This window comes from Pseudomonas sp. TE3552 (assembly GCF_056278945.1).
This window is the reverse complement of record NZ_JBWBQJ010000001.1, coordinates 4,769,344-5,172,500: the sequence shown is the minus strand read 5'-3', so window position 1 is coordinate 5,172,500 and position 403,157 is coordinate 4,769,344. Positions and strand designations below refer to the sequence as shown.

332 protein-coding genes, 3 tRNA genes, 3 rRNA genes and 11 pseudogenes (2 of these 349 only partly in view) are annotated in these 403,157 nt (G+C 59.8%); 195 read left to right on the top strand and 154 right to left on the bottom strand.

Features of this window, described 5'->3' with window-relative positions; all coding sequences use genetic code 11:
• From ACZ9BB_RS23310 to ACZ9BB_RS23295, 4 genes are all read left to right on the top strand, one after another.
• Positions 1–410: ribosomal RNA gene (locus ACZ9BB_RS23310) — 23S ribosomal RNA — on the top strand; it begins 2,482 nt to the left of the window's first position.
• Between the two features lie 160 nt (positions 411–570).
• Positions 571–686, top strand: a 5S ribosomal RNA gene (rrf, locus tag ACZ9BB_RS23305).
• A 107-nt stretch (positions 687–793) separates the two neighbouring features.
• A 5S ribosomal RNA gene (gene rrf / locus ACZ9BB_RS23300) occupies positions 794–909 on the top strand.
• 418 nt (positions 910–1,327) lie between these two features.
• A complete protein-coding gene (locus tag ACZ9BB_RS23295; protein ID WP_476216583.1) occupies positions 1,328–3,208 on the top strand; it encodes a methyl-accepting chemotaxis protein in 1,881 nt (626 codons plus the stop codon).
• A gap of 145 nt (positions 3,209–3,353) precedes the next feature.
• On the opposite strand, the gene ACZ9BB_RS23290 is transcribed toward ACZ9BB_RS23295, so the two are convergent.
• The 5 genes from ACZ9BB_RS23290 to ACZ9BB_RS23270 form a co-directional block, all read right to left on the bottom strand.
• Positions 3,354–3,821: an SRPBCC family protein gene (locus ACZ9BB_RS23290; RefSeq protein WP_476216581.1), complete on the bottom strand. Its 468-nt coding sequence runs from the start codon at positions 3,819–3,821 to the stop codon at positions 3,354–3,356.
• 29 nt (positions 3,822–3,850) lie between these two features.
• On the bottom strand, positions 3,851–7,267 hold the full coding sequence (locus tag ACZ9BB_RS23285) for an amino acid adenylation domain-containing protein (RefSeq protein ID WP_476216579.1): 3,417 nt from the start codon (positions 7,265–7,267) through the stop codon (positions 3,851–3,853).
• Positions 7,268–7,280: 13 nt separating this feature from the next.
• The gene (locus ACZ9BB_RS23280) at positions 7,281–8,210 is read right to left on the bottom strand and encodes a diiron oxygenase (RefSeq protein WP_476216577.1); all 930 of its coding nucleotides are present in this window, start codon (positions 8,208–8,210) and stop codon (positions 7,281–7,283) included.
• Positions 8,207–8,983, bottom strand: a complete 777-nt coding sequence (locus ACZ9BB_RS23275) for a DUF3050 domain-containing protein (RefSeq protein WP_476216575.1) — start codon at positions 8,981–8,983, stop codon at positions 8,207–8,209. Before ACZ9BB_RS23275 ends, ACZ9BB_RS23280 begins: the two co-directional genes overlap by 4 nt.
• 760 nt (positions 8,984–9,743) lie before the next feature.
• Positions 9,744–10,454, bottom strand: coding sequence for a GntR family transcriptional regulator (locus ACZ9BB_RS23270; protein WP_476216573.1), 711 nt, complete (start codon positions 10,452–10,454; stop codon positions 9,744–9,746).
• Positions 10,455–10,654: 200 nt separating this feature from the next.
• Between ACZ9BB_RS23270 and lapG the strand changes: the two genes are divergently transcribed.
• The 3 genes from lapG to ACZ9BB_RS23255 all read left to right on the top strand — a co-directional run bounded on the left by lapG (position 10,655) and on the right by ACZ9BB_RS23255 (position 13,848).
• Positions 10,655–11,347 (top strand): cysteine protease LapG, encoded by a 693-nt coding sequence (gene lapG, locus ACZ9BB_RS23265; protein WP_476216571.1) that lies wholly within the window; start codon positions 10,655–10,657, stop codon positions 11,345–11,347.
• A gap of 14 nt (positions 11,348–11,361) precedes the next feature.
• Positions 11,362–13,308 (top strand): cyclic di-GMP receptor LapD, encoded by a 1,947-nt coding sequence (gene lapD, locus ACZ9BB_RS23260; RefSeq protein WP_476216569.1) that lies wholly within the window; start codon positions 11,362–11,364, stop codon positions 13,306–13,308.
• A 183-nt stretch (positions 13,309–13,491) separates the two neighbouring features.
• Complete coding sequence (locus tag ACZ9BB_RS23255; protein WP_476216567.1) at positions 13,492–13,848, top strand: DUF6124 family protein; 357 nt, start codon at positions 13,492–13,494, stop codon at positions 13,846–13,848.
• A 163-nt stretch (positions 13,849–14,011) separates the two neighbouring features.
• Here ACZ9BB_RS23255 and ACZ9BB_RS23250 read toward each other — a convergent pair whose 3' ends face one another.
• Both ACZ9BB_RS23250 and ACZ9BB_RS23245 read right to left on the bottom strand, forming a co-directional pair.
• Entirely contained in the window at positions 14,012–14,350 is a 339-nt protein-coding gene (locus tag ACZ9BB_RS23250; RefSeq protein ID WP_008005691.1) for a hypothetical protein, read from the bottom strand.
• A 148-nt stretch (positions 14,351–14,498) separates the two neighbouring features.
• On the bottom strand, positions 14,499–27,734 hold the full coding sequence (locus tag ACZ9BB_RS23245) for a retention module-containing protein (RefSeq protein WP_476216564.1): 13,236 nt from the start codon (positions 27,732–27,734) through the stop codon (positions 14,499–14,501).
• A gap of 358 nt (positions 27,735–28,092) precedes the next feature.
• On the opposite strand from ACZ9BB_RS23245, the gene ACZ9BB_RS23240 reads away from it, so the two are divergent.
• The 11 genes from ACZ9BB_RS23240 to ACZ9BB_RS23190 all read left to right on the top strand — a co-directional run bounded on the left by ACZ9BB_RS23240 (position 28,093) and on the right by ACZ9BB_RS23190 (position 42,361).
• On the top strand, positions 28,093–29,445 hold the full coding sequence (locus tag ACZ9BB_RS23240; RefSeq protein ID WP_476216562.1) for a TolC family outer membrane protein: 1,353 nt from the start codon (positions 28,093–28,095) through the stop codon (positions 29,443–29,445).
• 39 nt (positions 29,446–29,484) lie between these two features.
• Entirely contained in the window at positions 29,485–31,641 is a 2,157-nt protein-coding gene (locus ACZ9BB_RS23235) for a type I secretion system permease/ATPase (RefSeq protein WP_476216560.1), read from the top strand.
• Positions 31,631–32,998 carry an HlyD family type I secretion periplasmic adaptor subunit gene (locus tag ACZ9BB_RS23230; RefSeq protein WP_305479589.1) on the top strand — a complete coding sequence of 456 codons (1,368 nt, stop codon included), beginning with the start codon at positions 31,631–31,633 and terminating at the stop codon, positions 32,996–32,998. The genes ACZ9BB_RS23235 and ACZ9BB_RS23230 overlap by 11 nt, the downstream gene beginning before the upstream one ends.
• A gap of 307 nt (positions 32,999–33,305) precedes the next feature.
• Positions 33,306–34,217, top strand: coding sequence for a TauD/TfdA dioxygenase family protein (locus ACZ9BB_RS23225; protein WP_476216556.1), 912 nt, complete (start codon positions 33,306–33,308; stop codon positions 34,215–34,217).
• Positions 34,218–34,232: 15 nt separating this feature from the next.
• Positions 34,233–35,258, top strand: coding sequence for an ABC transporter substrate-binding protein (locus ACZ9BB_RS23220; protein ID WP_476216554.1), 1,026 nt, complete (start codon positions 34,233–34,235; stop codon positions 35,256–35,258).
• A gap of 5 nt (positions 35,259–35,263) precedes the next feature.
• On the top strand, positions 35,264–36,124 hold the full coding sequence (locus ACZ9BB_RS23215) for an ABC transporter ATP-binding protein (RefSeq protein WP_476216552.1): 861 nt from the start codon (positions 35,264–35,266) through the stop codon (positions 36,122–36,124).
• Between the two features lie 19 nt (positions 36,125–36,143).
• Positions 36,144–37,010: an ABC transporter permease gene (locus ACZ9BB_RS23210; protein ID WP_476216550.1), complete on the top strand. Its 867-nt coding sequence runs from the start codon at positions 36,144–36,146 to the stop codon at positions 37,008–37,010.
• A 93-nt stretch (positions 37,011–37,103) separates the two neighbouring features.
• Complete coding sequence (locus ACZ9BB_RS23205) at positions 37,104–38,030, top strand: LysR family transcriptional regulator (protein WP_476216549.1); 927 nt, start codon at positions 37,104–37,106, stop codon at positions 38,028–38,030.
• A gap of 127 nt (positions 38,031–38,157) precedes the next feature.
• A complete protein-coding gene (locus ACZ9BB_RS23200; protein ID WP_476216548.1) occupies positions 38,158–39,696 on the top strand; it encodes an MFS transporter in 1,539 nt (512 codons plus the stop codon).
• A gap of 26 nt (positions 39,697–39,722) precedes the next feature.
• Positions 39,723–40,787 (top strand): HlyD family secretion protein, encoded by a 1,065-nt coding sequence (locus ACZ9BB_RS23195; protein WP_476216546.1) that lies wholly within the window; start codon positions 39,723–39,725, stop codon positions 40,785–40,787.
• Complete coding sequence (locus ACZ9BB_RS23190) at positions 40,784–42,361, top strand: efflux transporter outer membrane subunit (RefSeq protein ID WP_476216544.1); 1,578 nt, start codon at positions 40,784–40,786, stop codon at positions 42,359–42,361. The genes ACZ9BB_RS23195 and ACZ9BB_RS23190 overlap by 4 nt, the downstream gene beginning before the upstream one ends.
• On the opposite strand, the pseudogene ACZ9BB_RS23185 reads toward ACZ9BB_RS23190, so the two are convergent.
• Positions 42,342–43,027 (bottom strand): annotated as a pseudogene (locus ACZ9BB_RS23185) (NYN domain-containing protein). The gene ACZ9BB_RS23190 and the pseudogene ACZ9BB_RS23185 overlap by 20 nt on opposite strands.
• A 500-nt stretch (positions 43,028–43,527) precedes the next feature.
• On the opposite strand from ACZ9BB_RS23185, the gene ACZ9BB_RS23180 reads away from it, so the two are divergent.
• The 4 genes from ACZ9BB_RS23180 to ACZ9BB_RS23165 are packed head-to-tail and all read left to right on the top strand — an operon-like array spanning position 43,528 to position 48,233.
• Positions 43,528–44,310, top strand: a complete 783-nt coding sequence (locus tag ACZ9BB_RS23180; protein WP_476216542.1) for an efflux RND transporter periplasmic adaptor subunit — start codon at positions 43,528–43,530, stop codon at positions 44,308–44,310.
• Entirely contained in the window at positions 44,307–45,626 is a 1,320-nt protein-coding gene (locus ACZ9BB_RS23175) for an efflux RND transporter periplasmic adaptor subunit (RefSeq protein ID WP_476216540.1), read from the top strand. Before ACZ9BB_RS23180 ends, ACZ9BB_RS23175 begins: the two co-directional genes overlap by 4 nt.
• A complete protein-coding gene (locus ACZ9BB_RS23170) occupies positions 45,627–47,723 on the top strand; it encodes a site-2 protease family protein (RefSeq protein WP_476216538.1) in 2,097 nt (698 codons plus the stop codon). It begins immediately after the preceding gene.
• 12 nt (positions 47,724–47,735) lie between these two features.
• The gene (locus ACZ9BB_RS23165; RefSeq protein ID WP_476216536.1) at positions 47,736–48,233 is read left to right on the top strand and encodes a GNAT family N-acetyltransferase; all 498 of its coding nucleotides are present in this window, start codon (positions 47,736–47,738) and stop codon (positions 48,231–48,233) included.
• A 144-nt stretch (positions 48,234–48,377) separates the two neighbouring features.
• Here the strand turns inward: ACZ9BB_RS23165 and ACZ9BB_RS23160 are convergent, their stop codons facing one another.
• Together ACZ9BB_RS23160 and ACZ9BB_RS23155 are read right to left on the bottom strand one after the other, a co-directional pair.
• Entirely contained in the window at positions 48,378–48,689 is a 312-nt protein-coding gene (locus ACZ9BB_RS23160) for a DUF6916 family protein (RefSeq protein WP_476216534.1), read from the bottom strand.
• 56 nt (positions 48,690–48,745) lie between these two features.
• Positions 48,746–49,333 (bottom strand): phage tail protein, encoded by a 588-nt coding sequence (locus tag ACZ9BB_RS23155; protein WP_476216532.1) that lies wholly within the window; start codon positions 49,331–49,333, stop codon positions 48,746–48,748.
• A gap of 242 nt (positions 49,334–49,575) precedes the next feature.
• Here ACZ9BB_RS23155 and ACZ9BB_RS23150 point away from each other — a divergent pair, with 242 nt between their 5' ends.
• The 7 genes from ACZ9BB_RS23150 to ACZ9BB_RS23120 all read left to right on the top strand — a co-directional run bounded on the left by ACZ9BB_RS23150 (position 49,576) and on the right by ACZ9BB_RS23120 (position 63,918).
• Complete coding sequence (locus ACZ9BB_RS23150; protein WP_476216531.1) at positions 49,576–51,147, top strand: glycosyltransferase family 39 protein; 1,572 nt, start codon at positions 49,576–49,578, stop codon at positions 51,145–51,147.
• Positions 51,148–51,305: 158 nt separating this feature from the next.
• Complete coding sequence (locus tag ACZ9BB_RS23145; protein WP_476218398.1) at positions 51,306–52,142, top strand: sulfotransferase family protein; 837 nt, start codon at positions 51,306–51,308, stop codon at positions 52,140–52,142.
• Positions 52,143–52,192: 50 nt separating this feature from the next.
• Positions 52,193–60,058 (top strand): Ig-like domain-containing protein, encoded by a 7,866-nt coding sequence (locus ACZ9BB_RS23140; RefSeq protein WP_476216529.1) that lies wholly within the window; start codon positions 52,193–52,195, stop codon positions 60,056–60,058.
• 42 nt (positions 60,059–60,100) lie between these two features.
• A complete protein-coding gene (locus tag ACZ9BB_RS23135) occupies positions 60,101–61,615 on the top strand; it encodes a TolC family protein (protein ID WP_476216527.1) in 1,515 nt (504 codons plus the stop codon).
• Complete coding sequence (gene cysC, locus ACZ9BB_RS23130) at positions 61,599–62,204, top strand: adenylyl-sulfate kinase (RefSeq protein ID WP_476216525.1); 606 nt, start codon at positions 61,599–61,601, stop codon at positions 62,202–62,204. Before ACZ9BB_RS23135 ends, cysC begins: the two co-directional genes overlap by 17 nt.
• Positions 62,201–62,986: an aspartyl/asparaginyl beta-hydroxylase domain-containing protein gene (locus ACZ9BB_RS23125; RefSeq protein WP_476218396.1), complete on the top strand. Its 786-nt coding sequence runs from the start codon at positions 62,201–62,203 to the stop codon at positions 62,984–62,986. The genes cysC and ACZ9BB_RS23125 overlap by 4 nt, the downstream gene beginning before the upstream one ends.
• Positions 62,974–63,918 (top strand): sulfotransferase family protein, encoded by a 945-nt coding sequence (locus ACZ9BB_RS23120; protein ID WP_476216523.1) that lies wholly within the window; start codon positions 62,974–62,976, stop codon positions 63,916–63,918. The genes ACZ9BB_RS23125 and ACZ9BB_RS23120 overlap by 13 nt, the downstream gene beginning before the upstream one ends.
• 120 nt (positions 63,919–64,038) lie before the next feature.
• Here the strand turns inward: ACZ9BB_RS23120 and ACZ9BB_RS23115 are convergent, their stop codons facing one another.
• Together ACZ9BB_RS23115 and ACZ9BB_RS23110 are read right to left on the bottom strand one after the other, a co-directional pair.
• The gene (locus ACZ9BB_RS23115; RefSeq protein ID WP_476216521.1) at positions 64,039–64,797 is read right to left on the bottom strand and encodes a slipin family protein; all 759 of its coding nucleotides are present in this window, start codon (positions 64,795–64,797) and stop codon (positions 64,039–64,041) included.
• 22 nt (positions 64,798–64,819) lie between these two features.
• Positions 64,820–65,347: an NfeD family protein gene (locus ACZ9BB_RS23110; RefSeq protein WP_476216519.1), complete on the bottom strand. Its 528-nt coding sequence runs from the start codon at positions 65,345–65,347 to the stop codon at positions 64,820–64,822.
• A 214-nt stretch (positions 65,348–65,561) separates the two neighbouring features.
• Here ACZ9BB_RS23110 and ACZ9BB_RS23105 point away from each other — a divergent pair, with 214 nt between their 5' ends.
• The 14 genes from ACZ9BB_RS23105 to pgaD all read left to right on the top strand — a co-directional run bounded on the left by ACZ9BB_RS23105 (position 65,562) and on the right by pgaD (position 81,002).
• Positions 65,562–66,029, top strand: a complete 468-nt coding sequence (locus ACZ9BB_RS23105) for an aminoacyl-tRNA deacylase (RefSeq protein ID WP_476216517.1) — start codon at positions 65,562–65,564, stop codon at positions 66,027–66,029.
• Between the two features lie 118 nt (positions 66,030–66,147).
• Positions 66,148–66,393 (top strand): DUF2789 domain-containing protein, encoded by a 246-nt coding sequence (locus tag ACZ9BB_RS23100; protein WP_007899563.1) that lies wholly within the window; start codon positions 66,148–66,150, stop codon positions 66,391–66,393.
• A 98-nt stretch (positions 66,394–66,491) separates the two neighbouring features.
• Positions 66,492–66,737 carry a type II toxin-antitoxin system Phd/YefM family antitoxin gene (locus tag ACZ9BB_RS23095; RefSeq protein WP_008009528.1) on the top strand — a complete coding sequence of 82 codons (246 nt, stop codon included), beginning with the start codon at positions 66,492–66,494 and terminating at the stop codon, positions 66,735–66,737.
• Positions 66,738–66,861: 124 nt separating this feature from the next.
• Positions 66,862–67,290: a MarR family winged helix-turn-helix transcriptional regulator gene (locus ACZ9BB_RS23090; protein ID WP_476216514.1), complete on the top strand. Its 429-nt coding sequence runs from the start codon at positions 66,862–66,864 to the stop codon at positions 67,288–67,290.
• Positions 67,287–69,359 carry an FUSC family protein gene (locus ACZ9BB_RS23085; protein WP_476216512.1) on the top strand — a complete coding sequence of 691 codons (2,073 nt, stop codon included), beginning with the start codon at positions 67,287–67,289 and terminating at the stop codon, positions 69,357–69,359. The genes ACZ9BB_RS23090 and ACZ9BB_RS23085 overlap by 4 nt, the downstream gene beginning before the upstream one ends.
• Complete coding sequence (locus ACZ9BB_RS23080) at positions 69,356–69,565, top strand: DUF1656 domain-containing protein (RefSeq protein WP_476216511.1); 210 nt, start codon at positions 69,356–69,358, stop codon at positions 69,563–69,565. The genes ACZ9BB_RS23085 and ACZ9BB_RS23080 overlap by 4 nt, the downstream gene beginning before the upstream one ends.
• Positions 69,562–70,449, top strand: a complete 888-nt coding sequence (locus ACZ9BB_RS23075; RefSeq protein WP_476216509.1) for an efflux RND transporter periplasmic adaptor subunit — start codon at positions 69,562–69,564, stop codon at positions 70,447–70,449. The genes ACZ9BB_RS23080 and ACZ9BB_RS23075 overlap by 4 nt, the downstream gene beginning before the upstream one ends.
• Positions 70,446–71,894, top strand: a complete 1,449-nt coding sequence (locus ACZ9BB_RS23070) for an efflux transporter outer membrane subunit (RefSeq protein WP_476216507.1) — start codon at positions 70,446–70,448, stop codon at positions 71,892–71,894. Before ACZ9BB_RS23075 ends, ACZ9BB_RS23070 begins: the two co-directional genes overlap by 4 nt.
• 81 nt (positions 71,895–71,975) lie before the next feature.
• A complete protein-coding gene (locus ACZ9BB_RS23065) occupies positions 71,976–72,611 on the top strand; it encodes an NADH:ubiquinone oxidoreductase subunit N (protein WP_476216505.1) in 636 nt (211 codons plus the stop codon).
• A 202-nt stretch (positions 72,612–72,813) separates the two neighbouring features.
• Positions 72,814–74,319 (top strand): YdgA family protein, encoded by a 1,506-nt coding sequence (locus tag ACZ9BB_RS23060; protein WP_476216503.1) that lies wholly within the window; start codon positions 72,814–72,816, stop codon positions 74,317–74,319.
• 311 nt (positions 74,320–74,630) lie between these two features.
• Complete coding sequence (gene pgaA, locus ACZ9BB_RS23055) at positions 74,631–77,111, top strand: poly-beta-1,6 N-acetyl-D-glucosamine export porin PgaA (RefSeq protein WP_476216501.1); 2,481 nt, start codon at positions 74,631–74,633, stop codon at positions 77,109–77,111.
• 12 nt (positions 77,112–77,123) lie between these two features.
• Complete coding sequence (gene pgaB, locus ACZ9BB_RS23050; RefSeq protein WP_476216499.1) at positions 77,124–79,121, top strand: poly-beta-1,6-N-acetyl-D-glucosamine N-deacetylase PgaB; 1,998 nt, start codon at positions 77,124–77,126, stop codon at positions 79,119–79,121.
• Between the two features lies 1 nt (position 79,122).
• Positions 79,123–80,478 (top strand): poly-beta-1,6-N-acetyl-D-glucosamine synthase, encoded by a 1,356-nt coding sequence (pgaC, locus tag ACZ9BB_RS23045; RefSeq protein WP_476216497.1) that lies wholly within the window; start codon positions 79,123–79,125, stop codon positions 80,476–80,478.
• The gene (pgaD, locus tag ACZ9BB_RS23040) at positions 80,475–81,002 is read left to right on the top strand and encodes a poly-beta-1,6-N-acetyl-D-glucosamine biosynthesis protein PgaD (protein ID WP_476216496.1); all 528 of its coding nucleotides are present in this window, start codon (positions 80,475–80,477) and stop codon (positions 81,000–81,002) included. Before pgaC ends, pgaD begins: the two co-directional genes overlap by 4 nt.
• 173 nt (positions 81,003–81,175) lie before the next feature.
• On the opposite strand, the gene ACZ9BB_RS23035 is transcribed toward pgaD, so the two are convergent.
• The gene (locus tag ACZ9BB_RS23035) at positions 81,176–82,705 is read right to left on the bottom strand and encodes an FAD-dependent oxidoreductase (RefSeq protein ID WP_476216494.1); all 1,530 of its coding nucleotides are present in this window, start codon (positions 82,703–82,705) and stop codon (positions 81,176–81,178) included.
• Between the two features lie 138 nt (positions 82,706–82,843).
• Here ACZ9BB_RS23035 and ACZ9BB_RS23030 point away from each other — a divergent pair, with 138 nt between their 5' ends.
• From ACZ9BB_RS23030 to ACZ9BB_RS23000, 7 genes and pseudogenes are all read left to right on the top strand, one after another.
• On the top strand, positions 82,844–83,404 hold the full coding sequence (locus tag ACZ9BB_RS23030; RefSeq protein WP_476216492.1) for a YbhB/YbcL family Raf kinase inhibitor-like protein: 561 nt from the start codon (positions 82,844–82,846) through the stop codon (positions 83,402–83,404).
• Between the two features lie 87 nt (positions 83,405–83,491).
• Complete coding sequence (locus ACZ9BB_RS23025; RefSeq protein WP_476216490.1) at positions 83,492–85,228, top strand: vWA domain-containing protein; 1,737 nt, start codon at positions 83,492–83,494, stop codon at positions 85,226–85,228.
• 17 nt (positions 85,229–85,245) lie between these two features.
• Complete coding sequence (locus tag ACZ9BB_RS23020; protein WP_476216488.1) at positions 85,246–85,827, top strand: RNA polymerase sigma factor; 582 nt, start codon at positions 85,246–85,248, stop codon at positions 85,825–85,827.
• Positions 85,824–86,462 carry a hypothetical protein gene (locus ACZ9BB_RS23015; RefSeq protein ID WP_476216486.1) on the top strand — a complete coding sequence of 213 codons (639 nt, stop codon included), beginning with the start codon at positions 85,824–85,826 and terminating at the stop codon, positions 86,460–86,462. Before ACZ9BB_RS23020 ends, ACZ9BB_RS23015 begins: the two co-directional genes overlap by 4 nt.
• A gap of 21 nt (positions 86,463–86,483) precedes the next feature.
• On the top strand, positions 86,484–86,753 hold the full coding sequence (locus tag ACZ9BB_RS23010; protein ID WP_223486482.1) for a hypothetical protein: 270 nt from the start codon (positions 86,484–86,486) through the stop codon (positions 86,751–86,753).
• A gap of 388 nt (positions 86,754–87,141) precedes the next feature.
• Positions 87,142–87,303, top strand: a complete 162-nt coding sequence (locus ACZ9BB_RS23005) for a type II toxin-antitoxin system HicA family toxin (RefSeq protein WP_476218394.1) — start codon at positions 87,142–87,144, stop codon at positions 87,301–87,303.
• A pseudogene (locus ACZ9BB_RS23000) lies at positions 87,300–87,482 on the top strand (type II toxin-antitoxin system HicB family antitoxin); the annotation flags it as partial. The gene ACZ9BB_RS23005 and the pseudogene ACZ9BB_RS23000, both read left to right, overlap by 4 nt.
• Before the next feature lie 163 nt (positions 87,483–87,645).
• On the opposite strand, the gene ACZ9BB_RS22995 reads toward ACZ9BB_RS23000, so the two are convergent.
• The gene (locus ACZ9BB_RS22995; RefSeq protein WP_476216483.1) at positions 87,646–87,927 is read right to left on the bottom strand and encodes a DUF3077 domain-containing protein; all 282 of its coding nucleotides are present in this window, start codon (positions 87,925–87,927) and stop codon (positions 87,646–87,648) included.
• A gap of 700 nt (positions 87,928–88,627) precedes the next feature.
• On the opposite strand from ACZ9BB_RS22995, the gene ACZ9BB_RS22990 reads away from it, so the two are divergent.
• Both ACZ9BB_RS22990 and ACZ9BB_RS22985 read left to right on the top strand, forming a co-directional pair.
• Complete coding sequence (locus ACZ9BB_RS22990) at positions 88,628–88,927, top strand: type II toxin-antitoxin system prevent-host-death family antitoxin (RefSeq protein ID WP_007899614.1); 300 nt, start codon at positions 88,628–88,630, stop codon at positions 88,925–88,927.
• On the top strand, positions 88,924–89,232 hold the full coding sequence (locus ACZ9BB_RS22985) for a type II toxin-antitoxin system RelE/ParE family toxin (protein WP_081499842.1): 309 nt from the start codon (positions 88,924–88,926) through the stop codon (positions 89,230–89,232). The genes ACZ9BB_RS22990 and ACZ9BB_RS22985 overlap by 4 nt, the downstream gene beginning before the upstream one ends.
• Before the next feature lie 74 nt (positions 89,233–89,306).
• Here ACZ9BB_RS22985 and ACZ9BB_RS22980 read toward each other — a convergent pair.
• A tRNA-Arg gene (locus ACZ9BB_RS22980) sits at positions 89,307–89,383 on the bottom strand.
• A 349-nt stretch (positions 89,384–89,732) separates the two neighbouring features.
• On the opposite strand from ACZ9BB_RS22980, the gene gabD reads away from it, so the two are divergent.
• From gabD to ACZ9BB_RS22965, 3 genes are all read left to right on the top strand, one after another.
• Positions 89,733–91,175: an NADP-dependent succinate-semialdehyde dehydrogenase gene (gene gabD, locus ACZ9BB_RS22975; protein WP_008068633.1), complete on the top strand. Its 1,443-nt coding sequence runs from the start codon at positions 89,733–89,735 to the stop codon at positions 91,173–91,175.
• A 183-nt stretch (positions 91,176–91,358) separates the two neighbouring features.
• A complete protein-coding gene (gabT, locus tag ACZ9BB_RS22970; protein WP_476216479.1) occupies positions 91,359–92,636 on the top strand; it encodes a 4-aminobutyrate--2-oxoglutarate transaminase in 1,278 nt (425 codons plus the stop codon).
• Between the two features lie 136 nt (positions 92,637–92,772).
• On the top strand, positions 92,773–93,987 hold the full coding sequence (locus ACZ9BB_RS22965; protein WP_476216478.1) for an HDOD domain-containing protein: 1,215 nt from the start codon (positions 92,773–92,775) through the stop codon (positions 93,985–93,987).
• A 191-nt stretch (positions 93,988–94,178) separates the two neighbouring features.
• On the opposite strand, the gene ACZ9BB_RS22960 is transcribed toward ACZ9BB_RS22965, so the two are convergent.
• Both ACZ9BB_RS22960 and desA read right to left on the bottom strand, forming a co-directional pair.
• Positions 94,179–95,168, bottom strand: a complete 990-nt coding sequence (locus ACZ9BB_RS22960) for a GGDEF domain-containing protein (RefSeq protein ID WP_476216476.1) — start codon at positions 95,166–95,168, stop codon at positions 94,179–94,181.
• Positions 95,169–95,447: 279 nt separating this feature from the next.
• Positions 95,448–96,632: a delta-9 fatty acid desaturase DesA gene (gene desA / locus ACZ9BB_RS22955; RefSeq protein ID WP_476216474.1), complete on the bottom strand. Its 1,185-nt coding sequence runs from the start codon at positions 96,630–96,632 to the stop codon at positions 95,448–95,450.
• Positions 96,633–96,778: 146 nt separating this feature from the next.
• Between desA and dibA the strand changes: the two genes are divergently transcribed.
• The 6 genes from dibA (at position 96,779) to ACZ9BB_RS22925 (ending at position 103,184) form a co-directional block, all read left to right on the top strand.
• Positions 96,779–98,701, top strand: coding sequence for a phosphodiesterase DibA (dibA, locus tag ACZ9BB_RS22950; RefSeq protein ID WP_476216472.1), 1,923 nt, complete (start codon positions 96,779–96,781; stop codon positions 98,699–98,701).
• Positions 98,702–98,996: 295 nt separating this feature from the next.
• The gene (gene oscA, locus ACZ9BB_RS22945) at positions 98,997–99,179 is read left to right on the top strand and encodes a sulfur starvation response protein OscA (protein ID WP_007941032.1); all 183 of its coding nucleotides are present in this window, start codon (positions 98,997–98,999) and stop codon (positions 99,177–99,179) included.
• A 72-nt stretch (positions 99,180–99,251) separates the two neighbouring features.
• Complete coding sequence (locus ACZ9BB_RS22940) at positions 99,252–100,265, top strand: sulfate ABC transporter substrate-binding protein (protein ID WP_476216461.1); 1,014 nt, start codon at positions 99,252–99,254, stop codon at positions 100,263–100,265.
• 224 nt (positions 100,266–100,489) lie between these two features.
• Positions 100,490–101,308: a sulfate ABC transporter permease subunit CysT gene (cysT, locus tag ACZ9BB_RS22935; RefSeq protein ID WP_007941036.1), complete on the top strand. Its 819-nt coding sequence runs from the start codon at positions 100,490–100,492 to the stop codon at positions 101,306–101,308.
• A gap of 13 nt (positions 101,309–101,321) precedes the next feature.
• On the top strand, positions 101,322–102,191 hold the full coding sequence (gene cysW, locus ACZ9BB_RS22930) for a sulfate ABC transporter permease subunit CysW (RefSeq protein ID WP_007972954.1): 870 nt from the start codon (positions 101,322–101,324) through the stop codon (positions 102,189–102,191).
• A 3-nt stretch (positions 102,192–102,194) separates the two neighbouring features.
• Positions 102,195–103,184: a sulfate/molybdate ABC transporter ATP-binding protein gene (locus ACZ9BB_RS22925; RefSeq protein ID WP_123357244.1), complete on the top strand. Its 990-nt coding sequence runs from the start codon at positions 102,195–102,197 to the stop codon at positions 103,182–103,184.
• Positions 103,185–103,273: 89 nt separating this feature from the next.
• On the opposite strand, the gene ACZ9BB_RS22920 is transcribed toward ACZ9BB_RS22925, so the two are convergent.
• Positions 103,274–103,798 carry an Mpo1 family 2-hydroxy fatty acid dioxygenase gene (locus ACZ9BB_RS22920; RefSeq protein ID WP_476216458.1) on the bottom strand — a complete coding sequence of 175 codons (525 nt, stop codon included), beginning with the start codon at positions 103,796–103,798 and terminating at the stop codon, positions 103,274–103,276.
• 85 nt (positions 103,799–103,883) lie between these two features.
• On the opposite strand from ACZ9BB_RS22920, the gene ACZ9BB_RS22915 reads away from it, so the two are divergent.
• Positions 103,884–104,570, top strand: coding sequence for a Crp/Fnr family transcriptional regulator (locus ACZ9BB_RS22915; protein WP_476216456.1), 687 nt, complete (start codon positions 103,884–103,886; stop codon positions 104,568–104,570).
• Between the two features lie 69 nt (positions 104,571–104,639).
• Entirely contained in the window at positions 104,640–105,005 is a 366-nt protein-coding gene (locus ACZ9BB_RS22910; RefSeq protein WP_476216454.1) for a response regulator, read from the top strand.
• A gap of 82 nt (positions 105,006–105,087) precedes the next feature.
• Here the strand turns inward: ACZ9BB_RS22910 and ACZ9BB_RS22905 are convergent, their stop codons facing one another.
• Positions 105,088–106,092, bottom strand: a complete 1,005-nt coding sequence (locus ACZ9BB_RS22905) for an AraC family transcriptional regulator (protein ID WP_476216452.1) — start codon at positions 106,090–106,092, stop codon at positions 105,088–105,090.
• A gap of 100 nt (positions 106,093–106,192) precedes the next feature.
• Between ACZ9BB_RS22905 and ACZ9BB_RS22900 the strand changes: the two genes are divergently transcribed.
• The 8 genes from ACZ9BB_RS22900 to ACZ9BB_RS22865 all read left to right on the top strand — a co-directional run bounded on the left by ACZ9BB_RS22900 (position 106,193) and on the right by ACZ9BB_RS22865 (position 113,915).
• Positions 106,193–107,266 (top strand): fatty acid desaturase, encoded by a 1,074-nt coding sequence (locus ACZ9BB_RS22900; RefSeq protein ID WP_476216450.1) that lies wholly within the window; start codon positions 106,193–106,195, stop codon positions 107,264–107,266.
• 372 nt (positions 107,267–107,638) lie between these two features.
• Entirely contained in the window at positions 107,639–108,220 is a 582-nt protein-coding gene (locus ACZ9BB_RS22895) for an alpha/beta hydrolase (RefSeq protein ID WP_476216449.1), read from the top strand.
• A gap of 57 nt (positions 108,221–108,277) precedes the next feature.
• Positions 108,278–109,213, top strand: coding sequence for a sigma 54-interacting transcriptional regulator (locus tag ACZ9BB_RS22890; RefSeq protein WP_476216447.1), 936 nt, complete (start codon positions 108,278–108,280; stop codon positions 109,211–109,213).
• A gap of 312 nt (positions 109,214–109,525) precedes the next feature.
• Positions 109,526–110,308, top strand: a complete 783-nt coding sequence (locus tag ACZ9BB_RS22885; RefSeq protein ID WP_476216445.1) for a MetQ/NlpA family ABC transporter substrate-binding protein — start codon at positions 109,526–109,528, stop codon at positions 110,306–110,308.
• A gap of 644 nt (positions 110,309–110,952) precedes the next feature.
• Entirely contained in the window at positions 110,953–111,618 is a 666-nt protein-coding gene (locus ACZ9BB_RS22880) for an amino acid ABC transporter permease (protein ID WP_007941049.1), read from the top strand.
• Entirely contained in the window at positions 111,599–112,258 is a 660-nt protein-coding gene (locus tag ACZ9BB_RS22875; RefSeq protein ID WP_192346518.1) for an amino acid ABC transporter permease, read from the top strand. The genes ACZ9BB_RS22880 and ACZ9BB_RS22875 overlap by 20 nt, the downstream gene beginning before the upstream one ends.
• Positions 112,255–113,037, top strand: a complete 783-nt coding sequence (locus ACZ9BB_RS22870; protein WP_476216442.1) for an amino acid ABC transporter ATP-binding protein — start codon at positions 112,255–112,257, stop codon at positions 113,035–113,037. The genes ACZ9BB_RS22875 and ACZ9BB_RS22870 overlap by 4 nt, the downstream gene beginning before the upstream one ends.
• The gene (locus tag ACZ9BB_RS22865; protein WP_476216440.1) at positions 113,034–113,915 is read left to right on the top strand and encodes a transporter substrate-binding domain-containing protein; all 882 of its coding nucleotides are present in this window, start codon (positions 113,034–113,036) and stop codon (positions 113,913–113,915) included. Before ACZ9BB_RS22870 ends, ACZ9BB_RS22865 begins: the two co-directional genes overlap by 4 nt.
• Positions 113,916–114,044: 129 nt before the next feature.
• Here ACZ9BB_RS22865 and ACZ9BB_RS22860 read toward each other — a convergent pair whose 3' ends face one another.
• Positions 114,045–115,205: an AAA family ATPase gene (locus ACZ9BB_RS22860; RefSeq protein ID WP_476216438.1), complete on the bottom strand. Its 1,161-nt coding sequence runs from the start codon at positions 115,203–115,205 to the stop codon at positions 114,045–114,047.
• A 302-nt stretch (positions 115,206–115,507) separates the two neighbouring features.
• Here ACZ9BB_RS22860 and ACZ9BB_RS22855 point away from each other — a divergent pair, with 302 nt between their 5' ends.
• Genes ACZ9BB_RS22855 through ACZ9BB_RS22845 form a run of 3 tightly spaced genes read left to right on the top strand, consistent with a single transcriptional unit; the run spans position 115,508 to position 120,725 of the window.
• On the top strand, positions 115,508–116,611 hold the full coding sequence (locus tag ACZ9BB_RS22855) for an efflux RND transporter periplasmic adaptor subunit (RefSeq protein ID WP_476216437.1): 1,104 nt from the start codon (positions 115,508–115,510) through the stop codon (positions 116,609–116,611).
• On the top strand, positions 116,608–117,675 hold the full coding sequence (locus tag ACZ9BB_RS22850) for an efflux RND transporter periplasmic adaptor subunit (protein WP_476216435.1): 1,068 nt from the start codon (positions 116,608–116,610) through the stop codon (positions 117,673–117,675). Before ACZ9BB_RS22855 ends, ACZ9BB_RS22850 begins: the two co-directional genes overlap by 4 nt.
• Positions 117,672–120,725 carry an efflux RND transporter permease subunit gene (locus ACZ9BB_RS22845; protein ID WP_476216434.1) on the top strand — a complete coding sequence of 1,018 codons (3,054 nt, stop codon included), beginning with the start codon at positions 117,672–117,674 and terminating at the stop codon, positions 120,723–120,725. Before ACZ9BB_RS22850 ends, ACZ9BB_RS22845 begins: the two co-directional genes overlap by 4 nt.
• A 33-nt stretch (positions 120,726–120,758) precedes the next feature.
• Here the strand turns inward: ACZ9BB_RS22845 and ACZ9BB_RS22840 are convergent, their stop codons facing one another.
• From ACZ9BB_RS22840 to ACZ9BB_RS22785, 12 genes are all read right to left on the bottom strand, one after another.
• Complete coding sequence (locus ACZ9BB_RS22840) at positions 120,759–121,385, bottom strand: class I SAM-dependent methyltransferase (RefSeq protein ID WP_476216432.1); 627 nt, start codon at positions 121,383–121,385, stop codon at positions 120,759–120,761.
• A 571-nt stretch (positions 121,386–121,956) separates the two neighbouring features.
• On the bottom strand, positions 121,957–122,601 hold the full coding sequence (locus ACZ9BB_RS22835) for a methionine ABC transporter permease (RefSeq protein ID WP_008068675.1): 645 nt from the start codon (positions 122,599–122,601) through the stop codon (positions 121,957–121,959).
• The gene (locus tag ACZ9BB_RS22830; protein WP_476216429.1) at positions 122,591–123,712 is read right to left on the bottom strand and encodes a methionine ABC transporter ATP-binding protein; all 1,122 of its coding nucleotides are present in this window, start codon (positions 123,710–123,712) and stop codon (positions 122,591–122,593) included. Before ACZ9BB_RS22830 ends, ACZ9BB_RS22835 begins: the two co-directional genes overlap by 11 nt.
• Before the next feature lie 2 nt (positions 123,713–123,714).
• Positions 123,715–124,524, bottom strand: coding sequence for a MetQ/NlpA family ABC transporter substrate-binding protein (locus ACZ9BB_RS22825; protein WP_476216427.1), 810 nt, complete (start codon positions 124,522–124,524; stop codon positions 123,715–123,717).
• Between the two features lie 189 nt (positions 124,525–124,713).
• Entirely contained in the window at positions 124,714–126,072 is a 1,359-nt protein-coding gene (locus ACZ9BB_RS22820; protein WP_476216425.1) for an LLM class flavin-dependent oxidoreductase, read from the bottom strand.
• Positions 126,072–127,265, bottom strand: coding sequence for an SfnB family sulfur acquisition oxidoreductase (locus ACZ9BB_RS22815; RefSeq protein ID WP_476216423.1), 1,194 nt, complete (start codon positions 127,263–127,265; stop codon positions 126,072–126,074). Before ACZ9BB_RS22815 ends, ACZ9BB_RS22820 begins: the two co-directional genes overlap by 1 nt.
• A gap of 23 nt (positions 127,266–127,288) precedes the next feature.
• Positions 127,289–128,530, bottom strand: a complete 1,242-nt coding sequence (locus ACZ9BB_RS22810; RefSeq protein WP_476216421.1) for an SfnB family sulfur acquisition oxidoreductase — start codon at positions 128,528–128,530, stop codon at positions 127,289–127,291.
• A gap of 395 nt (positions 128,531–128,925) precedes the next feature.
• Positions 128,926–129,684: a hypothetical protein gene (locus ACZ9BB_RS22805; RefSeq protein WP_476216419.1), complete on the bottom strand. Its 759-nt coding sequence runs from the start codon at positions 129,682–129,684 to the stop codon at positions 128,926–128,928.
• 506 nt (positions 129,685–130,190) lie between these two features.
• Entirely contained in the window at positions 130,191–130,940 is a 750-nt protein-coding gene (gene tcyN / locus ACZ9BB_RS22800) for an L-cystine ABC transporter ATP-binding protein TcyN (RefSeq protein WP_476216417.1), read from the bottom strand.
• A 4-nt stretch (positions 130,941–130,944) separates the two neighbouring features.
• A complete protein-coding gene (gene tcyL, locus ACZ9BB_RS22795) occupies positions 130,945–131,610 on the bottom strand; it encodes a cystine ABC transporter permease (RefSeq protein WP_476216415.1) in 666 nt (221 codons plus the stop codon).
• On the bottom strand, positions 131,610–132,404 hold the full coding sequence (gene tcyJ, locus ACZ9BB_RS22790) for a cystine ABC transporter substrate-binding protein (protein WP_476216413.1): 795 nt from the start codon (positions 132,402–132,404) through the stop codon (positions 131,610–131,612). Before tcyJ ends, tcyL begins: the two co-directional genes overlap by 1 nt.
• Before the next feature lie 239 nt (positions 132,405–132,643).
• Positions 132,644–133,636, bottom strand: coding sequence for a D-cysteine desulfhydrase (locus tag ACZ9BB_RS22785; protein WP_476216411.1), 993 nt, complete (start codon positions 133,634–133,636; stop codon positions 132,644–132,646).
• Between the two features lie 190 nt (positions 133,637–133,826).
• Here ACZ9BB_RS22785 and epsC point away from each other — a divergent pair, with 190 nt between their 5' ends.
• Positions 133,827–134,753 carry a serine O-acetyltransferase EpsC gene (gene epsC, locus ACZ9BB_RS22780; RefSeq protein WP_476216410.1) on the top strand — a complete coding sequence of 309 codons (927 nt, stop codon included), beginning with the start codon at positions 133,827–133,829 and terminating at the stop codon, positions 134,751–134,753.
• A gap of 382 nt (positions 134,754–135,135) precedes the next feature.
• On the top strand, positions 135,136–137,091 hold the full coding sequence (betT, locus tag ACZ9BB_RS22775) for a choline transporter BetT (protein WP_476218392.1): 1,956 nt from the start codon (positions 135,136–135,138) through the stop codon (positions 137,089–137,091).
• Between the two features lie 17 nt (positions 137,092–137,108).
• On the opposite strand, the gene ACZ9BB_RS22770 is transcribed toward betT, so the two are convergent.
• From ACZ9BB_RS22770 to ACZ9BB_RS22760, 3 genes are all read right to left on the bottom strand, one after another.
• Entirely contained in the window at positions 137,109–137,366 is a 258-nt protein-coding gene (locus ACZ9BB_RS22770; protein WP_476216408.1) for a hypothetical protein, read from the bottom strand.
• A 140-nt stretch (positions 137,367–137,506) separates the two neighbouring features.
• Entirely contained in the window at positions 137,507–138,394 is an 888-nt protein-coding gene (locus ACZ9BB_RS22765; RefSeq protein ID WP_476216406.1) for an SDR family oxidoreductase, read from the bottom strand.
• Positions 138,395–138,434: 40 nt separating this feature from the next.
• The gene (locus ACZ9BB_RS22760; protein WP_476216404.1) at positions 138,435–139,175 is read right to left on the bottom strand and encodes an SDR family oxidoreductase; all 741 of its coding nucleotides are present in this window, start codon (positions 139,173–139,175) and stop codon (positions 138,435–138,437) included.
• A 125-nt stretch (positions 139,176–139,300) separates the two neighbouring features.
• Here ACZ9BB_RS22760 and ACZ9BB_RS22755 point away from each other — a divergent pair, with 125 nt between their 5' ends.
• The 4 genes and pseudogenes from ACZ9BB_RS22755 to mgrA all read left to right on the top strand — a co-directional run bounded on the left by ACZ9BB_RS22755 (position 139,301) and on the right by mgrA (position 142,165).
• Positions 139,301–140,191: a LysR family transcriptional regulator gene (locus ACZ9BB_RS22755; protein ID WP_476216402.1), complete on the top strand. Its 891-nt coding sequence runs from the start codon at positions 139,301–139,303 to the stop codon at positions 140,189–140,191.
• 128 nt (positions 140,192–140,319) lie between these two features.
• A pseudogene (locus tag ACZ9BB_RS22750) lies at positions 140,320–140,501 on the top strand (type II toxin-antitoxin system HicA family toxin).
• On the top strand, positions 140,498–140,962 hold the full coding sequence (locus ACZ9BB_RS22745) for a type II toxin-antitoxin system HicB family antitoxin (protein WP_008005174.1): 465 nt from the start codon (positions 140,498–140,500) through the stop codon (positions 140,960–140,962). Before ACZ9BB_RS22750 ends, ACZ9BB_RS22745 begins: the two are co-directional and overlap by 4 nt.
• A 165-nt stretch (positions 140,963–141,127) precedes the next feature.
• Positions 141,128–142,165 (top strand): L-glyceraldehyde 3-phosphate reductase, encoded by a 1,038-nt coding sequence (gene mgrA / locus ACZ9BB_RS22740; RefSeq protein WP_476216400.1) that lies wholly within the window; start codon positions 141,128–141,130, stop codon positions 142,163–142,165.
• Positions 142,166–142,231: 66 nt separating this feature from the next.
• On the opposite strand, the gene tauD is transcribed toward mgrA, so the two are convergent.
• From tauD to ACZ9BB_RS22705, 7 genes are all read right to left on the bottom strand, one after another.
• Positions 142,232–143,074 carry a taurine dioxygenase gene (gene tauD, locus ACZ9BB_RS22735; RefSeq protein ID WP_476216399.1) on the bottom strand — a complete coding sequence of 281 codons (843 nt, stop codon included), beginning with the start codon at positions 143,072–143,074 and terminating at the stop codon, positions 142,232–142,234.
• Between the two features lie 176 nt (positions 143,075–143,250).
• The gene (gene tauC, locus ACZ9BB_RS22730; RefSeq protein ID WP_476216397.1) at positions 143,251–144,087 is read right to left on the bottom strand and encodes a taurine ABC transporter permease TauC; all 837 of its coding nucleotides are present in this window, start codon (positions 144,085–144,087) and stop codon (positions 143,251–143,253) included.
• A complete protein-coding gene (gene tauB / locus ACZ9BB_RS22725) occupies positions 144,084–144,878 on the bottom strand; it encodes a taurine ABC transporter ATP-binding subunit (RefSeq protein WP_476216396.1) in 795 nt (264 codons plus the stop codon). Before tauB ends, tauC begins: the two co-directional genes overlap by 4 nt.
• 16 nt (positions 144,879–144,894) lie before the next feature.
• Positions 144,895–145,872, bottom strand: a complete 978-nt coding sequence (gene tauA, locus ACZ9BB_RS22720) for a taurine ABC transporter substrate-binding protein (protein WP_476216394.1) — start codon at positions 145,870–145,872, stop codon at positions 144,895–144,897.
• 276 nt (positions 145,873–146,148) lie between these two features.
• Positions 146,149–147,732 carry a glutamate--cysteine ligase gene (gene gshA, locus ACZ9BB_RS22715; RefSeq protein ID WP_476216392.1) on the bottom strand — a complete coding sequence of 528 codons (1,584 nt, stop codon included), beginning with the start codon at positions 147,730–147,732 and terminating at the stop codon, positions 146,149–146,151.
• Positions 147,733–147,938: 206 nt separating this feature from the next.
• Positions 147,939–148,322, bottom strand: coding sequence for a PaaI family thioesterase (locus ACZ9BB_RS22710; RefSeq protein WP_476216390.1), 384 nt, complete (start codon positions 148,320–148,322; stop codon positions 147,939–147,941).
• Positions 148,322–150,646 (bottom strand): Tex family protein, encoded by a 2,325-nt coding sequence (locus ACZ9BB_RS22705; RefSeq protein ID WP_476216388.1) that lies wholly within the window; start codon positions 150,644–150,646, stop codon positions 148,322–148,324. Before ACZ9BB_RS22705 ends, ACZ9BB_RS22710 begins: the two co-directional genes overlap by 1 nt.
• Positions 150,647–151,006: 360 nt before the next feature.
• Here ACZ9BB_RS22705 and ompR point away from each other — a divergent pair, with 360 nt between their 5' ends.
• Both ompR and ACZ9BB_RS22695 read left to right on the top strand, forming a co-directional pair.
• Positions 151,007–151,747 carry an osmolarity response regulator transcription factor OmpR gene (ompR, locus tag ACZ9BB_RS22700; RefSeq protein ID WP_476216386.1) on the top strand — a complete coding sequence of 247 codons (741 nt, stop codon included), beginning with the start codon at positions 151,007–151,009 and terminating at the stop codon, positions 151,745–151,747.
• 116 nt (positions 151,748–151,863) lie between these two features.
• On the top strand, positions 151,864–153,177 hold the full coding sequence (locus ACZ9BB_RS22695) for an ATP-binding protein (RefSeq protein ID WP_476216384.1): 1,314 nt from the start codon (positions 151,864–151,866) through the stop codon (positions 153,175–153,177).
• A 175-nt stretch (positions 153,178–153,352) separates the two neighbouring features.
• Here ACZ9BB_RS22695 and rimK read toward each other — a convergent pair whose 3' ends face one another.
• The gene (gene rimK / locus ACZ9BB_RS22690; RefSeq protein WP_007903081.1) at positions 153,353–154,258 is read right to left on the bottom strand and encodes a 30S ribosomal protein S6--L-glutamate ligase; all 906 of its coding nucleotides are present in this window, start codon (positions 154,256–154,258) and stop codon (positions 153,353–153,355) included.
• A complete protein-coding gene (rimB, locus tag ACZ9BB_RS22685; RefSeq protein ID WP_476216380.1) occupies positions 154,255–154,734 on the bottom strand; it encodes a retropepsin-like aspartic endopeptidase RimB in 480 nt (159 codons plus the stop codon). The genes rimK and rimB overlap by 4 nt, the downstream gene beginning before the upstream one ends.
• Before the next feature lie 211 nt (positions 154,735–154,945).
• Here rimB and ACZ9BB_RS22680 point away from each other — a divergent pair, with 211 nt between their 5' ends.
• The 3 genes from ACZ9BB_RS22680 (at position 154,946) to ACZ9BB_RS22670 (ending at position 158,209) form a co-directional block, all read left to right on the top strand.
• A complete protein-coding gene (locus tag ACZ9BB_RS22680; protein ID WP_476216378.1) occupies positions 154,946–155,356 on the top strand; it encodes an RNA-binding S4 domain-containing protein in 411 nt (136 codons plus the stop codon).
• 229 nt (positions 155,357–155,585) lie between these two features.
• A complete protein-coding gene (gene hslO, locus ACZ9BB_RS22675) occupies positions 155,586–156,488 on the top strand; it encodes an Hsp33 family molecular chaperone HslO (protein ID WP_476216376.1) in 903 nt (300 codons plus the stop codon).
• Positions 156,489–156,667: 179 nt separating this feature from the next.
• A complete protein-coding gene (locus tag ACZ9BB_RS22670) occupies positions 156,668–158,209 on the top strand; it encodes a phosphoenolpyruvate carboxykinase (RefSeq protein WP_476216374.1) in 1,542 nt (513 codons plus the stop codon).
• 79 nt (positions 158,210–158,288) lie between these two features.
• Here ACZ9BB_RS22670 and ACZ9BB_RS22665 read toward each other — a convergent pair whose 3' ends face one another.
• The 10 genes and pseudogenes from ACZ9BB_RS22665 to ACZ9BB_RS22620 form a co-directional block, all read right to left on the bottom strand.
• Positions 158,289–160,478, bottom strand: a complete 2,190-nt coding sequence (locus ACZ9BB_RS22665; protein WP_476216372.1) for a DEAD/DEAH box helicase — start codon at positions 160,476–160,478, stop codon at positions 158,289–158,291.
• Between the two features lie 3 nt (positions 160,479–160,481).
• Positions 160,482–161,420: a HamA C-terminal domain-containing protein gene (locus ACZ9BB_RS22660; protein WP_476216370.1), complete on the bottom strand. Its 939-nt coding sequence runs from the start codon at positions 161,418–161,420 to the stop codon at positions 160,482–160,484.
• Positions 161,413–161,766, bottom strand: coding sequence for a hypothetical protein (locus tag ACZ9BB_RS22655; RefSeq protein ID WP_476216368.1), 354 nt, complete (start codon positions 161,764–161,766; stop codon positions 161,413–161,415). The genes ACZ9BB_RS22660 and ACZ9BB_RS22655 overlap by 8 nt, the downstream gene beginning before the upstream one ends.
• A 313-nt stretch (positions 161,767–162,079) precedes the next feature.
• Positions 162,080–162,565, bottom strand: coding sequence for a helix-turn-helix domain-containing protein (locus tag ACZ9BB_RS22650; protein ID WP_476216366.1), 486 nt, complete (start codon positions 162,563–162,565; stop codon positions 162,080–162,082).
• An 82-nt stretch (positions 162,566–162,647) separates the two neighbouring features.
• Complete coding sequence (locus ACZ9BB_RS22645; RefSeq protein WP_476218390.1) at positions 162,648–163,001, bottom strand: DUF1493 family protein; 354 nt, start codon at positions 162,999–163,001, stop codon at positions 162,648–162,650.
• Between the two features lie 60 nt (positions 163,002–163,061).
• A pseudogene (locus ACZ9BB_RS22640) lies at positions 163,062–163,208 on the bottom strand (YhfG family protein); the annotation flags it as partial.
• 21 nt (positions 163,209–163,229) lie between these two features.
• On the bottom strand, positions 163,230–163,502 hold the full coding sequence (locus ACZ9BB_RS22635; RefSeq protein WP_476216364.1) for a type II toxin-antitoxin system RelE/ParE family toxin: 273 nt from the start codon (positions 163,500–163,502) through the stop codon (positions 163,230–163,232).
• On the bottom strand, positions 163,502–164,005 hold the full coding sequence (locus tag ACZ9BB_RS22630; RefSeq protein ID WP_371916225.1) for a hypothetical protein: 504 nt from the start codon (positions 164,003–164,005) through the stop codon (positions 163,502–163,504). Before ACZ9BB_RS22630 ends, ACZ9BB_RS22635 begins: the two co-directional genes overlap by 1 nt.
• A gap of 97 nt (positions 164,006–164,102) precedes the next feature.
• Positions 164,103–164,402 (bottom strand): hypothetical protein, encoded by a 300-nt coding sequence (locus ACZ9BB_RS22625; protein ID WP_476216360.1) that lies wholly within the window; start codon positions 164,400–164,402, stop codon positions 164,103–164,105.
• Between the two features lie 436 nt (positions 164,403–164,838).
• Complete coding sequence (locus ACZ9BB_RS22620) at positions 164,839–165,132, bottom strand: hypothetical protein (RefSeq protein WP_476216359.1); 294 nt, start codon at positions 165,130–165,132, stop codon at positions 164,839–164,841.
• A 310-nt stretch (positions 165,133–165,442) separates the two neighbouring features.
• Between ACZ9BB_RS22620 and ACZ9BB_RS22615 the strand changes: the two genes are divergently transcribed.
• The 4 genes from ACZ9BB_RS22615 (at position 165,443) to ACZ9BB_RS22600 (ending at position 170,201) form a co-directional block, all read left to right on the top strand.
• Positions 165,443–165,973, top strand: a complete 531-nt coding sequence (locus ACZ9BB_RS22615; RefSeq protein ID WP_476216357.1) for a polysaccharide deacetylase — start codon at positions 165,443–165,445, stop codon at positions 165,971–165,973.
• Positions 165,974–166,367: 394 nt separating this feature from the next.
• Positions 166,368–168,296, top strand: a complete 1,929-nt coding sequence (locus tag ACZ9BB_RS22610; RefSeq protein ID WP_476216355.1) for a RecQ family ATP-dependent DNA helicase — start codon at positions 166,368–166,370, stop codon at positions 168,294–168,296.
• Between the two features lie 144 nt (positions 168,297–168,440).
• Complete coding sequence (locus tag ACZ9BB_RS22605) at positions 168,441–169,667, top strand: 3-hydroxyacyl-CoA dehydrogenase (RefSeq protein WP_476216354.1); 1,227 nt, start codon at positions 168,441–168,443, stop codon at positions 169,665–169,667.
• A 102-nt stretch (positions 169,668–169,769) separates the two neighbouring features.
• Entirely contained in the window at positions 169,770–170,201 is a 432-nt protein-coding gene (locus tag ACZ9BB_RS22600; RefSeq protein ID WP_476216352.1) for an acyl-CoA thioesterase, read from the top strand.
• A 68-nt stretch (positions 170,202–170,269) separates the two neighbouring features.
• Here ACZ9BB_RS22600 and ACZ9BB_RS22595 read toward each other — a convergent pair whose 3' ends face one another.
• The 4 genes from ACZ9BB_RS22595 to ACZ9BB_RS22580 form a co-directional block, all read right to left on the bottom strand.
• Positions 170,270–170,758, bottom strand: coding sequence for a glycine zipper domain-containing protein (locus ACZ9BB_RS22595; protein ID WP_476216350.1), 489 nt, complete (start codon positions 170,756–170,758; stop codon positions 170,270–170,272).
• Between the two features lie 383 nt (positions 170,759–171,141).
• Positions 171,142–173,490 (bottom strand): FdhF/YdeP family oxidoreductase, encoded by a 2,349-nt coding sequence (locus ACZ9BB_RS22590; RefSeq protein WP_476216348.1) that lies wholly within the window; start codon positions 173,488–173,490, stop codon positions 171,142–171,144.
• Positions 173,487–174,326, bottom strand: a complete 840-nt coding sequence (gene fdhD / locus ACZ9BB_RS22585) for a formate dehydrogenase accessory sulfurtransferase FdhD (RefSeq protein WP_476216346.1) — start codon at positions 174,324–174,326, stop codon at positions 173,487–173,489. The genes ACZ9BB_RS22590 and fdhD overlap by 4 nt, the downstream gene beginning before the upstream one ends.
• Before the next feature lie 93 nt (positions 174,327–174,419).
• Positions 174,420–175,307: a LysR family transcriptional regulator gene (locus ACZ9BB_RS22580; protein ID WP_476216345.1), complete on the bottom strand. Its 888-nt coding sequence runs from the start codon at positions 175,305–175,307 to the stop codon at positions 174,420–174,422.
• A gap of 137 nt (positions 175,308–175,444) precedes the next feature.
• On the opposite strand from ACZ9BB_RS22580, the gene lysM reads away from it, so the two are divergent.
• A complete protein-coding gene (lysM, locus tag ACZ9BB_RS22575; protein WP_007895228.1) occupies positions 175,445–175,885 on the top strand; it encodes a peptidoglycan-binding protein LysM in 441 nt (146 codons plus the stop codon).
• 107 nt (positions 175,886–175,992) lie between these two features.
• Here the strand turns inward: lysM and yrfG are convergent, their stop codons facing one another.
• Complete coding sequence (yrfG, locus tag ACZ9BB_RS22570; protein ID WP_476216343.1) at positions 175,993–176,655, bottom strand: GMP/IMP nucleotidase; 663 nt, start codon at positions 176,653–176,655, stop codon at positions 175,993–175,995.
• Between the two features lie 90 nt (positions 176,656–176,745).
• Here yrfG and nudE point away from each other — a divergent pair, with 90 nt between their 5' ends.
• On the top strand, positions 176,746–177,312 hold the full coding sequence (nudE, locus tag ACZ9BB_RS22565; protein ID WP_476216341.1) for an ADP compounds hydrolase NudE: 567 nt from the start codon (positions 176,746–176,748) through the stop codon (positions 177,310–177,312).
• Positions 177,309–178,142, top strand: coding sequence for a 3'(2'),5'-bisphosphate nucleotidase CysQ (gene cysQ / locus ACZ9BB_RS22560; protein ID WP_476216339.1), 834 nt, complete (start codon positions 177,309–177,311; stop codon positions 178,140–178,142). Before nudE ends, cysQ begins: the two co-directional genes overlap by 4 nt.
• Before the next feature lie 168 nt (positions 178,143–178,310).
• Here the strand turns inward: cysQ and ACZ9BB_RS22555 are convergent, their stop codons facing one another.
• The 5 genes and pseudogenes from ACZ9BB_RS22555 to ACZ9BB_RS22535 form a co-directional block, all read right to left on the bottom strand.
• On the bottom strand, positions 178,311–178,769 hold the full coding sequence (locus ACZ9BB_RS22555; RefSeq protein WP_476216337.1) for a YiiD C-terminal domain-containing protein: 459 nt from the start codon (positions 178,767–178,769) through the stop codon (positions 178,311–178,313).
• A 40-nt stretch (positions 178,770–178,809) separates the two neighbouring features.
• A pseudogene (locus ACZ9BB_RS22550) lies at positions 178,810–180,199 on the bottom strand (sigma-54-dependent transcriptional regulator).
• Positions 180,196–182,004 (bottom strand): sensor histidine kinase, encoded by a 1,809-nt coding sequence (locus ACZ9BB_RS22545; protein ID WP_476216335.1) that lies wholly within the window; start codon positions 182,002–182,004, stop codon positions 180,196–180,198. Before ACZ9BB_RS22545 ends, ACZ9BB_RS22550 begins: the two are co-directional and overlap by 4 nt.
• 106 nt (positions 182,005–182,110) lie before the next feature.
• Positions 182,111–182,656: a dTDP-4-dehydrorhamnose 3,5-epimerase gene (rfbC, locus tag ACZ9BB_RS22540; protein ID WP_476216333.1), complete on the bottom strand. Its 546-nt coding sequence runs from the start codon at positions 182,654–182,656 to the stop codon at positions 182,111–182,113.
• A gap of 139 nt (positions 182,657–182,795) precedes the next feature.
• On the bottom strand, positions 182,796–183,047 hold the full coding sequence (locus ACZ9BB_RS22535; RefSeq protein WP_476216331.1) for a DUF3916 domain-containing protein: 252 nt from the start codon (positions 183,045–183,047) through the stop codon (positions 182,796–182,798).
• A 123-nt stretch (positions 183,048–183,170) separates the two neighbouring features.
• Here ACZ9BB_RS22535 and ACZ9BB_RS22530 point away from each other — a divergent pair, with 123 nt between their 5' ends.
• The 11 genes from ACZ9BB_RS22530 (at position 183,171) to ACZ9BB_RS22480 (ending at position 194,228) form a co-directional block, all read left to right on the top strand.
• Positions 183,171–186,083, top strand: coding sequence for an aminotransferase (locus ACZ9BB_RS22530; RefSeq protein WP_476216329.1), 2,913 nt, complete (start codon positions 183,171–183,173; stop codon positions 186,081–186,083).
• A 229-nt stretch (positions 186,084–186,312) separates the two neighbouring features.
• A complete protein-coding gene (gene aguB / locus ACZ9BB_RS22525; RefSeq protein ID WP_476216328.1) occupies positions 186,313–187,191 on the top strand; it encodes an N-carbamoylputrescine amidase in 879 nt (292 codons plus the stop codon).
• 5 nt (positions 187,192–187,196) lie between these two features.
• Entirely contained in the window at positions 187,197–188,309 is a 1,113-nt protein-coding gene (gene aguA, locus ACZ9BB_RS22520) for an agmatine deiminase (RefSeq protein WP_476216326.1), read from the top strand.
• 242 nt (positions 188,310–188,551) lie between these two features.
• Positions 188,552–188,764: a hypothetical protein gene (locus ACZ9BB_RS22515; protein WP_476216324.1), complete on the top strand. Its 213-nt coding sequence runs from the start codon at positions 188,552–188,554 to the stop codon at positions 188,762–188,764.
• A 226-nt stretch (positions 188,765–188,990) separates the two neighbouring features.
• Complete coding sequence (locus tag ACZ9BB_RS22510) at positions 188,991–189,662, top strand: DsbA family protein (RefSeq protein WP_476216323.1); 672 nt, start codon at positions 188,991–188,993, stop codon at positions 189,660–189,662.
• Positions 189,663–189,679: 17 nt separating this feature from the next.
• Positions 189,680–190,075 (top strand): nuclear transport factor 2 family protein, encoded by a 396-nt coding sequence (locus tag ACZ9BB_RS22505; protein ID WP_476216322.1) that lies wholly within the window; start codon positions 189,680–189,682, stop codon positions 190,073–190,075.
• A gap of 236 nt (positions 190,076–190,311) precedes the next feature.
• Positions 190,312–191,598 (top strand): OprD family porin, encoded by a 1,287-nt coding sequence (locus ACZ9BB_RS22500; RefSeq protein ID WP_476216321.1) that lies wholly within the window; start codon positions 190,312–190,314, stop codon positions 191,596–191,598.
• Between the two features lie 417 nt (positions 191,599–192,015).
• Positions 192,016–192,762, top strand: a complete 747-nt coding sequence (locus ACZ9BB_RS22495) for a 2OG-Fe dioxygenase family protein (RefSeq protein ID WP_476216319.1) — start codon at positions 192,016–192,018, stop codon at positions 192,760–192,762.
• A 43-nt stretch (positions 192,763–192,805) separates the two neighbouring features.
• On the top strand, positions 192,806–193,219 hold the full coding sequence (locus ACZ9BB_RS22490; protein ID WP_476218388.1) for a GNAT family N-acetyltransferase: 414 nt from the start codon (positions 192,806–192,808) through the stop codon (positions 193,217–193,219).
• The gene (locus ACZ9BB_RS22485; protein ID WP_476216317.1) at positions 193,216–193,932 is read left to right on the top strand and encodes an AzlC family ABC transporter permease; all 717 of its coding nucleotides are present in this window, start codon (positions 193,216–193,218) and stop codon (positions 193,930–193,932) included. The genes ACZ9BB_RS22490 and ACZ9BB_RS22485 overlap by 4 nt, the downstream gene beginning before the upstream one ends.
• A complete protein-coding gene (locus tag ACZ9BB_RS22480) occupies positions 193,911–194,228 on the top strand; it encodes an AzlD domain-containing protein (RefSeq protein WP_007939492.1) in 318 nt (105 codons plus the stop codon). The genes ACZ9BB_RS22485 and ACZ9BB_RS22480 overlap by 22 nt, the downstream gene beginning before the upstream one ends.
• Here ACZ9BB_RS22480 and ACZ9BB_RS22475 read toward each other — a convergent pair.
• Positions 194,145–195,071 (bottom strand): LysR family transcriptional regulator, encoded by a 927-nt coding sequence (locus ACZ9BB_RS22475; RefSeq protein WP_476216315.1) that lies wholly within the window; start codon positions 195,069–195,071, stop codon positions 194,145–194,147. The genes ACZ9BB_RS22480 and ACZ9BB_RS22475 overlap by 84 nt on opposite strands.
• 639 nt (positions 195,072–195,710) lie before the next feature.
• Here ACZ9BB_RS22475 and ACZ9BB_RS22470 point away from each other — a divergent pair.
• The 5 genes from ACZ9BB_RS22470 to ACZ9BB_RS22450 all read left to right on the top strand — a co-directional run bounded on the left by ACZ9BB_RS22470 (position 195,711) and on the right by ACZ9BB_RS22450 (position 198,351).
• Positions 195,711–195,932 (top strand): tautomerase family protein, encoded by a 222-nt coding sequence (locus tag ACZ9BB_RS22470; protein ID WP_007897514.1) that lies wholly within the window; start codon positions 195,711–195,713, stop codon positions 195,930–195,932.
• Positions 195,929–196,585: a DsbA family oxidoreductase gene (locus ACZ9BB_RS22465; RefSeq protein WP_476216313.1), complete on the top strand. Its 657-nt coding sequence runs from the start codon at positions 195,929–195,931 to the stop codon at positions 196,583–196,585. The genes ACZ9BB_RS22470 and ACZ9BB_RS22465 overlap by 4 nt, the downstream gene beginning before the upstream one ends.
• Before the next feature lie 42 nt (positions 196,586–196,627).
• The gene (locus ACZ9BB_RS22460) at positions 196,628–197,338 is read left to right on the top strand and encodes an SDR family NAD(P)-dependent oxidoreductase (RefSeq protein ID WP_476216311.1); all 711 of its coding nucleotides are present in this window, start codon (positions 196,628–196,630) and stop codon (positions 197,336–197,338) included.
• Positions 197,339–197,630: 292 nt separating this feature from the next.
• Complete coding sequence (locus ACZ9BB_RS22455; protein WP_007939479.1) at positions 197,631–198,029, top strand: carboxymuconolactone decarboxylase family protein; 399 nt, start codon at positions 197,631–197,633, stop codon at positions 198,027–198,029.
• A complete protein-coding gene (locus tag ACZ9BB_RS22450; protein WP_476216309.1) occupies positions 197,995–198,351 on the top strand; it encodes a hypothetical protein in 357 nt (118 codons plus the stop codon). Before ACZ9BB_RS22455 ends, ACZ9BB_RS22450 begins: the two co-directional genes overlap by 35 nt.
• A 288-nt stretch (positions 198,352–198,639) precedes the next feature.
• On the opposite strand, the gene ACZ9BB_RS22445 is transcribed toward ACZ9BB_RS22450, so the two are convergent.
• The 7 genes from ACZ9BB_RS22445 to ACZ9BB_RS22415 all read right to left on the bottom strand — a co-directional run bounded on the left by ACZ9BB_RS22445 (position 198,640) and on the right by ACZ9BB_RS22415 (position 204,165).
• Positions 198,640–198,715 (bottom strand) — tRNA-Thr (locus tag ACZ9BB_RS22445).
• A gap of 77 nt (positions 198,716–198,792) precedes the next feature.
• Positions 198,793–199,617, bottom strand: a complete 825-nt coding sequence (locus ACZ9BB_RS22440; protein ID WP_476216307.1) for an FkbM family methyltransferase — start codon at positions 199,615–199,617, stop codon at positions 198,793–198,795.
• 344 nt (positions 199,618–199,961) lie between these two features.
• On the bottom strand, positions 199,962–201,191 hold the full coding sequence (locus ACZ9BB_RS22435) for a methyltransferase (RefSeq protein WP_476216305.1): 1,230 nt from the start codon (positions 201,189–201,191) through the stop codon (positions 199,962–199,964).
• Entirely contained in the window at positions 201,172–201,861 is a 690-nt protein-coding gene (locus ACZ9BB_RS22430) for an ABC transporter permease (protein WP_476216303.1), read from the bottom strand. The genes ACZ9BB_RS22435 and ACZ9BB_RS22430 overlap by 20 nt, the downstream gene beginning before the upstream one ends.
• On the bottom strand, positions 201,858–202,553 hold the full coding sequence (locus tag ACZ9BB_RS22425) for an ABC transporter permease (RefSeq protein WP_476216301.1): 696 nt from the start codon (positions 202,551–202,553) through the stop codon (positions 201,858–201,860). The genes ACZ9BB_RS22430 and ACZ9BB_RS22425 overlap by 4 nt, the downstream gene beginning before the upstream one ends.
• Positions 202,554–202,631: 78 nt before the next feature.
• Positions 202,632–203,378, bottom strand: a complete 747-nt coding sequence (locus tag ACZ9BB_RS22420; RefSeq protein ID WP_476216300.1) for an ABC transporter substrate-binding protein — start codon at positions 203,376–203,378, stop codon at positions 202,632–202,634.
• 13 nt (positions 203,379–203,391) lie between these two features.
• Positions 203,392–204,165 carry an ABC transporter ATP-binding protein gene (locus ACZ9BB_RS22415; RefSeq protein WP_007897462.1) on the bottom strand — a complete coding sequence of 258 codons (774 nt, stop codon included), beginning with the start codon at positions 204,163–204,165 and terminating at the stop codon, positions 203,392–203,394.
• 116 nt (positions 204,166–204,281) lie between these two features.
• Here ACZ9BB_RS22415 and ACZ9BB_RS22410 point away from each other — a divergent pair, with 116 nt between their 5' ends.
• Both ACZ9BB_RS22410 and gabP read left to right on the top strand, forming a co-directional pair.
• The gene (locus ACZ9BB_RS22410) at positions 204,282–204,521 is read left to right on the top strand and encodes a hypothetical protein (RefSeq protein ID WP_476216298.1); all 240 of its coding nucleotides are present in this window, start codon (positions 204,282–204,284) and stop codon (positions 204,519–204,521) included.
• A 198-nt stretch (positions 204,522–204,719) separates the two neighbouring features.
• Positions 204,720–206,111, top strand: a complete 1,392-nt coding sequence (gene gabP / locus ACZ9BB_RS22405) for a GABA permease (RefSeq protein ID WP_476216296.1) — start codon at positions 204,720–204,722, stop codon at positions 206,109–206,111.
• A gap of 116 nt (positions 206,112–206,227) precedes the next feature.
• On the opposite strand, the gene ACZ9BB_RS22400 is transcribed toward gabP, so the two are convergent.
• From ACZ9BB_RS22400 to ACZ9BB_RS22385, 4 genes are all read right to left on the bottom strand, one after another.
• Positions 206,228–206,680: a hypothetical protein gene (locus ACZ9BB_RS22400; RefSeq protein ID WP_476216294.1), complete on the bottom strand. Its 453-nt coding sequence runs from the start codon at positions 206,678–206,680 to the stop codon at positions 206,228–206,230.
• Between the two features lie 6 nt (positions 206,681–206,686).
• A complete protein-coding gene (locus ACZ9BB_RS22395; protein WP_476216292.1) occupies positions 206,687–207,103 on the bottom strand; it encodes a hypothetical protein in 417 nt (138 codons plus the stop codon).
• A gap of 37 nt (positions 207,104–207,140) precedes the next feature.
• Entirely contained in the window at positions 207,141–208,115 is a 975-nt protein-coding gene (locus ACZ9BB_RS22390; RefSeq protein ID WP_476216291.1) for an alpha/beta hydrolase family protein, read from the bottom strand.
• Positions 208,116–208,184: 69 nt separating this feature from the next.
• Positions 208,185–209,240 (bottom strand): PDDEXK nuclease domain-containing protein, encoded by a 1,056-nt coding sequence (locus ACZ9BB_RS22385; protein ID WP_476216289.1) that lies wholly within the window; start codon positions 209,238–209,240, stop codon positions 208,185–208,187.
• 263 nt (positions 209,241–209,503) lie between these two features.
• On the opposite strand from ACZ9BB_RS22385, the gene ACZ9BB_RS22380 reads away from it, so the two are divergent.
• Positions 209,504–209,953, top strand: a complete 450-nt coding sequence (locus ACZ9BB_RS22380) for a carboxypeptidase regulatory-like domain-containing protein (protein WP_476216287.1) — start codon at positions 209,504–209,506, stop codon at positions 209,951–209,953.
• 84 nt (positions 209,954–210,037) lie between these two features.
• Here the strand turns inward: ACZ9BB_RS22380 and ACZ9BB_RS22375 are convergent.
• From ACZ9BB_RS22375 to panM, 5 genes are all read right to left on the bottom strand, one after another.
• A tRNA-Phe gene (locus ACZ9BB_RS22375) sits at positions 210,038–210,113 on the bottom strand.
• Positions 210,114–210,216: 103 nt separating this feature from the next.
• On the bottom strand, positions 210,217–210,489 hold the full coding sequence (locus tag ACZ9BB_RS22370) for an oxidative damage protection protein (RefSeq protein WP_428632600.1): 273 nt from the start codon (positions 210,487–210,489) through the stop codon (positions 210,217–210,219).
• A complete protein-coding gene (gene mutY / locus ACZ9BB_RS22365; RefSeq protein ID WP_476216285.1) occupies positions 210,486–211,553 on the bottom strand; it encodes an A/G-specific adenine glycosylase in 1,068 nt (355 codons plus the stop codon). Before mutY ends, ACZ9BB_RS22370 begins: the two co-directional genes overlap by 4 nt.
• Complete coding sequence (locus tag ACZ9BB_RS22360) at positions 211,550–213,784, bottom strand: AsmA family protein (RefSeq protein WP_476216283.1); 2,235 nt, start codon at positions 213,782–213,784, stop codon at positions 211,550–211,552. The genes mutY and ACZ9BB_RS22360 overlap by 4 nt, the downstream gene beginning before the upstream one ends.
• 77 nt (positions 213,785–213,861) lie before the next feature.
• Positions 213,862–214,266, bottom strand: a complete 405-nt coding sequence (panM, locus tag ACZ9BB_RS22355; RefSeq protein ID WP_476216281.1) for an aspartate 1-decarboxylase autocleavage activator PanM — start codon at positions 214,264–214,266, stop codon at positions 213,862–213,864.
• A gap of 223 nt (positions 214,267–214,489) precedes the next feature.
• Between panM and ACZ9BB_RS22350 the strand changes: the two genes are divergently transcribed.
• The 7 genes from ACZ9BB_RS22350 (at position 214,490) to ACZ9BB_RS22320 (ending at position 220,300) form a co-directional block, all read left to right on the top strand.
• The gene (locus ACZ9BB_RS22350; RefSeq protein ID WP_476216280.1) at positions 214,490–216,154 is read left to right on the top strand and encodes an OFA family MFS transporter; all 1,665 of its coding nucleotides are present in this window, start codon (positions 214,490–214,492) and stop codon (positions 216,152–216,154) included.
• 264 nt (positions 216,155–216,418) lie between these two features.
• Positions 216,419–217,012 (top strand): imidazoleglycerol-phosphate dehydratase HisB, encoded by a 594-nt coding sequence (hisB, locus tag ACZ9BB_RS22345; RefSeq protein ID WP_007939452.1) that lies wholly within the window; start codon positions 216,419–216,421, stop codon positions 217,010–217,012.
• On the top strand, positions 217,012–217,650 hold the full coding sequence (gene hisH / locus ACZ9BB_RS22340; protein ID WP_476216277.1) for an imidazole glycerol phosphate synthase subunit HisH: 639 nt from the start codon (positions 217,012–217,014) through the stop codon (positions 217,648–217,650). The genes hisB and hisH overlap by 1 nt, the downstream gene beginning before the upstream one ends.
• Positions 217,651–217,911 (top strand): DUF2164 domain-containing protein, encoded by a 261-nt coding sequence (locus tag ACZ9BB_RS22335; RefSeq protein ID WP_223488525.1) that lies wholly within the window; start codon positions 217,651–217,653, stop codon positions 217,909–217,911.
• Positions 217,912–217,953: 42 nt separating this feature from the next.
• Positions 217,954–218,691 carry a 1-(5-phosphoribosyl)-5-[(5-phosphoribosylamino)methylideneamino]imidazole-4-carboxamide isomerase gene (gene hisA, locus ACZ9BB_RS22330; protein WP_476216275.1) on the top strand — a complete coding sequence of 246 codons (738 nt, stop codon included), beginning with the start codon at positions 217,954–217,956 and terminating at the stop codon, positions 218,689–218,691.
• A gap of 9 nt (positions 218,692–218,700) precedes the next feature.
• Entirely contained in the window at positions 218,701–219,471 is a 771-nt protein-coding gene (gene hisF / locus ACZ9BB_RS22325; protein WP_007897430.1) for an imidazole glycerol phosphate synthase subunit HisF, read from the top strand.
• 73 nt (positions 219,472–219,544) lie between these two features.
• On the top strand, positions 219,545–220,300 hold the full coding sequence (locus tag ACZ9BB_RS22320; protein ID WP_476216273.1) for a substrate-binding periplasmic protein: 756 nt from the start codon (positions 219,545–219,547) through the stop codon (positions 220,298–220,300).
• 3 nt (positions 220,301–220,303) lie between these two features.
• Here the strand turns inward: ACZ9BB_RS22320 and ACZ9BB_RS22315 are convergent, their stop codons facing one another.
• The 5 genes from ACZ9BB_RS22315 to gpmI all read right to left on the bottom strand — a co-directional run bounded on the left by ACZ9BB_RS22315 (position 220,304) and on the right by gpmI (position 226,928).
• Positions 220,304–221,542: a trypsin-like serine peptidase gene (locus ACZ9BB_RS22315; protein ID WP_476216271.1), complete on the bottom strand. Its 1,239-nt coding sequence runs from the start codon at positions 221,540–221,542 to the stop codon at positions 220,304–220,306.
• A 103-nt stretch (positions 221,543–221,645) separates the two neighbouring features.
• The gene (locus ACZ9BB_RS22310) at positions 221,646–222,443 is read right to left on the bottom strand and encodes a divergent polysaccharide deacetylase family protein (protein ID WP_476216269.1); all 798 of its coding nucleotides are present in this window, start codon (positions 222,441–222,443) and stop codon (positions 221,646–221,648) included.
• A 1-nt stretch (position 222,444) separates the two neighbouring features.
• The gene (locus tag ACZ9BB_RS22305; RefSeq protein WP_476216267.1) at positions 222,445–223,764 is read right to left on the bottom strand and encodes a S41 family peptidase; all 1,320 of its coding nucleotides are present in this window, start codon (positions 223,762–223,764) and stop codon (positions 222,445–222,447) included.
• A 34-nt stretch (positions 223,765–223,798) separates the two neighbouring features.
• The gene (locus tag ACZ9BB_RS22300) at positions 223,799–225,091 is read right to left on the bottom strand and encodes a murein hydrolase activator EnvC family protein (protein ID WP_476216265.1); all 1,293 of its coding nucleotides are present in this window, start codon (positions 225,089–225,091) and stop codon (positions 223,799–223,801) included.
• 307 nt (positions 225,092–225,398) lie between these two features.
• A complete protein-coding gene (gene gpmI / locus ACZ9BB_RS22295) occupies positions 225,399–226,928 on the bottom strand; it encodes a 2,3-bisphosphoglycerate-independent phosphoglycerate mutase (protein ID WP_476216263.1) in 1,530 nt (509 codons plus the stop codon).
• Between the two features lie 153 nt (positions 226,929–227,081).
• Between gpmI and ACZ9BB_RS22290 the strand changes: the two genes are divergently transcribed.
• From ACZ9BB_RS22290 to secB, 3 genes are read left to right on the top strand one after another with little or no spacing between them, the layout of a single operon-like run.
• The gene (locus ACZ9BB_RS22290; protein WP_476216261.1) at positions 227,082–227,495 is read left to right on the top strand and encodes a rhodanese-like domain-containing protein; all 414 of its coding nucleotides are present in this window, start codon (positions 227,082–227,084) and stop codon (positions 227,493–227,495) included.
• Between the two features lies 1 nt (position 227,496).
• Positions 227,497–227,751: a glutaredoxin 3 gene (gene grxC, locus ACZ9BB_RS22285; RefSeq protein ID WP_053153180.1), complete on the top strand. Its 255-nt coding sequence runs from the start codon at positions 227,497–227,499 to the stop codon at positions 227,749–227,751.
• Between the two features lie 57 nt (positions 227,752–227,808).
• Entirely contained in the window at positions 227,809–228,294 is a 486-nt protein-coding gene (gene secB / locus ACZ9BB_RS22280; RefSeq protein ID WP_007897410.1) for a protein-export chaperone SecB, read from the top strand.
• A 108-nt stretch (positions 228,295–228,402) separates the two neighbouring features.
• Here secB and ACZ9BB_RS22275 read toward each other — a convergent pair whose 3' ends face one another.
• A complete protein-coding gene (locus ACZ9BB_RS22275) occupies positions 228,403–228,858 on the bottom strand; it encodes a tRNA (cytidine(34)-2'-O)-methyltransferase (protein WP_008068783.1) in 456 nt (151 codons plus the stop codon).
• On the opposite strand from ACZ9BB_RS22275, the gene ACZ9BB_RS22270 reads away from it, so the two are divergent.
• Positions 228,857–229,297 (top strand): hypothetical protein, encoded by a 441-nt coding sequence (locus ACZ9BB_RS22270; protein WP_476216259.1) that lies wholly within the window; start codon positions 228,857–228,859, stop codon positions 229,295–229,297. The two genes, ACZ9BB_RS22275 and ACZ9BB_RS22270, sit on opposite strands and share 2 nt — an antisense overlap.
• Before the next feature lie 552 nt (positions 229,298–229,849).
• Here the strand turns inward: ACZ9BB_RS22270 and ntrC are convergent.
• Both ntrC and glnL read right to left on the bottom strand, forming a co-directional pair.
• Positions 229,850–231,286 (bottom strand): nitrogen regulation protein NR(I), encoded by a 1,437-nt coding sequence (gene ntrC, locus ACZ9BB_RS22265; protein WP_018929202.1) that lies wholly within the window; start codon positions 231,284–231,286, stop codon positions 229,850–229,852.
• Positions 231,283–232,368, bottom strand: coding sequence for a nitrogen regulation protein NR(II) (glnL, locus tag ACZ9BB_RS22260; protein WP_018929201.1), 1,086 nt, complete (start codon positions 232,366–232,368; stop codon positions 231,283–231,285). Before glnL ends, ntrC begins: the two co-directional genes overlap by 4 nt.
• Positions 232,369–232,391: 23 nt before the next feature.
• On the opposite strand from glnL, the gene ACZ9BB_RS22255 reads away from it, so the two are divergent.
• Positions 232,392–232,592 carry a hypothetical protein gene (locus ACZ9BB_RS22255; RefSeq protein WP_476216256.1) on the top strand — a complete coding sequence of 67 codons (201 nt, stop codon included), beginning with the start codon at positions 232,392–232,394 and terminating at the stop codon, positions 232,590–232,592.
• Positions 232,593–232,662: 70 nt separating this feature from the next.
• Here ACZ9BB_RS22255 and ACZ9BB_RS22250 read toward each other — a convergent pair whose 3' ends face one another.
• The 4 genes from ACZ9BB_RS22250 to glnA all read right to left on the bottom strand — a co-directional run bounded on the left by ACZ9BB_RS22250 (position 232,663) and on the right by glnA (position 235,967).
• Positions 232,663–233,268, bottom strand: coding sequence for a DUF4124 domain-containing protein (locus ACZ9BB_RS22250; RefSeq protein ID WP_476216254.1), 606 nt, complete (start codon positions 233,266–233,268; stop codon positions 232,663–232,665).
• Complete coding sequence (locus tag ACZ9BB_RS22245) at positions 233,265–233,777, bottom strand: DUF4124 domain-containing protein (RefSeq protein ID WP_476216252.1); 513 nt, start codon at positions 233,775–233,777, stop codon at positions 233,265–233,267. Before ACZ9BB_RS22245 ends, ACZ9BB_RS22250 begins: the two co-directional genes overlap by 4 nt.
• Before the next feature lie 101 nt (positions 233,778–233,878).
• Positions 233,879–234,427, bottom strand: coding sequence for a chorismate mutase (locus ACZ9BB_RS22240; protein ID WP_476216250.1), 549 nt, complete (start codon positions 234,425–234,427; stop codon positions 233,879–233,881).
• 133 nt (positions 234,428–234,560) lie between these two features.
• Positions 234,561–235,967, bottom strand: a complete 1,407-nt coding sequence (gene glnA, locus ACZ9BB_RS22235) for a glutamate--ammonia ligase (protein ID WP_019581810.1) — start codon at positions 235,965–235,967, stop codon at positions 234,561–234,563.
• 330 nt (positions 235,968–236,297) lie between these two features.
• On the opposite strand from glnA, the gene thiI reads away from it, so the two are divergent.
• On the top strand, positions 236,298–237,752 hold the full coding sequence (gene thiI / locus ACZ9BB_RS22230) for a tRNA uracil 4-sulfurtransferase ThiI (RefSeq protein ID WP_476216248.1): 1,455 nt from the start codon (positions 236,298–236,300) through the stop codon (positions 237,750–237,752).
• A gap of 137 nt (positions 237,753–237,889) precedes the next feature.
• Positions 237,890–239,710, top strand: a complete 1,821-nt coding sequence (gene typA, locus ACZ9BB_RS22225) for a translational GTPase TypA (RefSeq protein ID WP_476216246.1) — start codon at positions 237,890–237,892, stop codon at positions 239,708–239,710.
• A gap of 154 nt (positions 239,711–239,864) precedes the next feature.
• Here the strand turns inward: typA and ACZ9BB_RS22220 are convergent, their stop codons facing one another.
• Positions 239,865–240,302: a YkgJ family cysteine cluster protein gene (locus ACZ9BB_RS22220; protein WP_476216244.1), complete on the bottom strand. Its 438-nt coding sequence runs from the start codon at positions 240,300–240,302 to the stop codon at positions 239,865–239,867.
• Between the two features lie 255 nt (positions 240,303–240,557).
• Here ACZ9BB_RS22220 and ACZ9BB_RS22215 point away from each other — a divergent pair, with 255 nt between their 5' ends.
• From ACZ9BB_RS22215 to ACZ9BB_RS22195, 5 genes are all read left to right on the top strand, one after another.
• Positions 240,558–243,008, top strand: coding sequence for a glycogen/starch/alpha-glucan phosphorylase (locus tag ACZ9BB_RS22215; RefSeq protein WP_476216242.1), 2,451 nt, complete (start codon positions 240,558–240,560; stop codon positions 243,006–243,008).
• Between the two features lie 211 nt (positions 243,009–243,219).
• On the top strand, positions 243,220–246,807 hold the full coding sequence (locus tag ACZ9BB_RS22210; RefSeq protein ID WP_476216240.1) for a DUF2339 domain-containing protein: 3,588 nt from the start codon (positions 243,220–243,222) through the stop codon (positions 246,805–246,807).
• A complete protein-coding gene (locus ACZ9BB_RS22205; RefSeq protein WP_476216239.1) occupies positions 246,804–248,171 on the top strand; it encodes a DUF3999 domain-containing protein in 1,368 nt (455 codons plus the stop codon). The genes ACZ9BB_RS22210 and ACZ9BB_RS22205 overlap by 4 nt, the downstream gene beginning before the upstream one ends.
• 181 nt (positions 248,172–248,352) lie before the next feature.
• Positions 248,353–249,363, top strand: coding sequence for a class 1 fructose-bisphosphatase (locus ACZ9BB_RS22200; RefSeq protein ID WP_476216238.1), 1,011 nt, complete (start codon positions 248,353–248,355; stop codon positions 249,361–249,363).
• A gap of 3 nt (positions 249,364–249,366) precedes the next feature.
• Positions 249,367–249,969 carry a DUF924 family protein gene (locus ACZ9BB_RS22195; RefSeq protein ID WP_476216237.1) on the top strand — a complete coding sequence of 201 codons (603 nt, stop codon included), beginning with the start codon at positions 249,367–249,369 and terminating at the stop codon, positions 249,967–249,969.
• Positions 249,970–250,069: 100 nt separating this feature from the next.
• Here ACZ9BB_RS22195 and ACZ9BB_RS22190 read toward each other — a convergent pair whose 3' ends face one another.
• On the bottom strand, positions 250,070–250,834 hold the full coding sequence (locus ACZ9BB_RS22190) for a methyl-accepting chemotaxis protein (protein ID WP_476218386.1): 765 nt from the start codon (positions 250,832–250,834) through the stop codon (positions 250,070–250,072).
• 93 nt (positions 250,835–250,927) lie between these two features.
• Positions 250,928–251,950 (bottom strand): annotated as a pseudogene (locus tag ACZ9BB_RS22185) (HAMP domain-containing protein); the annotation flags it as partial.
• A 294-nt stretch (positions 251,951–252,244) separates the two neighbouring features.
• Between ACZ9BB_RS22185 and ACZ9BB_RS22180 the strand changes: the two are divergent.
• Both ACZ9BB_RS22180 and ACZ9BB_RS22175 read left to right on the top strand, forming a co-directional pair.
• Positions 252,245–252,499: a hypothetical protein gene (locus tag ACZ9BB_RS22180; protein ID WP_476216235.1), complete on the top strand. Its 255-nt coding sequence runs from the start codon at positions 252,245–252,247 to the stop codon at positions 252,497–252,499.
• Positions 252,500–252,532: 33 nt separating this feature from the next.
• Positions 252,533–253,102: a lipocalin family protein gene (locus ACZ9BB_RS22175; RefSeq protein ID WP_476216233.1), complete on the top strand. Its 570-nt coding sequence runs from the start codon at positions 252,533–252,535 to the stop codon at positions 253,100–253,102.
• Positions 253,103–253,217: 115 nt separating this feature from the next.
• Here ACZ9BB_RS22175 and ACZ9BB_RS22170 read toward each other — a convergent pair whose 3' ends face one another.
• The gene (locus ACZ9BB_RS22170) at positions 253,218–254,582 is read right to left on the bottom strand and encodes a formimidoylglutamate deiminase (protein WP_476216231.1); all 1,365 of its coding nucleotides are present in this window, start codon (positions 254,580–254,582) and stop codon (positions 253,218–253,220) included.
• Positions 254,583–254,782: 200 nt separating this feature from the next.
• On the opposite strand from ACZ9BB_RS22170, the gene hutC reads away from it, so the two are divergent.
• The 18 genes from hutC to mdoH all read left to right on the top strand — a co-directional run bounded on the left by hutC (position 254,783) and on the right by mdoH (position 278,086).
• Positions 254,783–255,451 (top strand): histidine utilization repressor, encoded by a 669-nt coding sequence (gene hutC / locus ACZ9BB_RS22165; RefSeq protein ID WP_232252242.1) that lies wholly within the window; start codon positions 254,783–254,785, stop codon positions 255,449–255,451.
• On the top strand, positions 255,448–256,020 hold the full coding sequence (locus ACZ9BB_RS22160) for a HutD/Ves family protein (protein WP_476216229.1): 573 nt from the start codon (positions 255,448–255,450) through the stop codon (positions 256,018–256,020). Before hutC ends, ACZ9BB_RS22160 begins: the two co-directional genes overlap by 4 nt.
• 493 nt (positions 256,021–256,513) lie before the next feature.
• On the top strand, positions 256,514–258,196 hold the full coding sequence (gene hutU, locus ACZ9BB_RS22155; protein WP_476216227.1) for a urocanate hydratase: 1,683 nt from the start codon (positions 256,514–256,516) through the stop codon (positions 258,194–258,196).
• 134 nt (positions 258,197–258,330) lie between these two features.
• Complete coding sequence (locus ACZ9BB_RS22150; RefSeq protein ID WP_476216225.1) at positions 258,331–259,803, top strand: purine-cytosine permease family protein; 1,473 nt, start codon at positions 258,331–258,333, stop codon at positions 259,801–259,803.
• Between the two features lie 69 nt (positions 259,804–259,872).
• Positions 259,873–260,841: an ABC transporter substrate-binding protein gene (locus ACZ9BB_RS22145; RefSeq protein ID WP_476216223.1), complete on the top strand. Its 969-nt coding sequence runs from the start codon at positions 259,873–259,875 to the stop codon at positions 260,839–260,841.
• Positions 260,842–260,912: 71 nt separating this feature from the next.
• Positions 260,913–261,764: an ABC transporter permease gene (locus ACZ9BB_RS22140; protein WP_030129253.1), complete on the top strand. Its 852-nt coding sequence runs from the start codon at positions 260,913–260,915 to the stop codon at positions 261,762–261,764.
• A complete protein-coding gene (locus ACZ9BB_RS22135; RefSeq protein WP_476216220.1) occupies positions 261,761–262,591 on the top strand; it encodes a quaternary amine ABC transporter ATP-binding protein in 831 nt (276 codons plus the stop codon). Before ACZ9BB_RS22140 ends, ACZ9BB_RS22135 begins: the two co-directional genes overlap by 4 nt.
• A gap of 157 nt (positions 262,592–262,748) precedes the next feature.
• Positions 262,749–264,272, top strand: coding sequence for a histidine ammonia-lyase (hutH, locus tag ACZ9BB_RS22130; protein ID WP_476216218.1), 1,524 nt, complete (start codon positions 262,749–262,751; stop codon positions 264,270–264,272).
• Between the two features lie 110 nt (positions 264,273–264,382).
• Positions 264,383–265,921: a histidine ammonia-lyase gene (hutH, locus tag ACZ9BB_RS22125; protein ID WP_476216216.1), complete on the top strand. Its 1,539-nt coding sequence runs from the start codon at positions 264,383–264,385 to the stop codon at positions 265,919–265,921.
• A 109-nt stretch (positions 265,922–266,030) separates the two neighbouring features.
• Positions 266,031–267,440 carry an amino acid permease gene (locus ACZ9BB_RS22120; protein ID WP_476216214.1) on the top strand — a complete coding sequence of 470 codons (1,410 nt, stop codon included), beginning with the start codon at positions 266,031–266,033 and terminating at the stop codon, positions 267,438–267,440.
• A gap of 16 nt (positions 267,441–267,456) precedes the next feature.
• A complete protein-coding gene (gene hutI / locus ACZ9BB_RS22115) occupies positions 267,457–268,662 on the top strand; it encodes an imidazolonepropionase (RefSeq protein WP_476216212.1) in 1,206 nt (401 codons plus the stop codon).
• Positions 268,663–268,672: 10 nt separating this feature from the next.
• Positions 268,673–269,476, top strand: a complete 804-nt coding sequence (gene hutG, locus ACZ9BB_RS22110; RefSeq protein WP_476216210.1) for an N-formylglutamate deformylase — start codon at positions 268,673–268,675, stop codon at positions 269,474–269,476.
• 313 nt (positions 269,477–269,789) lie between these two features.
• Positions 269,790–270,746 (top strand): choline ABC transporter substrate-binding protein, encoded by a 957-nt coding sequence (locus ACZ9BB_RS22105; RefSeq protein WP_476216208.1) that lies wholly within the window; start codon positions 269,790–269,792, stop codon positions 270,744–270,746.
• 207 nt (positions 270,747–270,953) lie between these two features.
• Positions 270,954–271,874 (top strand): alpha/beta hydrolase, encoded by a 921-nt coding sequence (locus tag ACZ9BB_RS22100; RefSeq protein ID WP_476216207.1) that lies wholly within the window; start codon positions 270,954–270,956, stop codon positions 271,872–271,874.
• 115 nt (positions 271,875–271,989) lie between these two features.
• On the top strand, positions 271,990–272,961 hold the full coding sequence (pip, locus tag ACZ9BB_RS22095) for a prolyl aminopeptidase (RefSeq protein WP_476216205.1): 972 nt from the start codon (positions 271,990–271,992) through the stop codon (positions 272,959–272,961).
• Positions 272,958–273,395: a D-aminoacyl-tRNA deacylase gene (dtd, locus tag ACZ9BB_RS22090; RefSeq protein ID WP_476216203.1), complete on the top strand. Its 438-nt coding sequence runs from the start codon at positions 272,958–272,960 to the stop codon at positions 273,393–273,395. Before pip ends, dtd begins: the two co-directional genes overlap by 4 nt.
• A 322-nt stretch (positions 273,396–273,717) precedes the next feature.
• A complete protein-coding gene (locus tag ACZ9BB_RS22085) occupies positions 273,718–275,523 on the top strand; it encodes a glucan biosynthesis protein G (RefSeq protein ID WP_476216202.1) in 1,806 nt (601 codons plus the stop codon).
• A complete protein-coding gene (gene mdoH / locus ACZ9BB_RS22080; protein ID WP_476216200.1) occupies positions 275,516–278,086 on the top strand; it encodes a glucans biosynthesis glucosyltransferase MdoH in 2,571 nt (856 codons plus the stop codon). Before ACZ9BB_RS22085 ends, mdoH begins: the two co-directional genes overlap by 8 nt.
• A gap of 198 nt (positions 278,087–278,284) precedes the next feature.
• Here the strand turns inward: mdoH and ACZ9BB_RS22075 are convergent, their stop codons facing one another.
• The 11 genes and pseudogenes from ACZ9BB_RS22075 to ubiE form a co-directional block, all read right to left on the bottom strand.
• On the bottom strand, positions 278,285–278,989 hold the full coding sequence (locus tag ACZ9BB_RS22075) for a methyl-accepting chemotaxis protein (protein ID WP_476218383.1): 705 nt from the start codon (positions 278,987–278,989) through the stop codon (positions 278,285–278,287).
• 198 nt (positions 278,990–279,187) lie between these two features.
• A pseudogene (locus tag ACZ9BB_RS22070) lies at positions 279,188–280,120 on the bottom strand (methyl-accepting chemotaxis protein); the annotation flags it as partial.
• A gap of 299 nt (positions 280,121–280,419) precedes the next feature.
• Positions 280,420–281,127: a 16S rRNA (uracil(1498)-N(3))-methyltransferase gene (locus tag ACZ9BB_RS22065; RefSeq protein WP_476216198.1), complete on the bottom strand. Its 708-nt coding sequence runs from the start codon at positions 281,125–281,127 to the stop codon at positions 280,420–280,422.
• Positions 281,124–281,918, bottom strand: a complete 795-nt coding sequence (tatC, locus tag ACZ9BB_RS22060) for a twin-arginine translocase subunit TatC (protein WP_476216196.1) — start codon at positions 281,916–281,918, stop codon at positions 281,124–281,126. The genes ACZ9BB_RS22065 and tatC overlap by 4 nt, the downstream gene beginning before the upstream one ends.
• Positions 281,915–282,358, bottom strand: a complete 444-nt coding sequence (tatB, locus tag ACZ9BB_RS22055) for a Sec-independent protein translocase protein TatB (protein WP_476216195.1) — start codon at positions 282,356–282,358, stop codon at positions 281,915–281,917. Before tatB ends, tatC begins: the two co-directional genes overlap by 4 nt.
• Positions 282,359–282,368: 10 nt before the next feature.
• A complete protein-coding gene (locus ACZ9BB_RS22050; protein ID WP_476216193.1) occupies positions 282,369–282,647 on the bottom strand; it encodes a twin-arginine translocase TatA/TatE family subunit in 279 nt (92 codons plus the stop codon).
• A 24-nt stretch (positions 282,648–282,671) separates the two neighbouring features.
• On the bottom strand, positions 282,672–283,004 hold the full coding sequence (locus ACZ9BB_RS22045) for a phosphoribosyl-ATP diphosphatase (protein WP_007899279.1): 333 nt from the start codon (positions 283,002–283,004) through the stop codon (positions 282,672–282,674).
• Positions 282,997–283,398 carry a phosphoribosyl-AMP cyclohydrolase gene (gene hisI / locus ACZ9BB_RS22040; protein ID WP_371051742.1) on the bottom strand — a complete coding sequence of 134 codons (402 nt, stop codon included), beginning with the start codon at positions 283,396–283,398 and terminating at the stop codon, positions 282,997–282,999. Before hisI ends, ACZ9BB_RS22045 begins: the two co-directional genes overlap by 8 nt.
• A 79-nt stretch (positions 283,399–283,477) precedes the next feature.
• Positions 283,478–285,082 (bottom strand): ubiquinone biosynthesis regulatory protein kinase UbiB, encoded by a 1,605-nt coding sequence (ubiB, locus tag ACZ9BB_RS22035; RefSeq protein ID WP_476216189.1) that lies wholly within the window; start codon positions 285,080–285,082, stop codon positions 283,478–283,480.
• Positions 285,079–285,702 (bottom strand): ubiquinone biosynthesis accessory factor UbiJ, encoded by a 624-nt coding sequence (locus ACZ9BB_RS22030; RefSeq protein ID WP_429431573.1) that lies wholly within the window; start codon positions 285,700–285,702, stop codon positions 285,079–285,081. Before ACZ9BB_RS22030 ends, ubiB begins: the two co-directional genes overlap by 4 nt.
• Positions 285,702–286,472 (bottom strand): bifunctional demethylmenaquinone methyltransferase/2-methoxy-6-polyprenyl-1,4-benzoquinol methylase UbiE, encoded by a 771-nt coding sequence (gene ubiE, locus ACZ9BB_RS22025; protein WP_123499969.1) that lies wholly within the window; start codon positions 286,470–286,472, stop codon positions 285,702–285,704. Before ubiE ends, ACZ9BB_RS22030 begins: the two co-directional genes overlap by 1 nt.
• 155 nt (positions 286,473–286,627) lie before the next feature.
• On the opposite strand from ubiE, the gene ACZ9BB_RS22020 reads away from it, so the two are divergent.
• From ACZ9BB_RS22020 to ACZ9BB_RS22010, 3 genes are all read left to right on the top strand, one after another.
• Positions 286,628–286,903: a polyhydroxyalkanoic acid system family protein gene (locus ACZ9BB_RS22020; protein WP_476216187.1), complete on the top strand. Its 276-nt coding sequence runs from the start codon at positions 286,628–286,630 to the stop codon at positions 286,901–286,903.
• 247 nt (positions 286,904–287,150) lie between these two features.
• Positions 287,151–287,573: a phasin family protein gene (locus ACZ9BB_RS22015; protein WP_476216185.1), complete on the top strand. Its 423-nt coding sequence runs from the start codon at positions 287,151–287,153 to the stop codon at positions 287,571–287,573.
• 10 nt (positions 287,574–287,583) lie between these two features.
• Positions 287,584–288,357: a phasin family protein gene (locus ACZ9BB_RS22010; RefSeq protein ID WP_476216184.1), complete on the top strand. Its 774-nt coding sequence runs from the start codon at positions 287,584–287,586 to the stop codon at positions 288,355–288,357.
• An 84-nt stretch (positions 288,358–288,441) separates the two neighbouring features.
• Here ACZ9BB_RS22010 and ACZ9BB_RS22005 read toward each other — a convergent pair whose 3' ends face one another.
• The 10 genes from ACZ9BB_RS22005 to ACZ9BB_RS21960 all read right to left on the bottom strand — a co-directional run bounded on the left by ACZ9BB_RS22005 (position 288,442) and on the right by ACZ9BB_RS21960 (position 301,497).
• Positions 288,442–289,062 (bottom strand): TetR/AcrR family transcriptional regulator, encoded by a 621-nt coding sequence (locus ACZ9BB_RS22005; protein ID WP_476216182.1) that lies wholly within the window; start codon positions 289,060–289,062, stop codon positions 288,442–288,444.
• A 59-nt stretch (positions 289,063–289,121) separates the two neighbouring features.
• Positions 289,122–290,804, bottom strand: a complete 1,683-nt coding sequence (gene phaC, locus ACZ9BB_RS22000) for a class II poly(R)-hydroxyalkanoic acid synthase (RefSeq protein ID WP_476216180.1) — start codon at positions 290,802–290,804, stop codon at positions 289,122–289,124.
• Positions 290,805–290,935: 131 nt separating this feature from the next.
• Positions 290,936–291,790, bottom strand: a complete 855-nt coding sequence (phaZ, locus tag ACZ9BB_RS21995) for a poly(3-hydroxyalkanoate) depolymerase (RefSeq protein WP_476216178.1) — start codon at positions 291,788–291,790, stop codon at positions 290,936–290,938.
• 134 nt (positions 291,791–291,924) lie between these two features.
• Positions 291,925–293,604 carry a class II poly(R)-hydroxyalkanoic acid synthase gene (gene phaC / locus ACZ9BB_RS21990; RefSeq protein ID WP_476216176.1) on the bottom strand — a complete coding sequence of 560 codons (1,680 nt, stop codon included), beginning with the start codon at positions 293,602–293,604 and terminating at the stop codon, positions 291,925–291,927.
• 243 nt (positions 293,605–293,847) lie between these two features.
• Positions 293,848–294,228, bottom strand: coding sequence for a gamma-butyrobetaine hydroxylase family protein (locus tag ACZ9BB_RS21985; protein ID WP_476216174.1), 381 nt, complete (start codon positions 294,226–294,228; stop codon positions 293,848–293,850).
• Positions 294,229–294,432: 204 nt separating this feature from the next.
• Positions 294,433–295,773: an ATP-dependent protease ATPase subunit HslU gene (hslU, locus tag ACZ9BB_RS21980; RefSeq protein ID WP_476216173.1), complete on the bottom strand. Its 1,341-nt coding sequence runs from the start codon at positions 295,771–295,773 to the stop codon at positions 294,433–294,435.
• Positions 295,774–295,828: 55 nt separating this feature from the next.
• Complete coding sequence (gene hslV / locus ACZ9BB_RS21975) at positions 295,829–296,359, bottom strand: ATP-dependent protease subunit HslV (protein ID WP_007899242.1); 531 nt, start codon at positions 296,357–296,359, stop codon at positions 295,829–295,831.
• Positions 296,360–296,648: 289 nt separating this feature from the next.
• Complete coding sequence (locus ACZ9BB_RS21970; protein ID WP_123358790.1) at positions 296,649–297,356, bottom strand: SPOR domain-containing protein; 708 nt, start codon at positions 297,354–297,356, stop codon at positions 296,649–296,651.
• Position 297,357: 1 nt separating this feature from the next.
• Positions 297,358–299,094, bottom strand: coding sequence for an arginine--tRNA ligase (argS, locus tag ACZ9BB_RS21965; protein WP_476216167.1), 1,737 nt, complete (start codon positions 299,092–299,094; stop codon positions 297,358–297,360).
• 183 nt (positions 299,095–299,277) lie between these two features.
• Entirely contained in the window at positions 299,278–301,497 is a 2,220-nt protein-coding gene (locus tag ACZ9BB_RS21960) for a primosomal protein N' (protein WP_007936815.1), read from the bottom strand.
• A gap of 170 nt (positions 301,498–301,667) precedes the next feature.
• On the opposite strand from ACZ9BB_RS21960, the gene rpmE reads away from it, so the two are divergent.
• The 3 genes from rpmE to ACZ9BB_RS21945 all read left to right on the top strand — a co-directional run bounded on the left by rpmE (position 301,668) and on the right by ACZ9BB_RS21945 (position 304,162).
• Positions 301,668–301,886: a 50S ribosomal protein L31 gene (gene rpmE / locus ACZ9BB_RS21955; protein WP_105340587.1), complete on the top strand. Its 219-nt coding sequence runs from the start codon at positions 301,668–301,670 to the stop codon at positions 301,884–301,886.
• A gap of 35 nt (positions 301,887–301,921) precedes the next feature.
• Entirely contained in the window at positions 301,922–302,710 is a 789-nt protein-coding gene (locus tag ACZ9BB_RS21950; protein WP_476216165.1) for a thermonuclease family protein, read from the top strand.
• Between the two features lie 183 nt (positions 302,711–302,893).
• Complete coding sequence (locus ACZ9BB_RS21945; RefSeq protein ID WP_007899225.1) at positions 302,894–304,162, top strand: malic enzyme-like NAD(P)-binding protein; 1,269 nt, start codon at positions 302,894–302,896, stop codon at positions 304,160–304,162.
• Positions 304,163–304,421: 259 nt separating this feature from the next.
• Here the strand turns inward: ACZ9BB_RS21945 and ACZ9BB_RS21940 are convergent, their stop codons facing one another.
• Positions 304,422–306,860 (bottom strand): penicillin-binding protein 1A, encoded by a 2,439-nt coding sequence (locus tag ACZ9BB_RS21940; RefSeq protein ID WP_476218381.1) that lies wholly within the window; start codon positions 306,858–306,860, stop codon positions 304,422–304,424.
• Positions 306,861–307,077: 217 nt separating this feature from the next.
• On the opposite strand from ACZ9BB_RS21940, the gene ACZ9BB_RS21935 reads away from it, so the two are divergent.
• The 11 genes and pseudogenes from ACZ9BB_RS21935 (at position 307,078) to hemE (ending at position 323,054) form a co-directional block, all read left to right on the top strand.
• Complete coding sequence (locus tag ACZ9BB_RS21935) at positions 307,078–308,142, top strand: pilus assembly protein PilM (protein ID WP_476216163.1); 1,065 nt, start codon at positions 307,078–307,080, stop codon at positions 308,140–308,142.
• Positions 308,142–308,708 carry a PilN domain-containing protein gene (locus ACZ9BB_RS21930; protein WP_476216161.1) on the top strand — a complete coding sequence of 189 codons (567 nt, stop codon included), beginning with the start codon at positions 308,142–308,144 and terminating at the stop codon, positions 308,706–308,708. Before ACZ9BB_RS21935 ends, ACZ9BB_RS21930 begins: the two co-directional genes overlap by 1 nt.
• A complete protein-coding gene (gene pilO, locus ACZ9BB_RS21925; RefSeq protein WP_476216159.1) occupies positions 308,705–309,328 on the top strand; it encodes a type 4a pilus biogenesis protein PilO in 624 nt (207 codons plus the stop codon). The genes ACZ9BB_RS21930 and pilO overlap by 4 nt, the downstream gene beginning before the upstream one ends.
• Positions 309,325–309,852, top strand: coding sequence for a pilus assembly protein PilP (locus ACZ9BB_RS21920; protein WP_476216157.1), 528 nt, complete (start codon positions 309,325–309,327; stop codon positions 309,850–309,852). Before pilO ends, ACZ9BB_RS21920 begins: the two co-directional genes overlap by 4 nt.
• 13 nt (positions 309,853–309,865) lie before the next feature.
• Positions 309,866–311,941 carry a type IV pilus secretin PilQ gene (locus ACZ9BB_RS21915; protein ID WP_476216155.1) on the top strand — a complete coding sequence of 692 codons (2,076 nt, stop codon included), beginning with the start codon at positions 309,866–309,868 and terminating at the stop codon, positions 311,939–311,941.
• Positions 311,942–311,945: 4 nt separating this feature from the next.
• A pseudogene (aroK, locus tag ACZ9BB_RS21910) lies at positions 311,946–312,465 on the top strand (shikimate kinase AroK).
• 150 nt (positions 312,466–312,615) lie between these two features.
• Complete coding sequence (gene aroB, locus ACZ9BB_RS21905; protein WP_258697929.1) at positions 312,616–313,716, top strand: 3-dehydroquinate synthase; 1,101 nt, start codon at positions 312,616–312,618, stop codon at positions 313,714–313,716.
• Between the two features lie 10 nt (positions 313,717–313,726).
• Complete coding sequence (locus ACZ9BB_RS21900; RefSeq protein WP_476216152.1) at positions 313,727–315,334, top strand: AAA family ATPase; 1,608 nt, start codon at positions 313,727–313,729, stop codon at positions 315,332–315,334.
• Between the two features lie 507 nt (positions 315,335–315,841).
• Positions 315,842–320,287 (top strand): glutamate synthase large subunit, encoded by a 4,446-nt coding sequence (gene gltB, locus ACZ9BB_RS21895; protein WP_476216150.1) that lies wholly within the window; start codon positions 315,842–315,844, stop codon positions 320,285–320,287.
• 33 nt (positions 320,288–320,320) lie between these two features.
• Positions 320,321–321,739, top strand: coding sequence for an FAD-dependent oxidoreductase (locus tag ACZ9BB_RS21890; RefSeq protein WP_476216148.1), 1,419 nt, complete (start codon positions 320,321–320,323; stop codon positions 321,737–321,739).
• Positions 321,740–321,986: 247 nt separating this feature from the next.
• Positions 321,987–323,054 carry a uroporphyrinogen decarboxylase gene (hemE, locus tag ACZ9BB_RS21885; RefSeq protein WP_018928609.1) on the top strand — a complete coding sequence of 356 codons (1,068 nt, stop codon included), beginning with the start codon at positions 321,987–321,989 and terminating at the stop codon, positions 323,052–323,054.
• Positions 323,055–323,145: 91 nt separating this feature from the next.
• On the opposite strand, the gene ACZ9BB_RS21880 is transcribed toward hemE, so the two are convergent.
• Complete coding sequence (locus ACZ9BB_RS21880; RefSeq protein ID WP_476216145.1) at positions 323,146–324,420, bottom strand: MFS transporter; 1,275 nt, start codon at positions 324,418–324,420, stop codon at positions 323,146–323,148.
• 118 nt (positions 324,421–324,538) lie between these two features.
• Here ACZ9BB_RS21880 and ACZ9BB_RS21875 point away from each other — a divergent pair, with 118 nt between their 5' ends.
• Entirely contained in the window at positions 324,539–325,441 is a 903-nt protein-coding gene (locus tag ACZ9BB_RS21875) for a LysR family transcriptional regulator (RefSeq protein ID WP_476216144.1), read from the top strand.
• Between the two features lie 99 nt (positions 325,442–325,540).
• Positions 325,541–325,924 carry a type II toxin-antitoxin system PemK/MazF family toxin gene (locus tag ACZ9BB_RS21870; protein WP_427626619.1) on the top strand — a complete coding sequence of 128 codons (384 nt, stop codon included), beginning with the start codon at positions 325,541–325,543 and terminating at the stop codon, positions 325,922–325,924.
• Positions 325,925–326,131: 207 nt separating this feature from the next.
• Here ACZ9BB_RS21870 and ACZ9BB_RS21865 read toward each other — a convergent pair whose 3' ends face one another.
• The 21 genes from ACZ9BB_RS21865 to ACZ9BB_RS21765 form a co-directional block, all read right to left on the bottom strand.
• On the bottom strand, positions 326,132–326,575 hold the full coding sequence (locus tag ACZ9BB_RS21865; RefSeq protein ID WP_476216141.1) for an excinuclease: 444 nt from the start codon (positions 326,573–326,575) through the stop codon (positions 326,132–326,134).
• 28 nt (positions 326,576–326,603) lie between these two features.
• Positions 326,604–327,830 carry a beta-ketoacyl-ACP synthase gene (locus ACZ9BB_RS21860; protein WP_476216139.1) on the bottom strand — a complete coding sequence of 409 codons (1,227 nt, stop codon included), beginning with the start codon at positions 327,828–327,830 and terminating at the stop codon, positions 326,604–326,606.
• Positions 327,830–328,558: a 3-oxoacyl-ACP reductase FabG gene (gene fabG, locus ACZ9BB_RS21855; protein WP_476216137.1), complete on the bottom strand. Its 729-nt coding sequence runs from the start codon at positions 328,556–328,558 to the stop codon at positions 327,830–327,832. Before fabG ends, ACZ9BB_RS21860 begins: the two co-directional genes overlap by 1 nt.
• Positions 328,558–329,016: a hotdog family protein gene (locus ACZ9BB_RS21850; protein ID WP_476216135.1), complete on the bottom strand. Its 459-nt coding sequence runs from the start codon at positions 329,014–329,016 to the stop codon at positions 328,558–328,560. The genes fabG and ACZ9BB_RS21850 overlap by 1 nt, the downstream gene beginning before the upstream one ends.
• Complete coding sequence (locus ACZ9BB_RS21845; RefSeq protein WP_476216133.1) at positions 329,013–330,209, bottom strand: beta-ketoacyl-[acyl-carrier-protein] synthase family protein; 1,197 nt, start codon at positions 330,207–330,209, stop codon at positions 329,013–329,015. Before ACZ9BB_RS21845 ends, ACZ9BB_RS21850 begins: the two co-directional genes overlap by 4 nt.
• A complete protein-coding gene (locus ACZ9BB_RS21840; protein ID WP_476216131.1) occupies positions 330,206–330,688 on the bottom strand; it encodes a DUF3261 domain-containing protein in 483 nt (160 codons plus the stop codon). Before ACZ9BB_RS21840 ends, ACZ9BB_RS21845 begins: the two co-directional genes overlap by 4 nt.
• Positions 330,688–331,413, bottom strand: a complete 726-nt coding sequence (locus tag ACZ9BB_RS21835; RefSeq protein WP_476216129.1) for a class I SAM-dependent methyltransferase — start codon at positions 331,411–331,413, stop codon at positions 330,688–330,690. Before ACZ9BB_RS21835 ends, ACZ9BB_RS21840 begins: the two co-directional genes overlap by 1 nt.
• Positions 331,410–332,657, bottom strand: coding sequence for an NAD(P)/FAD-dependent oxidoreductase (locus ACZ9BB_RS21830; RefSeq protein WP_476216128.1), 1,248 nt, complete (start codon positions 332,655–332,657; stop codon positions 331,410–331,412). Before ACZ9BB_RS21830 ends, ACZ9BB_RS21835 begins: the two co-directional genes overlap by 4 nt.
• Positions 332,644–333,801 carry a sodium:proton antiporter gene (locus tag ACZ9BB_RS21825; protein WP_476218380.1) on the bottom strand — a complete coding sequence of 386 codons (1,158 nt, stop codon included), beginning with the start codon at positions 333,799–333,801 and terminating at the stop codon, positions 332,644–332,646. Before ACZ9BB_RS21825 ends, ACZ9BB_RS21830 begins: the two co-directional genes overlap by 14 nt.
• A complete protein-coding gene (locus ACZ9BB_RS21820; RefSeq protein WP_476216126.1) occupies positions 333,801–336,140 on the bottom strand; it encodes an MMPL family transporter in 2,340 nt (779 codons plus the stop codon). Before ACZ9BB_RS21820 ends, ACZ9BB_RS21825 begins: the two co-directional genes overlap by 1 nt.
• A complete protein-coding gene (locus tag ACZ9BB_RS21815; protein WP_476216124.1) occupies positions 336,124–336,726 on the bottom strand; it encodes an outer membrane lipoprotein carrier protein LolA in 603 nt (200 codons plus the stop codon). Before ACZ9BB_RS21815 ends, ACZ9BB_RS21820 begins: the two co-directional genes overlap by 17 nt.
• On the bottom strand, positions 336,723–337,148 hold the full coding sequence (locus ACZ9BB_RS21810) for an acyl-CoA thioesterase (protein ID WP_018928594.1): 426 nt from the start codon (positions 337,146–337,148) through the stop codon (positions 336,723–336,725). The genes ACZ9BB_RS21815 and ACZ9BB_RS21810 overlap by 4 nt, the downstream gene beginning before the upstream one ends.
• Positions 337,141–338,685, bottom strand: a complete 1,545-nt coding sequence (locus tag ACZ9BB_RS21805) for an HAL/PAL/TAL family ammonia-lyase (protein ID WP_476216122.1) — start codon at positions 338,683–338,685, stop codon at positions 337,141–337,143. Before ACZ9BB_RS21805 ends, ACZ9BB_RS21810 begins: the two co-directional genes overlap by 8 nt.
• On the bottom strand, positions 338,666–339,613 hold the full coding sequence (locus ACZ9BB_RS21800) for an LpxL/LpxP family acyltransferase (RefSeq protein WP_476216120.1): 948 nt from the start codon (positions 339,611–339,613) through the stop codon (positions 338,666–338,668). The genes ACZ9BB_RS21805 and ACZ9BB_RS21800 overlap by 20 nt, the downstream gene beginning before the upstream one ends.
• Complete coding sequence (locus ACZ9BB_RS21795) at positions 339,610–340,344, bottom strand: glycosyltransferase family 2 protein (protein WP_476216118.1); 735 nt, start codon at positions 340,342–340,344, stop codon at positions 339,610–339,612. The genes ACZ9BB_RS21800 and ACZ9BB_RS21795 overlap by 4 nt, the downstream gene beginning before the upstream one ends.
• 152 nt (positions 340,345–340,496) lie before the next feature.
• Complete coding sequence (locus ACZ9BB_RS21790) at positions 340,497–342,179, bottom strand: ApeI family dehydratase (protein ID WP_476216116.1); 1,683 nt, start codon at positions 342,177–342,179, stop codon at positions 340,497–340,499.
• The gene (locus ACZ9BB_RS21785; RefSeq protein ID WP_476216114.1) at positions 342,176–342,721 is read right to left on the bottom strand and encodes a COG4648 family protein; all 546 of its coding nucleotides are present in this window, start codon (positions 342,719–342,721) and stop codon (positions 342,176–342,178) included. The genes ACZ9BB_RS21790 and ACZ9BB_RS21785 overlap by 4 nt, the downstream gene beginning before the upstream one ends.
• Positions 342,718–342,972 (bottom strand): acyl carrier protein, encoded by a 255-nt coding sequence (locus ACZ9BB_RS21780; protein WP_476216112.1) that lies wholly within the window; start codon positions 342,970–342,972, stop codon positions 342,718–342,720. Before ACZ9BB_RS21780 ends, ACZ9BB_RS21785 begins: the two co-directional genes overlap by 4 nt.
• Positions 342,973–342,981: 9 nt before the next feature.
• Positions 342,982–343,242: a phosphopantetheine-binding protein gene (locus tag ACZ9BB_RS21775; protein ID WP_007903179.1), complete on the bottom strand. Its 261-nt coding sequence runs from the start codon at positions 343,240–343,242 to the stop codon at positions 342,982–342,984.
• Complete coding sequence (locus tag ACZ9BB_RS21770; protein WP_476216109.1) at positions 343,223–344,032, bottom strand: lysophospholipid acyltransferase family protein; 810 nt, start codon at positions 344,030–344,032, stop codon at positions 343,223–343,225. Before ACZ9BB_RS21770 ends, ACZ9BB_RS21775 begins: the two co-directional genes overlap by 20 nt.
• Positions 344,008–344,733 carry a beta-ketoacyl synthase chain length factor gene (locus tag ACZ9BB_RS21765; protein WP_476216107.1) on the bottom strand — a complete coding sequence of 242 codons (726 nt, stop codon included), beginning with the start codon at positions 344,731–344,733 and terminating at the stop codon, positions 344,008–344,010. Before ACZ9BB_RS21765 ends, ACZ9BB_RS21770 begins: the two co-directional genes overlap by 25 nt.
• Positions 344,734–345,091: 358 nt before the next feature.
• Between ACZ9BB_RS21765 and ACZ9BB_RS21760 the strand changes: the two genes are divergently transcribed.
• On the top strand, positions 345,092–345,862 hold the full coding sequence (locus ACZ9BB_RS21760; RefSeq protein WP_476216105.1) for a ParA family protein: 771 nt from the start codon (positions 345,092–345,094) through the stop codon (positions 345,860–345,862).
• Between the two features lie 28 nt (positions 345,863–345,890).
• On the opposite strand, the gene trxC is transcribed toward ACZ9BB_RS21760, so the two are convergent.
• The 6 genes and pseudogenes from trxC to ACZ9BB_RS21730 form a co-directional block, all read right to left on the bottom strand.
• Positions 345,891–346,325: a thioredoxin TrxC gene (trxC, locus tag ACZ9BB_RS21755; protein WP_476216103.1), complete on the bottom strand. Its 435-nt coding sequence runs from the start codon at positions 346,323–346,325 to the stop codon at positions 345,891–345,893.
• A gap of 114 nt (positions 346,326–346,439) precedes the next feature.
• Positions 346,440–347,903 carry a protein adenylyltransferase SelO gene (selO, locus tag ACZ9BB_RS21750; protein ID WP_476216101.1) on the bottom strand — a complete coding sequence of 488 codons (1,464 nt, stop codon included), beginning with the start codon at positions 347,901–347,903 and terminating at the stop codon, positions 346,440–346,442.
• 48 nt (positions 347,904–347,951) lie between these two features.
• On the bottom strand, positions 347,952–351,302 hold the full coding sequence (gene mscK / locus ACZ9BB_RS21745) for a mechanosensitive channel MscK (protein ID WP_476216099.1): 3,351 nt from the start codon (positions 351,300–351,302) through the stop codon (positions 347,952–347,954).
• Positions 351,303–351,335: 33 nt separating this feature from the next.
• Positions 351,336–353,084 carry a potassium/proton antiporter gene (locus tag ACZ9BB_RS21740; protein WP_476216097.1) on the bottom strand — a complete coding sequence of 583 codons (1,749 nt, stop codon included), beginning with the start codon at positions 353,082–353,084 and terminating at the stop codon, positions 351,336–351,338.
• A 259-nt stretch (positions 353,085–353,343) separates the two neighbouring features.
• Complete coding sequence (locus ACZ9BB_RS21735) at positions 353,344–354,393, bottom strand: methyl-accepting chemotaxis protein (RefSeq protein WP_476218378.1); 1,050 nt, start codon at positions 354,391–354,393, stop codon at positions 353,344–353,346.
• Positions 354,394–354,532: 139 nt separating this feature from the next.
• Positions 354,533–354,904, bottom strand: a pseudogene (locus tag ACZ9BB_RS21730) (MCP four helix bundle domain-containing protein); the annotation flags it as partial.
• A 341-nt stretch (positions 354,905–355,245) separates the two neighbouring features.
• Between ACZ9BB_RS21730 and ACZ9BB_RS21725 the strand changes: the two are divergent.
• The 4 genes and pseudogenes from ACZ9BB_RS21725 to ACZ9BB_RS21710 all read left to right on the top strand — a co-directional run bounded on the left by ACZ9BB_RS21725 (position 355,246) and on the right by ACZ9BB_RS21710 (position 357,825).
• Positions 355,246–355,476, top strand: coding sequence for a hypothetical protein (locus tag ACZ9BB_RS21725; protein ID WP_476216095.1), 231 nt, complete (start codon positions 355,246–355,248; stop codon positions 355,474–355,476).
• A complete protein-coding gene (locus ACZ9BB_RS21720; protein WP_476216093.1) occupies positions 355,473–355,775 on the top strand; it encodes a cell division protein ZapA in 303 nt (100 codons plus the stop codon). Before ACZ9BB_RS21725 ends, ACZ9BB_RS21720 begins: the two co-directional genes overlap by 4 nt.
• A gap of 55 nt (positions 355,776–355,830) precedes the next feature.
• Positions 355,831–356,961, top strand: a pseudogene (locus ACZ9BB_RS21715) (HAMP domain-containing protein); the annotation flags it as partial.
• Positions 356,962–356,979: 18 nt separating this feature from the next.
• Positions 356,980–357,825 carry a methyl-accepting chemotaxis protein gene (locus tag ACZ9BB_RS21710; protein WP_476218376.1) on the top strand — a complete coding sequence of 282 codons (846 nt, stop codon included), beginning with the start codon at positions 356,980–356,982 and terminating at the stop codon, positions 357,823–357,825.
• A 75-nt stretch (positions 357,826–357,900) separates the two neighbouring features.
• On the opposite strand, the gene ACZ9BB_RS21705 is transcribed toward ACZ9BB_RS21710, so the two are convergent.
• Positions 357,901–359,703, bottom strand: a complete 1,803-nt coding sequence (locus ACZ9BB_RS21705) for an acyl-CoA dehydrogenase (RefSeq protein WP_476216091.1) — start codon at positions 359,701–359,703, stop codon at positions 357,901–357,903.
• 145 nt (positions 359,704–359,848) lie between these two features.
• Positions 359,849–363,802 (bottom strand): trifunctional transcriptional regulator/proline dehydrogenase/L-glutamate gamma-semialdehyde dehydrogenase, encoded by a 3,954-nt coding sequence (gene putA / locus ACZ9BB_RS21700; RefSeq protein ID WP_476216089.1) that lies wholly within the window; start codon positions 363,800–363,802, stop codon positions 359,849–359,851.
• A 462-nt stretch (positions 363,803–364,264) separates the two neighbouring features.
• Here putA and putP point away from each other — a divergent pair, with 462 nt between their 5' ends.
• The 8 genes from putP (at position 364,265) to ACZ9BB_RS21660 (ending at position 376,012) form a co-directional block, all read left to right on the top strand.
• Positions 364,265–365,749: a sodium/proline symporter PutP gene (gene putP, locus ACZ9BB_RS21695; RefSeq protein ID WP_476216088.1), complete on the top strand. Its 1,485-nt coding sequence runs from the start codon at positions 364,265–364,267 to the stop codon at positions 365,747–365,749.
• A gap of 362 nt (positions 365,750–366,111) precedes the next feature.
• On the top strand, positions 366,112–368,130 hold the full coding sequence (locus ACZ9BB_RS21690) for a type VI secretion system Vgr family protein (protein WP_476216086.1): 2,019 nt from the start codon (positions 366,112–366,114) through the stop codon (positions 368,128–368,130).
• Entirely contained in the window at positions 368,120–368,857 is a 738-nt protein-coding gene (locus tag ACZ9BB_RS21685; RefSeq protein WP_476216084.1) for a DUF4123 domain-containing protein, read from the top strand. Before ACZ9BB_RS21690 ends, ACZ9BB_RS21685 begins: the two co-directional genes overlap by 11 nt.
• A complete protein-coding gene (locus ACZ9BB_RS21680; RefSeq protein ID WP_476216082.1) occupies positions 368,857–373,512 on the top strand; it encodes an RHS repeat-associated core domain-containing protein in 4,656 nt (1,551 codons plus the stop codon). Before ACZ9BB_RS21685 ends, ACZ9BB_RS21680 begins: the two co-directional genes overlap by 1 nt.
• Positions 373,502–373,798 (top strand): contact-dependent growth inhibition system immunity protein, encoded by a 297-nt coding sequence (locus ACZ9BB_RS21675; RefSeq protein ID WP_476216081.1) that lies wholly within the window; start codon positions 373,502–373,504, stop codon positions 373,796–373,798. Before ACZ9BB_RS21680 ends, ACZ9BB_RS21675 begins: the two co-directional genes overlap by 11 nt.
• Complete coding sequence (locus tag ACZ9BB_RS21670; RefSeq protein ID WP_476216079.1) at positions 373,791–374,099, top strand: contact-dependent growth inhibition system immunity protein; 309 nt, start codon at positions 373,791–373,793, stop codon at positions 374,097–374,099. The genes ACZ9BB_RS21675 and ACZ9BB_RS21670 overlap by 8 nt, the downstream gene beginning before the upstream one ends.
• Before the next feature lie 356 nt (positions 374,100–374,455).
• Positions 374,456–374,779 carry a hypothetical protein gene (locus ACZ9BB_RS21665; protein ID WP_476216077.1) on the top strand — a complete coding sequence of 108 codons (324 nt, stop codon included), beginning with the start codon at positions 374,456–374,458 and terminating at the stop codon, positions 374,777–374,779.
• 396 nt (positions 374,780–375,175) lie between these two features.
• The gene (locus ACZ9BB_RS21660) at positions 375,176–376,012 is read left to right on the top strand and encodes a 23S rRNA (adenine(2030)-N(6))-methyltransferase RlmJ (RefSeq protein ID WP_476216075.1); all 837 of its coding nucleotides are present in this window, start codon (positions 375,176–375,178) and stop codon (positions 376,010–376,012) included.
• A 152-nt stretch (positions 376,013–376,164) separates the two neighbouring features.
• Here the strand turns inward: ACZ9BB_RS21660 and msrA are convergent, their stop codons facing one another.
• From msrA to aceE, 5 genes and pseudogenes are all read right to left on the bottom strand, one after another.
• A complete protein-coding gene (gene msrA, locus ACZ9BB_RS21655) occupies positions 376,165–376,812 on the bottom strand; it encodes a peptide-methionine (S)-S-oxide reductase MsrA (protein ID WP_111449324.1) in 648 nt (215 codons plus the stop codon).
• Positions 376,813–376,913: 101 nt separating this feature from the next.
• Positions 376,914–379,607 carry a putative bifunctional diguanylate cyclase/phosphodiesterase gene (locus tag ACZ9BB_RS21650; protein ID WP_476216072.1) on the bottom strand — a complete coding sequence of 898 codons (2,694 nt, stop codon included), beginning with the start codon at positions 379,605–379,607 and terminating at the stop codon, positions 376,914–376,916.
• A 192-nt stretch (positions 379,608–379,799) separates the two neighbouring features.
• Positions 379,800–381,194 (bottom strand): alkaline phosphatase D family protein, encoded by a 1,395-nt coding sequence (locus tag ACZ9BB_RS21645; protein WP_476216070.1) that lies wholly within the window; start codon positions 381,192–381,194, stop codon positions 379,800–379,802.
• Positions 381,195–381,474: 280 nt separating this feature from the next.
• Positions 381,475–383,428 (bottom strand): annotated as a pseudogene (gene aceF, locus ACZ9BB_RS21640) (dihydrolipoyllysine-residue acetyltransferase).
• An 11-nt stretch (positions 383,429–383,439) separates the two neighbouring features.
• Positions 383,440–386,085, bottom strand: coding sequence for a pyruvate dehydrogenase (acetyl-transferring), homodimeric type (gene aceE / locus ACZ9BB_RS21635; RefSeq protein WP_253417082.1), 2,646 nt, complete (start codon positions 386,083–386,085; stop codon positions 383,440–383,442).
• Positions 386,086–386,468: 383 nt separating this feature from the next.
• Here aceE and glnE point away from each other — a divergent pair, with 383 nt between their 5' ends.
• The 13 genes from glnE to ACZ9BB_RS21570 all read left to right on the top strand — a co-directional run.
• Positions 386,469–389,408: a bifunctional [glutamate--ammonia ligase]-adenylyl-L-tyrosine phosphorylase/[glutamate--ammonia-ligase] adenylyltransferase gene (glnE, locus tag ACZ9BB_RS21630; protein WP_476216069.1), complete on the top strand. Its 2,940-nt coding sequence runs from the start codon at positions 386,469–386,471 to the stop codon at positions 389,406–389,408.
• 306 nt (positions 389,409–389,714) lie between these two features.
• Positions 389,715–390,749, top strand: a complete 1,035-nt coding sequence (gene waaF / locus ACZ9BB_RS21625; RefSeq protein ID WP_476216068.1) for a lipopolysaccharide heptosyltransferase II — start codon at positions 389,715–389,717, stop codon at positions 390,747–390,749.
• Position 390,750: 1 nt separating this feature from the next.
• Positions 390,751–391,812 (top strand): lipopolysaccharide heptosyltransferase I, encoded by a 1,062-nt coding sequence (waaC, locus tag ACZ9BB_RS21620; RefSeq protein ID WP_476216067.1) that lies wholly within the window; start codon positions 390,751–390,753, stop codon positions 391,810–391,812.
• Positions 391,812–392,933: a glycosyltransferase family 4 protein gene (locus ACZ9BB_RS21615; RefSeq protein ID WP_476216065.1), complete on the top strand. Its 1,122-nt coding sequence runs from the start codon at positions 391,812–391,814 to the stop codon at positions 392,931–392,933. Before waaC ends, ACZ9BB_RS21615 begins: the two co-directional genes overlap by 1 nt.
• The gene (gene rfaP / locus ACZ9BB_RS21610) at positions 392,933–393,739 is read left to right on the top strand and encodes a lipopolysaccharide core heptose(I) kinase RfaP (RefSeq protein WP_476216064.1); all 807 of its coding nucleotides are present in this window, start codon (positions 392,933–392,935) and stop codon (positions 393,737–393,739) included. Before ACZ9BB_RS21615 ends, rfaP begins: the two co-directional genes overlap by 1 nt.
• A complete protein-coding gene (locus ACZ9BB_RS21605) occupies positions 393,739–394,473 on the top strand; it encodes a lipopolysaccharide kinase InaA family protein (RefSeq protein ID WP_476216062.1) in 735 nt (244 codons plus the stop codon). Before rfaP ends, ACZ9BB_RS21605 begins: the two co-directional genes overlap by 1 nt.
• Positions 394,470–395,222: a lipopolysaccharide kinase InaA family protein gene (locus ACZ9BB_RS21600; protein WP_476216060.1), complete on the top strand. Its 753-nt coding sequence runs from the start codon at positions 394,470–394,472 to the stop codon at positions 395,220–395,222. The genes ACZ9BB_RS21605 and ACZ9BB_RS21600 overlap by 4 nt, the downstream gene beginning before the upstream one ends.
• Positions 395,222–396,673 (top strand): lipopolysaccharide kinase InaA family protein, encoded by a 1,452-nt coding sequence (locus ACZ9BB_RS21595; protein WP_476216058.1) that lies wholly within the window; start codon positions 395,222–395,224, stop codon positions 396,671–396,673. Before ACZ9BB_RS21600 ends, ACZ9BB_RS21595 begins: the two co-directional genes overlap by 1 nt.
• A gap of 1,131 nt (positions 396,674–397,804) precedes the next feature.
• Complete coding sequence (locus ACZ9BB_RS21590) at positions 397,805–399,562, top strand: carbamoyltransferase family protein (protein ID WP_476216056.1); 1,758 nt, start codon at positions 397,805–397,807, stop codon at positions 399,560–399,562.
• Positions 399,546–400,676, top strand: coding sequence for a glycosyltransferase (locus ACZ9BB_RS21585; protein ID WP_476216054.1), 1,131 nt, complete (start codon positions 399,546–399,548; stop codon positions 400,674–400,676). The genes ACZ9BB_RS21590 and ACZ9BB_RS21585 overlap by 17 nt, the downstream gene beginning before the upstream one ends.
• Entirely contained in the window at positions 400,676–401,572 is an 897-nt protein-coding gene (locus ACZ9BB_RS21580; RefSeq protein WP_476216052.1) for an antimicrobial resistance protein Mig-14, read from the top strand. The genes ACZ9BB_RS21585 and ACZ9BB_RS21580 overlap by 1 nt, the downstream gene beginning before the upstream one ends.
• An 8-nt stretch (positions 401,573–401,580) precedes the next feature.
• A complete protein-coding gene (locus ACZ9BB_RS21575; protein WP_476218374.1) occupies positions 401,581–403,014 on the top strand; it encodes a PIG-L deacetylase family protein in 1,434 nt (477 codons plus the stop codon).
• Positions 403,015–403,066: 52 nt separating this feature from the next.
• On the top strand, positions 403,067–403,157 hold the start of the coding sequence (locus tag ACZ9BB_RS21570) for a DUF6625 family protein (protein ID WP_476216050.1). The gene runs 794 nt beyond the window's last position; only the first 91 of its 885 coding nucleotides appear in the window; the start codon lies at positions 403,067–403,069; its stop codon lies beyond the right edge, outside the window.

The window sequence follows — 403,157 nt, the reverse complement described above, 5'->3', positions numbered from 1 at the left end:
GCACCTCGATGTCGGCTCATCACATCCTGGGGCTGAAGCCGGTCCCAAGGGTATGGCTGTTCGCCATTTAAAGTGGTACGCGAGCTGGGTTTAGAACGTCGTGAGACAGTTCGGTCCCTATCTGCCGTGGACGTTTGAGATTTGAGAGGGGCTGCTCCTAGTACGAGAGGACCGGAGTGGACGAACCTCTGGTGTTCCGGTTGTCACGCCAGTGGCATTGCCGGGTAGCTATGTTCGGAATAGATAACCGCTGAAAGCATCTAAGCGGGAAACTAGCCTCAAGATGAGATCTCACTGGGACCTTGAGTCCCCTGAAGGGCCGTCGAAGACTACGACGTTGATAGGTTGGGTGTGTAAGCGCTGTGAGGCGTTGAGCTAACCAATACTAATTGCCCGTGAGGCTTGACCATATAACACCCAAGCAATTTGTAGGCTTCGAGCTGAAAAGCGAAAGGGCACCAGATTGCGGTGTGTGAAGACGCAATGAACCGAAAGTTCGAGAAGCAAACACACAAACTATCGCATACCCAATTTGCTGAAGCGTCGAAAGACGGTTCGGTACCCGAATTTCTTGACGACCATAGAGCATTGGAACCACCTGATCCCATCCCGAACTCAGCAGTGAAACGATGCATCGCCGATGGTAGTGTGGGGTTTCCCCATGTGAGAGTAGGTCATCGTCAAGATTAAATTCCGAAACCCCTATCTGCATCTGCAGGTAGGGGTTTTGTTTTAGTAGAAGTCACCGATTTTACTGGCGCGTTATTGCTGTAACGGGCCGGTCACAGAATTTCTTGACGACCATAGAGCATTGGAACCACCTGATCCCATCCCGAACTCAGCAGTGAAACGATGCATCGCCGATGGTAGTGTGGGGTTTCCCCATGTGAGAGTAGGTCATCGTCAAGATTGAATTCCGAAACCCCTGTCTGCTTATGCAGACAGGGGTTTTGTCTTTCTGGGCTTATAGAAGTTTCAATCCCGAAGAGGGAGTCAGACCCAGACCTTGCGTGCCTTGTTACTCCTTCGAGCCAGCAATTCGAGCACCAATGCCTGTGCCTCGGCGCTCAGGGTTTCGGTCTCGAGAGCAACTGCCGTTCAATGCAACCCCTCACTAAACGCTGCTGTGTGGATGCTCTAGTACGCCGTTCGGCGGGTAACTGACTACTTTCGTACAAATCCCTAAGTTTTCTCCCCCTTGTGCCGAAAGACTGGTGAGACATGCGTGCACCAAAGTAGAGCGGCTTCAGAATGCCGTCTGCGCTGTTACATGGAATGTTGCAACCCGGAACGCATCCCCACTTTTTTGCATAAGAAGTCCCCTGAAATGAATCTCAAGTTCAGCCATAAAATCCTGCTGGCCGCTTCAGGCGTCGTGGTGCTGGCTTTTGCGTTGTTCACTTTGTACAACGACTATCTGCAGCGAAACACCATCCGGCAAAACATTGAATCCTCTGTCGAGCAAGCCGGAGATCTGACCGCCAGCAGCGTACAGAACTGGATGAGCGGCCGCGTGCTGGTATTGGAAAACCTCGCGCAGAACGTCGCTCATCAAGGCGCCAAAGTCGATCTGCCGGGACTGGTCGATCAACCCGCCCTCACCTCGAACTTCCAGTTCACCTACGTCGGACAAGCCAATGGCGTGTTCACCCAGCGCCCTGATGCGAAGATGCCGGACGGTTACGATCCGCGTCAGCGCCCTTGGTACAAACAAGCCGTGGTCGCCGACAAGACCATGCTGACCCCGCCTTACATGGCAGCGGTCGGCGGGCTGGTGGTGACCATCGCTATGCCGGTGAAAAAGAACGGCGAGTTGCTGGGCGTGGTCGGTGGCGACCTGAGTCTGGAAACCCTGGTGAAGATCATCAACTCGGTGGACTTCGGTGGCATCGGTCATGCGTTTCTGGTCAGCGCCGATGGTCAGGTGATCGTCAGCCCGGACAAAGATCAGGTAATGAAAAACCTGAAAGACATCTATCCGGGCTCCAGTGTCCGCATCGAGAAAGGCAATCAGGAAGTCGAACTGAACAAGCAGGACCGCATCCTCTCGTTCACGCCGGTGAGTGGTTTGCCGAATGCCGAGTGGTACGTCGGTCTGTCGATCGACAAGGCCAAGGCCTACGCACCACTGAGCCAGTTCCGCACCTCGGCTCTGATCGCGATGTTCATAGCCGTGACCGCCATTGCGGTGCTGTTGAGTCTGCTGATTGGCGTATTGATGCGTCCGCTGACCACGATGGGCCGTGCGATGCAGGACATCGCTCAGGGCGAGGGCGATCTGACCCGTCGTCTAGTGGTAGAGAGCAAGGACGAGTTCGGCGAGTTGGGCGGTTCTTTCAACCAGTTCGTGGAGCGGATTCACGCGTCGATTTGCGAAGTGTCCTCGGCGACCCGTCAGGTTCATGACCTGTCGCAACGGGTAATGGCATCGTCCAACGCTTCGATCATCGGCTCTGACGAACAAAGCGCCCGCACCAACAGTGTGGCCGCGGCGATCAACCAATTGGGCGCCGCCACCCAGGAAATCGCCCGCAATGCCGCCGATGCTTCGCAACACGCCAGCGGCGCGAGCGAGCAGGCCGATGACGGTCGTCAGGTGGTGGAAAAAACCATCCTGGCCATGACCGAGCTGTCGCAGAAAATCAGCCTGTCCTGCACGCAGATCGAAACCCTGAACGCGAGCACCGACAACATCGGGCACATTCTCGATGTGATCAAAGGCATCTCCCAGCAGACCAATTTGCTGGCGCTCAACGCGGCCATCGAAGCGGCCCGCGCCGGTGAGGCCGGTCGTGGTTTTGCGGTGGTGGCGGATGAGGTGCGTAACCTGGCTCATCGCACCCAGGAATCGGCGGAAGAGATCCACAAGATGATCAGCTCGCTGCAGATCGGCTCTCGCGAAGCAGTGACCACCATGAACGCCAGTCAGGTCTCCAGCGAGCAGAGTGTCGAAGTGGCGAATCAGGCCGGCCTGCGCCTGGTCAGCGTGACCCAGCGTATCGGCGAAATCGACGGTATGAACCAATCGGTGGCCGCGGCGACTGAAGAACAGACGGCGGTGGTGGAAACCCTCAACGTCGACGTCAACCAGATCAACCTGTTGAACCAGCAGAGCGTGGCCAACCTCAATGAAACATTGAAGGATTGTGACGCGTTGTCTCAGCAGGCCAATCGGTTGAAGCAGTTGGTTGATAGTTTCAAGATCTGATTTCTGGTTAGTTGGACCGCGTTATCGTTCTTCGCGAGCAAGCCCGCTCCCACATTCGGCCGCATTTTCCCTGAGAGAACGCGGTCATTTGTGGAAGCGGGCTTGCTCGCGAAAGCGGTGCATCAGTCACCGCCGCACCGAAGCCTTACACAAACAACTTCAACACATTCCCCATCGCATCATCGGCAAACCCCTGAACGAAATCCTTGAACCCCGGCAGTGCCTCGGCACCACCTTGGGCCGGTTCGGCGATGATGGTCCATGTCGCCCGCGACTTGTTCACTCCCAAGGATTCAACACTCATCGCCGCCCACAAATTGGCCACGCCCAAGGTGTTGTAGATCGTGGTCCAGGTCATGTTCAGCGCCTGGTCGTCCCGGGAGTTAAGTTGTTCGACCACCAGGTTACCGTCCTTAAAGAACTTCTTGCGCAGCGACGACACGCCTTCGCCCGTCATCTCGATGTGCGACAGCGCCGGAATGAATTGATCGAAGCCGGCAAAGTTACCGACTACCGCCCAGACGTGCGCCGCATCGGCCGGTACTTCCACCGAAGAAATGACGTGGCAGCCTTGAGGATTTTTGATCAGGGTATCGGGTTGCAGAGTATTCATGGTTTTGCTCCGTGCAGGGTTAGGGTGAATCAGATGAAGTTGATTTCTTTGAGGTAGTCGCAGCCGCGCCGCAGCAGCGCCGGGGATTTTTCCGGGTAGTGCGCGCCCATCTGCCGTACGCCGGCCTGGGCGTTGTCGTGGCCGATCATCGAGATGTCGCCGATGTCTTCTTCGAAGCCGTTGAGGTAGAAACCCAGCACGCCAAACAGCGCGTTATCACTGTCGACTCGGCCCAGTTGCTGCTGCCAGTCGGCGACGCTGACCATGGCGAACTCCCGGCCGGCTTCGCGAAATGACGCTACGTAGGTGTCCCAGCTCAGGGGTTCGGGGTTGTGCAGGTTGAATACGGCTTTTTCGGCCTGGTAACGGCTGGCATGGAAGGCGATGAAACGGGCGAGGAAATCCACCGGCATCAGGTCGAAATTCAGCGCGAACTCCGGTACCTGCCCCAGCTGAATCGAGCCCTTGAGCATTAGCATCAAGCGATTCTTGTGGGGCTGACAGACGCCAGTGAGGCTGTTGAAACTGATGTTGCCGGGACGATAAAGATTGACCCGTACCCCACGCTCCCGCGCCCGCTCGAGGATCCGCTCGGCGACCCATTTGGACAGGTTGTAGCCGTTCTTGATGTAGATCGGCGGTGTCTGCGCTGCGGGCAACTCCAGAACCCGGCCATCGTCGGAGATCGTGCTCGAAGCCGAGAGCGTCGAGACGAAGTTGAAGATTTTCTTGCTGCGCCCTTCACACAGGCGCAGGCACTCGAAAATCGGCTCGACGTTATCCTGCGCCAACGACTCGTAATCGAGGACGTGATTGACGTTGGCGGCGTTGTGCACCAGCGCGCCGAACTCGCAGTCCAGTTGTTGGTAAACGTCTTCGCTGAGCCCCAGTTGCGGGCGAGTGATGTCCGCCGCGTAAACCCGCACCCGGCTCAGATCCAGATGCTCCAGACGGTTTTCCCGCAACGCCTGAGCAAAGCGTTGCGCCGCCGATTGTCCGCCACCATCACGTACCAGGCACGCCACTTCGGTAGCGCCCCAGGCCAGCAGCGCTTCGACGATATGAACGCCGACAAAGCTGTTGGCGCCGGTGACGATCACCTTATGCACATCGCCCATTCGGCTGACCGGCAACGGCTCGATATCCAGTTCGCGGAAGGCATCGGCCAGGGCTTTTTCACTTAGCACTTCCTCGGTCCCGGAGCCGCGAACCAAGGTCGCCAGCTTCGCAATTGTCGGCAGTTCGATGAAGCGGTTGATAGAGATGCTGCGGCCGAACTCCTCACGCAAACGCAGGAGCATGCGCGACAGCAGGATCGAGTGCCCGCCGAGGTTAAAGAAACTTTCATCGGTGGAGATATCACTGGTGGGTAGCTCCAGCAACTCGGCCCAGATCTCCAGCAACAGCGCTTCGTCGGCGCTGGCGGGCAAACGCCGCTGGTTGTTTTCGCTCACATTGACGGGCAGTTCCAGCAGTGCTTTGCGGTCGACCTTGCCGTTGCTGGCGAACGGCATGCTGTCCAGTTCTGTCCAGGCCGTCGGCTGCATGTAATCCGGGAGAAACTGCATCGCGTGGGCTTTCAATGCCTCGCGAGCGACGCCGGTTTGGTCTTCCTGAGGTTGTGCGAGAAAGGCCAGAATCCGTCGATGACGGTCGATGACCACTGCCACCTGACGGTACAGCTGACTGTCGCGCAGGCAGCGTTCGATCTCTTCCGGCTCGACCCGAAAGCCGCGAATCTTCACCTGATTGTCTCGCCGTCCACAGAGTTCGATACCGTCGCGGGTCCACTTGGCCATGTCGCCGGAGCGGTAGGCGCGCAGGCTTTGGCCGTTCGGCAGGCTCAGGTTCAGATAGCGTTCGGCAGTCTGCTGCGGATTGTTCAGGTAACCCAGGCACACCCCTGGACCGACGATGTACAGCTCACCGACGGTTTGCTCGGTCACCGGTTGCAAGTCCTCATCGAGGATCAGCACCAGGCTGTTGGCAATCGGTGCGCCGAGTGTCCGGTTGCTGTCGCCGGTGCGCAGTTGCCGCGCGGTGATCAGCACCGTGGCTTCGGTCGGGCCGTAGAGGTTGTAGAGATTGCCTTGGCGGGTCAGTTGCTCGATCACGTAGGGTTCGCAAACATCGCCACCGGTCATCACATGATCAAGGACCTGCAACTGATCCAGCGGCAGGATGCTTAACAACGCCGGCGGCAGAAAGGCGTGGCTGAGTTGTTGGTGACGGATCAGCTCGACCAGTTGCAGCGGGTCGCGACGTTGGTCCTCGTTGGGCACGATCAGCTCGGCGCCCTGGAGCAACGTCGGGAAAATATCGATCAGCGACGAGTCGAAACTCAACGAGGAAAACTGCAACACCCGGCTCTGCTCGGTCAGCTGCACATAGTCGGCGTACCACGCGGTGAAGTGCGCGAGGTTGGCCTGGCTGAGCAACACGCCTTTGGGGTGACCCGTAGTGCCTGAGGTATAGAGCGCCATGCACGGTGCGTCGAGATCGGGGCGTTGGCGCATCAAGGGTCGATCGAGGTTCACATCGCCGATGTCGATGCGGCCGATGTCCAGCCCCGGTATCGTCTCGCTGAGCGGGTGTTCGCCGTCATGCAGCAACAACACTGCCCCGGCGTTTTCCAGAATGTACTGCTGACGTTGCAGCGGATGGCTTGGCTCCAGCGGCAGGTACACCGCGCCGCTGCCCAGGATCGCCAGAATCCCCGCATACAGCGCGCTGCATTTTGGCAGGCAGATGCCGACCACCAACAGTCCTTGATGCTGATCGAGCAACGGCTGCAAACGCTGTTGGATGGCGCGGCTGTGGGCGTGTAGTTGCCGATAGCTCAGCGATGTGTTGGCGATGTTCAGCGCCGCGCGCTCGGCAGACTGGATGAAGCGCTGTTCAAGCCGCTCGATCATCGGGATCTGGGCGAGTTGCAGTAGCCAGGGTTCAGCCGTGGTGTTGAGCTGATGGACGAAGGCCAGGCGCTCTAGAAACAGCAGATTTTCCACCTGCTCAAAGTGCGCGGCAGCCATTGGCTCAGCCTGCAGGAAATAGTCGGCATCGCGGGAGAAGCGGCTGACCAGCAGTGCCACATGATCGACCAGCTCGGCCACTGCTCGCAGACGCAATGCCTGGCCATTGCCGGACACCTCTTCGGCGACCGGCACGCGAGTCAGTTGCGTCGTGTTGTACGTGCACAGCAGGTCCAGTGATGGCAGGCCGTAGGCGCCCGGCAGTCCGACACCCAGTTGCAGCATCAGGCGCGGAGCTTCGCCGAACTCCTGAAACGGCAGGCTCGCATCATCGATCAGCAAGTCAAACGTATACAGCGGTGGCTCCTGCAGATTCGCAAGCCGCGCCAGTGAATGACCGTGTTGTTCGAGCTCCAGCGCCAGTTCGGTCAGGGCCTGGCTTTGCCCGATGAGCAAAATATCGAGACGTCTCATGATGTTCTCCTCGTTAAACCAGGTAGTCGCTCAGGGCGCTTTGCACGCACGGTGAATCGAGCAGCGAACTGCTGCGGAAAAACCGCACGATGTTGGCGACCAGCGGGTGATGGCGATTGATCGGGAAGGCCAGCCCCGACACCTCGCTCTTGAGTGCCCGACGTGCGACATCGCTGATCTGCAAGGCGTCGATCAAGCGGAAGTCGAAGGACTTCTGGATGTCATTGGTCAGGTAATGGCCGATAAACACCGGCAAGATTTGCGCGATGCATTGGCGATCGTCCTCATTTGCGGTGTGCCAGTAGATGCGCACCAGCCGTGCCCAGAACCCGGAGTGACGGCCCTCATCGAGCAAGTGGTCGGCCATCAGGCCTTTGATCGACTGCTTGACCGTGTCGTCCTTGGCGAATGCCGCCACATCACCGGTCACGGTGTTCTCGGCGATGGCCACGCAGATCAGCTCCACGGCGGCGCGCAAATGCTCCGGTGCGAGCGCCACGGCTGCCGGGATGGCACGGCTCAGTTCGATTTCATCCGGTAGCTCGATCGGCGCGATGCCGGTCATGGCGACGGTCTGCTGCATGAAGTCCATGGCCACCAAGGCGTGATAATCCTCGTCCACCACCACGGTCATGGCGTCGTAGCGACAGGCGAACGGGAACGCTACGCTGAAGCGGTTTTTGGCGATGCTGCGGGCGGTTTTGTCGACGATCTCGGTTTCGAAAATCACCACGTCGTTGATGAACTTGTAGAGCGTCTGTACCAGGGCGAAGTCCCGTTGCTCCGGGCATTCGCGCAGGAAGGTTTCACTCAGCACCAACGGCTGGCGGCTCAGCGGATAGATCAGTTTTTCGTCGTTCTCCAGCACGCGCCGGGGGCGGGTGCGAATGGTCGCGCGGCTCTCCCAGGCGTCGGCGAAAGATTGGTAGTCGGCGGCGTTCATGCGTGCACCTCCGCCACCGGATCGTTCATGCTCAGGCGCAAGCCGTCCCACAGGGCGATGCGACTTTCCACGGCGGCAATGGCGCTGGCGTAGACGTCTGCTTCGCGCAGTGGATCGCCATCGACCAGGCGTGCGAGGAGTTTTTCCGCAGCCGGGCCATGGTCTTCGGAGTCGACTTCGATGTGCCGCTCAAGGTAGTAGCGAAAGGTCGGCGCCTGTTCGATGCCAATGCCCCAGTCGTCGAGAATCCGCTGAAACATCTGCGGGATGACACTCTCGCGCCCGTGCAGAAACGCTGCTGCCACACTGTGCCCCGGCGCATGCAACGCGGTGTGCAAGGTGTGGCGTACGAACTGCGCCGCCGCCGGGTCGACGTCCACGCTTTGTAAGGCGACGTCGTAGCTCACACCTTCTTTTTGCAGCGCCACGAAGCGTTCGACGGCGACCGTGCTTGCACCGACTTCTCGCATCGCATCCAGGTACAACTCGAAATGGCTGTAGTGACCTTGGACGAGGCGATCGTCGGACTCTTCACCGAGCACGATCTCGTTGATCAACCGCGCGGCCTGAGGATCTCGCGGCGGCAGCCAGGGCAGTTGAACGCAGGTCAATTCCTGTTGCAGGCGCTTGGTCAGCGACATGAAGTCCCACACTGCAAACACATGGGTTTCCATGAAGCGTTGAAGCACCGATAACGAATGTATTTCAGAAAAGATCGGGTGCGCACTAAGTTCTGCTTTCTTCTGATTAAGACGGTCTTTAGTCGGTTTCATGGGCGAGCCTATAAGTGATCTGGAATACCGTTGAGGGTGGTGTTGATCAATAAATGATGGTTGCCTGAAGTTTTATATTGGCGAACGGATGCCTCAATTGAATTGATGTTTGTCAGGTGTTTATAAGTCGCTAGGTTGTGCCTGGTCGCCAGTGTTTATGGGCGGCGGAGAAAAACTAATACATGGGTAAAGTGTCGGGCAAGTCATTTTTTTATTAATTTAAAGTTTAACTTTCTAGAGTGCGACAAGTTCCAATAAAACTTTTATATAAAGTTTTATTTTGGCGTAGTTGCTCCTTTCGGCGTATATAAGCCAAAATTCAAATAAAGAGTGAATGCCTCACTCAAAGCAACTTTTTACTTGGATCGCTGACGTGATTTGAGGGGGTGGAAGTTGGCTGGGAGCGACGCCGGTTTCTTCCTTTCCCGTGGCAAGACTCCTTCCGTAGGTTCTTGGTGCGGGGGACTGCTCCGCGGATGCGGTGCGTCGCCCGTCATTATTCGTTGGCAGCTCAAGAGTGAGCGTAATTCACGGCAGTCGCTATCTCCCCTGCATGATCTGATAGGAGCAATTATCGGGCTCGGGGGTGGCAGGGGCTTTGGGGAGTGGGCATGAAGTCGTTGCACACCGGTGCGGTGTGAACAAAAGGGGGATTTGTAAGCAGATCTGTTCGTCGCGCAGTCCCGGTGCGGATCGGCTAGAAATCGCGGCAAACGAAAGCGAGCCGTTCAATGGGCTCGCTCGGGGTTGTCGCCGCGGTTTACTTCGAGGTTTTCCTGCGCTGCGCCTCAGGGCTTGCGAGGTAGCGCGTGATGACTTCGACACCCCGGTTGAGGTGGTTTTCGAGCAGCATCGCCGAGTGCTCGACGTCCCGCTCTTCGGCGGCTCGCAACAACGCTCGGTGATCTTCCTGGGACAGTTTGCCCAGGCCCATGGCTTCCAGGTTGAAGCGCAAGAAGCGTTCCTCTTCGTTCAACCCGTCTTCGACCAGTCTCAGTAACCGCTGGTTGGGGGCCTTGCTGTAAAGCGCCATGTGGAACAAGCGATTGAGTCGGCCGATCTCGGTGTAGTCGTGTTCCGTTTCCAACTCGTCGATATAGCGGGCAGCCTGTTTGAAATCGGCGTCTTCAAGCAGGGGGATCGACCGGCGCAGGGCTTCGGATTCCAGCAGGATCCGCAGCTCATAAGTTTCGGCCGCATCGCCTTGAACCAGCGGTGCGACCACCGCGCCTTTATGGGCGACCACATTGAGCAGAGATTGTGCTTCAAGCTGGCGCAAGGCTTCGCGCACCGGCATGCGGCTGACGCCGAACAGATCGGCGAGGTCTTGCTGACGCAGGGCCGTGCCGCAAGGAATGCGACCGTCGAGAATGGCCGCGCGCAGGGTTTCTTCGATCACCGAGCGTGCCAGGTGAGCGGGAATCGGCCCGTTGACCTTGATACTACTGAGAGGGTTGGGCTTCTGTGTCACAACAAACGCACCCTGATTGGCTGAAGAAATCTGGATCCAAATGGACACTAGTGACTGCCTGACGGGTTGTCAAACGGGCAAAGGATTGCATTACCTTAAAGTCTAGCGTGCCGACAGTGATCTCACCGTGCCATTGTCTTTTAGCAGGCTAACCTTCACCATCAAGCGGAATTCCATCTGCCCTATCTGGATGCCTCGCATTGGCGGTACGTTTCGCGATCCCTCGGACTTTGCGCTGGCTAGGCTGCGCACTGCTGCTGGCCGGCGCCATGCTGGGCGGGCTGCATGCCGATTGGGATTTTTCGCTGATCAGCCGTCGCGCGCAGGCGTTGTACGGGCCTTTGGGGGAAGGGCGGCAGCGCATCGATGCGTGGCAGCAGTTACTGGCCACGCAGAAGCAGGTCGATGAGATGGAACAGCTCAACGTGGTCAACCGGTTCTTCAACAAGCAGATGCGTTATGAAGAAGACATCGATCTGTGGCACGAGGTCGATTATTGGGAAACGCCGATCGAAGCCTTATGGAAAGGTGCCGGCGACTGCGAAGACTACGCTATCGCCAAGTATTTCAGCCTGCGCCATCTCGGAGTTTCCAGTGACAAGCTGCGCATCACCTACGTCAAGGCTTTGCGCCTGAACCGGGCGCACATGGTCCTGACCTACTACTCGAGCCCCGAGGCCATGCCTTTGGTACTCGACAGTCTGGTCGACGCGATCAAGCCTGCCAACCAGCGAACCGATTTGCTCCCGGTCTACTCTTTCAATGCCGAAGGATTGTGGTTGCCGGGCGCCAAGGGCAACAAAAAGGTCGGAGACACCAAGCGTCTGTCCCGCTGGCAGGATGTGTTGAAGAAAATGCAGGCCGAAGGTTTCCCGGTCGAGACGACTAACTAGGAGCACGCGCTCAGATGTCTTTGTTCAAACAGCTGTTGATCGCTATCTGTCTGTTCCTGGTGGTCGCCTTCACCGGCAGCTTCATGGTCAGTCTGGAGAGCTCACGCACTCAGTACGTCAACCAGCTGCGTTCCCACGCCCAGGACGCCGCGACGGCGTTGGCGCTATCGCTGACACCGAACATCGACGACCCGGCGATGGTCGAGTTGTTGGTCAGTTCGATCTTCGACAGCGGTTATTACGCGAGCATCCGCGTGGTCGATCTGGCCAACGACAAGACGATTGTCGAGCGCAGCGGCATCCCTGCGGTCACCAACGTGCCGGACTGGTTCGTCAGGCTGATCGGCCTGGAACCGGCCGGTGGCGATGCGCTGGTCAGCCGAGGCTGGGAGCAGGCCGCGCGGGTTGAGGTGGTCAGCCATCCAATGTTCGCGTTGGCCAAGTTGTGGCAGAGCGCGTTGGGCAGCCTGGGCTGGTTGCTGATCTGTGGCGCAGTGAGTGCGGTGCTGGGCGCGCTGTTGCTGCGTCGGCAATTGAAACCGCTGGACTACATGGTCAAGCAATCCCACGCCATTGCTCGCCGGGAATTTCTCAGCCTGCCAGAACTGCCGCGCACCCCGGAACTGCGCCGCGTGGTGCAGGCCATGAATCAGATGGTCGAGAAGCTCAAGGCGTTGTTCCAGGAACAGGCCGAACGCAGTGAAAAGCTGCGGGCCGAATCCTATCAGGACAACCTGACCGGCCTGGCCAACCGGCGCTATTTTGAAATGCAATTGAACGCGCGGGTGAGCAATGCCGAGCAGGCCAGCTCGGGTTATCTGTTGCTGTTGCGGGTGAAAGATCTGGCCGGGTTGAACCAGCGGCTGGGCGGCCAGCGTACTGATGAATTGCTCAAAGCGGTCGGCGAGCAGTTGTCCCGCGAGTGCGCCAAGTACCCGGAAACCCAGAATCTCGTCACGCGGATTCGTGGCGGTGAATTCGCCGTGCTGGCGCCGGGGCTGGTGCGCGAAGAAGCGCTGCAACTGGCGAGTAACCTCGACAGTGCCTTAGCAAGCCTGCATGCGACGGGTGCCACGGACGTGGCCTCGGTGGCCTCGATCGGGCTGGCGCCGTTTGCTCATGGCGACTCGCCGCAAGCGGTGATCGGTTTGGCCGATCAGGCACTGGCCCAGGCGGAAAGTCAGGGCGAACCGAGTTGGGCGTGCCTTGATCAAGGCGCTCCGGCCCGGGTTGGCGACGATCATCATGCCTGGCACACCTTGCTGGATCAGGCGTTGAATCAGCAACGTTTCGAGCTGTACTTCCAACCGGTGGTGGCCAGCCAGGACACGCACTTGGTGCTGCATTACAAAGTGCTGTCGCGCCTGCTCGACGAGCAAGGCCAGATCATCCCCGCCGGACGCTTCTTGCCTTGGCTCGAGCGTTTTGGCTGGACCGCACGGCTGGACCGTTTGATGCTCGAACTGGTGCTTGAGCAGATGGCCGAGCATGAAGAGTCGCTGGCGCTGAACCTGTCTTCGGCGACACTGGCGGATCCACAGGCGTTGAACAAAGTGTTCGACATCCTGCGTCAGTATTCGAATCTCGGGGAACGATTGACCCTGGAAATCGGCGAAGAACAATTGCCCGAGCAGGCGGTGCTGGAACAGCTGACACGGCGTCTGCGCGAACTCGGGTTCTCGCTGAGCCTGCAACGCTTTGGTGGGCGTTTCAGCATGATTGGCAACCTGGCGCGGCTTGGGTTGGCGTATCTGAAGATCGACGGCAGTTACATTCGTGCGATTGACCAGGAGAGCGATAAACGTCTGTTCATCGAGGCGATTCAGCGGGCGGCGCATAGCATTGATTTGCCGTTGATTGCCGAACGGGTCGAGACCGAAGGGGAGTTGTCGGTGATTCGCGAGATGGGGTTGTATGGGGTTCAGGGGCAGTTGTTTGGTGAGCCTAAGCCTTGGCAGTAGCCCACTGATCGTTCCCACGCTCTGCGTGGGAATGCAGCCTGTGACGCTCCGCGTCACAACGGTGTCAGGCGCAACGTCGGCGGTGGGGCTGGAACGCGGAGCGTCCCTTGAGGCATTCCCACGCAGAGCGTGGGAACGATTACCGCTAGCGAAGTCCTAGGAGATTTCCTTCAGGTTGTAGCGGTGTTGGTGAACTTGTCCGGGCTCAGGCTCAGGGCTAGTCTGGCTTTTGGCGGCTGCGCGCAGGAGATTCTCGGATCTGCTGGGTGTCCTAAACAGTCCCGGTCTTGCACACCTGCGCACAGCCGCCACCTCTTCACCGTCTCTCCCGACATCGACACCGAAGCCCTTCTGGCCAACGCCTCAGAAGACTTGCTGTCCATCAGCGCCATTGCCGCCGACCTGGCGGACGATGTGGAAGGCTCACGGCGTTCAGTAGCCCTGGCGCTTAGCCGAATGGCCGATGGCGTGCAGTTATTGGTGGAGCGGGCGCTGGATCACCTTGAATCGCCGCAGATGCAGACTCGGGCCGAGGTTTAGCGTGAGGTAGCACAGATGATCGTTCCCACGCTCTGCGTGGGAATGCAGCCCGTGACGCTCCGCGTCACAATGGTGCCAGGCGCAACGTCGGCGGTGGGGCTGGAACGCGGAGCGTCCCTTGAGGCATTCCCACGCAGAGCGTGGGAACGATCGGCGTCGGGCGTTAGATCAACCCTGTCTCATCATCATCGATCAACTGGCTCAACCCGCCCAACGCTTCACGGGCCTGGGTCCGGTCCATCAGCTTGGCCTGCGCAGCGGCCGGCAGGTCGGTAACGCGGATCACGCCTTTTTGGGTCAGCACCTGGATCAAGTCGTCGAGTACCCGGATCATTTCCAGGTCGCTCTGCTTGAGCTGCTTGAGGCTGGTTTCAACCACTTCGTGGGCATACCAGGCCTGGATTTCATGGTGGTCGGCCGGCAGCGTTTCCGTGGCCTCGGCGTAGGCCGTGGCTTCCACGCGCACTAACTGACCTTGCGCATCGCGTTGCACGTAAAACATTGAGCATCCCTCGGAAATGGACCAGCGTCATGCTGTCAGCAGCATAGGCCAACGCAGGCGAGTATGCGGTGCGACGACGAAATCGTCACCCGTGAGGTGGACGCAAACGTGACGGCCGCCCGGTTTTTGGCGGCCGTCAGCTCACGGATCAGCTGTTGTTGTGATCGATCTTGATGGTCGGGTCACTGCCGGCGATCAACGAGTTGATGCTGGCGCTGGACCAATTGTTACCTTCCAGTTTGATCGTCACGTCCGGGGTGGCCGCTGCTGCGTCAGAGCTGTTGAACTTGCCGGCGGAGCTGACTTGCAGCGACGACACGCCGTCCACGGTGGTGATCTTCAGGAAGTTGTCGATGGTGCTGCCGCTTTCGCCCTGCAACAGATCATGCAGGTCGATGCGGTCGCCTTCGCTGGCCTTGAAGTCCTTGATCACATCGCTGCCGGTATCGCCAGCCTTCCAGATGAAAGTGTCGGCACCCGAACCGCCAATCAGGATGTCATTGCCTTGACCGCCGATCAGCGAGTCATTGCCGCTGCCGCCGAGCAGAATGTCATTGCCCTTGCCGCCGTCGAGGAGGTCGTTGCCACCCTGACCGAAGAGAATGTCGTTGCCCGCGCCACCCAGCAGCGTGTCGTTACCGTCATGGGCGCCAGACACGTCGAACGCGGTGTAGTGCTCAGTGATGTACTGGTGCACGTTGCTGGTGGTGACTTTGCTGACGTCGACGCCGGTCTGCTGGGCCACGAACGCCTGCATGGCCTGATAACCCTCGCCGGCAATGCCGTTGAAGCTCACCAGATCGCCGAACAGAAGGTCGTTGCCGTCACCGCCGCTGACCGTGTCTGCACCCGGCAGTGTCGCTTCGGTATGGCCGATGATCGAGTTGGCCAGGTCTTTCGGGTCGATGTTGGTTTGTGGCGTTTGATCCGAGTCGTACGGCTTGAGGTCGCCGAGGGTGACGTCTGTGTTCAGGCCGATCGCTTCCACCGTCGACACGTTGCTCAGCAATGTGAAGCCGCTGGAGGAGTTGTCGATGGCGGTGGAATCGGTGCTGTAGCCGGTGCCATCGCGATAGGACAGTTCGTACGTGCCGTTACCCTCGGCATGGAGGGTGCCCAGGTCAGAACTGTGCCAGTTGCCCTTTTTATTCTGAGTCAGCAGCGTGACGTTGCCAGCGCTGTCGATGGTCAGCTGGTGAGTGCTGTCCAGGTAGCTGGAATAGGTCTGCCCCAACTTGTAGTTGGTGGTGGTGATGACGTCATCGAGCTTCACGTTGCCGTACAAGATCGGGTTGGTTTGCTCGCCGCTCTGGTAGTAGGTCGGCTTGCCGTCGGTGATGAAGTACGTGAGGTTCTTCGCGCCAGTATTGGCAATCGCGTCGGCACTCTGGAACCAGTTGGCCGTGGTTTTGAACACGTCCTCGTAGTTGGTGCCGCCGCCGGATGACATCGAGTCCAGAACGGATTTGAGCAAGGTCAGTGCGTTCGGGTCGTTCAGGTTCACCGACACCGATTTGTTGACCTGGTTATCGAAGTCCGCCAGGAAGATATTCACAGTCCCGGAGTTACCGCCCAGGCTTTGCTTGAGAGTGTTGAACACCGCCGTCAGCGAATCCTTGGCGGCGCTGATCGAAGAAGCGCTCATGCTGCCCGAGCTGTCGACCATGAATGCGATGTTGTAGTTGGTGCCCGGCACCACGGTCAGCCCGCCGATGTCGGCGACCATGATGTCGTTGCCATCGGTGCCGGTGATGGTGTCGTCGGCCGCTGTGGCGGTGGTGGCGTTGTAAGCCGCCGGGTACACCGTGACCGGGATCTGCGTGGTACTCAGTGCCGAACCGCCCTGGGCTTCGGTGGATGTCGATGTCACGGTCAGGGTGAACTGGCCGTTGTAGTACGGCGGCGGAGTAACGGTCAGCGTGCCGAGGTTCCAGCCGGTGACGTTGGCTTCACCGTTGGTGGTGGTGAAGGTGTGGCCCGCGCCATCACTGAGCACCGAGCCCTCCGGCATGCCACTGATCTTCACGCTCAGGCTTTCAGAGCCATCGGTGTCGGTCAGAGCGGTCTTGATCGCGGACAAGTGAACGCTGGTGCCTTCGGCACCTTCATTGAGTCTGTAGCCGTCGTAGTAACCTTCGCCATTGGTGCCATGCAGGTCGGAAACCGTCACGCCAGAAGCGGCCAGATCCGCCACGCCGGTGTACAGCGGCACGCCGGCGCTGCTCAGGTCGACTGCCGCACCACCATTGACCGACAGGTTGACGTCATAGTTGCCCGGGCCACTCTGGTTGTGGTGGTAGATGTCCAGGGTGTAGTAACCACTGGTGGTCGGGGTGAACGAGCCGTTCAGGCTGCCGCCTGCGCCCCACGTGGTGGCGGCCACGTTTTTACCGCCGATGGTCACCAACAGGCTGTCGTCACCGGTACCGCTGAAGGTGTATGTCTTGCCGGCTTCGAGGTAAATCAGGCCCGACGTTTTCGACGCCGTGCCGGCCGTGACGCCACCATTGGACTGAACGTTGGTCACGGTGCTGCTGGAGTTCGGTGTACCCGCGCCGTCGATGATCGATTTCAGCGTGCCGGAAGACGCGCCGCTGCCATCGGTGCCAAGGCCCGACAGACCGGTCCAGACTTCCTTGATCAGCCCGGTGGACTTGACGCTGTTGTCCGCGACGCTCAGGGAAGGCGCGTCGGCAACCGGTGTGATGTCGATTTTCACCGTGCCGGTGTTGCCCAGCAGTTGACCGTCGGTTGGCTGGAACTTGATCTGCGCGTAGTCCGCCTGCTTGTTGCCCACGCCGCTGCCGCCGTAGCCATCGACGCCCGATTCGTTGGCATCTGGCGTGAAGCGCAACTTGCCGGCGTCGATGTCGGCCTTACTGAAGGTCTGGTTGGTGGCCACGTCTTTCCAGGTCGCACCGTCCAGGTACTGCAACTTGCCGTCGCCCGGCAGCTGAGTGATTTTCACCCCCAGGTTGGCGGTGGGGCTGTCGACATCGCTGACGCCGAAGGTCGACCAGCCGAGGATCAGCGGGGTGTCTTCGGTGCCGGTGACGTTAACCGGTGCGGCGGTCGGCGCATCGTTCACAGCCACCACGTTGACGGTGGTGGTTGCGGTGTTGGAGTAGTTGCTGCCATCGGTCACTGTCACGGTGATGATCCGCGGCACGGTGCTCGGATCTTCACTGCTGTTGGTGAAACTGATGTTCTTGATCTGCTGCATGTAATCGGCCAGCGTCGCGTTGCCCGACAGGGTCAGGGTGACGGTGCCGTCCTGGCTGTTGGCGTTGATGCTGATGCCGTTGACGCTGTTGCCCAGGTTCAGCGCATCGCCCGGCTGACGGTTGGTCAGCACGATGGTGGCGCCGGTCAGCATCGTGCTGTCCGGGTCGGTGATGGTCAGGTCGGTATCACCGATCGACACGCCCTGGCCCGTGGTGCCTTCGGTGAAGGTCACGTTGTAGTTGGCCCCGGTGGCGCCGCTGGAGTTGTTGGCGTCCAGGTCGAGGACCGGCGCGGCATCGTTGTCGATGATCGAGGTGCTGACGCTGACGCTGCCGTTGGTAGTGCTCACCGCGAGATTTTCGAAGTTACCCCCGGTGGCCGAGTCGATCTTGACTACGAAGTTCTCTGTGCCTTCGGTGAGCTTGTCGTCCAGTGTCGCGACGTTGAAGCTCGCGCTGCTGGCGCCGGCCGGGATTTTCACGGTGTACACGCCGGTGAAATCCGAACCGTCGGCGGCGGTGCCGCTGTAGACGATTTTCAGCGTCACTTCGGTTTGCGCCGGGTGGGTCAGGCTGACGGTGTAGCTGGCGGTCTGGCCTTCGGTGACCGAGGTGCTGCCACTGATGCTGACTTCGGTTTTGTCGATGGTATCGGTGACGGTGGTGACCGCCGGGGCAGTGCTCGCAACCAGGTTTTCGAAATTGCCACCAGTGGCAGTGGAGATGGTCGCCTGGACTGTGCCGGCGTCTTTGTAAACGTCATCGGATGGAGCTGGAACGGTCACGGTGCCGGTGGTTTTACCGGCGTCGATGGTGATCACGGCGCCGTTCGACAAGGTCACGGTCACTGGCGTGCCAGCGGCGTTGGTCAGGGTCGCGGTATAGGTGATCTGGCCACCTTCGGCGACCGAGTTGGACGCACTCAGGCTGAGGTTGGTGGTGTCGACGGTGTCGGTCACGGTGGTGCTGACCGGCGTTTTGTCCGCCACCAGATTTTCGTAGTTGCCGCCGCTGACGCTGGTGATCGAGTTGGTCAGCGGAGCATGGCCGGTCAATGCGTCGTTCGGCGCGGCGGTGGTCACGGTACCAGTGGTTTTGCCGACGTCGATGGTGATCGTCTGGCCGTTGGCCAGGGACACGGTGACCGGGCTACCCGTCACCGGCGCACCGACGGTTGCGGTGTAAGTGACGGTGCCGCCTTCCGCCGCCGAAGCAGTGGCGTTCAGGGTCACGGTCGAGGTGTCGATGGTGTCGCTGACGGTGGTGACCGCCGGGGCAGTGCTCGCAACCAGGTTTTCGAAATTGCCACCGGTGGCGGTGGAGATGGTCGCCTGGACTGTGCCGGCGTCTTTGTAAACGTCATCGGATGGAGCTGGAACGGTCACGGTGCCGGTGGTTTTACCGGCGTCGATGGTGATCACGGCGCCGTTGCTCAGGGTCACGGTGACCGGAGTGCCGGCGGCGTTGGTCAGGGTTGCGGTGTAAGTGATCTGGCCACCTTCAGCGACTGAGTCTGTCGCGCTCAGGCTGAGGTTGGTGGTGTCCGGGGTGTCGGTCACCGAGGTGTCCGCCGACTTGCCGTCGACTTCCAGTTTCTCGTAGTTGCCGCCCTTGGCATCGTCGATCTTCACGCTCAAAGAACCGCCCCCGGCCAGGGCATCGTTTGGCGCAGTGAAGTTCACGCTGGCACTGCTCGAGCCGACCGGGATGGTGATGGTCTGGCCATTCGACAGGGTCACGACCACTGGCGAACCGGTGACCGGTGCCGACACGGAAGCTGTGTAAACCACGGTTCCGCCTTCAGCAACGGTAGACGTCGCGGTCAGGTTGACCGTGGATGTGTCGATGGTATCGGTGACATCGGTAACCGCCGCCACTGGGCTGGTGGCCAGGTTTTCGAAGTTACCGCCCGCCGCATCCTTGATGGTCACTTCGACTTGCCCAGCGTCTTTGTAGACGTCGTCCTTCGGCGCGTCGACAGTCACGCTGCCGCTGGTGGCGCCGGCGGCGATGGTGATCACGGCGCCGTTCGACAGGGTCACAGTCACCGGCGTGCCGGCGGCATTGGTCAGCGTCGCGGTATAAACGATCGAACCGCCTTCGGCCACCGAATCGGTTGCGCTCAGGCTGAGAGTGGTGGTGTCCTGAGTATCGGTAATCGAGGTATCGGCCGACTTGCCGTCGACTTCCAGTTTCTCGTAGTTGCCGCCCTTGGCATCGTCGATCTTGACGCTCAGCGAACCGCCACCGGCCAACGCATCGTTGGGTGCGGTGAAGTTGATACTGGCACTGCTCGAGCCGACCGGGATGGTGATGGTCTGGCCGTTGGACAGGGTTACAACCACCGGCGAGCCGGTGACCGGGGCCGACACGGACGCGGTGTACACCACGGTGCCGCCTTCGGCGACGTTCGCGGTGGCAGTCAGCGAAACGGTACTGGTATCGATGGTGTCGTTAACAGTGGTGACCGCCGGGGTGTTGCTGGTGGCCAGGTTCTCGAAGTTGCCGCCCGCAGCATCCTTGATGGTGACTTCGACCTGGCCGGCATCCTTGTAGACGTCGTCTTTTGGCGCATCGACGGTTACGGAACCGGTGGTTTTGCCCGCCTCAATGGTGATCACCGCGCCGTTCGACAGGGTCACAGTCACTGGTGTGCCGGCGGCATTGGTCAGGGTCGCCGTATAGGTGATCTGGCCGCCTTCATCTACAGCGCCGGTCGCAGTCAGCGACAGGTTGGTGGTGTCCGGAGTATCGGTGATCGAGGTATCCGCCGACTTGCCGTCAACTTCCAGTTTCTCGTAGTTGCCGCCCTTGGCGTCGTCGATCTTGACGCTCAGCGAACCGCCACCAGCGAGGGCATCGTTTGGCGCAACGAAATTGACAGAACCGCTGCTGGCACCGACCGGAATGGTGATGGTCTGGCCGTTGGACAAGGTCACGACCACTGGCGAACCGGTGACCGGTGCCGACACGGAAGCTGTGTAAACCACGGTTCCGCCTTCAGCAACGGTAGACGTCGCGGTCAGGTTGACCGTGGATGTGTCGATGGTATCGGTGACATCGGTAACCGCCGCCACTGGGCTGGTGGCCAGGTTTTCGAAGTTACCGCCCGCCGCATCCTTGATGGTCACTTCGATTTGCCCAGCGTCTTTGTAGACGTCGTCCTTCGGCGCGTCGACAGTCACGCTGCCGCTGGTGGCTCCGGCGGCGATGGTGATCACTGCGCCGTTCGACAGGGTCACAGTCACTGGCGTGCCGGCGGCATTGGTCAGAGTCGCGGTATAAACGATGGAGCCGCCTTCGGCCACCGAATCGGTCGCCGACAGGCTGAGGGTGGTGGTGTCAGCGGTGTCGGTCACCGAGGTGTCGGCCGACTTGCCGTCGACTTCCAGTTTCTCGTAGTTGCCGCCCTTGGCGTCGTCGATCTTGACGCTCAGGGAGCTGCCACCGGCCAAGGCATCGTTCGGCGCGGTGAAGTTGAGGCTGGCGCTGCTCGAGCCGACCGGGATGGTGATGGTCTGGCCGTTGGACAGGGTCACAACCACTGGCGAACCGGTGACCGGCGCGGACACGGACGCGGTGTACACCACGGTGCCGCCTTCAGCCACAGTGCTTGTCGCGGTCAGATTGACGGTCGAAGTGTCGATGGTGTCGGTGACGCTGGTGACTGCCGGAATGGTGCTCGGCACCAGGTTTTCGAAATTGCCACCGGTGGCGGTGGAGATGGTGGCCTGGACCGTACCGGCATCTTTGTAAACGTCATCGGATGGAGCCGGAACGGTGACAGTGCCGGTGGTTTTGCCGGCGTCGATAGTGATCACGGCGCCGTTGCTCAGCGTTACGGTGACCGGTGTGCCGGCGGCGTTGGTCAGAGTCGCGGTATAAACGATGGAGCCGCCTTCGACCACCGAATCGGTCGCCGACAGGCTGAGGGTGGTGGTGTCAGCGGTGTCGGTCACCGAGGTGTCCGCCGACTTGCCGTCGACTTCCAGTTTCTCGTAGTTGCCGCCCTTGGCATCGTCGATCTTGACGCTCAGCGAACCGCCACCGGCCAACGCATCGTTCGGCGCGGTGAAGTTGACACTGGCACTGCTCGAGCCGACCGGGATGGTGATGGTCTGGCCGTTGGACAGGGTCACGACCACTGGCGAACCGGTCACGGGTGCCGACACGGAAGCCGTGTAAACCACGGTCCCGCCTTCAGCCACAGTGCTGGTCGCGGTGAGGTTGACGGTCGAAGTGTCGAGGGTGTCAGTCACCTCGGTGACCGTCGCTGCCGGATTGGTGGCCAGGTTTTCGAAGTTGCCGCCTGCGGCATCCTTGATCGTCACTTCGACCTGGCCGGCGTCTTTGTAGACGTCGTCCTTTGGCGCGTCGACAGTCACGCTGCCGCTGGTGGCGCCGGCGGCGATGGTGATGACGGCACCGTTCGACAGGGTGACGATGACTGGAGTGCCGGCGGCATTGGTCAGGGTCGCGGTGTAAACGATCGAACCACCTTCAGCGACGGAGTCGGTCGCCGACAGGCTGAGGGTTGTGGTGTCCGCAGTATCGGTAACCGAGGTGTCCGCCGACTTGCCATCGACTTCCAGTTTCTCGTAGTTACCGCCCTTCGCATCGTCGATCTTGACGCTCAGCGAACCACCACCAGCCAAAGCATCGTTGGGCGCAACGAAGTTGACCGAACCGCTGCTGGCGCCGACCGGAATGGTGATGGTCTGGCCGTTGGACAAGGTGACGACCACTGGCGAACCGGTGACCGGCGCGGAGACGGACGCGGTGTAGACCACGGTACCGCCTTCGGCGACGTTCGTGGTAGCACTCAGCGAAACGGTGCTGGTGTCGATGGTGTCGTTGACGGTAGTGACTGCCGGGACAGTGCTAGGAACCAGGTTCTCGAAGTTGCCGCCGGTCGCGTCTTTGATGGTCGCTTCGACGGTACCGGCGTCTTTGTAGACGTCGTCCTTTGGCGCATCGACGGTCACGGAGCCGGTGGTTTTGCCCGCTTCGATGGTAATCACGGCGCCGTTGCTCAACGTCACAGTCACTGGTGTGCCGGCTGCGTTGGTCAGGGTGGCGGTGTAGGTGATCTGGCCGCCTTCATCCACGGTGCCGGTCGCGGTCAGCGACAGGTTGGTGGTGTCCTGAGTATCGGTAACTGAGGTGTCGGCCGACTTGCCGTCGACATCTAGCTTCTCGTAGTTACCGCCCTTCGCGTCGTCGATTTTCACGCTCAGCGAACCGCCACCGGCCAACGCGTCGTTCGGCGCGGTGAAGTTGACGCTGGCGCTGCTCGCGCCGACTGGAATGGTGATGGTCTGTCCGTTGGACAGGGTGACAACCACTGGCGAACCGGTGACCGGTGCCGACACGGACGCGGTGTAAACCACCGTGCCGCCTTCGGCGACGGTAGACGTCGCGGTCAGGTTGACGGTTGAGGTGTCGAGGGTGTCAGTCACCTCGGTGACCGCTGCCTCTGGGTTGGTCGCCAGGTTCTCGAAGTTGCCGCCTGCGGCATCCTTGATGGTCACTTCGACTTGTCCGGCGTCTTTGTAGACGTCGTCCTTTGGCGCGTCGACGGTCACGGAGCCGGTAGTTTTACCCGCTTCGATGGTGATGACGGCGCCGTTGCTGAGCGTGACGGTCACAGGTGTGCCGGCGGCATTGGTCAGGGTCGCGGTGTAAACGATCGAACCACCTTCAGCGACCGAGTCAGTCGCCGACAGGCTGAGGTTGGTGGTGTCTGAAGTATCAGTTATCGAGGTGTCCGCCGACTTGCCATCGACTTCCAGTTTTTCGTAGTTGCCGCCCTTGGCGTCGTCGATCTTGACGCTCAGGGAGTTGCCGCCGGCCAGGGCGTCGTTTGGCGCGGTGAAGTTCACGATGGCGCTGCTCGAGCCAACCGGAATGGTGATGGTCTGGCCGTTGGACAAGGTGACGACCACTGGCGAACCGGTGACCGGCGCGGAGACGGACGCGGTGTAAACCACGGTCCCGCCTTCGGCAATGGTAGACGTCGCGGTCAAGTTGACCGTCGTAGTGTCGATGGTGTCGGTGATGCTGGTGACTGCCGGGACAGTGCTAGGAACCAGGTTCTCGAAATTGCCACCGGTGGCGGTGGAGATGGTCGCCTGGACCGTGCCGGTGTCTTTGTAAACGTCATCGGATGGAGCCGGGACGGTGACGGTGCCGGTGGTTTTGCCAGCGTCGATGGTGATGACGGCGCCGTTGCTGAGCGTGACGGTCACAGGTGTGCCGGCCGCGTTGGTCAGGGTCGCGGTGTAGGTGATCTGGCCGCCTTCATCCACGGTGCCGGTTGCGGTCAGCGACAGGTTGGTGGTGTCCTGGGTATCAGTCACCGAGGTGTTTGCCGGCGTGCCATCGACTTCCAGCTTCTCGTAGTTACCGCCCTTGGCGTCGTCGATCTTGACGCTCAGGGAGTTGCCACCGGCCAGTGCATCGTTTGGCGCGGTGAAATTCACGCTGGCGCTGCTTGAGCCGACTGGGATGGTGATGGTCTGGCCGTTGGACAAGGTCACAACCACCGGTGAACCGGTCACTGGAGCCGACACGGACGCGGTGTAAACCACGGTTCCGCCTTCGGCAATGGTAGACGTCGCGGTCAAGTTGACCGTAGTAGTGTCGATGGTATCGGTGACGCTGGTGACTGCCGGGGAAGTGCTAGGAACCAGGTTCTCGAAATTGCCACCGGTGGCGGTGGAGATGGTCGCCTGGACCGTGCCGCTATCTTTGTAAACGTCATCGGATGGAGCCGGGACGGTGACGGTGCCGGTGGTTTTGCCGGCGTCGATGGTGATCACAGCGCCGTTGCTGAGCGTGACGGTCACAGGTGTGCCGGCTGCGTTGGTCAGGGTCGCTGTGTAAACGATGGAGCCACCTTCAGCCACCGAGTCGGTCGCGCTCAGGCTGAGAGTCGTGGTGTCTGCTGTGTCGGTAACCGAGGTGTCGGCCGACTTGCTGTCAACCTCCAGCTTCTCGTAGTTGCCGCCCTTGGCATCGTCGATCTTGACGCTCAGCGAGTTGCCGCCGGCCAACGTATCGTTTGGCGCGGTGAAGTTGACGCTGGCGCTGCTCGCGCCGACCGGAATGGTGATGGTCTGGCCGTTGGACAGGGTCACAACCACTGGCGAACCGGTCACCGGCGCGGAGACGGACGCGGTGTAAACCACCGTGCCGCCTTCAGCCACAGTGCTGGTCGCGGTGAGGTTGACGGTTGAAGTGTCGAGGGTGTCAGTCACCTCGGTGACCGCCGCTGCCGGATTGGTGGCCAGGTTTTCGAAGTTGCCGCCTGCGGCGTCCTTGATCGTCACTTCGACCTGGCCGGCGTCTTTGTAGACGTCGTCCTTCGGTGCGTCGACAGTCACGCTGCCGCTGGTGGCACCAGCGGCGATGGTGATCACCGCGCCGTTCGACAAGGTCACGGTGACCGGAGTCCCGGCGGCGTTGGTCAGGGTCGCGGTGTAAACAATGGAGCCGCCTTCAGCGACCGAGTCGGTTGCCGACAGGCTGAGGGTCGTGGTGTCCGCCGTGTCGGTGATCGAGGTATCCGCCGGCTTGCCATCAACTTCCAGCTTTTCGTAGTTACCGCCCTTGGCATCGTCGATTTTCACGCTCAGCGAACCACCGCCGGCCAACGCATCGTTTGGCGCGGTGAAGTTGACGCTGGCGCTGCTCGCGCCGACCGGAATGGTGATGGTCTGGCCGTTGGACAGGGTCACGATCACTGGGGCGCCGGTCACCGGAGCAGTGACGGAAGCCGTGTAAACCACGGTCCCGCCCTCAACAACGCCTGCGGTAGCAGTCAGCGAAACCGTGCTGGTATCGAGGGTGTCGGTGACGCTGGTGACAGCGGCCGTCGAGTCAGTCACCAGGTTTTCAAAGTTACCGCCCGCAGCATCCTTGATCGTCACTTCGACTTGGCCGGCATCTTTATAGACGTCATCGGCAGGGGCGGCGACGCTCACGCTGCCAGTGGTCGCGCCTGCGGCGATGGTGATCACGGCCCCGTTGCTCAAGGTCACGGTAACCGGTGTGCCCGCCGGATTGGTCAGGGTCGCGGTGTACAGAATCTGACCACCTTCGGCCACTTCGGTGGACGCCGACAGGCTCAGGCCGGTGTCATCTTTTGAATCGGTGAGGGTGGTGACCGCCGGCTCGGTACTCGGGGTCAGTTGTTCGAAATTGCCGCCGCTGGTGCTGGTGATCGTAGTGCTGACGGTGCTGCCATTGTTGTAGACGTCGTTGGCCGGCGTATCGACTGTCACGCTGCCGGTGGTCTTGCCCGCTTCGATGGTAATGACCGAGCCATTGCTCAAGGTCACGGTCATCGGCGTGCCGGCCGGGTTGGTCAGGGTGGCGGTGTAGGTGATCTGGCCGCCTTCGACGACGGTGCCGGTGGCGCTGAGGCTCAGGCCGGTGTTGTCGATCGAGTCGGTAATAGTGGTGACGGCCGGCGTGGTGCTCGGTACGAGGTTCTCGAAGTTGCCGCCGGTAGCGCCCGTAATCGTGGTACTGACGGTGCTGCCATTGTTGTAGACGTCATTGGCCGGGGTATCGACGTTCACGGAACCGGTGGTTTTACCGGCTTCGATGGTGATGGTCGAACCGTTGGACAGAGTGACGGTGACCGGCGTTTGCGCCGGGTTGGTCAATGTGGCGGTGTAGGTGATCTGGCCACCTTCAGTGACGCTGCCGGTGGCGGACAGAGTCAGGCCAGTGTCGTCGACCGAGTCGGTAATGGTGGTAACCGCCGGGGTCGGGTTCGGTACCAGGCTCTCGAAGTTGCCGCCGGTAGTCCCGGTAATCGTGGTGCTGACGGTGCTGCCATTGTTGTAGACGTCATTGGCCGGGGTATCGACGTTCACGGAACCGGTGGTTTTACCGGCTTCGATGGTGATGGTCGAACCGTTGGACAGAGTGACGGTGACCGGCGTTTGCGCCGGGTTGGTCAGGGTGGCGGTGTAGGTGATCTGGCCGCCTTCGGTGACGGACGAACCGGCCGTCAGCGTGACGGTGGTGGTGTCGACGGAGTCGGTGATGGTGGTGACGGCCGGAGTTGGGCTCGGTACCAGATTCTCGAAGTTGCCGCCGGTAGCGCCGGTAATCGTGGTGCTGACGGTGCTGCCATTGTTGTAGACATCATTGGTCGGCGTCGGAACATTGACGCTGCCGGTGGTGTTGCCCGCGGCGATGGTGATGGTCGAACCGTTGGACAGAGTAACGGTGACCGGCGTCTGCGCCGGGTTGGTCAATGTCGCGGTGTAGGTGATCTGGCCACCTTCGGTGACGGTCGAGCCAGCCGTCAGCGTGACGGTAGTGGTGTCGACTGTATCGGTGACCTGGGTCACCGCCGGAACTGTCGGCGGGGTGACCACGATACCGCTGCCGCCCGTGGTACCGGTGACAGTCACGTTGATCTGGGTCGGATCGTTATAAACAGTGTCGTTCGGCGCCAGCGGAACGTTGACCGTGCCAGTGGTTTGGCCGGCTGCGATTACGATTACCGAGCCGTTGGACAGGGTGATGGTCAGGTCGGTCAGCGGCGCCTGGGTCAGGGTCGCGGTGTAAACCAGCACGCCACCGGCCTCGGTGATGGTCGGCGTGGCACTCAGGCTCAGGGTCGATTCGCGCAGCGTGTTGGCACTGGTGTCAGCCGTTTGCACGCCGGTGGTGTCTTGTGTTGCCAAGGCAGCAGTGGCAAGGCCCGCGGTCGGGAATCCGATGGTCGGGTCGACCCGGGCGGCGGTTGCCTCCAGGGCCACGAAACTGTGGCCGCCCCCGGCAGAGCCGCCCGCGCTCGCAGCGGTCGGGCCGGCTGCTGTGGCTTCAAGAGCGGTGGTCGGGTCGACGCCGGCGGCGATGGCTTGTTGCAATTCGTCAACCGATGGCGCGGCTTGTGCAGTGGCTTGCGCAAGGTCGGTGCTGGAATCCGGATCGCTGCCGCTCCACTGAGTGTCGCGGCCCAGGTCCAGGGTTCGGCCATCAGCCAGCTCAAGGGTGACGGCGCCAGCGGCATCGGTGTCTACCTGATCGCCGACAAACAACCGGTCGCCTTCAACGAGTACGCGGCGGATGCCCTCTGGGGACACCGCGAAAACCTGACCAACAATGCTTTTGACGATGGCAACAACACTGCTCATTGAAGACTCTCCGGGTGTCACGTTCAGTTGACTTCCATGAACCGGTCGGGGGTGTTCGCCGATCGGGGCTGGACGTACTTTCAAGATTTTCGATGCATAACTTTGACGCCAAATGGTCAATTATTTGGCTATGCTTTTTCGAAATTAACTTTATGTCAAACTATTGACCTTATCGGAGTCATCCTAAACAATCGTCCCAGTAATGTCACATTGATATTTAAGCGGTGACCTGTTCTACAGTGTGTGACCCAGTTCCGATTTTGAACTTTCCGACATACGGTCATTCCGGTTGCCATCATGCGATGCAGTGCCACGTTCTGCAGTGATTCACGACAAGAAGTCCCGGGAAATTCCAACTATGCGTTTGCACCTGTTCAAGGTTCTACCCTTCGCCCTTGCCGCCAGCTTTGTTCAGGCACAAAGCCTTCCGCAGGCCATGCAGCAGGCACTGGATGTCCATCCGGAAATCCAGGCAGGGGTCAACAGTCGGCTGGCCGCGGATTATCAGTTAAAGGCAGCCAAAGGTGGATACCTGCCACGGGTCGATCTGCTGGGCGGTTATGGTCGCGAAGGCACCGACAGCGTCACCACCCGCGCCGCTGGCAACAACAATCACTGGGAAACGCTGAACCGCAGCGAGTCAAGCTTACGTCTGTCGCAGATGGTGTTTGACGGTTTTGCGACGTCTAGCGAAGTCGGGCGTCAACAAGCCACCGTTAATTCCCGCGCCTATTCCTTGCTGGGTACCTCGGAGCGCACCGCGTTGACCGTCGCTCAGGTCTATCTCGACGTGCTGACCCGCCGCGAATTCGTGCGCCTGGCCGAAGACAACCTGAAGAACCATGAACGGATTTTTGACCAGATCAAGTTGCGCACCCAGCGCGGCGTAGGCAGTGGCGCCGATCTTGATCAAGCCGAAGCGCGTATGGCCCAGGCCCGCAACAATCTGCTCACGGAGCAGACCAACCTGGCTGACGCCGAAACCAACTTCCTCAGCGCCGTCGGCCAGATGCCCGATCAACTGGAACGGCCTGCCGATTTCATGGCGCTGTTGCCGGCCAACCTGAATGAAGCCCGGGCGCAGATGCTGGAAAACAGCCCGATCCTGCGCTCCGCCGAATCCGATATCGCTGCTGCCGAGAAGCAGTACGAAGCGGCCAAGTCGAGCTTCTACCCGCGCTTCGATGCCGAATTGGGTCGTACCGCCGACAACGATCTCGACGGTCAGAACGGTCACAACAACGAATGGCAGGCCATGCTGCGCATGCGCTTCAACTTGTTCGCCGGTGGCAGCAACAAGGCTGACCTGGAATCCAAGTCCTACCTGTCGAACCAGGCGCTGGATATTCGCAACAACGCCTTGCGCGTGTTGAACGAAGAGCTGGGCCTGGCCTGGAATGCCCTGAACAACGCCAATGCCCAGGTGCCGATCGCCCAGCAATATGTCGACCACAGCACCAGTGTGCGCAGTGCTTATCAAAAGCAGTTCAGCCTCGGCGAACGCACCTTGCTCGATCTGCTCGACAGTGAAAACGAGCTGTTCAGCGCTTCCCGTCGGCTGGCCGAGATCAAGAACATTCAGTTATTTACTCAGTACCGAATCAAGGCGACCATGGGCGAATTGCTCAAAAGTCAGGGTGTAGTCGCACCGTTGGCGTCCGTTGTGCAGAACGACGTGAAGCCCAAGGTCCAGTTGCCCGGGATGAATTGAGTCCTGCCCCCTTTCAATCGTTAGCCAAGAGTGTCGAGCGTGGAATCAGAAGTCAGTCGAGTTCAACTCATTCATGATCCACGCGCGCTGCATGACGATCCGTTACTGGACGGCCTGCTAGCCCTTTGCACTTTGCATCAGAAGCCGGCCAGCGCGGCGATGCTGACCACCGGCCTGCCGTTGCCCAAACAACGCCTGAGCGTCGAATTGCTACCCCGCGCGGCCGCTCGCGCGGGGCTGCAAGGGCGGGTGTTGCAACGCAAATTGGAGCAGATTCCGGCGATCGCCATGCCGGCGCTGTTGTTGCTCAAGGACGGACGCAGTGCGGTGCTGCTTGGCTGGAAGGGTGAAGACCAGGCTCGCTTGCTACTCAGCGAAAGCGATGGCGGTGAAGTTTGCGTCGATCGTGAACTGCTCGCCGACGACTACATAGGCAAAGTCTTCTTCGCCCAACCCCAACACAAATTCGACGTCAACCACGGCACGCTGATCCCGCGCGCGCGTTCGTGGTTTCGCGACACCCTCAAGCGTTCTCGCTGGCTGTACGTCGACGCCATCGCTGCCAGTTTCCTGATCAATATCATCGCCATGGCCGCGCCGCTGTTCGTGATGAATGTCTACGATCGTGTGGTGCCGAACCAGGCCGAATCGACCCTATGGGTCCTGGCCATCGGCATCACCGGTGCTTATGTATTCGACCTGATCCTCAAGAGCCTGCGCAGCCTGTGCCTGGACCTGGCCGGCAAGAAAACCGACCTGATCATTTCAGCGACGCTGTTCGAGCGCATCGTCGGCATGGCCATGAAGTACCGTCCGGCCCGGGTCGGCAGCTTCGCCCAGAACATTCATGAGTTCCAGAGCCTGCGGGACTTCCTCGCGTCGCTGACCCTCACCAGCCTGATCGACCTGCCGTTTACCTTGCTGATCTTCATGGTCATCGCGATCCTCGGTGGGCATCTGGTGTGGATTCCAGTGCTGGCGTTCCCGATTGCCTTGCTGATTGGTTATGCCCTGCAGAAGCCGCTGGTGGCGACCATGGAACGAACCATGGCTCTGGGCGCCGAGCGCCAGTCGAGCCTGATCGAAACCCTCGCCGGCCTCGATGCGGTAAAGGTCAACAACGCCGAAAGCGAACGCCAGTATCAATGGGAGCAGACCATCGGCACCCTCAGTCGCCTTGAACTGCGGGTGAAAATGCTGTCCGGTCTGGCGATGAACATCACCTTGCTGATCCAGCAGCTGGCCGGGGTGATCATGATCGTCTTCGGCGTGTACCAGATCATTGCCGGCAACCTGAGCATGGGCGGTTTGATCGCCTGTTACATGCTCAGCGGTCGTGCCCTCAGCCCACTGGCTTCGCTGTCCGGTCTACTGACCCGCTATCAGCAAGCCCGGGTGACCATGACCTCGGTCGATCAGATGATGGAGCTGCCCCAGGAGCGCAATTTCGACGAACGCCCGCTGAGCCGTAAGGTCCTGCAAGGCGCCATTGAATGCCGTCAGCTGACCTTCACTTATCCGAATCAGCAGAACCCCGCGCTGAAGGGCATCAACCTGGTCATCAAGCCGGGCGAAAAGATCGGCATCATCGGCCGCAGCGGCTCGGGCAAAAGCTCCCTGGCCAAACTGCTGGTGGGGCTCTATCAGCCGGACGACGGCGCGCTGCTGGTGGATGGTGTGGATATCCGGCAGATTGACGTCAGCGAACTGCGCCACAACATCGGCTACGTGCCTCAGGACATCCAGTTGCTCGCCGGTACGTTGCGCGACAACCTGGTGTCGGGCGCGCGCTATGTCGAAGACGAACTGGTGCTGCAAGCCGCGGAACTGGCCGGCGTCCACGAGTTTGCCCGTCTGCACCCGCAAGGTTATGAACTGCAAGTCGGTGAGCGTGGGCAGAACCTGTCTGGCGGTCAGCGCCAGAATGTCGCCCTGGCCCGAGCGCTACTACTCAATCCGCCGATCCTGTTGCTGGACGAACCCACCAGCGCCATGGACAACACCGGCGAAGAGCGCCTCAAGCAACGCCTCGCTGCCGTGGTGGAAAACAAGACTGTGGTGCTGGTGACGCACCGGGCTTCGCTGTTGTCGCTGGTGGATCGCCTGCTGGTGATCGACCGCGGGCAGATTCTCGCCGATGGCCCAAAAGCCGCCGTGATGGAAGCGTTGAAAAAGGGGCAGATCAGTGTTGCTTAAGTCCGGGGTCAAAGAATCCATCCGCCGCTACTTCAAAGGCTCCGCGTCGCTGCAAGGCCAGCCCCTTCCCGAGGTCAACAAAGCGCTGATCGAGGACGCCCCGCGCGTGGTGCGGTTGACGATCTGGGCGATCATCGGCTTCTTCGTGTTCCTGATGCTCTGGGCCAACTTCGCGGTGATCGATGAAGTCACCAAGGGCGACGGCAAGGCGATTCCGTCGTCGAAGATCCAGAAAATCCAGAACCTTGAGGGCGGTATTGTTTCCGAGCTGTTCGTCAAGGAAGGGCAAATCGTCGAGGCTGGCGCGCCGCTGATACGTCTGGACGACACACGGTTTGCCTCCAACGTTGGCGAAACTGAAGCCGATCGGCTGTCGATGCTGTTGCGCGTTGAGCGCTTGAGCGCCGAGGTCGATGACCGCCCGTTGAATTTCCCTGCCGATGTGCTCAAAGCCGTGCCCGGCCAAGCTGCCAGCGAACAGTCGTTGTACATCAGTCGTCGTCAGCAACTGCACGATGAGATCGGTGGCTTGCAGGAGCAGTTGATCCAGAAGCAGCAGGAGCTGCGCGAGTTCACCTCCAAGCAGGCTCAGTATCGCAGCGGTCTGTCCTTGCAGCGTCAGGAAATCGCCATGTCCGAGCCGTTGGTGGCTCAGGGCGCGGTGTCCCCGGTTGAGGTTTTGCGACTCAAGCGTGCCGAGGTCGAAACCCGCGGCCAACTGGACGCCACCACCCTGGCGATTCCTCGCGCCGAATCGGCGATCAAGGAAGTTCAGCGCAAGATCGACGAGACTCGAGGCAAATTCCGTAGTGAAGCGCTGACTCAACTCAACGAAGCGCGTACCGACCTGAACAAGGCCCAGGCCACGGGCAAGGCGCTGGAAGACCGGGTCAGCCGGACGCTGGTCACTTCGCCGGTGCGCGGTATCGTCAACAAGTTGCTGGTCAACACCATCGGCGGCGTGATCCAGCCGGGCAGCGACCTGGTGGAGATCGTGCCACTGGATGACACCTTGCTGGTAGAAGCCAAAATTCGCCCGCAAGACATCGCCTTTCTGCATCCGGGGCAGGACGCCACGGTGAAGTTCACGGCCTACGACTACACCATTTATGGCGGTCTGAAAGCCAAGCTGGAGCAGATCGGTGCCGACACCATCACCGATGAAGACAAGAAGACCACTTACTACATCATCAAACTGCGCACCGAGCGCAGCCACCTCGGGACGGATGAAAAGCCGTTGCTGATCATTCCGGGGATGGTGGCGTCGGTGGATATCATTACCGGCAAGAAGACCGTGCTCAGTTATTTGCTCAAGCCGATTATCCGGGCTCGTGCCGAGGCGCTGCACGAGCGGTAAGACGCTAAACCTGTGGCGAGGGAGCTTGCTCCCGCTGGGGCGCGAAGCGGCCCCCTCTTTATCAAAAAAAGGGACTGCTACGCAGTCCAGCGAGAGCAAGCTCCCTCGCCACAAGTTACTCATCGCCTGTTCGGCCATATCGTTATTCGCTAACGGTATTTAAATTTCAATTCTTATAGCTATAAAGTCACTCCTCTGCGTACCTGCCGACCAATCGGCGCGCCGCACGACACGAACCAACACGGGACCTCCGTGAGTTTCTGATCGATGCGCGCCCTTGAGCGCGCTGTGCGTGGGAGTGATTTTTATGTCAGCTGTCTCTTTTTCTCCAAAGCCTGCGTCAACCAGCGTCGCCGCTATCGCGTCACAATCCTTCGAAATCCGCCCGTTCAGCGGCGCCGTCGGTGCTGAAATCATCGGCCTGGATCTGTCCCGCCCGATCAACAACCGGGATTTTGCCCGTGTCCATCGTGCGCACCTGGATCATCACGTGGTGGTGTTCCGCGACCAGCGCATTACTCCCGAACAGCAGATCGCCTTCAGCCGCCGTTTCGGTGTGTTGCAGATCCATGTACTCAAGCAATTCCTGCTGGCCGGGCATCCGGAAATTCTCATCGTTTCGAACATCATCGAGAACGGCCAATCCATCGGCCTCGGGGATGCCGGCAAGTTCTGGCACTCGGACCTTTCCTATAAAGAGCTACCAAGCCTGGGCTCGATGCTGCATGCCCAAGAGCTGCCGTCCGAAGGTGGCGACACGCTGTTCGCCGACATGCATAAAGCCTGGGACAACCTGCCCGAGGCGCTGCGCAAAGCCGTCAAAGGTCGTTCGGCCGCGCACTCCTACACGGCGCGCTACAGCGAGAGCAAATTCGAGGGCAACTGGCGCCCGACGCTGACGCCAGAGCAGCTCGCTCAGGTTGCCGAAGTCGTTCACCCCATTGTCCGCACCCATCCGGAAAGCGGCCGCAAGGCGTTGTTCGTCAGTGAAGGCTTCACCACCCGCATCGTCGGTTTGCCGGAAGACGAGAGCAAACAGTTGCTCGACGAGCTCTACGCCCACAGCGTGCAGCCGCAAAACATTTATCGCCATCAATGGCAGGCCCATGACTTGGTGTTCTGGGACAACCGCTCGCTGATCCACCTCGCCGCCGGATGCCCCAGCCATCTGCGCCGCAAGCTGTATCGCACCACTATCCAGGGCGACGCGCCTTTCTGATTTCGGAGAACCCAAATGTCCAAACGTCTTCCATTCGCACCCTTGGCTGCCGCCATCGGCTTGGCTTTCAGCTTGCTCGCCGGTAGTTTGGTAGCGCCGACCGTGGCTCACGCCGAAGGTGAAATTCGCATCGCTGAACAATTCGGCATTGTTTATCTGCTGCTCAACGTGGTGCGCGATCAGAACCTGATCGAGAAGTACGGCAAGCAGGAAGGCATCGACATCAAGGTCGACTGGACTCAGCTCTCCGGTGGGGCGGCAGTCAACGATGCGCTGCTCTCCGGTTCCATCGACATTGCCGGTGCTGGCGTCGGCCCGCTGCTGACCATCTGGGACCGCACGCATGGCAAGCAGAACGTCAAGGCCGTGGCGTCCCTGGGTAACTTCCCTTATTACCTGGTGAGCAATAATCCCAAGGTCAAAACCATTGCCGACTTCACCGAGAAGGACCGCATTGCGGTGCCGGCGGTCGGGGTGTCGGTGCAGTCGCGTTTCCTGCAATACGCGGCCGCCAAGCAGTGGGGTGACAAGGAATTCAATCGCCTCGACAAGTACACCATTGCCGTTCCGCACCCGGATGCCACCGCGGCATTGATCGCCGGCGGCACCGAGTTGAGCGGGCACTTCTCCAACCCGCCGTTCCAGGATCAGGCGCTGGAAAACCCCAACGTGCACGTGGTGCTGAACACCTATGACCTGCTCGGCCCGAACTCGCCGACCGTCCTATTCGCCACCGAGAAATTCCGCAACGAGAACCCGAAAACCTACAAGGCATTTGTCGACGCGCTCACCGAAGCGGCGCAATTTGCCCAGAACGATAAAGGCGCGGCGGCCGACACTTACATCCGTGTCACCAAGGCAAAAATCGACCGCACGGCGTTGCTGAAGATCATCGACAACCCGCAGTTCGAATTCAGCGTCACGCCGAAAAATACTTACCCGCTGGCCGAGTTTCTTTACCGCGTCGGTGCGATCAAAAACAAACCGGATTCATGGAAGGATTACTTCTTCCAGGACGCCAAACCACTGCAAGGGAGCTGACCGACATGAACGCCCCTTTGCAAGGCCACACGGCCAGCAATCCGATCGCGGCAGCTCAAGCGCTGCTGTCGGTCGATAAGGTCAGCCTGGAATACCGCACGCCTGCGCGTGTGGTTCGAGCGACCCATCAGGTCAGTTTCGAGATCGACCCGGCAGACCGCTTTGTATTGCTCGGCCCGTCGGGCTGCGGCAAATCGACGTTGCTCAAGGCCGCCGCCGGGTTCATCCAGCCGGTGGAAGGCGAGATTCGTCTTCAGGGTCAGCGCATCGATGCACCGGGGCCGGACCGGATCGTGGTGTTCCAGGAGTTCGATCAACTGCCGCCGTGGAAAACCGTCAAACAGAACGTGATGTTTGCGCTGCTCGCTTCCAAAACCCTCAAGCGCAAGGAAGCTGAAGAGCGGGCGCTGCACTATCTGGACAAGGTCGGGCTGGCGGCGTTTGCCGATGCCTATCCGCATACCTTGTCCGGCGGCATGAAGGCTCGCGTAGCCATTGCTCGCGCCTTGGCCATGCAGCCGAAAATTTTGTTGATGGACGAGCCCTTCGCCGCCCTCGATGCGCTGACCCGGCGCAGGATGCAGGAAGAGTTGCTGCTGCTCTGGGAAGAGGTGCGTTTCACGCTGTTGTTCGTCACCCATTCCATCGAAGAAGCGCTGGTGGTGGGCAACCGGATTTTGCTGCTGTCGCCCCATCCGGGGCGGGTGCGGGCGGAGGTCCACAGCCATCAATACGATTTGCACAGTTTGGGTGGCTTGGCATTTCAGGCGTCGGCACGGCGGATTCATCGGCTGTTGTTCGATGAAGGTCAGTCCCCGGAAACCGAGCGTGAGCTGGATTTCGCCGACATTCGCATCGCTTATTGAGCCATTGGAGGATTGCCCGATGAGCCATTCATCGTCTGCGCGTGAAGAGTTCGAAATTGTTTTGCAACCGCTGACCAGCGTACCGCTGGAGCGTGAATTACCGCTCGGCCAGCGCCTCTGGCAGCAGGGCTGGCTGCGTAAAAGCCTGATCCTGATTTTGCTCGCGGTGCTTTGGGAAGCCGTCGCCCGTTATCAGAACAACGACCTGCTGCTGCCGAGTTTTTTGCAAACCGCCAGTGCGCTGCACGATGGCCTGCTCAGCGGCGAACTGCTGGGCAAGGTGTGGATTTCGTTGGTGGTTTTGCTCAAGGGTTATCTGATCGGCATCGCTCTGGCGTTTGTCCTGACGACGCTGGCGGTGTCGACCCGGTTCGGTCGCGATCTGCTGAGTACGCTGACCTCGATGTTCAACCCGTTGCCAGCCATTGCCCTGTTGCCGCTGGCGCTGCTGTGGTTCGGGCTGGGGCAGAACAGCCTGATTTTTGTCTTGGTGCATTCGGTGCTCTGGGCGTTGGCCTTGAACACCTATGCCGGGTTTCTCGGGGTCTCGGAAACTCTGCGCATGGCCGGGCGTAATTACGGCCTCAAGGGCATGCGTTTCGTGTTGTTCATCCTGGTCCCGGCCGCGCTGCCGTCGATCCTCGCCGGGTTGAAAATCGGCTGGGCTTTCGCCTGGCGTACGCTGATTGCCGCCGAACTGGTGTTCGGCGCTACCAGCGGCAAGGGTGGTTTGGGCTGGTACATCTTCCAGAACCGTAATGAGCTGTACACCGACAAAGTCTTCGCCGGGTTGGCGGTGGTGATCCTGATTGGATTGCTGGTGGAGAACCTGGTGTTTGATACGTTGGAGCGGGTAACTGTTAAGCGTTGGGGAATGCAGCGGTAGGTTCTGGGGTGTCTGGTCTGGCCGGCACATCAGCCAAGGGATGTTTGCTAGCATTGCGTCTGAATCAATCCACATCAGACACGAGTGCTCAGCATGCAACTCCCGGACATGAACCTGTTGGTCGCCCTCGACGCCTTGCTCGACGAGGGCAGTGTGGTGGGTGCCGCGCGGCGGATGAACCTCAGCCCGGCGGCGATGAGCCGGACGCTGACGCGGATTCGCGAGGCCATCGGCGACCCGATTCTGGTGCGCGCCGGGCGTGGCCTGGTGCCGACGCCCAAGGCGCTGGAGTTGCGCGAGCAGGTGCGGGATCTGGTGGAGCAGGCTGCTTTGCTGTTCCGCTCTGCCGACGACGTGGACCTGGGCAGTTTGCGCCGGCGGTTCAGCATTCGCGCCAATGATTTCTTTGTGGGCGTCTACGGCGGCAAGTTGTTCGACACGATGGAACGCCAGGCCCCGCATTGCGAATTGCGCTTTGTCCCTGAGGGCGATGGCGACGACGAAGCCTTGCGCGAAGGACGCATCGATCTGAGCGTCAGCAACAATCGGCCGCTGATGCCGGAAGTCAAAGTGCAGAACCTGTTTTCCACGCACTTTGTCGGGTTGGTGCGCGAAGACCATCCGCTGTTCGATGAAGAAATCACCGCCGAACGTTACGCAGGCTTTTCCCATATCAGCATGTCCCGTCGCGGGATCGCCCGCGGGCCCATAGATACGGCGCTCAACGCCCTGGGGCTGGAGCGGCGGGTAGCAGTGATTGCGCCGAGCTTCCATGCGGCGATGTTCGCCTTGCCGGATTCCGATCTGATTCTGCCGGTGCCCAAAGAGGCATTGCTGAGCGTGCGGCGCCTGGGCTTGAAGCTGCGCTCGTTCACCCTGCCGATTCCATTGCCAACCCTCATGCTGACCCAGGCCTGGCACCCGCGCTTCGATAAAGACCCGGCGCACCGATGGATGCGCGAGACGCTGAAGACTTGTTGTGATGAAACCTGGCTGGCTGCGCAGCCAACCTTAGGTTGATCACCGCTCCTACAGGGGGAGTGTATTGCTGCGTCAAGTGCACTTATAACTTGTCGATAAGTCAATTTTCGTAAGTTACCACGCTACCTAGAATGCTTCGGTATCCCCCTTCCGGAGCTTGCAGGACATGACTTCCCTCACGGTTGCGGCGCCTCTCGTCGCAGCCAACCCAGCAGCCGCCGTCGTACCACCGGTCTTCGGCCCGCGCATCATCATCGGTCTGGTGGGGGTGTTGCTGGCCGTGCTGGTGTCGGGCTTGAACGAGATGGTGACCAAGGTTGCGCTGGCTGATATCCGTGGTGCGTTGGCCATCGGTTACGACGAGGGTACCTGGCTGGTCGCCAGTTACACCGCGACCTCGGTGGCCGCCATGGCGTTTGCCCCTTGGTGTGCGGTGACGTTCTCGTTGCGGCGGTTCACCTTGTGCGCCATCAGTGCGTTCACCCTGTTGGGCGTGCTGTGCCCGTTTGCGCCGAATTACGAAAGCCTGCTGCTCATGCGCACCTTGCAAGGCCTGGCCGGCGGCGCATTGCCGCCGATGCTGATGACCGTCGCGCTGAGGTTCCTGCCAGCCAATGTAAAGCTCTATGGCCTGGCCGGTTATGCCCTGACGGCAACCTTCGGCCCTGGCCTCGGTACACCTCTGGCCGGGTTGTGGACCGAGTATGTCGGCTGGCAATGGACCTTCTGGCAAATCATCGTGCCGTGCCTGATTGCCATGGCGGCGGTGGCCTACGGTTTGCCCCAGGATCCGCTGCGTCTGGAACGCTTCAAGTCATTCAACTGGCGTGGCTTGCTGCTGGGGTTCCCGGCGATCTGCATGTTGGTGATCGGCATCCTGCAAGGCAATCGGCTGGACTGGTTCGAGTCGAGCCTGATTTGCGGACTGCTCGGCGGCGGGCTGCTGTTGTTGGTGCTGTTTCTGATCAATGAGTGGTCGCAACCGATTCCGTTTTTCAAGTTGCAGATGTTGGGTATCCGCAACCTGTCGTTCGCGCTGCTGACCTTGGCTGGCGTGCTAGTGGTATTGCTCGCGGTGGTCCTCATTCCCTCCAGTTACCTGGCTCAGGTCCAGGGTTATCGCCCGGTACAGACCGCGCCGATCATGCTGCTGGCGGCGCTGCCACAGTTGATCGCGCTGCCATTGGTGGCGGCGCTGTGCAACCTGCGTTGGGTCGATTGCCGCTGGGTGCTGGGGATCGGCCTGAGCATGCTGGCGTTGTCTTGCCTCGGCGGGTCGCAGCTGACGTCGGCATGGATTCGCGATGACTTCTACGTCCTGCAATGGCTGCAGATTTTTGGTCAGCCCATGGCCGTGCTGCCGCTGTTGATGCTCTCCACCGGCAGCATCACCCCCATGGAAGGGCCGTTCGCCTCGGCCTGGTTCAATACCGTGAAAGGCCTGGCGGCGGTGATCGCCACCGGTGTGATCGAGGCACTGACCACCGCAAGGCTGCATTTCCACTCGACCATGCTGGTGGACAGCCTCGGTAACTCACCCCTGGTCGACAGCAACAACGCAGGCCTGGCTCACCGACTGCATCAGCAAGCCGTGGTGCTGACTTCCTCCGATCTTTATCTGTGCATGGCCGGCGTCGCCGTGGCGCTGATCCTGCTGATTTTCTGGCTGCCGACGCGGATCTATCCACCGCGCGCGCCGACTTGAACGCTTGACTGAAACAGAAGGTTTTTATGACAACTCAATCAAAGCAAAAAATCGCCGTCAGTGTTGCCGCAGTGATGGCGGTCGGCGTGTTGATTTACCTGCTGGCGCCGGGCTTGTTCGGCAAGCGTACACAGCAGAGCACCAACGACGCCTTCGTCTCGGCGGACTTCACCCGGGTGGCACCGCGCGTGGCGGGGTTCATCAAGGACGTGCTGGTGGAGGACAACCAACAGGTCAAGGCCGGGCAGCTGTTGGCGTTGATCGACGACCGTGATCTGCGCGCTGCCGCTGAGGCTGCCGACGCGCAAACCCTGGTGGCCAGGGCGCAGCTGCAAAACGCTCGGGCAACCCTGGAGCGCCAGACGTCAGTGATCGCCCAGGCCCAGGCGACGGTGGTTTCGGCGAAGGCTGAAATGGCCTTTGCCGAGCATGAGCTGAACCGCTACAACCACCTCGCCGGGGTTGGCGCCGGCACGGTGCAGAATGCTCAGCAAGCGCGCACGCGCATCGATCAAGCCACCGCTCGATTGGCCAATGCCACGGCAGTGCTGGCGGCGGAACGCAAACAGGTGGAGATCCTGACTGCCCAGCGTGATGCAGCCGAAGGTGGGTTGAAACGGGCGCAAGCGGCGCTGGAAATGGCCAGCTATGAGCTGTCCTACACACGCATCGTTGCGCCTCAGGACGGCATGGTCGGCGAACGCGCGGTGCGGGTCGGTGCCTATGTCACACCGGGCAGCAAAATTCTGACCGTGGTGCCGTTGGAACGGGCTTATGTGGTCGCCAATTTTCAGGAAACCCAACTGACTGATGTGCAGCCGGGGCAGGACGTGCAAGTGCATGTCGACAGCCTTGGCGGCGAGGCCCTGCGTGGTCGCGTTGAAAGCATCGCACCGGCTACCGGCGTGACCTTCGCCGCGGTCAAGCCGGACAACGCCACCGGTAACTTCACCAAGGTTGTGCAACGGATTGCGGTGAAAATCATCCTCGACCCGGACCAGCCATTGGCCGAGCGGTTGCGGGTGGGGATGTCGGTGGAGGCGAGGATTGATACAGCAAGCGCCAGCGAGCATGAGGTTGCGCAACGATGAACTTTGTTAATCGCACATCCCTGTGGCGAGGGGGCTTGCCCCCGTTCGAGTGCGCAGCGCTCGCAAATTTTGGGTCCGCTACGCGGCCCAACGGGGGCAAGCCCCCTCGCCACAGGGTCAGCATTCATTCAGTAGCTTTTGTGTTGAGCCTGTTTTCATTGAGTGCCTGCACCGTCGGCCCGGACTTCCAGCGCCCTCAGGCGCAGCAAGTCGCCCAATGGTCGAAACCGGTCAACGCCGCCGCCAGTCAGGTCGTTCCCAACGAGATGGATGAACGCTGGTGGGAGGTATTTCACGATCCGAAACTCTCGGCCCTGACCCAACGTGCTCTGACCGACAACCTCGACCTGAAACTCGCCAGCAGCCGTTTGCAGCAAAGCCGAGCCGCGCGCCAGGTCATCACCGCCGACCGCTATCCCAACACCGCCGCCACCGGCAGCTACGGGCGTAAACACAACAGCGGTGAAGGCCTGAACGATCCGTCGGGCCACAACGGCGACGCGGCGTTCAACCTGTGGGACGCGGGCTTTTCCGCTTCCTGGGAACTGGATTTCTGGGGCCGTGTGCGCCGCGAAACCGAAGCCGCCGACGCCACCCTGGAAGTGGCGGAAAACGATCGCCGTGGAGTGCTGCTGTCAGTGCTTGCCGAAACCGCTCAGAACTACATTCAACTGCGCGGTGTGCAGAGTACGCGGGCCGTTACCGAGCAAAACCTCGACGTCGCCCGCCACAGCCTGAAACTCTCGCAACTGCGCCTGGCCGACGGCGTGGCGACGGATCTGGACGTCGCCGAAGCCGCTGCGCAAGTGGCGGCTATCGAATCACGTTTGCCGGCGCTGGAGCAGCGTCAGTCGCAACTGATCAACGCGCTGAGCCTGCTGATGGGCGAGCCGCCTCAAGCGCTGTCCGCCGAGTTATCCACAGACGCTCCTGTGCCGCAAACCCCGCGTCAGGTCGCCATCGGCTTGCCGTCGCAATTGGCCGAGCGCCGCCCCGACATACGTCAGGCCGAAGCGCGTCTGCATGCCGCTACCGCCAGCATCGGCGTGGCCAAGGGCGACTTTTATCCGCGGATCACCCTGTCGGGCAACGTCGGTTCGCAAGCCCTGCAACTGAGTGATTTCGGTTCCTGGGGTTCGCGCTCGTTCGGCATCGGTCCGCAATTGAGCCTGCCGCTGTTCGACGGTGGTCGCCTGCGCGGCGTGTTGCACCTGCGCGAAGCCCAACAACAGGAGGCAGCGCTGGCCTACCAGCAAACCGTGCTGCGGGCCTGGCACGAGATCGATGATCAACTCATCGCCTACAACGCCAGCCAACTGCGCCGCGACAGCCTCGCCGAAGCCGTGCGTCAAAACCAGATCGCCCTGCGCACCGCGCAACAGCAATACGTCGAAGGAGTAGTGGATTTCGTCAACGTCCTCACCGTGCAAGGCGAATTGCTGGCGACCCAGCAACAATGGGTCGAGAGTTCGACCGGGGTGTCGTTGGCGATGGTTGGTTTGTATAAGGCGTTGGGTGGGGGATGGGAGTCGGTGTATCCGGTGGTAGGCGCCGTTACCAATAATCCGGTTTGATCGCGGGTGTTTTATGAGTAGGCACACGAACTGGAAACTGGTGCGACTGAAGTTCTTCTGAGGTTACGACACGTCGCATCCAGTGTGAGTACTCCTTTAAGGAGCCAGGTGGTGAGCGTTTGAACTCGGTCCTGCATGGGAGAACAACGCCAATTATCATCTGCGGAAAATCCTCTCGGATGGCTTTTAATGCGGGAGCCATATCTGTGTCCCCGGAAACAAGAACGAGCTGTTGCGCTTTGCGTTGTGCTCGTTGGTTTCTCTCGCTGCGGTGCGATACATGCTTATTGCGATGTGGACGTCAGTTTCTTTCTCTTCGAGTTTCCAGATAGCGACTTTGTCCTGGCGTGACGCACCGATTTTTTTGTCGATAAAACGCGGCGCTCTTGCGGGTTCAAGTTGGTGGCGACCATAGTGAACGGACACATTATTGGCCTTGAGTGCTCGGACATAGGTGTCCTGAGCCTCCTTGGAAATTCTGCCGCGAGTAGCCAGCTCCGGCTTGACGGAGGAGGTGAAGTAATCCATTGAAACGAGTGAGCTTCGAGGATTTTCGATGTAGGCGATGTGGGCCAACAACTTTGGCAAATTCAGCCATTTGTAAGGAGTGCCTGCTAACAACCCGTAGAACACGTTGTAGCCGTCAACGAAGAACGCAGTACGCACAAATCCAATCCTCAGAAACGAAAAAACCGGCCTAAGCCGGTTTTTTCACCCCAACTGCCAGAGAACCTAATCTCTGCGTACGGGGTTGAGTAGTGGGTTGATCCTAAATTGAGTGCGTTAGCACGTCAACCCTCGACGGACCAAGGTTCTACTCGACTGGACGATTTCCAGTCGCCGGCCAACCAGTTTTGGGCATTTGCATGATCGATGGTCAAGGCATTCCCAGGTTCAATTATTTGTGATTGTTGCAGGGATAAGTTTGAAGCATCCGCCTGTCTCTAGATCGGCGAAGTGTCTATTGCCGTCTTCAGTTTAGGCTGAATGGATGTTCCTGATTTCATGTGGGATTTAATACCGATGCTCATTGCCCCAGAAATCAAACGACCGCCTTGAAAGTTTTATCCTTTTTGAAACATTACATTTCCAACCAATGATGGCCATCCGCTTGACGCTCACCCCGGCTGTCGTAGACTCCGCTCATCCGTCAGGGAGTTACGGTCATGCGGCGTTTTCGTGTTTGGGTTGCAGGATTAACCTTTGTAACGTGCGTAGTACAGGCGCAAACGCCCGCGCCTGACGATCCGCTGCTGGAAAATAGCGCGGTCGGCGGTAACGCATCAGCCAGCAGTGAAGCCCGTGGTGTGCTGCGAGCGCGGGATCAGGCGGTGCTCGCCAGCGAGTTGTCCGGGCGGATTGTCGAGTTGCCATTCAGTGAGGGCGAGTCGTTCAAAAAGGGCGACACCCTGGCGCGGTTCGACTGTTCGGCTTATCAGGCTCAGCTCAATGCGGCTCAGGCCGCCAGCCGTGGTGCTGGTGAGGAGCTGGCGCATAACAAACAACTGGCGGCGTTGAATTCAGTCGGGCGCTTTGAAGTGGCGCGGGCCGAGGCCAAGGTCAGCGAAACCCAGGCGCAATCTCAGGTTTATCAGGTTCAGGTCAAGCGTTGCAGCGTGATCGCGCCGTTCGATGGCCAGGTCGTCGAACGCAAGGTCAAGCGCTACGAGAGCGTTGCCGCCGGTACGCCGTTGCTGGACGTGGTCGATAACCGCACCCTGGAAATTCACCTGTTGGTTCCTTCGCGCTGGATGGCCAGACTCAAGCCCGGCCAGACGTTCAGTTTTGTCCCCGATGAAACCGGTCAGCCGCTGGATGCCACGATCAAACGCCTCGGTGCGCGGATCGATGAAGGCAGCCAGACCTTGCTGCTAGTGGCGACGCTGCCCAACGCCAACGGTCTGTTGGCCGGCATGAGCGGAACGGCACGTTTCGCGGAGCTCAAGTGAACGCCCCGGTAACGGGCGGCGCCGAGCAGGTGTTCGCCAGGTTTCTCGACCTTGAGCGCCAGACCCGCGCTGCCCGCACGCCTTCGCAACTGGCCTATAGCCTGGTCAATGACGGCCAGGCGCTATTCGGTTTCCGCCATGCCGCGCTGTTGATTGCCGGCAAGGTGCAGGCGGTGACCGGTGTCAGCGCCGTGGAACCGAATGCGCCGTTCGTGGCGTTTGTCGAGCAAGCGGTCGCGCAGCTGTTCAAGCTTGAGGTGCTGAAGCAGGCGCGAGTGATTGCGCCCGATCTCCTCAGCGAATCGATTCTGGCCGACTGGCAAAGTCTGTCAGCTGCTCAAGTGTTCTGGCTGCCGCTGATTGATCATCAAGGCGAAGTGTTCGGCGGTCTATGGCTGGCGCGGGATTTGCCGTGGAACCCTTCCGAGCAGGTGCTGCTGTCGCAACTGGGCGACACCTACAGCCATGCCTGGCTGGCGCAGCAACCACGCAAACCCTGGCGACTGCGCTGGACGCGCAAGCGCCAGGTGGCGCTGGTCGCCGTGTTGTTGCTCGGGCTACTGATTCCGGTGCGCCAATCGGTGCTGGCGCCGGCCGAAGTCGTCCCGCTGGGCGGCCGGGTGGTCGCCGCGCCGCTGGACGGGGTGATCGCCGAGTTTCTGGTCAAACCCAACCAGACAGTGAAAACCGGCGACCTGCTGCTGCGCTTCGAAAGCACCACGCTCAAGGCTCAGGCCGATGTGGCCGAGCGCGCCCTGGGCGTTGCCGAAGCAGAGCTCAAGGCCAATTCCCAACGCTCCTTCGCCGATGCCGAATCCAGTTCGAAAATCGATCTGCTGGCGGCGCGAGTCGAGCAGAAGCGCGCCGAGCGGGATTACGCCCGTGAGCTGCTCAAACGCAGCGAAGTACGCGCCGAGCGGGACGGCATCGCGGTGTTCGCCGACGCCGAACGCTGGACCGGCAAACCGGTGCAAACCGGCGAACGGCTGATGGACCTCGCTGACCCGAACCAAGCCGAGTTGCGCATCGAATTGGCCGTGGGCGATGCGATTTCCCTGGAGCCGGGGGCACAAGTCGCGCTGTTTCTCGACAGCGATCCGCTGCAGCGGCACCTGGCCAAGCTCGAACGTTCAGCCTACGAGGCGCAGCCCACTGCTGGCGGGCAATTGGCTTATCGACTGGATGCGACTTTCGACGCCGCACCACCGCGCATCGGTCTGCGTGGTACCGCGAAAATCTTTGGTGATCGTGCGCCGCTGGCGTTGTACCTGTTGCGCCGGCCGCTGGCCGGGTTACGCCAGAGCGTGGGTCTTTAGATGAGCCTGCCGAGCCTGCGGGCAGACCTGCAATTGTCGGCGGCGGCCCCGGCCCTCGACGGGTCGCCGTGCTGGACCCTGGCCGATCCGGTGCGTGGGCGCTATTTCAAACTTGGCGCGGCGGCGATGCGTTTACTGCGCCATTGGTCCCTGGGCGATCCCGAGCAAGTGCTGCGTGCCGCCAACCGCGAGCCGGGGCTGGCGCTCGATGGCGCGGCGCTTGAGCAATTGCTGGAGTTTTTGCGTGGCCACGACCTGATCAGCGCTCTCGATCCGTCGCAGCGCGCCAGTTACAGCCTGAAGGCCGCGGCCCAGCGCCAGAGCCTGTGGCAAATCCTGCTGCATCAATACCTGTTTTTCCGGATTCCGCTGTGGCGTCCGGACGCTTTTCTCAATCGCGCCTGGCCGTGGCTGGAGCGTTTCGGTCCGCGTGCGTTGCGCTACGGATTGCCCGTGACGCTGGGGCTCGGCGTGTTTCTGGTGTCGCGGGACTGGCAGCGGTTTATCGCCACTTTTCCGCACCTGTTCAGTCTCGGCGGTGCGCTGGCGTTCGCTGTGGCGTTGTTTTTCGCCAAGCTTTGCCACGAGTTCGGCCACGCTTTCATGGCCAAGCGCGCCGGTTGTCGAGTGCAGAGCATGGGCGTGGCGTTCATGGTGCTGCTGCCGATGTTTTACACGGACGTCAGCGACGCCTGGCGGGTCAACGATCGACGTGCGCGGTTGCTGATCGGTGCCGGCGGAGTGCTGGCGGAACTGGTATTGGCGTGTATCGCGCTGTTCGCCTGGTCATTGTTGCCTGACGGTCCTGGCCGCACGGCGGCGTTCATGCTCGCCAGTGCGACCTGGATCACCACGCTGGTGATCAACCTCAACCCGTTCATGCGTTTCGACGGCTACTTCTTGCTCAGTGATTTCTGGGAAGTGGACAACCTTCAGGGGCGGGCCTTTGCTTTGTGCCGTTGGCGTCTGCGCGAGTTTTTGTTCGGGTACGGGGCTGTCGCGCCGGAGCCTTGGTCGCCGAGGATGCAGCGGCGTTTGCTGATTTGGGGGTATGGCGCGTGGCTGTGGCGCGCGGCGTTGTTTTTCGGGATTGCGCTGGCGGTTTATCACCTGTTCTTCAAGGTGTTGGGGATCTTCCTGATGCTGGTGGAGCTGGTGTGGTTTATTTTCCTGCCGATCCTGAGCGAGTGGCGGCAATGGTGGAGCCGTCGCGAACAGGCGCATGCGCCTCGGGTACTGCTTAGCAGCCTGGCATTGCTTGGGCTGTTGTTGCTGCTGGCGTTGCCGTGGCGCAGCGCGGTGGAGTTGCCGACGATGCTTGAGGCTGGACGCGCCAGTGCCTTGCACGCGCCAGTGGCGGCACGGGTCAAAACGGTGAATGTGCATGACGGCCAGGTTGTTGCTCAAGGTGAGGTGCTGATCGAACTGGAGTCGCCGGATCTGGACTCACGTCAGGCCATCGTTCGTCGTGAGATCCAGATCCAGCAGTTGCAGATGCGTCGTCAGGCCGGCCGCAGCGAAACCGCCGCTGACGCCGGGATCGTCGAGCAGCGCCTGGCTGAAGCCGTGGCCGAATACCGAGGCTTGGTCGCCCAGCGCGAGCGTCTGCTATTGCGCGCGCCCCATGCCGGCAAGGTGCGTGATCTGCTGCCGCAGTTGACGGTCGGGCGCTGGCTTTCGACCAAAGAGCCCCTGGCGCGGGTGGTCGAAGACGGTACGCGGTTGCGCGGTTATCTGGCCGAAGCCGAACTCTGGCGTGTCGCCCCGGGGGCCAGTGGACGGTTCATCGCCGACGACCCGATGCACCCGGCGATCGCCGTGCAATTGACCGAAATCGATACCAACGGCGCGGCTTATGTCGACCAGGAAGCGCTGACCTCCGATCACCATGGGCCGATTGCCGTGCGCCGCGATCAGCATCAGCGCGCCGAGCCGGTACAGGCGCAGTACGGCGCGCGGTTGAGCATCCTCGAAAACACCCCGACACAGGTGCAACCCTTGCGCGGCATTGTGGTGCTGCAGGGCCATGGTGAGTCGTTGCTGGGTGTTGCCTGGCGACGCATGGCGGCCCTGGGGGTCAGGGAAAGCGGTTTCTAAGGGAGAACAGCGATGGCGAACAGCAATTCAGTGGCAGCGGACGGCCTGGTGGTCAGGCTTTCGCGACCCAGCGACGGACCGTTTCTGCACAGCCTTTACCAAGCGGCGCGACCGGACCTGCAATGGATCGACGGTGAGCAGGAGGAGGTTGCGCACGTAGTTGCCCAGCAATTCAAGGTGCAGGATCAAGGGCTGGGAGAGAACTTCCCCAACGCTATGCATTACGTGATCGAGAAACTCGACACGGCCATCGGCGCACTGACCACCGACTTTGGCCCCAATGAAATTCGTGTGCTGTACCTGGCGTTTATCCCCCAGGCCCGAGGCCAGGGTTACGGTCGGAAGGTGCTGCAAGGCGTACAGAAAGCCGCGCAACAAATCCGCTGCCCGGTGGCGACGGTGGTCTGGACCAACAACCCCCATGCGCGCCGGCATTACCTGGCGCTGGGGTTTCAGGTTGAAGAGCGCAACCCGGCGGCGGAGCGGTTGGTGTGGTACCCGAAGGGTTGAACCCACCGCCGATCAACTGTGGGAGCGGGCTTCTGTGGCGAGGGGGCTTGCCCCCGTTGGGTCGCGCAGCGGCCCCATGATCTGCGAGCGCTGCGCACTCGAACGGGGGCAAGCCCCCTCGCCACAAACCCGCTCCCACATTGTTCAGTTGAACGCGATGTAGAAATACCCCAGTTGTGGATCCCGCCCCATGGTCGGCACTCGCGAAACAAAAATATCTTCTACCTGGCCCAACTCCGGCAACTCCAGTGCACACAACCCATCGACAAAGTCGGTGGGTTGCAGGCTGTTGAGCTCGACGCTGAACGGCATGCGCTCGCTATTGGGCATCTGTGAGTGCGGTGTTTCTTTAAGGCTGTCGATATGGATCAGCAATTCACTGCCATCGGGCAGCCGCAGCGTTCCGGTCTTGCCCAGCAGTGCCTGAAAGTGTTGGCTTTGAACCTGTTGCAGCATGGCATCACTCCATAAAGCAAAGGTGGCTGGGGGATTTACACCCCCGGCCAGGACCCTCAGTTGCGCGAAGGGAACAGCCCGTTCAGGGCGACGCTGAAGTTAAGCACCAGGAACGGATTCATCACCTCCATCGGCAAACCGTTACCGACGGACGAGATTTCCCCCGCCACCGTAGTAGCCACGCCCTTGAGCGGTACGGCCGCGGCGCCTTGCTGATCGGAGTAAATACTCGCTGAACCGGGGCCGCCGCCCGAGGCACCGATGAACGAGTTGGTCGCGGTCGGGTTGGTGACCGGGTTGCTCGCCGGGCTTGCCAGTTGCAGGGTGGTGGTGGCCGTGAGTCCGGATAAGGCATGTGTGTGGTTGGGCAGGTTATTGATGGTCGCGGTGACGTTCTCGGTGCCGGAGACTTCGCCGATGACACGCGGGGTCAGGCCCAGGCCGTTGCCTTGGGCCATCGGCAGGCGGCCCTGCAGGTTGGGCAGCATGAAGTTGGTGGTGCCATTGCCTCCATAGTAGGTTCCCAGCAGTGAGAAAAGCGCTTGGTATTGTGAGATCCCCAGCGTCTGGCCGTAGCACAGGGCCCAGCCGTTGGGGGCGAAGTTAAAGGCGAAAGGTTGGATAGTGCCCATGAATACTTCCATAGTTCCTCATCCCTCAGGTTAGTGTCTGATGCGTCACGTTGCAGGCCCGGTTATCCGGGCAGTTCGCGCTGATCAGCCGACTCCATTCATCTCCGTGGCTGGGTCACGCCACGGCAAAGCGTAGACGCTGATCGGAGTAGTTGCCGGACGTCGTTCGTCGCAAAGCCAGCATCGACGACGGCCCCGTGCCTGTCCTACAGTGCTCCTGAAGCTTCGGTTTTCACTGGGCACAAGGGGAGGCAATGGAGGCGCGTAGAGAAACACCACTGGGCGACACCCAGGATCCGCACGCAGCGCCGGGCTCGTGGGCGGCTGTCCGCCGCTTGCTTCGATGGGCGCGGGAGCACTGGCTATTGCCGATCCTGGCATTGGCCGCGCTGGCGCGTTTTTACGACCTGACGGCGGCGGCGATCTGGGGCGACGAAGGTTCCAGCCTGTTGCTGAGCCAGTATTCGCTGGCCGGAATCTGGCAACACGCGGCCCGTGATGTGCATCCCCCGCTGTATTTCATGCTGTTGCACGGCTGGATTGAGCTGTTCGGCGATGGCATTTTTTCGATCCGCTGCCTGAGTGCACTACCGGGGATTGTCACGGTGGGGCTCGGCGTCTGGCTGGTGGACCTGCTCGCTACCCGCCGTGCCGCACTATTGGCCGGTGTTCTGCTGGCGCTATTACCCACGGCGGTGCGTTACAGCCAGGAAGTACGCATGTATTCGCTGTTGGGCCTGTGGCTGATCGGCGCCACGATCGCCTTGATGTGTTGGATCAGACAGCCGCAACGCACGCGCTATCTGGTGATCTACACGCTGCTGATGAGTGCGGCGTTCTACACCCATTACTTCACGGCGCTGTGCGTGCTGTGTCACTGGCTGTATCTGGGCCTGATCCGCGTGCAGCCAGGGTATCGATTGCGGCACATTCAGCGTCCCGGCTGGTGGCTGGCCAATGTGGCCATCGTGGTGTTGTATTTGCCGTGGGTGCCTAACCTGATCGATCTGATCCAGCATATGGATCAGCTCAAGGCCAATGGTGATGTGGGATGGGAGACACCCGTCACGCTTGGCTCATTACCTTCGATGATCTGGTCGCTCCTGATCCAGGACGATGGCGAGAACCTGCCTACGCTGGTTTTTATCGCGCTGCCGCTGGCATTGCTGGCCCTGGCGGGTGTGGCGCTGGCGCGGGACCGCAGTGTTTTCCGTGGCAGTGCGCTGGCGGTGATCTACATCGCTCTCCCGTTGTTGCTGGTGTTTTTGGTGTCGTTCATCTCGCCGGTGTTCATCGAGCGTTACCTGACCGCTTATGCTCTGGGCCTGCCGATGTTTGTCGCGCTGGCCATCGATCGCTTGTATGCAGACTTCAAGGTCTTGGCGCTGGCCGTGCTGATGCTATTTGTCGGTGTTGAGCTGGTGGGCCTGAAGAACAATGCCACGGTGGATACCGACGATCAGATCAGCGTCATGGTCCACTACGTGAACCAGCACTTCATGCCCGGCGACCGAATTGTCACCAGCGACATGCTCTGGTACCTGAGTTACGTTTATTACAACCAGACCGACGCCAAACCGATGCTCTATACGCCACCGTTGGCCGATGGCAGGTCGAGCCGGCCGAATGCCTATGGTTTCGGCACGCTGGTGACCAATGACATTTACCTGGATAGCCTCGGCGCCTTGCCCAGAGGCACAGGTCGAGTATGGCTGGTCGGTTCCATTGAGGGGCCGGACGAGTTCGCGCCGTTGCCCGCGGGCTGGCAACGCGTCGACGAAGCCCGGGGGGGAGGCGCTGAGGCACGCTTGCATGTGCTGAAGTAAATCCGTCGTTCGCGGCTTAAACGATTCAACTTTCAGGTCGTTATATCAGGCGTGTTTTCCAGTCGATTTAGCTCCGATTTGATATCAAAACACCACTAGCTGTAAGGCAATTCCTGGTCTACGCTCGTCATACAAAAGGACTTATGACGGGTGAATGGATGCAGCACTTTCACTTTATTTCCGGCTTGCCGCGCTCAGGCTCGACCCTGCTTTCTGCGATTCTTTTGCAGAATCCGCGCTTCCATGCCGGCATGACCAGTCCCGTGGGTGCGCTCTTTTCCGGTGTTCTGGAACAATGCAGCGCTGGCAGCGAATTCGGTGCGGTAATCGACACTGACCTGCGCCGCCGCCTGTTACGTGGTCTGTTCGATTCCTTCTACGCCGACAAGGCCGACAAACCGGTGGTGTTCGACACGAACCGCCTGTGGAGTTCGCGCCTGCCGGCGATCAGCGATCTGTTCCCTCAAGCCAAGACCATCGCCTGCGTGCGCAATGTCGCCTGGGTCATGGACAGCCTTGAGCGCTTGTATCGCGCCAATCCCTTCGAAAACACCAGGCTGTTCGGCGATGCGGTCGAACGCAATACGGTTTATAGCCGCTGCGAAACCCTGGCTCAGCGCAATCGGCTGGTGGGTTTTGCCTGGGCCGCCCTCAAGGAAGCCTATTACGGCGAACACGCCGATTCGTTGCTGATCATCGATTACGACCTGCTGAGCCAGGCCCCGGAACGAGTGATGCGGCTGGTTTACGAATTCATTGGTGAGCCCTGGTTCGAACATGATTTCGATCATTTGGCCTACGACGCACCGGAGTTCGACCAGGCCCTGGGCCTCTCGGGGCTGCACAAGGTGAAGGCCAAGGTTCAATTGCAGTCCAGGCGCACGATCCTGCCGCCGGACTTGTTCAAGCAATACGCCGAGTTGTCCTTTTGGCTCGATGGCTCCGCCAGCGCCGCCAATGTCATTCGTATGAAAGCCGACGCCGCGATCAGTTGATCGCGGCGTTTTCATTGATACCTCAGAAAGTTCGAGTCCGGGTGAGCAGCATGTGGTGGAGCAAAGGCAAGTCGCGGGTTACAGAAGGCGCACGAGCGCTGGCCTCGCCAATGATCATGTCCCTGGAGCCGCGCATGCTGTTCGACGGCGCGGTGGCCGCCACGGTGGCCGATACTGCCCAGGCTGACAGCCATACCACTGCCGACGCGGTCAAGGCACCGACTGCCGATCAGCCGGTTGCCAGCAAGGACACCCACGGCCAGGCCGATGCCACGCCAACCCCGACACCTGTCACGGTGCCGGGGCAAAGCGTGGTGTTCGTCGATTCGCGGGTCAAGGACGCCGACAGCCTGCTTAAAGGCGTCGCGCCCGGCACTCAGGTGGTCCAGCTGGACGCGAGCAAGGACGGCTTGCAACAGATTGCCGACTACCTCGATACCCATCAGGGCATCAGTTCGGTGCAGATCATCGCCCACGGCAACGCAGGCGATCTGTGGTTGGGTAATAGTTATCTGTCGGCCGATAACGTCGCGGCCCGCAGCGCCGTGTTGGCAGAAATCGGCAAAGACATGAACGTCGGCGGCGACATTTTGATCTACGGCTGCTACACCGCCGAAGGCGAGCGCGGCTTGAGTTTCGTCGACTCGCTGGCGCAACTGACCGGCCGTGATATCGCCGCTTCCAGCAACCGCACCGGGGTCAGTGGCGACTGGAATCTGGAAATTGCCACCGGCAACATTGAAAGCGCCAATGTCCTCTCGACCACGGCCATGAGCGACTATCAATGGGGGCTGGCTACTTGGACCGCCACCAACAACGCCAACACGGGCGTCGGCTCGTTGCGTGCCGCCATCGCCTCGGCGCAGAACGGCGATATCGTCACCTTCAGCAGCAGCATGACGGTGCAGTTGACCTCCGAACTGTTGATCAACAAGAACATCACCGTTGATGGCGACTTGAACAACGACGGCGCGGCTGACGTGATTCTTGACGGTCAGTACAGGACCCGAGTGATTGAAGTGTCGTCTGGCAGCATCGTGACGCTCGATGGCCTGGTGATCACCCGTGGCCTGGTGTCGGGCACGGGCGGCAACGGTGGCTACGGTGCCACGGGCTCGATGGCCGGGGGGATTTTCAACGCAGGGATTCTGACCCTGAACAACGTCAGCGTGACCTCCAACGCCGCTTCCGGTGGTGGTGGCGGCGGCGGTGTCACCGGCACTTTTTACGGCGGTGGCGGCGGCGGTGGCGGCGGCTTGGGCGGCCAGGGCGGTGGGCACGGCGGTTCGGCAGGGCCGGGCACCGGCACATTGGGCGGCCAGGCGGGCGGCGGCGGTGTCGGTGGTTACGGCGGCGGTTATGACGCCACCCACATGGGCGGTCGCGGCGGTACCACCACTGGCGGGGCTGGCGGCATAGGCGTTTCCTATTACAGCAACGGCGGTAACGGTGCGACGGCCACCAATGGCACGATTTCCATTGGCGGTGGTGGCGGCGGGGCCGGTTGGGACAAGGTGGGTGGCGCCGGCGGCAACGCAGTGGGCGGGATCTACAACGCCAGCAGCGGCACCATAACCGTCATCGGCACGTCGACCATCAGCAACAACATCGGCGCCGGTGGCGGCGGTGGCGGTGGTGGTGGCCAAGGCAGCAATGCCAGTAATGGCGGCATTGGCGGCCGGGGCGTCGGTGCGATCTGGAACAAAGGCACGCTACTGATCACGGCTGCCAACTTCGCCGCCCTGGCCGGTAATGCCGCGGCCAGTGGTGCAGGCGGTACCGCGCAGGGCGGAGGTTCAACCGGCACCTCGCCGACCTCTTTCTCGACTATCTACAACGACGGTGGCGTACTCAACACCGCGTATTCGCCACCGCCGACCGCGACCATTGTGGTCGCTGATAACACACTGAGCATCGGCGAAACGTCCTTGGTGACCATTACCTTCTCCGAGGTGGTGACCGGTTTCACCAATGCGGATCTGACCATCGCCAATGGCACCTTGACTGCGGTAACCAGCGGCGATGGTGGCATCACCTGGACGGCAACCTTTACCCCATCCGCCAGTATTTCCGATACGTCCAACGTCATCACCCTGGACAACACCGGGGTGATCAACATTCTGGGCACCGCCGGCGTCGGCACCACCAACTCCAATAACTATACGGTCGACACCGTACGCCCGACCGCGACCATCGTGGTGGCGGACAATGCGCTGAAAGTCGGCGAAACCTCGCTGGTGACCATCACCTTCAACGAAGCGGTCACCGGCCTCACCAACGCCGACCTGACGATTGCCAACGGCACCTTGACCTCGGTGAGCAGCGGCGATGGCGGCATCACCTGGACGGGGACCTTCACGCCAAGCGCGAGCATCACCGACACCACCAACCTGATCACCCTGGACAACACCGGGGTCAGTGACCTGGCGGGCAACGCCGGCAGCGGCACCACTGATTCCAACAACTACGCCATCGACACGGTGCGCCCGACCGCCACGATTGTGCTGGCCGATACGACACTGACAGCGGGTGAAACTTCGCTGGTGACCATTACCTTCAGCGAGGCGGTCAGCGGTTTCACCAACGCCGACCTGACCATTGCCAATGGTACGTTGAGCGCGGTGAGCAGCAGTGACGGCGGCATCACCTGGACCGCCACCTTCACACCCTCCGCGAGTACCAACGACACGACCAACCTGATCACCCTGAACAACACCGGGGTCAGCGATCTCGCGGGCAACGCCGGTAGCGGCACCACCGATTCGAACAACTATGCCATTGATACACTCCGTCCGACCGCGACCATCGTGGTAGCCGACAACGCACTGAAAATCGGCGAAACCTCACTGGTGACGATCACCTTCAGCGAAGCGGTGACCGGGTTCACCAACGCCGATCTGACCATCGCCAACGGTACGCTCACCGCGGTGAGCAGCAGTGACGGCGGCATCACCTGGACGGCGACCTTTACCCCCACCGCCAGCATCACCGACACGACCAACCTGATCACCCTGGACAACACCGGGGTCATCGATGCTGTCGGCAATGCCGGTAGCGGCACGACCGATTCCAACAACTATGCGATCGACACCGTGCGCCCGACAGCCACCATCGTGGTCGCGGACACGGCGCTGAAAATCGGCGAAACCTCGCTGGTGACCATTACGTTCAGCGAAGCGGTGAGCGGTTTCACCAATGCGGACCTGACCATCGCCAACGGGACACTCACGGCGGTGAGCAGCAGCGACGGCGGCATCACCTGGACCGCAACCTTCACGCCTTCGGCGAGCATCAACGACACCACCAACCTGATCACCCTGGACAACACCGGGGTCAGCGATCTTGCGGGCAACGCCGGTAGCGGCACCACCGACTCCAACAACTACGCCATCGACACCGTACGCCCGACGGCCACCATTGTGCTGGCCGATACGACGCTCACCGCGGGCGAAACCTCGCTGGTGACCATTACCTTCAGCGAAGCGGTGAGCGGTTTCACCAACGCCGACCTGACGATTGCCAACGGCACGCTGAGCGCGGTGAGCAGCAGCGATGGCGGCATCACCTGGACTGCGACCTTCACCCCGACCGTCGGCGTGAATGACTCGAGCAACGTCATCACCCTGAACAACACCGGGGTCAGTGATCTGGCGGGCAACACCGGCAGCGGCACCACCAACTCGAACAACTACGTGATCGACACCGCCCCGCCGACCGCGACCATTGTGGTAGCCGACAACGCACTGAAAATCGGCGAAACGTCACTGGTGACCATCACCTTCGATCAGGCCGTAACCGGCTTCACCAACGCTGACCTGACGATTGCCAACGGTACGCTCACCGCGGTGAGCAGCAGTGACGGCGGCATTACCTGGACGGCGACGTTCACCCCGACTGCCAGCATCACCGACGCGACCAACCTGATCACCCTGGACAACACCGGCGTGCAGGCTGTCGCCAGCGGTAACGTGGGCACTGGCACGACCGACTCCAACAACTATGCCATCGACACCGTGCGCCCGACGGCCACCATCGTGGTCGCGGACACGGCGCTGAAAATCGGCGAAACCTCGCTGGTGACCATCACCTTCAGCGAAGCGGTGAGCGGTTTCACCAACGCCGACCTGACCATCGCCAACGGCACGTTGAGCGCGGTGAGCAGCAGCGACGGCGGCATCACCTGGACGGCGACCTTCACCCCGAGCGCCAGCATCAACGACACCACCAACCTGATCACCCTGGACAACACCGGGATCAGCGACCTGGCGGGCAACGCTGGCAGCGGCACCACCGACTCCAATAACTACGCCATCGATACGGTCCGTCCCACCGCGACCATCGTCCTGGCAGACGCCACCTTGAGTGCCGGAGAAACCTCGCTGGTGACCATTACCTTCAGCGAAGCGGTCAGTGGTTTCACCAACGCCGACCTGAGCATCGCCAACGGTACGCTCACGGCGGTGAGCAGCAGTGACGGCGGCATCACCTGGACCGCGACCTTCACCCCGACCGTCGGCGTGAATGACTCGAGCAACGTCATCACCCTGAACAATACCGGTGTCACCGATGTGGCCGGAAACACCGGCAGCGGCACCACCAACTCCGGCAACTACACCATCGATACGGTGCTGCCGACGGCGACTATCGTGGTGGCCGACAATGCGCTGAAAATCGGTGAAACGTCGCTGGTGACCATTACCTTCAGCGAAGCGGTAAGCGGTTTCACCAATGCCGACCTGACCATCGCCAACGGTACCTTGACCTCCGTCGGCAGCAGCGACGGCGGCATCACCTGGACGGCCACGTTCACCCCGACCAGCACCATCACCGACACCAGCAACGTCATCACCCTGGATAACAGCGGTGTGACCAACGCCTCGGGCAACGCCGGTAGCGGCACCACCGACTCCAACAACTACGCCATCGACACCGTGCGCCCGACGGCCACCATCGTGGTCGCGGACTCGGCGCTGGCGGTGGGTCAGACATCAGTGGTGACCATCACCTTCTCCGAGGCGGTGACCGGCTTCAGCCTCGCCGACCTGACGGTGAGCAACGGTACCCTGAGCAGTCTGAGCACCAGCGATAACATCACCTATACCGCCACCCTGACGCCGGCGGCGAGCATCACCGATGCGACCAATCTGATTACCCTGGACAACACCGGGGTGACCGATGGGGCCGGCAATACTGGAAGCGGCACCACCGACTCCAACAATTACGCCGTCGACAGCCAACGCCCGACGGCCACCATCGTCCTGGCGGACGCCGCCCTGAGTGCCGGAGAAACATCGTTGGTGACGATCACCTTCTCCGAGGCGGTGACCGGTTTCACCAATGCTGACCTGACCATCGCCAACGGTACGCTCACGGCAGTGAGCAGCAGCGATGGCGGCATCACCTGGACCGCGACCTTCACCCCAACCGCCGGCGTGAATGACACGAGCAACGTCATCACCCTGAACAATACCGGTGTGACCGATGTGGCCGGCAACACCGGCAGTGGCACCACCAACTCAGGCAACTACACCATCGATACGGTGCTGCCAACGGCCTCCATCGTGGTGGCCGACAACGCGCTGAAAATCGGTGAAACGTCGCTGGTGACCATTACCTTCAGTGAAGCGGTGACCGGTTTCACCAATGCCGACCTGACCATCGCCAACGGTACGCTCACGGCAGTGAGCAGCAGCGATGGCGGCATCACCTGGACGGCCACGTTCACCCCGACCGCCAGCATCACCGACGCGACCAACCTGATCACCCTGGACAACACCGGCGTGCAGGCGGCCGCCTCCGGTAACGTGGGCAGCGGCACCACCGATTCCAACAACTACGCCATCGACACCGTGCGCCCGACGGCTACCATCGTGGTCGCAGACACGGCGCTGAAAATCGGCGAAACCTCGCTGGTGACCATCACCTTCAGCGAAGCGGTGAGCGGTTTCACCAATGCGGACCTGAGCATCGCCAACGGTACGCTCACGGCGGTGAGCAGCAGCGACGGCGGCATCACCTGGACCGCAACCTTCACGCCTTCGGCGAGCATCAACGACACCACCAACCTGATCACCCTGGACAACACCGGGATCAGCGACCTGGCGGGCAACGCCGGCAGCGGCACCACTGATTCCAACAACTACGCCATCGACAGCCAGCGTCCGACGGCAACCATCGTGTTGAGTGATTCGACCTTGAAACCGGGGGAAACCGCCCTGGTGACCATCACCTTCAGCGAAGCGGTGACGGGTTTCGACAACAGTGACTTGAGCGTCGCCAACGGTACCTTGAGCGCGGTGAGCAGCAGCGACGGTGGCCTCACCTGGACCGCGACCTTCACCCCGACTGCCGGGATTACCGACGCCAGCAACATCATTACCCTGGATAACAGCGGGGTGTCGGACGTGGCCGGCAATACCGGAGCGGGTACCACCAACTCGGCCAACTATGTGGTCGAAACCCAGGTGCCGACCGCCACCATCGTAGTCGCCGACAACGCCCTCAAGGCCGGTGAAACATCGCTGGTGACCATTACCTTCAGCGAAGCGGTGAGCGGTTTCACCAATGCTGACCTGACGGTTGCCAACGGTACCCTCAGCAGCGTTTCGTCCAGCGATGGCGGCGTGACCTGGACGGCGACTTTCACGCCCACCGCCAGCGTCACGGACACCACTAACCTGATCCGCCTGGACAACAGCGGTGTGACCAACGTGTCGGGCAACAGCGGCGTCGGCGTGACCGACTCCAACAACTACGCCATCGACACCGTGCGTCCGACCGCGACCATTGTGGTCGCGGACAATAAACTGGGTATCGGCGAGACCACCACGGTGACCTTTACCTTCAGCGAAGCGGTGTCCGGTTTCGACCTGTCCGACCTCAGCGTGGCCAATGGCGTATTGTCCAACCTGGCCAGCAGCGACGGCGGAGTGACCTGGACCGCCACACTCACGCCGACCGCAAGCATCAATGATGCGACCAACCTGATCCTGCTCGACACCGGCAATGTACTCGACGCCGCGGGCAATGCCGGCGCCAGCATCGCCATCTCCAACAACTATGCGCTCGATGCGACCCGCCCGACCGTCAGCATCGTGGTTGCCAATCCGGTGTTGGGAATTGGCCAGACGACGCTGGTGACCTTCACATTCAGCGAAGCGGTCAGCAACTTCGACTTGTCGGACCTGAGCGTGACCAACGGCGATCTGACCAATCTGGCCAGCAGCGATGGCGGCAAGACCTGGACCGGGACCTTCACGCCCACCGCGAACATTACCGACCCGAGCAACTTCATTGCGCTGGACACCAGCAATGTGACCGACCTGGCGGGCAACCTGGGCGCCAGCGTCGCGGTATCCAATAACTACGTGATCGACACCGTACCGACGCCACCCCCCTTGGTGTTGACACCGGTGGTCGTGGCCGATCCACCGAACGTGCCATTGCAACCGATCATCTTCACCCCACCCACTGGCGATCTCGGCTCGCCGCTGACCTTTGCCCCGCTGTTTGAACAACGGGTGATCGGCAATGGCATTCGCCCTCTGGGTGACATCTTCATGAACCACGGGGCGTTGACGCCAAGCTTTATCGCCCAGGTATTCAGCAGCAGCGACAGCGGTGGCGATGGCTCAGGCCACGGCTTCCTCGGCTTTGGCGGGGGCGATGGCGGGGTCTTCGGCAGCAGCACGCTGTCGAGCCTGTTCAATCAGGCCGCCAGTAGCGAGGGGGATTCGCTGAACATCTTTGGTAATCAGTCAATCAGGGCGGGGGATGCTTCCCAAGGGCTGCGCGGCGTGTTTGGCGCACCGAGTCTTGGCCAGCAATTACAACAGCTCAAAGACACCGAGCAGCGGCAGGTCGACAGCTTGGCCGCGGCTTTGCAGCAAGTCGGCATCAGTGAAATGCAGGCCTGAAAAAACCATTAAAAGCAGTGCGGCACCGGGGGCAATACAAGGATGAAAAGAAGTCATAAGTTGTTCGGCGCCAGCCTGCTGGCGCTGGCGATCAGCGGATGTGCAGTCACCAGCCAACCGATCGAACGCAGCGTCAGCCAACAGCGCGCCAAAAGCGATCTGCAAAACATGTACAAGGGTCAGGAGCCCCTCAGCGGCCCGCTGACCCTGCACCAGGCCATGGCCCGCGCGGTGAAATACAACCTCGAAGGCCGGCTCAAGATCATGGAAGAGGCCCTGGCCAAGCGCCAACTCGACCTCGCCAGTTTCGACATGCTGCCGCGCATGGCGCTGGATGCCGGTTACGTGGGGCGCAACAACGTCAACGCCTCCAGCAGCCAGAGCGTGCGCACCGGCACCCAATCTCTGGAACCGTCGACCTCCCAGGACCGCGACCGTGACGTGGCGGACCTGACCATGGTCTGGAACGTGCTCGACTTCGGCGTCAGCTACATCAGCGCCAAACAGCAGGGCGATCAGCGGCTGATCGTGCAGGAGCGGCGGCGCAAGGTGATCAACACCATCGTTCAGGACGTGCGCTCGGCCTATTGGCGAGCCGTGGCCGCCGAACGTTTGCTCAAGCAAATCGACAGCCTCATGGCCCGAGTCGACACCGCCCGTGAGAATAGCCAGAGCATGAGCCAACAGCGTATCGGCGATCCGATCCAGTCGTTGGCTTATCAGCGCTCGCTGATCGAAGCCACCCGGCAACTGGAAGAACAACGCCGCGCGCTGTCGCTGGCAAAAACCGAGTTGGCGACCCTGATCAACCTGCCACTGAATACCGAGCTGACGCTGGCGACCCAGGACGATTACGTCATTCCGGAACTCAAGGTCGACCTCGCCAGCCTGGAACAGGAAGCCTTGACCAGTCGGCCGGAGTTGCGCGAGCAGGATTACCAGACCCGCATCAGCGCAGCCGAAACCCGCAAAGCCATGCTGCGCCTGTTACCAGGGCTGGAGTTCTCCGCTGGCGGGCATTACGACAGCAACTCGTTTCTGGTGGAGCAGGGCTGGGCGGATTACGGGGTGAAAGTCACCTGGAACCTGTTCAATGTGATTTCCGCCCCCGCTGCGATCGACGTCGCCAAGGCCGGTGAAGAAGTCGCCGCGGCGCGCCGTCAGGCGATGTCGATCGCGGTGCTGGCCCAGCTTTACGTGGCCAACGCCAATTACCGCGAAGCACTGCGCCAGTTCCAGACCAACCAGCAACTGTCGAACATCGATGGGCAAATCGTCGGCCAACTGCGCAACCGCTATCAGGCGGCCGGGCTGGGCGAGCTGGATCTGATCCAGGGCGAACTGAACACCTTGCAGGCCGATCTGCGTCGTGACCTGTCCTACGCTGACCTGCGCAACGCGTACGGGCAAATTTTTGCCAGCGCCGGTCTCGATCCGCTGCCGGACGAGGTGCAATCGACGCAAGTCCAGTCCATCGCCACGGCACTGGCCAATCGTGAAGAGGCGTGGGCGGCGGGCGATATTTCAGTGCCGGTGACCCATGCCCCGGCCCGCTGACCTGCTGGCGCCGACAGCGAGCATCAGCCGCGCCCAACGGGAAGCCCGCAACGGCCATCGCGGCACGGCGATTCTGCTGACCGGTTTACCGGCGGCGGGCAAGTCGACATTGGCCCAGGCACTGCACGCCGAGCTGTTCGAACATGGCGTGCAGAGTGTGGTGCTCGATGGCGATGGACTGCGGGTCGGGCTCAATCGCGATCTGGGGTTCACCGACAGTGATCGCCTGGAAAACATCCGCCGCGCCAGCGAACTGGCGGCGTTGTTGGTCGAGAATGGGCAGATTGTCATCCTCGCGATGATCGCGCCCTTGGTGGAGTTGCGCGAACTGTTTGCCCGACGGCTGGGCGAGGATTACCGCGAAGTCTGGTGCAGCGCCTCTTTGACGGTGTGTGAACAGCGTGATCCGAAAGGTCATTACGCCCGGGCTCGACGGGGTGAGTTGGCGGGGTTCACGGGTGTCTCTGCGCCTTACGAACCACCGCCGTGTGCGTCGTTGGTGCTCGACACGGGCGCGCTGTCGGTGGAGGCCTGTCTCGACCGTTTGCTGACCTGGCTCGGCGAATGCGCGGTGCTGCCGAAACGATGAGTCGGCCGGCCTTCTCCCGCTTGCCGGTAACGGTGGATTTGCCGTTGCTGTTGCAGGCGCTGGCGGCGATTGGCGAAGACGACTGGCACAGCCACTTCAATAGCGCTTATTACGCGGGCGACTGGAGTGGCGTGGCGCTGATTTCCGCCGCCGATGCCTTGACTGAACTGGCGCCCGGTCGTGGTGAGTCTCAATTGCGTGAGCCCTGGCGGCGGGATGTTCGATGGCAGCAAGGGCTTCGGGATCTGCCGTTGCAGATCGTCTGCGCGCGCCTGTTGCGGCTCGGCCCGGGCGGGCGCATCCACGAGCATCGCGACTATGACCTGGGCGAACCGGATGCGGACTTGCGTCTGCATATCCCGCTGCTCAGCCCGCCTCGGGTGGACTTTCTGCTGGATGGCCAGCGCATGCCGATGAGCGCGGGCGAATGCTGGTTTCTCGACCTGGCGCGGCCTCATCGCGTGGACAATCACGATACCCGGGCACGGGTGCATCTGGTGCTCGATTGCCGGCCCGGTGCCTGGCTGGAGCAAGCGATTCTCGACGGGTTGGCAATCACGCCGTCGCCACAAATCGGTCATCAAGCGTTTGTGCAGTTCAAGGCGCTGGTGACCAGCGATCCGCAGTTGTGCAAGACCTTGCAGGGCTTGCAGGACAACGAAGCTTTTATCGCCCGCACGCTGGCGTTGGCCGCCGGGCGTGGGCTTGCGTTCTCCCGCGAAGAACTGCGCGCAGCGATGCGCGACGGTCGCCGCCAATGGCATGAACAATGGAGTGCCTGAACCTCGAAGGCTGGTTGCCGATTCGGCTCTGGCAAGAGGCCGGGCAATGGCAAGTCGACTGGTGCTGGTTCGGTGACACGCGGCTGCATCAACCGTTTTTTCGTGACGCCGTGGAAGACGCGCTGCGGTTGCCGTTCAATCAGGCATTTCGCCAGACAACGGCATTGTCGACCCTCGCCGACTGGCAGGTTTGCAGCCCCGGTCTGACGCCGAGCGCCTTTATCTTTCACGCCTCGCGCTGCGGCTCGACACTGATCAGCCAGATGCTCGCGCAGCTCGACAACCACATCGTCATCAGCGAACCGCCGCCGCTGGATGCCTTGCTGCGCAGTGATTTACCCGCCGTCGAGCGCCGTGCCGCCATCAAAGGGTTGTTGTCTGCCTATGGCCAGCGTCGGCTTGGTTCGGAGCAACGACTGGTCATTAAACTCGATGCCTGGAACATCACTGAATTGCCTGTGTTGCGCGAGTGTTTTCCCGAAACGCCTTGGTTGTTTGTGTACCGCGATCCGCTGGAAATCGCCGTTTCGCATCTGCGTCGTCCGGGCATGCACATGGTGCCGGGAATGATCGGGGCGAGCGGGCTGGATGACGAATTGCCCTTCGATAGCCGCGAGGATTACATCGCCCGACGATTGGGGCGGTTGCTGGCATCGGGATTGGCGCAATGCCGGGCGTTTGGCGGCCTGGCGGTGAACTACAGCGAACTGCCACAGGCCATGGCGGGGCAGTTGGCAGCGTTCTTTGCGTTGGATCTCGAGCAGCGCAGGCAAGTGTTTGCGGCGGTGGGGCAACATGCCAAACAGCCGTCGGAAGTATTTGTGGGGGACAGCGACGACAAGCGACGTGAAGCCTCGACGCTCCTTAACGAACGCATACAACAATGGGCGCTAGAGCCTTATAAGGCTTTGGAAAAAATGCGCAAAATGTGATTGGAATGGCTTTTTGTGGCGAGGGAGCTTGCTCCCGCTCGGCTGCGAAGCAGTCGCAGGTTTTAGGGCCGCTGCGCGACCCAGCGGGAGCAAGCTCCCTCGCCACAAGTCATCGGTGCATCAAGGCTTGGACGACAAATCCGCCATCCCCTTGAGCAATTCGATCGGCAGCGGAAAGACAATGGTCGAACTCTTGTCCCCGGCAATCGAACTCAGCGTCTGCATGTAACGCAGCTGCATGGCACCTGGCTGGCGGCCGAGCATTTCGGCGGCCTGCATGAGTTTTTCCGAAGCCTGCAACTCACCTTCGGCGTGGATCACCTTGGCCCGACGTTCCCGTTCGGCTTCGGCCTGTTTGGCGATGGCGCGAATCATCGATTCGTTGAGGTCCACGTGCTTGATCTCGACGGTGGCGACCTTGATGCCCCAGGCATCGGTTTGAGCATCGAGCACTTGTTGGACGTCGACGTTCAGCCGTTCCCGTTCGGCCAGCAATTCATCGAGTTCATGTTTACCGAGCACTGCCCGCAACGTGGTCTGGGCCAGTTGGCTGGTGGCCATGAGAAAGTCTTCGACCTGAATGATCGCCTTTTGCGGATCGAGCACGCGGAAATACAGCACCGCATTGACCTTGACCGAGACGTTATCGCGGGTGATCACGTCTTGCGGCGGTATGTCGAGCACCACGGTCCGCAGGTCGACACGAACCATTTGTTGAACCGCCGGAATCAGCAGGATCAGACCAGGGCCCTTGACCTGCCAGAAGCGTCCGAGCTGGAACACCACGCCGCGTTCATACTCGCGCAGGATGCGGAAGGTCGACCCCGCCAGTGCAATCAGCAGTAACAACAGCGCGGCAAAACCCAGTTGCAAGCCCATGACTATTCTCCGCCATCATTGTTCATGCGGGCGCCGCATCAGCCGCGACCACTTCCAGCAGTAGACCCTTGCGTGCCACCACCCGGACCTGTTGTCCCGGTTGCAACGGTGTGGCGCTCAATACCTGCCATTGTTCACCTTGCAGGTGCACCCAGCCGATACAAGCATTGCCAGCCTGCAACGACGTGATCGGCGTCACGCTGCCCAGTAATTCGTCGTCGCCGGTGACGTTGCGGCGCGGTCGGGTTTTCAAGGCGCGGATCAGCAGGAACGTCAGCAGCAATGCGCTGATCAGCCCCAAGCCGATCATCAAGGGAACGGGGACTTCGGCATTGGTCAGAATCACCGCGCCAATCACAAACATCACAAGACCGCCCAGACCGACCACGCCGTAATTGGGCAAGGCCGCCTCGGCGATCAGAAACGCAATGCCGAACGTGATCAGCCAGAGCCCGATGGGATCGGGAACCAGCACTACGAGAGTGTCCGCCGCCAAAACCGGTCCGCTCAAGGCCAGCAGCAGCGCAATTGCCCAGCAACGAGTGTTCACTTGACCCTCCGGGAGAGTCGTCCATCCGCGAGCCGTTCGTGGCTCTGTGTATAAGTCTAGTTGAGCCTGCGGCTGTATGAATTTTGACCAGTTGTCCACCGCGTCCGACGGGCGGATTTCCCGCCGGATCCCATCAGCGGGCCTAGACTTTTAAGGGAGAGAAGAACTTTAACCATCGTCCGCCGTTTCATTGTTGCGGACTCCGAGGTGCATCATGCGTATGGCAAAAACCGTGCAGAACAGCCTGGACAAGGCGCATTGCGAATACGACATCGTTTCCCATCCGCACTCGGCCAGCAGCCTTGAAACGGCGCGGCTAGCGGGCATTCCCGCTGAACGGGTGGCCAAATCGGTGATCCTCGACGATCGCCACGGGCACTACTTGATGGCCGTACTGCCCGCCAGTCGTCACCTGGACCTGAGCAAAGTACGTGGCAGCAGCGAATGGCAAGTCACCCGGGAAAGCAACCTGCCGCACCTGTTCGACGATTGCGAACGCGGCGCCGTGCCTGCATTGGGCGAATCCTATGGGCTGGACATGGTCATCGACCCACAACTGACCCGGCAGAAAGACATCTACCTGGAAGCCGGCAACCACAACAACCTGGTACACATGAGTGTGCCGGAATTCTTGAAAATGGTGCCGCATGCCGAAGTGTGCGAGTTGAGTCTTTCGGCGTAGACATAACTACCGTCATCGCGGGCAAGCCTCGCCTCTACATCCCTGTAGGAGCGAGGCTTGCCCGCGAATTGCCGCGCCGCAGTCACCCATCCAATACGCGATTACGAAGGAGCCCGACATGGAATCCCCCACCCACAGCCTCCCCTCCCTGTTCAAACAACTTGGCCTGCCTGACGACGCCGAGAGCATCGATAAATTCATCGCCACCCATTCACCGCTCAAACCCGAACTGCACCTGGCGGACGCGTTCTTCTGGAGTGAGAGCCAGGCAGAGCTGCTGCGTGAGGAGATTCTGGATGATGCTGACTGGGCTGAGGTGGTGGATCAGCTGGATGTAATGCTGAGAAAGGGGCGGGGGGTGTAAAAAACGGCACGAAAAACCTCGTCACAGGTTTCTTCTGGGCCTCAAAAACTTGGTTGAAGTAGCTTCCATGGCTACAAATCCGGAGATGAGACTGACTTATGCAATGTGTTTTGGCCGAAAGGATCATCAGCATCTCCGAGCTTGCAAAAAACGTGGGTGCTGCCATGCGGGATACACAAGCTGGACCTATCGCGGTACTGGATAACGATCGAATCACGGCGTATCTGGTTTCGGCAGATCTCTATGAAGCAATGCTGGAGCGCCTGGATGATTTCGACCTTGCGATTCTCATACGCGCTCGCAGTCAGGAAATTGCCGAACCAATCAGTCTTGATGATCTGTGAAAAATCATCTGCCAGCATGAGAATTGTTTCAAAACTTGACCGACTTTCCCCTCAAATGCCATATTGATAGTTAGCAAACTAACAGTGTGTGTATTCCCTCGTGCCGAACCTCGCCGCTCTCCAGATGAACATCAGCAGCTCCATGGTGGTGGCCGCCAGGCATTGGCGCAAAATCTGCCAGACCACGCTGGTCAACTATGGAATTTCCGAAGCCTGCGCCGTGCCATTGTTGATGATCGGGCGTTTGGGCGAGGGTGTGCGGCAGGTGACGGTGGCGCAGGCGGCGGGGATGGAAAGTCCGTCTCTGGTGCGGTTGCTGGATCAGCTGTGTCATGCCGGTTACGTTTGCCGGACCGAAGACGTCCATGACCGACGCGCCAAGTGCCTGAGCCTGACCGAGACCGGTCGCGAGTTGGTGCAGGCGGTCGAAATCGAATTGGTGCGCTTGCGCCATGAAGTACTCGAAGGGATCGACCAGAGTGATCTGGAGGCGGCGCTGCGGGTACTGAGAGCCTTCGAAACGGCCAATCATCCATCGGTGGCCCACCCTTGAACGGGTTTTTCATCGGCGTGCCCCCGGCGCGGGACTGGTTCTACGGTGTGCGCACCTTCGCGGCATCGATGATCGCGCTGTACATCGCCATGCTCATGCAAATGCCCCGTCCGTATTGGGCGATGGCCACGGTGTATATCGTTTCCAGTCCCTTCGTCGGCCCTACCAGCTCCAAGGCGTTGTACCGCGCGGTCGGCACCTTACTGGGTGCGGCGGCGGCGGTTTTTTTCGTGCCGATGTTCGTCCAGAGCCCTTATGTGCTGGTGGTGGTCATTGCGCTGTGGACCGGGATTTTGCTCTTCCTGTCCCTGCACCTGCGCACCGCCAACAGCTACGCCTTGATGCTCGCCGGTTACACCTTGCCGCTGATCGCCCTGCCGGTGGTGGATAACCCATTGGCGGTGTGGGACGTGGCTGAAGCGCGCACTGAAGAGATCTTTCTCGGCATTGCCGTGGCAGCAGTGGTCGGCGCCATGTTCTGGCCGCGGCGGCTGGCGCCAGTGTTCAACGATTCGGTGAATAAATGGTTCGCCGATGCCTCGACCTACAGCCTGCGCTTCCTCAGTCGCAACGTGCAGCCGGACGAAGTCAGTGCCCTGCGTTCATCGATGGTGGCGAACTTCAACAGCCTGGAATTGATGATCGGTCAGTTGCCCCACGAGGGTGCTCGGCCGCAAACGGTGCGTAATACCAAGGAGCTGCGCGGGCGGATGATCCATTTGCTGCCGGTAATCGACGACCTCGACGATGCGCTGCACGCCCTCGAGCGGCGCACGCCGGAGCTTGTGGATAAGTTCGCGCCGCTGCTGGCCGTGACCACTGAATGGCTCGACCATCGCGATGCTGATCTCGAGCGCTGGCAGGCCCTGAAAAACCGGCTCGAAGCGCTGCAGCCGAGTGCCGAGGCGCTGGATGAGCGCAAGCAGTTGTTGTTCTCCAACGCCCTGTATCGCCTCGGCGAATGGATCGATGTGTGGCAAGACTGCCGCAGCCTGCAATACGCCATTCAGTGTGAAAGCCAGGACAGTTGGCGCGCGGTGTATCGGCACTGGCGCCTCGGTCGGCTGTCGCCGTTTCTCGACCGTGGGTTGATGCTCTATTCGGCGGCGTCCACGGTCACCGCCATTATTGTCGCCTCGGTGCTGTGGATTCTGCTCGGCTGGACTGACGGCGGCAGCGCGGTGATCCTGGCGGCGGTGGCGTGCAGTTTCTTCGCGTCGATGGACGACCCGGCACCGCAGATCTACCGGTTCTTTTTCTGGACCGCGATGTCGGTGCTGTTCGCCAGCCTTTATCTGTTTCTGATCCTGCCGAACCTGCATGATTTCCCGATGCTGGTGCTGGCGTTCGCCATCCCGTTCATCTGCGTCGGCACTCTGACGGTGCAGCCGCGTTTCTACCTGGGCATGCTGCTGACCATCGTTAATACCTCGTCCTTCATCAGTATTCAGGGCGCCTACGACGCGGATTTCCTCAGCTTCGCCAACTCCAACCTGGCCGGCCCTATGGGCTTGCTGTTCGCGTTCATCTGGACCCTGATCGCCCGGCCATTCGGCGCCGAACTGGCGGCCAAACGCCTGACCCGTTTCAGCTGGCGCGACATTGTCAGCCTCACCGAGCCGGCTTCGTTGGCCGAACACCGGCAATTGGGCGTGCAGATCCTCGATCGCCTGATGCAGCATTTGCCGCGCCTGGCCATGACCGGGCAGGACACCGGCATCGCGCTGCGCGAAGTGCGCGTGGCGCTGAATCTGCTGGACCTGCTCGCCTATTTGCCGCGAGTCACCGGCGTGCCGCAAGTGCTGCTGCGTCAGGTGGTGACCGAAGTCGGCGAGTACTTCAAGGCCTGTCTCAAGGCGGGCGAGCGCCTGCCGGCGCCAGGCCCATTGCTGATGACCCTCGACCGCACCCGCCGCGCCCTCGGTGGCCAGGGTGATGAGCAAACCCGTCTGCACCTGCTGCACGCCTTGAGCGGCCTGCGTCTGGCGCTGTTGCCGGGGGTCGAATTTGTCGGCACGGGCGAGCTCGAAGAGCCGCTTCCCCATGGCATCGATGGAGCGCCTTTATGATCGGTGATCTGGATATCAGCGGGGTGTTCCTGCCCACGCTGCTGGTGCTGATGGGCATTACCTACGTGTTGTACCTGTTGGTGCACGGGTTGCTGACGCGCCTGCACTTTTACCGTCTGGTCTGGCACCGGGCATTGTTCAACGTGGCTCTTTACGCCGTGCTGCTCGGCACCGTGGACTCACTCAGTCGATACCTGATGACATGAAAAAACCTATATTGACCCTCGGCCGCGTAGTCCTGACGCTGTTGATCGTGACCTTCGCTGTTGTCGTGGTCTGGCGCATGGTCATGTATTACATGTTCGCGCCCTGGACCCGGGACGGGCACATCCGCGCCGACATCGTGCAGATCGCCCCGGACGTATCAGGGCTGATCCAGCAAGTGGAAGTGCGCGACAACCAATGGGTGAAACGCGGCCAGGTGCTGTTCAGCATTGATCAGGACCGCTTCAAACTGGCGCTGCGTCAGGCGAAAGCAGCGGTGGCCGACCGTCAGGAAACCCTGGCTCAGGCGCAACGGGAAGCCAAGCGTAACCGTGGCCTGGGCAATCTGGTGCCGGCCGAACAACTGGAAGAAAGCCAGTCCCGTGTTGCCCGCGCCGAAGTTGCATTAATGGAGGCGCAGGTGACGGTGGACAGCGCCCAGCTCAACCTCGACCGCTCGGTGATCCGCAGTCCGGTGGATGGCTACGTCAACGACCGGGCGCCGCGCTCCCAGGAGTTCGTCACGGCTGGACGGCCGGTGTTGTCGGTGGTGGACAGCAATTCCTTCCACATCGACGGTTATTTCGAAGAAACCAAACTGGACGGCATTCATGTCGGCCAAGGCGTTGACATTCGGGTGGTCGGTGACCGTGCCCGCCTGCGCGGGCACGTGGAAAGCATCGTCGCCGGCATCGAAGACCGCGACCGCAGCAGCGGCAGCAATCTGTTGCCCAACGTCAATCCGGCATTCAGTTGGGTGCGGCTGGCCCAGCGGATTCCGGTGCGGATCGCTTTTGATGAGGTGCCGGAAGATTTCCGCATGATTGCCGGGCGTACGGCCACGGTGTCGATCATTGACGAGCAAACCCGGGAGCCGGCGAAATGAGCAGGGCCTCGGGTTTGGCGGTCGCCGGATTGGGTTTGTTGCTGTCGGCCTGTCAGGTGGTGGGGCCGGATTATCACTTGCCGGACGAGGCCGCCGTGCACCGTGCAGACTTTCAGGGCGACCTGGCGGTGAATGGCAAAAATGTTGTTTCGGCACCGGTGCCCAGCGATTGGTGGCGCCTGTATCAGGATCCGCGTCTGGACCAATTGGTGCAGCAGGCCATGGCCTCCAACACCGATTTGCGGGTGGCGGCGGCGAATCTTTCGCGGGCTCGCGCCCAGGTCGACGAAGCGCAGGCGGCGGGCGGTTGGAGCGGCGGCGTGAAAGTCGGTGCCCAGCGTTTACAGGAATCCGGTGAGGCGTTCTTGCTACCGGAGAAAGTGCCGGTGGCCAATGTCGGTGACATCGGCATCACCACCTCGTATCAGTTCGACCTGTTCGGCACCTTGCAGCGCGGTATCGAAGCGGCCAAAGCCAACGCCGATGCGACCCAGGCGGCGGCAGACACCGCGCGCATCACCTTGGTGGCCGATGTGGTGCGGGCTTACACCCAAGTCTGTGCGGCCAATGAAGAACGGGGGATCGCTCAGCATTCCCTCGACCTGCAAGCCCAGAGCACCACCCTGACCCAGCGCTTGCGCGATGCCGGGCGCGGCGATGAAACCCAGGTCACCCGTTCGCAAACCCAATTCAAATCCTTGCGCGCCGATATGCCGCGTTATGAGGCGGCGCGTCAGGCCGGATTGTTCCGTTTGTCGATGCTGCTGGCCAAACCGGTCGAGCAATTGCCGGCGGGCACCAGTGATTGCGCTGAGCTGCCGAAAATTACCCAATTGTTGCCGGTAGGTGACGGCGCCACGTTGCTCAAACGCCGGCCCGACGTGCGCCAGGCCGAGCGCAGATTGGCGGCCGCAACTGCCGGCATCGGTATTGCCACCGGCGAGTTGTACCCGGACATCAGCATCGGTGCGAGCATTGGCACAGTCGGGATTCTGGAAAACCTCGGCAAACCGTCGACCAATCGCTGGGGCTTTGGCCCGCTGCTGAGCTGGACCGTGCCGTCCAACGGCTCCCGCGCGCGAATCCGTGAGGCCGAGGCCGCGACCCAAGGCACGCTGGCGCATTTCGATGGCGTGGTACTCAACGCCATTCGCGAGACTCAGACCGGGCTGGCGCAATATGCAGCTCAACTTCAACGCCGCGATGCGTTGGCCGATGCCGAGCAATCGGCGCAACTGGCGGCAGACCAGACCCACCGCTTCTTCCAGGCTGGCCGCGCGTCGTTCCTGGCGGACCTGCAAGCGACCCGCACTTACACCGACGTACGGGCGCAACTGGCCTCGGCCAGCACGCAAGTCGCCATGAGCCAGATCGATTTGTTCCTCGCTTTGGGCGGTGGCTGGGAAAGCGGACGAACGCAAGGCTCACAACCCGGCAAACCCTGAGGCCGTTGCTATGCTTTGATTTGATGGGGACGCGCGGCGAACCCGTCGATCAAGGCTTGCGTTGGTCATGGGGATCTAATAATGAAAAACCCTTATGCTCCTGGCTTCTGGTGCGCCATTGCGGCATTGGTTTTGCTGTCGGCCACCTATTTCTACGGCGTCATGCTGGCCCACCAGCTCGACAAGGCGCTGATCTTCCTCGACAGCGCGGCGGCGCTGATCGCCGTGATGGCCATTGTGGTGGTCGCCTGGGCCTCGCTCCAGGGCCAGCGCATCAAAAAAAGACAACTCGAACAAGGCAAGACCCTGGTGCTGATCTGGGACACCAAGGTGGCTTTGCGTCGCGTCGAGACGGTGTTCGACCGGTATTTCTGGGGCAGTTACTGGCAACCGGGGCGCACGTTCCAGGAAGTCATGGGCGAACTCACCGGCACACCGCTGGAAAAAAGCCTCGAAACCTTGAAAAAACAATGCCTGGCGCTGGACAAGCAAGTGGCCGACGAGGGGTGGCACTGGCTTAACAACGCCCGAGAGCTGTCCGATGTCGCCAACGCCATGGCCCGTGAACGCTATCAACTGGACTTCTGCGACCCGCGCGCGGAAGTGACCGGCGGGGCGGTAATCAATCGGGATTTTGAAGTGCTGGTGTATACGTGGACTGCGCGGTTGAAAAGCTTCGATCATCAGCTTGATGAAATTGAAGTGCAGTATTCCTGAGTCGATGTCGTTTGCACTGACGCCATCGAAACTCTCGCCCCCATGCGCGGGCCATAGACACTCTTTCACCTTTAATCATTGGGCCGCTTTGCGGCGCAAATGCTAATCTCCATCCCACTTTCGGCGCAGTCGTGACCATAACCCGTCATGGGTTCAGGGAAGACGACCACACTTTCAACAACGGACATTGATCGGGTACTTCATGAATAAATCAGCAGGCGTGCTTCTAGGAATCGTCGTGGCCATCGGTGCAATCAGCGCTGGCGGTGCGTGGTACACCGGCAGCAAGCTCGACGGGGTGCTGAACACCTCGATCGCCGATGCCAACAAAGAGCTGGCGGCCGCGCTGGCAGGTTCCAACGGCACCGCATCGCTGGAGCTGGTGTCGCTGGAGCGCCATGTGTTCAGCAGCACCGCGCACTATCGCCTCAAGGGCGAGGGCGAGATGTTTGGTGAAGCGCCGGTCGAGTTGCTGTTCGTCGACCGCCTCGAACACGGCCCGCTGCCGTTCTCGCGTCTGGTATCGCTAAAGTGGTTGCCGGTCCTGGCCACCAGTCACTACGAGCTGGAAAAGACCCCGCTGACTGAAAAGTGGTTCGCCGCCGCCAAGGACAAATCCCCGGTCAAAGGCGTGGTCAACATCGGCTACGACAACTCCACTAAGGGCTCTCTCGAGTTTCTGCCGCTGGAAGCAGCGCTGGATGACAAGTCCAATCTGACCTTCTCGGGCTTGAAACTCGACGTGGCCGCCAGCGCCCAGGCGCAAAAGGTCAAGGCCGACGGTTACATGGACAGCCTGAAACTGACCACCGTGGCTGAAGATCAGACCCCGGTGCAGGTCGAGCTCAACGGCTTGACCGTGGCCAGTAACCTGAACAAAAGCACGTACGGTTATTACACCGGCGAAAACACCGTCGAGCTGACCAACAGCAAAACCACCTTCGGCCCCAAGCAGTCGGTACTGGGCTTCAAGAACTTTGAAATGAAGAACCAGACCGAGGAATCAGGCACCAACGCTTCGGGGCGTGCCGATTACAAAGTCGGTGAAGTGTCCTTGAACGGTAAGGTTATCGGTTCTGCGCAGATGGCCATGAGCCTGAAAAACCTCGACATCCCGTCAACGATGTCGCTGATGCAGATCTACCAGACCAAACTGCAACCCTACGAAAGGGCCGCTGCTGAAGCTGCTGCAGCCGGTGAACCGGCGCCACAGCTGAACCTGACCCCGGCCGAAGAGGCGCAGGTCAAGACCGGTCTGGAGAAGCTGCTGGCCGCAGGTCCGCAGGTGGCCTTGGAAAACCTGTCGTTCAACACCAGCAATGGCGAAAGCCGCGCCAACCTGGTGCTGGACCTGACCAAACCGCAATCCATGGACCTGCCGCCGGACCAGTTGGTCAAGCAGTTGATCGCGTTGCTGGAGTTCAACGTACTGGTGTCCAAGCCAATGCTCATTGACGTACTCAGCGTGCAGTCGCAAATCGACGGTCAGACCGACGCCAAGCTCATCGCTGATCAGGCGAGCGCCACCGCTGACATGTTCGGCAGCATGGCGGTCGGGACACAACTGGCGAAACTGGACGGTAATAACGTCGTCACCAAGCTGCACTACGCCAACAATCAGGTGGACTTCAATGGCCAGAAAATGACCCTCGAAGAATTTATCGGTTTCTTGATGGGCAAACTCGGCGGCGCTGGCACGATCCAGTAACACCGTAGCCTTCAGCGCAACGCCCGGCCTCTGCAATATGCAGGCGCCGGGCGTTTTGCTGTCTGGCGTTTAGACACGGGGGTTGATGCCGGACAGTTAAGCGCAACCCTGTGGGAGCGGGCTTGGCTGACTGATATTGAGAGAAATACCGAACGTCACGAATCTGAAGAAATATTGTGTCCTGAATAATTGACTACGCTTGCATGCAAGACTGTTTCGATAAAGCTTGGCTGGGTCTGTCGATCCGGCTTTCCGTTATGAATGGGCAAGGGGACATTGCGACCCGGCTGGCCATGTAAGGATGCTGACGAATGCCGCGTATTGCTGGTCCCTTTATCCATCGTGGTTTGCGCCCCGTATTTCGCCTTGCGCTGTGCAGCCAATTGCTGTGGCCGGTGCTGGCGTTTGCCGACACCCCCTATGACCAAATGGTTCGCGATGCGCGGGCCGGCAATTACACGCCTGCGCTGACCGTATTGCGCCAGGTGCCTGTAAACCAGGCCACCACCGGCCAGATCAGCGATCATTTGCAGATCGCCAGTTGGGCCGGTCTGGACGCCGAAGTGATCCAGGTCTATGAAACCCAGGGGCGCAATCGGGCGTTGCCGGTCCAGGCCCTGACCGCCACCGCGCGGGCCTATCGCAACCTCAAGCGCTGGGACTCGGCGATCCAGGTGTACAACAAGGCCCTGGCCCTGGCGCCACAAAATCCTGATCTCCAACTGGGCCTGGCGCTGACCCAGGCCGATGCCGGCAAACCTGACGAGGCCGTCGCCCGCACCAGGGCACTGGCGGCGGCGAAACCGGATGATCCTTCCCGTCGCCTGGCCCTGGCCTACGCCTTGAGCCGCGCCGGTGCCACCTACGACGCATTGTTCGAATACGACCAGGCCTTCATCCGTGCCGGCAGCAAGCCCGAAGTCGCGCGCGAATACGTGGTTGCCCTGCAACGCGCCCGTTTGCCGGAACCGGCCTTGCGCCTGGCTCGCCAGCGGCCGGGGTTGCTGGATCCGGTCACGCTGCGCCGCCTCGAAGGTGACATGGCCGCAGAACGCGTGCGTCTGGCTGAACTGGCCACCCGCAGCGAAAAAGAACGTTATGTGATCGCCGATCGGGCCTTGGCCGATTACGACCAGTTGCTGGCCACCTGGACGCCAGACCCTCAGGCTCACGATGACGTCATCCGCTGGCGAATCGACCGCATGGGCGCCCTCAAGGCCCGTGCGCGCACTGCCGATGTGATCGCCGAATATCAGAAGCTGCTCGGCGAAGGCGTGAAGATTCCGACTTATGCCCTGCGTTGGGTGGCGTCGTCGTATCTGGACCAGCGTCAGCCGGAAATCGCCACCGACTTGTATCGCCAGGTGCTGGTCGCACCGGATGCCGATGTCGGCGACCGTCTGGAGGACAGCACCGCGCTCTACTACGCCTTGCTCGAAAGCGACAAAGCTGATGAAGCACGTCAGGTCGCCGAAGACGTGGCCAAGACCCAGAAACCGCGAATCGAGCTCAAGGGCTTGCCAGTGGGCAATCCCAACGATGAATGGATGGACGCGCAGCAACTGGCCGCCCAGGCCGGCACTTACGGCGCCGATCTGCCGTCGGGCGAGCAACGTTTGCAGACCCTGGTCGATCAGGCGCCGGGTAACCTCGGCCTGCGCCTGGCCCAGGCCGATCTGTATCTGGCCCGGGACTGGCCACGGCGCGCCGAGAATCAGCTCAAGGAAACCGAGAGCATGGCCCCGCGGGACATTGGGCTGGAAATTGCGCAGGGCCACACCGCCATGGACCTGCAGGAATGGCGGCAGATGGATGCGCTGACCGACGATGTGGTCGCGCGTTTCCCCGACAGCCGTCAGGTGCAACGTTTACAGCGTCAGCGTGAAGTCCATGACATGGCCGAGTTGCGGGTGCAAGCCTACGGCGGCAAGACTTATGGCGGTGGCAACGACAACGTCGGGGCGGTCAACGGCAGTCGCGATTTCGGCATCGAAACCACCCTGTACAGCCCACCTATCGATGAAGACTGGCGCCTGTTCGCCGGTGTCGGTTACGCCACCGGCGATTTCCAGGAAGGCACCGGCCACCATCGATTCCAGCGCGTCGGGCTCGAACGTCGGACTCGCGACATGTCCCTGGAAGCGGAAGTCTCCAACCATTCCTACGGCTTTGGCGATAAACAGGGCGCGCGTCTGGCGATTGCCCGAGACATCGATGATCACTGGCAGTACGGCGGCAGCCTCGAGTACTTGTCGGCACAAACGCCGTTGCGAGCCTTGAACAGTGACATCACCGCCAATGGCGGCAGTGGCTTTATCCGCTGGCGCGCCAATGAAAGCCGTGAGTGGAAACTGGCGGTCAGCCCCTCGCACTTCAGCGACGGCAACAACCGTGTCGAAGCCTTGCTCACCGGTCGCGAGGGCGTTTATCGCGCGCCGGGGCTGCAGGTCGACCTCGGCCTGGAAGTCGGCAGCAGCCATAACTCCAAGTCCGAAGACGTGCCGTACTTCAACCCCAAATCCGACTTCAGCGTGCTGCCGACGGTGAACGTCAATCACGTGCTCTACCACCGCTATGAAACCTCCTGGAGCCAGCAGTTCCAGGCCGGTGCGGGCACTTACAGCCAGCGCGATCACGGCACTGGCGGCATCGGCCTGCTGGGTTACGGCCAGCGCTACAGCTGGAACGATGTATTCGAGGTGGGCGGCATGCTGAGTGTGATCAATCGGCCTTATGACGGCGACCGCGAAACCGATCTGCGCCTGCTCGTCGACCTTACTTACCGCTTCTAGAAGAGTTTGAAGATGCCTTTTATTTCGCGTTTCATCCTTCTGCTGGGAGTGCTGTTGATCAGCGCCTGCGCCCAGCAAGCCCCGGCCTTCGCACCGCCGTCCGAACGCCCGGTAGCGGCCAATGAAAAGCCGTGGCCAAAAAACCATGTGCTGGGGATTGCTTACCACGACATCGAAGACCGCGACCCCGATCAGGCGGTGGTGGCCGTGCGCACCGAACGGCTGATCGAGCAACTGGCGTGGTTGCGGGAGAACGACTACAAGCCGGTCACCGTCGACCAAATCATGGCCGCTCGCAACGGCGGCCCCGAGCTGCCGCCACGGGCGATCCTACTGAGTTTCGACGACGGTTATTCGAGCTTCTACACCCGCGTGTTGCCGGTGCTGCGCGCCTACAACTGGCACGCCTTGCTGGCACCGGTCGGAGTGTGGATCGATACACCGCTGAACCAGCCTGTGGACTTCGCCGGTACACCGCGCAAACGTTCGGACTTCCTGACCTGGGAGCAGATCGGGGAAATCTCCCGATCCGGCCTGGTGGAAATCGCCGCCCACACTGACGCCAGCCACAAAGGCGTGTTGGCCAACCCGCAAGGCAACCTGCAACCGGCGGCCGCGACCCGGCGCTATGACGCTGCCACCGGTCGCTATGAAACCGAAGCCCAATTCCAGGCCCGGATGCGCGCCGATGTGGCGGCCATCTCGGAGAAGATCCGCAAGGTCACCGGTTACAAGCCGCGGGTCTGGGTCTGGCCGTACGGCACTGCGGATGGCACCTCGCTGCAAGTGATCGACGACCAGGGCTATCAGATGGCCCTGACCCTGGACGACGGCCTCGATGCCCTCGACAACCTGATGAGCAGCCCGCGCTTTTTGGTAGCCTCGGACCCGGATGGCGAACACTTCGCTAACAGCATCGTCGCGGTGCAGTCCGAATCGCCGATGCGCGTGGTGCATGTGGATCTGGATAATGTCTATGACCCGGATCCGGCCCAACAGGAAATCAACCTCGGCAAACTGGTCCAGCGCATGGCCGACATGGGCGCCAACACGGTGTTCCTGCAAGCCTTCGCCGACCCTGCGGGCGATGGTCTGGTGCATTCGCTGTACTTCCCCAACCGTCACCTGCCGATGCGTGCCGATATTTTCGACCGCGTGGCCTGGCAGTTGCGCACTCGGGCTCATGTCAAAATCTATGCCTGGATGCCGGTGCTGAGTTTTGCCCTGGATTCGAAGCTGCCGCGGGTCACTCGCTGGGACCCGAAAACCGCTACCACCTCGATCGAACCGGACCAGTACAAGCGCCTGTCGCCATTCGACCCGAATGTGCGGCGCATCATTGGTGAAATCTACGAAGACATGGCGCGCCTGACCTCGGTCGACGGCGTCCTCTATCACGATGACGCGGTGTTGTCGGACTTCGAAGATGCCGGTCCCGAAGCCCTGAAAGTCTATGCTGCCAACGGTCTGCCGGGCTCGATTGCCGCCCTGCGCGCCGATCCGGCCACCCTGCAACGCTGGACACGCTTCAAGAGCCGCTACCTGATCGATTTCACTCGCGAACTGACCGCCAAGGTCCGCGCCATCCGTGGCCCGCAAGTGCACACGGCGCGCAATATTTTCGCCGAGCCGGTGCTCAACCCCGAGAGCGAAGCCTGGTTTGCACAGAACCTCGATGACTTCCTGGGCGCCTACGACTGGACGGCGCCGATGGCCATGCCGCTCATGGAAAAACAGAGTCGCCAGCAATCCGGTCCCTGGCTCGAAACACTGGTGGCGACGGTCAAGTCACGCCCCGGCGCGCTCGACCGCACGGTGTTCGAATTGCAGGCCCGCGACTGGACAAAACACACCGACGCCGACATCGCCGGCGAACAGTTGGCCGACTGGATGGGCCGCCTCAAGCGTCAGGGCGCCACCAGTTTCGGCTACTACCCGGACAACTTTCTCGAGAACCAGCCGGACCTGAAAACCGTGCGGCCCGCGCTCTCCAACAAGTGGAATCCATAACATGCTGGACAGACTTCTGGCTCTGCTGGTTCTGGCGATCGTCCTCGGGGTTCCCCTTGGGCTGATTTTTCTGCTCACCGGACAATTCCTGATGGACTTCGTGTTCTTCTATCCACTGTTCATGTCGGGATTGTGGATCGCCGGCGGCCTGTATTTCTGGCTGCACTGGGAGCGGCACTGGCCATGGACGGACGATACCTTGCCGCCAGCGCTGGCCGGCGAACCGCTGATCTCGATCCTGATTCCTTGCTACAACGAGGGCGATAACGCGGCCGATACCATTCACGCGGCGCTGGCCCAGCATTACCCGAACATCGAAGTGATCGCGATCAACGACGGCTCCAAGGACAACACAGCCGCGGTGCTCGACGCACTGGCCGCGCAAGATCCGCGTCTGCGGGTGCTGCACCTGGCGGAAAACCAGGGCAAGGCCGTGGCCCTGCGTATGGGGGCCATCGCGGCGCATAGCGAGTATCTGGTGTGTATCGATGGCGACGCGTTGCTGGCGCCGAACACCGCGGCGTATCTGGTGGCGCCGATGCTCGATAATTCGCGACTGGGCGCCGTGACCGGCAACCCGCGAATCCGCACCCGTTCGACCTTGATCGGCCGCGTGCAGGTCGGCGAGTTCTCGTCGATCATCGGCCTGATCAAGCGCACTCAACGGGTGTTCGGGCGAATCTTCACTGTCTCCGGGGTAATCGTCGCCTTCCGTCGCACAGCCCTGAACCGGGTCGGCTACTGGAGCCCGGACATGATCACGGAAGACATCGACATCAGTTGGAAGCTGCAACTGGATCACTGGAGCATTTTCTACGAGCCCCGCGCGCTGTGCTGGATCCTGATGCCGGAAACCCTCGGCGGTCTGTGGAAGCAGCGCCTGCGCTGGGCCCAAGGCGGCGCCGAGGTGCTGTTCAAGAACATCCGTGGCATCTGGCAATACCGCCATCGTTACCTCTGGCCGCTGCTGTTCGAATACTGCCTGTCCACCGGTTGGGCCTTCACCTTTCTGCTGTCGGTGATTTTCTGGGGCGTCGGCAAATTCATCGAAATGCCGCCAGCCATCGCCGTCGATCACCTGATGCCCCCGGCCTTTACCGGGCTGCTGTTGGCAGTTGTCTGCCTGGTGCAATTCGCGGTCAGCATCGTGATCGACCGCCGGTACGAAAAGGGGCTCGGGAAGACCATGTTCTGGGTGGTCTGGTATCCGCTGGTGTTCTGGTTCGTCAGCCTGCTCACCACCCTGGTCAGCTTCCCGAAAGTGCTGTTCGGTCAACATCAGAAGCGCGCGCGCTGGGTCAGTCCGGACCGGGGCATCAAGCCGCTGAATGATGATGAGGAGGAGGTCATCAAATGAAAATCATCAGAACCCGGCAGCGGCCCTTTCTGGTCGTGATTGATGTCTTTTTAACCGTGCTGGCCTGGATCGGGCTGCTGTATTTGCTGGTGAGCGGTTTGTGGCCGTTGATCGATACCCATGACGGCCCGCGTATCGATGCATTGGTATTCGAAGCGCTTGGCACGTTGCAGATTTACCTGTGGGTGGCGCTGTTGAACGCGGTGATCCTGATCGGCTGGGCGCGTTATCAACAGCGCAAAAGCAAACGCTTCGCCCAGCGCCGTTTGCCGGCGCCGGTGGTGGATGATCAAGGGCTGAGCAAAAGCTTCAAGCTGACCGGCGATCGGCTGGCGAAACTACGCACGCCGGGCTCGATGACCATCCATAACAATCAGGATGGCGATGTCAGCCATGTCGTTACGCACTTCTTTCCGGTCGACCCGGCCGAGCTGCCGCCGCCTTTGGCACCGCTGGAGCATCCGCTGGTGATCCGTCTGCCGGCCGAAGATGACGATAACCGAGAGCCAATAAGCCGCGTCTAGCTTGCATTCCCCTGTGGCGAGGGGGCTTGCCCCCGTTTGAGTGCGTAGCGCTCACAAGATCGTTGGTAAATTGGAGATTTTGCGTCTGCTGCGCAGACGAACGGGGGCAAGCCCCCTCGCCACAGGTTTGCGCCTTGCCCCAGAGGTTTACGTGATTGGCGGGGGAGCAGCCGTCAACTCATGTCCCGAACCAAGCGCCACGCCTCATCCACCGACAACGGCTGTTTCATCCGTTCAGCGAGCATCGCCATCGCCCGCTCTTCATCGCAGGCCACGGCCGCCGCTACCACGCCGTTCTTGCCGAACAAGCCGATAAACGGTGGATGGTCAGGGTCGCCTTTGAACTCAACCTCGTCCCAGGCCTGGGCGTGACCGAGATAGTCGTAGTTTTTGCCGAAGTGCCAGGTCCAGAAATACGGCACGTCGAGGTAGCGTTCGTCGCCGCCGAGCATATTCGCCGCCGCAATCCGCGCCTGTTGCTGGGCCAGGCGCCAATGCTCGATCCGTTGGGGCTGGCCGTTGAGCGGGAAGGTCGCGATATCGCCGACGGCCCAGAGCCCGTCGGTCACGCGCATCCCGCCGTCGACCTTCAACGACAGATCCTTTTCTTTGGGCAAATCGGCAAACGGGGTCGTTGCCGGGGTGACGCCAATGCCGACCAGCACCAGATCCGCCGGCAAGCGCTGACCATTGTCCAGCTGCACCGCTTCGACTTTGCCTGCGCCTTCAATCCGGGCCGCTTCGCCATCGGTATGAAACACCACGCCGTTGGCCTCGTGCAGGGCACGAATCGCTTTGCCGACGGCATCGCCGAAGTGCGCCTCGAACGGGATGGCATGGCGGGCCAGGACGGTGACATCCAGGCCGTACTGACGCAGGGATGAAGCGGATTCCAGAGCAATGAAACTGTCGCCAACGATCACTGCCCGCTGACCGGGTTTTGCGCTCGTCAGAATCCGCTCCGCCTGCGCTTTCGAGCGCAGTACGAATACCTGCGGCAGATCGGCGCCAGGTAGCGACAGGGTTTTGGGGATGCCGCCGGTGGCGATCACGGCGGCGTCATAGCTCAACGATTGACCATCGGCCAGGCGCAGAGTCCGGTCCGCTGCATCCAGGCCCATCACATCGCTGTTTATCCGTTCAATGCGCTGTTCTTGATAAAAAATTTCATCGCGCAGAGGCGGGACTTCGTCCGGCGGCATCTCGCCTGCAATCACGAATTTGCTCAATACCGTACGGTCGTAGCCAGCCTCGGGCTCACGGTCGATCAGCAATACCCGGCCGCCGAAACCTTTCTCTCGCAGCGCTGCGGCACAAGCCGTACCGGCGGCCCCGGCGCCGATGATTACAAACGTCCGCTTATCATCAGCCGGCGGAGTGCTGGGGGTGGGCATTGGCTGGTCGTCGACCCAAACCTCATCGTCGCGGATTTCGAGCGGGTAGCGCCGCAGGCTGTCCAGGGACGGCGGCTCGCACAACGCACCGTCTTCAAGCCGGTAAGCCGCCTTGTGCCATGGGCAGATCAGCCGTCCCTCACACAGCGCACCTTTGGCCAATGGGGCCCCGGCGTGGGGACATTTGCCTTGATAGGCGCGCAATTGATCGCCGACCCGCAGCAAGACGATTTTTGTCTTGTCGATCCGGACTTCAAGGCCACGGTCTTGGGACACATCGGCTAAACGGGCAACGCGGTGCAGTGCCATGATCGCTCTCCGGGCAGGTGTTTCACTTAGGAGTTTGGCGCTTATTCCGAGGTTCAGCCAATTCTGCTGCCACCGCACGAACGGTCCGGCTATAGTTTGCGAGCCGACGACGGCCCCACCCGCACAAGGTGCTCCGGTATGACCCGATTGACCTCTTTGAACCCTTGGCTGGCGGCTGTTGCAGTCGCCCTTTGCGTGCAGTTTCCGGCGCAGGCCCAGGAGCGTTTCACCCTTAGCATTCCCGGTGTTTCGGACAATCGTCTGTTCACGGTGGCAGAAGCCAGCGATGTCAGCGGTTGCGGCGGCAAGAACCTGTCCCCGGCCCTGAGCTGGAATGCCGGCCCTCCGGGCACCCTCAGCTACGCCATCGTCATGCACGACCCCGACGGCCAGAAAGGCCAGGGTGTCGATCACTGGATTCGTTACGGCATCAAGGCCACGACGCGGCAGATTCCGGCCGGTGTCGGCACCAAATCCACCCTCGAAGGCATGGGCGGCACCAATATCAAAGGCACCACCACCTACATTGGTCCTTGCCCGCCCGTCGGCGACAGCTCCCATCACTACATTATCCAGCTCTACGCCCTGGACCTGGCGCCAGAAGCCTTGCCCGCCGGCCTGACCCGCGCGCAGCTGATGGAACAGATCAAAGGCCATGTGCTGAAAAACAGCAGCGTGGTGCGGCGTTATCACCGCTGAAGATTCTTTCAGGTGATTTAACCCGAACCCGGCGGGCTGTCCGTCTCAGAGGATGAATGAGTCAACTTCCTCCTGAGGTCAGCCCCCATGTCCCTTCCTCTGCATTTCCTCCGCCCGGCCGCCCAGGGTTTCGCCGCCGGGTTGTTGCTGGCCGTTGCCGGTTGCGGCGTTTCATCCACGCCAGACTCTGAGACGAACAGCCCGGCCGCGGCCGCGCCTGCGGCTCAAAGTGAACCGAAAACTGAAGCGTTGGTGCACCGCGAGGCGGTCATGGCGGACACTTCGATGGCCAAGCACAACGCGCGACCGGCACCATTGGTCGCTTTCGCGCCAATGCCGGCCGGTGAGGTTTATCCACAGGGCTATCGGGATGAGCAGCGGGAGCAATATCAGGCACTGGCCGATAACCCGATTCACAGCGTGGCAGAGGCACCGGTCTCGACCTTCAGTGCCGATGTCGATACCGGCGCTTATGCCAATGTCCGCCGCTTGCTCAATCAGGGGCGCTTGCCTCCCGAAGGGGCGGTGCGCCTGGAAGAAATGGTCAATTACTTTCCCTACGATTACGCCTTGCCCGGCGATGGCTCGCCGTTTGGCGTGACCACCGAACTGGCGCCGTCACCGTGGAACCCGCATACCCGATTGCTGCGCATCGGCATCAAGGCATCCGATCGCGCGGTGGCGGAACTGGCCCCGGCGAACCTGGTGTTTCTGATGGACGTGTCCGGCTCCATGGACCGCCGCGAAGGTTTACCGCTGGTCAAAAGCACGCTGAAATTGCTGGTCGATCAACTGCGCGAGCAGGACCGGGTTTCACTGGTGGTGTATGCCGGAGAATCTCGCGTGGTGCTGGAGCCGACTTCCGGACGGGAAAAAGCGAAAATTCGTACCGCCATCGATCAATTGACTGCAGGCGGCTCGACCGCCGGAGCATCGGGTATCGAACTGGCTTATCAAATGGCGCAACAGGCCTTCATCCCCAAAGGCATCAACCGCATCCTGCTGGCCACCGACGGTGACTTCAACGTGGGCATCAGCGACTTCGACAGCCTTAAACAAATGGCTGTGGATAAACGCAAAACCGGCGTGTCCCTGACCACCCTGGGTTTTGGTGTGGATAACTACAATGAACACCTGATGGAACAACTGGCCGACGCTGGCGACGGCAACTACGCCTACATCGACAACCTGCGCGAGGCCCGCAAGGTGTTGGTGGATCAGCTCGGCTCGACTTTGGCGGTGGTGGCAAAAAACGTGAAGCTGCAGGTGGAGTTCAATCCGGCCCAGGTCAGCGAATATCGGCTGCTGGGTTATGAGAATCGCGCCTTGAAGCGTGAGGATTTCAGCAACGACAAAATCGATGCCGGAGAAATCGGCGCAGGACATACGGTGACCGCGTTGTATGAAATTGTGCCCAAGGGAGAGAAAGGTTGGCTGGAGCCATTGCGCTATGGCAAATCTGCGGCCGATGTTTCCGCAAAAACCGGGGAATTGGCGATGCTGCGGGTGCGTTATCAGTTGCCGGAAGGTGGGAACAGTCGCTTGATCGAGCGACCAATACTGAAAGGTGAGGCCGGCAAACTCTCGGCCGCCAGCGACGATCTGAGATTTGCCGCCGCCGTCGCGGCCTTTTCCCAGCAGCTCAAGGACGGTCGTTACACCGGCGATTTCAGCCTGAAAGACACCGAAGCCCTGGCCCGTGGCGCACGGGGTGACGATCAGTTCGGCCTGCGCGGTGAGTTCGTGCAATTGGTGGAGTTGGCGCAGAGCCTGCGAGCCTCGACTGCCTCGAATCAACCATCCAACGACAACCGGATAGAGTGAAAGAGGCCAGCACTGACATGTCCGATCCTGAAATCAGCTCCGCCGCCGGCAGCGATGAATCGCTGCTGGCGCGTTATCGCTCGGGCGACGGGCCGGCGTTCGAAGTTTTGTACGCCCGCCATCGCCAGGGCCTTTATCGATTCCTCCTCGGCCTCAGCGGCAAGCCCGAACTGGCCGAAGAGGTGTACCAGGAAACCTGGCTGAGCCTGATCCGCAGCACCAGTCAGCCACAAGGTCGGGCGAATTTTCGTACCTGGCTCTACCAGATTGCCCGCAACCGACTGATCGATCACTGGCGCAAACACGGCATCCACAACCCGTTGCACGACAGCTATGACGAACAGGCTCACGCCCTGATCGATGACACGGCCGACCCCGAACAACTGCTGAGCCTGAGCCGCGACAGCCAACGCCTCGAAGCCGCCCTGCAAACTTTGCCCGCCGACCAGCGCGAAGTGTTCCTGCTGCGCGCCCACGGCGACCTCGACCTGCCGCAGATCGCCACCCTTACCGAAACCCCGCTGGAAACCGTAAAAAGCCGCTTGCGCTATGCCCAGCAAAAACTGCGTCGGCTGCTGGCCGAGGAGGTACTGACATGACTGACGCCCGACAAATACCGCCATCGCCCGACGATGAAGTGCTCAAGCATTTTCGCGATCACAGCAGCGGCGAACCACCGGCGCATCTCGACGCCTTCATCCTCGCAACGGCCCATCGCGAAGCCCCCGCGCCAAAGCCGAACCTGTGGCAACGCTGGGTGCAGGCCTGCCAGAAACCCCGTTGGCAAGTGGCATTCGCCAGCCTCGTCGGCGTCGCGCTGATGCTGGCACTGGTGCAACGCACGCCGGAACAACTGCCGAGTTACGACTTCGCGCCTGCGCCCAAAGCCTCCGCACCGCTCTCCAAACAGGAGGCGGCTGAAGCGAATGAACCCGCTGCTCGCGCCCAGACTGCACCAGCCGGCGCCATGTCCATGCCCGCACCGGCTGCGCCAATGGCGGAGTTTTCTGCACCGATGCAACGAGAGTCGATCAATAGTGAAATGGCTGACGAAGCAAAACTCAGCAAACGCTCAGCCGCGCCGGCCAAGTCATTGGATGATCAATTACGTGAGGTGATACGCCTGCAGGACTCCGGTCAGACCCAAGCCGCCGAGGCGCTGATGACGACACTGCACAAGCGCTTCCCCAAGGAAAACCTCACGGCCCGACTCAAGGATTTGCAGAAAAAATGAGGTGAACAGCGGTCGGCAAATTTGGCATCGACACCCGAAAGCGCGCACTATCGGCCCATAGCCGATGCGTTGGAGGATGCCGTGGCCCAAAAAATCGACCGCATCGCCCAAATGCTCAACTGCCCGGTGAAGGGCGAGGAACTGCGGCGAGCAGTGACTGAGAGTCGTAAGGAGTTTCTGCTGGCGAAGCAGGCAGAAGAAGCGCTTGAGGAAGACGTTCTTGATGATGAGTTGATCGAGGACGAAGAAGACGATGATGAGTACGACGAGTTTGACTGGACGACAGAATGAAAAAACCGCTTTGGCGGTTTTTTGCCATTAAAAAAGCGCTGTTTGATCTGGAGTTCATCAAGGTGTGTTTTACGCAACAGGTGTAGGGGAGCGCCAGCAGCATCGCCGACTACCCAAGAAGCTACCCAAGAACTACTAAGAACTACCCAAGAAACTACCCAAGAAATGGTTTGTTACGGCGATGATCATTGGTAGTGATGCAGCTGACCTGACGCGAGTCAGCGATTTGAACAGTCAAGTTTTCCTTGACGATTGCCTCTGCCTTGACTGGATCACCAGTGCCTACCGGCAGTTGACGAGAAGTCCTCAACCCTTACAATCGCTCACAACACGGCCCCTGTCGGTTGATGCGCTTCGGTGCTGAGACTGCTCAGGGGTTTTTTGTTGGCTGGGATTTTTCCGCCTTACCAATCGCGGCGGGTCCGGGGTACGCTTTGAGCTGAACGGTGTGGTCGGCCTCTTTCACCGACCACACCCGGACAAGAAAGCAAAGCCCTACCAGGTTCGTGATGCGCGGGCTTTCCTTGAACAAGCAGGAGTCACCGCATGAACGTAATGAATTACAAAGGCTATGCCGCCCGAATTGAATACAGCGAGGAAGATGGCCTGTTTGTCGGCCATATCGCTGGTATTAGAGATGTCGTTGGGTTTCATGGTGAGTCAGTACAGGAGCTTCGAAATGCTTTTGAAGAGGCCGTCACTGATTATCTGGAGACTTGCGCCAAGCTCTGACGGGGGCATGCCTGACCACTGCCATTGCACGGGTATGCAGTTGCAGGAAATGGTAGACGCTAGAAGTCAGAATCAACACGCCTCCCTTCACATCTGACAGTTTTGGAGGCCCCGAAAAATCGGGGCGCATTTCAAGGGTGAGTTGCCGCTATTCTGCGGTTTATGGCGTCGCCGCCTGCGGTGGTTGCGTCAAAACTTTCACCACATCATCAATCACTGCCTTACCCATCGCAGTCAGATAATGCGCGGCCCACGCGTGGCGGTCGGTGTCTTTCGCGTAAGCAGCATCCTCAGCAAACGACTTGGCCAAGAACAACAGGTCGGACGCCTGCGCCAATGCTTTGCTAATAGGCACCCCAGCGCTGACATGAAACAGCGGATCGTCTGCACAGTAGAGGCAGGGCGTGTAGCCGATGGTTTTTGCTTCTGAGTGTTCAGTCATTTGCCACCTCCATTGACGGAGGTGCGGTGGGGGCGCGATTCGAAATCGCGGTGAGGGATAAGCCTAATTTGGTACGGATTTACATTGCGCATGGTCTAGCTCCTTGACGAGGAACTGCCACTTTTTCGTTACCAAGCGAATGGGTGGCAGCTGTGCGCAGGTTGGTAAACCGGGAGTCAAGGAATCCGGCACGCCCGAAGACGTCCCACGCACAGCCGCCATAACTCAAAATTGCGGGCATAAAAAAACGCCTGCAAATCTGAATGAGGGCGCTGTTGCGCTTAACTCTCGGGTTACCAAGCCCGGTCGCTGAATTGGCAGCGACGGCAGAAGGGTAACGTGCAGGCTGACCTCCTGCAACCTTCGAAAGTCGTAAGGATTTTCTGCTGAATCGGTCGGAAGAAAAAAATATCGATAATCCAAGGCCAATCGCGATGCACCCGACTGGGTATGATCGTCATTTGACGGTCATTTGCTTGAAGAAGGCGCTGGCAGCAGGTATCAACTGGCCAAAGAGCGGCCTCAGTCGACTTTACTCGCGCCGTTCATTTGCCGGCCATTTGACTGGCTATCTGGATTTAACGACAGAATAGAAACTCCGTTTCATTGTGGAGCACATGGCTCCGGTCAGTTGCATGTTGACCGTTGCTCAGTCAATCGAACACTATAAGGTACTATTTTGTGTACCTTTGGAGGCCTCATGGAGCAATTACTCGCGAGTCGGTCGGTTAGTATTACCGAGCTGAAACGCAGCCCGAGTACCGTGATTGAGCAAGCAGGCTCAGAGCCAGTTGCCGTTCTCAACCACAATCGCCCTGCTGCCTACCTTTTACCGCACGCCACTTATCAACAGCTACTTGATCGATTACAAGCCGCAGAAATACGTGAAGCTATTGCAGCCAGCCGCAATGACCCACGCCCGGCTATTGCAGCCGATACGGTGTTTGCTGAGCTTGATGCGCTCATTGATGAGGTCGAAGCGGAGCAGAAACGCCCATGAGACAACTGCTTTTCTCCGCACTGGCACGAGAGGATCTGCAGCAAATTGCCCGCTACATTGCCCGTGACAATCCCGGCCGAGCTCGGACTTTTGTTGGTGAGTTGCGAGTGTGCTGTGCACGGCTGGTTGATCAGCCAAATCAAGGTATTTCCCGAGATGACTGTGCCAGAGGGCTGCGAATGATTTCCCACGGCCGATATTTGATCTTTTACAGTCTTTTAGAGGGCGATGTTCAGATTGAGCGTGTCCTGCATACCGCTAGAGACATTGGGCGCTTGTTTGAATCAGTCAGCACTGATCACTAGACCCAAACATTAAAAATGCTGACCCACAAAAAAGCCCCAGACCCTAAGATCTGAGGCTTTCTCGTTTCTACATATGGTGCACCAGGCGGGATTCGAACCCACGACCCCTGCCTTCGGAGGGCAGTACTCTATCCAGCTGAGCTACTGGTGCGATGCGGGCGCCATGATACTCATATGCGCTGCGGGCGTCCATGCCGCTGAATCGCCTGCGTTTTTCAAAAGCGTAACCTGCGTTTGCTACGCTGATCAGAAAAAATAGGCAAATGCGGCGTTTTCGTTCTTTTTTTCGAACAGCCTATTGTCCTTTACCCCCTTTGATCCTAGGATTCGTTTGAGATTTCAAACGCTCTTGTCTGGGTGCTGAACCGCACGAGTTCGATCAGTGCGCTATTTATGTGCTTCAGCCCGGTGAATGATTTCCCTGACGGCAGCCTATAAGGCGCCTTTCTACAATCATAATTCGCCCCGCGTTTGTCGCGGTGCTGTTAAGGAAAGCCGACATGCAGCTTAAAGACACCCAGTTGTTCCGCCAGCAAGCCTTTATCGATGGCGCTTGGGTCGATGCGGACAACGGTCAGACGATCAAGGTCAATAACCCGGCAACGGGCGAAATTCTGGGCACTGTGCCGAAAATGGGCGCTGCCGAAACCCGCCGTGCGATCGAAGCCGCTGACAAAGCGCTGCCGGCCTGGCGTGGCCTGACCGCCAAGGAGCGCGCGAACAAGCTGCGTCGCTGGTTCGAGCTGATCATCGAGAACCAGGATGACCTGGCTCGCCTGATGACCCTGGAGCAGGGCAAGCCATTGGCTGAAGCCAAGGGCGAGATCGTTTATGCCGCTTCCTTTATCGAGTGGTTCGCCGAAGAGGCCAAGCGCGTCTACGGTGACGTGATTCCGGGTCACCAGCCAGACAAGCGCCTGATCGTGATCAAGCAGCCGATCGGCGTGACCGCTGCGATTACTCCGTGGAACTTCCCGGCCGCGATGATCACCCGTAAAGCCGGCCCGGCCCTGGCCGCTGGTTGCACCATGGTGCTCAAGCCGGCTTCGCAAACCCCGTTCTCGGCGTTCGCCCTGGCTGAACTGGCTCAACGTGCCGGTATTCCGAACGGCGTGTTCAGTGTGGTGACCGGCAGTGCTGGCGATATCGGCAGCGAGCTGACCGGCAACCCGATCGTGCGCAAACTGTCCTTCACCGGTTCGACCGAAATCGGTCGTCAGTTGATGACCGAGTGCGCCAAGGACATCAAGAAAGTTTCGCTGGAATTGGGCGGCAACGCGCCGTTCATCGTGTTCGACGACGCGGACCTGGATAAGGCCGTCGAAGGCGCGATCATTTCCAAGTACCGCAACAACGGCCAGACCTGCGTCTGCGCCAACCGCCTGTACATTCAGGATTCGGTCTACGACGCGTTCGCCGAAAAACTGAAAGTGGCCGTGGCCAAACTCAAGATCGGCAACGGTCTGGAAGACGGCACCACCACTGGCCCGCTGATCGACGAAAAAGCCGTGGCCAAGGTGCAAGAGCACATTGCTGACGCCGTCGGCAAAGGCGCTACCGTGTTGGCGGGTGGCAAGAGCATGCAAGGCAACTTCTTCGAGCCGACCATTCTGACCAACGTGCCGAACAACGCTGCCGTGGCCAAGGAAGAAACCTTCGGTCCATTGGCGCCGCTGTTCCGCTTCAAAGACGAAGCCGATGTGATCGCGATGTCCAACGACACCGAGTTCGGTCTGGCCTCGTACTTCTATGCTCGTGACCTGGGCCGTGTGTTCCGTGTGGCTGAAGCCCTGGAATACGGCATGGTCGGCGTCAACACCGGGTTGATCTCCAACGAAGTCGCGCCGTTCGGCGGTATCAAGGCGTCGGGCCTGGGCCGTGAAGGCTCCAAGTACGGCATCGAAGATTACCTGGAAATCAAATACCTCTGCCTGGGCATCTAAGCCCGGCAGGGATTGCTTCAAGCGCAAAGGGCACGAGAGCGCTGTCCCTTTGCGACGCTTCAAACGGAATTTTCTCTGTGGCCGGGAACGCTGTGGCAGTCGATCATCGCATGCTGCCGTAGTTGCTTCCCCGCCGCTTAATCCTTGAACCACGCCGACCGATGAGCGGCGAATGAGGAATGTATGAGCAAGACTAACGCTGATTTGATGGCCCGCCGCACTGCTGCTGTACCCCGTGGTGTTGGCCAGATCCACCCGATCTTCGCCGACCACGCGAAGAACGCTACCGTGACCGACGTTGAAGGTCGCGAGTTCATCGACTTCGCCGGCGGTATCGCCGTGCTGAACACCGGTCACGTGCACCCGAAAATCATCGCCGCCGTCACCGAGCAGCTGAACAAGCTGACCCACACCTGCTTCCAGGTTCTGGCCTACGAGCCGTACGTGGAAGTGTGCGAAAAAATCAACGCCAAGGTGCCGGGTGATTTCGCCAAGAAAACCCTGCTGGTGACCACCGGTTCCGAAGCTGTAGAAAACTCGATCAAGATCGCCCGCGCCGCCACTGGCCGTGCCGGCGTGATCGCGTTCACCGGCGCTTACCACGGCCGCACCATGATGACCCTGGGCCTGACCGGTAAAGTCGTGCCTTACTCGGCCGGCATGGGCTTGATGCCAGGCGGCATCTTCCGCGCGCTGTACCCGAACGAGCTGCACGGTGTGAGCATCGACGATTCGATCGCCAGCATCGAGCGCATCTTCAAGAACGACGCTGAGCCGCGTGACATCGCTGCCATCATCATCGAGCCGGTGCAGGGCGAAGGTGGTTTCTACGTCGCGCCTAAAGAGTTCATGAAGCGTCTGCGCGCTTTGTGCGACCAGCACGGCATTCTGTTGATCGCTGACGAAGTACAGACGGGCGCTGGCCGTACCGGCACCTTCTTCGCCATGGAACAGATGGGCGTTGCCGCCGACCTGACCACCTTCGCCAAATCCATCGCTGGCGGCTTCCCGCTGGCCGGTGTATGCGGTAAGGCCGAATACATGGACGCCATCGCCCCGGGCGGCCTGGGCGGCACTTACGCCGGTAGCCCGATCGCTTGCGCCGCGGCCCTGGCCGTGATGGAAGTGTTTGAAGAAGAGCACCTGCTGGACCGTTGCAAAGCGGTCGGCGAGCGTCTGGTGACTGGCCTGAAAGCCATTCAGGCCAAATACCCGGTGATCGGCGACGTGCGTGCCCTGGGCGCGATGATCGCCGTCGAGCTGTTCGAAAACGGTGACAGTCACAAGCCGAACCCGACTGCTGTAGCAGCCGTTGTGGCCAAGGCGCGTGACAAGGGCCTGATCCTGCTGTCGTGCGGCACCTACGGCAACGTTCTGCGCGTGCTGGTACCGCTGACTTCGCCGGACGAGCAACTGGACAAAGGCCTGGCGATCATCGAAGAGTGCTTCGCCGAGCTCTGATTCATTTGTGATCTGATCGACAAAAAACCCGCTTCGGCGGGTTTTTTTATGGGTGCTTGAAACACATCAGGGCAATTGAGTTGTATCGAATGGCCAGCATTGACTAAGGTGCAAGCATTGCCGTTGGAGTATGCAGATGACTGCTGTGGTGTTACCCGCTGTACCGCGAGTGCTGATTGCCGAGGCGGACCCTTGGTCTCGCGACCTGCTCAAGCAAGTGTTGTTGAATGTGCGCTGCGACGCGCGGCTGGACCTGTGTGCCGATGGCCAGGAGACCCTGCAGCTGTTGGCGGAAAATCCTTATGACTTGGTAATCGTCGACTGGGAGTTGCCTGGCGTCGATGGCCTGAATGTCTTGCGCAATGTTCGTCAGCGTAAACGTAATCCGCCGCTGCCGTTCATTCTGATGAGCAGCCGCAACGACGGTGCCAGTGTGCGTGAAGTCTTGCCCCTGGCGCCCACGGCATACCTGACCAAACCCCTGAACATGGAAAACCTGACCCAGCGCCTGCAGGATTTGCTGCTGAGCGCGGGTGAAGAGGTGTCCTGCGAAGTGCCGTCTCTGGCGCCGGGCATGACCTTGTCGGTGTATCTGGAGCGGCGGCGCGAGCTGGCGGACGGTGCGCCGTTGATGACTGACGTGCAGGTGGCAATCAAACGCAGCCTCAATCCCAATGGCCTCGATCTGACGCGGCTGGAAGATGAGATCCGCACCGATCCGCAAGTCACCGCTGTCTTGATCGCTGCCGCCAACAGCGCGGCGCAGCATCATGGCGCCGCTGTGCAAACCCTGGCCCAGGCGTTGCACCGTTTGGGCACCGGGCAAAGCATGAACCTGATTCTGGGGCTCGCCCTCAAGCGCAGTGCCCGGCTCAGCGATCCGTGTCTGGCCGATTATGCGCAGCGTTATTGGGAGTTGTCCCTGCACACCGCCGAATATGCGCGGACGTTGGCGCGCTTGCTCGACCTGGATCAGGAGCGCTGTTATTGCGCGGGCATGCTGCATCGCCTCGGCGACCTGGCGTTGCTGCGGTGTTTGCAGGAATGGAAGCAGGCCGGTGGTGAGCTGGATGAGTTGGAAGAAATCGGCGATGCCCTGGCCGAATTCGGTGCGGCCTACGGTTCGGCGCTACGCACCCGCTGGCGCCTGCCGCTGGAGCTGCGAGAGCTGATTGCAGCGGTTTATCAGCTCGGTGGCGGGGTTTACTCCCGTGAAGCGCTGGTGATGAACATGGCCGCGCAACTGGCGCGCCTGACCGAGCATGAGGGCATCGAGACGCTGGCCAAGAGCCGCACGGCGCGGTTGCTCAAGATCGGATTGCCGGAATTGATGCGTTTGCGCAAAAAATAGGCTTCACGCAAAACCTGTAGGAGCGAGGCTCTGTGGCGAGGGGGCTTGCCCCCGTTGGGCTGCGAAGCAGTCCTGAACCCCGACAACCTGGCTCTGTCAGAAATACCGCGTGCTCTGATTTTACGGCTGCTGCGCAACCGAACGGGGGCGAGCCCCCTCGCCACAGGTAGGTGTCAGCGTCAGACAGTTTCTCAGCCAGAAATGATGCGGTTCTTGCCCTGACGCTTGGCCTGATACATGGCCGCGTCGGCGCGGGCGAACAGGCTGTCGAGGCTTTCATCCTCGGGCGTGAGGCTGGTCAAGCCCTGGCTGACAGTGATGCCGAAGGTCCTGTTGTCATGGCTGAAACTCAACTGCTGAATCTCCCGTTCCAGCCGCTCGGCCACTTGCATGGCCATGTCCGGTGCACAACCGGGGAACACCGCGGCGAATTCCTCACCGCCGATCCGCCCGAACAGATCACCACGTCGCAGGGCCGCGCGACCGCTCTCGGCGATGCGTTGCAGTACCTTGTCGCCTTCCGGATGGCCGTAGGTGTCGTTGATCACTTTGAAGTCATCGATGTCCAGCAGCAGGAAGGCCAGCGGCTTGCCTTGCTGGCGCGCTTGCTCGAATTCGCGATGGGCGCCTTCGAAGAAGTGTCGGCGATTGCTGCTTTGGGTCAGTACGTCGGTGGTGGCCAAGCGGTGGAGCTCGGTTTCCATCTGCTTCTTTTCGGTGATGTCTTCGGCAATGCCGACGATGATCACCGGTTGGCCCGGCTCGGCCTGACGGTTGATGAAGCACTTGTCACTGAGCCAGCGTACCTGGCCGTCAGCGGCGATGATGCGGTATTCGCGGTCTTCGACGGCACCGTTGACCAACACTTGCGCCAGGCTGCGTTCGGCGTAGTCCAGATCGTCGGGGTAGACGCTGTCGCGCCAGTGATTGTAGTCGGACAGCAGCAGGCCGGCAGGGCGGCCGAAAATCCGCTCATAGGCCGGGCTGACGTAGAGCACCTGACGGGTTTCCCAGTTGAATGCCCAAAGCACCGCATTGACGCTGACCAGCAGCGAGCTGAACAGCTGTTCGCGTTCGCTCAGGCGCGCCACTTCACCTTGGGCATGCATCAGCGCCATCAGCGTTTGCGCGGCTTCAGGCCACTGTGGAAGGGATGTGTCTTGTAGGTTTTCATTGACCATCGGCACAAATCTCAAAGGGCGTGCCGCTATTTCGACAGCGGCTAGAGCAGAGCCCGCCTGGATGGCGAAGTGTCTTTGAGATAAGGGATTTGGGGCGAAGTTCCCGTGTTTTTTGGTGAGGGGCCGTGGTCCCGCTGGGCGGTATAGCGCGGGAATCTGGCGGGCGCGTTTTGTCAGTTAAAACGCGTCGTCAGGTTTTACGTCTGCTGCGCAGCCGAGCGGGAGTAAGCTCCCTCGCCACAGGCAGCCCCTAATCAGAGGCAAGCCGTCATCAGAGGATTAGGCGTTGGCAGGGCGCAGGGAGTAGGTTTTCAGCTGGTCGGCGAAGTCGCGCAGGGATTGAATCCCGCTGGCCTCGGCCTCGTGTACCCAATCCTTGATGGCGGCCAGCATGTCGTGACCATTTGAGCTGGTCTTGACCCAGATCTGCTGCAAGGCCAGGCGTTTCTCGTAAATTACCTTCAATGCCTGGCTATGCTCGAGCATGGTCTGGATGCGCACATGGTGCTTGTCATCCAGCAGGCTGGTTTCCCGCGAGAGCAGGCGCTTGGCCCGGTGGAACTGGTGGCGGACCGAGTGATCGACCTTTTCCAGCTCTTGCTTGACCAGCGGCGCGATCACCAGCTTGCGGTACTGGGCCATGATCTGGAAGCGGTTGTTGAGGATCGCCATGGCGGTGTCCATGTCCAGGCTGCCTTTGCCTTCGACACGGTGGGCGATCGGCGCGACCCGCTGGACTTTGGCCAGGCGCAGGAAGCTGAAGACCTGGATCCAGGCCCAGCCGAGGTCGAATTCCCACTTCTTCACCGACAGTTTGGCCGAGTTAGGGTAGGTGTGATGGTTGTTATGCAGTTCTTCGCCGCCGATCAGGATGCCCCAGGGCACCAGATTGGTCGCCGCATCGCGGCATTCGAAGTTGCGGTAGCCGATGGCATGGCCCAGACCATTGACCACGCCGGCGGCCCAGACCGGGATCCACATCATCTGGATGGCCCAGATGGTGATACCGATGGTGCCGAACAGCAGCAGGTCGATGACGCCCATGATCGCCACGCCCAGCAACGGGAAGCGAGTGTAGAGGTTGCGTTCGATCCAGTCTTCGGGGCAGTTCTTGCCGTAGATGCGCAGGGTCTCGGGGTTTTCCGCTTCGGCGCGGTACAGCTCGGCGCCTTTGCGCAGAACGGTGGACAGACCCTTGATGACCGGGCTATGCGGGTCATCGACGGTTTCGCATTTGGCGTGATGCTTGCGGTGGATGGCGGTCCACTCGCGGGTGTTCTGCGCCGTGGTCAACCACAGCCAGAAGCGGAAGAAATGTTTCAGGCCGGCATTGAGCTCAAGCGAGCGATGGGCTGAATAGCGATGCAGATAGACCGTGACGCCAACGATCGTCACGTGGGTCATCAGCAGGGTGACGGCTACCAGTGACCAGGGCGATAAGCCAAGAAAACCTTCGTACCACATAGGCTATAGGGCCCTCGATAAAGAAAAAACAGCCTTTGCATTATCACTAAGCCCACGGATAAAACCAGTCGCCCTTTCAGATAAGAGTGGCTGGATGTTTCTTTAATCTATAATTCCAACCTTTTTGTAGGGACATGGACGTTCGAATGCCAGCCACATATCGCGATGCTTTGCGTGCAGCGCTGCTTTACCTGGTGCTTTCCATAGTTTGGCTTCAGTTCAGTGGTTATTTATTGAACAGTTTCTTCGATAACTCCACCGATCTGCTGCGCTGGCAACTGATCAACGGTTATGCCTGGGTGGCCTTCAGTGCCGCGCTGATTTTCATCGCGCGGGCACGGTTGTTTCGCTGCCTGGGCGTCGGCGCCAAATTGCGTGAGCGCACTGCCGACCGGGAGCGTTTGCGGCAAGCGGCCGCGGTGTTCGATTGCACCCGTGAAGGGGTGCTGGTCACCAATAGCAAAGGGCTGATCGTCCATGTAAACCGGGCGTTCATGGAAATCACCGGCTACCAGTGTGAGGAAGTGCTGGGTCAGCGCCCGAACATGTTCAAATCGGGTCATCATCCTCCGGGTTTCTACCAGGCGATGTTCGCGACTCTCGACAGCATCGGCGAGTGGAGCGGGGAAATCTGGAACCGTCGCAAAAGCGGCGAGATTTACCCGCAATGGCAGACGATTCGCCTCGTTCACGATGATCAGGGGCGGCTCAGCCAATACGTTGCGGTGTTTTCCGACATCAGTGCGATCAAGAACTCCGAGCATGAGCTGACGCACCTGGCCCACCATGACCCGCTGACCGATCTGCCCAATCGCCTGCTGTTTACCGACCGTGCCGGACAGGCCGTGGCCTCGGCGCAGAGTCATAAGCGCGGTTGCGCGTTGCTGATGATCGATCTGGATCACTTCAAGCTGATCAACGACAGTCTCGGCCACAGTGTCGGTGACCAACTGCTCAAGGCGGTGGCTGAGCGCCTGGGCGCCTTGTTTGGCCCGGGCATTACGCTGGCGCGGCTCAGTGGCGACGAATTTGCGGTATTGGCCGAAAATTGCCCGCAACCGGGGCATGCCGCAGCGCTGGCTCAGCGGGTCATCGATGGCCTCAAGGAGCCGTTTCGGATCAACGACAAGCAACCGTTATTCATCAACGCGAGTGTCGGCATCAGCCTGTTCCCCAGCGATGCCTTGAGCGCCGAGCAACTGTTGCGCAATGCCGACTCGGCGCTGTTCAAGGCCAAGAGCGCGGGCCGCGACAGCTATGCGCTCTACACCGAAGAGTTGACCGCCCATGCCCAGCAACGTGTCGAGATTGCCTTCGACTTGCGCCGAGCGCTGGAGCAAGAGGAGTTGCGGGTCTATTACCAGCCCGTGTATGAGCTCAAAACCAGTCGCCTGATCGGCGTCGAGGCTCTGGTGCGCTGGGAGCATCCGCAACGCGGACTGGTGTCGCCGGCTGAATTCATCCCCATTGCCGAACGTACCGGACTGATCGCCGAGATCGATGCCTGGGTCATGCGCCAGGCCTGTCGGCAGATGTGCCAGTGGCAAGCGACGGGCGTGGGGTTGTCGTTTGTCGCGGTGAACGTTTCTTCGCGCCTGTTTGCCCGCCGCGAGTTGTATCAGCAAGTGACTCAGGTGCTGCACGACACGGGGCTGGATCCGGCGTATCTGGAGCTGGAAGTCACCGAAAGCGCGGTGATGGAAGACCCGGAAGTGGCGCTGGAGCAGATGCATCGCTTGCGCGAGTTGGGCGTGCGGCTGGCCATCGATGACTTCGGCACGGGCTATTCGTCATTGCTGCGACTCAAGCGTTTGCCAGTGCAAAAACTCAAGATCGATCAGGGATTTGTCGCAGGCTTGCCGGGTGATGAGGATGACGCGGCGATTGCGCGGGTGATCATTGCGCTGGCGCAGAGCATGGGCATGCAAGTGCATGCAGAGGGGATCGAGCAGGTCGAGCAGGCGGGGTTCCTGCTCGAACACGCTTGCGATCTGGGGCAGGGGTACTGGTTTGGGCGGCCGGTGCCGGCGACAGCATTGGATTGGGCTCGAACGCCAACGATTGGATGAGCGCCTGATCTGCTTTTTGTGGCGAGGGGGCTTGCCCCCGTTGGGTCGCGTAGCGGCCCCAATTTTTTGCGTCTGCTACGCAGCCGAACGGGGGCAAGCCCCCTCGCCACAGGGTTTTGTGTGCCCGCGAAAGTAGTTGGTCCTCCGCAACCCCTTGCTCCATCAAATAATTCATTCTAGTTATATAAACATTCTTAAATAGTATTTTTAAGAATATCAGTGCCTATCTACTATTGCTCTCACGCCTTGAGCAGTGCCGCCGCTGCCAGGCACATCTCATTTAAGGAGCAGCACCATGAGCGCATCCCTACGTAGTGTTGACGGGCAGGACGAAGCCACGATTTTGCGTGAGATCCAGAGCGCCTTGCGCGATCTGCGTTTTGGCGCAGTGGAAATCACCGTGCATAACGCCCAGGTCGTCCAGATCGAACGCAAAGAGAAGTTCCGTTTGCAGAACCCGGGCAACAAACCGAGCTGAAAAAACCGGCAACCCGATTCCAGCACACCATAAGAAAAAGCCAACACACCCAGTATTCCAGGAGCTTTCACCATGTCGTCGATTCGTCATTTTGCTTTGGCCGCCCTGGCCAGTGCCCTTTTTGCTGGTTCCGCGGTTGCCAAGGATTACGAATTGCTCAACGTGTCGTACGACCCGACCCGTGAGCTGTACCAGGATTACAACGCCGAGTTCGTCAACTTCTGGAAGAAAGACCACGCCGGCGACAACGTGAAAATCCAGCAGTCCCACGGTGGCTCGGGCAAGCAGGGCCGGGCGGTGATCGACGGTCTGCGGGCCGACGTGGTGACCCTGGCCCTGGCCGGTGACATCGACGAAGTCGCCAAGCTTGGCAAGAGCCTGCCGGTCGACTGGCAGAAGCGTCTTCCGGATGCGAGTACGCCTTACACCTCGACCATCGTGTTCCTGGTGCGCAAAGGCAATCCCAAAGGCATCAAGGACTGGGGCGACCTGACCAAAAACGGCGTGGAAGTCATCACTCCGAACCCGAAAACTTCTGGCGGCGCACGCTGGAACTTCCTCGCGGCCTGGGCCTATGGCCTGAAAGCCAACGGTGGTAACGAAGCCAAGGCCAAAGAGTACGTGCAGACCTTGTTCAAGCATGTACCTGTGCTGGACACCGGTGCTCGCGGTTCGACCATCACCTTCGTCAACAACGGCCAGGGCGACGTATTGCTGGCCTGGGAAAACGAAGCTTTCCTGGCATTGAAAGAAGACGGTGGCGCCGACAAGTTCGACATCGTTGTGCCGTCGCTGTCGATCCTTGCCGAACCACCGGTGGCCGTGGTCGACAAGAACGCCGAGAAAAAGGGCAACACCGAAATCGCTGAAGCGTACCTCAAGCACCTGTACAGCCCGGCCGGTCAGGAAATCGCGGCGAAAAACTTCTATCGTCCACGTGACAAGGACGTCGCTGCCAAGTACGCCAAACAGTTCCCGACCCTGGAGCTGGTGACCATCGATAAGGACTTCGGCGGCTGGAAAGCCGCCCAGCCGAAATTCTTCAATGACGGTGGCGTGTTCGACCAGATTTACCAGGCGCAGTAACCTGAAATAGATCTGCCAACGGTCAGTTAGGAGGCAACTTGTGGGAGCGAACCTGCTCGCGATGACGGCGGTACATTCAACATCAATGTTGGCTGACCAGGCGCTATCGCGAGCAGGCTCGCTCCTACAGGGGTTGCAGTGTTCAGTCCCTTAACTGCCAGGCATTAGCCAACGGGCCCCGATCTTGTTGTCGGGGCTTAGCGCGTTCTCAACCAAGGACTTTTATGTCGCGTCGTATCTCCCCCGTCATACCCGGCTTCGGGCTGACGCTGGGCTACACCTTGGTGTACCTCAGCCTGATTGTGCTCATTCCACTGGCGGCGATGTTCGTGCATGCCGCTCAACTGACCTGGGACCAGTTCTGGGCAATCATCTCGGCACCTCGGGTGTTGGCCGCGTTGAAGCTGAGCTTCGGCACCGCGTTGTACGCCGCGGTCATCAACGGCGTGATCGGCACGCTGCTGGCCTGGGTGCTGGTGCGCTACACCTTCCCGGGGCGCAAAGTCATCGATGCGATGATCGACCTGCCGTTCGCATTGCCCACTGCCGTGGCCGGTATCGCGCTTACCGCGCTGTACACCCCCACCGGCCTGGTGGGTCAGTTCGCGGCGGACCTGGGGTTCAAGATCGCGTATACCCCCCTCGGCATCACCCTGGCGCTGACTTTTGTAACACTTCCATTCGTAGTACGTACGGTACAGCCTGTACTGGCCGATATCCCTCGTGAAGTGGAAGAGGCGGCGGCGTGCCTGGGGGCAAAACCGCTGCAGGTTTTCCGCCATATCCTGGTGCCGGCGCTGCTCCCAGCCTGGCTGACAGGTTTCGCTTTGGCCTTTGCCCGCGGGGTCGGCGAGTACGGTTCGGTGATTTTCATCGCCGGTAACATGCCGATGAAAACCGAAATTCTGCCCTTGCTGATCATGGTCAAACTCGACCAGTACGATTACACCGGCGCCACCTCCATTGGTGTACTGATGTTGGTGGTTTCCTTTGTCTTGTTGCTGCTGATCAACTTGTTGCAGCGGCGCATCGAAACCCCATAAGGAGGCGCGAAAAATGTCCCAATCGTCTATTGCAGCGGCCTCCTCGAACGCCGCCCGCCGTGGCAGTGCCACTTCGCGGCGCATCCTGATCGGCCTCGGCTGGCTGATCTTCGCGCTGTTTTTGTTATTGCCATTGTTCATCGTGGTGTCCCAGGGCCTGAAGCTGGGCCTGGGGGCATTCTTCACCGCGATCTTCGAACCGGACGCCTTGTCGGCGTTGAAGCTCACCGTGATTGCCGTGTTGATATCGGTGCCGCTGAACCTGGTGTTCGGGGTCAGCGCGGCGTGGTGCGTGAGCAAATACTCGTTCCGCGGCAAGAGCATGCTGGTGACGCTGATCGACTTGCCGTTCTCGGTGTCGCCGGTGATTGCCGGTCTGGTCTATGTATTGATGTTCGGCGCCCAAGGCTTGTTCGGCCCATGGTTGCAGGACCACGACATCCAGATCGTCTTCGCCTTGCCGGGCATCGTGCTGGCGACGATTTTTGTCACCGTGCCGTTCGTGGCCCGTGAACTGATCCCGCTGATGCAGGAACAAGGCACTCAAGAGGAAGAGGCCGCGCGCCTGCTTGGCGCCAATGGCTGGCAGATGTTCTGGCACGTCACCGTTCCCAATATCAAATGGGGCCTGATCTATGGCGTGGTGCTCTGCACTGCGCGAGCGATGGGGGAGTTCGGTGCGGTGTCGGTGGTCTCCGGGCACATTCGCGGGGTGACCAACACCCTGCCGCTGCACGTCGAGATCCTCTACAACGAATACAACCACGTGGCCGCGTTCGCCGTGGCGAGCCTGTTGCTGATCCTGGCGCTCTTCATCCTGCTGCTCAAGCAGTGGAGCGAAAACCGTATTAACCGCCTGCGCGCCAGCGCCGCGGAGGAATAAGTCATGTCGATCGAAGTGCGTAACGTCAGCAAGAACTTCCACGCGTTCAAGGCGCTGGACAACATCAGCCTGGACATTCAAAGCGGCGAACTCGTGGCGCTGCTGGGGCCGTCCGGTTGCGGCAAGACCACGTTGTTGCGAATCATCGCCGGCCTGGAAACCCCGGATCAGGGCAATATCGTGTTCCATGGCGAAGACGTCTCCGGCCACGACGTGCGTGATCGCAACGTCGGTTTCGTGTTCCAGCACTACGCTTTGTTCCGGCACATGACGGTGTTCGACAACGTTGCTTTCGGCCTGCGCATGAAGCCGAAAAACCAGCGCCCGAACGAGAGCCAGATTGCGGTTAAAGTCCACGAATTGCTGAACATGGTGCAGTTGGACTGGTTGGCGGATCGCTACCCGGAACAACTCTCCGGCGGTCAGCGTCAACGCATCGCGCTGGCCCGCGCCTTGGCGGTGGAGCCGAAAGTCTTGCTGCTCGATGAACCCTTCGGCGCCCTCGATGCCAAGGTCCGTAAAGAGCTGCGTCGCTGGCTCGCACGGCTGCACGAAGACATTAACCTGACCTCGGTATTCGTGACTCACGACCAGGAAGAGGCGATGGAAGTCGCCGACCGCATCGTGGTGATGAACAAGGGCGTGATCGAGCAGATCGGCTCACCGGGCGACGTCTACGAAAACCCGGCCAGCGATTTCGTCTATCACTTCCTTGGCGACTCGAACCGTCTGCATTTGGGCGAAGACCGGCACGTGCTGTTCCGTCCCCACGAAGTGTCGCTGTCGCGGCATGAACTGGAAGATCATCACGCGGCTGAAGTGCGCGATATTCGTCCGCTGGGCGCGACTACGCGGGTGACGCTGAAGGTGGAAGGCCAGAGCGAGTTGATTGAAGCTGAAGTGGTGAAGGATCACGATAGCCTGGTTGGATTGGCCAAGGGCGAGACGCTGTTCTTCAAGCCGAAGGTCTGGCAGAAAGTCGCCAACCTCTAAAGCAAAGGCATCGCGGGCAAGCCCGCTCCCACAGTGATCTGTGTCGTTCACAAATCTCCTATGGGAGCGGGCTTGCCCGCGATGGCGTCCTACGCCGCGGCGTTCTTCTGACGCAAACGCACACCGCCCACTCGCGCCTCGATCTGCTCTTTCAGCTCACGCCGCATCCCGAGCAAAAACGCCAACTCAACCACCACAAACAACGGCCCGACAATCAACCCCGTCACATCATCGACAAACGCCGGTTTGCACCCTTCGTAATGATGGCCGACAAACTGAATCGCCCACCCCACCACAAACATCCCGATGCCGCTGGCAAGCCAGACGAATGTGCTCTGCTGCGCAAGCACATGCCCCACCCAGACCGACAGGCCCAGCAATCCCGTCATCAGTACCCCGAGCCGCAATTCCAGGCGCAAGTAAAACCACGCCGAAGCCAGTGCCAGAAGCACCGCCGGTGACACCCAGGCCCCGGCCAGCGACCACTCCGGCCGCGACAGCAACACCGCGACCGCCACCACGATCAACGGAATACCCACGAAGTGGCTGGCGATATTGCGCGGGTCACGGTGGTAGGCGGCGTATTGACTGAGATGGTCAACGAGGCTTTTCATTGTTATTCCTCCTGTAGGGTGATGGATCATGCCCCCGGGCTCATCTCTCGTTCTGTCAGCCAGGCGACAATCTCTAGGAGTTTTCATGGACATGCAGGCTTGGCGTTCGCGCCTGATGACGGGGCAATGGTTCAGTCATTTACCGGTCCCCTTTCAGGATAGTCTGCTGGCCGCCGCCCGAGTGCGGCGGCTGTCGCCGGGGCAACGGCTGTTCAAGCGCGGCGATCCCCCGTGCGGTTTGTACGCGGTGCTTGAGGGCTCGGTGCGCATCGGCGCGGTGAGCGAGCAGGGCAAGGAAGCGCTGCTGAGCCTGGTGGAGTCGCCACACTGGTTCGGCGAAATCTGCCTGTTCGATGGTCAGCCGCGAACCCATGATGCATTCGGCACAGGCCATTGCATCCTGTTGCACATTCCACAAACGGCGCTGCTGGCGTTGCTCGACAAACACCCGGTGTACTGGCGGCAACTGGCATTGCTGATGAGCCACAAACTGCGCCTGACCTTCATCAGTCTCGAACAGCTCAGCCTGATGCCAGCCCCGGCACGCTTGGCTCATCGTTTACTGATGATCGCCGAGGGCTATGGCGAAACCGACTCGCCGCGTCGTGTTCTGCAACTGCCTCAGGAACAACTGGCGTCGATGCTGTCGCTGTCGCGCCAGACCACCAACCAGATCCTCAAGGATTTGCAGGGGCAAGGGGTTGTGGATCTCAAGTATGGCGAGATCGAGATTCTGGACGCCGAGCGGTTGCGGGCGTTGGCGATCTTTTAAATCCGGCGTTATAGGTAGGCTTTGTCCACGAACGCGCCTAGCCTGTGCAGACGACAATCGAGGTGTGCCATGCGTGTGTTGCTAGTGGAAGACGAACCCGAGACCGCCAGGCTCCTGGCCAAAGGCCTGAGCGAAGCGGGTTACGCGGTGGATGTGGCGCTCAATGGCATGGACGGCCGGCGCTTTATCGAGTCCGGTGAATACCAACTGATCATCCTCGACGTGATGCTGCCGGGGCTCAATGGCTGGCAGTTGCTGCAACAGATCCGCAAACTCGGCGACACACCGGTGCTGCTCCTCACCACCACGGACGGCATCGAGGATCGGTTGCGCGGGTTGGAGTTGCATGAGGATGATTACCTGCTCAAGCCGTTTGTTGTCAGTGAACTGGTGAAGCGGGTGCGCAAATTGTTGCGGCGTGATCGCGGGCGGTAGCGGTTTCAGTGGTGTTTGAGAAATTGCTATCGCGGGCAAGCCCGCGAAGAGGCCGGAAAACTCAACACACCTTGCGGATCTATTACCGCAACCCATCCCGAAACTGCCCCGGCGTCATCCCGGTCCAGCGTTTGAACGCACGGCTGAAGCTGCTGGTGTCGGCGAACCCCAGCAGGTAACTGACCTCGCTCAACGAGCACTGTGGGTCGCGCAGGTGCAACAGCGCCAGGTTCTCCCGGCTTTCGTTGAGCAGCGTATCGAACCGACAACCCTCGTCCGCCAAGTGCCGTTGCAGGCTGCGCAGGCTCAAGTGCAGCGCTTGGGCGATGCATTCGGCCGATGGTTCACCTTCGGGCAATTGCTCTTCAATGGCGTCGCGAACCTTGCGCTCCCAGGTCATGGGCTGGAGTTGCGCCAGGGTGCGTTTGAGTACGGTTTCGTTGTGTTCGGCCAGTTCCGGGTTGGCGTCGTCAAGGTGACTGTCGAAATCCGCGAGGGAGAATTCCAGTCGGTCTTCGTCGGCGGCGAAATACACCGGCGAGCGAAACACTTTGTGCCATTGATGCGGGTCGGCCGGTTCCGGACGGCGCAAGTAGACCGCCAGCGGGGCATAGTCGCGGCCCAGGCGATTGCGGCAGGTGCGCACGTAAATCGCTGCGAAGGCGTCGATGGCTTCGAAGGCGGGCGCGGGGTTGCCCTGGGGGATTTTCAGGCGGAAGCAGTAGCGATCCTCGGCGCGGGTCAGCTCCAGGTCCAGCGCATCGCTGACCACCTGGTGATAACGCACGATGCGCTCGAAGACTTCCCGCAGGCTGCCGCTGGCCACCAATGCGTAACCCAGTGCATGAAACGTGGTGGGGCTGACGAAGCGCGACACTCGTAAGCCAATCGCCGGGTCACCGCTGACCTGCACCGCGATGTGCCACAGGCGCGTGGTGCCGGACAACGGGTAACGGGCGTTCGGGTCGTCCATCAACTGTGGGTCGAGCCCCGCCTGTTGGCACAGGGCTGTGCTGTCGAGCCCCAGCGCATCGAGCTGCTTGCGCAGGGCACGGGTCCAGCTGGCGAGGGAGGTCGGTTCAGTCATGTTGAATGGCGCGTCCGGTCAACAGGTTGGCGTTCACGGCTACCGCTCTCTACAGCATCGCAAGGCAGGATGCGAACATCAATAACCAGAGGATGGAAGCATGGACGGTACTTGTGCAAGTCCCCAGCGACTGAATGCAGCACAGCGATCAGCGCATATTCGCGAGGTGGTATTGGCCAAAGGCGTCGAACTGCGCCAGCGCTACCCGATTCTCAACCATCAGGACGCACTGGGCGCGGGTATTCTGGCCTTCGCGCTGGCTGGGATGATCGGTTCGGCGGCGCTGTACATCACCGGGTACATGGCCTGGTGGGTGTGCTTGTTGCTTAACGCGTTTTTCGCCTCGCTGACCCATGAGCTGGAGCATGACCTGATCCACAGCATGTACTTTCGCAAGCAGCGCGTGCCGCACAACCTGATGATGGGCCTGGTGTGGCTGGCGCGGCCGAGCACCATCAACCCTTGGATACGTCGCCACTTGCACCTCAACCACCACAAGGTGTCCGGCACCGAAAGCGATATGGAAGAGCGGGCGATCACCAATGGTGAGCCTTGGGGGATCGCGCGGCTGTTGATGGTCGGCGACAACGTGATGTCGGCGTTCATTCGCATGCTGCGGGCCAAGACCCGGGCGCACAAGTTCAGCATCATCAAGCGTTCTCTGAAAGTTTATGCACCACTGGCGCTGGTGCATTGGGGGGCGTGGTACGGGTTTCTCGGTTTCAATGGGGCCAATGGCATCGCCTACCTGCTGGGTGCGCCCATCGAATGGTCGTCGACGACATTGGCGGTGATGCAGGTGATCGATATCGCCGCCGTGGTGATCATTGGGCCGAACGTGTTGCGTACGTTCTGTCTGCACTTTGTCAGCTCGAACATGCATTACTACGGCGACGTGGAACCGGGCAATGTGCTCCAGCAGACTCAGGTGTTGAACCCTTGGTGGATGTGGCCGTTGCAGGCGTTCTGCTTCAACTTCGGCAGCAGCCACGGGATCCATCATTTCGTGGTGAAAGAGCCGTTTTACATCCGGCAAATGACCGTTGCGGTGGCGCATAAAGTGATGCGCGAGATGGGTGTGCGGTTCAATGATTTCGGGACGTTCGGGCGGGCGAACCGGTTTGTGCGCAAGGAAACCACCGAGACGCAAGAGGTGCGTGCCGCTCAGGTTTGATGGTGTAACCGGAAACTCAAATGCTGGTCATCAATTTGACCCAAAGGGACGATACGGTGTGACGCAAGCAGTGATTCGCTTATGTGATTTCGGTCTATTAAAGGAATTAAATATTCCTTTATCGGATAACCGTTTCAGCCAATTATTGCGTCACAGCGAGGTTGATCAGCGCTAACAGATTTCGAGTTTCCGGGGCCGTCTCCTTGGCAGGGTGCGGCCCCTTTTTTATTCCGAGCCAATACAAGCCCGCGCCCACAAGAATTTGTTGTATATTCTTTATTGGTCTTAATAAATAGCTTCTTATTCCTTAACGAATATAACTCTCCTCCCTATACTCGGTCAGCAACAGACACGCAGCAGGAGAGCTCCCCCATGCGCAACGAATCAATTCGCTACCTGATTGTGCCGGGCTGGCAAGGATCGCCAGAAAATCATTGGCAAACCCATTGGCAGAACAGCCTGCCAAACAGCGCGCGGGTGGAGCAGGCCGACTGGCTGACACCTCGTCGCGAAGACTGGGTCGCGGCGTTGGCCGAGGCGATTGCCGCCGACAGCACGCCGGTCATTCTGATCGCCCATAGCCTGGGTTGCATCACGGTTGCGCATTGGGCCGCTACGGCGCCGCTGCAGTTTTTGCGTCAGGTGCGCGGCGCCTTGCTGGTTGCGCCAGCGGACGTCGAACGTCCCGCTTGCGCACCGGCCCTGCGCAACTTTGCACCGATCCCGACCCATTTGCTGCCGTTCCCGAGCCAGGTCGTCAGCTCCGATAACGACAGTGCCGTGAGTGCACCGCGTGCTCTGGAACTGGCACGTAACTGGGGCGCCGAGGCGGGGATTTTATCGGGGGCCGGGCACATCAACGTGAAGTCCGGTCATCAGCATTGGGAGCAGGGTTTTGCGTACCTCTATCGTCTGCAAAACCGCATGGAACAACACGCCCTGCGTCGCGCTTGAACCCTATTTCTTTAAAAAACGCCCCCGTCTGCCGGCGGTTTGGGGCGGGAGTCTGCCATGAGCTTGCATGAAACCTTCGGTCAGCCGCTGCTGACCTTTCCCGACGCGGAAAAGAGCCCGCTGAGCATTCGCGCCAAGGCGTTGGTGTTTGTCGATCCGCGTTCCCGGCAGTTGCGCCAGGAGCTGGAGCAACTGGCGCCACGTTCGATCTCGGTGTTGATTCGCGGTGAAACCGGCAGCGGTAAAGAACTGCTGGCCCGGCACATCCATCGCGCCAGTGATCGTGGCGGGTTGTTTGTGTCGGTCAATTGCGGGGCGATCAGCCCGACCTACGCCGACGCTGAACTGTTCGGTTATGCCGTCGGCAGTTACAGCGGCTCGGCCAGCAGTCGTGCCGGGTGGTTCGGTTCGGCCAACGGCGGCACGCTTTATCTGGATGAGATCGGCGACCTGCCGCTACCGATCCAGATCAAATTGCTCGCGGCCCTGGAAAACCACGAAGTCACCCGCGTTGGCGCTCACCAACCGAGCCCCGTGGACGTACGTCTGGTGGCCGCCACCAGCATCGATCTGGCCCAGGCGGTAACGGCCGGGAAATTCCATGAGCGGCTCTACCACTACCTCAGCGAAGGCCAGCTCGAGCTGCCGGCATTGCGTGAACGGGTGGGCGATATCTTGTCGCTGGCCGAATACTTCCTTGGCATCTACAGCCAACGCCTCGACCTGCCGGTGCCATTGATCAGCGAAGCCGCGCAGCATCTGCTGGAGCAGCACAGTTGGCCGGGCAACACGCGGGAGTTGGAGAACGTCATCCACTTTGCGTTGTTGGTGAGTACGGGCGATGAGATTTTGCCGGAGCATTTGAATTTGCCTGAGGTGGCTGTGTCGCTGGGGGGGATTGAGCAGCAGGTGGCCCATGTGATCAACAGCGGCACGACTGCTGAGCGAACTGCTTTAAAAAGTCTGCTGACAGATCTTTTAGGCACTCTGTAACCCCTGTGGCGAGGGAGCTTGCTCCCGTTGGGTTGCGCGGCAACCCCAAAATCAGCGACCAATTCTGTCAGGCACACCGCGTTTGCGCAGTGCGACTGCTGCGTAGCCGAGCGGGAGCAAGCTCCCTCGCCGCAATGGTTAAGTGTGCTTTGGTTGGTATGAACAAAATGGAATATGAAAGTGAATAAAAGATATTGTTAGGGAATAAAAAATCCCGGTATTGTCCGCGTCACGCCAGCGCTAGCACTTCGCTGGCACTTTCATTTTTTAGCCGTCGTCGATGACGATCGCGATTTTCGATAAGGACACTGCATGAAAAAGGTTCTGTTGTTCACCGCATTGGCGGCTGCCCTGACTGCGGGCCTGGCCCAGGCGGGCGAGAAACTGGTGGTGGCGGCGACCCCGGTCCCACACGCCGAGATTCTTGAACTGATCAAGCCAACCCTCGCCAAAGAAGGCGTGGACCTGGAAATCAAAGTCTTCACCGACTACGTTCAGCCAAACGTACAGGTCGATCAGAAGCGTCTGGACGCCAACTACTTCCAGACCCTGCCGTACCTGAAAAACTTCAACGAAGGCAAAGGCACTAACCTGGTGACCGTGATCGGCGTGCATGTCGAACCCTTCGGCGGCTACTCGAAGAAAGTCAAAAGCCTGGCTGAGCTCAAAGACGGCGCAACCATCGCCATCCCGAACGAAGGCAGCAACAGCGGCCGTGCCCTGATCCTGCTGCAGAAGGCTGGCCTGATTGAGTTGAAAGACCCGAAAAACGCTGTGGCCACACCGAAAGACATCGCCAAGAACCCGCACAATTTCAAGTTCAAGGAACTGGAATCGGCCTTGCTGCCGCGCGTTCTGGATCAGGTCGACCTGGACATGATCAACACCAACTACGCGCTGGATGCAGGTCTGAACCCGGCCAAAGATGCACTGGTGATCGAAGGTGCCGATTCGCCTTACGTGAACTTCCTGGTGGCTCGTCCGGACAACAAGGACAGCGTCGCCATCCAAAAACTGGCCAAGGCCCTGACCAGCCCGGAAGTGAAGGCTTTCATCGCCAAGAAGTACAGCGGCGCGGTACTGCCGGCGTTCTGATCTAACGCAGTATCAAACCCCTTCAAGGTTTCAACGCCGACGGCTTTCGATAGCGTCGGCGTTTTTTATTGCTCCACCTTTGGTGAGGGGCTTTTGTGGCGAGGGGGCTTGCCCCCGTTCGACTGCGCAGCAGTCGCCGATCAGTCGATGAGGTGTGTCAGAGGGAATCGGAGTACAGGTTTCAGGGCCGCTTCGCAGCCCAACGGGGGCAAGCCCCCTCGCCACAACAAGCTCCAGCCACAGGGAACCTGCTCACCTCAAGATCGTTCAGGCCACTCTGGTCTTCAGCGCCTTGCGCAACGCCACCAGCAATTTCACGATGTCTTGCGGGTCCAGCCGCTGCGGCACTTTTACGTCAGCCATTTTCTCTTCCTTGTGATGGTTCGGCCGGGGGAGTCTGGCCAAAAGCTGTACGTCCTTGGAGGGGCTTTTTGAAAAAAAGATCCGTCCTACGGCTGAAAGAAAAATAGTCGTCTTCCCCAGTCTCGGCAAATCCGCAGGATAGTCTTTTGCGTGATATCAATATGCTTTATCGGTATTTAAATTCTGCTTTTTATACCTTTAAAGTCGGTGCCTGCCGGGTGGTTATCCACTGCCCATGGACTGCGCCATCGTCGCTTACCGAGCGGCGTACAGGATGTTCAATGACTTTCGATTACGCGTTTATCCTCAGCACCCTGCCGGCGTTTCTCAAAGCCGTGGGCGTGACACTGCAGGTCGGCTTTATCGCCATCGGCACTTCGTTGCTGGTGGCGCTGATCAACGCGACGATTCTGGTGTTTCGCACCCCCTACCTTCAACGCCTGGTCGGGCTGTACGTGGAGCTGGCGCGCAACACGCCACTGCTGATCCAATTGTTCTTCGTCTACTTCGCCTTGCCGGCCCTGGGCATCAAAGTCTCGGGCTTCGCGGCGGCAATCATCACCATGACTTTCCTTGGCGGTGCCTACCTCACCGAAGTCCTGCGTGCCGGCGTGGATGCTGTGCCTCAGGCGCAACTTGAGTCCGGCCGCTCCATCGGTCTGTCCCACGGGCAATTGCTGCGCTACGTGATCCTGCCGCAGGCCGGCATCCTCAGCCTGCCATCGCTGTTCGCCAACTTCATTTTCCTGCTCAAGGAAACCACCGTGGTCTCGGCGGTTGCGGTGCCGGAGATTCTCTACACCACCAAAAGCTACATCGCGCTCTACTACAAAACCTACGAAATGCTCGCCGTGCTGACGCTGATTTGCGTGCTGCTGTTTTTGCCGTTGTCGCTGCTGCTCAGCCGTCTGGAAAGGAGGCTCCAGCATGGCCAGTTCGGGTCTTGAGTTGCTCTGGGTGTCGTTGCCGCAACTGGGCAAGGGCGCTGCGCAAACCCTGTCGATCTCTTTTCTGAGCATCGCCTTCAGCACCGTCGGCGGCGTGCTTTACGGTGTGTTGCGCACGCTGAATTCAAAATGGCTCAACGGGTTTCTGCGGGTCTATCTGGAGCTGTTCCGGGCGATCCCGGTGCTGGTCTGGCTGTATTTGCTGTTCTTCGGCCTGCCGATCTTTTTTGGGCTGAGCATTCCGAGCTTCTGGTGCGCGGTGCTGGTGTTGTCGCTATGGGGCGCCAGCGAAGTCGGTGAAGTGGTGCGCGGCGCGTTGCATTCGTTGCCGCGCGGCCAGCGTGAGGCGGGGTTGTCGATTGGCCTGGATGGCCCGCAACTCTACGGCTACGTGCTGCTACCTCAAGCGCTGAAACGCATGACGCCGCCAACCATCAACGTCTACACGCGCATCATCAAAACCAGTTCCCTGGCGGTGCTGATCGGCGTGGTGGATGTGATCAAGGTCGGTCAGCAGATCATCGAACGTACCTACGAATCGGTGCTGATCTACGGCGCGCTATTTCTGTTCTTCTTTTTCATCTGCTACCCGCTGTCGGCCGCTTCACGCGTGCTGGAGCGGCGCTGGACGCAAGCATGAGTGCATTGATCGAGTTCAAGGGTTTCAACAAGTTTTTCGGCGAGCAGCAGGTGCTCGACGGCATCGACCTGCAAGTGAAACCGGGCGAGGTGATCGTCATCCTCGGCCCCAGCGGCTGTGGCAAAAGCACCTTGCTGCGCTGCCTCAACGGCCTGGAAGTCGCTCACAGCGGCAGCTTGAATTTTGCCGGGAGCGAGTTGCTGGACAAGGGCACCGACTGGCGCGAAGTGCGTCAGCAGATCGGCATGGTGTTCCAGAGCTACCACCTGTTCCCGCACATGAGTGTGCTCGACAACCTGTTGCTCGGCCCGCTCAAAGTGCAGAAACGCGAACGCCGTGAAGCGCGTGCCCAGGCTGAAGCCTTGCTGGAGCGCGTGGGCCTTTTGGACAAGCGCGACGCCTTCCCGCGCCAGCTCTCCGGCGGCCAGCAGCAACGCATCGCCATCGTCCGTTCGCTGTGCATGAACCCCAAGGTCATGCTCTTCGACGAAGTCACCGCCGCCCTCGATCCGGAAATGGTCAAGGAAGTGCTGGAAGTGATTCAGGGCCTGGCCCGCGAAGGCATGACGCTGCTGATCGTCACCCACGAAATGGCCTTCGCCCGCGCGGTGGCCGACCGCATTGTGTTCATGGATGCCGGGCGCATTCTTGAGCAACACCCCCCCGAGATTTTCTTTACGAACCCGCAAACCGCACGAGCGCAGCAGTTCCTGGAGAAGTTCTCCTACGTCGCCGCACTACCCAAAACGACTCAAACAAAGGAATTGGAACTGTCATGAAAACTGCCAAGTCTTCTCTGCTGCTGCTCCCGCTGTTCGGCCTGGCGCTGCTCGCCGGCTGCAACAAAACCGAAGAGCCGACAAAGCCGAAAACCGCCAGCGTCAGCACCGCACCGGCTGGTTACCTGGAAAAAATCAAAGCCCGGGATAAGCTGATCGTCGGCGTCTTCACCGACAAGCCGCCGTTCGGCTTTGTCGATGAGGCCGGGCGCTATGTGGGGTTCGATACTGATATCGGTCGTCAATTCGCCAAAGATCTGTTGGGTGATGAGAACAAGGTCGAATTCGTTGCGGTGGAGCCGGCGAGCCGGATTCCGTTCCTGCAAAGCGACAAGGTCGACCTGATCCTGGCCAACATGACCGTCACCCCGGAGCGCAAGGACGCGGTGGACTTCACCAACCCGAACCTCAAGGTCGCGGTGCAGGCGTTGGTGCCGCAGGCGAGTTCGGTGAAGAACCTTGATGACCTGGCGACCCGCACCACCATCGTGACTACCGGCACCACGGCGGATATCTGGCTGACCAAGAATCATCCGGACTGGAAACTGCTGAAGTTCGAGAAAAACTCCGAGTCTTTGCAAGCCCTGGCCAATGGTCGCGGCGACGCTTATGCGCAGGACAACCTGGTGCTGTTCAGCTGGGCCAAGCAGAACCCCGGCTACCGTGTGCTGGAGGAAAAATTGGGTGCCGAAGCACCGATCGCTCCGGCGGTGAAGAAGGGCAACATCGAACTGCGCGACTGGGTGAATGTGGAGTTGGCGAAGTTGGGTGAGGAGAAGTTTTTGCTCAAGCTGTACGACCAGTATGTGCGTAAAGAATTGAGCGATGACACCAAGCCTGAGAGCGTGATTGTCGAGGGTGGGAAGTGGCAGGGGTGATTTGCTTCAGATGATCGTTCCCACGCTCTGCGTGGGAATGCCTCTCGGGACGCTCGGCGTCCCTGCGGCTGTGACGCAGAGCGTCACTGGCTGCATTCCCACGCAGAGCGTGGGAACGATCAGTGTGTCTCAATCCGGCCAATGCCACGCCGGCTCATCCAGCATCCGCTGCCCGACTATCCCGGTCTGGCCGAAATCCTTCTCCAGCACAATGCAATTGCACTCCGGGTCCTGCTGCAATGCCGAGATCAAGCGCCGCGCATGGGATACCACCCACACCTGACACTGCTGGGACGCTCGGATAATCAACCGCGCCAACGCCGGCAACAGATCTGGATGCAGACTGGTTTCCGGCTCGTTCAACACCATCAGCGTCGGCGGCCGGGGCGTCAGCAATGCCGCGACCAGCAACAGGTAGCGCAACGTCCCGTCCGACAACTCGGCGGCGGACAGTGGCCGCAATAACCCCTCCTGATAAAACTCGATTGCAAATCGGCCACCTTGCAGCGGTGCGATGTTCAGCGTCGCGCCGGGGAACGCGTCGCTGATCGCCGCCTGCAAGGCTTCGGGATCGCCGATTTCGCGGATGGTCTGTAACGCCGCCGCGAGGTCGCGACCGTCGTGGTGCAACACCGGCGTGCGAGTGCCCAGTTGTGGTTGTCGCGCCGGAGCTTCGGCATCGCTGCGAAAGTGATCGTAGAAGCGCCAGCGGCGGATGAATTCACGCAGCTGCAAGACTTCCGGCGAGGTACGCAAGCTACCAACCTGATCGAACAGGCTGTCGAAATTCGGCGTGCGTTGGGCCAGCACCTCCCAGCCGCGGCCGACCCGTGTGCGAATCATCGGGCCGTCACGATCCACCAGCAGGCTGGCCGGGCGATAGAACGGCCCGGACCAGATGCATTCCCTTTTGATTTCCGGGTCCAGAGAAAACGCGGAAAGACTCGGTTCCTGAAGGCCCAGCGCGATCGAGTAGCTGAAGTCTTCACCGGTAAACCCCAGGCGCAGGCGTTTGGCGCCGTGTCGCATGGTTGCCTGGATCGGGATTTCACCATTGCGCATGCGCTGGGTGATGGTTTCCGGCCCGGCCCAGAAGGTCGAATCCAGCCCACCCTCGCGTGCCAAGCCATTGACCACTCCACCCTGAGCAGTTTCCGCCAGCAGGCGCAAGGCGCGGTAGAGATTGGACTTGCCGCTGCCGTTGGGGCCGGTGATCAGGTTCAACCGTTGAAGCGGAATCACCAATTTATTGATCGAGCGGTAGTTGGCCACCGCGAGGGTTTTGAGCATGGGGAGCTTCCTGCTGCAGGGTCCGCCAGTTTGTCTTATTGTCGGCGACTGTGATCGTATGTGGCGAGGGAGCTTGCTCCCGCTGGGCTGCGAAGCGGCCCAAAAAAGTTAAACCAGGTGTGTCAGGGAAAACGAGATAGCAGGTTTTGCGTCTGCTGCGCAGCCGAGCGGGAGCAAGCTCCCTCGCCACAGGCAACCCCCAAGCCCCATGCGATGCAGCAAACCCGTGCACCTGTTGAACCCTGTTCTAAGCTCACAGTCGTATCGTCACTTGCACGTTCGTACAACGCAAAGGAGTCTGCATGGCGGGTCCCGGATTGAAGTTAATGGTTGGCCTGAGCCTCTTCGCCATGCTGACCGCCTGTGGCGATAAAAATCCGGTCGAGAAGGACCACCCGCGAGTCTTCGTGCAAGAGGTCAAGCCAACCGATTACGCCGCGGCGGTGACCCTCACCGGCGACGTCCAGGCGCGAGTACAAACCGAGTTGTCGTTTCGCGTGGGCGGCAAGATCATCCAGCGCATGGTCGACGTCGGTGACCGGGTTTCGGCCAGACAAGTGCTGGCCAGGCTCGATCCCAAGGACCTGCAAACCAACGTCGACTCGGCCCAGGCCCAGGTCGTTGCCGAACAGGCCCGGGTCAAACAGACCGCCGCCGCTTTCGTTCGCCAACAAAAACTCCTGCCCAAGGGTTACACCAGCCAGAGCGAATACGACTCCGCCCAAGCCGCGTTGCACAGCAGTCAGAGCGCACTGACCGCCGCTCAAGCGCAATTGGCCAACGCCCGTGATCAACTGAGCTACACCGCGTTGATTGCCGATGCGCCTGGGGTGATTACCGCGCGCCAGGCTGAAGTCGGCCAAGTAGTGCAGGCCACGGTGCCGATTTTCAGCCTGGCCCGGGACGGCGAGCGTGACGCGGTGTTCAACGTTTACGAATCGCTGCTGGCCGAGCCGCCGTCGGACAGATCGATTGTGGTCAGCCTGCTCGACAACCCGAAAATCAAGACCACAGGCACCGTTCGGGAAGTCACGCCGGCAGTCTCGGCGCAGACCGGCACAGTGCAAGTCAAAGTCACCCTCGACAGCCTCCCCGAGGGCATGCAACTGGGGTCGGTGGTGAGTGCCACCGCCAAGCCGGTGGGCAAAACCGCAGTGGAACTGCCTTGGGCGGCCCTGACCAAAAACCTCAGCGACCCGGCCGTGTGGCTGGTGGACGCCGAGGGCAAGGCGCAATTGCACACCGTCACCGTCGGCCGTTACCTGACCGGCAAAGTCATTGTCAGCGCCGGCCTCAACGGGGGCGAAAAAGTCGTCACCGCGGGCGGCCAGTTACTGCATCCGGGCGTGCGCGTGGAGATTGTCGAAAATACTTACCAAGCCCCAGCGACAGGAGCCCAGCCATGAAGCGCCTGTTGCTGTTATCCGCCGGTTTGCTACTGGTCGCCTGTTCCAAAAAGGAAGCGCCGCCAGAACCGGTTCGGCCGGTGTTGTCCGTGGAAGTGAAAGCGCTCAATCAAGAAAACCTCGGCCGGTTTGCCGGCAGCATCCAGGCCCGTTACGAAAGCAACATCGGTTTTAGGGTGCCGGGGCGTATCGCCAGCCGTAACGTCGATGTCGGCGCCGAAGTGCAGAAGGGCGCGTTGCTCGCGACCCTCGACCCCACCGATCAGCAGAACCAGTTGCGCTCGGCCCAGGGTGATCTGGCGCGGGTTCAGGCGCAGCTCATCAACGCCCAGGCCAATGCCCGACGGCAGCAGGAACTGTTCAATCGCGGGGTTGGCGCGCAGGCGCAACTGGACATCGCCCAGACCGACCTGAAAACCACCCAGGCGTCCCTCGATCAAGCCAGGGCTGCGGTCGATCAGGCGAAGGACCAACTCAACTACGTTGAGCTGCGCACCGATCACAAAGCCATCGTCACCGCGTGGAACGCCGAAGCCGGGCAAGTGGTAACGGCCGGCCAGCAAGTGGTGACCCTGGCGCAGCCGGACATCAAGGAGGCGGTGATCGACCTGCCCGATACTCTGGTCGATCAGTTGCCAGCCGACGTGGTGTTCCAGGTCGCCTCACAACTGGACCCGAGCATCACCAGCACCGCCATCGTGCGCGAAATCGAACCCCAGGCGCAAAGTGCGACCCGCACCCGTCGCGCCCGCCTGAGCCTGACCGATACGCCGCCGGGTTTTCGCCTCGGCACGGCAATCAGCGTGACCCTCAGCTCCGCGATCAAGCCGCGCCTCGAACTGCCGGTGAGCGCGCTGCAGGAGGTCGATGGAAAACTGCGGATCTGGGTCGTTGATCCGCAGACGCAAACCGTTTCGCCACGAGAGGTGAGCCTGATCAGCCGGACCGATGCCACGGTGGTCCTGGCCAACGGTGTGAAGACCGGCGAGCGGGTGGTCAGCGCGGGTGTGAACAGCCTCAAACCGGGGCAGAAAGTGAGAATTGACGAGGACAGCCCGCAATGAAAGGGAGTTTCAACTTATCCGAATGGGCCCTCAAGCATCAGTCGTTTGTCTGGTATTTGATGTTCGTCGCGCTGTTGATGGGCGTGTTTTCCTACCTGAACCTGGGCCGCGAAGAAGACCCGTCGTTCACCATCAAAACCATGGTGATCCAGACCCGTTGGCCCGGCGCGACCCAGGAAGAAACCCTCAAGCAGGTCACTGACCGGATCGAGAAAAAACTCGAAGAACTCGACTCGCTCGATTACGTGAAAAGCTACACCCGCCCCGGCGAATCGACGGTCTTCGTTAACCTGCTCGACACCACCAGCGCCGAGGACATTCCGCAAATCTGGTACCAGGTGCGCAAGAAGATCAACGACATCCGCGGCGACTTCCCGCAAGGCCTGCAAGGGCCGGGCTTCAACGATGAGTTCGGTGACGTGTTCGGTTCGGTGTATGCCTTTACCTCTGACGGCCTGTCGATGCGCCAGCTACGCGATTACGTGGAACAGGTGCGTGCCGAAATCCGTGAAGTGCCAGGGTTGGGCAAGGTCGAAATGATCGGCGAGCAGGATGAAGTGCTGTACCTGAACTTCTCCACCCGCAAACTCGCCGCCCTCGGCATCGATCAGCGCCAGGTGGTGCAGAGCCTGCAATCGCAGAATGCCGTGACCCCGGCCGGGGTTATCGAGGCCGGCCCGGAACGGATTTCGGTGCGGACTTCGGGCCAGTTTGCCTCTGAAAAAGATCTGGCCAACGTCAATCTGAAGCTCAACGACCGCTTCTACCGCCTGGCCGACATTGCCGACATCAGCCGTGGTTACGTCGATCCGTCGACCCCGGAGTTTCGCTTCAATGGTCAGCCAGCCATCGGCCTGGCGATCGCCATGAAGAAGGGCGGCAACATTCAGGCATTCGGCAAGGCGCTGCACCTGCGCATGAACGAGCTGACCGCCGACCTGCCGGTGGGCGTCGGTGTGCACAACGTTTCCGACCAGGCCGAAGTGGTGGAAGAAGCCGTCGGCGGTTTCACCAGTGCGTTGTTCGAGGCCGTGGTGATCGTGCTGATCGTCAGCTTCGTCAGCCTTGGCGTGCGCGCCGGGCTGGTGGTGGCGTGTTCAATTCCGTTGGTGCTGGCAATGGTCTTCCTCTTCATGGAATACAGCGGCATCACCATGCAGCGGATTTCCCTCGGTGCGCTGATCATCGCCCTCGGCCTGCTGGTGGACGACGCGATGATCACGGTGGAGATGATGGTCACGCGCCTGGAAATGGGTGAAACCAAAGAGCAGGCGGCGACCTTCGCCTACACCTCGACCGCATTCCCGATGCTCACCGGCACGTTGGTTACCGTCGCCGGTTTCGTGCCAATCGGCTTGAACGCAAGCTCCGCCGGTGAGTACACCTTCACGCTGTTCGCGGTGATTGCGGTGGCCATGCTGGTGTCGTGGATTGTCGCTGTGCTTTTCGCCCCGGTGCTCGGTGTGCATATTTTGAGCGCTAAGGTGAAACCTCACGACGCAGAGCCTGGGCGTATCGGTCGGGCGTTCAATGGCGGCTTGCTCTGGGCCATGCGTAATCGCTGGTGGGCTATCGGCATCACCGTGGCGCTGTTTGTACTCTCGGTGTTTTCCATGCAGTTCGTGCAGAACCAGTTCTTCCCGTCCTCGGACCGCCCGGAAATTCTCGTCGACCTGAACCTGCCGCAAAACGCCTCGATCGCTGAAACCCGCAAGGTGGTGGACAAGCTCGAAGCGTCGCTCAAGGATGACCCGGACATCGTGCGCTGGAGCACCTACATCGGCGAGGGGGCGATCCGTTTTTACCTGCCCCTCGACCAGCAATTGCAGAACCCGTACTACGCGCAACTGGTGATCGTCAGCAAAGGCCTGGAGTCACGCACGGCCCTGACTGCGCGACTGCAAAAACGCCTGCGCGAAGAGTTCGTCGGTGTCGGCAGTTACGTCCAGGCGCTGGAAATGGGCCCGCCGGTGGGGCGACCGATTCAGTACCGGGTCAGCGGCAAAGACATCGATCAGGTGCGCAAACACGCAATTGCCCTGGCCACCGAACTGGATAAGAACTCGCACATCGGCGAGATCATTTACGACTGGAACGAGCCGGGCAAAGTCCTGCGTATCGACATCGCCCAGGACAAGGCGCGGCAACTGGGGCTGTCCTCGGAAGACGTGGCGAACCTGATGAACAGCATCGTTGTCGGCTCGCCGGTAACGCAGGTCGATGACGATATTTACCTGATTGACGTGGTCGGCCGCGCTGAAGATGCCGAGCGCGGCAGCCCGGAAACCTTGCAGAACTTGCAGATTGTCACCCCCGGCGGCACTTCGATTCCATTGCTGGCGTTTGCCACGGTGCGTTATGAACTCGAGCAGCCGCTGGTGTGGCGTCGTGACCGCAAACCGACCATCACCATCAAGGCGGCGGTGCGCGACGAGATTCAGCCGACCGATCTGGTGAAACAGCTGCAACCGGACATCGACAAGTTCGCCGCCGGTTTACCGGTGGGCTACAAAGTCGCCACCGGCGGTACGGTAGAGGAAAGCGGCAAGGCCCAGGGGCCGATTGCCAAGGTCGTGCCGTTGATGCTGTTTTTGATGGCGACCTTCCTGATGATCCAGTTGCACAGCGTGCAGAAGCTGTTCCTGGTGGCCAGCGTCGCGCCGCTCGGCTTGATCGGCGTGGTGCTGGCGCTGATCCCGACCGGCACGCCCATGGGCTTCGTGGCGATCCTCGGGATTCTGGCGCTGATCGGCATCATCATCCGCAACTCGGTGATTCTGGTGACCCAGATCGATTCTTTCGAGAAGAGCGGTTATACGCCGTGGGATGCGGTGGTGCAGGCCACGGAACATCGGCGTCGCCCGATTTTGTTGACGGCGGCGGCGGCGAGTATGGGGATGATCCCGATCGCCCGGGAAGTGTTCTGGGGGCCGATGGCCTACGCGATGATTGGCGGGATCATCATCGCCACGTTGCTGACGCTGCTGTTTTTGCCGGCGCTGTACGTGGCCTGGTACAAGGTTCGCGAGCCGAAGACACAAGCGCAGTAAAGCGTCAGTACCGACACCTCAGACTTGAGCTGCTTACACCTTACGCCAGACACTCGCCAACCAAGGCTGCTGCTCCCGTGGCAGCCCCGCCGGCCGGTAGTAATGCTCAAGCTCCACAAACCCCGCTTCGGTCAGCATTTCGCGCCACACCTGAAGATCGTAATATGCCCCATACCGCGGTCCGTTCCAGCCTTCCTGATTCTCGCCACGCGGATTGGAACTGAACAACACACCGCCCGGCTTCAACGCCTCGCGCAACTGCTTCAACACCCGAGGCAACTCCTGACTCGGAATGTGAAACAACACCGCATTGGCGAATATCCCGTCGAAGCGTTCGGCCGGCAGGTCGAGCTTCAGAAAGTCCTGCTGCCAGACCTCGCAACCACTGTCCTCCCGGGCCATCTGCGCAAGCTTTTGCGAACCGTCGAGCCCGATGGCGATGTGGCCCATGCGGGTGAAGGTTTTCAGGTCGCGGCCAGGGCCGCAGCCAAAGTCGAGAATACTGAACGGCGCCTTACTCTGGATGTGCCGTAGCAGGGCATCGATGTTCTGGCTGACATCGTGATCGCGAGTGCCTTCACGGAAGTCTTCAGCCACCGCGTTGTAATGGCCCAGGGTGGTGGAGGTGATCTGCTCCAGGTCGGTGGGAGTCTGTTTCATGGTTGGCTGCGCAGGCAATGGGGATGTGTCGAATATACGCCATGACGCCGGGGGCTGCTTCGCAGCCATTCGCGGGTTGTTGGGTGGCAGCTGTACGCAGGTTAGTCGACCGGATACCAGGAAAACCCGGCGCACCCAAGGGTGCCCTGCGCACAGCCACCATAACTTTCAGGTAATAAAAAACACCTGACATGAGGTAGCGCTATGCGCCTGGTAAGATCCGGGCGACTAAACCCGATCACTGATGAGCAGTGACGAACCGAGACTAGCCACCAGATTCTGTCGGCGCAAGCGAGCGGAATGATCTAGGAAATGTCCTGCAAATGAAAGGGATCGGGCCTGCTGGCACTCTGATTTTCCTGTGCGAAATGTTCCCCAGGACCTAGGGACAATACTTCTGGCGAGTGAGCTTTTCTGTGGCGAGGGAGCTTGCTCCCGCTGGGCTGCGAAGCAGACCCCAAACCATTCAATCAGGTGTGTCAGAAAAAACCGGTAGACAGGTTTTGTGATTGCTGCGCAATCGAGCGGGAGCAAGCTCCCTCGCCACAAAAGCCTGCGACCTCCACCGCCTTCAACGCTTGTTCAACCCCCGAGCCAACCGATCCCCACCCAACTGAATCACCGCCACCAACACCACCAGCAACACAATCACCGTCAACATGATCTGGCTATCAAACCGCTGATACCCATACCGATAAGCAATGTCCCCCAACCCACCGGCCCCAATCGCTCCGGCCATGGCCGAGGAGTTGATCATCGTCACCAACGTAATGGTGAAACCCCCGACAATCCCCGGCAGCGCCTCGGGCAACAGCACATGCCAGACGATATGCCAGCGTCGGCAGCCCATCGCTTGCGCCGCTTCGATCAACCCGTGGTCGACCTCGCGCAAACTGACCTCGGCAATGCGCGCAAAGAACGGCGTGGCGGCGATGGTCAGCGGCACCACGGCAGCCCACACGCCATACGTAGTGCCGACAATCAGCCGGGTGAACGGAATCAGCGCCACCATCAAAATCAGAAACGGAATCGAGCGAAACAGGTTCACGAATGCACCCAATGCGCGGTTTAACGCCGGTGCTGCGTAGATCCCGCCCTTGGAACTGGTGACCAGAATCACCGCCAGCGGAATGCCCGCCAGTAACGCGATCAACGACGACACACCCACCATCAAAAACGTGTCGATAAAACCCTGAAGCAACCGATCAAACCACATAACCCAGCACCTCAACCTGTTGTGCCCAGTTGCCGGCGCGCTGACGCAATTCTTCCGCACCGAGGGACGAGCCGGTCACCGCCAGCAGCAATTGCCCGAGCGCATGCCCCTGAATCCGTTCCACGCCCCCTTGCAGCAAGCGCACGCGACCACCGAGGGCGCTGAACAGCGCCGCCAGGTCTGGCTCGTCGCTCGCGCTGCCGGTGAATTGCAAACGCAGCACCACGGCAGCATCTGAAGACTGCGGCTGCGCCCGCAAGCGGCTTTGCAGTTCTTCCGGCAGGGCGTGTTGCAACGGCGCAAGCAAGGTCTTGCTGACCTCATGTTGCGGGTTGCCAAAGACTTCCCAGACCGGCCCTTGCTCGACGATTCGCCCGTGTTCCAGCACCACGACCCGATCACAGATATCGCGGATCACCGCCATCTCGTGGGTGATCAGCACGATGGTCAGGCCCAGGCGCTGATTGATCTCGCGCAGCAGGCCGAGGATCGATTGCGTGGTTTCCGGATCCAGCGCCGAAGTCGCCTCGTCGCACAGCAGAATCTCGGGATCGTGGACCAGTGCGCGGGCGATGCCGACGCGTTGTTTCTGTCCGCCGGAAAGCTGCGCCGGATAAGACTTGTGCTTGCCTTGCAGACCGACCAGTTCCAGCAGCTCGCGAACTTTCTGCTCGCGCGTCTCCTTGGGCACACCGGCGACTTTCAGCGGCAATTCGACGTTCTGCCAAACCGTCTTGGCCGACATCAAATTGAAGTGCTGGAAGATCATGCCGATCCGCCGCCGCAGCGCCACTAAGCGGTCTTCATCGAACTCGCCGATGTCCACCTGATCGATCAGCACTCGCCCGCTGCTCGGTTGCTCGAGGCGGTTGATGGTGCGGATCAGCGACGACTTGCCGGCGCCGCTGCGACCGATGATGCCGAACACTTCACCGCGTTGGATCGCCAGGTCGATGCCGTGCAAGGCCGCCACCGGACCTTGCTGGCCGTTGTAGGTTTTGCCCAGGCTGATGAAGCGCACATGGGCGCGATTCAGGTCCGGGTGCAGTTCGGTTTGTATGGCGCTGTGTGGCTCCGGAAGTTCCAGTCGCCGTTGGAAAGCGGCCGTCATGCTCAGCTTTCCCAACCGGCTTGATAGAGCTTGCCGTGGGCCTTATCCAGCGCCGCGCGAACGGCCGGTGAATGCTGGTAGATGTCGACGAATTTGATCAGGCGTGGGTCGGTTTTGCTTTTCGGCTGGATCACGAACTGGATCACGTATTCCTTGTGATCGAGACCATCGAACAGCAGCGCGGAACTGGCATCGAAGGTCTTCGACAGACGGATGTAGGCCGGGTAACCCTGAACCAGATCGGCATCGTCATAAGCGCGTACCAGTTGCACGGCTTCGACCTGGAGGATTTTGATGTGCTTCGGGTTGGCGATGATGTCTTCTTCGGTGGCCTTGTAGCCGACCCCCGGTTTGAGCGTGATCAGCCCGGCCTTGGCCAACAGTTGCAGGCCGCGACCGCTGTTGATCGGATCGTTGGCGATGGCCACGCTGGCGCCTTCGGGCAACTCGTCGAAGCTTTTGTATTTCTTCGAGTAGAGGCCGACGTTGTTGATGATGCCCGGGGCGAACGGCACCAGGTCAAAACCGGCGGCGGCCTTGGCGTTTTCCAGGAACGGGATGTGCTGGAAATAATTCACGTCGATGTCACCCGAGGCGAGGCTGACGTTGGGGGCGATCCAGTCGCTGAATTCCACCAGTTCGACTTTCAGGCCTTGTTTGGAGGCTTCTTCTACTGCCGCTTCCAGGGGAATGGCGAAGGCGGCGGTTGTGCCGACCTTCAGCGGCGCGTCGGCGGCAAAGGTGACGGAGCTGAAGAGGCCGAGGGCCAGGGCCAGTGCTTTGACTGGGTGGGTTAAGAGTTTTTTGGTCATGATGGTTATTCCAGTCAATTGTTTAATGTGCATGCTTTTGTGGCGAGGGAGCTTGCTCCCGCTGGGCTGCGAAGCGGCCCCAAAACCATTCAATGAGGTGTGTCAGGTAAAACCGTTCCGCAGGTTTGCGACTGCTGCGCAGCCGAACGGGGCGATGCGGCGTTCCGACAAGCCCCCTCGCCACAGGGATCAGCGGCGGAACGCAGAGCCCGTATGTTGTTCAGGCAAATGAGCTTGGCCATGAAACAGCTTTTCCCGCAGGCTGCCGTCGTCGTAAGCGGTCTTGTACGACCCTCGGCGCTGTAACTCCGGGATCACCAGTTCGATGAAGTCCACATAGCTTTCCGGGGTGACGATCCGTGTCAGGTTGAAGCCGTCCAGGCCGGTTTCGGCGATCCATGATTCCAGCTCATCCGCCACCTGCTGCGGCGAGCCGACCACGGTGATGTAGCGGCCACCAAGGGCGTGTTGTTCCAGCAGCTTGCGGCGGGTCCAGTCGTTGTTTTGCAGGTTCTTGGTGGCGGACTGGATGGCGTTGCTCTTCACGTACTGGATTGGTTCGTCGAGTTCGTACTCGGAAAAATCGATCCCGGTGGAGGCCGAAAAGTGCGCCACGCCGGCCTCGGCGCTGGCGTAGCTCAGGTACTCGGCGTGCTTGGCCCAGGCCAGCTCTTCGGTGGCGCCGACAATCACATTCAGGCCCATGAACACCTTGATGTCCCAGGGCTTGCGCCCGGCCTCGACGGCGCTGGCGCGCACCTTGTCCACCTGAACTTTGGTCGACGGTTTGTTCTGACCGCTGATGAACACGCACTCGGCGTGGCGCCCGGCGAACAACAAACCGCGATCAGAACTGCCGGCCTGGAACAGCACCGGCGTGCGTTGCGGCGATGGTTCGCAGAGGTGATAGCCCTCGACCTGATAGAACTCGCCCTTGTGCTCGACCTTGTGCACTTTGTCTGGCTGGGCGTAGATCCGTTGCTCGCGGTCGTTGAGTACCGCGCCGTTTTCCCAACTGCCTTCCCAGAGTTTGTAGAGCACTTGCAGGTACTCGTCGGCCTGGTCGTAGCGCCGATCGTGTTCCACCTGTTCGCTGAGGCCCATGGCCTTGGCGGCGCTGTCCAGATAGCCGGTGACGATGTTCCAGCCGACCCGTCCACGGCTCAAATGATCAAGCGTCGACATACGCCGGGCGAACAGATACGGCGGTTCGTAGGTCAGGTTGGCAGTGAGGCCGAAGCCGAGGTTTTTGGTGACCGCAGCCATGGCCGAGACCAGCAGCAGCGGGTCGTTGACCGGCAACTGGATCGACTCTTTGAGCGGCACGTCCACCGAGTTTTGATAGACGTCGTACACGCCGACGATGTCGGCGATGAACAAACCGTCGAACAGTCCGCGTTCCAGCAGCCGCGCCAAATCAGTCCAGTACTCGATCGTCTTGTACTGGGTCGAGGTGTCCCGCGGATGCGTCCACAGGCCATGGTTGATGTGCCCGATGCAGTTCATGTTGAAGGCATTGAGCAGGATTTTCTTTTTGCCACCAGCCATCAGATGGTCCCCCGCAGCGGCGGGTTTTCATCGTTGAGGTAGTAATTGCCGATGGCGTGATATTTCCAGCGCACCGGGTCGTGCAGGGTATGCACCCGGGCATTGCGCCAGTGGCGATCCAGGCCGTGTTCGGCCAGGGTCGCCTGGCTGCCTGCCAGTTCGAACAGTGTGCTGCCGGCGGCGAGGGAAATGTCGGTGCTGATGGCGCGGGCTTCGGCAACCGCAATCGATGCCGCGGCGACGGTCTCGGCATTGGTGTCGGCCTGGGCCTGGTCGAGGAATTCGCCGGAGCGCTCCAGCAAGGCCTCGGTTGCGTGCAGACGAATACTCAAGTGGCCGAAGCTCTTGATGGTCAGCGGGTCTTCGGTGGCTTTTTCATGAGTGGCGTCGATCCACGGCCGGGTCTTGGTGCGCACAAAATGCAGTACATCTTCGTAAGCGGCGCGGGCGATGCCGGTATCGATGGCGGCATGGAGAATCTGCGCCAGCGGGCCCACGGTAGTCGGGCGCTCGAACGCGCTTTGAAACGGGATCACGTCCTCGGCGGCGACGTAGACATCCTCGAACACCACCGAACCGCTGCCGGTGGTGCGCTGGCCGAAACCGCTCCAGTCGTCGATCACCGTCAGCCCTTTGCTGTTGCGCGGGACGAACGCCAATTGCTGCACACCGTTTTCGTCCACCACTGACGTGGGGATGCGCTGGGCGTAAATCGCGCCGGTGGCGTAGAACTTGCGACCGTTGATGCGGTAGCCGTTGCCATTGCGAGTCAGGCTGGTGACGCGATCATGGGCGGTTTTTGTGCCCAGTTCCGCGAGTGCATTGCCGAAGCGCTGGCCGGCCAACACTTCGGCGTAGAGACGTTTTTTCTGCTCATCGGTGCCGTTCACACGCAGCACTTCGAGGGCATAAAAATGGTTTTGCGGAATTTGCCCGAGGGAGCCATCAGCCTGGGCGATCAGCGCGATCACCTTGGCCAGGGTGACGTTGGAAACCCCAGCGCCGCCGTATTCTTTTGGCACGCTGATGCCCCAAAGACCCGAGCGGGAAAATACTTCCAGCTCCGGGTGCGGTAAACGACGTTCGCGGTCGCGCAGGGCGCTGTCGCGTTTGAAATCGTCGGCCAGGTCACTGGCGACGATCAGGGCTTGCTCATCGCTGGTAATGACCGCGACGGGGTGAGAAAGAGTCATGTGTTTCTCCAGATGTCTGGTCGTCAGATCCAGGAATGCCGCGCAGGCAAGGTTTCATTGAGGTGGTAAGCGCCAACCGCGTGATACTTCCAGCGCACCGGGTCGTGCAGCGTGTGCACCCGGGCGTTGCGCCAATGGCGGTCGAGGTTGAATTCGGCGAGGGTGGCGCGGCTGCCGGCCAGTTCGAAGAGTTTTTCACTGGCCAGCAGCGAGATCTCGGTGGTCAGTACTTTGGCTTCCGCCACGGCAATCGAGGCGCGTGCAGCGGACTCGGCGGTGAGCGGCGCGGCGCTGACCTGATCGAGTACTTGCCCGGCCTTGCGCAGCAGCGCTTCGGCGGCATGCAATTCGATTTTCAACTTGCCGATATCAGCGATCACGTAGAGGTCGTCGCTGGCCCGTTCGACTTTGGCGTCGACCCACGGCCGCGCGCGCTTTTGCACGAACTCGATGGCGTCATCGATGGCGCCCCGGGCGATGCCGGCGTCGATGGCCGCTTGAATCAGTTGCGACACGGCGCCCTGAATATTCGGGCTGTCGTTGATCTTCCAGTTATCCACCACCAGCTCGGCGTCGACCCGCACGTTGTTGAGCAAGACAGTGCCGCTGGCGGTGGTGCGCTGGCCGAAACCCGACCAGTCATCAACGATGCGCAGCCCTGGTGTACCGCGACGGACGAAGGCCAGCACTTGCTTGCCGTCGTCGTTCAACGCCTTGACGGCCACCCAGTGGGCGAACAGTGCGCCGGTGGAATAGAACTTCTGCCCATTGATGACGAAGCCATCGCCGTCGGCGCTGATCCGCGCCTTGAGTTCCAGGGTGTTTTTGGTTCCGCGCTCTGGCCCCGCGTTACCGATCCGCCAGCCTTCGAGCACGCTTTTGAACAGCTGCTTTTTCTGCGACTCGGTGGCGCTGCCGAGTATCAGGTTGAGAATCCCGAATTGGTTCTGCGGGATTTGCCCCAACGCCGGGTCGGCCGCGGAAATGATCGCGAACACCGAGGCCAGGGTGACGAATGAAACCTGCGGGCCACCGTACTCACGCGGGATGGAAATACTGCCCAGACCGCTGTGGGTGAACTGCTCGATTTCCGACCACGGCAACTTGCGTTGCTGGTCACGTTTGGCTGCTTGCAGGCGGGCGACTTGCGCCAGCTCATGGGCCGCCTTGATGGCTTGTGCGTCGTTGCGCAAGACCTGCGCGGGCAACAACAATGGGGCGATGTCCAGATCACTCTGGACGATTGCATCTGCCAGATTGGACATCAGTGCCGCTCCTTGGCTGCACGCAATGCCCTGGCGATTTGCACTGGGGTGATTGTGTTCCGGACCATACCTACCTCACATCTCATGAAAGCGCCGCAAGCGTTGCGGCGAACGAAAAACACGAATGTCCGGTGGTCCGGTGTATATACCCTAAACGTGCATAAATAATTAATAAACTAACTTTTAGGAATATATATAGAAGGGTGGCATCGCCCAGGTGGTCGGAGCCCTTGTGGCGAGGGAGCTTGCTCCCGCTCGGCTGCGCAGCAGTCGCAAAATCGGCCAGCACGATTCAATGGCGCAAACCGTGCCGGGTTTTGGGGGGCGCTTCGCACCCCAGCGGGAGCAAGCTCCCTCGCCACAAAGAGTCCTCATGTCTGTTGCCACAGGGACTTTCACCTATTGCGAGGTTCCGCGGCTTTGAGCGCTTCTTTCGGCGGCACTTTCAGGTAGGGGGTGGCGCAGCCGATCTTCAATGTGCGGGCCGGCGCCCAGCGCGAGTTGTTACCCACCCGGTCGAGAATGCAGTACGTCACTTCCAGTCGAAGGTCTTCGCCGGCTTCGAGAATGATCGCCGGTGGCACCCAGACCTGAATCGGCTGGCCCACATCGCACGCCTTGAGTTTGGGCAGGTCCATGCGCACATCGCCCCAGCGCAGGGTGATTTCATCGTCGGCGGCCATGTTCAGGTACGGCTCGATGGTCAAGGGAACACCGCGCTTGACCTGGTTTGCGTTGACCCCCTGACGGCGAATGGTTTCGGGGATGAACACCGGTGCCAGGCTCTGGTTTTCCTCATCGCAAAGGGGCAGGCCGCCGGGGCAATCAAGTTTGATCTGGACGCGCGCCGCCGGTGATACCGCTGGCCCTTGCCCGACCTGCATGATCTTGTAATGGATGCGTGCAGAACCATTGGCAATGAAGCTTTCCGGCACCCGCAAACTCACCGCTTTGCCACCGTGGTCGGCAGTCAGCACGCGGGAGGCGACGTAGCAGTTGTTCCAGAACAGCTCGATCAGGTCGCCTTCGTCCATGCCGGGGTAGGGCGGCACCTCGATCATGAGATGAGCGGCCGAGGTGATGTTGATACCGGCCTTGTGGCTTTGTGCCAGGCTCGGCGCTACAAGTTCGGGTTTGTTCGATGTGCTTGTCATGGGGGTTTCTCCTTGAAGCCTTGCCGCGAAGTCCGTTTCTGAAAGTTCGAAAGGCGTGAATTACCAAGCAACAAAACGATTCACTGTTGGTGCGTTTAAATAATGATTGAGTGTGATGTCTGGCACTTGTTGGAGACTAGATAAGAGTGCGTTCGAATAGGTGTCAATAGCGTTGATTGGTTAAAGGTTGGTTCTTCGGTTATTCAGAAATTTCCTACGCAGTGTAGTTAATAAACCCCATTGCTCTGTCGAATTTAGTCCAGAATTTGTTGGGTTTTACGTCTCGGAAGCAGCGATCCATTGACCATGAAAGGCGCAGGGATGTTATGGGTTTCAGGAGAAATGAATCTGTTGCAGGACATATATATGTACCGCATGGGAGGGTAGGGTGTTATCTATGATTCGAGCGAATCAAGTAAACCGTTGATGGCGACTATAAGATTTTATAAGGCGGAATAAATGTCACTTCCATCCATGGAAGTTGACAACTTTCGAGTGGGGCAGTACTAGGCGTTATTCAGGAACTTGCTGAGAAACTGCTGGGTCCGCTCTTCTTTCGGGTTGGCAAACAGCGCCTTGGCTTCGCCCTGTTCGACGATCACACCCTTGTCGAAAAACACCACGCGGTTGGCCACGTCCCGGGCAAAGCCCATTTCGTGGGTGACGATCACCATGGTGCGTTTCTCCTCGGCCAGGCCGCGAATGGTCGCCAACACTTCGCCCACCAGTTCCGGGTCCAGGGCTGATGTCGGTTCATCGAACAGGATCACTTCCGGTTCCATCGCCAGCGCCCGGGCAATCGCCACGCGCTGTTGCTGACCGCCGGAGAGGCGCCGCGGGTACGCGTCTTCCTTGCCCGCCAGGCCGACCTTGGCCAACAGCTTTTTACCCAGGGCAATGGCGTCGGCCCGTGGAATTTTTTTCACCACGATCGGGCCTTCGATGACGTTTTCCAGGGCTGTGCGATGGGGGAACAGATTGAAGTTCTGGAACACGAAACCCACATGCTGGCGCAAGCGTCGCACCAGGCTCTGCTGCTGGCTCAGGGGGCGGCTGCCATCGATCTCGATGTCGCCGACCTTGATCCGGCCGCTGGTGGGTTCTTCCAGAAAATTCAGGCAACGCAGGAACGTGGTCTTGCCCGAGCCGCTGGGGCCGATGATTGCCACTACCTCGCCTTCCTTCACCTGCAGATCGATGCCGTTGAGCACCACCTGACCCTTGAACTGCTTTGTCAGTTTTTCCACGACGATCATTGGGTCAGGACTCCAGGTCGTGCCGATTGACCCGCGCTTCCAACTGATTCTGCAGGTGCGACAGTACAGTCGCCAGAACCCAGTAGATCAGCGCGGCGGCCAGATACATGGTGAAAATTTCGAAGGTGCGGGCGGTGATCAGCTGCGCCTGACGGAACAGTTCCGGCACCTGAATGGTGGCCGCCAGCGCGGTGTCCTTGACCAGCGAAATGAAGCTGTTGCCCAACGGTGGCAGGGCCGTGCGCATCGCTTGCGGCAGGATGGCCCGGCGCAGGGTTTGCGCACGGGTCATACCGATACTGGCGGCGGCTTCCCACTGGCCGCGCTCGATGGAGCTGATCGCGGCACGCAGGATTTCGCAGGCGTAGGCAGCCATGTTCAACGAGAAGCCGATCAGGGCTGCCGGCAGCGGATCAAGTTCGACGCCCAGTTGCGGCAAGCCGTAATAGATCACGAACAGTTGCACCAGCAACGGCGTGCCGCGAAAGAACGACACGTAGATGCGGGCGATCCAGCTCACCAGTTTGAAGCGCGACAGGCGCATCAATGCCAGGCCGAAGCCCATCAGCAGGCCGAAAAACATCCCGCCCAGGCTCAAGATGACTGTGTAGTACGCGCCCTTGAGCAGAAAGGGCGCGGAGTCCAGTGCGAGTTGGAAAGCTTCTCCCATTATTGAGTGACGTCAGCGCTGAAGTACTTTTCCGAAAGCTTTTTCAGCGTACCGTCGGCACGCAGCTTGTCGATGGCTTTGTTCACAGCGGCCAGCAGCTCAGGCTCGCCTTTGCGCAGGGCAATACCGGCTTCCTGGCGGGAGAACGCTTCGCCGGCGGCGGCAGTGTCCTTGGCCTTCCTGGCGTATTCCAGCGCGGCGAGGCGGTCGATCAGAATGGCGTCGATGCGGCCGACGCGCAGATCCTGGAACTTGCTCGGGTCATCTTCGTAGGTGCGGACGTCAGCCTTAGGCACATTCTCTTTCACCCACTGCTCGTAGTTGGTGCCCAGGCCTACGCCGACTTTCTTGCCGGCCAGATCGGCGGCGGTCTTGATGGTGTCTTTGTTTTTGGTCAGGGTCAGCGCCTGAATCCCGGAAACGGTGTAAGGCGTGGAGAAGTCGTACTTCTTCTTGCGCTCTTCGGTGATGGTCACCTGGTTGATCACCGCGTCCAGACGCTTGGATTCCAACGCAGCGAGGATGCCTTCCCATTTGGTCGGCTGCAGTTTGACCTTCACGCCCAGCTCTTTGGCCAAGGCTTCGGAGAACTCGACTTCGAAGCCGCTCAGTTTGCCGGCCTCGTCGACGAAGCTGAACGGTGGATAAGTGCCTTCCAGACCGACGTTGATCACGCCAGCGTCCTTGATTTTTTGCAGTTGCTCACCGGCCACTGCCTGCCCGAGCAGGCCGGCGCTCAGCGCCAGGCCCAGTGAACCCACCAGCAGATTTCGACGTAATACGGAAAAATTCATGACAAGCCCCTGTGTTTTCTTATGGAAGACGCTTAAGGAAAGTTGGCAAATTCGGGATTTGAACGACTGCGATATCCTGCCTTAAAGCAGCTTATGCGTCTTGCTGCAAATTCGCCTGCGGCGCGACTATATGACGAGATTTTTAGATTGGAAAATAATAAATATTAAGTTTGTTATTCTTTAATTATATATTGCAGGGCGATACCGGACCTTGGCACAGAAAGCTGTCCGCAGCGTGCTCAAAACACCGAGGTATAAGCAAACAACGCCGGCGCCCCACCGGTGTGCAGGAAGATGATCGGGCCGTCGTTGAAGCGCTGGCGGCCGATGCCGTCGAGCAAACCGGCCATGGCCTTGCCGGTATACACCGGATCCAGCAGCAACCCTTCCTGACTCGCCAGCAGCTTTACCGCTGCCAGCGTCCCGGCATTCGGTTCGCCGTAACGCGGGCCGAAATATTCGTCCCACAGTTCGATTTTGAAACTCGCCGGCAGGCCCACGCCTAGCAACTCGGCAGTGCGCTCGGCGAGGCCTTGGACTTTCGGTCGTTGATCTTCATCGCTACGGGAAACGGTCACGCCGATCACTGGCAAATCCGGCAGAACTTCGCTCAATGCCAGCGCCAGGCCGCTGTGGGTGCCGGCACTGCCCGAGGCCAGAACCACGGCGGCGAATGGCAGCCCGGTGTCCTTGATCTGCTCGGCCAGCTCCAGGCCTGCACGCACATAACCCAAAGCACCCAAGGCATTGGAGCCACCAATCGGCACCAGATACGGTTTCTTGCCATTGCTGCGCAGACGCGCGGCCAGCGCTTCCAATTGTTGGTCGGCATTGTCGAGGTTTTCGACCAGCTCGACCTTGGCGTCGAACAGATCCAGCAACAGCCGATTGCCGTTGCCGACATAGTTGCTGTCGTCGGTGCCGAGGGGATTTTCCAGCAGGGCCACGCAGCCCAGGCCAAGCTTGGCCGCAATGGCAGCAGTCTGGCGTACGTGGTTGGACTGGATCGCGCCAGCGGTGATCAACGTATCGGCGCCCTGGGCCAAGGCATCGGCGGCCAGGTACTCAAGTTTGCGCAGCTTGTTGCCACCCAATGCCAATGGCGTCAGGTCATCGCGTTTGACGTACACATCGCGCCCCAGCCAGGTCGACAGGCGTTCGAGTTTTTCCAGGGGAGTAGGGTGGCCGAGCAGGTCGAGGCGGTTAAAGCGGGCAAGTTGTTGTTTGATCATGGGTCCGTACTGGCGGAGGAAGATGTCAGGACTATAGGCACGGGTATTTAGTCGGGCAACTGCCAATCGCTTATAGCCAAAAGTGTTGTTCCCAGCACTATTGGTTCTTAATTCGGCTGCAAGCGGTTGCCGTAAAGTAATCGCCGTTGACGCGGCCAGACCGTCCGGCCGCCCGTGAGGAGTTTTTACCGTGAGCGAGCGTTCCAGCCATTGGCAATTGCAGACCATCGTCAGCCAACTGCGTACGGCGCGCGACCAGTGGCGCGCACAAAACGGCCGCGCCAGCGGCGAGCAGGGCGGTCGCGAGTTGCCGTCCCGAGCGGCCATGGCGGACATTCTCGAAGCCTTATGCGGTGCGTTGTTCCCGATGCGATTGGGGCCAGTGGATTTGCGCGAGGAGAGTGAAGACTTCTACGTCGGCCACACGCTGGACGTGGCACTGAACGCGTTGCTGGCGCAGGCGCGGCTCGAACTGCGTTATGCCGCTCGCCACAGTGCCGAGGCCGCCACTGAAGTCGAAGCCAAGACCATTCAGATCATTCAGGACTTCGCCCTCGCTTTGCCGGGGCTGCGCACTCTGCTGGACACCGACGTGCTGGCGGCCTATCACGGCGACCCGGCGGCTCGCAGTGTCGATGAAGTATTGCTCTGCTACCCGGGGATTCTGGCGGTGATCCACCATCGCCTGGCTCACCATTTGTACCGCGCCGGGTTGCCGTTGCTGGCGCGGATCAGCGCGGAAATCGCCCACTCGGCCACCGGTATCGACATCCATCCGGGGGCGCAGATCGGTCGCAGCTTCTTCATCGATCATGGGACGGGCGTGGTGATCGGCGAGACTGCGATCATTGGTGAGCGCGTGCGGATTTATCAGGCGGTCACCCTCGGCGCCAAGCGCTTTCCGGCGGACGAAGACGGCCAGTTGCAGAAGGGCCATCCGCGGCATCCGATCGTTGAGGACGACGTGGTGATCTATGCCGGGGCGACGATTCTGGGGCGGATCACCATCGGCAAGGGCTCGACCATCGGCGGCAACGTCTGGCTGACCCGCAGCGTGCCGGCGGGATGCAACCTGACCCAGGCGAATCTGCAGCATGATGATGGGACGCAGAAGTAATCGATAGCGCATTGCGCTTTTGTGGCGAGGGAGCTTGCTCCCGCTCGGTTGCGTAGCAACCGCCAATACAGACAACGCCGTTTATCCATATGAATGGGGGCACGATTTTTGGGGGCCGCTTCGCGGCCCAACGGGAGCAAGCTCCCTCGCCACAGCCCTTCCCTGAGCCTGCGTACGAAAATACCGCCGAGCCCTGCGATTAGTCCTTAGCCCCCTATCCATGTTTAACTTGACCGTTCATTCAAGTTAAACCGGTGGTTCGCTGCCCGCTCACAACAGGAGGCTTGCCTTTGCTGAGTCCGATTTATACAGCCACGTTTTCCCCCCTCGAGATGCACCTTTCATGAGTGCATCGTCCATCCCCGCAAGCGGCCTGGTCCGCATGAATCCGCCGGTGTTTTATTTCGCGGCGACCTTCATTTTGTTGTTCGCCGTCGTGGTCATGGCGATACCCGAACAGGCCGGTGCCTGGCTTCTGGAAGCGCAAAACTGGGCGGCCAATACGGTCGGCTGGTACTACATGCTCGCGATGACGCTGTATCTGGTCTTCGTGGTGGTCACCGCCTTGTCCGGCTACGGCAAGATCAAGCTCGGTGCCGACCACGACGAACCCGAATTCAGCTACTTGTCCTGGGCCGGCATGCTGTTCGCCGCCGGGATCAGCATCACGCTGTTTTTCTTTTGCGTGTCTGAACCGCTGACGCACTTGGCGCAACCACCGCAAGGCGAGGCCGGCACGGCGGATGCGGCGCGTCAGGCGATGCAGATTCTGTTTCTGCACTGGGGTCTGCACGGGTGGGGCGTGTTCGCGTTCGTCGGCATGGCGCTGGCCTATTTCGCCTATCGACATAACCTGCCGCTGGCCCTGCGTTCGGCGCTGTACCCGCTGATCGGCAAGCGCATCAACGGCCCCATCGGCTACGCGGTGGACGGCTTCGGCATCATCGCCACGGTATTCGGCCTCGGTGCCGACATGGGCTTTGGCGTATTGCACCTCAACTCAGGGCTCGACTACCTGTTCGGCATCGCCCATACCCAATGGGTTCAGGTCGGGCTGATCACGCTGATGATGGGCGCGGCGATCATCGTCGCGGTGTCCGGCGTCGACAAGGGCGTGCGAGTGATGTCCGACATCAACATGCTGTTGGCCTGTGCGCTGCTGCTGTTCGTATTGTTCGCCGGCCCCACTCAGCACTTGCTCAATACGCTGATCCAGAACCTGGGCGATTACCTCGGCGCCTTGCCGATGAAGAGTTTCGACCTCTACGCCTATGACAAACCCAGCGACTGGCTGGGCGGCTGGACGGTGTTCTACTGGGCCTGGTGGATTGCATGGGCGCCGTTCGTGGGCCTGTTCATCGCGCGGATTTCCCGGGGCCGGACCATCCGTGAATTCGTCTTCGGCGTGCTGCTGATCCCGCTGGGTTTCACCCTGGCGTGGATGTCGATCTTCGGCAACAGCGCCATCGATCAGGTCCTCAACCACGGCATGAGCGCGCTCGGTATGTCGGCCATCGATAATCCGTCGATGACCCTGTACCTGCTGCTGGAAACCTACCCGTGGAGCAAAACCGTGATCGCGGTGACGGTGTTCATCAGCTTCGTGTTCTTTGTGACATCCGCCGACTCGGGCACTGTGGTGTTGTCGACCTTGTCCGCCAAGGGCGGTAATCCCGATGAAGACGGGCCGAAATGGCTGCGAGTGTTCTGGGGCGCGATGACGGCGCTGGTGACCAGCGCGCTGTTGTTCTCCGGCAGCATCGACGCCTTGAAGTCAGCGGTGGTGCTGACCTCGTTGCCGTTCTCGATGATTTTGCTGCTGATGATGTGGGGGCTGCACAAGGCGTTTTATCTGGAATCGCAGAAGCAGATCGCGCAATTGCATTCCCTCGCGCCAGTGTCCGGATCGCGGCGCGGCGGTTGGCGTCAGCGCTTGAGTCAGGCGGTGCATTTCCCGTCTCGTGATGAGGTCTATCGCTTCCTTGATACGACGGTGCGCCCGGCGATTGAAGAAGTGACCTCCGTGTTTGTCGAGAAGGGCCTGCACGTGGTCACTCAGCCCGATCCGGCCAATGACAACGTCAGCCTGGAAATCGGTCATGGCGAACTGCATCCGTTCATCTATCAGGTGCAGATGCGCGGTTACTTCACGCCGTCCTTCGCCCGTGGCGGCATGGGCTCCAAGCAACTCAACAACCGCCGTTACCACCGCGCCGAAGTGCATTTGCGCGAGGGCAGCCAGGACTACGATCTGGTGGGCTACACCAAGGAGCAGGTCATCAACGACATCCTCGACCAGTACGAACGCCATATGCAGTTCCTGCACCTGGTGCGTTGATCGAGCACCGGTGGCGCTCAGGCGTTGCTCATCGCCATGAACAACACCAGCGCCGCCACCGGCACGCCGAACACCGCGCTACCCACCACCAGTTCCGTACTCAACGGCTGGCCGGCGTTGACCATGCCGACCGCGCCGTTGATCAAGGTCAACGCCAGCCATAGCACGACAAAACTGTAGGCCAGGGTCTGGCGGGAGAAACCGATTTTCTCGCCGATAAACAGCATCAGTGCCAGCAGGACCAGGCCGAAGAAGATGATGATCGCGGTGTGCATGGTGAGTTTCTCCCTTCAGATGTGCGTTGTCCTTGAGGCTGCCTTCGCGGGCAAGCCTCGCCCCTACGGATTCGCGTCGATTACGGGATTGCCGTCCGACACAATCCCTGTAGGAGCGAGGCTTGCCCGCGAAGGCGTCCTTACAGATTCACACTAAGCAAATCATCAATACCAATCCGCTTGGCGAAATCCACCCGAACCCGCTCCGCTACCTCCAGCACTTGTGCCGCGCCATCCCCGACAAAGTCGATCACCGACCGGGCCGGCCGTGAACCCTGCGCCAGGCCGACAATCCGCACGATGTCATCGGCCACTGCTTGTGGATCGGCATCCTCCGGTGTCAACGCGCTCAAACGTTCGCCCACTTTATCCATTACCCCGTCATATCGAGCATAGGCGTCGCTGCGTGCTACGTCGGCCGGTTTGCCCGCGCTCGGGAAATGATCAGTGCCGCGCGTGAACGCCCCGGGCACCACAATCGAGGTTTCAATGCCAAAGCGCGTCAATTCGTAGGACATGCTCACCGCCAGGGAGTCCATCGCCGCTTTCGCCGCCGCGTATGGCCCCATGAACGGTGGGAAACCGCCCTTGGTCGTGGTGCTGCTGATCCACAGCACTAATCCTGAAGCCTGGGCCCGCATCTGTGGCAACACCGCACGACTGACTCGTTGGGCGCCGTAGAAATTGGTGTCGAAGACTTTCATGATTTCTTCGGCGGTGAAGGCCTCGGTCGGGCCGATCACCAAGTGCCCGGCGTTCTGCATCACTACGTCCAGGCGACCTTGCTGCTCGACGATGGTTGCGACCGCGGCGTCCGCCGAATCTTGCGACAACACGTCCAGTTCCAGCGGGTATAGCTCAACATTTTGCTCTTTGGCCCAGAGGCGAATGCCCTCGGCCCGTGCAGCGTTGCGACCGTTCACGTCACGCATGCTGGCGTAAACGATGTGCCCGGCCTGGGCGAGGGACTCTGCGGCGAGCTTGCCGATACCGGTACCGGCGCCGGTGATGAGAATGACGTTTTTCATGAGCTTCACCTTAATCTCGGATATTCGGAAAAGTTGAGGTTTAAACCAACCCGCCATTGACCCGCAGGATTTGCCCGTTGACCCAGGCCGAATCGGGGCCGACCAGGAAGGACACGACGCGGGAGATGTCTTCTGGTTGCGCCAGGCGTTCGAGCGGCGCCATCTTGGCGAAGTTCTGGATCTGCTCTTCGCTCTTGCCATGCAGGAACAGGTCGGTGGCGACCGGGCCAGGAGCCACGGCGTTGACGGTGATGTTGCGACCGCGCATTTCCTTGGCGAACACCTGGGTCAGGGACTCCACCGCCGCTTTGCTGGCGATGTACACCGCGTAGCCCGGCAGGTTCATGCCAACGGTGCTGCTGGAGAAGTTGATGATCCGGCCACCGCTGTTCAGGCGGGTTGCCGCTTCACGCAGGGTGTTGAAGGTGCCGCGAGCGTGGATGTTGAAGTTCTGGTCGAACAGTTCATCGCTGTGTTGCGCCAGTGGCAGAACCTTGAGGATGCCCGCGTTGTTGACCAGCACGTCGATCTTGCCCAGTTGGGTTTCGGTCTCGTCGAACAGCTGGCGTACATCATCGGCATTGGCCACATCGGCCTTGATCGCTATGACGCGGTGGCCGGCCTGACGCAGTTCCACAACCAGTTTTGAGGCTTCAGTGGCGCTGCTGGCGTAGTTGATGGCGACGGCGAAACCTTCGCTGGCCAGTTGTTTGGCAATCACAGCGCCGATGCCGCGGGAGGCGCCGGTCACGATGGCAACTTTCGAAGTTTGAGTAGTCATGGCGTTGATTCCTTGGAGTGGCTTGGGTGTGGAGTCAATTTCACATGTTTACTCAGGTCGATAAATGCACGAGAGTTGCCTTGACTATTCAATAATCGCCAACAATCGAGCGCCAGGAGTGACCCGTGGACCAAGTCAAAGCGATGAAGGTGTTCGTGCGGATCTACGAGCGCAGCAGCTTCACCCTGGCGGCCGATGACCTGAACCTGCCGCGGGCGACCCTGACTCACACGCTGAACCAGTTCGAAGCCTGGCTCGGCACCCGTTTATTGGAGCGCAGCACCCGCAAGGTGCGTCCGACCCTGGATGGCGAGGCGTATTACCTGCGTTGCGTGCAGTTGCTGGCGGAACTGGAAGAAGCCGAACTGGCATTTCGCGGCGTGGCGCCGAAGGGCCGATTGCGAGTGGATTTGCACGGCACGTTGGCCAAACACTTCGTGATCCCGGCATTGCCGCAATTCATGGCGCGCTACCCGGATATCGAGTTGTCCATCAGCGAAGCTGACCGCTTCGTCGACCTGATCGCCGAAGGCGTTGATTGCGTGTTGCGCGCAGGCACCTTGGGCGACTCGGCGCTGATCGGAAAACGTGTCGCCAACTTGCGCCAGATCACCTGCGCCAGCCCCGCCTACCTGCGCAAATACGGCGAACCGAAAAGCCTCGACGACCTGAGCCGCCACCGCGCGGTGAACTACGTTTCGCGCACCACCGCCAAGTTGTTCCCGTTCGAATTCATGGTCGATGGCGAACTCAAGGAAGTGGCCATCGATGGCGCGCTGTCAGTGTTCGGTGCGGAAATTTACGCGGCCTCGGCGATTGCCGGGTTGGGGCTGATCCAGTGCCCGCATTACCGAATGGCAACGCAGATTTCCCAAGGGCTGGTGCAGGAAGTCCTGGTCGACACACCACCGCCGCCGATGCCGGTTTCGGTGCTGTATCCACACAACCGACACATGTCGCCACGGGTTCGGGTGTTTGTGGATTGGTTGGGGGAAGTGTTTGCGGGCGCCCGGTAACCGATGGTCTGCGGGCAATCCGGCCTGCTTGTGTTCGGCTAATATTTATCAGAGTGTGTATCGTGTGTATTTAGGGTGTGATCATCGCGTAGTGTGCTCAGCAGATGCTGCCCACAAGGACGAAGGTGATGCGAAGTCGGGAAATGATCAGGATGATCGAGGAGGATGGTTGGTATCTGGTGGCGTGAAAGGTAGCCATCATCAGTACGAGCATTCGTGCAAGTCAGGCAGGGTGACGATAAAACACCCTGATTCGGATCTTCCAAAAGGAACGATCAACAGCATATTGAAACAGGCGGGTCTGAAATGAGGCCCGACATCGGAAACGAGAGCCTCGAAGGGGCCACATCACAGGAAGGACTCATCGAAATGAAATTCCCGGTCGTTCTGCACAAGGATGCCGACTCAGAATACGGAGTGATTATCCCGGACGTGCCGGGGTGCTTCTCCGCGGGCGCTACTGTGGCGCAGGCATTTGAAAACGTGAAAGAAGCGTTGGCTTTGCACTACGAAGGTCTGGTCGCCGATGGTGATCCACTTCCGCAGGTGCGTGAGATTGACGCTCATCTGGATAACCCTGATTACGCTGGCGGCGTGTGGGGTGTGGTCGAATTCGATATCACGCCTTATTTCGGCAAGTCGGTGCGCTTCAATGCCACGCTCCCTGAGCAATTGCTTGAGCGTATCGACCAGACGGTCAGACGAGATCAGCGATACAGCTCAAGATCTGGTTTTTTGGCGGCTGCCGCGTTGCGTGAGTTGTCGGCGTAAACGTTGGGAGTGGATATCGGCGCTATGCGGTGGGTCAGATTTAATAATCTGTGAAACGTTTCAGCAATTAGTCGAATCCGGGGTTTTCTGACGTTTATCTGGGCGTATGCTGGGCCGCTCGCAAAGCAGTCGATACCCCATTCAAGACGGACAAGAGAGGATTCGATGACCTACACCGCTGCCGAAAACCGCTACGGCTCCATCCCTTATCGCCGCGTTGGTCGCAGCGGGCTGGTGCTGCCGGCACTGTCCCTGGGCCTGTGGCACAACTTCGGTGACAGCACGCCGATAGACACCCAACGCTCATTGTTGCGTACAGCGTTCGACCTGGGCATCAACCACTTCGACCTGGCCAACAACTACGGCCCGCCCTATGGCAGCGCCGAGATCAACTTCGGCCGTTTGCTGCGTGAAGACTTCAAGCAGTACCGCGACGAGTTGATCATCTCCAGCAAGGCCGGTTGGGACATGTGGGCCGGCCCGTACGGTCAGGGCGGCGGTTCACGCAAGTACGTGCTGGCCAGCCTCGACCAGAGCCTGCAACGCCTGGGCCTCGACTACGTGGACATCTTCTATTCCCATCGCTTCGACCCGGACACGCCACTGGAAGAAACCGCCAGCGCCCTGGCCTCCGCCGTGCAGCAGGGCAAGGCGCTGTACATCGGCATCTCGTCCTATTCCGGGGTGAAAACCCGTGAAATCGCCGGGTTGCTGAAAGAGTGGAAAGTCCCGCTGCTGATCCACCAACCGGCCTATAACCTGCTCAACCGCTGGGTGGAAAAGGACCTGCTGGATACCACCGATGAACTCGGTACCGGCGTGATCGCCTTCACGCCGTTGGCTCAAGGGCTGTTGACCGACAAGTACCTTAATGGCGTGCCAGCGGATGCGCGGGTCAACCGTCCGGGCGGTGATTCGTTACAGGCGTCTCACCTGTCCGAAGCCAACATCGCCCATGTGCGGGCGCTCAATGAAATTGCCAAACGCCGAGGTCAGAGCCTGGCGCAGTTGGCGCTGGCCTGGACCCTGCGCGACCCACGAGTGACCTCGGCGCTGATCGGTGCGAGCCGGCCGGAGCAGATTGTCGAGAACGTCGGGGCGTTGAAGAACCTGAGCTTTAGCGTGGAAGAACTGGCGGAGATTGATCGATTTGCCCAAGAGGGCGGGATCAATTTGTGGGAGAAGCCTTCGACGGCGGAGTAAGTGTTCGGTGCCCATCGCGGGCTTGCACCGCGATGGGGCCAACAATGTCAGTACAAAACTGGCTGATCACCGGAAAAACGGCACATCCCCCAACACCGTCGCCCGCTGCATCACCCGCCGCGCCGGGCGGTAATCATCTACTGCGTAATGCTGGGTCACGCGGTTGTCCCAGAACGCGATGTCGTCTTTCTGCCAGCGCCAGCGGATGGTGAATTCCGGCCGTGTGGCGTGGGCGAACAAGAATTTCAGAATCGCCTCGCTTTCCGTCTCCGACAACTCATTGATCTTCGATGTGAACCCTTCATTGACGAACAACGACCGGCGCCCGCTCACCGGATGCGTGCGAATCACCGGATGCGACAACGGCGGATTCTTGCGCCGCGCTTCTTCCCACTGCGCCAGGGCTTCGGGTGTATTGCCATAGCGCTCCAGCGGGAACGAACGGGTGAAATCGTGGGTAGCGGTCAGCCCTTCGAGCAAGGCTTTCATCGGCGCGGACAACGCTTCATACGCGGCAATGCCGCTGGCCCACAGCGTGTCGCCGCCAAATTCGGGCAGCAGTTTGGCGCTGAGTACCGCGCCCATGGCCGGGGTTGGCAGGAAGGTTACGTCGGTGTGCCAGATCGCATTGTCCCGCACGTCGGTGACGGCGGTGTCGAGGATCAATACTTCGGGTTGTTCCGGCACGTTCGGGTAGATCGGGTGAATATGCAGGTCGCCGAAATAGGCGGCGAAGCGTGCTTGCTGTCGCGGGTCAATTGGCTGGTTACGGAAAAACAGCACCTGATACTTGAGCAACGCCTGCTCGATGGCGTCGCGTTGTTCCGCATTCAGCGGCTGGCTGATGTCGATGCCGCTGATTTGCGCGCCGAGGGCGCAGCTGAGAGGGACGATGGTCAAGTTACTCATGGTGGTTCTCTTCAATCCGGGATGCCGACTGTGGGAGCGACCTGTGGCGAGGGGGCTTGCCCCCGTTTGAGTGCGTAGCACTCACAAGATCTTTGGTATATCAGAAATTTAAGGGCTGCTTCGCAACCCAACGGGGGCAAGCCCCCTCGCCACACAGGCTCCCACAGGTTGAATATTCAGTGAGCCTGGCCATGCCATGGCACCAGTTTGCGTTGCAGCGCACGCAAGCCCATTTCCATGGCGAAGGCGATCAGCGCGATCACCAGAATCCCCAGCACCACCACATCGGTGACCAGGAATTGCGCGGCCGACTGCACCATGAAGCCCAAACCGCTGGTGGCGGCGATCAACTCGGCGGCAACCAGCGTCGACCAACCCACACCCAGGCCAATGCGCACACCGGTCAAAATGTCCGGCAAGGCACTGGGCAGAATCACATGCCGAATCAACTGTGCGCGGGTCGCACCCAGCGACTGCGCGGCGCGTAATTTCGCCGGGTCGACGGTGCGCACGCCAGTGGCGGTGGCAATCGCGATCGGGGCGAAGATCGCCAGATAGATCAACAAAACTTTCGACAACTCACCGATGCCGCACCAGATCACGATCAGCGGCAGATAAGCCAGCGGTGGAATCGGGCGGTAAAACTCGATCAGCGGATCGAGAATGCCGCGAGCGATGCGATTGTGGCCGATGGCAATGCCCACCGGCACGGCGGTCAGCACCGCGAAGCCCAGGCCCAGGCCAATACGGCTGAGGCTTGCGCCCAAATGCTGCCACAAGGTCGAATCCATGTAGCCGCTGGTCACCAGCAGCCAGCCTTTTTGCAGTACGGCGGAGGGCGGCGGCAGAAACAGCGGTTCGATCAACCCCGTGGCAGTGACGGCCCACCAAATGGCAACGAGAGCGACCAGTGTCAGAACGCTGATCCAGCGCGTGTTCAAACTGCGACGCAGCGCAATCGCTGTCGAACCCGGCTTCACCGTCGCGGCGGGAATTTCATAGCTACTGCTCATGCGCGCTCCTGTCGCTGGACGGTGCTGCGTTGGGAGAACACTTTGGCGAGCACGTGTTCGCGGGTTTCGATAAAACGCGGATCGGATTTGATTGCCCGTGCCGACTCGCCAGCGGCGTAACGCTGACCGAAGTCCAGGCTCAGGCGCTCGACGATTTGCCCGGGGTTCGGGGCGAGCAGAATCAGATCCGTGGCGAGGAACACCGCTTCTTCAATGTCGTGGGTAATCAGGAACACCGGTTTGGCGGTGCGCTGCCAGACTTGCAGCAGCAGCTCCTGCATCTGTTCGCGGGTGAAGGCATCGAGCGCACCGAAGGGCTCATCCATGAGCAAAACCCGAGGGTCTGCTGCGAGGGCGCGAGCGAGGCCGACACGTTGCTTCTGCCCGCCCGATAGCTGCCAGATTCGGCGATTTTCGAAACCGCAAAGGTCCACCAGCGCGAGCATTTCCCGGGCACGGATTTCGCGTTTATCCCGGGCGACACCAGCCAGTTCCAGACCGAAGCCGACGTTGGCCAGCACGTCCTGCCAAGGCAGCAGGGCGTCGTCCTGAAACACCACGCCGCGCTCGGCGCTCGGGCCTTTGACCGGCATACCGTCAAGGGTGATGCGCCCGGAACTGGGTTCGACGAAACCGGCAATCAGGTTCAACAGCGAGGTCTTGCCACTGCCGGACGGGCCGAGGGCAACCAGCAATTGCCGGGGCCCCAGGCTCAAGGAAATATCCGCCAGCACAGGTTCCGCTGCACCGGGGTACTGTGCGCTGATGCGCTCCAGATGAAGCAAAGCCATCGCGGTTAACTCCCGATCAATTGGTGATGTACTTGGCGCTGACGTACGGCGCGTAATCGGGCAGCACAGCCTCGACCTTGCCCTGTTCCTTGAGGAACACCGCGGTGTCGGTGATGGCTTTGGTGGTCGGCGCGCCGAGGGTGATCACCTGATCAGCCGCCAGCGGGTACACGTTGCCTTGCAGCAGCAACGGAATGTCGCTGGCCTTGGCACCGGAGAGTTTCACCAGTTTGTCGACGTTACTTTGGTTGGCCAGCCAGGCTTTTGGGTCTTTGCGGTAGTCGGCATAGGCATCGAGGGTCACTTTGGCGAACGCGGTGACGATTTCCGGGTGCTTCTCGGCGAAATCCTTACGCACGATCCAGGCGTCGAAGGTCGGCGCGCCGAACTTGGCCAGTTCGCCGGAAGTGATCAACACTTTGCCGTTTTCCTTGGCCACTCCGAGGGCCGGGTCCCATACATAGGTGGCGTCGATATCACCGCGTTTCCAGGCCGCGATGATCGCCGGTGGAGCGAGGTTGAGCACGGTGACTTTCGATGGGTCGATGTTCCAGTGTTTCAGCGCGGCCAGCAGGCTGTAGTGGCCGGTGGAAACGAACGGTACGGCGATTTTCTTGCCGATCAGGTCTTGTGGGGTCTTGATCCCGGAACCGTCGCGCGCGACCAGCGCTTCGGCGGCACCGATCTGGGTGGCGATGAGAAAGGTCTCCACCGGAACTTTGCGGGTGATTGCAGCGGTCAGGGGGCTGGAACCGAGGTAACCGATCTGCACGTCGCCGGAAGCGATGGCGGCGATGATGTCGGCCCCACTGTCGAATTTGCGCCAGTTGATGTTGGCCTTGGTGGCCTTTTCGTAAGTGCCGTCGGCCTGGGCAACCTTGGCCGGGTCAACGGTGGTCTGGTAGGCAACGGTCACGTCTGCCGCCTGAGCCAGGAAACTCGCCGCAGCCAGAGACGCGGCTGCCAGGAGGCGAAGAGGGGAAGTCAGTTTCATCGGGAAGCTCCTTGTCAGACGACCGAGTGTCGGCGTGAAAGGAGACTAAATGATATAAGAACTTGGAAATAAATAACTTTTTAGAATTAACTTATGAGCGGAAAATTCTAAGGGAGAATAGTCGTGTATTGCTTTTGTGGCGAGGGAGCTTGCTCCCGCTGGAGGCCGAAGGACTCCCAAAAACAGCGAAGGTGTGTCTGATTAAACACGGTCGCAGATTTTACGGCTGCTGCGCAGCCGAGCGGGAGCAAGCTCCCTCGCCACAGAGGTTTGCGTTTAGTTGCTGATCGCCAGAATGCTCGCCTGATACGACCCGACAAACACATCGAAATCGCCGACTTCGTTCTGTTCAAGCGTCACTTGTTGAGCCAGCGACGAGCGCGCCAGTTCTTCAAATCTCGCCTGTTCTTCGTTTGAAAGCGGCTCGCTGCGGAAAAAATCCGCGTGCGCCTGGCTCTGACGCAGGGAGAACTGTGCAAAGCTTTCCTTGTGCTCGGCCATCGCCGCCAGCACCTGGGCCGATGGCGTCAGGGACGAGTCCTTGACCTTGGCCAATTGAACGTCCAGCGCTTTGCTGTGGGCATCGCCGCCGTGGGTTTGATCCAGCAACGCCGCCAGTGGCGCGATCTTTTCCAGCAACTCGCCAGCCCATTCCTTCAGGTCCACCGCTTGCCCGTCGCGTTGCAGTTGCAGGCCCGGACGACGACCTTCCTTGACCACGCTGAGGAAGTTCGAGGTCGCGTTGCCGCACGAGGTACTGGTCAGCAGAGGGCTGTCGTTCAGCGCGCAGTACAGCAGGAACGCGTCGAGGAACCGCGACTCGGTGAGGTCGATGCCCATCGGCAGGAACGGGTTGATGTCCAGGCAACGCACTTCGACGTACTGAATGCCACGGGCCACCAGCGCCTGAATTGGCCGCTCACCGGTGTAGGTCACGCGTTTCGGACGGATGTTGGAGTAGTACTCGTTTTCGATCTGCAGGATGTTGGTGTTGAGCTGAACCCATTCGCCGTCCTGGTGCGTACCGATCTCGACGTACGGCGGATACGGCGTGGCCACCGCTTTGCGCAGGCTGTCGGTGTAGCTGGTCAGATCGTTGTAGCACGGTGTCAAACCGGCCTGGGCGTTGCTCTGGTAACCCAGGTCGCTCATGCGCAGGCTGGTGGCGTACGGCAGGTACAAGGTGTCCGGATCCAGTTGTTCCAGCTGATGCGAGCGTCCACGCAGGAAACTGGCGTCCAGCGCGGGGGACGCACCGAACAGGTACATCAGCAGCCAGCTGTAGCGGCGGAAATTGCGGATCAGCGCGATGTAGGCCGACGATTGATAATCGCGATCGGTGCCGTCAAAGCCTTCGGCCTCTTTAAGCAGCGGCCAGAGCTTTTCCGGCAGGGAAAAGTTGTAGTGAATCCCGGCGATGCACTGCATGGTCTTGCCGTAACGCAGGGCCAGGCCCTTGCGATAGACGTACTTGAGCTGACCAATGTTGGAGGTGCCGTAATAAGCAATCGGGATGTCTTCCTCGGCCGGCAACGGGCACGGCATCGAAGGACTCCACAGGTACTCGTTGCCGAGCTTGCTGTAGGCAAAACGGTGAATCCTGTCCAGGCTCGCCAGCATCTGTGCCGGGTCTGGCAGGGCAGGCGTGATGAACTCCAGCAGCGACTCGGAATAGTCGGTGGTGATCTGTTCGTTGGTCAGCGCGGAACCCAATGCTTCGGGGTGCGGCGTTTGCGCCAGGCGCCCTTCGCCCGTTACTCGCAGGCATTCACGTTCGATGCCGTGAAGGCACTGTTCGAGCAGAGAGAGGTTAGCGCGCTCGCCAAGCAGAGCCAGGCGGCGGTTGAGAAGTTCGCTCAAGTTGGATTCCTTCACGCGTCAGTCGCCCCAATATGGGGGTGGGCAAGACGGTCTACAAGGGTGAAGTTAAAACTGGCGTTTTCGCCTGGTTTTTGGGCCGCACTGGCCTGCTGTCAGCCAGCCAGGAGTTGATCGCCGCAATCCCCTGTGGAAACTCCGACGCTGCAGTCACAGCGTCGAAATTAACTCAAATTGATGAAGAGTATCTACAGGACAGCGAACGTGCCTTGTGCTTTTGCGACCAGTTTGTCGCCTTGCATCACATCGGCTTCGACCACCAGCGTGCGACGGCCCGGGTGGATCACCCGCGCCGTGCACATCACTTCACCGTCGGCGACGGCGCGGATGTAGTTGATCTTGCATTCGATGGTCGCGCTCTGCTGGTCAAAGCCGTGGGTGCTGGAACAGGCCAGCCCCATGGCAATGTCCACCAGACTGAATAAGGCCCCGCCATGCAGTTTGCCGCCACGATTGCGCAGTTCTGGCTCAAGCCCCAGGGCGACTTGCGCCACCCCGGTCTCCAGGCTGTGCAAGCGACACCCCAGCAGCTTGAAAAACGCGCTTTCGGTCAGCCCGGCAGGGATATCCATCAGCGTTTCTTCAACTGCTTGGCGTTGGCGAACAGCGACGCCATGGCGTTGTTGGTCGGGGCCGCTGCCGTGGTTTCCTTGCGCGGTGCGGTGTTCTGCGATTGGCGCGGGGCCGAACCCGGACGCGCACCACGGGCACCGTCGATTTTCTCGCCCGGGGTGTCGCTCATGCGCATCGACAGCCCAACGCGTTTACGCGGGATGTCGACTTCCATGACCTTCACTTTCACCACATCACCGGCTTTCACCGCTTCGCGCGGATCCTTGATGAATTTCTCCGAAAGCGCGGAGATATGCACCAAACCGTCCTGATGCACGCCGATGTCGACGAACGCACCGAAGTTGGTCACGTTGGTCACCACGCCTTCGAGGATCATCCCCGGTTGCAGGTCCTTGAGGTCTTCGACGCCGTCCTGGAACTCTGCAGTCTTGAACTCGGGCCGCGGGTCGCGACCTGGTTTTTCCAGCTCTTGCAGGATGTCGGTGACTGTCGGCAGGCCGAACGTTTCGTCGGTGTACTTCTTCGGATCCAGACGCTTGAGGAACGCGGCGTCGCCGATCAGCGAGCGAATGTCACGGTCGGTTTCAGCGGCAATGCGCTGCACCAGCGGATAGGCTTCCGGGTGAACCGCAGACGAATCCAGCGGGTTGTCGCCGTTCATCACGCGCAGGAAGCCGGCGGCCTGTTCGAAGGTTTTTTCACCCAGGCGCGCGACTTTTTTCAACGCGGCGCGGGTTTTGAACGCGCCGTGTTCGTCGCGGTGGCTGACGATGTTTTGCGCCAGGGTCGCGTTGAGGCCGGAGATGCGCGCCAGCAGCGCCACGGAGGCGGTGTTGACGTCGACGCCCACGGCGTTCACGCAGTCCTCGACCACCGCGTCCAGGCCGCGCGCCAGTTTCAGCTGCGACACGTCGTGCTGGTACTGGCCGACGCCGATGGATTTCGGATCGATCTTCACCAGCTCAGCCAGTGGATCCTGCAGACGACGGGCAATCGACACCGCGCCACGGATCGACACGTCGAGGTCCGGGAATTCCTTGGAGGCCAGTTCCGACGCCGAGTAAACCGATGCACCGGCCTCGGAGACCATGACTTTGGTCATCTTCATGGCTGGGTATTTTTTGATCAGTTCAGCAGCGAGTTTGTCGGTTTCACGGCTGGCCGTGCCGTTGCCGATGGCGATCAGGTCCACCGAATGCTTGGCGCACAGGGCGGCGAGCACGGCGAGGGTCTGGTCCCACTTGTTATGCGGCACGTGCGGGTAAACCGTGGCGTGGTCCAGCAGTTTGCCGGTGGAGTCGACCACGGCCACCTTGCAGCCGGTGCGCAGGCCCGGGTCGAGGCCCAGGGTCGCACGCGGGCCGGCCGGCGCGGCCAGCAGCAGGTCGTGCAGGTTGTGGGCGAACACATTGATCGCTTCGGTCTCGGCGCCGTCGCGCAGCTCGCCCAGCAGGTCGGTTTCCAGATGGGTGTAGAGCTTGACCTTCCAGGTCCAGCGCACCACTTCGCCCAGCCATTTGTCGGCGGCACGGTTCTGGTTCTGGATGCCGAATTGCTGGCCGATCATGCCTTCGCACGGGTGCATGGTGCCCGGCAGTTCGTCGCCGACCTTCAGCGCGGAACTGAGAATGCCTTCGTTGCGGCCACGGAAAATCGCCAGCGCGCGGTGCGATGGCATGCTTTTCAGCGGTTCGTCGTGTTCGAAGTAGTCGCGGAACTTGGCGCCTTCCTCTTCCTTGCCGGCGATTACGCGGGCACTGAGGGTCGCTTCCTGCTTGAGGTAGCTGCGCAGCTTGTCCAGCAGGCCGGCGTCTTCGGCGAAGCGTTCCATCAGGATGTATTTGGCGCCTTCGAGGGCGGCCTTCACATCGGCCACGCCTTTTTCGGCGTCGATGAAGCGCGCGGCTTCTGTTTCCGGGCTCAGGGTCGGGTCGTTGAACAAACCGTCAGCCAACTCGCCGAGGCCGGCTTCCAGGGCGATCTGGCCCTTGGTGCGGCGCTTCTGCTTGTACGGCAGGTACAAGTCTTCGAGGCGGGTCTTGGTGTCGGCCAGCTTGATGTCGCGCTCAAGTTGCGGGGTCAGCTTGCCTTGCTCTTCGATGCTGGCGAGGATGCTGATACGCCGTTCGTCGAGTTCTCGCAGGTAGCGCAGACGCTCTTCCAGATGACGCAGTTGCGTGTCATCGAGGCTGCCGGTCACTTCTTTCCGGTAGCGGGCGATGAAGGGTACCGTGGAGCCTTCATCGAGTAGCGCGACGGCCGCTTCGACCTGTTGTGGGCGTACACCGAGTTCCTCGGCGATGCGGCTGTTGATGCTGTCCATAAAACCACCTGACAAATTGTGAAAGCAGGCTCGCAGGCGCAGAGATAAGGGCTCGGCGAGTCTGGTTGAGCGGCCTGGCGTGCGCCGCTACCTGGATCAAAAAGGTTTCCCGTTGACCCGTGAAATCGAACAATTACTGCCAGAGCCATGAAAAAAATGCGGCTACCGGCAATAACGATCAGACGTTGCCTGACACAAAAGGCCGCGCATTATAACCAGCGTTCTGTCATTCGGGGGCATCGCAGGCTGTAGGCACAATGGCCGGTTTTCTGGCAGTGCAGGAAAAATCTGCTAACAATGCACACGGTGCGTATAACGGCAGCTACGCCATAATGCGCGCCGAGATCAAAGGAGCATCCAATGAGCAGCACTGCACAAACTGCTGAAGGCGAAAAAATTCTTATCGTTGACGACGATCCGGGGCTGAGCAGCCTGCTGGAGCGCTTTTTCGTCAGCAAGGGCTACCGTGCCCGCGCCGTCCCGAACACTGAACAAATGGACCGCCTGCTGGCGCGAGAAGTGTTCAACCTGGTCGTCCTCGACCTGATGCTGCCCGGCGAAGACGGCCTGACCGCCTGCCGCCGCCTGCGCACGGCGAACAATCAGATTCCGATCATCATGCTCACCGCCAAGGGCGACGAGCTGAGTCGCATCAAGGGCCTGGAACTGGGCGCCGACGATTACCTGGCCAAGCCGTTCAACCCGGACGAGCTGATGGCTCGGGTCAAAGCGGTTTTGCGTCGTCAGGCAGCGCCGGTGCCGGGCGCGCCGGGCAGCGAAGACGAAAGCGTGACTTTCGGTGACTACGAACTGTCCCTGGCCACCCGCGAACTCAAGCGCGGCGACGAAGTGCACATGCTCACCACCGGTGAGTTCGCGGTACTCAAGGCCCTGGTCATGAACGCACGTCAGCCACTGACCCGCGACAAGCTGATGAACCTGGCCCGTGGCCGCGAGTGGGATGCCCTGGAGCGTTCCATCGACGTGCAGATCTCCCGTCTGCGCCGGATGATCGAGCCCGATCCATCCAAACCACGCTACATCCAGACCGTCTGGGGCGTGGGTTACGTGTTCGTTCCGGATGGCGCCGCCACGAAGTGATTGGTGATTTGTAGGAGCGGGTCTTGCGGACAGCGGGTCAGATGAACCTTGGCCGCAGACTCGCGATCCGCAATGTGCGAGCATCGCTCGCTCCTGCAAGTGTGTAGCGGTATCCCATGAAAACCCCTGTTTGGTTCCCCCAGAGCTTCTTCTCCCGCACCTTGTGGCTGGTGTTGATCGTCGTCCTGTTTTCCAAGGCGCTGACCCTGGTTTATCTGTTGATGAACGAAGACGTGCTGGTGGATCGCCAATACAGCCACGGTGTCGCCCTGACGCTGCGTGCCTATTGGGCCGCCGACGAAGAAAGTCGCGCGAAGATCGCCGATGCCGCGACCCTGATCCGGGTGGTGGGCGCCGGTGTACCGGAAGGCGAACAGCACTGGCCATACAGCGAGATCTACCAGCGCCAGATGCAGGCAGAACTGGGGGCCGACACCGAAGTAAGATTACGCATGCACTCGCCGCCGGCGCTGTGGGTCCGGGCGCCAAGCCTGGGCGATGGCTGGCTGAAAGTGCCGCTGTACCCGCATCCGTTGCGCGGCCAGAAAATCTGGAATGTGCTCGGCTGGTTCCTCGCCATCGGTCTGCTGTCCACTGCCTCGGCATGGATCTTCGTCAGCCAGCTCAATCAACCGCTCAAACGTCTGGTCTATGCCGCGAGGCAACTCGGTCAGGGCCGCAGCGTGCGTTTGCCGATTAGTGATACACCAAGCGAGATGACCGAGGTTTATCGCGCCTTCAACCAAATGGCCGAAGACGTCGAGCAGGCCGGGCGTGAACGGGAGCTGATGCTGGCCGGGGTGTCCCACGACCTGCGCACGCCGCTCACCCGTTTACGGCTGTCGCTGGAACTGATGGGCGACCGCAATGACCTGACCGACGATATGGTCCGCGACATCGAAGACATGGACGCGATTCTCGACCAGTTCCTGGCGTTCATTCGTGACGGGCGTGACGAGTCTGTGGAGGAAGTGGACCTGAGCGATCTGGTTCGCGAAGTCGCCGCGCCGTACAACCAGAACGAAGAGAAAGTGCACTTGCGCCTGGAGCCTATCCAGCCGTTCCCGCTGCGTCGGGTGTCGATGAAACGGCTGCTGAACAACCTGATCGGTAATGCCTTGCATCACGCCGGTAGCGGAGTGGAAGTGGCGGCGTATGTGTCCGGGGATACCAGCGCGCCGTATGTGGTGTTGAGTGTGATGGACCGTGGCGCGGGGATCGATCCGTCGGAACTGGAGGCGATCTTCAACCCGTTCACCCGTGGTGATCGGGCCCGGGGCGGGAAGGGGACCGGGCTAGGGTTGGCGATCGTGAAGCGGATCGCTTCGATGCATGGCGGGAATGTCGAGTTGCGCAACCGGCCTGGTGGTGGGCTGGAAGCGCGAGTGCGCTTGCCGTTGGGGTTGATGTTGCCGAGGGATGCTGTCTAGCGTTGTACACAACCTCTGTGGCGAGGGAGCTTGCTCCCGCTGGAGGCCGAAGGACTCCCGATCCCCCGACCCCGACAACCGCGTTCTTGTAGCTAAAACACGGTTTTCTGGTTTTACGACTGCTGCGCAGCCGAGCGGGAGCAAGCTCCCTCGCCACAAGGGGACCGGGTAAACCTCAGCCCTTGCCTTTGGTCCGAGTCATATTCGGCCCGCCGTTCTTCTCCAGATGCTCGATGATGATTCCCGCCACGTTCTTCCCGGTGGTGGTTTCAATCCCTTCCAGCCCCGGCGACGAGTTCACTTCCATCACCAGCGGGCCGTGATTGGAGCGCAGGATATCCACCCCCGCCACCGCCAGGCCCATGACCTTTGCCGCACGCAATGCCGTCATGCGTTCTTCCGGCGTGATCTTGATCAGGCTCGCACTGCCACCGCGATGCAGGTTGGAGCGAAACTCCCCCGGCTTGGCCTGGCGTTTCATCGCCGCGATCACCTTGTCGCCGACCACGAAACAACGAATGTCCGCGCCGCCGGCCTCCTTGATGTATTCCTGGACCATGATGTTCTGCTTCAGGCCCATGAACGCCTCGATCACCGATTCCGCCGCTGTCGCCGTTTCACACAGCACCACACCGATGCCCTGAGTGCCTTCCAGCACTTTGATCACCAGCGGTGCGCCGTTGACCATCTCGATCAAGTCGGGAATGTCATCCGGGGAGTGGGCAAAACCGGTGACCGGCAAACCGATCCCCCGGCGCGACAGCAACTGCAGCGAACGCAGCTTGTCTCGCGAACGGGCGATGGCCACCGATTCGTTGAGCGGAAACACCCCCATCATTTCGAACTGGCGCAGCACCGCGCAGCCATAAAACGTTACCGATGCGCCGATCCGCGGGATCACCGCATCGAAACCCTCCAGCGGTTTGCCGCGGTAGTGGATTTGCGGCTTGTGACTGGCAATGTTCATGTAGGCGCGCAGGGTGTCGATCACCACCATTTCATGGCCACGCTCTATACCGGCTTCGACCAGACGACGGGTGGAATACAGACGCGGGTTCCGCGACAGCACAGCGATCTTCATGCAACACCTGTGGAGGAGGTAGATACCGGGAACACCGGCTTGTCTTGTACATACTTGATGCCCGGATTGACCACTAACTGGCCGTGTATCAGGGCTTTGGAACCGAGTAACAGGCGATAACGCATGGACTTGCGGCAGGCGAGGGTGAACTCGACCCGCCAGACCCGATCACCGAGGGCCAGGGTAGTGCTGATCACGTAGCGAGCTTGCGCATGACCGTTGGAGCTTTTAATGGTCTTCATCGTCACCAGCGGTGCTTCGCAACGCCGGTGCCGCAATTGCACCACCGTGCCCAGGTGCGCGGTGAAACGCACCCATTGTTCGCCGTCGCGCTCGAACGGCTCGATGTCAGTGGCATGCAGGCTGGAGGTACTGGCACCGGTGTCGATTTTTGCGCGAAGGCCCGCGACTCCCAAATCAGGGAGCGCCACCCACTCGCGCAAACCGACAACGGTCAAATGGTCAAATGTCTTCAAAGTGCTCAACCGGCAAAAACCGCTCAGGCCGCGTGCGGCCGAATTCGCGGTATTCACGCAGAATAATGGGTAAAAGGCGACAGATATCTACTGTCCGGATTTCCGTCCCTCAACTGGGGGGAATGCCTGCATTCTAATCCAGAGTGTGGGAATTCATGGCACGACAGAAACGGTAGTACAGTTCATCGATATTTCAGAATGAGGTCATCCAATGGCACAAAAAAGCGAAGAGGACGACAAGGTCCGTCTCGATAAATGGTTGTGGGCCGCGCGTTTCTATAAAACACGTGCCTTGGCCAAGGCCGCGATCGAAAGCGGCAAGGTGCATTGCCGGGGCGAGCGCTGCAAGCCAGGCAAGGAGCCGAGGATTGGCGACGAGTTGCAGATTCGCACTGGCTTCGAGGAGCGCACGGTGGTGGTCCAGGCCTTATCGATCGTGCGCCGTGGCGCGCCGCAGGCTCAGGCCCTGTACGCCGAAACAGACGCCAGCATCGCCAAGCGCGAAGCAGCGGCGGCCATGCGCAAGGCCGGAGCGTTGGGCGTAAGCACCGACGGCAAACCGAGCAAAAAGCAGCGCCGGGACCTGTTCAAGTTTCGCGGCAACAGCAACGACCAGCAGTGATGGCCGTCGGGTGCAGACTTGCAATCGCGCACCTGCGTAGCCATATGGGGGTATTCGCCGGTGGCGCATTGAGCGGACGAAAGCACCGTTCGTCGAAAACCGAGGTTTGACCTCGCTTGGAACAACCCTGGATTGTTCATAAAATGCCTCCCATGGCTGAACTTTGCGCATCAAGGTGCCGCAAAAGGGGCAACTTTCATTTTTGTAACCACTTCAGATACCCAGACCTATGACCGACCTACCGGATACCGACTACTCCCAACGCTTCATCTTCGATGACAGCGACACCCGCGGCGAACTGGTGGCATTGGAACGTAGCTATGCCGAAGTCCTCGCCAAACACACCTATCCGGAGCCGGTCGCGCAACTGCTGGGCGAACTGATGGCGGCCGCAGCGTTGCTGGTTGGCACCTTGAAGTTCGATGGCTTGCTGATCCTGCAGGCCCGTTCCGAAGGCCCGGTGCCGTTGCTGATGATCGAGTGTTCCAGCGAGCGCGAAATTCGTGGCCTGGCCCGTTACCACGCCGAGCAGATCGCCCCCGATGCGACCCTCGCCGACCTGATGCCCAATGGCATGTTGGCGCTGACTGTCGACCCGACTCAGGGCCAGCGCTATCAGGGCATCGTCGATCTCGATGGCGAAACCCTGTCCGATTGCTTCACCAACTATTTCGTCATGTCGCAGCAGGTCGGCACTCGCTTCAAGCTATACGCCGATGGCCGTCGCGCCCGTGGCCTGTTGCTGCAGCAACTGCCTGCCGACCGTTTGAAAGACGAAGAAGAGCGCGCCGCCAGCTGGCAGCACATCACCGCCCTGGCCAGCACCCTCTCCGCCGATGAATTGCTGAGCCTGGACAACGAAACCGTGCTTCATCGCCTCTACCATGAAGAGCAAGTGCGCCTGTTCGATGTGCAGAAACTGCGCTTCCGTTGCAGCTGCTCCCGGGAACGCTCGGGCAATGCGCTGGTCAGTCTGGGTCTGGAAGATGCTCAGAAACTGGTCATCGAACATGGCGGTAGCATCGAGATCGACTGTCAGTTCTGCAACGAACGTTATCTGTTCGATGCGGCCGATATCACCCAATTGTTCGCCGGAGCAGGGGTCGATACGCCGTCAGATACCCGTCACTAAAACGTTTCAGCGCAGGTAAATTCACTGCTTAACGCCGGAATAACGCCGTTCTGACGGGAGGGCCCTACACTTTTTGGGCTTTTCTGGCATAATCCGGCCCACTTTTTTCGCGGTAGTAGTGCACGACTTTCTACTACAAAACGTTTGGAGCACTCGGCCACTGGCCGACGGGGAACCTCATGACGCAAGCTAATAACGCCGTGTACACCGATCTGAGTGTTGATGATCTGGTCAAAGAAGCCCTGAAGCGCGGTGAAGGCGAGCTTGCCGATACCGGCGCGCTGGTTGTTCGCACCGGTCACCGTACCGGCCGTTCGCCAGTCGATCGTTTCATCGTTGAAGAGCCAACCACCCAGGACGCCATCGCCTGGGGCCCGATCAACCGCAAGTTCCCGGCCGACAAGTTCGATGCCCTGTGGGCTCGCGTCGAGGCGTTCAACAACGCGCAAGAGCATTTTGTTTCCCACGTGCACGTAGGTGCTGCCGAAGAGCACTACCTGGCCGTGAAGATGACCACCCAGACTGCCTGGCAGAACCTGTTCGGTCGTTGCCTCTTCATCAACCCGGCCCAGTACAACCCGGCTGGTCGTGAAGAGTGGCAGGTCCTCAACGTCGCCAACTTCGAGTGCGTGCCAGAGCGTGACGGCACCAACTCCGATGGCTGCGTGATCCTCAACTTCGCCCAGAAGAAAGTGCTGATCGCCGGCATGCGCTACGCCGGTGAAATGAAGAAAGCCATGTTCTCGGTGCAGAACTTCCTGCTGCCGGCCGCCGACGTGCTGCCGATGCACTGCGCTGCCAACATTGGCGAAGCGGGCGACGTGACCCTGTTCTTCGGTCTGTCCGGTACCGGCAAGACCACCCTGTCCGCCGACGAAAGCCGTTACCTGATCGGTGACGACGAACACGGCTGGGGCGAGGGCGTGGTGTTCAACATCGAAGGCGGTTGCTATGCCAAGTGCATCGACCTGTCCGAGAAGAACGAACCCGTCATCTGGAAAGCCATCAAGCACGGCGCAGTCCTGGAAAACGTTGTCCTGGACGACGCCAAGAAGGCTGATTACGCCGACGGCAGCCTGACCCAGAACAGCCGCGCCGCTTACCCGCTGGAGCACGTCGAGAAGCGTTCCGAGAAAAACCTCGGTGGCGAGCCAAACGCGGTGATCTTCCTGACCTGCGACCTGACCGGCGTCCTGCCGCCAGTGTCGATCCTCAGCGAAGAACAAGCGGCCTACCACTTCCTGTCCGGCTACACCGCTCTGGTGGGCTCGACCGAAATGGGTTCCGGCAGCGGCATCAAATCGACCTTCTCTACCTGCTTCGGCGCACCGTTCTTCCCGCGCCCGGCCGGCGAATACGCAGAACTGCTGATCAAGCGCATCCGCGGCTTCGGCTCCAAGGTCTACCTGGTCAACACCGGCTGGACCGGCGGTGGCTACGGCGTCGGCAAACGCTTCAACATCCCGACCACCCGCGGCGTGATCGCAGCGATCCAGAGCGGCGTTCTGGTCGGTGCCGAGACCGAGCACCTGGACACCATCAACCTCGACGTGCCACTGGCCGTACCGGGCGTTGAAACTGGCCTGTTGAACCCACGTAACACTTGGGCTGACAAGGCTGCTTATGATGAAGCTGCCAAGGCACTGGCTGGGTTGTTTGTTGAGAACTTCAAGAAGTTCGACGTGAGCGACGCGATCAAGGCTGCTGGGCCGAAGTTGTAAGTATCGGTAGTGGTTTGAGGTAAGAGAAAGCCGCCCTTTGAGGGCGGCTTTTTTTGGTGGCTTAAGTTTTGTGCGAGTGTTAAGTTGGTAAAATAACCCCGATTATCTTTTCTTTTTCATAAGCTAAAAATTCTTTGTTGTCGTAGCAGGATGAGCTTCTAATAATATTTAATACGTTTTCTTCGCTTGCGTTTTCTGGTATGTATTTGCCAAGTTTTTCAATCGCAGACTTTGGAATTCCATACTCATCAAGAATAGTCAGGTTTCCTCTTAGAAAATCATTCTCAATTTGGCTTGCAAAATGTAGATAATTTCCAGCTTTCCAGCCTCGTTCTGAGCATATATATGACTGAAGGCTATTCATCACGATTAACCACTTGGGGACTTTATACTGTAGCCAGTGTCTTAAAATTTGGAAGCCGTCTCTAATGGCTGCATCCCAGATTTCTTGCTTTGATGTACCATTTTTTGCTCTTTTTAGTTCGAAGCTATAAATGTTATTTATAATTGGGAATATTGACTCGTTGAAGCTATAGATGGATGTTAGGGTTATCAGCCTTTGTTTAGACATTCGCTGGCTTTTTTCGTGAGAAGCAGCAAGTAGTTCATAAGCCATCCCCAATACATATTCTAGTTGGGCTTTTGTTGGATAGGTCGTCCAATTGATAAGGTCGTAACAGTTGGGAAGATCCTCTCTCAGTTTTTGTATGACTGAATACTGACCTTGTATGTTAATCTGGTTTTCTTTAAGTATACTAAATTCCGCCGGATCGAATTTTTTTAGCGTTATATATTGATCGCTCTGCTTATCTATAACTTCTTCGTCGTCAAGTTGAATTAATATTTCTGTAGAAATTGGATTTTGCTCGAAAAAAGGGATATCTACAACAGTCTCTTGTTTTTCTGGGGGAGGACTGAAGTTGTAAATATATCCGCTATAATGTTTCATCATTCGTCCAGCCCGACCTTTGATGTTGGAATAGTCAAAGTAGTCGATGGTGTTATCACCTTTAGTGCTGTCGAAATAAATTACATTTTTTGCGCTAGTATTTACACCTTCGATAATAGTGGCGGTGCAAAATAAATAATTTAAAGAGCCGTCTTCAAAGTAATCAATTATAGACGAGGTTATATGTTTTTGTAGTGCTCCATCGTGAAATGCTATCCCATGTCGAAGAAATTCAATTAATGACCATTTGTCTGAGATGTTTTGCTGTATCCATGGGATGATGCTTAGGTCCTTACGAGGAGTCGGGTTTTTATCTAATAGGTAGCTATAGAAGCCATATGAGAGTTGTCTCGCCTTACGTGGTGATGAGCAATATATGATATTTTGGTCGGATGAGAGTTTTTCTAGAAGTTCATAAAGGATTTCTTCTTTATACAGTTTTTTTTGGCCTCTGGTTCCGAATTTTCCTATGTGATTTTTGTATAGATCTATTTCTATGTTTCTTACAAGTTTGAAGTTTGTTTTTATGAATTCAGCATTATATTTTTTCTCGAATCCCTCAGAAATTCCGTCAATGTTTGGGCCGAGGAGGTAAAATCGACATTTGAATCTTTGTAGTATTTGGTGGAAGGCGTTATTTAGAGAATCTGAACGTTCATCATCTCTCTGGGCGCTCAACTTGTAAAACTCATCGATTATTAAGAAGTCAACATCTTCAAAGTACTGATACTCATTGACCCGTTCAGCTGTCAGGAGAAATAAATTTCCTAGGTCTTTGGAGGGTTCTTGAGTCGTGCGAACGATGATTTTGTATGAGTCTCTATACTTGGTTAGTTTTTTTCTTGTCTCATCAAGCAATGCTAAAGTTGGTTGTATTATTACAATATTTTTATGTTTTTTTGCCGCGACAATCTCTTCGATTAAAAGGCTTTTTCCAAAACTTGTGGGTGCACTAACTATTAGGTTGTTTTTTGAGGTTTTGATTTTTTCAAGAATGTATTTTTGAGCTTCGTGAAAGCTGAAATTCGTTCCCGAGTCGGACTTGTGGTAAGCGTTCCTGATTTCTGAAGATGTGGATGTGGGGTTTAATTCCTCTCGTTTCAGATATGGGTATAGACCATAAGCCTCTATTAAGTCTGCAAGAATTTCATCGAGTTGTGGATCGAATTTTTTTCTATGTTCTATCGTCGCAATAATGAGTTCGTTAGATTCACTCTCGCGCATCAGCAGATTCGAGCACTCCTTGTAAATTCCAAAAGTCTCGTTGAAATCGAATTGGACTTGTTCCTCTATATGTTTTACCAGTTCTGTGACGTCCATGTATTAATCTCCGACTGCTTGTAGTAACGATAGCTTTGTATGAAGTCTTTTTACCAACTCATTTTTGCATTTGACGGGGAAGAACATTAATACGATGTTGATTTTTTCTTTTAGGGGGTGGTCATTGTTCTGTGAAAATACTTGGCTCAGCTTACTGATTTCGGTCCTAAGTTCCTGCTTGAACTCATCGAGCTCTTCGTCGTCGTGATTTGTGAATGATTGTGAGCTGTAAGTGCACAGCATTGGAATGACAATATCATTTAGTCTGGTCTTAAGCTTTTCGCTCGTGGATAATTTGTTGGTCCAGTATTCAACGTCCGGATGAAAATTGAAGTGTTTTGTTTTTTTGGTAATTATATTAAATTCGGAGTTTATGTAGTCTGCAGTGATGTGTTCTTTTAGATCTTTTATCAGTGCTTTAACTCCGAGTGCTGGATCTATATAAAGTTTTGACTCTCCTAGCCATAGGGTTTTTGTTGTTGGGTTAATATGTACTGAGTCAAAACCGTGCACAGTAAATCCATAGGAGTCTTTAAAATATATTTTCGATAGGAGAGGAATCGTTTGATGATAGTCCCTTAATAGGAGATGTAATATGAGTTCGCCGAACTCTCCTCGTCTAAGATACTTGTCCTCTATGTCATCAGCGATATGCCCTCCGCTTAAATATAATTTTTTAACATTTTCGAAATTATCTATTTTGTATACAGAGTTTGCGGCTTCAATTACTTTTTCAACGGTTTCTGTATTGTTGGTTACGGCCTCTTCGTGCAGGCCGAATGCAAACTCATGAATTGCAGATATTATTGTTTTTACTAGAGGTTTCCATCGATACTCTTGTGCGCCTTTATCATCTAGGTCGTAACCTACTATATAGCAACGAAGATTGTCTTTAGAAAAAAACTCTTCAATGATACCGTTGGATTTAAAAGGTTTAGACATTGATAGTTCTTCTGTTCAGATAGTTGCTCGGTGTCGGCAAGGGGTATTCGCCAGTTTTCTTCGTATGGTGCGCATTTTTTGATTGTAGGTAGGATAAAGTTTGAGTTTTTTTATTTAATGTGAAAGCCGGCTTTTCTCCGGATATGCTCGAGTTGCAAGAAAGAATTGAGATCGAGTTTAGGTTTTTATGGGGAATAGCTGGAAAATAGCGAAGGCGGGAAATATAGGTATTACCGATTTTTCTTCTGCGCACGGGAAGATTTTTGGCATCCGCTATAAAGGAACCTAGATTTTGGATGATGTGTTTTTTTGTTTTAACTTTATGCATCATGGCATTTGTTTTCATCCTTGGCTCACGACTTCTCAGTCGCTTGGTGTTTCAGGTATCAGCTTAGCCCGAGATTAAACTGGAATGCCATTATTTTGCTAGCAGTGTGCGACGTTTGGTTTTAAGACTTTGGTATTGACGCTTCATGCAAACAAAAGCTGTCACATGAAGCGATTGGAAGGTGGGACGGACGAACGAAGAAAATCCACCCAGGTGCTAGCCAATGAGAATCATGGAGTTTTCAGTGGCAGAATTTTTAAGCGGCCCTTGATCTTCGGTGCTAGGACCTGTAACACCATCAGCTGCGTATGTACGCAATCCACTTCATCCGTTATGTATTGGATTCAAGCTTTTTTCTGACCAGCAGCGCTGACAATGAATAAGTGTTGAGGGGAAAGGGAAGAGATTCGCTCGCGTTGAGCTTCAATGCTTTGGTGGATCGCGACTCCCGCGAGCGGTTCGGTGTCAACGACTCGGTCGCAATCACGCTATGTTCACGTACGGGTTTTTTAGTCCGCGGACTGGATGCTCGGGTTAATCGAGAATCCTGCAGATGACGTCCCATTTCATCGGCAGCACCAACCTTATTCAAGTCTTGCTCCAGACCCAACACGTGCATCACCGACAGATAAGCCCCCATCGTCACCCCCGCACCACCCGACTCCAGCGAACGCAACGTCATGACAGACATGCCGGCTCGCTCTGCCACTTGTTTAGCTGTCAGCCTTCGACGTAAACGAGCCAGTTTTAGGCGTTCGCCGAGGTCGGTAAGCAGTCGTGCAATACGCGGGGGAAGTGCCGCTGTTTTTCTAGCCATACAGCTAATATTCCTTCACTTCGGAGGAGATAACGCCAGAATAATTGCAGTTATACGAACCGCTTCAGCCAGAGGACCTGCTCTACTGGCTCTCCAACTCCTGCGTATCCCACCGCTGCACCTTGATCGCTCGGTAGAGCATGCCAATGGTCAGCGGCACCTTGTCACCACGCCCCTTCGCTCGACGCTTGAGAAACACATCAAACCCTTCCGGCTGAAAATATCGATACGCATCGTAGTCCACGAAGTCGATCCCGAACTGCTCCTCCAGCGCTTCCATCAAATGCCGCGCATCGGCACCGTCGCAACCCAGGTCAAAATTGATCGAGGTGGTGAGGCTGATGGTTTTGCGTTCGGGCAGGCCGAGTTCTTCGTGCAGCAGCTGCATGAGCAGGTGCATGGCGTGGTCGTCGGGGAAGTGGGGGGCGAGGTTCATTGCAGGGTATCCGTTTGGCTTGGGGAGGGCAGGTTGAGTCTGTTTGCCTTGCCGGTACTTGGCAATCACGTCTTCTCGTGTAGAAAGCGGCATGTCGAGGTCTGCCGGAGACGTATCGAATCCGGCGAGGCGCAGGCTAGCCAAGTAGTTCGAACGGCGGACTTTTTCGTAGTGCGCTTGTTTTTGTTTGAAGGTTAATTTGCCCATGAGGAGAGTGCCGGAGCCGTTTCACGGCCATTTCTGTCTGGCATGCATCACCCGGAGCATCTCCACCAAATCGTCTCTGATCAGATAGACCATGACGTAGTTTGAGGTTGCGACTATCTCGCGCGTCCCAGGAACGATGCCTTTTCTGTAAAGAGTCGGGTGCTGTCGAGCGTGCTCTGCCTTCAATTCAAACATCTCATCGAGGGCAACAGCTGCGATTGGGTTGTCCTGACTGATGTGATCCATGATTTTGTTTCGGTCATCAAGCGCCGTCGGACGCCAGACTACCCTCATCAGCGCGCTCGCTGACGTATGGCATCACGCTTGGCGGCAAATATTCGGCGGGCCTCTTCGTCGCTCACGCTCGGTCTCAAATCATCAATACTGCTTTGTACCTGTTCCTTGAACCATTCTTCATATGCCGCAGCTTCATGGGCCTGTTTCATTGCCTCGGAGCGATCAGGGCGCGTATAGGTTTTGATTTGGAACGGATCATAGTTCGACGCGTCCACATCGAAGTGGTTGATGCCCATGTCTCGCAGATAAGTCACCAGCGTTTCAAGTCGTTTGAATAGGCGCACTTGACGACTGCGTTGTGCCGTCAGCGAGCATTCTTTACTTCCGTGTCGGATTTGAATCGACCAGCCACCTGGTCTTGCGACGATATGAGCGCTGCTTACCGAACCGTTTTCAAGCAATCGTGTGAGGGTGCTGTGGTCGATGGTTTCGGTTGTCATGAAGGTGAGTCCATTGTTGAACAGTGGCTCATATGCTACGCAATCAATAATAGTTTGCAAGATTCAGCTCCTCACATTGGAAGGCGGGAATACAGCGTTGATGATCGTTGATCAGGCAGGCAGCCCTTGCTGGAACAATGCCTGCCTGAGAGTGGGTTTAAGCCGGAGCTTTCCAGCCCATCATGCGTTGCTGGGCGACTTTCAGTAGGTCGCAGCCGTCCTGGGTCAGCAGGTAGAGCGCGTGGGTGATGTGGGGGATGTCTTCTACGTCGCCGTGTTTGAAGCAAACGCAGTGCAAGGTTTTGAGGAGATCGCTGGACGCTCGGATGCGCTGGAGGGCGGCTTCGAGGATGTCCTGGGGGTTGGCCTCTGTGTCGATGATCAGGGGCGGGGAGTCGGTGAGGTTAGTTTGCAGCGGAAGGTAACGATCGTTTGTGAGCGGATTCCATGTATTCATTTTATGTATTCCTAATGCATCAGATGAAAGCACCGCCATCGTGACCAAGCGATGGAGGCGGACTGTGTTCGGGTTGGTCAACCGGAGGAATACATAAGACCGGCACGCCTTAAGGCGTCCCAAACACAGCCACCATATAGCGTGCAGACACTTGAGGTGCCGGCAGCATACAACGGACGTGTTTATGTATTCCATCGAGTGACCAAGCCCGAGCCGCTGATTTGGCAGCGACAGTCACGACTATAGGTATGAGCCGCCGGGCAGCGATAGGCGACAAGGTGTCTTCGGTTGTAGGAACGGGATGAAGCTTTGATAGGTCGTTGCCTACGGACTTGTTTCCAGCCGGCATTTCCCTCTTTTTGATTGTATTCAGACACACCGCGTTTTCGTTCTTCGTGGGCAAGCCTCGCTCCTACAGATGGTCGTGGTCTGGAGCTCAAACGGCTGTGGTTTTCGGCAGGCGTTGCCGGGCGATTTCGAGCAGTTCGTTGCCGTCCTGGATCAGCAGGTACAGCGCGTTGACGATGTTTGGAATGTCTTTCACGTCGGCCTGTTTGAAACACAGGCAATAGAGTGTTTCGAGCAGGTCACTGGCGGCGCGGATGCGTTGCTGGGCGGCGTCGAGAATCTCGTGCGGATTGGCTTGGGTGTCGATGACCAACACGGGGGTATCGCTGTAGTTGGTTTTGAGTGGGCGATAGCGGTCGGTTAACGAGTGGGATGTGTTCATCGAGGTCAGTCCTGTGGGAAGTCGGGCAGGCTCGCCGGCAGGCCGACACAGTGTTTTCAGCCGCGTCGGAAACTATAGAGGCCGGTGGCGAGGCGTCGCAAGATGGCGCAAATGGACAGGTTTTGTAGGGGGTTTACCGGCGCTATCGACCTTTGCCTACGCACGTTCCGACTATTTTTTAAGCTTTTCCCCTGGAGGTCGATATTCCTACGGGATTGTCAGGCTTAACGCATCCAGCCTCTGGAGGGTGCGCGCCAGAATGTGTAGGACGTTTCGAAGCGTCTGAGTCGACTCTTAAAGGGAATTAGGTATGCAGTGGCTACGTGTGGCCTCGATTTTATTGTTGTGGGCCGGTGTTTGTCGGATAGCGGGCGCTGCTGACGTCGGTCATTCGCTCCTCCTCGCCAACATGGACCGCACCGGTTGGCCGGATGCACTGACCACCCAGGCGGACATCGACACCGCATCTCGCGCCGAGGTGTTGATGGTGGGCAAGGCGTTGCTGGCCAGCGAAGCGCTGGATGAACAGGGGCTGAAACAGCGACTGGGCGTGCAGGTTGTGAAGCTCAAGTCGGTCAGGCAGGTGCGTGACGGGTTGTGGGACCGGTTGCTGATCAGCTATCGCAGTGCCAGCCAGAACTGCGACGACCAACTCTTCTGTCCTCGTGTACGTAGCGTCGCCGATTTGCGTCAGCTGGCGGCGGCGTTTACCGGCGAAATCAGCCCGGCCCATGCGGTTTGGGCGAGCAAGAGCCAGGTTTTTCATGAGCGGGCGCTGGATGAGCAGTTGCGGGTGGCGGTATTGGTGCCCTCCACCCGACGTCAGTCGATCGATGACTAAGTCTGTGAGGCGCCGCCCAGCGTTGTGGGCGCAGCGAGGAGAGGAGGTTCGTCAGGGAGCTTCATGCACCCGCTCAGCAGCAGGGATGCAAAGACAAGGGCGATTGGAAAAAACAGAGTGTTAGGCATGATTGTTCCTTCATAAGGATCCGCGTGCAGGCGTCCTGCCTTGATGAAAACTTCGCGGATAATGGTTTTTCTCGGGGTGAACCTTACCGGCTGACAGGGGACTGATGTCAGGGGGCAAAGTGCCTCGTTTGTTTCAATCTGTGGCGAAGGAATCGATGGGGTGACGCTGTATCATCCCGTATCGTTTTTGCCCCTGGCCTTTTCTCGACTCGCTGCAATCGCCCGCTAGGCTTTTGGCATGGCAGCAGTCAACGGAGTGACAGCTTATGCATAACACCCTGGAACAGGTTTTCGGTTATCCACAGTTTCGGCCCGGCCAGGAGGCGGCGGTCAGCGCAGTGCTGGCCGGGCGCTCGGCGGCGGCGATTTTTCCTACCGGCTCGGGCAAATCCCTGTGCTATCAGTTACCGGCCATCTTGCTGCCGCACCTGACGCTGGTGGTCTCGCCTTTGCTGGCGTTGATGCAGGATCAGCTAGCGTTCTTGCAGCGCCACGGCATTGCGGCGGGCAGTATCGATTCGGCGCAGAGCCGCGATGACGCCAGTGATGTGATGGCCCGCGCCAAGTCCGGCGAGTTGAAGATTCTGATGATTTCCGTGGAGCGCCTGAAGAACGAGCGCTTCCGTCATTTTCTGCAGCAGGTGCCGATCTCGCTGCTGGTGGTGGACGAGGCCCACTGTATTTCCGAGTGGGGCCACAACTTCCGCCCTGACTACCTCAAGCTGCCGGACTATCAGCGCCAGTTCAACATCCCTCAGGCCCTGCTGCTGACCGCCACTGCGACACCCAAGGTGATCGCCGACATGGAGGCCAGGTTCGCCATTGCCCCCGAAGACGTGGTGACCACCGGTTTCTACCGGCCCAACCTCAATCTGTTGGTGGAGCCGGTACGAGGCCAGGACAAGCGCCGACGCCTTGTCGAATGGATGAACCAGCGCCCCGGCCAGCCGAGCATTGTCTACGTCACCCTGCAGAAAACCGCCGAGCACATTGCCGAGCACTTGAACAGGAACGGCATCCAGGCCGAGGCTTACCACGCCGGTTTGCCCCACGAGCAACGGGAGGCGATCCAGCGCCGGTTCATGGGCGGGCAGTCCAATTGTATCGTCGCCACCATCGCCTTCGGCATGGGCATCGACAAAAGCGATATCCGCAACGTGGTGCATTTCGACCTGCCCAAATCCATCGAAAACTACAGCCAGGAAATCGGTCGCGCCGGGCGTGACGGGCAGCCGTCCGATTGCCTGGTGCTGGCCAACCGCGACAGCCTCAACGTGCTGGAAAACTTCGTCTACGGCGACACGCCGGAACTGGATGGCATTCGTTGCGTGCTCGACGAATTGCAAGCCGCCGCGCCCGAGGGGCAGTGGGAATTTCTGCTGGGACCTTTGGCCGATCAGAGCAACATTCGCCAGTTACCGCTCAAGACCTTGCTGGTGCAGCTGGAGTTGCGCGGGCTGATCGCTCCGCGCTATGCCTATTACGCCGAATACCGCTTCAAGTATTTGCAGGAGCCCGAAGCGTTGCTTGCCCGATTCGAAGGTGAGCGAAAGGATTTTGTCGCGGCGATCATCCAGACCTCCAGCCGCGCACGGACTTGGGCCACGGTGAATTTCGACGCGCTGTACGAGCAGCATTCCGCCGAGCGCAGTCGGGTGGTCAAGGCGCTGGATTACTTCCAGGAGAAGGGCTGGGTCGAACTTGAAAGCAAGCAGATGACTGAGGTCTACAGCTTGCTGAAAACCGGCATCGACACCCAGGCGCTGAGCGCCGAACTGCATGCCTACTTCACCCGGCATGAACGCACCGAGATTGCGCGGATTCACGCCATGCTGGATCTGTTCGCCACGGACCACTGCCTGGGCTATCGCCTGGCCGAGTACTTCGGCGACGAAAATGCGCCGCAGCGGTGCGGGCATTGTTCGGTGTGTCATGGCCACGTAGCGCGGCTGCCAGCGCCACCGGAGTTGCCGGCGCTTGTGGATAAAAATTTCGAGGCGCTGTGCGGTGATTTTATCCACAGGCACCAGCAGCACACGGGGAGTGTTCCATCGGCGGAGCGCGTGACGCGGTTTTTGTGCGGGATCAGCGTGCCGCTATTTACCAAGCTCAAGGCGCGGTCGATTTCGGGGTTTGCGGCGCTGGAGGATTATCCGTATGCCGACGTGCGTTGCTGGGTAGAGGCCCATTTATAGGTCGTTCCCACGCGGAGCAAGGGAACGGTCAACAAGATGTGCATCCATCCGCTGAATGTCGCTCATCGCAGGAATAAACTTTAAAAGCATGCATGGGCTGACTATGGTGAGGATTGTCTTTGGATCGCCAATAAGAGAACAACCATGAGCCAGGCATTGTTCGATATTCAGCGCGCTGCCGTGATCGGTGCGGGCACCATGGGCCGTGGCATTGTCATGTGCCTGGCCAACGCCGGGGTGCCGGTGCAGTGGGTCGATAACAATCCACAGATGCTCGAGCAGGCGCTGACCGCCGTGGCCGACACTTACGCCCACAACGTGCGTCAGGGGCGGATCGATCAGGCCGAGGCGGATGCACGAATTGCGCGGGTGACGGCGGCTGCCGATTATGCGGCGACCCGCGATGTCGATCTGGTCATTGAGGCGGTCTACGAAAATCTCGAGTTGAAGCAGAAGATCTTTGGCGAACTCGACAGCCTGCTCAAGCCTGACGCAATTCTGGCCAGCAATACCTCGGCGCTGGACATCGACGCCATCGCCGCCGCCACTCGCCGTCCGCAGCAGGTCCTGGGCCTGCATTTCTTCAGCCCGGCGCACATCATGAAATTGCTCGAGATCGTGCGCGGTGTCCAGACGGAGCCGGCGGTGCTCGATGCAGCCCTGGCCCTGGGCCAACGCATGGGCAAGGTCAGCGTGGTCTCGGGCAACTGCCACGGTTTCATCGGCAACCGCATGCTGCACCCCTACGTACTTGAAGCGCGCAAGATGCTGCTGGAGGGCGCTTTGCCTTATCAGGTGGATGCGGCGCTGCAAGGTTTTGGTTTCGCCATGGGGCCGTTCCGCATGTACGACGTGGTTGGCATCGATCTGGAATGGCGCGCTCGGGAACTGGCTGGCAAAGGCCAGGATGCGCCGCAGGTTCAGGTGGACAACCGTCTGTGCGAGCTGGGGCGTTTCGGTCAGAAGAGTGGCGACGGCTACTACCATTACGAACCTGGCAGTCGCCAGGCTGAGCACGATGTGGAAGTCGATGCGCTGGTACTGGAAATCAGCGAAGGGCTGGGGTTTCAGCGTCGCGAGATTGGCCCTGAAGAGATTCTGGAGCGTTGTTTGCTGGCGTTGGTCAACGAAGGGGCGAAGATTCTTCAGGAAGGCATCGCGGCATCGGCGCATGACATCGACCTGGTTTACCTCAACGGCTATGGCTTCCCGGCGGACAAGGGCGGGCCGATGGCCTGGGCGGATCAGCAAGGGTTGGCGGATATTCATCTGCGGTTGTTGCAGCTTGAGACCAAGCAGGGCGATCACTGGGCGCCGGCGCGGTTGATCGGGGAGTTGGTGGCAGAGGGGCGAGGGTTTGCTGACATGTGATTTTATGTAGCGTCTGTGAAGGCCCTTTCGCGAGCAGGTTCGCGAAGGGGGACGACGCGGTTTCACCTTAAACTAGCCGTTCAACCCCAGGAACCAACACTGATGTCCAACCCGATGCCCCAACGCACCGACTATCGCCACTTCCAGCCCATCACCACTCGCTGGCATGACAACGATGTCTACGGTCATGTCAACAACGTCACCTACTACAGTTTTTTCGATACGGCGGTGAACACCTACCTGATCGAAGTCGGCGGTCTGGATATCCATGACGGCGAGGTGGTGGGTTTTGTGGTGAGTTCGGCCTGCGATTACTTTGCGTCTATCGCCTTCCCGGATCGGATCGAGATTGGCCTGCGGGTTGGCAAGTTGGGCAACAGTTCGGTGCAGTACGAGCTGGCGGTGTTCAAGGCTGGAGAAGATGAGGCGTGCGCGGCAGGGCGCTTCGTGCATGTATTCGTGGATCGGCTGTCGAATCAGCCGGTGGCGATTCCTGCCGGATTGCGTGGGGCATTGGAGCGACTGGAGATCTGAGGGCAAAAAAAATCGCAGCCCGAGGGCTGCGATTTTTGGATCTACCGGCAAACGAGGCGATTCAAGCCTCAGTCGCGATAGCGATGGTGATGCTTGCGATGGCCGTAGGCATGGCCACGACCTGGGTGGCCACGGTAGTAGCGACGATCATCATCGTCATAACCACGACGATAGGAACGACGATCATCGTCGTCATTGCTACTGTTGCCCATGTGATTACCCAGCGCGCCACCGAGGCCGCCGCCTGCTGCGGAGCCGATCAGGCTACCGGTGGTGCCGCCCATGCTGCGGCCGACCACGTTACCGCCAGCTGCGCCCAACGCACCGCCAATGGCGGCTTCGCCACGGCTGTGTCTGTCTGCGCCAACTGCGCTACCACCCGCGCCGCCCAGGGCCGCGCCAATGGTTGAACCTGTACTGCCGCCTAACGATTGACCGACGACCGAGCCAAGTACCCCGCCCAATGCGCCGCCCACACCTGCTTCGGTGGTGCCGCCAGCAGACGCGAAGCCACTGACCAGGCCAAGGGACAACAAGAGAATCGAGGAGAACTTCATAGAGGAACCTCAAGGGGATGACGGCGCGATCCTGAGGCTGTGTCGTGGCTGTGACAATAGAAATCCGACGAATAACACGACTTGAACACAATTCTATAAGTTACTGTTTTTTGGGTGGAACTTAAGCGAACTTCACCGGTCTTTAGCTACTTCGGACAGGCCGTTTTTGTGAAAAAAGCGGCCTTTTTTGTGGGCGTTTGGAAAGCTGCTTACCGCCGAAAAATGAGAAGTGAACATCGCCCTGTGGCGAGGGAGCTTGCTCCCGCTGGAGTGCGAAGCGCTCCCAAAACCGGCCAGCACAATATCCCTGACACGCCGGGGTGAATGGTTCTGGGTCTGCTGCGCAGCCCAGCGGGAGCAAGCTCCCTCGCCACAGGGGGGCTTTAAGCCGACTTGGCCATGATCAGCCCAGTCTCACTCGCCGCTTCCAGGCGGATCGCCACAAACTTCGACGTCGGCGTATGGCTGCCATCCCCGGTGCTTTCCAGCGGCACCAGCGGGTTCACTTCCGGATAGTAAGCCGCCGCTTGCCCGGCAGGAATATCAAACGCCAGCAGCGTAAAGCCTTTCACTCGACGCTCACGGCCATCATCCCAGATCGACACGATGTCAGCCTTCTGCCCCGGTTTGAAGCCCAGGCGAATGATGTCGGCCTCATTGACGAACAGCACGTCCCGCTGGCCTTTCACCCCGCGATATCGGTCGTTGAGGCCATAAATGGTGGTGTTGTACTGATCGTGGGAGCGCATCGACTGCATGATCAGGTCTGGCAGCACGCCAGTGGCGCGTGTGCGTTCGTGCACCAAATCTTTGGGCAGGATGTTCGGGCGGAAATTGGCCCGGCCCGACAAAGTGTTCCAGCGGCGAGCACCGGCGCTGTTGCCCAGATAGAAACCGCCCGGGTTCTGGACTTTCTCGTTGAAGTCCCGGAAGCCCGGGATGGTGTCGGCGATCAGGTCGCGAATGCGGCTGTAATCGGCCACCAGCCAGTTCCAGTCCACCGGTTGGTTGCCCAGGGTCGCGGCGGCGATGCCGGCGATGATCGCAGGTTCCGAACGCATCTGGTTCGACAGTGGCTGCAACTGGCCGTTGGAGGCGTGGACCATGCTGAAGGAGTCTTCCACTGTCACCGCTTGGGCGCCTTCGGTCTGGATATCAATGTCGGTACGGCCCAGGCACGGCAGGATCAGCGCCTCTTTACCGTGGGCCAAATGACTGCGGTTGAGCTTGGTGCTGATCTGCACCGTCAGGTCGCAATTGCTCAGGGCCTGGAAGGTACGCTTGCTGTCCGGGGTGGCCTGGGCGAAGTTGCCGCCCAGGCCGATGAAGACTTTCGAGCGGCCGTCGGCCATGGCGTGAATCGCCTCGACCACGTTGTGACCGTTTTCCCGCGGCACCTTGAACTGGAAGCGCCGCTCCAGGGCGTCGAGGAACGCCACCGGCGGACACTCGTTGATGCCCATCGTCCGGTCGCCTTGCACGTTGCTGTGGCCACGCACCGGGCACAGACCGGCACCCGGCCGGCCGATGTTGCCGCGCAGCAGCATCAGGTTGGCGATTTCCTGGATGGTCGCCACCGAATGACGATGCTGGGTAATGCCCATGGCCCAGCACATGATCACGTTCTTGCCTTTGGCATACATGCGCGCCGCTTGCTCGATTTCCACCAGGGTCAGGCCGGACTGCTGGACAATCTGCTCCCATGGGGTGTCGTCGATGGCACCTATGTATTCCAGTACGTTGACCGCGTGTTCATTAAGGAAGTCGTGATCGAACACCGCCGGGTCGCCGGCCTTCTGCGCATCGCGTTCCCATTGCAGCAGGAACTTGGCCATGCCGCGCATGATCGCCATGTCGCCGCCCAATGCCGGACGGAAGTACGCGGTGTTGGTCGGCTTGTCGCCGTTGGTGAGCATTTCCAACGGATGCTGCGGGTGCTGGAAGCGTTCCAGGCCACGCTCTTTCAACGGGTTGATGCACACCACCTGAGCGCCGCGTTTCACCGCTTCGCGCAGCGGTTCGAGCATCCGCGGGTGATTGGTGCCAGGGTTCTGGCCCCAGACGAAAATCGCATCGGCGTGTTCGAAGTCGTCGAAGGTCACCGTGCCTTTGCCGACGCCAACGCTCTGCGCCAACGCAACACCGCTGGCTTCGTGGCACATGTTCGAGCAGTCGGGGAAATTGTTGGTGCCATAGGCGCGCACGAACAACTGATAGAGGAACGCCGCTTCGTTGCTGGCACGGCCCGAGGTGTAGAACTCGGCCTGGTTCGGGCTCGACAGCCCTTGCAGGTGTTTGCCGATCAGGGCGAAGGCGGCTTCCCAGCTGATCGGTTTGTAACGATCGGTTTCGGCGTCGTAGCTCATCGGCTCGGTCAAACGGCCCTGGTACTCGAGCCAGTAGTCGCTCTGCTCCAACAGGGCGCTGACACTGTGTTTGGCGAAGAACGCGCTGTCGACACGGCGTTTGGTCGCTTCCCAATTCACCGCTTTGGCGCCGTTCTCGCAGAACATCACCATGCCCTTTTCCGGAGAGTCGCCCCAAGCGCAACCTGGGCAGTCGAAGCCGCCGTTCTGGTTGGTCTTGAGCATGATGCGCAGGTTTTTCAGCGCATTATCGCTGGTCAACCAGGCGTGAGCGACGCTGATCAGCGCGCCCCAGCCACCGGCCGGGCCTTTGTAAGGCTTATAACGAGGGGTTGGTTTCTGGTCGGCTTGTTGGTGTTGGCTCACGCTTGATTCTCCGTCGCAGGGCTGTAGACCCGCGGCGCACTTTTCTGCGGCAGGTGGATGAGATTGAGGTTGTGTCGGCGGGCCCATTGCACGGCAAGGCCCGTGGGCGACGACAGGCTGACCAGGGTCTGGATGCCGGCGCGCAAAACTTTCTGGATCAGTTCGAGGCTGCAACGGCTGGTGACAATCGCCAGGCCATCGGTGGTCGGGATTTTCTGGCGGATCAGCCCGCCGATCAGCTTGTCGAGGGCGTTGTGCCGGCCGATGTCTTCGCGGCCCAGCAGCAATTCGCCATTGCCGTTCATGAACACAGCCGCATGCACCGCTCCGCAATGCTGGCCCAGAGGCTGGAATTCGCCGATGCGATGGCGCAGTCCGTCCAGCCATTCGGCCGGAGGCAGTGGGGCGCCGGGCAGTACTTTGAGATCGGGTAGCGCTTGCTCCACCGCTTCCACGCCACAGAGCCCGCAACCGCTGGTGCCGGCCAATTGCCGACGCTGCTGCTTGAGGTTCCAGAAGGCGCGGTTGGCGATAGTCACTTGCGCGTATTGCGCCGACCCCGAGCCGCTGAGTTGCAAGTCGTAGATGTCTGAAGCGTCTTCGATGATGCCGCTGCCGAGGCTGAAGCCGACAATGAAGTCTTCAAGATCTGTCGGCGTCACCAACATGACCGCCTGGCTGATGCCGTTGTAGGCGATCGCCAACGCGACTTCCTCGGCCAGCGCGGTGCTGGCCGATTCGGAATATTGAAGATCGCAGTAACTGTATGTCTGGCTTGCGGCGGGCGCTGGCGTTTCAAGAGCAGGCGCCGCGCGGGCAGGGCGCTTGGCGTTCATTAGGCATCACCGACGGTTTGGTAGCTTTAAGCCTAGGCGCGTCAACATGTCGCGTCTAATTGCTATTACTGATCTGTCGATAGATGAGGTCGATCAAGAGCCCGTCAGTGATTGCTGATAAATCGTGAAACAGGCTTCTGCGAGCGCCGAACGCGGTGCGCTGCGACGCATGATCAGCCCCAGCCGTGCAAGGGTTTGGGCGCTTTCTACCGGTTGCAGGCGCAAGTGATCGGTGAGGTTTTCGAGGCCACTGTCCAATGGCATCACCGCACAGCAGAGGCCGCCGTGTACCGCTTGTAACAATTGGTGCACCGCGTCGGTTTGCAGCAACGGCTGTGGGGTCAGGCCACGGCTGTGGAAGTTATGGTCGATGGATTGGCGAAAATGCATGCCGCTGGTGAGCATGCCCAGAGGCAGTTCGATCAGCGATTCCCAGCTCAGCGGCGCCTCGCCGAAACTGAAAAAGCGCTGATCGTAGAGCAGGCCCATACGGGTTTCGCTGAACGCCAGGGAGTCGAAGCGCTCGCCGTCCAGATGCTCCAGGTACGATACGCCGAGGTCCAGACGGTTATTCGCCAGTTGTTCGAGGATCTGTTCGGAACTCAGGGCCGAGAGCTCGAAGCGCAGGTTCGGGTGTTCGGCATGCAGGCGTTGCATCAGCGGCACCGGGTCGAAACTCGACAACGGCACCACCCCCAGACGCAACGTACCCACGAGGTTGCCGCGACAGGCTGCCGCTTCGGCCTGCAAACCGTCGTAGGCCGCGAGTACCGTGCGCGCCCACGCCAGCACACGCTCGCCTGGTGCGGTGAAACCTTCGAAGCGTTGGCCACGGTTGACCAGCGGCAGTTCGAGCTCTTCTTCGAGACTGCGCAGGCGCATGGACAGCGTTGGCTGGGTGATGTGGCAACGCGCGGCAGCCTGGCCGAAGTGCCGGGTTTCGTCGAGCGCGATGAGGAATTTGAGCTGCTTGATGTCCATCTTCGCTCCAGGGCGCGGGCAAGGTGCGTGATTCTACCGCCTGCACGGGGTTGGGTCATTGGTCGGTTGGGAACCGGGCTTTTGAAGGCTGGTCTAGTCTTTGGCGTCTGGAACCCAAATCCCAAGGAGAGCGCACCATGAGTATTTTTAGCTTTGTGAAAGAAGCAGGCGAAAAACTTATTGATCTGCTGACGCCTGGTAATGCCAATGCCAGCGAACAATTGAAGGAACACATCAGCAAGGTCGGCCTGGGTAACCCGAATGTTCAGGCGACCATCGAGGGCGACAAAGTCATCGTCACCGGTGAAGTGGGGAGCCAGGAGGAGAAGGAAAAGATTCTGCTGGCCGTGGGCAATATTGCTGGTGTCGGTAGCGTGGATGACCAAATCACGGTGACCGGGCCGGTGGCGAAGGCCGCTCGCTTCGTTACGGTGAAAAAGGGCGACACCCTCAGCGCGATTTCCAAGGCAGAGTACGGCGACGCCAATAAGTACAACAAAATCTTCGAGGCCAACAAACCAATGCTGTCGCACCCGGACAAGATCTATCCGGGGCAGGTGTTGCGGATTCCTGAGTAACCCGCAGATCTGTGGCGAGGGGGCTTGCCCCCGTTCGGCTGCGAAGCAGTCGCAAGGATTTTGGGGCCGCTTCGCGACCCAACGGGGGCAAGCCCCCTCGCCACAGGCTAGAGCCCTGTGATGAGCTCCCGATAATCCCCCACCGCCGCAAACTCGGCCGTGTCCTTTGGCCCTTTGCGACTGTCCGGCTCACTTACGGCCAACAGATGCGCCACGCCAAAATTGCGAGCACTGCGCAGGATCGGCAAGGTGTCGTCGATAAACAGACTGCGCGCCGGGTCGAAGCCAATGTCGGCCCGCAAGGCATCCCAGAATTGCGGGTTTTCCTTGGCGAAACCGTAATCGTGAGAACTGATCAACCGCTCGAAATACGGCGCCAGTTCAATTCTTTCCAGCTTCAATGACAGTGAGTCGCGGTGGGCGTTGGTGATCAGTACCACGCGCTTGCCGGCTTGTTTGATCGCTGCCAGAAAAGTGTCCGCATCCGGACGCAGGGCGATCAGGTGCGCGGTTTCCAGTTTCAACTCGCGCACTGGCAGTTTCAGCTCGGCGCTCCAGAAATCCAGGCAGTACCACTGCAGCTGTCCGGCATTGCGTTCGAACAGCGGCTGCAATTCCAGCTCCGCCATGGCCTGGCTCACCCCATGCAGCTCGGCATAACGCTTTGGAAGATGCTCCATCCAGAAATGGTTGTCGTAATGCAGGTCCAGCAGCGTGCCGTCCATGTCCAGCAGAACGGTATCGATGTCGTGCCAGGGCAGCAGGGACATAAAAAACTTCTCCAGCGGTAAAAAAGATATCCGAGGTAAACAATCAGGATAGGCCGGGTATAGTAACGCGTTCACGCCAAGGAGCTTTCTATGCGCCAGAAACCCACCGTACTCGCTCGCGAGATCGTCGCCACCAGCCGTTTGTTCTGTGTCGAAGAGCTGAAGCTGCGCTTTTCCAATGGCGTGGAGCGTACTTACGAGCGCTTGGTCGGCAAGGGCGCAGGTTATGGCGCGGTGATGATCGTGGCGATGCTCGACGCGGACCACGCGGTGCTGGTGGAGGAATACTGCGGCGGCACTGATGCCTATGAACTGTCCCTGCCCAAAGGCTTGATCGAGCCGGGCGAAGATGTGCTGGCGGCGGCCGAGCGGGAGCTCAAGGAAGAGGCCGGGTTTGGCGCGCGGCAGTTGGAACATCTGACCGAGTTGTCGTTGTCACCTGGCTACATGAGCCAGAAGATCCAGGTGGTGCTGGCCACTGATCTGTACGAAGAACGTTTGGAGGGCGACGAGCCCGAGCCGATGGGCGTGGACAAGATCAACCTGCGTGAATTGTCGGCCCTGGCGCAGAACCCGCGATTCACCGAGGGCCGTGCCTTGGCGGCGCTATATCTGGCCCGTGACTTACTGACTCAGCGTGGGGTGTTTTTACCGTGAATTCGAATTTTCCCCATCCGTTGATGGCGCCAGTCGTTGAACTGGCTTTGAAGGCGGGCGAAGCGATCTTGCCGTTCTGGCGGGTCAACGTTGCCGTAACTGCAAAGTCCGATGATTCCCCGGTCACGGCGGCTGACATGGCTGCTCACCATGTGATTCTGGCCGGGCTGACGGCGCTGGATCCGAGCATTCCGGTGTTGTCGGAAGAGGACGCCAACATTCCCCAGGGCATTCGCGCCGGCTGGCAGCGCTGGTGGCTGGTCGACCCGCTGGACGGGACCAAGGAGTTTATCTCTGGCAGCGAAGAGTTCACCGTGAACATTGCGCTGATCGAGCAGGGGCGTGTGGTGTTCGGCGTGGTGTCGATGCCGACCAACGGGCGGTTTTATGTCGGCGGTGCCGGGTTGGGTGCCTGGCGTGGCGATAAAGGCGCCGAGCCGTTGCCGATTCAGGTTCGTGAGGTGCCGGCTGCGGGTGAGGCTTTCACGGTGGTCGCCAGTCGTCGGCATTCGAGCCCTGAGCAAGAACGATTGCTCGCGGGGTTGAGCGACAGCTTGGGTGAGCTGCAACTGGCGAACATCGGCAGTTCGCTGAAATTTTGCCTGCTGGCGGAAGGGGCGGCGGATTGTTATCCGCGATTGGCACCGACGTCGCAGTGGGACACGGCCGCTGCCCAAGGTGTGCTGGAAGGCGCGGGCGGTGAAGTGCTGGATTTGAGCGGTGAGCCGTTCTGTTATCCGGCGCGGGAGTCGTTGTTGAACGGGTTTTTCCTGGCGTTGCCGGCCAAGGCGGCTTGGCGGGAGAAGCTGCTGAAACTCGCACGTTCCTGAGTACGCCGTACCCCTGTGGCGAGGGGGCTTGCCCCCGTTGGGCTGCGCAGCGGCCCCAAGTCCAGCCACCGCGAAATATCAGTTACCCCCCATTGTCTGAATGGCGACCGCTGCGCGGCCGAACGGGGGCAAGCCCCCTCGCCACAGGGTTTGCGTTGGCCCTGACGCCTAGCGGTGCAGCACGTACTGCCCCACGAATTTCACCGCATCTTCTTCACTCCCGGCATTCACAATCCGCGAATGCAGTGTCAACCGTGCCCGGCCATAGCGTTGATACATCGCCAGAAACTTCCTCCACACAGCCGCACTCGGTGCCTGGCAAATCGCCGTCGCGTCTGTATTGACCGGTAGTGGATAACTGATCTGTCCTTCCTGAATCACGATGTGCCCGTCTTCGATGATGCCTTCTTCACGCAAGCGCAAATGCAGCCAGCCCCAGCCTGCCAGCACCGCGCCGCAATACAGGCTGCCGCCGAACATGGTGCTCTTGTGATTGACGTTGGCCGCAAGCGGCAGGTGCAGGCGCAGTTGTTGATCGTGCCAGTCGAGCACTTTGAGGCCCATGTCCCGTGTGAGGGGGATGTCGGAATGGAGGATCGATTCCAGGTGACGACTGTCGCGGTTCATTCGCGGGCCTTTTATTTGAAGAGGATGGTTTTACGGTAGCTCAATCAAGGTCGTCGGTGTGGCTGCTGGTACCGCTGTCGGCGAAGTTCAGGCCATGCTTGCGCAGTTTGTCGTGCAAGGTTTTGCGCGGAATGCCGAGCGCTTCGGCGAGGCTGCGCACAGAGCTGTGCGAGCGCGCCAGTTCGGCGGCAATCAGGCTCTTCTCGAAATTCTCGACTTGCTCGCTCAGGCCACCGCTGACCACTTCAACCGTGGTGCCGGCACCGCCATCCGGCGCGTCCAGTGCCAGCTCCAGACCCAGGGCAAAGCGCTCGGCGGCGTTCTGCAGTTCCCGCACGTTGCCTGGCCAGCTGTGACGCAATAGCAGCGCCCGTTGGCCCGGTTGCAATTCGTGGGGCGGCAAGCCGTGGCGGGTGCTGGCTTCGTCGGCAAAATGCTGGAACAGCACCAGCGCATCCTCGCCCCGCTCGCGCAGTGGCGGAATGCGCAACGGCGCGACGTTCAGGCGGTAATACAAGTCGGCACGGAAGCGGCCCTGATCGGCGGATTGGCGCAGGTCTTCCTTGGTGGCGGCGATGATGCGGATGTCCAGCGGGATTAACTGATTGCCGCCCAAGCGTTCGACGACCCGCTCTTGCAGCAAGCGCAGCAATTTCACCTGCACGTCCAGACTCATGCTTTCGATTTCATCGAGGAACAACGTGCCGCCGTTGGCGAATTCGAACTTGCCGATACGGCGCTTCTGCGCGCCGGTAAACGCGCCGGGTTCGTGGCCAAACAGCTCGCTTTCCACCACCGATTCGGCCAGGGCTCCAGCGTTGATTGCCACGAACGGGCCGTTACGCCGACTCGACAAATCGTGCAGCGCGCGAGCCACCACTTCTTTACCCGCGCCGGTTTCGCCGAGGATCAGCACGTCAGCCTTGGTCGCCGCCAGGGCCCCGATCTGCTCGCGCAGGCGCAGCATCGGCGCCGATTGCCCGACCAGTCGAGCGCTCAGCGCGTTGCGATCGCTCAAGGCCAGACGCAAGCTGCGGTTGTCCAGCACCAGCCGGCGCAGGTCCAGGGCACGGCGCACGCTGTCGAGCAGGGCGTCGCTGGCGAAAGGTTTTTCCAGAAAGTCATAAGCCCCGGCGCGCATGGCTTGAACGGCCAGCGGCACATCGCCGTGGCCGGTGATCAGCAGCACGGGCAGCTCCGGGTCCAGGGCGTGAAGTTTCGGTCAGCAGTTCGAGGCCGTCCATGCCCGGCATGCGGATGTCACTGACCACCACGCCCGGCCAGTCGCGCTCCAGTTGCCCGGCCAGGCCTTTGGCTTCAGCAAGCGGCAGGATCTTCAGGCCGGCCAGGTCCAGGGTCTGGCTCAGGGCTTGGCGCAGGTGGGGATCGTCGTCGATCAACACGACCTGGATGCGGTTGTCGATGGTCATGCACTTCGGTCCTCGGACGGTTGCAGGCTCACACCCGGCGCGCCTGCGCGCAGCTTCAGGGTAATCAGGGCGCCGCCTTCCTTGTGGTTGGAGAACGACAGTTCACCACCGAAGGCGCGCATCAGGGTGTCGCAGATCGCCAGCCCCAGCCCAAGCCCCTGAGTGCGGGTCTTGGTGGTATAGAAGGGCTCGCCGGCACGACCCAGCGCTTCCAGGCAGAACCCGGGGCCGTTGTCGCGAATGTACAGGTTGACGCCGTCGGCAGTGGATTCGGCACTCAACCAGAGTTTACGCGGCGGGCCTTTTTCCGTCAGGGCATCAAGGGCATTGGCCAGCAGGTTGCCCAACACTTGGCGCAAGCGGGTTTCCCCGGCCTCGACCCATAGGGTGGCGGCCGGCAGGTCACGGATCAGCTCGACTTCCATGCTCCGTCGGCGCTTGGCCAGCAACGCCAGCGCGTCGTCCAGCGCCGGTTGCAGGGCCACGCTTTCCGGGGCGTGGCGATCACGTCGGGCGAAGGCGCGCAGATGGGCGATGATCGAAGCCATGCGCCCGGTCAGTTCGCTGATCAACTTGAGGTTGCCGCGTGCATCCTCGGTGCGTTGATGGTCGAGCAGCACTTCGGCGTTTTCGGCGTAGCTGCGGATCGCCGCCAGCGGTTGGTTGAGTTCATGGCTGATGCTGGCCGACATCGTCCCCAGCGCCGAGAGCTTGCCGGCCTGCACCAAGTCATCCTGGGCGCGTACCAGTTCCTGCTGGGCATGTTCGCGCTCCAGCACTTCCTGTTTCAGTCGACGGTTGAGGCCTTCGAGGTCGCTGGTCCGTTCGGCGACACGGCCTTCCAGTTCATGGCGGGCCTTGGCTTCGAAGGCGATCCGGTCCAGATAATGGCGTCGGCGTTGCATCATCAGGCCGAGCAGCAGCATTAATACCAGCAGCGTTGCGCCACCGATGGCCACGACCGTGCGTACCGGGCGATCGATCAAGGTGCGCGGCGCAAGGATACTGACGCTCCAGCCGGTCTCTTCGATCTGCCGGGTTTGGGTCAACCAGGCGTTGGCGTCGAGACTCAACGGCTTGGGGTCACGGGTCGGATAGGGTTGAATCGCGGCGACGGCCTTGTTCTCTTCATCACTCAACGGACGGGTCGAGCGAAAGCGCCACTCTGGCCGCGATGTGAGAATGACCACGCCGTTATGGTCAGTCACCAGCAGTTGTTCCGGGGTTTTACCCCAAAGGCTTTCGGTGTGATCGAGGTCGACCTTGACCACCAGTACGCCGATGATTTTTTCACGATCATGCACCGGCGCGGCGAAGAAGTAACCGCGCTTGGCCGAGGTGGTGCCCAGGCCGAAGAAGCGTCCCAGGTGCCCGGCCATGGCTTCGCTGAAATAAGGGCGGAAGGCGAAGTTGCGGCCGACGAAGCTGTCATGTTTGTCCCAGTTGGAGGCCGCCAGGGTCTTGCCGGTGGTGTCCATCAGGTACATCACTTCGGCGCCGGTCTGGGCACTGATGTGTTTCAGCAGGCGATTGGCATTACCTTGAACCACACCCTCATCGGGGGCGCCCAATGTCGCGCGCAGGGCGGGCAGCTCGCCGAGAATCTGCGGCAGCACTTCATAGCGGTGCAGGGTGCCCAGCAGGTTGGCAACATAGAGGTCGAGGGTCTGACGGTTCTGCCCGGCCAGTTCGCTGCGGTAGTAACGCTCGGCCAGATGTTCCAGCGGCCACAGCAAGGGCGCCAGGCACAGCGCGAGCAGGGCCAAGCTGCGCCAGCGGGGTCTGCGGGGGAGAGTCAGTGTCATGAGCATCAAGCGCCTGTGGGTACAGACGCATTATGCCTAGGCTTGCGTGCGCAGTCTGCGCACCCTGGATCAAGTGCGCACTGGCGGTGAAGATTCACACAGGCATTCAGGAAAAGACTTCGGCGTCCTTGAAGAACGCAGCGGACTGATCCTTGGCGGACAGCTTCGGTGCTTCATCCAGTTGCCAGTCAATGCCCAGCTCCGGGTCGTCCCAGCGAATGCTGCGCTCGGCCGACGGGGTGTAGTAGTCGGTGGTTTTGTAGAGGAACTCGGCGAACTCACTCAGTACCACGAAACCGTGGGCGAAACCTTCCGGTACCCAGAGTTGGCGATGGTTGTCGGCGGACAGGCGCACTGCCACCCATTTGCCGAAATGCGGCGAGCTGCGGCGAATGTCCACCGCCACATCCAGCACTTCGCCAGCGGTGACTCGGACCAGTTTGCCCTGAGTGTTCTCCAGCTGGTAATGCAAGCCGCGCAGTACGCCTTTTTGCGAGCGGGAATGGTTGTCCTGAACGAATTGGGTGTTCAGGCCGGTTGCTTCTTCAAAAGCCTTGGCGTTGAAGCTCTCATAGAAGAAGCCGCGCTCGTCACCAAATACCTTGGGTTCGATGATCAGAACACCGGGCAGGTCGGTGGTGACTACATTCATGGTGTTTCTCCGGCAATAGGCATTGATGGCCGACATTCTTACGTAAAGTGGCGGCGGGCGCGAGTGGTGCGGTGGTTCAGGCGATAAAATCCTGAAGGACGCTGCGTCCCATTAGTAAAAAACGGCGATCCCTCACCCATTAATCGACCTCACCGAAATACCACTGCTCGGTCTCATAAGGCTGCCCGTCGCAATCTTCAGAGGTATAGCGCAATCCTCTTTCCTTCATCCCGTCCGGTAGGACGAGGCCCCATTCAGTTGCGAGGCTTTTATCAGTTTGGCAGTGCTCGCTGTCGATTGGCGGGATATGACCTCGGTGGTAGTCCAAATGGGTATAAATGCAGATTTCACTGGTGAACATGTCTGGTAGGCAAATGACCGCGACTTTCATCTGGGTAATCGCTGACCGGAAACCACCCCCAATGCCAACCCCCTGACCGGGTTATAAGGGGGTTGCGTATCGCCCCCAGCAATGGCGATATAAGCGCCAAATAAAACTTTCAGGGGTCGTTGTATGCCGCTCGCCACGTTGATTCACCGCGCCAGTCTGCCCAGCCCGCAAGTGTCTGCGACGCAAGCACTAGAGCTGCTGGAGGAGCATTACGGGCTGAGCGGGCGGTTGCAGGCGCTGGGTAGCCAGCAGGATCTCAACTACCGCGTCGATAGCGAACAGGGGCGTTTCGTCCTGAAAATCTGCCGTGGCGATTATTCGGTGCTGGAGCTGCAAGCCCAGCACGCCGGGCTCAAGCATCTGGCGGAACTCCCTGGCGTGCAGGTGCCGCGAGTGATTCCTGCCAAAAACGGTGCAGAGCTGCTTTCTCTGGATGTCGGCGGCCAGGCAGTGCATGTGCGTCTGCTCGATTACATCGATGGCCAGTCCCTGACGCATCTCGATCACCTGGGGCATTCAGTGGTCAGCGGTTTCGGTCGGCTCTGCGGCGAAATGGACCTGGCGTTGGCCGGCTTCGATCACCCGGGCCTTGAGCGCACCCTGCAGTGGGATGCCCGCCACGCCAACGCGTTGATCGCTCATTTGTTGCCGGTAATCCAGGATGAGCCGCAACGAAAGCTGATCGCTGAAGCAGCCGAACAGGCCGAACGCCATTTGCAGCCCTTGGTGGACAAGCTGCCGGTGCAGGCAATTCACATGGACATCACCGACGACAACGTGGTTTGGCAGCGGGATGCGCAACGCCAATGGCAGTTGCAAGGCGTTATCGATTTCGGCGATCTGGTCCGTACCTGGCGGATCACCGATCTGTCGGTGACCTGCGCCGCGCTGCTGCACCATGCCGACGGCGATCCGTTTTACATTTTGCCGGCGGTTTGGGCTTATCACGCGGTCAATCCGTTGCAGCATGAAGAATTGCTCGCACTCTGGCCGCTGATCGTTGCCCGCTCGGTGGTGTTGGTTCTGAGTGGCGAACAGCAGGTCAGTATCGATCCAGGCAATGAGTACAGTCGCGACAACCTGACCCATGAGTGGGAAATTTTCCGCGTCGCCACCTCGGTACCGTTGGAATTGATGGAGGCGGCGATTTTGACTGCCGTCGGCCAGACCCTGCCCGCCATCGACAGCGAAGGTTTCGCGCCCTTGCTGCCGAGCCTGGTGGGGCGTGAATTTGCGTTGGTCGATCTGGGCGTGCTCAGCCCGCATTTCGAGGCGGGTAACTGGGAGCAGCAAGGGATCGATCTGCGCCTGTTGATGGAAGCTGCCGCGGCTCACGGTTTGGCGGCCAGTCGATATGGCCAGTATCGTCTGTCCCGCACCCAGCCGGACAGCGCCAGCGAACCGGACACTTTCCCGTTGCACGTTGCCTTGCAAGTGCCCGACGGCACAGCGGTCGAAGCGCCGTTTGCCGGGGTCATCCATATCGAAGGGGAGGGCCTGTTGCAACTGGACGGCCCAGAGCTGAGCGTTCGGTTGTCGGGTGTGATTGCGTCGGTGCGCAGTGGCGCGGCGTTGGTCAAGGGCCAGGTGTTGGGTTCGGTCAGCGGGCCGTTGATCGTGCAGTTGTGCCGAAGCGCTGAGCTCGACGCGCCGTTGTTTTGTACGCCTTCGCGTGCGGCAGCCTGGCAAGCATTGTGTCCTTCACCTGCTGCGTTGCTGGGCCTGGCCTGCGATGCGCAAGAAGAACTTGACCCGCAAACGTTGCTGGCCCGCCGGGACGCCAGTTTTGCTCGTTCCCAAAAACACTATTACGTCGACCCGCCGCGTATCGAGCGCGGTTGGCGCAATCACCTGATCGACATGCAGGGCCGCTCTTACCTCGACATGCTCAATAACGTCGCGGTCCTGGGTCATGGCCATCCGCGCATGGCCGCGGTTGCCAGCCGGCAATGGTCGTTGCTCAACACCAACTCACGTTTTCACTACGCGGCAATTGCCGAGTTTTCCGAGCGCTTGCTGAAGCTGGCACCGGACAACATGGATCGCGTATTTCTGGTCAATAGCGGCACCGAGGCCAATGACCTGGCGATCCGTCTGGCCTGGGCCTACAGCGGCGGTCGCGACATGCTCAGTGTGCTGGAGGCCTATCACGGCTGGTCGGTGGCGGCGGATGCGGTCTCGACCTCGATTGCCGACAACCCCAAGGCTCTGAGCAGCCGTCCCGATTGGGTGCATCCGGTGACTGCGCCGAACACTTATCGTGGCGAATTCCGCGGGCCGGGCAGTGCGCCGGACTACGTGCGCAGCGTCGAACACAACCTGGCGAAAATCGCCGAGCAGAAACGCCAGTTAGCCGGATTCATCTGCGAACCGGTGTACGGCAATGCCGGTGGTATCTCGCTGCCGCCGGGCTATTTGCAGCAGGTCTATGCGCTGGTCCGGGCTCAAGGCGGGGTCTGCATCGCCGATGAGGTGCAGGTTGGTTACGGCCGCATGGGCAACTTTTTCTGGGGCTTCGAAGAGCAGGGCGTAGTGCCGGACATCATCACCATGGCCAAGGGCATGGGTAACGGCCAACCGTTGGGCGCGGTGATCACTCGCCGGGAAATCGCCGAAGCCCTGGAGGCCGAGGGTTATTTCTTCTCGTCGGCCGGTGGCAGCCCGGTCAGTTGCCGGATCGGCATGGCGGTGCTGGATGTGATGGAAGAGGAAAAACTCTGGGAAAACGCCCAAGTCGTTGGCGGGTATTTCAAGGAGCGTCTAGAAGCGCTGATCGACCGGCATCCGTTGGTGGGCGCGGTGCATGGTTCCGGCTTCTATCTAGGTGTGGAGTTGATCCGCAATCGCGAAACCCTTGAGCCGGCGACCGAAGAAACCACGGCACTGTGCGATCGCCTTCGTGAGCTGGGGATCTTCATGCAGCCGACTGGCGATTATCTCAACATCCTCAAGATCAAACCGCCGATGGTCACGTCGCGGCAGAGCGTGGATTTTTTTGTCGACATGCTGTCGAAGGTTCTCGCGGAGGACCTGTAAGCGCCTATCCCCTGTGGGAGCGAGCAGGGATGGTGGTTAAATTCGATTGTTATCGGCTTTAAGCGGATATTTTTAGACGGAATGAATATTTTTCCCTTTAAAAGCCGATTTTTATCGGCTATAAAGTCGCCAGTGCCCACACGGTGTGGATGAACCACGTTCGGTGCTTCCCATTTCTGTCATCGGTCGATGCCACACTCGACCCAAGCATTTGCCCAGGAGATGATTCATGAGTCGTATCGTTACCGTCGCCGCTACCCAGATGGCCTGTTCCTGGGATCTTGAAGCCAACATCGAGACCGCTGAGAAGCTGGTCCGTGAAGCCGCGGCCAAAGGTGCGCAAATCATCCTGATCCAGGAATTATTCGAGGCCCCATACTTCTGCCAGAAGCCGAACCCGGATTACCTGCAATTGGCCACGACCGTTGAAGACAACGTTGCCATCAAGCATTTCCAGAAAGTCGCCAAGGAGTTGCAAGTGGTGCTGCCGATCAGCTTCTACGAACTGGCGGGCCGCGCGCGTTTCAACAGTATCGCGATCATTGATGCCGACGGCAGCAACCTCGGGATTTATCGTAAAAGCCACATCCCGGATGGCCCTGGCTACCACGAAAAGTACTACTTCAACCCGGGTGATACCGGCTTCAAAGTCTGGAATACCCGCTACGCAAAAATCGGCGTGGGCATCTGCTGGGATCAGTGGTTCCCTGAATGCGCCCGCAGCATGGCGCTGCAAGGTGCGGAAATTCTGTTCTACCCGACCGCCATCGGCAGCGAGCCACACGACAAGACCATTTCGTCCCGTGACCACTGGCAGCGCGTGCAACAGGGCCATGCCGGCGCGAACCTGATGCCGCTGATCGCCAGCAACCGCATCGGTAATGAAGAGCAGGACGGCTACGACATCACCTTCTACGGCTCGTCGTTCATTGCCAACCAATTTGGTGAGAAAGTCGAAGAGTTGAACGAAACCGAAGAAGGTATTCTGGTTCACCGTTTCGACCTCGATGAGCTGGAGCACATCCGCAGCGCATGGGGCTCGTTCCGTGATCGTCGCCCGAACCTGTATGGCGCGATCAAAACCCTCGACGGTTCCCTGGAGTCCTGATGGCCATGACCACTTTACACAGCACCCCTCGCGCCGACGGCTTTTACATGCCAGCCGAGTGGGCACCGCAAACCCAGGCCTGGATGATCTGGCCCGAGCGTCCGGACAACTGGCGTCTGGGTGGCAAACCGGCGCAAGCCGCGCACATCGCGGTGGCCAAGGCCATCGCCCGTTTTGAGCCGGTGACCGTGGCGGTATCCGCCGGCCAGTACGAAAACGCTCGTGCTCGTCTCGATGTGCCGAATATTCGTGTGGTGGAGATGTCCAGCGACGACGCGTGGGTCCGGGATACCGGCCCGACGTTTGTCATCAATAACAGCGGCGAAGTCCGTGGTGTGGATTGGGATTTCAATGCCTGGGGCGGTTTCGACGGTGGTTTGTATTCGCCGTGGAACCGCGACTCGCAGGTGGCGGGCAAGATCCTCGAAATCGAACGCAGCCCGCGTTACCGCACTGAGGGTTTCGTGCTCGAAGGCGGCTCGATTCATGTCGATGGCGAAGGCACCCTGATCACCACCGAAGAATGCCTGCTCAACCGCAATCGCAACCCGCACATGAACCGTGCGCAAATCGAAGCGGTGCTGAGCGCTAATCTGGCTGTGGATAAAATCATCTGGCTGCCGGACGGTTTGTTCAACGACGAAACCGACGGCCATGTGGATAACTTCTGCTGCTACGTGCGTCCGGGCGAAGTACTGCTGGCCTGGACCGACGACCCGCAGAACCCGAATTATCCGCGCTGCCAGGCGGCAATGAACGTGCTGCAAGGCAGCACCGATGCCAAGGGACGCCCATTCACGGTGCACAAGATGCCGATTCCGGGGCCGCTGTATGCGACCGAAGAAGAGTGTGCCGGTGTGGATCCGGTGGACGGCACTCAGGAGCGCAATCCAACTGTTCGTCTGGCCGGTTCCTACGTGAACTTCCTGATCGTCAATGGCGGCATCATCGCGCCGAGCTTCGACGACCCACTGGACGGTCCGGCCAAGGAAATTTTGCAGAATTTGTTTCCGCAGCACGAAGTCGTCATGGTTCCGGGCCGTGAACTGTTACTGGGGGGCGGTAACATTCATTGCCTTACCCAACAACAGCCCGCCCCGCACAACGGGAGTGAGTGAGGTCGTAACAGCTTGAGTTGATTGCAAAATCGATTGAGCAACGATTTAACCTCGTCGTTCGGCACCAAGCCCGCAGCCCATCAGGACTGCGGGTTTTTTTGTATCCACTTATCGACACTTCGAAAACATTGGCACAGCTCTTGTATCTTCGATGGCGCAACACGGGGAGGGAGAGAACTTCGATGTTCTGTCATAAACCTTGGATAAGTTAGCCGCTCACAAACCCAGGAGAGAGCGCTGAGATGAACGCCGAAATGAACGTGGTGAGAGAGCGTGCACTGCATCCCCTGGCAGTTAACAGCGAATCGCTCCAGGCCTTGGCGCAATGGTTGAAGTCCAATGGAACGCGTCAGATCAGGGAACCTGATCCGCGCCGGATGATGATCGAGCGCTACCCCGCTGGCTTATTCAGCGAGGCGGAACTGGAAGCATTGTGGGATGTGATGGAAGGATAAAAAGAAAAACAACGGATTGATAAAAGCGCTGCCGGGAAGGCGGCGCTTTTTTATGGGCGAAGGTTTTTACAATCACTGCAGATCAATCAGCAGTGCTTAGAAGCACCTGGAATGCATTCGACCGATTCATGAAACAGACTGAAAGCCATTCCAGCGTTTTTCCGAAACTGTGTGGGGATTAATCTACCGGCATTGAGTTTTCCTACTTTTTTGCCGGAGTCTTCCCATGATCCTTCACTACATTTACGACCCCTTGTGCGGCTGGTGTTATGGCGCCAAACCCTTGGTGCAGGCCGCCCAAGCCGTGTTGCCGGTGATCGCCCACGGGGGCGGCATGATGACCGGTGCCAATCGCCAGAGGGTTTCGGCACAACTGCGCAATTACGTCATGCCCCACGACCGACGCATTGCCGAGTACACCGGCCAGCCGTTTGGCGAGGCGTATTTCGAAGATTTGTTGCGGGATGAAACGGCCTTGTTCGACTCCACGCCGCCGATTGCCGCTGTGCTGGCTGCCGAGCAGATCGCTGGGCGCGGGCTGGCGTTGCTGGGGCGTTTGCAAATGGCTCATTACGTAGAGGGGCGCCGCATCGCTGACGCCGCCGTTCTACTGGAACTCGCCATACAAATGGGCCTTGAGCCTGATGCATTCCAACAGGCCTTTAATGAAGCCGACACTGATCGCCATATCAAGGACAGTCGCGCCCTTTTGGCCAACGTCGGCGGTCAGGGTTTTCCGACGTTCGCATTGGAGCAGGATGGCCAATTCACCCTGGTCGATATCGGCCCCTGGCTCGGTAAGCCGCAAGCCTTTGCACATTGGTTGAGCCAATCACTTGTGGCCAAAGAGTCTTCATCCGCGTTTCAAGCCTGTGGCCTCGACGGCTGCGCCCATTGAACTCACCTGGAGTCACCATGGATAACCTGAGCCTGATCAAAAGCACTTACGAAGGCGCCAATTCCCAGGAGAACGCACGCAACACCGCCGCGGCGCTAGCTGATGACGCCTGCTGGACCGAAGCGGCGGGTTTCCCGTACGCCGGCACTTACACTGGTTTCGACGCCATCGTTGAAAACGTATTCAAGCGCCTGGCCACTGAATGGGACAATTTTCAGTTCAAAGTCGAGAACTATGTCGCACAGGGCGACAAGGTATTTGCCTACGGCAACTACAGCGGCGTCTACAAAGCCACAGGCCGTGCGATGAATGCCCGGGTCGCTCACTTGTGGACGCTGGCCGACGGCAAAGTCACTCATTTCGAACAGTTCGTCGACAGCCACACTGTGCAATTGGCTATCGCTGACAAGTGATTTCTTAGACGTTTTTCGCCTATTTACAGACGATTCATGAAATTGACACATCATTCACAGCGCAGATAGGATTCGCCCCAACGCCTGTGGCTAACAGCCATGACTCACAAAACAACAAAAGGCCCGCCGCGAATTTTCGTGGGCGGGCCTTTTTGTTTTCGGGTGAAAAAAGAGCGCGATAGCGCCGTTTCAGTTGTACGGCACAGCGCGTATCAACCCGTAATAAGGAAAATAACATGTTGAACAAGCGAATCAGCCTGATCGCACTGGGGATGTTGAGCGCCACACAGGCCATGGCTAACGACCAGGCCGAATCCAAGGGTTTTGTTGAAGACAGCAGCCTCAAAGTGCTGCTACGCAATGCCTATATCAATCGTGACTACAAGGACGGCCGACAGGACAAAGCTGAATGGGGCCAAGCGGCCATCGGTACGTTCTCGTCTGGCTTCACTCAGGGCACCGTCGGTGTCGGTGTGGATGCCTTCGGTCTGTACGCGCTGCGTCTGGATGGCGGCAAGGGCCGCAGCGGCGCCGGTGGTATCGACTTCTTCAAACAGGGTGATAGCGGCAACGCGGCTGACGATCTGTCGAAGGGTGGCGCAGCAGTCAAGTTCCGTCTCTCCAGCACCACGCTGACCTATGGCGACCAGATGCCGGCCCTGCCGGTGCTTAACTACGACAACTCGCGCCTGCTGCCGGAAAGCTACACCGGCACCCTGATCACCTCCAGGGAGATCAAAGGCCTGGAGCTGAACGCTGGCCGCTTTACCGCCGAGTCGCGCAAAAGCGCTGAAGGCCGTGACAGCGGTGGCTTGAAGTCGATCAACGTGTTGGGCGGCAGCTACCAGTTCACCGAACAGTTCAAGGCTGCGCTGTACGCATCCGACGTCGAAGACGTGCTGAAGAAGCAATACGTGAACGCCAACTACGTGTTCCCGATCGACAAGGATCAGTCCCTGACCCTGGACTTCAACGGCTACCGCACCAAGCTGGATGATTCCTACGTCCGCGAAAACGGTGTCACCGGCGACGACAACAAGATCTGGAGCCTGGCCGCCACCTTCGCCACCGGCCCGCACTCGTTCACTCTCGCTCACCAGCGCAGCACCGGCGACAGCAATCTGGGTTATGCCTATGGCGGCTATCAGAAAGATCAAAACCGCATCGGCGATGGCGGCAACACCATCTACCTGGCGAACTCCTACTGGTCCGACTTCAACGCTGAAGACGAACGCAGCTGGCAGTTGGGTTACGGTCTGGACTTCAGCACCTTCGGCATTCCGGGCCTGAGCTACAACGTGGCCTACGTGCGCGGTGACAACATCACCACGTCCACCAGCGAAGGCGGCACCGAGCGCGAGATCTTCAACCAGTTCAAGTACGTCGTGCAAAGTGGCCCGGCCAAAGACCTGAGCGTGAAGGTGCGCAGCTCTATCCTGCGTGTGTCGCAGAAGTCCAGCGAGTACAATGTCAGCGGCAACGAACTGCGCGTATTTGTGGATTACCCGATCAACATCTTCTGATGATCGGCTGAGTTGTTCGCAATGCTGTTCACTTAAGTGCGGCTCTTCAGTCATGTCCTACCTTTGTGGCGAGCGAGCTTGCTCGCGTTGGGCTGCGTAGCGGCCCCAAAAATCTGACAACCATTGCCGATTTTTGTGAGTGCTACGCACCCAAGCGGGAGCAAGCTCCCTCGCCACAGGTTTTCACTGATACTCAAGACTCTCTTAGATGAAAGGTATTGGGGCTGGTTCGGGGTTTTTTTCGCCTCAAGACTGTAGAAAAAAACGAAAAACGACTGTTTTTGATCGTTAAAAGTCGAATTGAAGCAACTTCATACTGCGTTTCAAGCGGCGCTTGATATGCCTGAAATTCTTTCTCATGGGCCACAAATCCCGCACCTACTAGATTAAGCCGCTAAATGCAGTGGAGACCTAGTAATGATCGTTTTGAACAGAGAAGTTGGCGAATCGCTACGACGCGACAAATATGTCAATGTCCAGGGCGCTGACTTCAATCTCTTCGGTCATTTTTCCGACTTTGTCAGATTGACCAAAAGTTGGGAAAACATGGAGCCGGACAGTTATTACGGCCAGGCCGATGCAGGCATGCGTTTTCGTCGCTACAGCGATTTTGAATACAACCCGGTCACCCGTGATTTGACGCAGTTGGAACACCGCGCCTACGTGCAATCGAAGGCCAACAACAGCTATGTCGGCGGACTGGAGCGGCACTTTCAGGACTTCTCCAATGAGGTCATCAATTCGCCAGTGATGCGCAGCCTCATCGATGCGGATTTCGAGGTGTACAAAAACGTATTGCCGCCGGAGTTGCACGACGAAATCTGGCAATGCCAGATCCATCAGATCCGCATCGAGATCAAGCCGGGCAAGCAACTGGAAATTACCCCTGAAGGTATTCACTGCGACGGTTATCCGTTCAGCGGTGTGCATTTCTGGGGCCGCAATAACGTGGACGGAGCGGAGAGCCGTTTGTATTCGGCCCAAGAGGAACAATTGGCGGCGACGACCTATCTGGAAATCCTCGACACCACCTACTTCCTCGATCGCGACATGCGCCATTACGTGACGCCGGCACGCAACACCCATGCTCATGAAATGGCCTATCGACAAATTCTGGCGATTTCTTTCTCGCGGCCCGGGACCGCTTTCGACATTGTTCGCTGAGCAGCTAGACCCCATGTGCATCGCCGAGTGCCCTGCACCGGTGATGCTGCAGCGCGCGATGGCCAAGGATGCACAACGCCTGGAGCGCTTCTTTCGGCAATTCGAAGAAGTGTCGTTCTGTGAATGGCAGGACGCCAAATGCCTGGGCGGTGTGTTGGTGCAGAAAACCACCACCGCGTTCCTCGCAATCGATACCCGTGGCGAAGTGGTCGGCGCGGTGTTGGGCGGCATGCTCGGCAGCCGTGGCACTATCAATCACTTGGCGGTGAGCCCGCAGTATCGCGCCCAAGGCGTGGGCCAGCGTCTGGTGGAAGCGGCCTCGGCAGACATGAAACGGGTGGGTGTGCTGCGGATGTTCCTGTTCGTCGACGATGCTAACCTTGCCGGCAAACGTTTTTGGAGTGCCCAGGGCTTTTGCGAGCCGCGCGGCGAAACGACCTTTGAGAGGGACCTATGAATGAGACGTCCAGCAGCCAGCCGCTGATGGTCGAGCCCCAGCCCTCACGCACGTTTGCTGAAGCCAGCCCGGTTATTGCGGGCTACTTCACGGTGTCGTTTGTGTTCGGTCTGATGGCCGTCAATGCCGGGTTGCCCGTGTGGCTGCCGGTCGCGATGTGCCTGTTCGTGTATGCCGGTGCATCGCAATTCGCCGCTCTGGCGCTGATCTCCAGCGGCGCATCGCTGACCACCATCATCCTCACCACATTTCTGATCAATGCGCGGCACATGCTGATGTCGGTCTATATGGCCAAGGCTCTGCAAGCGCTGGGGCTCAGTCGCCTCGAGCGCTGGTGTTATGCCAGCGGGCTGACCGATGAATCGTTCGCCTTCCACAGCGTCAAACTCGGCAAGGGCACGCCGGTCAATGTGCGTTACCTGATCGGTTTCAATCTGTATTGCCATACGTCGTGGGTACTGGGCGGTTTGCTGGGTGCGATCTGCGCGCAGTACGCGGCGCACCTGATCAAGTATCAGCTCGACTATGCGCTGACCGCGATGATGCTCTACGTGCTGGTATCGCTGTGCAACACCCGCAACAAACTGATCGCCGCACTGGCCGCGGTCGCCTGCATGGGTGCCCTGAGCCTGATCGGCAGCTCACCCTTCAACGTCTTCATCGCCACATTCGTGGGCTGCGGGGTGGGCGTATGCCTGACCAAACGTTCCTGATCCTGGTTGTCGCGCTGATGATGGCCGTGACGTTCCTGCCGCGCGCGCTGCCGTTGCAGGTGAACACCGACCATTGGCCACCCTTGGTCGCCCGGGCGCTGGAGTACCTGCCGGTGGCGATCGTCGCTGCCATCAGCCTCACGCCGCTGTTGATCAAGGATCAGCATGTGCAGCTCGATCGCCCGGAATTTTATGCAGCCATTCCGACGTTGTTATGTGCGTATTTCAGCAAAAACCTCTTTCTCAGCGTAGCGGTGGGAACGGCTGCGTACATCGCGCTCGGATCGTTCATGTAGCGACAGAGCGACCACGTCGTTCAACGCCTGGCCCGACAGCTCGGGGTTATTGACCGCCAGCCGCACTTCGAGGGAATCCTCGAAACCCGGGAAAATGGTCAAGCCGTTACGCAGGGCCGCCTCGCGGGAAACCATGCCGAGGCCGTCCATTTGCGTGATCAACGACAGGGTCAGCGTCTCGCTGCAGGAATAGATCATCCGCTTGCCTGACTCATAGTTGCCAAGGCCGGCGTCGAGAAAACGCAAGAAACTGTGGGAATACGGACAATCGTCGGCTGGCCGGACCTGAAATTTATTGCCGAGCAGCACCAGCGGATCGTTTTCCTGACCACAATGAGCGCCGACCACCTGCACCTGTACATCGGGCAGGGCGATGCTGGGTAATCCCGGTTTTTGTGGACCGATCAGCACAGCCAGGTCGAAGTCCTCGTTCTTCAATTTACTGAGGTTCTCCATCGACTCGGCGTAGCTGAATTCCAGCTGATAATCAGGAAACACCTCAATGAGGCGTCCGATCATTCGCCGGTTGAAGTCGGCCGAGAGCGTGGTGTTAAGCGCAACCCTGAGCGTGCGCTGCCCGGGTACCTTGAGCGCGGCGGCTTTCTCTTCCAGCTGCCGCGTGGCAACCAACACCTTGTCCATGTAGGGCGTGAGCTCCGTGCCCTGCGTTGTCAGGGTCAGCCCCTTGTTGGAGCGACGAAACAACCGAAAACCGAACTGCTCTTCAACCTTGTTCAACTGCGCGGCCAATGCCTGCACGGTCAAACAGGAATGCTCTGCCGCTGCCGACAACGAGCCGGTCTGCACAATGCGCATGAGGTTGCGTAAGGTTCTGCTATCCATTTGGGTAATGCCCTCTAAAGTGGGCTGGCTATTGTTGTGTACCTGGCCGCTGGGTGGGCGTCGGTCGCGTGCTGGCTATGATCCTGCACCTGAGCATGCTTGTCCCGAGTTTAGTAGCGAAATGATTCCGCGTCCGATGGCTTGAGGCTTACGCAGAATCGGGTTTTTTGGCGCGGGGCGGGTGATCGGGATCAAGAATGTGTTTCCCGGTAATCCGTGAAGAACCAAAAAAAAAGCAGCCTGAACAGGCTGCTTTCACGAATAGGTGCTTGATATTGTGCTCCCTCAAGCAGGGGAGGAGAGGTTTTACCCGGGCGCTGATTTTCAGGCCATCAACGGGGTTCCTACTTCGACTATTGCCACCTGAAGGCAGTCGGTTTCGCGCTCTCGATTAAATTTTCTTCCCCTGTGAGGCGAGTGTCAACGTGTGTATCGGACCGTGTGTCGGCGTCTTTTCTGGCTACTCGACTCCCCCGAACCAGACGAGTCGGGTGGGCCCGCATTTTCTGGTGGCAATAATCATTACACCACGTAACTAATGATGTTCCCGCCCCCACCTTTATCCCCCTGACCCAACCCAATACATTTCTCTCCAACGCCTCCCCATCATCCCGATGAGAAGGTCACTGGAGATTCCTCATGCCTTTCGTAAGCGTACGCATCACCCGCGATGGCGTTACCTCAGAGCAGAAAGCTCAGGTGATCGCCGAAATCACTGAAACCCTGGAACGCGTCCTCAACAAGCGCCCGGACCTGACCCACATCGTGATCGAAGAAGTCGACACCGATAACTGGGGTTACGCCGGGATCACCACCACCCAGTACCGAAAACAACTGGCTGAGGCGCAGGGGCAGTCATGACTACGTCCGTCGCCATCGATTTTGTCTCCGACGTGGTGTGTCCGTGGTGCGCCTTGGGCGCGACGGCGCTGGAGCAAGCGATCGAGAACGTGGCCGGTGAAGTCTCGGTCCAGCTGACCTACAAGCCTTTCGAGTTGAACCCGGACATGCCGGCGGAAGGCGAGAACGCGGTTGAGCACTTGATGCGCAAGTACGGGCGCAGCGCCGATGAAGTTGCCGCTGGCAAAGCGATGCAGATCGCTCGCGGTGAGGCCATTGGCTTGCGCTTCGATCTGGAGAAACGCAGCCATTTCTACAACACATTCGATGCTCACCGGCTGTTGTTGTGGGCGTTGCAGAAAGGGCGACAGGTCGAACTCAAGAAAGCCTTGCTGCGCGCCTATTTCAGCGACGGCCAGAACCCGAGTGATCACCAGACGCTGGTTCGTCTGGCGGTGGAAGTGGGGCTGGATACAACGGCTGCGCGTGAGGTGCTGGCATCCGGAGCGTTTGCCAGGGAAGTGCGTGAGCTTGAGGCGTTTTATCGCGAGCGCGGCATTAATTCGGTCCCGGCCATGGTGCTTAACGGGCGTCACCTGGTGTCCGGTTCGCAGTCGGTCGAGTACTACGAACAGATGCTGAGGCAAATGGCGCAAACACCCGCCGAAACCTGATTGATCACTTTTCAAACCATCATTTATTCGTTGAGGTTCATCATGAGCAATTCGAAAAAAGTCATCGTCATTACCGGCGCTTCCCAAGGTCTCGGCGCAGGTATGGTCAAGGCGTTTCGTGAACTCGATTACCGGGTAGTCGCCACTTCGCGTTCAATCCAGCCGTCCACCGACCCGGACATTCACACCGTGGCAGGCGACATCGGCGACCCGGCGATCGCCCAGCGCGTCATCCGTGAAGCGATCGAACGTTTTGGCCGTATCGACACCCTGGTCAATAACGCCGGGATCTTCGTCGCGAAGCCGTTTACTGCCTACACCCACGAAGACTACGCCGCGGTGCTGTCGGTGAACCTGAATGGTTTCTTCTACATCACCCAACTCGCCATCGCCGAGATGGAAAAACAAGGAAGCGGCCACGTCGTCAACATCACCACCAGCCTGGTGGACCACGCCATCGAAGGTGTGCCGTCGGTGCTGGCTTCGTTGACCAAAGGTGGCTTGAATGCAGCGACCAAATCCCTGGCCATCGAGTACGCCAAGCGTGGGATTCGGGTGAATGCGGTCAGCCCCGGCATCATCAAGACGCCGATGCATGGCGAAGAAACCCATGAAGCGCTGGGACGTTTGCATCCGGTTGGGCGCATGGGGGAGATCAGCGACATTGCTCAGGCTGTGGTGTATCTGGACAGCGCCAACTTTGTCACCGGGGAGATTCTGCATGTTGATGGCGGGCAGAGTGCGGGTCACTGAGACCTGATTTACAACCCCCAGGAACAACAAAGCCCTCGCATTGCTGCGAGGGCTTTGTTTTGATGCAGTGCTGGAGCAGCGAAGGATGCTTCAGGCCCGCCAAGTTCTATAACTTCAGGTACTTAGTGGTACGTCATTGCGCCCAAAAAAACTAAATCCATCCTGTTGTTTCTACAATGTTTAAGAATTCATTGCTGGAGTCGTGCTGCTGCCGGCTCCGGCATGGCCGCCAGCGAACTAAACTATTTGTATCTCTGTAGCAGATGTCTCTCCAGAGGTAAGGAGGTGTCAAATGGCTATTCGTGATACCTATCAGGAAATTGAGCAGACCCTAGGTCTGGTACCGGAGTGGATCAAGCAGATGCCGGAAGGCGGAGCGATCGGATTCTGGGGCGTGGCCCGGGATTTCTGGCTGGCGGATACCAAGATTCCTAATAAGTACAAGGAGTTGATAGGTCTGGCGGTGTCCGGGGCGACCCGTTGCAAGTATTGCGCCCTGTTCCATACCGAAGCTGCGCGCTTGTTTGGCGCGAGCGACGAGGAAATTTCCGAAGCCAGCTTTATGGGCTCGCTGACCATGATGGGCAGCACCTTTATTAACGCCCAGCAGATCGACTACGAGCAGTTCCGGCAGGAAACGCTGAGTATCGTCCGGTATGTCAAAGATCACTCGCAACCCAAAGCCGCTTAAGCCGTTGCGCGAACCTGCACTTCGCCAGCTGACGAAGGATAAGTTGATTGCAATCACCAGCGATGGTCCCAGGACCACCGCTCGGTGGCAAGCGGCTGTGCTGCGAGCCATCAGCGAACTAATGCAGTACAGCGATACCGCCCGCGAAGAAAACCAAGACCTGCGCATCCCCTTCGCCAAAGCACTCCATGACCTCTATGCCGGACAGAAGTCCGACGCCGAGTTGACGGAAATGGTGCTGCTGATGCTGGAAGTGGAAACCGCCCCCTTGCTCGGCAAAGGCCCCCCCGCAGGAGAGGCATCCGGGAACAACAACCTCTGAGAAGTGGAAAAGGGACAACTTTATTTTCCCAGATGGAAATCCTCGTATCCCTGGTTCGAGCAAAAGACCCGCACGATTTGAGCATGCTGACAGCGTCAACCTGGGCTGGCGGGTGTATTGGTGTGCATTTCAGGTGGGTGCAGTCGCTCGTCAACGTCATGCTGAAGCGAATGTGTAACGGCAGGCGCGCAGGCGAATTTGGTGGGACTATCAAGGTCGGGTGGAAGCAGATTCTCCAACCCCAGAAACAACAAAGCCCTCGCATTGCTGCGAGGGCTTTGTTTTGTATGGTGCCGGCACCAGGAGTCGAACCCGGGACCTACTGATTACAAGTCAGTTGCTCTACCAACTGAGCTATACCGGCGTGTTGGGCGACGATTATAGCGATTGGGTTGGTTCTGTAAACCCCTGAATTCAGACTATTTTTGCGCAGGCGTTTGGTCAGGCGCGAAGCAGTACGTTCTTGAGTTTCTGGAGGGCGCGCCAGGTTCGGCTGTTTTGCAGGGCGCGCAGTTGGGCTTCGGCGGATTCGGCGCGTTGCAGGGCGGCGGTGAGGTGGTTTTCGGCGTCGGTGACGGGGTGGCTGAATTTGTGGCCGCGGCAGAACTGGAAGTCGTCCAGGTTGCACGGCGGGATGTCGAAGGCGGGTTTGAGGGCCAGGTGTTCTTCGGCGAGGTAGTAGGTGTTGATGCCGTCGAACAGGATGGGCTGGTAGCCGGCGCCGGTGACGAGGGTTTCCCAGGTCTGGTCGCGCTCCCATGGGGTTTCGATGAGGATGATCCATGGACGCCATCGGGCGAAGTCCATGCCGCGCAGGACGGTTTCCTCGTGGCCTTCAACATCGATTTTCAGGAAGTGGATCGGGCGGTTCCCGGCGTGTTGTTCGCAGATGGAGGCCAGAGTGCGGGATTTGACGGTTTGGCTGCGCACGTCCATGCCGGCGTCTTTGTGTTGCTGGGCCAGGGCTGGGTCGAGGGTCGACAGGCCAGTGCCGGCGATGCCGTAGAAGGTCAGGTCGTCGGCGCTTTCGCCGGCCACGCATTGCAGGTTGATGTCGTTGGGACGTTGCTGGCACAGGGCGTCGTAGTAATTGGGCATGGGTTCGACGTTGATGCCGGTCCAGCCGCGGTCGTAAAAGGCTTTGGTGACGGAGTCCTGGGTGGGGTCGTTGGCCCCGATGTCGATGTAAAAGCCGTTTTCGACGTATTTGAGAGCGCGCCAAAGGCGGATGTCTTCGAAATTCTGTGCGTAAGAAATGAACGTCACGGTCGCATCCTGTCGGTCAGATTTTTCTTGTTCATGGCCGCGCTGTCGGCGCCCTTGTATGCCTGTATAGCAAGAGGTATTGCAAGGCGCCATTTTCCGCTATGGGTGTCCGGTATTAGGCGTTTATGTCGTTTTGGTTGAATGCTTATGCACAACGGGTTAGCGCAACTGGCCTGTTCATTGCGTTTTTGTGGACCCGTTCTCATTTGCCTGCAAATGCCTGTTTTACGGGTTTTTTATTTATGTGAACAAAAAATGACCAGCAGTGTTTTATCCCATAAAACAGCGTGGATATTGGATCCACGATAATTTCATCAACAGAGTTATCCACAGGATGTGGCCGTTTAAGGGCGTTCTGCCAGAAGCAGGAAATTACGCGGGGTGAGTGGAGTTTCACAGAAGGTGCCGAGGCGAACGGCATAACCCTGTTCGATGAGGAAAAGAGCCCGATCGAGTATCAACCATAGCTCCAGTGGCCGTCGGAAAAGGCCTCGCAGCAGCTCCAGGTTGCGCACTTCGGCTAGTCGTTGCCACCCGGCGGCTTCCAGCGCTACCCAATCTTGCTCGGCGACTGTGGATAAGTCTTTGAGTGCGGCGAGATCACGGCAGTAATCGGCGAAGGGTTTGTCCAGCCAGGCGCTGGGCAGGGAAGGGCTCGGCAGGTATTCGTCGACGCCGCGCAGTTGTCGTTGCAGCAAATCGAACACCAGGCGTCGGGCCATGGAAGTGTCGCGCTGGCGTCGGACGCGAGCGCCGGCGGTGACGGTTTCGCTCATCGGCAGCGCAAGATCATCGAGGGAGAGGCGTAGGACGGAGCGCTCAGCTGCAGAGGAAAGCGGCTGATAAGTGTTCAAGCTGATCCGGTTGTAGCAGCACGGTGCGATGGCCAGTTGTTTGCAACCGGCGGCGCTGGCGAGCCGGATCAGTTGCACATGCAGATCCCCGCAGGCGTGCAGCGCTACGGGGGTATGGCCGGCGTTCAGCATAGAAGCAGCACTTGCAGCGAGTACATCCTGCTCGACATGCAACGCATGCAATTGATGACGCTGGCTGAGTGCCTGGCCGCTGGCGACCAGCGCCGGGTCGTATTCCAGGCAGGTCAGTTGTTGACCGGTTTGCAGCAGGCGTCGCCCCAAGTGCCCTTTGCCCGAACACCAATCCAGCCAATGCGTCGGTGCATGAGCAAACTGCAGGCGACCGGCGAACGCTTCAATCTGCTGCCATTTGCGCCCCGGAACATCCACGTTCAACCGATGGCCCGCCGCTTCAAGCGCACGAGCCGGCAACTCACCCACCGTACTCAGTTCAGCAGACATCGCCGCCAATGAAGCAAATGGCTCCGGCGCATCCAGCAAACAAGGCTGGTTATGACTGTTTTCCGCATCTTCCAGCGACCGCCCGCGCAGCCACAACGCCAACTCTGGGTAGGACGCTTCCCAGGGCAGTTGCAGATGGGTAAACGGCCGAGGTTTCCACAGCGCCTGATGATCGATCAGAAAAGCATCCAGCGCAGTGAAACGGGCGAGCAGGGCCTCGCCCGTCAGCACGCAGGAATCAACGCCCTTGGCAGGCATCGACGCGCAACCGGCGCTCCAGCAACTTGAAGCCGCGAACCAGTACGTAAGCCATGAGCAGATAGAACATGCCCGCGGCGAAGAAAATCTCCACCGGCAGGTAGGTGCGGGCAATGATGGTGCGGGCCATGCCGGTCAGTTCCAGCAAGGTCACGGTGCTGGCCAGGGCGCTGGCCTTGAGCATCAGGATCACTTCGTTGCTGTAGGCCGGCAGGCCGATGCGCGCCGCACGCGGCAGCATGATGTAGAACAGCGCTTTGGCCCGGGACATGCCCAGCGCCCGCGCCGCTTCGATCTCGCCCGGAGGAATCGCCTGGATCGCGCCGCGCAGGATCTCGGCGATGTAGGCCGCGGTGTGCAGGGTCATGGTCGCGGTGGCGCACCAGAACGGATCGCGCAAGTACGGCCACATTGAGCTGTTACGTATGGCGTCGAACTGTGCCAGGCCGTAGTAGACCAGGAACAGCTGAACCAGCAACGGCGTGCCACGGAAAAAGAAGATGTAGCCGTAGGGGAATGCCCGCACGTACCAGAGTCGCGACGAGCGAGCGATGCCCAGCGGAATCGCCAGCAGCAGCCCGGCGATCACGGCGATGGCCACCAGCTCCAGGGTCAGCGTCGCGCCCTGAGCCAGTTTCGGCAGCCACTTGATGATGACTTCCCAGTTCATTGGGTACTCCCGGCGAAGCCGCGAGCGGCGCGTCGTTCCATAAAGTGCATGCCGGTCATGGCCAGAACGGTCAGGCCCAGGTACATGAAGGCGGCCACCATATAGAAGGTGAACGGTTGCTTGGACACGGTCACGCCGATTTGCGCATGACGCATGATTTCTTCCAGGCCGATGACGGATACCAGCGCAGTGTCTTTCATCAGGATCATGAACAGGTTGCCCAGGCCCGGCAGCGCGATGCGCCACATCTGCGGCATGATCAGTTTGGTGAAAATGCGAAACTTCGACAGGCCCAAGGCCACGCCGGCTTCACGATGACCTTTGGGGATCGCCAGAATCGCACCACGAAACACTTCCGTGGCGTAGGCGCCGAAGCACAGCCCCAGCGCAATCACGCCGGCGGCGAAGGCATTGAGTTCGAGGTCGGGGTTGCCGAAAAGCTCGCCCAGGGCACGCATCAGGTTGACCGTGCCGAAGTAGATCAACAGCACCCAGAGCAATTCCGGGATGCCGCGAACCAGCGTTGAATAGGAGCCGCCAAGCCATTGCAGCGGCTTGTACGGGGAAGTCTTGGCCAAGGCGCCGAGCAGACCGAGCACCAGCCCCAGGCACAAGGCCGAGAGTGCCAGTTTCACAGTCATCAGCGCGCCAGCGGCGAGCGCCGGGCCGAATCCGTAGAGGTCGATAATCATGGATTTCTTTTCAAATCGCGGCAGGCAATACCAAGGACTGGCGCCGTCAGAAAGCGGCGCCGGCCAGGCAGGTCAGAATCAATAGATGCTGAACGGGAAGTACTTGTCGTTGATCTTTTTGTAGGTGCCGTCAGCGACAATTTCTTTCAGCGCGGCATTCAGCTTCTCGCGGATCGGGTCGTTCTTGCGCACAGCGATACCGATCTTGTCGCTTTCTTCCACCGGGTCGCCCTTGAATTCGTAAGCACGGCCGGCGTCGCTTTTCAGCCATTCATAGTTGACGTATTTGTCCGCCAGAATGCCGTCCAGGCGACCTGAAGTCAGGTCCAGGTAGGCGTTTTCCTGGGTGTCGTAGAGTTTGATTTCAACGCCTTGCATGTTGTCTTCAAGCCAGGTTCCGGCCAGGGTCGCGCGTTGGGCGCCGATCACCTTGCCTTGCAGGGAAGCCTTGTCGGTTTTGAAGTCGACGTCTTTCTTGGCGATGAATTGCAGCTTGTTGGAGTAGTACGGCGCGGTGAAATCCACCGCTTGCTTACGCTCGTCGGTGATCGACATCGAGGAGATCAGGAAGTCGAACTTCTTGGCGTTCAGGGCCGGGATGATGCCGTCCCAGTCGGAGGTGACCACGGTGCACTCGACTTTCATCTTGGCGCACAGCGCATCGCCAATATCTTTGTCGAAGCCGACGACATTGCCACTGGCATCTTTATTGTTGAACGGCGGGTAGGCCGCTTCGATGCCCATCTTCAAGGTCTCGGCGGCGGCACCGGCGCTGAAGGCCAGGGTGACGGCAGCGGCCAGGAAGATTTTTTTGTAGTTCTGCATGCGGGTAGCTCCGTTAGCGGTTGCTGGACATGAATTGTTTGCAGCGCGCCGAAAGCGGGTTTTCGAACACTTGCTGCGGCGATCCTTGTTCTTCTACCAGGCCCTGGTGAAGGAACACCACTTCGCTGGAAACCTGACGGGCGAAGCCCATTTCATGGGTCACCAGCAGCATGGTGCGGCCTTCTTCGGCCAATGCGCGGATGACATTAAGTACTTCCTGGACCATTTCCGGGTCAAGGGCGGAGGTGGGCTCGTCGAACAGGATCACCTTGGGCTGCATCGCCAGGGTTCGGGCGATGGCCGCGCGTTGTTGCTGGCCGCCGGAGAGTTGCGCCGGGTAGGCATGGCGCTTGTCAGCGATGCCGACCTTGGCCAGCAATGCTTCGGCGACTTCGATGGCTTCGGCCTTGCTCTGGCCGAGTACGCGGCGCGGGGCTTCGATGATGTTGTCGAGCACGCTCATGTGCGGCCAGAGATTAAAGTTTTGAAATACAAAACCGATCTCGCTGCGCAGGCGATTGATCTGCTTGCCGTCGGCAGCGACCAGTTCGCCGTTCTTGGCGGCTTTGAGCTTGAGTTCTTCGCCGGCTACCAGGATCTGGCCCTGATGCGGGTTTTCCAACAGGTTGATGCAACGCAGGAACGTGGACTTGCCGGAACCGGAGGAACCCAGGATCGAGATCACATCGCCGTCGCGGGCGGTCAGCGAGATGCCTTTGAGCACCTCAAGCTGTCCGTAGCGTTTGTGCAAGTTGCGGATTTCAAGCGCGGGCGTGGCCTCAGCCATGTGCGTTCCTCATAGTGTGTTGCGCTCCTGCTGTTGGCGGCCTTCCTGGCGAGGCGGCCAAGCTAGCATAGCGTTCGAATGGCAGCCAACAGCGCTACGGACGGTAAACGGCTGGCATGTGGCAGGTTGTCGCATCGGTACAGCAGACTGTCGCGCTGCTATCAACCGAACAGCCGTTTGAACAAGATTTGGCGCGGCTGTCGCGTAAAAAAAGGCGCGATGGTGCCAGCTTTGCCAGGGTGTTGGAAGCGCTAACCGGCCAAACGTTCCTGATCTGCTCTTTTATTGTGCGTGCCTGCATTTTTTGGTGTGTTTCTGGTGCGCTAATTCGTTCTTTAAAGTGGGTGGCAAGGTAACGCTCTGGCGAAATGCCATTAATCTCAATGGGTTGCGATGATCGCTCGTTCAGCGTCCAGCCCGCGTGAACCGGGTGCGTGAAACATTTTGGCGCAATTATTGCGTGCAGAATAAGGAACGCACCGTTTGATTCTTTTTACGAGAAAGAAATGCCAGACGGGGTGGACTGAATCGCTTTCCTTGCAAAGGTAGTTTCAATGAGCAGCACCCAAAGCTCCAATGGCCTCGAACAGGGGCTTAAACCGCGTCATGTGACTATGTTGTCGATCGCCGGCGTTATCGGCGCCGGTCTGTTTGTCGGCTCGGGTCATGCCATCGCCGCTGCTGGTCCTGCTGTGCTGCTGGCCTACGCCGCCGCCGGTGCTCTGGTGGTGTTGGTGATGCGCATGCTTGGCGAAATGGCTGTCGCTTCGCCGGACACCGGCTCCTTCTCGACCTACGCCGACCGCGCGATCGGTCACTGGGCCGGTTTCACCATCGGCTGGTTGTACTGGTGGTTCTGGGTCCTGGTGATCCCGCTGGAGGCCAATGCCGCCGCAACCATCCTGCATGCCTGGTTCCCGAATGTGGCGATCTGGGCCTTTACCCTGGTCATCACCTTGCTGCTGACGGTGACCAACCTGTTCAGCGTGAAGAACTATGGTGAGTTCGAGTTCTGGTTCGCCCTGGTCAAAGTCGTGGCGATCATTGGTTTCATCGGCCTCGGTATTCTGGCGATTTTCGGCTTCCTGCCGACCAGCCAGGTCAGCGGTGTTTCGCATTTGTTCGATACTCAAGGCTTCCTGCCAAACGGCATGGGCGCTGTGTTGGGGGCCATCCTGACCACCATGTTTTCCTTCATGGGCACCGAGATCGTGACCATCGCGGCTGCTGAGTCGAAGAACCCGGGCAAGCAAATCTCCAAGGCCACCAACTCGGTGATCTGGCGGATCGGCTTGTTCTACCTCGTGTCGATCTTCATCGTCGTGGCTCTGGTGCCATGGAATGACCCGGTTCTGGCCAGCGTCGGTTCCTACCAGACCGTCCTTGAGCGCATGGGCATCCCGAATGCCAAGCTGATCGTAGACATCGTGGTGCTGGTTGCTGTGACCAGTTGCCTGAACTCGGCGCTGTACACCGCATCACGCATGATGTTCTCCCTGGGCAAGCGCGGTGATGCACCGGCCGTTTCCCAGCGCACCAACAACAGCGGCACACCATATTGGGCAGTGATCCTGTCTACCGCAGCTGCCTTCCTGACGGTATTCGCTAACTACGTGGCCCCGGCCGCCGTGTTCGAATTCCTGCTGGCCAGCTCCGGCGCCATCGCGCTGCTGGTGTACCTGGTGATCGCCATCTCCCAACTGCGTATGCGCAAGCAGCGGATGGCGCGCGGCGAGAAAATTGCTTTCAGTATGTGGTTGTTCCCGGGCCTGACCTACGCGGTGATCATATTCATCGTCGCGGCCCTGACCATCATGCTGTTCCAGGAAGCCCATCGCGTGGAGATCCTCGCGACCGGCCTGCTGAGCGTGCTGGTGGTGGCCGCCGGGTTGCTGGTGGCTCGTCGTCGCAAGCTGGAACGGCGTGGAGCGGTGGTGTTGAGTTGATTCACACCGCTTGATGCAAAACGGCCGCTGTCAGTGATGACAAGCGGCCGTTTTTGTTTCTGAAGAGGCGTGTATTGCCGATCGCGCTACAGATCGCGTTACGGCATAACAGGTGTTTACTCGGCCTTTTCTTCCTGGGCATCCAGCGACTGACGATAACTGTCCAGCGCATCGCCAAAGTCGGTGATGAATTGCGGGTCGGTCAGCCAGGCCTGGGCGGCATCGCGGTCCATGCCATCGGCCCACATGCGATAGTCGATCAGCATGTCGGCGGCCAGGTGCGTGGCGGCCATGGCTTCGTTGTCGGCATTTTCCATGTCCAGCAGTTCTGGATGGTCGCTGATGATCCCGGCGAGGTTCGATAGCAGGGTCAACAGCATGTCGTTGCGGCTGGTGGCCTCGGCGTCACGCATTTTGCTGAACATGGCCAGGGTGTATTCCGGGATCGGCTCACTGATGTTGTCCAGATCATCGTCCAGCGCGGCGGGTTTTCTGCCGTGGATATTGATTTGCTTGGCTTTGATCTTTGCGCGCTTGGCGCGTTTTTGTTGCTTGTTCAGGGATGCCATGGGAACTCAGTTCGGTTTCTGTTGGGTTTGGGCCGCGATGGCGTCGGACGCCGCCACGTAGTCAGCCTGGAAGGCCGGGGATTCGATCCACGACAGGGCGCCGGCTTCGTCTGTCTCGGTGGACCATTGGCGGTATTCGATCAGGGCCGCGAGGATGAAATCCATCGCGCCTTCTTCGCCTTCCTGCTCGTACACCAGTTCCAGCAGCGGGTCTTCGAGGAAGGCTGCGCACATCGCTTGCTGGCTGGTTTTTTCAGCGTCGATCATTTTTTTGAACAGTTCAGTCAGGTCCACTGATTCGAAGTCGATGCGATCATCGTTCGGGTCCAGCTCGACCGGTGCGGCGGCCCGCTGGGTGCGGTTCTGCTTGGCCTTGGCTTTTGCGCGTGAGGCGCGTTTGTTCTGCTTGTTGGCGGAGGCCATGGGCGTCGTTCCGTATTTCGTTGATAGGGCGCATCAGTCAGCTGCGTGGCACTCGCCGCCCGGGAGTCTCGGGGGCCAGTTCGGCGGTTTGCAGCCAGGACAATGCAATGGGCCATAGTGTGGCTTGGTATGCGCTGCGAAAAAAGGCGAAATGTCCGACTTCTTCTTCGCCGATGTCTTCGGGGGCGATTCGCAGGTGGGTGTTTGTACTGTGGGTGAAGTAACCGAGCAGGCGTTCGATCGCCGGTATCGTGCCGTAGGGATCGTCGCTGAGGCTGATGGCCAGGGTTTGGGCGGTAACGTTCCTGAAGGGTAACTGGCCGCATTTGGCGTGGATGACGCGAGCGCTGGGGCGTTTCTCATATCGGGCGGCGGGCATGCTCCAGTCGCGGACTACACCGGCCGGGGTGTCTTCGAGCCAGCCCAGGCGCTTGCCGGGAAAGTAGCCGTAAAACATCGTCAGCAATGGCATCGCCACGTGCCACTTGGCGAGCATCCGCCAGCGATGGGCGGGGGCGTAGTCGCGCCAGTAAGCGAACTGCGCGCCCACTGTCACCAGGCGTCTGATCACCTGCCCAGAGGCGCCCAGCCCTGCCGCACAACCGCCGAAGCTATGGCCGACGACATCGACGGGTTGCTGTGGAAACTCGCGTTGCGCCTTTTGCAGCATCGCCTCGAAATCCAGCATGCCCCAGTCAGACCATGAGGCCTCAAGCCCCTTCAGTGACGCGGGGCGCGACTCGCCAATGCCGCGGTAGTCATAGGTGATCACGTCGAAGCCGTTGGCGAACAGGTAATCGGCGAAGCGCGAGTAGTGTCGGCAGCGGACGGAGGTGGCGGCATTGATGATCACCACCGGGCGTGTTGGGTCTTGATTCGCATGCCGCCAGGTGAAGCCGCCAAGGATGAAGCCGTCGGCGGCGGGCTCTTTGAAAGATTCACCAGGTGTGCCGGTGGGTAACGGCAATTCAAGTTGCGTCGGGGCCAGTGAGGGCATGTCCTGCAAATTCATCGGCATTGGACCTTTGCGGCTAGCCACTCACCATAGCCTTCACGCCGTTTATGAACAATCCACCCGTGTTTATCGGAGTCTGTGCTTGAGTAGCCGTTCCTCAAGCACCGCCCATTCCCGATCCAGTTCTACGCGAAGTTCCTCCTCGCTCGGCAGCACCAGCCTGTATGTACTGGCGAACAGTTGTTCGTTGCCTTGCAGCACCGAATAGCGCACCACCGATTCATCTTTTTGCGCGCAGAGAATGAGGCCGACGGTGGGGCCATCCTCCGGTCCGCGCTTGAGGTCGTCGTACATGCGTACGTACATGTCCATCTGGCCGACATCCTGGTGGGTCAGTACGCCGCGCTTGAGGTCGAAGATGACGAAGCACTTGAGCAGGTAGTTGTAGAACACCAGGTCGATGTAGAAGTCTTTGCTGTCGGTACTGATGCGTTGCTGGCGGGCGATGAAGGCGAAGCCTTTGCCCAGTTCGAGCAGAAAGCCCTGGAGTTGATTGATCAAGGCTTGCTCAAGTTCGCTTTCCTGGATCAAGCCCGCATTGGGCAGGCCGAGAAACTCAAGCAGCACGGGGTCCCGGATGAAATCCCGAGGGCTGGCGTTCATTTTCTGGATGTTGGTGGCAGCTTCCTGCTTGACCGCAGGCCGGTCGCGGCTTGCCAGCAGGCGCTCGTAGTAGAGGGTGTTGATCTGGCGCTCCAGGGCGCGACTTGACCAGTTCTGGGTGGCTGATTCGTTCATGTACCAATGGCGAGCATGGTCGTTGTCGACTCGCAGCAGCCTGCGGTAGTGGGTCCAGCTCAATTCGTGACGCAGTGCGTCACGAATTGGGAATGCTTGATAGAACAGGCGCATGTAGCGAAGGTTGGAAGCATCAAAGCCTTTTCCAAACTCCGAAGTGAGGACTTTGGCCAGTGTCGCAAGCAAACGCTTGCCATAAGCCGCCCGCCGAGCGCCTTCCTGCTCGAACTCCACAATATGCCGCCCGATCTGCCAGCAGGTTTGCACCTGGACGGTATCGACCGCCCTTAGCACCTTCTGGCGCGCTTCACGGATCAGTTCGCCAAGGTTGTCGAGCAGTGAAGCGATTTGAGGATCTTGAGTGCTATCGGGTTTGAGGGGCATGACATCTTCCACAGCTGAAGAAAACAGGCCGAAGAGGATGACAAGAGTGCGATGGGGGGCGATGCCGGGCGCGGCTGGTAAATCGGAAGGAAATAGCGGATTCGTTTTGCAGGACCAAGCCGATTGCTCTCCGTGTTTGAGGAGCGTATTGCGTAGTCCGATTCGTAGTGAGCTCAAGTGCGAATCGATCTAAAACTTGAGTATTCAGCGATAAATCTAAAAGGAGTAACGATTGGGTTCTGTGTAACCCGGGAGTCGCCATCATGAAGTACGTCCATTCACTCATGCTGCCCATCGCTGCTGTCGGCGTACTACTGTTTCCAGTCGTGCTTAACGCCGCCAGTCTTGAACCGATCGATCCCGCAGGCGTGCAAGTCCAGCAACAACAGCAAAACGGGATTACCTACCTGTCCGGAGGGATTGGAGAGGACGAGGCTAAAGCCATTCAGCAAACCAAGGGCTACAACCTGCACATGACCTTCTCCACCGGGCCTCAGGACGAATACGTTCCCGATGTGGATCTGGTTATTCAGAAGGCCGCAGGGCAGACCGTGCTGACACTGAGTCAGGCTGGACCGTTGGTTTACGTTCAGCTGCCTGCCGGCAAGTACACCGTTGTCGCCACGCATAAAGGTGAGGTGCGGCGTGATACAGCGGATGTAGACGGTGGTGCCGCTCGCAATCTGGTCTTCCACTGGGGGACTGAAAACTAGCGAAGAGAGACGACTTGCGCGACATCTGATCAAATCGCAGGCATAAAAAAACCCTGAATCTTGCGATTCAGGGTTTTCGGTATTTGGTGCCCAGAGACGGAATCGAACCGCCGACACGGGGATTTTCAATCCCCTGCTCTACCGACTGAGCTATCTGGGCAACGGGGCGCATTAAACGGGTTTTTCAGGGGGTCGTCAAGCAAGTTTTCAAAAAATATTTAATTATTACCGTCGCTTACGTGCCGACCCCGGATTTTGATCAATTATTGAGCAGGTGGAACGTAGCCTTCAGCCTTGGCGTAATCCTCGCCGGAAAAGAACTTGTCCATCTCACCCTGAAGGTATTTGCGGTCTTCGGCGTTCATCATGTTCAGGCGTTTTTCGTTGATCAGCAGGGTCTGGTGTTTCTGCCAGTCGGCCCAGGCCTTGGCCGAGACGTGGTCAAAAATGTCCTGACCTTTGGCACCCGGAAACGGAGCGCGCTCCAGGGCGGGCAATTCTTCTTTGTACTTGCGGCACATGATGGTGCGGGTCATGACGACTCTCCTGCGTTCAATACGGCGGCCGCGCGTTCGAGCAAGGTTTTGACCGGGGCGGCAAGGCCCAGGCGCGGCGGGATGGCGAGGTTATACCAGAGCCAGTCGGCCTCGGCCACGTGATGGCCGGCCTCCTGGACCTGAACCAGCCAGGGTTCGATGGATAACTGGAAGTGGCTGAAGGTGTGCACCAGGCTCGGCAGTGCCTGCTGGCTGCCCAGCTCCAGCGAATGCTGCGAAGCCAGATGTTGCAGGTCGTCGAGGTCATCGAGTTCCGGCAGGCTCCAGAGACCGCCCCACAGGCCCGTGGAAGGGCGACGGTAAAGCAGAATCGCACCATCGCCGTTGGCGAGCATCGGCATCAGCGTACGCTTCTGTGGCACGGCCTTGCGCGGTTTGGGGATCGGGTAGCGGGTTTCCAGGCCGAGCATGTGTGCTTCGCATCCCTTTTTCAGCGGGCAGAGCAGGCAACTCGGTTTGCTGCGGGTGCAGAGCGTGGCGCCCAGGTCCATCATCGCCTGCGTGTAGGCGTTGACTCGATCATGTGGCGTAAAGCGCTCAGCGTTGGCCCACAACTGTTTGGCCACCTTAGGCTCGCCCGGATAACCCTCTTGCGCGGTAAAACGCGCCAGCACCCGTTTGACGTTGCCGTCGAGGATCGGCGCGCGGATGCCCATGCTCAGGCTGGCAATCGCGCCGGCCGTGGACAGGCCGATACCCGGCAGGTCGGTAAGCTTTTCCACATCGCGGGGAAACTCGCCGCCATATTCGGCGACGACAATCTTCGCGGTCTTTTGCAGATTTCGCGCGCGGGTGTAGTAACCGAGGCCGGTCCACAAGTGCAGCACTTCGTCTTCCGGCGCGGCGGCCAGGGCTTCGACGGTAGGCAACGAGGCCATGAATCGGTCGAAGTAGTTCAGCACAGTGCTGACCTGGGTCTGCTGCAACATGATTTCCGAGACCCACACCCGGTAAGGGGTGATGCCCTGTTGCCACGGCAAATCGTGACGGCCGTGACGGTCGTACCAATCCAGCACGGCCGTTGAAAACTGCTCGGCTCTCATCGCTTGAACAGCCCCTTGAGCGCGTTTTTCAGTTCCGGGCTGACTTTGTCGCCAAGCTTCTCGTCGATTTTTTCGCTGATACGCTCGCCGGCCAGTTTGCTCGCGACTTGGCCCATGCGTTCGTTGTCGAGGCGGCAGGCCTTCGCGCCCAGTTCCAGCGGACCACGGCAGCGCAGTGGCCACTCGATGCCGACGTAGCGCTCGCCGACCTGGCAGGCAGGGTCCGGCATGTCGCTCTTGTCACCTTCGACGATGATGCCGACGCGATAATCCATGCCCATCACCCGCAGGTCGATGTCGCCGTTACCGTTTACGGTCATGCCCGGGATATGCACTTTCAGGTCCGGGTTATTGGCCACGCCGTTGCGCAATATCAGGTTGCCCTTGAGTTCATCGAACGGTGTGTCCTTGCCCCGCGGTTCGCCGCTGAGGGTTTTGCGGTTCAGGGTGGCGATGCCTTTGCACAGTTGCTGCTCAAGATTGGCATTGAGCAGCACGCCGTTATTGATCACGAAACTGGCGTTGCCGTTGAGGCTGTCGATCAGCGCACTCTGGCTATTGCCGCTGCCGGTCAGCGCGCTATCGAGCGTGACCAGACCTTTGACCGGTGGGTTTTTACCCTGGCTTTCGAGAATTTTTTCCACGGGTACTTTGCTGATGCGGGTCTGCATGTTCAGCGCCGGTACTTGCTGGCGCACATCCAGGGTGCCCTTGGCTTCGAAGTTGCCTTCGTACAGATCGCCGCGCAGGTTTTCCAGGGTCAGCAAGCCGCCCTGGCCGGTGGCCTTGAGTACTGCGTTCTGGATCGGCAGTTTTTCGAGGGTCAGTTGGCCGAAGGTCAGGTCAGCGTCCACGTCGAGTTTGCTCAGGCGCTCAACCGGCAACAGGCGCTCAGTGCTCCATGGGCCTTTGGTCGGTGATGGCGGCAGCGGTGTGCTGCCCGCGCCGGCCATGGCATCAGCTTCGGTGCTGGCGACTTCGGCCTGACGCACCTGCTTCGCGCTGTTGGCCTCGGCAGATTTTGGCGGCAAGTAACGGTCGACGTTGAAGGTGTCAGCCTTGAGGGTTGCCCGCAGTGATTGCTTGGCGAAATCTTCGATAGCGATGCGGCCGCTGAAGTTGCTGTCGTCGAGTTTCAGGTTGATGTCATCGAGCGCCAGGCTGGTCGGTGTGGCGGCAACGTGGCTGACCAGTTCGACCTTGCTCAGGCTGCCTTCGGCCATCGCCGGGAGTTTCTGGCCGATGCTGTCGACGAATTTTGCCAGGTCGAATTGGGCAATCGACAACCCACCGCTGATTTGCGGGGTCTTGTCGAGGTCATTGGCCTTCAGCTCGCCCAAGGCGCGCAGCTGGTTGGCAGAGATCTTGATGCCGGTCCATTCGGCGACGTTGGCGGCCTTGTCCAGCAGCAGCTGACCTTGGGCGGCGAAAGTCATAGTCTTGCCTTGCAGCGGATCGCCAGTGACTTCGCCGGAGAGTTTCATGTCTTCGAATTGGTAGCGCTGCAGCGCACGCTCGAAACGCAACTCGCCGGCCAGTTCGGTCCGCACCCGCAGAACCGGTTGGTTAGTGCCCAGAAACGCAGTGAGTTTGACCGGGATGTTGGTCGAGTCATGTACCGCGCCGGTACTCAACTGGATGCTTTCGGCGCTGAATTGCTTGCCGGTTTTCTCGTCGCTGTACTCAACGCGGGCGTTGTTGACGGTCAGGCTGTCGATGTCCAGGCGGATCGGCTGGGCCGGTTTTTCTGCTTGAGCGGTAGTCGTTGGCGCGGGCTCGCCGGTGGCGGCGGGCGGCGTGGCCGAGGTGCTCGGGGTGGCAGGCGCCGGAACCTTGCCGATGTCTTCCCAGTTGCCGTGGCCGTCCTTGTCGCGGTTCAGGCGCAAGTTCAGGCCTTCGACGCGCACATCGCTCATCTGCACTTCGCGACGCAGCAGTGGAATCACGCGAACCGACAAGCCGAGCATCTGCAAATCGGCAAACGGCTCGGCGGGCTTGGCCAGGGTCGCCACACTGGCTTCGTGCAATTCCAGGCCCAGCCAGGGGAACAGGCTCCAGCCGATATCGCCATTGAGCGTCAGCTCGATGTGGGCCTTGTCGCGGGCAATCTGGCGAATCTCGTCTTTATAGTCGTTGGGATCGAAGAGGTGGGTCAGGGCAAAGCCCAGCGCCACAATGATCAGCAACAGCCCGAGAAGTACCAGACCCAGGATTTTGCCGAACGCTTTCATGGGCGAGTCCTTGTATTAGTCGAATTCAAAATTTAGCCGGGGAGTATAGCTCCCCGAAGTGGCCGACCGGTCAGCGATCACGTTGGGAGCACATCCAGTGGCACCTTCAGCTTAGCCGCCAGCGCCTGGGATTCGAGGTGCCCGGCGGGCTCCAGCAGGCGCAATGTCGCGCCCGATTGCGCCGCCATTTTCTGCGCTTCGCTCACCAGGCGCTCGGCCACACCACGACGACGGGTGATTTTTCGTACGCATAAATGGGACAAATGCCAGGTGTCGTGGTGCCGTTGCAAACGTGCCGCGCCCAGCAGCCGATCGTTGAAGCGTCCGGCGATCAGCGAACCGTCTCGCAGGCACCTTTCGATCAGCTCTGTACCTCCTGCAAATGGCGCAAACAGCCAGTCGGGGGCGTCGCAGTAGATCTTCTGCAGATCTTGCTGATCTTGATAAGTGGCTTGGTTCAGCAGCTCGACAGTGATCGGCATGGCGCCTCCTTCAGTGGTACGAGATCAGATGACATACAAAAGGTGATATCACTTTGGTTTTTCTGTCACGTGCAAATGGTAACCTCTGCCCGTTCGTCCGTCCTTCTGCGACGTGATGTCGCACCAAAATGGCGCTTCACCTAAAAACAGTCATGTCTGCGTGCATAAAAGGCTGGGGGTGAGGAGCGGCTGGCGAACAATACTAATAATTGGGGGAAACACCATGACTACGAGCATCACGGCGGACGGCATCAAAGCCGACCAGCCCGCGTTCCTGTCCAAGGAACGCATCATCGCCAAGCCCGGTTTTAACCGTTGGCTTGTACCACCGGCCGCTCTGGCCATCCACCTGTGTATCGGCATGGCCTACGGCTTTTCGGTGTTCTGGCTGCCACTGTCCAAAGCCTTGGGCATTACCAAAGCCGTGGCCTGCGCGCCGGACATGAGCTTCATCGCTCAGGTCTTTTCGTCGCAATGCGACTGGCCGATCTCGATGCTCGGCTGGATCTACACGCTGTTCTTCATCTTCCTCGGCTGCTCGGCAGCGATCTGGGGTGGCTGGCTGGAACACGCCGGTCCGCGCAAGGCCGGTGTTGTGTCGGCGCTGTGCTGGTGTGGCGGTCTGCTGATTTCGGCGTTGGGGGTCTATACCCACCAGATCTGGCTGATGTGGATCGGCTCCGGGGTCATTGGCGGTATCGGCCTGGGCCTGGGTTACATCTCACCGGTCTCGACCCTGATCAAGTGGTTCCCGGACAAACGCGGCATGGCGACCGGCATGGCGATCATGGGCTTCGGTGGCGGCGCGATGGTCGGTGCTCCACTGGCTGCAGCCCTGATGGGGCACTTCGCTTCGCCAACCAGCGTGGGCGTATGGCAGAGCTTCCTGGTGATGGCTGCGATCTACTTCGTGTTCATGATCGGTGGCGCGCTGTCCTACCGCGTTCCGCCAACCGGCTGGAAGCCTGAAGGCTGGACTGCTCCGGCGAAAAAAGCCTCGAACGCGATGATCACTCACCGTCACGTCCATGTGAATGTGGCGTGGAAAACCCCGCAATTCCGTCTGGTGTGGTTGGTGCTGTGCCTGAACGTTTCGGCGGGTATCGGCATCCTCGGCATGGCTTCGCCGCTGTTGCAGGAAGTGTTCGCCGGTAAATTGCTCGGAAACGATCTGACCTTTGGTCAGCTGGACGCTTCGCAACTGGCCTCGATCGCGGCCATTGCTGCCGGTTTCACCGGTTTGCTGAGCCTGTTCAACATTGGCGGCCGGTTCTTCTGGGCTTCGTTCTCGGACTATCTGGGCCGCAAAAACACCTATTTCGTGTTCTTCGCCCTGGGTTTTGCCCTGTACGCATTGATTCCGAACCTCGGTCACCTGGGCAGCGTTGCGCTGTTCGTGGCGGCGTTCTGCATCATCCTGTCGATGTACGGCGGTGGTTTTGCGACGGTGCCGGCTTACCTGGCCGACCTGTTCGGTACGCAAATGGTCGGCGCGATCCACGGTCGTCTATTGACGGCTTGGGCGGCGGCGGGTGTGTTGGGGCCGGTGTTGGTGAACTACTTGCGTGAATATCAGCTGAGCATCGGCGTTGAACGTGCCGCGGCTTACGACATCACCCTGTACATCCTTGCGGGCTTGCTGGTGCTGGGTTTCATCTGCAACCTGCTGGTGCGTCCGGTGGCCGACAAGTACTTCATGACCGAAGCCGAACTGGCCGCCGAACAGGCGCTGGGCCACGACAAAGGGGCTGATGCCAGCACTGTGCTGGAGTGGAAAGCGGATGCCGGCACCAAGCCGTTGGCGGTGGCGGCGTGGCTGGTGGTAGGTATTCCGTTGGCGTGGGGTGTTTGGGTGACCCTGCAGAAAACTGCGGTGCTGTTCCACTAAGTAAACGCATCACCTTTGTGGGAGCGAGCCTGCTCGCGATAGCGGTCTGACAATCGACAGGGATGTTGAATGTGATGGCCCCTTCGCGAGCAGGCTCGCTCCCACATTTGTTTTGTGGTCCACTCAAATGCTTGTATGGACATGTCTATCCCCGACGGCACGGGGTTCACTCCGTCAGTGATATCACCTCCTGTGTTTCTGTTTAGCGCCCGCGACCCTATAATGGCTGCCTTTTTCGCCCCAATGATTTTTGCGGAGCTGGTGATGGCCGAACGTATGGCGTCTGTCGAGCGCGACACTCTGGAAACCCAGATCAAAGCCTCGATCAACCTGGATGGCACCGGAAAGGCCCGATTCGATATCGGTGTGCCTTTTCTTGAGCACATGCTCGACCAGATCGCCCGTCACGGGCTGATCGACCTGGATATTGTCAGCAAGGGCGACCTGCATATCGACGACCACCACACGGTGGAAGACGTCGGTATCACCCTGGGTCAGGCTTTCACCAAAGCCATTGGCGACAAGAAAGGCATCCGTCGCTATGGCCACGCCTACGTGCCGCTCGATGAAGCGCTGTCGCGTGTGGTGATCGACTTCTCCGGCCGTCCTGGCCTGCAGATGCATGTCCCGTATACCCGCGCTACCGTCGGCGGCTTCGACGTTGACCTGTTCCAGGAATTCTTCCAGGGCTTCGTCAACCACGCCAACGTCACCCTGCACATCGACAATCTGCGTGGGCACAACACCCACCACCAGATCGAGACCGTGTTCAAGGCTTTCGGTCGCGCGCTGCGCATGGCCGTGGAGCTGGATGACCGCATGGCCGGGCAAATGCCGTCGACCAAAGGCGTTCTGTAATGCAGACGGTCGCGGTTATCGATTACGGCATGGGCAACCTGCACTCGGTGGCCAAGGCCCTCGAGCACGTTGGTGCCGGCAAGGTCCTGATCACCAGCGATGCCGACGTGATTCGCGAAGCCGACCGGGTGGTATTCCCCGGCGTCGGTGCGATTCGCGATTGCATGGCGGAGATCCGTCGCCTGGGTTTCGACTCGTTGGTGCGTGAAGTCAGCCAGGACCGTCCGTTCCTCGGCATCTGCGTAGGCATGCAAGCCTTGCTCGACAGCAGCGAAGAGAACGACGGCGTGGACTGCATCGGTCTGTTTCCGGGCCAGGTGAAGTTTTTCGGCAAGGATTTGCACGAAGACGGCGAACACTTGAAAGTGCCGCACATGGGCTGGAACGAAGTGAAGCAGACGGTGACTCACCCGCTGTGGCACAACATTCCGGACCTGGCGCGTTTCTACTTCGTGCACAGCTACTACATCGCTGCCGGCAACCCGCGGCAAGTGGTGGGCGGCGGTCACTATGGTGTCGATTTCGCTGCGGCGCTGGCCGATGGCTCGCGTTTCGCCGTGCAGTTCCACCCGGAGAAGAGCCACACCCATGGCCTGCAATTGCTGCAGAACTTCGCCGCGTGGGATGGTCGCTGGTAAATGGCCGTCAAGAAGGGCAAGCCGCCGATCCTGACCCTCACTCCCGAACAGGAGAGCGAGGCCAATCACAAGATCAAACGCTTCATGGAGGACCGTTTCGAACTGGACCTGGGTTCGTTCGAAGCGGCTGAAATCCTTGAGCTGTTTACCCGCGAAATTGCTCCGCACTATTACAACAGGGCGATTTTCGATGTGCAGACGCACCTCAAAGAGAGGTTCGAAAGCATCGAAAGCGACCTGTGGGCGCTCGAGAAAAACTGATTTCCGAGCCAAGCTGAACACTCGAATTTGAAGGTTTGCCAGATGCTGATTATTCCCGCTATCGATCTCAAAGACGGTGCCTGTGTTCGTCTGCGCCAGGGCCGCATGGAAGATTCCACGGTGTTCTCCGATGACCCGGTGAGCATGGCTGCCAAGTGGGTGGAAGGCGGTTGCCGCCGTCTGCATCTGGTCGACCTGAACGGTGCCTTCGAAGGCCAGCCGGTCAACGGCGAAGTGGTCACCGCCATCGCCAAACGCTACCCGAACCTGCCGATTCAGATCGGCGGCGGTATCCGCTCGCTGGAAACCATCGAACACTATGTGAAAGCGGGCGTGAGCTACGTGATCATCGGCACCAAGGCCGTGAAAGATCCGGCTTTCGTTGCGCAAGCCTGCCGCGCGTTCCCGGGCAAAGTGATTGTCGGTCTGGATGCCAAAGACGGTTTTGTCGCCACCGACGGCTGGGCTGAAATCAGCACCGTGCAGGTGATCGACCTGGCCAAACAGTTCGAGGCCGACGGCGTGTCTGCGATCGTTTATACCGACATCGCCAAAGACGGCATGATGCAGGGCTGCAACGTTTCGTACACCGCCGCGCTGGCCGCGGCGACGAAGATTCCGGTGATTGCTTCCGGCGGTATCCACAATCTGGGTGACATCAAGTCGCTGCTCGACGCCAAGGCGCCAGGCATCATCGGCGCCATCACTGGCCGGGCGATTTACGAAGGCACCCTCGACGTCGCCGAAGCGCAAGCTTTCTGCGACTCGTACAAAGGCTGAGGACTGACCATGGCGCTGGCCAAACGCATCATCCCTTGCCTGGACGTGGATAACGGCCGGGTGGTCAAGGGTGTGAAATTCGAAAACATCCGCGATGCCGGCGACCCGGTGGAAATCGCCCGTCGCTACGACGAGCAGGGTGCCGACGAGATTACCTTTCTCGACATCACTGCCAGCGTCGACGGTCGCGATACCACGCTGCATACCGTCGAGCGCATGGCCAGCCAGGTGTTCATTCCTCTGACTGTCGGCGGTGGCGTGCGTACCGTGCAGGACATTCGCAACTTGCTCAATGCCGGTGCGGACAAGGTCTCGATCAACACCGCTGCGGTGTTCAATCCGGAATTCGTCGGCGAAGCGGCTCAGCATTTCGGCTCGCAGTGCATTGTTGTCGCCATCGACGCGAAGAAAGTGTCCGGTCCGGGCGAAACCCCGCGCTGGGAAATCTTCACCCATGGCGGTCGCAAGCCAACCGGCCTCGACGCCGTTGAGTGGGCGAAAAAGATGGAAGGCCTGGGTGCCGGTGAAATCCTGCTGACCAGCATGGACCAGGACGGCATGAAAAACGGTTTCGACCTGGGCGTCACCCGCGCCATCAGCGATGCGCTGGGGATTCCGGTGATTGCCTCCGGTGGTGTCGGCAACTTGCAGCACCTGGCCGACGGTATTCTCGAAGGCCACGCCAGTGCGGTGCTGGCGGCGAGTATTTTCCATTTCGGCGAATACACCGTGCAGGAAGCCAAGGCCTACATGGCGCATCGCGGCATCGTGATGCGTTAAACAGTACAGGCCGATGGACAGTATGGCGGGCTCAAGGCACTCTTGGGCACGCCATGGATTCCGGTAGCCCGACATGTTTAAACGACTTCTTCTTGTCCTCGCCAGTGCTTCTCTGTTGCTCATCAATGGAGTTCGCGCCGAAGAAAGTCCCGGCCCCGGCCTGGTGTTGCTGACGGAAAATTTCCCGCCATACAACATGGCGAAGAATGGCAAGAACTTCGCTCAGGACGAGAACATCAACGGCATCGCCGTGGATATCGTCCGCGAGATGTTCAAGCGCGCCGACATTACCTACAGCCTGACACTGCGTTTCCCTTGGGAGCGAATCTACAAACTCGCCCTTGAAAATCCCGGTTATGGCGTGTTCGTGATGGCGCGGTTGCCGGACCGCGAGAAACTCTTCAAGTGGGTCGGCCCTATCGGCCCGGACGACTGGATCATGCTGGCCAAGGCCGATAGCAAGATCACTCTCGAATCGCTGGAGCAGGCGCGCAAATACAAGATCGGTGCCTACAAGGGCGATGCGATTGCCGAGACGCTGGCTAAACAAGGATTGAAACCGATTGTTGTGCTGCGCGATCAGGACAACGCAAAAAAACTGGTCAACGGCCAGATCGACCTGTGGGCTACCGGTGACCCGGCAGGCCGCTATCTGGCGCGCCAGGAAGGCGTGAACGGGCTCAAGACCGTGCTGCGCTTCAACAGCGCCGAGTTATACCTGGCATTGAATAAAGACGTGCCAGACGAAACCGTCGCCAAGCTGCAAGCCGCACTGGATCAGCTGCGCAAGGAAGGCATCGTTGACGACATCATGGGGCGCTATCTGTAGCAATTATCTTGATGTGGTCTGAAGCGTAGCGTCCGGTGTCGCGCTCAAGTACGCGGCACTTGTAAACACGTTATTCAACGTCGCCCTTGTCAGCTGCTGTTCTCCTGAGGCGACGCCGATAATGCAGAGTGCATGTGTGCCGCTTTGTGGCCCGATTTCAGTATTGATGTAAGCGTCTTCAGCGCTGATGGCGGCGCTGTAATTGTCGGGAGCCTTGCAGTCCCTGGCGTTATGGACCGTTTTGTAGCGATAGAAGGGCGCCTCGAGGGCGAACCTGAAGTCCCACGAAGGCAATACGATCTGCCCATCCGCCTTTTGCGTTCTATGAACGTATGACTTGAGCTTCCAGGGCTCTGTGACAGTCAGCTCGACCGGTTCCAACGAACAGTCCAAACCATCGCTGGTGAAGACACCGTCAATAAAACACTTATGCAGAAAGTTGGCCGAGTAGCTGTAGTTGAAACGGGCGGCCTTGCAAGACGTCGAATACTCACAATCGGGCGGCGCTGGTGTATTGCGCGAGGCCACGACTTTGCTGACGATGCCGGTGATTTCGTTGGTGCGGCGATTCAGCATCGGGCTACCGGAGCCGCCAGCGTAAAGGTCGCAGCTGTTTCTCATGGCTAAAGGGAACACCCCGGGATGATCAATGAATGTTCCGGCGGTTTGTTCAGCACAGGCGCTCAATCGAAGCCCCTGTTCGGTAAAGCCGCCCGGCGCGCCAACGTTAAGCGCATCACGACTCTCGTAGGTTTGATGGGACGCCAGCTTGAGCGGGTTGACCCCGGCCTGTATCAGCGACGCCAATGTCGCGTCGACTTCGAGTACTGCAAGATCGGTCCCAACCAGGCTGCTCCATCGGGCGGTCCGAATGGTGTATTGGCGCTTACGCTGTGGCATGTCATGAAAGTAGTGGAAGGTGACGCTGGCTTTCAAAGGCAGATTGGTCCGCGCCGAACCGTACTGAAAAAATACGCAATGACCGCTGGTGAGCAGGTAAGCGGGGCCAATGGCTCGACCTTGACTGTTTCGCGTATCCAGTAGAACGGCGCTGCAGGTCTCGCCCGATTGGAGACGGAGTCGTCCCACACCGCTCCAGATTTCATAAAAATGTTCGCTGTTTTGCAGTGCCCTTGACGGTGAGTCGTTGACGGCGCCTTCGCCCAGGTCGCGGGCCTGCACTGCGGAAATAGCCAACAGGCCAATCAGGTCTGCGAAGCAAAAGAAGCTGAGATATTTCATGTCCATTCCTTGGTGATGAAATTCAGGGTGAGCGCTATCGTGGCATGCAGCGGTGTGCCGACAGGTATAAATAGTTATCGCGAAAGGAGTGGGCTGCGAGGAATTACCGGGCAGTCGGGAGGCGGTACTGACCATCCTTGCCGTGCGCTGCCGTTGCACGATTGCCGCGCACGCTGATCATCTGTTTGATATCGATCCAGTCAATGCCCTGAGCCTTGAGCTTGGGCAATTCACGTTCAAGCACCGCCAATGTCTGGGGATACGGATGCCCGATCATCACCGCAGAACCCTGCTTGCGCGCCAGGCTGATAGCCGTCTGTAGCTGAGTAAAGATTGCGGTTTCGGTGGGCTCGTCATCCAGGAACACATCCCGCGAAACGCTCGCCAAACCAATCTTCTGCGCCTCGGCGGCCGCCACGGTTTGCGCGCTGGTGCGGCTGTCGACGAAGAACTTGTGCCGACGCTGCAAGTCCGCCATCAGCCAGGCCATGGCCGGTTGCTGAACGGTCATGCGGCTGCCCATGTGGTTGTTGATGCCAGCGGTATGCGGCACAGCCTGGAACGCCGCATTCAGGCGCTTCTCGAGTTCTTCGATGGGCAACCCTGGATGCCAGGCAAACGGTCCGGTGGCAGGGTCCATGGGCATGTGAAGGATGACGATCTTTCCGGCGCGATGGGCTTCGTGGGCGAACTCGGTGGCGTGGGGTGTGTCGGGCATGATTGCCGCGGTGACCGGGCCGGGCAGGGCCAGCACGCGACGATCCCGGGGCAGGTTCTGTCCCAGGTCATCGATGATCAGGCTCAGATAAGCCTTGTGAGGCGTGGCCGCTGTTGTGGCCGGTGCCGCGTGAGCGACACCCGCCAGACAGCACAGCAGACCGAGGAGCAACCGCAGGCGCATCTCAGCGGCCGGAGGTGATGCTCAATCCTTTGAGCAGGCTCAGGGCCTGGGCCAACTGGTAATCGTCATCCTGCGGCATGGCCTTGGCTTTGCCGCTGGAACCGGTCGGTTTGTCGGCGCCGCCGTTGCCATTGCCCAAGTGCCCTTGCAGATCGGCTTCCTTGAAGTATTCGCCGTCCTGCTCGTTGGTGATCTTGGCCTTGCGCACTTCGATGTCCGGGACGATGCCCTGAGCCTGGATCGAGCGGCCGTTCGGCGTGTAGTACAGCGCCGTGGTGATTTTCAGCGCGCGGTCGTTGTTCAGCGGCAACACAGTCTGCACCGAGCCTTTGCCGAAACTGGTGGTGCCCATGACAACCGCGCGTTTCTGATCCTGCAGGGCGCCGGCGACAATTTCCGAGGCCGAGGCGCTGCCGCCGTTGATCAGTACGACCATTGGCACGGCTTCGCTTTCATCCTTGCCAGTGGCGGAGAAGCGCAGTTCGGAGTTGGCGATGCGGCCCTTGGTGTAGACGATCAGGCCCTTGGTGATGAAGTGATCAACCACTTCCACCGCCGATTGCAGCACGCCGCCAGGGTTGTTACGCAGGTCAAGGACGATGCCGCTGAGCTTCTTGCCGTTGTCCTTGCGCAGCTTGGCCAGGGCCTTGGAGACCTCTTCGCCGGTCTTGACCTGGAACTGGGTGATGCGGATATAGCCGTAGCCGGACTCCAGCAACTGGCTCTTCACGCTCTTCACTTGAATGATGGCGCGCACCAGGGTCACGTCGAATGGCGCACCGCCATCCCGCACCAGGGTCAGGGTGATTTTCTGGCCGATCTTGCCGCGCATCTTGTCCACGGCTTCGGTCATGCTCTGGCCGCGAGTCGGCTGGCCATTGATCTTGACGATGAAGTCGCCGGCCTGAATGCCAGCCTTGGAGGCCGGGGTGTCATCGATGGGCGAAACCACTTTGATGAAACCGTCTTCGGCGCCGACTTCGATGCCCAGGCCGCCGAATTCGCCGCTGGTACTTTCCTGCAATTCAGCGAAGTCTTCCGGGCCCAGGTACGCGGAGTGCGGGTCGAGGTTGCTGAGCATGCCTTTGATGGCGTTTTCCAGCAGGGTCTTGTCGTCCACCGGTTCTACATAGGCTGCCTTGATCCGGTCCATGACTTCGGCAAAGGTGCGCAATTCGTCCAGCGGCAATGGTGCCTTGGTGGTGGCAGCGGTACCGGCAGGCGCGACCGCCGGGGCCGGTTGAGCGGCGAACGCCAACGGCGCGCCGATCACCAGGGCGATCGTCAGGGCCAGCGAGGTAAGACGGGACAAATACAGCATGTCGAACGAACTCCTAATGTAGGTGACTCAACGCCTATCCTTGCGCGCGGCACCATTGCGCCGGATCACTCGGGTGACCCTGCTGACGAATAGCGAAATACAGCGCTGGTGTGTCCTGCCCGCCACTATTGCCGACAGTGGAGATGGACTCACCGGCTTTTACCACGTCACCCGCAGACTTGAGCAGCGTCTGGTTGTGACCATAAAGACTCAAGAAACCATTGCCGTGGTCAAGAATCACCAGCAACCCGGCGCCCCGCAGCCAGTCGGCAAACACTACGCGACCGCCGTGGACGGCATGTACCTGGCTACCGGCGGAAGCGCTGATCATTACGCCGTCCCATTTGGTTCGGGCATCGTCGCCACGGGTTTCACCGAAGCGCGCCAGTAGTCGACCATCAACCGGCCATGGAAGTCTGCCACGGGTAGACGCAAAGGGGCCGCCAAAGGTCTCGCCTGAGCTTGAAACCAGTGCGCCGGGTGTCGATTTGGCGGGTTTGCGTGGGGCATCGCTGGCATCTGCTTCAGCCTGGGCCTCACGTAAACGCTTTTTTTCGGCTTCCTGCTGGGCGATCAGCGCTTTCTGCCGCGCCTCTTCTGCCTCACGAGCCTGGCGGGCCAGGGTTTCTTCAATGGTTTTAAGGACTTTAGACAGGTCTGCCTGATCCTGCTCGCGGGCTGCCAGTTTCTGATCGCGAGCCTTTACGTCGTCGTTGAGTTTTGCCAGGACTTGCTGACGTTCTTTGCGGACTTTATCGAGTTCGTCGCGCTGGCTGTCGAGGCTGCTTTTCTGCACCAGCAATTGAGCCTGCTGCATGGCGATGTCTTTTTCGACATTAGCCAGTTGGCGCAGGGTCTCGTTGAAATTTTTCAGCTGTTCCAGGCGGGCCTGGCTCAGGTAATCGTAATAGGTGAGGGTGCGGGCGAATTTTTCCGGGTTCTGCTGGTTGAGCAGCAGCTTCAGGTACTCCTGGCGGCCATTCTGATAGGCCGCGCGGGCCTGGATGGCGATCAGTCGTTGCTGTTCAATGCGCGCGCTCTGGAGTTTTTTTTTCTCAGCATCGAGTCGCTGCAACTCGGATTCGCTTTTCTTCAGCTCTTTTTGCAGAGCCTCGACCTGCTTCTCGAGCTGGCCCATCTCGGTTTCGGTGCCTTTGAGGTCTTTCTGCACCCCGGATTTTTCTTCCTGGAGCTTACCCAGCAGTTTTTTCAGCTCGGCAATATCCTGACGCGTGGCGTCCAACTGTTGTTGGGTTTGCGTGCGCTCGTCGGCAAAGGCCGGTTGAAGCAGGCAAGTCAGGGCAAGGGCTATCAGGACGCGAAGCATAGAGGCGGGCGACACCAGGGAAAGGGACGGGCCTAGTATGCCCGCCCCACGCTGCAAAAAAAACGCCCAATTGGGGTTGTGTGATAACCGGACAGAAAAACACCGCAAAACCAATGTGGGAGCGGGCTTATGTGGCGAGGGGGCTTGCCCCCGTTCGGCTGCGCAGCAGTCGTAAAACCATTGAATGCGGTGTACCTGATACACCGCGACGGCAGGTTTTAGGGACGCTTCGCGACCCAACGGGGGCAAGCCCCCTCGCCACAAAGGCTCGCTCCCACAGGGTTTTGGCGGTGTTTGAAGGGGCGGGTTACACCAGAATCGATGTCCCGGTCATTTCCGCCGGTTTTTCCAGTCCCATCAACATCAGCATGGTCGGTGCCACATCCGCCAGCACGCCGCCGTCGCGAACCTTGAAGTCACGCTTGCCGACATAGATGAACGGCACCGGTTCGGTGGTGTGGGCGGTATGCGCCTGACCGGTGGTCTCATCGGACATCTGCTCGACGTTGCCGTGGTCGGCAGTAATCAGGGCTTCACCACCGACTTTTTCCAGCGCATCGACAATGCGGCCGACGCACAGGTCGAGGCATTCAACGGCTTTTACGGCCGCGTCGAACACGCCGCTGTGGCCGACCATGTCGCCGTTGGCGTAGTTGACCACGATCACGTCGTAACGCTGGTTTTCAATGGCGTCGACGATGCGGTCGGTGACTTCTGGTGCACTCATTTCCGGCTGCAAGTCATAGGTGGCGACTTTCGGCGACGGGATCAGGATGCGTTCTTCGCCCGGGAACGGTTCTTCACGACCGCCGGAGAAGAAGAAGGTCACGTGGGCGTACTTCTCGGTTTCGGCGATACGCAGCTGCGTCTTGCCGTTTTTCGCCAGGTAATCGCCCAGCACGTTGTCCAGGCTGCTCGCGGCGAAGGCCGACGGCGCGGGGATGCTGGCGGCGTATTGGGTCAGCATGACGAAACCGGCAAGTGCAGGCTGGCGAGCGCGCTCGAATTCCTTGAAATCGTCTTCGACGAACACGCGGGTCAGCTCGCGAGCGCGGTCGGCGCGGAAGTTCATGAACACCACGGCGTCGCCGTCTTCGACTTTCACCGGCTCACCGATGCTGGTGGCTTTGACGAATTCGTCGCTCTCGCCACGCTCGTACGCAGCTTGCAGGCCTTCCTGCGCGGTAGCGGCGTTGAATTCGCTGGCGCCATCGACAATCAGGTTGTAGGCCTGGGACACGCGGTCCCAACGGTTGTCGCGGTCCATGGCGTAGTAACGGCCGATGATGCTGGCGATCCGGCCTTTGCCGAGGGCTTCGAAGGTTGCGTCCAGCAATTCGATCGACGACTGGGCGCTTTTCGGCGGTGTATCGCGACCGTCGAGGAATGCGTGCAGATAGATTTTTTCAGCGCCGCGCTTGAAGGCCAGTTCGGCCATGGCGACCAAGTGGTCCTGGTGGCTGTGAACGCCGCCATCGGACAGCAGGCCCATGAAGTGCACCGCTTTGCCGGCAGCAACGGCTTTATCCACCGCGGCACAGATGGTCGGGTTCTCGAAGAACTCGCCGTCGCGGATCGCTTTGGTCACGCGCGTGAAGTCCTGATACACCACCCGGCCGGCGCCGAGGTTCATGTGACCGACTTCGGAGTTGCCCATCTGGCCGTCCGGCAAGCCGACGTCCATGCCGCTGCCCGAGATCAGGCCGTTCGGCACGGTGGCCCACAAGCGGTCCAGTACGGGCTTTTTCGCCGCATAGATGGCGTTGGATTCCTGGCTTTCACTGTGACCGAAGCCGTCGAGAATCATCAGGACCAAAGGTTTAGGCGTCGTAGTCATAGATTCCACTCGTGGCTGAATTAAAAGAGGGCGATGGAAAAGGGAGTGGCAGTTTAAAGCTAAGTTCCGACCGCGTCACCGCCGGACGGGGTTTGGCCCGCCATAGTGGCTGTGTATACTGGCCGACATTTTAACGCCCTGGAACCTCCTTCGATGGTTGCTCACCTGATTGAATTTGCCACTAACCACTATTTGCTCGTCGGTATCTTCGTCGTACTGCTGGCGTTGCTGATCGCTTATCAGATGCAGGGCGGCGGCCGCAGCCTGAGCACGGGTGAACTGACCGGGCTGGTCAACAAGGACGCAGGCGTGGTGGTCGACATTCGTCCGACCAAGGATTTTGCCGCCGGTCACATCGTTGGCGCGTTGAACATTCCTCAGGACAAACTGACCGCTCGCGTCGGCGAACTGGAAAAGCACAAGGCCAAGACCATTATCCTGGTCGACGCCATGGGCCAGACTGCCGGCACTCATGCCCGCGAACTGATGAAATCCGGCTTCACCGCCGCCAAACTGTCCGGTGGTATTTCCAGCTGGAAAGCCGACAATCTGCCGCTGGTGAAGTGATATGAACAACGTCGTCGTCTATTCCAGCGATTACTGCCCTTATTGCTCGCGAGCCAAGTACCTGCTCGAGAACAAAGGCGTAGCCTTCGAAGAGATCAAGGTCGATGGCAAGCCGCAGGTGCGTGCCGCGATGGCTCAGAAGGCCGGGCGTACGTCCGTGCCGCAGATCTGGATCGGCAGCACCCACGTTGGTGGCTGTGATGATTTGTTTGCCCTGGAGCGCGCCGGCAAGCTCGACGCCCTGCTCAAGGCCTGACTGCCTTAATTAGAAATAGCCAAACCCTACAAGACCCGAGATCAGAAAGGATCTGAGATGACTGACCAACAGAACACTGCAGCTAGCGAAGAAGAAACCGCACCGCAATTCTCCTTGCAGCGCATCTACGTACGCGACTTGTCCTTCGAAGCCCCGAAAAGCCCGGCGATCTTTCGCCAGCAGTGGGAGCCGAGCGTCGGTCTGGATCTGAACACTCGCCAGAAGGCTCTGGAAGGCGACTTCCACGAAGTCGTGCTGACTCTGTCGGTCACCGTGAAAAACGGTGAAGAAGTGGCGTTCATCGCTGAAGTGCAACAGGCCGGGATCTTCCTGATCAAGAACCTGGACGATGCTTCGATGAGCCACACCCTTGGCGCGTTCTGCCCGAACATCCTGTTCCCGTACGCTCGCGAAACCCTGGACAGCCTCGTGACCCGCGGTTCGTTCCCGGCCCTGATGCTGGCCCCGGTGAACTTCGACGCGCTGTACGCACAAGAGCTGCAACGTATGCAGGCCGCGGGCGAGACTCCGACCGTTCAATAAGCTGCGTTGCTGAAAATCGCGGGCAAGCCCGCTCCCACAGGGTTGTGCAAAACCTGTGGGAGCGGGCTTGCCCGCGATTGTTTCTGTCAGGCGAAAACGATCGTCGAGTTATTTGAACCCGAGCTGACGCCAGCCTTCGTAAACGGCCACCGCCACGGTATTCGACAGGTTCAGGCTGCGGCAACCTTCGCGCATGGGCAGGCGCAAGCGCTGTTCGCTGGGCAGGGCATCGAGCACTTCGGCTGGTAAACCACGGCTTTCCGGGCCGAACAGGAAGGCATCACCCTCGGCGAAGCTGGCGTCGTGAAAGGGCCGCGAGCCCTTGGTGGTAAACGCGAACAATCGAGGATGTCCGAGGCTTTCCAGGCAGCTGGCGAGGTCTGCGTGGCGTTGCAAGGTGGCATACTCATGGTAATCGAGGCCGGCCCGGCGCAGACGCTTGTCGTCCATCTCGAAGCCCAGCGGTTCGATCAAATGCAGGTGGCAGCCACTGTTGGCGCACAGCCTGATAACGTTGCCGGTATTCGGCGGAATTTCTGGTTGGAAAAGGATGACGTGAAACATGCACGGCTCCGAAGGTAAAGATGACGGGCATTCTACGCCGCCAAAGGACCCTCGTTCGAAACTATTCCCAAGGGTGATGGCTTCGCTGGCGATTGTCGGGGTGATGGTGGGCCTGATGATCGGCCGGCTGACCGCGCCCGACCCGAGCGTTTTAGAGCAAGTCGAGGTGACGAACGATGGGCTGGTGGTGTGGTTCAACAACGAACCCAAAACCCACGGCGAGCTTGTCGACGGCAGTGTTGCATTGTTGTTCGAGGCTGAAGGCAAGGTGCAGAAGGGCCAGCTCAAGCTCGACGGCAAGGACGTGAACTGGCGAACGCGTTTGAGTGATGGGGGATTGTTGCTGACGGTGGTGGCGGCCCGGCCGCTGCAGGGCGAGTGGGCCGGGAGCGAGGTCAATGACCGCTGGCGGCTGGAGATCCATCTCCGAGAGCAATAAAAGAGGGAATCCCCGGCCTGCCTGTACCAAGGTTCCCAAAACGGGAGGGCTCGCGCATTGCGTCGAGAGCCCGGTGTAAAGAGGGAATCCCCGGCCTGCCTGTACCAAGGACCCCAAAACGGGAGGGGCTCGTCGCTATTGCGGTGTGAGCCCGGTGTAAAGAGGGGAATCCCCGGCCTGCCTGTACCAAGGTCCCCGAAACTGGGTAGTGAACCGAATCACTGATTGGACTATTGCAGGGGGCGTGCCAGTTTTTAACAAGTTGCAACAGAAAGCCGCTGAGCAGCGCTGAAAGCCCCGTAAATCGGGGCTTTGGTGTTTCTGTGTTATGGATTTTTTTGCAAGTGAAGGCGGGGTTTCAGATCGGTTGTCGTGCGCGATTGCAGGTCACGGTGCATTCGGGCGGTGCACGTTGGCCTCAAAAGCATCGCGGGCAAGCCCGCTCCCACAAGGTTCAATGGTGTTCACGCGATAGTGAAACCACTGAAAATTCCTGTGGGAGCGGGCTTGCCCGCGATTGGATCTGGAGCTCAGCGAGGAACTGGCGGCTATTTAGCCCTCATCCCCCTCATCATCATCCCCACCATCCACCTTCATCCCCAATTCCTTGATCTTGCGCGTCAAGGTATTACGGCCCCAACCCAGCAGCACCGCGGCGTCGCGGCGGCGGCCGGCGGTGTGTTTGAGGGCGGTTTCGATCATGATCCGCTCGAAAGCCGGCACGGCACTGTCCAGAAGACTCGACTGACCGCGAGCCAGCGCCTGATCAGCCCACTGACGCAGCGCTTGCTCCCAATTGGTCACCGGCGCCGAATCCTGCGGCAGACTCAGCAGCTCGGGTGGCAGGTCACTGATATGTACTTCGCGACCCGAAGCCATCACCGTGATCCAGCGGCAGGTGTTCTCCAGCTGACGCACGTTGCCCGGCCATGGCAGGTTTTTCAGGTATTCCTCGGTTTCGCTTTTCAGCAGCTTCGGTTCCACCGCCAGTTCTTGCGCGGCGCGGCTGAGGAAGTGCTTGGCCAGGGTCGGGATGTCTTCGCGGCGGTCCGACAGCCGTGGAATGTGGATGCGGATCACGTTGAGACGGTGGAACAAGTCTTCGCGGAATTTCCCGGCATGCACCAGGGTTTCCAGATTCTGGTGAGTCGCGGCGATGATGCGCACATCGACCTTCACCGGCACATGGCCGCCGACGCGGTAGAACTCGCCGTCCGCCAACACCCGCAGCAAGCGAGTCTGGGTGTCCGCCGGCATGTCACCGATTTCATCGAGGAACAGCGTGCCGCCGTCAGCCTGCTCAAAACGCCCGCGACGCAGGTTAGCCGCGCCGGTGAACGCGCCTTTTTCATGGCCGAACAGCTCGGATTCCATCAGGTCCTTGGGAATCGCCGCCATGTTCAGCGCAATGAACGGCGAGGCCGCGCGTGGGCTGTGACGGTGCAACGCGTGGGCCACCAGTTCTTTACCGGTACCGGATTCGCCGTTGATCAGCACAGTGATGTTGGAGTGGCTCAAGCGCCCGATGGCGCGAAACACTTCCTGCATCGCTGGCGCTTCGCCGATGATTTCCGGGGTGCGGGTCAGCGTTGGGACGACTTCCAGGCCTTGTTGCTCCTGGGCGTGCTGGTTGGCGCGCTTGACCAGGGAAACAGCTTCATCGACATCGAACGGCTTGGGCAGGTACTCGAACGCGCCACCCTGATAGGACGCGACAGCGCTGTCCAGATCGGAGTGCGCAGTCATGATGATCACTGGCAGCCGTGGGTGTTGTTCGCGAATCCGCGCCAGAAGGTCCAGGCCGCTGGCGCCCGGCATGCGGATGTCGGAGATGATCACGTCCGGCTGCTGGCGGGCCAGGCGGCTCATCACGCCATCGGCGCTGTCGAAGCTTTGCGTGGTCATGCCTTCCTGTTGCAAGGCTTTTTCCAGGACCCAACGGATAGAACGGTCGTCATCGACGATCCACACGGTTTCACTACGGCTCATGTCGATGTGGCTCCTTGTTCCAGTGGCAGAAAGATCGAGAACGTGGTGTGGCCTGGATGGCTGTCACATTCGATCAGGCCCTGGTGCTGGCTGATGATGTTCTGGGTAATGGCCAGGCCCAGCCCGGTACCGTCCGGACGGCCGCTGACCATGGGGAAGAAGATGGTTTCCTGCAGCTCGGCGGGGATTCCCGGGCCGTTGTCGATGATTTCGATCTTGGTCACCAGGCGATGACGCACGTGGCCGATGGTGAACTGGCGCATGGCGCGGGTCCGCAAGCTGATGCGGCCAAGGCGCAGCTCGTTCTGGCTGCTGATGGCCTGCATCGCGTTGCGCACGATGTTCAGGACGGCCTGAATCATCTGTTCACGATCAATCAAGACATCTGGAATGCTCGGGTCGTAGTCGCGCACCAAAGTGATGCAGCCCTGACTTTCGGCCTCCACCAGCTGACACACGCGCTCCAGCACTTCGTGGACGTTGCACATGGCCAGCGACGGCAATTTGTTGGAGCCGAGCATGCGGTCCACCAGATTGCGCAGGCGGTCGGCTTCTTCAATTATCACGTTGGTGTAATCGCGCAGGCTTTCTTCCGGCAGCTCGCGGGCGAGCAACTGAGCCGCGCCACGAATCCCGCCGAGAGGGTTCTTGATCTCGTGGGCGAGGCCGCGTACCAGCATCTTGCTGGTTTCCTGCTTCGACAGCTGCGCCTCTTCCTTGGTGATTCGCAGCAAGCGGTCACGGGGATGGACTTCCAGCAGCAGCATCGTGTCGCCATTGCTCAGGATCGGCGTCACGGCGTAGTCGACTGTCAGGGTCTGGCCGGTGAGGGCGGTAAGCATCGCTTCGCGCTTGGTGAACGGATGTGCCTGCTCCACCGCCTGGCGCAGGGAATTCAGCGCCTCGGTGGATTCGGTGAACAACTCACTGATGAACTGCCCATGGCTACGCTGGCCGCTGATGGCCAGCAGCATCTCCGCCGCCGGGTTCATGTACTCAAGGCGCAGTTCGGCGTCGAGCAGAATGGTTGCGGTGGTCAGGTTGTCGAGTAGCAAGCGGTGTAGTGCGTCGCTAATGGTCATCAGGACCTCTTTTGGAGCAGGGCATGCGCATGAACAACGCGCTGATACGAGGAAAATGCAAAAACCAAACCAAGGCTCCGAAAAGAAGCGTTAAACGCCTGAAACAGGCGTTTGACGCTCGTTTGCGTGGCGTTTTGCCAGTTTTTGCGGGTACTTTCGAACCAAAATGGGTTGAAGAATGGGTATGGTGCAGCTTATCGCACCAATATAGTGCGCAAACCTGAACGAAGTAAAACAAGCGTAGGTAGGCAGTGCCAGCTACAAAGAGTGCGTCGCGGCTTTGTCTGACTGGCATCAGCGCCAGAAGAAGCTTTTTTCTTCTGCGGGTTTGTCTTTGAGGGGGCATTCCGGCCGTTGGCCGTAGTCGGTGAGGACGCAGGGTTTGGCCTGGCGTTTCTGCGCCAGGGAAATGCGCTGCATGTGGAAGGGTTGATTGGCCGTGCGTTCGACGGTGCGGCCCTGTTCGTCGAGGATTTCCACCGACAGGTTGTGACTGCCGCGGTCGATATTGTTCAGGGCGAACACTGGGCTCGGGCCGGGCTCGGCGGTGGGTTGGCCGTCCAACAACAAACGGTAACGATGGCTCTGTTGCAGGCCGGGTTCGCTGGTAACGCTGACGATCAACTCACCGGCAGTGCTACGGATCGTGGCATCCGGGTCCGGCACCAGCACTCGAAGCATGTCGTAATGAAACAGTGGTTTGGTTTTCGTGGCCGGCACTGGCGCCGCGCCGCTCGGGTTGGCCGACATTCGATTGCTCGTTGTCAGTGGCACACGCTTGGCGTTACGGGTGCCCGGCTGATCGGTGAAGACTCGATTGCCCTGGGCGTCGATATAGGTGAAGACCTCGGCCATTGCCGGCAGGCAGACCAGGCTCGCGATCAACAGCCAGACCCTCAAGGCTGATGCACCCGTTGCACGGTGAAGGTCACGGTAGGGCTCTGTTGCACGATGTTTTGCCCGTCGATCACCTGAACCGCGAGGCTATGTTCGCCCCGGTCGATGTTCACTAGTTGCAGAATCGGTACGTTGCTCGGTTGGCCGTAGGGTTGATTGTCCAGCAACAGCCTCAATCGGTGAGGGCCTTGCAGGCGCGGGTTGATCAATACGCTGACGGTGAAGGTGCCGTTGTTGGCGCGCAACGCTTCTTCGGTGGGCAGGCCGGTCAGTTCCAGCACTTGGTAGGCGCTTTGGGGCTGTTCGCGATGACTGGTTTGGGCGGGCGCTGGCTCGCTCGGCGACTGCCGCTCGATGCTGTTGAGCGGTGGCAACTCCACGGGCTGGGCCTTTACGCCATAGGGCGGTTGATTGCTGTAGGCGGTGTTGCCGTTGGCGTCGGTGTACTTGTAGATCTGCGCGGCGGCGGGCTGGGCGATCAGTACAAGCAGGCATAACAACAATGAGCGCATTACAGGCTTCCATTGGCCGTTGGGCAAGTGTCTGGCCCTGTTCCGTTCATGGCGACTAAGCGCTGAGCATAGAGCACATCAGCGCATGTCGGCAGGCCGGCTCAACGGCTGGCGCTGCATAACTCAGCGGTGGCGCGTACCTGGGCCAGTTTACGCAGTGGCGCCTGGCCGCTGGTTTTATTGGCCTTGGCCAGCCAGGACGGGCATTGCGGGTCGTTGCGATAAGGGCTGAAATCGGCCAGTTGTTGCAGCAGGCGTTTTTGTAACCGATCAAGTTGTGGGCGGATCTGCCCGACGAGATCCGGGCGAGGGTCGTCGGGTGCCTTGCCTTGCGTATGCCAGTCAGACAAATGCGCGTATTGCACCAGTTTGTTGGCCTCGATCTGCGCCGAGAAGAACTGTTCGACGGCTTCGTTGCTCAATTTATAAGCCGGTGCCAGGGCGACAGCACCGGCAATCACCTCACGCTCGCGTTGACGGTCCTCCACCGGTTTACCGCTGTCCCATTTGCTCAATGCGACCTGATCGGCAATCGCCAGGCGTTCCTCGATAGTGCCTAGCAGCGGGGCGAGAGTGGCAGGTGCCGGGCTGGCAAAAGCGCTGTTGGCCAGCAAGACGGTGAACAAGGCAAGGCATGGGCTCAGGCGCATGGAGGATCTCGGCTTTATCGGATGAAGGCATGATGCACGCAACCGGGCATCCGATGACAGACGGTCGCCCATAAAAAAGGCCTCCCGAAGGAGGCCTCTCTTTTGTCACGCCGCGTAGCGCGACGCTACCGGATCAGCAGCTGTAGTACAGCTCATATTCCAGTGGGTGTACGAAGGTGCGAACCTTGATTTCTTCTTCGCTTTTCAGAGCGATGTAAGCGTCGATGAAGTCGTCGCTGAAAACGCCGCCTTTGGTCAGGAACGCACGACCTTTGTCCAGCTCTTCCAGGGCTTCTTTCAGGCTGCCGCAAACTTGTGGGATCTCTTTCGCCTCTTCAGGCGGCAGGTCGTACAGGTTTTTGTCAGCAGCGTCGCCAGGGTGGATCTTGTTCTGGATGCCGTCCAGGCCAGCCATCAACAGTGCAGCGAAGCCCAGGTACGGGTTAGCTGCTGGATCCGGGAAGCGGGCTTCGATACGGCGAGCGCGAGGGCTGGACACGTAAGGAATACGGATCGAAGCGGAACGGTTGCGAGCCGAGTAAGCCAGCATCACTGGAGCTTCGAAACCTGGGACCAGACGCTTGTAGGAGTTGGTCGACGGGTTGGTGAAGCCGTTCAGAGCCTTACCGTGCTTGATGATGCCGCCGATGAAGTACAGAGCGGTATCGGACAGGCCGGCATAGCCTTCGCCAGCGAAGGTGTTCTTGCCATCTTTGGCGATGGACAGGTGAACGTGCATACCCGAACCGTTGTCGCCGTACAGAGGCTTAGGCATGAAGGTCGCAGTGCGGCCGTATGCATCAGCAACGTTGTGTACGCAGTATTTCAGGGTCTGAACTTCGTCAGCCTTGGCTACCAAGGTGTTGAACTTCACGCCGATTTCGTTCTGACCGGCAGTCGCCACTTCGTGGTGGTGAACTTCGATGACCAGGCCCATTTCTTCCATGGCGTTGCACATGGAGGTACGGATTTCGTGGTCGTGGTCGAACGGCGGAACAGGGAAGTAGCCGCCTTTGACGCCTGGACGGTGGCCTTTGTTGCCGCCTTCCACGTCCTGGTCGGACATCCACGAACCTTGTTCGGAGAAGATTTTGAACATCGAACCGGAAATGTCGGACTTGAACTTCACTTCGTCGAAGATGAAGAACTCTGGCTCCGGGCCTACGAATACGGTGTCGCCGATACCGGTCGACTTCAGGTATTCCTCGGCACGCTTGGCGATCGCACGTGGGTCACGGTCGTAGCCTTGCATGGTCGAAGGCTCGATCACGTCGCAAACCAGGATCAGGGTTGGCTCTTCGGTGAACGGGTCGAGAACGGCAGTGGTGTCGTCCGGCATCAGGATCATGTCGGAAGCTTCGATGCCTTTCCAGCCAGCGATGGAGGAACCGTCGAACATTTTGCCTTCTTCGAAGAAAGCTTCATCCAGCGCATCGCGAGCCGGCATGGTCACGTGGTGCTGAGTGCCTTTGGTGTCCGTGAAGCGCAGATCAATCCACTTGACGTCATGATCTTTGATGAGTTGAACCGACTTCGACATAGTGTCCTCCGGGTGGCTTCGGGCTTAGTAGTGGATGCCCTTAGAATGTGGGTGATGCCGGCGCGAATACTCTGCCATGGCAACCTGCCTCACAAGGGAGCAAATTGCATGCCAGTGCCCCACCATGGGTTTTTTGCCCCAATATCACGCTTATAAACGTGCAAGGCGTCGGAAAGCGCAAAATTACGCCCTGTAATGTAGCGTCGAATTTCATAAATGACCTGTTTTGGTGCGAGCGAAACCTTCTGCACATTAACTGGTTAAACCTTGAGCAATTTCCGCTATAATCCGCGCCCCCCTTTTTCGGCTGGCCCGGCGCGCGCTGTTTTCATGAAACTAATCGTAAAAGTCTTCCCCGAGATCACCATCAAGAGCCGCCCGGTACGGATGCGTTTCATCCGCCAGTTGGCCAAGAACATCCGTACCGTGCTCCGCGACCTGGATCCGGTTGTGGTGGTGAACGGTGTGTGGGACAACCTCGAGCTGGAAACCCGCGTCAGCGACCCCAAAGCCCTGAAGGAGATGACCGACCGCTTGAGCTGCATGCCGGGCATCGCGCATTTCCTGCAAGTAGATGAATACCCGTTGGGCGACTTCGACGACATCGTCGAAAAGTGCAAGCTGCACTTCGGTGATGCGTTGGCCGGGAAGATTTTTTCGGTGCGCTGCAAGCGTGCGGGCAAGCACGAATTCAGCTCCATGGACGTCGAAAAATACGTCGGCAGCCAACTGCGTCGTCAGTGCGGCGCCGCCGGTATCTCGCTGAAAGAGCCAGAAATCGAAGTCCGTATCGAAATTCGCGACAAACGGTTGTTCGTGATCCACAGCCAGCACAACAGCATCGGCGGTTATCCGCTGGGGGCCCTGGAACAGACGCTTGTGTTGATGTCTGGCGGCTTCGATTCCACCGTTGCCGCCTACCAGATCATGCGCCGCGGGCTGATGAGCCATTTCTGCTTCTTCAATCTGGGCGGACGTGCCCACGAACTGGGCGTCATGGAAGTCGCGCACTTCATCTGGAAGAAGTACGGCAGCTCCCAACGCGTGTTATTTGTCAGTGTGCCGTTCGAGGAAGTACTGGGAGAAATTCTCGGGAAAGTCGATAACAGTCATATGGGTGTAGTTTTGAAGCGTATGATGTTGCGCGCTGCTTCCCGTATTGCCGATCGGCTGGACATCGAAGCGCTGGTCACTGGCGAAGCGATTTCCCAGGTGTCGAGCCAGACGCTGCCGAACCTGTCCGTGATCGACTGCGTGACCGACAAGCTGGTCTTGCGTCCGCTGATCGCCAGTCACAAGCAGGACATCATCGACCTGGCCAACGAAATCGGCACCGCCGACTTCGCCAGGCACATGCCGGAATACTGCGGGGTCATCTCGGTGAACCCCAAGACCCACGCCAAGCGTCCGCGCGTGGAGCATGAAGAGAAAGAATTCGACATGGCGGTGCTCGAGCGTGCGCTCGAGAACGCCAAGCTGGTGCCGATCGATCGCGTGATCGACGAATTGGGCCAGGACTTGCAGATTGAAGAAGTCAGCGAAGCGCTGGCGGGCCAGATCATCATCGACATCCGTCACCCGGATGCCGCTGAAGACGAACCGCTCGTGCTGCCTGGCATTGAGGTACAAGCGATGCCGTTTTATGCACTGAACGCTCGTTTCAAGGAACTGGACCCTACTCGCCAGTACCTGCTTTATTGCGACAAAGGCGTGATGAGTCGCCTGCATGCCCACCATTTGCTCAGTGAGGGGCATGCCAATGTGCGCGTTTATCGACCGAGCTAAGTGCCCGGGGCTGTTTGCCTGTGGCCTGCGTCACCGGCCCCCCGACGCCGCCGTCAAGCTGTAACGGCTTTGCGGACGCAACGTTAATCGCTGCCAAGACTTGTCAGCACACCGAATCCTCTGATCGAGATACACAAGTGATCGAAAATCTACGCAACATCGCCATCATTGCCCACGTTGACCATGGTAAAACCACCCTGGTAGACAAACTCCTGCGTCAATCCGGCACTCTGGAGCGCAACGAGCTCAACGACGAGCGCGTGATGGACTCCAACGACCAGGAAAAAGAGCGCGGTATTACCATTCTGGCGAAAAACACCGCCATCAACTGGAACGGCTACCACATCAACATCGTGGACACCCCGGGCCACGCCGACTTCGGCGGCGAAGTTGAACGCGTAATGTCGATGGTCGACTCCGTTCTGCTGCTGGTCGACGCTCAAGACGGCCCTATGCCGCAAACCCGTTTCGTGACCAAGAAGGCGTTCGAAGCCGGCCTGCGTCCAATCGTGTGCATCAACAAGATTGACCGTCCAGGCGCGCGTCCGGACTGGGTTCTGGACCAGATCTTCGACCTGTTCGACAACCTGGGCGCTACCGAAGAACAACTGGACTTCAAAGTCGTCTACGCCTCGGCCCTGAACGGTATTGCCGGTCTGGACCACACCGACATGGCTGAAGACATGACCCCGCTGTACCAGTCGATCGTCGACAACGTACCTGCGCCGGCTGTTGACCGTGACGGTCCGTTCCAGATGCAGATCTCCGCTCTGGACTACAACAGCTTCCTGGGTGTTATCGGTGTTGGCCGTATCGCTCGTGGTCGCGTCAAGCCGAACACTCCGGTCGTGGCTATCGGTGCCGACGGCAAGAAGCGTAACGGTCGTATCCTGAAGCTGATGGGTCACCACGGCCTGCACCGTATCGACGTTGAAGAAGCTGCTGCAGGCGACATCGTGTGCATCAGCGGCATGGACTCGCTGTTCATCTCCGACACCCTGTGCCACCCGGACACGGTCGAAGCGATGAAGCCGTTGACCGTCGACGAGCCAACCGTTTCCATGACCTTCCAGGTAAACGACTCGCCTTTCTGCGGTAAAGAAGGCAAGTTCGTGACTTCCCGTAACATCAAGGAACGTCTGGACAAAGAGCTGCTGTACAACGTTGCACTGCGCGTTGAAGAAGGCGACTCGGCTGACAAGTTCAAGGTTTCCGGCCGTGGTGAGCTGCACCTCTCGGTACTGATCGAAACCATGCGTCGCGAAGGCTTCGAAATGGGCGTTGGCCGTCCGGAAGTGATCATCCGTCAAGTTGACGGCGTGAAGCAGGAACCGTTCGAAAACGTAACCATCGACACCCCTGAAGAATCCCAGGGCAAGGTCATGGAAGAGATGGGCCTGCGTAAAGGCGACCTGACCAACATGGTGCCGGATGGCAAAGGCCGTGTTCGTCTGGAATACAACATCCCTGCTCGCGGTCTGATCGGTTTCCGTAACCAGTTCCTGACCCTGACCAACGGTGCTGGCATCCTGACCTCGATCTTCGATCGCTACGACACCATGAAGTCCGGCGACATGTCCGGTCGTCAGAACGGTGTTCTGGTATCGGTAGAAACCGGCAAGGCGCTGACCTACTCCCTGGAAACCCTGCAGGCGCGTGGCAAGCTGTTCGTTGAGCACGGTCAAGAGATCTACAACGGTCAGATCGTTGGTCTGAACAGCCGTGACAACGACATGGGCGTCAACCCAACCAAAGGCAAGAAGCTCGACAACATGCGTGCTTCGGGTAAAGACGAAACCATCGCCCTGGTTCCACCTGTTCGCTTCACTCTGGAGCAGGCCCTGGAATTCATCCAGGATGACGAGCTGTGCGAAGTGACACCTAAGTCGATCCGCCTGCGTAAGAAGATCCTGGACGAAGGCGAGCGTACCCGCGCTGCCAAGAAAGCCAAGAACTGAGTTAACTCAGGCTGAATGAAAACGCCCCCGGTCGAAAGGCCGGGGGCGTTTTTGTTTGTCTGGAGCGAAAATCAAAAGATCGCAGCCTTCGGCAGCTCCTGCAGGGTGTACGTCGATCCAATGCAGGAGCTGCCGAAGGCTGCGATCTTTCAGGTCAGAACTTGTCGAGGGTTCGCGGATTGTTCTCGCGTACCACTTCTTTGGGCTTGTACGCGCAATACCCCGGCCGCGGTCCGATCTTCGGGTGGTTGCGGCAGGTGTCCGGGCGCTTATCATAAATAGTGCACAAACGGCTTTTACGATCCAGGTACAGGCAATCGTTGTTGCTCATGCGCTGGAGGGTGAAGATCTCGGACTTCTGGTTGTAGCGCTCGACAATCCCTTCCTTCTGCAAGCGCTTGGCGATGTTCTTGGGTGGATCGCCCAGTTCGAATTCGTCGACGATGCCGATACGGATCAGATCCTTGATCTTGACCTCGACCGGCAGCGTGCAGCAGCTGGACATGCACGAGCCGCACATTGGGGCAGAGTACTTGGCCCAGGTATCGAGGCGATCGATCTCCGCGGCGGCGATCAGGTTGGACTTCATCATCGGTTGTTACCAGCGTGTGCATCAGGGCGCGCGATCATACCGGGACTGGTGGATTTTTGAACAACCTTTCGCCAGATTTTTTCGCTTGTCGCAAAATTGCCCTTGGGTCCGGCACGGCCCCTGCATTGTTTAAGCACGCGACAACGTAATGTCGACCTATCTCGCACTTACTGGGAAAACTGCCGAACCAGAGCCTCAATGGTCTGTCAGACCGACTAGGCTCAGACAACTCCACGCTCGCTCGAGGTCCTATCGATGACTCAAGAACCACTTGTTCGCGAAGCCGAGGTGGCCGCATTTCGCGACGCCGTCTTGACCAAACTCACCTACGCGGTGGGCAAAGACCCGGATCACGCCTTCGACCACGACTGGTTCGAAGCCATTGCCCTGGCGGCGCGTGATCATATGGTCGAGCACTGGATGGATCACACCCGACAGATCTACCGCAAAGGCCAGAAACGGGTTTATTACCTCTCTCTTGAATTCCTCATCGGCCGTTTGCTCTACGACAGCCTGAGCAACCTCGGCCTGCTCGATGTGGCCCGCGAGGCCATGACCGAGCTTGGCGTCGACATCGAACGCATCCGTCTACTGGAGCCCGATGCGGCACTGGGCAACGGTGGCCTCGGGCGTCTGGCGGCGTGCTTCCTGGAAAGCATGTCGACCCTCGGCATCGCCGGCCATGGCTATGGCATTCGTTATGAACACGGTTTGTTCCGTCAGGCCATCGTCGACGGTTGGCAGCAGGAACAGACCGAACACTGGCTGGATTTCGGCAACCCGTGGGAGTTCGAGCGGCCAGAGGTTGCCTACCCGATCGGCTTCGGCGGCAGTGTCGAAACCGTGACTGATGAAACCGGTAAATCCAGGCAGGTCTGGTCCCCGGCGGAAACCGTGCGGGCCATTGCCTATGACACCCCGGTGGTCGGTTGGCGCGGCGCGAGTGTCAACACGCTGCGGTTGTGGCGTGCCCGGGCCATGGAAGAGTTGCACCTGGAACGCTTCAACGCGGGCGACCATTTGGGCGCGGTAGCAGAAGTGGCCCGGGCCGAAAGTATCTCCCGGGTGCTCTATCCGGCTGACAGCACCGAGGCTGGCCAGGAATTGCGCCTGCGTCAGGAATACTTCTTTGTCGCCGCATCCTTGCAGGATTTGTTGCGTCGCCATCGCAACATGCACACCTCGGTGCTGACCCTGGGCGATCACGCGGCCATTCAACTCAACGACACCCACCCCTCGATTGCCGTGGCCGAGCTGATGCGTCAGTTGGTCGACGTCTATGACGTGGCGTGGGATGCAGCGTGGCAGATCACGGTCGACACGCTGTCGTACACCAACCACACGCTGTTGCCCGAAGCGCTGGAAACCTGGCCGGTGGGCTTGATGGAGCGGATGTTGCCGCGGCACATGCAGATCATTTACTTGATCAACGCCCAGCACATCGACTCGCTGCGAGCCAAAGGCATCCACGATTTCGACGTGCTGCGTGCGGTGTCGCTGATCGAGGAAGACAACGGTCGCCATGTGCGTATGGGTAACCTGGCGTTCCTCGGTTCCCATAGCGTCAACGGCGTGTCCGGCTTGCACACACAGCTGATGCGCAACACGGTGTTCTCCGAACTGCACAAGCTCTACCCGGAACGGATCAACAACAAGACCAATGGCATTACCTTCCGCCGTTGGCTCTACCAGGCCAACCCCGAGCTGACTTCAATGCTGGTCGATGCCCTCGGCCCGGCGCTGCTGGACAACCCCGAGGAGGGCTTGCTTGCGCTGGAGCCGTTCGCCGAGAAAACCGCGTTTCGCAAGGCGTTCGCCGAACAGCGTCTGCACAGCAAGAAAGCCCTGGCGTACCTGATTCATGAACGGCTGGGCATTGCGATCAACCCAGCGGCAATGTTTGACGTGCAGGTCAAACGGATCCACGAATACAAACGCCAGTTGCTCAACCTGCTGCATACCGTCGCGCTGTATCAGGCGATTCGTGCCGAGCCGGAAATCGACTGGGTACCACGGGTGAAAATCTTCGCCGGCAAGGCAGCGGCCAGCTATCACCAGGCCAAGATGATCATCAAACTGGCCAATGACATCGCGCGGGTGGTCAACAACGACCCGACCGTGCGCGGCTTGCTCAAAGTGGTGTTCTTGCCCAACTACAACGTCAGCCTGGCCGAAAGCATTATTCCGGCGGCGGATTTGTCGGAGCAGATTTCCACCGCAGGCTTCGAAGCCTCAGGCACCAGCAACATGAAGTTCGGCCTCAACGGCGCGCTGACCATAGGCACCCTGGACGGGGCCAACGTGGAGATGAGCGAGCGCATTGGTGTCGAACACATGTTCATCTTCGGTCTCAGCGCCGAGCAAGTGGAAGCGCGCAAGCTCAACCATGAGTTCAGCGCGGCACCGGACATTGCCGCCTCCCATCGACTCAACGATGTGCTGCAAGCGATTCGCGGCGGGGTGTTCTCACCGGACGATCCGTCCCGTTACACCGCGCTGATCGATTCGTTGGTGGATTATGACCGCTTCCTGGTCTGCGCCGATTTCGACTCCTACTGGAACGCCCAGATGCGGGTCGAGGCCCACTGGCACGACTCGAAAGAGTGGTGGCGCTCGGCGGTATTGAGCAGCGCGCGGATGGGCTGGTTCTCGTCCGACCGGACTATTCGCGAATACGCCACGGATATCTGGAAGGCTTTGGAGTAACTTTTAGCAATAATTGCGAGCCAAGCCCGACGGTTGTTGGGCCGGGCCGATATACTAAGCGCCAGTTGCACCGGATGTTTCAGTGACCGCTGCGCGGTCAATCGCGGGCAAGCCTCGCTCCTACAGGCGCAAATCCTGTAGGAGCGAGGCTTGCCCGCGATGACGTCAGTGCAAACGCCACAAGGCAATGGGCCGCTTAGGGATATCGACCATGCAATGGATGTTCATGCTGATTGGACTGCTGCTGGGCTGGATACTGGACGAGTCGTTCAGCGATGCGCTGCTGGGCGCTTTGCTCGGGTTGGGTATCGGCCAGGCCATTCGCATCGGCCGCTTGAGTACTCAAACGGCCGAGCAGCGACGCTTGCTCGATCAGGCGCAAGTGGCGCTGAATGCGGTCGAGCAACGACTGGCATTGCTGGAGGTGTCGGGCGTCCAAGCCCCTCAAACCAGCGAACAGGTTGCCAGCGAACCCGTTCCCGCCCCTGAAATCATGCTCGATCAAACCCCTGTCGCTACCCCGGAGTTGATCTGGGAACTGCCGCCTGAGCTTGAACCGATAGCGGCCGCGACCACCGAAACCAGTCGTCCGCTGCCCGATGATGCCTGGAAACCCGAACCGGTTGCCCGCGAACCACAGCAACCGGCTGAGCCACGTGGCCCGAACTTTATCGAGCGCGCCATCAGCGGCGCACGCAGCTGGCTGTTCGGCGGCAATACCGTGCTGCGGGTCGGCGTGGTGCTGTTGTTCCTCGGCCTGGCCTTCCTGTTGCGTTACGCCACCGAAGGCATGGTGGTGCCGGTCGAGCTGCGTTATGCCGGTGTGGCGGCGTCGGCCTTGGGCTTGCTTGCGCTGGGCTGGTGGTTACGGCTGCGCAACAGCAGTTATGCGCTGATGCTGCAAGGCACCGGGATCGCGGTGTTGTACCTGACGGTATTTGCCGCAATGCGCCTGCATCCGCTGCTCGACCCTACGGCGGCATTGGGGTTGCTGGTGGTGGTGACGGTGTTCTCGGCGATTCTCGCCATCACCCAAAATGCCTTGGGCCTGGCCGCCGCTGCCGCGCTGGGCGGTTTCGCCGCGCCGATTCTGACGTCTACCGGCGCCGGCAACCATGTCGCGCTGTTCAGCTACTTTGCCTTGCTCAATGCCGGCATCCTCGCCATCGCGTGGTTCAAGGCCTGGCGGCTGCTCAACCTGATTGGTTTTGTCGGCACCTTCGGCATCGGGTTGGCCTGGGGCCTGCGTTCCTATAAACCGGAACTGCTGTGGAGCACCGAGCCGTTCCTGATTCTGTTTTTCTTTATGTACCTGGCCATCGGTCTGTTGTTCGCCCGGCGCAAGCTGCTGGAAATGAGCGATGCGCCCGAGGACGATAGCCGCGATGCGCTGCTGCACTGGTCGGCGCGCAAGGGCGATTACGTTGACGGCACGATGCTGTTCGCGCCACCGCTGGTGGGCTTCGGTTTGCAGTTCGCATTGGTGGAGCATCTGGAGTTTGCCGCTGCTTTCAGCGCCTTGGCGCTGGGCATGATTTATATGGGCCTGGCCCGATTGCTGATGGGTGGCCGAGCGCTGTTGTTGGCGGAAACCTGCCTGGCGCTGGGGGTGATTTTCGCCAGCCTGGCGATCCCCTTGGGGCTCGACGCGCGTTGGACCGCAGCCGCCTGGGCGGTGGAAGGCGCGGGGATTTTCTGGCTTGGCCTGCGTCAACAACGACCGCTGGCACGAGCCTTTGCCTTGCTGCTGCAACTGGGCTCGGCACTGGCCTTTCTCAGTGAACTGCGCAGCGGCGAGAGCAGCCTGCTCGATGGTGCACCGCTGGGGGCGTTGATGCTCGGCGTGGCGCTGCTGTTCAGCTTCTACCAATTGCGCAAAGCGTTACCTGAACAGGCGTTGCCGTGGGAACGCCAAGGGTTGCCGGTGCTGGCGTGCCTGGGGCTGACGTTCCTTTATCTGCTGGCGCCGCTGTTTTTCTTCACTCACGGCACGGCGATCAGTTGGGCGCTGGCTGGTTTGGCGACGCTGTTCGTCGGCCTGCGCCTGCAGTCGCGGGCGTTCCTGTTCACCGCGTTCGCCGTGCAACTGCTCGGCGGTACGTTGTTCCTGTTGCGACTGCAAGGGGCGAGCGGTGAGTCGGCAGCGGTGTTCAGCGCCGGTTGGAGCGGTTTGCTCAGCGCGTCCCTGATCGGGTTGGCATTGATCGCCGGCATGTTGCTGGCGGCTCGCGACGACATGGTGCGCAGTGACGTGCGTTTGCTGCGCGGCTTGTCGGTGGTGTTGCTGGCCGGCCTGGTGCTGATGAACCTTGCCGTGTTGTTTGTGTTGCCGTGGCAAACCGCGAGTGCGGTGTGGGCCGCCAGTGGTTTGCTCATCATCTGGCTGAGCCTGTACCTGAAGCAGCGCGTGAGTTTTGTCTTTGGTCTGCTGTTGCAGGTGATCGGTGGCGTGGCGTTCCTGTTCGCCGGGCCAGAGCTGCTCGGGCCGCTACTCAGCGAAGGGCTGCGACCGCTGGCGCATAGCGGGTTCTGGACACCGCTGGTGCTGGGGCTGGCGGCATTTGTCGGGGCTTGGCGTTTGCAGCTCGGCAACCATGCTTCGGCTTTCGATGTGTTGAGCCTGCAGCGCTTGTCCGAAGTGTTGCTGGTGTGGGGCGCGGGTTGGTGGGCGCTGGCGTGGGTCAGCGAAGTGCTGCGCTTTGCGCCGGTAAATCTGCAAGCGACGTTGTTGCTGGCGGTCGCGGCCGTGAGTGTCGCGTTGTGGGCGGTACTGGCGTTGCGCCTGAAGTGGTCGTCGCTGGGTTTGCTCTGCACCTTGCTGATTCCAGCCGCCGGTCTGGTGCTGCTCGCCGCGTGGCATTCGCGTTATCACCCAGCGGCCAATTTTGGCTGGCTGGTGTGGGTTGCGGTGTTTGGCGTGCATTTCTTGTCTCTGCGGCGTCTGGCGCCGATGCTCCCCGCAAGAGCCCTGAGTACCGCCCATGTATTTGGCTGCTGGCTGTTGATCGGTGTGCTGGCCCTGGAGCTGCGTTACGGTCTGCTGCTGTTGTCGGAGCAGTACAACGCCTGGCGCTGGTTGGGTTGGGCGATTCTGCCGAGCCTGTACCTGGTGCTGATGGCCGCACCGCGTACGTGGCCATGGCCGGTGTCGGCTTATCCGCGCGAGTACCGGGTCTATGCCGCTACGCCGCTGGCGGTGTTGATGCTCGGTTGGTTCTGGCTGGCGAACATCGCCAGTGACGGCACCGCCGAGCCGTTGCCGTATGTGCCGCTGATCAACCCGCTGGAGCTGGGCCTGTTGTTCGCCTTGTTCGGCGTTTACGTCTGGTCCCGAAGCGCCGTGACGCAACTGGCGATCCGCAAGGATTACGCCGATAACGCCACGCAGGTGATTGCCGGGGTTTCGCTGTTCGCCTTCTTCACCGCGCTGGTTATGCGTGCGGCTCACCACTGGGGCGACGTGCCGTTCGCGCTGGATCTATTGCTTGAATCGATGCTGGTGCAGGCAGGCCTGTCCATCGTCTGGACCCTGATGGCCCTGAGCCTGATGATCGGCGGACATCTGCGTCATCGCCGCGAAGTCTGGTTGATCGGCGCGGCGCTGATCGCGCTAGTGGTCGCCAAGCTGTTCTTTGTTGAATTGAGTAACCGCGGCGGGCTGGCGCGGATCGTGTCGTTTATCGGCGTTGGCGTCTTGCTGCTGGTGGTGGGCTATTTCGCCCCGTTGCCACCCAAGCGTGCCGAGGCTGAGCCGAGTGCTGGAAAACCGGCCGCTGAAACCGAAGGAGTGTCGTCTTGAGTCAGAAGCTGAACCTGGGCTGGTGGGGTGCTGTTGTATTGGGCGTGACACTGTCGGCCGGCGCGCAGGAAAAACCGGCGGACTTTGCCGCGCAGGTGCCGTTGTCCGTGAGCGGCGAGGGCCCGTGGTATCGCCTTGAGTTGCCCTTGGGTGTGCAACTGAAAGCGCGGCAAACCGATCTCAGCGATCTACGCGTGTTCAACGCCGCTGGTGAGCCTCAGGCATACGCTCTGGCCCGGGAGCCCGCACAGACCCGCGAAAACCGCACGTTGACCGACGTAAAGTGGTTCCCGTTGTACAACTCGGCGGATGCCACCGAACACGCGCCGAGCGTACGGGTGCAATCGAGCGCCAACGGCACGTTGGTCGAAGTGCAGCCGTCCAGCCAGTTGGAGGCGGGCGAAGAAGAGCTGCGCGGCTGGTTGCTCGACGCCAGCGGCATCAAGGCGCCGTTGCAGCAGTTGATCCTTGACTGGACCAGCGAACGCGACGGTTTCCAGCGTTTCAGCATCGAAGCCAGCGACGATCTGCAGCATTGGCAGTCGTGGGGCGAAGGACAGGTGGCGCGGCTGACCTTTGCCGACGAACGGGTCGAGCAACATGAAGTCGGTTTGCCGGGGCAATCGGCGCGCTACCTGCGTTTGTTGTGGAGTTCGCCACAATCGGCGCCGGTGCTGACATCGGCGCAACTGCAAAGCGCCAACCCCCGCACCTTGCCGCTGCCGTTGGTCTGGTCGCAACCGTTGGCCGGCAGCAGCGTGAAGGCCGGTGAGTACATCTGGCAATTGCCGATGGGGCTGAACATCCAGCGCGTGCAGATTGAACTGAGTCAGCCCAATAGCCTGGCACCGGTAACGTTGTCGGGGCGCCGGGAGACCAGCCTGCCGTGGCAACCGCTGACCAGCGGTTTGCTTTATCGCCTGACCCAGAATGGCCAGGACGTGGTGCAAAACGAATTGCAGCTACCGGGCCAGACGGTGCAGCAATTGAAGTTGACGGTGGATGAGCGCGGCGGAGGTCTGGGCACCGAAGCGCCGACCGTACGGTTTGCCGTGCGCTCCACGCAACTGGTGTTCCTGGCACGCGGGGCCGGGCCTTACACCTTGGCGCTGGGGAGCGCGACGGTGAAGGCGGCGAGCCTGCCATTGTCGACGCTGATTCCGGATTACAGCGCGTCGAAGCTGGCGGCGTTGGGCAAGGCGACGGTGGACAGTGGGGCAGTGGTGACCCCGGCGGCGACAGCGCCAACGGTGCTGGGCACGAACTGGAAAAAAATCGGGCTGTGGGCGGTGTTGCTGCTCAGTGTGCTGGCTTTAGGGGCCATGGCGTTCAGTTTGCTGCGCAAGCCCCCCGTCAAACCCTGAGGAAGGCGTTCTTCCTGCCACCAAAAATATTGAAACTGCCGCCAATCGCGGCCCATTTCGAACTACGCTCAACCCCGCGCATGAACTCTATTGGACGTATCACGTCTGATAGGAGGAAATGCGCCCCGACTCGCGTTAAACTGCGCGGGTTTTTAGCCCCCCCATTCCCCCGGAGCCGTCCATGTCCCGCGTTACCCTGAGTCGCTATTTGATTGAGCAGACCCGCAGCAACAACACTCCTGCCGATCTGCGTTTCCTGATCGAAGTGGTGGCGCGTGCTTGCAAGGAAATCAGCCACGCCGTCTCCAAAGGCGCCCTGGGTGGTGTCCTGGGCAGCATGGGCACCGAAAACGTCCAAGGCGAAGTGCAGAAGAAACTCGACGTGCTGTCCAACGAGATCCTGCTTGAAGCCAACGAGTGGGGTGGTCACCTGGCCGGCATGGCGTCCGAAGAAATGGACAATGCCTACCAGATCCCGGGCAAATACCCGAAAGGCGCCTACCTGCTGGTATTCGACCCACTGGACGGTTCGTCGAACATCGACGTCAACGTGTCGGTCGGCACCATCTTCTCGGTACTGCGTTGCCCGAACGAGCACCTGAGCCAGAACGAAACCCTGAGCGAAAAAGCCTTCCTGCAGCCAGGCACCAAGCAGGTTGCCGCCGGTTACGCGATCTACGGTCCACAGACCATGCTGATCCTGACCCTGGGCGATGGCGTGAAAGGCTTCACCCTGGACCGTGAAATGGGCAGCTTCGTCCTGACCCACGAAGACATCAAGATTCCGGAAACCACTCAGGAATTCGCCATCAACATGTCCAACCAGCGTCACTGGGAAGCTCCGGTAAAACGCTACGTGAGCGAGTTGCTGGAAGGCGAAACCGGCCCGCTGAAAAAGAACTACAACATGCGCTGGATTGCCTCGATGGTGGCGGATGTGCACCGCATCCTGACCCGTGGCGGCCTGTTCATGTACCCACGCGACAGCCGCGAGCCGTCCAAGCCGGGCAAACTGCGCCTGATGTACGAAGCCAACCCGATGTCGTTCCTGGTGGAACAAGCCGGCGGCGCCTCCACCGACGGTCACCAGCGCATTCTCGACATTCAGCCAGAAGGCCTGCACCAGCGCGTAGCGGTGTTCCTCGGCTCGAAAGAAGAAGTCGAGCGCGCCACGGCTTACCACAAGGAATAAAACATGACCGCGCCCTGGCAGCCGTTACTCGAATGGTGGTTTGGATCTTTCGAATCACCCAACGAAATAGCGGCTGACAAGGGCAAGTTATGGTTCGGCAAGCGCGACAGCCAGGACCTCGAAGCGCGGACGCGTTTCGGAGACCAGGTCGAGCAGGCACTGGCCGGCGGATTGACCGAATGGGCGCAATGCCCCGAAGGTTGGCTGGCCTTGGTGCTGCTACTCGATCAACTGCCGCGAATGATCTTTCGCGACACCCCCAAATCCTTTTCAGGCGATCTCAGGGCTCAGGCACTGGTAGCGCAAGGTATTGCTGCGGATTTCGATCGGCAACTGCGACCGATCCAGCGAGTATTTATCTATCTGGTGTTCGAACACTGCGAAAATCTGGCGGTGCAGAATGAAGCGGTTTCGCGGTTTCTCGACCTGGTTGAACAGCAACCGGAGGCGGATCGGGCGGTGTTTGCCGATAACCTGGATTATGCCGAGCGGCATCGGAAGATCATTGCGCGGTTTGGCCGGTTTCCCCATCGCAATGCGGTGTTGGGGCGTGAATCTACGGCTGAAGAGCTGGAGTTTCTTTCAGGACCCGGGTCTCGCTTCTAAAGTTTCTTTGCGGCTAATGCCGTCTTCGCGGGCAAGCCTCGCTCCTACAGGTCAGTCCCTGTAGGGGCGAGGCTTGCCCGCGAAGGGGCCCTTGAAAACACTAAATCCTGAAACTACCCACCAACTGCTTCAACCGCGCCGCCTGCTGCTCAAGATCGGCACACGCACGCAAAGTTGACTGCAAGTTCTCCACGCCTTCCTGGTTCAGCGTGTTGATCTCGGTGATGTCGACGTTGATCGATTCCACCACGGCGGTCTGTTCTTCGGTCGCGGTGGCCACGGACTGGTTCATCCCGTCGATTTCACCGATACGCTGCGTCACGCTGCCCAGGCGTTCGCCGGCCTGGTTGGCGATGCCGACGCTGCTTTCGCTCTGGCGCTGGCTGTCGGTCATGGTGCTGACCGCTTCCCGGGCGCCAACTTGCAGCTCTTCGATCATCCGCTGCACTTGCTGCGCCGAATCCTGAGTGCGGTGGGCGAGGTTGCGCACCTCATCGGCGACCACGGCAAAACCACGCCCGGCTTCACCGGCACGGGCCGCTTCGATGGCCGCATTGAGTGCCAGCAGGTTGGTTTGCTGCGAGATGCTGGTGATCACTTCCAGAATCTGGCCGATGTTCACTGTGTTGCTGTTGAGGGTTTCGATGTTGCCGCAGGAGTCGCTGATTTTTGCCGACAACTGTTGCATCGCGGCGATGGTTTTATCCACCACTTGCTGACCGTCTTCGGCCAGGCTGCGCGCGTCGCTCGAATGCTGCGAGGCGAGGGCAGCGTTCTGGGCGATTTCCTGGGCGGCGGCACCGAGCTGGTTGATCGCCGCCGCGACGCTGCTGGTGCGCGAGGTCTGCTGATCGGAGTTGAACATCGACGAGTTCGAGGCCGCCACTACGCGCAGGGCGACTTCATTGACCTGGCCGGTGGCCGAGGACACTTCACGGATCGAAGTGTGAATCCGTTCGACGAAGCGGTTGAACGATAGCCCCAGTGCGCCGAATTCGTCCTGATTCTGGATGGTCAGGCGCTTGGTCAGGTCGCCTTCGCCCTCGGCGATGTCATGCATGGCGCGGCCCATGGTCAGCAGCGGTTGCATCAGCACGCGGATCAACATGCCCAGCAGCGCGATGATGATCACTACGGCGATGACCATGGCGATGATCGCCGAGGTGCGGAATTCACTGAGCATCGAGAGCGCAGTGTCCTTGTCCAGCACCAGCGCTACGTACCAATCCGCCGACGGTACACCGTTAACGTGAGTGAAGGAGATAAACTGGGTTTTGCCATCCAGTTCGACTTCCTTGAGGCCCGGGCTGACTTTCGGCGCGCCATTGGGGTAAGCATCGGCCAGGCTCTTGAGTATCAGTTTGCTGTCGGGGTGAATCAGGATCTTGCCATCGGCGCTGACGATAAAGGCATGGCCATGACCGCCAAAATTCAGCGAGTTGATAATCGCGCTGACGCTGGACAGGTCGATATCCGCGCCAGCGACGCCAATCATCTGGTTCTGGTGCTTCACCGGCGTGGCAACAGTGATTACCAATTTGCCAGACGATGCCGCGATGTAGGGTTCTGTGACAATGGTCTGCTGCGCACTGTTGGCCGCCTTGTACCAGCCGCGGGCGCGAGGGTCGTAGTCCGCGGCGCGGTTGCCGGCCGGGATCGAGAACATCACGCCATCAGTGCCACCGAAGTAGCTCAGCTGGAAGTTGCCGGTGTAGGCCGGCAAGTCGATGGCGCGCTTCAGGTTGGTTTGCTCGCTGCCGTCCACGGCGATCTGCTGGGACAGCGATTGCAGCAATTGAATGCGGCTTTCCAGCCAGGTCTGGATGTTGCTGGTGGTCAGGCTGCCGAGTTCTTGCATTGAGGACTCGGTACTGCTGAGCAGGGTCTGACGCTGGCGGTAATCGTTGAACAGGATGAAACAGGCGAACGCAACAGCCACTACAAGGGCGGCTGCCAACAAGATTTTGTGGCTGAATTTCATGTTTCTGGTCATTAAATGATCTACCGCGGAGGGCTGGTCAACAAGGGGTGTCAATTTGCCACAGTGGAAGGCTTTGCGCTGCTTCTATGTCGACTGGCCGGCGCCAAAGATTAGGCGGCTTGCGACGAAAACCGACGAAATACCCAGTGGCGAAAGAAAGTGGCTGATTTATCGGTAAAACGCTGACGAGCGGCCTAATAAATAGCCGGAAGGTGAGGGAACCAGACAGGGGTTTTCTCTTCTAAGCTTCTGGTTGGCAACATGCCACCCCTCTTCCGCTCCAGGAGTTACACCATGTCGCTGCGTTCTATCGCCTTGCTCTCGTTCTGCGTGTTATTGGCCGCGTGCGGCAAGATCAATCAGGAAAATTATTCGAAATTGTCGACCGGTATGCCCAAGTCCGAGGTTGAAACCTTGCTGGGTAAACCAACCGATTGTTCCGGCGCGCTCGGTATGTCCAGTTGCACCTGGGGCGACAAAAACAGCTTTATCAGCGTGCAGTATGCCGGTGACAAAGTGCTGATGTTTTCTGGCCAAGGCCTGAAGTAAACCGGGGCTATTCGCCCACGGGAGAAAAAAATAATGAAGCGGTTACTGATCGTTCTTTTTGCCGGCCTGGTATTGGCCGGCTGCGCCACTTCTGGCGTAGATCCTTTGGCGCCCAAGACCGTCAACAGTGTCAACCTCAAGCGTTATCAGGGAACCTGGTACGAGTTGGCGCGTCTGCCGATGTATTTTCAGCGCAATTGCGCGCAATCCGAGGCCCATTACAGCCTCAAACCTGACGGTGACATGGCAGTACTCAATCGTTGCCTGACGTCGGATTGGCAATGGGAAGAGGCCAAAGGGACGGCTTATCCACAGGTGCCCGGCAAAGCCGACAAGCTGTGGATCAAGTTCGATACCTGGTTCTCACGACTGATACCGGGTGTGGCGAAGGGAGAATACTGGGTTCTGTACGTCAGCGATGATTACAAGACCGCGATTGTCGGCGATCCGGGCCGCCGTCATCTCTGGCTGCTGTCACGCACCCCGACGGTCAATGGGGTGGTGCGAGAAGAGCTGCTGAGCAAGGCGCGTCAGCAGGGCTATGACACGACACGGCTGATCTGGCGTGCGTCGGATAGCAAGATGGCCAAGACTTCGAACTGATTTACGCATAACTCTGTGGGAGCGAGCCTGCTCGCGATGGCGGACTTTCAGTCAACATCATCTGTTGAATCTGTTGGCCCCATCGCGAGCAGACTCGCTCCCACATTGTTTGGTATTAGCCCAGAAGATCACGCAGGACTTGGGTGAAGGCGTGGTTGCTTTCATCTTCGTCAGCATGCCGCCCATCGCGCACGACCCACTGGCCGTTGACCAGCACGTCCCGCACCTGGCGATCGCCACCGGCGAACAACCAACGATTGAGAATCCCGTCGCCACTGGCCGTCGCCAGATAAGGATCGTTGCCGTCCAGCACCAGCCAGTCGGCACGCTTGCCGACTTCCAAGGCACCGATCGGCTGCCCCAGCGCCTGGGCACCGCCATCCAGTGCAGCGTCGTACAGAGTGCGACCAACCATCGGCTGATTCGCGCCATACAAACGATTACGCCGCTGATCACGCAGGCGCTGGCCGTATTCCAGCCAACGCAATTCTTCCACCACGCTCAACGACACATGGCTGTCGGAGCCGATGCCCATGCGTCCGCCCTGAGCGAGGAAGTCCACCGCCGGGAAAATCCCGTCGCCGAGGTTGGCTTCAGTGGTCAGGCACAAGCCAGCAATGGCACGGCTCTTGGCCATTAGCGTGACTTCTTCCGGGTTGGCGTGGGTCGCGTGGACCAGGCACCAGCGCTGATCGACTTCGGTGTTTTCGTACAGCCATTGCAACGGACGGCGACCGCTCCAGCTCAGGCAGTCATCGACTTCCTTTTGCTGCTCGGCGATGTGGATGTGCACCGGGCATTGCTTGTCGCTGGCCGCCAGCACTTCGCTGATCTGCTGCGGTGTTACGGCGCGCAACGAGTGGAAACACAAACCCAATGCCTGCGCCGGCTGCTGCGCCAGGATCGGCTGCAAGCGCGACTGAAGCTTCAGGTAGTTTTCGGTGCTGTTGATAAAGCGACGCTGACCTTCGTTCGGGGCCTGGCCGCCGAAACCGGAGTGGCTGTAGAGCACCGGCAGCAAGGTCAACCCGATACCGGCGGAGCTGGCTGCCTGGCTGATGCGCAGCGCCAGTTCGGCCGGGTCCGCGTACGGCTGGCCGTTATTGTCATGGTGTACATAATGAAATTCGGCGACCGAGGTATAACCGGCCTTGAGCATTTCGATGTACAGCTGACGGGCGATGACGCCGAGTTGGTCCGGGCTGATTTTTCCGACGAGCCGGTACATCAGATCGCGCCAGGTCCAGAAACTGTCATTCGGATTACCCGCCACTTCCGCCAACCCGGCCATGGCCCGCTGGAAGGCATGGGAGTGCAAATTTGGCATTCCCGGCAGCAACGGGCCGCTCAGTCGTTCGGCGCCATCTGCATGGGAGTCGGCCTGGATATGGGTCAGTACGCCATCGGCGCTGACTTCAAGACGTACATTGTTGGCCCATCCACTAGGCAGCAGCGCGCGTTCGGCAAAGAAGGCGGACATGGTTCAGCACCCCATCGTGTGTTATTTGTATATACATATACAGACGTTTGCCTGCTCGGTAAACTCCGGCAAGCTAGCAACTTCTAACAGATGAACAAGGATTAACCGTGCCGACTCCCTCTGCCACATTGCCGCCGAATGCCAATCTGAGCGCCAATCTGGGCGACAGTCCGGCGCCCTTGTACGCCCGCGTGAAACAGATGATCACCCAGCAAATCGACAGTGGAAACTGGCCGCCGCACTACCGCGTTCCGTCGGAAAGCGAGTTGGTCAGCCAGCTGGGTTTCAGTCGCATGACCATCAACCGCGCCCTGCGCGAGATGACCGCCGATGGCTTGCTGGTGCGTATGCAGGGTGTCGGAACGTTCGTCGCCGAACCGAAAAGCCAGTCTGCCTTGTTTGAAGTGCACAACATCGCCGACGAAATCGCCTCTCGTGGCCATCGCCACACGTGCAAGGTGATCACCCTCGAAGAAGAGGCCGCCGGTTCCGAGCGGGCCCTGGCGCTGGACATGCGCGAAGGCCAGAAGGTGTTCCACTCGCTGATCGTGCATTTCGAAAACGATATTCCGGTGCAAATCGAAGACCGTTTCGTCAACGCGCTGGTGGCGCCGGAGTACCTCAAGCAAGACTTCACCCTGCAAACCCCTTACGCCTATCTGAATCAGGTCGCACCGTTGACCGAAGGCGAGCATGTGGTCGAAGCGATTCTCGCCGAGCCGTCCGAATGCAAGTTGCTGCAGATAGAAAAGGGCGAGCCGTGCCTGCTGATTCGTCGCCGCACCTGGTCCGGTCGTCAGCCCGTGACCGCCGCCCGTTTGATCCACCCCGGTTCCCGTCATCGTCTGGAAGGTCGGTTTCATAAATGAATCAAGTAAAGGTTCTACGCGCAAAAGATTACCCGCGCATGCCGTGGAAAAACGGCGGCGGCAGCACCGAAGAAATTACCCGTGATACCGGTGTAGGCCTTGATGGTTTTGGCTGGCGCCTGTCGATTGCCGACATCGGCGAGTCGGGCGGGTTTTCCACCTTCGCCGGCTATGAGCGGGTGATTACTGTGTTGCAAGGCGAAGGCATGACCCTGCGCGTCGATGGTCAGGACACGCGGGCATTGTTACCTCTGGACCCGTTTGCTTTCAGTGGCGAGAGCCAAGTGTCCTGCACATTGCTTGGCGGGCCGATTCGCGACTTCAACCTGATTTATGCGCCGGACCGTTACAGCGCGCGGTTGCAGTGGCTGGAGGGCGAGCAGCGGTTTTTCAGCTCGGCCGGCACAGTGCTCGTATTTAGTGTCGCCGAAGCGCTTGAGGTGAATGTCGGTAACGGCACTTCACAACTGGGCCGCCATGATTGCCTGCAGCTCGACGGTAACGTCGGCCTGCTGGATATCTCCAGCAACGGCCCATGCTGTGTGATCGAACTGATCGCACGCAGTTAACTGTGGCGAGGGAGCTTGCTCCCGCTCGGCTGCGCAGCAGTCGTCATCCAGCCTGCCGGTTTCATCTGACACACCACTTGCTCCGGTTTTAGGTCTGCTTCGCAGCCCAGCGGGAGCAAGCTCCCTCGCCACAACAGCAGTAGCCCACGCCGTTTCCCATTGCGCACCACTTTGTTACTGAACGCCCCAACGTGGCGCAAAACCACGCTCAAGTAACAGCCATCGTCCTCGCACAAAATCCCCCCGAAAAATTTCATCTCCGTTAAAACCCTTGATCTACAGGCTTTCCAGTCCTTCCAGAAATTTTCTTGGATGCTCATCCAACAAGTTGGCCGCTTGATTGCATATGCTTGTATGTACAAGTAAAGACGTATGTGTATGAGTCACGAGGACTCAACCATCGTCCACTGATTCGCTGGTGTGCATTGTTGCCCATTGGCTTGCTCGCCCACTGCCTGGGTTGGTTTGGATTGATTGCTGAGGAGTTTTTTTCGTGACTGAGAATAAGCCTACTAAGTTTCGTAACGTCGAAATCCGCGCTGCCCGCGGTAACAAGCTGACCGCCAAGAGCTGGCTGACTGAAGCGCCGTTGCGCATGCTGATGAACAACCTCGACCCGGAAGTTGCCGAGAACCCTAAAGAACTGGTGGTTTACGGTGGTATCGGTCGTGCGGCACGTAACTGGGAATGCTACGACAAGATCGTTGAAAGCCTGACCAACCTGAACGACGACGAGACCCTGCTGGTGCAATCCGGCAAGCCGGTCGGCGTGTTCAAGACCCACAGCAATGCCCCGCGCGTACTGATCGCCAACTCCAACCTGGTACCGCACTGGGCGAACTGGGAACACTTCAACGAACTGGACGCCAAAGGCCTGGCCATGTACGGCCAGATGACTGCCGGCAGCTGGATCTACATCGGCAGCCAGGGCATCGTCCAGGGCACTTACGAAACCTTCGTCGAAGCCGGTCGCCAACATTACAACGATGACCTGAAAGGTCGTTGGGTCCTGACCGCAGGCCTGGGCGGCATGGGTGGCGCTCAACCACTGGCCGCGACCCTGGCCGGCGCTTGCTCGCTGAACATCGAATGCCAGCAGGTGAGTATCGATTTCCGCCTGAACAGCCGCTATGTCGATGAGCAAGCCACCGACCTCGACGACGCTCTGGCGCGTATTGCCAAATACACCAAAGAAGGCAAAGCGATTTCCATCGCCCTGCTGGGTAACGCGGCGGAAATTCTGCCTGAACTGGTCAAGCGTGGCGTGCGCCCGGACATGGTTACCGACCAGACCAGCGCCCACGACCCGCTCAACGGTTACCTGCCCGCCGGCTGGACCTGGGAAGAGTACCGCGCTCGCGCCAAGACCGAGCCGGCTGCTGTGGTGAAAGCCGCCAAGCAGTCGATGGCCGTACACGTTAAAGCGATGTTGGACTTCCAGAAAATGGGTATTCCGACCTTCGACTACGGCAACAACATCCGTCAGATGGCTCAGGAAGAAGGCGTCGAGAACGCATTCGACTTCCCGGGTTTCGTACCGGCTTACATCCGTCCGCTGTTCTGCCGTGGCATCGGTCCGTTCCGTTGGGCTGCGCTGTCGGGCGACCCGCAGGACATCTACAAGACCGACGCCAAAGTCAAAGAACTGATCCCGGACGATGCCCACCTGCACAACTGGCTGGACATGGCCCGCGAGCGCATCAGCTTCCAGGGTCTGCCGGCACGTATCTGCTGGGTTGGCCTGGGCCTGCGCGCCAAGCTCGGTCTGGCGTTCAACGAAATGGTTCGCAGCGGTGAATTGTCCGCGCCAATCGTGATCGGTCGCGACCACCTGGACTCCGGTTCCGTATCCAGCCCGAACCGCGAAACCGAATCGATGCAGGACGGTTCCGATGCCGTGTCCGACTGGCCACTGCTCAACGCTCTGCTCAACACCGCGAGCGGCGCGACCTGGGTTTCCCTGCACCACGGTGGCGGCGTCGGCATGGGCTTCTCCCAGCACTCGGGCATGGTGATTGTCTGCGACGGTACTGACGAAGCGGCCGAGCGTATCGCTCGCGTACTGCACAACGACCCGGCCACCGGCGTCATGCGTCACGCCGATGCCGGTTACCAGATCGCGATCGACTGCGCCAAGGAACAAGGCCTGAATCTGCCGATGATTACCGGCAAATAACGCAGAAATACCTGTAGGAGCGAGGCTTGCCCGCGAAGGCGTCTTAACTGACACACCGCGGTGCATTCTTCGCCGGCAAGCCTCGCTCCTACAGGGATCACCAACACCGACAAACAATCCATAGAGGTTGAACAATGGCTGTTAATGACGATCGTGCAGGCAGTAAACCGTTGATCGAGAAACGTTCGATCGACTACATCCCGGAAGCGGAGAGACACGGTCGTCTGTTGAGCCAGTTCACCCTGTGGATGGGTGCCAACCTGCAAATCACCGCGATTGTCACCGGGGCCCTGGCCGTGGTGCTGGGCGGTGACGTGTTCTGGTCGTTGATCGGTCTGTTGATCGGTCAATTGCTCGGCGGTGGCGTAATGGCGCTGCATGCGGCGCAAGGGCCCAAGCTTGGCCTGCCGCAGATGATCTCCAGCCGGGTACAGTTCGGCGTGTATGGCGCGGCCATCCCGATCGTGCTGGTCTGTCTGATGTACCTCGGTTTCACCGCAACGGGCACCGTGCTTTCCGGCCAGGCGCTGGGCCAGTTGTTTGATGTCAGCGACAGCGTCGGCATCCTGATCTTCGCCAGTGTCATCGTGCTGGTCACGGTGCTTGGTTATCGGGTGATCCATTGGATCGGCCGTGTTGCCAGTCTCATTGGCGTGATTGCTTTTGTTTATCTGTTCAGCCGTCTGATGAGCCAGGTTGATGTTGGCGCACTGTTGCAAATCCGCCACTTCAGCTGGAGCAGTTTCCTGCTCGCGGTATCGCTCGCGGCGTCCTGGCAGATCGCCTTCGGTCCTTACGTGGCTGACTACTCTCGCTACCTGCCGAGCAAGATTTCCTCGGTGAAAAATTTTTTTGCCGCAGGCGCAGGTTCGGTCATTGGTGCGCAGGTAGCGATGGTCCTCGGCGTGTTCGCTGCCGCATCGGCCAACGGCCAATTTGCCGGTCACGAAGTCGCCTACATCGTCGGTCTGGGCGGTACCGGTGCCACCGCTGCGCTGCTGTATTTCAGCATCGCGTTCGGCAAGGTCACCATCTCCACACTGAACTCCTACGGCAGCTTCATGTGCATTGCGACCATCATCAGCGGCTTCCGTGGTGACCTGAAGGTATCGCGCTTGCAGCGTCTGGTCTTCGTGCTGGTCATCGTCGGTGCTGCGACCCTGATGGCGCTGCTCGGTCAGCACTCGTTCCTCGGTGCGTTCAAGTCCTTCATCCTGTTCCTGCTGGCGTTCTTCACGCCATGGAGCGCGATCAATCTGGTGGACTACTACTGCATCACTCGCGAGCGCTATGACGTGCCGGCACTGGCCGATCCGAACGGTCGCTACGGCCGTTGGAACGCCCTCGGTATCAGCGTCTATGTCTTCGGTGTACTGGTGCAGCTGCCGTTTATCTCCACCAAGTTCTATACCGGTCCGTTGGTGGCGGCCCTGGGTGATGTGGATATTTCCTGGATCATCGGTCTGGTGATTCCTGCAGCCCTGTATTACGTATGCGCGAAAAAATGGCACAGCGCAGTTCCCGATCACCTGATCCTGCCGCTCGAGCAGGACAGCGATGCAGCACCTATAACAAGCGGGGCCGGTCGCGCTGCGGCGCAGGCCTGATTGGACGTGGACAGGGCTGGATGCCTCTTGACTGCCGTAAGCCAACTCATGATTAGGAGCGTCACTACAATGAAATCGAACAAGACCCTGCTGACCACATTGCTTTCCATGGGCCTGCTGGCCAGCGCCGGCGCCACTCAGGCGGCGGGTTGGTGCGAGTCGGGCAAACCGGTGAAATTTGCCGGCCTGAACTGGGAAAGCGCCATGCTGCTGACCGACGTGCTGCAAGTCGTGTTGGAGAAAGGCTACGACTGCAAGACTGACAGTTTGCCTGGCAACTCCATCACCATGGAAAACGCCCTGAGCAGCAACGACATCCAAGTGTTCGCCGAAGAATGGGTCGGCCGCAGCGAAGTCTGGAACAAGGCCGAGAAGGCCGGCAAAGTCGTCGGTGTCGGAGCTCCTGTCGTGGGTGCCGTCGAAGGCTGGTACGTGCCACGCTACGTGATCGAAGGCGACGCCAAGCGCAAGTTGGAACCCAAGGCGCCGGACCTGAAAAACATTGCTGATCTGGGCAAGTATTCCGCTGTATTCAAGGACGCCGAAGAGCCATCCAAGGGCCGTTTCTACAACTGCCCGGCCGGCTGGACCTGCGAGCTGGATAACAGCGAAATGCTGAAAAGCTACGGCCTGGAAAGCACCTACACCAACTTCCGCCCAGGCACCGGCCCGGCGCTGGATGCGGCAGTGCTGTCGAGCTACAAGCGTGGCGAGCCGATCCTGTTCTACTACTGGTCGCCAACCCCGCTGATGGGTCAGGTCGACCTGGTCAAGCTCGAAGAAAAACCGGGCGTGGACAAGCGCGTGACCATCAAGGTCGGCCTTTCCAAGACTTTCCACGAGCAAGCCCCGGAACTGGTTACGGTGCTGGAAAAGGTCAACCTGCCGATCGACCTGCTGAACCAGAACCTCGGGCGCATGGCCAAAGAGCGGATCGAATCGCCAAAACTGGCCAAGATCTTCCTGAAGGAACATCCTGAAGTCTGGCACGCGTGGGTGAGCGAAGACGCAGCCAAAAAGATCGACGCGGCCTTGTAGGTCGAGTGTCTCCGACTGTCGGCAACGGCAGTCGGATGCTTGATCGCAACCCCTTGATTGAGAGTCTTTTTATGTTTCCCGAAAGCTTTACCTTTTCCATCGCCGACTGGGTCAACAGTTGGGTCGATTCGCTGGTCACCAACTACGGCGATGTGTTCCGCAGCATCTCCGACACCCTGTTGTGGGCCATCGTCAATCTCGAAGGGCTGCTGCGTGCGGCGCCCTGGTGGCTGATGCTGGCCATCGTGGCGGGCGTTGCCTGGCATGCGACCCGCAAAGTCGTGACCACGTCGGTCATCGTCGGTCTGCTGTTCCTGGTGGGTGCGGTCGGCCTCTGGGACAAGCTGATGCAGACCCTGGCGCTGATGATGGTGGCGACAGTCATCTCGGTGCTGATCGGCATTCCGCTGGGCATCCTCTCGGCGCGCAGCAATCGCCTGCGTTCGGTGCTGATGCCGCTGCTGGACATCATGCAGACCATGCCGAGCTTCGTGTACCTGATCCCGGTGCTGATGCTGTTCGGTCTGGGCAAGGTCCCGGCGATTTTCGCCACGGTGATCTACGCCGCGCCGCCGCTGATCCGCTTGACCGATCTGGGTATTCGCCAGGTCGACGGTGAAGTGATGGAAGCAATCAACGCCTTCGGTGCCAACCGCTGGCAACAACTGTTTGGCGTGCAACTGCCGCTGGCCCTGCCAAGCATCATGGCCGGGATCAACCAGACCACCATGATGGCCCTGTCGATGGTGGTGATCGCCTCGATGATCGGTGCCCGTGGCTTGGGTGAGGACGTGTTGGTGGGGATTCAGACCCTCAACGTCGGACGTGGTCTTGAGGCCGGTCTGGCGATCGTGATTCTGGCAGTGGTCATCGACCGCATTACTCAGGCGTATGGTCGGCCACGGCATGAGGTGAGCAAATGAGCAACGAAGCCATCAGCAAGATCGAAGTCAAAAACGTCTTCAAGATTTTCGGCAACCGTTCCAAGGACGCGCTGGGCATGATTGGCCAGGGCAAGACCAAAGACCAGGTATTGGCCGAAACCGGCTGTGTGGTCGGCGTGAACAATCTGTCGCTGAGCATCGGCACCGGCGAGATCTTCGTGATCATGGGCCTGTCCGGCTCTGGCAAGTCCACGTTGGTGCGCCACTTCAATCGCCTGATCGACCCCACCAGCGGCGCGATCCTGGTGGACGGCGTGGACATCCTGCAATACGACATGGAAGCCCTGCGCGAATTTCGCCGGCACAAGATCAGCATGGTGTTCCAGAGCTTCGGCCTGCTGCCGCACAAGACAGTGCTGGATAACGTCGCCTACGGCCTGAAAGTGCGTGGCGAGAGCAAGCAGGTGTGCGCCGAGCGTGCGCTGCACTGGATCAATACCGTGGGCCTGAAGGGCTACGAAAACAAATACCCGCATCAGCTCTCCGGCGGCATGCGCCAGCGTGTGGGCCTGGCTCGCGCCTTGGCGGCGGACACCGACATCATCCTGATGGACGAAGCCTTCAGTGCTCTCGATCCGCTGATCCGCGCGGAGATGCAGGACCAGTTGCTGGAGCTGCAAAAGACCTTGCACAAGACCATCGTCTTCATCACCCACGACCTCGACGAGGCCGTGCGCATCGGCAACCGCATTGCGATTCTCAAGGATGGCCGGCTGATTCAGGTGGGTACGCCAAGAGAGATCCTGCACTCGCCGGCGGATGAGTATGTCGACCGGTTCGTACAGCGGCGGGCGGCGGTGGTTTGAGGTTGAGTGGTGGCGAGACTGTTTTTGTGGCGAGGGAGCTTGCTCCCGTTCGAGCGCGCAGCGGTCGCAGATTTTTTGGGGCTGCTTCGCAACCCAGCGGGAGCAAGCTCCCTCGCCACAGGTGTCATCCGTCCATGAATTTTGTATGAGGCTCCAGATGTCCCAGGCTGAAAAAATCGTTATCGCCGACGCCCCGTTGCGTTGGCAGGATGTGGTCGCCGTAGCCCGTCATGGCGCACAGCTTGAGCTGTCACCACAGGTCTGGGCACGGATCGAGAATGCCCAGGCGATCGTCCAGCGCATCGTCGCCAGCGGCGAGCGTGCCTATGGCGTCAATACCGGCCTGGGCGCCTTGTGCAACGTCTCGCTCAAGGACGAACAACTCAGCCAATTGTCGCGCAACACCCTGCTCAGTCACGCCTGTGGCGTCGGCGCACCATTGGCCGACGAACAGACCCGCGCAATCATCTGCGCCGCTATTCGCAACTATAGCCATGGCAAATCCGGCATTCATCGCCGGGTGGTCGAAGCCCTGCTGGCGCTGCTCAATCGCGGCATCACCCCGCAAGTGCCGTCCCAGGGCTCGGTTGGCTATTTGACCCACATGGCCCACGTCGGAATCACTCTGCTGGGTGTCGGCAATGTCAGCTATCGCGGGCAGATTGTCTCGGCGCAGCAAGCCCTGGCCGAAGAAGGTCTGCAGCCGGTGCAACTGGGCGCCAAAGATGGCTTGTGCCTGGTCAACGGCACGCCGTGCATGACCGGTCTTAGCTGTTTGGCGCTAGCCGATGCGACGCGTCTGGTGCAGTGGGCCGATGTGATCGGCGCCATGAGCTTCGAAGCCCAGCGCGGCCAGATTACTGCGTTCGACGCCGAGATCATCGCGCTCAAGCCTCACCCGGGCATGCAGCAAGTCGGTATCAACCTGCGGGCGTTGCTCGAGGGCAGTGATGTGATCGCCAGCAGCAAAGGCATTCGCACTCAGGATGCGCTGAGCATCCGCTCGATCCCGCAAGTTCATGGTGCGGCTCGCGATCAACTTGAACACGCGAAACAGCAGATCGAAACCGAACTCAACTCTGTCACCGACAACCCGATGTTGCTGGGCACGCCGGACAACTTCCGCGTCATGTCCCAGGCCAACCCCCACGGCCAATCCGTCGCGCTGGCTGCTGATTTGCTGGCAATTGCCATGGCCGAAATCGGCTCCATCGCAGAGCGTCGCCTGGACCGTTTGATCAACCCGCACGTCAGTGGCTTGCCGGCATTCCTGGTGGCCAATCCGGGCGTCAACTCCGGGATGATGATCGTCCAGTACGTCGCCGCGTCCCTGTGTGCGGAAAATCGCCAGTTGGCGCAACCGGCGGTGCTCGACAACTACGTCACCTCGGGGCTGCAGGAAGACCACCTGAGCATGGGCACCAACGCGGCGCTGAAGCTGCACCGCGCACTGGAAAACTGCACGCAGATCCTCGCCATCGAGTACCTGCTGGCGGCCCAGGCTTTCGAATTCTTGAAGGAGCAAGGCTTTGGCGCCGGCACCGACGTCGCCTGGCGTCTGCTGCGCGAGCGTGTTCCGGCCTACGAGCAGGACCGCTGGCTGGCACCGGACATTGCCGCCGCTGCCAGTGTTTTGAAAGACCCGATTTTGCTGCACAAGGCTTTACCCAACCTGAACTGATTTCCACAACACCAGCGTGCCAAGGCGCGGCCCCTCCAAAAGGCGGGACGCGACGGACAACGGATATCTCCGGAGCGTCTGGTTAGTTAATAAAAACTCTCAAAAGGAGAATGAATGTGACTGCGCTTAATTTGATTCCCGGCCAACTGAGCCTTGCCCAACTGCGTGATGTTTATCAGCAACCGGTCAAAATCACCCTCGACAACAGTGCCTCGGCCCAGATCGAAGCCAGCGTTGCCTGCGTGGAACAGATCCTCGCCGAGAACCGCACTGCTTATGGCATCAACACCGGTTTCGGCCTGCTGGCTTCGACCCGTATCGCCAGCGAAGACCTGGAAAACCTCCAGCGCTCGCTCGTTTTGTCCCACGCCGCCGGTGTCGGCGAGCCGATCAGCGACGCGCTGGTTCGGCTGGTCATGGTGCTCAAGGTCAACAGCCTGAGCCGTGGTTTCTCCGGCATTCGCCGTGTGGTGATCGACGCCCTGATCGCCCTGATCAATGCCGAGGTTTACCCGCACATTCCATTGAAAGGTTCGGTCGGTGCCTCCGGCGACCTGGCGCCGTTGGCGCATATGTCGCTGGTGCTGCTGGGCGAAGGCAAGGCTCGCTACAAAGGCGAGTGGCTGCCAGCCACTGAAGCGCTGAAAGTCGCTGGTCTGACGCCTCTGACCCTGGCTGCCAAAGAAGGTCTGGCACTGCTCAACGGTACTCAGGTGTCCACCGCTTACGCGCTGCGCGGCTTGTTCGAAGGCGAAGATCTGTTCGCTGGCGCCCTGGCCATTGGTGGTATGACGGTTGAAGCGGTATTGGGCTCGCGCTCGCCGTTCGACGCCCGCATTCATGCGGCTCGCGGTCAGAAAGGCCAGATCGACGCCGCTGCCGCTTACCGCGATCTGCTGGGCGAGCGCAGCGAAGTGTCTGACTCGCACCAGAACTGCGAAAAGGTCCAGGACCCGTACTCCCTGCGCTGCCAGCCGCAAGTCATGGGTGCTTGCCTGACCCAGTTCCGCCAGGCTGCCGAAGTGTTGGCCATCGAAGCCAACGCCGTTTCCGACAACCCGTTGGTGTTCGCCGCTGAAGGCGATGTGATCTCCGGTGGTAACTTCCACGCCGAACCAGTGGCCATGGCTGCCGACAACATGGCCCTGGCCATCGCCGAAATCGGTTCCCTGAGCGAACGCCGCATTTCGCTGATGATGGACAAGCACATGTCGCAACTGCCGCCGTTCCTGGTGGCCAATGGCGGCGTGAACTCCGGTTTCATGATCGCTCAAGTGACTGCGGCGGCATTGGCCAGCGAGAACAAGGCGCTGTCTCATCCGCACTCGGTCGACAGTCTGCCGACTTCCGCTAACCAGGAAGACCACGTTTCCATGGCGCCGGCGGCTGGCAAGCGTCTGTGGGAGATGGCGGAGAATACTCGCGGGGTTCTGGCGGTGGAATGGTTGGCTGCAGCCCAGGGGCTGGATCTGCGTGAGGGTCTGAAAACCTCGCCAAAACTGGAAAAAGCCCGCGCGATCCTGCGTGCCGAAGTGCCGTTCTATGAGAAGGACCGCTTCTTCGCCCCGGACATCAATGCGGCCAGTGAGTTGTTGGCGACGCGTTGCCTGAATGACCTGGTGACGGTGAAGTTGCTGCCTAGCCTGTAATGGCCCCATCGCGAGCAGGCTCGCTCCCACATTAGAATGCACACCCCTGTGGGAGTGAGCTTGTTCGCGATTCGATTTTGCGTCGAACAAGAATAATTAAGGACGGGAAATGCAACAGCCAGCAAAGAGTTTGAAACGCGGGCTCTCTGCCCGACATATTCGCTTCATGGCGCTGGGGTCGGCGATCGGCACCGGGCTGTTTTACGGTTCTGCCTCGGCCATTCAAATGGCCGGGCCTGCGGTGCTGCTCGCTTACCTGATCGGTGGCGCGGCGGTGTTCATGGTCATGCGCGCCCTCGGTGAGATGGCCGTGCACAACCCGGTGGCCGGCTCTTTCGGCCAGTACGCCAGCACCTACCTGGGGCCGATGGCGGGCTTCATCCTCGGTTGGACCTACGCGTTTGAAATGGTCATCGTCGGTATGGCCGACGTCACCGCGTTCGGTATCTACATGGGCTTCTGGTTCCCGGAAGTTGCCCGCTGGATTTGGGTACTGGGCATCGTTTCGGTGGTCGGCGGCTTGAACCTGTGCAACGTCAAAGTCTTCGGTGAAATGGAGTTCTGGTTGTCGCTGCTCAAGGTCGCGGCCATCGTTGCGATGATCCTGGGTGGCTTCGGCATCATGCTGTTCGGTATCAGCACGGTGCCCGGCGCCCAGGCGACCGATATCAGCAACCTCTGGAACCATGGCGGCTTCATGCCCAATGGCGTGGGCGGCCTGATCGCTTCGTTCGCCGTGGTGATGTTTGCGTTCGGCGGCATTGAAATCATCGGCGTGACGGCCGGTGAAGCCAAGGATCCGCAGCACGTGCTGCCCCGGGCGATCAATGCCGTACCGTTGCGTATCCTGCTGTTCTACGTGCTGACGATGTTTGTGCTGATGTCGATCTTTCCATGGCAGCAGATCGGCAGCCAAGGCAGTCCGTTCGTGCAGATTTTCGACAACCTGGGGATCAGTTCGGCGGCGACTATCCTCAATATCGTGGTGATCTCGGCGGCGGTGTCGGCCATCAACAGTGACATCTTCGGCGCTGGCCGGATGATGTACGGGCTGGCCCAGCAAGGGCATGCACCCAAGGGCTTTGCTCGCCTGTCGGGCAATGGCGTGCCATGGATGACCGTGGTGGTGATGAGTGTCGCGCTGTTGCTGGGTGTGCTGCTGAACTACCTGATTCCGGAAAACGTGTTCCTGCTGATCGCCTCTATCGCGACCTTTGCCACGGTGTGGGTCTGGCTGATGATTCTGTTTACCCAGGTGGCGATGCGTCGTTCCATGAGCGCCGAGCAGGTCGCACAACTGAAATTCCCGGTGCCGTTCTGGCCCTATGCGCCAATGGCGGCGATTGCCTTCATGCTGTTCATTTTCGGCGTGCTGGGCTATTTCCCGGACACCCAGGCGGCACTGATCGTCGGCGTGGTCTGGATCGTGTTGCTGGTGCTGGCCTACCTGACGTGGGTGAAACCGGCGGCAGGCCAGGCCGCATTGGTGGCGCGGGATCCTGATTTTTCTCATCGATAACCTAACGGAGGCCAGGATGAAAACGCTCTGGCAACACTGCCACGTCGCAACCATGGCGCAAGGCGTCTACTCGATCATCGAGGATGCGGCCATCGTGACGTCCGGTGCGCACATTGAGTGGATTGGTCCGCGCGGCGAACTGCCGCCGGGCGAATACCCAGCGGTCAATGACCTTGATGGGGCCTGGGTCACCCCCGGCCTGATCGACTGCCACACCCATACGGTATTCGGCGGCAACCGCAGCGGCGAATTCGAGCAGCGCCTGCAAGGTGTCAGTTACGCGGAAATTGCAGCGGCTGGCGGCGGCATCGCCAGCACCGTGCGCGCTACCCGCGCCGCCAGCGAGGACGAGTTGTTCGCCAGCGCCGCCAAGCGTCTTAAAAGCCTGATGCGCGATGGCGTCACCAGCATCGAAATCAAATCCGGTTATGGCCTGGACCTGGCCAACGAACGCAAGATGCTTCGGGTCGTTCGTCGTCTCGGCGCCGAGCTGCCGGTCAGCGTGCGCAGCACCTGCCTGGCGGCCCACGCTTTGCCGCCGGAATACGCGGACCGCGCCGATGCTTACATCGATCACATCTGCAGCGAAATGCTCCCGGCCCTGGCTGCCGAAGGGCTGGTGGATGCGGTGGACGCTTTCTGTGAATACCTGGGGTTTTCGCCGGAACAGGTCGAGCGGGTTTTCGTCGCCGCGCAGAAACTCGGCTTGCCGGTGAAGTTGCATGCCGAACAATTGTCGTCGCTGCACGGTTCGAGCCTGGCGGCGCGTTACCACGCACTGTCCGCCGATCATCTGGAGTTCATGACCGAAGACGACGCCATCGCCATGGCCAAGTCCGGCACTGTCGCGGTATTGCTGCCCGGTGCGTTTTACTTCCTGCGCGAAACCCAATTGCCGCCGATGGACGCCCTGCGCAAACACGGCGTGAAAATCGCCATCGCCAGTGACCTCAATCCGGGCACTTCGCCGGCATTGTCTCTGCGCTTGATGCTGAACATGGCTTGCACTTGTTTGCGCATGACCCCGGAAGAGGCGCTGGCGGGCGCGACTATTCATGCCGCCACCGCGCTGGGCATGGCCGAGACTCATGGTTCGCTGGAAGCCGGCAAAGTCGCGGATTTCGTTGCCTGGCAAATCGATCGTCCAGCCGATTTGTCGTACTGGCTGGGCGGCGATCTGGAAAAACGCGTCGTGCGTCACGGCGTCGAAACAAGCGTTTAGGAGAACAGTTGTGGATAAGGTTCTGAATTTCAAACAAGGCCGCGTACCGCTGCTGATCAGCATGCCCCACGCCGGCCTGCGCCTGACCCCGGCGGTCGAGGCCGGGTTGATTCCCGACGCGAAAAGCCTGCCGGACACCGACTGGCACATCCCCACGCTCTACGAATTCGCCACCGAGCTGGGCGCCAGCACACTGGCGGCCGAGTACTCGCGGTTTGTCATCGACCTGAATCGGCCGTCCGACGACAAGCCTTTATATGTCGGCGCCACCACCGGTCTGTTCCCGGCAACGTTGTTTGACGGCATTCCTCTGTTCCGTGAGGGTATGGAGCCCTCGGCCACAGAACGCGCGAATTATCTGGAACAGATCTGGACACCGTACCATCGCACCTTGCAGGAAGAGCTGGCACGACTGAAAGCCGAATTCGGCTACGCGCTGCTGTTCGATGCACACTCGATCCGCTCGATCATCCCGCACCTGTTTGACGGCAAGCTGCCGGACTTCAACCTCGGCACCTTCAACGGCGCCAGCTGCGATCCTCAATTGGCAACTCAATTGGAAGCAATCTGCGCGAAGCACACCGATTACAGCCATGTGCTGAACGGTCGCTTCAAGGGCGGGCACATCACCCGGCATTACGGTAACCCGGCCGAGAACATCCATGCCGTGCAGCTGGAATTGGGCCAGTGCACCTATATGGAAGAGTTCGAGCCGTTCCGCTACCGCCCGGATCTGGCGGCACCGACGCAAGTGGTGCTCAAGGAGTTGTTGCAAGGGTTGCTGGCGTGGGGCGAAAAGCACTACAGCGCATAACCCTGTGGCGAGCAGGTTTTTGTGGCGAGGGAGCTTGCTCCCGCTCGGCGGCGAAGCCGTCGTAAACCCGGCGGGTCGGGTGTATCTGATAAAACTCGGCTGAATGGTTTGGGGGCCGCTTCGCGGCCCAGCGGGAGCAAGCTCCCTCACCACAGATCATCACTCGCCTCGATACCTTTCCGGAACTGTCGCCACCGTGCAAATCTCGGTCGCCACAGTTCGCTTTTACCCTCTCGACGCTGCGTAATGTTCTGGGCACGGTGCACGAAGACACCGGCCCCCAACAATAATCTGCCGCGCGAGAAAGCTCTCTATGACAAGCACCAAAGGTTTGTTCACCCGCTGTCTCTCAATCCTCTGTGGCACTGCTCTTCTGAGCACCAGTGTTTTCGCCAACGACCCCGCTTCCTGCAAGGCCGTGCGCATGGGCGTGGTCAACTGGACCGACGTCATCGCCACCAGCGGCATGGCCGATGTGTTGCTCAACGGCCTTGGCTACGAAAGCAAGCAAACCAGCGCGGTTCAGCAAATCATCTTCGCCGGCATCCGCGACAAGCGTCTGGACATCTTCCTCGGTTACTGGAAACCGGCGATGGACAAGAACATCGCCCCATTCGTGGCCGCCAATCAGCTCAAGGTCATGGACAAACCGAGCCTGGCCGACGCCCAGGCGACGCTTGCGGTTCCCGACTACGTTGCCGCGGCAGGCTTGAAAACCTTCGGTGATATCGCGAAATTCAAAGACCAGCTCGGCGGCAAGATCTACGGCATCGAGCCGGGTAGCGGCGCCAATACCACCATCAAAACCATGATCGAGACCAACCGCTTTGGCTTGAAGGACTTCAAGCTGATCGAGTCCGGTGAAGCCGGGATGCTCGCCGCCGTGCAACGGGCGGTCAATCACAAGGAGTTCGTAGTGTTCGTCGGCTGGACCCCGCATCCGATGAACATCAACATGAACATCGCCTACCTGACCGGCAGTGAAGATGTCTATGGCCCGAATGAAGGCGCGGCGACCGTTTCTACCGTGACCGCGCCGGACTATGCCGAGCGCTGCCCGAACGTGAACCGTCTGCTGGAAAACCTGACCTTCACCGCCGCCCAGGAAAGTCAGCTGATGGTGCCGATCATGGAGCGCAAGACACCACAGGACGTTGCCAGGCAATGGCTGCGTGATCATCCCGAAGATCTTCAGCGCTGGCTGGCGGGGGTCAGCAGTTTCGATGGCAAGGATGGCGTGGCAACCGTTCAGGCCAGTTTGAAGAACTGATCACCATTTCTTCGGAAAGAGCGCTGTCTGTGGCGAGGGAGCTTGCTCCCGTTCGGCGGCGAAGCCGTCGTAAATCCGGCTGGTCGGGTGTATCTGATAAAACTCGGTCGAGTGGTTTGGGGCTGCTATGCAGCCCAGCGGGAGCAAGCTCCCTCGCCACAGAACTGAGTTCCAATCCAAAATCGTTGGCTAACTGGCTGCAGACTCATGGCTTCTTATCCACTCTCTGAACAGATGGCGGCTTTCGTCGAGAAAACCGTCAGCTTCAACAGCGCCGACAGCAGCCTCACCGGTTTGCGTCAGGCCTACAGCGAAATGTGCCGGGCGTTTACCCCGTCGTGTCCCGCAGGGCTTGAGGTCATCGATTTTGAGTTGGCGGGAGTGGCAGTGCGCGCCTGGCAACCGCCGATTCCTCCGCCGACCAACGGTTGGCCCTGCATTGTGTATCTGCATGGTGGCGGTTGGGTGGTGGGGGATCTGGACTCCCATGCCTTCATCTGCGCCGAACTGGCGTCGGTGCTCGGCGTGTTGGTGATCGCCGTCGATTATCGGTTGGCGCCAGAGCATCCGTTTCCGGCGGCGTCCGATGACTGCCTGAGTGTCTGGCGCGCGCTGCGTACCGGACCGTTTCGGCTCGACCCCGCGCGGACCCTGGTGGCAGGCGACAGCGCAGGCGGCAACCTCGCCGCTGCGTTGTGCCTGGCCTTGCGCGATGCCGGCGAGCCGGCGCCTTGTGCGCAGGTTCTGATCTATCCGGGGTTGGGCGGCGATCGTCGATTGCCGTCGCGCAGTGAGTGCGTCGACGCCCCGTTGCTCAGCAGTAGCGATCTGGATTGTTATCACGGGTTGTATTTGCGCGGCATCCGTCGGCCAACGGCCTATGCAATGCCGTTGCTCGCCGACGATTTCAGCGGTCTGCCGCCCGCGTTGATTGCCGTGGCGCAGTTCGACCCGCTGCGCGATGACGGCGTGCTTTACGCCGAGCGACTCAATGCCGCCAGCGTGAGCGCAACACTTTATTACGGCGAGGGGCTGGTTCACGGTTGTTTGCGGGCGCGGGGGCAGGTTGCCGAGGTCGATCGACTCTATGAAACCCTGCTCGGCTATTTGGCTGAGAAGACGGGCTGACAAACGCTGACGCTGCAAGGGGCATGCTCATTGAAGTAATTCGGGTTTATGATGCCGGACGGCAGAATAATAGAAGTCCCTACAGGGATGACCTCGACCCCTTACGGAGCGCGCAATGCAGACTTTGTACCCGCAGATCAAACCCCACGCCCGGCACGATCTGGCTGTCGATAAAACCCACACGCTGTATGTCGACGAAAGCGGTTCGCCGGAAGGTTTGCCAGTGGTATTCATTCACGGCGGCCCCGGCGCCGGGTGTGATGCCCAGAGCCGCCGGTATTTCGATCCAAATCTGTATCGCATCGTTACCTTCGACCAGCGCGGTTGCGGTCGCTCCACGCCCCACGCCAGCCTGGAAAACAACACCACCTGGGATCTGGTCGCCGACCTCGAGCGGATTCGCAAGCACCTGGGCATCGATAAATGGGTGCTGTTCGGCGGTTCCTGGGGTTCGACCCTGGCCCTGGCCTACGCGCAAACCCATCCGGAGCGCGTGCACGGTTTGATTCTGCGCGGGATTTTTCTCTGCCGTCCGCAGGAAATCGAGTGGTTCTACCAGTGTGGCGCCAGTCGCCTGTTTCCCGATTACTGGCAGGACTACATCGCGCCGATCCCGCAGGACGAGCGCGACGACTTGCTTTCGGCGTTCCACAAACGCCTGGTCGGCAACGATCAGATTGCCCAGATGCATGCAGCCAAGGCTTGGTCCATCTGGGAAGGCCGTACCGCTACCCTGCGTCCGAATCCGCTGGTGGTCGACCGTTTCTCCGAACCCCAGCGTGCATTGTCCATCGCCCGTATCGAATGCCACTACTTCACCAACAACGCGTTCCTGGAGCCGAATCAGCTGATCCGCGACATGGGCAAGATCGCCCATTTGCCTGGGGTGATCGTCCATGGTCGCTATGACGTGATCTGCCCGCTGGACAACGCCTGGGAACTGCATCAGGCCTGGCCGAACAGCGAATTGCAGGTGATCCGCGATGCTGGCCATGCCGCATCCGAGCCGGGCATCACCGATGCATTGGTACGCGCCGCCGATCAGATGGCCCGTCGCTTGCTCGACTTGTCGCCCGACGAAGCATGAAGGGCCTGCTGCAACGCGTGCGTGGCGCCCGAGTCGAGGTCGCTGGGGAGATCGTCGGTGCGATAGATCAGGGATTGCTGGTGCTGGTGGCGGTCGAGCCCGACGACACTCGGGCCAGCGCCGACAAACTTCTGCATAAACTGCTTAACTATCGAGTATTCAGCGACGCCGAGGGCAAGATGAATCTGTCCTTGGCGGATGTAGGCGGTGGGTTGCTGCTGGTCTCGCAGTTCACCCTGGCCGCCGACACCAAAAACGGGTTGCGCCCGAGTTTTTCGACTGCAGCCCCTCCGGCGCTGGGTGAGGAGCTTTTCGACTATTTACTGGGCAAAGCGAAACAGGTGCATGGCACTGTGGCATCAGGTAGATTCGGCGCGGATATGCAGGTGCATCTGGTCAATGATGGCCCGGTAACCTTCCTGTTACAGACGTGAAAGCGCTTGAAACATCTTTATTAAGGGCATTTCGGCTGAAAACAGGGGTTTTTCCCGATAAATACTTGCTTCCCCCTGATGCGTTGTAACGCGGCCTACTAGATAATCGCGCGCTACGGGGATCAGCGTTCGTTGGTCCATTTTGACTTAGGTAGAGACTTGTCCGGGACCTGTTGGGGAATCATTTTGCCCCATGGGAGTCGGAACAATGCTCGCCAACTTGGCAAGAGTGGTCCGCAGGGTCGGTTTTTTTCCACCGTACACCGTGCTGGCACTTTAACTGGCCGTTGGTTTTTTGATTTGTTTTCGGCGAGGGTTGCTCGTGATTGTTAGTCCCTGTAATGCACCAAAATTGTCTGCCAAACGGTTTCGAAACGCACTGGTAGCGGGCTCTGCACTGCTCTGCCTGTTCAGCGCCGGCCAGCTTTGGGCATTCAATCTGGATGACGTATCGGTCAAGGCAAAAGAGCTGGCCGGGCAAAAATACGAAGCCCCGCGCAGTAACCTGCCGAATGAATTTCGTGAGATGAAATTCGCGGATTATCAAAAAATTCGCTTCCTCACCGAAAAAGCCGAGTGGGCAAACCAGAAAACCCCTTTCAAACTGTCGTTCTATCACCAGGGCATGCACTTCGATACTCCGGTGAAAATCAACGAAATCACGGCCAATACCGTCGAAGAGATCAAATACGACCCAAGTCGTTTCGATTTCGGCGACGTGAAGTTCGATCCTAAAGCCACCGAACAGCTGGGCTATGCCGGTTTCCGTGTGCTGTACCCGATCAACAAGGCCGACAAGCAAGACGAAATCATGACCATGCTCGGCGCGAGTTACTTCCGCGTTGTCGGCAAGGGCCACACCTATGGCCTGTCCGCTCGCGGCATGGCCATCGATACCGCCTTGCCGTCCGGCGAAGAGTTCCCGCGTTTCACCGAGTTCTGGATTCAGCAGCCGAAGCCGGGCGACAAGCACCTGGTGATCTTCGCCCTGCTGGATTCGCCGCGTGCCACCGGTGCCTATCGCCTGACCCTGCGTCCGGGCAGCGACACGGTCGTCGACGTCAAGGCCAGGATGTTCCTGCGTGACAAGGTCACCAAACTCGGCGTTGCGCCGCTGACCAGCATGTTCCTGTTCGGCGCCAACCAGCCGTCGAAAGTGCTGAACTACCGTCGCGAACTGCACGACTCCAGCGGTCTGTCGATCCATGCCGGCAACGGCGAATGGATCTGGCGCCCATTGAACAACCCGAAACACCTGGCCGTGAGCAACTTCTCGATCGAGAACCCGCGCGGTTTCGGCTTGCTGCAACGTGGCCGTGACTTCAGCCACTACGAAGACCTCGATGACCGCTACGACAAGCGCCCAAGTGCCTGGATCGAGCCGAAGGGCGATTGGGGCAAGGGCTCCGTCGATCTGGTGGAGATTCCTACCGCTGACGAAACCAACGACAATATCGTTGCTTTCTGGAGCCCGGAAAAACTGCCAGAGCCTGGCCAGTCCCTGGACGTCGCCTATCGCATGCACTGGACCATCGACGAAGCCTCCCTGCATTCGGCGGACAGCGCCTGGGTTCAACAGACGCTGCGTTCCACTGGTGACGTGAAGCAGTCGAACCTGATTCGTCAGCCGGACGGCAGCGTGGCCTACCTGGTGGATTTCCAAGGTCCGTCCCTGCAAGACTTGCCGGAAGATGCCGACGTGCGCAGTCAGGTGAGCGTTGGTGACAACGCGGAACTGGTCGAGAACAGCGTCCGTTACAACCCTGAAACCAAGGGCTGGCGCCTGACCCTGCGGATGAAGATCAAGGATCCGGGCAAGTCCACCGAAATGCGTGCAGCACTGGTCAAGACCATCACGCCTGCCGAGACGATCAAGACCACGGCGCCAGCGTCCAGCTCTTCCGTTGCCAAGGCTGACAAGATCGCCGCCAAGCAGCAGGAGAAGAAGGACAAGGAGGCCAAGCAAGCTGAAGCGCAAGCCCTGCAAGTCAAGGACACCAAGGACAAGGACAACAAAGACGCCAAGCAGCCTGTCGCTGCCGAAGCGGCCCCTGCCACACCGGAATCGGCGCCGACTGAACAAGTCCTGACCGAGACCTGGAGCTATCAGTTGCCTGCCGATGAGTAATTCACACGTACAGCCTCAAACGCTTGCCGAGTACCTGGCGCATTTGCCGATGACCGACGAGCAGCGCGCGGAACTCGCGGGCTGCAAGTCTTTCAGTGAACTGCACGAACGTCTGTCGTCCTCGACGTTCGACGCGCCAACCGATGCCGCCCAGGCGTCGGTCGGGCGGCGCCTGACCCTGAACACCGCCGAAGAACTGGCGGATGCGCAAATGCTGGGGCTCGACGCCAGTGGTCGGGTTTGCCTCAAGGCAGCCCCGCCGATCCGTCGGACCAAAGTTGTTCCGGAGCCGTGGCGCACCAATATTCTGGTGCGTGGCTGGCGTCGGCTGACCGGTCGCACCAATCCGCCGGCCCCGCCAAAGGATGAGAACGTGCTGCCGGCGGCTCGCTGGCGCACCGTCGGCTCGATCCGCCGCTACATTCTGCTGGTGCTGATGCTCGGTCAGACGATTGTCGCCGGCTGGTACATGAAAGGCATCATGCCGTACCAGGGTTGGTCGTTCGTCGATCTTGAAGAAGTCCTGCACCAACCGTTGCTGCAAACCGCGGCCCAGGTGCTGCCTTACGTGTTGCAAACCAGCATCCTGATTTTGTTCGGGATTCTGTTCTGCTGGGTGTCGGCCGGTTTCTGGACCGCGCTGATGGGCTTCCTCGAGTTGATCACGGGTCGCGACAAGTACCGCATTTCCGGTGCCAGCGCCGGCAACGAGCCGATCGCCAAGGACGCACGCACCGCATTGGTGATGCCGATCTGCAACGAAGACGTGCCGCGGGTGTTCGCCGGTTTGCGGGCGACCTTCGAGTCGGTGGCGGCCTCGGGTAACCTTGATCGCTTCGACTTTTTCGTGCTCAGTGACAGTAACGATGCCGACATCTGTGTTGCCGAACAGCAGGCCTGGCTGGACGTCTGCCGTGAAGCCAAGGGCTTCGGCAAGATCTTCTATCGCCGCCGTCGCCGCCGCGTAAAACGTAAAAGCGGCAACCTCGACGACTTCTGCCGTCGTTGGGGCGGTGACTACAAGTACATGGTCGTACTCGACGCCGACAGCGTCATGAGCGGCGAATGCCTGAGCAGCCTGGTGCGCTTGATGGAAGCCACGCCGGACGCCGGGATCATCCAGACCGCGCCGCGTGCGTCGGGCATGGACACCCTTTATGCGCGTATGCAGCAGTTCGCCACCCGTGTGTACGGTCCGCTGTTCACCGCCGGCCTGCACTTCTGGCAGTTGGGCGAATCCCACTACTGGGGTCACAACGCGATCATCCGTATGAAACCGTTCATCGAGCACTGCGCCCTGGCGCCGTTGCCCGGTAAAGGCGCGTTCGCCGGCGCGATTCTGTCCCACGACTTCGTCGAAGCTGCGCTGATGCGCCGTGCCGGCTGGGGCGTGTGGATTGCCTATGACTTGCCGGGCAGTTATGAAGAACTGCCGCCGAACCTGCTGGACGAACTCAAGCGTGACCGTCGCTGGTGCCACGGCAACCTGATGAACTTCCGACTGTTCCTGGTCAAAGGCATGCACCCGGTACACCGTGCGGTGTTCCTGACAGGCGTGATGTCTTACCTGTCGGCGCCGTTGTGGTTCTTCTTCCTCGTGCTGTCGACAGCCCTGCTGGCGACCAACACGCTGATGGAGCCGCAGTACTTCCTGGAACCGCGTCAGCTCTATCCGTTGTGGCCGCAATGGCACCCGGACAAGGCGATTGCACTGTTCTCGACGACTATCGTGCTGCTGTTCCTGCCGAAGTTGCTGAGCATCATCCTGATCTGGGCCAAGGGCGCGAAAGAGTTTGGTGGCAAGTTCAAGGTGACGCTGTCGATGCTGCTGGAGATGTTGTTCTCCATGCTGCTGGCGCCGGTGCGGATGATTTTCCACACCCGTTTCGTCCTCGCTGCGTTCCTCGGCTGGGCTGCGACCTGGAACTCGCCGCAACGTGACGACGACTCCACGCCATGGAGCGAAGCGGTCAAGCGCCACGGTCCGCAGACGCTGCTGGGCTTCTTCTGGGCCTTGCTGGTGATCTGGTTGAACCCGAGCTTCCTGTGGTGGCTGGTGCCGATCGTCGGTTCGCTGATGCTGTCGATCCCGGTATCGGTGATTTCCAGCCGCGTCGGCCTGGGCCTCAAGTCCCGTGACGAGAGCCTGTTCCTGATTCCTGAGGAATACAATCCGCCGCAGGCGTTGCTGGCAACTGACCAGTACACCCACGAAAACCGCTGGCACGCGCTGAACGACGGCTTCGTCCGTTCGGTGGTCGATCCGCAGCAGAACGCGTTGGCGTGCGCGCTGGCGACGTCCCGTCACCGTGAGGCCGAACCGATCGAATGGCTGCGCATCGAGCGGGTTCGCCATGCGATGAAGGTCGGGCCTGCGGGGCTGACCAACAACGAGCGCGTAGCCCTGCTGAGTGATCCGGTGGCACTGGGTCGCTTGCATGAGCAGGTCTGGAACGAAGGCCATGCGGAGTGGCTGCAAGCCTGGCGCACATCGGTGGATGCCGATCCCCATGCGCCGCTATTGCCGCTCAAGCCAATGAGTGTTCAGCCTCAGTTGGCATAACGAAAAGCCCCGCTTTCGAAAGGAAGCGGGGCTTTTTTTCGCCTGCTGCTTTTTGGGGCGGGCGCAAATTCTGTGAGAACGGGGGAGAAGCCTTCGCGGGCAAGCCTCGCTCCTTGGGACGACGGGAATCCTGTGGGAGCGGGCTTGCCCGCGAAGGTATCGCCTCGGTTCAAAGCGAACCGGGGCATTCGTATCACCTCAAACCTTGAACCGGCCCACCAGCATCTGCAGATGCGTCCCCAGCCGCGCCAGCTCGACGCTGGAGGCCGCTGTCTCTTCGCTGGCGGCGGAGGTCTGTTCGGACACATCGCGCACGTTCAGCACGCTGCGGTTGATCTCTTCGGCCACCGCGCTCTGTTGCTCGGCAGCAGCGGCGATCTGCTGGTTCATCGACTGGATGGCCGACACGGTGCGGGTGATGCTTTCCAGCGAGCCACCGGCGCGGCGGGTCAGTTCGACACTGCTGTCGGTCAGGCTGCGGCTGTTGTCCATGATGGTCGCGACTTGCTGAGTGCCGGTTTGCAGGCCGACGATCAGCTCTTCGATTTCTTCGGTGGACTTCTGGGTGCGTTGCGCGAGGCTGCGGACTTCATCGGCGACCACCGCAAAGCCACGCCCGGCCTCACCGGCGCGGGCGGCCTCGATGGCGGCGTTGAGCGCCAGCAGGTTGGTTTGCTGGGCCACGGATTTGATCACGTCGAGCACGCTGCCGATTTTGTCGCTTTCGCGCTTCAGATCGTCCATGGCGGCGGTGGAGTTGCCGACTTCGACGGCCAGGCGCTCGATCTGGGCGATGGCTTCGCCAACCACCCTGTCACCTTCGCGGGCCTGCTGGTCGGCGGCAACGGCGGCTTCGGATGCTTCCTCGGCGTTGCGCGCGACTTCCTGCACGGTGGCGGTCATTTCGTGCATGGCGGTGGCCACCTGATCGGTTTCCACCTTCTGGCTGTTGACCCCGGCGCTGGTCTGCTCGGTGACGGCCGACAGTTCTTCAGCGGCGCTGGCGATTTGGGTCACGCCATCGCTGATGCCACCGATCAACTCCCGCAGGCTGACGACCATCCGCTGCAGAGTACTTTGTAATTGACCCAGCTCGTCGTGGCGAGTGACCTCAAGGTTATGGCTCAGGTCGCCCGAGGCGACACGTTCGACAGCAGTCAAAGTCTGTTGCAGTGGAACGACGATCTGCCGCGTAATGACCCAGGCGGCGAGGAGGCCAAACGCCAATGCCAGGACGGTCACGATGATCAGCGTGCTTTTTGCCTGGGCCGTCTCTTGGTCACGGACGTCGGTTTGCGAGCGGGTCAATTGTGCGTTCAGGTCATTCAAGCGGATCTCTTGATCCACCATCTTCTTGAGGGCTGCGGCGCTGGTCACCTGCGAGTCGCGGAACTGGCTGACAGCGGCGCGATAACCCTTAAGGGACTCAGTGGCTTGTTGCAGGTTGGCGGCGTGCTGTTCTGGCAGTTTGCCCGGCAGGCTTTCAAGGTTTTTCAGGGTGTTGTCAATGGCATCCAGCGCCGGTTGCTCGGCTTCGGTCTTGCTGCTGTAGGTGTAACCGCGCACCTGGAAGCGCGCTTGCTGGATCAGTTTGCTCAGCTCGACCACGCTGTTGAATTGAACGACGCTGTCACCTTGCAGCAAGGACTTTTCGACTTCTGCCACCCTGGCCACAGCATTGTCAGCGGTGGCGCCTAGCTTGGATCGGGCCGATTCGCGGTTCTGCGTCGCTTGAGTCATATCGGCAAAGGCGCGTTTGTACTCACCGATGGTGGCCAGTTGCTGTTTGAGCATTTCCTGATTCACAGGGCGCACAAACAGTTTGAGGGCGACCTGTACGCCATCATCGAGCTTGCCCAGGAGTTCGCTGACGGCTGCCGGACCTTGTTCGCCACGGCGCATTTCGTAGTCGACACGGGCGGTTCGCAAATCCTTGCTCAAGTCGTTGAGACTGGCGATGTGACTCTGCTTGTCTGCGCGACTGATCACACTGCTCAGGCTATTCCAGCCAGTGAAGGTGATCAGGAGAGTCATGAGCAGCACGAGGCCAAAGCCGACACTCAACTTGCGATTGACGCTTACGTTTCCCAGTTTCTCGGCTAGCCATCGGTACATGCTGCGACTCCCCTCGGACCATTAATCGGTTTTATGGGGACTGTATCGGCAGGCCGGCTGGAACCTGTAGGTGAGCAAACACTTGTGGCGAGGGAGCTTGCTCCCGCTTGGGCGCGAAGCGGCCAGCGCTTTTCCCGGCAAGACCGCATTCACCGGTTTTACGACTGCTTCGCAGCCGAGCGGGAGCAAGCTCCCTCGCCACTGGGTAAGTGTCTGGGCTAGAACAGGCGTGAGAGCAGCGCGGTGACGGCGGTTTCGACCCGCAGGATGCGCTCGCCAAGCTGCACCGGTTGCAGACCGGCCTTGGCCAGCAGGTCGATTTCGTAGGGAATCCAGCCGCCTTCGGGGCCGATGGCCAGGGTCACTGGCTCGTCCAGGCCACGGGGGCAGGGCGGGTAGTTACCGGGATGGCCAACGAGGCCGAGGGTGCCCTCGGTGATGGCTGGCAGACGGTCTTCGACAAAAGGCTTGAAGCGTTTCTCGATGACCACCTCAGGCAGCACACTGTCCCTGGCCTGTTCAAGCCCCAGGATCAATTGCTCACGAACCGCCTCAGGTTCGAGGAACGGGGTTTGCCAGAAACTCTTCTCGACGCGATAGCTGTTCACCAGCACGATTCGCGGCACACCCATGGCGGCCACGGTCTGGAACACCCTGCGGAGCATTTTCGGGCGTGGCAGGGCCAACACCAGGGTCAGTGGCAGCTTGGTCGGCGGCGGTTGATCGAGGGTGACGCGCAACTCGGCTTCGTCGGCGTCCAGGCGCAGTACTTCGGCGGCACCCATCAGCCCGCCGATACGCCCGACGCGCATGCTGTCACCCACTTCACAGCGGTGGACTTCCTGCATATGAGTCAACCGGCGATCGCGCAGGATCACCCGGTCGGCCGCAATAAAGTCGGCCTCTTCGAGGAGCAGCAGGTTCACGCTTGGGTCGCTGGCGGCTGGTCGTTGTGATCGTCAGCCGGCTGGTCGTCCGGATGCTCGCCGCGCTTGCTGATCAGGCTGCCGAACAGGATGCCGATCTCGAACAGCAACCACATCGGTACGGCCAACAGCGTCTGCGAGAAGATATCCGGCGGGGTCAGGATCATGCCGACCACGAAGCAACCGATGACCACGTAAGGGCGGATTTTCTTCAGGTACGCGACATTGACCACGCCGATCCACACCAGCAGCACTACGGCCACCGGAATCTCGAACGCCACGCCGAAGGCGAAGAACAGCGTCATGACGAAATCGAGGTAGCTGGTGATGTCGGTCATCATTTCCACGCCGGCCGGGGTGGCGGCAGCGAAAAATTTGAAGATCAGCGGGAACACCAGGAAATAGGCGAAGGCCATGCCGGTGTAGAACAGCAGAATGCTGGAGACGAGCAACGGTACCGCGATGCGCTTCTCATGCTTGTACAGGCCCGGCGCGATAAAGCCCCAGATCTGATGCAGGATCACCGGGATCGCCAGGAACAGCGAGACCATCATGGTCAGCTTCAGCGGCGTCAGGAACGGCGACGACACATCGGTGGCGATCATCGTCGCGCCCACGGGCAGGTATTGACGAAGCGGCGTGGAGACGAAGGTGTAGATCTGCTGGGTGAAGGCAAACAACCCGGCAAAGATGATGAAGATCGCCGCTACACAACGCAGCAGACGGGTACGCAACTCGGTGAGGTGCGAAACCAGCGGCATGTGCTGGTCATTTTCGGGGAGATCGCTCATGGGGCTCGCGGCGGCAGTGTTGGGTCATGAGGGGCCGGCGCAACAGGCGCAGCCGCAGGCGTAACAGGTTCAACCGGTGTTGCTGCAACAACGGGCGCAGGTTCAACGGCTGCTACAACAGGTGCAGGTTCGGCAGCGGTCGGAGCATGAATCGTCTGCTCCGCCACAGGCTCAACCGGGGTAGCCTCCTGCTGAGTCGGCGTGAAGATCTTCCGCGCCTCCTGCTCCAGCGACAGAATGTGCTCGTTGTGCAGTTGCCGACGAATTTCGTCGGCACCGATCTCACGTTCAACTTCCTGTTTGATCGCGTTGAAGCTGCGCTTCAACCGCCCGACCCACAGGCCGGCGGTGCGCGCAGCACCCGGCAGGCGCTCGGGGCCCAGCACCAGCAGGGCAACGAGGCCGACGAGCAGCAGTTCAGAGAAGCTGATACCAAACATTAGTCAGTGCTCACGAGTCTTTGCGGATCGGCTCTTCGACTTTTTGCGCCTGCACATCGATGGTGTGCGGCTGGTTCACGGACTGTGTGGTCTGTGGCTGAACGGGCGGAACCGGTTGGGCCGGAGTCGCTGTCGGATCGGCCGGTTTTTCGTCGTCGTTCATGGCCTTGCGAAAGCCCTTGATCGACTCGCCCACGTCAGTGCCGAGGTTTTTCAGTTTCTTGGTGCCGAACACCAGCACCACGACAACCAGGATGACGATCCAGTGTTTCCAGTCAAAAATGCCCATGTTGCGCTCCTCTCTAATAGTTGTTCAGGCGGACGGGCGAGAGGCTTTCTCGGCGTGTCCGGACAGACCGAAGCGACGGTCCAGTTCATCGAGCACAGCCTGTGGGTGCTGCCCCAGTTGGGCGAGCATGACCATGCTGTGGAACCAAAGATCGGCGGTCTCGTAGATCACATCGCTGCAGTCACCGCTGATGGCGGCATCCTTGGCGGCAATGATGGTTTCGACCGACTCTTCGCCGACTTTTTCCAGAATCTTGTTCAAGCCCTTATGGTACAGGCTGGCGACATACGAACTGTCGGCAGCGGCGCCTTTGCGCTCTTCCAGTACCTGAGCCAGACGGGTCAAAGTGTCACTCATGTTTGTGTCCTGCGGAATAGATAGCGTGCGGGTCTTTGAGAACCGGGTCGACGGTTTTCCAGTCGCCGTTCTCGAAGACGCGGTAGAAGCAGCTCTGACGGCCGGTATGGCAGGCGATGTCGCCGATCTGCTCGACCATCAGGATGATCACGTCAGCGTCGCAGTCCAGGCGCATCTCATGCAGGGTTTGCACGTGGCCGGACTCTTCGCCCTTGCGCCACAGCTTGCCACGGGAACGTGACCAGTAAATGGCACGGTTCTCGGCGGCGGTCAATTGCAGTGCTTCGCGGTTCATCCAGGCCATCATCAGGACGCGTCCGGTCTTGTGATCCTGGGCAATCGCCGGCACCAGTCCATCGGCGTCCCACTTGATCTCGTCCAGCCAGTTTTTCATCTTCGACTCCGACAGCGGGCTCTACTTCTATAGCTGAGCCCAAGCGTTCAAACAGTGTGCCAGCCGATGATCCAACTGGCTATCGGCGAACGACCAGATACAAGCCGATCGCCACCATGATTCCGGCGGGCCAATGCCCCAGTTCGTGCAACGGGCCACCGACGGCGAGTATCGTGCCACCCGCCAGGTGAGCGGTACCGAGCAGGCGCAGGAACACGTCGTCCTTGCGCCTGTGCCACGGGGGGGCAGGGTCGTTGGCGTGGGGTTGGGACACGCGCTCGAGCAGGTCGCGGGCCATGTTGGCCAGGTGCGGGATCTGCTCGAACTGGCTCTGCACGTTGCCCAGCAAGGCTTTGGGGCTGACGCGCTCGCGCATCCAGCGTTCGAGGAACGGCTGGGCGGTGTTCCACAGATCGAGGTCCGGGTACAGCTGACGGCCCAGGCCTTCGATGTTCAACAGGGTTTTTTGCAGCAAGACCAACTGTGGCTGCACTTCCATGTTGAAGCGTCGGGCGGTCTGGAACAGGCGCATCAGCACCTGGCCGAAGGAAATATCTTTTAATGGTTTTTCGAAGATCGGCTCGCACACCGTGCGGATTGCCGCTTCGAATTCGTTGAGTTTGGTTTCTGCCGGTACCCAGCCCGAATCGATGTGCAGCTGCGCGACACGACGGTAATCACGCTTGAAGAACGCGAACAGGTTGCGCGCCAGATAGTCCTGGTCTTCCGGGGTCAGGCTGCCGACGATGCCGCAGTCGATGGCAATGTACTGCGGGCTCCAGGGCTGCACGGTGCTGACAAAGATGTTGCCGGGGTGCATGTCGGCGTGGAAGAAGCTGTCGCGGAATACCTGGGTGAAGAAGATCTCCACGCCTCGTTCGGCGAGCATTTTCATATCGGTGCGCTGGTCGGCCAGGGTCGCGAGGTCGGTGACCTGGATGCCGTAGATGCGCTCCATCACCAGCACTTTTGGTCGGCACCAGTCCCAATAAACCTGGGGTACGTAGAGCAGCGGCGAACCATCGAAGTTGCGCTTCAACTGGCTGGCGTTGGCCGCCTCGCGCAACAGGTCGAGTTCGTCGTAGATGGTTTTTTCGTAGTCGCTGACCACGTCCACCGGGTGTAGCAGGCGGGCGTCGGCCGAGAGTTTTTCCGCGGCGCGGGCAAGAATGAACAGCCACGCGAGGTCTTGGGCAATGATTGGTTTCAGGCCCGGGCGGATCACTTTGACCACCACTTCTTCACCGGTTTTCAGCTGCGCGGCATGCACCTGCGCCACCGAGGCCGAGGCCAGCGGTTCGACATCGAAACGGCTGAAGACTTCATTGATCTTTTTGCCGAGCTGCTCTTCGATCAGCCGGACCGACACTTGCGAGTCGAAGGGCGGCACGCGGTCCTGCAACATCATCAACTCATCGGCGATGTCTTCGGGCAGCAGGTCGCGGCGTGTGGAGAGAATCTGGCCGAACTTGATAAAAATCGGCCCCAGGTCCTGCAACGCCAGGCGCAATCGTGCGCCACGGCTCAGGTCCAGAGGCTTGCGCGGGAACCAGCGCCACGGCAAGGCATAGCGCAGCGCCAGCAAAAACCAGGGCAGTGGCAGGGCGAACAGCAGGTCATCGAGGCGATAGCGGATCACGACGCGCTGGATGCGCAACAAACGGCGGACGGCAAGCAGCTTCATGCGTTATCGCTTGGGTCGAGGGATCGGGAAAGGCGCTCGAAACGCGCCTCGAGACGTTCCAGATCGAGCTTGATCTGGTCCAGTTCATTAAAACGGGCGTCAGCTTCGCGCTGACCGACGAGGGCGCGCGATTCTTCGGCCAGGTATTCGCCCAGGTTCTGGTTCAGACTGGCGAACCCTTGCTGATACCAGCGTGCGCGACTGCGCAGGTGACCGCCGACCAGTTGCGTGGCCACAGGTCCCAGCCAGCGCGAGAGTTCGTACTCCCAGTCCAGTTCGAGGTCCTGAAGGATCGCCGCCAGTTCCAGCAGCACGCCGCTGTCGCCGTCGAGTTCGACTTCCGGAGCATGCAGAACCGAAGTCTTGTCCTTGCTCGTCGCCAGTTTCAGCAGGCTTGAGGCCGGCGCGCGCAAGGTGCAGTCGGCACCGGTTTCCCACTGGGAGGCGAGCATCAGGCCTTCATCGCTGGGCAGGATGAACACTTGCAGCGCCGGGCTGCGGCAGTCGACGGCAATCACCTTGCCACTCAAATGCGCCAGCCGCGGCAGCGCCGTGCTGTCGAGACGCAGCACCCGGTTCAGGCCAAGCTCAACGCTGGCGAGCAGGCCGGCCAGCAACATCAGGGTTTGATGCCGCGGTGCAGGGCGACGATGCCTGCGGTCATGTTGTGATAGGTCACGCGGTCGAAACCGGCCTCGACCATCATCGACTTCAGGGTTTCCTGGTTCGGGTGCATGCGGATCGATTCGGCCAGGTAGCGATAGCTTTCCGAATCATTGGTGATCAGCTTGCCCATCAACGGCATGAAGGCGAACGAGTAGGCGTCGTAGGCTTTGGACATCAGCGCATTGGTCGGCTTGGAGAACTCCAGCACCAGCAGACGGCCGCCGGGCTTGAGCACGCGGAGCATCGAGCGCAGGGCGTCTTCTTTATGCGTCACGTTGCGCAGGCCGAAAGCGATGGTCACGCAGTCGAAGTGATTGTCCGGGAACGGCAGCTTTTCAGCATCGGCCTGGACGAATTCGACGTTGCCAGACACACCCAGGTCCAGCAGGCGGTCACGGCCGACCTTGAGCATGGACTCGTTGATGTCGGCCAGGACGACCTGGCCAGTCGGGCCAACGAGGTGCGAGAATTTTTTGGTCAGGTCGCCCGTGCCGCCGGCGATGTCCAGCACGCGGTTGCCGGTGCGCACGCCCGACAGTTCGATCGCGAAACGCTTCCACAGACGGTGCATGCCGCCCGACAGGAGGTCGTTCATCAGGTCGTACTTGGCGGCTACCGAGTGGAAAACCTCAGCGACTTTTTCCGCTTTCTGGCTTTCCGGAACGTTTTTGAAGCCGAAGTGAGTGGTGGGTTCGGCATCGCTGCCTTTGCGCTGATCAGTCATATCGCTGTCACCAAAAGAGAATGCGCGACATTCTAATCCCGGTAGCCTGCTTTGTCTTGGCAAGGCTGAAGGTAAGATAGGCAACTACCGGGACGTTTTGACGCATGCAGGGTCAAGATGTCTTGAGCAAGTCACGATAAAACAGGAATCATTCGATGGCCCATATTAGTGTTGAACGTGCCCACGGCCTGGGTAAGGAAGCGGCCCGCGAGAAGGCCGACAAGTTGGCGCAGAAACTGTCCGAACAATATGGCCTGGAACCGCAGTGGTCCGGCGACACCCTGAATCTCAGACGCCCGGGTGTAAAAGGGGCGGTATATGTGGGCGAGAATTCGATCAAGGTCGATGTCGAACTGGGCCTGTTGATGTCCGCCATGAGCGGCACCATCAAATCGGAAATCGAAAGGGCCCTCGATAAAGCGTTGGCCTGATTTGGTTCTATCTGTGAGACGCGATTCCTGTGGGAGCGAGCCTGCTCGCGATAGCGGTCTTCCAATCGACATCAATGTTGAATGTGTCGGCCCTTTCGCGAGCAGGCTCGCTCCCACATTTGTTTGTGGTGTGACCAAAGGTTTATGTCACTTGTTAGGGTGCCGTTTCTAATTATTCTCACTACTTTGTGCCTGAGCCCGACTCTTTGCGGGCCGTTCCTCAACCCTTCTGCGCGTGAGGTGCACCATGGCCAAAGTTATTTTGAAGAAAAAAGTCGACGTTGAAACTAGTGCTCTTGGCGACGTCAAATCGTATGCCCGCAAGATCTGGCTGGCAGGCCTGGGTGCTTACACCAGGGTCGGTCAAGAGGGTGGAGAGTACGTTCAAGAGTTGATCAAGGCTGGTCAAGCTGTTGAAAAGAAAGGTAAAAAAGTAGTTGTTGAGAAACTTGAAGCGGCTAATGCCGAGATCGATGAAGCCAAGAGTGAAGTGAGCACTTTCAAGGGCAAAGTCGAAGTTCAACTCGACAAGGTCGAGAAGGCTTTCGATACGCGCATCGCAAGTGCCTTGAATCGTATCGGTATTCCGTCTAAACATGACGTTGAGACACTCTCTGCTAAGCTCGATGAGCTGACGGCATTGCTCGAACGTGTCGCGCGTAAATCTTAAGGAGAACGGGATGGCTGGTAAAAAGAATACTGAAAAAGAAGGCAGCTCGTGGATCGGGAAGGTCGAAGACTACTCCCGCAAGATCTGGCTGGCTGGTTTAGGCGTGTACTCGAAGATCGACACTGACGGCAGCAAGCTCTTCGATGCATTGGTTAAGGACGGCGAAAAAGCCGAGAAGCTCACCAAGAGTGCTGTCGGCAAGAAAGTCGATGCCGCCAAGGACTCCGCTTCGTCGGCCAAGTCGCGCATCAGCGGCGTGAAAGATCGTGCACTGGGCAAATGGGATGAGCTGGAAGGGGCTTTCGACAAGCGTCTGAACAGCGCCATTTCGCGCCTGGGTGTACCGAGCCGCAATGAGGTCAAGGCACTGCACAGCAAGGTCGATACCCTGACCAAGCAAATCGAAAAACTCACCGGTGCCAAGGTTGCGCCTGTTGCGGCGAAAACCGCTGCGGCCAAACCAGCAGCCAAAAGCGCTGCCAAACCATTGGCTAAAGCTGCCGCTAAACCGGCAACCAAAACTGCAGCGGCAAAACCTGCAACCAAGGTGGCGGCAAAACCAGCCGCTAAACCTGCAGCTAAAACCGCAGCGGCCAAACCAGCCGCAGCGAAGAAACCTGCGGTGAAAAAACCGGCAGCCCCGAAAGCGGCCGCACCGAAACCGGCAGTGGCTGCCGCCAAACCGGTAACTCCGGTGAGTACGGCGAACTCCGCCGCTGCGCCGACCCCTGTTGTAACCCCGACTGCCGCGCCGGCTCCATCGACGCCAACCAGTCAGTCCTGATTTTCAGGACTCAAAAAAACGCCCGGCCTGTAAAGGTCGGGCGTTTTTGTTTGTGATTCCAGAAAACATCGACGACCCACCGGGTTAGTCGTGTTCTTCCAGATACTGGAGCGCCAACCGCTCGGTCGCGACTTTCACCGACGGCAGCAAGTGCGGCGCCACCAGCATCATGACTTGATACACCACCAGTCGCACTTCACCTTCCCGGTCGAGAATCCGCTGATAGTCCAGCGAGAACAGCAACGTCATGGTGATTTGTTCCACCAGTTGCCCCAGCGCCTGAGTGTCACTGACCAGCAGCCCCTTGGCCTTCAACTGTGCCAGCAATGAAGCGAGTGTGCGCTTCAACGCATTGAGCAGGTTGCGTATTCCCTTGGCCAGTTTCGGCAGGCGGCCGGCAAGGTTCGACAGGTCCTGGAACAGAAACCGGTAGTGGGCCAGGCGTTCGACGATCAGGTGCAGGAACAGCCAGTAATCTTCAGGCGCCAATTCCACATCACACGGAGGATCGAGCAATGGCGTCAGTTCGGTCTGGAAACGCTCGAACAGCCCGAGGATCAGCGGTTCCTTGCCGTGGAAGTGATAGTAGAGATTACCCGGGCTGATGCCCATTTCGTTGGCCACTTCCATGGTGGACACGTTCGGTTCGCCCTTCTGATTGAACAACTGCAGGGCACATTCGAGAATCCGGTCGCGGGTTTTCATCCAGTCTTCTTAATGGTCGAGTCATGCCACGGCCATTCATGGCCGTGGTTCGTTGAACGTCAGCGCACGCGTACATAAGTACCGGGTGCCGCCTCCATCGGTGGATAGTTCTGGTTGCCGAGGGCCATCTGGGTTTCACGTTGTGCGCCGGAGCGTTCCTGAATCCAGCCCAGCCATTGCGTCCACCAACTACCGTCGACGCGCTTGGCGTCGTAATACCAGGCCCGCGGGTCGCTGCTCAGTTTCGGATTCTCGACGTAGTTGGCTTTGGGATTGTTGGGTGGGTTGAGAATGCTCTGCACGTGACCGCTGTTGGACAGCACGAAGCGCCGCTCGCCACCCAGCAGCAATGTCGAGCGATACACCGCATCCCACGGGGTGATGTGATCATTCATGCCCGCCACGCTGAAACTGTCGACGGTGACTTTCTGTAGGTCGATCGGGGTGCCGCACACCTCCAGCCCACCCGGATGACTCAGCGGGTTGTGCTTGAAGAAATCCAGCAGGTCGCCATGAAATGCTGCCGGCAGGCGCGTGTTGTCATTGTTCCAGTAGAGGATGTCGAACGCCGGCGGCTCCTTGCCCAGCAGGTAGTTATTGACGAAGTAATTCCAGATCAAATCGTTGGGACGCATCCAGGCAAAAACCCGGGCCATGTCACTGCCTTCCAGAACACCCTTCTGATATGAGCGGCGCTTGGCTGCTTCCAGCGTCTGCTCATCGGCGAAGAGCGTTGCCGGGCTGTCGATCTGACTGTCGAGCAGGCTCACCAGGTAAGTCGCGCTGGACACCCGCCGCAGCTGCCGCTTGGCCTGCAAGTGTCCTTGCAGCGCGGCAATGGTCAGCCCGCCGGCACAGGCCCCCATCAGGTTGACCTCACGAGCGCCGGTGATCGCGCGGCACACATTCATCGCTTCTTCCGCGGCTTCGACGTAAGACGACAGCCCCCATTCGCGATGACGCACATCGGGATTGCGCCAGCTGATGATGAAGGTCTGCAAGCCGTTCTTCAGGGCGAACTGGACGAAGCTGTTGCCGGGGCTCAAGTCGAAAATGTAGTACTTGTTGATCTGTGGCGGCACGATCAACAACGGCTTGGAATATTGTTTTTCGCTCATCGGCTTGTACTGGATCAGCTCCAGCAGCTCATTGCGAAACACCACGGAGCCGGTGGTGGTGGCGACCGTTTTACCCACCTCGAACGCTTGTTTGGTGACTTGTCTGGGCAGACCATTGTTGTGCAGAAGGTCGTCGACCAAATGGCCGAGACCGCGTACCAGGCTGTTGCCGCCGGAGTTGAAAATCTCCTTGATCGCCAGCGGATTGAGCAGGGTGTTGGACGGCGCCATGGCATCGTTGAGCAAGGCAAACGCAAAGTGGGCGCGGGCGCGATCGTCCGGGTTCATGTTGCTGTCGTCGATCCAGCTTTTGATCTCTTTCTGCCAGCTCAGATAGGCCTGCAAACTACGGCGATAAAAAGGATTGAGGCTCCACGTCGGGTCGGCAAAGCGACTGTCCTGCGGGTTGATCGGGTGCAGGGTTTCACCCAACAGTACGCGGCCCAGCTGGCCGCCCAGCTTCAAGGCATGTCGGGCCGTATACACTGGGTTGCGCAGGCCGTGGGCGGCCAGGCTGCGCAAGGTCGAAAGCAAGTCCCGGCCGCGCAGACCGGTCACCGCACTCTGTGCGTTGATGAATGCAGCGGGAGTGGGCAAAGAGCCCTTCGCTGGTTTGTCGCGCATGAGTCAACACTCCTTCGTCATCAGGCCAAAAACAAACACACCCGAACAAAACACCATAGACGCTGTTGCAGGTTGTTGCGCGGCACGGCGTCCTGCCACTCCCCCTTTTCATAAACAACAGCCGGGGTTGGCTAGCCACCCGATGGCGCCGGATGCGGATGCATCACTGCGCGCTGACGTTCCTCCTCGAGAAATTTCATGATGATCGGTGCCACTGCTTCGGCCCGGGTAATCAGGAACAAATGCCCATCATCGATGATGTGCAATTGGGCATTGGGAATCCGCCAGGCCAGCACACGCATATTGATCAGCGGGATCAGTGGATCATCGTCGCCGGCCAATACCAGGGTCGGCTGGTGGATCTTGTGCAGCCAGTGAATGCTGGTCCAGCCGAGGCCGGCGAACAGCTGCCAGTAGTAGCCGAGTTTGCCTGCCGAGCGGACCCTGGCGGCGTGACTGGCAGCGAGGGTCGGATCTCGGCGGAATGAACCGCCATAAATCATCGGTGCGATGCGGATCACATGGGATGGCTGGATGTAGCGCCGTGGGCTGGCCATCATCCATAGCACTTTCGGCTTGCCCGGAACCATCACGGCACCGGCCGCTGTGGCTGCCAGCACCAGCTTCTTGCAGCGCTCGGGATAGTCATGGGCGAACTGCTGCGCCAGTGCGCCACCCCACGACACGCCAATCACATTGACTTGCCCGTAATCGAGATAGTCGAGCATTCGCGCCGTGAGTTTCGCCAGGCCCGAAAAGCGATACGGGCGGGTGGGAGTCGATGAGCCGCCGACGCCGGGTACGTCGAAGGCGATGACTTCCAGGTCCGGATCCAGAGCCTGGACGAACGGGAATATCAGCTCCAGGTTGGCGCCGATGCCGTTGAAAATCAGCAAGGGCGTCAAGTGAGGCTTGCCGGGGCGTACCGCAGTGCGGAGGGTCTGGCCATCCAGGTTGACGGTACGAAAGATGAACGGTTGCGGCATGCACAGAGCCCTGTAGGTTTTAAACGCTGATCGGGCCGTCCCGGGCCGTCGCAGAATGTTCGAGGCTGGCCTCGAGAGTGATGGGTAGAAATCGCGGCACCTCCCAGTGCCGCGGACTATGAGTTATTTGAAGCTCAACGTTCATGCACGTAAGTACCCGGTGAAGCTTCACCCGCTGGATAGGCCTTGTTGCCAAGGTTGGCAGGGGATTTCTTCAGTTTGCCCGAACGCTCGGCCTGCCACGCCTGCCAATGCAACCACCAGGAGTCGGTGTGCTTGGTGGAGTTTTCCATCCACTCTTCTGCTTTGACCGGCATTTCGGTGCTGGTCATGTAGCGTGCTTTCGGATTGCCCGGAGGGTTCAGAATGCTCTGGATATGCCCGCTGCTGGACAGCACGAACTCGACCTTGCCGCCGAACAGCTGCGCGGATTTGTAGCAGGACTTCCACGGAGTGATGTGATCGTTGGTGCCGGCCAGGGAAAAGATGTCGGCGGTCACCTGCTTGAGGTCGATCGCTGTGCCGCACACTTCCAGGGCATCGGGGCGGATCAGTGGGTTATTTTTGAACATCTCGATCAGGTCGCCGTGGAACGCCGCTGGCAACCGGGTGGTGTCGTTGTTCCAGAACAGAATGTCGAAAACCGGCGGCTCATTACCTAGCAGGTAGTTGTTGACCCAGTAGTTCCAGATCAGGTCGTTGGGGCGCATCCAGGCGAAGACTTTCGCCATGTCGCGACCTTCCAGCACACCGGCCTGGTAGGAATGGCGCTTGGCGGCTTCGAGGGTCTGCTCGTCGACGAACAGGGCCACATCGCTATCGAGGGTGGTGTCCAGCACGCTGACCAGCAGGGTGAGGGCGTTGACCTTCTTCTCGCCGATCGCTGCGTAGTGACCCAGCAGGGCGGTGCAGGTGATGCCGCCGGAGCAGGCGCCAAGCATGTTCACGTCTTTGCTGCCGGTGATCGCGGTGACGACATCGACCGCTTCCTTGAGCGCTTCGATGTAGGTCGACAGACCCCACTCGCGCTGCTCCTTGGTCGGATTGCGCCAGCTGACGATGAACGTCTGCACGTTGTTGCGCAGGCAGAAGCGCGCCAGGCTCTTGTCCGGGCTGAGGTCGAAAACATAGAACTTGTTGATTTGCGGCGGCACCACCAGCAGTGGGCGTTCATGCACTTGCTCGGTGATCGGCTTGTACTGGATCAGCTCCAGCACGTCGTTGCGAAAGACCACCGCGCCTTCGGTCACGCCCAGGCTCTTGCCGACTTCGAATGCGCCCATGTTGACCTGGCTCGGCATGCCGCCGTTGTGGATCAGATCCTTGGCCAGATGGGAGAGGCCGTCGAGCAGGCTCTTGCCGCCGGTTTCGAAGAAGCGTTTGACCGCCGCCGGGTTGGCCGCCGTGTTGGTCGGTGCCATGGCTTCGGTCATGAGGTTGATCACGAAATGCCCGCGAGCGACGTCCTTGGGCGAGAGGTTGCTCTTATCGATCCAGGTGTGGAGCTCCTTGCGCCACGCCAGATAAGTTTGCAAATAACGTTTGTAGAGAGGGTTCTGGCTCCAGGCCGGGTCGAGGAAGCGACGGTCATCACTTTGCGGTTGAAGCTCGGATTTTCCGAACAGTACGTTCTTGAGTTCGATGCCGAAATGGGCGACGTGCCTGGCACTGTGGATGGGTTGTCTGATGGCCTGGGTCAGCACCATTCGAGCAGAACCCAGTAGATCCTTTCTACGTAGCCCAACAACAGGATTCAGTCCCAAGGTATTTTCTGAAGCCTGGAATTTCAGGTCATCGTTTTGCTTGTTACTCATCTACGACGCTCCATTGTCCTGAGGCGAGTACCTGAGCCCAGCTGTGTAGTCACACAGCAAACGCCAGGTACTACTGCTCGGGTGACCGTTTAATTGCGCATAGCTACAAATGCACGGAACTTGCCAGCTCCATTGGTTACCCGAGTTTAATTTTTTTCGCAAGCGGGCCAATCGTTGACCCGGCAGCCAAGCATTCAAACAGATGGAATTAGAAAATGCCCTCTAAATAGCCAGAGGCCTGACCTAGAGCATCAGCTTGACGACGGATTCATTCGGATCACGGGTCTTTCCAGCCGCTTTGAGTTCCGCAAGATAATCACTCCAGAGATCTTCTTGGCGCACTGCCAGCTGGTACAGATATTCCCAGGTGAACAGGCCGCTGTCGTGGCCGTCGTCGAAGGTCAATTTCAGTGCGTACTGACCGGCCGGTTCTACCTTGGTCAGGCCTACGCCGATCTTGCCAAATTGCAGGATAGGTTTGCCGTGGCCCTGGACCTCGGCGGAAGGAGAGTGCACGCGAAGGAATTCGGCGGGCAGGTGATATTCCTCGCCGGACGCGTATTTGAGCGACAGGGTTTTCGAGGCTTTGTGCAGTTTGATGTCGGTGGGGAGTTGGGTCGTCATGGGGCCGATCTTCCGTCTGTATGGAGGCCCTGTGTCAACGGGTGACTTGTGGCGAGGGAGCTTGCTCCCGTTCGGCTGCGCAGCAGTCGCAAATCCGGCAAATGAGGTCTGGTTGAAAACCTCATTCGCCGGTTTCGGGGCCGCTTCGCGACCCAGCGGGAGCAAGCTCCCTCGCCACAGAAGCCCGCTCACACAGATTGAGACCTACAGGATATAACGGGACAGGTCTTCGTTCTGCGCCAATTCGCCCAAGTGGCTGTTGACGTAATCGGCGTCGATCAGGATGGGCTTCTCCTCGTGGGTGCTGGCCAGATCGCCGGCGCTGAACGACACCTCTTCGAGCAGGCGCTCGAGCAAGGTGTGCAGGCGACGGGCGCCGATGTTCTCGGTCTTCTCGTTGACCTGCCAGGCAATCTCGGCAATACGCTTGATGCCGTCCGGCTGGAACTCGATGAGCAGGCCTTCGGTTTTCAGCAGTGCACAATACTGCTCGGTGAGCGATGCATGCGGTTCGCTGAGGATGCGCTCGAAATCTTCCGGGCTCAGAGCCTTGAGCTCGACCCGAATCGGCAGGCGACCTTGCAGCTCGGGCACCAGATCGCTCGGTTTGCTCAGGTGGAACGCACCAGAGGCGATGAACAGAATGTGGTCAGTCTTGACCATGCCCAGTTTGGTGTTGACGGTGCAGCCTTCGATCAATGGCAGCAAGTCGCGCTGTACGCCCTCACGGGACACGTCGACGCCACCGGAGTTACCGCGCTTGGCGACCTTGTCGATTTCGTCGATGAACACGATGCCGTGCTGCTCGACGGCTTCCAGGGCCTTGGCCTTCAATTCTTCTTCGTTGACCAGGCGACCGGCTTCTTCGTCGCGAACCAGTTTCAGCGCTTCCTTGACCTTGAGCTTGCGGTTTTTGCGCTTGCCCTTGCCCATGTTGGCGAACAGGCTCTGCAACTGGTTGGTCATTTCTTCCATGCCCGGTGGCGCGGAGATATCGACGCCGGACACTTCGGCCACTTCGATTTCGATCTCCTTGTCATCCAGCTGACCTTCACGCAGGCGTTTGCGGAACAGCTGACGGGTGTTGGAGTCCTGGGCCGGTGCGGCGTCCTCGTTGCTGAAGCCCATGCGTGCCGGTGGCAGCAAGGCGTCGAGGATGCGTTCTTCGGCGGCATCTTCGGCGCGATGGCGAACCTTGGTCATTTCCTGTTCGCGCAGCAGTTTGATCGCGGCGTCGGCCAGATCACGAATGATCGATTCGACGTCGCGGCCAACGTATCCCACTTCGGTGAATTTGGTCGCTTCGACTTTGATGAACGGCGCATTGGCGAGCTTGGCCAGGCGACGGGCAATCTCGGTTTTACCGACACCGGTGGGGCCGATCATCAGGATGTTCTTGGGGGTGACTTCGACGCGCAGCTCTTCGGGCAGCTGCATCCGGCGCCAGCGGTTACGCAAGGCGATGGCGACGGCGCGTTTGGCATCGTCCTGGCCGATGATATGGCGATTGAGTTCGTGGACGATTTCACGGGGGGTCATGGGCATAGTAATTGGCGGTCCTCAAGCAAAAGTGAGCCGTGGCGCAATGGCCTGCACGGGCTTACTCAGCGAGATCCTGCTCCTCGATGGTGAAGGTGTGGTTGGTGAACACGCAGATGTCGCCAGCGATGCCCAAGGCGGTTTCGACGATTTCCCGGGCCGACAGGTCGGTTTTTTTCAGCAGCGCGCTGGCCGCAGCCTGGGCGTAGCCGCCGCCGGAACCCATGGCGATCAGGCCTTCTTCGGGCTCAACCACGTCACCGTTGCCGGTGATGATCAGGGAGGCATCTTTGTTGGCGACTGCGAGCATGGCTTCGAGGCGGCTCAGGGAGCGGTCGGTGCGCCATTCTTTGGCGAGTTCGACGGCGGCGCGAACCAGATGGCCCTGATGTTTCTCAAGCTGGCCTTCGAAACGCTCGAAGAGGGTGAAGGCGTCAGCGGTGGCCCCGGCAAAACCGGCGATAACCTGGCCGTGGTAGAGGCGGCGAACTTTCTTCGCGTTGCCTTTCATCACGGTATTGCCGAGCGAAACCTGGCCGTCGCCGCCCATGACGACTTTGCCGTGGCGGCGAACTGAAACGATGGTGGTCAAGGGAGAGTCTCCACGCAGCGGGGCGAAAATGCCTTATGCCAACTCATATGGGGGTGGTGGAGCGTTTTTCAACTGTAGGACGAGGCGGGGGACGAGCGGTTTGTCATTGGTAAAGGAGGATGCAAGTGAATCCCTGTGGCGAGGGAGCTTGCTCCCGTTCGGCTGCGCAGCAGTCGTAAACCCAGCTACCGCAGTCTGTCTGATGGACTGCGGTGCCCGGGTTAGGGAGTGCTGCGCACTCCAGCGGGAGCAAGCTCCCTCGCCACAAAATCAGGTTGTTTCTGCTAGGTCAGCGGCTCTGACGTTGTTGTAACAACAGGTTGCTAAAACCGCTGCCCGCCAGTTGCTTCTGGGCGGTGGTCAGTTGTTCGCGGTTGCTGAACGGGCCGACCAGCACCCGGTACCAGGTCTCGTCTTTCACGGTGCCGGATTCAACCGCCACGGCCTGACCCAGCAAGATGATCTGGGCACGCACCTTGTCGGCATCGGCTTCCTTGCGGAACGAACCGGCCTGCAGGAAGAACTTGGTCACCGGCGCCGCTTTTGCCACCGGTGGCGCGGGCGGCGGGGTAATGCCGGCCAATGCCGCTTGAGCTCGGGCCGTGTCGATCTTCGCTGCTTCCGCAGGCGTCACCGGCGTGGTCGGAATGGCCGGCACTTGTGGTGTCGGCAGGGTTTTCTCCGGCACCGCGTCCGGCGGCACGATCACTTCCGATTCCGGCAGCAAGGTATAGAAGTCGTATTTCGGCTTCACCGGTTGTGTCGGGCTCGGCGGCGTCTTGTTGGCCTCGGCGATCTTGGTGGCTTTCTGTTGCTCGATCTTTTCGCGCTTGACGCTGTCGCTGCCTTTGCCCGGCTCCAGCTTCATCAGAAACACAATGAACGCGCCGACCGTCAGGCCGATGGCCATCCACAACCAGCCCGGGATCGGTTGCTTTGCAGGAGCTTGGTAACGGCTGGCGCCACGCTTGGGTGCAGGTTTTTTCTTGGCAGCCAACTTACATACGCTCCAGAGTTTCCAGGCCCAAGAGTTCCAGGCCTTGCTTGAGAGTGCGACCGGTCAGCGCGGCGAGGCGCAGACGACTCTGCATTTGCGCCGGGGTGTCGGCGCTGAGAATCGGGCAGTTCTCGTAGAAGCTCGAGAACAGGCCGGCAACATCGTACAGGTAGGTGCAGAGGATGTGTGGCGTGCCTTTGTCGGACACGTTGTTCAGTATTTCGCCGAACTGCGCCAGTTTCGCCGCCAGTTCATGTTCGTGCGGTGCTTCGAGGGCGATCTGCCCTTCGACTTCGCTGAAGGCCTTGCCGAGTTTGCGGAACACGCCGGCCACCCGGGTGTAGGCGTACAACAAGTACGGCGCGGTATTGCCTTCGAAATTCAGCATCAGGTCGAAGTTGAAGCTGTAGTCGCTGGTACGGTGCTTGGACAGGTCGGCGTATTTCACCGCGCCAATGCCCACGACCTTGGCGATGTTGCGCAGCTCGTCTTCGGCAAGTTCCGGGTTCTTCTCCTTCACCAGCGTGTAGGCGCGCTCCTGGGCTTCGGTCAGCAGGTCGATCAGCTTCACGGTGCCGCCATCGCGGGTCTTGAACGGACGGCCATCGGCGCCGTTCATGGTGCCGAAGCCCATGTGTTCCATCTCCATCGGATGGGTCACGAAGCTGGCCTTGTGGGCGACGGCGAACACTTGCTGGAAGTGCAGGGCCTGACGCTGGTCGACAAAGTACAGCGCGCGATCAGCCTTGAGCTTGCCGCTGCGGTAGCGCACGGCCGCCAGGTCGGTGGTGGCGTAGAGATAACCGCCGTCGGCCTTGACGATGATCACCGGCAGCGGGTCGCCATCGGCGTTCTTGAATTCATCGAGGAACACGCATTGCGCGCCATTGCTCTCGACCAGCATGCCTTTGGCCTTGAGGTCGTTGACCACGTTGATCAGGTCGTCGTTATAGGCGCTTTCACCCATCACGTCGGCCATGGTCAGTTTGACGTTCAGCAGTTCGTAGATTTTCTGGCAGTGGGACAGCGAGATGTCCTTGAACTTGGTCCACAGCGCCAGGCAATCCGGGTCGCCGGCTTGCAGCTTGACCACCAGGCCACGGGCACGGTCGGCGAACTCTTCGGATTCGTCGAAGCGTTGCTTGGCGGCGCGGTAGAAGTTTTCCAGGTCCGACAGCTCATCGCTGGTGATCGGGTTTTCCTGCAGGTAAGCCATCAGCATGCCGAACTGGGTGCCCCAGTCGCCGACGTGGTTCTGACGGATCACGGTATCGCCGAGGAATTCCAGAACCCGGGCCACGCCGTCGCCGATGATGGTCGAACGCAAGTGGCCGACGTGCATCTCTTTGGCCAGGTTCGGGGCCGACAGGTCAACTACCGTGCGCTGCCCCGGGCCGGTCTTGCGTACGCCGATGTGGTCGTCGGCCAGCGCCGCGTCCAGGCGGGTCGCCAGGGCTTGCGTGTTCTGGAAGAAGTTCAGGAAGCCAGGACCGGCGATTTCGGTCTTGGTGACGTTCTCGTCAGCCGGCAGCGCGGCAATGATTTTCTCCGCCAGGTCACGCGGTTTCATACCGGCCGGTTTGGCCAGCATCATGGCGATGTTGCTGGCGAAGTCGCCGTGAGTCTTGTCGCGGGAGTTTTCCACCTGGATCGCCGGCGACAGGCCTTCAGGCAACACACCTTCGTTGACGAGTTGGGTGATGGCTTGTTGGATCAGCTGGCGAATGGTGTCTTTCATGGTCTTCTCTTTCGACCGCAGGCGCGGCGGCGCTTCGATGCGCTGGTGGAAAAACTGGGCATTATCCGTTGCGAAGGCGGGCTTGCCAACTATAGCGGGCAGGTTATGGATATGTGGTGACAAAAGCGGCAAAGATCGCAGGGTAGGAGCTGCCGAAGGCTGCGGTCTTTTGATCTTGATCTTTTAATACAAATCGACCGGGTCCACATCCAAAGACCAACGCACCGCCCGCCCGCTCGGCATCTGCTCCAAAGCCAGCAGCCAACTGCTCAGCAATCGATGCAACGGCGCCCGGGCCGTGGCTTGCAGCAACAACTGCGCGCGATAACGCCCGGCCCGGCGCTCCATCGGCGCCGGGACTGGCCCCAGCAATTCGATACCGGTCAGATGTTGCTCGGCCAGAAGCCGCTCGGCCTCGCTGCACGCCTCATCGAGGAACCCTTCGGCCTGCCCCGGTTTGTGCGCTTCGGCGCGCAGCAGCGCCAGGTGCGCAAATGGCGGCAACCCGGCGGAGCGGCGCTCGCTCAACGCCTGTTCGGCAAAGGCGAAATAGCCCTGCTCGGTCAGTTGTACTAGCAGCGGATGGTCTGCCAGATGCGTCTGAATGATCACTTTGCCCGGCTCTTCGGCCCGCCCCGCGCGCCCGGCGACCTGGACGATCAACTGCGCCATGCGTTCGCTGGCGCGGAAGTCGCCGGAGAACAGTCCGCCGTCGGCATCGAGAATCGACACCAGAGTCACCCGTGGAAAGTGGTGCCCTTTGGCAAGCATTTGCGTGCCGACCAGAATGCACGGCTGGCCTTTCTGGATGGTCGCGAACAACTGATTCATCGCGTCCTTGCGCGAAGTGCTGTCGCGGTCGACCCGCAGCACCGGGACGTCCGGGAATAGAATTCCCAGGCGTTCCTCGGCACGCTCGGTACCGGCGCCCACGGGCCGCAAATCGACCTTGCCGCACTTCGGGCAATGCCGAGGCACGCGTTCGACGTAGCCACAATGGTGGCAACGCAGTTCGCCCGAGCGTTGGTGCACGGTCATTCGTGCGTCGCAGCGCTGACATTCGGACATCCAGCCGCAGTCATGGCATAGCAGCGTCGGGGCGAACCCTCGGCGGTTGAGGAACACCAGCACCTGCTGGCCGGCGGCGAGGGTCTGACCGATGGCTTGCTGCATCGGCCCGGAAATGCCGCTGTCCAGTGGGCGACTTTTTACGTCCAGGCGCAGGAAACGCGGTTGCTTGGCGCCACCGGCTCGCTCATTCAGGCGTAAGAGACCGTAACGGCCGGTGTAGGCGTTCTGCAGGCTTTCCAGCGACGGCGTGGCGGAACCGAGGACAATCGGGATGTTTTCCTGCCGGGCGCGAACCAGTGCCAGGTCGCGGGCGTGGTAGCGCAGGCCTTCCTGCTGTTTATAGGAGCCGTCGTGCTCTTCATCGATGATGATCAGGCCGGGGTTTTTCATCGGCGTGAACAGCGCCGAACGGGTGCCGATAATAATGTCGGCCTCGCCATCCCGTGCTGCCAGCCAGGCGTCCAGGCGCTCGCGGTCGTTGACGGCGGAGTGGATCAGCGCGATGCGCGCATTGAAGCGCTGCTCGAAACGCGCCAGGGTTTGTGGGCCAAGGTTGATCTCCGGGATCAGCACCAGGGCTTGCTTGCCGGCCTCCAGTGTTTCGCGGATCAGCTGCAAATAGACTTCGGTCTTGCCGCTGCCGGTGACGCCGGCCAGCAGGAATGCGTGATAACTGTCGAACCCGGCACGAATCGCTTCGTAAGCGGCGCGTTGCTCCGGGTTGAGCGGCAATTCCGGTTGCGCCAGCCAATGTTCGTGGCGAGCGCCGGGCGCGTGCCGGCGGATGTCTACCTGCACCAGATCCTTGGCCAGCAACAGGTCGAGGCTGTCCTTGCTCAGCATCAGTTTGCTCAGCAACTGATGGGCGACGCCGTGGGGATGCTGGGCCAGGGTCGCCAGGGCTTCGCGCTGTCGCGGGGCGCGGGCGATGCGCGGGTCGTCGAGGCTGGCGCCGGGGGCGGCAGACCAGAAACGCTCCTGACGGGCTTCGGCCAGTTCACCCTGACGCAGCAACACAGGCAGCGCCCAGCTCAATGTGTCGCCAAGGCTGTGCTGGTAATACTGGGAGGTCCACAGGCACAGCTTGAACAGCGCGGGCGGCAGCGGCGGTACGGCATCGAGCAGCGCCAGCGCCGGTTTGAGCTTTTCCGTCGGGACTTCGCTGTGGTCGGTGATCTCCACCAGAATCCCGATCATCTCCCGCCGGCCGAACGGCACCCGCAAGCGCATGCCCGGGTGTAGCTGGGCGCGCAAAACCCCGGCCGGCGCTCGGTAATCGAACAGGCGGCGCAGGGGCGAAGGCAGGGCGAGGCGCAGAATGGCGTTGGGCACGCGATTGTTTTCTCGGTGAGGGGGCGATGAAGAAGGCCGGGAGCCTAGCAGACGGTCGGAGTGAGGCATAGCTTGCGTGATTGCAAAGGTCTGGTAGAATCCGCGGCCTAATTACGTGCGGTATTCAACAATAGTGTTGGGTGGCGGCACGCTAGCCTGAGGAAGACACCATGAAAGCCGATATCCATCCAGAATACCCAGCAGTTGACGTAACTTGCAGCTGCGGCAACAAGTTCGAAACCCGTTCGACCTACGGCAAAGCCCTGGCGATCGACGTTTGCAACGAGTGCCACCCGTTCTACACCGGTAAGCAAAAGACTCTGGACACTGGCGGCCGCGTTCAGCGCTTCGCAGACCGTTTCGGTGCTTTCGGCGCGAAAAAGGCCTAAGGCCGATCAACTTGGGAAGCCGTTACGGTTTTTCCATGCTGATGAAAAAGGCGTCCCTCGCGGGCGCCTTTTTTGTGTCTGCGATTTGGCTTTCCGCTGCGCAGGCCTTCTGCCCGGTGCCGGGCGGGCTGACGCCGGTCGCGGTGCAACGGGTGGTGGATGGCGATACCTTGCGCCTGAGCGATGGCCGCAGTGTGCGCATGATTGGTTTGAATACGCCGGAGCTGGGCAAGCAGGGTCGCTCCGACGAACCGTTCGCCGTAGCCGCGCGCAAACGCCTGGAAGCATTGGTGGCCGCCAGCGACGGGCGGGTCGGTTTGCTGCCGGGCAAAGAAAGCAAGGACCATTACGGCCGCACCCTGGCTCATGTCTACGGCATCGATGGCACCAACCTTGAGGCGCAGATGCTCGCCGAAGGCCTCGGTTTTCAGGTGGCGGTAGCGCCGAACGTCGATTTGGTCGGCTGCCAGCAAGCGGCGGAACGCAGTGCTCGTCAGGCCGGCCTCGGGCTATGGCGCCAATCACCTGTACTGAAAGCGGAGCAGATCAGCGAATCCGGCTTCGCCGTGCTCAGTGGTCGTGTGAGCAAGGTTCAGCGCAATCGCGGCGGAGTTTGGATCGAGTTGCAGGATTCGGTTGTATTGCGGGTTGCACCCAATCTGCTGGATCAATTCGATGTGGCGTCGCTTGAAAAGCTCAAGGGCAAGCAAATCGAGGCTCGTGGCTGGGTGGTGGATCGTTCGCGTCGCGGCGGGTTGAAACCGGGGCAGGCGCGCTGGCTGCTGCCGCTGACCGATCCGGCGATGTTACAGGCAGCACCGTAAGAAAAAATTGTAGACATTTTTTCTGTTGATTGTGAACAGTCTATCCCTTGTGTTCCGTGGCTCTTGGCCCAAAGTCGTAGGGCCGGGCGCTTGACAGGGGTGACTGGTCAGTCTTGTGAGGACTTTGCGAGGCGAGTATCCTCGGCGGTCCGTCTGTCCAACAGTAAAAAGCGGAATGCCCTTATGTCTGATCTGAAAACTGCCGCTCTCGAATATCACGCCCATCCCCGTCCAGGGAAGCTGAGTGTCGAGCTCACCAAGGCCACCGCTACCGCCCGCGATCTGTCGCTGGCCTACAGCCCCGGCGTAGCCGAACCAGTACGCGAAATCGCCCGCGATCCTGAACTGGCCTACAAATACACCGGCAAGGGCAACCTGGTTGCAGTCATTTCCGATGGCACCGCGATTCTGGGCCTGGGTAACCTCGGCCCATTGGCTTCCAAGCCGGTTATGGAAGGTAAGGGTGTACTGTTCAAGCGCTTCGCCGGCATCGACGTATTCGACATCGAAGTCGACTCCGAAAGCCCGCAAGCCTTCATCGACACCGTCAAGCGTATCTCCATCACCTTCGGTGGCATCAACCTGGAAGACATCAAGGCGCCTGAGTGCTTTGAGATCGAACGCGCGCTGATCGAACAGTGCGACATCCCGGTGTTCCACGATGACCAGCACGGTACCGCGATCGTGACCGCTGCCGGCATGATCAACGCCCTGGAAATCGCTGGCAAAACCCTGGCTGACGCCAAGATCGTCTGCCTGGGCGCCGGTGCTGCCGCCATCTCCTGCATGAAATTGCTGGTGAGCATGGGCGCCAACATCGAAAACATCTACATGGTTGACCGTACCGGCGTGATCCACTCCGGCCGTGACGACCTGAACCAGTACAAGGCTGTGTTCGCTCACGCGACCGAGAAACGCACCCTGGCTGACGCGCTGGAAGGTGCTGACGTGTTCGTTGGCCTGTCCGGCCCGAACCTGCTGAGCGCTGAAGGCCTGAAGTCCATGGCTGCCAACCCGATCGTGTTCGCGTGCTCGAACCCGGATCCGGAAATCTCCCCGGAACTGGCGCACGCCACCCGTAACGACGTGATCATGGCCACCGGCCGTTCGGACTACCCGAACCAGGTCAACAACGTATTGGGCTTCCCGTTCATCTTCCGTGGTGCCCTGGACGTTCGCGCCAAGCGCATCAACGAAGAAATGAAAGTGGCTGCTGCCAACGCCCTGCGTGAACTGGCCAAGCTGCCAGTGCCTCAGGAAGTGTGCGACGCCTACGGTGGCATCAAGCTGGAATTCGGTCGTGAGTACATCATTCCGAAACCAATGGATGCCCGTCTGATCACCCTGATCTCCGATGCCGTGGCCAAGGCCGCGATCGAGACCGGTGTGGCGACCCTGCCGTATCCGAAGAACTACCCGCTGAAAAGCGTGGATGACGTGTTCAACGGCTAAGCTGTTGTAGCGCATCAACTAAAAGCCCCGGCTCTTATTGAGTCGGGGCTTTTTTGTATCTGAGGGTTTTGCATCGTTTGTAAGGGCCTCTTCGCGGGCAAGCCTCGCTCCTACGGGATTGCGGTTGGTCGTGGGTTTGCATTCGGCACAAAATCCGTAGGAGCGAGGCTTGCCCGCGAAGGCTGCCTGACAGGAAACCCAAATACTAAAAAGCCCCGCCTTCCAGAGAAGCGCGGGGCTTTTGCGTTGCGATATCCGATCAGAACAAATCGATCGGTGCCGCTTCATCCGCTGGTAGCGGGCTGCCCGGCACATTGCCGTTATCCAGCTCGTTCACCGACGGTGGCGTGTCTTCGGCCTTGAACAGTTCGAAGTAGGCGCCTGGCGTGCTTGGGGTGGCTGCACGACCGCTGACCGGATCGACCCGCAGGCTGAGAATGCCTTCAGGCTCCGCCTGGGTATGCGGCGGCTTGTCCTTGAGCGCAGCCGCCATGTAGTTCATCCAGATCGGCAGCGCCACGGTGCCGCCGAACTCGCGTTTGCCCAGGCTTTCCGGCTGGTCGAAACCGGTCCAGACGGTGGTCACGTAATCGGCGTTGTAGCCCGAGAACCAGGCGTCCTTGGATTCGTTGGTGGTGCCGGTCTTGCCCGCGATGTCGCTACGGCCCAAGGCCAGTGCGCGGCGACCGGTGCCGAGCTTGATCACGTCCTCAAGCATGCTGTTGAGGATGTAGGTGGTGCGACCATCGATAATTCGCTCGGCCACCGCCGGCGCTTGCGGTACAGCGGCGCTGCCTGGCGCTTCACCCGGCGTTGCGTTGACCGTGAAGGCCTGGGCGGTTGGCACGGCGATGCCATCACTGGCGATGCCGCCTTTTGGAACGCTCGGCGGGTTGGCGACGAACAGCGTGTCGCCGTTGCGGCTTTCGATCTTGTCGATGATGTACGGGCTGATCTTGTAGCCGCCGTTGGCGAAGGTACTCCAGCCGGTGGCGATTTCCATTGGCGTCAGGGTCGCGGTGCCCAGCGCCAGGGACAGGTTGCGCGGCAGGTCCTGCTTGTTGAAGCCGAACTTGCTGATGTAGTCGATGGTGCGGTCGACACCCAGCGCTTGCAGCAGGCGGATCGAAACCAGGTTGCGTGACTTGTAGAGCGCTTCACGCATGCGGATCGGGCCGAGGAAGGTGTTGGTGTCGTTCTTCGGGCGCCAGACCTTATCCAGGTACTCGTCGACGAACACGATCGGTGCGTCGTTTACCAGGCTGGCGGCGGTGTAGCCGTTGTCCAGGGCGGCGCTATAGACGAACGGCTTGAAGCTCGAACCCGGCTGACGCTTGGCCTGCATGGCGCGGTTGTAGTTGCTCTGCTCGAAGGCGAAACCGCCGACCAGCGAACGAATGGCACCATTCTGCGGGTCGAGGGAAACCAGTGCGCCCTGGGCCTGCGGAATCTGGCTGAATTTGAGCGAATTGTCCGGCTGGCGCTGTACGCGAATCAGATCACCAACCTGGGCCACGTCCGACGGTTGCTTCGGATTGGCGCCCATGCTGTTGGTGTTCAGGAATGGACGGGCCCACTTCATGGTGTCCCAGGCAACGTGTTCTTCGCCGGTGCGGGTCAGCACCTGCACGCCGTTCTTATCGACCTGGGTCACGATCGCCGGTTCCAGGCTACTGATGGTCCGTTGCTTGGTCAGCTCCAGGGTCCAGGCCTCTCGGGTTTTACCCGGCAGGCGTGACTCGGGGCCGCGATAGCCATGGCGTTGATCGTAGGTCATCAAGCCTTCGTGAACCGCGGAGTTGGCCATTTCCTGCAAATCGCTCGGCACCGTGGTGGTGACGCGGAAACCTTCGGTGTACGCATCGCTGCCATAGCGGCCGACCATTTCGGCACGGGCCATTTCGGCGATGTACGGGGCGTTCACTTCCGGAGTCGGCACATGGTAACTGGCATTCAGCGGCTCATTGATCGCAGCGGTGTAATCGGCTTCGGTGATCTTGCCGAGCTTGTACATGCGCCCCAGGATCCAGTCGCGACGCTCCTTGCTGCGGGCCGGGTTGGCCAGCGGGTTGAAGCGCGACGGGGCTTTTGGCAGGCCGGCGATCATTGCCATCTGCGCCAGGCTGACGTCACGAATCGATTTGCCGTAATAGACCTGTGCCGCTGCCTCGATACCGTAGGCGCGGTTGCCCAGATAGATCTTGTTGACGTACAGCTCGAGGATTTCGTCCTTGGTCAACTGCCGTTCGATCTGCAGGGCCAGGAGGATTTCGGTGGTCTTGCGCGAGAAGCTGCGTTCGCTGGTCAGGAAGAAATTCTTCGCCACCTGCATAGTGATGGTGCTGCCACCGGACTGAATGTGTCCGCTCTTTACCAACTGGGTGGCGGCACGCATCAGGCTGCTGGGATCGACGCCATAGTGGTTGGCGAAATTGTCGTCTTCAGCACTTAGTAACGCATTAATGAAATTGGGGGGAATGTCGGCGAAACGGATTGGCGTGCGGCGCATTTCTCCAAATTCTGCGATCAATTTGTTGTCGCTGCTGTACACCCGCAAAGGAATCTGCAACTGAATACTTCTCAGCGCCTCCACGGACGGCAATCCGGGGCTAAGGTAAAGAAAGGCGCCGCTCAGACCCAGAAGCAGTCCGCAAAAAACGGCGACGATGGACCAACCGAAAAATTTCAGCAGACGGATCAAGGCTTTTGGATATCCAGGGTAAAAAATGAATTAGGCATCAGGGTTCGGCTATACAGAGAATGACCCGCGCTTGCAGCGAAAGCGGAAAAAACGCTCGGCATTATAAGCATTTTTCCGTCAGAAGCGTCATTTGCGCTTCTGTCAAGACGGGGGGTATTGAACGCAATGGATATTACAGAGTCCGTAACTCACGGATAGTCATAGGGAATTGGTAGTGCTAGGACTCTTCAATAAAAAAGCCAATACGCTTCTGGGGATCGACATCAGCTCCACGTCGGTGAAGCTACTGGAACTCAGTCGCCAAGGCGACCGCTACCGGGTCGAGGCCTATGCGGTCGAACCGCTGCCTGCCAGTGCCGTGGTCGAGAAAAATATCGCCGAGCTCGAAGGCGTGGGGCAGGCGCTTGCGCGCGTGCTGGCCAAGGCCAAAACCAGCCTCAGGAACGTGGCCGTGGCCGTGGCCGGTTCGGCGGTGATCACCAAGACCATCGAGATGGACGCCGGTCTTTCCGACGACGAGATGGAAAACCAGCTGAAGATCGAGGCCGATCAGTACATTCCTTATCCATTGGACGAAGTAGCGATCGACTTCGAAGTGCAGGGCGTGTCGGCGCGCAACCCTGAACGGGTCAATGTGCTGCTGGCGGCCTGTCGCAAGGAAAACGTCGAGGTTCGTGAAGCGGCTTTGGCCTTGGCCGGGTTGACCGCGCGAGTAGTCGATGTCGAAGCTTATGCCCTGGAGCGATCGTTCGGCCTGCTGGCCACCCAGCTGGCCGCCTCTCAGGAGCATCTGAGCGTGGCGGTGGTTGATATCGGCGCCACCATGACCACCCTGAGCGTGCTGCGCAACGGGCGGATCATCTACACCCGCGAGCAATTGTTTGGCGGTCGTCAACTGACGGAAGAGATCCAGCGTCGTTACGGCCTGACGGTCGAGCAGGCGGGGCTGGCGAAGAAGCAGGGCGGTTTGCCGGACGATTACGTCAACGAAGTCTTGCAGCCGTTTCGTGAGGCGTTGGTGCAGCAGGTGTCGCGTTCGTTGCAGTTCTTCTTTGCCTCCGGGCAGTACAACTCGGTCGATCACATCCTCCTGGCCGGCGGCACCGCCTCGGTCCCCGGGCTGGATCGGTTGATCGAGCAGCGACTGGGTACGCCGACCCAGGTCGCCAATCCATTCTCCGACATGACACTGAGCAGCAAGGTCAATGCCGGTGCCCTGGCGAGCGATGCCCCGGCACTGATGATCGCCTGCGGGCTGGCTCTCAGGAGTTTCGACTGATGGCGCGGCTCAATCTTTTACCCTGGCGCGAAGAGTTGCGCGAAGGGCGTCGCAAACGCTTTTTGCTGGCGTTGGTCAGTGTCTTGGTGGGCTCAGTGGGGGTGCTGCTGATCGCGGATCAGGTCATTGACGGCGCCATTAACCGGCAAGTCGCCCGTAACGATTACATCGGCAAGCAGATTGCCGTGGTTGATGAGCGGATCAAGCAGATCAGCGACCTGAAGGCCCGTCGCCAGCAACTCGTCGAACGCATGCGCATCATCCAGGACCTGCAGGGCAACCGACCGATCAGCGGGAGAATTTTCGATCAGTTGGCGCGAACCTTACCGGACGGGGTGTATTTCACCGAAGTGAAAATGGTCGGCAAGACCTTGTCCATTGCTGGTGCGGCGGAGTCCAACAATCGGGTTTCGGATTTGATGCGCAATCTTGATGCGTCCGACTGGTTCGATGCGCCCAATCTCACGGAAGTCAAAGCGACCACCGCCGGTCAGCTGGATCAGGCCAATGTTTTTCAGTTGACCGTCCGTCAGACCCAGCCAGCGGTTGTGGGGGGCGTTAAATGAAACCGTCTGAATGGTTCGAAGGGTTGCGCCAGATCGATATCAGCGATCTGGACACCAACAACATGGGCTCCTGGCCAGCGCCGATCAAGGTTCTGGCGAGTGTCCTGCTCATGGTTCTGGTGTTGGCCCTGGGCTACAACTTCTTGATCAGCGACCTGCAAAACCACCTGGAACTCAAGCGCGAGGAAGAGTCGACGCTCAAGGAGCAGTTCGCGACCAAAGCCCACATGGCGGCAAATCTGGAGCTGTATACCCAACAGATGAAGGAAATGGAGAACTCCTTCGGCATGCTCTTGCGGCAATTGCCCAGCGACACCGAAGTACCCGGCCTGCTGGAGGACATTACCCGTACTGGCCTGGGCAGCGGCCTGGAGTTCGAGGAGATCAAGCTGCTCCCGGAGGTCACCCAGCAGTTCTACATCGAGCTACCTATCCAGATCACCGTCACCGGCGCTTACCACGACCTGGCGACATTCGTCAGCGGCGTGGCCGGGCTGCCGCGGATCGTCACCCTGCATGACTTCGACCTGGCGCCGGCCAGCCCGGACGGCGGTCCGAAATTGCGCATGAGCATCCTGGCCAAGACCTACCGCTACAACGACAAGGGGGTGCAAAAGTGAGCCCGACTCGTTGCCTGTCGATGGTTATGTGTCTGGTCGTCCTGGCCGGCTGTGGTGGCGACAACGGTTTCAGCGACCTGGACGCCTACCTGAATGAAGTGCGCCTGCGTGCACCCGGAAAGATTGAACCAACGCCGACATTCCAGTCTTACCCGACGTTCACCTACAACGCTGCCAACCTGCGCAGCCCGTTCTCCCGGCAGGTCCGGGTCGATCTGGCCGGCGGGAAACATGGGTCGCGTAACGTCAAGCCTGATCCCAATCGGGTCAAGCAGTACCTCGAAGGTTTCAACATCGAACAATTTGAAATGGTCGGCACGATCTCCAATGCGAACGGTTCCTTTGCGCTGCTGCGCGGGGCGGGCGGTGTGCATCGGCTGAAAGTCGGCGATTACCTGGGGCGTAACGATGGGCGGATCGTCGCCATCAGCGGTTCGCAAGTCGAAGTGGTCGAAATCGTTCCCGATGGCGAAGGTGCCTGGCTGGAGCGGCCGCGGACCATCCCTTTGAAAGAGCACTCATAGTGGAACTCGAATAATGAACAGGATTTTCTCAACCTTCGGTATCTCGCTATGGATAGCGTTTCTGTCGCCGATGGTACAGGCGGCCAACCTCAAAGCGCTGGATGTCGCTGCGCTGCCCGGTGACCGTGTCGAGTTGAAGTTGTCGTTCGATGCACCGCCGCCCCAGCCCCACGGTTATACAACCGAGCAGCCAGCGCGGATTGCACTGGACCTGCCGGGGGTTAGCAGTCAGCTGGCGAACAAGAATCGAGACCTGGGCGGCGGCAATGCCCGCAGCGCCACGGTGGTGGAGGCCAAGGACCGCACACGGCTGATCATCAGCCTGACTCAATTAACCCCATATAACGCTCGTGTCGAAGGCAACAATCTGTTCGTGGTCGTCGGGCAGGGCGCCGATAGCAAGGCGCCCAAGCCGATCGCCAGTGCACCGCGCACCGCCACTGCCAAGCCTGTGCCCGCCAGAGTCAATGCCCCCGTGGGCAAAGCCATTCGGGGCGTGGATTTCCAGCGTGGCACCCAAGGTGAAGGCAATGTGGTCATCGATCTGTCGGATCCGTCCATCGCCCCGGATATCCAGGAGCGTGAGGGCAAGATCATCGTCGGATTCAACAAGACTCAACTGCCTGAACGGTTGCGTGTGCGCCTCGACGTCAAGGACTTCGCTACGCCGGTGCAGTTCGTCAACGCCAGCGCCACGGGCGACCGTGCCACGATCAGCATCGAGCCCAGCGGCGCCTTCGATTATTCGACCTATCAGACCGATAACAGGCTGACCATCAGCATCCGGCCGATGACGGTTGATGCCTTGCACAAACGCAACGCCGAACGTTTCGCCTACAGCGGTGAAAAGCTCTCGCTGAATTTTCAGGACATCGATGTGCGCTCGGTGCTGCAACTGATCGCCGACTTCACCAACCTCAATCTGGTGGCCAGCGACACGGTGCAGGGCGGCATCACCTTGCGCCTGCAGAATGTGCCATGGGATCAGGCGCTGGACCTGGTGTTGAAAACCAAAGGGCTGGATAAACGCCAGATCGGTAACGTGCTGTTGGTCGCTCCGGCCGATGAAATTGCTGCCCGGGAGCGTCAGGAACTGGAATCGCAGAAGCAGATCGCCGAACTGGCACCTCTGCGTCGCGAGCTGTTGCAGGTCAACTACGCCAAGGCTGCCGATATCGCCAAACTGTTTCAGTCGGTGACCAGCGCCGAGGCGAAAATAGACGAGCGCGGCTCAATCACTGTCGATGAGCGGACCAATAACATCATTGCCTACCAGACCCAGGATCGCCTCGACGAACTGCGGCGCATCGTTGCGCAACTGGATATTCCGGTGCGCCAGGTGATGATCGAAGCACGCATCGTCGAAGCCAACGTCGACTATGACAAAAGCCTCGGCGTGCGCTGGGGTGGTTCGGTGCAGAAGGGCAACTGGAACACATCCGGGGTCAACGGTTCTTCGACCACCGTCGGTACGCCGGGCAGCACCAGCACCAATTCGCCGTTCGTCGACCTGGGGACCTCTGGCAATACGTCGGGGATCGGCATCGCCTTCATTACCGACAATGTGCTGCTGGACCTTGAGCTGTCGGCCATGGAGAAAACCGGCAACGGGGAAATCGTCTCGCAGCCCAAGGTGGTCACGTCCGACAAGGAAACCGCGAAGATCCTCAAGGGCACCGAGATTCCCTATCAGGAGGCCAGCTCCAGCGGTGCCACCTCGGTGTCGTTCAAGGAAGCTTCGCTGTCCCTGGAAGTGACGCCGCAGATCACTCCGGACAACCGCATCATCATGGAGGTCAAGGTCACCAAGGACGAACCGGACTACCTGAACAAAGTGCAGGATGTACCGCCGATCAAGAAAAACGAAGTCAATGCCAAGGTCCTGGTCAACGACGGCGAGACCATCGTCATTGGTGGGGTTTTCTCAAATACTCAGAGCAAGGTTGTAGATAAGGTGCCATTTCTCGGTGATGTGCCGTATCTTGGCCGCCTTTTCCGGCGTGACGTGGTTTCGGAGAAAAAATCCGAGCTGCTGGTATTTCTCACTCCGCGTATCATGAACAATCAGGCGATTGCTGTGAGTCATTGATTCTGTGCGAAATTTGATTCTTGTTGGACCGATGGGGGCTGGAAAAAAGCACCATCGGCCGGTTGCTGGCCAAAGAGCTGCGCCTGCCATTCAAAGATTCCGATAAGGAAATTGAATTGCGCACGGGCGCTAATATCCCGTGGATTTTCGATAAAGAAGGCGAACCGGGCTTTCGTGACCGCGAGGAGGCGATGATTGCCGAACTGTGCGCGTTCGATGGCGTGGTGCTGGCCACCGGTGGCGGAGCGGTGATGCGCGAAGCTAATCGTCGGGCGCTGCACGCTGGTGGTCGGGTGGTCTATCTGCATGCATCTGTCGAGCAGCAGGTCGGTCGAACGGCTCGCGACCGCAATCGGCCATTGTTGCGCACTGCCGATCCGGCCAAGACCCTGCGGGACTTGCTGGCGATCCGTGATCCGCTGTATCGGGAGATCGCCGACCTGGTGGTGGAAACCGATGAGCGGCCACCGCGGATGGTAGTGCTCGACATTCTCGAACGCTTGCAGCAACTACCGCCCCGTTAATGCGCGGCGCGAAATGCGCTATCCTCGGCGTCCTGTCGCAGCCGCTCAAGGTTGTGGCAGATGGCTACTGAACGGCGTCACACCAGCAGACGCCATGGAATTCGTAAACTCAAGGCAGGATGCCTGATTCCATCTTCACTGTGGGGACACATGCAGACACTCAAGGTCGATCTAGGCGAGCGCAGCTACCCGATTCATATTGGCGAAGGTTTGTTGGATCAGCCTGAGCTGCTGGCCCCGCATATCCGTGGGCGGCAGGTGGCGATCATCTCCAACGAGACCGTTGCGCCGCTCTACCTCGAGCGTCTGACCCGTAGTCTCGCGCAGTTCTCGGTGATTTCCGTGGTGCTGCCCGACGGCGAAGCCTTCAAGACCTGGGAAACCCTGCAACTGATTTTCGACGGCCTGCTGACCGCACGGCACGACCGCCGCACTACAGTGATCGCCCTCGGTGGCGGTGTGATCGGTGACATGGCTGGTTTTGCCGCCGCCTGCTACCAGCGTGGCGTCGATTTCATCCAGGTGCCGACCACGTTGCTGTCGCAAGTCGACTCCTCGGTGGGCGGCAAGACCGGGATCAATCATCCACTGGGCAAGAACATGGTCGGCGCCTTCTATCAGCCCAATGTGGTGCTGATCGATACCGCTACTCTCAACACACTGCCAGCTCGCGAACTGTCCGCGGGGCTGGCAGAAGTCATCAAGTATGGGCTGATCTGCGACGAACCGTTCCTGACCTGGCTCGAAGAAAACGTCGATCGCTTGCGCGCCCTGGACCAGGCCGCCCTGACTTACGCTATCGAACGCTCCTGCGCGGCCAAGGCTGCGGTGGTCGGAGCCGACGAGAAAGAGACCGGCGTGCGTGCCACGCTCAACCTTGGCCATACCTTCGGTCATGCGATCGAGACTCACATGGGCTATGGTGTCTGGTTGCATGGCGAGGCGGTGGCTGCTGGCACCGTAATGGCTCTGGAGATGTCCGCGCGCCTGGGCTGGATCAGCGAGCAGGAACGTGATCGCGGTATTCGCCTGTTCCAGCGTGCCGGCCTGCCGGTCATCCCGCCGCAAGAGATGACCGAAGCCGATTTTCTCGAACACATGGCAATTGACAAGAAAGTGATCGACGGTCGTTTGCGCCTGGTGTTGCTGCGCCACATGGGCGAAGCAGTGGTGACCGACGATTATCCGAAAGAGGTTCTACAGGCCACGCTGGGAGCGGATTACCGCGCCCTGGCTCAGCTTAAAGGTTAATAAGATCCCGATGACTAGTTTGCATGCCGACGAGGCTTTCCTCGGCCATTACCAGTTGAGTCATGACCCTTTCGCTCCACGGGTGCCTGGCTTCAAATTCTTCCCGGCCCAGCGCAAACCGGTGCTGGGGCAACTGCATCATCTGGCCCGTTACAGTCAGTTGTTGCTGGTGGTCACTGGCCCTCAAGGTAGCGGCAAAACCCTGTTGCGTCAGGCGCTGGTGGCCAGCACCAACAAACAGTCAGTGCAGAGTGTGGTGGTTTCCGCCCGTGGCGCCGGCGATGCAGCCGGTGTGCTGTATCAGGTGGCTCAGGCGCTGAACGTCGAGCAGGCTGAAATCGGCGCGATCCTGGCCCAGGTGGTCCAGCTTGCCCTTACGGGGCAGGAAGTCTATTTGCTGGTGGATGACGCCGAGCAACTCGACGAGTCCGCGCTGGAAGCCTTGCTGGCCCTGGCTGCCGGCGCGCCGGAAGGTCGTCCGCACGTGTTCCTGTTCGGCGAGTCTTCGCTGATTGCCCAGCTTGAAGCGCTGAGCCTTGAGGAAGAGCGTTTCCACGTCATCGAATTGCAGCCCTACACCGAAGAAGAAACCCGCGAGTATCTGGATCAGCGTCTCGAAGGTGCTGGCCGGGGAATCGAACTTTTCACCGCGGATCAGATCTCTGATATTCACGAAAGCTCCGACGGTTGGCCTGGCAACATCAACCAGGTCGCCCGCGATGCAATGATCGAAGCCATGATTGCCAGCCGCTCAGCGGTCAAGCGTCCAAGTATGGGGTTCAACATGCCGAAGAAACACGTATTGGCGATTTCCGCCGTCGTGGTGGTCGCGGTAGCTGCCGCCTGGTTGATGCCGGGTCGCAGCAAAGCACCGACCACCGGCGCGCCTGCCAACGAACAGGCGCAACTGCCGCTGGGGCAGGGCACGCCAAAAACTGACGGCAACGGCGCTCCTGCCGTAGAGTTCGCCGGTAACTCACAACCGATGCCATTGCCGTTGGTCGGTAATTCGCAGCCGGTGATGCGCGGTCCGCTGGCCGAAGCGGCCGGTGGCATTACCGAAGGCGACGACGGGGTGCCAGTCGAGGGTTCCAGTGCCACACCACCAACCGTGACCACCACCGCGCCGCCTGCAGGCGTTCCGGCGGGACCTGCGCCAACACCGGCCGCCAAGCCGACGCCTGCGCCGACTCAGGTCGCGACTGCCAAGCCAGTAGCGCCGGTTGCCAAGCCAGCCCCTGCGCCTGTTGCCAAACCGGCTCCAGCGCCGGCCAAGCCTGCGGTAGTGGCCAAACCCGCCGAGAAGCCAGCTACCGTGGCCAAAGCCGCTGGTGGCAGCTGGTACGCAGGCCAGGCGCCGGGCAACTACGTGGTGCAAATCCTCGGCACCAGCTCCGAAGCGACCGCACAAAGCTTCGTCAAGGAGCAGGGCGGCGAGTACCGTTATTTCAAGAAAGTACTCAACGGCAAGCCGTTTTACGTCATCACCTACGGTAGCTTCGCCAACCGCGATGCAGCCGTTACCGCCATCAAGGCCTTGCCAGCGAAGGTTCAGGCTGGTAAACCTTGGCCTCGCACTGTCGCCAGCGTCCAACAGGAACTGGCAACAACTCGCTGAAGATTCGGCGGCCTTACCCAGGCCGCCTCTCCAAGCACCTCAAAATTTCTGCAAGCGCATGCCGTCTTTAGGGTCTGTTGGCGCTTGCTGACGACCGCGTTGCGCGCCAACATGCGCGAGGCTGCGTTGCGGGATTTGCCAAGGGAAGAGCCATTGGCAGCATCCCGCGCCTTGCCCCACGCACGTTGGCATCACAACGCGGTTCGTCAGCAAGCACCAACAGACCCTGGACCGCGTGCCTTGTGGTGTCTGCGTCACAGTAGTCTTTGAGTCGCTGCGGTCAAAATTAAAAAAGTTTTGACTAGCACAGCATATCGCTTTAAACCTTTCACAAATGCGACATGGATTTGCGACATTTCGTCGTCAAATTTGTGGGCCTCTGTGTCGGTGTGTACAATGACCTCCCTTTTGCCCCCGCAAAGCTGGCGTACGTCCGGCGTGGATGGTAACTGGTTGAATTGAAAAGAAATTTGCCTCGATAAGAGGCAGCCTGGTGAGAAAGTGTCTATGAAAGCAGGTCTGTACCAACCAGATGAATTCAAGGATAACTGCGGTTTCGGCCTGATAGCCCATATGCAGGGCGAGCCCAGTCATACCCTTTTGCAAACGGCCATTGAGGCCCTGACCTGCATGACCCACCGCGGTGGGATCAACGCCGACGGCAAGACCGGTGACGGTTGCGGTCTGCTGATTCAAAAGCCGGATGTGTTCCTGCGTGCCATTGCCCAGGAAACCTTCGGTGTCGAACTGCCCAAGCAATATGCCGTGGGCATGGTCTTCTTCAACCAGGATCCGGTCAAAGCCCAAGCCGCTCGCGAGCACATGAACCGCGAGATACTGGCCGAAGGTCTGACCCTGGTCGGCTGGCGCAAAGTGCCGATCGACACCAGCGTCCTCGGCCGCCTGGCCCTCGAGCGCCTGCCGCAGATCGAACAAGTGTTCATCGGTGGTGACGGCCTGAGCGATCAGGACATGGCGATCAAGCTGTTCAGCGCCCGTCGTCGTTCGTCCGTGGCCAATGCCGCCGACGTCGATCACTACATCTGCAGCTTTTCCCACAAGACCATCATTTATAAAGGCCTGATGATGCCGGCGGACCTGACCGCCTTCTATCCAGACCTGAGCGACCAGCGCCTGCAAACCGCAATTTGCGTGTTCCACCAGCGCTTCTCCACCAACACCCTGCCGAAATGGCCGCTGGCTCAGCCATTCCGCTTCCTCGCCCACAACGGCGAGATCAACACCATTACCGGCAACCGCAACTGGGCCCAGGCCCGTCGCACCAAGTTCACCAACGATCTGATGGATCTGGAAGAACTCGGCCCGCTGGTCAACCGCGTCGGTTCCGACTCCTCCAGCATGGACAACATGCTCGAGCTGATGGTCACCGGTGGCATCGACCTGTTCCGTGGCGTGCGGATGATCATTCCGCCTGCGTGGCAGAACGTCGAAACCATGGACCCGGACCTGCGTGCGTTCTACGAATACAATTCGATGCACATGGAACCGTGGGACGGCCCGGCGGGCGTGGTGATGACCGACGGTCGTTACGCGGTGTGCCTGCTCGACCGTAACGGTCTGCGTCCGGCGCGTTGGGTCACTACCAAGAACGGCTTCATCACCCTGGCGTCCGAAATCGGTGTCTGGAACTACCAGCCTGAAGACGTGATCGCCAAGGGCCGCGTTGGCCCGGGCCAGATCTTTGCCGTGGACACCGAAACCGGCCAGATCCTCGACACCGACGCCATCGACAACCGCTTGAAGTCCCGTCATCCGTACAAGCAATGGCTGCGCAAGAATGCCCTGCGCATTCAGGCGACCATGGAAGACAACGACCACGGTTCGGCGTTCTACGACGTTGACCAGCTCAAGCAGTACATGAAGATGTACCAGGTCACGTTCGAAGAGCGCGACCAGGTGCTGCGTCCGCTCGGCGAGCAAGGCTACGAAGCTGTCGGTTCGATGGGCGACGATACGCCGATGGCCGTGCTGTCCCAGCGCGTGCGTACGCCGTACGACTATTTCCGTCAGCAATTCGCGCAGGTCACCAACCCGCCGATCGACCCGTTGCGTGAAGCCATCGTCATGTCGCTGGAAGTCTGCCTCGGCGCCGAGCGCAACATCTTCCAGGAGTCGCCGGAACACGCCTCGCGCGTGATCCTCAGCTCGCCGGTCGTTTCCCCGGCCAAGTGGCGCTCGCTGATGAACCTCGATCGTCCGGGCTTCGAACGCCAGATTATCGACCTCAACTACGACGAGAGCGTCGGCCTCGAAGCCGCAGTGCGCAATGTCGCCGATCAGGCTGAAGAAGCCGTTCGCGCCGGTCGCACCCAGATCGTGCTGAGTGACCGTCACATCGCTCCGGGCAAGTTGCCGATCCACGCTTCGCTGGCGACCGGCGCGGTGCACCATCGCCTGACCGAAAAAGGCCTGCGTTGCGACTCCAACATCCTGGTAGAGACCGCGACTGCTCGTGATCCGCATCACTTTGCAGTGCTGATCGGTTTCGGTGCCTCGGCGGTCTATCCGTTCCTGGCCTACGAAGTGCTGGGCGACCTGATCCGCACTGGTGAAGTGCTGGGCGACCTCTATGAGGTGTTCAAGAACTACCGCAAAGGGATCACCAAGGGCCTGCTCAAGATCCTGTCGAAGATGGGCATTTCGACCATCACGTCGTATCGCGGTGCGCAGTTGTTCGAAGCCATCGGCCTGTCCGAAGAAGTCTGCGAACTGAGCTTCCGTGGTGTGCCAAGCCGCATCAAGGGTGCGCGCTTCGTCGACATCGAAGCTGAGCAGAAAGCCTTGGCGGCCGAAGCCTGGAGCCCGCGCAAGCCGATCCAGCAGGGCGGTCTGTTGAAGTTCGTCCACGGTGGCGAATATCACGCCTACAACCCGGACGTGGTCAACACCCTGCAAGCCGCTGTGCAGCAGGGCGACTACGCCAAATTCAAGGAATACACGTCACTGGTGGATAACCGCCCGGTGTCGATGATCCGCGACCTGTTCAAGGTCAAGACCCTGGACACGCCGCTGGACATCAGCGAGATCGAACCGTTGGAATCGGTGCTCAAGCGCTTCGATTCCGCGGGCATCTCCCTTGGCGCCCTGTCGCCGGAAGCCCACGAAGCCCTGGCCGAAGCCATGAACCGCCTCGGTGCGCGTTCCAACTCCGGCGAAGGCGGCGAAGACCCGGCGCGCTATGGCACCATCAAGAGCTCGAAAATCAAGCAGGTCGCCACTGGCCGTTTTGGTGTGACCCCGGAATACCTGGTCAACGCTGAAGTGCTGCAGATCAAAGTCGCTCAGGGCGCCAAGCCCGGCGAAGGCGGTCAGTTGCCAGGTGGCAAGGTCAACGGTCTGATCGCCAAGCTGCGTTACGCAGTGCCCGGCGTGACCCTGATTTCGCCTCCGCCGCACCACGACATCTATTCGATCGAAGACTTGTCGCAGCTGATTTTCGACCTGAAACAAGTCAACCCGAAGGCTTTGGTCTCGGTGAAGCTGGTGGCAGAAGCGGGCGTCGGCACTATCGCTGCCGGTGTGGCCAAGGCTTATGCGGACTTGATCACCATCTCCGGCTACGACGGCGGCACCGGTGCATCGCCGCTGACCTCGATCAAATACGCGGGCGCACCGTGGGAACTCGGCCTGGCCGAAACCCACCAGACCCTGCGTGGCAACGACCTGCGCGGCAAAGTCCGGGTGCAGACCGACGGCGGCCTGAAAACCGGCCTCGACGTGATCAAGGCCGCGATTCTCGGCGCTGAAAGCTTCGGCTTCGGCACCGCGCCAATGATCGCCCTGGGCTGCAAATACCTGCGTATCTGCCACCTGAACAACTGCGCCACCGGCGTAGCGACCCAGAACGAGAAGCTGCGCAAGGATCACTACATCGGTACCGTCGACATGGTGGTGAATTTCTTCACCTACGTCGCCGAAGAAACCCGTGAGTGGCTGGCCAAACTGGGCGTGCGCTCCCTCGAAGAGCTGATCGGTCGCACCGATCTGCTGGAAGTGCTTGAAGGCCAGACCGCCAAGCAAAATCACCTGGACCTGACCCCGTTGCTCGGCAGCGATCACATCCCGGTCGACAAGCCTCAGTTCTGCCAGGTCGACCGCAACCCGCCGTTCGACAAAGGCCTGCTGGCCGAGAAGATGGTCGATTTGGCCACCTCGGCGATCAACGACCTGAGCGGCGCGGATTTCGCCCTGGATATCTGCAACTGCGACCGTTCCATCGGTGCGCGGATCTCCGGTGAAATCGCTCGCAAGCACGGCAACCAGGGCATGGCCAATGCGCCGATCACCTTCCGCTTCAAAGGTACTGCCGGTCAGAGCTTCGGCGTTTGGAACGCCGGTGGCCTGAACATGTACCTGGAAGGCGACGCCAACGACTACGTCGGCAAAGGCATGACCGGCGGCAAACTGGTCATCGTTCCGCCGAAGGGCAGTATCTACAAGACTCAGGACAGCGCCATTATCGGCAACACCTGCCTGTATGGTGCCACCGGCGGCAAGCTGTTCGCCGCCGGCACCGCGGGCGAGCGTTTTGCGGTGCGTAACTCCGGTGCTCACACCGTGGTGGAAGGCACAGGCGATCACTGCTGCGAGTACATGACCGGTGGTTTTGTCTGCGTTCTGGGCAAGACCGGTTACAACTTCGGCTCAGGCATGACCGGCGGTTTCGCCTACGTGCTCGACCAGGACAACACTTTCGTTGACCGGGTCAACCACGAACTGGTGGAAATCCAGCGGATCAGCGGTGAGGCGATGGAAGCCTATCGCAGCCACCTGCAACGCGTGCTGAACGAATACGTCGAGGAAACCGACAGCGAGTGGGGTCGTAACCTCGCTGAAAACCTCGATGACTATCTGCGTCGTTTCTGGCTGGTCAAGCCCAAGGCTGCCAACCTGAAATCGTTGCTTTCCAGCACCCGTGCCAACCCGCAGTGATATGCGCCTGAAGAGTTTGATGAGGTTTTAACAATGGCTGAACGTCTGAATAACGACTTCCAGTTCATCGATGTCGGGCGCAAGGATCCGAAGAAGAAACTGTTGCGTCAACGCAAGAAAGAGTTCGTGGAAATCTACGAACCCTTCAAACCCCAGCAGTCGGCCGACCAGGCCCACCGCTGCCTGGGTTGCGGTAACCCGTATTGCGAATGGAAGTGCCCGGTGCACAACTTCATTCCCAACTGGCTGAAGCTGGTGGCCGAGGGCAACATCCTCGCCGCCGCCGAGCTGTCGCACCAGACCAACACCTTGCCGGAAGTCTGCGGTCGGGTGTGTCCCCAGGATCGTCTGTGCGAGGGTGCCTGCACCCTCAACGACGGTTTTGGTGCGGTGACCATCGGTTCGGTCGAGAAGTACATCACCGATACCGCATTCGCCATGGGCTGGCGCCCGGACATGTCCAAGGTCAAACCCACCGGCAAGCGTGTCGCGGTAATCGGCGCGGGCCCTGCCGGCCTGGGCTGTGCCGACGTGCTGGTACGTGGCGGCGTGACCCCGGTGGTGTTCGACAAGAACCCGGAAATCGGTGGCCTGCTGACCTTTGGTATCCCCGAGTTCAAGCTGGAAAAGACCGTGCTGAGCAATCGCCGCGAAGTCTTCACCGGCATGGGCATCGAGTTCCGCCTGAACACCGAAGTGGGCAAGGACGTGACCATCGAGCAACTGCTCGAAGAATACGATGCCGTGTTCATGGGCATGGGCACCTACACCTACATGAAGGGTGGCTTTGCCGGTGAGGATCTGCCGGGTGTGCACGACGCGCTGGATTTCCTGATCGCCAACGTCAACCGCAACCTGGGCTTTGAAAAGTCGCCAGAAGATTTCGTCGACATGAAAGGCAAGAAGGTCGTGGTACTGGGTGGCGGCGACACGGCGATGGACTGCAACCGCACTTCGATCCGCCAGGGCGCCAAAGCGGTGACCTGTGCGTATCGTCGTGACGAAGCGAACATGCCGGGCTCGCGTAAAGAGGTGAAGAACGCCAAGGAAGAAGGCGTGAAATTCCTTTACAACCGCCAGCCGATCGCGATCGTCGGTGAAGACCGTGTCGAAGGCGTGAAGGTGGTCGAGACCCGTCTCGGCGAACCGGACGCCCGTGGCCGCCGCAGCCCCGAGCCGATTCCGGGCTCCGAAGAGATCATCCCGGCTGACGCCGTGGTCATCGCCTTCGGCTTCCGTCCAAGCCCGGCGTCGTGGTTCGAGCAGTTCAGCATCCAGACCGACAGCCAGGGCCGCGTCGTGGCGCCGGAACAAGGCCAGTACAAGCACCAGACCAGCAACCCGAAAATCTTCGCCGGTGGCGACATGGTGCGCGGTTCCGACCTGGTGGTAACGGCGATCTTTGAAGGCCGCAATGCCGCTGAAGGGATCCTGGATTACCTGGGCGTCTAAACCGCTATCCAGAGTTGGAATGCAATTCCTGTGGGAGCTGGCTTGCCAGCGATAGCATCGCCTCGGTCTAACTGAAAGACCGAGGTGTCCGCATCGCAGGCAAGCCAGCTCCCACAGTGTTTTTTGGTGTGGCCAAAACTGTGTTCCACCGCGACAAATTGACCCGATAGACAAAAGGAACGGCTCTTGCCGTGCCTTTTGCGTCGCGCTCTGAGAAAATGCCCGCACTTTTTTTCCGGATGCCGACATGACTGCCCTGAAGAACGACCGTTTCCTTCGCGCCCTGCTCAAGCAACCCGTAGACGTCACCCCCGTGTGGATGATGCGTCAGGCCGGTCGCTACCTGCCTGAATACCGCGCCAGCCGTGCCAAGGCCGGTGACTTCATGAGCCTGTGCATGAACCCGGCGTTCGCTTGCGAAGTCACGATGCAGCCCCTCGACCGCTATCCGCAACTGGATGCGGCGATCCTGTTCTCCGACATCCTGACCATTCCCGATGCCATGGGCCAGGGCCTGTACTTCGAAACCGGTGAAGGTCCGCGCTTCAAGAAAGTCGTCAGCACCCTGGCCGACATCGAAGCCCTGCCGATTCCTGACCCACAGAAAGACCTCGGCTACGTCATGGACGCGGTCAGTACCATCCGCCGTGAACTGAACGGTCGCGTGCCGCTGATCGGTTTCTCTGGCAGCCCGTGGACCTTGGCCACCTACATGGTTGAAGGCGGCTCGTCGAAAGACTTCCGCAAGACCAAGGCCATGCTCTACGACAACCCGCAAGCCATGCACCTGCTGCTGGACAAGCTCGCACAGTCGGTCACCTCGTACCTCAACGGCCAGATCCTGGCGGGTGCGCAAGCGGTGCAGATCTTCGACACCTGGGGCGGCAACCTCTCGGCGGCGGCCTACCAGGAATTCTCCCTGGCCTACATGCGCAAAATCGTCAGCGGCCTGATCCGCGAACACGAAGGCCGCAAAGTGCCGGTCATCCTGTTCACCAAGAACGGCGGCCTGTGGCTGGAAAGCATTGCTGACGCCGGCGCGGATGCGCTGGGCCTGGACTGGACCTGCGACATCGGCGAAGCCCGCCAGCGCGTCGGCAACAAAGTCGCCCTGCAAGGCAACATGGACCCGACGGTGTTGTACGCCAAGCCAGAAGCGATTCGCGCCGAAGTCGGCCGGATCCTCGCCAGCTACGGCAAGGGCAGCGGTCACGTGTTCAATCTTGGCCACGGCATCACCCCGGAAGTCGATCCGGAGCACGCAGGTGCTTTCCTGCGTGCGGTGCATGAGTTGTCGGCGCAGTATCACGAGTGATTGTCGCCCAATAAAAAACGCCCGGCTTATGCCGGGCGTTTTTGTTTGTGGTTCAGAAAATGAGAAGTGGATGCAGTTCATTGTGGGTGCGTCAGGCTTTCACATTTTCCAACGGCGGCAACTTCGCCAGCTTCAACGCCACCAACAGCGCAACCACCAGTAACCCGCCAATGAACAAACCAATCCCGTTCCAGCCACCCAAGTGCCAGGCTACGCCCCCGGCAGTACCGGCGATACTCGACCCGGCGTAATAGCTGAACAGATAAAGTGACGACGCCTGCCCCTTGGCCTTTATCGCCCGTCGACCAATCCAGCTACTGGCCACCGAATGCGCGCCAAAGAAGCCAAACGTGAAGATCAGCATGCCAATGATCACCACCGGCAACGGCGTGAGCATGGTCAGGGCGAGGCCGGCGATCATCAGCACGATGGTTGCCCACAGCACTTTGCGCCGGCCGAGCTGGTCGGCCAGGGCGCCGATTTTCGCCGAACTGTAGATGCCCGACAGGTACACCACCGAGAGCAGCCCGACGAAGGCCTGGTCCATGTGGTACGGCTCGGCCAGCAAGCGATAGCCGATGTAGTTGAACAGGGTGACGAACGCGCCCATCAGCACAAAGGCCTCGACAAACAACAGCGGCAGGCCGGCGTCGCGAAAGTGCATGGTGAAGCCGTCGAGCAGGCTGCGCGGGTGCAACGAGCGGGCGCGGAAGTTGCGCGACTCGGGAAGGATCTTCCAGAACACCGCGGCGGCAATCAGCGCCAGGCCGCCGATCACCAGCATCGCCGTGTGCCAGCTGACGAAGTCGATCAATACGCCGGTGATCAGTCGTCCGCTCATCCCGCCGATGGCGTTTCCACCGATGTACAGGCCCATCGCCAGGCCGATGTGCTGCGGGTGGATCTCTTCGCTCAGGTAAGTCATGGCCACCGCTGCCAGGCCGCTCAAAGACAACCCGATCAACGCGCGCATGATCAATACGCCTTCCCAGCTCGGCATCATCGCGCTGGCCATGGTGAACAGCGCTGCGGCGAACAACGCGGTCACCATCACTGGCTTACGCCCGACGCGGTCGGAAATCGGGCCGGTGATCAGCAGGCCGATGGCGAGCATGCCAGTGGCCACCGACAGGATCAGACTGCTCTGCGCAGCATTGATGGAATATTCGTGGGACAGCAACGGCATCATCGGTTGCACGCAGTAGAGCAATGCAAAGGTCGCGAAACCGCCCGAGAACAGCGCCAGCACCGTGCGCATGAACATCGGGGTGCCTTTTTCGATGTAGATCTCGCTTCGCTCGGCGACGACATCATCCAGCGCGGCGGGCGGAATTTCATGGGCGAGTGGGGCGACAGCAGTTTTCACTTCGAACCTCGGAGGGCGCAGCCAGTCAGGCAATGGAAAAATCATATAGCTGGCTAATGTTTCTATCCAATATATTGTTCGACCTGTTTGATAGGTTTAACGACCTAATGGAGTTCACATGGAATTGCGTCACCTGCGCTACTTCATTGCCGTCGCCGAAGAATTGCATTTCGGCCGCGCCGCCCAAGTGCTGGGCATCTCGCAACCGCCGTTGAGCCAGCAGATTCAGGCGCTGGAGCAGGAGGTGGGAGCACGTCTATTTGAACGGACCAATCGTCGGGTCGAACTCAGTGAGGCCGGTCGGCTGTTTCTGGAAGAGGCGCGGCTGGCGCTGGCTCAGGTCGACAAAGCGGCGGATGTGGCTCGGCGGGCACAACTTGGTGAATTGGGTGAACTGAAGATCGGCTTCACCTCGTCGGCGCCGTTCAACTCGACCATTCCCCAAGCGATTTTCTCCTTTCGCCAGCGCTTCCCGGCGGTGCACCTGAACCTGCGGGAAATGAGCAGCACCCAAGTGGCCGATGCATTGGTGGATGAGTCGATCGAGGTCGGCATCATGCGACCGTTGGGGTTGCCGGACTCGCTCAGCGTAGTGGAACTGATGCGTGAGCCTCTGGTGGCGGTGCTTAGTTCCAAGCATCCGCTGGTGACCGATAGCGAAGAGGGCTTGTTCCTCTCAGCCCTGGCCCTCGAACCGTTCGTATTTTTCCCACGCAGTTATGGCAGTGGTCTGTATGCGCAGTTGCTCAGCCTGGCACGGGATGCCGGCTTCAGCCCGCACTTCGCCCAGGAGGCGGGTGAGGCGATGACGATTATTGGGTTGGTGGCGGCGGGACTGGGTGTGTCGGTGTTGCCAGCGTCTTATCAGCGGATGCGTATTGATGGTGTTGTGTATCGGCCTTTGCTCGACCCGGAAGCGGTGTCGGCGGTGTGGCTGGTGCAGCGCAAGGATCAGAAGTCGCCGATGGCCAAGGCGTTTGTGGAGTTGTTGACGCGTAAGGTTGAACCGCTAACACCATGATTGCGAGCGCCCGAAAGAGGGACATTTCAGGTTACGGATCTGCCTTGGTTATTTACCCGATTCTTGCGCAGAATCGTTTTTTTTCGATGAGTGCCATGGATGCCACTTCGATATCAACCCAAGGAAGGCAGCGTACTGATTTGCGACTTCAGGGGTTATGAAGTCCCGGAGATGATCAAGGTCAGACCTGTTGTCGTAATACGCAAACACAGGACCAATAGTTTGTTGGTGACAGTCGTACCCCTGAGCACCACCGCCCCGGACTGTGTACTTGACCATCATCTGAAGCTTGCGAATCATCTGCACGGAGCCAGTCCGATCTGCTGGGCAAAATGCGACATGGTTGCGACGGTAAGTCTCTCCAGACTGGACCGGATCAAAAGTCGGGATCGTCAGGGAAAGCGCGTTTATCTCATTTCACAACTTGCAACAGATGAGTTTTTTGCAATCAAAGCCGCAGTCCGTAGCGCTCTTGGTCTGTGATGGCACTAGAGGTGGCGCGACCGGCGAATTGCCAGCCGTTGTCGTGCGTTCAATTTAAAGCAATACTGCTGATGTTCCCGAAAGGGGCTTGTGAGACTCTGAGGATTCTGGGCAACCAGCCATCGCAGAGCCAGACAGGTAAAGGGCAATGACAAGCCGACCTGTTTGTGAAAGGGCGTCGAAAGGCGCCCTTTGTCGTTTCTGGTGTTACTGAACCTTCGCCAAATCCCCTTTCAACGCAACGCCCGCCATGAGCGCCCCAGCGTGGCACTCATAGGTCTTGGCATCCTTGCGCTCATTTTTCTTGTAGAAGCTGACGATGTTGGTCACGGCGTTGGCGCCGGCGTTCTTCGCTGCCTGGTGCAGGCTGATGATTGCCGATTGCGCGACCCATTCGCAGGCCACTTCGTCAGACTTGTTGAAGGCGTTGGTTTTCTTGTTGGTCACGGCACCGGCGCTGAGCACGGTGACGTTGCCAGTCGGTGTATTGCCTGCCAGGTAGAACTTCACGCTGCCATCGATTTTGCCGGCGCGGGTTGCTTCGGCGACTGCTTTGTCAAACGGCAGGTACAGCGCCGTGTCTCGCGCCTGGCTGATGCCCGGCAAGGCGCAAATCAGCAGAGTGGCGGCAGCGAGTTTCTTGAAGTGCATGGTGGTCTCCTTGACCTTGGTATTTCGTTTACGACCAGCGGCGGAAAATCAACGAGGTGTTGACCCCGCCAAAAGCGAAATTGTTGTTCATCACGTACTCGTTGCTCATCTGCCGGAATTCACCGCGCAGGTAGTCGAGCTTGCCGCACTGCGGATCGACCTCATCGAGGTTGAAGGTGTGCACATACACATCGCGATTCATCATTTCGATGCTGAACCAGGACTCCAGCGCGCCGCAGGCCCCCAAGGTGTGGCCGAGGAAACTTTTCTGCGAACTGATCGGCATGTGTTCGCCGAACAAACTGCTGGTCGCCAGTGTTTCGGCGATGTCGCCCTGTTCTGTAGCCGTGCCGTGACCATTTACATAACCGATGGCGGTCGGTGCGAGCCCGGCGTCTTCCAGGGCCAGCTCCATGGCTCGGCGCATGGTGATTTGTTCCGGGCGGGTGGCGTGCTGGCCGTCGGCGTTGCTGCCGAAACCAACGATCTCGGCGTGGATGCGGGCACCGCGCGCCAGGGCGTGTTCGAGCTCTTCGAGTACCAGCATGCCGCCGCCTTCACCGATCACCAGGCCATCACGGTCAGTGTCGTAAGGGCGAGGGCTGGTTTGCGGGGCATCGTTTTTCAGGCTGGTGGCGTAGAGCGCATCGAACACCATGGCTTCGGTCGGGCACAGTTCTTCGGCGCCGCCGGCGAGCATCAGCGGCAGGCGGCCGAACTTGATCGCTTCGTAAGCGTAACCGACGCCCTGGCTACCGCTGGTGCAGGCGCTGGAAGTCGGGATCAGTCGGCCAGTGAGGCCGAAAAAGATGCTGATATTTGCCGCCGTGGTGTGCGGCATCATTCGCACGTAGGAGTTGGCGTTCAGGCCTTCGGCCACGGAGTTGAGCAGCATGTTGCCGAACGCCTTGATCTCGTCGGTGCTGCCGGTGGACGAGCCGCAGGCCACGCCCATGCGCCCGTCCTTGATCGATTCGTCGCCCAGCAGCCCGGCGTCCGCCAAGGCTTGTTCAGCCGCGCCCACTGCCAGTCGCGACACTCGGCCCATGCTGCGCAGTTGCTTGCGCGTCCAGTGGCCTGGCACCTGGAAGTCGTCGATCGGCCCGGCCAGGCGAGTGTTGAGTTCGCTAAAACGATCCCACTCGTCCATGCGACGGATGCCGCTGCGGTTGGCGGCGAAGTTGGCGGCGATGGTGTCCCAGTCGCTGCCCAGTGAGGTGATGCCGGCCATGCCGGTGACGACGACGCGCTTCATCAGCACAGGCCTCCATTGACGGCCAGAACCTGCCGGGTGATGTACGACGCTTCCGCCGACATCAGGAAATTTACGGCACCGGCTACTTCTTCAGGGGTGCCCATGCGTTGTGCGGGGATCATTTTCATCAGTTCTTCCACCGGCACGTTTTCATCGAGCATCGCCGTGTCGATCAGGCCGGGTGCGACACAGTTGACGGTGATTTTGCGCTTGCCCAGTTCAATCGCCAGCGCTTTGGCCGCGCCGATCAAACCGGCCTTGGACGCGCTGTAATTGACCTGCCCGCGATTACCGATCAGCCCGGACACCGACGTAATGCAGACGATCCGCCCGGCGGCGCGACGACGGATCATCGGCATCATCACCGGATGCAGCACGTTGTAGAAACCGTCGAGATTGGTGCGCATCACCACATCCCAGTCGTCTTCGCTCAGAGCCGGGAAAGCACCGTCGCGGGTCAGGCCGGCGTTGAGTACCACGCCGTAATAAGCGCCGTGGGTTTCGACATCGGCTTCGAGGATGGCTTTGCAACCCGCGCGGTTGCTGACGTCGAATTGCAAAATGCGCGCCTGACGCCCCAGGGCCTCGACTTCGGCTTTTACAATTTCGGCATCCGCGAGACCGCTGCGGCAATGCAGCACGATGTCATGCCCGGCCCGGGCCAGACGCAGCGCAATGGCGCGGCCGATACCACGGCTGGAGCCGGTGACCAGTACGGATTCAGTCATCACTCGACTCCTTGGGGTTCATGCAGATATTGAGCGGCTTGAGGCGGGCGGAACACGTTCAGCCGGGCGGTGGCGTGGATGCCGGGAGCGGTGATGTGGCATTCGAACACGCCCATGCCGTTGTCATCTTCCAGCGAGCGTATCCCGTGGATGGTCAGCTCGGTGCCGGCGGGGAAGTGTTCCACGTTGCATTCGAATTTACGGGTGCCGAGCAGGAAACCCAGTTCCACCGCATTGCCTTTCTGGCGCGCATGGCAGCCGGCGTACGCGGCGACGCTCTGAGCCATCAGCTCGATGCCGACCCAGGCCGGCAGGCTGCCGTCGGGGCGATTGAACAGGCCACCGGGTTTGACGGTGAGGCGGGTGTGAATCTGCTCGTCATCGAACGACAGGATCTGATCGATGAGGATCATGTCGCCAGCGTGAGGCAGCAGGTCGGCGAGCGGCCAGGTAATCATGGGGCGTCTCCGATAATCAGGCTGACGTTATTGCCACCGAAGGCAAAGGAATTGCTCATCAGGTAGCGCGGTGCAATGGACGTCAGGCGGTCGCTCGGGGTCACCCAGTGCAAGGCTGGCAATTGCGGGTCGGGCTGGCCGTCCCAGACGTGGGGCGGTAGGGCGTGCTCGCGGTTATCCGCGCTCAGGCTCAACCAGCAGAACGCCGCTTCCAGGGCACCGGCGGCGCCGAGGGTGTGGCCGGTCATCGGTTTGGTCGACGAGCAGGGCACGCCTTTGGGGAACAGCGCCGTTACAGCCAGGCTTTCCATGGCGTCGTTGTGTTGGGTGGCGGTGCCGTGCAGGTTCAGGTAACCAATCTGCTGGGGTTGCAGGCTCGCGCGGCTCAAAGCTTTGCGCATCGCTTGCTGGGCACCCCGCCCGGTCGGCTCCGGTGCGGAAATATGGTGTGCATCGGAGCTGGCGCCGCTGCCGAGCAGAGCAATTGGTTGGCGGTTGCCGGCGGTTTTGCTCATCAGGAACAGCACCGCCGCTTCGCCGATATTGATGCCATTGCGGTTCACCGAAAACGGGTTACAGCGCTCTGCGGACACCGCTTCCAGAGCCGAGAAACCGTTGAGGGTCAGCTTGCACAAACTGTCGACACCGCCGCACAACACAGCGTCGCACATGCCCAGGTCGAGCAGTCGTTGGGCACTCATCAACGCGCGGGCGCTGGAGGTGCAGGCGGTGGAAATCACATACGCCGGGCCACTCAACTGCAGCCAATCAGCGAGAAAAGTCGCCGGCGCGCCAAGTTCCTGTTGCTGGTAGTCATAACCGGCAGGGAAGTGATGCTCACGGATGTAATGGGCCAGACCGCTGCTGGCCTCGTGAATGCCTGAGGTGCTGGTGCCCAGGATGACGCCGATACGGTCACGGCCGTAGGTCTGGATCGCTTGCTCGATGTCTTCGCGAATTTGCAGCGCGGCCTCCAGCAGCAATTGATTGTTGCGACTGCTTTGATGCGCCAGCTCAGGCGGAATCGGCGCCAGTTCACCGCGTACCGCCGCCACAGGCAACGAGCGTTCCGCAACCCAGCCGGCTTCACTGCGCATGCCCGAGCAATCGCCAGCAAACAGATTGCGGGCTACTTGCTGCTTGTCGCGGCCGAGGGCGCAGATCACCCCGAGGGCGTTCAGATAAGCTGTCATGGCGTGTACTCGCCTAGCGGAGTGACGCGATAGTGTGGGCCTTGGGACACGTTCAATTCGAAGCTCAGTGGTTGTGAGTAGCGGATGTTCCAGCGCGGTGACAAGGAGCGTTGCTCGCCCTGCTGCAGGGCGGCGGGATAGTTGCCGTGCAATTCTCCCGCAGGGGTCAACGCAAACAACAAGGCAGCGAACAGTTCCCGGGCTTCCGGATTGGGCGGCAGCAGACCATCGGCCTGCCACTGGCCATCGATCAGTTTCTGCCGTGCCACGGGAATACCCAAAGGGTCCATCATCGACCAGCGAATGCCTGGACCTTCACGCTGGATCACCAGCAGCCAGTCCTGACGCTGTTCGGCCATCTGCCGTTCGATATGCAATTGCAGCGGCAACGCCAGGTTCGGGGTTCGCTCGGGCAGCGGTGCCTGGCTGGCGCAGGCGCTCAGCAACAGGGCACAACCCAGGAGCAGGAAACGAATCATCAGGCACACCCTTCAAGAGGCTTGCGCGCGACCACATTGACCAGGGTTTCTTCCCGTTGGCCAAAAGGTTTCGGCTGGCGCAAACCGAAGCGTTCGAGCAGGCCGAAATCCTTGGCGCGACTCCACCACAAATAGGGATAAGACACGTTCTGCGGGCCGAATTCGAAGCCCTGCCGACGAATCATATCCAGGTACCCGGCCGCACTCTTTTGCACGTGCATCGGGTGGCGGAACAGCCAGCGAATCACCCACGTATCAATGTAAGCCTCGGTGGACTCGGCGAACAGCAAATAGCCGCCTGGCTTGAGCACCCGATAGAACTCCGCCAGGGCCTGATCCTGCTCGACAAGGTGATGGAAGGTCTGGTGACAGAACAGCAGATCGACGCTCGCATCGGGGACGGCGAGGGTAGCGCAGTCACTGCCGATCAGCTCCACATCCATACCCTGGCGGGCCGCTTCCTCGCCGCTCAGGTTCAGGCTGTGAGGGTCGGCATCCAGCCCGATCAGGCGCTGAGGCGCAAAGGTCTGGCGCAGGTACTGGAACGATTTGCCCTGGCCACAACCGGCATCCAGCAGTACCGGGTTGGCGGGCAATGGCGCGCTGAACAGGCCGCGCAAATCGTTTATCGCCACGCGCAACACATGGTGCTGCCAGGTGTGACTGCGCAGGAACCAGAAACCGAAACGGGTTTCTTCGACGTAGTTATCGCTCAAATAACTCATGTCGGATCCTGTGCGCAAAGGTCCGAGATCATCCGCAGTCGACGTTTGGCTTCGCTGACGAACGGGTTGCGTTCATCCCAGGCGTAGCCGGCGAGGATAGAGCTGATCATGCGGCGGATATCCGCTGTGCCGCCCTGATAGAAAATCACATCCTGAAAGGTCCCGGCGTACCAGCCTTCGACGTAGCAGCGGAAGGTGTCGACGCCGCGCTTGAGCGGTTCGGCGAACTCGGTCTGCCAATCGACGCTTTCACCTTGCAGTTGGCGGTGCAGCACCCCGGCGGCCATGCTCGCTGAACGCATGGCGATGGTCACACCGGAGGAGAACACCGGGTCGAGAAATTCCGCCGCATTACCCAGCAGGGCGAAACCTTGGCCATGCAAGGTTTTGACGTTGGCCGAATAGCCGCCGATGGTCCGCGCGGGGGTATCCCACACGGCGTTGTCCAGCACACCGGCCAGGCTTGGGGTTTGGGCGATGAAGCCGCGCAGGCAGTCGTCCAGATTCTCGGTGCGGCCTGCGAAGTGTTCGGCGGCGGCCACAACGCCCACCGAGCAACGGCCGTTGCTGAACGGGATGGTCCAGAACCAGATGTCGCGCTGGGTCGGATGGGTAGTGATGAGGATTTTCTCCCGGTCGAAAGCCGGGCTGTCGATACGGTCTTCGACGTGGGTGAACACGGCCTGGCGCACCGGGAAGTTCGACGGTGCTTCAAGGTCCAGCAAGCGCGGCAGCACACGACCGTAGCCGCTGGCATCGAGCACGAAATCGGCCTCGACGCGGTATTGGCTGCCGTCTTCGCGAAGCACATCGAGCTGCGGTTTCGCCAGGTTGAAATCGACACTGACGATGGCTTCGCCGTAGCGGACGTCGACACCTTGCAGTTCAGCCTGATCGGCCAGCAGCTTGTCGAAATCGGCACGCTGGACCTGGAACGTGGTCGGCTTGCCGTTGCTGAACGTGTCGCCGAAATCGAAGGCGCTGTACTGATCGCCCCAGGCGAATGCCGCACCGTTCTTGCGCTGGAAACCGGCGGCATTCACCGCCTCGAGCATGCCGGCTTCTTCGACGAAATCGAGGCAGTGGGACAACAGGCTTTCACCGATGGAAAACCGTGGGAAATGCTGGCGCTCGATCATCAGCACATCATGACCTTTACGCTTGAGCAGTGCAGCGGCGATGGCGCCCGAGGGGCCGGCACCGATCACCACCACCTGGCGACGTTCCACTTCAACTGTTGGCACGAGAGCTCCTTGCCGGGGCGGCGATGTTCAAAGGGATTCGGTGCATGCCGGCCAATGCTGGCAGCAGGGTTGCGATCAGGCCCATCAACATCAGCGCGAAATACAGCGCCGGGCTGATGAGCTGTTGCTGCAGCAGCAGGTTGAGAAAGACGATCTCGCTCAGGCCACGAATGTTCAGCAAAAGACTTTCCCGCCAGCGGCTGGCGCCTTCAAACGAGGCGCCGCCCCAGCCCAACCCCAGCCAGTTGCCCAGCAGTTTGCTGGCAATCGGTAGCAGCAGGAGTACCGCCAGTTGCACCCAGCCGAGGCTGGCCATGGCGCTGTGCACGTTGATCTGCACGATGCCGAACGTGAGGATCAGCGGGATGGCGATCCAGGTCTGCAAACGGCTCATCCACGCGGCCGGCAATGGCAGCACCAGCGGCACCTTGAGCGTGGCCATGCACAGCAGATAGCCGATGCCGAAGATCAGCGCATTGAGCTTGAAGTGTTCGGCGACCACCAACAGCGCGAAGAAGCAACCGCTGTGCAGCAATGGTTGGCGCAACCCGAGCAGTCGCAGCAACAACGGCAGGCAGGCGCCGGCCAGCGGCAGCAAGAGGCTGCTCAAGTGCAGGCTGCCCTGGGCGAAAGCGAACAGGGTCCAGCACGTCAGGTCAATCAGGATCGCGGTCTGTACCAGGCGTCGGGTGGCGGAGGGCGGGTAGTTGATGTGTCGCAGGTACAGATACAACACCGGAATCGCGGTGATGGCGAACAACAAACCGATCGCCAGCGAGCTGATCCACGGCTGCGGCGGCAACAGCCAGACCGCTGTCGCCAGCCCGCAGGCAAACGGAACGCAGAAGCTCGGCAGGGCGATTTTCAGGCTCTGGCGATCCAGCCGCAGGTCGATTACGTCGCTAAGAATGTGCCCCAGCAGCAAGGCAAAGCCCAGGCTGTAGAGGTTCTTCAGCCAGCCCGGCGAGATCAGGTCGGCACCGCTGAGGTGCCAGCCCGGTTCAATCCAGAAGTACATCAGCAGCGGCAGGCCGAAGGTCGCCAGCAACAACTGGCTGACGATTGGAATCAGCCCGAAATGACGACCGACACGGGTAGCCATGGCGAACAATACCAGGGCCATTACCCAGAACGCCGCGACCATCACGCTGTCGGCTCCGCAACGGTGGCGGCGTGGGTTTGTCGTCCGGCCCACGGCGCCAGGATGAAGCTGTACGCCAGGCCGAGGCTTACCGACAGACCGAAATTGCTCACCGCCGGTGTGCTGGACACCGCCAACAGGCCGAACGACAACCATGTGGTCACCGCTGCCAGCAAGGTGCCCAGCAGGCTCGCCGCGGCACCGCCGATCTGTTCGCGCATGAGGATCGCGTAATCGACGCTGATGGCCGTCACCAGCAGCAGGCCGAACAGGCTGAACAGCGTCAGCGGCTGACCGAGCCAGCCGAGGCTTGCCAGGCTGCACAGGGCCGCCAGCAACGGCAACGAGACGATTCGCAACGCGCCACCGAGACCGAAGGGCAGGATCAGCACCAGCACGATCAACACGCAGGAAGCGAGTTTCAATTCAGCGGCGCTGATTTGGGTCGCGGCGAACACCTTGTTCAAATCACCGAGACGGTCCACCAGTTCCACACCCGGCAAGTCCAGCGCCTGGGCCCGTAACAGCGTGGGATTGTTCAAGCCTTGCAGGCTGACCATCGCGGCCACGCCGTCTTCGGTCGGCCCCAGCCACAGCGTGCGATAAGGCTCGGCCAATGGACCGATCAGCGCCGCATCGATGTCTTCGACGGGCAGCGCCTGCAACGTTGCCAGCTCGGCTTGCAACGCGGCGGCCGGCACGCCGAGGTCGAGTAACGGTTGCCAGAACTGCGGGAGCTTGTTCAGTGCTTCACGCACTTTGCGCTGTTCGCTTGGTTGGCTGACCAATTGATTGAGCGACAGATAACCCTGGAGTTTTTCCAGATTGACCAACTGATCCAGACGCTCGTTCAGCGCGGTCTGGCGTTCGAGCAATTGCTGCTGATTGGCCGCGCGCACCAGGAAGAACTGGCTGGTGGGTTGATAACCGGTGATGCGTGCAATGGTCTGGGCTTCGTCAGTCAGTTGCTGCGGTGCGCCGACCCATTGGCGAATATCGTTTTTGGTCTGGAGCTGCAACAAACCGCCGACACAAAAGGCGATCAGCAGTGCCAGCAGCACCGGCGAGCGTACGTATTTGAGCAACGTTTCACGCAGCGCCAGCAATTTTTCGGCGATGCGCATCGGCCACTGCGCCGGGCGCAGATCCGCGCCCTTGAGCAGCGCCGGCAGTAGGCAGACGGCCGACAGATAGGCGCCAAGCAGGCCGGCGGCGGAAAACACGGCAATCTGGGTCAGGGCCGGGAACGGCGTCCAGGCCAGGGCCAGGTAGCCGATGCTGCTGGTGATCAGGCTCAGCGTCAGCCCCGGCAGGGTCAGGCGTAACGCCGGCCAGCTGTGCCAGGGTCTGAGGCTCCAGCTTTTGGACAGGTAATGCAGCGGGTAATCCACCGCCACGCCGATCAGGCTTGAGCCCAGCACCAGCGTCATCACATGCATGTGCCCGAACAGCGCCACGCAGGCCACCGCGCCGAACAGCATGCCCACCAGCACCGGGACGAACGCCAGCAATACCCGCCAACGCCGGAAGGCCAGCAACAACAGCAACAAAATTCCGACCGTGGCGCCGCCGCCGACCCAGGTCATCTCGCGAGTCGCTTGCCGTTGACCGCTGGCGGCATACAGCAGGCCGCTGGCGGCAAGCAGTTGCACATCCGCCTGGGCGGCTTCTTCACGACTGTGTTGCAGCAGGTCGGCCACTTGCAGCGGCAGGTTCATGTCGAAAGCATTGCCGACGCTTCGCGCCCGCAGCATCACCCAACTTTTGCCGTCGGCATCGGCGACCAGCGCGCCGCTGCCGATGTCCAGCTGCACTGAACCGCGCTGTGGCTGGCTGTTCTGAATACGCCCGGTCAGGCCGAGCCAGTCGTCCTGGCTCGGCACCAGGCTGAAGCCGGTGAACGGGTCGAACAGGGCTTGTACCCGTTGCTGGATAAAGGCGTCGGGGTGCTCGATGAGTTGTTGCCGATCGGCCGCGGACAGCATCGCCAATCGGCCTTGCAGCAATTGAGTGCGCAATGCGGGCAAGTCGGCCTGCAGGGTCCACTGGACCTTTTCGAACACGCCGCTGGCCTGCCATTGCTCGCCGAGTTTCTGCGCCATGGCGATGGCTTGCTGGCGGTCTTTATGGCCGACCAGCACCAGCATTTCCCGGTTCAGCGGTTCTTGCATGCGCTGTTCGGCGCGCAGTTCCAGCGCGTCCGGTGCCGTGCCTGGCACCAACTCCATCAGGTTGGCCGACAGTGGTGCGTCGTCACGCCATTGCCAGCCGGCGAGTGCGAGCACCGCCAGCAGCAGGATCAGGAACAGCCGCGGCAGCATCCGTTCACTCGGCAAAGTCATGTTGCTCCGCATCGCTCAAAGGTTGGGCGCTGGTGCTGTCCTGCATGCGCAACAGGGTTCGATCACCCTGGGTTTCGAGCAGCTCGATGCTGTGCACCAGTTCGCCGCCATCAATGTTGATTTGATTGAACACCTGCTTGAGCAGCATCGAGCGCGGGGTCAGAGTCAGCTTCCAGTTCTGGGCATCGCCGCTCAGCGCAAGCTCGAAGTCCCGTTGCAAGCCGCTGCTGTCGCCTTGCAGCACCGCGAGGAACAAACGGTTCTGCTCGGCACCGGCACTCTTGTTCGGCAGCATTTGCCAACCGTTGGCATCACGCCGGGCAATGCCCTTGGCGCTGATGCGGTAGTCCTGTTGCAGCGGTGTTTTCAGCAGCCAGAGCAGGCCATGATTCTTCGCCAGAACGAAGGTGCCCTTGCTGGTGAGCGGCTGGGGCAGGGCGCGCAGGTGTTTTTCCTGGATGAAGTTGCCGTGGATCACATCGGGTTTGGCCAGTTGATCGCTCAGTTGTTGCAGATCGAAGGCCTGTGCCAACGATGAAAGCCCGAGCAATGCTAAAGCGCCAAGGCATTTGAAAAACGAATTCATGGCAGCACCCTTTCAACCGCGTCGGTAAACACCTTGGGTGAAGCCAGCTGCATTTCGCGGCTGCTCATGTCGACGGCGACCTGCACTGAAACAGCGCGGGTCAGGCGTTCGCCGGTCGCCAGATCGCTGATCAGGTAATTGATCTTCAGGCGGTTTTCCCACTCCACCAGGCTGGCGCGCACATTCAGCTTCTGGCCGAACACCGCGCCGCGTACATAGCGCAGCTGCAAGTCGATCACCGGCCAGGCATAACCCGACGCCACCATGGCGTCGTAGTTGTGGCCGATCCTGTCCAGCAGCGCACAGCGGGCGACTTCCAGGTATTTGACGTAATGGCCGTGCCAGACCACGTTCATGGTGTCGACGTCAAAGAACGGTACGAGGATTTCCGTGTCGGTGTGAAGCACTCCCTTGCTACGCATGCAGCCTCCAGTGTTGTGCGGCGATACGTTGCAGGCACAGGCGCAATTCACCTTCCAGAGCACGGTCTTCGATGACCGGTGGGAAGTCCCTGGCCAACTCTTCGTGCATCGCGGCCAGGGCCGGTGGCAGTGGCCGCGCGTCTTCAGCCTGGCCACGCAGCCAGACGCCCTGGTTGGCGGCGAGCAAGGTAGCGGCGGCGACCTGTTCGGTCAGCTCCAGCACGCGGATGGCGTCGCGGGCGGCGATGGTGCCCATGCTGACTTTGTCCTGGTTGTGGCACTCGGTGGAGCGTGAGAAAACACTGGCCGGCATGGTGTTTTTCAGGGCTTCGGCGGTCCAGGCGCTGGTGCCGATCTGCACCGCCTTGAAGCCATGGTTGAGCATCGCGCGGTCGGCGGTGGCGCCGGACAGGTTACTCGGCAAACCATGGTTGTAACGCTCATCCACCAACAGGGCGAGCTGGCGGTCAAGCAAGTCGGCGACGTTGGCCACCAGCGTCTTGAGGCTGTCCATGGCGAACGCGATGTGGCCGCCGTAGAAGTGCCCGCCGTGCAGCACACGTTCGGCTTCGGCGTCGATGATCGGGTTGTCGTTGGCGCTGTTGAGCTCGATCTCGATAAATGAACGCAGCCAGTTCAGGCTGTCGGCCAGTACGCCGAGTACGTGCGGCGCGCAACGCAGGGAGTAACGGTCTTGCAGGCGATGCAGCGGCGCGGTCGGCGCATCGATCGCCAGATCCTTGCGCAACCACGCAGCGACTTGTGTCTGCCCTGGATGGGGCTTGGCGGCGAACAGGCGCTCGTCGAAATGCTCCGGGTTGCCTTGCAGGGCGACCACGTTCAGTGCGGTGATGCGCGTGGCCAGTTGCAGCAGGTAATCGGCACGAGCGAACGCCAGGCAGGCGATGCCGGTCATGACGGCAGTGCCATTCATCAGGGCCAAGGCTTCTTTGGGACGCAGCACCAGCGGTTCCCAGCCGAGTTCGCGGTGCACATCGGCGGCTTGTCGACGTAAACCGCGGAACATCACTTCGCGCTCGCCGGACAAGGTGGCGGCGACATAGGACAGTGGCGTCAGATCACCGCTGGCGCCCACCGAACCTTCTTCCGGAATCAACGGCAGAATGTCGTGTTCAAGGAACGCTTGCAGGCGCTCCAGCAGCTCTACCCTTACCCCGGACACGCCTTGGCACAACGACTGCAAACGCGCCGCCAGCACCGCGCGGGTCGCTTGGGCGTCGAGCAGTTTGCCCAGGCCGCAGCCGTGGAAGGTATACAGGTGACGGGGCAGGGCTTCGACGTGGTGCAGCGGTACCGCCACCACGCAGGAGTCGCCGTAACCGGTGGTCACGCCATAGATCACGCCTTCCTTGTCCAGCAGGGAGTCAAGGAACTGCGGACCCTTGGCGATGCGCTGGCGAAACCCGGCGTCGCCTTGCAACTGCGTCGGCACCTGACGGTTGGCCAGGGCCAGCACGTCTTCGATGCGCAAAGGGAGCTCGCCGAAGGTTACCGGCTCAAGCGTTGGCGTCGTCATCGGTCTTCCAGAAAGGGTAAAAGTTGAACCATTGTTGGGGTGCTTCGAGGCAATAGTGACCCAAGCGTTCGGCGTAGCGGGAGGCCCACTGATGAATGACCTGTTCGCGGTCGTTGCGCTTCCATACCACCGCCTCGGTGAACGGTTCGAGGGTCAGTCGATAGTCGCCCGTGGGTTTTTTCAGGCACAGCAACAGATTGACCGGGCATTTCAGCAGCCCGGCCAGCAGCCAAGGGCCTTGGGGGAAGGCTGCCTGATGACCGAGAAAATCCACCGTCACGCTGCGCCCGCCATGCAGTGGTACGCGGTCGCCGGCGATGGCCAGCCATTCGCCGCGTTCCAGGCGTTCATGCAGTTGCAGCATGATCACCGGGTCCAGCTCGCTGACCTGAATCAACCGCAGATTGGTTGCCCCGGCTTCGCCCAGCAGACGGTTGAATTGCTCGGCGTGCTTGGTGTGCACCAGCACGTTCATGGTGACTTTCTCACCGATCTCGGCCAACGCCCGGCAGACCTCGAGATTGCCCAGATGTGCGCCTACCAGCATTTGCCCGCGTATGCCGCGCAGTTGATTGCGCAGCAGAGCCGGGTCGATGATTTCGATCTGCTCGATGCTCAGCTTGCCATTCCACACGTCGAGTTTGTCGAGCATGGAGTCGGCGAAGGCCATGAACTGGCCGAACACCCGCCAATGGGTCGGGCGCAATTCAGTGCGAGTGCTCCAGTCGGCGAGCCGCTGCTGGTATTGCCAGGCGCTTTGGCGGGCGCTGCGTCCGAACAGGAAAAAATACAGCACGATGCCATACAGAAGTGGGCTCAATAGTCGGCGGCCCAGCACTTTTGCGCAGAATGCGGTGAACTTCATCAGCCAGAAACTGCCACGCTCCTGGCGGTCGGCCCAGTGCTGTTTGTCTGCGTTGTCGCTCATGCTCGCCACCGTCGCCAGAGGATCACCGGAGCCCGCAGCAACATGCCGAAGAATAGCCGGGTGTGCATGCCCGAAATCAGCACGTTGTCGTAGAACAGACGGAAATGCGAAACGCCATCCAGAGGGTAATGGACCCTGGTTTTCAGCCACTGCATCGGCAGATTGCGCCAGGCCAGGCGAACCAGAATGTCGGAGTCGAAGTCCATGCGCTTGCCGATCCTGGCCGAGTCGATCAATGCCAGGGTTGGCGGTAATGGATAGACACGGAAACCGCACATCGAGTCGCGAATCTGAAGCGATAGGGTGTTGATCCAGACCATGACGTGAGTCAGGTAGCGGGCGTACAAACGACCTTTCGGCACGCTGGCGTCGTATTGTGGATAGCCACAGATCACCGCCTCGGGATGGTTGCGTGAGTATTCGATGAAGACTTTGACGTCTTGCAGGTCGTGCTGGCCATCGGCATCCACCTGCAAGGCATGGCTGAAGCCCAGGCGCGAGGCCTCCCGCAGGCCGGTCATCACTGCGCCACCCTTGCCCTGATTGACGGTGAGCCTGATCAGGTAAACTCTGTCGCGCTGCGCCAATTGGTCAAGCACCTTCGCACAGGCCGGGTTGCTGGCATCGTCCACAAGAATGCATGGCAGGCCATTGGCGAGCAACGCTTCGAGCACAGCGGTGATTGCGGTTTCGTGGTTGTAGACCGGGATGACGGCGCAGGGGTTATGCATCTGAAACCTCCACAGAACCCTGGTTGTGCAGAGACTGACTGTGGCGAGGGAGCTTGCTCCCGTTCGAGCGCGAAGCGCTCGCCATGAAGTCTGCGCCGGATGGTTTTGGGGCCGCTTCGCAGCCCAGCGGGAGCAAGCTCCCTCGCCACAGCTTATGCATCGCCGGCAGCCTCCAGCAAAATCCGCCCGCTGGAGCAGGTGGCGGTTTCATTGCGATAGGCGAAATACAATTTGCCACGCACCGGGTCGAAGCGCAGGTGCAACTGGACTTCATCGCCAGGACGCACCAGTTGCTGAAATTTCAGCACTTCCATACCGGCGAATTTTGCCGGCAGATTCATCAATTGCTGGCCCAGGCTCAACGCCCAATCCACCTGCACCACGCCGGGCAATACCGGCGCCCGGGGAAAGTGCCCGCTGAAATATGCCAGGTCTGGCGGGACGGCCAGTTGCAGGCTCCACTCGCCATCGACTTCGACCTGCTCCAGCACTTGCGGCGCCTTTGGGCGGGGCGCCAGCAGCAAGGCTTCAACTTCGGCCTGGGGCAGTTTGCCCTGTGCGTTCAGCGGCAGTTGCCGTAGCAAACGCCAGCGTCGTGGCAGGGCCAGCGTTTCACAGTGCTGGCTCAGATGCTGGCGCAATGCTTGAGTGAGGCTGCGTCGTCCCTGATTGCGCAAGGCATACAAGCCTTGCTCGCTGAGTACCAGCAGCGCACCTAAGGAGGCGCGATTTTCCTGAACCACACCGAGGCGCGCTTCGGCGACCCAGTGGTGAGCCATCAGCGCTTGTTCGAGCATCGGTAGCGAGATACGTTTTTCTTCCAGTTTGACGATCCGGTCCAGCCGTCCCAACAGCTCGAAACGGCCGTCGGCGGCGATGCGCGCGGCATCGGCGGTGTGTTCGATATGGCCCGTTGGCAAATACGGCGATGCGATAAGCAGGGCGCCGTCGCTGTCCTGGCTCAGCTCCACGCTGGCGAAGGGTTGCCAGAGATCCTGCCCCTGACGCCAGGCGATGCCGCCGGTTTCCGAACTGCCGAGGATCTCTGTCGGCCATTGTTGCAGGCGCTCATGCAGGCTTTGCGCCGCGTCGGCGGGCAGCGCGCCACCGGAGGAAAACACTCGGCGCACCGCGCTCAGCGCTGGCCAATCGAGGTTGTCGCCCATGCGCTTGAGCAGCGCCGGGCTGGCGACCCAGGCGAAGGCCGGGTGTTCGCGGCTGGCGCGTTGCAAGTCTTCCGGGAAGGCCAATTGCTTGCGTACGAACGCGCGCCCGGCGCATAACGGCCACAGCACCCGAAACAGCAGCCCGTAGATATGCTGGGTGGCGACGCTGCCGATGATGCAGGCTTCGCCCAGATCAGCGCCCCACAAATGCTCCAGCGCCTGAACTTCATTGGCCAGTTGGCGCAGGGTTTTATCGATGCGCTTGGGTTCGCCACTGGAGCCGGAGGTGCACAGGCTCAAATGACAGCGATCCAGATCCAGTGGGACGGCCGGTAGCGGTGGATGCCGGTAATCGTTCAGGTGCGCATCGTCGGCCTGATCGCTCAGCCACAGATCGACCTCGCTCGACCAGCGCTGGCGTGTCTGTGCTTGCAGGTCGGCGGGCAACAGCACGCGGACCCCGGCACGCCAGGCGCCGAGCAGGGCGATGGCCAGGTCGGCGGCGTCCTCAAGGTGCACGGCCATGCGCTGCACGCCCTGAGCTTGCAGGCCGGCAGCCAGGCTCAAGGCCTGTTCGCACAGTTGCGCGTGATTCAGCGCCGGTTCGGCCGTCACGACACGGTCCGGCCGAGCCTTGAGCAACAGTTGCTCAAGTTTTATCCAATTCATGGGTGGCCTCGTACCCGTTGTCGTATGAGCCATTCAATGGCAAACATCAGGCCGATCAATCCATAGGAGATCAGGCCGGTGTACAACATCCACCAACTCAGCGGCGCCCAAAGGGTCAGGGCGGCGGCGCACAAGCCGTTGCAGAGAAAAAACACGCTCCAGGCAATCGTCACCTGGCGGGTATAGCGAATGGCCCTGGCCGGTAATTCCGGCTCTCGCAGACGGGCCAGGCGCTCGGCCATCGGCGGGCCATATTTCAGGCTCAGACCGAACAGCGCCAGCATGAACGCGCTGATCAACACCGGGTACCAGCGCAACAGCGTCGGGCTGTCGAACACCGCCAGCAGCAGGCAGAACGCGATGGCGACCATGGCCATCCACAGGCTGCCGGGGCGCCGTTCGCCGGTCAGCGCCCGCGCCAGCCACAGGCTACCCAGCAGCAGGCCGAACTGCCACGGGGCGAAATGCTCCATGCCGAAATACACCGCAAAGGGGTACAGCAGACCTGCCAGCAGCAGGCCAAGGCCGATCAGTCGGCTCATGCGGCTGGTTGAACCAGACGGTAGACCGCCTCGACCACGTCGCTGACGGTACGCACCGATTTGAATTCTTCGGCGGCGATTTTCTTGCCAGTCTGGCGCTTGATGTGATCGATCAGGTCGACCGCATCGATGCTGTCGATTTCCAGGTCCTGATACAGGTTGGATTCCGGACTTATGCGCTCGGGGTCCAGCTCGAAGAGTTCGACCAGAGCATCGCGCAGGGTATTGAAAATATCGTCACGAGTTTGCATGGTCCGGTCTCAAGCTGCCTGTTTTGCAGTGACGAACGCCGCAAGGCTCGCCACGTTGGTGAAGTGATTACGGGTGTCCTTGGCGTCGGCATCGATTTTGATGCCGTACTTTTTCTGGATCGCCAGGCCGAGTTCCAGGGCATCTACCGAGTCCAGGCCCAGGCCTTCGCCGAACAGCGTCTGGTTGTCGCCGATGTCGTCGACGCTGATGTCTTCGAGGCCCAGTGCTTCGATGATCAGTTCTTTTATCTCACGGTGCAGATCGCTCATCTTCGGCGAGCTCCTTAATAAAGTAATGGTGCAAATAATCATTGAGCTTGCGCGAGGCCTGAGGCGCAGGCCCCTGCGTAGCGAAGGCCTGTGGGTCTATATCGGCCCCGACGCGAAAACTGAAGTGCACGCGGCGTTTGGGAATGCGATACCAGGGTTCGGCCTTGGTCAATGTGGTCGGGCTGACCTTGATGATCACCGGGGTGAGGATTCTCGCACCGCGCAGCGCGATTGCCGCAGCCCCCCGATGAAAGGCCGGTGGTTGGCCGGGTTTGGTCCGGGTGCCTTCGGGGAATATGATCAGGGTCTGACCGCTTTTCAGCGCCTCGGCAGCGGCGTCGAGCATGTCCATGCTGCCATCGTTGCTGATGTATTCGGTACGGCGTAGCGGGCCGCGGGTGAACGGGTTTTCCCAGAGACTTTTCTTGACCACGCAGTTGGCGTGGCGCACCAGGCCGATCAGGAACACTACGTCGATCAGCGAGGGGTGATTGGCGACGATCATCTGGCCTGGCCGTCCAAGTTTTTCCGCGCCCTGAATGTCATAGGTCAGCACGCCACTGCGCGCCATGAACCGAATGAAAAACCAGAAACACCGGCTGACCGTATGTCGCGCACGCTGACGATGAGCCTGAGCGTCTCCCGGCAGGCAGTTCAACAGCGGGAACACCACCAGTCGCAGGCACAAGCTGCTCAACCCGAACAGGGTGAAGCTTGCGGCAGTGGCCAGCAGGCGCCAGTAATAGGCGTCGCGGTTTTTATCGGTTACGGGTTGCGTTGCCAGGTCCATACACGATTTTTCCAGGCATGTTGGCAGGTAGTCTGCTGGCCGAGCAGGGTACGCAACAGATTCAGGGCATGGGGCCAGTGGGGTTTGGACAACGCCTGCGAGGTGCTGTTCAGTGACAGCTGCCACTCATTACCGGGTGTGATCAACAGGCCAACCGCATAAGGGAATGGCACATCGTCGATCCAGGCCGAGTAGGCAGTCGGCGGTTGCTCTTCGGTCACTACCACCAGTACCGCGGGGGCGCCTTCGGCCAGCAGCGCCGCCGCCTCCAGCATGCCGTGTTCAAGGCCATCGCCGGCCGCGGCGAGAGCAGTCATTTCGCTGGTTTCGCCGCGCATGATCGACCACAGGCCGATGACCGCGTTGTGCACCGACAGGCTGAACTGGGTGGGCGACAACGGTTGGTCGGTGGCCAGGTCACTGAGGATTTCGAAGGTGCGCGGGGTTTCACCGTGGCGGGAAATAAAGACCAACGGTAGGTCCTGGTGAGCTCCGGCCAAGGGCCAGCCGACACTGAAAGCCATCCGCGCCAGACGGCTGAGTCGTCGGCGTTGCATGGCCGGCAGAAACGACACATCGGGGGCAGCATCGCTGCGCTCGAGCACGACCGGTTGTCGGCTCCAGGCCTGCCAATCATCCACGCTTTCAAGCCCGGGGGCCCATGCGCGCCATTGGGCGATGTTGAAGTTGATCACAGACATTCATCCCGCCCCTGCGGGCTTCCTTGACGCGGTGAGTCGCAAAAACCACGGCTGACCTTACGTGGCGCTTAACGCCGAGTGGGGCGCATTATCCCGGTGCAGCGGGCGTGTAGCAAATACTGGTTACATTTTGCGCAACGAAATGTACCGTCTGGTTCGCGAAAAAAAGCTGTCGTTTGGCCATTATCCACATTGCAGCGGGCGCGTCTGTCGGCTCTATCGGTTATCGATGGACGCGTTGGCAGCTTTTTCAGCGGGAAATTTACCAATGACTGTGTAGTCCAGATGCCGGCGAGGTAGCTAAGCAGCGCCGTGGACTACTACACTCGGTCATTCTTTGGTACACGGAGGTTTTGACATGCGGCGCGTGGTGTTCAATCAGAAAGGTGGCGTGGGCAAATCGAGCATTGCCTGCAATCTGGCGGCGGTCAGCGCCAGCGAAGGCTATCGCACGCTATTGGTGGATCTCGATGCCCAGGCCAACTCCACTCAGTACCTGACGGGGCTCACCGGCGATGATATTCCGATGGGGATCGCCGACTTCTTCAAGCAGACCCTGTCCTCCGGGCCGTTCTCGAAGAAAAACCAGGTCGACATCTACGAAACCCCGTTCGACAACCTTCACGTCATCACCGCCACTGCCGAACTGGCTGACTTGCAGCCCAAGCTTGAGGCCAAACACAAGATCAACAAGCTGCGCAAACTGCTCGAGGAACTGGACGGCGATTACGACCGAATCTATCTCGATACCCCGCCAGCGCTGAATTTCTATGCCGTCTCGGCGTTGATCGCCGCTGATCGTGTGTTGATCCCCTTCGACTGCGACAGTTTCTCGCGTCAGGCACTGTATGGCCTGCTGGCGGAAATCGAAGAATTGAAGGATGACCACAACGAAGGGCTGGAAGTCGAAGGCATTGTCGTCAATCAGTTCCAGGCCCGCGCCAGCCTGCCCCAGCAAATCCTCGACGAACTGATCGCCGAAGGGCTGCCGGTACTGCCGGTGTACCTGGCGAGTTCGGTGCGCATGCGCGAATCCCATCAGGCCAACACGCCGCTGATCCACCTCGACCCGCGGCATAAACTGACCCTGCAGTTCGTTGAGCTGCACAACCTGCTGGAAACTGCCTGATTTGCTCCTACCTTTTGTTGAAGGGGGTTCAAATCCCCTGACAGCGCAACCAGCTCATCAGCTGTGGTAATGGGAACGCCCCGCTCTGGCGAGCCACTTCCCGGCCGTTCTTGAACAGAATCAGGCTGGGAATCGAGCGAATCCCCAGCTGCGCCGACAGCTGCTGATTCGCCTCGCTGTCCAGCTTGGCCAGCCGACACTTGCCCGCCAATTGCCCCGCCGCCTGCTCGAACACCGGCGCAAACGATTTGCACGGCCCACACCAGTCTGCCCACACATCCACCAGCAACGGCAGATCGCCCTTGATCTGACTGGCGTAATCGCCTTGCTTCAATTCGAATGGCTTGTTCAACAGGACTTCGGCCTTGCAGCGACCGCATTTCGGATGGTCGTTGAGACGCTCGGCAGGGATGCGGTTCAGGCCGTTGCAATGGGGGCAGGGGATGAGGAGTGGGTCAGTCATGATTGGCTCTTAGTTGGGCAGTCTATGAAACTGATCTGGAGTCGAAGGTGGTCTTTATCAAGGCGATAGGTTTTAGACCATTATCTTCTTCGGTTGCGAAGAGGGCTTTTCCACTCACGACGAACAACTGATCTCCAAATGCTTGCCCCATTCCGGTGGGCGCTCAGCGTAGCTCTCCATCCCCGGTTGTTCCTCGAACGGATTGCTCAGTACTGCATGCAAACGACGAACTTCTGAATAGTCGCCGCTTTGCGCCGCATCGATGGCTTTCTGCGCCAGATAGTTGCGCAGGATGTACAGCGGATTCACCGCATGCATTCGTTTGCGGCGCTGTTGCTGATCAATCACGCCCTCACGAGCAACCCGAGCGATGTAGAGCTCGCCCCAGGCATCGAAACCCTTGATGTCGACGAAGTCATCGCGCAAGCGGGCGAGGGCCTGCTCCGGTGACTCGTCGCCGAGGCGGCGGAAGAACAGGCTGTAATCGACGCCGCTGTTCTGCATCAGTTGCAGCAGGTGTTCCAGCAGTTTCTGGTCGTCGTCTTCGGCAGTGGTTAGACCGAGACGACGGCGCATCAGGTCCAGGTAATGGGCCTGGAACAGTGGCAGGTACAGGCCGAGGGTTTCGCGCAGGGCTTCGACGCTGATGAACGGCGTCAGGGCCTGGGCGAGGGCGCTGAGGTTCCACTGGCCGATCGGCACCTGGTTGCTGAAGGAGTAACGGCCCTGGTCATCGGAGTGGTTGCAGATGAAGTGGGCGTCGAAGTCGTCGAGGAAGGCGAACGGGCCGAAGTCGAAGGTGATGCCCAGGATCGACATGTTGTCGGTGTTCATCACGCCGTGGCAGAACCCATAGGCCTGCCATTTGGCGATCAGCTCGGCGTTGCGCTCGACGATTTCGCGGAACATTGCCAGGTACGGTTCCGACTGTTCCAGGCAATGCGGGAAGTGCATGGCCAGCACGTGCTCGCCGAGTTCTTTCTGCTGCTCGGGGCGCTTGGTGTAGTAGAAGAATTCGAAATGCCCGAAGCGCACATGGCTCGGCGACAAGCGCAGGACCATGGCCGCGCGTTCCTGTTTCTCACGCCAGACCGGCGTGTCGGAGCCGATCACGCACAGTGCGCGCGTGGTGGGAATGTTCAGCGCATGCAGGGCTTCGGAGGCGAGAAACTCGCGGATCGAGGAGCGCAGCACCGCCCGTCCATCGCCCATGCGCGAGTAAGGCGTCTGGCCGGCGCCCTTGAGGTGCAGGTCCCAATGCTCGCCGGCGTCGTTATAGACCTCGCCCAGTAACAGGCCACGACCGTCACCCAGTTGCGGGTTATAGGAACCGAACTGATGCCCGGAATAGACCATCGCCCGCGGCTCGGCTTCGGCCCACAGCTTGTGGCCGCCGAACAGTTCGGCGAACACTGGTGTTTCGGCCTCGGCCGGGTCCAGGTCCAGCAGCGCCATGGCGGCGGGGCTGGCGACCACCAGTCGCGGAGCAGCGATGGGCTCAGGCAGCACATGGGTTGAGAACGCGTCGCCCAGGCGGGCGAAGCGATTGTCGAAGGTCAGTTCGTCGAGGGCTTTCAACGGCCATCTCCAGCAGAATGTCCGAGCATTCTGCTAGGGATAGAGCGCTTAGTCGAGTTCGACAGGTGGCGGCTCGCTCCGCGGTTTGCTGGCGGCCACCGGCATGATGGTTTTGGTTTCCGGCTCGATCGGCACCATTTTGTATTCCTGGCCCTGAAGGTTCTTGAGGTAGACCTCCATCTGCCGGAACGAGATGTTGATGTGCTGCTTCTTGAACTCGCGATTGATGAAGCGGTTAACCTCGTCGAGTACCGGGTTACGGTCGCCGAGGTCACGCACATGCATGCGCAACTCGTGGTCAAGGGTGCTTTCGCCGAAGTTCAGGAAGTACACGTGAGGCTCCGGGTCCTTCAGCACGCGCGGGTTATCGCGCGCCGCCTTGAGCAGCAGTTCTTTCACCAGGTCCAGATCCGAGCCGTAGTCGACGCCGAGCTTGAGGGTTACCCGGGTGATGGTGTCGGTCAGGGACCAGTTGATCAGTTGCCCGGTGATGAACGTCTTGTTCGGGACAATGATGTCCTTGCGGTCGAAGTCGGTGATGGTGGTGGCGCGGATGCGGATCTTGCTCACCGTGCCCGACAGGTTGCCGATGGTGATGGTGTCGCCGATCCGCACCGGGCGTTCGAACAGGATCATGATACCGGAGATGAAGTTGGCGAAGATCTCCTGCATCCCGAAACCGAGACCGACCGACAGCGCCGCCACCAGCCATTGCAATTTGTCCCAGCTCACGCCGAGCGTGGACAGGGTCGAGACAAAACCGACGCCCGCGATCACATAGGACAACAGCGTGGTCGTGGCGTAGGAACTGCCCTGGGCCAGGTTCAGCTTCGACAGCACAAACACTTCCAGCAAACCCGGCAGGTTGCGCGCCAGTGCAAAGGTGATGCCGATGATGATCAGCGCGCCGAGCATGTCACCGATACTGATCGGCACCATGCTCATGTTGGCACCGGTGCCACTGGTGTATTCGTAGAGGGTGATGTTGTCCAGGTACGAGAACACCGAGATCAGGTCCGACCAGACCCAATACAGCGCCGCGATGAAACCGCCGAGCAGGGCCAGGCGGATCAGACGCAGGGACTGCTCGTTGACTTTCTCGATGTCCAGGGTCGGCTCTTCGATCACCGCTTCACCGTCGCCGGCCTCTTTCGCGGCCTGCCGTTTGGCCAGGGCGCGTTGATAGGCCAGGCGCCTGGCCGCAACGCTGAGACCACGCACGAAGGTGGCTTCGATCACCAGCCAGAACATCAGCAAGTAAAGCGTGTTGATCAACCGGTCGCTGAGTTTCAGCGCGGTGTAGTAGTAGCCAAAGCACACGGCAACGAACAATGCGACTGGCAAGATGGTGAACAGAACCCCCACCGACTTGCGGAACAGCGATGCGTTTTCGTGTGTCGGGCTGCTGACCAGCAGGCGGCTGAGCAGCCAGGCCATCAAGGCGTAGCAGGTCAGCACCACCGGCATGCCGAGTACGTCATCGGCTAGTATCGCCGGTTGCAGTTCAGCGACTGCCACCACGGTCACCAAGGCCATCACCACCAGCCCGAGCCGGCGGATCCAGCCCTGAAGGAATTCGACCTGAGGTTTTTCCCAGCGGAAATGCAGTTCAGCCACGCCACCCGGCGCGAGGATGCGGTAGGCGGTGTAGAACACCAGCCAGGCTTGAGCCATCTGCAACAGCGCCGCACCCATATTGGCGTTTTGCCCACGGGCGTCGATCTGCAAAGCCAGGCCGCACAAGGCCAGGCCGAGGGATACCGGCATCGCCAGCAGGATGTTGATCAGAATCGCTTGGGGGGTATGCCACTGGCTGTCGCGCTTGAAATGGCCGATGTCCTGGTGAACCTTGTTCAGGCGGGCATAAAGATTTTTGCGGCGCCACAGCAGAGCGCCAATCAGAAAGGCCAGCGGCAGGAACAGTAGCGGCCGCTGCGTCAGGCCATCGGTCAGTTCGCTCAGGCTCGAGGCCCATGGCAAGGTAGTGACCTGACGTTCCAGGCGCTCCGGCACGGCGTGTATCCACTCAAGATCCAGCGGCTTGTTGCTGGGAATCCAGAACATTTGCTCATCGAGGGTTGCCCGCAGACTTTGCGCGGTGCTGAGCAGTTGTTTCTGGTTGAGTTGCAGGGTGATGGACTCGTTGAGCACCGCGCTCAATTCGCGATTCAAACGCTCCAGCAGGTCCGCGCGGGTGGTGGCCAGTTCCAGCAGGCTCTTGCGCAGTTGCGGGGTGACTTGCTCGGGCTGTTGAGTCGCCAGCAAGTTGTCGACATAGGTTATCGGGTTGCTGAGCAGTTCCCGCTGCTGACTGACTTCGAACTGATACAAGCGAATGTCGGCAATCTGATCCGCCAGATCGCGGTCGAGCCTGAGACGCGGCAGGGCCTGTTTCTGTTTGTAGAGAATCTTGGAGAGCAGCAGGCTGCCCTTGAGGACGTTGATCTGCTCGTCCAGCGCTGAATCGCTCTGGGTCACGCTGTCCAGTTGCTGCTTGGTCTGCAGGTTCTGTTGAGTGACTTCGTTGAGGCGGTCGGTGCTTTTGAGCAGGTAGTCGGAGAGCTTCAGGTTGGCTGCGCTTTCGGTGGCCAGCAGGCTGCTGCCGCCAGCCTTCTGCGCTTCGATGGATTGCTGGGTCACCGTCTCTTGCGACTGGGCCAGGCGTTTCTGGTTGATCAGGGTCTGCAGGTCCTGGATTTCCTGGTCCAGGCGTGCGGATTTTTCCGACAGCAAGTCATGCTGGCTGTTGCCCAGATCCTGCAACTGGCTATTGCCGGCCAATTCCTGACGACGCAGCGGGATCAAGGCGTTCAGCGCCGCGAGTTCGGCGTTGAGCTGATCGCGTTGCTCGGCGGTCAAGGTCTTGCCGCTGTCCTTGCCGAGCTTGAGGGTGTTGTTGATCTGCTGGATGCGCGTCTGGCTGGCAGATATTTCGGCCTGGGCGCGTTCGGGGCGGGTCTGTGCGGTGATGATCAGACTGTTCGCTTCGGCCAGGGCTTTTTGCAGATCGCTCTGCTGGGTGGAGCGTTCGGTCAACAGTTGTTCGAGCTGCTGAATCGTCTCTTTGGTATAGCGCTGTCCCACCGGCACCACTTTGGTGGCCTTGAGGCGGGTCAGTTCACGCTGGTTCTCGATGTTCTGCCTTGGTGCGTTGGCCAACTGCTGCTTGAGATTGATCAGCTTCTGATCGTAATCGCTCTGATTGTTGAGCTGGGTGAGCGTGCTCTGCAGCACGGCTTGCAGGGCTTTCTGATCGGCTTCCGGCAGTTTGCGGTCGGCGATCTTGTCCAGGCTCGCCTGCACGGCTTCGCTGGAGGGCGGCTCGGCAGCTTGCAGATTGCTTATGGAAAGACTCAAGCCCAGCAGGGCCATGATGAAAAAGGTGCGCAGAGTTGACATAAAGACCGATCAAAACGAGACGAAGAATGGAGTTTAGAGGAACAAGCCGGGGCCGGGGCGACTTCCTTCGGGAAATCTGACGCCCACTTTACCGATCTTGTTCCCTTCCATGACGGCGACGGTCCACAGGGTGTTGTTCCATTCCACCTGGTCACCGACGACTGGAGCACCGCCCACTTTCTGGGCAATGAAGTGGCCCAGGGACATGTTCGGGTCGATGCCTTCGACTTTCAACCCGTACAGGGCAGCAACCGCGCCCAGTTGGGCATCTCCTTCGAGTACGAAGTCGCCGAAGAAGCGCAAATCCAGCCCCCGTTGCGGGGCCTGACTGAAGAGTTTTCCGAGGGCCGGAAGGTTGTGTTCATGGCCGATCACGCAGAGCAAATCATCGACTTCGAGTACCGTACTACCCGACGGATGGAGCAGTTGCTGGCCACGAAACAGGGCTGCGATACGGGTGCCTTCGGGCATTTTCAGCTCGCGAAGGGGAGAACCGATGCACCATTTCTCGGCTCCGAGGCGATAAACGAACAGCTCCCACTCGCTGGTGACATGCACTTCCAGCGCTGATCGGGAGATGGGCAGGGGCTCCGGCGGGACGGTCACTTTCAAGAGCTTGGCGACCCAGGGCAGGCTTGTGCCTTGCACCAGCAGCGACACCAGCACGATAAAGAACGCCAGATTGAAATAGAGCTGCGCATTGGGCAGCCCCGCCATCAGCGGGAACACCGCCAGAATGATCGGTACGGCGCCGCGCAGTCCAACCCAGGAGATGAAGGCCTTTTCGCGCCCATGGAACGCCTTGAAGGGCAGCAGGCCGACCAGGACCGATAGCGGACGGGCAAACAGAATCATCCACAGCGCCAGGCCCAGCGCCGGCAGGGCAATCGGCAGCAGGTCATGGGGCGTGACCAGCAGTCCCAACACGAGGAACATGCCGATCTGGGCCAGCCAGGCCATGCCGTCGAGCATATGCAAAATGCCGTGACGGCTGCGCACCGGACGGTTGCCGATCACCAGGCCGCACAGGTACACCGCCAGAAAGCCGCTGCCGTGCAGGGCGTTGGTCAGGGCGAACACAACTAATCCGCCGGCGATGACCAGAATTGGATAAAGGCCGGTGGCTAAATGGATGCGGTTAACCAGTTGCAGCATCAGCCAACCGCCGCCCAGGCCGATGACGCCGCCGATACCGAACTCACGCAGCAAGTGCCCGAGCAGGCTCCAGTGCAGGCCGGTCTGACCGCTGGCGAGCATGTCGATCAGGGTTACGGTGAGGAACACCGCCATCGGGTCGTTGCTGCCGGATTCGATCTCCAGGCTCGCGGTCACCCGTTCGTTCAGGCCTTTGCCGCCCAGCAGCGAGAACACGGCCGCGGCATCGGTGGAGCCGACGATGGCGCCGATCAGCAGGCCCTGAATCAGGTTCAGGTTGAATAACCAGGCCGCCGCCATCCCGGTCAGCCCGGTGGTAATCAACACCCCCACCGTGGCCAGCGACAGTGCCGGCCATAACGCCACGCGAAAACTCGCCACCCGGGTGCGCAAGCCGCCGTCGAGCAGGATCACTGCCAGGGCGAGGTTGCCGACCAGATAGGCCGTGGGGTAGTTATCGAAAATAATACCGGCGCCGTCGACACCGGCTGACATGCCCACCGCGAGGATGATCACCAGAATCGGGATAATAATACCGAGGCGCGATGAAAGTGAGCTCACCAGAATGCTCGCACCTACCAGCAACGCGCCGATCAAGAACAGGCTGTTGATGGTCGTTGCATTCAAAGGCAGTACTCCAGAAAGCTAAAGGCGGGCACAAACTGACCATGCAGTCTGCGTGCCAGCGATTCTAACCTGTTGAAATGTGATGCTGTCAAAAAGCTTTTAACGGCGATCATCCCCTGTGGCGAGGGGGCTTGCCCCCGTTGGGTCGCGCAGCGACCCCAAAGCCGGCGCTGCGGTGCGCCAGGTTCAACGCGTGGGTTAATTTGCGACTGCTTCGCAGCCGAACGGGGGCAAGCCCCCTCGCCACAGGGGGGAGCCGTTACAGACTAAACCGCCCAACCATGTTGTTCAGGTCCAGCGCCAGGCGCGACAGCTCATTACTGGCCGCACTCGTCTGGTTGGCACCGGTGGCCGATTGCACCGACAGGTCACGGATGTTCACCAGATTGCGGTCCACTTCACGGGCCACTTGCGCCTGTTCTTCGGCCGCACTGGCGATCACCAGGTTGCGCTCGTTGATTTCGACGATGGCGCTGTTGATGGTGTCCAGCGACATGCCGGCACCGCGTGCGATGTTCAACGTCGACTCGGCGCGTTCGGTGCTGTTGCGCATCGAATCCACGGCGTGTTCGGTACCGCTCTGGATGCTGCCGATCATGCGTTCGATTTCGCTGGTCGACTGCTGGGTGCGATGGGCCAGGGCACGCACTTCGTCGGCAACCACCGCAAAACCACGACCGGCTTCACCGGCGCGGGCCGCTTCGATGGCGGCGTTCAGTGCCAGCAGGTTGGTCTGGTCAGCCAGGCCGCGAATCACATCCAGCACTTTGCCGATGTCGCGCGACTCGTTGGCCAGATCGCCGATCAGGGTGGCGGTGCTCTGTACGTCGGCGCTCATGCGTTCGATGGCGCTGACGGTTTCCTGTACCAGGTCACGGCCGTCGCCCGCCGAAGTGGTGGCGTTTTTCGAGGCTTCGGAAGTGCTCACGGCATTGCGCGCGACTTCCTCCACGGCGCTGGTCATTTCGTTGACGGCGGTGGCGGCTTGTTCGATTTCGTTATTTTGCTGGGTCAGGCCACGGGCGCTTTCGTCGGTGACGCTGTTGAGCTCTTCCGCGGCGGAGGCCAGTTGTGTGGCGGAACCGGAAATCCGTTGCAGGGTGTCGCGCAGTTTTTCCTGCATCTTCGCCATGGCGGCCAATAGACGACCGGCTTCGTCTGCGCCATCGACCGTGATCGGGCGTGTCAGGTTGCCTTCGGCGATTTCTTCGGCGGCGCTCAGGGCGTTGGCGATCGGTTTGGTGATGCTGTTGGTCAGCAGCCAAGCGAACAGCAGGGTCAGGCCGGTGGCGATGACCAACAGGGTCACCACCAGGTTGAAGGCCGACGAGTACTGGTCGGCGGCTTGCTGGTTGGTGTCGACGGTCTGCTGGGTGTTGATCTCCAGCAAGCGGTTGAGCACGGTGTTTGATGGCTTCAGAATTGTTCAGCAAATCGGTGTTGAGCAGCGTGCGCAGTTCTTCGACCTGATTGTTGCGCGACAGGCTCTTCATCCGGTCTTCGATCTGGCGGTACTGAGCCAGCAACTGCACATACTGATCATAGGCTGCACGTTCCTGCGGGCTGGCGATCAGTTTTTCGTAGGCTGTCTGAGCCGCTCGGATCTGCTGGTTACGGGTTTCCAGCAGCTCGATGGTTTTCTGCTGGACGTCCGGCTCACGATTCACCAACAGGCGATAAGACAGTACGCGCAGGCGCAGAGTCAGCTGAGTGAATTCGTCGAGGCTTTTGATGCTCGGTACGCTGTTTGAGGTGATCTCCTCGGCGGCACCGCGGATTTTGCTCATCTGGTTCAGGGCGAACACACCCAGGATCAGCATCATGGCGCCAATCAGGGTGAAACCGAGGAACGCCCGCGGTGCGATATTCATATTTCTTAGGGACATGGTGTTCACCGAAAAAAGCGCCTCCGTGCGAGGCTGAGACTGTTGTATGGATGACTTATCGGTCATACGACTAAAGTCTTGAGTCGCTGCGCGCATTTGTCGCAGAAGGGCCGCGACGACGAAGTGCAGGAACCAGAGCCGTCAATCGCAGTCTTTAAAACTCGCGAGGAAGGTCGCCCGCCAGGAAAATCAAGGCCTTGCGCCTGCATAACCCTGGCTTCCACAGTGACTTTTCTTTATCGTACGCGCCCTTTGAAAATGCCCGGAAAATCAAAATGTTAGAAGCATCCCTAAGCCAATTGGAACAACTGGTCAGCGACCTGGTGCAACAGAACCAGACCCTGCTTGGCACCCAGCAATCCCTGAGTGCAGAACTGGCCCAGGTCAAGGAAGAAAACGAAAGCCTGCAGCTGAGCCTGATGGAGCAGGAAGAGAAACAAGGCGCTACCGCCGCGCGCATCCAGGCGCTGGTTGAGCGCGTCAGCGCCGGCCCTGTCAGCGCATGAGTTACGGCGCCGCAGGGGTAAAAGTCGTCTCGATTCTGGGTGAGGACTATTCGATCAAGGCGCCGGCCGGGGAAGAACAGACCCTGCTGGATGCCGCACTAATGTTGAAAGCCGCTCTGGCCGAGACCAAAAAGAAGTACCCGGCGCTGATCGGCGACCGCTTGCTGGTGCTGGCGGCGATGAATCTGTGCTCGCAGCAGATCGAAATGCAAAAGCAGCACAAGCTCGAACTCGACCGTTACCAAGAGCAAGTCAGCGCCACGGTTGAAGTGATCGCCAAGACGATCAATCAGGCCTGATCGGCTTTGCGCACAACCAAAGAATAAATTGTCGATTTAGTTGTATACAATCGGCATGGCTGTTGCAGTGTTTCAGCCTCTTATTCTTTGGGGGTGCTCCATGCAGTTCTGGCGACGCAGTATTCAATGGCAGTTGATCCTGAGCATGGGCACCGCCCTGCTGGTCAGTATTCTGATCGTGGTTGGCGTTTATACCCTCGTGGTCAACCGCCTTGCCCAGCGCTATCTGGTCGAGCAAGCGCTGCCGTCGAGCATCGAAGCGATGCGCAACGATATCGAACGAATCCTCGTTCAACCCCTCACCGCGGCCAAGGACATCGCCAGTAACCGCATGGTGCGCGACTGGTTGGCTGGAGGTGAAAACAGTGCCCAGACCGCTGGCTTCGTCAGTTATCTGGAAGGCCTTCGTGCCGAGCACAAAGCCTTCACCGCGCTGATTATCGGTGCTGCTTCAAACCACTACTTCACTGAAAAAGGCCTGGACCGTACGCTCAGCCGCGCCAACCCCAGTGACGCCTGGTTCTATGCGTTCCTCGACAGCCATCAGCCGCGCACCCTCAATATCGACAATGACACCGCTACCGGTGAGTTGGCGCTGTTCATCGACCTCAAGGTCGAGCAGGCCGGCAAAGTCGTGGGCGTTGCCGGGCTGGGTTTGAGCATGAAAGAGCTGTCGGAGCTGATCCACAACTTCAACTTCGGTGAGCGCGGCAAGGTCTATCTCGTGCGCTCCGACGGTTTGATCCAGGTTCATCCCGAGGCGCAGTTCAGCGGCAAACGTACGCTGGTCGAACAGATTGGCGCTGCGGCGGCGCAAGCGGTCATGGGGCAGCTCTCTACCTCCACCGCGTTCGCCACCAGCAGTTTTGTCCGCGATGGCGAAGACTTTCTGGCATTGAGCCTGCCGCTGCGTGATTTGGGCTGGACCCTCGTGGCCGAAGTGCCGCAGTCGCAGATCTACGCCGAAGCCCGCCGCGCCATGCGGATGAGCAGCGGCATCGGTCTGGCGGTAGCGTTGGTGTGCCTGTTGTTGGTGGTGGTGCTCGCCCGTGGGTTGGTACGACCGATTCGTCAGGTAACAGCGGCGCTGGTAGCCATCGGTAGCGGTGGTGGAGATTTGACCCACAGGTTAGATTCCAGTCGCGCCGACGAACTCGGTGACCTGGCTCGCGGCTTCAATCGTTTCCTGGACAGTCAGCGCGAGATGATCGGTGAAGTGCTGACCACCAGTGAGCGTTTGCGTATGGCTGTCAGTCAGGTGGCGCGGGTGGTGGACAACACCGCCGAGCGCTCCGGTCGTCAGCAGGAAATGACGGATATGGTCGCCACCGCCGTCCACGAGATGGGCCTGACCGTGCAGGAAATCGCGCAGAACGCCGGCAACGCGGCCGTCGCTTCGCAATCGGCGCGCGATGAAGCGTTGCAGGCGCGGGAAGTGGTGGGCGGGTCGATTCGGCATATTGAAAGCATGTCCGATGAGATTGGTATCGCCGCCGGCGCGGTGGGCGAGTTAGCCCATCAGGTGGCGTCCATCGATCAGGTGTTGGCAGTGATTCGCGGGATCTCCGAGCAGACCAATTTGCTGGCACTGAACGCAGCCATCGAAGCGGCGCGGGCCGGGGACATGGGGCGCGGGTTTGCGGTGGTCGCCGATGAAGTGCGGACCCTGGCACGGCGGACTCAGTCGTCCACCGACGAAATTCAGCAGATGATCGGCAGCCTCAAGCAGGGCGCAGAGAATGCAGTGTCTTCAATGCACGCCGGGCAAACGGCGACCGGTACCGGCGTTGAGTCGAGTCAGCGCACCGGTGCGTCGTTGACGGCGATTACCGGGCAGGTCGAGCGCATCAGTGACATGAACCATCAGGTGGCGACGGCGACGGAAGAGCAGTCGGCGGTAACGGAAGAAATTAACCGCAACGTGCAGGGGATTTCCGATCTGGCTCGAGCGACGGCGGGGGAAGTCAGGGCTTGTCGGGAAGATTGTCAGACGTTGCAGCGGTTGGCCGATGACCTGGCGCGGCAGATGGGCAGTTTCAAACTCAACTAAAGATTGTGTAGGCGGTGGTGACACCAATCGCGGGCTTGCCCGCGATTGGATGTCAGCCTCGCCACAAAGCCCCGATCAAAACCACTCATCCCGCATGCCCAGGCAAACATCATCCCGCGCCTCAAGAATTACCAGTTCATGGTGACAACCCGGCACTTCCCACGTCAGGAAATAGCGCGCCGCCTGTAGCTTGCCTTTATAGAAGCTCTCATCCGCCACATTGCCCTTGGCCAACCCTTCCTGCGCGCGAATCGCCTGCTCCAGCCAGCGCCAGCCGATCACCGTATGACCAAACACTTTCAGGTACAGCGCCGAGTTCGCCAGGCTGCTGTTGACCTTGCCCTGAGCCAGATCGGTCAGCAGGCCAATGGTCACGGTTTGCAGGCGTGCCACCAGTTTCTCCAGCGGTTCGCGCAGTGGCGTCAATGATTCATGCGCCTGGGCCCGCTCGGCGGTGCTGGCGATCAGACGGATCAGTTGCTTGAGTCCCGCACCCCCGTTCTGCGCCAGTTTTCGCCCCAGCAAGTCCAGCGACTGAATGCCGTGAGTCCCCTCATGGATCGGGTTCAGGCGGTTGTCGCGGTAATACTGCTCCACCGGATACTCGCGGGTGTAACCGTGGCCGCCGAGAATCTGGATCGCCAGTTCGTTGGCCTTCAGGCAGAACTCCGACGGCCAGGATTTGACGATCGGCGTCAGCAAATCCAGTAGCTCATGAGCCTGTTTGCGCTCGGCTTCGCCCTCAAGCGTGGTGGTGTCGTCGAACAGTCGCGCCGCGTACAGCCCAAGGTCGAACGAACCTTCGACGTAAGCTTTCTGGGTCAACAGCATGCGCTTGACGTCGGCGTGCTGAATGATTGCCACCGGTGCGGTGGTCGGATCCTTGCTATCCGGTACTCGACCTTGCGGCCGCTCGCGGGCGTATTCCAGGGAATACAGGTAACCGGCGTAACCGAGCATCACCGCGCCCATGCCGACGCCAATTCGTGCCTCGTTCATCATCTGGAACATGTAGCTCAAACCGTGGTGCGGTTTGCCCACCAGATAGCCGACACACTCGCCGTTGTCGCCAAAGTTCAGCGCGGTGGACGTGGTGCCGCGCCAGCCCATCTTGTGGAACAGCCCGGCCAGCAACACGTCGTTGCGTTTGCCCAGGCTACCGTCATCGTTGACCAGAAACTTGGGCACGATAAACAGCGAAATCCCCTTCACCCCGGCTGGCGCGTCCGGCAGTTTGGCCAGCACCATGTGCACGATGTTTTCCGACAGCGGATGATCACCGCCGGAGATGAAAATCTTGTTGCCCTTGAGTCGATAGGTACCGTCGGACGCAGGCTCGGCGCGAGTACGAATATCCGACAGCGACGAGCCGGCATGGGGCTCGGTGAGGGCCATGGTGCCGAAGAAGCGGCCGTCGATCATCGGTTGCAGGAAGCGCTGCTTCTGCTCATCGGTGCCGAAGCTTTCAATCAGGTTCGCCGCGCCCATGGTCAGGAACGGGTAGGAGGTCGACGCCGCGTTGGCCGACTGAAAGTGCGCAAAGCAGGCTTGGGACAGCAGTGTAGGAAGTTGCATGCCGCCAGCGTCGAAACTGCGCGCGGCGTTGAGGAAACCGGCTTCGAGGAACGCATCCACCGCCGGTTTCACTTCCGGAATCAGAATTGCCTGACCGTCCTCATAGCGCGGCTCGTTTTCGTCGCCCTTGCGGTTGTGCGGGGCGAAGAATTTCTCGGCGATGCTGCGGGCGGTGCCAATAGCAGCATCGAAGGTCTCGCGGTTGTGCTCGGCGAACCGCTCACGCTGGGTCAGGCCCTCGGCATCAAGGACTTCATACAGCTCGAAAGCCAGATTGCGGGAACTGAGCAACGTCTCGGACATGGCGGCCTACCTTTATTTGGGATGGACCGAGTCTAGGCGCGGGAATAGAGGCTGAACAGGATGATTGATCTTGGTGATGGAGAAGCAAAAGATCTTGCTTCTAAAACACCGGGCACCCATTGCAGGCGCCCGGTTCTATTGCGGTTTAACCGATCGTCATCAAACTGGCATTACCACCTGCAGCAGCAGTGTTAACGCTCAACGCCCGCTCGATCACCAAGCGCTCCAACGCAATGTTGGTCTCGCCTTGCGACAAACCATGAACCCCAACGATCGCCCCGGCACGCTTGGCCACTTGCTGGCACACCGCGCGCAACTGATCGGAATGGCCATGATGCAGAACCGCATCAATTACCACCTCGTCTTTGGTCCAGTCAGCCACCCGCTTGATCCGCGCCTGGATTTCTTTCGGCAGGCGTGCGAACAGGGCCTTGCCCGGTTCAGCGTCCGGCCATACCGCCGAGCCGCCCACGGCCAATACCGCCGCCAGTTGGGTCAGCAAATCGCCTTCGACGTCCGCCAGGCACAGCACGTGTTCGCGCGGCAGGATGGCGTAGCTGTTGCGCTCGCCGGTCGGGCCCGCCAGAACACGGGTGATCCCGCTTTGCGATTGCGTCGCGAACTGTACGCACAGGGTGCTTAAGTCAGCGAACTTGTTGCTGTCGGCCCAGGCTTTCAGCGCGGTCAGCGGTTTGCTCATGGCATCACGCAGGCGGACGTCTGGTGCTGCGATCGCGTCGCCGCGAGCGAAGGATTGTTCGATCGCGTCGGTAGGACGGGTCGACAACAAACGGTACAGGTACAACGGACCACCGGCTTTCGGGCCAGTCCCCGACAGGCCTTCGCCGCCGAACGGTTGCACGCCGACTACGGCGCCGACGATGTTGCGGTTGACGTAGACGTTACCGGCGTTGACGTTGTCGATCACCTTGGCGATGGTCTCGTCGATGCGGGTGTGTACGCCCAGGGTCAGGCCGTAGCCGGACGCGTTGATCTGGTCGATCAGTTGGTCGATGTCCTTGCGCTTGTAGCGCACCACGTGCAGCACCGGGCCGAAGATCTCCCGTTGCAGCTCGTCGAAGCTTTCCAGTTCGATCAACGTCGGCATCACGAAGGTGCCGCGTTTGACTTCTTCGCTGTTGGCGATGGCCACCTGGTACACGCTACGACCTTTGTCACGCATGCCCTGGATGTGCTTCTCGATACCGGCCTTGGCTTCGGCGTCGATAACCGGACCGATGTCCACGGACAGGCGCTCAGGGTTGCCAAGACGGCATTCAGCCATGGCACCTTTGAGCATTTCGATGACGCGGTCAGCGGAATCTTCCTGCAGGCACAGCACCCGTAGAGCCGAGCAACGTTGACCAGCACTGTCGAAGGCCGACGATACGACGTCGATCACGACTTGTTCAGTCAATGCCGAGGAGTCGACGATCATTGCGTTCTGGCCACCGGTTTCGGCGATCAGCGGAATCGGACGGCCCTGGGCATCCAAGCGACCGGCGACGTTGCGTTGCAGCAAACGAGCGACTTCGGTGGAGCCGGTGAACATCACGCCTTTGACCCGATCGTCGCCGACCAGACGGGCGCCAACGGTTTCGCCACGGCCCGGCAGCAATTGCAGCACGCCTTCCGGAATCCCGGCTTCGAGCAGCAGGCGCACGGCTTGAGCCGCCACCAGCGGGGTTTGTTCCGCCGGTTTGGCCAGTACCGGATTACCGGCAGCCAACGCCGCCGCGACCTGGCCACTGAAAATCGCCAACGGGAAGTTCCACGGGCTGATGCACACCACTGGACCCAATGGGCGGTGGGCATCGTTGGTGAAATCGTTGCGCGCCTGCACCGCGTAATAACGCAGGAAGTCCACGGCTTCGCGCACTTCGGCGATGGCGTTGGCGAAGGTCTTGCCGGCTTCGCGAGCCAACAGGCCCATCAACGGCTGGATCTCGCCTTCCATCAAATCGGCGGCACGTTCCAGGATCGCGGCGCGTTCGGCGGGCGGGGTGGCCTGCCAGATCGGCGCGGCATTCAGGGCGCACTGGATCGCGTTGTCGACGTCTTCGACGGTGGCTTCCTGTACGTGACCGACCACGTCACGCAAATCGGAGGGGTTCAGCACTGGAGCAGGGGTTTCAGTGCTGGACGCGCAACCGAGCATCGGCGCGGCTTTCCAGTTGTTATGGGCAGTGGCGAGCAGAGCGCACGACAGGGAGGCCAGACGATGTTCGTTGGCCATGTCGATGCCGCTGGAGTTGGCGCGTTCGCTGCCGTACAGGTCACGCGGCAGCGGAATACGCGGGTGCGGCAGGCCGAAGCCGCCTTCCAGCGTCGCCATCTGCTCGATGCTGGCCACCGGATCGGCCACCAGCTCCTGAATCGAAATCGACTGGTCGGCGATGCGGTTGACGAACGAAGTGTTCGCGCCGTTTTCCAGCAGGCGACGCACCAGGTACGCCAGCAGTGTTTCGTGCGTGCCAACCGGAGCGTACACGCGGCACGGACGGTTCAGCTTGCCTTCGGCAACTTTGCCTACAACCTGTTCGTACAGCGGTTCACCCATGCCGTGCAGGCACTGGAACTCGTACTGCCCCGGGTAATAGTTCTGACCGGCGATGTGATAAATGGCCGACAGGGTGTGGGCGTTGTGCGTGGCGAACTGCGGATAAATGACTTCCGGTACCGACAGCAACTTGCGGGCACAGGCGATGTAGGAAACGTCGGTGTACACCTTGCGGGTGTAGACCGGATAGCCTTCCAGGCCTTCGACCTGGGCGCGCTTGATCTCGCTGTCCCAGTACGCGCCTTTCACCAGGCGGATCATCAGGCGATGACGGCTGCGGCGCGCCAGGTCGATTACGTAATCAATCACGTACGGGCAACGCTTCTGGTAGGCCTGGATCACGAAGCCGATGCCGTTCCAGCCGGTCAGTTGCGGCTCGAAGCACAGGCGCTCCAGCAGATCCAGCGACAGCTCGAGGCGGTCGGCTTCTTCGGCGTCGATGTTCAGGCCGATGTCGTATTGCTTGGCCAACAGAGTCAGCGACAGCAGGCGCGGGTACAGCTCTTCCATCACGCGCTCGTACTGGGCGCGGCTGTAACGCGGGTGCAAGGCGGACAGCTTGATCGAAATGCCCGGGCCTTCATAAATCCCACGACCGTGGGAGGCTTTGCCGATCGAGTGGATGGCTTGTTCGTACGAGGCCAGGTACTTCTGGGCGTCGTGCTCGGTGAGGGCGGCTTCACCGAGCATGTCGTAGGAATAGCGGAAGCCCTTGGCTTCGAACTTGCTCGCGTTGGCCAGGGCTTCGGCAATGGTTTCGCCGGTGACGAACTGCTCGCCCATCAGGCGCATGGCCATGTCGACGCCCTTGCGGATCATCGGCTCACCGCTCTTGCCGATGATGCGGCTCAGCGACGACGTCAAGCCAGCTTCGTTGTGGGTGGCAACCAGTTTGCCGGTCAGCAGCAAGCCCCAGGTTGCGGCATTGACGAACAGCGAAGGGCTGTTGCCCAAGTGCGGCTGCCAGTTACCGGTGCTGATCTTGTCGCGGATCAGCGCGTCGCGAGTGCCTTTGTCCGGGATGCGCAGCAGCGCTTCGGCCAGGCACATCAGTGCCACGCCTTCCTGGGACGACAAGGAAAATTCCTGCAACAGGCCCTGAACAATCCCGGCACGGCCGCCGGCGCTTTTCTGATTGCGCAGTTTTTCGGCAATCGAGGCGGCGAGCTTGTTGGTGGCTTCCGCCATCGGGGCCGGCAGGCGCGCCTGCTCGATCAGCATCGGCACCACTTCAGGCTCCGGGCGACGGTAAGCGGCGGTGATCGAGGCGCGCAGCACCGATTGCGGGAGGATGCTTTCGGCGAACTCGAGGAAGCACTGGTGCGCGTGATCGGTGTGAACTTCGCCGACGTCGTCAACTTCCTTGCCATTCAAACCGTTCAGCTCGGACAGGGTTGCACCACCCTCGAGTTTTTCCAGGTAATTGAAAATTGCCTGCTTGATCAGCCAGTGCGGCGTGCGATCAATCGAGGTTGCGGCGGCCTTGAGGCGTTCGCGGGTCGGGTCATCAAGTTTGACCCCAAGGGTGGTGGTAGCCATATTTTTATCCTCATGTTTGCCACGACCGCGTGGCATCAGCTGTTGGCAAGATTAGCTGTGCGATTGTCGAGGTGCAACCGGGTGCAACCCTTTTTTTGTCAGAATAGTAAGCAGCTCGTCAGGAAAGAAACGGTAGTGCATATGTCCAGCTCCTGCTTGGTGCGTTTGCTTCTGGCGTGCCTTCCAAAAACGCCCCGAAAAGGAGCAAAAACCGACCCTATTCAAGAAAATCCGATTAGGTGCAACTTATTCGCACGAAACTGGTTGCACCTTATTTGCTTTGTTGAATAGCATTCGCGGCCAAGGTGCAACCGGTCAAAAAGATCGGTGCACCGGCTGATGGCTTTCCTGGGGAAACATCAGTCATAAATGCGCGGGACCCCGAATCGTCTGTCAAACGTCGTCGTTTGCAAGCGGTTCACCAGCCGCTGCTACATAAAAACAATGCCAGGGCGTAACTCAATGAGCGTAAGCAATCCAACCCTGATCACGTTTGTGATCTATATCGCAGCAATGGTGCTGATCGGCTTCATGGCCTATCGCTCCACCAACAACCTTTCTGACTACATTCTGGGCGGTCGTAGCCTGGGCAGCGTCGTGACCGCACTCTCTGCCGGTGCTTCCGACATGAGCGGCTGGTTGTTGATGGGCCTGCCGGGCGCTATCTATATGTCCGGTCTCTCGGAAAGCTGGATCGCCATCGGCCTGATCGTCGGTGCTTACCTGAACTGGTTGTTCGTTGCCGGCCGTCTGCGCGTGCAGACCGAGCACAACGGTGATGCACTGACCCTGCCGGATTACTTCTCCAGCCGTTTCGAAGACAAAAGCGGCCTGCTGCGGATCATCTCCGCGGTCGTGATCCTGGTGTTCTTCACCATCTACTGCGCTTCCGGCATCGTGGCCGGCGCCCGTCTGTTCGAAAGCACCTTCGGCATGTCCTACGAGACGGCGCTGTGGGCCGGTGCTGCGGCGACGATTGCCTACACCTTCGTCGGTGGTTTCCTGGCAGTGAGCTGGACTGACACCGTACAAGCCACGCTGATGATCTTCGCCCTGCTGCTGACGCCGATCATCGTGCTGCTGGCGACCGGCGGCATCGATACCACGTTCCTGGCCATCGAAGCACAAGATCCAAGCAACTTCGACATGCTGAAAAACACCACCTTCATCGGCGTGATTTCGCTGATGGGCTGGGGCCTGGGCTACTTCGGCCAGCCGCACATCCTGGCGCGTTTCATGGCCGCGGATTCGGTCAAATCGATCGCCAACGCTCGTCGCATCTCCATGACCTGGATGATCCTGTGCCTGGGCGGCACCGTTGCCGTAGGTTTCTTCGGCATCGCTTACTTCTCGGCAAACCCTGCCGTAGCGATGCCAGTGAGCGAAAACCACGAGCGCGTGTTTATCGAACTGGCAAAAATCCTGTTCAACCCGTGGGTTGCCGGTGTACTGCTGTCGGCCATTCTGGCGGCGGTGATGAGTACCCTGAGCTGCCAACTGCTGGTGTGCTCGAGCGCCCTGACCGAAGACTTCTACAAAACCTTCCTGCGTAAAAGCGCTTCCCAGGTTGAACTGGTCTGGGTCGGTCGCGCCATGGTGCTGCTGGTTGCCCTGATCGCCATCGCGATGGCGGCTAACCCGCAAAACCGTGTACTGGGCCTGGTCAGCTACGCCTGGGCTGGTTTCGGTGCTGCTTTCGGTCCAGTCGTCCTGATCTCCGTGATCTGGAAAGACATGACCCGCAACGGCGCACTGGCCGGCATCCTGGTCGGTGCGATCACCGTGATCGTCTGGAAACATTTCGAACTGCTGGGCCTGTACGAAATCATCCCTGGTTTCATCTTCGCCAGCCTGGCGATTTACATCGTCAGCAAACTGGGCGTGCCGACTCACGGCATGCTTCAGCGCTTTGCGGCTGCCGAGGCAGATTTCCGCCTGAACAAGTGATGGGGATGAGCTGATGCTCTGACCTTTTGCCGAACATGAAAACGGCCCGCTTCCTTTTGGAGGCGGGCCGTTTTTTTGTTTTGAGGGGAAGGGTTTGGTGTTTTTGATGCCGCCTTCGCGGGCAAGCCTAGCTCCTACAGGATTCATGATTCACCGCAGAACTGTAGGAGCGAGGCTTGCCCGCGAAGAGGCCATCCGCTGCAACACACTACTTTTGCAGGGAATGTCTGTAGCCAAATATCCCGATTTTTGAAGGAAAAATCCCTAAAAAAGTAGGGAAAATCTGATTTCCTTGTCCCTCCATCAACACCCCTTGTCGCTCATGCAGAATCGCCCGCCTTCATTCTGCAGAGACACATCGGATGTTCGCGCCTGCCAATCAACCGCGTTTCACGTTGACCCTCGACGGCGTCCAGAATGAACTCAAGGTGCTTGAGTTCACGGGCAAGGAAGCCATCAGCCAACCCTACCGTTTTGACCTGGAACTGGTCAGCGAGCGCCCGGACCTGGAACTCGAAAGCTTGCTGCACCGTCAGGCGTTTCTGAGTTTCGATGCGCAAGGTTCCGGTATTCATGGTCAGATTTTTCGCGTCGGCCAGAGCGATTCCGGTCAACGTCTGACGGGCTATCAAATCAGTCTCGTACCGCGCCTGGCGTACCTCGGCCAGCGTATGAATCAGCGGATTTTCCAGCACAAAAGTGTGCCGACCATCGTCGCGCAGATTCTCAAGGACCACGGCATCCAGCGCGATGCCTTCGAGTTCCGGCTCGGCAGCGACTACCCCAAGCGCGAGTACTGCGTGCAGTACGCCGAAAGCGACCTGGCATTCATTCAGCGTCTGTGTGCCGAGATCGGCATTCACTACCATTTCCAGCACAGCCCTGACGGGCACTTGCTGGTATTCGGTGATGACCAGACGGTTTTCCCCCGGCTGCCCGAGCCGACGCTGTACCTGCCAGGCAGCGGGATGGCAGCGGATGCGCCGGCGATCAAGCGTTTCAACGTGCGCCTGGAAACCCGGACCACTGCGGTCACTCGCCGGGACTACGACTTCCACAAACCACGCCTGCAACTCGAAAGCCGCGTCGACAGCGAGCAGCGACCAGTGCTGGAGGACTACCACTTTCCCGGTCAATTCACCGATCGTGAACACGGCAAGCATCTGGCTCAACGAGCCTTGGAACGCCACGCGGCGGACTACCGTCAGGCAGAAGGTCGCGGTGATGAATCGGCTTTGGTCAGCGGGCATCTCCTACACCTTGCCGAACATCCCCGTCAGGGATGGAACGATCTGCGGTTGATCACCGAAATCGAACACCGTGGTCGGCAGCCGCAAGTGCTGGAAGAGTCGGCCACCGGCGACAGCCCGGATGATTTCCAGGGCTATCGCAATACCTTTCTGGCGACGCCGTGGGACGTTTCCTTTCGCCCAGCGCTAGGGCCAGAAAAGCCGCGCATGCTCGGCTATCAACCCGCCGTGGTCACCGGCCCGACTGACAGCGAAATCCATTGCGATGAGTACGGCCGGGTCAAGGTTCAACTTGCCTGGGATCGCGACGGTCAGCTCAACGAGCATTCCAGTTGCTGGCTGCGCGTAGCCTCCGGTTGGGCCCATGACCGTTATGGCAGCGTGCTGATTCCACGCGTCGGCATGGAAGTGTTGGTGGGGTTTGTCGACGCCGATGCCGACAAGCCGCTGGTCATGGGGTGCCTGCCCAACGCGGCGACCCTGGTGCCCCTCGATCTGCCGGCGGACAAGACTCGCAGTATTTTCCGTAGCCAAAGTAGTCCCGGTGGCGGTGGTTACAACGAAATGCGCATCGAGGATCGCAAAGGCGCTGAGGAAATCTACCTGCGTGCCCAGCGAAACTGGACTCAGCATGTACTGAATGATCAACAGGTGCAGGTCGATAACCAGCGCAGCATCGTCGTCACCGGCGTCGCCCGCCATGAACTGAAAGCTGACGAGAAACGCATCACCCACGGTCAGCGCCAGACTGAAGTGCGGCAGGACGATCACCTGGTGGTGATCGGCGACCGGCACATTCGTGTGACCAGTCAGGCCCTCAACGCCAGCCAGCAATTCCACGTCAGCGCCGGCCAGCAAGTGGTCATCGACGGCGGCGCCAGCGCGACCATTCAGGCGGGCGGGCAGTGGATCAACATCGGGCCGGGCGGGATTTTCAGTAGCGTGCCGATTGTGGTCGGTGGCGCACCGATGGCGGCCATGGCTTCTGCGCCGAGTTTGCCGGATGTGCCGTTGAAACTGGCAGCGGCTCCGGCGGCGCTGCTCAGTGCCGCACAAATACTTAGCCTGCAAAGCGACGCGCCGTTCTGCGAAGAGTGCGAACGCTGTAAGGACGGTGTCTGTGCCGCCTGATGTCCTGTCACCTCGCGCCTGGCTGGAACGCCAGCCACTGCAACCGTCAGAGCAACTGTTCGCGATTTTCAGCAGTGCCAGTGCTGCGGAACCGTTCAAAACCTGGCAGCGCTCGATCACTGCACAAGCGCCAAGCCCGATCTGGGCCGGCACTGCCTACGCCGAGTGGGAAGCGGTGATGCCCTATGTCGGAATCGTCGCCGCTGACAGTGAGTTTCTGGATTGGATCGCCACCACTGAGTCCCGCGATTGGGGTTGGCTGGCGGTGTCTTGTGCCGCCCAAGAGGCACTGGTCGAGCATTTGCGCAGCCTCACGCAAGTTTTGATGCCCAACGGCAACGCGGTGTTTTTCCGCTATTGGGATGGGCGCTATTTGCTGCCGATTCTGCAGTCTGCCGAGGTTAACGCTGCACAACTGATGCCGGTGATCGGGCGCTGCCTGATCAATGGCCAAGCCTTTGAAGTCGGTGGCAGTGCGCTTAAAACCGCCAGGGTTTTCCCTTGGTGGGAAGTTTCTGAGTCGCTGCTCAAACACCTCGCCACCGAGTCCGCGACAACACACATCAACAACCTGCTGAAGTGGTTGAGCGAAGACCGTCCAGACCTGTTTGAAGCGTTTTCCGAAAGTGTTTTGCGGCACAAGGTCGCAAGTTTTCTTGAGGCGCCGGACCTGCCCCATGCACCGAAACAAGCGTTGGTGGATTACCTGATGGCGGAGCTGAACTGATGGATCAGATTGTGCGCATCGAGCAGGAGCTCGACAGTTTTCCGAACACCCTGTCCCTCTACCGTGAACAACTCAAGCACTGGTTCAACCAGGCCGCCGACAAGGCCAGCCATGTGGTGGATCTGCCATCGCTGATGGGCATGGAACGGATCATCAGATTCGGCAATGCCAGCACCGTAGTGAGCAGTGGCGACGACGACTTTCTCTCCACCGTCGTCCAGTGCCCGAAAGGCGGAAAGCTCGAGATCGAGAGCAAGTTCGAATCGGTTTATGACATTCCCGTGGGGAACATTCAGGTCGATGTGATTGCGCAGGAGAGCGGGGAGTCGACGCCGGTCACGCTCGATGAACACGGTAAGGGACAGTTCACCGGTACACCCGGCAAGTTCTACCGTATTCACATTCACAACGAAGTCACACCGCAGCACGTTGAAGATCTTTTCTCTTCCTACGATGGCCTGACGAAGGAGCTCGAAAGCTGGCTGCGTGAGGAATGGCAGACGTTCAAGCCGAAGTGGTCGCAATCGTCTGCGGTTGCTGTAGGCAATGGAATGCTCGCGGGAAGTTGGGCGGCGGTCGAGGGCGTGTGGGACGGCATCGGCCTGCTGTCGGACATTCTCAAGGATCCGGCGAAGTTCGCAGAGCGGTTGGGCGAAAGCGCCGCAGAGCTGGAGAAGCTCGCCAAAACCGCACCGGATGTCATGGAAAAAGCCCAGTTGCTAGTCAGTGACGAAGCAGCGCTGTGCTTGCTGGTGCGCAGCGCCAGCCTCTGGCTGGACATGCTGCCACCGAGCGAAATCGCCGGCAAAACCGCCGAAGCGGTGTCGATGGTGGTGGTGCAGTTGCTGATCGACATCCTGATTGGCCTCGTCCTGACGTTCGCCGGGGCGGGCGCCGGCATCGCCTATTTGACGATGCGTTTGGCTGATCGAGCCGCGCAGTTGCTCAGTGCCGTTCTGCGTCTCGTGAAGGCGATTTTCACGATCATCAATAACTTCATCAGCTACGTCGACCGCTACAAAAAAGTCGCCGCCCGTGGCATCGCGGCGGGCATGAAAAAAGGCCGGATGCAGTTGAGCTGGAGCGCACGTCGCAACGCTTCGCTGAAGAAAGACGAACACCACGACGACTCCCCCGACCAAGCAAAAAACCCCAACGGCGACAGCGCCACTTGCGCGCCGTCCACCTGCAAAAATGGTTGCCCGGTGTCGATGGTCACCGGCGAAGAACTGCTGACCCTCACCGACGGTTCTCTGGACGGAATCCTGCCGTTCGACTTCACCCGGCTCTACCGCACCAGCGCCGCCGAGATCGACGGCGGCCTGGGTTTTGGCTGGAGTCATTCGCTCGCCCATCGACTTGAAATCGATGGCGACAGCGTCATCTGGATCGACCACGAAAACCGTCGCACGACGTTCCCGCTGCCGAACCACGAACGCCCAGCGATCCACAACAGCCTCTCGCGCGCCGCGATTTATCTCGGCGATGACCCCGAGGAACTGATCCTCGCCCAGGCTGGCGACGACGCGCGTTTTTATCACTTTCATAACGGTCGGCTGACGGCTATCAGCGACGCGTACGACAACCGCTTGCGCATCACTCGCGACCGCCAGGAGCGCATTCAACGCCTCGACAACGGCGCGGGCCGCGCCTTGCTGTTGCGGTATGACCGCGCTCATCTAATCGCCGTCGACTATCAGGTGTTTGTCCCGGCGCAGACCCTCGATGAGGCCTGGCACACCGAGCAGACGCTGGTCAGTTACCGCTACGACGAATGCGCTCAACTGATCGAGGTGAGCAACGCCGCCGGCGAGAGCGAACGCTACGACTACGACGACCAACACGTCATTCTCCAGCGGCAATTAGCCGGTGGCGCGAGTTTCTTCTGGGAGTGGGAACGGTCCGGCAAGGCGGCCAGATGTGTTCGCCACTGGGCGTCGTTTTCGCAGATGGACACGCGGTACGTCTGGGATGACGAGGGCAGCGTCACCGTCCAGAACATCGACGGCAGCGAAGAGGTTTATGTCCACGACGACCGGGCGCGGCTGGTGCGCAAGGTCGAGCTGGATGGTGGCGAACACCTCAAGGCTTACGACGAGCAGGGCCGCTTGCTGGCCGAGCAGGATCCGCTCGGGGCCGTCACTGAATACCGCTATGACGAAGTCGGACGCTTGGTGGCGCTGATTCCACCGGAAGACGAGTCGACGGCCTACGAGTATCGCCATGGTTTCCTGCATGCGCGCTATCGCGGCAAAGTGGTGTGGAGGTATCAGCGCAATGCTCAGGGTGACGTCACCGAAGCGACCGATCCTGACGGCCAGATCATCCATTACCACTACGACGACAAAGGTCGGCTGCTGTCGATCCGCTACCCGGACACCAGCCGGCATGTCTTTGTCTGGAATGCCTTGGGCCAGTTGCTCGAAGAAACCTTGCCGGACGGTGGTCAGCGGCGCTTTTCCTACGATGCGCTGGGGCGGCAGATTACCCGTCAGGACGAACACGGTGCGCTCACCCGCTACCAATGGGACGCCGTCGGCCGACTGATTCAGACCACCCTGCCGACCGGCGCCACGCGCGGCTTCAGCTACAACGCCTACGGCCAGATCACCGCCGAACGCGACGAACTGGGCCGCGTCACCCGCTACGAATACGCCGACGATTTGCACCTGGTCAGCCGCCGCATCAACCCCGACGGCACCCAGCTCCAGTACCGCTACGACAACGCGCAGCTGCTGCTCACGGACATCGAAAACGAAGCCGGCGAACACTATCGGCTGGACTACACCCTCGGCGGATTGATCCGACAGGAAACCGGCTTCGACGGCCGTCGCACGACGTATGCCTACGACCTCAACGGCCACTTGCTGGAGAAAACCGAGTTTGGCGATGACGGCTCGCAGCTGGTTACGGGGTATCAACGGGATTCGGCCGGACGGTTACTGGTCAAGACCCTGCCCGACGGCATCCAGGTCGAGTATCGCTACGACAGCCTTGGCCGACTGATCGGCGTCGACGACGGCCACGATCACCCGCTGGAATTCCAGTACGACCAGCAAGACCGGCTGATCACCGAACACCAGGGCTGGGGCACCTTGCGTTATGGCTACGACGCCTGCGGTCAGCTCAACCACCTGCGCCTGCCGGATGGCAGCAAACTCGACTACCACCACGCCAAGGGCGGCGCGCTGACGGCCATCGACCTCAATGGCGCGCGACTCACCACCCACCAGTTCGCGTTCGGTCGCGAACAGCAGCGTCAACAAGGTCAGCTCACCAGCCAATACCACTACGACGAACAAGGCCGGTTGCAAGCCCACGCCATCAACCAGCAAGCCCGGCCGCTGTACATGCGTCACTACAGCTACGCAGTCAACGGCAACCTGGCGACCATCGCCGACAGCCGTCATGGCCAGCGCAGCTATTACTACGACGCACTCAACCGCCTGACCCGCGTGCGCCATACCCGCGACGACCCACCGGAAACCTTCGCCCACGACCCGGCCGGCAACCTGCTGATGCAGGATCGGCCCGGTTTGGCGACCATCAAAGGCAACCGCCTATTGATGCAGGGCGACCGCCATTACGACTACGACGCTTTCGGCAACCTGATCCGCGAGCGTCGCGGCACCGCGCAGAAACTCGTCATCGAATACCGCTACGACTGCCAGCACCGCTTGGTTGGCGTCACGTTGCCGGATGGAAGTTGCTCAAGTTACCGGTACGACGCCTTCGGCCGTCGCATCGCCAAAACCGTCGATGGCAAAACCACCGAGTTTTTCTGGCAGGGCGACAACCTCGTTGCTGAAAGCAGCCGCGAACACTACCGCAGCTACGTCTATGAACCGGGCAGTTTCCGTCCGTTGGCGATGCTCGACGGCAAAGGCCCGCGCAAGGCTTGCCCGTTCTACTACCAACTCGATCACCTGGGTACACCGCAGGAACTGACGGATTACGGTGGCGAGATCGTATGGTCGGCGAAGTACAACGCGTACGGCAAGGTCACGCAGTTGGCGTTCGGCGGGGGCGAGCAACTTGAGCAACCGCTGCGCTTTCAGGGGCAGTACTTCGACGCCGAGAGCGGTCTGCACTACAACCGGCATCGGTACTATGATCCGGAGGTTGGACGGTACCTGACGCCGGATCCGGTCAAGTTGGCGGGTGGGTTGAACCAGTACCAGTACACGCCGAATCCGACGGGGTGGGTTGATCCGTTGGGGTTGGCGTGTCTACCTTGCCCCGGTGATCCTGAAGGACCGTTTAGCGTAATTGTTCCGGGCGGTGGTTTGGCTGCACACGAAGCTCAGGGAGGCCATCTCATTGAGAAACATATTGGTCGGACCGAAGCCCAGTTGCGAGAAAGGCTCGAGGCAGAGCCACATATACCAATCGCATCGACATTTCCTAATCAAACTGTCGCAGAGGCCACAGTTTCAAGCGTTATGGATAGAAATAAAGAACTAATAGATGATTTTATGAAAGGTAATGCGCGCAGGCTCGTTATTACACAACCAATGTCGGCGCCGGTAGGTGTTGGAGTTGTTCGGCGCAGTGGAGAACTTGAGTCTTTATCTGTTGTAAAATTAATACTTAAGAGAACTAACGAATCGCCGTCCGGCTACATTATATTTACGGGGTATGCAAGTGATCGATAATTCGTTTTCGCAGCTCTACCAGTTCTTGGGAGCCTATTTTCATGAGGACTGGATGTGTGAATTTCACACGGCGGATGATGTTGTTAGATCTTTCCTGTCTGACTCAACAGCCGAAACAATTTCGGTTGTGGAAAATGAAATTGCTGCTCTGCTCGAGAGGCATATGACCGAGATAGAGTTGCGAGAGTTTCTGCTCAAAAACATGAGCTGCTGCTACTGCTACTGGCACGAATGGGATTCAGGAGAAGTATGGTTGAGTCACCTCGTTGATATTTTTGGTGAGTAAAAAATATCCAGAGGTGCACGATTTTTTTGGCGCGTACTTTCATCAGGATTGGACGGTCGAGCACGAGACGGCTGAACACGTGGTCGATGCTTTTTTGGCTGACTCCAGCCCTGAGGATCTAATGTTGGTTCGTGAGGAGCTCAACTCTCTGCTTGATCAGCAGAGGAGCGAAGTGGAGTTGAGGGAGTATCTATTGAAAGAGCTGAGCTGTTACTACTGCTACTGGAATGCATGGGAGTCAGGTGAGGCTTGGTTGCGCCACATTGCGAGCAGGTTGACCAAACAGCTTGGTCAATTTTGATCGATTGGTGGTCAGCGAAATTTCTGGGCAAGGTCGTCGGAAGTTTCCTTCAAAACGTATCGGTTTCCATGAACTGGTGCGAGGTGAGATCCATGGATAGTCTTTGGCTGTCGCTGCAAATGCAGTGGCAGGGTGTAGGAACCCTTGAAGGTCATTCGCGCATCAGCACTGTCGTTTGATTGCGGCACTTAAAACGTGCCCGTAACATCGTTCGCGGCGGCTGTGTGCGGGACACGTTTCGACGTGGCTGAGTTTGATGGCCCTCAGTTTCCTACTCCCGCGCACGGCTGCCACCCAAAGCCCGTAGGAAGGCCGTTGGTAGCTTTTTGAGTTAATAGCTAAAGGCCTATCAAATTATGACGACGTTGACACCCGACCCACCCTACGAAAAACCAATCCCCCACCCCAAAAATCGCTTCATGGCCCTCACCAGCAACTGCACTGACATGCCCACGTTGTTCGTCGATACCCACGCGCCGCTCGATGTTTTATACGACGCTGCCAACTATCGGATTCGCGCCGTCACGCAGGTGCTGGAGAACATGTCGATGCGCGGTTCAGTCGAGTGCGAATCCTTCATTCTCAGTGACTTTGCCTTGCTCTGTGCCATTCCATTGCGCGATGGCTGTGATGTGCTGGATGTGATTGGGCGGCGGTTGCGGGCTCGGTCTTCGGAGTAGCGGGGCCGACATTTGTGATGGGGGGCTTGCCTGTGGCGAGGGAGCTTGCTCCCGCTGGGCTGCGTAGCAGCCCCCAGAACCTGCGATCCGGATATGTCAGACATAGAGCGGTGTTTGGTTTGGCGACTGCTGCGCAGTCGAACGGGGGCAAGCCCCCTCGCCACAGTGTTTTGTGGTGGTTTCAGGTTTCTTGGGGCTGCTGCGCAGCCCAGCGGGAGCAAGCTCCCTCGCCACAGGTTTTTGTGGGTGCTGGGATGTTTTGGGGCTGCTGCGCAGCCCAACGGGGGCAAGCCCCCTCGCCACAGGGTTTGTGGGGCTGCAAGTGCCCGCTCGGCTGTGAGGTCCTGACGTTCTGCGCCGTACAAGGTAAACTTCCCGCCCTTCGCAGGAGCAGCCATGAATTATCGTCACGCCTTCCATGCCGGCAATCACGCCGATGTGTTCAAACACCTGACTTTGACCCGCCTCATCGCCTTGATGTCGCGCAAGGAGCAGCCGTTTGCCTATCTTGACACTCACGCCGGCATTGGTCTGTATGACCTGCAAGGCGATCAGGCGAGCCGTACCGGTGAGTACCTGGAAGGGATCGCGCGGTTGTGGGATCAGCCGGATTTGCCGGCGCTGACTGCCGATTACATGAAGGTGCTGCACGAGATGAACCCGGATGGCCAGTTGCGCTATTACCCGGGATCGCCGGAGTTGGCGCGGCGCCTGACGCGGCCGCAGGATCGGGTGTTGCTCAACGAGAAGCACCCTGAAGATGGCTTGCTGCTCAAGGACAACATGGCCGGTGATCGTCGGGTGAAGGTTCACTTGGGCGAAGGCTGGCATGTGCCGCGGGCGATGTTGCCGGTGCAGGAGAAGCGGGCGGTGATGTTGATTGATCCGCCATTTGAGCAGCTCGATGAGATGCAGCGTTGTGCGGCGTCGTTGAAAGAAGCGATTGGCCGGATGCGCCAGACGGTGGCGGCGATCTGGTACCCGGTGAAGGATCAGCGCATGTTGCGGCGGTTCTATCAGGACTTGGCCGGTACGGGCGCGCCGAAGTTGTTGCGGGTGGAGTTGTTGGTGCATCCGCTGGATACGCCCAATAGCCTGAATGGTTCGGGGCTGGCGATTGCCAATCCGCCGTGGGGGCTGGAAGAGGAGTTGCGTGAGTTGCTGCCGTGGTTGTCCAAGAAGCTTGGGCAGACCCAAGGTGGGTGGCAGATGGATTGGTTGATTGCCGAATAATGTGTGGCGAGGGAGCTTGCTCCCGCTGGGGCGCGGAGCGGCCCTAAAACCGGACTCGGTGTTCTTTCAGGAAGAATCTGCATACCGATTTTACGACTGCTTCGCAGCCGAGCGGGAGCAAGCTCCCTCGCCACAGGTACTGCGTTCACCCATCAGATCGGGCAGGTCACGCCTGTACCGCCAATCCCGCAATACCCTTCAGGGTTTTTCGCCAGGTACTGCTGGTGATAGGCCTCGGCGAAGTAGAATGTCGGCGCTTCATCGATTTCGGTGGTGATGGTGCCTTTGCCAGCCTTGGTCAGCTCGGCCTGGAACACTTGCTCGCTGTGCTTGGCGGCGGCCAATTGAGCCGGGTTGGTGGCATAGATCACCGAACGGTACTGGGTGCCGATGTCATTGCCCTGGCGCATGCCCTGGGTCGGGTTGTGCAGTTCCCAGAACATCTTCAGCAGTTCTTCATAGCTGACTTTTGCCGGCTCGTAGACTACCAATACCACTTCGCTGTGGCCGGTCAGGCCCGAGCAGACTTCTTCATACGTCGGGTTCGGCGTAAAGCCGCCGGCGTAACCTACCGCCGTGCTGACCACGCCTTCGCGCTGCCAGAACTTGCGCTCCGCGCCCCAGAAGCAGCCCAGGCCGAAGATCGCAAAATCCACGTCCATCGCGAACGGGCCCAGCAGCGGGGCGTCGTGGACGAAGTGTTTTTCCGGCACGGTCATCGGAGTTTCGCGGCCAGGCAGAGCTTGTTCTTTAGTCGGGAGCACGTTTTTGTTCACCAGAATTTCCGAGCGCAGAACCATGATCAGTCCTCTCAGTCAGGTTGAGATGTAAAGAAACAGACCACCAGTGTGCCCAATGATGCCAAGTTAATCACTACCCAAAATGTGGGGGCGGTGTGCTGTCAGGCGATTGGACCACGCGGATAGCGTTTGAGCTTTTCGATCAGCTCGGAACCCGGGATAGGGCGGTCGAACAGGTAGCCCTGGCCGACGTCGCAGCGGTGGCGGCGCAGGAAAGCCAACTGCTCGGCCGTCTCGATGCCTTCGGCCACGACCTTGAGTTTCAGGTTGTGGGCCATGGCGATCACTGCGGAGGTGATTTCCATGTCGTCCTGGTTGTCCGGGATTTCGTGGATGAAGCTTCGATCGATCTTGATGATGTCGATCGGGAATTTTTTCAAGTAACTGAGCGACGAGTAACCGGTGCCGAAGTCATCCATGGCCAGGGTCAGGCCCAGACGCTTGAGCTGGTCGAGCTGCAAGTGGGTGTCTTCGGTGGCTTCCAGCAGCAGGCCTTCGGTCAGCTCCAGCTCCAGCAGGTTCGCTGGCAGCTCTTCTTCCTTGAGGATGTTGGCGATGGACGCTACCAGGTCCGGGTCGGAGAACTGTTTGGGCGACAGGTTGATCGCCACTTGCAGGTTGCCGAGGCCGGCGGCGGTCAGGTCTTTGCTCATGCGGCAGGCCTGGCGGGCGATCCATTTGCCGATCGGGATGATCAGCCCGGTTTCTTCGGCGACGCTGATGAACTGGTCCGGGCGGATCATGCCTTTTTCCGGATGGTTCCAGCGCAGCAGCGCTTCCATGCCCAGCAAGCGACCGCTGCGCAGGCACAGCTTGGGCTGGTAGAACACGTCCAGCTCGTTCTGGGTCAGGGCGCGGCGCAGGTTGTTTTCGACGAACAGTTTGTAGCTGGCCTCGGCATTCAGTGCTTCGGTGAACACCTGCACCTGGTGCTTGCCGTTGGCCTTGGCCTTGTGCAGCGCCAGGCCGGCGTTGCGCATCAGCGTCTGAGGGTCGCGACCATGCAGCGGCGCGCAGGCCAGGCCCACAGAACCGGTGACGCTGATCAACTGGTTGTCGACGAACATCGGTTTGTCGAGGGTCGCCAGCAATTGGTTGGCGACCTGTTGGCCAGCCAAGAGGTCAGTGTCGTCCAGCAGCACTGCGAATTCGTTGCTGGCGAAACGCGCCAGACTGCCGCTCGGGCTCAGGCTGTTGCGCAAGCGCCGGGCCAGGCTGATCAGCAGTTTGTCGCCGGTCTGGTGGCCGAGGCTGTCGTTGATGCGTTTGAAGTTGTCGATGTCCACCAGCAGCAGGCTGATCGGCGTGTCGCTGTCTCGGGCGAAGCGTTCATCAAGGTTGCGGATGAACGCCGGGCGGTTGCCGAGGTTGGTCAGATTGTCGGTGTAAGCCAGGCGCTCGATGCGCTGCTGGGCGAGCTTGGTCTGGGTGATGTCTTCGTAGATGCCGATGTAGTGCGTCAGCTCACGGTTGTCGCCGTAGACCTTGGAAATCGACAACTGGCCCCAGTAGGGTTCGAGGTTTTTGCGTCGGCTCTTGAACTCGCCCTGCCAGCTGTTGCTCTTGGCCAGCGCCGACGGCGCGTCGAACAACAGTTCGCTGAGGTTTTCCAGTGCCGGCAGTTCCGACAGCCGTTGGCCGTGGACTTCCTCGGTGGTGTACTGGGTAATCGCGGTAAAGCTTGGGTTGACGTATTCCACCACGCCATCGCAATTGACCAGCAGAAAGGCGTTGGCGCTTTGCTCTACCGCACGTTGGAACAGGTGCAGAGCGCTGGTGGCGGTGCGGCGGTTGTGGTTGTTGATGACCTGGGCGAACTGATCCGCCAGCTCACCGGCAAAGGCGATTTCGTCCGACTGCCAGGCGCGCGTCGCACCGATCTGCTCCAGGCAGAGCACGCCGACCACTTGGCCATCGACGCGGATGCTGGCGTCGAGCATGGCATTGACGTCGCGCGGGCGCAGGCTTTCGGCTATTTCCCGGGTGCGCGGGTCGCGCATGGCGTTGTGGGCGTCGATGGCACGGCCGGTGTGCAACGCTTCGAGGTAATCGGGGAAACCACTGGCATCGATCGGCTCCGGCAGTCGGTGATTGCGGGTGGCGCGGTGATAGGCTGAAATCGGCGTCAGTAGTGAGCCGTCGAGGTTCCACAGGCTGGCGCAGTCGATTTCATAGATATCGCAGGCACTGCGGGTGATCAGCTCGGCGGCTTCTTGCAGGGAATTGTTGGTGCTGTAGCGCTGGCGGGTCAGCAGCAGGATCAGGTCTTGCTGGGCGCGCACCCGGTCCAGGTGCTGCAGTTGTTCCTGCTGGGCGCGTTGATTGAGTTCCAGGGCGATTTGCAGGCGTGAATTCTGGGTTTCCAGATCCAGCACCGGCAGCAGCGGTTCGTCGGTGAACACGCCGTCTACCACCATCAGGTAGCCGCGCAATAGGTGTCGATTGTGTTGTTTGTAAGCTTCGCCCAGTTCCAGCAGGCTCAGTACGCCGGCGGCGGTGTGCAAGGTGTAGCGGATCAGGTAATGCGGGCTTTCGGTGAGTTGCTGCTGGATCGTGTCGTGCAGTTGATAGCGCGCTTCTGGCTCCATCAGGCTGGCGTAGGGCGAGCCGACCAGCGCACAGAGTTCCACTGCCGGCAGGCCGAATTGTCGTTCGCAATTGGGATCGAGAAACAGCAGCGCCCAGCTCGGTTCATTCAGCCGTTCGAAACGCAGCATGCCGAGCCGCGAGGGCACAGGCAACTGCGTCACTACCTCGGCCACCATACGGCTGGCGGCATCGGGTTGGCTTTTCATGGAGAGAAACTCGCTTCGAATATGCTGATCGCGCCGGGCTCTCGCCCTCTTTACTGTTGCCTGCGGCAAGGTTGCATCATTGCAACACCGACTGACAAGAGACATGAAGGCCAAGTGCTATAAGAATATGTCGGCAGGGGCGAAGATTTCTCCAGCGAGGCGCTGAAACTAATGCATTTGGCCTTCACCGGCTCAACGCAAGGTTATATTTACCGTCTGCAACGGCTTGCCCTCCCTGTCGCAATACGTGACGTGGATGTGTTCTTTCGTGACGATCAGGTGTGCGAAATTATCCTGGCTGACTACCTTGCTGGTCAGCGCGTGTTGATAATCGCCGGCGGCAGTCCTGGCCAAGGGCTGATCGAGAATGAAGGTCGATTCGCTGGCATACGGCAGCAACTTGCTGTTGCACAGGGGCGACGAAACAATGGTGTGTACCTCGAAGTCCGGGTGTTCGCTGTGGGTCAGGCGGCTGGTCAAGGAACCGTGGACGTCGCCGGAAATGAAAATCACGTTTTTGATCCCATGGGTGCGGATGGTTTCAAGCAGCCGCAGGCGCTGCTCGGGAAAGGCCTTCCAGGCGTCATCGCCATGGTTTTTGCGGTCGGGGTAGAACATGACGCTGGTGACCACGAATTTGACCCGTGCCGGGCTGTTGATCAGCCATTTGAGCAGCGCCTGTTCCTGCTCTTCGTCAAGGATGCGCCGGTCGTTGGCCGACAGATTGCGTCGGGTTCGGCTGTCGGTAATAAACCATTCGATATCGCCCTCGCAGAACTGATACCAATACTGCTCCAGTTGTTTGCTTACTTGCCCGTTGGCCAGAAGTTCATATGCGGGGCTGTGGCTGGCTTGATATAACTCATAAGCTGCCATGGCATTTTTGTATAAATAAGCATCGGCTTTGCTTTCATTGACGGGCCAGTTGTCTTCAATTTCATGATCGTCGATGATCATGTAAGTCGGCACGCCGGACATTAACCTGGAAATATTAGGCTGCGAAAAGGCCACGCGGTACTTGCTGAGAATGTCCTTGTATTCCCGGTCGGGGGCCACGAGATTCAGGTCATCGACATAGATTTGGTCGCCGGTCATCAGCATGGCACTGATGGGTGGATCGGCGCGTTCCGCCAGGCTTGTGATCGAGGCAAAAATCCGGTCGCCCACATGCGGGGCCGACGCTATGCCGGCGGTCATGCGCAGATAGCGGCATGAACCGACGATGTAGGCCCGTGGCTGGGTAGTTTTACTGGACTGAGTGCGAAAGCGGTAGATTTCCCGTGGCCATTGCAATGGCAGTTCCTGAACCGTCTCCACGGTATGTACCGGGCTCATGGGGCTGAACCAGCCCGCCTGGTATTCATAGTCGGTGTCGATGGCAAGGTGGTTGAGTGCAATCACATCGGACATGTCGCGCGAGTTTGTCAGTTTTGCAAATAGGCCTTTAGACCAGTGTTCATCACCGGTGCGTCGATAACGGATACCTGCAAATACCAAGGCGTCATTCTGTAATTCGCCGCGTAAAAAGATACGGGTGTGATTAGTTGTAGTGTGGCCAACAATAGGGCCGACAGTCGGTTTGAACATGTTCGAGTCCATTCGAATTAATGCTAGTTAAGCAGATTAAGTAGTCGAAGTTTCTATTGGAAATCCTCCCGGCTAAGACTAGTTATTGGTTCACAAGAAATATCGGGCGAAAGTGGACTTGAGTTGTAGGCGACGTAAGCCTTGAATGTAGGAATAAAGTGCGGATGAGGTTTTTTCAGGCAAAAAAAGCCCCGCCAAATTGACGGGGTTGAGGTACGAGCGTGGCGCTCGGAAAACATTGAACGCGACTGGCCCTCCGGTGAAGGAGGGCCGGCCGGTGTTACAGCAGGATGGTGCGGATGTCCGCCAGCAGGTCGCTCAGACGCTTTGTGAAGCGTGCAGCAGCGGCGCCGTTGATCACACGGTGATCGTAGGACAGCGACAGCGGCAGCATCAGTTTCGGCTGGAAGGCTTTGCCGTCCCAGACTGGCTGGATGGTTGCCTTGGAAACACCGAGGATCGCCACTTCCGGCGCGTTGACGATCGGCGTGAAGCCGGTGCCGCCAATGTGGCCGAGGCTGGAAATGGTGAAGCAGGCGCCTTGCATCTCGTCCGACGAAAGCTTCTTGGTCCGGGCCTTTTCAGCCAGGGAAGCAGCCTCGGCGGCCAGTTGCAGGAGGCTCTTCTGGTCGACGTTCTTGATGACCGGTACCAGCAGGCCATCCGGGGTGTCGACCGCGAAGCCGATGTTCACGTACTTCTTGCGGATGATCGCCTTGCCGCTTGGCGCCAGCGAACTGTTGAAGTCCGGCAGTTCCTTGAGCAAGTGCGCGCAGGACTTGAGCAGCAGCGGCAGGATGGTCAGCTTGACGCCGGCCTTCTCGGCCACGGCTTTCTGGGCGTTGCGGAAAGCTTCCAGCTCGGTGATATCCGCCGAGTCGAATTGCGTCACGTGCGGCACGTTCAGCCAGCTGCGGTGCAGGTTGGCGGCGCCGACCTGCATCAGGCGAGTCATCGGCACTTCTTCGATTTCACCGAAGCGGCTGAAGTCCACGACCGGAATCGGCGGGATGCCCGCGCCGCCGGTTGCACCAGCTGCAGCGGCCGGTGCTTCCTTGGCCTTCTGCATCATGGCTTTGACGTAAACCTGCACGTCTTCTTTCAGGATGCGACCGTGCGGACCGCTGGCGCCAACGGCGCTCAGCTCGACGCCGAATTCGCGGGCCAGTTGGCGAACAGCCGGGCCTGCGTGAACCTTGGCGCCTGGCTTGGCCGGGGCAGCAACAGGTGCGGCCGGTGCCGGAGCAGCAGGCGCAGCAGCGGCTGGAGCAGGAGCGCTCGGTGCAGCAGCGGCCGGAGGCCGGGGCAGCAGCAGGCGCCGCGCCTTTGACTTTCAGCTTCAGGATCAGGTCGCCAGTACCGACTTCGTCATCCAGCTTGATGGCAATGCTTTCCACCACGCCAGCGGCAGGCGATGGAATTTCCATGCTCGCCTTGTCGGACTCCAGGGTGATCAGCGACTGGTCGGCGGCAACGGTGTCGCCAGCCTTGACCAGTACTTCGATGATCTTGGCCTTGCCAGCCGAACCGATGTCCGGTACGTGAATGTCCTGAACGCTGTCGGCAACCGGTGCAGCCGGAGCCGCGGCGGCTGGCGCCGGAGCAGCGGCAGCAGGCGCAGCAGCCTGGGCTGGCGCGGCAGCGGCCGGTGCCGCAGCACCCGCCACTTTCAACGCCAGAATCAGGTCGCCCGTGCCGACTTCGTCGTTGAGCTTGACGCTGATGCTTTCCACCACGCCAGCGGCAGGCGATGGAATTTCCATGCTCGCCTTGTCGGATTCCAGGGTGATCAGCGACTGATCAGCCTCGACGGTGTCGCCGACCTTGACCTGGATCTCGATGATCTGGGCCTTGCCCGACGAACCGATGTCCGGCACGTGCACTTGCAAGGTAGTGGCAGCAGCAGGCGCGGCGGCTGGAGCGGCGGCAGGAGCAGCAGCCGGTTTGGCTTCAGCCTTGGCAGCCGGCGCAGCGGCAGCCGCAGGGGCCGCAGCAGCGGCACCTTCGACTTCCAGTTCCAGCAGTTCGTCGCCTTCTTTCAGGCGATCGCCCAGCTTCACTTTCAGGCTCTTGATGATACCGGCCTTCGGCGCAGGCACTTCCATGCTCGCCTTGTCCGATTCCAGCGTCAGGATGCTCTGGTCGGCTTCGATACGGTCGCCGACCTTCACAAACAGTTCAATTACTTCACCTTCACCGCTGCCGATGTCAGGTACGCGAATGAGTTCGCTCACAGAGTGTCTCCTCAGCAGTCCAGTGGGTTGCGTTTTTCCGGGTTGATACCGAACTTGGCGATGGCTTCAGCCACCACTTTAGGTTCGATGTCACCACGGTCAGCCAAGGCTTCCAGGGCTGCCAACACCACGAAATGACGGTCGACTTCGAAGAAGTGACGCAGCTTCTTGCGGCTGTCACTGCGGCCGAAACCATCGGTGCCCAGGACTTTGAATTCCTTGGACGGGACCCACTGACGAATTTGTTCAGCGAACAGCTTCATGTAGTCGGTAGATGCGATGACCGGACCTTTACGGCCGTTCAGGCACTCTTCGACGTAGCTCAGCTTAGGCTTCTGGCCAGGGTGCAGACGGTTGGTGCGCTCAACGGCCAGGCCATCGCGACGCAGTTCGTTGAAGCTGGTAACGCTCCATACGTCAGCGCCGACGTTGAACTCTTCACGCAGAATCTTCGCCGCTTCACGGACTTCACGCAGGATGGTGCCGGAGCCCATCAGCTGAACGTGGTGCGCCGCTTCGCGGGTGTCTTCCTCGAGCAGGTACATGCCTTTCTTGATGCCTTCTTCGGCACCGGCCGGCATGGCTGGCTGCTGGTAGGATTCGTTCATTACGGTGATGTAGTAGAAGACGTCCTGTTGCTCTTCGGTCATCTTCTTCATGCCGTCCTGAATGATCACCGCCAGCTCGTAGCCGTAGGTTGGATCGTAGGTGCGGCAGTTCGGGATGGTGGCAGCCAGCAGGTGGCTGTGACCGTCTTCGTGTTGCAGGCCTTCACCGTTCAGGGTGGTACGGCCGGCGGTGCCGCCGATCAGGAAGCCACGGGTGCGGCTGTCGCCAGCGGCCCAGGCCAGGTCGCCGATACGCTGGAAGCCGAACATCGAGTAGAAGATGTAGAACGGCAGCATCGGCTGGTTGTGGCTGGAGTACGAAGTACCGGCGGCGATGAAGGAACTCATGGCGCCCGCTTCGTTGATGCCTTCTTCGAGGATCTGGCCTTTCTGGTCTTCCTTGTAGAACATCACCTGGTCTTTATCGACTGGCTCGTAGAGCTGGCCGACGGAGGAGTAGATGCCCAACTGACGGAACATGCCTTCCATACCGAAGGTACGGGCTTCGTCCGGAATGATCGGTACGATGCGCGGACCGATTTCCTTGTCCTTGACCAGTTGCGCGAGGATCCGCACGAAGGCCATGGTGGTGGAAATTTCACGGTCGCCCGAGCCGTCCAGGATCGCCTTGAGGGTGTCCAGTGGCGGGGTCGGAATGTTGAAGCTCTTGGCGCGACGCTGAGGCACGAAGCCGCCCAGTGCGGTACGGCGCTCGCTCAGGTAACGGGCTTCGGCGCTGCCTTCTTCCGGTTTGAAGAACGGCAGGTTTTCGAGTTCGTCGTCTTTGACCGGGATATCGAAACGATCGCGGAACAACTTCAGGCTGTCGACATCGACTTTCTTGGTGTTGTGCGCAGTGTTTTTCGCTTCGCCGGCACCGGTGCCATAACCCTTGATGGTCTTGGCCAGGATCACGGTCGGTTGTTCTTTGTGGTTGACCGCTTCGTGGTACGCCGCGTAGACCTTGTACGGGTCGTGGCCGCCACGGTTGAGCTTCCAGATCTCGTCGTCGGACAAGTCTGCAACCATCGCCTTGAGTTCTGGCGTGTTGAAGAAGTGTTCACGCACGAACGCGCCGTCTTTGGCTTTGTAGTTCTGGTACTCGCCGTCGATGACTTCGTCCATGCGGCGTTGCAGGATGCCGTCGACGTCCTTGGCCAGCAGTGGGTCCCAGAAACGGCCCCAGATGACTTTGGTCACGTTCCACTGAGCACCGCGGAACACGCCTTCGAGTTCCTGGATGATCTTGCCGTTGCCACGAACCGGGCCGTCGAGGCGCTGCAGGTTGCAGTTGATGACGAAGATCAGGTTGTCCAGCTTCTCGCGGCCGGCCAGGGAGATCGCGCCCAGGGATTCCGGCTCGTCGCACTCGCCGTCGCCCAGGAAGCACCAGACTTTCTGTTTGCCCGGCTGGATGAAGCCGCGGTGTTCCAGGTACTTCATGAAGCGAGCCTGGTAGATCGCCTGGATCGGACCCAAACCCATGGATACGGTCGGGAACTGCCAGAAGTCAGGCATCAGCCAAGGGTGCGGGTAGGACGACAGGCCCTGACCGTCGACTTCCTGGCGGAAGTTGTTCATCTGGTCTTCGGTGATGCGGCCTTCCATGAATGCACGGGCGTAGACGCCTGGCGAGGTGTGACCCTGGAAGTAGATCAGGTCGCCGCCGTGTTCGTCGGTCGGGGCCTGGAAGAAGTAGTTGAAGCCGATGTCATACAGGGTCGCACTGGAAGCGAAGCTGGAGATGTGACCACCCAGGTCAGAATCTTTCAGGTTCGTACGCATTACCATGGCCATGGCGTTCCAGCGTACCAACGAGCGAATGCGGCGTTCCATGAACAGGTCGCCAGGCATGCGTGCTTCGTGGGTGACGGGAATCGTGTTGCGGTAAGGCGTGGTGATGGCGTAAGGCAACTGCGAGCCGCTGCGGGTCGCGAGTTCGCCCATACGGGTCATCAGATAGTGAGCACGGTCTTCGCCTTCTTTGTCGAGAACCGATTCCAGGGCGTCCAGCCATTCCTGGGTTTCGACGGGATCGAGGTCTTGCATGGCTTGCTCCAGGGCGGAAAGGCTTCCAGAATCGGTTGCCTGAGTTTGCGACTGGCCTTGTGGGCAGACGATATAAATTCTTGGATTGCCGATAGGTTGTTCCGGCGGCGTGTAGTTTTACTACAAATCATCGGGCATTTCAGCCTTTCGAATGTATAGACGAGTAGTAAAACTACAGAAGATTGGCTTGTGGCCTCCGGCTGCGTTGTGAGAATAATCGTTAAGGTTGGTCTTTTGCCAACCGGAAAAGGTGAAAGCTTGATGATTACTGCCAAAAATAAAGAAATTCCAGCTATTTCTAACCTTTGTTCGACAGTCAATCAGGTAGCGCATTTACACGAATCACTACATGCAGCCCTTCGCACGCCGATCAAGGATAGACCATGAGCCTCCCTTCGCTTGCCGAACTGCCCGGCGTACTCCAGCCATTGGTCACCCGTGCCGAGCAGTCGTTGCGTACGGCCATCGCGGTTTTCCCAGAGGATCATGGCCTGTCCACCTGGACGCCTGAGCGCTGGGCGCAATTTGCCCGCGTCACCGCTGCCAGCGACTTTGTCATCGAACAGAGTTTGCGCGACCCTTTGATGTTGCTGGAACTGGTGCAGTCCGGTGAACTGGACCGCGCCTTTGCCCCAGGCGAATTATGCGCACAGATTGCGACAGCGGTGAGCGCGGCCGAAACCGACGACCAGCTTGGTCGCACCCTGCGTCGCCAACGCGCACGCCACCAAGTGCGGATCATCTGGCGCGACCTGACCCGCCAGGCCGATCTGATCCAGACCTGCCGCGACCTCTCGGACATGGCCGATGCCAGCATCGATCATGCCTATCAGTGGTTGTATCAGCGGCATTGCCAGCAGTTCGGTACTCCCACCGGGCGGCGCAGCGGCGAGCCGCAGCAAATGGTCATCCTCGGCATGGGCAAGCTCGGCGCCGTGGAACTGAACCTGTCATCGGACATCGACCTGATCTTCGCCTACCCCGAGGGCGGCGAAACCGTTGGTGTGAAACGGTCGCTGGATAACCAGGAATTTTTCATTCGTCTCGGCCAGCGTCTGATCAAGGCGCTGGACCCGATGACTGTCGACGGTTTTGTATTCCGCGTCGACATGCGCTTGCGGCCTTACGGTTCGTCCGGCGCGCTGGTGCTGAGCTTCAATGCGCTGGAGCAGTATTACCAGGATCAGGGTCGCGACTGGGAACGCTACGCGATGATCAAGGCGCGTGTGGTGGCCGGCGATCAGGTGGCCGGCGCCCAATTGCTCGATATGTTGCGGCCGTTCGTTTACCGGCGTTATCTGGACTTCTCGGCCATCGAAGCGCTGCGCACCATGAAGCAGCTGATCCAGCAGGAAGTCCGGCGTAAGGGCATGGCTGACAACATCAAGCTCGGCTCCGGTGGCATCCGTGAAGTCGAATTTATCGCCCAGGCCTTTCAGCTGATTCATGGTGGTCGCGACCTGAGCCTGCAGCAACGTCCTCTATTAAAAGTACTGAGTACCCTGGAGGGGCAGGGCTATCTGCCGGCGGCGGTGGTCAGCGAGCTGCGCGAAGGTTATGAGTTCCTGCGTTATACCGAGCACGCGATTCAGGCGATTGCCGACCGCCAGACCCAGATGCTGCCCGATGGTGCACAGGATCAGGCGCGTATTGCCTTTATGCTCGGCTTTGCCAATTGGACGGCGTTCCATGAACAGCTGATGTACTGGCGAGGCCGGGTGGCCTGGCACTTCGCTCAAGTGATCGCCGATCCCGACGAAGAAAAAGGCACCGAGAGTGAAGTGGTGGTGGGCGGTGAATGGTTGCCGTTATGGGAAGAAGCGCAAGACGAAGGGGCCGCGTGCCGCCAGCTCGAAGAAGGCGGCTTCGCCGACGCCACCAAGGCCCTGAAAGCCTTGGCCAGCCTGCGCGGCAGCCCGCAATTGCGTGCCATGCAACGCCTGGGGCGTGAACGCCTCGATGCTTTTATTCCACGTTTGCTGGCTCAGGCCGTGGAGCATGCCAATCCCGATCTGGTTCTGGAACGGGTACTGCCGCTGGTGGAAGCCGTGGCGCGTCGGTCCGCCTATCTGGTGTTGTTGACCGAAAACCCCGGAGCCCTGCGCCGCCTGCTGACGCTGTGCGCTGCGAGCCCGTGGATTGCCGAACAGATCACGCGCTTCCCGCTGTTGCTCGACGAATTGCTTAATGAAGGCCGGTTGTTCAAGCCACCGCTGGCGCCGGAACTGGCCGCTGAGTTGCGCGAGCGTTTGACGCGAATTCCCGAGGACGACCTCGAACAACAGATGGAAGCCCTGCGACATTTCAAATTGGCGCATCGCCTGCGCGTCGCCGCCTCGGAAATCGCCGGCAGCCTGCCATTGATGAAGGTCAGTGATTACCTGACCTGGCTCGCCGAAGCGATTCTCGAACAAGTGCTGACCCTGGCCTGGCGCCAGACCGTAGCCAAGTACGGCACACCGCTGCGTACCAATGGCAGCTTGTGCGACCCTGGTTTCATCATTGTCGGTTACGGGAAAGTCGGCGGTCTGGAATTGGGGCACAGTTCGGACCTGGACCTGGTATTTATCCATGACGCGGATCCACAAGCGGAAACCGACGGCCCGAAACCCATTGATGGCGCACAGTTCTTTACCCGGCTCGGGCAGCGAATCATTCACTTGCTGACCGCCCAGACCAACTCCGGCCAGCTGTACGAAGTGGACATGCGCCTGCGGCCATCCGGTGCTTCCGGTTTGTTGGTAAGTTCCCTGGGGGCGTTTGCCCGGTATCAGGAAAACGAAGCCTGGACCTGGGAGCATCAGGCGCTGGTGCGGGCGCGGGTGCTGGTTGGCAGTCAGGATGTCGGTCAGGCGTTCGAGAAGGTTCGCGCGGCGGTATTGGCAAAATCGCGGGACTTGCCTACGTTGCGCCAGGAGGTCAGCGAGATGCGCGCCAAGATGCGCGACAATCTTGGCAGCAAGAGCACGGCGGCGGGCACCGCGGCAAATGCCTTCGACGCCACGGCGCCGTTCGATCTCAAGCAGGACGCTGGAGGTATCGTCGATATTGAATTTATGGTGCAATACGCGGCTCTGGCGTGGTCTGAAGAGCATCCGTCATTGCTGCGCTATACCGACAATATCCGCATTCTGGAAGGGTTGGAGGAGGTCGGGCTGATGCCGGCCGAAGATGCCAGCCTGTTGCGTGAGGTCTACAAGGCCTACCGCTCCGCCGCTCACCGGGAGGCCTTGCAGAAGGACGCCGGTGTGATACCGGGCGACCAGTTCGTGGATGAGCGGCGGCAGGTCATGCGGATCTGGCGTGAGCTGGGGTTAAGCTGAAGCTGACATGAGTGTGGCGGTTTTTTGTGGCGAGGGAGCTTGCTCCCGCTGGAGTGCGAAGCGCTCCCAAATCAGATTGTGCGGTCTGCCAGATGAAAACGCAGTGGCAGTTTTGGGGTTGCTTCGCAGCCCAGCGGGAGCAAGCTCCCTCGCCACAGAGATTTATGCTAACTGACATGGATGTGTATTAAATTTATCCGACGAGCCCCAACCGGCTCGTCCAAATGACCGGGCGGTTCACCCCGCAGGTGCTGGATTCTCGAGGCGGGGAGGCGTATGCCTCCCCGGCTCGTTTTTGGAAACCACATGAAAATTCTGATCGTTGGGCCCAGTTGGGTCGGTGACATGGTGATGGCGCAGACACTTTTTCAGTGTCTCAAACAACGCCACCCGCAGTGCGAAATCGACGTGCTGGCCCCCGAGTGGAGCCGGCCGATCCTTGAACGCATGCCTGAAGTGCGTCAGGCCTTGAGCTTCCCGCTCGGCCACGGCGTGCTGGAGCTGGCGACGCGTCGGCGCATCGGCAAATCCCTGGCCGGTCAGTACGACCAGGCGATCCTGCTGCCCAATTCCCTGAAGTCGGCACTGGTGCCGTTTTTTGCCGGCATCCCGAAACGCACCGGCTGGCGCGGCGAGTTCCGCTACGGCCTGCTCAATGACGTGCGCACGCTCGACAAAGAGCGTTATCCGTTGATGATCGAGCGCTTCATGGCCCTGGCCTTTGAGCCTGGTATCGAGCTGCCGAAACCTTATCCACGACCTAGTCTGCAGATCGACTCGGTGACCCGCGACGATGCGCTGGCCAAGTTCGGTCTGGCCCTCGATCGTCCGGTGTTGGCGCTGTGCCCCGGCGCCGAGTTCGGCGAGTCCAAGCGCTGGCCGTCCGAGCACTACGCCAAGGTCGCCGAAGCGAAGATTCGTGAAGGCTGGCAGGTCTGGCTGTTCGGTTCGAAAAACGATCACGCGGTGGGCGAAGACATCCGTGCGCGACTGATTCCGGGTTTGCGTGAAGAGTCGGTGAACCTCAGTGGCGGCACTTCCCTGGCCGAGGCCATTGATCTGCTGTCCTGCGCCGATGCGGTGGTTTCCAACGACTCCGGCTTGATGCACGTGGCCGCCGCGCTGAACCGCCCATTGGTGGCGGTGTACGGCTCGACGTCGCCGGGCTTTACGCCGCCGCTGGCCGAGCACGTCGAGATCGTGCGCCTGGGTATCGAATGCAGTCCGTGCTTCGATCGCACCTGCCGTTTCGGTCATTACAATTGCTTGCGCCAGCTCATGCCAAAAGCGGTGAACGACGCCTTGCAGCGGTTGCTGGGCACTGTGGTCGAGGTCAAATAGTTTGCGGGTACTGTTGATCAAGACTTCTTCGCTGGGCGACGTGATTCACGCGTTGCCAGCGTTGACCGACGCGGCCCGGGCGATCCCCGGCATCACGTTCGACTGGGTGGTGGAAGAAGGCTTCGCCGAGATTCCGACCTGGCACCCGGCCGTGGGCAAGGTGATTCCGGTGGCGATCCGTCGCTGGCGCAAGAACATCTGGCAGACCATCAAGAGTGGCGAGTGGAAGCGCTTCAAGCAAAGCGTTCGCGCGACGAAATATGACTTGGTGATCGACGCTCAGGGCCTGCTGAAAAGCGCGTTGCTGACTCGCTATGCCAATGCTCCGGTGGCCGGGCTGGACAAAAACTCGGCCCGCGAACCCATCGCCGCGCGCTTCTATTCCCGACGTCTGGCCGTGGCTCGTGGGCAACACGCGGTAGAGCGAGTACGTCAGCTGTTCGCCGTGGCTCTGGGATATGACCTGCCCAAAGGCTTGGGCGACTATGGCCTGAACGTCGAACGGCTGGTGGAGTTGCCGCGCAAGAATCCATATGTAGTGTTTCTCCATGGCACCACCTGGGACACCAAGCACTGGCCCGAAGCCTACTGGCGCGAGTTGGCCGAGCGGGTGGGGTATCTCGGTGTGGCAGTGAAGCTGCCGTGGGGCAACCCGATCGAAAAGGCCCGCGCCGAGCGCATTGCCAAAGACATGAAGCACGTCGAAGTGCTGCCCAAGCTGAACCTGGCGGGTGTCGGCAAAGTCCTGGCCGGGGCGCAAGCCTGCGTGGCGGTGGACACCGGTCTCGGTCACCTGGCCGCAGCGCTGGACGTACCAACCCTGTCGTTGTTCGGCCCGACCAATCCGGGCCTGACCGGCGCGTACGGCAAGTCGCAGATCCACATGGCCAGCGATTTCCCCTGCGCGCCGTGCCTGCAAAAGAAATGCACCTATCAACCGACGGCCGATGATGCCCGTCGGTTCGATCTGAAACGCGAGTGGCCCTTGTGCTTCACGCGTCTGAATCCCGAGCGTGTCGCGAGCCGACTGAGCACGTTGTTACTGGCTGAGGAGCTGCGCTGATGCAATTGGCATTTGTCCTGTACAAGTATTTTCCGTTTGGTGGCTTACAGCGCGATTTCATGCGCATCGCCCTGGAATGTCAGCAGCGTGGTCACCAGATTCGTGTCTACACGCTGATCTGGGAAGGCGATATTCCGCCGGGTTTCGAAGTGCTGGTGGCGCCGGTCAAGGCGTTCTTCAATCATCGGCGCAACGAGAAACTTAGCGAGTGGATGGAGGCCGATCTGGCCAAGCGTCCGGTGGACCGCCTGATTGGTTTCAACAAAATGCCGGGCCTGGACGTTTACTACGCCGCCGACGGCTGCTTCGAAGACAAGGCGCAGAACCTGCGCAATTCGCTGTACCGTCGCTGGGGCCGCTACCGGCACTTCGCCGAGTACGAGCGCGCGGTGTTCGCCAAGGACGCCAAGACTGAAGTGCTGATGATTTCCGAAGTCCAGCAGCCGCTGTTCATCAAGCATTACGACACGCCGCTGGAACGCTTCCATTTGCTGCCACCGGGCATCTCTCAGGACCGTCGCGCGCCAGCCAATGCGGCTCAGATCCGGGCCGTATTCCGTCAAGAGTTCAACCTCAAGGATGACGATTTGCTGTTGGTGCAGATCGGTTCCGGATTCAAGACCAAGGGTGTGGACCGCAGCCTCAAGGCGCTAGCCGCGCTGCCCGCCGAGCTGAAAAAACGTACCCGTCTGTTTGTAATTGGCCAGGACGACCCCAAAGTATTCCAGTTGCAGAGCGCCACATTGGGCTTGGGCGACAACGTGACGTTCCTCAAGGGGCGCAGCGATATCCCGCGTTTCCTGCTCGGTGCCGATCTATTGATTCACCCGGCGTACAACGAAAACACCGGAACGGTATTGCTCGAAGCCCTGGTGGCCGGCTTGCCGGTGCTGGTGAGCGCGGTGTGTGGGTATGCCCATTACATCGCCGAGGCTGATGCGGGGCTGGTGCTGGATGAACCCTTCGAGCAAGCGCAACTGACTCAATACCTGACCGGCATGTTGAACGACGCCGATGCACGGGCGGCCTGGAGCCGCAACGGTCTGGCCTTCGCCGAGACCGCCGACCTCTACAGCATGCCGCAACACGCGGCCGATGTGATTCTGGCGGAGCACGCTTAATGAAGTTGATGCTGGCTGAACCGTTCAAGAGCCTCTGGGCCGGACGCGATCCGTTCGTCGAAGTCGAGGGCCTCAAGGGCGAGGTGTACCGCGAGCTTGAAGCGCGCCGGACACTGCGTACTGAAGTGGACGGCCACGGGTTCTTCGTGAAGATCCACCGGGGCATCGGCTGGGGCGAGATTTTCAAGAACCTGCTGACCGCCAAGCTGCCGGTGCTTGGCGCGGGTCAGGAATGGAAAGCCATCCAGCGCTTGCAAGAAGTCGGCGTACCGACCATGACCGCCGTCGCTTACGGCGAAAGAGGCAGCAACCCGGCGGACCAGCATTCGTTCATCGTTACAGAAGAGCTGGCGCCCACCGTCAGCCTTGAAGATTTCAGCATCGACTGGATCAAGCATCCGCCCGAGCCAAAGCTCAAGCGCGCCCTGATTGCCGAAGTCGCGCGCATGACCGGCATGATGCACCGCGCCGGGGTCAACCACCGCGACTGCTACATCTGCCACTTCCTGCTGCACACCGACAAACCGGTAACCTTTGATGATTTCAAGCTGTCGGTGATCGACCTGCACCGCGCCCAGACCCGTCCGGCAATCACCCGTCGCTGGCGCAACAAGGACCTGGCGGCGCTGTATTTTTCGGCGCTGGAGATTGGTCTGACCCGACGCGACAAACTGCGTTTCCTCAAGGGTTACTTCCAGCAGCCCCTGCGCCGGATTCTGGCGGAAGAAGCGGGACTGCTGGCATGGCTCGAAGGCAAGGCCAACAAGCTCTACGAGCGTAAACAGCGATATGGGGATGCGCTCTGATGTCGGGTTGGAAGCTGGAGCCTGCCTACAGCGATCTGGCCGAAGATTTCGGCAGTCTTGATGCAGTGTTTGCCCTCACGGGCGAGCAGCTGACTCACGATCCACTGTCCGAGGTCATTCGCGTCCAGCGCAATGGCGTCAACTATTACGTCAAACGTTATGTCGGCGCTGGCAAAGGCCTGCGCCGCTACCTGGGCAAACCCCGTGTGAAGGCCGAGTGGCAGAATCTCAAGCGTTTCGCCAAGTGGGGCATTCCCACCGCCGAAGTGGTGGCCTGGGGGCTGGAGCGCCACGGTGTGACGTACGCCCGTGGGGCGATGATCACGCGCGAGCTGCCGCATACTGAAGACTTGTCGGCCCTGGCTAACCGGCATGATCCGAAGCTGGCGGACCGCGCCTGGGTCGACACCATCAGTCGGCAGCTGGCGGGCTATACCCGAACCATGCACGACCGCCGTTTCACCCATAACGATTTGAAGTGGCGCAACCTGCTGATCGACGATGAGGCGCGGTTGTTTCTGATCGATTGCCCCAATGGTGATTTCTGGCGCGGCTTCTGGCTCAAGTACCGGATCACCAAGGATCTGGCCTGTCTCGACAAGGTCGCCAAGTATCATCTGTCGGCTACCCAGCGCCTGCGCTTCTACCTGCAATATTGTCAACATTCCCGGCTCGATGCCGCTGACAAGAAACGGATTCGGCACGTGGTGAGATTTTTCGAGGGGCGCGAATGACTGATTTTCTGGCTGCTGAGGACCGTGCGCTGCTTGAGCGTCATGGCCTCGGCACCTTCGATGCGCTGTGGGCCAAGCAACTCGACGCAGTGGATGAACCCAACACCGGCCGGGGTGGCTGGAGCAGTGTGTTTCGCCTGGATCTGGAAGGCCATGGCTACTACCTCAAGCGCCAGAGCAACTACCTGACGCGTACCTTGCATTCGCCCTTTGGCGAGCCGAGTTTTGCCCGTGAATTTCGCAACATCCGTCATTATCAGAAGCTAGGTATCCCGGCGCTTAAAGCGGCATTCTTTGGTGAGCGCAAGGTCGATGGCGAAGTCCGGGCGATTCTGCTGACCCGCGCGCTGGATGGCTGGGACGATCTGGATTCGCTGTTGCAGCGCTGGTCGGATTTGAGCGCGGCGCAGCACTCGGCCATTCTCAAGGCCTGCGGGCAGTTGGCGCGACGTCTGCACGACGTGCGGCAGGTGCACGGTTGCTTCTACCCCAAACACATTTTTCTCCAGGCCATCGACGACGGTTATCTGGCTCAGTTGATCGACCTGGAAAAAAACCGGCCGTTGCTGTTCGGTCAGCGTGATCGGATCAAGGACCTGGAACCGTTGCTGCGTCGGGCACCGGAATGGAGCGAAAGTCAGCTGCGCGAGTTGTTGGCGGTGTATCTGGATCAGCCGCTGAACAGTTCGCTGGTGAACAGTTGGGTATCGCGCCTGAGTACGCGGCGCGGTCACAAGGAGGCGCGTTGATGCGTTTGTCCGAACTGAAAAACGCCGGCCGCAGCCCAGACCTGCCGCTGAGCATTCCTCTGGCTGATGCTGCGGGACCTGCCGAGTTACAGCTGCTGAGTCTGCTGCGGGTGTTGCCGGGGCAGCGTTACGTTGGTGCTGGGGTCTGGCGTGGCCGGCCGGTGCTGGCCAAGTTGCTGGTCGGTGGCAAAGCGGCGCGGCATTTTCAGCGTGAACTGGATGGTGTGCGTTTGCTCGCCGCTCAGGGGCTGACCACACCGCTGCTATTGGCTGATGGCCTGAAAGACGGCGAGGGCGGCTGGCTTTTGTTCGATTTCCTTGAAGGCGCCGAAAGCCTGGGGGATGCCTGGAAACAGGTCGAACACTTGCCCGTGCTGGCGGATGAACAATCAGCGGTGCTGGCCGAGGCGCTGGGCGCCATCGGGCAATTGCACAGCAAAGGCCTATGGCAAGAAGACTTGCACCTGGACAATCTGCTGCGCCATGGCGGTCAGTTGTATTTGATCGATGGCGCCGGGATCTGTGTCGAAACGGCTGGCAAGCCACTGTCGCAGCAAAAGGTCCTGGAAAACCTCGGGGTGTTTTTCGCCCAGTTGCCTAAATCGCTGGAACCCTTCACCGAAGAGTTGTTGGTGTATTACCTCTTGAGCAACGGCGAGCATGCCTTGCCGATGGAAGCGTTGCAGAAGCAGATCGACAAGGTCCGTCGCTGGCGTTTGAAAGACTTCCTGATCAAGGTCGGTCGCGAATGCACACTGTTCAGCGTCCAGCGTGGAGCGTTCGGCTTGCGGGCGATTCGCCGTGAGGAAGAGGCCGCGATGCTGCCGGTGCTGGAGCAGGCCGATGCGTTGCTCGATCAGGGCCATCTGTACAAGACCGGCGGCGCGGCGAGCGTCGGCAAGGTCGACGTGGCCGGGCGCACGTTGGTGGTCAAGCGTTACAACATCAAGGGTTTTGCCCACTGGCTCAAGCGCTTCTGGCGCCCGAGCCGCGCCTGGCATTCCTGGTGTGAAGGTAATCGTCTGGCGTTTCTGGGCATCGCCACGCCAAAACCCCTGGCCGTGCTGGAAAAACGCTTTCTGTGGTTACGCAGTCGGGCGTACCTGGTGACCGAATACCTGTCGGGGCCGGACATCATCGAGCGGTTTGCGCCATACGTTGAGAGTGGGGATGCGCCAGAGGTTGAGTTGCAGGCCCTGGATCATCTGTTCGCCGAGCTGATTCGCGAGCGGATCAGTCATGGCGATTTCAAGGGCCATAACCTGTTCTGGCAGCAGGATCGCTGGGCGCTGATCGATCTGGATTCGATGTGTCAGCATGGTTCGCTCAGTAGCTTTGCCCCCGCGTATGCGCGGGACCGGGCGCGATTCATGCGCAACTGGCCCGAGAGCAGTGCGCTGTATCAGGTGATTGATCAGCGTCTGCCCAAGGAAGTTTCCAGCGCTGCCTGAATCGGGTCTTCGACCCTATCGCGGCATGGGTATCTACACATCTCTTGAGCTACAGAGATTCACTGCCGGGGCTTGCTGTTTTTGGAGTACATATCCGTTTCTGCGGTCACGGCCGCTGGCGGTTTCGCTCTTACAGCGAGTCACTTGGAAAAGCCCCAAGTAACCAAGGGCTCTTGCCCCGCCATTCGGTGCCTCGCTTAGGCTCGGCATTCCCTCAACTCCGGCATTGCTCCGGGGGCCCGCCGCCATCGGCCATCCATGGCCGGGGGCGGCTACCGCGGCATCCTTGCCGCGGTGCCCCCTGCGCAATACCTGCGTTCGGCCTCTGGGAAAGGGGCAGACAGATCAAGATCAAAAGCCAAAGCAACGGCAACGGCAAGATCAACAGCTTCGCGAGCAGGCCCCACAGTTTGACGGGGTACATCCGGGGAAGACTGGTCGGCTGACAGGCCGCCATCCATCGCCGCGATGCGACGAGCGACAAGCCAGCTCCCACAAAAAATCAGAGACATCCAAATCAGCGCGCTGTGCTTTTCACCACTCAACAGGCCGAGCGTTAGCCCGCCTGCAGCTTTTGATGTTGACGCGCCGCCCCCTCGAGAGGCCGAGTGCAGGTTCTGCGCAGTGGGCAACCCGGCATGGATGCCGGGTTAGCCGCGCACGGCCATGGATGGCCGATCGCGGCGGGCCCACGGAGCAGGACCGGAGCGAGGGCATGCCGAGCCTGGGCGAGGCACCGAATGGCGGGGCAAGAGCCCTTGGTTACTTGGGGCTTTTCCAAGTGACCCGCCGTAAGGGCGGAACCCTAAGTGGCCATTACCGCAGTAATGGATATGTACACCGAATCGGGAAGATGTGTAGATACCCATGCCTATCGCGGGCAAGCCCGCTCCCACAGGTTCAGTGGTGTATACAAGCTTTGTGTGCGGCGCGATCACTGTGGGGGAGGGCTTGCCCGCAAAGCTGGCACCTCGGTCATCCAGGGGATTGAGGCGCGGCAAATAGCGCTGAGTCATTCCCGCCATGTTTACGCTATAATCCCGCCCTTTAGCTGTCTCTCGCCCCTTGCGAGGGCACATTAATTTTTGAGGCGCATTGCGCCTGCATGCAGACTAAAGAGGCTAGACCCCTGTGGCATTGACGATTCTTGGCCTGTCCGGCGCCCTTAGCCATGATCCTTCCGCAGCCCTGTATATCGACGGCAAGCTGGTCGCGGCGGCTGAAGAAGAGCGTTTCGTGCGCGATAAACATGCAAAGAACCGCATGCCTTACGAATCGGCGAAGTTCTGCCTCGAGCAGGCTGGCATCAAGCCGTCCGACGTTGATGTGGTGGCGATTCCATTCGCGCCGATCAGCCTGTTCGGCAAGGCTCGCTGGCACTATGCCAAGCGTTACTGGTACGCCCCGGACCGCGCCCTCGACGCGATCCTGATGGGCAACCGTCGCTACAAGCGCTATCGCAACAAGATTGTCTGGTGCCTCGAGCAACTGGGCTTCGATCCAAAGAAAATCAAGATCGAGCCGGTCGAGCACCACCTGGCCCACGCCTCCAGCGCCTACCATTGCTCCGGTTTCAAAGAAAAAACCGCAATCCTGGGGATCGACGGAAAGGGTGAGTACGCAACGACCTTCTTCGGTTATGGCGAAAATGGCAAGATCCACAAGATCAAGGAATTCTTCGATCCGGACTCCCTCGGCGGCCTGTATGGCGCGATCACCGAGTTCCTCGGTTTCGAGATGCTCGACGGTGAGTTCAAGGTCATGGGCATGGCGCCGTACGGCGATGCCAGCAAATACGATTTCTCGCGTCTGGCCTCGTTCGAGAATGGCGAGTTGGTGATCAACACCGACTACGCCAACGTCATCGGCCTGCGTCGTTATAAAGAGAAGGGCAAGGGTTTCTACTTCTCGCCGAAGCTGATCGAGTGGCTGGGTCCGAAACGCGAAGGCGACATCGCCGACGAGCCCTACATTCACTACGCCGCAAGCATGCAAGCGCTGTTCGAGAAACTGGCGCTGCAGATGATCGACCATTACCTGGGCGATGTACTCAAGGAAACCGGCAAGCTGGCCTTCGCCGGCGGCTGTGCGTTGAACGTCAAGCTGAATCAGAAAATCATTGCCCGCGATGACATCAAAGAGCTGTTCGTTCAGCCTGCGTCCGGTGATGCCGGTACCGCGGTCGGCGCTGCAGCTTACGTGTCCCACGCCCGTGGTGTACCGGTCGAGAAGATGGAACATGTCTACCTCGGCCCGTCCTATAGCAACGAAGACGTACTCGCGGCCTGTGCCCGTCACCCAAGCAAGCCTGTGTGGCGCAAGCTTGAGAACATGCCTGAAAGCATCGCCAAGATCATGGTCGACGGCAATCCGGTGGCCTGGTTCCAGGGCCGCATGGAATTCGGTCCACGCGCCTTGGGCGGTCGTTCGATCATCGGTTGCCCGAGTGCGACCGGCGTGGCTGACCGGATCAACCATCAGATCAAGTTCCGCGAGCGCTGGAGGCCTTTCTGCCCGTCGATGCTCGACACCGTTGCGCCACAGATGATCAAGATCGATCACCCGGCACCGTTCATGACCTTCACCTTCGAAGTGGCTGAAGAGTGGAAGACCCGCGTACCGGAAGTCGTCCATGAAGACGGCACGTCCCGGGCCCAGGTGCTCAAGCGCGAATACAACCCGCGCTACTACGACATGATGAAGGCGCTGGAAGTGCTGACCGGCAACGGTGTGTCGCTGAACACTTCGCTCAACCGTCGTGGCGAGCCGATGATCTGTTCGCCGACCGACGCCCTCAACATGTTCTTCGGTTCCGACCTGCAATACTTGATCATGGAAGACATTCTGGTGGTCAAAGAAGGCGCGGACGCTTATGACACGCTCGGCTGAACGCCATGTGCTGCAGTTCTGCCACGGCTATGACGGGCCGTTCCTGGACTGCGCCCGGCAGTACGCCAGCCTGTTCGCGGGGACCGGTTATCGAGTGACCACGGTGTTTCTGACCGGGGCCGCGGATGCCGAAGTCGCCGCGAACTGCGCATCCGATGAAGTGTTGTTCATGGAATACAGCTCCAAGGCCATTCGTGGTCTGAAGCTGGGCGCCATCGGTGATCTGCGCAAGATCGCCGCGTCGCGCAATTTCAGTTTCTGTATTGCTCACCGTTTCAAACCGATCTACATCGCCTTGCTCGGCACCTCGTTGCCGGTCATTGGCGTGCATCACGCGTTTGGCGATTACCAGCGCGGTACCCGCAAGCTGTTCGCGCATATTTTCCGCAAGCGCCTGAGTCTGCTCGGTGTGTCCGATGCAGTGCGTGATGACATGCGCCGTTGCTTGCCGAAATGGCCGGTCGAGCGGATTCAGACGCTTTATAACCGGATTGATGTACAGGCGTTGCAGACCAGTCAGGTGTCGGTCCGTGAGGCACGGGAAACCCTGGGTCTGTCGATGGATGCCTGGATTGTCGGCAACGTCGGGCGCCTGCATCCGGACAAGGATCAGGCCACGCTGCTGCACGGTTTTGCCGCGGCATTGCCGGGGTTGCCGGCCAACAGTCAGTTGGTGATCCTTGGCAGCGGTCGGCTGGAACAGGACCTCAAGGCGATGGCGCGCGAACTGGGTATCGGCGATCGCGTGCTGTTCCTCGGCCAGGTGCCAGAGGCGCGTCGATACTTCCGCGCTTTCGATGTGTTTACCCTGAGTTCCGATCACGAACCGTTCGGCATGGTATTGCTGGAAGCCATGGCGGCCGGTGTGCCGTTGCTCGCCACCGCGTGCGGTGGGGCCAGGGAAGTGGTCGAAGGCGTAGGCATTCTGTTTCCGCTGGGCGATGCCGAACACCTGGCTCAAGGGCTGCAACATCTGGCCGCGATGGATGAGCAGCAACGCCGCCAGTGCGCCGAGCTGATGTTCGACCGCTTGCGTGAACGCTTCTCCGATCGCGCGGTGCGCGACGCTTTCTGGCGTTTGCCGCACGTCACCGAACTGGCACCGAGGGGCTGATGCTCAACCGATTTCAAGGCTGGCGCGAACGTGGCTGGACGCAAGTCGACGCCTCGACTTATGCACAGGCCTGGCAACGCTTTGGCGGCAGCGTCGCGACTCATCCCATGGTGGTCGAGCGTCTGGCACAGTTGGCCGACATCCCGGTGCGCTATCTGGCCTGGGAACAGAACGGCGAAGTGAAAGCCGCCATCCCGACCTGGGGGCGCGACCTGGCGCTGTCCAAGGTCGCGCTCAAGCGCAGTGGCAAAAAAGGCCTGTTCGACCTCGGCAATGCCGAGCTGATCCTGCCGGCTGCCGCCGATGCCCAGGCCCCCCTGCGTCATCGCGGGCGTTACCTGTCGGCGCTGAGCGAAGGCCGTTTCACCGGCATCAAGTTGCAGGCCGAACAACTGGCATTGGCCCGGACGCCTGAAGAACTCTCGAAAAAATTTCGCTACAACCAGCGCCGCGAGTTGCGCCTGCTGGAAGAGGCGGGCGGTGTGGTGCGACCGGTTACCGAGTTTTCCAGCAGTGAACTGGCGGCGATTTATTGCGACCTGTTCCAGCGTCGCTGGGGCTTTGCGGCTACCGGTGCCGAGCGCATGGGCGAGGTGATCGAGTTGTTGCGCGAGTTGCTGATCGGCTCGGTGATTTTCCTCAACGATGCACCGATTGCGACTCAACTGGTGTACCGCGTCGAGGCGCCGGAATGGATCAGCGTCGAATACGTCAACGGCGGTGTCGATCCCGAGACCCGCGAATTCAGCCCCGGCAGCGTGCTGAGTTTCCTCAACACCCAAAGCGCCTGGGAGCACGCCCGCGCATTGGATAAGCCCCTGCGATTTTCCTTTGGTCGGACCGACCGCGAATACAAAGACCGCTGGTGCAATTCTGTGCCGGTCTTCACCGTATGAGCCAACCCGTGAACCGTAAACAGCAACTGCTCAAGCGCCATCGGCGCAACAAACGCATTGGCCTGTTGATCGCGCTGATGCTGTTGGTCGCCATAGGCGTGCTGGTGGCCTGGTGGCTGCCGCTGGTGCTTGCGGTGCTGGGCTGGATCGCCCATGAGGCGTGGTTCGCCGACCATTTGTTTTATTCACCCAAAGACGATTATCAGTACAGCTTCCCGCCGTACACGCCGCAGCCAAAAATTCACCTGGACGGTGAGCGACTGCGGCTCGACGAGAGCGTCATGCTGGTCGATGACGCTACCTTGGTGCTGGCGCTGCGGGTGAAAAGCACCTGGCTGGGGCGCTTTATCGATCCGGTGGTCGAGTTGGCGGGGGGCGATAATTCCGATCGGCAAACCTTCGAGCGCGGTGTGAATGGCCTGCGTTACCTCAATCTCAGCGGTCAGGCGCAGGTGCTGTCGCAAGGCGAGCTACGTTTGCGCGGGCGTTTCTGTCGATTGCTCGGTGAGCCCGTACTCTGGGCGTTCGAGCAACCGGACTACCGCCGTCAGCGAGTGATGGTCATTGCGCCCCACGCCGACGATGCTGAATTGGCTGCTTACGGTTTGTACAGCCAAGCCGATGAAGCCTGGATCGTCACCCTGACGGCGGGCGAGATCGAAGCTGAACATTATCAACAGTTGGGCCTGAACAAGGTCGAGGCGGCTCGCCTCAAGGGCCGTTTACGCGCCTGGGACAGCATCGCTGTGCCGCGCTGGGCCGGGGTGCCCGAGGCCCATTGCGTGCAGTTGGGGTATTTTTGTCTGCAACTGGCAGCAATGCAGGCCGCGCCGGCCACGTCGGTGGGTTCGCGGGAAGCGGATTTGAGCGACACGCGATTGTTCCGTCAGTTGAATCCATTTGTCCTGCCGGGTGACATCGACGGCGTGCCGAGCTGGAATAATCTGCTGGCCGATCTGCGTGAATTGCTGCTGCGGGCGCGTCCGGAGGTGATCGTATTGCCGCACCCGACCCTCGATCCGCACCCCGATCACATCTGTGCCCAGGAAGCGGTCCTCGAAGCGTTGAAGGGGCTGGAATGGCAGCCGACCACCGTGCTTGGCTATGCCAATCATCTGCACGACAATGATCGTTGGCCTATGGGCGATGCGAGTCATGGCATCGCCCTGCCGCCGGCATTCGATTCGGCAACGCCGATGCAGCCTTGCTGCCTGTCAATTGATTTGGAGTGCCAGCGTGATAAAGCGATGGCGTTGGGCATGATGCACGACCTGCAACCGCCCATACCGTTCAAGCGCCGTTTGCGACGGTTGATACAGTGGCTGTTGGCCAGTAGAGTGCCGTCCGTCTATGGAGAGAACGATTTCTTTCGTAAAGCGGTCAGGCGTCACGAGTTGTTCTGGGTTCTGAAGCATGATGAAACATCTGTAAAGCAGAAATGAAGCATCACGCGGCCTAGCATGGTCGCGCATTTAAGCAGCAGTGAGTATTTCTGTGATCAATCCACGCCCGCGTATTCTTTTCCTGATCCCGTACTTCGGTCATTGGCCGTTCTGGATGCCGTTTTTCCTCGAGAGTTGCCGAC

Excerpts from the sequence above, each read along its gene's own strand:
- ACZ9BB_RS23295 (WP_476216583.1), top strand. The coding sequence starts at position 1,328 with ATGAATCTCAAGTTCAGCCATAAAATCCTGCTGGCCGCTTCAGGCGTC.
- ACZ9BB_RS23290 (WP_476216581.1), bottom strand. The coding sequence starts at position 3,821 with ATGAATACTCTGCAACCCGATACCCTGATCAAAAATCCTCAAGGCTGC.
- ACZ9BB_RS23285 (WP_476216579.1), bottom strand. The coding sequence starts at position 7,267 with ATGAGACGTCTCGATATTTTGCTCATCGGGCAAAGCCAGGCCCTGACC.
- ACZ9BB_RS23280 (WP_476216577.1), bottom strand. The coding sequence starts at position 8,210 with ATGAACGCCGCCGACTACCAATCTTTCGCCGACGCCTGGGAGAGCCGC.
- ACZ9BB_RS23275 (WP_476216575.1), bottom strand. The coding sequence starts at position 8,983 with ATGAAACCGACTAAAGACCGTCTTAATCAGAAGAAAGCAGAACTTAGT.
- lapD (WP_476216569.1), top strand. The coding sequence starts at position 11,362 with ATGTCTTTGTTCAAACAGCTGTTGATCGCTATCTGTCTGTTCCTGGTG.
- ACZ9BB_RS23250 (WP_008005691.1), bottom strand. The coding sequence starts at position 14,350 with ATGTTTTACGTGCAACGCGATGCGCAAGGTCAGTTAGTGCGCGTGGAA.
- ACZ9BB_RS23245 (WP_476216564.1), bottom strand. The coding sequence starts at position 27,734 with ATGAGCAGTGTTGTTGCCATCGTCAAAAGCATTGTTGGTCAGGTTTTC.
- ACZ9BB_RS23240 (WP_476216562.1), top strand. The coding sequence starts at position 28,093 with ATGCGTTTGCACCTGTTCAAGGTTCTACCCTTCGCCCTTGCCGCCAGC.
- ACZ9BB_RS23225 (WP_476216556.1), top strand. The coding sequence starts at position 33,306 with ATGTCAGCTGTCTCTTTTTCTCCAAAGCCTGCGTCAACCAGCGTCGCC.
- ACZ9BB_RS23220 (WP_476216554.1), top strand. The coding sequence starts at position 34,233 with ATGTCCAAACGTCTTCCATTCGCACCCTTGGCTGCCGCCATCGGCTTG.
- ACZ9BB_RS23215 (WP_476216552.1), top strand. The coding sequence starts at position 35,264 with ATGAACGCCCCTTTGCAAGGCCACACGGCCAGCAATCCGATCGCGGCA.
- ACZ9BB_RS23210 (WP_476216550.1), top strand. The coding sequence starts at position 36,144 with ATGAGCCATTCATCGTCTGCGCGTGAAGAGTTCGAAATTGTTTTGCAA.
- ACZ9BB_RS23205 (WP_476216549.1), top strand. The coding sequence starts at position 37,104 with ATGCAACTCCCGGACATGAACCTGTTGGTCGCCCTCGACGCCTTGCTC.
- ACZ9BB_RS23200 (WP_476216548.1), top strand. The coding sequence starts at position 38,158 with ATGACTTCCCTCACGGTTGCGGCGCCTCTCGTCGCAGCCAACCCAGCA.
- ACZ9BB_RS23195 (WP_476216546.1), top strand. The coding sequence starts at position 39,723 with ATGACAACTCAATCAAAGCAAAAAATCGCCGTCAGTGTTGCCGCAGTG.
- ACZ9BB_RS23190 (WP_476216544.1), top strand. The coding sequence starts at position 40,784 with ATGAACTTTGTTAATCGCACATCCCTGTGGCGAGGGGGCTTGCCCCCG.
- ACZ9BB_RS23180 (WP_476216542.1), top strand. The coding sequence starts at position 43,528 with ATGCGGCGTTTTCGTGTTTGGGTTGCAGGATTAACCTTTGTAACGTGC.
- ACZ9BB_RS23170 (WP_476216538.1), top strand. The coding sequence starts at position 45,627 with ATGAGCCTGCCGAGCCTGCGGGCAGACCTGCAATTGTCGGCGGCGGCC.
- ACZ9BB_RS23165 (WP_476216536.1), top strand. The coding sequence starts at position 47,736 with ATGGCGAACAGCAATTCAGTGGCAGCGGACGGCCTGGTGGTCAGGCTT.
- ACZ9BB_RS23160 (WP_476216534.1), bottom strand. The coding sequence starts at position 48,689 with ATGCTGCAACAGGTTCAAAGCCAACACTTTCAGGCACTGCTGGGCAAG.
- ACZ9BB_RS23155 (WP_476216532.1), bottom strand. The coding sequence starts at position 49,333 with ATGGAAGTATTCATGGGCACTATCCAACCTTTCGCCTTTAACTTCGCC.
- ACZ9BB_RS23150 (WP_476216531.1), top strand. The coding sequence starts at position 49,576 with ATGGAGGCGCGTAGAGAAACACCACTGGGCGACACCCAGGATCCGCAC.
- ACZ9BB_RS23145 (WP_476218398.1), top strand. The coding sequence starts at position 51,306 with ATGCAGCACTTTCACTTTATTTCCGGCTTGCCGCGCTCAGGCTCGACC.
- ACZ9BB_RS23140 (WP_476216529.1), top strand. The coding sequence starts at position 52,193 with ATGTGGTGGAGCAAAGGCAAGTCGCGGGTTACAGAAGGCGCACGAGCG.
- ACZ9BB_RS23135 (WP_476216527.1), top strand. The coding sequence starts at position 60,101 with ATGAAAAGAAGTCATAAGTTGTTCGGCGCCAGCCTGCTGGCGCTGGCG.
- cysC (WP_476216525.1), top strand. The coding sequence starts at position 61,599 with ATGCCCCGGCCCGCTGACCTGCTGGCGCCGACAGCGAGCATCAGCCGC.
- ACZ9BB_RS23125 (WP_476218396.1), top strand. The coding sequence starts at position 62,201 with ATGAGTCGGCCGGCCTTCTCCCGCTTGCCGGTAACGGTGGATTTGCCG.
- ACZ9BB_RS23120 (WP_476216523.1), top strand. The coding sequence starts at position 62,974 with ATGGAGTGCCTGAACCTCGAAGGCTGGTTGCCGATTCGGCTCTGGCAA.
- ACZ9BB_RS23115 (WP_476216521.1), bottom strand. The coding sequence starts at position 64,797 with ATGGGCTTGCAACTGGGTTTTGCCGCGCTGTTGTTACTGCTGATTGCA.
- ACZ9BB_RS23105 (WP_476216517.1), top strand. The coding sequence starts at position 65,562 with ATGCGTATGGCAAAAACCGTGCAGAACAGCCTGGACAAGGCGCATTGC.
- ACZ9BB_RS23100 (WP_007899563.1), top strand. The coding sequence starts at position 66,148 with ATGGAATCCCCCACCCACAGCCTCCCCTCCCTGTTCAAACAACTTGGC.
- ACZ9BB_RS23095 (WP_008009528.1), top strand. The coding sequence starts at position 66,492 with ATGCAATGTGTTTTGGCCGAAAGGATCATCAGCATCTCCGAGCTTGCA.
- ACZ9BB_RS23090 (WP_476216514.1), top strand. The coding sequence starts at position 66,862 with ATGAACATCAGCAGCTCCATGGTGGTGGCCGCCAGGCATTGGCGCAAA.
- ACZ9BB_RS23080 (WP_476216511.1), top strand. The coding sequence starts at position 69,356 with ATGATCGGTGATCTGGATATCAGCGGGGTGTTCCTGCCCACGCTGCTG.
- ACZ9BB_RS23075 (WP_476216509.1), top strand. The coding sequence starts at position 69,562 with ATGAAAAAACCTATATTGACCCTCGGCCGCGTAGTCCTGACGCTGTTG.
- ACZ9BB_RS23070 (WP_476216507.1), top strand. The coding sequence starts at position 70,446 with ATGAGCAGGGCCTCGGGTTTGGCGGTCGCCGGATTGGGTTTGTTGCTG.
- ACZ9BB_RS23065 (WP_476216505.1), top strand. The coding sequence starts at position 71,976 with ATGAAAAACCCTTATGCTCCTGGCTTCTGGTGCGCCATTGCGGCATTG.
- ACZ9BB_RS23060 (WP_476216503.1), top strand. The coding sequence starts at position 72,814 with ATGAATAAATCAGCAGGCGTGCTTCTAGGAATCGTCGTGGCCATCGGT.
- pgaA (WP_476216501.1), top strand. The coding sequence starts at position 74,631 with ATGCCGCGTATTGCTGGTCCCTTTATCCATCGTGGTTTGCGCCCCGTA.
- pgaB (WP_476216499.1), top strand. The coding sequence starts at position 77,124 with ATGCCTTTTATTTCGCGTTTCATCCTTCTGCTGGGAGTGCTGTTGATC.
- pgaC (WP_476216497.1), top strand. The coding sequence starts at position 79,123 with ATGCTGGACAGACTTCTGGCTCTGCTGGTTCTGGCGATCGTCCTCGGG.
- pgaD (WP_476216496.1), top strand. The coding sequence starts at position 80,475 with ATGAAAATCATCAGAACCCGGCAGCGGCCCTTTCTGGTCGTGATTGAT.
- ACZ9BB_RS23035 (WP_476216494.1), bottom strand. The coding sequence starts at position 82,705 with ATGGCACTGCACCGCGTTGCCCGTTTAGCCGATGTGTCCCAAGACCGT.
- ACZ9BB_RS23030 (WP_476216492.1), top strand. The coding sequence starts at position 82,844 with ATGACCCGATTGACCTCTTTGAACCCTTGGCTGGCGGCTGTTGCAGTC.
- ACZ9BB_RS23025 (WP_476216490.1), top strand. The coding sequence starts at position 83,492 with ATGTCCCTTCCTCTGCATTTCCTCCGCCCGGCCGCCCAGGGTTTCGCC.
- ACZ9BB_RS23020 (WP_476216488.1), top strand. The coding sequence starts at position 85,246 with ATGTCCGATCCTGAAATCAGCTCCGCCGCCGGCAGCGATGAATCGCTG.
- ACZ9BB_RS23015 (WP_476216486.1), top strand. The coding sequence starts at position 85,824 with ATGACTGACGCCCGACAAATACCGCCATCGCCCGACGATGAAGTGCTC.
- ACZ9BB_RS22995 (WP_476216483.1), bottom strand. The coding sequence starts at position 87,927 with ATGACTGAACACTCAGAAGCAAAAACCATCGGCTACACGCCCTGCCTC.
- ACZ9BB_RS22990 (WP_007899614.1), top strand. The coding sequence starts at position 88,628 with ATGGAGCAATTACTCGCGAGTCGGTCGGTTAGTATTACCGAGCTGAAA.
- ACZ9BB_RS22985 (WP_081499842.1), top strand. The coding sequence starts at position 88,924 with ATGAGACAACTGCTTTTCTCCGCACTGGCACGAGAGGATCTGCAGCAA.
- gabD (WP_008068633.1), top strand. The coding sequence starts at position 89,733 with ATGCAGCTTAAAGACACCCAGTTGTTCCGCCAGCAAGCCTTTATCGAT.
- gabT (WP_476216479.1), top strand. The coding sequence starts at position 91,359 with ATGAGCAAGACTAACGCTGATTTGATGGCCCGCCGCACTGCTGCTGTA.
- ACZ9BB_RS22965 (WP_476216478.1), top strand. The coding sequence starts at position 92,773 with ATGACTGCTGTGGTGTTACCCGCTGTACCGCGAGTGCTGATTGCCGAG.
- ACZ9BB_RS22960 (WP_476216476.1), bottom strand. The coding sequence starts at position 95,168 with ATGGTCAATGAAAACCTACAAGACACATCCCTTCCACAGTGGCCTGAA.
- desA (WP_476216474.1), bottom strand. The coding sequence starts at position 96,632 with ATGTGGTACGAAGGTTTTCTTGGCTTATCGCCCTGGTCACTGGTAGCC.
- dibA (WP_476216472.1), top strand. The coding sequence starts at position 96,779 with ATGCCAGCCACATATCGCGATGCTTTGCGTGCAGCGCTGCTTTACCTG.
- oscA (WP_007941032.1), top strand. The coding sequence starts at position 98,997 with ATGAGCGCATCCCTACGTAGTGTTGACGGGCAGGACGAAGCCACGATT.
- ACZ9BB_RS22940 (WP_476216461.1), top strand. The coding sequence starts at position 99,252 with ATGTCGTCGATTCGTCATTTTGCTTTGGCCGCCCTGGCCAGTGCCCTT.
- cysT (WP_007941036.1), top strand. The coding sequence starts at position 100,490 with ATGTCGCGTCGTATCTCCCCCGTCATACCCGGCTTCGGGCTGACGCTG.
- cysW (WP_007972954.1), top strand. The coding sequence starts at position 101,322 with ATGTCCCAATCGTCTATTGCAGCGGCCTCCTCGAACGCCGCCCGCCGT.
- ACZ9BB_RS22925 (WP_123357244.1), top strand. The coding sequence starts at position 102,195 with ATGTCGATCGAAGTGCGTAACGTCAGCAAGAACTTCCACGCGTTCAAG.
- ACZ9BB_RS22920 (WP_476216458.1), bottom strand. The coding sequence starts at position 103,798 with ATGAAAAGCCTCGTTGACCATCTCAGTCAATACGCCGCCTACCACCGT.
- ACZ9BB_RS22915 (WP_476216456.1), top strand. The coding sequence starts at position 103,884 with ATGGACATGCAGGCTTGGCGTTCGCGCCTGATGACGGGGCAATGGTTC.
- ACZ9BB_RS22910 (WP_476216454.1), top strand. The coding sequence starts at position 104,640 with ATGCGTGTGTTGCTAGTGGAAGACGAACCCGAGACCGCCAGGCTCCTG.
- ACZ9BB_RS22905 (WP_476216452.1), bottom strand. The coding sequence starts at position 106,092 with ATGACTGAACCGACCTCCCTCGCCAGCTGGACCCGTGCCCTGCGCAAG.
- ACZ9BB_RS22900 (WP_476216450.1), top strand. The coding sequence starts at position 106,193 with ATGGACGGTACTTGTGCAAGTCCCCAGCGACTGAATGCAGCACAGCGA.
- ACZ9BB_RS22895 (WP_476216449.1), top strand. The coding sequence starts at position 107,639 with ATGCGCAACGAATCAATTCGCTACCTGATTGTGCCGGGCTGGCAAGGA.
- ACZ9BB_RS22890 (WP_476216447.1), top strand. The coding sequence starts at position 108,278 with ATGAGCTTGCATGAAACCTTCGGTCAGCCGCTGCTGACCTTTCCCGAC.
- ACZ9BB_RS22885 (WP_476216445.1), top strand. The coding sequence starts at position 109,526 with ATGAAAAAGGTTCTGTTGTTCACCGCATTGGCGGCTGCCCTGACTGCG.
- ACZ9BB_RS22880 (WP_007941049.1), top strand. The coding sequence starts at position 110,953 with ATGACTTTCGATTACGCGTTTATCCTCAGCACCCTGCCGGCGTTTCTC.
- ACZ9BB_RS22875 (WP_192346518.1), top strand. The coding sequence starts at position 111,599 with ATGGCCAGTTCGGGTCTTGAGTTGCTCTGGGTGTCGTTGCCGCAACTG.
- ACZ9BB_RS22870 (WP_476216442.1), top strand. The coding sequence starts at position 112,255 with ATGAGTGCATTGATCGAGTTCAAGGGTTTCAACAAGTTTTTCGGCGAG.
- ACZ9BB_RS22865 (WP_476216440.1), top strand. The coding sequence starts at position 113,034 with ATGAAAACTGCCAAGTCTTCTCTGCTGCTGCTCCCGCTGTTCGGCCTG.
- ACZ9BB_RS22860 (WP_476216438.1), bottom strand. The coding sequence starts at position 115,205 with ATGCTCAAAACCCTCGCGGTGGCCAACTACCGCTCGATCAATAAATTG.
- ACZ9BB_RS22855 (WP_476216437.1), top strand. The coding sequence starts at position 115,508 with ATGGCGGGTCCCGGATTGAAGTTAATGGTTGGCCTGAGCCTCTTCGCC.
- ACZ9BB_RS22850 (WP_476216435.1), top strand. The coding sequence starts at position 116,608 with ATGAAGCGCCTGTTGCTGTTATCCGCCGGTTTGCTACTGGTCGCCTGT.
- ACZ9BB_RS22845 (WP_476216434.1), top strand. The coding sequence starts at position 117,672 with ATGAAAGGGAGTTTCAACTTATCCGAATGGGCCCTCAAGCATCAGTCG.
- ACZ9BB_RS22840 (WP_476216432.1), bottom strand. The coding sequence starts at position 121,385 with ATGAAACAGACTCCCACCGACCTGGAGCAGATCACCTCCACCACCCTG.
- ACZ9BB_RS22835 (WP_008068675.1), bottom strand. The coding sequence starts at position 122,601 with ATGTGGTTTGATCGGTTGCTTCAGGGTTTTATCGACACGTTTTTGATG.
- ACZ9BB_RS22830 (WP_476216429.1), bottom strand. The coding sequence starts at position 123,712 with ATGACGGCCGCTTTCCAACGGCGACTGGAACTTCCGGAGCCACACAGC.
- ACZ9BB_RS22825 (WP_476216427.1), bottom strand. The coding sequence starts at position 124,524 with ATGACCAAAAAACTCTTAACCCACCCAGTCAAAGCACTGGCCCTGGCC.
- ACZ9BB_RS22820 (WP_476216425.1), bottom strand. The coding sequence starts at position 126,072 with ATGGCTGGTGGCAAAAAGAAAATCCTGCTCAATGCCTTCAACATGAAC.
- ACZ9BB_RS22815 (WP_476216423.1), bottom strand. The coding sequence starts at position 127,265 with ATGACTCTTTCTCACCCCGTCGCGGTCATTACCAGCGATGAGCAAGCC.
- ACZ9BB_RS22810 (WP_476216421.1), bottom strand. The coding sequence starts at position 128,530 with ATGTCCAATCTGGCAGATGCAATCGTCCAGAGTGATCTGGACATCGCC.
- ACZ9BB_RS22805 (WP_476216419.1), bottom strand. The coding sequence starts at position 129,684 with ATGACAAGCACATCGAACAAACCCGAACTTGTAGCGCCGAGCCTGGCA.
- tcyN (WP_476216417.1), bottom strand. The coding sequence starts at position 130,940 with ATGATCGTCGTGGAAAAACTGACAAAGCAGTTCAAGGGTCAGGTGGTG.
- tcyL (WP_476216415.1), bottom strand. The coding sequence starts at position 131,610 with ATGGGAGAAGCTTTCCAACTCGCACTGGACTCCGCGCCCTTTCTGCTC.
- tcyJ (WP_476216413.1), bottom strand. The coding sequence starts at position 132,404 with ATGAATTTTTCCGTATTACGTCGAAATCTGCTGGTGGGTTCACTGGGC.
- ACZ9BB_RS22785 (WP_476216411.1), bottom strand. The coding sequence starts at position 133,636 with ATGATCAAACAACAACTTGCCCGCTTTAACCGCCTCGACCTGCTCGGC.
- betT (WP_476218392.1), top strand. The coding sequence starts at position 135,136 with ATGAATCCGCCGGTGTTTTATTTCGCGGCGACCTTCATTTTGTTGTTC.
- ACZ9BB_RS22770 (WP_476216408.1), bottom strand. The coding sequence starts at position 137,366 with ATGCACACCGCGATCATCATCTTCTTCGGCCTGGTCCTGCTGGCACTG.
- ACZ9BB_RS22765 (WP_476216406.1), bottom strand. The coding sequence starts at position 138,394 with ATGAAAAACGTCATTCTCATCACCGGCGCCGGTACCGGTATCGGCAAG.
- ACZ9BB_RS22760 (WP_476216404.1), bottom strand. The coding sequence starts at position 139,175 with ATGACTACTCAAACTTCGAAAGTTGCCATCGTGACCGGCGCCTCCCGC.
- ACZ9BB_RS22745 (WP_008005174.1), top strand. The coding sequence starts at position 140,498 with ATGAGGCCCGACATCGGAAACGAGAGCCTCGAAGGGGCCACATCACAG.
- mgrA (WP_476216400.1), top strand. The coding sequence starts at position 141,128 with ATGACCTACACCGCTGCCGAAAACCGCTACGGCTCCATCCCTTATCGC.
- tauD (WP_476216399.1), bottom strand. The coding sequence starts at position 143,074 with ATGAGTAACTTGACCATCGTCCCTCTCAGCTGCGCCCTCGGCGCGCAA.
- tauC (WP_476216397.1), bottom strand. The coding sequence starts at position 144,087 with ATGAGCAGTAGCTATGAAATTCCCGCCGCGACGGTGAAGCCGGGTTCG.
- tauB (WP_476216396.1), bottom strand. The coding sequence starts at position 144,878 with ATGGCTTTGCTTCATCTGGAGCGCATCAGCGCACAGTACCCCGGTGCA.
- tauA (WP_476216394.1), bottom strand. The coding sequence starts at position 145,872 with ATGAAACTGACTTCCCCTCTTCGCCTCCTGGCAGCCGCGTCTCTGGCT.
- ACZ9BB_RS22710 (WP_476216390.1), bottom strand. The coding sequence starts at position 148,322 with ATGGATATCCCTGCCGGGCTGACCGAAAGCGCGTTTTTCAAGCTGCTG.
- ACZ9BB_RS22705 (WP_476216388.1), bottom strand. The coding sequence starts at position 150,646 with ATGGACAGCATCAACAGCCGCATCGCCGAGGAACTCGGTGTACGCCCA.
- ompR (WP_476216386.1), top strand. The coding sequence starts at position 151,007 with ATGAGCAGCACTGCACAAACTGCTGAAGGCGAAAAAATTCTTATCGTT.
- ACZ9BB_RS22695 (WP_476216384.1), top strand. The coding sequence starts at position 151,864 with ATGAAAACCCCTGTTTGGTTCCCCCAGAGCTTCTTCTCCCGCACCTTG.
- rimK (WP_007903081.1), bottom strand. The coding sequence starts at position 154,258 with ATGAAGATCGCTGTGCTGTCGCGGAACCCGCGTCTGTATTCCACCCGT.
- ACZ9BB_RS22680 (WP_476216378.1), top strand. The coding sequence starts at position 154,946 with ATGGCACAAAAAAGCGAAGAGGACGACAAGGTCCGTCTCGATAAATGG.
- hslO (WP_476216376.1), top strand. The coding sequence starts at position 155,586 with ATGACCGACCTACCGGATACCGACTACTCCCAACGCTTCATCTTCGAT.
- ACZ9BB_RS22670 (WP_476216374.1), top strand. The coding sequence starts at position 156,668 with ATGACGCAAGCTAATAACGCCGTGTACACCGATCTGAGTGTTGATGAT.
- ACZ9BB_RS22665 (WP_476216372.1), bottom strand. The coding sequence starts at position 160,478 with ATGGACGTCACAGAACTGGTAAAACATATAGAGGAACAAGTCCAATTC.
- ACZ9BB_RS22660 (WP_476216370.1), bottom strand. The coding sequence starts at position 161,420 with ATGTCTAAACCTTTTAAATCCAACGGTATCATTGAAGAGTTTTTTTCT.
- ACZ9BB_RS22655 (WP_476216368.1), bottom strand. The coding sequence starts at position 161,766 with ATGAAAACAAATGCCATGATGCATAAAGTTAAAACAAAAAAACACATC.
- ACZ9BB_RS22650 (WP_476216366.1), bottom strand. The coding sequence starts at position 162,565 with ATGGCTAGAAAAACAGCGGCACTTCCCCCGCGTATTGCACGACTGCTT.
- ACZ9BB_RS22645 (WP_476218390.1), bottom strand. The coding sequence starts at position 163,001 with ATGAACCTCGCCCCCCACTTCCCCGACGACCACGCCATGCACCTGCTC.
- ACZ9BB_RS22635 (WP_476216364.1), bottom strand. The coding sequence starts at position 163,502 with ATGAGGGTAGTCTGGCGTCCGACGGCGCTTGATGACCGAAACAAAATC.
- ACZ9BB_RS22625 (WP_476216360.1), bottom strand. The coding sequence starts at position 164,402 with ATGAATACATGGAATCCGCTCACAAACGATCGTTACCTTCCGCTGCAA.
- ACZ9BB_RS22620 (WP_476216359.1), bottom strand. The coding sequence starts at position 165,132 with ATGAACACATCCCACTCGTTAACCGACCGCTATCGCCCACTCAAAACC.
- ACZ9BB_RS22615 (WP_476216357.1), top strand. The coding sequence starts at position 165,443 with ATGCAGTGGCTACGTGTGGCCTCGATTTTATTGTTGTGGGCCGGTGTT.
- ACZ9BB_RS22610 (WP_476216355.1), top strand. The coding sequence starts at position 166,368 with ATGCATAACACCCTGGAACAGGTTTTCGGTTATCCACAGTTTCGGCCC.
- ACZ9BB_RS22605 (WP_476216354.1), top strand. The coding sequence starts at position 168,441 with ATGAGCCAGGCATTGTTCGATATTCAGCGCGCTGCCGTGATCGGTGCG.
- ACZ9BB_RS22600 (WP_476216352.1), top strand. The coding sequence starts at position 169,770 with ATGTCCAACCCGATGCCCCAACGCACCGACTATCGCCACTTCCAGCCC.
- ACZ9BB_RS22595 (WP_476216350.1), bottom strand. The coding sequence starts at position 170,758 with ATGAAGTTCTCCTCGATTCTCTTGTTGTCCCTTGGCCTGGTCAGTGGC.
- fdhD (WP_476216346.1), bottom strand. The coding sequence starts at position 174,326 with ATGAACGCCAAGCGCCCTGCCCGCGCGGCGCCTGCTCTTGAAACGCCA.
- ACZ9BB_RS22580 (WP_476216345.1), bottom strand. The coding sequence starts at position 175,307 with ATGGACATCAAGCAGCTCAAATTCCTCATCGCGCTCGACGAAACCCGG.
- lysM (WP_007895228.1), top strand. The coding sequence starts at position 175,445 with ATGAGTATTTTTAGCTTTGTGAAAGAAGCAGGCGAAAAACTTATTGAT.
- yrfG (WP_476216343.1), bottom strand. The coding sequence starts at position 176,655 with ATGTCCCTGCTGCCCTGGCACGACATCGATACCGTTCTGCTGGACATG.
- nudE (WP_476216341.1), top strand. The coding sequence starts at position 176,746 with ATGCGCCAGAAACCCACCGTACTCGCTCGCGAGATCGTCGCCACCAGC.
- ACZ9BB_RS22555 (WP_476216337.1), bottom strand. The coding sequence starts at position 178,769 with ATGAACCGCGACAGTCGTCACCTGGAATCGATCCTCCATTCCGACATC.
- ACZ9BB_RS22545 (WP_476216335.1), bottom strand. The coding sequence starts at position 182,004 with ATGACACTGACTCTCCCCCGCAGACCCCGCTGGCGCAGCTTGGCCCTG.
- rfbC (WP_476216333.1), bottom strand. The coding sequence starts at position 182,656 with ATGAATGTAGTCACCACCGACCTGCCCGGTGTTCTGATCATCGAACCC.
- ACZ9BB_RS22535 (WP_476216331.1), bottom strand. The coding sequence starts at position 183,047 with ATGAAAGTCGCGGTCATTTGCCTACCAGACATGTTCACCAGTGAAATC.
- ACZ9BB_RS22530 (WP_476216329.1), top strand. The coding sequence starts at position 183,171 with ATGCCGCTCGCCACGTTGATTCACCGCGCCAGTCTGCCCAGCCCGCAA.
- aguB (WP_476216328.1), top strand. The coding sequence starts at position 186,313 with ATGAGTCGTATCGTTACCGTCGCCGCTACCCAGATGGCCTGTTCCTGG.
- aguA (WP_476216326.1), top strand. The coding sequence starts at position 187,197 with ATGACCACTTTACACAGCACCCCTCGCGCCGACGGCTTTTACATGCCA.
- ACZ9BB_RS22515 (WP_476216324.1), top strand. The coding sequence starts at position 188,552 with ATGAACGCCGAAATGAACGTGGTGAGAGAGCGTGCACTGCATCCCCTG.
- ACZ9BB_RS22510 (WP_476216323.1), top strand. The coding sequence starts at position 188,991 with ATGATCCTTCACTACATTTACGACCCCTTGTGCGGCTGGTGTTATGGC.
- ACZ9BB_RS22505 (WP_476216322.1), top strand. The coding sequence starts at position 189,680 with ATGGATAACCTGAGCCTGATCAAAAGCACTTACGAAGGCGCCAATTCC.
- ACZ9BB_RS22500 (WP_476216321.1), top strand. The coding sequence starts at position 190,312 with ATGTTGAACAAGCGAATCAGCCTGATCGCACTGGGGATGTTGAGCGCC.
- ACZ9BB_RS22495 (WP_476216319.1), top strand. The coding sequence starts at position 192,016 with ATGATCGTTTTGAACAGAGAAGTTGGCGAATCGCTACGACGCGACAAA.
- ACZ9BB_RS22490 (WP_476218388.1), top strand. The coding sequence starts at position 192,806 with ATGCTGCAGCGCGCGATGGCCAAGGATGCACAACGCCTGGAGCGCTTC.
- ACZ9BB_RS22485 (WP_476216317.1), top strand. The coding sequence starts at position 193,216 with ATGAATGAGACGTCCAGCAGCCAGCCGCTGATGGTCGAGCCCCAGCCC.
- ACZ9BB_RS22480 (WP_007939492.1), top strand. The coding sequence starts at position 193,911 with ATGCCTGACCAAACGTTCCTGATCCTGGTTGTCGCGCTGATGATGGCC.
- ACZ9BB_RS22475 (WP_476216315.1), bottom strand. The coding sequence starts at position 195,071 with ATGGATAGCAGAACCTTACGCAACCTCATGCGCATTGTGCAGACCGGC.
- ACZ9BB_RS22470 (WP_007897514.1), top strand. The coding sequence starts at position 195,711 with ATGCCTTTCGTAAGCGTACGCATCACCCGCGATGGCGTTACCTCAGAG.
- ACZ9BB_RS22465 (WP_476216313.1), top strand. The coding sequence starts at position 195,929 with ATGACTACGTCCGTCGCCATCGATTTTGTCTCCGACGTGGTGTGTCCG.
- ACZ9BB_RS22460 (WP_476216311.1), top strand. The coding sequence starts at position 196,628 with ATGAGCAATTCGAAAAAAGTCATCGTCATTACCGGCGCTTCCCAAGGT.
- ACZ9BB_RS22455 (WP_007939479.1), top strand. The coding sequence starts at position 197,631 with ATGGCTATTCGTGATACCTATCAGGAAATTGAGCAGACCCTAGGTCTG.
- ACZ9BB_RS22450 (WP_476216309.1), top strand. The coding sequence starts at position 197,995 with ATGTCAAAGATCACTCGCAACCCAAAGCCGCTTAAGCCGTTGCGCGAA.
- ACZ9BB_RS22435 (WP_476216305.1), bottom strand. The coding sequence starts at position 201,191 with ATGCCTGCCAAGGGCGTTGATTCCTGCGTGCTGACGGGCGAGGCCCTG.
- ACZ9BB_RS22430 (WP_476216303.1), bottom strand. The coding sequence starts at position 201,861 with ATGAACTGGGAAGTCATCATCAAGTGGCTGCCGAAACTGGCTCAGGGC.
- ACZ9BB_RS22425 (WP_476216301.1), bottom strand. The coding sequence starts at position 202,553 with ATGATTATCGACCTCTACGGATTCGGCCCGGCGCTCGCCGCTGGCGCG.
- ACZ9BB_RS22420 (WP_476216300.1), bottom strand. The coding sequence starts at position 203,378 with ATGCAGAACTACAAAAAAATCTTCCTGGCCGCTGCCGTCACCCTGGCC.
- ACZ9BB_RS22415 (WP_007897462.1), bottom strand. The coding sequence starts at position 204,165 with ATGGCTGAGGCCACGCCCGCGCTTGAAATCCGCAACTTGCACAAACGC.
- ACZ9BB_RS22410 (WP_476216298.1), top strand. The coding sequence starts at position 204,282 with ATGTGGCAGGTTGTCGCATCGGTACAGCAGACTGTCGCGCTGCTATCA.
- gabP (WP_476216296.1), top strand. The coding sequence starts at position 204,720 with ATGAGCAGCACCCAAAGCTCCAATGGCCTCGAACAGGGGCTTAAACCG.
- ACZ9BB_RS22400 (WP_476216294.1), bottom strand. The coding sequence starts at position 206,680 with ATGGCATCCCTGAACAAGCAACAAAAACGCGCCAAGCGCGCAAAGATC.
- ACZ9BB_RS22395 (WP_476216292.1), bottom strand. The coding sequence starts at position 207,103 with ATGGCCTCCGCCAACAAGCAGAACAAACGCGCCTCACGCGCAAAAGCC.
- ACZ9BB_RS22390 (WP_476216291.1), bottom strand. The coding sequence starts at position 208,115 with ATGAATTTGCAGGACATGCCCTCACTGGCCCCGACGCAACTTGAATTG.
- ACZ9BB_RS22385 (WP_476216289.1), bottom strand. The coding sequence starts at position 209,240 with ATGCCCCTCAAACCCGATAGCACTCAAGATCCTCAAATCGCTTCACTG.
- ACZ9BB_RS22380 (WP_476216287.1), top strand. The coding sequence starts at position 209,504 with ATGAAGTACGTCCATTCACTCATGCTGCCCATCGCTGCTGTCGGCGTA.
- ACZ9BB_RS22370 (WP_428632600.1), bottom strand. The coding sequence starts at position 210,489 with ATGACCCGCACCATCATGTGCCGCAAGTACAAAGAAGAATTGCCCGCC.
- mutY (WP_476216285.1), bottom strand. The coding sequence starts at position 211,553 with ATGAGAGCCGAGCAGTTTTCAACGGCCGTGCTGGATTGGTACGACCGT.
- ACZ9BB_RS22360 (WP_476216283.1), bottom strand. The coding sequence starts at position 213,784 with ATGAAAGCGTTCGGCAAAATCCTGGGTCTGGTACTTCTCGGGCTGTTG.
- panM (WP_476216281.1), bottom strand. The coding sequence starts at position 214,266 with ATGCCGATCACTGTCGAGCTGCTGAACCAAGCCACTTATCAAGATCAG.
- ACZ9BB_RS22350 (WP_476216280.1), top strand. The coding sequence starts at position 214,490 with ATGACTACGAGCATCACGGCGGACGGCATCAAAGCCGACCAGCCCGCG.
- hisB (WP_007939452.1), top strand. The coding sequence starts at position 216,419 with ATGGCCGAACGTATGGCGTCTGTCGAGCGCGACACTCTGGAAACCCAG.
- hisH (WP_476216277.1), top strand. The coding sequence starts at position 217,012 with ATGCAGACGGTCGCGGTTATCGATTACGGCATGGGCAACCTGCACTCG.
- ACZ9BB_RS22335 (WP_223488525.1), top strand. The coding sequence starts at position 217,651 with ATGGCCGTCAAGAAGGGCAAGCCGCCGATCCTGACCCTCACTCCCGAA.
- hisA (WP_476216275.1), top strand. The coding sequence starts at position 217,954 with ATGCTGATTATTCCCGCTATCGATCTCAAAGACGGTGCCTGTGTTCGT.
- hisF (WP_007897430.1), top strand. The coding sequence starts at position 218,701 with ATGGCGCTGGCCAAACGCATCATCCCTTGCCTGGACGTGGATAACGGC.
- ACZ9BB_RS22320 (WP_476216273.1), top strand. The coding sequence starts at position 219,545 with ATGTTTAAACGACTTCTTCTTGTCCTCGCCAGTGCTTCTCTGTTGCTC.
- ACZ9BB_RS22315 (WP_476216271.1), bottom strand. The coding sequence starts at position 221,542 with ATGAAATATCTCAGCTTCTTTTGCTTCGCAGACCTGATTGGCCTGTTG.
- ACZ9BB_RS22310 (WP_476216269.1), bottom strand. The coding sequence starts at position 222,443 with ATGCGCCTGCGGTTGCTCCTCGGTCTGCTGTGCTGTCTGGCGGGTGTC.
- ACZ9BB_RS22305 (WP_476216267.1), bottom strand. The coding sequence starts at position 223,764 with ATGCTGTATTTGTCCCGTCTTACCTCGCTGGCCCTGACGATCGCCCTG.
- ACZ9BB_RS22300 (WP_476216265.1), bottom strand. The coding sequence starts at position 225,091 with ATGCTTCGCGTCCTGATAGCCCTTGCCCTGACTTGCCTGCTTCAACCG.
- gpmI (WP_476216263.1), bottom strand. The coding sequence starts at position 226,928 with ATGACTACGACGCCTAAACCTTTGGTCCTGATGATTCTCGACGGCTTC.
- ACZ9BB_RS22290 (WP_476216261.1), top strand. The coding sequence starts at position 227,082 with ATGGTTGCTCACCTGATTGAATTTGCCACTAACCACTATTTGCTCGTC.
- grxC (WP_053153180.1), top strand. The coding sequence starts at position 227,497 with ATGAACAACGTCGTCGTCTATTCCAGCGATTACTGCCCTTATTGCTCG.
- secB (WP_007897410.1), top strand. The coding sequence starts at position 227,809 with ATGACTGACCAACAGAACACTGCAGCTAGCGAAGAAGAAACCGCACCG.
- ACZ9BB_RS22270 (WP_476216259.1), top strand. The coding sequence starts at position 228,857 with ATGCACGGCTCCGAAGGTAAAGATGACGGGCATTCTACGCCGCCAAAG.
- ACZ9BB_RS22275 (WP_008068783.1), bottom strand. The coding sequence starts at position 228,858 with ATGTTTCACGTCATCCTTTTCCAACCAGAAATTCCGCCGAATACCGGC.
- ntrC (WP_018929202.1), bottom strand. The coding sequence starts at position 231,286 with ATGAGCCGTAGTGAAACCGTGTGGATCGTCGATGACGACCGTTCTATC.
- glnL (WP_018929201.1), bottom strand. The coding sequence starts at position 232,368 with ATGACCATTAGCGACGCACTACACCGCTTGCTACTCGACAACCTGACC.
- ACZ9BB_RS22255 (WP_476216256.1), top strand. The coding sequence starts at position 232,392 with ATGCGCATGAACAACGCGCTGATACGAGGAAAATGCAAAAACCAAACC.
- ACZ9BB_RS22245 (WP_476216252.1), bottom strand. The coding sequence starts at position 233,777 with ATGCGCTCATTGTTGTTATGCCTGCTTGTACTGATCGCCCAGCCCGCC.
- ACZ9BB_RS22240 (WP_476216250.1), bottom strand. The coding sequence starts at position 234,427 with ATGCGCCTGAGCCCATGCCTTGCCTTGTTCACCGTCTTGCTGGCCAAC.
- glnA (WP_019581810.1), bottom strand. The coding sequence starts at position 235,967 with ATGTCGAAGTCGGTTCAACTCATCAAAGATCATGACGTCAAGTGGATT.
- thiI (WP_476216248.1), top strand. The coding sequence starts at position 236,298 with ATGAAACTAATCGTAAAAGTCTTCCCCGAGATCACCATCAAGAGCCGC.
- ACZ9BB_RS22220 (WP_476216244.1), bottom strand. The coding sequence starts at position 240,302 with ATGATGAAGTCCAACCTGATCGCCGCCGCGGAGATCGATCGCCTCGAT.
- ACZ9BB_RS22215 (WP_476216242.1), top strand. The coding sequence starts at position 240,558 with ATGACTCAAGAACCACTTGTTCGCGAAGCCGAGGTGGCCGCATTTCGC.
- ACZ9BB_RS22210 (WP_476216240.1), top strand. The coding sequence starts at position 243,220 with ATGCAATGGATGTTCATGCTGATTGGACTGCTGCTGGGCTGGATACTG.
- ACZ9BB_RS22200 (WP_476216238.1), top strand. The coding sequence starts at position 248,353 with ATGTCCCGCGTTACCCTGAGTCGCTATTTGATTGAGCAGACCCGCAGC.
- ACZ9BB_RS22195 (WP_476216237.1), top strand. The coding sequence starts at position 249,367 with ATGACCGCGCCCTGGCAGCCGTTACTCGAATGGTGGTTTGGATCTTTC.
- ACZ9BB_RS22190 (WP_476218386.1), bottom strand. The coding sequence starts at position 250,834 with ATGTTCAACTCCGATCAGCAGACCTCGCGCACCAGCAGCGTCGCGGCG.
- ACZ9BB_RS22180 (WP_476216235.1), top strand. The coding sequence starts at position 252,245 with ATGTCGCTGCGTTCTATCGCCTTGCTCTCGTTCTGCGTGTTATTGGCC.
- ACZ9BB_RS22175 (WP_476216233.1), top strand. The coding sequence starts at position 252,533 with ATGAAGCGGTTACTGATCGTTCTTTTTGCCGGCCTGGTATTGGCCGGC.
- ACZ9BB_RS22170 (WP_476216231.1), bottom strand. The coding sequence starts at position 254,582 with ATGTCCGCCTTCTTTGCCGAACGCGCGCTGCTGCCTAGTGGATGGGCC.
- hutC (WP_232252242.1), top strand. The coding sequence starts at position 254,783 with ATGATCACCCAGCAAATCGACAGTGGAAACTGGCCGCCGCACTACCGC.
- ACZ9BB_RS22160 (WP_476216229.1), top strand. The coding sequence starts at position 255,448 with ATGAATCAAGTAAAGGTTCTACGCGCAAAAGATTACCCGCGCATGCCG.
- ACZ9BB_RS22150 (WP_476216225.1), top strand. The coding sequence starts at position 258,331 with ATGGCTGTTAATGACGATCGTGCAGGCAGTAAACCGTTGATCGAGAAA.
- ACZ9BB_RS22145 (WP_476216223.1), top strand. The coding sequence starts at position 259,873 with ATGAAATCGAACAAGACCCTGCTGACCACATTGCTTTCCATGGGCCTG.
- ACZ9BB_RS22140 (WP_030129253.1), top strand. The coding sequence starts at position 260,913 with ATGTTTCCCGAAAGCTTTACCTTTTCCATCGCCGACTGGGTCAACAGT.
- ACZ9BB_RS22135 (WP_476216220.1), top strand. The coding sequence starts at position 261,761 with ATGAGCAACGAAGCCATCAGCAAGATCGAAGTCAAAAACGTCTTCAAG.
- hutH (WP_476216218.1), top strand. The coding sequence starts at position 262,749 with ATGTCCCAGGCTGAAAAAATCGTTATCGCCGACGCCCCGTTGCGTTGG.
- hutH (WP_476216216.1), top strand. The coding sequence starts at position 264,383 with ATGAATGTGACTGCGCTTAATTTGATTCCCGGCCAACTGAGCCTTGCC.
- ACZ9BB_RS22120 (WP_476216214.1), top strand. The coding sequence starts at position 266,031 with ATGCAACAGCCAGCAAAGAGTTTGAAACGCGGGCTCTCTGCCCGACAT.
- hutI (WP_476216212.1), top strand. The coding sequence starts at position 267,457 with ATGAAAACGCTCTGGCAACACTGCCACGTCGCAACCATGGCGCAAGGC.
- ACZ9BB_RS22105 (WP_476216208.1), top strand. The coding sequence starts at position 269,790 with ATGACAAGCACCAAAGGTTTGTTCACCCGCTGTCTCTCAATCCTCTGT.
- ACZ9BB_RS22100 (WP_476216207.1), top strand. The coding sequence starts at position 270,954 with ATGGCTTCTTATCCACTCTCTGAACAGATGGCGGCTTTCGTCGAGAAA.
- pip (WP_476216205.1), top strand. The coding sequence starts at position 271,990 with ATGCAGACTTTGTACCCGCAGATCAAACCCCACGCCCGGCACGATCTG.
- dtd (WP_476216203.1), top strand. The coding sequence starts at position 272,958 with ATGAAGGGCCTGCTGCAACGCGTGCGTGGCGCCCGAGTCGAGGTCGCT.
- mdoH (WP_476216200.1), top strand. The coding sequence starts at position 275,516 with ATGAGTAATTCACACGTACAGCCTCAAACGCTTGCCGAGTACCTGGCG.
- ACZ9BB_RS22075 (WP_476218383.1), bottom strand. The coding sequence starts at position 278,989 with ATGACCGCCACCGTGCAGGAAGTCGCGCGCAACGCCGAGGAAGCATCC.
- tatC (WP_476216196.1), bottom strand. The coding sequence starts at position 281,918 with ATGAGCGATCTCCCCGAAAATGACCAGCACATGCCGCTGGTTTCGCAC.
- tatB (WP_476216195.1), bottom strand. The coding sequence starts at position 282,358 with ATGTTTGGTATCAGCTTCTCTGAACTGCTGCTCGTCGGCCTCGTTGCC.
- ACZ9BB_RS22050 (WP_476216193.1), bottom strand. The coding sequence starts at position 282,647 with ATGGGCATTTTTGACTGGAAACACTGGATCGTCATCCTGGTTGTCGTG.
- ACZ9BB_RS22045 (WP_007899279.1), bottom strand. The coding sequence starts at position 283,004 with ATGAGTGACACTTTGACCCGTCTGGCTCAGGTACTGGAAGAGCGCAAA.
- hisI (WP_371051742.1), bottom strand. The coding sequence starts at position 283,398 with ATGAAAAACTGGCTGGACGAGATCAAGTGGGACGCCGATGGACTGGTG.
- ubiB (WP_476216189.1), bottom strand. The coding sequence starts at position 285,082 with ATGAAGCTGCTTGCCGTCCGCCGTTTGTTGCGCATCCAGCGCGTCGTG.
- ACZ9BB_RS22030 (WP_429431573.1), bottom strand. The coding sequence starts at position 285,702 with ATGTTGCTGGCCGGCCTGCTCGCCAGCGTTGAGCTTGGCCTGAACCGG.
- ubiE (WP_123499969.1), bottom strand. The coding sequence starts at position 286,472 with ATGACTGATCAGCGCAAAGGCAGCGATGCCGAACCCACCACTCACTTC.
- ACZ9BB_RS22020 (WP_476216187.1), top strand. The coding sequence starts at position 286,628 with ATGGCCCATATTAGTGTTGAACGTGCCCACGGCCTGGGTAAGGAAGCG.
- ACZ9BB_RS22015 (WP_476216185.1), top strand. The coding sequence starts at position 287,151 with ATGGCCAAAGTTATTTTGAAGAAAAAAGTCGACGTTGAAACTAGTGCT.
- ACZ9BB_RS22010 (WP_476216184.1), top strand. The coding sequence starts at position 287,584 with ATGGCTGGTAAAAAGAATACTGAAAAAGAAGGCAGCTCGTGGATCGGG.
- ACZ9BB_RS22005 (WP_476216182.1), bottom strand. The coding sequence starts at position 289,062 with ATGAAAACCCGCGACCGGATTCTCGAATGTGCCCTGCAGTTGTTCAAT.
- phaC (WP_476216180.1), bottom strand. The coding sequence starts at position 290,804 with ATGCGCGACAAACCAGCGAAGGGCTCTTTGCCCACTCCCGCTGCATTC.
- phaZ (WP_476216178.1), bottom strand. The coding sequence starts at position 291,790 with ATGCCGCAACCGTTCATCTTTCGTACCGTCAACCTGGATGGCCAGACC.
- phaC (WP_476216176.1), bottom strand. The coding sequence starts at position 293,604 with ATGAGTAACAAGCAAAACGATGACCTGAAATTCCAGGCTTCAGAAAAT.
- ACZ9BB_RS21985 (WP_476216174.1), bottom strand. The coding sequence starts at position 294,228 with ATGACGACCCAACTCCCCACCGACATCAAACTGCACAAAGCCTCGAAA.
- hslU (WP_476216173.1), bottom strand. The coding sequence starts at position 295,773 with ATGCCCATGACCCCCCGTGAAATCGTCCACGAACTCAATCGCCATATC.
- argS (WP_476216167.1), bottom strand. The coding sequence starts at position 299,094 with ATGAAAGACACCATTCGCCAGCTGATCCAACAAGCCATCACCCAACTC.
- rpmE (WP_105340587.1), top strand. The coding sequence starts at position 301,668 with ATGAAAGCCGATATCCATCCAGAATACCCAGCAGTTGACGTAACTTGC.
- ACZ9BB_RS21950 (WP_476216165.1), top strand. The coding sequence starts at position 301,922 with ATGCTGATGAAAAAGGCGTCCCTCGCGGGCGCCTTTTTTGTGTCTGCG.
- ACZ9BB_RS21945 (WP_007899225.1), top strand. The coding sequence starts at position 302,894 with ATGTCTGATCTGAAAACTGCCGCTCTCGAATATCACGCCCATCCCCGT.
- ACZ9BB_RS21930 (WP_476216161.1), top strand. The coding sequence starts at position 308,142 with ATGGCGCGGCTCAATCTTTTACCCTGGCGCGAAGAGTTGCGCGAAGGG.
- pilO (WP_476216159.1), top strand. The coding sequence starts at position 308,705 with ATGAAACCGTCTGAATGGTTCGAAGGGTTGCGCCAGATCGATATCAGC.
- ACZ9BB_RS21915 (WP_476216155.1), top strand. The coding sequence starts at position 309,866 with ATGAACAGGATTTTCTCAACCTTCGGTATCTCGCTATGGATAGCGTTT.
- aroB (WP_258697929.1), top strand. The coding sequence starts at position 312,616 with ATGCAGACACTCAAGGTCGATCTAGGCGAGCGCAGCTACCCGATTCAT.
- ACZ9BB_RS21900 (WP_476216152.1), top strand. The coding sequence starts at position 313,727 with ATGACTAGTTTGCATGCCGACGAGGCTTTCCTCGGCCATTACCAGTTG.
- gltB (WP_476216150.1), top strand. The coding sequence starts at position 315,842 with ATGAAAGCAGGTCTGTACCAACCAGATGAATTCAAGGATAACTGCGGT.
- ACZ9BB_RS21890 (WP_476216148.1), top strand. The coding sequence starts at position 320,321 with ATGGCTGAACGTCTGAATAACGACTTCCAGTTCATCGATGTCGGGCGC.
- hemE (WP_018928609.1), top strand. The coding sequence starts at position 321,987 with ATGACTGCCCTGAAGAACGACCGTTTCCTTCGCGCCCTGCTCAAGCAA.
- ACZ9BB_RS21875 (WP_476216144.1), top strand. The coding sequence starts at position 324,539 with ATGGAATTGCGTCACCTGCGCTACTTCATTGCCGTCGCCGAAGAATTG.
- ACZ9BB_RS21870 (WP_427626619.1), top strand. The coding sequence starts at position 325,541 with ATGCCACTTCGATATCAACCCAAGGAAGGCAGCGTACTGATTTGCGAC.
- ACZ9BB_RS21865 (WP_476216141.1), bottom strand. The coding sequence starts at position 326,575 with ATGCACTTCAAGAAACTCGCTGCCGCCACTCTGCTGATTTGCGCCTTG.
- ACZ9BB_RS21860 (WP_476216139.1), bottom strand. The coding sequence starts at position 327,830 with ATGAAGCGCGTCGTCGTCACCGGCATGGCCGGCATCACCTCACTGGGC.
- fabG (WP_476216137.1), bottom strand. The coding sequence starts at position 328,558 with ATGACTGAATCCGTACTGGTCACCGGCTCCAGCCGTGGTATCGGCCGC.
- ACZ9BB_RS21850 (WP_476216135.1), bottom strand. The coding sequence starts at position 329,016 with ATGATTACCTGGCCGCTCGCCGACCTGCTGCCTCACGCTGGCGACATG.
- ACZ9BB_RS21845 (WP_476216133.1), bottom strand. The coding sequence starts at position 330,209 with ATGACAGCTTATCTGAACGCCCTCGGGGTGATCTGCGCCCTCGGCCGC.
- ACZ9BB_RS21840 (WP_476216131.1), bottom strand. The coding sequence starts at position 330,688 with ATGATTCGTTTCCTGCTCCTGGGTTGTGCCCTGTTGCTGAGCGCCTGC.
- ACZ9BB_RS21835 (WP_476216129.1), bottom strand. The coding sequence starts at position 331,413 with ATGAGTTATTTGAGCGATAACTACGTCGAAGAAACCCGTTTCGGTTTC.
- ACZ9BB_RS21825 (WP_476218380.1), bottom strand. The coding sequence starts at position 333,801 with ATGGTCGCGGCGTTCTGGGTAATGGCCCTGGTATTGTTCGCCATGGCT.
- ACZ9BB_RS21820 (WP_476216126.1), bottom strand. The coding sequence starts at position 336,140 with ATGACTTTGCCGAGTGAACGGATGCTGCCGCGGCTGTTCCTGATCCTG.
- ACZ9BB_RS21815 (WP_476216124.1), bottom strand. The coding sequence starts at position 336,726 with ATGAATTCGTTTTTCAAATGCCTTGGCGCTTTAGCATTGCTCGGGCTT.
- ACZ9BB_RS21810 (WP_018928594.1), bottom strand. The coding sequence starts at position 337,148 with ATGCGTAGCAAGGGAGTGCTTCACACCGACACGGAAATCCTCGTACCG.
- ACZ9BB_RS21805 (WP_476216122.1), bottom strand. The coding sequence starts at position 338,685 with ATGACGACGCCAACGCTTGAGCCGGTAACCTTCGGCGAGCTCCCTTTG.
- ACZ9BB_RS21800 (WP_476216120.1), bottom strand. The coding sequence starts at position 339,613 with ATGAGCGACAACGCAGACAAACAGCACTGGGCCGACCGCCAGGAGCGT.
- ACZ9BB_RS21795 (WP_476216118.1), bottom strand. The coding sequence starts at position 340,344 with ATGCATAACCCCTGCGCCGTCATCCCGGTCTACAACCACGAAACCGCA.
- ACZ9BB_RS21790 (WP_476216116.1), bottom strand. The coding sequence starts at position 342,179 with ATGAATTGGATAAAACTTGAGCAACTGTTGCTCAAGGCTCGGCCGGAC.
- ACZ9BB_RS21785 (WP_476216114.1), bottom strand. The coding sequence starts at position 342,721 with ATGAGCCGACTGATCGGCCTTGGCCTGCTGCTGGCAGGTCTGCTGTAC.
- ACZ9BB_RS21780 (WP_476216112.1), bottom strand. The coding sequence starts at position 342,972 with ATGCAAACTCGTGACGATATTTTCAATACCCTGCGCGATGCTCTGGTC.
- ACZ9BB_RS21775 (WP_007903179.1), bottom strand. The coding sequence starts at position 343,242 with ATGAGCGATCTGCACCGTGAGATAAAAGAACTGATCATCGAAGCACTG.
- ACZ9BB_RS21770 (WP_476216109.1), bottom strand. The coding sequence starts at position 344,032 with ATGGACCTGGCAACGCAACCCGTAACCGATAAAAACCGCGACGCCTAT.
- ACZ9BB_RS21765 (WP_476216107.1), bottom strand. The coding sequence starts at position 344,733 with ATGTCTGTGATCAACTTCAACATCGCCCAATGGCGCGCATGGGCCCCC.
- ACZ9BB_RS21760 (WP_476216105.1), top strand. The coding sequence starts at position 345,092 with ATGCGGCGCGTGGTGTTCAATCAGAAAGGTGGCGTGGGCAAATCGAGC.
- trxC (WP_476216103.1), bottom strand. The coding sequence starts at position 346,325 with ATGACTGACCCACTCCTCATCCCCTGCCCCCATTGCAACGGCCTGAAC.
- mscK (WP_476216099.1), bottom strand. The coding sequence starts at position 351,302 with ATGTCAACTCTGCGCACCTTTTTCATCATGGCCCTGCTGGGCTTGAGT.
- ACZ9BB_RS21725 (WP_476216095.1), top strand. The coding sequence starts at position 355,246 with ATGTTAGAAGCATCCCTAAGCCAATTGGAACAACTGGTCAGCGACCTG.
- ACZ9BB_RS21720 (WP_476216093.1), top strand. The coding sequence starts at position 355,473 with ATGAGTTACGGCGCCGCAGGGGTAAAAGTCGTCTCGATTCTGGGTGAG.
- ACZ9BB_RS21710 (WP_476218376.1), top strand. The coding sequence starts at position 356,980 with ATGATCGGTGAAGTGCTGACCACCAGTGAGCGTTTGCGTATGGCTGTC.
- ACZ9BB_RS21705 (WP_476216091.1), bottom strand. The coding sequence starts at position 359,703 with ATGTCCGAGACGTTGCTCAGTTCCCGCAATCTGGCTTTCGAGCTGTAT.
- putA (WP_476216089.1), bottom strand. The coding sequence starts at position 363,802 with ATGGCTACCACCACCCTTGGGGTCAAACTTGATGACCCGACCCGCGAA.
- putP (WP_476216088.1), top strand. The coding sequence starts at position 364,265 with ATGAGCGTAAGCAATCCAACCCTGATCACGTTTGTGATCTATATCGCA.
- ACZ9BB_RS21690 (WP_476216086.1), top strand. The coding sequence starts at position 366,112 with ATGTTCGCGCCTGCCAATCAACCGCGTTTCACGTTGACCCTCGACGGC.
- ACZ9BB_RS21680 (WP_476216082.1), top strand. The coding sequence starts at position 368,857 with ATGGATCAGATTGTGCGCATCGAGCAGGAGCTCGACAGTTTTCCGAAC.
- ACZ9BB_RS21665 (WP_476216077.1), top strand. The coding sequence starts at position 374,456 with ATGACGACGTTGACACCCGACCCACCCTACGAAAAACCAATCCCCCAC.
- ACZ9BB_RS21660 (WP_476216075.1), top strand. The coding sequence starts at position 375,176 with ATGAATTATCGTCACGCCTTCCATGCCGGCAATCACGCCGATGTGTTC.
- msrA (WP_111449324.1), bottom strand. The coding sequence starts at position 376,812 with ATGGTTCTGCGCTCGGAAATTCTGGTGAACAAAAACGTGCTCCCGACT.
- ACZ9BB_RS21650 (WP_476216072.1), bottom strand. The coding sequence starts at position 379,607 with ATGAAAAGCCAACCCGATGCCGCCAGCCGTATGGTGGCCGAGGTAGTG.
- ACZ9BB_RS21645 (WP_476216070.1), bottom strand. The coding sequence starts at position 381,194 with ATGTTCAAACCGACTGTCGGCCCTATTGTTGGCCACACTACAACTAAT.
- aceE (WP_253417082.1), bottom strand. The coding sequence starts at position 386,085 with ATGCAAGACCTCGATCCCGTCGAAACCCAGGAATGGCTGGACGCCCTG.
- glnE (WP_476216069.1), top strand. The coding sequence starts at position 386,469 with ATGAGCCTCCCTTCGCTTGCCGAACTGCCCGGCGTACTCCAGCCATTG.
- waaF (WP_476216068.1), top strand. The coding sequence starts at position 389,715 with ATGAAAATTCTGATCGTTGGGCCCAGTTGGGTCGGTGACATGGTGATG.
- ACZ9BB_RS21615 (WP_476216065.1), top strand. The coding sequence starts at position 391,812 with ATGCAATTGGCATTTGTCCTGTACAAGTATTTTCCGTTTGGTGGCTTA.
- rfaP (WP_476216064.1), top strand. The coding sequence starts at position 392,933 with ATGAAGTTGATGCTGGCTGAACCGTTCAAGAGCCTCTGGGCCGGACGC.
- ACZ9BB_RS21605 (WP_476216062.1), top strand. The coding sequence starts at position 393,739 with ATGTCGGGTTGGAAGCTGGAGCCTGCCTACAGCGATCTGGCCGAAGAT.
- ACZ9BB_RS21600 (WP_476216060.1), top strand. The coding sequence starts at position 394,470 with ATGACTGATTTTCTGGCTGCTGAGGACCGTGCGCTGCTTGAGCGTCAT.
- ACZ9BB_RS21595 (WP_476216058.1), top strand. The coding sequence starts at position 395,222 with ATGCGTTTGTCCGAACTGAAAAACGCCGGCCGCAGCCCAGACCTGCCG.
- ACZ9BB_RS21585 (WP_476216054.1), top strand. The coding sequence starts at position 399,546 with ATGACACGCTCGGCTGAACGCCATGTGCTGCAGTTCTGCCACGGCTAT.
- ACZ9BB_RS21580 (WP_476216052.1), top strand. The coding sequence starts at position 400,676 with ATGCTCAACCGATTTCAAGGCTGGCGCGAACGTGGCTGGACGCAAGTC.